Source organism: Actinoplanes sp. NPDC021490 (assembly GCF_055562135.1).
In genome coordinates this window covers 228,840-679,712 of sequence record NZ_JBVHFW010000001.1, presented here as the reverse complement: position 1 = coordinate 679,712, position 450,873 = coordinate 228,840, and the positions used below count along the sequence as shown (strand labels likewise).

Below are 450,873 nucleotides of genomic sequence, written 5' to 3'. Positions count from 1 at the left end.
GTCCGCGATCAGCGTCTTGAAGACCCGCTCGGCCCCGATCCCCAGCGCCTCGGCCACGAGAGCGCCGTAGTTCGGCGAGTCGGGCGAGACGTCGTACGGGTGCAGGGTGTGCTCGACCTTGTGGGCGGTGAGCAGCGCGGTGGCCGGGGTGCCGGCCGCGGCCTTCTTAGCCATGGCGCGCACGCTACTCCCGCTTCACGGCCGGCAGAGGAGCACGGTCGGCGCGCCGGCCACCCGGGTCAGCACCATCGAGGCCGCCTCGGGCCCGGACAGCCTGAGGTCGCGTCGCAGTTGATCCGGTTCCAGCGCCGAGCCGCGCTTGCGGATCTCCAACCGGCCCACGCCACGCTCCCGCAGCAGCGCGCGCAGCCGTTTCAGCGAGAACCCCAGCACGTCGGTGATTTCGAGCCTTCGCCCGTACGGGGTCTCGTGCGGCTCGTCGGTGTAGACGTACGCGATGTCGGGGTCGGCCAGGCGGCCGTTCACGGTCGTGGCGAACTCGGCCACCAGATGCGACCGCACCACGGCCGGGTCGGGGTCGTAGACGTACGCCCCCACGCCGCCGACCGGCGCCCTCGCCTCCCCGCTGCCGGTCAGTTCGCTTTCCCCGGGCAGCAAGCTCGCGCGGCGCGGCACCCCGGCCAGCGGACCGCACCAGAACGCGGCCTCGACCAGGTCTCCGCCGACGCTGACCCACTCCCCCTCGGCGCCCGGCGGCAGCAACGCGTGATCGATCCCGGGGGCGAGCTTGAGCACCGTACGAGGGACGCGCGTGGCCAGACCGGCGACGAAGTCCCACGGCGGCGAGTAGGAAGCGGGGTCGAACACGCGGCCCCGACCGGCCCGGCGGCGGGCCGGGTCGGCAAAGACGGCTGCGAAGTCCTCCACCCGTACGGTCGTCGCGTCCGCGCACTCCACCCGGATCCGGTCGCCCAGCCCGAGCGCCTCGACGTTGGCCGCGGCGAACCCGGCGGTGACCGGATCGGCGTCGACCGCGTACACCTCGATGCCGGCCCGGGCCGCGGCGATCGCGTCGGAACCGAGCCCGCAGCCGAGATCGGCCAGTGTCCGCACCCCGGCCGCGGCGAGCCGGGCCGCCCGCCGGTTGGCCACCACCGCCCGGGTCGCCTGCTCGAGACCGGCCCGGGTGAAGAACATCGACTCCGCGTCCGGGCCGAACTTCGAGGTCGCCCGGCGCCGCAGATCGACCTGCGTCAGCGCGGCCGCGGCCAGGGCGGGTGGCACCCCGGCCGAGCGCAGCGCCGAGGCGGCGGCGAGCGGGTCGCCGGCGGCTGTCCCACCCGCCAGGGCCAGGGCATTCACCCCTTCGGGCGTACACAATGAGGTGGTCGGGTCGGCAGTCACGCAGGCATTCTCCCCGGCACAACGCGCGTTGGCACTCTGGTTGACGGAGTGCTAGTTCCGGCCTAATCTCCGATTAGCACTCTCAACATGAGGGTGCCAGCCGCAAGCCCATCCGGGCCTGTGGCTTGGCACCAGGCGGACCGGCACCCGCGACGACGGCCCCGCCCGGTGGCATGAGGCATCAGTCCGGCCAGAATCCGGCCGGCAAACCTGTACCCAGGAGGGTATGCCCGTGACTACCGCGACCAAGGTTGCGATCAAGCCGCTCGAGGACCGCATCGTGGTCCAGGCGAACGAGGCTGAGACGACCACGGCGTCGGGCATCGTGATCCCCGACACCGCCAAGGAGAAGCCGCAGGAGGGCACCGTCCTCGCTGTGGGCCCCGGCCGGATCGACGACAAGGGCAACCGCATCCCGGTTGACGTCCAGGTCGGCGAGACGGTCCTCTACTCGAAGTACGGCGGCACCGAGGTCAAGTACGCCGGCGAGGAGTACCTGGTGCTCTCCGCCCGCGACGTCCTCGCGGTCATCGAGAAGTGACCTACTGACAGTGCTGACCGCCCTGGCTCGTTACTGACGGGCCAGGGCGTTGGTGCGTGAAGGGACCATATATGGCGAAGATTCTCAGCTTCTCTGACGACGCCCGGCACCTGCTCGAGCACGGCGTCAACTCGCTCGCCGACACGGTCAAGGTCACCCTCGGCCCGCGCGGCCGCAACGTCGTTCTGGACAAGAAGTTCGGCGCGCCCACGATCACCAACGACGGCGTCACCATCGCCAAGGAGATCGAGCTCACCGACCCGTACCAGAATCTCGGTGCGCAGCTGGTCAAGGAGGTGGCGACCAAGACCAACGACGTCGCCGGCGACGGGACCACCACCGCCACCGTGCTGGCCCAGGCGCTGGTGCGTGAGGGCCTGCGCAACGTGACCGCGGGCGCCAACCCGATCGGTCTCAAGCGCGGCATGGACCAGGCCTCCGAGGTCGTGTCCAAGGCTCTGCTGGCCAAGGCGGTCGAGGTCGCCGATCACAAGGCGATCGCGAACGTGGCCACCATCTCGGCCCAGGACGCCACGATCGGCGAGCTGATCGCCGAGGCGATGGACCGGGTCGGCCGCGACGGTGTCATCACCGTCGAGGAGGGCTCGGCCATGGCGACCGAGCTCGAGGTCACCGAGGGTCTGCAGTTCGACAAGGGCTTCATCTCGCCGAACTTCGTGACCGACGCCGAGTCGCAGGAGGCCGTCCTCGAGGACGCGCACATCCTGATCACGACCCAGAAGATCTCCAGCATCGAAGAGATGCTCCCGCTTCTGGAAAAGGTTCTGCAGTCCGGCAAGCCGCTGCTGATCATCGCGGAGGACGTCGAGGGCCAGGCCCTGTCCACGCTGGTGGTCAACGCGCTGCGCAAGACGCTGAAGGTGGCCGCCGTCAAGGCGCCCGGCTTCGGCGACCGCCGCAAGGCGATGCTGCAGGACTTGGCGATCGCCACCGGTGGCGAGCTGGTCGCCCCCGAGCTGGGCTACAAGCTCGACCAGGTCACCCTCGACATGCTGGGCACCGCCCGGCGCATCGTGGTCGACAAGGAGAACACCACGGTCGTCGACGGCGGCGGTCAGTCCTCCGAGGTCACCGACCGGGTCTCGCAGATCCGCAAGGAGATCGAGGCCTCCGACTCCGACTGGGACCGCGAGAAGCTGCAGGAGCGGCTGGCCAAGCTGTCCGGCGGCATCGCGGTGATCAAGGTCGGCGCCGCGACCGAGGTCGAGATGAAGGAGCGCAAGCACCGCATCGAGGACGCCATCGCGGCGACCAAGGCCGCGGTCGAGGAAGGCACCGTCCCCGGCGGCGGCGCTGCCCTGGCCCAGGTGGCCACGGAGCTCGACGGCGGTCTGGGCCTCACCGGTGAGGAAGCGATCGGTGTCTCCATCGTCCGCAAGGCGCTGGTGGAGCCGCTGCGCTGGATCGCGCAGAACGCCGGCCACGACGGCTACGTCGTGGTGGGCAAGGTCGCCGAGCTCGGCTGGGGCCACGGCCTCAACGCGGCCACCGACGAGTACGTCGACCTGGCCGCGGCCGGCATCATCGACCCGGTGAAGGTGACCCGCAGCGCGGTCTCCAACGCCGTCTCGATCGCCGGTCTGCTGCTGACCACGGAAAGCCTCGTGGTCGACAAGCCGGCCGAGCCGGAGCCCGCCGACGCCGGCGGCCACGGCCACAGCCACGGTGGCCACGGCCACCAGCACGGCCCCGGCTTCTGAGCCGACAGCTCATCAGAAAGGGCGCGCCCCGCAGGGGGCGCGCCCTTTCCGCATCCGGGCCCGTGCCCGGAGTCGCGCGGCGGCGGTAGAGTGCGGCCGTGGAAATCCGGGCTTCCGACAAAGATCGTGAGCGCACGGTGGCCGACCTCGAGCGGCACGCCGGCGCGGGACGCCTCACGCTGGACGAGTTCGCCGAGCGGGCCAAGCTCGCCCACGGCGCCCGCACCCTCAACGAGCTGGCCGCCGTGGTCAACGACCTGCCGGCCGACGCCCAGCCGGCCGGCGCCGCCGCCACCACGGCCGAGGAGCCGAGCCGCGACCTGCTCATCCTCTTCGCCGTGGCCGCGGCCACGCTCGTGCTGCTCGGCTTCTTCATCGCCCTGATCCGCGCCTGACCCACGCCGCCGAGCGCGGCTCAGCGGGCCGCCCTACCCGAGCGCGGCTCAGCGGGCCGCCCTACCCGAGCGCGGCTCAACGGGCCGCCCTACCCGAGCGCGGCTCAACGGGCCGCCCTACCCGAGCGCGGCTCAACGCCCGGCCGTACCGAGCCCGGCTCGGCTCAGCGCCCGGCTGTACCGAGCGCACTTGGCGTCAGCGCGACGCTGACGCCGGCTCGTTCGGGCCGGGGACGCGCTCGCCGTGCCACGAGCGCCACAACGCCGCGTACGGGCCGTTCGCCGCCACCAGCTCGTCGTGCGAGCCCAGCTCAGTGATCCGCCCGTCCTCGACGACGGCGACCCGGTCGGCGTCGTGGGCCGAGAACAACCGGTGCGCGATCGCCACGACCGTGCGCCCGTGCAGCACCGCGGCCAGCGAGCGTTCGAGATCGCGGGCCGCCCGCGGGTCGAGCAGCGAAGTCGCCTCGTCGAGCACCAGCGTGTGCGGGTCGGCCAGCACCAACCGGGCCAGGGCCAGCTGCTGCGCCTGCGCCGAGGTCAGCGGATGACCGCCCGACCCGACCACCGTCCCGAGCCCCGCCGGCAACGCCAGCGCCCACTCCAGCGCGTGCACCGCGGCCAGCGCCGACCGCACCTCGTCCTCGGCCGCACCCGGGCGCACCATCGCGATGTTGTCGCGGACCGTGCCGATGAACACGTGATGCTCCTGCGTGACCAGTGCCACCTCGCTGCGCAGCCGATGGAGCGGCAGGTCGTGCAGCGGCACCCCGCCCACGGTGATCGAACCGCCGGTCGGCTCGTGCACGCCGGCCAGCAACCGGCCCAGCGTCGACTTGCCCGCGCCGGACGGGCCGACCACGGCCAGCCGCTCGCCCGGTTCGAGAGTCAGGTCGAGGCCGTGCAGCACCTCGCGCCCGGCCACATAGGAGAACCGCAGGTCGCGGATCTCGATACGGGACCCGTCGGGCTCGCCGCCGGCGCTCACGGGGGCCTCGTCGCCCGCCGCCACGCCGAGCAGCCGGGCCAGCGAGGCCGCCCCGATCTGCACCTCGTCGAGCCAGCCGAGCAGCCGGTCGAGCGGGTCGATCAACAACTGCACATAGATCACCGCGGCCGTCAGCTGCCCGAGCGACACCGCGCCGTGCAGATAGAGCCAGCCGCCCACGAGCAGCGTGGCCACGACCGGAAGCACATAGCTCACCTCGATGACCGGGAACCACACCGTACGGAGGAAGAGGGTGTATTTCTCGGCGATCCACGACCGGTGCAGGTCGGCGTCGGAGCGATCGATCCGCTGCTGCTCGCGGCGCAGCGCGTCGACCGTGCGGGCGCCCTCGACCGTCTCGGCCAGGCCGTCGGTCACCGTGGAGTAGACCGCGTTCTGACGCAGATATCCCGCGGGGGCCCGGCGCAGATACCACCGGGTGCCGGCCACGATGATCGGAACGGCGACGAGCAGCGGCAACGCGAGCAGCGGCCCGGTCAGGACCAGAGCGCCGACCACCAGCGCCACCGTGATCAGCGCGATCATCGTCTCGGGCACCGCGAGCCGCACACACCTCGACAGCGCGTCGACGTCCCGGGTCGTACGGGTGAGAAGGTCTCCGGAGCCGGCCCGCTCCACGGTGGAGAGCGGCAGCGCGAGCACCCGCTCGACGAACTCCTCGCGGAGCCGGGCCAGCACCTGTTCGCCCAGCCGGGCCGAGGCGAAATAGGCGAACCGGACCAGGACCGCCTGCAGCACGACGAACCCGGCGATCGTCGCGGCCAGGCGGTCGACCACGCCGACGCCCTCGCCGTGCCGGATCGCCTCGACCAGGTCACCGAGCAGCCGGGGGCCGACGAGCCCGGCGACGGCGGCCAGCACATGCAGCCCGACAGTCAGGCCGAGCGCTCGCGGATAGCGTCGCAGCAGCTCACGGGCGTATCGCCGGACTTGGGCCGGGCCGGCGACCGGAAGCAGATTGCTCACGCCTCCTCCTCTCGCAGCACCGTGCGGGCGTAACGAGGCTCGTCATCGAGCAGGCCGCGGTGGGTGCCGGACGCCACGACCCGGCCCTGGTCGACGAAGATCACCCGGTCGGCGCGGTCGAGCACGAGCGGGCTGGACGTGCAGATCACCGTGGTGCGACCGGCGCGGGCGGCCACCAGACGGTCGGCGATGCGGGCCTCGGTGTGCGCGTCGACCGCGCTGGTCGGCTCGACCAGAATCAGCGTGCCGGGGTCGGCGACCAGCGCGCGCACCAGGCGCAACCGTTGCTGCTGGCCACCCGAGAAGGTGCGGCCGCGCTCGGCGACCTCGCTGTCGAGGCCGTCGGGCAGCGCCTCGACGATGTCGGTGGCGGCCGCCGTGCGCAGCGCCTCGGACAGCCCGCCGTCGCCATGAGGATCGAGGTCGGCGCGCATCGGGCCGGTGAACAGCCGGGCGTCGTTGTCGGCGACGAGGATCCGCTCGCGCACGGTGGCCAGCTCGAACGCGCCGAGCGGAACGCCGTCGATCATCGCGCCGTCGGCGTAGCGGCCGAGCCGGTCGGCGATCGCGGCGGCCTCGGCGGGCACGGTGGCGACGATCGCCGTCGCCCGCCCGGGAAGGATCTGCACGCCGGACGCCGGGTCGGTCAGCGGGCCGCGGAACCGCGCGGGCTCTACGGGGGTCGCCGGGTCGGGCAGATCGGTCCGCGAGCGCAACATCGACACCACCCGCCGGGCCGAGACGTGGCCGCGGGTCAGTTTGTCGATCGCCTCGGTGAGCTGCCGCAACGGCGTGACCAGGAAGGCCGCGTAGGCGTAGAAGGAGACCAGCTGGCCCACGGTGATCTGCCCGTCCAGCGCGAACCGGGCGCCCAGCCACGTGACCAGCACCAGGAAGACGCCCGGCAGCAGCACCTGGGCCGCCTCGAGCAGCGACTCGACCCGCGCCGTCCGCACCCCGGCCGCGCGCAGCACCTGCGACTCCTCGCGGTAGCGCTCGCCCATCACCGCCTCGCCGCCGACACCCCGCAGCACGCGCAGGCCGCCCACCAGATCGGCCGCACGCCCGGTGAGCAGGCCCTGCTGCTCGCGGGAGGCCTGCTGGCGGCGGTGCAGCGGACGGATGAGCAGCCCGACGATCGCCATCAGCAGCGGCACCCCGAGCACGACGACCAGGCCGAGCGGCACCGAAGTGGTGAGCAGGATGATCGTCACGGTGACGACGGCCAGGAGCGAGCCGGTGCCCCGGGCGGTGATGTCGATCGCCGAGCCGATCTGGCGGATGTCGGACGTGCCGATCGCGACGACCTCGCCGGTGTCGAGCCGCCGGGACAGCGCCGAGCCCAGCCGGGCGGCGTGGCGCACCGTGACCTGGACCGTCGTGAACATGCCGCCCAGGAAGTTGACGACCGCGAACCGGTGCCGGCCGACCCCGAAGGCGGCCTGGCCGATGCCGGCCGCGAGCAGCACCAGGCTCCAGGTGAGCAGGCCCCGGCGGTCGCCGTCGGTGGCCGCGTCGATCGCCTTGCCGACGATCGCGGGGACGAACGCCTGGCAGAGCATCCAGAGGACCGCGAGCGCGATCGCCGCGTACACCGATCGCCAGTATTGCCGGACCAGCCAGCGCAGATAGCGGACGGGGGAACGGTCATCGGGTGGGCCGGGGTCGGCGTCGGGGAGGTTCTTCATCGCGGATCCGACGTTACGGCCGGGGTACGACAGTTTGCGACGCGTTTTCGGGCCGCGGCGACAGCTAGCGGTCGACGGGTGTGAAGTCCCACACGTGGGCGGCCCGGGCGATCAGGTGGGGCGGCGGCGCGGGCAGAGTTTCCGGGCTGTGCCGCCACTTCGAGATGACCACGATGCGGTTGTCGGTGGACGAAAACACGTCGCTCGACATGTGCTGCGGCAACACCTCGATGTGCGGCACGGCCACATCACACACCCAGGTCAGCAGCTCGTCGAAGCCGCTGAGCGAGGCGCGTATCTCCCACATCCGCGCGATCATGCTGGCTTCCTACCCCGCCACGCTGACCGCGGTCAATGGCATCGCCGAGTCTGCAGGCAGATCGAGACGACTGGGCGCCACGCCGGCCGCGACGAGCCGCGAGCCGAGCGCCGCCACCATGGCGCCGTTGTCGGTGCACAGCGCGGGCCGGGGCACGCGCACCTCGATGCCGTGCTTGGCCGCCCGCTCGCCGGCCAGCACCCGCAGCCGCGAGTTGGCCGCCACTCCGCCGCCGATCACCAGGGTGCGGACGCCGTTCGTACGGCAGGCCTCGATCGCCTTGGCGGTGAGCACATCGCAGACAGCCTCCTGGAACGAGGCCGAGACGTCGGCGATCGGCACCGGCTCGCCGTCGCGTTCGCGGGCCTCGACCCATCGGGCCACGGCCGTCTTGAGCCCGGAGAACGAGAAGTCGAACCGGTGGGCGGCGAGATCCTTGGGCGCGGTGAGCCCGCGGGGGAACGCGATCGACGCCCGGTCGCCTTCCTGAGCCGTACGGTCGATGATCGGTCCCCCGGGGAAGCCGAGCCCCAGCAGGCGCGCCACCTTGTCGAAGGCCTCGCCGGCGGCGTCGTCGATCGTGGCGCCCAGCGGCGTGACCCCGTTGGTGAGATCGTCGACCAGCAGCAACGAGGAGTGTCCACCCGAGACGAGCATCGCGATCGCCGGTTCGGGCAGCGGTCCGTGCTCGAGGGTGTCGACGGCCACATGCGCCGCCAGGTGGTTGACGCCGTAGATCGGCTTTTCCGCGGCCAGGGCGTAACCCTTGGCCGCCGCCACGCCCACGAGCAGTGCCCCGGCCAGACCGGGTCCGCTGGTCACGGCGATCGCGTCGAGGTCGGCCAGGGTGACCCCGGCCTCGTCGAGCGCGCGCTGCATGGTCGGCACCAGCGCCTCGAGGTGGGCCCGGCTGGCCACCTCGGGCACCACCCCGCCGAACCGGGCGTGCTGGTCCACACTCGACGCCAGCGCGTCGGCCAGCAGGGTGTGGCCCCGGACGATGCCGATGCCGGTCTCGTCGCAGGAGGTCTCGATCCCGAGAACCAGGGGCTCGTCAGCCATTGCGCATCATCACCAGGGCGTCCGTGTTGCTCGGTTGGTAGTAGCCGCGACGGAGGCCGACGGGCTCGAAATCGTACGTGGCGTAGAGGCGCTGTGCGGGCTCGTTGTCGACCGCGACCTCGAGCAGGGTCTGCTTGATCTCCAGCCGGTGGGCCTCGTCGAGCAGCGCCTCGAGCAGCCGGCGCCCGGTGCCCCGCCGCTGGACCGACCGGCGTACGGCGATGTTCTGCACCCACGCCTCGTCCTGGGTGGCTGCGAGTCCGCCGTACCCGAGAACCTCGTCTTCGCCCTCGAGCGCGACGACGTAGAAGTTGCGCTGCGCCAGCTCGTTCCAGAACATCGCCGGCGTCCACTTCTCGTCGCCGAACAGGTCCGCCTCCATCGGGACCACCTCGGCGATGTGCCACCAGCGGAAACGCTCGATCCGCATCAGGTCAGCACCGGTTTGCGGCCGGCGGGCTCGACGGCGTCGGGCCGGCGCAGATAGAGCGGCGTCAGGATTTCCGATGGCGCCCCCGCGCGGATGCGCTCGGCGGCCAGGGCGACCAGGGCGGCGCCGGGCGGATAGAGCAGGTGCTCCTCGACCGGCACGGCGAAGAGGTCGCCGTACTTCAGAGCGCCCTCGCCCGCGGCCCGGTCGACCAGGCCGTCGACGCCGGGCGCGGACGCCTCGGACAGCCGGCCGGTCAGGTCGGCGCCGTCGTCGCGGGCGGTGGCCTGACCGATCAGGTTCGCCGCCTCGGCCCGGGCGAGCGCGGCCGCGACCCGGGCGGCGTCCGCGCCGACCAGCGACATGGCCGCCTCGATCGTCTCGGATTCGGCCAGGGCGGCCGCGTCAGTGGCGGCGCTGTTGCGGGCGCGGCTGCGGGCCGGGGTGCCGGCGCGGACCAGCGCCGCGGCCACATCACCCGGACGGGCGACGTCGGGACCGAGGACGCGTACGCCGTCAAGGTAGGTCGCGAAGTAGACCTCGCGCCGGCGGGCGTCGGTCGCGATCAGCACCCGGCCCGGTCCGGCCGCCCGGCCGAGGCCGTCGAGCGAGCACACCCCGTACGTCGGGATGCCGAGCGCCTGGGCCATGCTCGCCGCCGTGGCCAGCCCGACCCGCAGGCCGGTGAACGGACCGGGCCCGAGCCCGGCCACGATCGCCCCCAGGTCGCGCGGCCGCACCCCCGATTCGGCCAGCGTGGCCTCGATCGCGGGGGCCAGTTTCTCCCCGTGCGCGCGAGGGTCGACGGTGCGCCGCTCGGCCAGGCCACGAAGGCCGTCGGCGGTCACCTCGACCAGCGCGGCGGTCGAGGCGGGGGTCGCGGTGTCCAGAGCCAGTACCAGCACGTTCCCGACCCTAACCCGCGGTGCGCGGATCCCAGTTGATGACCGGGCGCCCGCCGTCGGCCAAGGCCTTGTTGGCCGCGCTGAACGGGCGGGCGCCGCGGAAGCCCTCACGGTTGAGCGGGCTCGGGTGCCCGGCCTCGAGCACGATGTGGGCCGGGTTGGTGATCAGCGCCGCCTTCTTGCGCGCGTAACCGCCCCAGAGCAGGAACACCACCCGGTCGTCGCGAGCGTTCAGCGCCCGGATCGTGGCATCGGTGAACGCCTCCCAGCCCTTGCCCCCGTGCGAGGCAGCCGCTCCCGCGCGCACCGTCAGCACCGCGTTGAGCAGGAGCACGCCCTGTTGCGCCCAGCCGGTGAGATCGCCGGCGGCGGGCGGGGCGACCCCGACGTCCTCGGCGAGCTCCTTGAACACGTTGCGCAGCGACGGCGGGATCTTCACGCCCTCCCGCACGCTGAAGCTGAGCCCGTGAGCCTGACCGGGACCGTGATAAGGATCCTGCCCCAGGATCAGCACCCGGGTCTGCTCGGGCAGGCACAGCCGGTACGCCGAGAAGAGGTCCTCGATCGGCGGATAGATCGTGTGCGCCGCGTATTCCGACGCCACGAACTCGCCCAGCGCGGCCGTGGCCTTCTCGTCGAGAAAGCCGGCGAGCTCGGCTCGCCATTCGGCCGGCAGCAACTCCGCCAGGTTCAAGATCACTCCTCGGTCTGCAGGTTCGCGATGCGTGCGGCCCAGTCTCCGCCGTGCGGGATCAGCTCGGCCACCCGGGTGTCGTCGTCCAGGCGGTCGAGCCGCACCCGCAGATATTCGTCGTTGAGCTGCTCGACCATGCCCGCGCCCCACTCCACGACGGTGACCGCGTCGTCGGCCGAGGCGTCCAGGTCGAGGTCGTCGATCTCGGCCCGCGGGTCGGGGCTGTCACCCAGCCGGTACGCGTCCGCGTGCACCAGCGAAATCCGTCCCCGGTGGACGCGGGCGATCACGAACGTCGGCGACGTGATCGCGTCGGTCACGCCGAGCCCGGCCCCGATGCCCTGCACGAGCGCCGTCTTGCCGGCGCCGAGCGGCCCGGTCAGCAGCAGCAGATCACCGGCGCGCAGGATCGACGCCAGCCGCCGCCCGAACGCACGGGTGTCCTCCACGGTGGTCAGCTTCACGAGATCTTGTCCAGGAACGGCAGCAGCGCGGCGTTGACTTCGTCGGCCTTCTCCAGCATCACGACATGTCCACTGTTATCGATCTTTACGAGCTCGGCCTCGGGCAGGTGCCGCAGGATCTCCTCGGAATGGGTCACCGGCGTCAGATAGTCCCGCGTGCCGACGATCACCAGCACGGGCGTGCCGCGCAGGGCCGACAGCGCCGGGAAACGGTTGTGCGTGTACAGCGTGCGCAGATATTTGGTCAGCGTCTCGGCCGAGGTCTTGGAGTTCATGGTCTCCACGAACGTGACCAACGACGGACTCGGCTTGGGCTCACCGAAGCCGTACCGCCGGGTGAGCAGCCAGGCCAGATCGGAGGACACCATCCGGGCCCGGTCGATCGAGGTGCCGCCCAGGTGGGCCGCCTTGCCCCAGAGCGGGAAGAACGGCGCGCTGGCCCGGGCCACCAGCGACGGAAGGCCCAGCTTGGTCTTGTCGATCAGACCGGCCGACGTGGACATCAGCACGACGCCGGTGACCCGCCGGCCGAACCACTCCGGGTACTGCTCGGCGAACGCCATGATCGTCATGCCGCCCATCGAGTGTCCGACCAGGATGATGTGGCCCTCGGGGCAGGTGCGGTCGAGCACCGCGGCCAGCGATTTGCCCAGCGCGGCGATGTCGTACTCCCCGGACTTGAGCCGGCTCGACCGGCCGTGACCGGGCTGGTCGTAGAAGACGAGACGGTGGTCGCCGCGCTCGGCGAGGGCCTTGCGCTGGAAATAGAACGTGCCCATGTCGAGCGCGAAGCCGTGCACGAAGACGATGGTGGGCCGGTCGCCCTCCACCCTCGGTTCGACGATCTCAACGTGCAGCTCGGTGCCGTCGGCCGCGGTGACGGTCATCTCGCGGTCGAAGGGCTGGTCGCCGAACGGCTCGTCCATGTGCGGGTCGCCGGGCGCGCTGATCGAGCGCCGCACCAGCACCCGCTCGACGGCGAAGGCGGTGGCCAGGCCCGCGGCCAGCACACCGACGGCCGCGCCGGCCAGACCGACCTGTTTGGCCCGCTTGCCGGCCGGGCTCACTCCGCACCTCCCTGATAGACCCGGGGCACCCGGGTGCTGCCGAACCGGGTGACGATCTCGTAGTTGATCGTGCCGGCCACCTCGGCCCAGTCGTCGGCCGTCGGCCCGCCGTCGTCGCCCGGCCCGAACAGCGTCGCCACGTCGCCCGCGACCACCGGGTCGTCGCCGACGTCGAGGACGATCTGATCCATGCAGACACGGCCGGCCACCGTACGCCGTTTGCCGCCGAGCTGGACCGGCCCCGCGTTGGACGCCGCCCGGGGCACGCCGTCCGCATAGCCCAGCGGCACCAGGGCCAGGGTGGTCTCGCGCTCGGTGAAATAGGTGTGGCCGTAGGAGACGCCCTGACCGGCCGGCACCCGCTTGGTCAGCGCGACCCGGGCCCGCGCCGTCATGGCCGGGCGCAGCCCGTACGACTCCCCCGCGACCGGCGACAGGCCATAGACCGCGATCCCCGGGCGTACGAGGTCGTAATGCGCGTCGGGCCGGGTCAGCGTGGCCGCCGAGTTCGCGATGTGCCGGTAGCGCGGGGTGATGCCGGAGCGCTCGGCGGTCGCCAGCCCCTCGGCGAAGACGGCCAGCTGGTGGTCGATGGTCTCGTGACCGGGCGCGTCCGCGGAGATGAAGTGGCTCCAGACGCCGACCACGTCGATGTCGCCGTCGGCCTGCGCCTTGGCCGCCGCCTCGAGCAGCGCCGGCCACTCGGCCGGGGTCGCGCCACCGCGGGACAGGCCGGTGTCGAGCTTGAGATGGACCCGGGCCGTGCGCTCGGCCCGCCGGACCGCCGTCACCAGCTCGCCGAGCAGCTCGAGGCTGCCCGCGCTGAGGTCGATGCCGGCTTCCACGCCCTCGTGCAGCGGCAACCCGGGCGAGTGCAGCCAGGCCAGCACGGGCACCTCGAAGCCGGCTCGGCGCAACGCCAGCCCCTCGTCGAGAGTCGCCACGCCCAGCCAGGTCGCCCCGCCGGCGAGCGCGGCCCGCGCGGAGGGCAGCATGCCGTGCCCGTAGCCGTCGCCCTTGACGACGGCCATCACCTCGGCGGTCGTCCTGGCGCGCAGCAACGCGACGTTGTCCCGGATGGCGTCCAGATCGATCCGGACCTCGGCCTGCCACATGATTCCAGCCTACTGACCGGTCAGATCACGGACGGTGTGACGCAGAGCGGAGGCTATGTCGGGCGCGGTGACCGGGCCCTCCCCGGCGGCCCGGCGACCGGCCAGCCCATGCGCGTACGCCGCCGCGGCCGCGGCCCGCTCGGCCGGCACGCCACCGGCCAGCAGCGAACCCAGCAGCCCGGCCAGCACGTCGCCGCTGCCCGCCGTGGCCAGCGCGGACGAGCCCGTCGGATTGGCCCACACCTCGCCGCCCGGGGTGGCCACGATCGTCCGGTCGCCCTTCAGCAGCACCACCGCGTTCATCCACGCGGCCAGCTTGAGCGCCGCGCCGGCCCGGTCGTGGCCGGGCGCCTCGCCGGCCAGCCGCTTGAACTCGCCGTCGTGCGGGGTGACCACCACCGGGGCGTCACGGCGCAGGTCCGTGGCGTGCTTGCCGTCGATCAGCAAGGTCAGCGCGTCGGCGTCGAGCACCACGGGCAACGCGGTGGCCAGCACGCTGCGCAGCGTCGTGCGGGCCTCGTTGCCGGTGCCCAGCCCCGAGCCGCACACCCAGGCCTGCACCCGCCCGGCGTCGGCGACCCGGGGCACGGCCACGACCGAGGGGTGCGCGCGCACGACCTCCTCATGGGCGCTGCCCGCATAGCGCACCATGCCGGTCGGGCCGGCCAGGGCGCCGCTCACGCCGAGCAGGGCGGCCCCCGGATAGGTCGCCGAGCCGGTGGCGATGCCGACCACGCCACGCGTGTATTTGTCGGAGGTGGGACCGGGATGCGGCCACCACGAGGCGACGTCCTCGGAGTCGGGCACGCAGACCGCGGGGTCGGACCGCCGCACCGGCCCGAGACCGATGTCGACCAGCTCGACCTGGCCGCAGCGCACCGCGGCCGGGCCGATCACGTGAGCGGGCTTCAGGCAGCCGAAAGTCACCGTGACGTCGGCCGTGACGGCGGCGCCGGGCACGTCACCGGTGTCGACGGCCACGCCGCTCGGCACGTCGACCGCCACCATCACGGCGCGAGCCCCGGAACGCCCGCGCAACTTGCCGGCCCGCTCGACCACCTCGGCCGCCGCCGCGCGCAGGCCGCCGCTGGCCCCGATGCCGACGATGCCGTCGAGCACCAGATCGGCCCGGTCGGGCAACTCACCGACGGTGAAGCCGCCCGCCGCGCGCAGGGCCCGCAGCCCGGCCAGGTGGACCCGCTCGGGCCGCATGAGCAGCGCGCGCACCTGGGCGCCCCGCCGGGCCAGGGTGGCGCCGGCATAGAGCGCGTCGCCCCCGTTGTCGCCGCTGCCCACCAGCAGCACCACGCGCGCGCCGTAGACGCCGCCCGCGTCCTCCAGCAGCAGCGCGCAACGCCTGGCCAGCCCGGCCGCGGCCCGCTGCATCAGCGTGCCCTCGGGCAGCGTCGCCATCAGCTTCTGCTCGGCCGCGCGCACATCCGCCACCCGCCATGCCTGCCGCATCGATCCTCCAGCCATCTCGTGTTGCCGACGGTTCTAGCGCATCGCTGCGACATTTTCTCGCCGCGCCTGCTCAAGTCTGATCAGGACCATGCCAGCTCTCCACCCACCGTTGCCCGGCGCTCCCCACCGTTGCCCGGCGCTCCCCACCGTTGCCCGGCGCTCTCCACCGTTGCCCGGCGCTCCCCCAGCTGCGCGGCGTTCCCCGCAGCTGCCCGGCGCTCCCCACCGTTGCCCGGCGCTCCCCGCAGCTGCCCGGCGTTCCCCGCAGCTGCCCGGCGCTCCCCGCAGCTGCCCGGCGCTCCCCGCAGCTGCCCGGCGCTCCCCGCAGCTGCTGCTCAGGATTCGGCGACGACCATGGCCGAGGCGATGCCGCCGTCGTGCGAGAGGGACAGATGCCACCGGTTGACCCCGCGCTCGGCCGCGACCGCGGCCACCGTGCCCGAGACGGTCAGCCAGGGGCGGCCGTCGGGATCGGCAACGATCTCGCAGTCGTGCCACAGCATGCCCGCGGGAGCGCCCAGCGCCTTGGCCACCGCCTCTTTGGCCGCGAAGCGGGCGGCCAGCGACTCGGCCGACCGCGGATTGCCGGACGCGGTCAGCCGCTCACCCTCGGTGAACAGCCGGGTCGCCATCAGCGGCGTCCGGTCGAGAGCGCGGGCGAAGCGCTCCACCAGCACAACATCGATGCCGACAGCCACGATCACGGCCCAACCCTATCGGTTGTCAGTGCTCGGCATCCGGGCCTGTGGACAACCACCGGCGTTGTCCACAGGCCGCCCCACGGCGGGTTTGCGACCCCTAAATTCGTCGCATCCGTTCGCCGCTTCCGGAGGTTGCTGATGAATCCCGATCTCGAGGTCGACACCGAGGCACTACGGCGCGCGGCCTCGGCCGTGGCCGCCACCGGCGACCGGGTGACCGACGCGGCCGCCGGTGAGCCACCACCCCCGCAGGTCCCGCGCTGGGCCACGGTCGACGCGGCCCATCTGGCCGGCGAGGCCGCCCGGCAGCAACTGACGGTGATCGGCGCCGAGATCGAGGAGACCGCCCGCCGCATCGCCTCCGCGGCGGACGACTACGAGCTGGCCGACTCCCGCGCCGCCACCCGCCTGCGGCTGACCCGATGACCACCGCCGTCCACGCTCGGCTGCGCGCCACCGACCCGGCCCGCTGGCGAGCCCTCGCCCTCTCCTGGCGCCACTGGGCCGAACGGGCCGGCCACCTGATCGCCGAGCTGGTTCCCCGCCTGGCCGCGCTGGCTTCGGCGTGGCACGGAAGCGCGGCCGCCGCGGCCGGCCGCCGCCTGGCCGAGCTGCGCCGCAGGCTGGTCCTGTTCCGCATGCGTTGCTGGCATGCCGACCAGGTGGCCAGCGAGTTCGCCGCCGCCCTGACGCGGGCGAAGGCGCTGCTGTCTCGAGCCCTCGCCGCCGGTGCAGTCGACCCAGCCGGCAGCGGACCTCCTGCCAGTACCCCCGCCCCGGGTGCCTCTTTCTCTCCTGCCGCCCACCGCACCAGGGCTGCTGTCCCTGGCGCCGGGGGCGCTGCTTCTGGCGCCGGGGGTGCTGCTTCTGGCGCCGGGGGTGCTGCTCCGGGCGCCGAGGCTGCTGTTCCGGGTGCCGGTGAGCTGGCCGCGGCGCTGGCGCTGGCGGCGCGGGCCGATGCCGAGGCCGCCGAGCGGCTGGCGGAGCTGGCGGCGGCGATCCGCGCCCCGGCTACGGCGCCCGGTCCCGACCGGCCCAGCTGCGCCACCTCGCCCGCCGATGTGCGCCGGTGGTGGGCCGGGCTCCCGGTCGAGCAGCGGAACTGGCTCCTTGCGACCGAGGCGTCTTGGCTGTCCCGGCTCGACGGGCTGCCCGCCGCCGACCGGGACGTCGCGAACCGCCTTCTGCTCGACGACCGGCGGGCCGAGATCGACCGGGCGATCGCCGGGGCCACCGGCCGGCAGCGTGACCGGCTGCGTGCCGTGCGCGACGGGCTGGCCCGGCTCGGTGACCGGCTCGCCGACGACTCCGGGCCCCGGGCCTATCTGCTGCGGCTCGACGTGGCCGGGGAGGGCCGTGCGGTGGTGGCGCTGGGCGATCCCGACCGGGCCGGCAGCGTGCTCACCCATGTGCCGGGGATGACGGCCGATCTGGCCTCGTTCGGCGGGGAGCTGGCCCGGGCCGAGCGGGTCGCCGTGCGCGCCGCCGAGGTGAACCCGGCCGCCTCGACCAGCGCGGTGCTGTGGCTCGACTACGACGCGCCCGACTTCGTCGACGAGGCCGCGACCGCCCGCCGGGCCGAGGCCGGGGCGCCCGCGCTGCGGCACTTTCAGGACGGTCTTCGAGCGGCGCACGAGGGTCCGCCGGGGCGGCAGGTGCTGCTCGGGCACAGCTACGGTTCGCTGGTTGTCGGCCGGGCGGCCGCTGCCGGGGGTCTCGATGCCGACAGCGTGGTGTTCGTGGGTTCGCCCGGCGTGGGCGTCGATTCGGCCCGCGACCTGCGGGTGCCGTCGGGCGAGGTCTGGTCGAGCACGTCACGCGGCGACGTGATCCAGTACGCAGCAGTGTCCCCGAGCAGTCTGGCGGGCGATCTTGCTCTGGCCGGCACCGTCCCCGGGATCGGCGCGCTGATCGCCTTTGGACGCCCGGAACGCGACCTGTGGTTCGGCCACAATCCGAGCGACCCGGCCTTCGGCGCCCACGTCTTCGCCAGCGCGCCGGGCGGAGGCCACGTCGGCTACTGGGAACCAGGTTCGCCCTCGCTCGAAACCCTGACCGCAATCACCCTGGGTTCGGCCCGATGAGTCCGCCTCCGAAGCCACGACACGCGCGGCGCCCACGCCAACGGCCGCCACCACGCCGACGACCGGCACGAACGGCCGCTACCGCGCGGGCGACCGGCACGATGACGATCGACGCTAACGGCCGCCACCACGGTGGCGGCCAGCACGAACGGTCGCTACCGCGCCTGCGACCGGCACGATGACGGCCAGCACGAACGGCCGCCACCACGCGGGCGGCCGGCGCGATGACGGCCGACGCTAACGGCCGCCACCGCGCTGGCGAGCAGCACGATGACGGCCGGGCGGAAAGGTGGTGCGGGGTTACTCGACGGTGACGGACTTGGCCAGGTTGCGGGGCTGGTCGACGTCGTGGCCGCGGGCGGAGGCGATCTCGCAGGCCAGCACCTGCAGGGGCACGGTGGTCATCAGGGGGGCCAGCAGCGTCGGGGTCGCGGGGACGGTGATGAGGTGGTCAGCGTAGGGGCGGACGTCCTCGTCGCCCTCCTCGGCGATCACGATGGTGCGGGCGCCGCGGGCGCGGACCTCCTGGATGTTGGAGACGACCTTGTCGCGCATGACGCCGCGGCCGGCTGGGGAGGGCACCACGCAGACGACCGGCGTGCCCTCGTCGATCAGGGCGATCGGGCCGTGCTTGAGCTCTCCGGCGGCGAAGCCCTCGGCGTGCATGTAGGCGAGCTCCTTGAGCTTGAGCGCGCCCTCCAGGGCCACCGGGTAGCCGACGTGCCGGCCGATGAACAGCACCGTGGAGGCGGTCTTGAGGTCGCGGGCGAGTTCGCGCACGTCCTCCATGCGGCCCAGCAGGGTGCGCAGGCTGTCGGGGGTCTGCTGCAGCTTCTCGACCACGGCGGCGACCTCGTCGGCGTACATGACGCCGCGGATCTGGGCCAGGTGCAGCCCGATCAGGTAGCAGGCGACCAGCTGGGTGAGGAACGCCTTGGTCGAGGCCACCGCGATCTCGGGGCCGCCGTGCGTGTAGAGCACCGCGTCGGACTCGCGCGGGATCGTCGAGCCGTTGGTGTTGCAGATCGCCAGCACCCGGGCCTTCTGCTCCTTGGCGTGACGCAGCGCCATCAGCGTGTCCATCGACTCGCCGGACTGGCTGATCGCGACCACCAGGGTGGAGCGGTCGAGGATCGGGTCGCGGTATCGGAACTCGCTGGCCAGCTCCACCTCGCACGGGATGCGGACCCAGTGCTCGATGGCGTACTTGGCGACCATGCCCGCGTGGTAGGAGGTGCCACAGGCCACGATGAAGATCTTGTCGACGTCGCGGAGGTCCTGGTCGGTCAGGCGGACCTCGTCGAGCACGATCTCGCCGCGCTCGGAGAGGCGGCCGAGCAGGGTGTCGGCGATCGCCTGGGGCTGCTCGGCGATCTCCTTGAGCATGAAGTAGTCGTGACCGCCCTTCTCGGCGGCCGAGGCGTCCCAGTTGATGTGGAACTCGTGGCCCTGCTGGACCGAGCCGTCGAAGCCGGTGATCTCGATGCCGGCCGGGGTGATCAGGACGACCTGGTCCTGGCCCAGCTCGATCGCCTCGCGGGTGTGCTCGATGAACGCGGAGACGTCGCTGGCCAGGAAGTTTTCCCCGTCGCCGCGGCCCACGACCAGCGGCGAGTTGCGGCGGGCGGCGACGACCGCGTCGGGCACCTCGACGTCGATGGCCAGCAGCGTGAACGCGCCCTCGAGGCGGCGCACAGTGCGGCGCATGCCCTCGGCGAGCAGCTGCGGACCGTCGGCCATGCCGGACTCGCGGAGCTGACGCACCTCGGCCGCCAGGAGGTGGGCGGCGCATTCGGTGTCGGTGTCGCTGGCGAACTCGACGCCGGTCGCCTCGAGCTCGGCGCGCAGGCGGGCGAAGTTCTCGATGATGCCGTTGTGGATGACCGCGACACGGCCGTCCTTCGAGACGTGCGGGTGCGCGTTGCGGTCGGTCGGACCGCCGTGCGTCGCCCACCGGGTGTGCCCGATGCCGGTCAGACCGGCGGCGATGCGCGAGTCCCCGGCCTCGGAGAGAGCCTTCTCCAGGTTGGCCAGCTTGCCGGCCTTCTTCTCGGTCAGAACAGCGCCGTTCTCCACGACGGCCACACCGGCGGAGTCGTACCCGCGGTATTCCAGCCTGCGCAGTCCGTCAAGAACGATGCTGAGCGCCGGTCGACCGCCGACGTACCCCACGATGCCACACATGGCCGAGAGCCTAGCCGACTTCCGCTCACTCGTCATGCGCAAGAAGCACCCTTTCGAGCACACGGCCTGCGCAGAACAAGCCGAACGGCCGACCGGGCCATCCCACGGCTGGCGCCGTTGGCGTACCGTCGGCTACCGCGCCACAACAGCGCGCACGCACCGGGAGAAACGTTGAGCAATCAGCCGGACAATCGGCAGCCGGACGGCACATATGAGCCGGCGCCCCAGCGGCCCGTCCCGCCGTCTTTCCAGCCCGGGTTCGCTCCCCTGCCGCAGCCGCCCAATCCGGACTACCCGCCGACGTCCGAGTTCCCGGCCACGCCGACGGAGGAGTATCGGGCCCAGTCGTACGAGCCCCCGCCCGGCTACGGCCCGCCGCAGGCCTACGAGCCCCCACCCGGGTATGGCCCGCCGCCCGGATATGGGCCGCCTCCCGGCTACGGTCAGCCCGCCTATCAGCAACCGCCGCGGCCGCCGCGCAAGAGCAAGGTCCCGATGGTCCTGCTCGTGCTGGCCATCACGCTGCTGCTCTGCGCCGGCGTCGGAACAGCGGGCGTGCTGATCGCGCGGAACGTGACCGATCGGGCCAAGGAAGCGCTGCCCGAGCTGCCCACGGCCGCCCCGCAGATCCCCGATCTGCCCACCGGGCTGCCCAGCCTGCCGGCCGGCGCGCCCGACGTGACCGGCCGCAAGATCTCGGTGACGTACGAGGTGAGCGGTGAGGGGCAGGCCTCCCAGATCCTGTACGTCGAGAAGCTGGGCGACGCGCCCAAGCGGCTGCAGAACGTGGATCTGCCGTGGAAGTTCACGACCGAGATGGAGACGCCCGCGCTCGTGTCGGTGGTCGCCATGCGGATCGGCACGACGGAGGGCACGATCAAGTGCCGGGCCCTGGTCGACGGCACGGAAGTGAAACAGCGCACGTCCAGCTCGTCGACCGTCGCCACGGCCACGTGCACGCATTTCGCCATCGAGTGACGAGTGGGGAAACCTTGACGAGCGACCCGCTGGTCGAACGGATGCGCCCGTTCGGCACCACGATCTTCACCGAGATGTCGGCCCTGGCCGTGCGCACCGGCTCGATCAACCTGGGTCAGGGCTTCCCCGACACCGACGGTCCGGCCGAGATGCTCGAGGCGGCCGCGCGGGCCCTGCGCGAGGGGGCCAACCAGTACCCGCCGCTGCCCGGCATTCCCGCCCTGCGCGCCGCCATCGCCGAGCACGAGCAACGCTTCTGGGCGCTGCCCCGCGATCCCGACACCGAGGTGGTCGTGACCGCGGGCGCGACCGAGGCCGTCGCGGCGGCGATCCTGGCGCTGTGCGAACGCGGCGACGAGGTCGTCACGTTCGAGCCCTACTACGACTCGTACGCGGCCTCGATCACGCTGGCCGGCGCCGTCCGCAGACCCGTCACCCTGCGTCCGGGCCCCGACGGGCGGTACGCGTTCGACGAGGGCGAGTTGCGGGCGGCGTTCGGGCCGCGGACCCGTCTCGTGCTGCTCAACTCGCCGCACAATCCGACCGGCAAGGTCTTCACCGGCGCCGAGCTGAGCCTGATCGCGGGTCTCTGCCAGGAGTTCGGCACGTACGCCGTGACCGACGAGGTCTACGAGCACCTGGTCTTCACCGACGCCGCCGAGCCGCACGTCCCGCTCGCGAGCCTGCCCGGCATGCACGAGCGCACGCTGCGGATCTCGTCGGCCGGCAAGACGTTCTCGTGCACGGGCTGGAAGGTCGGCTGGGCGACCGGCCCGGCCCGGCTGGTGTCGGCGCTGATGCGGGTGAAGCAGTTCCTCACCTTTGTCAACGCCGGGCCGCTGCAACCGGCCGTGGCCGTCGCGCTGGGCCTGCCCGGCTCCTACTTCACCGGTTTCCGCGACGAGCTGCAGGCCCGCCGGGACCACCTGACCGCCGGGCTGACCGAGGCCGGGTTCGCGGTGCAGCCCTCCGAGGGCACGTATTTCGTGACCGCCGACATCACCCCGCTGGGCGGGACGGACGGCATCGAGTTCTGCCGCGAGCTGCCCGAGCGCTGCGGGGTGGTGGCGGTGCCGACCCAGGTCTTCTACGACCACCGCGAGGCCGGCCGCCACCTGATCCGTTTCGCCTTCTGCAAACGCGAGTCCGTGATCGACGAGGCGGCCCAGCGTTTGTCCAAGCTGGGCCGCTGAAGGACGAAGGTCTAGGCGGCGGGAGAGGCGGAACGCACCTCGTCGGCGATTCGCTCGGCCACCGTACGGGCCTGCTCCTCGGTGGCCGCCTCGACCATCACCCGGACGAGCGGCTCGGTGCCCGACGGGCGCAGCAGCACCCGGCCGGTCTCGCCCAGCTCGTTCTCGGCCAGCGCCACGGCGGCCTGCACGGCCGGGGCCGCCGCGCCCGCGTCCCGGTCCCCGACGCGCACGTTGATCAGCACCTGGGGCAGCGGGTGCACGACGGAGGCCAGGTCGGCCAGCGACTTGCCGCTCGACGCGAGCTGGGCCATCAGGTGCAGGCCGGTCAGCACGCCGTCGCCGGTGGTCGCGAAGGCCGGCATCACGATGTGCCCGCTCTGCTCGCCACCCAGGGCCAGCCCGCCCGCGCTCAGCTCCTCGAGCACGTACCGGTCGCCGACCTTGGTCTCGAGAAGCTTGATGCCGGACTGCTTCATGGCGATCCGCAGGCCCAGGTTGCTCATCACGGTCGCGACCAGGGTGTCGTCGGTCAGCGTGCCCGCGTCGCGCATGGCCAGGGCCAGGATCGCCATGATCTGGTCGCCGTCGACGACCTCGCCCGAGGCGGTCACCGCGAGGCAGCGGTCGGCGTCGCCGTCGTGGGCCAGGCCCAGATCGGCTCCCTCGGCCAGCACGGCGTCGCGCACCTTGTCGAGGTGGGTCGAGCCGCACTCGTCGTTGATGTTCAGGCCGTCGGGGTCGGCGTGGATGGCGATGACCTCGGCGCCGGCCTCCTCGTAGGCGACCGGGGCGACCTCGCTGGCCGCGCCGTTCGCGCAGTCGACCACGACCTTGATGCCGGCGAGGCTGTGCGGGGTGGAGCCGACCAGGTGCTTCACGTAGTGCTCGGCCCCGTCGAGCAGGTCGTGCACGCGGCCGATGCCGGCGCCGGTGGGCCGGCCGACCAGCCCGTGCCCGTCCTGGACGGCCTGTTCGATCCGCTCCTCGAGCTCGTCCGGCAGCTTGGTGCCGCCGGCGGCGAAGAGCTTGATCCCGTTGTCGGGCATGGGGTTGTGCGACGCCGACAGCATCACGCCGAGGTCGGCGTTGGTCTGCCCGACCAGGAAAGCCACCGCGGGGGTGGGCAGCACGCCGACCCGCACCACGTTGGCGCCGGCGCTGGTCAGTCCGGCGACGACGGCCGCCTCGAGCATCTCGCCGCTGGCCCGCGGGTCACGTCCGACGATCGCCAGCGGCTGGTGGCTGCTGTCGCTTTCGACCAGGACGCGCGCGGCCGCGACCGCCACGCTGAGGGCCAGTTCCGGGGTGAGCAGCTCGCCGTTCGCGAGCCCCCGTACGCCGTCGGTGCCGAACAGTCGCCCCATGGCGGTTTCCTTTGCGTTGCGTCGTAACAAGGGGGGAGGGAACGCAAACGGCCGGGCGGCCCCTGGGAAACCCAGGGACACAACCCGGCCGTTGTCAGACTCGGCGCAAAATCAGCGCTTCGAGTACTGCGGAGCCTTACGGGCCTTCTTGAGACCGTACTTCTTGCTCTCCTTGACGCGGGCGTCCCGAGTGAGGAAGCCGGCCTTCTTGAGAGCGGGGCGGTCGTCGGGCTCGTTCGTGATGAGCGCCCGCGCGATGCCGAGGCGCAGCGCACCGGCCTGGCCGGTGATGCCACCGCCACGCAGGTTCGCGATCACGTCGAACTGCTCTTCCTTCTCCGCGGTGACGAGCGGCTCACGGATGAGCTGCTGGTGCACCTTGCTGGGGAAGTAGGCCTCGAGGTCGCGGCCGTTGCAGGTGATCTTGCCGGTGCCGGGGATGAGGCGCACCCGGACGATGGCCTCCTTGCGGCGGCCGACGGTCTGGATGGGACGGTCACCAGGACGCGGGGCGCGGACCGGAGCCGGCGCGGGCGTCTCGACGACGACCACGGTCTCGGTCTCGGCGGGCGTCTCGACAACGACCGTTCCGGCGGGCTCCTCGACGGTCTCGACGACCTCGGGCTCGATAACGTCGGACATGCTGCTGCCTTCTCCCGCGCTCACTGCGCGATCTGGGTGATTACGAACGGCTGGGGTTGCTGCGCCGCGTGCGGGTGCTCAGCGCCCGGGTAGACCTTCAGCTTCTTGATGATCTGCCGCGCGAGCTTGTTGTGCGGGAGCATGCCCTTGACGGCCAGCTCGATCGCCTTCTCGGGGCGCTTGCTCAGCAGCTCCTCGTAGCCGACCTGCTTGAGGCCGCCCGGGTAACCCGAGTGGCGGTAGGCGACCTTGGTCTGCCGCTTGTTGCCGGTCAGGGCGACCTTGCCGGCGTTGATGATCACCACGAAGTCGCCGGTGTCGACGTGCGGGGCGAAGGTGGGCTTGTGCTTGCCACGCAGGAGAGTCGCGGTGTGGGTGGCCAGGCGGCCCAGGACGACGTCAGAAGCGTCGATAATGTGCCACTGACGCTCGATCTCACCCGGCTTCGGGCTGTACGTACGCACAGAATTACCTTGTCTTGTCGTCGGTCTGGGGTCGCGCGCTGGTCGCGGAGAACGCGAACATCAAGCCTACCCGGAGGGGCGGGCTCGCAACTGTCGCACAACAGCAGGCAACAATACCCGCCTGCGCGGCGCGTGGTCAAAACGTGCAAGGGTCAACACGATCGGTGGCCCCGCCCAGCGCACAGACGCGACCTCCAAAAATAACCAACGGCCAGCATACTCGCACCCGTGACGCGCCCGGCAGCGGGATCCATGGTCAACAACCTCGAGGCCCGGTTCGTAGCGAAGGTCACAGCTCAATGCCTCTTAGCAGGCTCGAAACAAACGGGACGCAAGGGCGAAATTCCACGACGGCACGCTTTCCGACATGGGCAATGGTGCTGACACCTCGGGAACGCGGGCCAGGCGTGGCCCGGACGTGCGAGGAGGACGCACTATTGAGAAGCCACCGTCAGGGTTGAGGACGGACCTGACGGTGACCGCTGGACCGGCTTCCCGGTTCGGCGAGGAGGAGTCGTGGCGCGCGCCGGCCGGAGGTACGGCGGAGAACGCAGGCGTGACATGGGAGCGGGTCGACGCTGAGGACGGCGGGCTCCGAGCGTGCCCTTCGGTGGACCGGACGGCCGCGCCGCGACTTCTCGAAATACCGATATGACCGACCGCACGGGGGGAGCGCGCCGGACGGTCATCACGGCGGCCGCGCTGGCCGAGCCGGCCGCGTCGCTGTCCGGCTACACGATCGGGGTGACCGCCGACCGCCGCCGCGACGAACTGGCCACGCTGCTCGAGGGCCGCGGCGCCCGGGTGGTGCTCGCCCCCGCGCTGCGGATAGTGCCGATCGCCGACGACGCCGAGCTGCGGGCCGCGACCCGGGCCTGCCTCGACACCCCGCCCGACATCGTGCTGGTCAACACCGGCATCGGCATGCGCGGCTGGCTCGAGGCGGCCGAGGGGTGGGGATTGGCCGAGCCGCTGCGGGCCGTGCTGTCCCAGGCCTATCTGGTCGCCCGCGGCCCCAAGGCCCGCGCCGCGGTGCGTTCGGCCGGGCTGCACGACCAGTGGTCCCCCGAGGGGGAGAGCTACGACGAGGTCGTCGACCACCTGCAGTCGCGCGGGATCGCCGGTCTGACCGTCGCGATGCAGCTGCACGGCGAGAGCCAGCCCGAATACACCGACGCGCTGGAACGGGCGGGGGCCCGGGTGATCGAGGTGCCGGTGTACCGCTGGGCCGCGCCCACCGATCCGGCCCCGCTGCACCGCCTGGTCGACCTGATCACCGCGCGTCTCGTGGACGCGGTCACGTTCACCGCCGCCCCGGCCGTGCACGCCCTGCTGCGGACGGCCGGGCCGAGCGCCGACGCCGTGCTCGAGGCGCTGCGCGGCGACGTGCTGGCGGCCTGTGTGGGCCCGGTCACCGCGGCCCCGCTGCGCCGGCACAACGTGCCCGTGGTGGCGCCGAGCCGGGCCCGGCTGAGCGCCCTGGTCCGGACGATCGTCGACGAGCTGCCCAAGCGCGCCCTCTCGCTCGAGGTGGCGGGCCATTCGCTCACCCTGCGCGGACACGCGGCGATCGTCGACGGGGAGTTGCGCCCGCTGGCCCCGGCCCCGATGGCCGTGCTGCGCGCGCTGGCCGCCACACCGGGACGCGTGCTCTCCCGGGCGGCCCTGCTGCACGCCCTCCCCCGCGGCGCCGACGAACACGCCGTCGAGATGGCCGTGGCCCGCCTGCGAGCCGGCCTGAGCGCCCCCGGCGTGATCCAGACCGTGGTCAAGCGCGGCTACCGCCTGCCGGTCTGAGCGCAACCACTCACGCACGTCGCCCGGTCGGGGTGAGCGTTCTGGGCGCGCCAGCGCCCTGCTCACCCTGACCGGGCCCTCGGCGGGAGCGACGGCCTGTACCCACCACCCCGCTACGACATCCCGAAGTTGATCTTTATCGGACCGTTGCCGCGTAGCCGCCACTCTGTTCGGCCACCAACGTCGCCATCGCGTGTTCCACGACCGCCACCAGCACCTGCTTCACCGAGTCGCGGTGGCGGGCGTCACACATGACCAGCGGCACATGCGGCGGGATGGCGAGCGCCTCGCGAACCTCATCGGGCTCGTAGCGGGGCGCGCCGTCGAAGCAGTTGAGCGCCACCAGATAGGGCAGATGGCGGTTCTCGAAGTAGTCGAGCGGGGCGAACGCGTCGGCGATCCGGCGGGTGTCGACCAGCACGGCCGCGCCGACCGCGCCCCGGATGAGCTCGTCCCACATGAACCAGAATCGGGTCTGCCCCGGGGTGCCGAAAAGGTAGAGGATCAGATCGTCGGCCATCGTGATGCGGCCGAAGTCCATCGCCACCGTGGTGGTCCCCTTGCCGGGCACCTTGGACGCGTCGTCGACCCCTTGGCCGGCCGAGGTCATGACGGCCTCGGTGGTCAGCGGCTCGATCTCGGAGACCGCTCCGACCAGCGTCGTCTTGCCCACGCCGAACCCTCCGGCCACGACAATCTTGGCCGAAGTGATCTCTTTGGGTTGCGCCCCCGCCCGCTCAGAGCTTGCGAAGTCCACTCAACACCCTTTCCAGCAGGTTCATCCGCTCCGAGAACCCAGTTTTGGGAGCGGCGCTGTGCAACGAGAGCAGTCCGTCGGCCACCATGTCGGCGACCAGGACCCGCGCCACACCCAGCGGTAGCCGGGTCAGCGCCGAGAGCTCGGCCAGCGATTGCGCCTTCGCCTCGCACAGCACGGCGATGCGGTATTTGTCATGCCCGGCGAACCGGGACTCTTGCAGACCGGCCTGGCTGGCGACCAGGACCGCCTCGATCGGGATGTCCCGGCGCGGTTCGGTGCGTCCACGGGTGACCGCGTAGGGACGCACCAGGTTGCCTCTCGGATCCTGCGGCTGGCCCATCGCGCGATCACCCCCTTCCGTCGAACCGGCGACTAATGATTGACAGTTTCGCGGGGCGCGGGCGACAGCGACGCGCCGACCCGCTCGACCAGCAGGGCCATCTCGTAGCCGACCTGGCCCACGTCGCAGCTGCGCGCGGCCAGCACGGCCATCGACGACCCGTCGCTGATGGTCATGAGGAACAGGTAACCGGAATCCATCTCGATGATCGTCTGCTGGACCTCGCCCGCGTTGAACAAGCGGGACGCGCCCTCGGTCAGGCTGACCACACCGGACGTGATGGCCGCGAGCTGGTCGGCGCGGTCGGTCGGCAGGTCGCGCGACGAGGCCAGCAGCAGGCCGTCCGCGGACACCGCCACGACGTGGGCGATGCCGGCGACGCTGTTGGCGAAGTTGTTGAGCAGCCAGCCCATGTCCTGCATGGTGGGGGGCCTGGTCACGGTTGGTTCTCCTTAGCCTGGGAGGCGACGGACTCGGCAGTGCCGTCCGTCCGCCCACGTTGCACTCCCCGGTGATACGCGGAAAGGAGTCCGCGGACCTCATCGGGGCTGCGACGGTTCTGGTTGCGCGGGCCGGGCTGCACACCACCGGGCACGAGCTGGGCCTGGGGGACGCGCTTGGGGAGACCGGACCGCGTCGTGCCGGCGTCGACCGGCTCGGCCGCTGCCATCGCCTTCTGCCACCCCTCGTCGGCCGTCGTCCGCCACTTGTCCTCGGCCGCGCCGCGGGGCTTCGGAACCGAAGGTCCATTGTGCCCGTTCGACGCGGGTGACGCCGCCGGGGGCGGGGCCGCGGGCCTGGCCGCCGCGGGCGGGGCGGACGTCGGCTTGGCGGGTGCCCGCTGGGCGGACGTCGGCTTGGCGGGCGCCGGCGACGTCGGAACCGGCTTCGAGGCGCCGTTCGGCGGCGGGGCGTAACCGGCGGTCGGCATGCCCCACTCCTCCTGGCCCGCGTTCTCGTGATCGCGGAACCAGCTCTGCTGCATCTGCACGAAGATCGGCGAGTCGCTGCGTTCATCGGCCGACGGGACGACCGGCGGTGGAGGCGCCGGGGGCATCGCGGCGAGCGCGGCGCCCCACCCGGCGCCCGTGGGGGCCGGTGGTGTGGAGACGACGGGCGGTGCCGAGACGACCGGCGGGGCCGAAACCACCGGCGGGGCCGAAACCACCGGCGGGGCCGCGGCCGCGAAGCCGTTCATCGTGGGCGACGACTGCGTGGCGTCGATGGTCTTGGACACCCGGGTCGGCAGCTTGGGCCGGTTCGGCGTCGGCTGCGCCGGCGGGTCGGACGGCGGGCGCTGCGACGGGAACATCGGCAGCTGCGGGTGCGCGGCCGGCGGGGCCGGGGTGGGCTCGCGCCACGAGGGCTCGGGCTCCCGGAAGGATTCCCGCGAAGGCGACATCGAGGAGTCGTGCGAGGGCGAGATCGTCGGCAGGGTCGCGGTGGCGGCCCGGGAGGACTGCCCGTCCCAGCCACCGCCGTACGGCGCGGTGCCGAGCTCCTGCGGCCGGACCGGCGCCTCGAGGCGGCGGCTCGGCAGCACGACGATGCTGCTGGGCAGCGTGACCTGGGCGACCGTGCCGCCCTCGAGGTTGGCCCGCAGCTCGACGCGGATGCCGTACCGCGAGGCGAGCCGGCCGACCACGGCCAGACCCATCAGGCGGAACGCGGCCACGTCGACGCTCGGCGGCTCGGCCAGGCGGCGGTTGAGCTGGTCCATCTGTTCCTCGGACATGCCGAGACCGCGGTCCTCCACCTGGATCACCACGTAGTCGCGGATCCGGCGGCCGTCGGCGACCACGATCGAGGTCGGCGGCGAGAACCGGGTGGCGTTGTCGAGCAGTTCGGCGACCAGACGGACGACGTCGTTGACGGCGAGCGCGGCGATCGAGATGTCGGTGTCGACCGTGCCGAACTCGATGCGGTTGTAGAGCTCCACTTCGGACTGCGCGGCGCGGAGCGCGTCGACCAGCAGGGCGTCCTCGCGGCGCGGGGCGCTCGAGTCGGCGCCCGCGAGCACGAGCAGGTTCTCGTCGTTGCGGCGCATCCGGGTGGCCAGGTGGTCGAGCTCGAACAGCTGGGCCAGACGCTTGGGGTCCTCCTCGGTGCGCTCGATCTGGTCGAGCTCGCCGATCATCCGGTCGACCAGCGACTGACTGCGCCGGGCCAGGTTGAGGAACATCGTCGAGACGCTGGTGCGCAGGGCGGCCTGCTCGGCGGCGATGCGGACCGCCTCGCGGTGGACCACGTTGAACGCCTGGGCGACCTGGCCGACCTCGTCGCGGTTGGGCAGCTGAATCGGGTCGCGCAGCTGGCTGATGATGTCGTTGGCGCCGCCCTCGCCGAGGTTGCGGGAGTCGCGCAGCCGGGCCACGGCGTCGGGCAGGTCGCGGTTGGCCACCGCGAGGGCGCCCTCACGCAGGCGGCGCAGCGACATGTTGAGCGAGCGGGCCAGGATGACGGCCAGCGCGATCGCCACGATCAGCACGAGCACGACCAGCGCGGCCTCGATCGCGGCCTGGCGCACGACAGCGTCGCGATCGGAGGTGGCCTGGTCGACCACGTCGGACTCGAGTTCCTGCTCGGCCCACCGCATCAGGTCGACCACCGCGCCGAACGAGCGGGTGACCTCGTCGGCCACGATGACGCCGCGGTTGGCGGCCCGGCCGAGCTGCGCCGAGACGCCGTCGACCAGGTTGACCGCGTCGCCGGAGACGACGTTGTCGACCAGAGAACGCTGTGCGGGGTCGGCCACCAGGGAGAACGCGAGCAGGGCCTCCTGCTGGGCGGTCTGGGTGGCGATGAACGCGACCCGCTGCTCGGGGCTGAGGTCGCCGGTGACGACGGCGGCGTAGGAGACCGCCTCCTGCTCGGCGGTGCCGGACTTCGCGCGGGCGAACGCCGCGATCGCGCGCAGCCGGTCGGCGATGTCGCCGTCGCCCGCGACCTGGCTGACCGACTCGCCGTAGGAGACCAGGTCGGTGATCACGACGCTGTAGCGGGAGACGGCCTCGGCGACGGCGATGCCGTTGCGGTCGCCGACCGCCGTGCGGGTCGCGTCCATCGTGTTCAGGTGGTCGTCGATGCGCGCGAGGCGGTCGAGCACGGTGGGCGGCGGCGTGCCGATGTCCGCGCGGTGTGCGCGGTAGAGCTGGATCTGCGCGTCGCTGGCCCGTACGGCGGTGCGGTAGGCCTCGGTGCGAGCGTTGGTGGGCGGGTTGCCGAGATAACCGGCGGCGGCCATCCGCTCGACGTGCAGCAGCTGTGTGAGTGCGGAGACGTCGGTCTCCAGTTTGGTCAGTTCCTCGACCTGTCCGGCGTCGGAGGCGCGCTGTCCGACATCGACGAGACGGGTGGTCGCCAATGCGATGACCGCGACCAGCGGAACGACCAGAATGAGAGCCAGTTTGGCGCGGATCCGGGCGTCTCGCAGGCGGGGAAAGACACCACGGCGCGTCACCTGGGTCGAAGATCCGGTGCTCACGACTTCTCCTCCGTGGTCATCCCCGTGGCTCTTCGCCCGCAGAACCTCGCGCGGCCCGGGAATTTCATCAGAACGGACAACCCTTTGGGAAGCCAGGAAACATCCGGAAACGAACCCCGTGTCCGGGTGCAAGCATTCCCGACAGTTCTGCATTAGACAAACAATGCGCTTTGACGTGCGCGAATATATCGACCAACACATGCGGTGACCACTCAGTCACTCGAAACCCCCAAGATTCCAACCAATATGTGAGACAACCGTCTCGATCCATCGATGGCGAGCCGCTTGACCAGGGGCCTTCACGTTGGCAAGGTTTGGCGCGATCGAACGGACACATTGTCCGTGCTGGAGCGCCCGCCGACGGTTCACGATGTGCCGGCACTCCCGCCTTTCCGCCCCCATAGGAGGCACCGCAGTGCGGCTCCCCCGCATCACCGCGGCCACGGCCGTGGCATCGATGCTTCTCGCCGGCGCGGCCGGCTGCACCTCCGACGACGACGCCCCCGACGGCGCCGAAGTCGTGGTCATCGCGGCCGACCTCAACAACTCCTCGGTCGACACCGCGTACGCCCGGGCCCTGCAGTTGCGGGTCGATCAGGTCAACGCCTCGGGGCAGCTGGGCGACCGCGAACTGCGACTGGTGACCAAGGACAACCGGAACGACCCGGCGGCCTCGATGCGAAACATCACATCGTTCGCCGACGACCCCACCGTCGCCGCGGTGGTCGGCGGCTCGTGTGATCTCTGTGTGGTCCAGGCGGCCAAGACGATCAACGACAAGACGATCCCGACGATCGCGCTGTCCTCCTCGGACGAGGTCAGCTCGCCCGTCGCCGATCGGCAGTACGTCTTCAAGCTCGGCCCGAACTCGGCCGACAGCACCGCCGCGCTGGTCAACGAGCTGGTCCGGACCCGCATCCGGACGATCTCGGTGCTCTACACGAGCGACCTCTACGGCCAGGGCGCCAACACCGCGCTCAACGACGCGCTGCGCGGCCTGAACATCGCCGTGAAGTCGGCGCGCTCGGTCAAGCCGGGCGCGTCCGAGATCGCCCAGTCGGTCGGCACGCTCACCGACGCCGCCCCGCAGGCGCTGGTCGTGCTCACGCCGCCCGACCTGGCCCAGCTGGCCGCCCGGGACGCACGTAACTCCGGCTTCCGCGGCCGGATCTACTTCGACGCGGGCGCCGCCGGTGACCTGTTCATCTCCCGGGAGGCGGTCGCCGCCACGAACAACACCACGATGGTGTTCACCCAGATCCTGGCGATCGACGACGTGATCGCGACGACGCCGGCCAAGTCGTCCCGCAAGCAGTGGTTCCGCGACTACACGTCCCGGTACGGCAGCTACTCGGGCGTCGCCTCCTTCGCCGCGGACGCCGTCGATCTGATCGCCGACGCGGTGGCCCAGGTCGGCACCGACCGGCCCCGGATCCGCGAGATCATCGAGACGTCCCAGGTCGACGGCCTCTCCGGCCCGATCCGGCTCACCCCCGACAACCACTCCGGCCTGATGCCGCAGGCGCTGACCCTGCTGGTGGCCCGGAGCGGCCGGTGGCGGCTCGCGTCATGATCCAGATCAACCAGGTATCCCGGACGTTCTCCGGCCGCTCGGGCACGGTCGAGGCGCTGCGCGACGTCAGCCTGCAGGTGGCCGACGGCGAGTTCGTCGCCGTGGTGGGCCGCTCCGGCTGTGGCAAGTCGACGCTGCTGCGGCTGATCGCCGGGCTGCTCCCGCCGACCGGCGGCAGCATCGAGGTGGGCGGCGTGGCGGTGGCCAAGCCGCGCCGCGACGTGGCGATGATGTTCCAGCGCCCGGCCCTGCTGCCCTGGCGCTCGGTGCTCGACAACGTGCTGTTGCCGGTGCAGATCTTCGGCCGGCGCAAGTCGGACTACCGGGACCGGGCCCAGGAGCTGCTCGAGCTGACCGGCCTGTCCGGGTTCGAGAAGCGGCTGCCGCACGAGCTCTCCGGTGGCATGCAGCAGCGGGTGGCGCTGTGCCGGGCGCTGATCGCCAAGCCGCAGGTGATGCTGATGGACGAGCCGTTCTCGGCGCTCGACCCGCTGATCCGGGAGGAGCTGTCGGGCGAGTTGCAGCGCATCCACATGGAACAGCGGGCGACCACCGTCTTTGTCACCCATTCGATCGACGAGGCCGTCTTGCTGGCCGACCGGGTGGTCGTGCTCAGCCCGCGACCGGGCCGGGTCCGCGAGATCGTCGACGTCCGCATCCCGCGTCCGCGCACGCTCGGCCGCACGGCCCACTCGGACGAGGTGGCCCGGTGCAGCGGCCTGCTTCATGATCTTTTGATGGCTTAGCCCGTCACTCTTTGTATAAATAACTAAGCGGGATTTTAAGAATCCACTCCCGCTGTTGAGCGCGCAGGCAAGGGAACCGTAACGTGCCGGGCATGGCTTTTCGGACCTGGGTGAAGTTGGTGGGGGCCGCGTTCGGCGCCGCGGCGCTGGTCGGTGCCGGTCAGCTGGGCTTGGCCTACGGGCTGGGCATGCTCGACTTCACCCGTGTCGTCGACGCTACGGCGAGTGATCAATGGACCGCTCAGCTGGGCTGGGTGGCCTGGTTCGCGATGACCGCGGCGGCCGCCGGAGGGCTGGCCGGGCGGACCCGGCTGCCCCGGACGGCGGGAGCGGGCACGCGGATGATCGGCGCGATCGCGGCCGGTCTGGGTGCGGCGGCAATCGTGCCGCTGACCATGCAGCCCGCCCGCGGCGCCGAGGTCGCCGGGGTCAACGAGGTCTTCGTGATCGGGGCGTGTGCCGTGCTCGGCGCGGCGGCGGGCATCTTCGCCGCGTACGCCGCCCTCGGCCAGTGGGTTTCCCATTGGAGCCTGATAGTCGTGGCCGCCGCGATCTGGCTCGTCGCGCTCGCCTCGGTGGCGCCTTCGCTTCGTTCCGGTGACACCCTTCCCCCCGTACGCCTCGGCGTGCTCGACGCCAGTTTTGTGCCCGACGGCCTCGTCGAGCGGCTGGCGCTGCTCACGATGCCGGTGATCGCGCTGATCAGCGGCCTGGCGATCGGGCTCGCGGCCCGTCGCCGGAAGCTGTCCACGACGGCGATCGCCCTGGCCGGCATGTCCGGTCCGGCCCTGCTCACGGTGGCCTACCTGATCGCCGGGCCGGGCGCGAGCCGCTTCCAGGAGGTGCCCTACTACGGCGCCATGACCGCGGCCGGGGCCGGCGTCTTCGGCTCGGTGATCGCCGCGATGCTGCGGCGCGGTCCGTCCGGCGGACGTCCTGACTCCCCCGGCGACGGCGAGCCCACCCCCGACCGCCCGCCGCTGCCGCAGCGCGACGCCCAGCCCGACTCGGCGATCGCGAAGGCCGGCGGCCCGGGGCCCCTGCCCGGCACCGGCGCCGCCCAGGCCGTCACGGGGCGGGCCTCGGTCGCGGCCCGCTCCACCGTGGCCGCCCGCGCCGCGGTGGCCGCGCAGCGCCCGGAGCACGAGCTCAAGCCGTCCGACACCGGCGTGATCACGATGCCGCCGTTCGACGGCTTCACCCCGCCCTCGCAGCAGCAGCGGCCCGATCACCCGGACGGCGAGATCTCGGACTGGGTGAGCGGCCTCGGCCGCTGACCGAATCGAAAAAGGCAAGACGCGCCGCTAATTCCGTCGCCGCCGGTCGCTCATTCCAGCGAATCCGCAATTCTGAATCATTACAGATTCGCTGGAACAGCGTTTATTGGCGAACTGTCAAGAGCCGCCGGGAATGGCGGCCCGGAACCGGACCACTAGGCCATGTCGGCTTGACCGGAGCTCAGTGGCACATAGACCTTGCCGCCCGACGCCACGAACTCCGCCGATTTCTGGCCCATCCCCTGCGCCTTGAGCTCGTGACTGATCTTCATCGAGCAGAACTTGGGCCCGCACATCGAGCAGAAGTGCGCGGTCTTGGCGGCCGAGGCGGGCAACGTTTCGTCGTGGTAGGCCCGCGCGGTTTCCGGGTCCAGGGCCAGCTCGAACTGGTCCTCCCAGCGGAACTCGAATCGGGCCTTGGACAGCGCGTCGTCCCACTCCTGCGCACCCGGGTGCCCCTTGGCCAGGTCGGCCGCGTGGGCGGCGATCTTGTAGGCGATCATCCCGGCCTTCACGTCGTCCTTGCCGGGCAGTCCGAGGTGCTCCTTGGGCGTCACGTAGCAGAGCATCGCCGTGCCGAACATGCCGATCATCGCGGCGCCGATCGCGGACGTGATGTGGTCGTACGCGGGAGCGATGTCGGTCGTCAGCGGCCCGAGGGTGTAGAACGGAGCCCCGCCGCACAGCTCGACCTGCAGATCCACGTTCTCCTTGATCTTGTGCATGGGCACGTGACCCGGCCCCTCGACCATCACCTGCACGTCGTACGCCCAGGCCCGGTGGGTCAGCTCCCCCAGCGTGCGCAGCTCGGCGAACTGGGCCTCGTCGTTGGCGTCGGCGATCGATCCCGGTCGCAGCCCGTCGCCCAGCGAGAACGTGATGTCGTACCGGGCGAAGATCTCGCACATCTCGTCGAAGTGCGTGTACAGGAAGTTCTCCTGGTGGTGGGCGAGACACCAGGCGGCCATGATCGAGCCGCCGCGGGACACGATGCCGGTCACCCGCTCGGCGGCCAGCGGCACGTACGGCAGCAGCACCCCGGCGTGGATGGTCATGTAGTCGACGCCCTGCTCGGCCTGCTCCAGGATCGTGTCGCGGAACAGCTCCCAGGTCAGCTTGACCGGGTCGCCCTTGACCTTCTCGAGCGCCTGATAGATCGGCACGGTCCCGATCGGCACCGGCGAGTTCCGGATGATCGCCTCGCGGGTCTCGTGGATGCGCGGCCCGGTCGACAGATCCATCACCGTGTCGGCGCCCCACCGGGTGGCCCAGGTCAGCTTCTCGACCTCCTCGGCCACCGAGGACGTCACGGCCGACGTGCCGATGTTCGCGTTGACCTTCACCAGGAACCGCGACCCGATCACCATCGGCTCGGACTCGGGGTGGTTGCGGTTGACGGGCAGCACCGCCCGGCCCGCCGCGATCTCGGAGCGCACCAGCCCGGCCGGCACGTTCTCGCGGATCGCCACGAACTCCATCTCGGGCGTGACGATCCCGGCTCGCGCCGACGCCAGCTGGGTGCGGCCGCTGATCCACGGCGCGCGCAGCGGGGGCAGGCCGTTCTCCGGTGCGCCGCCCGGCCCGGAGGTGTCGTACAACCGTACGGGGTCGTTGCCGTCACTCAGCTCGACCGACGCGAACGGCACCCGGATGTCCGAGCGTGAGCCCTCGACGTACACCTTGCGCCTCATGTTTCCTCCCAAATAGGTACAAACCTGGCAGCGTCAGGGCGCAGTTGTCCCATGTGGAACGCCCGTCCTAAATTGCGAAGTGGTCCAGCGGCCCGGGCCCACTGCCCAGCCGCCAGTCGCGCCCACCGGCGAGCGCGGAACTCACGTATTGCTTGGCCCGGCGTACGGCGGCCGGCACCGGATCGCCGAGGGCCAGCCGCACCGCGATCGCCGACGAGAAGGTGCAGCCCGAGCCGTGGTTGTTGGCCGTCGGCACCGGCTCGCCGCGCAACGTCTCGGTGGCGCCGTCGAAGTGCAGCACGTCGATCGCCAGTTCGCTGCCGGTCACCACGACCGCCCGCGCACCCCCGGCGGCCAGCCGTTCCGCCGCGCCGGCCATCTCCGCGGCCGTCTCGACCGGACTCCCGACCAGGGCGGCGGCCTCCTGCCGGTTCGGGGTCAGCACGCACGGGTGCGCGAGCAGCGGCGCGACCGAGGCGGTCTCGGCCAGCCGGGCGCCCGAGGTGGCCACCAGCACCGGATCGACGACCAGGTGGGGCAGGCGGCCGGCGTAGGAGGCGATCAGCTCGCCCACGGCCGGGTCACCGATCATGCCGACCTTGACCGCCGCTACCGGCAGATCCGTCAGCACCGCCTCGAGCTGCGCGGCCACGATGTCGACCGGGATCGGGTGGATGGCCGTCACGCCCAGAGTGTTCTGCGCGGTGACGGCCGTGATGACCGAGGTCCCGTACGCCCCGAGCGCCGCGAACGTCTTGAGGTCGGCCTGGATGCCGGCGCCGCCGCCCGAGTCGGACCCGGCGATGGTCAGCACGACGGGCGGTGTCACGAGGACCACACCCCGGCCCGGTCCCCAGCCTGTGGATAAACCACCCCGCCCGCTTGACGGGGTGTATTTTCATTCCTCTCCCCAGGGTGGGTGGGGGCTAGGGAAGGCAGACCAGTAGCCAAGCGATCTTGGGCGACGACCGAAAAAGCGGCAGCCAACTCAGCAGCCAAGCCCCCGGGATCAGCAGCCCTCATGATCGCCCCCAGCACGGCAACCCCACGAGCCCCCGCCGCCGCACACTCCGCGGCCCGCCCAGCGCTATCAACCCCGCCGAGCGCAAGCCAAGGCACCCCACCCGAGACCCGCGCCGCACCAACCGCCCCAAGAGCCGGCCCATATCCCGGCTTCGTCCGAGTCGAATAGACCGGCGACACGGTCACATAGTCCACGTCGGACACCTTCACCCCGTCGTCATGACAGGACCGCCCGACCAACCCCACACCGGCATCCGGAAGCGGATCGGCCGCCGCCAGATGAACGGCCCCACCCCCCAGCGGATCCGGCCCGGCCACGATCAACCGCCCAGCCGGCACGACCGCACGCAGCGACTCCGCGAGCGCCATCCTCTCGGCGTACGGAAGATCTCTCTCCCGCAGAATCACCCACGCCGCGCCGCCCGCGACCGCCTCCCGCACCACCGGAACGAGCGGCCCCCGAGCGATCCGCCGGTCGGTGAGCACGACCAGCCCGCCCGGGATCACCACTGCGCGATCCCGGCATCCGAGGTGGACGCCAGCGCATGGAACCGCCGCGGAATCCGCCCGGCCGTGTAGGCGAGCCGCCCCCCGATCACCGCATGCCGCATGGCCGCCGCCATGGCCGCGGGCTCGTCGGCCCGGGTGATCGCGCTCGCGATCAGCACCGCGTCGCAGCCCAGCTCCATGGCCAGCGCCGCGTCCGAGGCCGTCCCGATGCCCGCGTCGAGCACCACCGGCACGTCGACGCTCTGCCGGATCAGCCGGATGTGGTGCGGGTTGGAGATGCCGAGACCCGACCCGATCGGCGACCCGGCCGGCATCACCGCGGCGCAGCCCACGTCGGCCAGGCGGCGGGCCAGGATCGGGTCGTCGCTGGTGTACGGCAGCACCGTGAACCCGTCGCCGACCAGCGTCTCGGCCGCCGCGAGCAGCTCGACCCCGTCGGGCAGCAGGGTCCGCTCGTCGCCGATCACCTCGAGCTTGACCAGGTCGGTCTCGAAGGCGTCCCGGGCCAGGTGGGCGGTCTTCACCGCGTCCCCGGCCGTGTAGCAACCGGCCGTGTTGGGCAGCACCCGCACCCCGAGCCGGTCGAGCATGGGCAGCAGGCCCGGCCCGGCCGCGTCGACCCGGCGCAGCGCCACGGTGACCAGGTCGGTCCCGGAGGCGACGATGGCCTCTTCCAGCGCGGCCAGGCTGTTCGCCCCGCCCGTGCCGAGGATGAGCCGTGATTCGGTGAACAGTTCCATCGTCATCCTCCCTGCGCGGCGGTCAGCACCTCGACGGAGTCGCCGTCCGCGAGCGTCGCCCGCGTCCAGGTCGACCGGGGCACCACCTCGCCGTTGACCGCGACCGCCACCCCGCGCCGGGCCTCGGTGATCGTCTCGACGAGCGCCTGCACGGTCGCGGCGTCGCTCCGCAGAGCCTTGCCGTTGACGGTGAGCAGCATCAGAACCTCCGCGGCGAGAAGTCGGCGAGCATCGGATCGGCCGGGTCGCCGAGCACCAGCCCGGCGATCAGCTCGGCGGTGACCGGGGTCAGCAGGATGCCGTTGCGGAAGTGCCCCGCGGCCACCACCACACGTTCGTCGAGCCGGCCGAGCAGCGGCGCGTTGTCCGGCGTGCCGGGCCGATGACCGGCCGTGGCCTCGGCCAGCTCGAATTCGGCCAGCCCGGGCACCAGGTCGAGGGCCGCCCGGAGCAGCTCGTGCACGCCGCCCGCGGTGATCAGCCGGTCGGTCCGCTCCTCCTGGGTCGCACCCACCACGACCTCGCCGTCAGCCCGCGGCACCAGGTAGACCTCACCGCCGTCGACCGACGCGTCCAGCACGTGCCGCAGCAGCCCTTTCTCGCCGCGCAGCCGCAGCACCTGCCCCTTGACCGGCCGGATCGGCAGCCCGGTCAGCGCCGCCGTGCCGCATCCGGCCGCCACCACGATCTGCCGGGCGTCCACGTCGGACAGTGCTTCGACCCGCTTGGGCACGATCCGCGCGCCGAGCTTTTCCCGCAGCGCGCTCACCACCTTGCGCGGGTCCACCTGGGTTTCCCGAGGGGCAAAGACCCCGGCCCGTACGCGGGGAGACAGCGCCGGTTCGAGCGAGCGCAACTCGGTGGGCCGCAGCAGGGGCAGTTGCTGACGGGTCCAGACGCGGGCCCGCCGGGCCAGATCGTCGGCCGTCATCGCCAGGCTCAGCGTGCCGGTGTCGTCATAGCCGACATCAACCCCAAGTTCCCTCGCGTACGCGGGCCACAGCTCGGCCGACCGCTCCATGAGCCCGATCAGCGCCGGGTCCTCGTGCTCGGATTCGCCGCCGGGCGCGAGCATCCCGGCCGCGACGTGCCAGGCGCCCTCGTCCCCGCCGTCCAGCACGGTCACGTCCGCGCCCCGCTGCACGAGCCGCCACGCGATGGCCAGCCCGATGATTCCGCCACCGACGACCGTGATGTCGCTCACGACAGTTCCTTCAGGAACGCCGCCGTCGCACCGGCCGGATCGGTGGCCACGGCGGAGATCGCGGCCACGCCGTAGCAGTCGAGGAGCGCCACCCGGTCGGGCGTGATGCCCGCGATCGCGATCACCGGCGTGCCCGGCACGGCATGGGCCACCGCGGCGACGCCCTCGGGGCCGATCGGATCGGGAAGGCCGGATTTGCTGCTGGTCGCGAAGGCCGGACCGACCCCGAGATAGGACGCGCCGTCGGCCACCGCGGCTCGCGCCGACGTGGGGTTGCGGCAGGTCGCGCCGAGCACAGCGGCCGGCCCGAGCACGCGGCGGGCGGCGGACACCGGCAGGTCGTCGGCGCCCACGTGCACGCCGTCGGCGCCGGCCGCGAGGGCCACCCCGATCCGGTCGTCGACCAGGCACAACGCACCGACCGGGCGGCACAGTTCGAGCGCGGCCGTGGTCAGCGCGTACGCCTCGCGGTCGTTGGTCTTGACTCTGATCTGCACGGCCACCGGACCGTGACCGAGGACGCCCCGGACCACGTCCAGCGAGTCGGTGACGATATGCAAACGCGGCAACGACAACGGTCGCTCCTCCCTGCGCCGGCATGATCCGGATCAGGTTCGACGGTCGGGGGCCGCGTCAGCCCCCCTCTCAGCCCGGTGCACCGGACTCCCGTGGGGTTGTGTTGTCTCGGACCATAACCCGCCCGCGCCGCAGTTGGCTACCGCACGTCCCAGACCGGTTCCGGCGTCTCGACGACCTCGCCGTCGCTCTGGAACAGCACGAAGCGGTCGAAGGACCGGGTGAACCAGCGGTCGTGGGTGACCGCGATCACCGTCCCCTCGAACTTGTTCAGCCCCTCCTCCAGCGCCTCGGCCGAGGCCAGGTCGAGGTTGTCGGTCGGCTCGTCGAGCAGCAGCACCGTCGCGCCCGACAGCTCCAGCAGCAGCACCAGGAACCGGGCCTGCTGACCGCCGGAGAGCGTGCCGAAACGCTGGTCGCCCTGGGCCGACAACTCGTACCGGTTGAGGGCCTTCATCGCCCCGGCCCGGTCCATTCCGGACCGATGGTCGTCGCCCCGCCAGAGGATCTCGACCAGGGTGCGTTCGAGCAGCTCGGGCCGGTCGTGGGTCTGCGAGAAATGTCCCGGGCGCACGCGCGCGCCGAGCCGGGCCACGCCGTTGTGCGACACGTGCGACAGGGGCGCGCCGTCGACCGGTTTGTTCTCGGCCTCGGGGTCGCTGCCGCCCGCCGCGAGCAGCCGCAGGAAGTGCGACTTGCCGGTGCCGTTGGCCCCCAGCACGGCGACCCGATCGCCGTACCAAATTTCCAGATCGAACGGAAATGTCAAATCTTCCATCTCGAGCTGTTCGCAGATCACCGCGCGCTTCGCCGTACGCCCGCCGCGCAGGTTCATCCGCAGCGACTGATCCTTGGGCGGCAGTGGCGGCGGGCCGGCCTCTTCGAACTTGCGCAGCCGGGTCTGTGCGGCCTGGTAGCGCGAGGCCATGCCGTCGTTGAAGGTGGCCTTCTGCTTGAGCGACAGCACCAGATCCTTGAGTTTCTGGTGCTCCTCGTCCCAGCGCCGGCGGTTCTCCTCCATCCGGTCGTGGCGGTGCACGCGCGCCTCGTGCCACGACGCGAACCCGCCCGGATGCGTCCAGGCCGAGCCGCCCTCGACGGCGACGACCCGGTCGGCCGTCTGGGCCAGCAGCTCGCGGTCGTGCGAGACATAGAGCACGGATTTCGGCGACTCGCGCAGCCTCGCCTCGAGCCAGCGTTTGCCGGGCACGTCGAGGAAGTTGTCCGGCTCGTCGAGCAGCAGCACCTCGTCGTCGCCGCGCAGCAGCAGGTCGAGCGCGAACCGCTTCTGCTGCCCGCCCGACAATGTCCGAACCGGACGGTGCCGCACCTCGTCCCACGTCTTGCCGAGGATCGCGACGGCCACGGTGTCGAAGAGCACCTCGGCGTCGTAGCCACCGGCCTCACCCCAGTGGGCCAGAGCATTCGCGTACGCCAGCTGGCTGCGCTCGGTCTCGTCGAGCCCGGCGGCCGCCTTGGCCAGGCGCTCGCCCGCCGCCCCGAGCTCGGCCTTCACCAGCGACAGGGCCAGATCCTCGAGCGTACGGTCGTCGCCGATCATGCCGATGAACTGGCGCATCACGCCGAGGCCGCCGGACCGCGCGATCGAACCCTCGGGCAGCGCGAGATCGCCCGCCACCATGCGCAGCAGCGTGGTCTTGCCCGCGCCGTTCGGCCCGACCAGCGCGACCTTGGCCCCCTCGCCGACCCGGAACGCGACGTCGGCGAAGAGCCGGCGCCCGTCGGGCAGCACATAACCGGCTCCTGCGACATCCACGTAACCCATGGCGGCAATCATCCCGGGCCGGGCCGGAATCGTCAGTCGGTTTTCCGGGTCACCCTGAGCACGCGGAAGCCCTTCTGGCTGGCCTTACGCTCCACCTCCCAGCCGTTTTCGACCAGCCAGGTGTGCAACGAGTCACCACCGAGATGCCGGTTGATCACCAGCCAGGCCGCGCCGCCGGGCGCGAGCCGCGGCAGCCAGCGTTCCATCAACGCCCGCAGCTCGCTCTTGCCGACGTGGGTGGGCGGGTTGCTCCAGATCTGGTCGAACGTCACCTCGCCGGGCACCTCGTCGGGGGCGGCCACCCGCACGCGGCCGGCCAGTTCGAGGGTCTCGGCGTTCAGCGCGGTCAGCTCGCGGGCGCGCGAGTTCACGTCGACCGCCCACACCGTCGCCCCGGGGGCCTCACTGGCCAGCACGCAGGCGATCGGCCCGTAGCCGCAGCCGAGGTCGAGGAACGTGCCGGCGACACCGGCCGTGGGGAGGTCGCCCTTGCGCAGCAGCACGGCCGTGCCGGGGTCGAGCCGGCCCGCGCTGAAGATGCCGGAGGCGACGGCCAGCCGGTAGTTCCGGCCGGCCACGCTGAACTCGATCTCGCCGCGGTGGTCGGGCGTGGCCGGTTCGGCGCTGAAGTAATGTTCGGCGCTCACCGGACCAGTTTGCCGCCGGTCAACGCGCGAGCGTGCGCCGGGGTGCCGCACATGCTGTGCGTTCATCGATCACCGTGCGCTCCTAGCCTGGTCGGCATGCGGTACGGCACCCCTTCCCGAGCGGCCCACCGCGCGACCGCCGACGGCGGCCTGGTGCTCCCGGTCCGCGGCATCGGATCGGGCGGACAACACCGGCCGCCGCCGGCGCCATCCCCGCCGCGGATCCCCGTCCAGCGCGGACGACGGCGGGCGGCGCCCACCCGGCCCACAGTCGAGCCGCAGCGCGCCGTGCAGTGGCTCACCCAGGGCCTGGCCGGGGTCATCCTGCTCGGGCTGGTCCTGATGGTCGGCTTCCTGGTGATGGCCTCCGACCGGCGTCCGGACGATCGCGGCGGCACGGTCACGCCGGCCGCGGCGCAGCCGCCGACCCTGGGCGAGGTCTTCGGCGAGCACGACGTCCTGCGACCGGCCGGCGCCACGGGGGCCTACCGGGTCGAGATGCGGCACTTCGGACGGGACTGCCTCGAGGCCACCACCGGCGAGCTGGGCGCGCTGCTCTCGGCGAACGGCTGCAGCGAGGTGGTGCGGGCCGGCCTGACTTCCCCGTACGAGGGTTATCAGGTCACCGCCGGGGTGTTCACCCTGTCCGACGCCGAGAGCGCGGCCCGGGTCAACGACCTGGTTCGCGAGCAGGTGGTGAGCGGCAACGGCGGGTTCCGGACGCTGCCCGCGTCGACCGGCGGCGACCCGGCGACGGCCTCGGTCGGCTGGCATGTCCGGGGCAACTTCCTGCTCTACTGCGTGATCACCCGGCCCGACGGGGCGCCGGTGCCCGACGACGACCCGTACGCCATGCGGATCACCGCCGAGATCGTCGACACCCAGCTCGGCGGCGCGGTTCCCGGCAGCGCGCTCTAAGCGCGGAGGCGGCGGGTGGCCTCGGCGCGGGTGGCGTACGCGTCCTCGGCCGGATAGCCGACCGCGATCAGCGTGAGCCCGTGCGCCGGGGCCACGGTGACCTCGCTGGAACGTTCCGTCCGGGTCAGCAGGGTCGACGGCCAGCCCGGGTCGCGCCGCCCGTCCCCCACCGCCAGCAGCGCCCCGACCAGGCTGCGCACCATCGACTGGCAGAACGCGTCGGCCTCCACCGTGGCCACCACGACGCCGTCCGGGTCGCGCCGCCAGTCGAACCGCGTGATGGCCCGGACCGTGGTCGCGTGCTCCTTGCGCCGGCAGTACGCCGCGTAGTCGTGCTCGCCGGTCAGCCCGGCCGCGGCCACGTTGAGCCGGTCCAGGTCGAGCGGCCGCACCCAGCCGATCGTGTCGTGGCGGCGCAGCGGCTCCGGACCCCACACCTTGTCGGCCACCCGGTATTCGTACCGCCGGAACGTGGCCGAGAACCGCGCGTCGAAGGTGGGCGGCACCCAGGTGATCGCCCGTACCCGCGCGTCCGGCGGCATCAGCGCGGCCAGCCGTCGCAGCAGCGAGACCTCGAGCTCTTCGTACACGTCCACCGGCAGGTCGATGTGGCACACCTGGCCCGAGGCGTGCACCCCCGCGTCCGTACGCCCGGCGACCGTCAGACCCAGCGCGGTGTCCACACCCGCCAGCCGTCCCAGCGCCTCGACCAGCACCCCGGCGACCGTACGGCGGCCCGGCTGCACCGCCCATCCGGAGAAGTCGGCGCCGTCGTACGAGACGTCGAGTCTCAACCGGACGGTTTCGCTCATCGCGCAGCTCCCACTACAAAAAGAAAGAACCCGGCACCCCGTACGGGGTGCCGGGCCTTCTGACGAACCTGAGAACTCAGGCCTTCTTGTCGGTGTCTTCGCCCTCGGCCTGGTCGCCGGGACCCTCGGCACCCTTGTCACCGGAAGCGTTCACCGGCGGCTCGGAGTCCTGGTCGGCGGTGGTGTCGGCCGCGGTGTCGGCAGCGGTCTCGTTCGAGGCCGGAGCCTCGTCCTCGCGAGCCAGCGCCTCGACCTTGTCCTGCTGCGCGGTGGCCTTGCGGGCCGACTTCTTGGCGGGCGCGGTGGTCGCCGCGACCTGCAGCTCCTCGACCAGCTCGATGACGGCCATGGGAGCGGCGTCACCCTTGCGCGGACCGGTCTTGGTGATCCGGGTGTAGCCACCCGGCCGGTTGCCGTAACGCGGAGCGATCTGCTCGAACAGGGCGTACACGACGTCCTTGTCCTTCACCGTGGCCAGCACCCGGCGACGGTTGTGCAGGTCGCCGCGCTTGGCCTTGGTGATGAGCTGCTCAGCCAGGGGGCGCAGCCGGCGGGCCTTGGCCTCGGTGGTCTTGATCTTCCCGTGCCGGAAAAGCTCGGTGGCCAGGTTGGCCAGGATGAGCTTCTCGTGCGCCGGGCTGCCGCCGAGGCGGGCTCCCTTGGTGGGCGTGGGCATTTCTTTAATGCTCCTTGGTAAGGCGGCCGGAAGCTCTTAGAGCTGCTCGGTCTCGCGGTAATCGTCGGTGTCGTAATCCACGTCGCCGAACGAGTCCACGACGTGCGCGGGGTCGAAGGACGGCGCGCTGTCCTTGAGGCCCAGGCCCATACCGGCGAGCTTCATCTTGACCTCGTCGATGCTCTTCTGACCGAAATTCCTTATATCCAGAAGGTCGGCCTCCGTCCGCCCGATGAGTTCACCAACGCTGTTGATGCCCTCGCGCTTGAGGCAGTTGTACGACCGGACGGTGAGGTCCAGCTCCTCGATCGGCAGCGCCAGATCGGCCGCGAGCTGCGCGTCCTGCGGCGACGGGCCGATGTCGATGCCCTCGGCGGTCTCGTCCAGCTCACGGCACAGGCCGAACAGCTCGACCAGCGTCGAGCCGGCCGAGGCCAACGCGGTGCGGGGCGAGATGGAGGCCTTCGACTCGACGTCGATGATCAGACGGTCGAAGTCGGTGCGCTGCTCGACACGGGTCGCCTCGACGCGGTAGGTCACCTTCATGACCGGCGAGTAGATCGAGTCGACCGGGATGCGGCCGATTTCGGCGCCGGCGCTCTTGTTCTGCGCCGCCGTGACGTAGCCACGGCCCCGCTCGACGGTGAGCTCCATGTCGAGCCGGCCCTTGCTGTTGAGCGTGGCCAGCTTGAGGTCGGGGTTGTGCACGGAGACACCGGCCGGGGGCTGGATGTCGCCGGCGGTGACGTCGCCGGGGCCCTGCTTGCGCAGGTACATGCTGACCGGCTCGTCGTGCTCGGAGCTGACGGTGAGCTCCTTGACGTTCATGACCAGCTCGACCACGTCCTCCTTGACACCGGGGATCGTGGTGAACTCGTGCAGGACGCCGTCGATCTTGATGCTGGTGACCGCCGCGCCGGGGATGGACGACAGCAGGGTACGCCGCAGCGAGTTGCCGAGGGTGTACCCGAAGCCCGGCTCCAGGGGCTCGATGGTGAACCGGGAGCGGGTCTCGCTGATCGACTCCTCGGAGAGGGTCGGCCGCTGGCTGATGAGCACGCGTTTCTTCTTTCTGTCAGGCCACCCACTATTTGATGGCCGTCCGGTGGTGCAGCCGGGGGCGCCAGACGGCGCCCCCGGCCAGAGCTGCTACTTGGAGTAGAGCTCGACGATCAGCTGCTCCTGGACCTGGGTGTCGATGACTGCCCGGGCCGGAAGCGTGTGAACGAGGATCTTCATCTCGCTCGGGATGGGTTCGAGCCACGCCGGCACGGGCCGCTGACCGGCCTGGGCCTGGGCGACGACGAAGGGGGTCATCTCCTTCGACTTCTCCCGCGTGGTCACGATGTCGTGCTCCTTGACGCGGTACGACGGGATGTCGACCTTGACGCCGTTGACCAGGAAGTGGCCGTGCTTGACCAGCTGCCGGGCCATGTCCCGGGACTGCGCGAGGCCGGCCCGGTAGACGACGTTGTCGAGACGCGACTCGAGGATCTGCAGCAGCACCTCACCGGTCTTGCCGGGCTTGGTGACAGCCTCCTCGTAGTAACCGCGGAACTGCTTCTCGAGCACGCCGTAGACGCGGCGGGCCTTCTGCTTCTCGCGGTGCTGGAGCAGGTACTCGGTCTCCTTGGTCCGGCCACGGCCGTGCTGGCCGGGCGGGAAGGGACGCGACTCGAACGGGCACTTCGGCCCGTCGCACTTGCTGCCCTTGAGGAACAGCTTCATCTTCTCGCGGCGGCAGCGCTTGCAGTCCGCACCTGTGTAACGAGCCATTGTCTCTTTCTCCCTTAGACCCGACGGCGCTTCGGCGGGCGGCATCCGTTGTGCGGCTGCGGCGTCACGTCACTGATCTGCCCGACCTCGAGGCCGGCGGCCTGAAGCGAGCGGATCGCGGTCTCACGGCCGGAGCCGGGACCCTTGACGAACACGTCGACCTTGCGCATGCCGTGCTCCATCGCCCGGCGAGCGGCGGCCTCGGCGGCCAGCTGCGCGGCGAACGGGGTCGACTTGCGGGAGCCCTTGAAGCCCACCTGGCCGGAGGAAGCCCAGGAGATGACCGCACCGGTCGGGTCGGTGATCGACACGATGGTGTTGTTGAAGGTGCTCTTGATGTGCGCCTGCCCGTGGGCGACGTTCTTGCGTTCCTTGCGCCGGACCTTCTTGACTGCGGCCCCTGCGCGTGCCTTCGGTGGCATAAGTCAGTGCGCTCCTATTACTTCCGACCCGGCTTCTTCTTACCAGCGACCGTGCGCTTCGGACCCTTACGCGTACGCGCGTTGGTCCGGGTGCGCTGACCCCGCACGGGCAGACCCCGGCGGTGGCGGATGCCGGCGTAGCAGCCGATCTCGACCTTGCGGCGAATGTCCGCGGCGACCTCGCGGCGAAGGTCACCTTCAACCTTGAAATTGCCCTCGATGTAGTCGCGGAGCTGAACCAGCTCCTCGTCCGTGAGGTCCTTGGCGCGCTTGTTCAAGTCGATCGCGGTGGCGGTCAGTGCCTCGACGGCACGGGTGCGACCGATCCCGTAGACATAGGTGAGCGCGATCTCCATCCGCTTGTCGCGTGGGAGATCGACGCCAACGAGTCGTGCCATAAGTGGGCGTACTCCTCAGAATCGTTCGGAGGTCTGTGCCCGCCCCACCCCGCCTGCCCGGACGGGCCCCGGCCTCCGCGCCGGGGGTCAGCCACTCACGTGACTGGGACGAGCTTGTTCAGGTGCCGGATCTGGCAGCCTTACCGGGGACTCAGCCCTGGCGCTGCTTGTGGCGCGCGTCGGTCTTGCAGATGACCATGACGCGACCGTGCCGCCGGATGACCCGGCAGTTGTTGCAGATCCGCTTGACGCTCGGCTTGACCTTCACGGTTTGCCTTAACTCTCAGTCGGACGGGAACTCGGTTCTCCCCGCACCCGCACTCACTTATAGCGGTAGACGATTCGCCCACGGGTGAGGTCGTACGGCGAGAGCTCGACGACGACTCTGTCCTCGGGAAGGATGCGGATGTAGTGCTGCCGCATCTTGCCGGAGATGTGTGCAAGGACTCTGTGACCATTGGCGAGCTCAACGCGGAACATAGCGTTCGGCAGGGGCTCGATCACGCGGCCCTCGATCTCGATGGCTCCGTCTTTCTTAGGCATGTCCTCCGCTACCTGACACTGGGGTTTGGGGCTGGCTGTGCAACGTCTTACCCGAGTACTTTGATGGACCCGGACCAGCCGCGGCTATCGCTCGCCTTCGAAGCGCTGAAGACATGCGAGAGTGGACGCTGCGCGCCAGCTAGCCAGTGTACGCGCGCAGCAACGGTGACGCCAAACCGAGGTCGCCCTGACCCGGAGTCGGGTGTGTCGCGCCATCAGAAACCGGACGAAAGTGCTTCTTTCACTGGTCCGGAAGGGGCCGGCGCGGCTTCGGCGGCAGATCTCCGCGTGAGATCGCCTCCGCGATGAACGCCTTGCGCTGTTCCTTGGTCGGCTTGGCCGGCAGCTCCCCCGCCGCGATCGCCCGCCGATAGAGCGACCTGCGCTCCTCCTTGTGCTCGCGCAGCCGGCGCCGATGGACGGCCTCCTCGACATGCCGGCGCGGTTCCCCCCGGGTCAGACCGGCCACCGTACGGAACAGCAGCACGACACCCCACGGCCCGACGACCCAGACCGGCCAGTAGTAGATCGGCTCGTTGCTCGCCAGGGCCGCGATGCCCCAGATCAGCGTGAAGAAGGCCGCCGCCTTGACCCACGGGCCCCAGACATGCCCGAGCCACTGACCGGTGGCCCTCTCGGCGAGCTTGCCGTCGACCGGCACGGGGGCGGCCGGTGGCGCGGCGGGCACCACGGGGGCGGCGTTCGGCAGGTCGGTCAGCAACCGGTCGAGATCGGCGTAGGTCTTGGCCGAATACGCGACCTGAACCCGCTCGTCGTACTCGTCGAGGTCGAGGCGGCCCTCCTCGAGCGCCAGCCTCAATTGCTCGGCGACCTTCCGGCGGTCCTCGTCAGCCGCCCGCATCTGCTCCCGGCCCATGCCCTCCATGGTGACAACCCTCATCCAGTACGGGCCGGGTCAGCGCCCGCGCCCGCCGAAACGCCCGCCGAAGAACCCCAGGACGAGCGGAATCAGCATCCAGACCGGCCACGGATAGATCCAGTGCCGCGAGGCCACCATCGTGAACAGCCAGATCAGCGTGCAGACGACCACGACACCCGCGTATCCGCCCATCCACTGCCGGTTGTCGGCCTTGGCCGCCTCGGCCCCGGCCACCGGCGCGATGCGGGGCGGGGCGGGCTGGATCTGCGAGTGCTGCACGGGCACCGTGCCGGGAAGGTCGTCGAGCAGCCCGTCGAGGTCGCCGTAGGTCTTGGCCGAGTAGGCGCGCTGCACGCGCTCGTCGTACTCGTTCAGATCGAGGCGTCCCTCGTCGAGCGCCGACTTCAGTTGTTCCGCCACCTGCTTGCGGTCACCGTCGCCGGCCCGCATGTCTTCCCGGCCCATGCGTCCCAGCATGCCCGAGAGAATCACCCGTCGGTAGTCAGGGCTGACGTGAGGTGACGAGATCGCCGAGCCGGCCCCGGCCGCCGTCCACGGCGGTGGTGACCCACACGCCGTCCTCCAGCAGGCACATGGTGTGCTCGACGTGGGCCGCGAACGACTTGTCGCGGGTCACCACGGTCCAGCCGTCGGAGAGTTCGGCCGTCCGCGGCGAGCCCAGCGTGATCATCGGCTCGATGGCCAGGCACAGGCCGGGCTCCAGGCGCGGGCCCTTGCCAGGCTTGCCGTGATTGAGCACGTGCGGGTCCTGGTGCATCTCGGTGCCGATGCCGTGCCCGCCGTAGCCGTCGACGATGCCGTAGCGGCCCGCCTTGCGGACGGTCTTCTCGACGTTGAACGAGATGTCGGTGAGCCGGCCCCGGCCGTTGGCCGCGCCGCGCGCGGCGGCCGCGATTCCGGCCCACATCGCGTCCTCGGCCACCTGGGCCATCTTGAGCAGCGCCGGGTCGGTCTCGCCGACGCCGACGGTGATCGCCGAGTCGCCGTGCCAGCCGTCGAGGATCGCGCCGCAGTCGAGCGAGATCAGGTCGCCCTCGCGCAGCACCTGATCGGCGCCGGGGATGCCGTGCACGACCTGCTCGTTGACCGAGGCGCAGATCGACGCCGGGAAGCCGTGGTAGCCCTTGAACGACGGGACCGCGCCCGCGTCGCGGATGACCTTTTCGGCGATCGCGTCGAGGTCGGCCGTCGAGACGCCGGGGGCCACCGCCTCCCGCATCGCGTCGAGCGCGGCGGCGACCACCAGGCCGGCGCCGCGCATCTTCTCGATCTGCTCGGGTGTCTTCAGCTGAATGTCCAGCTGGGGACGGCGCATCTCAGCCCCCGTACGACCGCAGGGCGTCGATGGCGCGCACCGTGACGTCCTCGACCGGTCCGGTCGCGTCGATCCCCACCAGCTTGCCCTGAGCGCCGTAGAAGTCGACCAGCGGCGCGGTCTTCTCGGCGTACTCGACCAGCCGGTTGGCGATCGTCTCGGCCTTGTCGTCGTCCCGCTGGAACAGCTCCGACCCACAGCGGTCGCAGATGTTCTCCTTGCTGGTCGGGTCGAACTCGACGTGCCAGATCTTGCCGCAGCCGCGGCAGGTCCGGCGGCCCGACAGCCGCCGGATGACCTCATCGTCGTCGACCACGAGCTCCATCACCAGATCGAGCGCGGTGCCCAGGTCGGCCAGCAGCTTGTCGAGCGCCGAGGCCTGCGGAACCGTGCGCGGGAACCCGTCGAGCAGGAAGCCGTCGCCGGCGTCCGGCTCGGCCAGCCGGTCCCGGACCATGTTGATGGTCACTTCGTCCGGAACCAGCTGCCCAGCATCCATGTACCGCTTGGCCTCGACGCCGAGCGGCGTGCCCTGCGAGACGTTCGCGCGGAAGATGTCACCGGTCGAAATCTTCGGTACGGCCAGATGGGCGGCAATGAACTCAGCCTGAGTCCCCTTGCCGGCCCCCGGAGGGCCCACCAGTACCAGCCGCACCTACATCGCCTCGCTTCGGTGAGAACGAGCTCCGCATACCGCCGGCGCAAGAGCAGCGCCGAGCTTGCCAACCACTACCGGAGGAACCCTTCGTAGTTGCGCTGCATCAGCTGGCTCTCGATCTGCTTCACCGTCTCCAGACCCACACCCACCATGATCAGCACTGCCGTACCGCCGAACGGGAAGTTCTGGTACTGCTGCTGATTCAGCCAGATGAAGAAGAAGTTCGGCAGAACCGAGATCAGACCAAGGTACAGCGCACCCGGCAGCGTGATCCGGCTGAGGATGAAGTCCAGGTAGTCGGCGGTCGGCTTACCCGGGCGGATACCCGGCACGAATCCACCGTACTTCTTCATGTTGTCCGCGACCTCGGTCGGGTTGAACGTGATCGAGACGTAGAAGTACGTGAAGAAGATGATCATCAGGAAGTAGACCCCGATGTACAGCGCACTCGTGGGGTCAGCCAGCCACTTCTGGATCCAGACCTGGTAACCCTGGAGGTTGTTCGGGTCGAAGAACTGCAGGTACAGCTGAGGCAGATACAGCAGCGACGACGCGAAGATGACCGGGACGACACCCGCCTGGTTGACCTTCAGCGGGATGTAGGTGGACGTGCCGCCGTACATCCGGCGACCGATCATGCGCTTGGCGTACTGCACCGGAATGCGTCGCTGCGCCTGCTCGATGAAGACCACCAGGCCGATGATGACCAGCACCAGCAGGATGACCAGGATGAACTTGCCGACACCGCTCGACTCCTTGATCGTCCAGCCTTCACCGGGAAGGCGGGCGGCGATCGAGGTGAAGATCAGGACGGACATGCCGTTGCCGACGCCGCGGTCGGTGATGAGCTCACCGAGCCACATCACCATGCCGGTGCCGGCGGTCATGGTCAGCACCAGGACCGAAAGCGTGAGCCAGATCGGCAGTCCCGTGTTCTCCGGGATGATCTGCAGGGTGGCGTCGTTCTGGTCGCAGGCGTTGCCGAAGAGTTGACCCGTCCGCGCCAGGGCGACGAACGCCGACGACTGGAGCACGGCAAGGCCGAGCGTGAGGTACCGGGTGTACTGCGTGATCTTTGCCTGGCCGGACTGGCCTTCCTTGCGGAGCTGTTCGAGGCGGGGAATGACCACGGTCAGCAGCTGCAAGATGATGGAGGCCGTGATGTACGGCATGATGCCCAGCGCGAACACCGACAACTGGAGCAGCGCGCCACCTGAGAACAAGTTCAGCAGGTTGAGCACGCCACCATCGGCGTTCTGTGAGTTCACGATGTCGAGGCAACGCTGGACGTTGGTGTAGGACACACCAGGGCTGGGCAAGGTGGCCCCGAGCCTGTACAGCGCAATGATAAAGATCGTGAACAGCAGTTTCTTGCGCAGGTCAGGCGTCCGGAACGCACTGGTAAAGGCGGAGAGCAACTTCTTCCTCCTGCGCGAGGTTACCGTCGAAATCGACGGGTGGGGGAAGGCATCGGTCCGGACGACCGATATCCCTAGCTGGGAACGGACTCTAACAGTCTTGTCGCAGCGCGGTGTGTCACGGTAGCCGTCACCGCGCGTAGGCATTTGCCCGACTGATGAAACGCCAGGTCAGACGCCACAAAGGGGATGCTGCCCGAGCGACGCGTTTGCGACGCCCGGGCAGACACCCCCGCACTCACAGCTCGGTGGTGGAACCACCGGCAGCAGCGATCTTCTCCTTGGCCGACTCACTGAACGCGTGCGCCTTGATCGTCAGCGACACGCCGCCCAGCTCGCCCGAACCGAGGACCTTGACCGGCTGGTTCTTACGAACCGCACCGGCCTCGAACAGCTCGTCCGGTCCGATCTCGCCGCCGTTCGGGAACAGCTCGGCGAGACGGTCCAGGTTCACGACCTGGAAGACGACCTTGTTGCGGGGCCGGTTCTTGAGGCCCTTGAGCTTCGGCAGGCGCATGTGGAGGGGCATCTGCCCACCCTCGAACGCCGCCGAGGTGTTCTTACGGGCACCGGTGCCCTTGGTGCCGCGACCGGCGGTCTTGCCCTTGGAGCCCTCACCACGACCCACACGGGTCTTGGCGGTCTTGGCTCCGGGCGCCGGGCGCAGGTGGTGGACCTTGATCGCCATTACTCGACCTCCTCAACACTCACGAGGTGGTTCACGGCGAAGATCATGCCCCGAATCTCGGGACGGTCCTCCTTGACCACCACATCGTTGATCCGCTTCAGGCCGAGCGACCGCAGGGAGTCCCGCTGGTTCTGCTTGCGGCCGATCTCGGACCGGGTCTGGGTGACCTTCAAACGGGCCATCAGCGCACCGCCGCTTCCGCACGCGCCGCCAGCATGGCCGCCGGCGCCACATCCTCGACCGGAAGGCCACGACGACTCGCGACCTGCTCCGGGGACTCGAGGCCCTTCAGAGCGGCCACCGTCGCGTGGACGATGTTGATCGGGTTCGAGGAGCCGAGGCTCTTCGACAGGATGTCGTGGATGCCCGCGCACTCCAGCACGGCGCGCACCGGGCCACCGGCGATAACACCGGTACCAGCGGACGCCGGCTTGAGGAGCACGACACCCGCGGCGGCCTCGCCGGTGATCGGGTGCGGGATCGTGGCGCCGATCCGCGGAACCTTGAAGAAGTGCTTCTTGGCCTCCTCGACGCCCTTGGCGATGGCCGCGGGCACCTCCTTGGCCTTTCCGTAGCCGATGCCGACGGTGCCGTCGCCGTCGCCCACGATCACCAGGGCGGTGAAGCTGAAGCGACGACCACCCTTGACGACCTTGGCGACACGGTTGATCGCGACGACCCGCTCGAGATGCGGGGTCTTGTCGACGGGCGCGTTGCCGCGGCCGCCCTCACGGCGGTTGTCCCGGCGGTTGCCACCCTCGGTGTTACCGCCGGACCCGCCGCCTCGGCGCTGCTGACCAGGCATAGGTCAATTCCTCCTAGAACTCGAGTCCGGCTTCGCGAGCGGCATCGGCAAGCGCGGCGATACGCCCCGCGTACTTGTTGCCACCGCGGTCGAAGACGACCTTGGACACGCCCGCGGCCTTGGCCCGCTCGGCGAGGAGCGAACCGACCTTGCCGGCCAGTGCGCTCTTGTCACCCTCGGTGCCCCGCAGGGACGTGTCGAGGGTAGAGGCCGAGGCCAGCGTGTGGCCCTTGAGGTCGTCGATGATCTGCGCGGTGATGTGCCGCGTGGACCGGGTGACGACCAGACGGGGGCGCTCGGCGGTACCGCGAAGGTTCCGACGGACCCGGAAGTGCCGACGCGCCTTTCCGACAGCCCGCTTGGCGGCGGCACCCGCGCCATTGCGACGCTTGAGCAGCGTGGCGGTCACTTCTTACCTGCCTTTCCGGCCTTACGGCGGATGACCTCGCCCTGGTACTTGACGCCCTTGCCCTTGTAGGGCTCCGGCGGGCGGATCTTCCGGATGTTGGCGGCGACCTCGCCGACGAGCTGCTTGTCGATGCCCGCGACAGTGAACTGCGTCGGGCGCTCGACCGTGAAGCTGATGCCGGTCGGCGGCACGACGTTGACCGGGTGCGAGAAGCCCAGGGCGAACTCGAGGTCCTTGCCCTTGGCCGTGACCCGGTAACCGGTGCCGTTGATCTCCAGCGTCTTCTTGTAGCCCTCGGTGACGCCGACGATCATGTTGGCGACCAGGGTACGGGAGAGGCCGTGGAGCTCCTTGGCCCTGCGCTCGTCATTGGGGCGGTTGACGTGCAGCTCGGCGCCGTCCTGCTCGACCGTGATCGGTTCGGCGACGGTGTGCGAGAGCTCGCCCTTGGGGCCCTTGACCTTGACGGTCTGGCCGGTGATGGTGACATCGACGCCGGCCGGGACCGGGATCGACTTACGTCCGATTCGCGACATGGTTTCTCAGTCTCCAGTTACCAGACGAAGGCGAGGACTTCCCCGCCAACGCTCCGCTTGCGGGCCTGCCGGTCGGTCAGCAGCCCCTGGGACGTCGAAATGATCGCGACGCCCAGGCCGCCGAGCACCCGGGGGAGCTCTTCGGACTTGGCGTAAACCCGGAGACCGGGCTTCGAGACGCGCTTGATACCGGCGAGGCTACGCTCGCGGTTCTGGCCGTACTTGAGCTCAACGACCAGACGCCGGCCGACGGCGCCTTCCTCGGGCTCCTCAGCCGTCCAGGAGGCGATGTATCCCTCAGCCTTGAGGACCTCGGCGATGTTCGCCTTGATCTTCGAGAAGGGCATGGTCACCTTGTCGTGGTACGCCTGGTTGGCGTTACGCAGACGCGTCAGCATGTCTGCGATCGGGTCCGTCATCGTCATGGGTGTTCGTCAACCTTTCTCGCCGGGGTTCCCACGGTCTGTGTCGCGGGCCTACGGCGAAGCGGTGTTGCTATCGGTTACCAGGAAGCCTTGGAAACGCCGGGCAGCTCACCACGGTGGGCCATGTCCCGCACGCAAACCCGGCACAGGCCGAACTTGCGGTAGACCGAGTGCGGGCGACCGCACTTCTGGCAGCGGGTGTAGGCACGCACGGCGAACTTCGGCTTCGCGGCCGCCTTGATGATCAGCGCCTTCTTAGCCATGCTCAGTTCTCCTTGAACGGGAAGCCCAGGAGCTTGAGCAGCGCCCGGCCCTCGTCGTCGGTCTTGGCGGTCGTGACCACCGTGATGTCCATGCCCCGCGGGCGATCGATCCGGTCCTGGTCGATCTCGTGGAACACCGACTGCTCGGTCAGACCGAACGTGTAGTTGCCGTGGCCGTCGAGCTTGCGCCCGTCGAGACCGCGGAAGTCGCGGATACGCGGCAGCGCGATCGACAGCAGCCGGTCCAGGAACTCCCACATCCGGTCGCCGCGGAGGGTGACCTTCGCGCCGATCGGCATGCCCTCACGCAGCTTGAACTGCGCGATGGACTTGGTCGCCCGCCGCACGAGCGGCTTCTGGCCGGTGATGGTGGTCAGGTCGCGCACGGCGCCGTCGATCAGCTTGGCGTCGCGGGCGGCCTCGCCCACACCCATGTTCACGACGACCTTCACGAGGCCGGGAACCTGCATGGGGTTGCCGTAGTTGTACTGCTCCTGAAGCGCGCTGAGTACGTCGCTGCGGTACTTCTGCTTCAGGCGGGGCAGCGTCTTGGTCTCGGTGGCGGCAGTCATCAGAGTTCCTTACCGGTCGTACGCGCGATACGGACCTTGTTGCCGTTCTCGTCGATCCGGTAGCCGACGCGGGTCGGCTTGCCCTGGTCGTCCACGATCTGCACATTCGAGATGTGGACCGCGGCTTCCTGGGTCACGATGCCACCGGTCTTCGAACCACGCTGGGTGGTGCGAATGCGTTCGTGCTTCTTGACGCGGTTGACGCCCTCGACAAGGACCTTGTCCTGCCTCGGGTAGGCCGCGATGACCTTGCCCTTGGCACCTTTGTCCTTGCCGGCGATGACGACGACCGTGTCGCCCTTCTTGATCTTCACGGTCAGAGCACCTCCGGCGCCAGGCTGATGATCTTCATGAACCGCTTGTCGCGCAGCTCGCGGCCGACCGGGCCGAAGATGCGAGTACCGCGGGGGTCCCCGCCGTCCTTGATGATGACGGCAGCGTTCTCGTCGAAGCGGATGTACGAGCCGTCCGGACGACGCCGTTCCTTGGCGGTGCGAACGATGACCGCCTTGACGACGTCACCCTTCTTGACACCGGCGCCCGGAATGGCGTCCTTGACCGTGGCCACGATGACGTCGCCGATGCTCGCGTAACGGCGACCGGAGCCGCCGAGCACGCGGATGCACAGGATCTCCCGGGCACCCGTGTTGTCAGCGACGCGCAGTCGCGACTCCTGCTGAATCACGTCTGTCTCCTATGTCTGCCAGTTCTCCGGTCAGTGACCGAAGCTTGGCGGAACGATGGTGGGCCGGGCCGGCCGGAGCCGGCCCAGCCGCACTCACTTGGCCTTTTCGAGGATCTCCACGACACGCCACCGCTTGGTGGCCGACAGCGGACGGGTCTCCATGAGCAGAACCCGGTCGCCGACGCCGCACGCGTTCTGCTCGTCGTGCACCTTGAGCTTGCGGGTGCGCCGCAGAACCTTGCCGTAGAGGGCGTGCTTGACACGGTCCTCGACCTCGACGACGACGGTCTTGTCCATCTTGTCGCTGACCACCAGACCCTCACGAACCTTGCGGTTCGCGCGGACCGTGGCCGTGCTCTCGTCACTCATGCTGTCACCTCATCCGGCGCAACCGAGAGCCCGAGCTCACGTTCACGCATGATCGTGTAGATCTTCGCGATGTCCTTGCGGACGACCTGCAGTCGACGATGATTGTCGAGCTGGCCGGTCGCGCCCTGCACGCGAAGGTTGAACAGCTCCGCCTTGGCCTCCCGCAGCCGCGAAACAAGCTCCTCACCGGAGAGTTCGCGCAGCTCGGCTGCCTTAACGCCCGCTGCCATCAGCTTTCACCCACTTCGCGTGTCACGATGCGGCACTTCATCGGGAGCTTGTGGATCGCGCGGCGCATCGCCTCGCGCGCAATCGTCTCGTTCGGGAACGACATCTCGAAGAGAATGCGTCCCGGCTTGACGTTCGCAACCCACCACTCGGGAGAACCCTTACCGGAACCCATGCGGGTTTCGGCCGGCTTCTTGGTCAGAGCGTTGTCGGGGAAGACCGAGATCCAGACCTTGCCGCCACGCTTGATGTGACGGGTCATCGCGATACGAGCCGACTCGATCTGCCGGTTGGTCACGTACGCGGGCTCGAGCGCCTGGATACCGAATTCGCCGAAGACGACCCGCGTGCCGCCCTTGGACGCGCCGTGGCGGTCCGGGTGGTGCGGCTTGCGGAAGCCCTTCGGAGGCTTACGCGGCATCAGCATTTGTCAGCCCTCCTGCTGCGTTTCGGCCTGCGCCGGAGCCGCGGCGACCGCGGCGTCGTTCGTGTTCTCGCCGGTCGGGGTGTCGCCACCCCGCGCCTGCGCGGCCGCACGGCCGGCCTCGGTGCCACCCGCGGTCGTGCCGGACGAACCGGAACGGCCACGGCGCGGACGCTCGGGACGGTCACCGCGGTCGCGGCGCGGGCGAGCGGGCGCCTCCTGCACGGCCTCGCGGCCGGGCACGGCGTCGCCCTTGTAGATCCAGACCTTCACGCCGATGCGGCCGAACGTCGTACGGGCCTCGAAGAAGCCGTACTCGATGTTCGCGCGCAGCGTGTGCAGCGGAACGCGACCCTCACGGTAGAACTCCGTGCGGCTCATTTCCGCGCCACCCAGGCGGCCGGAAACCTGCACCCGGATGCCCTTGCAGATCGGGTTCTTCATGGCCGACTGCATGGCCTTGCGCATCGCCCGGCGGAAGCTGACCCGGGAGGACAGCTGCTCGGCGACGCCCTGCGCCACCAGCTGAGCGTCCGACTCCGGGCTCTTCACCTCGAGGATGTTGAGCTGGACCTGCTTGCCGGTGAGCTTCTCGAGCTCGCCGCGGATCCGGTCCGCCTCGGCGCCCTTACGGCCGATGACGATGCCGGGCCGGGCGGTGTGGATGTCGACCCGGACCCGGTCACGGGTCCGCTCGATGTCCACCTTGGAGATGCCGGCACGCTCGAGGCCCTTGGACATCATGCGGCGGATCTTGACATCCTCGCCGATGTAGTCCTTGTAGAGCTTGTCGGCGAACCACCGCGACTTCCAGTCGGTGGAGATACCGAGACGGAATCCGGTGGGGTGAACTTTCTGGCCCATTACTCGGACTCCTCCGTCGTCTGGGTCTCGGCGGCCGGCGCAGCCTTCTTGGCCGGCGTCGCCTTCTTCGCCGCGGCAGCCTTCTTGGCCGGCCGGGCGACCTGGACCGCCTCGACGGCGATCGTGATGTGGCAGGTGCGCTTGCGGATCCGGTAAGCCCGGCCCTGCGCCCGCGGACGGAACCGCTTGAGCGTCGGACCCTCGTCGACGAACGCCTCGCTCACGAGGAGTGCGTCGGGGTCGAGCCGCTCGTTGTTCTCCGCGTTCGCGATCGCGCTCGCGAGCACCTTGTAGACCTGCTCGCTCGCGGCCTGCGGCGCGAACTGCAGGACGGTCAGAGCCTCCTTCGCGGGCAGACCGCGGACGAGGTTGACCACACGGCGTGCCTTGTTCGGCGAGATGCGGACGTGCTTCGCAACCGCACGACTGCCCGGAAGCGCCGGTGCGTCGTTCTTTACTGGCATCGCTGTGACCCCTTTCTTATCCGTGGACTGACTAGCGACGACGGCTCTTGCGGTCGTCCTTCTCGTGACCCTTGAACGTACGGGTCAGAGCGAACTCGCCGAGCTTGTGGCCGACCATGGCCTCGGTGATGAACACCGGGACGTGCTTGCGCCCGTCGTGCACGGCGATCGTGTGCCCGAGCATGTCGGGGATGATCGTCGAGCGCCGCGACCAGGTCTTGATGACGTTCTTCGAATTCTTCTCGTTCTGGACTTCCACCTTCTTGATCAGGTGGTCGTCGACGAACGGGCCCTTCTTCAGGCTGCGTGGCATCTTCTAACTCCCGTTACCCGCGCTTGCGGGTGGCGTAGCGGCGGCGAACGATCAGCTTGTCGCTCTCCTGGCCCTTGCGGCGGGTACGGCCCTCGGGCTTACCAGCCGGGTTGACCGGGTGGCGACCACCGGAGGTCTTACCCTCACCACCACCGTGCGGGTGGTCGATCGGGTTCATGGCGACACCGCGGACGGTCGGGCGCTTGCCCTTCCAGCGCATGCGGCCGGCCTTGCCCCAGTTGATGTTCGACTGTTCGGCATTGCCGATCTCGCCGACCGTGGCGCGGCAACGGATGTCGACCCGGCGGATCTCACCGGAGGGCATACGCAGCGTGGCGTACGCGCCCTCACGGCCGAGCAGCTGGATACCGACACCGGCCGAGCGGGCCAGCTTGGCGCCACCGCCGGGACGAAGCTCCACACCGTGGACCGTCGTACCGACCGGGATGTTGCGCAGGGGAAGGTTGTTCCCCGGCTTGATGTCCGCGCCCGGGCCGGACTCGACGCGGTCGCCCTGCTTCAGGTCCTTCGGCGCGAGGATGTAGCGCTTCTCGCCGTCGGCGTAGTGCAGCAGTGCGATGCGGGAGGTGCGGTTCGGGTCGTACTCGATGTGAGCGACCTTGGCCGGCACGCCGTCCTTGTCGACCCGCTTGAAGTCGATGAGCCGGTACTGCCGCTTGTGGCCGCCGCCCTGGTGCCGCGTGGTGATGCGGCCGTGGACGTTGCGACCACCCTTCTTGGGCAGCGGAACCAGCAGAGACTTCTCCGGCGTGGACCGGGTCAGCTCGGCGAAGTCGGCGACGCTGGAGCCGCGACGGCCCGGCGTGGTCGGCTTGTACTTACGGATAGCCATTGTTCACAAACCCCTTAGCTGACCGGGCCGCCGAAGGCCTCGATGCGGTCACCGTCAGCCAGCTTGACCATCGCGCGCTTGGTCGCCTTGCGCTGACCGAAGCCGGTGCGAGTGCGCTTGCGCTTGCCCTCGCGGTTCGCGGTGTTCACCGTCACGACGCGGACGTTGAAGATCTGCTGGATCGCGATCTTGATCTCGGTCTTGTTCGCGTCCGGGCGCACGAGGAACGTGTACCAGTTCTGGTCGAGAACGCTGTAGCTCTTCTCGGAGACGACCGGCTTGAAGATGATGTCGCGCGGGTCGGCGATGGTGCTCACTTGTTCTCCCCCTCGGCGGTCGCCCGTACGCCCAGGAACTCGTCCAGCGCGTCCTTGGTGAAGACCACCTCGTCAGCGACCAGCACGTCGTACGTGTTCAGCTGGCCGGCCTCGAGCAGGTGCACGGTCGTCTCGTTGCGCAGCGAGAGCCAGTTCAGCTCGTCGGTGCTGCTCAGCACGACCAGGACCTTGGTGGATTCGGTGGCCTTGCGCAGCGTGGCGATCGCGGCCTTGGTCGACGGCTTGTCACCGTTGACGAACGCCTCGACCACGTGCACGCGGCCGTCGCGGGCCCGGTCGGAGAGGGCGCCACGCAGGGCGGCGGCCTTCATCTTCTTGGGGGTCCGCTGGCTGTAGTCGCGCGGCACGGGACCGTGCACGACGCCACCACCGGTGAACTGAGGAGCGCGGATCGAGCCCTGACGGGCGCGACCGGTGCCCTTCTGCTTGTACGGCTTCTTGCCGCCACCGGCGACCTCACCGCGGGTCTTGGCCTTGGCCGTGCCCTGACGGGCGGCGGCCAGCTGGGCCACGACGACCTGGTGCATCAGCGGGATGTTGGCCTGGACGTCGAACACCGAGTCCGGCAGCTCGACCGAGCCGGCCTTGTTGCCCTCAATGTTGATCACGTCAACCGAGCTCACTTGGCACCGCCCTTCTTCGCTGCGGTACGGACCAGGATCAGCGAGCCCTTGGGCCCGGGCACCGCACCCTTGACGAGGATGATGTTGTTGTCGAGGTCGATCGCCTGCACGGTCAGGTTCTGCACGGTGAAGCGCTTGTTCCCCATGCGGCCCGCCATCCGCGTACCGCGGAAGACACGGCCGGGAGTCGCGCAGGCGCCGATCGAACCGGGCGAGCGGTGCTTGCGCTCGACACCGTGGCTGCTCTTCAGACCGTGGAAGCCGTGCCGCTTCATGACGCCGGCGTAGCCCTTGCCCTTGGTCTTGCCGGTGACGTCGATCGCGGTGCCGACCGGGAACGTGTCGACCGTGACCTCCTGGCCGAGCTCGTACTCGCCGGCGTCGGTCGTGCGGAGCTCGACCACGTGACGCCGCGGCGAGACACCAGCCTTGGCGAAGTGGCCGCCCTCGGGCTTGTTGACCTTCCGCGGGTCGATCGCGCCGAATGCCAGCTGGACAGCCGCGTAGCCGTCCTTCTCATTTGTGCGGACCTGGGTCACGACGCAAGGGCCGGCCTGCACCACGGTCACCGGGACGACCTTGTTGTTGTCCCAGATCTGAGTCATGCCGAGCTTGGCGCCCAGGATCCCCTTAACTTGCCTGTCCATCAGTCGCAGATCCCTACAGCTTGATCTCGATGTCGACGCCAGCCGGCAGGTCGAGGCGCATGAGCGAGTCGACCGTCTTGGGAGTCGGGTCGATGATGTCGATCAGCCGCTTGTGCGTGCGCATCTCGAAGTGCTCGCGCGAGTCCTTGTACTTGTGCGGCGAGCGGATGACGCAGAAACGGTTGATCTCCGTGGGCAGCGGCACCGGGCCAGCAACCTGCGCCCCGGTACGCGTCACCGTCTCGACGATCTTCCGAGCCGAGGAGTCGACGACCTCGTGGTCATAGGCCTTGAGCCGGATGCGGATCTTCTGTCCCGCCATGGTGGCTTCTGTTTCCTTCTCTCGATGCCGCTACGTGCGAAAGCGGTGGCTCTCGCATGCCCGCAGGACCGTTGATCCTGCGTTGTCCGACCCCCGCGGTCGGGCGTGTCGCGCTGTGCCTCAGAAAGCTGCGCACAGCAGCCATCCAGATCGCGGGGATCTTGAGGTGCCCCGGGCTTCTCACCGCCCGTCGGGTGGCTCAGAAACACACCCAGACACCCGGCGAGGGTGGCCAGCTGCACAAGGCAGCTGACCACCCCGCTCGGACGCAACCTGACTAGTATGCCGGATTGTCGCCGGCAATGCTAATCGGGGTCAGCGGCCCTTAGACGTTGATCTTCGTGACCGTTCCGGCGCCGACGGTGCGGCCACCCTCGCGGATCGCGAACTTCAGGCCCTGCTCCATGGCGATCGGCTGGATCAGCTTGACCGACATGCTGGTGGAGTCGCCCGGCATGACCATCTCGGTGCCCTCGGGCAGCGTGACGACGCCGGTGACGTCCGTGGTGCGGAAGTAGAACTGCGGGCGGTAGTTCTGGAAGAACGGGGTGTGCCGGCCGCCCTCTTCCTTTGAGAGGATGTAGACCTGGCCCTCGAACTCCGTGTGCGGAGTCGTGGTGCCCGGCTTCACGACGACCATGCCGCGCTCGACGTCCTCGCGCTTGATGCCGCGGAGCAGCAGACCGACGTTCTCACCCGCGCGGGCCTCGTCGAGCAGCTTGCGGAACATCTCGATGCCGGTGCAGACGGTCTTCGTCGACTTCTCGCGGATGCCGACGATCTCGACCTCCTCGTTCGGCTTGAGGATGCCGCGCTCGGCGCGACCCGTGACCACGGTGCCACGACCGGTGATCGTGAAGACGTCCTCGATGGGCATGAGGAACGGCTTCTCGGTCTCGCGCTCGGGCTGCGGGATCGCGGTGTCGACCGCGTTCATCAGCTCGAGGAGCTTGCCGGTCCACTCCTTGTCACCCTCGAGCGCCTTGAGGGCGGAAACCCGCACGACCGGCAGGTCGTCACCCGGGAACTCGTAGGTGCTGAGGAGCTCGCGAACCTCGAGCTCGACGAGCTCGAGGAGCTCCTCGTCGTCCACCATGTCGCTCTTGTTCAGGGCGACGACGATGTACGGAACGCCGACCTGGCGGGCCAGGAGCACGTGCTCCTTGGTCTGCGGCATCGGGCCGTCGGTCGCGGCAACCACCAGGATCGCCCCGTCCATCTGGGCGGCACCGGTGATCATGTTCTTGATGTAGTCAGCGTGGCCGGGGCAGTCCACGTGCGCGTAGTGACGCGCCGCGGTCTGGTACTCGACGTGTGCGATCGAGATCGTGATGCCGCGGGCCTTCTCCTCCGGCGCCTTGTCGATCTCGTCGAACGGGGTGTACGGGTTCAGGTCCGGGTACTCGTCGTGCAGGACCTTCGTGATGGCCGCAGTCAGCGTCGTCTTACCGTGGTCAATGTGACCAATGGTGCCGATGTTGACGTGCGGCTTAGTCCGCTCGAACTTCGCCTTCGCCACTTGTGTCCTCCTGTGGACTGTGGAATTACTTTCGCCCGGCACGCCCGATAAGGCGATGGGGACTCTGTCGACTGCTCGTGCGCGTGCGGCCCTCGACGGACCGCACGCGCCTCATCGATCAAGCGCAGGTATCAGGCACCTGTTGCCTTGGCGATGATCTCCTTCGCGACGCCCTGAGGGACCTCGGCGTAGGAGTCGAACTGCATGCTGTAGCTCGCCCGGCCGGCCGTCTTCGACCGAAGGTCGCCGACGTAGCCGAACATCTCGGAGAGAGGCACCAGCGCCTTGACGACGCGGGCGCCGGAACGCTCCTCCATCGACTGGATGATGCCACGCCGCGAGTTGATGTCGCCGATCACGTCACCCATGTTGTCCTCGGGCGTGGTGACCTCGACGGACATCATCGGCTCGAGCAGCGCGGGGTCGGCCTTGCGGGCCGCTTCCTTCATCGCCATGGAACCGGCGATCTTGAACGCCATCTCGGACGAGTCGACCTCGTGGTACTGACCGTCGACCAGCGTGAACTTCACGCCGACCAGCGGGTAGCCCGCGAGAACGCCGTACTGCAGGGAGTCCTGCGCACCCGCGTCCACCGAGGGGATGAACTCCCGGGGGATGCGGCCACCGGTCACGGCGTTGACGAACTCGTAGGTCGGGCCGTCCGCCTCGAGCGTCAGCGGCTCAAGAGTGACGACGACCTTCGCGTACTGACCGGAGCCACCGGTCTGCTTCTTGTGGACGTACGTGTACTTCTCCACCGTGCCGCGGATCGTCTCCCGGTAGGCCACCTGCGGCTTACCGATGTTCGCCTCGACATTGAACTCGCGGCGCATGCGGTCCACCAGGATGTCCAGGTGAAGCTCGCCCATGCCGGCGATGATGGTCTGCCCGGTCTCCTCGTCGTTGAAGACGCGGAAGGTCGGGTCCTCCTCGGCCAGACGCTGGATCGCGGTGCCCAGCTTCTCCTGGTCCGACTTGGTCTTGGGCTCGATGGCGACCTGGATAACCGGCTCCGGGAAGGTCATCGACTCCAGGATGACCGGGTTGGCCGGGTCGCTGAGCGTGTCACCGGTGGTGGTCTGCTTGAGACCCTGGACGGCGATGATGTCGCCGGCCTGCGCGGTGGCGCGCTCCTCACGCTTGTTCGCGTGCATCTGGTAGATCTTGCCGATCCGCTCCTTGCGGTCCTTGGTGGAGTTGACCACCTGGGAACCGGAGTCGAGCGTGCCGGAGTAGACCCGGACGTAGGTCAGCTTGCCGAGGTGCTTGTCCGTCTGAATCTTGAACGCCAGGCCGGAGAACGGCTCGGAGTTCGACGGCTTGCGCAGCATCGGGGTCTCACCGTCGGTGGCGGTGCCCTCGATGGCCGGGATGTCCAGCGGCGACGGCAGGTAGTCGATCACGGCGTCGAGCATGGGCTGAACGCCCTTGTTCTTGAACGCCGAGCCGCACAGCACCGGGTTGGCCTTGCTGGCGATCGTCGAGCGCCGGATGGCGGCCTTGATCTCGTCCCGCGAGAGCTCCTCGCCCTCGAGGTACTTCTCCATGACCGCGTCGTCGACGTCGGCCAGGGTCTCGATCAGCTTCTCGCGCCACTCGTTCGCGGAGTCGACCAGGTCGGCCGGGATCTCCTCGATCGCGTAGTCCTCGCCCATCTTGGTCTCGCCACGCCAGGTGAGGGCGCGCATCTCGACCAGGTCGACGACGCCGATGTGGTCGCCCTCGAGCCCGATCGGGATCTGCAGAACCAGCGGGGTCGCGTTCAGCCGGTCGATCATCATCTGCACGCAGCGGAAGAAGTCGGCACCGGTCCGGTCGAGCTTGTTGACGAAGCACATCCGGGGAACGTGGTACTTGTCCGCCTGGCGCCACACGTTCTCGGTCTGGGGCTCCACGCCGGCCACACCGTCGTAGACCGCCACCGCACCGTCCAGCACACGCAGCGACCGCTCCACCTCGACCGTGAAGTCGACGTGGCCGGGCGTGTCGATGATCTGGATCGTGTGGCCCTTCCACTCGCACTTGGTGGCGGCGGAAGTGATCGTGATACCGCGCTCCTGCTCCTGCTCCATCCAGTCCATGGTGGCGGCGCCATCGTGAACTTCACCGATCTTGTACGTGATACCGGTGTAGAAGAGGATTCGCTCAGTAGTCGTGGTCTTACCGGCATCGATGTGCGCCATGATGCCGATGTTGCGTACGTTGGCGAGCGCGTCTGCGGCGGCCACTTCAATCCCTACTTTTCTTCGTCGTCGTCTCGTGGAGCGGTACGACTTGCGCTGTGGCCCGGCGATTGCCGGGCCGGCAGCGGGGTCTTACCAGCGGTAGTGCGCGAAGGCCTTGTTGGACTCCGCCATCTTGTGGGTGTCCTCGCGCCGCTTGACGGCGGCACCGAGGCCATTGCTGGCGTCGAGCAGCTCGTTCTGGAGACGCTCGATCATGGTCTTCTCGCGGCGGGCCTTGGAGTACTGGACCAGCCAGCGGAGACCGAGAGTGGTCTGACGCGGGGTGCGGACCTCGACCGGAACCTGGTAGGTCGCGCCACCGACGCGGCGGCTGCGGACCTCGAGGGTCGGCTTGACGTTGTCCATGGCGCGCTTGAGCGTCACCACGGGGTCGGTGCCGCTCTTCTCGCGGCAGCCCTCGAGGGCGCCGTACACGATGCGCTCAGCGAGCTGACGCTTGCCGCCGACCAGGATCTTGTTGACCAGCTGGGTCACCAGCGGCGAGTTGTATACCGGGTCCGCGACCACTGGGTGGCGCGGAGCAGGGCCCTTGCGCGGCATGTCAGCTCTTCTCCTTCTTCGCGCCATAACGGCTGCGAGCCTGCTTGCGGTTGCGGACACCCTGGGTGTCCAGCGAACCACGGACGATCTTGTAGCGGACGCCCGGGAGGTCCTTCACACGACCGCCTCGCACGAGCACGATCGAGTGCTCCTGCAGGTTGTGACCGACACCGGGGATGTACGCCGTCACCTCGATCTGGCTGCTGAGCTTCACACGAGCGACCTTGCGCAGCGCAGAGTTCGGCTTCTTGGGGGTGGTGGTGTACACGCGCGTGCACACGCCGCGCCGCTGAGGACTACCCTTCAGCGCCGGCGTCTTGGTCTTGCTCGTCTTGGCCTGGCGGCCCTTGCGGACCAGCTGCTGGATCGTGGGCACCGGGTTTCTCCGCTCCCTTCGGCCGCTCCTAGGCGGCCGCACCGTCTTGTGTATGCCTCTGTGTGCTGGTCGATCCCCCATTCGGGAGGACTGACCGGCACCCGCGGTCGGGCGTGTCGTCCGGCTCACGGTCCCGCCGCGCGTTGGATAACGCGCACCGGGTCTTGTCTTGGTCGACACCCCGATGGGGGCATCGTCTCGGCGTAGCACCGCCAAGTCGCTTGACGCGGACTCGGGCACACGCACGAGTTGCCCGGGCAAGCCCGGGCACGAGGGGAAAGATTACCCACCCCGAGCACCCAGGTCAAAATGAGCCCAGGCACCGCGCGACGGATATCTCCGATACAAGTGTACCGGGTGCCTCACGGAAGCAACGCCGCGGTGCCGGATCCGGCCTCAGGCAGAAATCTGCAGCACCAGAGCCAACGCCAGGAACAGTAGTGCCATTCCCGCGCCGCAGGATCCGCAGACGATCCCCGACATGCCCAGCCCGGGCCCGGTGAACCGCACCTGCCCGGTGTGACCCGATCGGCGGATCTGCCGGCGGGCCACCACACCGAGCACGATCGCTCCCCCGCCGACCAGCACGCTCAGCAGACTGAAAGCGCCCGAGACGATGCCTCCCCAGCCGGCCGACGACCCGGCCACACCGAAGCACAGCACGAGCAGCGAGGCCAGGATCGACCCGATGCCGGCGATCAACGAGCCGATGGCCAGGCCCGAGGTGATCGGCTCGACCCGCAACTGGACCAGACCGAACTCGGTGCCGGGCATCGCGTCGACCCGCTCCGGGCGCCAGCGGCCCGAAGGCGGCGGAGGGGGCACCGCCGGAGGGTAGGGCACCTGCGGCGGGGGCGGGACCGTCATATCAAGAGCATGTCACTCGTACGGGGGCGGCCGCACCCCCGCCTCAGTCGGTGCCCGGTGAGAAGTCCGAACCCCCGGAACCGGCCAGGTGCAGCAGACCGGCGATCGACGCGATGACCAGCGAGGTGAGCGCGAGCACGATGCCGGCCCAGGCCAGCCGGCGACCCCGCCGGACCCAGGCCGAGCCGGTCAGATAACCCTTGGCCTCGTACGCCTGCCGGGCCGTCTGCCGGGCCAGCAGGAGCGCGATGGTGGCCGGGATCACACCACCCACGAACGCGCCGGTCAGGAATCCCACCAGGCCGAGCGCGAAGACCGCACGCGCCTTCGACGAGGGCTCCGGATCGGGATCCATCGGGTGGCGGGCCGGCACGGTCGCGGGAAGGGTCACCAGACCATCTTAGAAAGCCCGAAGGGCGGCCGCGCACTGCGCGACCGCCCCGGGGCGTTCTGACTGCCTCTAGCGGTACGACCCGAAGTCGAAGTCGTCCAGCGGCACGGCCTGCCCGCTGGCCGGCCCGAAGCCGTAGTCGGTCTCGGGGTACCCGGTCATCGAGTACACCTTGGCCTTGGCCTCCTCGGTCGGCTCGACCCGGATGTTGCGGTACTTGGAGATACCGGTACCGGCCGGGATGAGCTTACCGATGATCACGTTCTCCTTGAGGCCGACGAGCGAGTCGCTACGCGAGTTGATCGCCGCGTCGGTCAGCACCCGGGTGGTCTCCTGGAAGGAGGCCGCGGAGAGCCAGGAGTCGGTGGCCAGCGAGGCCTTGGTGATACCCATGAGCACCGGACGACCGGCGGCAGGCTCGCCACCCTCGCCCACGAGCCGGCGGTTCTCCGACTCGAACAGCGCCCGGTCGACCAGCACGCCCGGCAGGAACTCCGCCGCGCCCGAGTCGATGACCGTCACCCGCTTGAGCATCTGGCGAATGATGATCTCGATGTGCTTGTCGTGGATGAGCACACCCTGCGAGCGGTAGACCTCCTGGACCTCAGAGGTCAGGTGGACCTGGACCGCCCGCGGACCCATGATCCGCAGAAGCTCGTGCGGGTCGATGGTGCCCTCGGTCAGCTTCTCGCCGACGCCGACGTGGTCGCCGTCGTGGGCCCGGAGCTTGACACGCTTGGAGATCTTGTCGTAGACGATCTCCTCGCTGCCGTCGTCCGGCACCACGATGATCTTGCGCGAGCGCTCGCCGTCCTCGATGCGGATGCGTCCCGGGGTGTCGGCGATGGGCGCCTTGCCCTTGGGCACGCGGGCCTCGAAGATTTCCTGCACACGCGGCAGACCCTGGGTGATGTCCTCACCCGCGACACCACCGGTGTGGAAGGTACGCATCGTCAGCTGCGTGCCCGGCTCACCGATGGACTGGGCGGCGATGATGCCGACCGCCTCACCGATGTCCACGCCCTTGCCGGTCGGCAGCGAGCGGCCGTAGCAGGCCGCGCACACGCCGAGCTTCGACTCACAGGTCAGCACCGAGCGGACCCGGACGTTCTCGACACCGGCGGCGACCAGCTGGTCGACCAGGATCGAGTTGAGGTCCGCGCCGCGCGGGACGACCAGGTTGCCGTTGGCGTCCTTGATGTCGTCGGCCAGCGTACGAGCGTGCACACCGGTCTCGGCGTGCACGTGCACGACCAGGGTGCCGTCCGCCTCGCGCTCGCCCACCTGCATCGGAATCGCGCGGTCGGTGCCGCAGTCCTCCTCGCGGATGATGACGTCCTGCGAGACGTCCACCAGACGACGGGTCAGGTAACCCGAGTCGGCGGTACGCAGCGCGGTGTCGGCCAGACCCTTACGAGCACCGTGGGTGGAGATGAAGTACTCCAGCACGGTCAGACCCTCGCGGTACGACGAGGTGATCGGCCGCGGGATGATCTCACCCTTGGGGTTGGCCACCAGGCCACGGATCGCGGCGATCTGCCGGAGCTGCAGCAGGTTACCGCGGGCGCCCGAGTTGATCATGACCCAGAGCGGGTTCTCGTGCGGCAGCGAGTTCTCCATTTCCTTGGAGATCTCGTTCGTGGCCTTGGTCCAGATCTCGATGAGCTCGCCGCGACGTTCCTCGGCGGTCATGAGACCACGCTGGTACTGCTTGTCGATCCGGTCCGCCTCGACCTGGTAGCGCTGCAGGATCTCCGGCTTGCGCGGGGGCCCGATGACGTCGCCCATGCCGATCGTCACACCGGACCAGGTGGCCCAGTGGAAGCCGGCCTCCTTGAGCGCGTCCAGGGTCGCCGCGAGGCTGACCTTGGGGAAGCGCTCGGCGAGGTCGTTGACGATCGCCGACAGCTGACCCTTACGGATCTCGTAGTTCACGAAGCGGTAGCCCGGGGGCAGCGTCTCGTTGAACAGAACCCGGCCGAGAGTGGTCTCGACGAGCAGCGGCTGGTCCTCGGTCCAGTCCTCCGGCGGAGTCCACGCCGGGCCCTTGGCCCCGTTGTCGACCCCGATGACCTCACGAAGACGGATCTTGACCGTCGCCTGGAGGTGCAGCTCGCCGTTGTCGAACGCCATCCGAGCCTCGGCGTCCGAGCTGAAGACCCGGCCCTCACCCTTGGCCCCAGCGGTCTGGTGCGTCAGGTAGTAGAGGCCGATGACCATGTCCTGGGTCGGCATGGTGACCGGCTTGCCGTCGGCCGGCTTGAGGATGTTGTTCGACGAGAGCATCAGGATCCGGGCCTCGGCCTGCGCCTCGGCCGACAGCGGCACGTGCACCGCCATCTGGTCACCGTCGAAGTCGGCGTTGAACGCCGTACAGACGAGCGGGTGGATCTGGATCGCCTTGCCCTCGACCAGCTGCGGCTCGAAGGCCTGGATGCCCAGGCGGTGCAGGGTCGGCGCGCGGTTCAGCAGCACCGGGTGCTCGCTGATGACCTCTTCGAGGACGTCCCACACGACCGGCCGCTGACGCTCGACCATGCGCTTGGCCGACTTGATGTTCTGCGCGTGGTTCAGGTCGACCAGACGCTTCATCACGAACGGCTTGAACAGCTCCAGCGCCATCTGCTTGGGCAGACCGCACTGGTGCAGCTTCAGGCGCGGGCCGACGACGATGACCGAACGGCCGGAGTAGTCGACGCGCTTGCCGAGCAGGTTCTGACGGAACCGGCCCTGCTTGCCCTTGAGCATGTCGGACAGCGACTTGAGCGGGCGGTTACCCGGGCCGGTGACCGGCCGGCCGCGGCGGCCGTTGTCGAACAGCGCGTCGACGGCCTCCTGCAGCATCCGCTTCTCGTTGTTCACGATGATCTCGGGAGCGCCCAGGTCGATCAGGCGCTTCAACCGGTTGTTCCGGTTGATGACCCGGCGGTACAGGTCGTTCAGGTCGCTGGTCGCGAAGCGGCCACCGTCGAGCTGCACCATCGGGCGCAGGTCCGGCGGGATGACCGGGACGCAGTCCAGCACCATGCCGAGCGGCGAGTTCCGGGTGTTGAGGAACGCGGCGACGACCTTGAGGCGCTTCAGGGCACGGATCTTGCGCTGGCCCTTACCGGTGCGAATGATCTCGCGCAGGTTCTCGGCCTCGGCGTCCAGGTCCATGTTCTGCAGCAGCGCCTTGATCGCCTCGGCGCCCATGCCACCGGTGAAGTACTCACCGAAGCGGTCCCGCAGCTCGCGGTAGAGCAGCTCGTCGGTGACCAGCTGCTTGGAGTCCAGCTTGCGGAAGGTGTCGAGCACCTCGTCGAGCCGGTCGATCTCGCGCTGCGCCTTGTCACGGATCTGGCGCATCTCGCGCTCGCCGGCCTCCTTGACCTTGCGGCGCACGTCGGCCTTGGCTCCCTCGGCCTCGAGCTCCGAGAGGTCCTGCTCCAGCTTCGCGGCACGCTTCTCGATCTCCGAGTCGCGGCTGTTCTCGGACTGGCGCTTCTCGGCGAAGATCTCGTTCTCGATGGTGGACAGGTCGCGGTGACGCGCTTCGGCGTCCACGCTCGTGACCACGTACGAGGCGAAGTAGATGATCTTTTCGAGATCCTTGGGCGCAAGGTCGAGCAGATAGCCCAGCCGGCTCGGCACACCCTTGAAGTACCAGATGTGCGTGACCGACGCGGCCAGCTCGATGTGGCCCATGCGCTCACGGCGGACCTTGGACCGGGTCACCTCGACGCCGCAGCGCTCACAGATGATGCCCTTGAACCGGACCCGCTTGTACTTGCCGCAGTAGCACTCCCAGTCCCGCTGAGGGCCGAAGATCTTCTCGCAGAAGAGTCCGTCCTTCTCGGGCTTGAGCGTGCGGTAGTTGATCGTCTCGGGCTTCTTGACCTCGCCGTGCGACCACTGCCGGATGTCGTCAGCGGTGGCCAGGCCGATGCGCAACTCGTCGAAGAAGTTGACGTCGAGCACTTGGTCTATCCCTCGTATTTCATTGCTCGGATGGGTTCCAGGCCGGCGGTGGCGTCCTCCGGCTCAGCTGAGCCGGAGGACGCTTCCGTCAGATCTCTTCGACGCTGCTGACGCCCTCGTTCGGGCGCCGGGACAGGTCGATACCGAGTTCCTCCGCGGCCCGGAAGACCTCGTCGTCCGTCTCGCGCATCTCGAGGGCCACACCGTCGCTGGAAAGCACCTCGACGTTCAGGCACAGCGACTGCAGCTCCTTGAGGAGCACCTTGAAGGACTCGGGGATTCCCGGCTCCGGGATGTTCTCGCCCTTGACGATGGCCTCGTAGACCTTCACTCGGCCGAGGACGTCGTCGGACTTGATGGTGAGTAGTTCCTGCAGCGCGTATGCGGCGCCGTAGGCCTGCATCGCCCAGCACTCCATCTCGCCGAACCGCTGGCCACCGAACTGCGCCTTACCACCCAGCGGCTGCTGCGTGATCATCGAGTACGGGCCGGTCGACCGAGCGTGAATCTTGTCGTCGACCAGGTGGTTCAGCTTGAGGATGTAGACGTACCCGACCGAGACCGGGTCCGGCAGCGGCTCGCCGGAGCGGCCGTCGAACAGCTGCGCCTTGCCGTCACCGTTGACCAGCCGCTTTCCATCGCGGTTGACCAGCGTCGACTCGAGGAGGCCCTTGATCTCCTCCTCCTGCGCACCGTCGAAGACGGGGGTCGCGACGTTCGAGTCCTTGGGGGACTCGTGCGCCTCGATCGCGCGCAGCTGGCGCTTCCAGTCGGCGTCCTCGCCCTCGACTTCCCAGCCGGTCTTGGCGATCCACCCGAGGTGGGTCTCCAGAACCTGGCCGATGTTCATGCGCGAGGGCACACCGAGCGGGTTGAGCACGATGTCGACCGGGGTGCCGTCCTCGAGGAACGGCATGTCCTCGATCGGCAGGATCTTGGAGATGACGCCCTTGTTGCCGTGGCGGCCCGCGAGCTTGTCACCGTCCTGGATCTTGCGCTTCTGGGCCACGTACACGCGGACCAGCTCGTTCACGCCCGGGGGAAGCTCGTCGCCGTCTTCACGCGAGAACGTGCGGACGCCGATGACCGTGCCGGTCTCGCCGTGCGGCACCTTCAGCGAGGTGTCCCGGACCTCCCGGGCCTTCTCACCGAAGATCGCGCGGAGCAGCCGCTCCTCGGGGGTCAGCTCGGTCTCACCCTTGGGCGTGACCTTGCCGACCAGGATGTCGCCGGGAACGACCTCGGCGCCGATCCGGATGATGCCGCGCTCGTCCAGGTCCGCGAGCATTTCCTCGCTGACGTTGGGGATGTCGCGGGTGATCTCTTCCGGGCCGAGCTTGGTGTCCCGGGCGTCGACCTCGTGCTCCTCGATGTGGATCGAGGTGAGGACGTCCTGCTGGACGAGGCGCTGCGACAGGATGATCGCGTCCTCGTAGTTGTGACCCTCCCAGCACATGAACGCGACGAGCAGGTTGCGGCCGAGGGCCATCTCCCCCTCGTCGGTGCACGGACCGTCGGCGATGACCTGGCCGGCTTCGACCCGGTCACCCTCGAACACGACCGGCTTCTGGTTGACGCAGGAGCCGGCGTTGGAGCGGCGGAACTTGTGCAGCAGGTACGTACGGCGGTGACCGTCGTCCTGGTGAACCGTCACGTAGTCGGCGCACAGGTCCTCGACCACGCCACCGACCTCGGCGACGACCACGTCACCGGCGTCGACCGCGGCGCGGTACTCCATGCCGGTGCCGACCAGCGGCGCCTCGGCCTTGACCAGCGGCACGGCCTGACGCTGCATGTTCGCGCCCATGAGCGCGCGGTTGGCGTCGTCGTGCTCGAGGAACGGGATCATCGCGGTCGCGACCGAGGTCATCTGACGCGGCGACACGTCCATGTAGTCGACCTCGGTGCCGGGCACGTAGTCGACCTCACCGCCCTTACGGCGGACCAGGACGCGATCGTCGGCGAAGGTGCCGTCGCTCCTCAGCGTGGCGTTCGCCTGCGCCTTGATGTATCGGTCCTCTTCGTCGGCAGTGAGGTAGTGCACCTCATCGGTGACGACGCCCGCCTCGACCTTCCGGTACGGCGTCTCGATGAAGCCGAACGGGTTGACCCGGGCGAACGTGGACAGGGCGCCGATCAGGCCGATGTTCGGGCCTTCGGGCGTCTCGATCGGGCACATCCGGCCGTAGTGGGACGGGTGCACGTCGCGGACCTCGAAGCCGGCCCGCTCACGCGAGAGGCCACCGGGGCCGAGCGCGGACAGACGACGCCGGTGGGTCAGGCCCGCCAGCGGGTTCGTCTGGTCCATGAACTGCGACAGCTGCGACGTGCCGAAGAACTCCTTGATCGCCGCCACCACGGGACGGATGTTGATCAGGGTCTGCGGCGTGATCGCCTCGACGTCCTGGGTCGTCATGCGTTCGCGGACGACGCGCTCCATCCGGGACAGGCCGACACGGACCTGGTTCTGGATGAGCTCGCCGACCGTACGCAGACGGCGGTTGCCGAAGTGGTCGATGTCGTCGGGCTCGTAGCCTTCCTCACCGGCGTGCAGCCGGGCGAGGTAGTCCACGGTCTTGACGATGTCTTCCTCGGTCAACGTGCCCCGGACGATCGGGACGTCGATGTCGAGCTTCTTGTTGAACTTGTAACGGCCGACCTTGGCGACGTCGTACCTCTTCGGGTTGAAGAAGAGGTTGTCGAGCAGGGTCTGCGCGTTTTCCCGGGTCGGGGGCTCGCCAGGGCGGAGCTTGCGGTAAATGTCGAGCAGGGCCTCGTCCTGCCCGGCGATGTGGTCCTTCTCGAGGGTGGTCATGAGCAGCTCGGACCACCCGAACCGCTCGCGGATCTGGTCGGCCGACCAGCCGATCGCCTTGAGCAGGACGGTGACGGCCTGCCGGCGCTTGCGGTCGATCCGGACACCCACGGTGTCGCGCTTGTCGATGTCGAACTCCAGCCAGGCACCCCGGCTGGGGATGACCTTGACGCTGGAGAGGTCGCGGTCGGAGGTCTTGTCCGGCTCCTTGGTGAAGTACACGCCCGGCGAGCGGACGAGCTGGCTCACCACGACGCGCTCCGTGCCGTTGATGACGAACGTCCCCTTGGGGGTCATCATCGGGAAGTCACCCATGAACACGGTCTGGCTCTTGATCTCGCCAGTCGTGTTGTTGGTGAACTCCGCGGTCACGAACAGCGGCGCGCAGTAGGTCAGATCCTTCTCCTTGCACTCCTCGATCGAGGCCTTGACCTCGTCGAATCGGGGAGACGAGAAGGACAGCGACATTGTGCCGGAGAAGTCCTCAATGGGACTGATCTCTTCGAGGATCTCTGCGAGGCCCGAGTGGGCGTGCGGGTCGTCCGTCGACCGGGCCTGCCAAGCCTCGTTTCCGACCAGCCAGTCGAAGGACTCCGTCTGGAGGGCCAAGAGGTTGGGGACCTCAAGTTGCTCGGTGATCCTGCCGAAAGAGACACGGCGGGGTGCGTAAGCGCTCGACGTACGGCTGGTCTTCGCAGGGCGGGAAGCTGCCAAGATGCGTCCTTCCGAGGACCGGTGCTGCTGATGCGGCTGCAGCTGCGGTATGCAACTGTCTGCGTGCACTCCAACGAGCCCCCAGGAAGTCATCCGGATGGATGTCCCGGCAGGGCTCAAGACAGAAGGCAGCGCAAACTAGCAGTGTAGCCGCTCGGCTAACCGCTGTCCAGCCCACACCTGAGGGGGCCTGCGGAACGTGTCCCCGCGGCCTCTGACCTGCGCCTCCATGGGCCAGGGCCACAAGCGGGGCCGCTCGGAACGCGGCAACTCTCCCTCTGGTGCCTTTCCACGGGCTCCGGGGACACCGGATTACCCACGGCTCGGCTGTCGCAAGCGCGGAAACTTGCTGTCATCAGCGTGCCTGTCAGCGGACACACAGTCAAGGGCTGCAGCACGGGTCGACCCCCTGCCATCGCCCGCCCGGCGCGCTCTAGCGACCATACTCCACGGCTTGCCCGATTGAGCCCGCTTTGTGCGTCGGGACCCGGACAGCCGGCCACATGTCCCCTGACCAGGTACGACATCGGAAAGACACGAATGGCGAGGACCCCGACACGGGCCCTCGCCATTCGCAAGAGAAAGCAGTGGAGCGTTAGATCACTTGAGGGTGACCTTGGCGCCTTCGCCCTCGAGCTTGGCCTTGGCGGCCTCGGCCTTCTCCTTGTTGACACCCTCGAGGATCGCCTTGGGGGCGGACTCGACGGCGTCCTTGGCCTCCTTGAGGCCCAGGCCGGTCAGCTCACGCACGACCTTGATGACCTGGATCTTCTTGCCACCGTCGCCCTCGAGGACAACGTCGAAGGAGTCCTTCTCGGGCTCGGCCTCGGCCGGAGCCGCACCCGGGCCGGCGGCCGCGATGGCGACCGGAGCGGCCGCGGTGACCTCGAAGGTGGTCTCGAACTGCTTCACGAACTCCGACAGCTCGATCAGCGTCATTTCCTTGAACGCGTCGAGCAGCTCGTCGGTGCTGAGCTTCGCCATTATCGGCAACCCTTCCTAGTGCTTATGAAAAGTCGTGCTGGTGCGCGGTGGCTCAGGCCTCCGCGGGACCGTCCTGCTCGCGCTTCTCCTGAAGAGCGGCCGCGAGGCGCGCCACCTGCGAAAGCGGAGCCTGGAACAGGCCGGCCGCCTTGGTCAGGTTGCCCTTCATGGCGCCGGCCAGCTTGGCCAGCAGAACCTCACGCGACTCGAGGTCGGCGATCTTGTTGACGTCATCCGCCGAGATCGCCTTGCCCTCGAAGACACCGCCCTTGATGACCAGGACGGGGTTGGCCTTGGAGAAGGCCCGAAGACCCTTGGCCGCCTCGACCGGGTCGCCGCTGATGAAGGCGAGCGCGGTAGGACCGGTGAACAGCTTGTCGAGGCCCTCGATGCCCGCGTCGCTCGCAGCGCGCTTCGCCAGGGTGTTCTTCGACACCGCATACTTGGTGTCGCCGCCCAGCGAACGGCGCAGCTCGGTGAGCTGCTTGACCGTGAGACCGCGGTACTCGGTCAGCACGGTGGCCGACGAGTTACGGAAGTCGTCCGTCAGCTCCGCGACGGCACTGGCCTTGTCGGCCCGGACCGGCTTGTCCGCCATGTCCCTCCTCTCTCAGTGCTCGAACCACTGGTCGAGCTCGAAGGAGGAGCAGAATGAGAAACGCCCCGGCGCAGGGCGCACGGGGCGGAACAGTCGGTTTTCACCGGGCCTGGTCACGAACCGTTCTCCCCTGCGCGGGTCGCCCGCATCTGCGGGACCTTCGACCATGACCCGGAAAACCAGGGCCACGGCGACCAGCGGTCTGTGGGTGGAACTTCGATTGATAAGAGTACGCGACCCGGCAGCAACGGCCAAATCCAGCCCTTTCCCCGTACGCGTCGTGACCGCCCCCAACCGCAGCGGCCCCCGTCCCGGGCCCGGGCGGCCCTATCGGCCTGGGAGCGACTTCCGCCCGCAAGGCCACCGCCGGCTCATGAACGTGACCGCCGCAGATACGCGTACGCCGCGAGGGCGACAGCGCACCAAGCAGCGGCCCAGACGGTGAGCAGGGCCAGCATGGTCGCGGAGGGGCCGGTGTCGGGGGTGAGGGCCCGGGCTGTGGCCATGACAGGTGGGACGAGCCACGGGGCGAACGAGCCCTGCAGGCCGAGCACGACCACCAGGAGGGCCGCGGTGACAAGCACGGCCACGCCGTTGCGGACCCCGCGGGTGACGGCCCGGCTGGCCAGGGCGCCGACGGCCACCGCGGGCGGCACGGCCAGCAGGTGGGCCAGGACGCCGAGCAGAGAGCCGGAGAGAACGGGCTCGGTGGTGTCGATGCCGTGGAACAGCCAGGGAGCACCCATCGCGAGGACGCAGACGATCAGCGCGAGCACGGCCGCGGCCAGCAGCCCGGCCACGGCCTCGGTGCGGGCGCCCACGGCCACGCGAGCCAGGCGGCGCTGCCCGTCGGGCTCGGTGTCGAGCAGCAGCTTGGACTGCCAGGCCAGCACGGGGAAGAGCGCGGCTGCGGAATATCCGTAAGCCACCGCCGCGGGCGACGCTCCCCCGCCGTAGATGATGCCCAGCACGACCAGGACGGCGATCGCGGGCGGGAGGATGCGGCCGCCCCGGAGGAACCCTGCCAGACGCATCCGGATCAGGGGGCTCACTGTTTGCCCTCCCCGTTCCATGAGCCGGCGGCGGCGTTGCGGGCGTTCGCGGCACCCGGGTGATAGGTGCCGTCGGGCCGGGGGCCGGACACGTCGCGTACGCCTAAGACAGCGTGACCCTGAGCTCTCAGCCGGACCACCGCCTCGTCGGCCGAGGCGCGCGGCACGGAGATCTCGATGACGACCTCGTCGCGGGCAGGCGCGGGCGGTGACGGGGCCGGCTGGACGGTGGCGTCGGCGATCGACCAGTGGATCGCGCCGGGCAGATGGGCGATCTCGCCGCGGTGATCGCTGATCAGCACCATGCCGCCGGACGCGGTCACCTCGGCCACGATCTCGGGGATCAGGGTGCGGGCGACGGCGTCGAGGCCCTCCCACGGCTCGTCGAGAATCAGCAGGCCGGGCCGGGCGATCAGTGCCTGGGCCAGCCCGACCTTCTGGGCAGTGCCCTTCGACAGGTCACTCAGGCGGGTGCCGGTGTGACCGGTCAGCAGCAGACGCTCGATCCAGGCGTCGGCCTCACCGGGGTCGTGGCCGCGCAGCGAGGCCATGCGGTGCAGATAGTCGCCCGCGGTGAACGGCTGATCGGCCGGGAAGCGCTCGGGCACCCAGCCGATGACCGGCGGGCGGTCACGCACGGCGCCGCGCCCCGGGCGCAGGACACCGGCGGCGAGCTGGAGGAGCGTGGACTTGCCGGCGCCGTTGCGACCCAGCACGACGATCGTCTGGCCGGGCCGGACGTCGGCGTTGACCGCGCGGAGCGTCCAGTCGGCGCGGCGGCCGTATCGGAACCACACCCCGTCGAAACGCACGACGGAACTTTGCCACAGAAAAGCCCCCGGGGATGTCCCCCGGGGGCCGTTCCGATGACTGCTGAGACTCAGGCCTCGGCGTTGGTCAGACCCTTGACCACGTTCGGGTCGATCTGGACGCCCGGGCCCATCGTCGTGCTGACGGTGACCTTCTTGAGGTACTTGCCCTTGGCAGCGGACGGCTTGGCCCGCAGCACCTCGTCGAGCACGGCGGCGTAGTTGTCGGTCAGCTGCTCCGGCGTGAACGACGCCTTGCCGATGATCAGGTGCAGGTTCGAGTGCTTGTCCACCCGGAAGGTGATCTTGCCGCCCTTGATCTCGTTGATCGCCTTGGTCACGTCCATGGTGACCGTGCCGGTCTTCGGGTTGGGCATGAGACCACGCGGGCCGAGGATGCGGGCGATACGACCGATCTTGGCCATCTGGTCGGGGGTGGCGATCGCCGCGTCGAAGTCGAGCCAGCCACCCTGGATGCGGGCGACGAGCTCGTCCGTGCCGACCTCGTCGGCGCCGGCCGCGACGGCCTCCTCGGCCTTCGCGCCCTGGGCGAAGACGATCACGCGGGCGGTCTTGCCGGTGCCGTGGGGCAGGTTGACCGTGCCGCGGACCATCTGGTCGGCCTTACGCGGGTCGACGCCCAGACGCATCGCGACCTCGACAGTGGCGTCGAACTTGGTCGCGCTGGCCTCCTTGGCGAGCTTGATCGCCTCGGACGGGTCGTAAAGCTTGTTGACGTCGATCTGCTCGGCGCCCTTGCGGTAGCTCTTGCTGCGCTGCATGTTCACTTACTCCTGTGGTAGATGGCGGGCCCCTGTTTCCGAGGCCCTCCCACTGACTGCTGTCGTGCTGGTCAGATCTTGGCGACCTGGTTGAAGTTGAGCTCCACCGGCGTCTCGCGGCCGAAGATGGAGACCAGAACCTTCAACTTCTGCTGGTCGGCATTGATTTCGCTGATCGAGGCGGGCAGCGAGGCGAACGCGCCGTCGGTGACCGTGACCGAGTCGCCGACCTCGAAGTCGAGCACCTTGATCTCGGGCTTGGACTTCTTCTCCTCCTGCTCGACCGCCGGGGCCAGCCACTTCAGCACCTCGTCGAGCGAGAGCGGAGCGGGCCGGTCGACGCGGTCGGTCGCGCCCACGAACCCGGTCACACCGGGCGTGTTGCGGACACAGGAGTACGACTCGGGGGACAGATCCATCCGGACCAGGATGTAGCCCGGGAAGACCTTGTTGTTGACCTGGAGGCGCTTGCCGTTCTTGACCTCGACCTCTTCGCGGGTCGGGACCTCGACCTGGAAGATGAAGTCTTCCATGTCGAGGCTGGTGATGCGGGTCTCGAGGTTGGTCTTGACCTTGTTCTCGTAGCCCGCGTAGGAGTGCACGACATACCAGTCGCCGGGCGCGTAGCGCAGCTTCTGCCGCAGCTCCTGCACCGGGTCGAAGTCTTCGTCGTCCTCGGCGGCCGCCGCCGGAGCCTCCAGCGACTCGGCCTCGTCAGAAGACTCGGCCTCGTCCTGCGGCTTGACATCGTCCTGCGGCTCGACGGCCTCCTGCGGCTCAGCGGCCTCGACCGACTCGTCGTTGTCCGCCGTGGCCACCGACGACTGCTCGTCGACGGACTGCGCGGTCTCGTCGTCGTACTCAGGCACGCTCGCTCACTTCCAGCTAAATCTTCTCAAACGGCGGGGTCAGCCGCCGAACGCCCAGAGGATGGCCTTGCCCAGGCCGAGGTCCAGCAGGCCGACGATGGTGGTCATGACCGCCACGAAGGCGATCACGATCGTCGTGTAGGTCAGGAGCTCCTTGCGCGTGGGCCAGATGACCTTACGCAGCTCACTGACGACCTCACGGAAGAAACCGCCGATACGCCCGAACAAGCCGCTCCGGCGGACCTCGTTCTTCGGCTTCGCCGATCGCTCGGCGACGGCGGTGCCGCCCCGGCCTACCGGCTCGGCGTCGTCGTCGGACGTGTCCTTGTCATCCTCGACAGCGTCGTCGAACACCTCGTCGTCGGCAGGGTCGCCGGCGTCACCGGGTCGGTTCCTGTCGGCCATGGCGCCCTACTTCCGTCATCGGTGGTGGGGTCCCCTGTCAGCGCTCGTCACGGGCGCGGAGGTCGTGCGGACCGCGCACCGGGCGGGCACGTCTAGGAGGGTTGCGCAGGGGTGACAGGACTTGAACCTGCAGCCTGCGGTTTTGGAGACCGCTGCTCTGCCAATTGAGCTACACCCCTGTGCGAGGCACCTGAAAAACCCCGACCCAGGCAGGCTGGTCCGGGGGTTCATTGCCCCACGGCGCACCAGTGTACGGGTTCACACCGGGTTCGCCCAACCCGGGCTCGCCCAAACCGATACTCAGCGCTTCCGGATAGTCGCCTGAGCCAGCGAGAGCACCTTTTCGCCCTGGCAGGTGGCGGTGAGCGCCAGTTTGGTCAGTCCCTCGTCGGTGGTCTCCTTGACGGTCGCCGTGACGACCACCTCGGTGCCCTCGTCGGTGTCGGGGACCGGCACCGGGCGGGAGAACCGCACGTTGTATTCCACGACCGCGTCGGGCGCGCCGGCCCAGGCGGTGACGGCCCGGCCGACCAGCGCCATGGTCAACATGCCGTGCGCGATGACGCCGGGCAGGCCGACGCTCGTGGCGATCCGGTCGCTCCAGTGGATCGTGTTGAAGTCACCCGAGGCGCCCGCGTAGCGCACCAGGTCGGCGCGGGTGATCCGGAAGGTCTGCGGCTCCAGCGTGTCGCTCATTAGGCGCCCCTCTGCACGAGCTTGGACCAGACGGTGACCACGGGCTCGCCGGCGACCGTGCTGACCTCGGTGCGGGTGGTCAGGAAGTCGTGACCGCCGCGCGAGGTGATGTCGTCGACCGAGTTGACGCAGACCAGCTCGTCACCGGCCACGACCGGGCGCTTGTACGTGAACTTCTGGTCTCCGTGCACCACACGGCTGTAGTCGAGGCCGAGCGCGGGATCCTCGATGATCTGCCGGCTCGCCGCCATGGTGATCACGACCGGGAACGTGGGCGGGGCCACGACGTCGGCGTAACCGATGGCCCGGGCCGCCTCGGGATCGTGATATTCGGCGTCGGCCGCTCCGATCGCGCGGGCGAACTCGCGGATCTTTTCGCGACCGACCTGGTAGGGCTCGGTGGCCGGCCAGCTGCGGCCGACGAAGGACGGGTCCAGGGGCATACCCATGAACTTACTTCGGCCGAAACGACTCTGCGCCGCCCGGTCCAGGACCGAACGGCGCAGGAGTGCGAAAAAGATCAGCGGGTCTCGCGGTGCAGGGTGTGCTTGCCATCGCGCGGGCAGAACTTCTTGAGCTCGACCCGGTCGGGGTCGTTACGCCGGTTCTTCCGGGTGATGTAGTTCCGCTCCTTGCACTCCGTACAAGCCAAAGTGATCTTCGGACGGACGTCGGTCGCCTTGGCCACGACGGGTTGCCTTCCTGCTAACGGGGTTTAACGACACTCCAGATTACTCCGGAGGAGCGTCGACATGCAAAGTGGGACCCCGGGAGGGATCCCTTTGCTAAGTAGCGGTGGCCGGACTTGAACCGGCGACACAGCGATTATGAGCCGCTTGCTCTGCCATCTGAGCTACACCGCCAGAGCCAGGCTCAAGTCCAGCGCCTGAGGCGGGAACGAACCCGGTAGAGCCCCCTTACGGAATCGAACCGTAGACCTTCTCCTTACCATGGAGACGCTCTGCCGACTGAGCTAAGGGGGCTTGCGCGCGATCTCTCGCTTGGTGCGCAGGAGAAAGCTTACACGGCCCCGGGTCGGGGGTGAAATCGACTCCCCCAAACCAGTGTCGGCGCAGGTCAGATCACTGCTCGGAGCCTTCTGACCGCACCCGCGTCGGTCTCGGCCGGCTCGGTCCGGGCGTTGAACCAGGCTTCCAGACGCTCGTACGGCAACGGGCGGCTGAACAGGTAACCCTGGCCGATCTCGCAGCCCATCTCCTCCAGCAGGTCGAGGGTGAGCTCGCTCTCGACGCCCTCGGCCACGACGGTGAGGCCGAACTCACGCGCCAGGCTGATCACCGCCCGCACGATCGCGAGGTCGCCGGTGCTGGTGACCATGCCCTGCACGAAGCTGTCGTCGATCTTCACCTCGTGCACCGGCCACTGCCGCAGATAGGACAGAGAGGACGCGCCCGTGCCGAAGTCGTCGACGCTGAGCCGCACCCCGAGGTCGCGCAGGCGATAGAGGGTGGGCAGCACACGCTCGATGTCGTTGAGCATGCCCGGCTCGGAGATCTCGAAGGTGACCTGGGCCGCGGCCACGCCGTACTCCTCGAGCAGCGTGGCCACCTGGTCGGGGAACCGGGAGTCGAGCAGCGTCCGGACCGACAGGTTGACCGCGATCGAGAGCGGGGGCTTCTGGTCGGGCCAGTCGCGGCAGCGGCGCAAGCCCTCGGTGAGCACCACCTCGGTGAGGCGGGACAGCTGGCCGGTGTGCTCGGCAACGGCCACGAAGTCTTCCGGCGCGACCTCGCCCTGCGCCGGGTGCTGCCATCGGGCCAGGCACTCGACGCCGACGAGATGGCGGTCGGTCAGCGTGACCTTGGGCTGGAAGTAGACGTCGAGGGCGCCGTTGTCGAGCGCCGTACGCAGGTCGGCCGCGATGCCCAGGCGGCGGACGGCGCGGGACTCGAGCGCGGGGTGGAACAGCTGCACTCCGTACGGGAGGACCTTGGCCGCGTTGCCCGCGAGCTCGGCCCGCTGCAGCAGCATCTCGGGGTCACCGCCGTGGTCGGGATAGACCGACACGCCGACCGCGGTGTCGACGTCGAGCGTGAGCGTGCCCACCGTCATCGGGCCCCGCAGCTGCTCGCGCATGTCGGTGGCCAGCTGGACGGTGGCATCGGTGCTCTCGGCGCGCAGCGTCACCACGAACTCGTCGCCGCCGATCCGACCGACCAGGGCGCCCGGCCCGGCGATCGAACGCAGCCGACCGGCCACCTCGGCCAGCAGCTTGTCGCCGGCGGCATGGCCCATCGACTCGTTGACGTCGCGCTGACCGTCGACGTCGAAGAGCAGGACCGCGACCACCTCGTCCTCGGCGCGCACCTTGACCGACTCGGCCAGCGCGTCGGTGAGCCGCCGCCGGTTGGGAAGGGCGGTCAGCCGGTCGTGATAGGCGTCGTAGCGCAGGCGGTCGACCAGGCGCGAGTTCTCCACGGCGGCCGCGGCGTGCGCCGCGATCGTCTCGAGCACCTGGATGTCGGCGTCGCGGAACGATCGAGTGTCGCCGAGCCGGTTGACCACCTCGAGGCTGCCGATCGTGGTCTGCCCCGACCGCAGCGGGACGATCACCACGTCCTTGACCTTGGCCGAGCGCATCTGCTGCCGCAGTTCCGGGGTGCCGCCGGAGTTCGCGCTGACGGCCAGGCTGCCGCCGTCGGCGATCGCCTTCTCGCGGACGGCCGGCGGGATCGGCGAGAGGTCGAGCAGGCCCTTGTTCTCCACCCGCGCGGTGAGCAGCACCTCGGGATGCCGGTCCTGCGGGGTCAGATAGAGGGTCGCGTATTCGGCCCGCATCAGGGTCTGCACCCGGCCGAGCAGCACGTCGGGCAGCCCTGCGTCGGCGCCTGCCTCGCGGACCGCCTTGGTGAGCTCGTAGACCTCGGTGAGCGTGCGGTGCTGGCGGAAGAAGTCGGCGAACGACCGCAGCATCAGGATCAGGGCGCCGATCAGCACGACCAGCAGCACGGCCGACCAGCGGGTGGCTTCGAGCGCGACCAGGAACACCAGGCCGATCACCACGTTGACGCTCGCGATGACCAGTGGCGGACCGGCGCCGCGCAGCACGTCCTGACCGGCGCGCAGTCCCTGGACGACGCTCATCACGGCAGCTGTGCCGAGGAGGTCGGCCACCGTGACGACGGTCAGCGCGGCGGCGAGGATCAGCCACGTGGTCGGCATGCCGCCGTCGAACGCGGGCAGAGCCACCATGACCAGTGCGGCCAGCGTCATGCTGGCCGAGTTCTTGGCGACGTTGAACCACAGCTTGGTCGGCATACGCACGGACGACCGGAGAAGCTGGGTGATGAGCGTGGCGCCGGCGACGACACCGATCACCATCACCGGGGGCAGGTAATACAGCGCCAGCACGTACGGGATCTCGGCGAGCACGATGTTGTAAGTGCTGCGCCGGATGACGACATGGAAGACGCCGACGTAACAGAGGCACACTCCGGCCAGCGCGATCAGGCCGCCGAGCCACTCGGAATACCAGTCAGACTCAACCGCCCAAAGTCCGGCGAATCCGGCAATTGCCAGGACAGCCAGGGGGCCGGTGAGCAACCAGGCGTATTGCGGGGAACGCGGCCGTGAACGCGGACGCTCGGCCATTGCGCTCCTCGTCAGTCGAATGCGCCAGCGACGCTCGGCGCCGACCAGGCGGAAAGGATTAGTCCCACTCCGTGATGCCGTTGGTCGAGTAACCCGCATTCGCCGTGTAGCCAGAGTCGTGCCCTCGTGCTGCCGCGGTATCCGAGCCTCCGGCGGCGGCCGCTGACGCAGCACCGGCACCACCGAAGACGGCGACGAGCACGAAAACCAAGCCGGCAAAACGGCCCAGCTTCCTTGCGAACATGTTGACTCCTGCTGTTATTACGCGTTCCGGGTGGGGGGGGTTCCATGATGGTGCCACACGGGATGTGCGACCGGCAGTGTCCACCGGCGGGTCGAAACCGCACATTCCGAAATCCTGACCGAACGGTTGAGTGGCTACCCCCACGGTTCCACGCAGAATTGACGACTTTACGTCCGAAATATTGGGAGAAGTGAGGGCAATTCGCGTGCCGATTGGCAGGCTAACTGCCGGTCGCGGCGGGCCGGTCGGTGGCGCTGTACTGCGACCAGGAGCCGGGGTAGAGACGGCCGGGGGCGAAGCCGGCCCGCTCCAGCGCCAGCAGGTTGTGGCAGGCGGTGACACCCGACCCGCAGTACGACACCACGTCCGCGTCCTCGGTCACCCCGGCGGCGACGAAACGCTCGCGCAGAATCTCGGCCGGCCGGAAGCGGCCCCGCTCGTCCACGTTCTCGCGGCAGGGGACGTTGCGGGCGCCGGGAATGTGGCCGGCGCGGGGGTCGATCGGCTCGGTCTCGCCCCGGAAACGCTCGGCCTGGCGGGCGTCGAGCACCACGGAACCGTCCGAGATGGCGTCGGTCAGGCCGGCCAGGCGGTCGGCGGGCCACGGGCGTACGGGAAAAACCGCCCGGGGACGCCGCGGACCGTCGGTCTCACGCTCCGGCCCGTACGCGTCCAGACCGCCGTCGAGCAGGGCCGCCTCGTGCCCCAGCGCGCGCAACATCCAGACGAGCCGGGCCGCCATCACGCCGCCCGCGTCGTCGTACGCGATCACGATGTCGTCCCCGCCGATGCCCAGCGCCGACATCCGCTCGGCGAAGTGCGCGGCATCGGGCAGCGGATGGCGTCCGTCGACGGCCGTGGGCGGGGCGGCGAGATCGGTGTCCAGGTCGACGAAGACCGCGCCCGGCAGATGGCCCCGGGCGTACGCGTCGGCGCCCTTCCGGCCGTCGAGGTAGGCGCGGACGTCGGCCAGGACCACCCGGCCGGCATTTTCGCGGGCCCACTCGGGGCTGACGACCGGCTCGATCACGACGACCTCTCTCTTTATCGGTTGACCGGTCTCGCCCGGCCCCGCGGGCGGAACCGGACCAGGGCCGTGCCCGCCATGACGACCGCCAGCACGGTGATGGTGGTGGTCACGACGGAACTGTCGATGCCGGTGGCGATCACGACAAGGCCGAGGGCCGTGCCGAACAGGAAGTGATAGAAGCCGGCGTCGCGTACGGTCCGGAACGCCCGGGCGGTCGCCGCCGGCGCCCGGCCGGTCACGAGGATGACCAGGCCGAACACCGCCAGTCCGGCCCCGGCCAACCCGCCGGCCAGCATGGTCCAGCTACTGGTGTCCATGGCCCCAGTCTGCGGCCCGGGCGAGGGTCAGTCAGCGGTAATTGGTGAACTGGAGCGCGACACCGAAGTCTTCGGCCTTGAGCAGGGCGATCACGGCCTGCAGGTCGTCGCGCTTCTTGCCGGTGACCCGCAGCTGGTCGCCCTGAATCTGGGCCTGTACGCCCTTGGGGCCCTCGTCGCGGATCTTCTTGCTGATCGCCTTGGCCTTGTCGGTCTCGATGCCCTCGATGACCTTGCAGTCGATCTTGTAGGTCTTGCCGGACTGGCGGGGCTCGCCGGCCTCGAGCGCCTTGAGCGAGATGTTGCGCTTGACCAGCTTCTCCTTGAAGACGTCGAGCGCCGCGCTGGCCCGCTCCTCGGTCTCGGAGGTGATGGTGACGGCGGAGTCGCCCGACTTGGCCAGGCTGGTGCCCGTGCCCCGGAAGTCGAACCGGGTGCCGAGCTCCTTTTCCGCCTGGTGGAACGCGTTGTCCACTTCCTGCTGGTCGACCTTGCTGACGATGTCGAAGGACGGGCTGGCTGCCATGATCAGAACTCCTGCGATGCTGGCTTCGTCGATGAAGGCGGAACCCGGGAAACGGGCGCCGACATGCCGACCGTACCCGGTTGCAAAACCGCTCCGAGGTACGGCTAAGCTGTTCTCCGCTGCCACGGGCAACCGTGGTGGTGTGCCCAGGCGGGTTGCCCGAGCGGCCAATGGGAGCGGACTGTAAATCCGTCGCGAAAGCTTCGAAGGTTCGAATCCTTCACCCGCCACCAGGTGCACCACAAGGCCCTCGACTCCGGTCGAGGGCCTTTGTCGTGTCAGCCCCGGGCCAACCGGCGCTCGATCTCGTCGCGCAGGTCGGTCGGCAGGTCCTCGGCCACCAGCAGGCGCGGCAGTTCCTCCGAGCGGTTCATATAGATGTCGAAGGCCTCCGAGACGCCGATGCTCGTCGCCGGCCGGTGGACGATCTCGATCGGGTCACCCACGCGCAGCGGGCCTGGTGTGATCACCCGCAGGTAGGTGCCGGTGCGGGCCTCCTGGGCGAACCGCTTCAGCCAGTGCTTCTCGCCCATCTTGACCTGGAAAGTGGCGCACGGAATTCGCCCGAACGTGGGCTGCAGCTCGAGCACGTCGCCGATCCGCCAGACCTCGCCGATCCGGGTCTCGTTGAGGTCGAGCCCGACGGTGGTCATGTTCTCGCCGAACATGCCGGCCGGCAGCGATCGGCCCAGCGACTCCTCCCACCAGTCGTAGTCCTCGCGCGAGTACGCGTAGACGGCCTGATCGTCGCCGCCGTGGTTGCGGATGTCGCCGATCGGGTCGCCGACCACGCCGCTGTGCAGGCCGGTCGTCTTGGGGCCGGGGGCGCGCACGTCGACGGCGTGCTCGACCGGCAGCTTGTCGATGCCGGTCAGGCCGGTGTTGCGCTTGGCCGGATTGGGCCGGGCGACGCCCACGTTCACCGAAAGAACCTTGCCGTCTGTCATTTCGTGAACTCCACGATCACTCGGTCCTCGACCGGGCGGAAACCCAGCCGCTGATACAAAGCATTACTGGTCGGGTTGGCCAGGTCTGTATTGAGCACGACATCGCGGGCCCCGGATTCCAGGGCGGCCTGCGCCGCGACCACGGTCACCGCCCCGGCGTAGCCGCGCCCACGGCGTACGGGCGGCGTGTAGACGATCTGGATGCGCACCATGCCGGCCTCGGCCCGCGACGACATCGCCATCGACACCGGTTGCCCGCCGTCGTCCCAGAGGAGCACTCCCCCGTACGCCAACCGGTCGTCGATCATCGCGAGCGGATCACCCGGCCGCCGCTCGCCGATCTCGTCGTGGAACGCCAGCAGCCAGCCCTGCAGCAGCGCGCGGTCGTCCGGCCCGGCATAGCGGGCGTGACCGGGCGGCGGCTCGGGCGGGAAGATCAGCGACTCGAGCCGGTGCAGCCGGGTCCGCCGGACGACCCGGGTGCGCGCCCCGGTGCGGCCCCGCCACCCCGCGGCGAACCCGTCCACGGCGTCCGCACGCAGGTTGGCGCCGCTCAGCGGGCGGCCGCTGAGGGCCAGCACCGCGGCCGGCCCGGCTCGGGGCGGCAGCTCGCTGAACATCATCGGGTGCGGCGGCGTCTGCAGCAGCACCGCCGAGACCTGCCCGGCCGGGGTGCTCCACCAGCCCATGACCGGATCGGCCGGTCCGTACGCGTGCCGGCCGCTCCGCTGCAAGGTGCCGAGCACGCTCAGCAGAGTGGTGTGTTCGATCGGGCGGGAGCGCAGGAAGTCTCCGGCCGTGGCGGCGAAGGTCTCGACGTCGTCGGTCAGCTGCCAGCTCATAGAGCGATCATGTCGTCGCTACGCGTGAGCGCGCGACCCCGCGTCGCCTAAAGCCCCCCAAAGCCCCCGGACGCCGATACGTCCCGGATGGAGTGCTTCGAGAATGGCGAACGGCCCGGCCCGCGGGGACGCCACCCGATCCGACCCGAATCGTTCTTCTATGCGGCAACCATCTTGTGCCGCTCTGCTACCCAGAACTGCCGGGCCCTTCACGGACAGTGGCCCGGTCGGGAACGAACGGTGGAGCCCGTTCGATCCAGGTCACATTTCGACCCCAGCACGAGCCGGTTCAGGTCGACCAGCGCCCGGCTCATGAGTATCTTGTGCGGCGACCATGAATTATTCAGTCCATACCCCCATCGTCGGCCAGCGGCCGCCGTCCTCGACGGAGGACAGCCACGGTTCCGGGACTCCCCCGGCGCCCCCGCGCGCCGAAGGCCCGCACATCGGGTTCCGGCCGGACATCGAAGGCCTTCGTGCCATCGCGGTGGTTCTCGTGGTGCTCAGCCACGCGGGCATCAGCACCTTCGCCGGCGGCTATGTCGGTGTGGACGTCTTCTTCGTGATCTCCGGCTTCCTGATCACGACGCTGCTGCTCAAGGAGCTGGGCAAGACGGGCACGATCTCGCTGCCCGGTTTCTATGCCCGGCGCGCGATCCGGCTGCTGCCGGTCTCGACCGTGGTGCTGGTGGCCACCGTCGTCGCGGCCTGGCTCTGGCTGCCCGCGACCCGGTTCAAGTCGATCTCGCTCGACGCGCTGTTCAGCACGTTCTACGGGATCAACTGGCGGCTCGCGTACGAGGGGACCGACTACCTCAACGCCACCGCCGCGCCCTCGCCGCTGCAGCACCTGTGGTCGCTCGCGGTCGAGGAGCAGTTCTATCTGATCTGGCCGCTGCTGCTGCTCGCGGTGTGGGCCGGGCGCCGGGCCAACCGGCGGGCGCTGTTCGCGCTGAGCGCCCTGGTCGTCGTCTCGCTCGTGGTCAGCGTGCAGCAGACCGCCGACGCCGCTCCCTGGGCCTACTTCGGCTCGCACACCCGCGCGTGGGAGCTGGGCATCGGCGCGCTCGTCGCGGTGACGGGCGGCTTCCTCCGGCGTACGCCGAAAGCCCTGGCCGCCATCCTCACCTGGGGCGGGCTGGTGGCCGTCGTGGTCGCGGCCGTGACCTTCGACGAGTCGACCGCGTTCCCCGGTTACCTCGCCCTGCTGCCCGTTCTCGGCACCGCCGCGGTGATCGCCGGTGGGACGAGCGCCGAGGGCTGGGGCGCCGGCAAGCTGATCGGCACCGGCCCGTTCCGGTTCATCGGCAAGCTGTCGTACGGCTGGTATCTGTGGCACTGGCCGGTCCTGATGATCTGGCCCGCGGCGTTCTCGCGCGACCCCAGCATCAAGAGCAACCTGGTCTTCGCGGTGGCCGCGCTCGGCCTGGCCTGGGTGACCTACCACACAGTCGAAAACCCGGTCCGCACCCGCCCCTTCCTGCGCAGCCGCGCCCGTAACGGCCTGACGCTGGGCCTGGTCCTGTCGGTCTCGGCGGCGATCTTCGCGCTGGTCATCGGGCAGTTCACCCCGCCCCTTCCGGCCGGTCCGGCCGCCGCCGACACGCAAGCCGAGGTGGCCGCCGCGGCCGACCCGCAGGCCCGCATGACCGAGCTGATCACGAGCTCGCTCGGCGCCTCGAAGCTGCCCAAGAACCTCAATCCCAAGGTCACCGACGCGGGGGCGCAGAGCCCGCAGATCTACGACGATCAGTGCCACTTCAACTACACGCAGGTCAATCAGAACAAGGAATGTGTCTACGGCGACCCGGCCGGGGCCAAGACGATGTATCTGATCGGCGACTCGCACGCGGCGCACTGGTTCCCCGCCGTCGACGACGTCGCCAAGGCCCACGGCTGGAAGCTCGTCGCGCTGACCAAGGCGGCCTGCCAGCTGCCGCAGGTGCTGACCTTCAACTCGGCGCTCAAGCGGAACTACACCGAGTGCGTGACCTGGCGCGACCAGATCGTCCAGCGGGTCGCCGAGGCCAAGCCCGACCTGCTCGTGATGGCCTCCAACGACCTCGACAACGGCGGCATCGTCGGCCCCGACGGCCAGACCATCCAGCGCACCGGCACCCAGGACGACCCGATCTGGGTGCAGCGGTGGAAGCAGACCTGGGCCAAGTTCGACGGCATCCCCAAGGTGCTGCTGCAGGACACCCCGTGGCCCGCCGAGGACGCTCCCGAGTGCGCGGCCGAGAACGCCCGCCGTCTGGCGAAATGCGACCGGCCGGTGACCAAGGCGATCGCCGAGAAGAACCGCCGCACGCTGGTCGCCACGGCGGCCCGCACGGCCGGCATCCGCGTGATCGACCCCACACCGTGGTTCTGCAACGCGACCAAGTGCCCGATCGTGGTCGGCAACGTCCTGGTCTACAAGGACAACAGCCACATGACGCTGGCCTACGCCCACGCCATCTCACCCCTGCTCGACCGGGCGCTTTTCCCGGCGCGGTGATCAGCGCTGCTGGTGGCGGATGACCTGCACTCCCACGGTCACCGCGGCCAGCGCCGCGCCCGGGACGAGCATCCAGACCGGCCAGGGATAGACGCCCTCGCCGTCGGCGCCCAGCGCGACCAGGGCATAGACGACCAGGTTGACCACTGTCACCGACGCCCAGATCGTCCACAGCACCAGCATCGCGACCGGCAGGCGGCGGGCGGCCCGGCGCTGGGCGGCCTCGTGACGGGCTCGCATCTCGGTTGCGCTCAGGCCGGGGCGGGGCAGGTCGGTCAGGAGCATCAGCAGCTCCTGATAGGTCTTCGACGAATAGGCCAGGGCAATCCGCTCGTCGTATTCGTGGAGGGTGAGCCGGCCCTCGTCGAGCGCGGTCTTCAGCTGGTCGGCGACCTTCTGACGATCCGCGTCGGCGGCCCGCATCGTCTCGATGTCGGCCCGGACCTCTTTCGCCATCGGACGCTCCTTTACGCACCCCCGTCAGTCGGGTCAGGCTATCGGAGCGGCACGAACGACCGGCAGGGGGAAAACCATGAGATTGCGTCTCGAGAACGCCGGGCAGGCGGGCTACGACGAGGTCATCGCGCGGAACCGGGCCTCGTACGGGGAGGACGCCGCCGCCTGGCGGGACGCCCATCCCAAATCGAGCTGGAAGACCGACGAGCGGGCCGCCTTCCTCGACCGGTTGCGGGCCGCCGATGCCCGCACGCTGCTCGAGATCGGCTCGGGAACCGGCCAGGACAGCGCGTTCTTCCAGCAGGAGGGCCTGCGGGTCACGGCGGTCGACCTGTCCCCGGCCATGGTGGAGAAGACCAAGGCCAAGGGCATCGAGGCTTTCGTACGCGACGTGATGGCTCTCGGCTTCCCCGAGGGGTCGTTCGACTCGGTCTATTCGATGAACACGCTGCTCCACGTGCCCAACGCCGAACTGGACGCGGCCCTGCGGGGGATCCGGGCCGTGCTCGCCCCCGGCGGGCTCTTTTATCTGGGCGTCTTCGGCGGCGACCAGGAGGAGGGCATCGCCGGTGAGGACGAGCAGGTGCCGGCCCGGTTCTTCTCGTTCCGCTCGGACCGGCAGCTGCTCGAGTACGCCCAGCGGGTCTTCGAGGTGCTCGACTTCCACGTCTACGACGACCGGGCCGGCATCCGCTTCCAGGCCCTGACCCTGGTGAAGGCGGTCTAGCTTCCGAGCGCCTCGCGCAGTCGGTCGGTGGCCCGGCGGTCGGCCCGGGCGATCGAGCCGTGCGGGACGGCCGCCACCAGCGCGGCCACCATGAGGACGGCCGCGGCGAAAGTGAACGCCCAGCCGAGGCCGCCGGGCTGGTCGACGATCGCGCCGGCCACGGCGCCACCGGCCGCGCTGCCGGCCACCGAGACGGTGACGACCCAGGTGTACGCCTCGTTCATCATGGCGGGCGGGGCAAGACGGCCGACCAGGTTGGTCTCCACGGTCAGCGCCGGGGCGATGACCGCGCCGCCCAGCACCAGAGCCACGCCCAGCCAGAGCGGGCTCGGCATGAAGGCCAGAACCAGGAAGCTCAGCGAGACCGCGCCCAGCAGCCACGCGAACTGCCGCGGCAGCTCCATCGCGGGCCGGCGGGTGCCGAACCAGATGCCGCCGATCGCGCTGCCGACGCCCCAGATGCCGAGCAGGACGCCGCCCAGGCCGTCGCCGCCGCCGTGCTGGCTCGCGTACGCCGGGACGATCACGCCGGCCGCGCCGAACCCGATGCCGAGCGCGATCACGCACAGCAGCAGGGCCGGGAAGCCCGACACCTTCAACGGGCCCAGCCCGCGGGCCGCGTCGTCGCTCTCGGGCCGGTGGCGGCGCCGCATGACCGGCAACCGGGAGATCCAGAGGGTGCCGATCAGGGTCGCCGCGGCCGCCCCGAGCAGCGCCGTGGCCGGGCTGGTGAGCACGACGAACGCCGCGACCAGCATCGGGCCGAGGACGAAGACCAGCTCGAACAGCGAGGTCTCGGCGGCGATGGCGGCGCCGCGCAGATGGTGCTGCCCGCCACCGGGCTCGGTCATGTCGGTCCACGCCCGCCGGATGGCCGCGCTGAGCGGCGGGTAGGTGGCGCCCGCGACGGCCGCGATCACGAAGATCCAGGGCAGGACGCCGGCGCCGCCGCGGCTGGTGAGAACCAGGGCCACGAGGGCGAGCGGGTGCAGAACGGCGGTGGCGGCGAGGATCGGCGACGGGCCGATGCGGTCGGCCAGCCGGCCCGCGACCGGGCTCAGGGCCGCGCCGGCCAGCGCGTAGACGCCACCGGCCAGGCCGGCCGCGGCGTAGCTGCCGGTCGCCTGCTGGACGAGCAGCAACAGGGCCAGCGGGGTCATGCCGATCCCCAGCCGGGCCAGGATTCCTACGCTGAGCAGGACCCGCCCGCCCGGCAGATGCCAAACGCCCAGGTACTGACGCAACGCGGTCACTTCGCCGCCTCCCTCATTCGGTAACGCTTGTTACGGCACTCGGACCCTAACGCCTCGGGGGCTCGCAACACATCCGCAATACCGGGAGTGGTGTCCGGAAACACAGAAGGGCCGCCCCTAAACGGGCGGCCCTCCGGTAACCGGATCAGCGGGCGTACTGGACGGCGCCGGCCTGCTCACGCAGGCGGGCGACGCGCTCCTCCATCGGCGGGTGCGTGGAGAACAGCTTGGCCAGGCCGCCACCCTGGAACGGGTTGGCGATCATCAGGTGCGCGGCGCTGGTGAGCTGGTTGTCGGCCGGCAGCGGCATCCGCTGCGCGCCATAGTGGATCTTTTCGAGCGCGCTGGCCAGGGCCAGCGGGTCACGAGTCAGCGTGGCGCCGTCCGCGTCCGCCTGGAACTCGCGGTTGCGGCTGATCGCCAGCTGGATGACCGAGGCCGCCAGCGGGCCGAGGATCAGCATGAGCAGCAGGGCGGCCGGGTTCGGGCTGTCCTCGTCGTCCGACCCGCCGAGCGGCAGGAAGATCGCCAGCTGGGCGAACATCGTGATGATGCCGGCCAGGGCGCCGGCCACACTCGAGATCAGGATGTCGCGGTTGTAGACGTGCGACAGCTCGTGCCCGATCACCGCGCGCAGCTCACGCGGGCTGAGCGTGCGGACGATCCCCTCGGTCACGGCGACCGCGGCGTGCTGCGGATTGCGGCCGGTCGCGAACGCGTTCGGCTGCAACGTCGGCGAGACGTAGAGCCGGGGCATCGGCTGCCGCGCGGCCTGCGACAGCTCCCGCACCATCTGATGGAGCTCGGGGAACTGCGCCTCGCTGACCGGCTGCGCGCGCATCGCCCGCAGGGCCAGCTTGTCCGAGAAGAAGTAGGTGCCGGCGTTCATGGCCAGCGAGATGAGAACCGCGAAGACCAGACCGCCACTGCCGCCGAGCCAATAGCCGGCCCCGAGGATCAGGGCGGACAGCAGACCCAGCAGAGCGGCCGTCTTGAGGCCGTTGTGATGGCTGTGCAACAGGAACTCCTTCGACATGAGACCCGGTAGGGCCACGTCCCATAGAACGTCGGCGACCTGGCGTTTCATCCATCCCGAGCTGTGAGTTGGCTGAGCCGGTACGGTCTGTGTCGTGCGGATGTGGCCCCTCTACGCGGCCGGTTTCACCACGGCTTTCGGCGCTCACGCGATCGCCGCCAACCTGGGCGGAGTCACCTCGCTCCTGCTGCTCGGCGCGCTGCTCGCTCTCTACGACGGCGCCGAGGTGCTGCTCAAGCCGATCTTCGGCAGTCTCGCCGACCGGATCGGCCTGCGCCCGGTGCTGCTGGGCGGGCTGATCGCGTTCGCCGCGGCCTCGGCCGTCTATGTGGTCGCCGACAGCCCCGGCTGGCTGTGGGCCGCCCGCCTGGGCCAGGGCGCGGCCGCCTCGGCGTTCAGCCCGTCGGCGTCCGCGCTGGTGGCCCGGCTCAACCCGGCGGCCCGGCACGGGCGGGCGTTCGGCTCGTATGGCTTCTGGAAATCGATCGGCTACACGCTGGGACCGCTGCTCGGCGGCGTGCTGGTCTGGGCCGGCGGTCTATGGCTGCTGTTCCTGGTCATGACCGTGATGGGCCTCGCGGTCGCCGGGTGGGCAGCGGTGGCCGTGCCCGGCGTGCCGCCACTGCCCAAGACCCGGCAGACCGTGGCCGACCTGGCCCGGCGCATCGCCGACCCGGTGTTCCTGGGCCCGACGAGCGCCCTGGCCGCGGCGACCGCGGCCCTGTCGGTGGCCGTCGGCTTCCTGCCCGTCCTGGGCCGCGAGGCCGGGCTCGGCCCGATCGCCACCGGCGCCGCGGTCTCGGTGCTGGCTTTGTGCGCCGCGCTGGTGCAGCCGCGGACCGGGCGGGCGCTCGACCAGGGCCGCCTCACCACCCGATCCGGCCTGTTCATCGGCCTGATCCTGACCACGGCGGGTCTCGCGGCGGTCGTGCTGCCCGGCCTGACCGGCATCCTGGCTGCGGCCGTCCTGACCGGAGTGGGCACCGGCCTGATCACGCCGGTGGCCTTCGCCGCCCTGGCCGCCTCCACTCCGGAGGCCCGGCTGGGTCAGACGATGGGCACCGCCGAGCTGGGCCGCGAACTGGGTGACGCGGGCGGGCCGCTGCTGGTCGCCGGGGTCGCCTCGCTGACCACCCTGACCGCCGGGTTCGGCGTGCTGGCCCTGCTGCTGGCCGGGCGGGCCGCCCTCAGCCGGCCCGCCGGTCGACGATCCCGCAGCACGTGACCCGACCGCACTCCGGACGGCTCCCACTAGGCGCACTTCGGACGGCTCACCACAAGGCGCACTCCGGACGACTCACCACAAGCGCACCCCCGCGCAGCTCACCACAAGCACACCCCCGCGGGCTCACGACAGGGCCACACTCCAGACGGCTCACCACAAGGCGCACAACCGGCTGCTCACCACAAGGCGCACAACCGGCGGCTCACCACAAGGCGCACAACCGGCTGCTCACCACTAGGCGCACAACCGGCGGCTCACGACAGGGCCGCACTCCGGGCGGCTCAGGACAGGGCGTCGAAGAGGAGCTGCGGGGCGAAGCCCAGGGTCACGGCCACGGTGGCCGCGGTGATCAGGGCGGCCGCGATCGGCCGGGTCACCGGAAGGCGCGGGTGGGTGGCCGCCTCGAGCAGCTCGGGGTCGGCGACCGCGATGCCGACGCGGGGCGGAGCGGCATAGAGCAGGGCCGCGACCCGGATGTAGTAGGCCAGGGCGACCACGGCGTTGAGGGCCACGATCACGGCCAGCCAGGTCTGGCCGCCGTCGATCAGGGCGTCGACGATGGTGACCTTGGCGAACAGGCCGGCCAGGCCCGGGGGCAGACCGGCCAGTCCGGCCAGGGCCAGCACGAGGGCGGCGCCCAGCCAGGGGGAACGGCGGGCGGCGCCGCGGTAGGACAGGATGTCGCCGCCGTCGGCTCCGGGCGGGCGCAGCGCCACGATCACGCCGAACGCGATGAACTCGAGGACCACGAAGAACACCGCGTATGCGGCGGCGGCTCGCACCCCGTCGGCGCCCAGGGCCAGCGGGGCCAGGATGTAGCCCGCCTGGGCGATCGACGACCAGGCCAGCAGGCGGACCATGCGGGTCTGGCGCAGTGCGACCAGGTTGCCGACCGTCATCGTCAGTAGCGCGAGCAGGGCGGTCAGCGAGGCCGCGTCGAGGCGGATCACGACCGCGGCCAGGGCCAGCACGCCGCCCAGCTTGGAGGCCGTGGACAGATAGGCGGCGACCGGCAGGGGCGAACCCTCGTATGTGGAGGGCGCCCAGGCGTGCAGCGGGACGGCGGCCACCTTGAAGGCCAGGCCGATCACGAGCAGGGCCACGCCGGCGTGGGCGACCGGGGCGGTGAGGCCGGTTCCCTCGATCAGGCGGTCGAAGTGCACCGCGCCGGTGGCGGCGTAGTTGAGGGCCGCGCCGAGCAGGGCGATCGCCGTGGAGACGACGCTGATCAGGAAGAACGTGACCGACGCGGAGGCGGAGGCGGTGCTCACCCGCTCCCCCGGCACGAAGCGGCGCAGGCCGACGAGCAGGTAGAGCGGCAGGGTCAGCGTTTCCAGGCCGACGATCAGGGTGATCAGGTCGCCCGCGTAGCCGACCACGACGCCGCCGGTCATCGAGGCGGCCAGCAGGAAACAGAACTCGCCGGCCGGGGCCGTGCCGAGGCGCAGCGAGGGGATCGAGAGCGCCAGTACCCCGACGGTCAGGGCGGCGAACACGACGGCGGCGGTGGCGGCGAGCGGTCCCGGCACCCACGAGCAGGCGCCACCGGCGGGGTCGCAGAACGTGCCGGCGCGGGAACCGGTGATGATCGCGCCGGCCACGGTGGCCAGCCCGCCCAGCACCAGGGCGCCGAAGACGGCGTTCTTGCGGGCGACCAGCAGATCGGCCAGCAGCACCAGCACCGCGGTGCCGGCCGCCGCGTACAGGGGAAGCAGCGAGACGTGGTCGACGGCCTGGGCCCTCATCGGATCGCCTCCGTCAAGGCTCGCACCGGCGCGCTCGTCGCGGCCAGCACCAGAGCCGGCACGACCCCCACGGCCAGGGTCAGGACGGCCAGCGGCGACCAGGCCAGCCACTCGGCGCCGGTGATCCCCGTGGGGACGACAGCCGGGCCGGTCGGGCCGTGGGTGACCTTGCGCAGCAGGCGCAGGAAGTACGCGGCGGTGAGCGCGCCGCCGATCGCGGCCAGCACGGCCAGCGTCACCCACAGGCCGCCGCCCCGCTCGACCGCCGCCACCACGGCGAACGCCTCGCCCCAGAAACCGGCCAGCCCGGGCAGGCCGAGCGACGCGATCGCCGCGAAGCCGAGCAGGCCGGCCAGCCGGGGCGCCGACTCGCGCAGACCACCCAGCTCGGCCAGCTCGCCGGTGTGCGCCCGGTCCTTGATCGCGCCGGCCAGGAAGAACAGCAGGCCGGTGATCAGGCCGTGCGCGACGTTGCCGAGCAGCGCGGCCTGCAGCCCGGTCGCGGTCAGCGTGGCGATGCCCAGCAACACGAATCCCATGTGGCCGACGCTCGAATAGGCGATCAGGCGTTTGAGCTCGGTCTGGCGCAGGCAGATCAGCGCCCCGGCCAGCACGGCGGCGACGGCCAGGACACCGAGCACGGGCGCGGCCCACTCGGCGCCCAGCGGGGTGACGCCGACACCGATCCGGATCAGGCCGTACGTGCCCATCTTGAGCAGCACGCCGGCCAGGATCACCGAGCCGACCGTCGGGGCCTGGGTGTGCGCGTCGGGCAGCCAGGAGTGCAGCGGCCAGAGCGGCGCCTTGACCGCGAACGCGATCGCGAACAGGGCGAACGCCCCGTACTGGGTGGACCGGCTCAGACCGGCGCCCCCGGCCAGCTCGGCCAGGTCACCGGTGCCCGCGTTGACGGCCACCGTGACCACGCCCAGCAGCAGCAGGACCGAGCCGAACAGCGTGTAGAGGACGAACTTGCGGGCGGCCCGCCGCCGCTCCGGGCCGCCCCAGCCCGCGATGACCGCGTACATGGGGAGCAGGACGACCTCGAAGAACAGGAAGAACAGGATCAGGTCGAGGGCCAGGAACGTGCCGAGGATGCCGGTCTCGAGCACCAGGAGCAGGGCGACGAGGGTACGGCCGGAGCCGCCGTCGGGGACCTTGCGGACGGTGTACGCGCAGCAGAGCAGGGTGAGCAGGCCGGTCAGAGCGATCAGGGGGTAGGACACCCCGTCGACACCGAGGTGGAAGTCGAGGCGCAGGGCGGGAACCCAGGACAGGTCGATCTCGGTCCACGGGCGTACGGCCGCCGGGTTGGCCGAATAGGACGTCCCGGCGTCGTCCCGGGCGAAGGGCAGCGCGATGATCGGGAGCAGGGCGGCGGCGGCGAAGATCGTGCCGGTGACGCGGGCGGCGTGCTCCCGCGACCTCGGCATCAGCGCGAGCACCGCCGCGCCCAGGGCCGGGATCAGCAGCACAGCGATCAGAAGCGCGCTCATCCGGCCGCTCCGAACAGGACCACGGCCGCGCCCAGCAGCAGCGCGCCGGCCAGGACGGTCACGGCCGCCGCGGGCAGCGGGAGGCGATGGGCGTAGGCGAGGGCGGCGCCGACGGTCGAGGTCGTGGTGCCGGTGCCCTCGACGGCCGCGTCCACGACCTTGTCGTCGACCGTGGTCACCGCTCGAGCGAGCGCACGAACCGGGCGTACGAGGAAACGGTCTTGGATCTCGTCGAGCCGGAAACCGGAGGCCAGCAGGGGCCGCGAGCGCCCCAGGGCCGTCGCCGGATCGACGCCGGGCACCTCGCGCCAGAGCCACCAGGCGGCCGTCGCCCCGGCCGCCAGCAGGATCAGCGGCAGCACGACGGCCACGCTGAGGTGCGGGTCCTCCAGTTCGAGGGCGGTGCGGAAACCCGGCGCGTACGCGGCCAGGCCGAGCAGAGCCGACGGAACCGCCAGCAGCAGGATCGGCCAGCGCATGGCCTCGGGCGGATCGTGCGGCTCGGCCGGCTGGGTGTAGCGGGCGTCGTCGAAGCCGACCTCCCAGTCGGGGCCGTCCGGGCCGTGCGCGCGCGAGATGCCGAAGAAGGCCCGGAGCAGCAGGCGGGTGGCGTACCAGGCGGTGATGCCGACGGCGAACAGCGCGGCGATCCAGACCACCCAGCCCACCCACACCGGCGTCGCCTCCCCGCCCTCGGTGGCGTGAGCGGCCGCGGTCAGCACGTTCTCCTTCGACCAGAAACCGGCCAGCGGCGGCAGCCCGGCCAGCGCACCCAGGCCGACCACGAACGACCAGAAGGTGAGCGGCATGTGCGCGCGGAGCCCACCCATGCGGGACAGGTAGTTGGTGCCGACGGCGTGGATGACCGCGCCGGCCGCGAGGAACAGCAGGGCCTTGAACGCGGCGTGAGTGAGCAGGTGGAAGAGCGCGGCGGCGGGCGAGCCGACGGCCAGCGCGCCGGTCATGTAGCCGATCTGGCTGACCGTCGACCAGGCCAGGACCCGTTTCAGGTCGTCCTGGGCCATCGCGCTGAGCGCGCCGAGCAGGATCGTGATCGCGGCCATCACCCCGAGTACGGCCAGCGCGGCCGGGGACTGGTCGTAGAGCGGATAGAGCCGGAAGACGACGTAGACCCCGGCGGCGACCATCGTGGCCGCGTGGATCAGCGCGGAGATCGGCGTGGGGCCGGCCATCGCGTCGGGCAGCCAGGTGTGCAGCGGGAACTGGGCGCTCTTGCCGGCCACCCCGGCCAGGATGAGGATCAGCGCGGCGGTGTGCGGCGGCCCGGCCAGCACGACGGCGATCTCGCTGGTTCCCGCGTCGACGATCAGGACGGCCACGCCGAGCAGGAAGCCGACGTCGCCGACCCGGGTGACCAGGAAGGCCTTGACCGCGGCGGCCGGGGCCTCGGGGAGTCGCCGGTCGTGACCGATCAGCAGGTAGGAGCAGGCGCCCATCACCTCCCAGCCGATCAGCAGCGTGATCAGGTCGCCGCTGGTGACGACCAGGAGCATCGCGCCGGTGAACAGGCTGATCTGGGCGGCATACGGGGCGTAGCGGGGGTCGTCGTGCAGGTAGGCCACCGAATAGACCTGGACGGCCAGGGCGACGGCGCAGACGGCGAGGGCGATGTAGAGGGCGGCGTGGCCGGCGCTGATGCCCAGCGTCAGCTGGATGTCGCCGAGGCTCACCCAGTGTGTTTTCCACTCGACCGGCTTGGCCGGCTCGACGGCGAACAGGAGGACGCCCAGCGTCACGAGGAGTGAGATGGCGGCGCCGGCGATACCGAGAGTGGCCGCGGGCCGGCGGCCGTCCGCGCGATCGTCCGGGGGCAGCAGCAGACCGGCCAGACCGAGGAGCAGCGGTACGCCGGGGATCAGCGCGGCGGCGGTCACGGGGTCACCCGCTCGTGGTCGTGCTCGTGCAGCGCTACCTCGTCGAGCACCACGGCGCGGCGCAGCCGGTAGTACTGCAGCACGATGGCCAGCCCGACGCCGACCTCGGCCGCGGCCAGCACGATGACGAACAGGGCGAAGATCGCACCGGCCCGGGGTTCGGTGACGGGATAGGCCCAGGCCTCGGGCCGCACGTCGGTGAGGGCGGTCTTGATCGTGCTGTCGGCCGCCACGAGGATCAGGTTGACGGCGTTGAGCATGAGCTCGACGGCCATCAGGACGAGGATGGCGTTGCGCCGGCGCAGCACGCCATAGACCCCGAGGGCGAAGAGCAGGGCGGCGACGACGTAAGGGATGACCGCGTGCATCAGGCCCCCTCGTCGTCGGTGCGGGACGGCGGCAGCTCTCGCGGGCGGCCGGGCTCGGGCAGTTCCCTCGGACGGCTCCGCTCGGCGCTCGGCAGGGCCGGCCGGCCGCGGCTCGTCTCGGTGCTGGTGCCCTCGATGACCCGGGGGTCTTCCCCGCCGTCCGGCTCGGAGCCGGACGGCCCGCCGAGCTGGGGGCCGGACTCGCGGGCGCGGAAGACAACGTCGCGGGCTTGGTCCTTGAGGACGTCCTCGCGGGTCGGCTCGCGCGTCGCGGTGCCGCCGGCCGGCTCGCCCGCCTCGGCCGTCTGCTCGGCGGCGCGCTGGGCCCGCACCCGTGCCTGGGCGGCGGCCTGGCGGGCGGCGATCCGTTCCAGGCGAGCGGCCACCTCGGGCGACTCCCCGACCGGGTCGGGCGGGGGCAGCGCGGCCCCGGCGTTGGGGTCGGGGCGGGCGCCGATGTCGGGCCGGGACAGCACGATCGCGCCGACCAGGGCGGCCAGCAGCAGGATCGAGAGCACCTCGAAGGGCAGCACCCAGGCGCCGAAGATCTGCTCGCCGACGCGACGGCCGGTGCCGGGCGGGGGCAGCTCGAACTCGGTCCAGCGGAAGGCGTCGACCAGCAGAACCGTCAGGCCGAGCCCGACGCCGCCGCCGATCAGGGCCGCGGGAAGGGCGGGCCGGTCGAGATCCTTGGACGGGCCGATCGGCGCCCGGGTCAGCATCACGGCGAACAGCAGCAGCACCACGACCGCGCCGACGTAGACCAGGATCTGCACCCAGGCCACCAGCTCGGCCCCCAGCACCAGATAAAGCCCGGCGGTCGCCCCGAGGCTGACCACCAGATAGAAGCCCGCACGGACCAGATGCGCACTGGTGACGACCAGCGCGCCGGAGCCCACCGCGATCGCGCCCAGAGCCAGCATCAGCGCGTCGGCAACGGTCACCGCTCCCGCTCCGCTTCGTCGGACGCGGCCGGGGGCCGGCGGACGGCGGGCCGGGCCGTCTTGGCCGCGGTCGCCGCGCCCGGGCCGGCCGCCTTGCGGGCCGCGGTCGCCTCCTCCTTGGAGGGCTCGCCCAGCACGTCGTGGGCCGGGGGCGGCGGGACCGTGCGCATCCAGTCGCCCAGGCGGTTCTTGTCGTGGAGCAGGTCGAGGACGTCGGTCTCGGCGTATTCGAACTCGGGCGTCCAGTGCAGCGCGTCGAACGGGCAGACCTCGATGCAGATGCCGCAGTACATGCACAGGGAGAAGTCGATGTCGAACCGGTCGAGCTGGTTGCGCTGCCGGGACCGCGCGGCGCCGGGGACGATCACTTCTTCCTTGTGCGAGTCGATGTAGATGCACCAGTCGGGGCACTCGCGGGCGCAGAGCATGCAGACCGTGCAGTTCTCCTCGGTCAGCGCGATCACCCCACGGCTGCGCGGGGGAAGCTCGGGCTCGACATCCGGATATTGCTGGGTGGTCGACCGCTGGGTCATCGTCTTGAGCGTGACGGCGAGGCCCTGCACAAGGCCCTTTCCGGGCGTGTTCCGCTCCCCGTCGTCAGTCACAAACGCATATCCTGCCCCGTCGCCCCATTTGATGCGAGCACACCCCCATCAGATCTTCCGGTAAGTTGTTGCCGGAGTGATTGGCCAGCGCCCGGGAGGCCTCACATGACCGCTGCTGCCAGCGACATGCCACCCAAGGCCGACTGGACCTCCGATGATCTCGATCGGTTCCCTGAGGACGGCATCCGTCGCGAGATCTTCGATGGAGTTCTTCACGTGACCCCCTCACCCTCCAGCGTCCACCAGGCGCTGTCCGGCCTCCTCTTCTACGCCCTGTCCGCTTCCTGCCCGGAACATCTCTTCGTCAGCCAGGCGAACGACGTCGAGATCAGCGCCAATCGATGCTTTGTCCCCGACCTGCTGGCGGTGACGTTCGCGGCCGCGAAGACCGGAACGGGCCGATTCCACGCCAGAGACGTCGCCCTGGCGGTGGAGATCGTTTCGCCGAGCACGAAGAACATCGACCAGGTAGTGAAGCCGTCGTTCTACGCGCAGGCCGGCATCCCGTTCTACTGGCTGATCGATACCGCCGACGGCCTCACGGTGATGACCTACGCCCTGGACAGCGACCCCCAGGGCTACGAACTGACCGGCACCTTCGCCGGGGACGACACCCTCCGGGTCGATCAGCCTTGGCCGATCGAGATCGCCCTGAGTTCGATCCGCCCCCGCAACCTCTGACCGACCGGCCTCGGCCCTTGGCGTGACCACCGGGAACATCCCGGTGGCGCGCTACGGCCGTTCGTCTCCCGGTGCTCGCGGGCGGCAGCCGCCGGAGGCGGAGGGCTGTCCTGGTGCTTCCGGGGAAGCCGACGAGGCGTACGGGATGGGTGGTTTGCGATTCTTAGACGGCATAACAGTAAAAGTGATTTATATAGAAGAACATCTGTTTGCTGCCCGGGTGTCCGGTTACTACACGGCTGACCGCTTCATCCGAGCGAACGGAGAATCTTCGTATGAGCAACACCGGACGAGTGGCTTTGGCCTTCGTGGGATCGGCCGGACTCGTCGGCGCGCTGGCTGCGCCGGCCGCGGCGGCGCCGGAAGTGCTGGCCACGCCGTGTGTGCAGAAGGTGGGCGTCGTCAACAACGGCGGCTTCGTGATGAACTTCCAGCTCACCACGCGGGACGGGCAGCTGTCGGCGCCGACCGACACCTACCCGATCAACCAGTGGCGGATCGTCGACCTCGCCTCGACGCCGTTCGCCGAGGGTGTCGACGTGCGCCCGCTGGTGCACGCGACGGCCGGCAACGACGTGACCGGCAACGTGTTCGTGTCGTACTGCGCGAACGGGCAGACCGCGACCTACACGGCCAGCGGCACCACGACCAACTATTCGGTCACGCTGCTCACGTAAGCACCCGGACGGCTGCGGTCAGCACCAGCTGAGCCAGCGCCAACGGCACGAGGACCAGCCAGCAGAGCCTTTGCAGCTGGTCCTCGCGCAGCCGGGGATAGCTGACGCGCAGCCAGATGATCACGAACGAGACGGCGAACACCTTGACCAGCGTCCACAACCAGCCGAGCTGGTCGGCGAACGGGCCGTGCCAGCCACCGAGGAACAGCACGGTGGTGAGCGCGGCGATCACGACGATGCCGACGTACTCGGCCAGCAGGAAGAAGGCGAACCGCAGCCCGGTGTATTCGGTCATGTAGCCGAACACCAGCTCCGAGTCGGCGATCGGCATGTCGAACGGCGGGCGGCGGATCTCGGCCAGACCGGCGACGAAGAAGACGATCGCGGCCGGGGCCTGCCAGAGCAGCCACCACGGGCGCCACGCCTCGACGATGCCGGGCAGGCTGAGCGTGCCCGCGGCCATGGCGACGCTGGCCGCGGCGAGCACCAGCGGCAACTCGTAGCCGAGCAGCTGGGCCGCGCCGCGCAGACCGCCGAGCAGGCTGTACTTGTTGGCCGAGGCCCAGGCCGACATCAGAACGGCCAGCACGCCGACGCCGAGCACGGCCAGCACGAAGAACAGCCCCACGTCGAGCGCCTGGGCGACGAGACCGTTCGGGCCGAGCGGAATGGCCAGCAAGACCAGAAGGTATGGGAACAGGGCGACGATCGGGGCGAGCCGGAAGACCCGCCGGTCGGCCGCGCCCGGCGCCACGTCCTCCTTTTGCACGAACTTCACGCCGTCGGCGACGAGCTGCGCCCAGCCGTGGTAGGCGCCGGCGTACATCGGACCGAGGCGGCCCTGCATGTGGGCCATGACCTTGTGTTCGGCCTGCCCGACGACGAGCGGCAGCACGAGGAAGGCCGCCACGACGGCGACCACCCGGACGATGAGGTCGAGCCAGATCGGCATCAGGAGTCGTCCCGGGCCGGTCGGCGCGGCGGACGGGCCGCACGGGCGGGAGCAGGCGGCTCCTGACCGGCGCGGGGACCCCACTCGTTGGGGCCGGGAACACCGGGCGGGCGCATCGGGGCCCGTTTCGCCGTGCCCGCCTCGGATTCGCCGGGCTCCTTGGCGCCGGGCCACGCCTTGGCGACGCGGGAGGCCAGCACGAACTCCTTGCGCAGCGGGTGGCCCTCGAAGCCGGGCGGCAGCAGCAGGGGACGCAGGTCGGGATGCCGGGCGAAGGTGATGCCGAACATCTCGTACGTCTCCCGCTCGTGCCACGAGGCGCCCGGGAAGAGCTCGACGACCGACTCGATCACCGGGTTGTCGCGGGGCACGAGCGTGCGCAGCAGCAGCGCGTGGTGGCGGCGGATCGACCAGAGGTGGGCGATCACGCGGAAGCCGTCATCCAGCTCGTCGACGGCGGACAGCCAGTCGAAGTAGTCGCAGCCCAGGGCGCCGTTGTGCTTGGCCGTGCCGACGACCTCCCACCAGCGGGCGACCGGCACGTCGACGACCGCACGCTCGTGACCGGGGCCGCCGCCCGACAGGCCGGCGACGATCTCGCCCGGAGGCGCGTCCGGGGAGTCGTCCGTCAGCAGCGCGACCAGCCGCTCGCCGACCTCTTCGGGAGTCATGCGGTCATCCTATGATCCCGGCCGGCGGTCAGAGGCCGGTGAGGCGGCCGTTCCGGAAGACGTCGACGAAGTCCTGGTGGTCCTCGCGGGCCTGGTCGCCGTAGCGGTGGGCGAACTCGACCAGGTGCCGCACGAAACCGGCCTCGTCCTTGTCGACCTCGGCCACGATCGCCTCCTCGGTGGAGAAGTCGACCAGGTCGTGACTGGATTCGTCGTCGGCCACCGAGTGCATGCGGGCGACGGCCCGGCCCAGGTCGGCGATGACCCCGGCCAGCTCGTCGGGCTCGTTGACGTCGGACCAGTCGAGGTCAGCCGCGTACGGCGAGACCTCGGCGACGAGCTGACCCACGCCGTTGAGCGTCGTGTAGCCCACCCACGGGTCGGCGTGCGCCTGCAACGCGTGCTGCGACTCGGCCGTACGGTGGCCCTGGTGCTGGAAATAGGACCGGACGCGCTCGTCGTCGATCCAGCGTGCGACCGCCGGGACCTGCGCCTGCTTCATATAGATGATCACGTCGTTCTCGAGCGCCTGGGTGTGCCCCTCGAGCAGCAGGTTGTACGACGGCAGGCCGGCCGATCCGATGCCGACGCCCTTGCGCAGCTTGATGTCCTTGATGTTGCTGGCCACCGGCCGCGTCTTCGCCGGCAGCGTCGGCAGATACCGCTCGTACGCCTCGAGCACCGCGGCCCCGGTGACCTCGTCGACCTCGTAGACGCCGTCGGCCAGGGCGAACCGGCGCTCGTAGTCCTCGATCGCGGTCTGCCCGTTGAGCAGGTCGATGCGGGTGCTGAGCCGGGCCTCCTGCAGCACGCGGCGCAGCGCGCCGTCCGCGTTCTCCAGGGTGATCGAGCCGATCGCGTCGTCGCCGCCCTGCGCGATGGCCCGCAACTCGGTCAGATAGGACCGGGCGAACCCGGTCACCAGCGCGCTGATGTGATCGTCGGAGAGGGCCTTCGAGTAGCCGATCAGGGCCACGCTCGCCGCGAAGCGCTTGAGATCCCAGGAGAAGGGTCCCACGTACGCCTCGTCGAAGTCGTTGACGTTGAAGACGAGCTGGCCGGAGCCGTTCATGTAGGTGCCGAAGTTCTCGGCGTGCAGGTCGCCGTGGATCCACACGCGGCTCGTGCGGTCGTCGAGGAAGCTGTTGTCGGCGTACGAGCCGTCGGACGAGCCGGACAGGTCGGCGTAGAACAGCGAGGCGCTGCCGCGGTAGAACGCGAACGGCGACGCGGCCATCTTGCGGAACTTACGCCGGAAGGCGGCTGGATCGATGGCGATCAACTCGCCGAATTCCCTGGTCAGGACGTCGATGATGAAGTCCGCACGGTACCGATCGGTCATAGTGCGGAGACTAGTCCCCAGTTGCACCCGGGGGAGTCACCAAAGGGGCAGTCAAGGCCAGCGGATCGGGCCGGGAGACACCACCGGGGCCGGACTGCTCGGCGGCGATCTTTTCCTGCAAACGGAGAATGCCGTGCAGCAGGGCCTCGGGCCGCGGCGGGCAACCGGGAACGTAGACGTCGACCGGGATGATCTGGTCGACGCCCTTGGTCACCGAGTAGGAATCCCAGTACGGCCCTCCACAGTTCGCGCAGGAGCCGAACGAGATCACGTATTTCGGCTCGGGCATCTGGTCGTAGAGCCGCTTGATCGCGGGGGCCATCTTGTCGGTGACCGTGCCCGAGACGACCATGAGGTCGGCCTGGCGCGGGCCGTGGGCGAACGGGATGACGCCCATCCGCATGAAGTCGTGCCGGCTCATGCTGGACGCGATGAACTCGATCGCGCAGCACGCCAGCCCGAAGTTGAACACCCACAGCGAATAGCGCCGCCCCCAGTTCAGCACGAACCGGATGGGTTCCCCGAGCACTCCTGGCAGACCGGCCACGACGTCAACCTACTCCGTCTCGCGCGGCGGTCGTTGGAGCAGGCTCAGGAAGCCGGTGAGCAGCGCCTCGCGCAGGGCGGGCGGAGCGACGTCGAGCAGCGAGTTGACCGCGGCCATCCGGGTGAAGTCGCCCCCGCCCAGCCCGAGGCCCTGCGCCAGGCCGGCGATCAGTTCGGGCGTGACGATCTCGGGGGTGAGCGAGCCCGCCGCCTCGAGCAGCGCGGGCGGCAGACCGGCCGGACCCGACTCACGGGCGGCGGTCACGGCCGCGGCGAGATCGGGCCCGAAGTCGGCGGCGGTCGCGGCCACCGCGGCGGTCACGGTGAGGTGGATCGTGGCGGGCATCGCCTCGTACGACATCTGGGGCTGGGTGTGCCAGCCGCGCGCGGCGAGCTCGTCGGCCAGCACGAACAGGTCCACGTCGCCGTCCGAGGTCAGGCAGACGACGCTCGTCTCGGGCGGGGCGTAGAGGCGTACGCCGTCGGTCTGTTCCACCGCCTCGGCCAGCGTGACCACCGCATCCCGGGTGCGGGTGGCCAGCTCGAGATAGCCCGCGTCGCCGATGTGACGCAGGGTGGCCAGGGCCGCCGCGATCGGACCGCCGGAGCGGGTGGACGAGATGACCGGGTTGATCATCGTGTAGCCGGGCCAGCCGGCGTACGCGAAGTACTGCGGGAGTCGCAGCGCCTCGTCCCGGTGCAGCAGGACCGAGACACCCTTGGGCGCGTACGCGTATTTGTGCAGGTCGACCGAGATGCTGGTGACGCCCGGAACGGCGAAGTCGAACAAGGGCAGGTCGGCGCCGAGCCGGCGGAGGTAGGGCAGCACCCAGCCGCCGAAGCAGGCGTCCACATGGAACCGCACCCCCCGCCCGGCGGCGATCGCGGCCAGCTCGGGAATCGGATCGACCACACCGTGGGCGTAGGACGGCGCGGACGCGGCGACGAGCACGGTGTCGGCGGTGATCCTCGCGGCGATCGCGGCCGGGTCGGCTCGCAAGTCGGCGCCGACCGGCACGACGTCGAGGGCGACCCGCAGATAGTGCGCGGCCTTGGCGAACGCGGCATGGGCGGTGGACGGGATGACCAGGCGCGGGGTCGTCAGCTCGGGCCGGGAGTCGCGGGCGGCCTTGACCGCCAGGATCAGCGACTCGGTGCCGCCGCTGGTCACGCTGCCGACCGTGCCGTCGTCCCCGCCGAGGAGCCGGGCCGCCGCACCGACGAGGGCGTTCTCCATGGCCAGCAGCGACGGGAACGCGGTCGGGTCGAGACCGTTGACGTGCGCGGAGATCGCGTAGGCCTGGCGGGCCAGCTCGTCGAGCCCGTCGAGCGCGGGGTCGTAGACGTAGGCGAACAGCCGGCCGCCGTGCGTGGGCAGGTCGGCGGTCCGCAGCTCGCTCAGCTCGGCGAGGATCTGCTCCCCCGGGACGCCCTTCTCGGGCAGCGCCTCCAACATGCCGATCACGCTATCCCAGCCCGCGGCCGGCTCAGGCCCGGCGGATCACGTCGCGGTACGAGCGCAGCAGCACCACCGCGGCGCCGACCAGGAGGGCGGGCACGACGGTGAAGCCGAGCAGCACGCCCAGCCGGGCGGTGTCGTCCTGCCGGGCGGCCTCGCCGGTCGCCGACGACACATATCCGAAGAGCTGGAGGATCAGCGCGTAGAGGCCGGGACCCAGGGCCAGTCCGAGGGTCTCCCCCGCGGTCCACAGACCGGTGAAGACGCCGGCCTGGCGGCGGCCGGTGCGCTCGGTGTCGTAGGCGATGCAGTCCGGCAGCATCGCCAGCGCGAAGACCTGCTGCCCGGCATAGCCGACGCCGATCACCGCGACGAGCAGATAGACGGCCACCGGGGACAGCGCGGGCGCGGCCAGCAGGGCCAGGGCCCCCGCCGCGAACAGCAGCGATCCGACGGCCAGCGACGCGGGCTTGCCGAGACGACGGCCGACGCGGCTCCAGAGCGGCATGACCAGCAGGGCCGGGCCGACGAAGGCGGCGAACAGGAAGGTGGCCCCGGAGTCACGCTCGACGACGTGGTCGGCAAAATACTGCACCCCGGCGAGCATCGTGCCGATCCCGGCCGCCTGGATGATCCAGAGCAGGAGCAGGGCCCGGAACGGACCGTTGGCCAGGGCGACCCGCAATTGCGTACGCAAGTCGGGCTCGACCGCCTCGACCGAGCGGGAATCGGCGGACCGGGTTCCGAAGTAGACGCCCAAGGTGCCGACGACGATGAGCGCGCCGACGAAGAGGCCCGACCAGCGGTGCCCGGGCACGCCGCCGCCGGTCTGCTCGACGACCAGCGGGGCAAGCGCGCCGGAGATCAGGATGGCCAGGGCCAGCACGGCGACGCGCCAGGTCATCAGGCGGGTGCGCTCGCCGTAGCCGTCGGTCAGCTCGGCCGGCATCGCGACGTACGGGACCTGGAAGAACGCGTACGCGGTGGCGGCGGCGAGAAAGGTCAGGGCCACGTACGCGCCCGCGCCGGCTCCGCTGCCCACCGGCCCGGCGAAGAGCGCGGCGAACAGCACGGCCAGCAGCAGACCGGCCAGGAGCAGGAACGGCCGCCGGTCGCCGCGTCGGTCGGAGATCCGGCCGGCGATCGGGTTGACGAGGACGTCCCACGCCTTCGGCAGCAGCACGAGAAGGCCCGCGACACCGGCCGCCACACCTAACGAATCGGTCAGATAGGGCAGCAGGAGCAATCCCGGCACGGTTCCGAAGGCGCCCGTGACCAGCGAACCCAGTGAATATCCGGCCAAAACACGACGTGGCAGGGCGGCCGCCGGCCGTACTTCGGGAGTGGGACCAGCGGGCGTCATGAACGCGGATGGTAACCACGATCATGTGATCCCGCCTACGCTTCGCCAGATGAAAAAGGTTGCGGCGGGGGTCGCCGCCAGTCACCCGGCCACGGCCGGAGCCGGGCTGCGGATCCTGCGGGACGGCGGAACGGCGGCCGACGCCGCGGTCGCGGCGGTGCTGGCCTGCTGTGCGGCCGAGACGATCTATACCGGGATGGGCGGCGGCGGCTTCGCCACCTACTTCGACGCGAGCAGCGGCGAGGTCACCTGCCTCGACTTCTTCGTCGCGGTTCCGGGCACTGACGGTGACCGTGAGCCGGGCCCGATGGTCGCGGTCGACGTGTTCTTCGGCGGCATGCCGCAGGTCTACTCGATCGGCGGCGCGAGCGTCGCGGTCCCCGGCGTGCCGGCCGGCTGCGGCGAGGTGCACCGGCGCTGGGGACGGCTGCCGTGGGCCGAGGTCGTCGCGCCGGCGGCCGCGCTGGCGGCCGACGGCGTCCCGGTTCCGGCCGCGCACGCGCAGACGCTGGACTCGTGCGCTCCCGCGCTGGCCTGGGGCGAGGGCGCGGCGGTCTACACCCCGAACGGCCGGCAACTGCAGGGCGGCGACCTGCTGTTCCACGATGGACTCGGCACCGCGATGGCGAGGCTGGCCGAGGCCGGGCCGGAGATCTTCTACACCGGCGACTACGCGGAAGTCATGGTCGACGCGGTGCGCGCGGCCGGCGGCTGTCTCGGCCCGCGCGACCTGGCCGACTACCGGGTGCTCGAGACGCCGGTCGACCACGCGACGCTGGCCGGCCACCGGGTGCTGGCCCGCCACGACATGAACCGCACCGTCGACACGATCGCCGGGCTGCCGGCCGACCTGTCCCGCCCGGGCCGGGCCGTCAGCGTGGCCGCCGCCCTACGCGACCAGGGCCGGCAGAAGATCGGCGACACCACGAACGTCTCGGTCGTCGACGCCGACGGCAACGCCTGCGTGATCACGACAACGCTGGGGCTCGGCGCCGGGGTCTGGCTGCCCGGCCTCGGGATCAACCTGAACTCCATGCTGGGCGAGGGCGAACTGGTCACCGACGACATGGTGCCGGGCAAGCGAATGTCGTCGAACATGTGCCCGCTGGTGGTGATCGACCCGGACGGCGACCTGGCGGTGGCGGCCGGGTCGGCGGGCGCGAGCCGCATCCGTACGGCCCTGGTCGACACCCTGCTCGGGACGCTGGTCGACGGTTTGACCATGGCGGAGGCGATCGCGCGGCCGCGCTTCCACGTCGTCGACGACACCGTCCACGTCGAGCCGGGCTATCCACGCGACGAGCTGAGCGCGCTGGTCGCGGCCGGCTGGCAGGTCAAGCAGTGGCCCGCCCTCAACCACTACTTCGGCGGGGTGACCGCGGTCGGCCAGGCCGGCGCCGCCGGCGACCCCCGCCGCGCCGGCGTCGGGCTGTCGCTGTGAATCGCCTGACGCCCTGTGGATAACCCGCTCTTCCGGCTTGACAGGGAGTAGGTTCTGCCCCATTTCCCTGGGCGGGCGGGGGAGGCGGCGGCTGCTCCTGACAACGATCATTTTCGGTGGCGCGGCGGTCATTTGGGGCGGGCCTTTCATGCGGCAGCGGGCCGGCGGCCACGTCCTGCGAGCGGGCGGTCACATGCGGCGGGCGGCGATGGCCTCGGCGTCGGCGGCGGTTTCGCGGATGCCGACCTCGATCGGGGTGGGCTGCAGGCCGAAGGTGCGCTCGGTCAGTGAGCTGTCCAGGTGGAACGGCCGGTAGAACTGATAGTCCATCTCGGCCATCTCGCGGGCCATCGGCACGAACAGCCCGGCCGCGCGCATCGTGATTCGCGGCATCTTGTGCATCTTGAGGTGCGGCCGGCCGACCAGGTCGCAGTAGCGGTCGGCCAGCTCGCGGATCGAGATGGCCGGGACGGTCGGGGCGTGCCAGGCCTTGCCCCAGGCCCGCTCGTCGCGGGCGAGCGTGACCATCGTGCTCGCCATGTCACCCGTATAGGTGAAGCTGTGCGGCAGGTCGGGGCTGCCCGGCATCCAGGCCGCGCGGCCGGAGTTCAGGGCGGGCAGGATGCTGTACGAGAAGAGGCCGATGGCGCCGGTGCCGATGTAGTCGGAGCCGCGCACCTCGACCGTGCGGACGCCGCTGGCCAGCGCGTCCCGCCACATTTTGATCCGCACCTTGCCCTTGCGGCCGACGGCGGCCAGCGGGCTGTTCTCGGTCATGTGCCCGCCGGGCTGCGGCCCGTAGACGTACAGGTTTCCGGTGATCACGTAGACCGCGCCGGCCGCCTTGGCCGCGGCGATCATCGCGTCGTTCATCGGGAACCAGAGCTTCTCCCACTCGGTGTACTTGGGGTTCGCGCAGTTGTAGAGCGTCTCGGCGCCCTGGGTGAGCTCGGTCAGCCGGCGGGTGTCGGAGGCGTCCGCGGCCACCAGCTCGATCGACGGGTGCGAGGGGCCGCCGCCGCTACGGGTGATCATGCGGACCCGGTCGCCGCGCTCGGCGTGCAGGCGGGCGATGGAGGAACCGACCGGGCCGGAACCGACGATGACGTGAAGCGACATTGCTGTTCTCCTTTGCGAGCAGTGCTCTCCGTTGAGAACAACGATTCCACGGCTTGACACAGAAAGCAAGAGCAGTGCTCTCGTTATGGCACACTGGTCGCATGAGCGCCTCAGGAGTACGCGCCCGGGTGCGGGCCGAGATGACCGAAGAGATCAAGACCGTGGCTCGCCGGCATCTCGCGACCGACGGGGCGAACCTGTCGTTGCGCGCGGTCGCCCGGGACCTGGGGATGGCCTCGTCGGCGGTCTACCGGTACTTCGCGAGCCGCGACGAGCTGCTGACCGCGCTGATCATCGACGCGTACAACTCGGTGGGCGACAAGGCCGAGCAGGCGGCCGCGGACCAGGCCGATGAGCTCGCGGCGTTTCTGGCGATGGCCCACGCCGTACGGGAATGGGCCCTGAACGACCCGCACCAGTGGGCGCTGATCTATGGCAGCCCGGTACCCGGATATCAGGCGCCGCAGGACACGATCGGCCCCGCCACCAGGGTCATCCTGCTGATCGCGCGCCTGGTCGAGAGCGCCTACCGGAACGGCCGGATCGCCGGGCGGCCGCCGATCACCGGCCGGTACGCCGAGGAACTGGCCGTGGTCGCCGAGCACTACACCGAGGGCGCGCCACCCCGGCTGGTCGCGGCGGCGATGTCGGCCTTCCTCCACCTCAGCGGAGCGATCAGCGGCGAGCTGTTCGGGCAGCTCGCCAAGTCGGTCGACGAGGATCGGCGGGGCTTCTTCGAGTTTCAGATGCGCGGGGCGGCCTACCTGATGGGGCTCAGCGACGAGCTCTGAGCACGTGCCCACCAGCCGTGCCGGGCGGGACGTCGGTCCGGCCGAAGAACCGGGACGCCAGCTCGGACGGTCCGAGGTCCTCGATCTCGCCGAAGCCGGACGAGCCGAGCAGCGACGCCACCTCGGGCGGCTCGAAATACGTCAGCCAGGGTTCACCCAGACGAGCGACCCGCGCGGCCCGGGCCTCGAGCCAGGCGCGCCGTTCCTCCGGCATCCCCCCGGGCGGCTGGGCGTAGTCGAAGACGACCTCGTTCCCCTCGCGCGCGGCCACCACGGCCAGCGTCGCGTCGAACCCCTCGCGGGTCAGATAGGGCACCACGCCCAGCCAGAGGAAGAACGCCGGCCCCTCCAGCACGAGCCGGTCGGCCAGGGACTCCTTCTCGAAGTCGACACCCAGATAGGTCAGCGACGGCGGCACCGGGATGCCGGTTTCGGCCAGCCGCGCCCGCTTCCAGGCCTGGGTGTCGGGGTGGTCGACCTCGGTCACGCGCAGGCCGGGGTGGGGGTTGCGGTAGGCGAACGTGTCCAGGCCGGCCCCGAGCACAACCATTTCCCGTACGCCCCTGGCGACCGCGGCCGACAAGGCGTCCTCGGCGAAGCGGGTGCGGGCGGCGATGAACAGGCGCATGCCCCGGCGCGGCGCGTCGGCCGCCAGTTCCCGCTCGTCGACGCCCAGGATGCGTACGGCCAACGGGTCTTCGAAGATGTTGCCGTCGTCGACGATCTGGTGCACCGCGCGATAACGGGCCGCGCTCATCGCCGTGCGGCTGGGCTGTCCGGCCTCCATCAGGGCTGCCATCCCGCTCGGGCCATGTCCACTCGTTCACCCTTCAGAGGTACGCCCTCGGACAGGAGCCGCTGGCGGGCCTCCTGCTCGTGACCGGGCGGCATGCGGCCCGCGCTGGTGACGACGCGGTGCCACGGGACGCCGCCGCCGTGCCGGGCCATGATCGTGCCGACCTGCCGGGCCGAGTTGCGTCCCGACACGTCGGCCAGGGCGTCGGCGACCGCGCCGTACGACATCACGCGGCCCTCGGGGATGCGCTCCACGAGGGAAAGCACCTCTTCGACGTACTCCTGCGGTGTCACTCGGGCCACGATATGGGATCTCGGCCCGGTTCTGTCGGCCCGCCCGAGCACAATTGGCCGGTGCGTGAACTGGTAACCGGAGCGCGGCGGATCGTGGTCAAGGTGGGTTCGTCCTCGCTGACCACGGCAGCCGGCGGGATCGACGACCAGCGCGTCGACGTGTTGGTCGACGTGCTCGGCGGGCTGGCCGCGGGCGGACGTGAGGTGGTGCTCGTCTCGAGCGGCGCCATTGCCGCGGGCCTGTCCCCCCTCAACCTGCCGCGCCGGCCGCGCGACCTGGCGACCCAGCAGGCGGCCGCCTCGGTCGGGCAGGGGCTGCTGATCGGGCGGTACGCGGCGGGCTTCGCGCGGCACGGCCTGCAGGTGGGCCAGGTGCTGCTGACCGCCGACGACGTGACCCGCCGTGCGCACTATCGCAACGCGTACCGCACGCTGCGCAAACTGCTCGACCTGGGCGCCCTGCCGATCGTGAACGAGAACGACACGGTGGCCACCGACGAGATCCGCTTCGGCGACAACGACCGGCTCGCCGCCCTGGTGGCCGCCCTGGTCGACGCCGACCTGCTCGTCCTTCTCTCCGACGTGGACGCCCTCTACACGGGCAGCCCTTCGGACCCTTCGTCACGCCGGATCGCGTACGTGGGAAACGATTCTGATCTGGAAGGCATCAACATCGCGACGCCGAGCCGGTCCAAGGTCGGCACCGGCGGCATGGTGACCAAGGTCGAGGCGGCGCGCATCGCCACCGGCTTCGGCATCCCGGTCGTGCTCACCGCCGCTCCCCTGGCCGGCGCGGTGCTGGCCGGCGACGAGGTGGGCACGCTGTTCCGCCCGGCCGACAGCCGTCCGGCCGCGCGCCTGTTCTGGCTCGCCCACGCCACCTCCCCGCGCGGACGCCTTCATCTCGACCCGGGCGCGGTCGCGGCGGTGGTGGCTCGGCGCAAGTCGCTGCTGCCCGCCGGCATCACCGCGGTCGACGGCTCGTTCGCCGCCGGTGACCCGGTCGATCTGGTCGACGCCGGTTCGGGCGCGCCGGTCGCCCGCGGCCTGGTCAATTACGATGCGATCGAGCTGCCCGCCCTGCTCGGACGCACCACCGGTGAACTGGCCGCCGCGCTGGGGCCGGGATACGAACGGGAGGTCGTGCATCGCGACGACCTCGTCCTCCTATGAAGGAATTCGCCATGACGACCGTCCTGCAGCAGGCCGCCGACGCCCGGGTGGCCGCCATCGACCTGGCCGCGGCCACCCGCACCGAGAAGGATCGCGCCCTCCTGCTGATGGCCGACCGCCTGATCGAGCGCTCGTCCGACATCGTGGCGGCCAACGAGGTCGACGTGACCAACGCGCGCTCGGGCGGGCTGTCCGAGGCCATGATCGACCGGCTCACGCTCACCCCGGCCCGGGTCGAGGCGATGGCCGAGGGGCTGCGCGAGCTGGCGGCGCTGCCCGATCCGGTGGGTGACGTGGTGCGCGGCTCGACGCTGGCCAACGGGCTCGAGCTGCGGCAGGTGCGGGTGCCGTTCGGCGTGGTCGGCATCATCTACGAGGGCCGGCCCAACGTGACGGCCGACGCGGCGGGCATCTGCCTCAAGTCAGGCAACGCGGCGCTGCTGCGCGGCTCGGGCTCGGCCTTCAGCTCGAACGCGGCGATCGTGTCGGTGCTGCGCAAGGCGGTGGCCGACAGCGGCCTGCCCGCCGACACGATCCAGCTGCTCGACGCGACCACGCGCGACTCGGTCAAGGAACTGATGCGGGCTCGTGGCCTGGTCGACGTGCTGATCCCGCGGGGTGGCGCTTCCCTCATCCGTACGGTGGTGGAGGAATCGACCGTGCCGGTGATCGAGACCGGGGTCGGGAACTGTCACGTCTATGTGGACGAGAACGCCGACCTCGAGAAGGCGCTGGCCGTGACGGTCAACTCGAAGACGCAGCGCCTGTCCACCTGCAACACCGCCGAGTCGCTGCTGGTGCACGCGGCGATCGCCGACCGGTTCCTGCCGCTGGTGCTGCCCGAGCTGTTCGACAAGGGGGTCACCGTGCACGGCGATCCGCAGGTGGTGGCGTACGACCCGGCGGTCGTGCCGGCCACCGAGGAGGACTGGGGCACCGAATACCTGTCGGCCGACCTGTCGGTGGCGATCGTCGACTCGCTGGACGACGCGCTCGACCACATCCGCCGCTACGGCACCGGGCACACCGAGGCCATCGTGAGCGAGTCGGTGACGGCGACGCGGCGGTTCACGGCGCGCGTCGACGCGGCCGCGGTCATGGTCAACGCGTCGACCCGGTTCACCGACGGCGGCGAGTTCGGGTTCGGCGCCGAGATCGGCATCAGCACCCAGAAGCTGCACGCCCGCGGGCCGATGGGCCTGCCCGAGCTGACCTCGACAAAGTACGTCGTCACGGGCAACGGCCACATTCGACAGTGAGCCGGTCAGGACTCCGCGGGTGACGGCGCCGGAGTCGCCTCGGCCGTAATCTCCAGACTCGGCTTCGGCGACTCCGACGGCGTCGTTTCCGGCACCGGCACCACAGACTTCGTGGCGGCCGGTTCCGGTGCCGGCGTCTTCGCAGGCCCGGCGGACGGTGCCGGGCTCACGGTCGGCGCCGGCTCGCTCGGCGTGGTCGGCGCCGGCGTGGTCGATGTCGGTGCGGGCTTGCTTGGCGTCGGCTCAGTCGATGTCGGCGCGCTGGGCGTCGGCCCGGTCGGCGGCACGGGCACGGGAGCCGACAGTGCCGGGGCCGGCGGCTTCGGGGCGACCTTGCCGATCTTCACTGGCGCGGCGACACCCGCGGCGGAGCGCCAGTCGGCACCGACGAGGGCCACGACCCCGTACGTCCAAGTGCCGTCGGGCACGCTCCCCTCGGTGCACTGCGTCCCGGTCACCACGCCCGCGCAGCCACGCTCAGCCGGCACGGTCTTCCCGGTCGCCTGGTCGGTGCGCGTGACGCGATAGCCGCGGACGGCCGGACCGGTGTAAGCCGGCCAGTCCACCTGCACCGAAGCGCCGGCCGCCCGAACCTCCGGGGCCCGCATGGGCGGCAGCACCATGGCCGTGGCCGAGGAGTCCGCCCTGGTAACGGACGCGTCCCAGGCGGCCGAGGCGGCCACCGGCTGGGCCAGGGCGCCCGCGATCAGGCCCGCGCTCGTCAGGACGTAAGCGCCGCGCGTCAGTCTCATGAACTCTCCAGCAGCGGGTCATCGAGCGGGAAGAAAGAACCGGCGGCGGGACGAGGGGGACGCCCCGCCGCCGGCTCGGATCAGCTGGCGTTGCTGGCGCCGGTGACCTTGACCGGGAGGCTGATGGTCGCGCCCTGGCAGCCGTCCTCGGAGTTGTTGATCATGCGGACCGCGTCCTTGAGGGTGAAGGTCCTGGCCTCCTTGGCGCCCAGGTCCAGCTTCAGGTCCTTGAGAAGGCCGTTCGTGCCGACCGGGCCGCCGCTGAAGTCGCCGAAGTAGACGCCGGTGTTGTTGCAGGTGCCCTTGCCGCCGGTGCCCTTGGCGCCATCGGTCGGGTTCCACTTGATCGTGGTGACCCGGACCGGGTACTTGTTCGGGTTCTCGATCTTGATGAAGGCGTCGCCGGTCGCGCCCGGGTAGAGCGTGGCGCTGGTGGTGGCCTCGCTGATCACGAGCTCCTTGGCCGTCTCGGCCTGCGCGTAGGCGTTGCCTTCGCCGTTGGCCAGCCACGACGCCCAGGCGGCGCTCGCGGCGCCGGTCACGGCCAGGGTGGTCAGGATGACAGCGGCGCGCTTGGTGGACTTTCGCATGCTCGACGTTCCTCCGAAGTAGAAAATCTTCGTAGGCGCCGGTTTCGCCACTGACTCCCCGCCGGACTGTGGCGACCAGACTTCATCGCCCAGCGGATCCTCGTCTCGCCTGGCCCCCGTCGGGCCTGAGGAGAACTGTGCCTCATCGGGGAGCCGTCGCTCAACGACCTATGTGACAGAGCGTGACGTCGACCGGGTAGCCGAACGGTAGCCATTCGGACTTTTACGGGTGCAAGTCGGTTGCAGGCGTTGACTCTCAGCGACAGGCGCGCAGGACGGTCAGCGTGGTGTTCACGTCGAAATTCGGACCCTCGGCGCTGTCCCACCCGCCGTCGGTGCGTTGCGTCTCGCCGAGCCGCTTGCGGGCGTTCTGCAACAGCCAGTCGTCGCCGAGGTTGACCCGGCGCAGGGCCGCGGCCATCGAGGCGATGTCGGCCGGTTCCATGTCGGCCAGCCGGTCGCCCAGCACGAGCTGCACGCGGGCCGACTCGTAGAAGAACTGCTGGCCGTAGAGCAGACCGGCGGCGTGCCAGCCGGTGGCGAGAAAGGACGGCCACGTGCCGTCGGGGTGGAGCCGGCCCACCACCCACTGAGCGGCCGCGCCGAGCGTGTGGGCGTAGCGGGCCGGAACGTCGAAGTGGGGGTGCGCCTCGTATTCGGCGAGGGTCATCCAGAAGCCCGCGACGGCCGTCAGATAGAGCGTGGCCTCGGGATCGCCCGGCATCGCCCAGGCCGGGGCCTCGGCGGCCAGCGCCTCGGATTCCTGCCACGTGCCGTCGCGACGCTGCACGCTGGCCAGCCAGGCCAGGGCCCGGTCGACCGGCTCGCCGTGCAGGCCGCCGAGGTCGTCGAGCTCGTTGAGGCGGAAGCAGGTGGCGTCGATCGAGTCGAACGCGGCGTCGGCGGTGGCCGGCCAGCCACCGGCCTCGGACTGCCCGGCGGTGATGCGCCCGATGACGAGCGGATCAGGCGGTTGACCGGTGCGCAGATATGACAGGCGCGCTCGTTCCACGGGGTCGCCGTGAGCGACGACGTAACCGATTGCGGCGTCGATATCTACCACATCGGTGACGGTACAGCGCGTTGCGGGAAAGCGCTGCGCCCTGGTCCGCTTCTGTCACGCTGGGAAGCCACACTGTGACTTCCCAGCGTGAGACAGATCAGTACGACGGCTGCGAAGGGTCAACGGTGTTGACCCAGGAGACGATGCCGCCCTGGACGTGCACGGCGTCCTTGAAGCCGGCCGCCTTGAGGGCCGCCAGCGCCTCGGCCGAACGCACACCCGACTTGCAGTGCAGCACGATCTGCCTGTCCTGCGGGAAGCGCGACAGCGCCTCGCCGGAGAGGATCTCGCCCTTGGGGATCAGGGTCGCGCCTGGGATCCGGTTGATCTCCCACTCGGCCGGCTCGCGGACGTCGACCAGGAACAGGTCCTTGCCCGAGTCCTGCCAGTCCTTGAGCTCGCGGGCCGTGATGGTGGCGTTGAGAGTCGCCTCCTCGGCCTCGGCCGAGACCGCGCCGCAGAAGTCCTCGTAGTCCTCGAGCAGGTCGGTGACGGTCGGGTTGTCCCCGCAGAGCGCGCAGTTCGGGTCCTTCCGGACCTTGATCTTGCGGTACTCCATCTCGAGGGCGTCGTAGACCATCAGCCGGCCCACCAGCGGCTCACCGATGCCGGTCAGCAGCTTGATCGCCTCGTTGACCTGGATCGAGCCGATCGACGCGCAGAGCACGCCCAGGACGCCGCCCTCGGCGCAGCTCGGCACCATGCCGGGCGGCGGGGGCTCCGGGTAGAGGCAGCGGTAGCAGGGACCGTGCTCCTCCCAGAAGACGGAGGCCTGGCCGTCGAAGCGATAGATCGAACCCCAGACGTACGGCTTGCCGAGCAGCACGGCGGCGTCGTTGACCATGTAACGCGTCGCGAAGTTGTCGGTGCCGTCGACGATCAGGTCGTACTGGCTGAAGAGCTCTTTGACGTTGTCGCGGTCGAGCGCCGTGTTGTGGATGACCACGTTGACCAGCGGGTTGACCTCGCGGATGCTCGCCGCGGCCGACTCGGCCTTGGGCCGGCCGATGTCGGAGACGCCGTGGATGATCTGGCGCTGGAGGTTGGACTCGTCGACCGTGTCGAAGTCGACGATGCCGAGCGTGCCCACACCGGCGGCGGCGAGATAGAGCAGCGCCGGCGAACCGAGGCCGCCCGCGCCGACGACCAGGACCTTCGAGTTCTTCAGCCGCTTCTGGCCGTCCATCCCGACATCCGGGATGATCAGGTGCCGAGAATAACGGCGGATCTCATCGACGGTCAGCTCTGCGGCCGGCTCGACGAGCGGGGGCAGTGCCACGTTAACTCCCCGGGTTGACGGTAAGGATCGGTCACCATTGTCACTCGCGACCGCGCGGAACGGCCATGACGTTGGACACCGGCCCGACATGCGGGACATGGGAATTTTCCAGGTTGTTCACAGACGAGGGCCGCTGAACATCTTCCCATTCAGACGAGGCCATGCGTACGCCTTGCAGCCGCGCATCGTCAGGGTCTGCTGCACCATGACCGGCGCCGGACCACCCGCCCGCGGACAGTTCTCGTGCCGGTGTCCCAGCTCGTGGCCGACCTCGTGGTTGATCACGTACTGCCGATAGGTGCTCAGCGCCACCTTGGCGTTCACGAACGGGGTGGCCGAGCGCCGCCACCGGTCCAGGTTGATGATCGCTTTCCCGGTGGTGCGGCACGACGTGTACGGGCGTCCGCCGACTCGGATGTTCGTCCCGCCCCGCAGGCACATCTTCCCGGCCGTCTCCCGCGTGGCCAGATAGACGGTGAAGTCGGCCGGATCCGAGCCGCTCACCAGTTGCAGGCGCACCTGGCCGCCGCCGGTCCAGCTGCGCGGATCCCCGAGAGTGTCGGCGACCTGCGTGGCAAAATCCTCGGGGTTCTCGTTGCTGCCCTTCTCGACGGCCACGCGGAAGCGCCGCAACTCGCCCTTGCGGCCGAAGACCGGGCCGCGCGAGGTGGCGTACGAGAACTGGCCGGAACCGCGAGTGGGCACCGCGCCCGGCAATTGCAGCGTGCTCGCCACCGGCCGGGCCTTCTCGGGAGTCTTCGACGGGGTCGGCGTCGGCGTGCTCTGCGCAACCGGGGCCGGGGCGGTGCTCGACGACGCCGGCGACGGCACGACCGGCAGCGCCGCGGCGTTGCTCTGCTCGATGCGCCGGCCCACCGCGAAGCCCCCCGCGATCAGGACGATCAGCGCGAACGAGGCGAGCCACCACTGCCGCCACCGGTCCCGACCGGCCGGCGGCCGGGTTGCGGGCGGCGCCGTGACTTCGTCGATCATCGCCCGTCAGCGTCGCATACCCCGGGGAAGGCTGTCTGCCCCAATGGATCTTGTGAGATCTGGGTCCTAACCAGCTACCGGCGAGTGGATGTCGTCCAGCATTCCCACCACCGCGCGGGCGACCAGGCGCGGCACTTCCATCTGGGCGACATGGCCGACGCCGGGCAGCATCAGCAGGCGCGAGTCGGGGATCGTGCGGGCCACCACGGCCGGCACCCGGGCATCGACCAGCTTGTCGTTGAGGCCGCCGATGACCAGCGTCGGCGCCTGCACCCGCGCGGCCAGCCGCCACTGCGAGTTCTCCCCCGGCAGATACGCCCGCAGGAAGCTCGACGCCAGACCGCGCAGGGTGCCCAGGTACGCCTTCGGGTAGTGCTCGACCGTGTAGCGCAGCCGGATCTCCTCCATCGCCTCCGCGCGGCGCTGCGGGGTGACCTTGCGGGTGTCGCCGAAGCACGCCGCGAGCACCTGCTCGGCCATCTCCTCGGCGGTCAGGCGGGCGAACGCCCAGCCGAGCACCCGATCGGCGTACGGCAACGCCAGCAGAGGCAAGGCCCGGGCCTGAGCCGTACGCCGGACGTCGAGGAACGGCATCGCCGGCGAGATCAACGTCAGCGTGCGTACGAGGTCGGGCCGCAGGGCGGCGGCGCGCACGGCGATCGAGCCGCCGAGCGAATTGCCGACCAGGTGCACCGGCCCGCGGCCGTCGTGCTCGAGATAGCCGATCAGCGTGGACGCGAAGGCCGGGATCGAATAGCGCGGGCTGGGATCGCTGTAGCCGAAGCCGGGCAGGTCGACCGCCTGCGCGTCGAACCGGTCGGCGAGCAGTCCCGCGACGTCCGTGAAGTTCTGCGAGGACCCGCCGAGCCCGTGCACGTAGACGGCCGGTTCGGCGTCCGGCCGCGTCCCCGGGGTGTCGCGGACGTGCAGCATCGCCCCACCGATGGTGACCCGTCGCGCGGGCCAGGGTGCTGGTGCTTCGCCCTCCGGCAGCAGCGCGCTGTCGGGGGCCAGGATGGCGCCTTTCATCGGGTCAAGAGTGCCTCGAGCCGGCGGTTCACCGCAGCCAGAGTGGCGCGCACCATCGCGTGCCGATCGTCACTCGTCACCACGGCCGAGCCGGCCAGCTGCTCGACCCAGCCGCCGCACGAGAGCAGCAGCACGACGACCGCGACCTGGGACGCTCCGAACGGGACGGCGGCGGCGTGCTCGACGAAGCAGCGGGCCGGGCCGTCCGGGTGGTCGGAATGCGACAGCAACTCGTCGACCGCGCCGGCCGTGGCCATCGCGCACAGCCGCAGCAGATATCCGTCGACGGCAGGACCGCTGGCCGTCCCGGACGCCGTACGGCCGCCGACGGCCAGCCTGACCTCCACCGTAGCGTCCGCGCCGAACGTGTTGACGTGCACGTTCTCGATGACCACCCGCGGGCCGGGGTGCTCGTTGGGATAGAGCGGGCGGGGCGGTCCGCAGTCGACACCGGTCGGCACGACCTCGGCCGACTCCTCGACCTCGGGCGTCAGCCGGGCCGCGGCGGCGTGCCGGTCGCGGGCCTCGCGCTCGCGGGCCTCCCTTGTTTCGCTCTCCCTCGCGCGCTCGCGCTCCCGGGTCTCGCGCTCCCGGTCGTTACGCTCCCGGGCCTCATGCTCCCGGGCCTCATGCTCACGGGCCTCGCGCTCGCGGGTCTCACGCTCCCGGGTCTCACGCTCTTCGGTTTCCCGCTCCTGCGTCTCACGCTCACGAGCCACACGCTCACGAGCCACACGCTCACGAGCCACACGCTCACGAGCCACACGCTCGCGGGCCTCACGCTCCCGGGTCTCACGCTCCCGGGTCTCACGCTCCCGGGTCTCGCGCTCCAGGTCGGGGGCGATGCTGTCGGCCAGCGGTGTGGACGAGAGCGGCGCCATCGCGGGTGGGGCCGAAATCTGCTCGGCCTGGCGCGCCCGTGGCATCAGCGCCGACGGCGACACCGGGGCCGCGGCGGCCGGCGACTCGGCGGCCGGCGGGGTCTCGCCCGGCATGGCCGCGTCCAGGCCCATGCGGTCCTGCAGCAGGCGGGCCACCTGGCGGCTCACCTCGGCCGGGTCGGCGCCCTCGGCGAGGTCGAGCCGCAAGCTGTGGGCGCCGGTCGGGGTCGAGCGCAACGAGGCGTCCCGCACCCCGTCGACCTCGCGTACGGCGCCCAGGATCGCCTGCACGTCGAAGCCCTCCTGGCGTTCCTGCGCGGGCAACACGTCACCGCGTCTCAGATGGGTGGCGATCCGGGCGAGGGCGGGTGTCTCGGCGGTGGCTTCCACGAGAGGCGGCTCCGGTACGCCCTTGGGCACGTCGGGTTGCGCGGGAACGCGCTGCGGCAGGCCCCGCTCCTCGGCGGGATCGAGGCGCGCCGTGGTCTCGCCGAACCCCGAATACGTCGTCTCGGGCTGCTCGAACGGCTTCGGGACCTCGTACGGCTTGGGCGGCTCGTAAGGGGTCGGCGGCGGCTCGTACGAGAGGCGGCGGGGAAAGCTCGACGGGTCGTACGCCGGGCGGACGGGACCCGGCTCGTCGGAGGCCACCCGGGGCACGCCCTGGACGGGGGTGCCGCCGCTGAGCGCGTGCCGGGGGTCGGTGGTGCTGTGCTCGGCCGTGCCCCAATCGGCGCGCCGGCCACCGCCGGGCGTGGACGGGCGCACCAGCGGGACCGCGGCGCGCTGCTGCACGATCGGCGGCGGGGGCGGCTGTTCGTCCAGGTCACCCTCGTACGGGTAGGGCGGCGCGCTGTTCGGCGTGGGCACCTCATAGGAGCGCAACGGCGCGGGACGGCCCGGGTTCAGGCCCCCGCTGCCCAGGCCGGGCTCGCGGGTCTCGCCCGGGCCCATGCCGGGGCGGCGCTCGGGCGGCCGGCCGCTCGTGCCGAGGCCCGGCTCACGGATCTCGCCCACGCCCATGCCGGGGCGACGCTCGGCCGGTCGGCCGCTCGTGCCCAGACCGGGCTCACGACGTTCACCGGCGCCCGTGCCGAGGCCGGGCTCGCGACGTTCACCCGAGCCCAGAATGCCACCCGTGCCCAGGCCGGGCTCGCGGCGCTCACCCGGGCCGGGGCCGGACTCGCGGCGATCACCGGTTCCCAGGCCCGGCTCGCGCAGCCCCGACTCGCGTGGGGTCGGCTCGCGCGGGGTCGGCTGGGCGGGCGAGGTGGGTGCGGCCTGCGGGCGGGGCAGATCTTGGCGGGGCAGATCGGAGCGGGGCAGATCGGAGCGGGGCTGTTCCCGGGCCGGGTTGAGCGGGCTCAGCAGCTCGGAGAAGCGGGACCTGTCCCAGCGCGAGCCGGCCGAGGACTCCCCGGACAGAGGAATTTCGCCATCCGGCTTCGCGTCGACAAAACCCGGTGGGGCCGGCGCGGGAACACTCGACGAGGGCTGAACCGAGACGGGAACCGCCGATGACGGAAATGCCGGATTGCGCGGAAACGAACGCGTCTCCGCGCCCGAACGCCGCCAGGACGGCACGTCATTATCGGTCTCGGCACCCGTCCCCTGATAGGACCAGGGGCTGTCGGCCGTCGCCCAGCCATTCATCCGGGCACGCTCGCGCGCATCGCCACCGTCGCCGCCGTCTGCGGCTTCAGTGTCGCCGGAATGCCCTGATTCATCCACCGCGTGCTCCTTGCTCGCCCCCGCTGAGGCTACCGTGTGCTTGCAGTGGCGATAAGTTGCAGCGTCGCGACAATTGCTCAAGGAAGCAACACGCGCCGATACGGGCAATCCGCGCCGGCAAACGGGGTACCGACCCCCTGGAGGTACGAGACACATGACCGCTGCGTCCGGCGGAGCTCAGACGGCCCGTCCCACCCGTCTGCCTCGCTCTGCGCGCCGCAAGCAGCTGCTGGCCGCGGCCCAGCAGGTCTTTGTCGCCCACGGCTACCACGCCGCGGCGATGGACGACATCGCCGAACGCGCCGGGGTCTCCAAGCCCGTGCTCTACCAGCACTTCCCGGGCAAGCTGGAGCTCTATCTGGCGCTGCTGGACACGCACTGCGACGCGATAATCGCCAAGGTTCGAGACGCCATGCTCGCCACCAGCGACAACAAGGAGCGGGTCAAGGGCGCCGTACGGGCGTACTTCGACTTCATGGATCACGAGAGCGAAGCCTTCCGCCTCGTCTTCGAGAGCGATCTGCGCAACGACCCGCAGGTGCGCCAGCGCGTCGAGCGGGTCGAGCAGGGCTGCATCGCCGCCGTGACCGACACCATCATTTCGGACACGAACCTGAGCTCGGACGCGGCCCAGCTGCTCGCGTCGGGCCTCGTGGGGGCGGCCGGGCAGTCCGCGCAGTATTGGCTGGCCAACGGACGGCGTACGCCTAAAGCTGAAGCGGAAGCCCTCGTAGCTGCACTTATCTGGCGCGGGATCGCCAGCTTCCCGCTCCAGGGCGGCGCATCCGGCGGAACACCGGCCGAAATCGGATAACCTTTTCGACGGTAAGAGCCACGAAAAGGGAGGGCCCCGTGGAGGTCAAGATCGGCGTGCAGCACACGCCGCGTGAGCTGGTGCTCGAGAGCGCGCAGTCCCCGGCGGAGGTTGAGCAGGCCGTGGCCGAGGCGATGGCCAAGGACAGCGTGCTGTCGCTCACGGATGAGAAGGGCCGCAAGGTGATCATCCCGATCGCCAAGGTGGCGTACGTGGAGATCGCCGAGTCGAACGCTCGTCCGTTCGGCTTCACGGTGCGCTGAAAATAGTTCCCCATACGCCGAGGGCGCCCCCTGCAACGGGGGTGCCCTCGGCGTGCTTTGGGCTCCGAAGTCCGCTCTGAGGTGCACGATCGTCCGGTCGGGTAGAGTAGAAGTGTTGCCGTCGACGTCGATCTTCACCGATCGCCGCGGTGACCTGCGCGTGCGGCCCGTTGTGCTTGGGACAACCCAGCCAGCGTGTGGCCCGCGCCCTATCCACACCGCGCCCCAAGACACTCCACGGGCGCACCACGAGAGGCACCCGTAAAACTTCATGACCGACATCGAAAACAACACCGAACCCGCTTTGGTCCCTGTCACCAGCCGCGCGCCCGTCCGTCCGGACAGCCCCACCTTTGCCGAGCTGGGTATCCGCGCCGAGACCGTCGAGGCGCTGGCCAAGGCCGGCATCGACCGCGCCTTCGCCATCCAGGAATACGCGCTGCCGATCGCCCTGCGCGGCACCGACCTGATCGGTCAGGCGCCCACGGGCACCGGCAAGACCCTGGGCTTCGGCCTGCCCATCCTGGAGCGCCTCACCGCGCCGAGCGAAGGCGCCGACGGACGCCCCCAGGCGCTCATCGTCGTACCCACCCGTGAGCTCGGCCTGCAGGTCGCCCGCGACCTGGCCGCCGCGGGCAGCACCCGGGGCGTCCGCGTGCTGCCGATCTACGGCGGCGTGGCGTACGAGCCGCAGGTCGATGCCCTCAAGAAGGGTGTCGAGATCCTCGTCGGCACCCCCGGCCGCCTGCTCGACCTGGCCAAGCAGAAGCAGCTCAAGCTCGACTCGGTCCAGGCGCTGGTGCTCGACGAGGCCGACCGGATGCTCGACCTGGGCTTCCTCGACGACGTCGAGAAGATCCTGGCCATGCTCCCCGAGAAGCGGCAGACCATGCTGTTCTCGGCGACCATGCCCGACCCGATCGTCGCGCTGTCCCGCCGCTTCCTGCGGCACCCGGTGACGATCCACGCCGGCCACACCGCCGACAGCGGCCCGTCGCCGCTGACCAAGCAGGTCGTCTATCGCACGCACCCGCTCAACAAGGTCGAGATGGTGGCGCGGATCCTGCAGGCCCGCGGCCGCAGCCTCACGATGATCTTCACGCGCACCAAGCGGGCCGCCGACCGGCTGGCCGAAGACCTCGACTTCCGCGGCTTCGCGGTGGCCGCGGTGCACGGCGACCTCAACCAGGGCGCCCGTGAGCGGGCGCTCCGCGCGTTCCGCAGCGGCAAGATCGACGTGCTGGTGGCCACCGACGTGGCGGCCCGCGGCCTCGACGTCTCGGGTGTCACCCACGTGATCAACTTCGACTGTCCCGAAGACCCCGAGACCTACACGCACCGCATCGGCCGCACCGGCCGGGCGGGCGCGACCGGCGTCGCGGTGACCTTCGTCGACTGGGAGGACATGCCGCGCTGGGTCCTCATCGACAAGTCGATGGGCCTGAGCATGCCGCAGCCCCCGGAGACGTACCACACGAGCCCGGCGCTCTACAGCGACCTGGACATCCCCACCGACGTGTCGGGCACGCTGCCGACCGCCGACCGCAGCCGGGCCGGGTTGTCGGCCGAGATCGAGGAAGACCTGGGTGGCGGCCGTCGTCGCCGCGAGCCGAGCGGCCCGCGCGGACGCGGCGGACGGTCACGTAGCGGCCCCGAGTCTCCTGCCCCCGCGTCCGAGGGCGGCGACACCGACCGTCCCAAGCGGCAGCGTCGCCGGCGGCGGGTCGACTCCGACGCACCGTCCGAGGTGACCTCGGCCGACTCGCCGATCGAGGACGCTCCGGCCGTTTCGGGTGAGGACCGCCCCGCCCGTACGCGGACACGTCGTCGCGCGGCCACGCCGGTGTTCTCGGACGGCGAAGTTGAGGCCGACGCCTCGGCTGTCGACGTCTCGGTGGACATCTCCGTGAACACGTCCGCCGACGCTTCTGACGCTTCTGACGCTTCCGACGTCTCCGACGCTTCCGACGCTTCCGACGAGGACGCTGAGGACGCTGAGGACGGCACCGACCGTCCGCGCCGCCGTCGCCGTCGCGGGGGCCGGGGAAGCCGCGGATCCGGTTCGGCCGCTTCGGCCTCCGAGGACGCCGCGCCGGCCGAGATGAGCGGCGGGTCCGAGGCCGGGGTCGGCACCACGGCCTGACCCTCGTACGCGGAAAGCCCCTTGGTCCTCATCACGGGCCGAGGGGCTTTTGCGTGGTCAGTGGCGGGGCTCGACCCCGAGAGCGGCGCAGGCGACGCGATACATCCGGACAGTCTCGGCCCGCACCTGGCGGCGTTCGGTGAGCCGCTCGGAGAACGGAACCCGGACGGGCACCTCGATCTCGTCGACCACCGCCTTGAACTCCATCGCGTCGGCGTCCAGACCGGACATGCGCGCGGCCGTCGCCGTCGGCATGCCGCCGAGCGCGCGCACGATCAGCACGTTGTCGTCGGCGTGGTCGTCGTTCATGTGCCGGGCGATCTGATCGATTACCTCGGGCGGAAACGGATCGGTCATCGTGCCTCCTGTCGGCCCCAGCGGCTCTGGAGTTCGCCCAGCATGGCGATGTTGAGCCGGTATGCCTCGGTCACCTCGGCGATGAACTCGTCCTGCTCGGCCGGCGACCAGGGCACCGTGTCGAGCAGTCCGCGGTAGTGGGTCTTGAAGGCCATCGGGTCGACGCCGTTGAAGATGAAGAAGCGATGCCCCTCGGCGCCGGGCAGCCCGTACGACTGGGCGATCGCCGGACCCAGATATTGCCCGCCGGAAAGATCGCCGATGTAGCGCGTGTACTGGTGGGCGACGAAGCCGGTGGCCGCGAGGTGGGCCACATCACGCAGGCGCGTGCAGTACACGGTGGTGGCGGGCAGCGCGAACAGGTGGTCGGCCCAGCGCGGCCCGTACAGGAAGCGCAGGTCGGACTCGATCGACGGCAGCCGGCGCAGCTCGGGAAAGAGGAACGTGCCGACCACCGGGTCGTCGGCCATCGTGGTGGCGGCCGACTCGAGCGCCTCGTAGACGAACCAGTGCTGCGCGGTCAGGTCGGCGTAGGCCTCCCAGGGCAGCCGGCCGGCCGCGAGCGCGTCGAGGAAGCCGCTGCGCTGGGCCTCGTCGTGGTCGCCGAACGTGTTGCGGCGCACACGAACGGAGAGCCGGTCGGCTCCCGGCAAATCGGCCATCAACGACATCGGCAAGGCACCTCGCTTCCCGGCCCATCAGCCTATCTATAGATCCACCAGCCGCCGACGGCGGTCCTCACGCCTCGTGTGGGCCGGGATCTTACGCGGCGATCGTTACCTCGGGACGCGCGGCAGAATAGAGGCATGCCACAACCGCTCGATACCGCATTGGCCGAAGTCCGGGAACTACTGCTGGGCCCCGGATTGACCCGTGCCGTGGCGGCGGGGCGCCGTCGCGGATTCACTCCATCGGTGACCAGGGCCGAGGTGCGACCGGTGACACTCAAGGGTGGCCCGCGACTGCAGATCGTGACCGACGACGGTTCCCGCCCCTTCACCCGCAACGTCGCTCCGGGCCCTGAGGCGTCGGCCGTGGTCGACGAGCTGCTGGCCGTCCCGTTCGGCAACTGGCACGTGGAGACCACGGCCGTAACGCTGCAACTGCGAGTAACCAAAAAGGGTGACGCCCAGGTCCATCGCGCCCCGGCTCCTTCCGGGCCGGCGCTCTCCCCGTCCTCACCTTCGCCGTCCGTTGCCGCCTCCCCTACGCCGGGGGCCTCCTCCGCCGCCTCGACCTCCTCCACCGCGACCTCCTCCACCGCGGCCTCTCCCGCCGCGGCCTCTCCCGCCGCGGCGCCCGCCCTCTTCCAAGATCATGATCGGCCGAAGCAGTGGCTGCTCGATCCGGGCGATCCGCTGTTCCATGTGATCGGTGGGAATGCGGCCAAGCGGCGGCAGATCGACGCGTTCCTGCGGGCGCTCGCCGCCACGCTGCCCAAGTCGCTGCCGTCGTCGCTGCGGGTGGTCGATCTGGGCTGCGGAAACGCGTACCTGACGTTCGCCGCCTACCGCTACCTGGCCGAGCGGGTCGACTCGGTGCGGGTCGTCGGGGTCGATGTCCGGGAGGACCAGCGCGTACGCAACACGGCCGTTGCCGCCTCGCTGGGCTGCGCCGAGGAGGTGACGTTCGTCGCCGGCACGATCGAGGACGCGCAACTGCCGTTCGAGCCCGACCTGGTGCTCGCGCTGCACGCCTGCGACACCGCCACCGACCAGGCCCTGGCCCGTGCCGTGGACTGGAAGGCCCAGTGGGTGCTGGCCGCGCCCTGCTGTCATCACGACATCGCCGCCCAGCTCAAGGGCCATCCCGCCCCGGCACCGTTCGGCGAGCTGACCCGCCACGCGATCATGCGGGAGCGTTTCGCCGACGTCCTCACCGACTCGCTACGGGCCGCACTGCTGCGCCTGAACGGCTACAAGACCGAGGTCGTCGAGTTCATCGACTCGGCCCACACCCCGCGCAACCTGCTGTTGCGAGCCCGCCGCACCGCCGCTCCGCCCACCGAGGCGCAGCGAGCGGAGTACGAGGCCCTCACCTCCGAGTGGGGCGTGACCCCGGCCCTGGAAAAGATGCTTGCCTGACGCCCTTCAACGCCGGCCTCTTATTCGATCTTGGAGGTCCAGGCCGCGGTGTGCACCTGGCCGTCCACCTGGAAGTCGAAGAACATGCGGTAAGTGCCGGGGCTGGGGGCGGTCACCCAGAACTTGACCTTGCCGTCGACCAGGGTCGCCTCCGGGTGGACGTGCACGTAGGCCAGGTCGCCCTCGCGCATCACGACCAGGTGGCCGAACGCGCCCAGATACGGATCCAGCTTCGCGGTCCTGCCGTCGGCGCCGGTCACGGTCATCAGGAGCGGCTGGGTGGCCTGCGTGTTGGGCGTTCCCTCGTACGACACCGTGAACGTGTCCGGCTTGTCGGTCCGCCCCGGCTCGGGCAGCGCCCGCGGCGCATAGTCGCCGGCCACGGTCAGGTCGCCGCCCAAGGTGGTGGCGACCTGCTGGCCGCCGACGATCGCGGTGAAGTCGGCGATCATGCGGTAGATCCCCGGCTCGGCCAAGGTCAGGTCGATGCCCCAGGTGCCGTCCGCGGCCATCTCCGGATGCAGATGCTGGAACCCGGTCAGGTCCCGCCGCACAACGATCAGGTGCAGCGGTTTGTCGTGCACGATCGCGTACGTCGTCACGGGCGCCCCGCCCGCCCCGGCCACCCGGAAGGCAAGCCGCTGCTTCTTGCCGGCCGCGAAGCTCGTCGCCTCGGGCACCAGCGTCAACCCGCCCGAGCTCAGCGAAAGCCCGCCCACGGCCGCGCCCATCGGCATCGCCGTCCCGGGCTGGCTGGCCGTACCGCTGGAGTCGTGCGTATGCGGCTGGCTCTCGTCCATCGTCATGCCCGGCGTCGCGGTCTGGCTCGTCATCCCCGCCATCCCGGCCGGGGGCGGCGCCGAGGCCGAGGCCGTCGAGTTGTTCAGACGCCCCAGTCCGTAGCCCGCGAACAGCACAACAACGAGCACCGCCCCGAAAGCCGCCAACCGGAACCCGGCCCGATCCCCCACCGGCGTCTCCCCGACCGGCTCGCCCCCGGACGGTGCGCCTGGCTCGACCAGCGGCTCCCCGGCGTCCGGCGTGGCCCGCTCGACCGGGGGCTCACCGGCGGCTGGCGTCGCCCGCTCGGCCGACGGCTTCGCGGCAGCCGGCGTGCCCGGATCGGCGGCCCGGTCGCGGATTGGGTCGTCAGGCATTCGCGAGCTCGTAGCCGGCCTCGTCCACCGCGGCCCGCACGGCCTCGTCCTCGAGCGGCGCCTCGCTGGTCACGATGACCGCGCCCGAGGCGAGGTCGACCTGCACAGCGTCCACTCCCGGAAGAGCGGACAGTTCCCCGGTCACCGCTTGCACGCAGTGCCCACAGGTCATGCCGGTCACGGTGTAGGTGCTGGTCACAGCCATGGCAGAAAGCCTTTCAGGACGGATCTCGCGCTGACGGAACGCAGACTCCTCAGGAGCGGACGAGCCTGGCGATCGCATCGGACGCCTCTTTGACCTTGGCGCTCGGGTCCCCGGCACGGGCCGCGTCCACGACGCAGTGAGCCAGGTGATCCTCGAGCAGCCCGACCGCCACGGCTTGCAGGGCGCTCTTGGCCGCCGAGATCTGGGTCAGAACATCGATGCAGTACGTGTCCTCGTCGACCATCCGCTGGAGCCCGCGGATCTGCCCCTCGATGCGCCTGAGGCGCCCGAGCAGTGCCGCCTTGTCCCCGGAGTAGCCATGCGGACCATGCTGCGGCGTCGACTCATCGGACATGACGCCAGCATACCCCCTCCCCGTATCCAATCCCGCACGACCCCGGCCGGACCGGAGACCGCCTCACCACCGCCCGGCCGCTCATCCCGCGACCGCGAGCGCCAGCGGCAGCACTCCTCCGGCACCGGCGCGGCGCAGGGCCCGACCGGCGAGCGTCATCGTCCAGCCCGAGTCGACCAGGTCGTCGACGAGCAGCACCGGCCCGGACAGGCCGGGCAACTCGGCGGCCACCTCGGCCGGAACCGTGAACGCGTCGTGCAACGCCCGGACCCGCTGGGCACTGTTGCCCCGCCCTTCGGCCTCCGCGCCCGGGGTGACCTCGACCGTTCCCAGCAACGGCAACCGCCCGATCTTCGCGATGTGCTCAGCCAGCGTGCTGGTCAGCGTGGGACGACGACTCGACGCGACCCCGACCACCGCGGCCGGCCGCAGAGCCCACGCGCCGTCGCCGTGCGCCCAGTCCTTGAGGACCTCGACCACCGCGCCCGCGAGATCGTCGGGGATGGGCGCATCGGGCGACTCGGGTGCCACCAGCCCGCGCAGCCGATGACCCCAGCCCAGGTCGGACAGCCGGCCGACGGCGCGACCGGGCTCGATCTGCTCGCCCACACCGATCTTGCCCTTGAGCGAGACGCCCACAGCAGCCAGGCCGGTCGGCCACATCTTCTTGGGGGCGATCACGACGCCCGGGTGGCCCAGGAACGCGTCCGCCGCGGCGACCGAGGCGGCCGACACCTCGGCGTCGAACAGGGGGCCGGCGCAGTTGTCGCATCGCCCGCACGGCGTGGCCTCGGGGTCGTCCAGGCAGCGGCGGAGGTACTCCATGCGGCAGTCGCCCGTGGAGGCGTACTCGATCATGGTCTTCTGCTCGGCGGCCCGAGCCTCGGCGACGCGGCGCAGCCGAGCGCTGTCGTAGGTCCACGGCTCCCCGGTGACGAACCATCCGCCACGCTCCCGGCGGACCGCACCGTCCACGTCGAGCACCTTGAGCATCATCTCGAGGCGGTTGCGGCGCAGGTCGACGAGCGGCTCGAGCGCCTGGGTCGAGGTCGGCCGATCGGTCCGGAGGTTCGCCAGCACGGACCGCACCTGCTCCTCCGGCGGGAAGGCCAGCGACGCGAAGTATCGCCAGATCGCCGCGTCCTCCTTGCCGGGCAGCAGCACGACCTCGGCATGTTCCACGGCTCGGCCCGCCCGGCCGACCTGCTGGTAATACGCGATCGGGGACGGCGGGGCGCCCAGGTGCACGACGAACCCGAGGTCGGGTTTGTCGAAGCCCATGCCGAGCGCGGAGGTGGCGACCAAGGCCTTGATCTTGTTGTCCAGCAGATCCTGCTCGGCCGCACGGCGCTCGGAGTCTTCGACCTGTCCCGTGTACGACGCCACGGCGAACCCGCGCGAGCGCAGGAAGTCGGCCGTCTCGGTGGCCCCGGCGACGGTCAGCGTGTAGACGATGCCGGAGCCCGGCAGCCGGTCGAGGTGGTCGGCCAGCCAGGCCAGCCGGTGCGCCGGGTTGGGCAGGTCGAGCACGGCCAGGCGCAGCGAGTCACGGTCGAGCGGGCCGCGCAGGACCAGCGCGTCACCCAGCTGGTCGGCCACGTCGGCGGTCACCCGGGCGTTGGCCGTCGCGGTGGTGGCGAGCACCGGCGTACGGCTGGGAAGGCCGGCCAGGAACGTGCGGAGCCGGCGATAGTCGGGCCGGAAGTCGTGGCCCCAGTCGGAGACACAGTGCGCCTCGTCGACCACGAGCAGGCCGGTCTCGGAGGCCAGGCCGGGGAGCACGTTGTCGCGGAAGTCGGGGTTGTTGAGCCGCTCGGGACTGATCAGCAGCACGTCGACCTCGCCGGCGCGGATCTCCTCCTCGATCTCGGACCACTCGTCGAGGTTGGCCGAATTGATCGTGCGAGCCCGGATGCCGGCGCGGGCGGCCGCATCGACCTGGTTGCGCATGAGGGCCAGCAACGGCGAGACGATGACCGTCGGACCGGTGGCCCTGGCCCCGCCCGCCTCCTGTCCGGCCTGTCGCAGCAGGGCGGTCGCCACGAAATAGACGGCGGACTTGCCCCACCCGGTACGTTGCACGCACAGCACCCGCCTGCGGTCGACGGTGAGCGCCTCGATCGCCCGCCACTGATCCTCGCGGAGCACCGCGTGATCACCGGCGAGCCGGCGCAGCACCGCCTCGGCCCGCTCGCGCACGGCGGCACGGTCGGCTGCGGCGGCTGGCTCGGCTGGGGTGGCTGTCGCTCGGGTCTCGGTCACCCGGCATGTCTATCAGCCCGGTCCGACAGAACCCCCAGTTATCCACAGGCGCCTTCGTTATCCACAGGCAGCGAAGAAAGTTGCGCGGCGCCGGGCCGGGCCGGTTCAGAATCTGCTCGCCCCGCACCTCCGAGCAAGGAGCGAGCCGTGACCCCTCAGCCGAGTTCGTCCAGGTCAGCACGTCAGGCCACCACGGGCAAGGGCCCCTCGCTGGGCCGCCGACGCCGGGCCCGGGCGCTAATACAGTCCGGCGCGGAACTCTTCGACAACATGGGCAATCCCCTGCCGCTGTGGCCGACCGGGCCACGCGCCCGACCGGCCGTCCCGGCGCGCCGCCTCCGTCTCGTCGAACAGGACAGCGGCGGCTCGGCTGACGAGCGTGAGGGTGCTGCCGACGAGCGCGGTGGCTCCGCGCCACGGCATGGCTTCGAACCGGATGCTCCTTCGCCGACGCCCGGCGCGGTGGGGCGCCTGGCCCTGCGGCGCATCCGGAGCAGCCGAGACGGCGGTCGCAAACATTCAGGCGACGAACATGACGCGGCCGGCAAACGCGTCGACCGTCCTCCTCGGCGCGCCGGTCCAAGCCCCCTCGGCGCGCGCGGCCCGATCAACGAGCCCAAGCAGATCGACAGGCTCAAGGCCAAACGCCCACTCGGCGTGGGCCCTCTTGACTGGGTCACCCCCATTGGCCGGCTCGGCCCATTGGGCGCGCTCGGATCGGTCGGCCGGCTCGGACCGATCGGCAAGGACGGGCCGAAGGATCCACTCGGGCCAGTGAAACCGCTCGACCCAGTCGGCAGGCAGCGACCGTCGGGCGTGCTCGGAGCGGCACGTCCGTCCGGACCGATTGGCGCGACCGGCGTCGTTGGCGGGCGTGGGCGGATCGGCGGATCAGGGCCGGTCGGTGAGCTCGGGCCTGCCGGTTGGCTTCAGCCGGTCGGTGAGCTCGGGCCTGTCGGTTGGCTTCAGCCGGTCGGTGGCCCGGGAGTGGTTGGCGAGCCCTGGCGCGTCGAGGCGCTGAGCAGGGTGGATACCTGGAAGATCCTTGACAACTTTTCTTGTCGGTGCCAGTCTCGGATCATGTCGAAGTCGATTGCCGAGAAGCTGCTGATCAAGCCGAATTCCACGGTCTGGCTGTCGGATCCCGCCCATGTGGCACTTCTGACGCCGATGCCGGACGGGGTTCGGGAGGTCGACATGCTGGCCACGGCGAGCACGGCGGTGCTCTTCGTCGAGGACGCTGCCGGCGCCCGCGAGAAGCTGGCCGAGCACCGAGCCGACCTGGACAAGCCCGGGGTGTTCTGGGTGGCCTATCCCAAGGGCAACAAGGCCGACATCAACCGGGACTCGCTGTGGCCGATCGTCGCCGACTTCGACATGCGCCCGTGCGGGCAGGTCGCGATCGACGATCGCTGGTCGGGCCTGCGCTTCCGGCCCAACCGTGAGGGCGAGGGGCGCTTCACCGGCGGCCCGAAGTAGGGCCCCTGGCGTCAGCGGCCCAGCACTGAGCCGCCGTTGACGTTGACGATCTGGCCGGTTACGTAGCGGCCGCCGGGACCGGCCAGCCAGCGGACGGCCTCGGCGATGTCGTCCGGCACGCCGGGGCGCTTGAGCAGGGTCGCGTCGACCCGGCTCTGGTGGCCCTCGGGGGTCATCCGGCCGGCGAAGAACTCGCTGTCGGTGACGTAGCCGGGGGCGATGACGTTGGCGGTGATGCCTTCCTGGCCCAGCTCTTTGGCCAAGTCGAGCACGTAGCCGTGCAGGGCGGCCTTGGCGGCGGAGTAGGGACCGCCGCCACCGCGCTGGGCGGCGATCGAGCTGGTCAGGATGATCCGGCCGCCGGGGCGGCGCAGGCCGGGCAGGAGGGCGGTGGTCAAGAGCACGGCGGTGAGGACGTTCGAGTCGAAGTTGGCTCGCCACTGGGCCGCCACGTCGTCGAGAGTGGAGCGGTCACCGGGCACGTAAGCGCCGGCGTTGTTGACCAGGACGTCGACGGGGCGGCCGGCGACGGCGGCGACCACCGCGGCGACCTGGGCGGGGTCGGAGACGTCGGCGGTCACCGCGGACGCCTGCGGGCCGATCCAGGCGACGGCCTCCTTCAGCACCTCGGGGCGGCGGCCGACGATGATCACGTCGTAGCCCTCGCCGGCGAGCATTCCTGCCGTCGAGCGGCCGATACCTGTACCGCCACCGCTGACCACCGCAAGCCTCGACATGCCCCCAACCCTATCGACGTGCGCGCCGCTCCACCGGCGCACCAATGGAGCAGGCGGGACAGCGAGGCCGGGCGGGATCGCCACGACACGCGGAAGGCAGCGAGGCACTACGCGGTCTACCACGGCGCCCGGGAGCGCCGGCCGGCTGCCGGCACTCCCGGGCGGGCCCGTCAGGGGGTGGGTGTGGGATCCGGCTGGGGGCGGAGCGAGGCGGAACGGAGAGGGCGCCAGGCTGCGGCGGCCACCAGGGTCATGGCCAGGGCTGCCGCCCAATAGGTAACTACCAGGCCGAAGGCGGTAGCTATCAGGCCGCCCAGCAGGGAACCGAGGGCGGCGCCGCCCAGGTCCAGGAAGGAGTAGACGCTGGTTACGCGGCCGAACATGGGTGTGGGGACGTCGCGCTGGCGGAGGGTGGTTACGACTACGCCCCAGACTGTGGTGTGGACGCCGAAGATGACGATCATTGTGGCGGCGGTGAAGGGGTTGCGGGTCAGGGCCAGGGTGGTGTGCAGGGCTATTTCGGTCAGCAGGCCCAGCCTGAGCAGCGAGGATGCGTTGAAGCGGCGGATCAGGGTGGGGGCGGCCAGCGTCCCTAGGAAGCCGCCGGCCGCGAACGACACGAGCAGGGTTCCGTACCCGACCTCGGTGAGGCCCAGGCGCTGCTCGGCGTAGAGGACGAAGACCGCGAAGGCGGCGCAGAAGGCGATGTTGCCGACCGCCATCGTGAACGCCAGGGTGCGGAGCAAGCGGTGGCGCATCAGCCATCGCACGCCTTCGGCGATCTCCGCGCGCAGGCGGGGACGGTCCGCGGCCGCTGGCGGGGCGCCGGCGGGCGGGGCGTCGGCGGGCGGGGGCGAAGTGGGTGAGACGGCTCGGATCGTGGCTATGAGGGACGCCGAGATGGCGAACGTCACGGCGTTGACGGCGAACGGCACCGCGGCGGCCACGAGGAACAACCAACCGCCCAACGGCTTCGCCGCGAACTGGTTGAGGACGTTGAAGTTGGCGTACATGAGGGAATTGGCTTGTGGTCGTCGCGACGGGGGCACGATCGCCGGGATGAAGGCGGCCGCGGCGGTGTCGGCCAAGGTTTCGCCGGTGCCGAGCACGAAGAAGACGGCCAGGATCAGGGGGACCGTGGCGACGTCGGCGGCGACCGCGAAGGCCAGCACGGCGAGGGACGTGGCGCGCACCACGTTGACCGCGACGACCAGGCGGCGACGGTCCAGGCGGTCGGCCCACGCGCCGCTGATCAGGGCGAACAGCAACCAGGGCAGTTGCTGGGCGAAGACGGCGGCGGCCACCGCGGCCGGGTTCGACGTGATCGCGGCGACCAGCAGGGGGCCGGCCACCATGGTGATGCCGTCGCCCAGGTTGGTGGCGGCGGAAGCGGTCCAGAGTTTCCAGAAGTCCGCACCCATGGGTGCGGCGAAAAGGGCACGCAAAAGGAGCTCCTCAAGCGAAGGGAACGGTCGGCGACCGCCCCGAGGCGAGGAGTGACGTGCGAGAGAGAGCCCTAGCGGGCGGTGGCACGTCCTCGCGTCGAGGCGAAGACCATCACCGAGGTGCGTTGCATGCGAACCCTCCGTCCGGAAAGGGCAGAAAAATAGGACAGGGAACACGGACAACCTAGCGGCAATACCGTCATCTGGGCACGAGCGTCGCGGGTTTCCCCGGACGGCTCCGGGCGGCCCGTCCCTCGGGTCACAATCGGCACATGGGGCGGTCGGAGCGAAAAGGGCAGATCGGATCGCTCCGTATCGGGCGGTATCGGCTTGTCGAGAAGCTGGGCACCGGCGGCATGTCCGAGGTGTGGCGCGGCTACGACGAGACCCTGGGCCGCCCGGTCGCCGTCAAGGTGCTCTCGCCACGCCTCGCCGGCGATCAGATGTTCCGCGACCGCATGCGGCAGGAGGCGCTGGCCGCCGCCCGTCTCGCCCACCCGCACATCACCGGGATCTTCGACTTCGGCGAGTCACCCCTCGACGAGTTGCTGACCCTCCCGTACGTGGTGATGGAGCTGAACGACGGCGAATCGGTGGCGAGCCGGATCACGCGTCGGGGCCCGCTGCCCTGGCGGGAGGCCGTGACCGTGGTCGTCGAGGTGGCGTCCGCGCTGGCCACGGCCCATGCGCGGGGCGTCGTGCACCGCGATGTCACGCCGGCCAACGTGATGCTGACCGGCGCCGGCGCCAAGGTCGTCGACTTCGGCATCTCGGCGATCGTCGGCCAGCGCGACGCCGCCCCGGACGGCAGCCTGCTCGGCACCCCGGCCTATCTCGCGCCGGAGCGGCTCGGCGGGGCGCAGGTTTCCGCGACGGCCGACGTCTACGCGCTCGGCCTGCTGCTCTACCGCTCCCTCTGCGGCCGCCTCCCCTGGCCGGCCGAGACCACGTCCGAGGCGCTCCGCGCTCACCTGTACGCCGACCCGGAGCCGTTGCCCTCGATCGCGGCCATGCCGGCGACCGTGGCCGACCTGTGCCTGCGCTGCCTGACCAAGGATCCGGCCGACCGTCCCACGGCGGCCGAGGTGGCCCGCGAGCTGGCCGTCGTCGTCGGCGTGCAGCCGATCATCCCGCCGGTCGTCGAGCGGGCGGCCGACGCGCCGGAGCCGATCCGCGGGGCCGCCTACCCGCCGGCGGTCGTTCCGCGGCGCCGCGCCGGGCTGGGCCGGGTGCTGCTGGCCTACCTCGGCCTGCCGGGCGGCGCGCCGGGGCCGCGGCCGGCCGCCCGGGAGCTGCGATTGCGGGCCGGGCTGAGGATCGGGGCGGCGTTGCGGCTCGGCGGGGTGCGCCCGCTCGGCGGGGGCCTGTTCGCGGCCGGCCGGACGAACGCCGGCGGAGTGATCGGTAAAGCGCACGGCCGGATGAACGCCGGCGGACCGGTCAGCAAAGCGCACGGCCGAATGAACGCCGGTGAAACGCGCAAGCGGCATCGGGTGCAGACGGCGCTGGTCACGCTGGCCGTGGCCGCGACGGCCGGGGTCGGGTGGGCGGCGGCCCAGGAGACGCCGGACGTGCAGGAGGCGCAGGCGGCCGGGTCCGGGGTGGTGGCAGCCGGGCCGGACGACGACGGCCGGTGCTCGGTGCGCTATCAGCTGCGGCGCGATTCGGGGCGCGACTACGAGGCCCAGTTGACCGTGTCCACGACGCAGGAGCTGGCGCAGAGCTCGTGGCGGGTGCAGTTCCTCTATCCGGGCAGTCAGCAACTCACCGGCTCGTCCAAAGCGGTCACGCAGAAGGGTCGCAAGGTGACCGCGAAGGGTCACGGCAAGCTGAAGTCGTTCACCTTGCGTGGCGAGTACCGCGACTACAACCCGCTGCCGCTGGCGTTTGCCGTCGACGGCGTCAAGTGCCGCGCCGAGGTGCTCGCCAACACGCCGGTGAGCCGTCACGAACGTTCGCGCGACAACCACAGTCGCCCGCCGCAGCAGACCGGCACGGCCGGCATCAGTGAACCGGGGAGCCGCTATCCGGCCAGGAGCTGGTCGACCGGGGCGTAGTCGTCGGTCAGCACCCGGGCGTTGTCGACGAAGTCATCCAGGGCCGGCCCGGTCAGCAGCACCGCGGGATCCTTCACCGCGGCCACCCGCTCGGCCACCTCCTCCGACGGCAGCGGAGCGGCCGAGGCCATGATGACGAAGTTGGCCCCCACCTCACCGTCCAGCGCCTGCCGGCTGCTGATCACGGCGACGTGCGGGAACGCCGCCGCCACCGTGGCCAGCTCGGCCCGGATGAACCGGTCGGGCGGATAGTCGATGACGTTCTGCACGTAGATGCCGCCGGGCCGCAGCACCCGGGCGATCTCCTGCGCCATCTCGCGGGTGGCCAGGTGCCACGGCACGGTCAGGTGGCCGAAGGCGTCGCCGATCACGAAGTCGTACGACGCGGACGGCTGGTCGGCCACCCCGACGCGCGCGTCCCCGACCCGTACGCGAAGGTCGGTTCCGGTCTCGAGGCCCAGTTTCTCGCGGTCGAGGTCGACCAGGCCGCCGTCGAGTTCGATCACCAGCTGGTCGCTGCCCGGCCGGGTGTCGCGCACGTAGTCGGGCATCGTGAAGCCACCCCCGCCGAGGTGCAGCACATCCACCGGCCCGGCCGGCAGCACGTCGGTCACCGCCCCGATCCACTGGATGTAGGCGAACTCGAGGTGGCGCGGGTTGTCCAGGTCGACGTACGAGTGCCGGGCCGAGTTGAGGATCAGCTCGCGACCGCCGGGCTCGGCCGGGTCGGTCTGCACCCGGGCACAGTGGTAGGCCGTCTCGACGTCGCACGGGTTCGGCGATGCCACCCCCAGCCCGGCGCCGACCAGACCGACCGACACCAGCACCGCCCGGGTGCGGGGTTTGCCGGGCATCGGCGCCCCGCCGCGTCCGCGCAGCCACCAGGCCAGCCCGCCGCCGGCCAGGGCGAGCAGCACCGCCAGCGAGATGATGATCCAGCTCGACGGCACCGCCGCCACGAAGATGAACCCGGTGGCCAGGGTGGCCGTGATCGCCCCCAGGGTGCCCATGCTGGACAGCCGCCCGACCACCGAACCCGTCCGGTTGAGATCGCTGAGCTGCAGCTTGACCACCAGCGGGGTGACCGCCGAGAGGATGAACGCGGGCAGGAAGACAGCCAGTGCGGCGAGCAGCAGCACGGCCGGCGCGGCCCCGCCCCGCAGGATCTCGCCGCCGAAGCGGACCAGGGGCAGGGTGACCGCCGTGAAGACGGCTCCGAGCAGCAGCGCCGGCACGAGCAGCGAGCGCGGGTCGTACCGGTCGGCGAGCCGCCCGCCCAGCCACGTCCCGTACGCGATGGCCGCCAGCGCGATGCCGATGACCGAGCTGCTCACCTGCAGGGTGACGCCGACATAGGGTCCGACGAGCCGCAACGCGACGATCTCGAGGACCAGGACCGCCCCGCTCGTGCCGAAGACCAGGGCGGTGGCGAGACCGGACGGAAGCGCACGCGGCGGGGTTTCCATCCGCCGGATGCTATCCGCCGTTACCTGCGAAGAACCTGACCGCCACTACAGCATCGAGACGTGGACATGGTTGGTGTGTTCCGCCGACGCCCCGCCGCTGCCGCTGTAGCTGCGCCAGCCGTCACCGGGCAACCAGATCTGACGGAACCAGATCACATACATCACACCGAGCCGGTCCGCGTTCTTCACGAAGTACGCGGCGAGCCGATCCCCGTACGCCCGGTCGTCGCCGGTCGCGGGCGAAGTCTTGTAGGTCGTCCGGTTCGACGACATGTCACAGGCCCGGCCCTTGGGATGCTCGCCGGAGTTCCGCTGGCTCCAGCACACCGTGTAGCGCGTGAAGCCGTCCGATTTCGCCTGCTGGTAGGCGTTCAGCGTGCGCGGCGTGAGGCAGCCCGAGCTGGTCGGGTCCTTGATCGTGCACCGCTCGTCGGGCCACGAGCCGTCGGAGTTGCGCGGCGCCGGCTTGGCCAGCGGCGAGTTGACCGACACGAAGCCGCCCGCGACCTGGCCACCGCCCACACTGGCCAGTGCGGCCGCAGCCTCGTTCTTCTTCTTGGTCAGCGCCGCGACCTGCTTGGTCTGCTCGCCGACCTCCTTGTCGATCGCCGCCTTGGCCGCCTTGGCCCGATCGAGCGCGCTGCGATACTGCACCAGGATCTGACCGTCGAGCTGGGCCATCATGTCGAGCTGCTGGATGCGCTGAAGGAAGTTGTCGGGCGAGCTCGAGTCGAGCAGCATCGACGCCGTGTTGGGCCGGCCGAGCCGGTACGACCGGCTGGCGATCTGGTTGACCTGGGACTCCATGGCCTTGGCGCCGGCCTGCGCCTGCTTGACCGTGTTCTGCAGCTGCACGGCCCGCTTCTTCGACGCTTTCAGCTTCTGGATCGCGACCGCCTGACCCTTGGCCGCGGACTCGAGCGCGCTGCGCAGCGTCTTGTCGTCACCCTCGTCCGGATCGGCATATGCCACCCCCGACGTAGCCGTCAGCAGAAGCGCGCAGGCCGCCACGAGCAGCACGAGCACACCACTGAGCCGGCGCTGGAAAACCGCCGCCACGGATACCTCCCCATCGTCAGCGCGGGCAGACTCTACCGTGATACGCAGGGGAGCGGCAGATCGATCAACTGGCCGAGTAACCACCGTCGACGAACAGTGTCTGGCCGGTCACGGCGACGGCGGCATCGCCGGCCAGAAAGACCGCACAAGCCCCGAAATCATCCGGTACGCCGTTTCTGCGGATCATGGCACGGGCCGCGTGTTTGGCGGCGATCGCCGGGTCCGCGAAGATCGGCTCGGTCAGCGGTGTGTGCACCACTCCGGGGGCGATCGCGTTGCAGCACACGCCCCGCGCCGACCAGGCCTCGGCCTGCGACCGGGTCAGCCCGACCAGGCCCGCCTTCGATGCGCCGTAGGCCCCGCTGTTCCCGTACGCGCGGAAGGCCTGTTGCGACGCCACGTTGATGATCCGGCCCCAGCCGCGTTCGGCCATCCGCGGCCCGAAGGCCTGGCCGAGCAGGAACGGGGCGGTGAGGTTGGCGGCCAGGGTGACGTCCCAGTCGTCCTCGGTGAGATCGTCGAGCGGCGGACGACGATTGACCGCGGCCGAGTTGACGAGAACGTCCGGAGCCCCGTACGAGCGAAGGGTCTGCTCGATGAGGACGGCGACGGCCCGGCGCTCGGCGAGATCGGCCTGGATCGCGTGTCCTTCGGCGCCGAAACCGCGCAGCTCGTCGACGACCTCGGCCATCGGCTCGGGCCGGCGGGCCACCAGCAGCACCCGCGCACCGGCCCGGCCCAGTGCGACCGCCATCGCGCGCCCGATGCCCGAGCTGCCGCCCGTCACCATCGCGGTGCGACCGGCCAGACCGAAAATGCTTTCCAGGTACGCCGACACGCTCTACAGCACCGAGGTGTCGGGGAAGAGCGTGTCGCGGACCGTACGCCACATGTCGTCGTTCGCGGCGACCAGCAGACCGCGCTCGCTGTCGGTCGGGCGGTAGGGCTCGCCATCGAGGTGCAACGCCGTGCCACCCGCCTCGCGAATGATCAGCGAACCGGGCACGTGGTCCCAGGGCAGGATCCGCCAGAACAGCGCGAACTGCTGCTCGTCGATCGCCACCGCCGGGTATTCGTAGCCGGCGCAGTGATGACCCTTGGTCACCTCACCGAACGACGAAGTGTGCGACGCGGCCACCTTTCGCAGGTGTTCGGGCAGGTAGTGGGTGGCCACGACGCCCCGCAACGCGCCCGCGCCGGGATTGTCGGTGCGGGTCTTCACCCGTACGCCGTCGCGGTAGGCCCCCGAGCCCGCCTCGGCGATCGTCATGTGGTCACCGACCACGTCGAGGATCCACGATGCGGCCGGCTCGCCGTCGCGCAGCAGGGCCACCATCACCGCGAACGGGGTCTTGCCGGCGGCGAAGTTGTTGGTGCCGTCGACCGGGTCGACGATCCACACCGCGCCGGAGTCACCGACCCGCTCGAGCACGCGCGGATCGGCGGCCACCGCTTCCTCGCCGACCACGGTCGAGCCGGGCAGCAGCGCGGTCAGGCCGCGGGTCAGCGCCTGCTCGGATTCCTTGTCGGCAATGGTGACCAGGTCACCGGGCGCCTTCTGGTCGACCTCGTCGGTCGACAGGTGACGGAAACGCGGCAACACGATGGTCGCCGCGACCTCCCGGATGAGCTCGCCGACCTGATCAAGCACGCGGCGGCAACTTCACGACGCTGACGAAGAACTCGTCGATCTGCCGGATGACCGTGATGAACCGTTCGAAGTCGACCGGCTTGGTCACGTACGCGTTGGCGTGCAGCTGGTAGCTGCGCAGGATGTCCTCGTCGGCGGCCGAGGTGGTGAGCACGACGACCGGGATGCGACCCAGATCGTCGTCCTTCTTGATCTCTTCCAGCACCTCGCGGCCGTCCCGCTTGGGCAGGTTGAGATCGAGCAGGATCAGGTCGGGGCGGACGGCGTCCGCGTATCGGCCCTCGCGCCGCAGGTAGGACAACGCCTCGGCCCCGTCGGAGACGACGTTGAGCCGGTTGCGGACCTTGTGCTCCTCGAACGCCTCCTGGGTCATCAGCACGTCGCCCGGATCGTCCTCGACCAGCAGCACCTCGATCGGGGTGCCGTCGGCCCGTATCGCAGCCGTCATGCCGTGACCTCTTTCCTTGTCTCCTGCGCCGGCGCCGCGGGCTCCTCGTCGTCGGAGAGGCCCGGCAGCACCGGAAGGGTGAACCAGATCGATGTGCCTTCCTCGACGTCGAGGTCCAGCCAGATCCGTCCGCCATGATATTCGACGATCTTCTTGACGATCGCCAATCCGATACCGGTGCCCTCGTACGCGTCCCGGGCGTGCAGCCGCTGGAAGATGACGAACACCTTGTCGGCGAACTCAGCCTCGATGCCGATGCCGTTGTCCCGTACGTTGATCCGCCACTCGTCGGCCTCGCGCTCGGCGCTGACCCGGATCACCGGCGGCACGTCGGGCCGGCGGAACTTCAGCGAGTTGCCGATCAGGTTGACGAACAGGGTCGTGAGCAGCGGCTCCTCGCCCTCGACGGTCGGCAGGCCGGACCACGTGATCTCGGCGTCCTCGCCCGCCCGCACCTCGAGCTGCGACTTGACCTCGGTCAGCACGCGGTCGAGCGGCACTTCGGTGAACCCGGCCGTGAGCCGCCCGATCCGGGAGAACGCGAGCAGGTCGTTGATCAGGCGCTGCATCCGCTGGGCGCCGTCGACCGCGAAGGCGATGTACTGATCGGCGCGCTCGTCGAGCTGACCGGAGTAGCGGCGCTGGAGTAACTGGCAGAAGCTGGCCACCTTGCGCAGCGGCTCCTGCAGGTCGTGCGAGGCGACGTAGGCGAACTGCTCGAGGTCGCGGTTGGACCGGGTCAACTCCTCGGCCTGCACCTTGAGCTGGTCGTTGACCCACTCGATCTGGCTGCGGGCCTCGCGCACCTCGGCCAGCTCGGCCGAGATCTTGCGCCGCATGCCGTCGACGTCGTCGGCCAGACTGGCCAGCTCGGGCGATCCGGTGCTGCTGATGTGCCGGTCGTAGTCGCCGTCGGCCACCTCGCGCACCTGCTCGGCCAGCTCGGTCACCGGGCGACTGACCATCCGGTCGAGCAGCAGGAGCAGCGCCGACCCGGCCAGGATGATGATCGCGGCGGCGGCGATCTGGATGGCCACCATGGTGCGGCTGCTGGCCTTGGCCGAGTCGGCCGACCGGGTGCGCAGCACCTGGATGTCGTCCTGCATGGTCGCGATGGCGCCGCGCAGTGCGTCGAACCGGGCCGTCGAGGTGCCCTTGAGGCGGTCCTGACCGGCCTGGGTGCCGTCGGCGCGGATCAGCGCGATCACCGGCTCGGCCACCTCGCGGTGCCATTCGGCGGCTCGCTGCTCGACGAGCTGCAGCGCCTCGCGGATCTGGGTGTCCTCGGGGTTGAGCAGGTCGTCGATCCGGGCGATCAGTCGCTGCTCGTCGGCGAGGCCCTGCGCGTACGGCCGGAGGTTGTCCTCGTTGCCGGTGATCGCGAAGCCCCGGATGCCGGTCTCCTGATCGACGTACGCCGTGTTGAGCGTCTCGCCCGCGGCCCGCATCGGGCTGGCCCGGTTGAGCACGTCGTCGAGCTGGCGGTTGTTCTGCGCGGCCGTGATCGCGGCGAACACGCCGAGCGCGCTGAGCAGCACCCCGACCGTGATGCAGAGCGCGACGATGCGCCGCCGCAGGGTCCAGGTGCTCAGGTCGAACGGGTTCATCGGCCGCTCCCCCGCGAGATCAGCAGCATCGCGACGTCGTCGGCCAGCGGGCCACCGTTGGCGTGCTCGGCCCGGCCGACCAGCCAGGCCGGCAGCGCGGGCAGCGGCACCGTGCGGGCGGCCGGCTCGTCGAGCAGGTCGCAGAGGCCGGACACGTCGAGCCGTTCGTTACCCACGCCGGTGTGGCCCTCGATCAGGCCGTCGGTGTACATCAGCAAGGACCAGTCATCTCCGAAGAACTCCACCTCGGTGGCGGGAGTGGGCCGCGGGCTGACCCCGAGCACGATCCCTCTGCGTGCCTCGACCGGGCCGGCCCGGTCGCCGCTGAGCAGCACCGGGGGCGGGTGGCCGGCCAGCCGTACGACGGCCTTGTTGACGTCGAGGTCGAGCGTCACCGCGGCCACGGTCGCGAAGACCTCGCGGGCGCGGCGCTCGCTCATCAGCACCTGTTCGAGCGAGGGCAGGATCTGCTCGTCGGGCACGCCGGCCAGCACCAGCGCGCGCCAGGCGACCCGGAGCTCGACGCCGAGCGCCGCCTCGTCGACGCCGTGTCCGCAGACGTCACCGACGATGACCTGCAGTTTGTTGCTTCCCACCTGGACGACGTCGAAGAAGTCGCCGCCGAGCAGGCCCATCGCGCGGCCCGAGCGATAGAACGTGTGCACCGCCACCTGCTCGGTGGACATGAGCGGCTGGGGCAGCAGACCGCGTTCGAGGCGGGCCGATTCGGCCTGGCGCAGCTCGATCTCGCGGAGCCGCTGGGCGTTCTCGTCGGCCCGCTTGCGCTCGACGGCGTAGCGCAACGCCCGGGTCAGCAGGACGCCGTCGACCTGCCCCTTGACCAGATAGTCCTGGGCGCCCTCGGCCACCGCGGCCACGCCCAGGTGCTCGTCCGAGCGGCCGGTCAGCACGCAGACCGCGGCGCTGCCCGCCACCGCGAGCAACTTGCGCAGCCCGTCGATGCCCTCGGCGTCGGGCAGGCCGAGGTCGAGCAGCACACAGTGAATGCCGTTGAGCAGGCCGCGGGCCTCGCGCAGGCTGGTCGCAACCTGCAGGTCGAAGGGCGCCTCGGCCTCGTGCAGCAGCTCGCGGACGAGGAAGGCGTCGCCCTCGTCGTCCTCGACCAGCAGGACGTGCAGGCGTTCCTGATAGGCCGGGGTGCCGGGGTGGGCCCGGGGCGCGACCGAGCGCTCAGTCATGCCGACCCCTCACCTTGTCCGCCCACCCGCTTGTGCCCGCTGATGGTGTACCACTCGGCGCGGGCGCACAACACTCTCACGTAGCCTCCTCGGCGGCCACGCGACGGGCGTGCTGCGCGATGACCTCTCCGAGGATGCCGTGCAGCCGTCCGCACTCACGGCAGTGCAGATTCTCGTCGAGGTGACGTCCGCCGCACTCCACGCAAGTGCCCCGGTCTTCCGGGTCGCGATAGGCCGCGAGCGCCTTGCACATGGCCCGGATCACATGGTCGCTGACCGGGAAGACGCCCTCGCCCATGGCCGTGCGCACCCCCACCATCGCGACCGGCCCGGCCTCGGGCTGGGGGTCGTAGGGCGCGACGGCGTCGATGAAGGCGGCCACCACGGCGGCGGGGTCGAACGGCGTGCTCACCCCGACAACGCTAGGCCACGCCCTAAACGATCTTCCGGCTACCCGGCGTCGTACCCAACCGCTTAGATACACCCATGCGTGCTCCCGCCCTCGCCGACCCGGCGCACCGCGCCCTGGCTGCCGTCGTCGCCGTCGTCGTGCTGGCGCTGGCCGGGGCGGCCGGTCTGGCCGCGGTGCGGCCGCCCGAATCGCGTCCCGCCTCGGCGCCCGCCACGCAGTTCAGCGCCGAGCGCGCTCTCCAGCAGGTCGAGGCGATCGCCGGGCGGCCTCATCCGGTCGGCAGCGCCGCCAACGACGAGGTCCGTGAGCATCTGCTGACCACGCTGCGCGGGATGGGCCTGACCCCCGAGGTGCAGGACACGGTGTCGGTCGAGGGGGCCGGGCTGTCGGCCAGTGAGGGCGGGGCCGGGCTGGCCCGCGTACGAAATGTGATCGCGCGGATCCCCGGCACCGGCTCGACCGGCCGTGTCCTCGTCGTCGCCCACTACGACTCGGCGCAGGTCGCGCCGGGTGGCAACGACGACGCGGCGGGCACCTCCACGATTCTCGAGACGGCCCGGGCCCTGCTCGCCTCGCCCCGGCTCCGCAACGACGTGGTGCTCGTGCTGACCGACGGCGAGGAGGCCTGCCTCTGCGGCGCCAAGGCCTTCGTCGATCAGCACCCGCTGGCCCGCGACGGCGGCGTCGTGATCAACATCGAGGCCCGCGGCAGCAGCGGCCCGGCCATCATGTTCGAGACCTCGGCCGGCAACGGCGGGCTGGTCGAGGCCTATGCGCACGCCTCCAAGCCGGTGGGCACGTCGTTCGCCGTCGAGATCTATCGCCTGCTCCCCAACGACACCGACTTCACCCCGTTCCGCGAGGCGGGCTTCGCGGGCATGAACGCGGCCTACATCGACGGCGCGGCGCTCTATCACGCGCCGACCGACGTGCCCGCCGCGGTGAATCGGGCCAGCCTGCAGCACCACGGCGACAACACGCTGGCCGTGGTGCGCGAGCTCGGCGATCGTGACCTGGCGTCGCTGAAACGCACGGACGGCGCGGACGCCACCTACTTCCCCGTCCCCGGGCTGCTCGTCCGCTATCCCGGCTCGCTGGTCTGGCCGATCGCGATTCTGGCCCTGGTCGCGGTGACCGCGCTGGCCTGGCTGGCCCGCCGGCGGAGGCTGATCACCGGGCGGCGCGTCCTGATCGCCGGCGCGCTGACGCTGGTGCCGATCGTGCTCGCTCTCATGCTGGCCCAGGCGCTCTGGTTCGTATTGACCAAGATCCGGCCCGAGTACGCCGGAATGCCCATCGACCCGTACCGCCCGGGGCTCTATCGGCTGGCCGTGATCCTGCTGGCCACGGCCGTGGTCCTCGCCTGGTTCGCGCTGCTGCGCCGCCGGCTGGGCCCGGCCGCCCTGGCCATCGCCGGTCTGGGCTGGCTCGCCGTGCTCGGGCTGGCGCAGGCCGCGTCCATGCCCGGCGGCTCCTACCTGGCCGCCCTGCCCGCCCTGGCCGGCGCGCTGACCGGCCTGGTCGCGGTGGCCACCCGCGGCTGGTGGCCGGTGATCGCGGTGACGCTGGGAGGCGCGGTGTCCACGCTCATCCTGCTGCCCACGGTGATTCTGCTGTTCCCGGCCCTGGGCCTGGGCCTGGACGCGGCCGGGGCGTTCCTCACCGTCCTGCTCGGCCTGGCCCTGCTGCCGGTGATCGACCTGATCCACCCGACGGCCGGTGGTCAGCGCGGGCTCGAGGCGCTGCGCGGCCGCCGGCTGGGCGCGCTGCCCACGCTCGCCGCTGCCGTGGCCGCGCTGGTCTGCACGGTCGCCGGGCTGGCGGTCGACCGGTTCGACGCCGAGCGACCGGCCCTGACCCAGCTCATGTACGCGCTGGACGCCGACGACAACACCGCCCGCTGGATCAGCGACGAATCGACCGTCCAGCAGTGGACCAGCCAGTTCGTGAAGGGCGAGCCGCGCCGCGTCGACGACACGATGCCCTCGTTCGGCCCGCACCAGGTGCGCACCGGCGAGGCGCCGGCGGCCGATCTGCCCGCGCCGCAACTGACCGTGGAGGCGGACACGCGTACGGGCGAAACCCGCACCCTCCGGCTCCGGCTGAAACCGCAGCGTCAGGTCCGCCTGGTCACCCTGCACGTGGCGGCCGGGACGCGGGTCGAATCGGCGACCGTGGGCGGGCGGCCGATGCCCGTGCAGGCCCCCACCGAGGGCGTGTGGGGCTGGGGTTTCGTCTTCCACGCCCCGCCCGCCGACGGCGTCGGCATCACGCTGACCGTGCGCGGTGCCGGTCCGGCCGAGTTCCGGGCGATGGACGGCAGCGACGGGCTGAGCGAGCTGCCCGGCTTCAAGCCCCGCCCGGCCGGTGTCGGCATCGTCGGCTCCCACACGAGCGAGCTGCTCGCGGTGGCCAAGACGTACACGTTCTGAGCGCGAGCGGCTCTAACGGCCGCGGCCGCGGCGGCCGGTCGACTCGTTGTGACGGAAGTGCACGAAGAGGCGGCCCCAGTTGTCGCCGTCCTTCTCGACCCGGTGATAGAGCTGCTTGATCTCTTTCTGGTCGAGGAAGCGCAGCACCTTCTTCTTCAGCGCGCCGCTGCCCTTGCCCGGGATGATCTCGACGGTGCTGGCCTTCTTCTGCACCGCCTCGTCGATGATCCCGCGCAACGCCCGGTCGATCTCCTGACCCCGGTTGAAGATGTCGTGCAGGTCGAGCTTGAGTTTCACTTAAGAGTCCTCTGCTTTGCCGAGCCACTGCTCGACCCGGTGCACTGCGTCCTCGTAATCGGAATGCTGCTTCATCGCCGCGGCCAGCCGCAGGTGGGGCAGCGCCTCACGAAAACGGCCGCCCCGCTCCAGGGTGCGGCCGAGCACGTGGTGCGCGTAATGATCCGACGGATCGTGCTCGATCAGCCTGCGCAGCTGCTCCTCGGCCCCGTTGAGCTGGGCCGAATTGAAATAGGCCCGGGCCAGCAGCTGGCGGACGGCCGCGTTGCCCGGCTCGGCCTCGACTATCGGCTCGAGCAGCTTGGCCGCCCCGAGCGGGTCGCCGGACTCGAAGAAGAAGGTGGCCCTGCGGTATTCCTCGAGAAGATCCACCAACAGCTCCTCACGTTCGCGCCCAACCCAACTTAACGCTGGCACAACGACGCGCCAACGGCGAGTCCGATCACCCAAGCTTCCCGACAAAACGCTCCAAAGGCCACCCGGTCGTCAGACAATGCCTGCGTGGGGGACTTTCCGAGCCATCTCGTGACCGCACCGGCCCGTCCTCGATTCGGGCGGTTCAGGGCGACCGCGATCGGCGTGTTCGTGCTCGGCCTGTGCGCGCTGCTCGCGGGCGGCGCGGCGGCGCCGGCGCTGAATTCGCCCGCGTTCCTGATCGCGGGAATGAACGAGATCCCGTCGCCGCCGCAGGGCACCTCGTGGGCGCCCGCGCCGCGCGAGGCCGGTGGCCTGCGGATGATCGCCAGCTCCGACGGGCAGGACTTCGAGCTGCACACGGCCGGGGGCGACCGGACCTTCCTGCCCGGCGTCGACCTCGGCGACACCACGCCCGGCCACCTGCCCGGCGAGGGCGCGATCTCGGCCGCGCAGTACCGGGCCTGGTTCGCGGCGATGAGCTATCTGGGCCTGCGCGTGGTGCGGATCTACTCGATCCACCCGCCGGCGTTCTACGACCAGCTGGCCGCCTGGAACGAGGCGAACCCGGACCGCCCGCTGTATTTCGTGCAGGGCGTCGCGCTGCCCGACCAGACGTACGTGGCCAAGGGCAACCTCTTCGACAAGCGGGTGACCACCGCGTTCCGCCAGGAGCTGCGGGCGGCCGCCCAGGTGGTGACCGGCGACTATCGCCGCACCACGGTGCCCGGTCGGGCTGGCGGCACGTGGACCACCGACGTCTCGCCGTGGCTGGCCGGCTGGATCGTCGGCGACGAGATCGACCCGGCGGCCGCCGCGGCCTCGGACAAGCGCAACGCCGACGTGCCGCGGTTCGCGGGCAAGTACTTCCGGAACACGCCCAAGTCGACGCCGACCGAGCGCTGGCTGGCCGCCCGCATGAACGACCTGGCCGGGTTCGTCGCCGGGCACGGGGTCAGCCAGCCGATCGCGTTCGTGAACTGGCCCACCACCGATCCGCTGCGCCACCCCGAGGAACCGCTCGAGCAGGAGGACCTGATCGGGATCGACGCCAACCACGTGCTGCCCACGGCGGACTGGCCGGCCGGGACGTTCGCGAGCTACCACGCGTACCCGTTCTATCCGGACTTTCTGCGGCACGAGCCCGACCTGATCAACTACGAGTACGGCGGGGTCCGCGACCCGTACGCGGGATACCTGGCCGACCTGCGCCGGCACCACCCCACGATGCCCACGCTGATCACCGAGTTCGGCGTGCCGTCGTCGATCGGCTCGGCCCACAACGCCCCCCTGGGCCGCACCCAGGGCAACCACAGCGAGCAGGACGCGATGCGGATCAACGCCGAGCTGATGCGGATGATCCACGATCAGGGCCTGGGGGCTGGCTTCGTCTTCAGCTGGGCCGACGAGTGGTGGCGCTACACCTGGAACACGGCCGGAGCGCAGGACCCGCGGCGCCGCCAGCTGTGGCACGACCCGATGACCAACGAGCAGGGCTTCGGCGTGCTCGCGATGGACGCGGACGGGGCGCCGGACGCCGCGGAGCAGCACCTGCTGGACACCGACGGCTGGCCGGCGCGGACGGTCGACGCGCGGGTGGACGAGGCGTACCTGACCCTGCAAGTCGAGCTGGCCGAGTCGGCGCCGGGCACGATGATGGTGGGCTTCGACGTGCTGCCCGGTGTGACCGGCGCGCCGATGCCGGGCAGCGCCGACCGCCGGCCCGACGCTGTCTTCGCGCTCAACCTGGTCGGGCACAGCGGGCAGGCGTACGTCCGGAATCAGATCGACCCGATGAAGCTGGACTTCTCGGTGCCGGCCGCCGAGCGGGGCCCGGCCCCGGAGGGCTGGAAGCCCTTCGAGCTGGTCGTGAACCGCGCGGTGACCGTGCCCCGGCTGGGTGCCAAGCTGCCGGTCGAGTTGCAGAACGCCGGGCAGCTGCGGCACGGCACCTGGGAGCCGGACGACGAACGTGCGGACAGCCGGGCGCTCTGGCATCTCGACGACAACGACCTGACCGTACGGGTGCCGTGGTCGATGCTGGGCTTCGCCGACCCGTCCGCCCATCGGGTGGCCGTGCCCCGGAACGGGAAGCTGACCACCCAGGTCAGCCCCGGGGTGACGGTGTCGCTGATCGCCTCGGGCACCGATCAGGCGGTCGGCCAGGTCAGGTGGTCCGACTGGACGCGGCCCTACTACTCCGAGCGAATCAAGCAGGGAGCCGCGGAGCTGCGGGACGCCGCGCTGGCCACCACCTCCGGCTGACCGCTTCGCTCACGCGCCTCACAGGTGGTACACAGGAAGCCGAAAGCAAGCGCATAGCCTGGCCCGTGACAGTTAGGGCATGACGATGGCGAACGCAGACTCCAGCACCGACCTTCGCCGGCCCGACGGGGGTCCGGTCCGGGTTCTCGTGGTCGACGACGAGCCGACGCTGGCCGAGCTCCTCTCGATGGCGCTGCGTTACGAAGGCTGGGACGTCAAGAGCGCGGGCGACGGGCAGACCGCCGTGCGCACCGCCCGCGAGTTCCGTCCCGACGCCGTCGTCCTCGACATGATGCTTCCCGACATCGACGGGCTCGAGGTGCTGCGCCGGCTGCGCGGCGAGACGCCCGAGGTGCCGGTGCTGTTCCTCACGGCCAAGGACTCCGTGGAGGACCGGATCACCGGCCTGACCGCGGGCGGCGACGACTACGTCACCAAGCCGTTCAGCCTGGAGGAGGTCGTGGCCCGGCTGCGCGGCCTCATGCGCCGGATGGGTCACGCCCCCATGCGCACCGACTCGCAGCTGATCGTCGGCGACCTCACGCTCGACGAGGACAGCCATGAGGTGCGCCGGGGCGGCGACCTGGTCACGCTGACCGCCACCGAGTTCGAGCTGCTGCGCTATCTCATGCGCAACCCGCGCCGGGTGCTCAGCAAGAGCCAGATCCTCGACCGGGTGTGGAACTACGACTTCGGCGGGCAGGCCAACGTCGTCGAGCTCTACATCTCGTACCTGCGTAAGAAGATCGACGCCGGTCGCGCACCGATGATCCACACGATGCGCGGAGCGGGTTATGTCCTCAAGCCAGCGGACTGAGACGGCCTCGACCCGCCCGTCGCGCTGGCGCAGCCCCGCGGGCTGGCCGCTGCGCACGCGGATCGTGGCCATCATCATGGTGCTGCTCACGGTTCTGGGCCTGGCGGTCGGCGGCACCGCGTTCTTCTTCCTCCGCAACACGCTCTACACCCAGGTCGACGCCAAGCTCGACACGGCCGGCCGGCCCGGCCCCGGCGGCGGCAAGTTCCAGTTCCCGTTCGACGACACCCACCCCTTCCGCGGCGCCGAGCCCGGGTCGATCACCATCACCTACACCGGCGTGAGCGACATCGAGGGCGGCCTGGTCGAGGCGTTCACCAACACCGAGGGCTTCCCCGACACGCGGTACAAGACGCTCAGCGATGTCGCCAACGCCGAACTGCTGGCCGTGCCGGTCGACGGCGAGAAGTCGACGGTCAGCCTCGACGGCTACGGGTCGTACCGGGTGGTCTCGGAGACGACGAACGAGGGCACGATCCGGGTCACCGCCATCTCGCTCAAGAACACGAACTTCACGCTGCTGCGGGTCGCCCTGGTCACCGGGGGCGCGGTGCTGATCGCCCTGGGCATCGCCGGGTGGGCCGGCGCCCTGATCGTGCGCCGCACCCTGGCCCCGCTCGACCGGGTCGCGGCCACCGCCACCAACGTCTCCGAGCTGCGGCTCGACCGTGGTGAGGTGCGGCTGGCCCAGCGCGTGCCCGAACGCGACACCGACCCCCGCACCGAAGTCGGGCAGGTCGGGGCCGCGCTCAACCAGATGCTCGACCACGTCGGCAACGCGCTCGAGGCGCGGCACGCCAGCGAGATGCAGGTACGCCAGTTCGTCGCCGACGCCAGCCACGAGCTGCGTACGCCGCTGGCCGCCATCCGCGGATACGCCGAGCTCAGCCGGCGCAGCCGTGCCCCGGTCCCCGGCGAGATCGCGCACGTGCTCAACCGCGTCGAGTCCGAGGCCAAGCGCATGACCGGCCTGGTCGAGGATCTGCTGCTCCTGGCCCGCCTCGACTCCGGCCGGCCGCTCGCCCACGACCCGGTCGACCTGACCATGCTCGTCGTCGACACGGTCAGCGACGCGCACGCCGCCGGGCCCGGCCACCTCTGGCAGCTCGACCTGCCCGAAGAGCCGGTCACCGTGATCGGCGACGGCGGCCGGTTGCACCAGGTGCTGGCCAACCTGCTGGCCAACGCGCGGACGCACACGCCCGAGGGCACGACCGTGACCGTCACGGTCACCTCGACGCCCAGCTCGGCCGTGCTGCACGTCAGCGACAACGGCCCGGGCATCCCCCGCGAGCTGCAGCCGCACATCTTCGAGCGGTTCGCCCGCGGCGACAGTTCACGCTCGCGCGCGGCCGGCAGCACCGGTCTCGGCCTGTCGATCGTGCACGCCGTCGTGCAGTCGCACCGCGGCCACGTCTCGGTCGACAGCCAACCCCGCCGTACGGTCTTCACGGTCGAACTGCCGCTGGGCCGTCCCGCGGTCCCCGCCGTCCCATCAGCTGAGCAGTTCGCTCAGATCGCTCCCCCGTCGAATTGAGGCGCTATGCTTTCCGACGTGTCTCGTTGGTATTGGTTTATGGAGCCGGCTCCCGCCGGTGCCTCAGCCATGACCATGATCTGAGACACCACGCCAGAGCCGGCCCGGGCAGCGACACGATGTCGCTGCCTTTTTGTTTGCCGGCTCTCAGGGTGGGGGTCGGCGCAGAAGTGGAGACCACCGTGACTGCCCCCGAGGTTCAGCGCGTTCGTGACCAGCGCATCGAGGCCGTCGTCCCGCTGATGAGCCCCGCGCTGCTGCACCACGAGCTGCCGCTGACGAGCGACTTGCACGACACCGTGCTGGAGGGCCGCCGCCAGGTCGAGGACGTGCTGAACGGCCGAGATCCGCGGCTGCTCGTCGTCGTCGGCCCATGTTCCGTGCACGACCCCGTCGCCGCCGGCGAATACGCCTCGCTGCTGGCCGGGGCCGCGGACCGTTTCTCGGACGACCTGCTGGTCGTCATGCGGGTGTACTTCGAGAAGCCGCGCTCGACCGTCGGCTGGAAGGGTCTGATCAACGACCCGGCGCTGGACGGCACCGGCGACGTCGGCACCGGCCTGCGAATCGCCCGGCGGCTGCTGCTCGAGATCGTCGGCAAGGGCCTGCCGACCGCCGTCGAGTTCCTCGACCCGATCACCCCGCAGTACATCGCCGACACCGTGAGCTGGGGCGCCATCGGAGCCCGTACGGTGGAATCGCAGGTGCACCGGCAGCTCTCGTCGGGCCTGTCGATGCCGATCGGCATGAAGAACCGCCCCGACGGCAGCATCTCCACCGCCATCGACGCGATCCACGCCGCCGCCGTGCCGCACGTCTTCCCCGGCATCGACTACTCCGGCACCCCGGCGATCCTGCACACCACCGGCAACCCGGACACCCACCTGGTGCTGCGCGGCGGCGGAGGCAAGCCCAACTACAGCGCCGAAGACGTCAACGCGGCGCTCGCCCTGCTGCGCAAGGACGGCCTGGCCGAGCGACTGGTGATCGACTGCTCGCACGGCAACAGCGGCAAGGACCACCTGCGCCAGCCCATCGTGGCCGAGGACGTGGCCGGCCAGATGGAGGCCGGGCAGCGTGGCATCAGCGGCGTCATGCTCGAGAGCTTCCTCGTGCCCGGCCGCCAGGAACTGGGTGGCTCGCTGGTCTACGGCCAGTCGGTGACCGACGCCTGCATGGGCTGGGACCCGACCGTCGGGGTGCTCGAGCGCCTCGCCGTGGCGTCGGCCAAGCGGCGCACAACTCACAGCTAGGGCACAGGGTCGGCATAACGGCGGGACAGGGCGGACGCCGAATCTGGTCGAGGTAAAAGTCCGCTTTTCTGTGGAGAGCCTCGATGACCACGACGTTGCCCGTCCCGCCGCCGGTCGCGCCGGATCTGCCTCCGGCGCCCGCCAGCACCCGTTCCGACAACCCGGTCTGGGTGCGGCCCGCCCTGGTGGCGCTGCTGCTGGCCACCGGCGTGCTCTACATCTGGGGGCTCAGCAAGAACGGCTGGGCCAACGCGTTCTACTCGGCCGCCGTGCAGGCCGGCTCGGAAAGCTGGAAGGCGTTCTTCTTCGGCTCCTCCGACGCGGCCAACTCGATCACGGTCGACAAGACACCGGCCGCGCTGTGGGCGATGGCGCTCTCGGCTCGGATCTTCGGCGTCAACTTGTGGAGCATCCTGGTGCCGCAGGCGCTCATGGGTGTCGCGAGCGTCGGTCTGCTGTTCGCCACGGTGCGCCGCTGGTACGGCCCGGTCGCGGGCCTGATCGCGGGCGCGGTGCTGGCCCTCACCCCGATCGCGGTGCTGATGTTCCGCTTCAACAACCCGGACGCGCTGCTCGTGCTGCTCATGGTGGCCGGGGCCTATGCCACCGTACGGGCCGTGGAGAACGGCTCCACGAAGTGGATCGTGCTGGCCGGGGTCTTCGTCGGGTTCGGCTTCCTGGCCAAGATGCTGCAGGCGCTGCTCGTCGTGCCCGCGTTTGCGCTGGCCTACCTGTTCGCCGGCCCGCCCAAGCTCGGCAAGCGGATCGGCCAGCTGCTGCTCTCGGGTCTGGCCCTGATCGTGTCGGCCGGCTGGTACATCGCGATCGTCGAGCTGGTGCCCGCGTCGATGCGGCCCTACATCGGCGGTTCGCAGAACAACAGCATCCTCGAGCTCACCCTCGGCTACAACGGCCTGGGGCGGCTCAACGGCGACGAGACCGGCAGCGTCGGCGGCGGAGGCGGTGGCTTCGGCGGCGCGGGCGGGGGCATGTGGGGGTCGACCGGACTGACCCGCATGTTCGACAGCGGCCAGGGCGGCCAGATCTCGTGGTTGCTGCCGGCCGCCCTGATCGTGCTGGTGGCCGGGTTGGTCATCACGGCTCGGCGGGCGCGCACCGACCGCGAGCGGGCCGGGCTGATCCTGTGGGGCGGCTGGCTGCTGATCACCGGGCTGGTCTTCAGCTTCATGCAGGGAATCTTCCACGCGTACTACACAGTGGCGCTGGCGCCCGCGGTCGGCGCGGTGGTCGGCATGGGTGCGGTGCTGCTCTGGCGCCGGCGGCGCAACGTGGTGGCGGCCGTGACATTGGCGGCGACCGTGGCCGTCAGCGCCTGGTGGGCCTATCACCTGCTGGGCCGTAGCGCGGACTTCCTGCCCTGGCTGCGGTGGGTCGTGCTGATCGGCGGACTGGTAGGGGCGGTGGCGCTGCTGGGCACGCTCCGGTTGCCGGCCCGGGTGGCCGCGCTGGCGGCGGGGGTTTCGCTGGTCGCTGTGCTGGCGGGGCCGGCCGCGTACGCGGTGCAGACCGCATCCGAGGGGCACAGCGGGTCGATTCCGTCAGCCGGTCCCGAGACTTCCGGTGGCTTCGGTGGCGGGCCGGGGCGGGGCGGTTTCCGAGGTGGGCGCGGCAACGGCGGCGGCTTCCCCGGCGGCGGTCAGGGCGGCTTCCCCGGCGGCGGCTTGCCGGGAGGCGGCTTCCCCGGCGGCGGCGTCCCGGGTGGCGCCGGCCAGAACGGCAATGCTCAGGGCGGCAACTCGCCGGGTGGCAACGGCGGCGGCGGAATGCGGGGCGGCATGGGTGGTCTGCTCGACGCCGCAACGGTCAGCGACGAGATGAAGGCGCTGCTCGAGGCGAACGCCGACCAGTACACCTGGGTGGCGGCCGCGGTCGGATCGCAGAACGCGTCGGGCTACCAGCTGGCGACCGGCGACCCGGTCATGGCGGTCGGCGGCTTCAACGGCAGCGACCCGTCGCCCACGCTGGCCCAGTTCCAGCAGTACGTGGCCGCGGGCCGGATCCACTACTTCATCGGGGGCGGCGGCTCCGGCGGGCGCGGCTCGAGCGGCAGCAGCGCCGGCTCGGAGATCGCGACCTGGGTGTCGGAGAACTTCACGGCCCAGACCGTCGGCACCACCACGGTCTACGACCTGACCCAGGCGTCGTCCGGCACCACGGCGTGACTGGTCACATTAAAAGAACGGCCGGTTTCCCCGTACGGGAACCGGCCGTTCTTCGGTGTTTTCGCACCTCACAGCCGTGGCACAGGAGCGCCACAAATCGCCCTCAGCCGACGCGATCATCGTGGTCGCATGAGCCTCTTGACGCAGCCCTCGCCGGGCTCGGCCGCGACCCGTCTGGACGCCCCGGTGCTCGACGTGGTCGTGCCCGTCTACAACGAGGAGATCGACCTCGAGCCGTGCGTCCGGCGGCTGCACGGATACCTGGCGGCCTGTTTCCCGTACCGCTACCGCATCACGATCGCCGACAACGCGAGCACCGACTCGACGGCGTCCGTGGCCGATCGACTGGCCGCCGAACTGGCCGAGGTCGAGGGGGTGCACCTGCCCGAGAAGGGCCGCGGGCGCGCGCTGAAATACGTGTGGACCCACTCCGACGCGGCCGTGCTGGCGTACATGGACGTGGACCTGTCGACCGACCTCGGTGGACTGTTTCCCCTGGTCGCGCCGCTGATCAGCGGTCACTCCGACCTGGCGATCGGCTCGCGGCTGGCCCGCGGTTCCCGAGTGGTGCGCGGGGCGAAGCGGGAGTTCATCTCGCGCAGCTACAACCTCCTCCTGCGGGGCGCCCTGGCCGCCCGTTTCTCCGACGCACAGTGCGGCTTCAAGGCGATCCGCTCCGAGGTGGCGATGCGGCTGCTGCCGATGGTCGAGGACACGGGCTGGTTCTTCGACACCGAGATGCTGGTGCTGGCCGAGCGGGCCGGCCTGCGCATCCACGAGGTGCCGGTCGACTGGGTCGACGACCCCGACAGCCGCGTCGACATCGTCTCGACGGCTTTGGCCGACCTGCGCGGCATCGTGCGTCTGTTGCGAGCCTTCGGCTCGGGCCGCCTGCCCCTGGCCACGTTGCGCGAACAGCTGGGCCGCAACCCGCTCCCGGTCGACGGCGTGCCCACCGGACTGACCGGCCAGCTCATCCGTTTCGCCGCCGTGGGGGCGGCCAGCACCCTAGCCTACCTGGCGCTCTATGCCCTGCTGCGGCTCGGCCTGGGCCCACAGTGGGCGAACTTCCTCGCCCTGCTGGCTACGGCGATCGCCAACACGGCCGCCAACCGCCGGCTGACCTTCAACGTACGAGGCACCACCGGCGCGTGGCGTCACCAGGCCCAGGGCCTGATCGTCTTCGCCGTGGGCCTCGGGCTGACCAGCGGTTCCCTGGCCGTGCTGAACGCCATGCACTCGGCCCCGGCCAAGCCGGTCGAACTCGCCGTCCTGATCCTGGCCAACCTGCTGGCCACCGCGGTCCGTTTCCTCCTGCTACGAATCTGGGTCTTCCGCCCCCGGCGGGCCACCCCCGAGCCGTCTTCAAGCGGGGCCTGAGCGGCGCCCGCCGGCCATCCGCACTCAGCGCCGCCGCCGGCCATCCGCACTCAGCGCCGCTCGCAGCTCGCGTCTGACGCGGTGGCCGCATGCTGAAGTGGAGTCAGTACTCCGGCGGGAGCTGGTCGGGGGTGATGCGGCGCGGGCGTCCCGGTGGGCGGCGGAGCAGAGCCACGGCGATCACCAGGGTGGCGAAGAACGCGGCGGCCGCGGCGGCGACCCACCAGCCGAGCACGCCGAGGATGACGGCGGCGGTCCAGATGACCACGGCGGTGAGGATCAGCGACAAGGACGGGCGTTTGGGGCGGGGCGGTTCTAGCCGCCCGCTGGTCATGCGGGCGCAGAACTCGGGGTCGTCACGCCTCAGCTGACGCTCCAACTGCGCCAGCCGCCGGCTGTCTTCCCTGCTCAACATGTCGCCACCTCCGTCGGGCCGCGGCCACACTCGATCGAACGGCACGCACTCCGATCAATGCCATTGTTACCTACGCGTTGCCTTTCGGATACCTCCAGAATTCGGCTGGGTTCACCGATCGGGATCCGGGGCGCTGGCGCAGCCCGCGAACGCCCCACCAATCTCAAGAAGTGGACCGGCGACCGGGCCGGCGGTCATTCGAACGTGACCCTGGCCTCGGGCACTTCGCGAGCCCGCGCCACCTCGGCCGATTCCTCTTCGATCTGCTTGCGACGGGTGGCCGGCAGAGAGTCGAACGACATCACCGTCAGGTCGACCCGCTTCTTGCCGGACATCTTGGCCCGCCAGACCCCCGCCACCTCGCCATCGACGAGCAGCGCTCCCGGATTGCCCAGAGTGCGCCAAACTTCCTTTTGCCTGTCGCGGTCGGACACGAGCACGTCGCGATCGCGGGCCTGCAGAAGCGGGTCCATCGGCGGGACGAACCGGACACCGGACGGGTGGGACGCGGACTTCAGGGCGTCGACGGCGTCGGTGGGCAGCCATGCCTTGCGGCCCTCCACGGTCACCGGGGTCAGCCGCTCCTCGGGCCAGACGGATTTCATCTCGGCGGTCGAGCTGCCCAGATATTTCCCCACCTCGACCGGACCGGCCGGACCCAGAAAGCGCAGATAGGTCAGGATCAGTTCGTCGATTCCGGCGTTTCCGGTCGGCAGCGGCGGCGCCTCGGGCAGCGGCCCGAGCATCGCGTCGCGGCCGCGGGACTGGATCTCGATGCCGCCGGCCAGGCCCGAATGCTGCCAGACGTTGCCGGCGATGTGCCGCGCCCGGCAACTGCGGCACTCGTAAGTCAGGGCCTCGGGCACCCGCCTGCTCACCTCGGTGCTCACCTCGCCACGTGGCATCGGCTCGTGCACCACCTCGCGAAATGCCTCGGCCGTGACCCGGAAGGCCTCGATCCCGAGTTTCATGCCGTCGGGGATCTGGCCGCTCTTGATGCGCGCGGACGCGTCGGCGTCGCTGATCGGCCACAGCTGTTGGACAAGCGCGGCCAGATCGGCGCGTCGATGCAGGTGCGGCGCCCCGCGCGTGGCCCAGACGGTGATCAGCCGCTGGTCGGCCGGGTCGGCGCTGGTGCGGGCGGCCAGCGCGACCTGGGCCGAGCCGGGCGTGTATTCCTGCACGCCGAGATCGAGGACGGGCAGGTCGGCCGGCCGGGCGGAACTACGCTCGGCCAGGCCCGACGCGGCGACCCGGTAGGCCATTGCTTGTGCACGATCGACGCTGACCACGGCACCCCCTGAAGAGCTTAGGTGCGACGACCGTACCGCCGGGCTGCGACATTTTTCAGGCGGTCACGACGGGTGTCGGTCTGCCGCTCGACCAGCTCCCACGTCTCCAGGCGGCTCGAGCCGTGCGGCCCTTCCTGGAGGATCGGCGATTCGCCGGTGAGCCGATAACCGCAGCGCCGGGCCACGGCCGTGCTGCCGACGTTGCCCGGATCGATACGCAGCAGGAGGCGGCTCAGGTGAAGGCTGCTCTGCGCGTACGCCGAAAGTAGTGACAATGCGCCCGACGCCAGCCCGCGCCGTCGCTCGCGCACGTCGACCAGATATCCCAGTTCGGCCTCCTTGAGACCGAGGTCGACCCCGAACAGCGTGACCTCGCCGAGCGGCCGCGAGCCGTCGGCCGTGATCGCGAGCTGTATGCGCCGGCCGGTGACGCGATTCTGATAACAGCGTTTCAGGTACGCGATGCCGGCCTCGACGTCGAACGGCGACGGCATGGGCGACCAGCGGGCGATCTCGGGTTCGTCGAACATGCTGACCAGGTCATCCAGGTCTTCGGACCGCCATTCGCGCAGGATGATGCCGTCCCCCTTGAGTGTGAGCGGGTAGGGCAGACGGCTGGCGGCCATGATTGAATCCTGCCCGTAAGGACCGGTTGCGGCCAGTAGCGCAGCATATGAAGCCCATGAGTGATTGGTCATGCCGCGAACGTCGGATAGCCGCTATTGTTCCCGGCCCGTTCGCGAGATGATGCACGGATCTTGCAACTTCCACCTGTGCCCAATGTGGAGGGTTAACGAGTGGGCTGATCGGCGGAGCCGTAACGTTAACCCTGTGGAGGACCGAACCACGACGACCCGGCGCGGCGAAACTTACGCCGGCAGATCTCGCGAGCAGCGGGCCAATGAACGCCGCGCCCGGATCATGGCGTCGGCGGTGCACCTGTTCGGCACGCGCGACTACGACGACGTGACCGTCGCCGAGATCTGCACCGGCGCGAAGGTGTCCAAACGGTACTTTTACGAACACTTCGAGGATCGCGCCGACCTGCTGCTCAAGGTGAATCGCGAAGAGAACGAGTGGCTGCTGCGCGGTGTGGCGGCGGCCGTGCCCCCGCGACCGGCAACGTTGGCGGAGCTGTTCCGCCCGGCTCTGCACACGCTCATCGACATGCTGAAGTCCCACCCCGAGAGCGCTCGCGTCATCTACGTGAACGCCCCGCGGATGGAGACGCGCCGACGTGGGGTCCTGCGGGAGGACGCCCAGTTCGTCGCGGCCATGGTGAGGCGGACGGTGGGCGACCCCGAGGACCAGACCGGCTTCGACCGTACGCTGCTCGCCCTGGTGTCGGGCCTCAGCGAGGTGATCATCGACTGGATCTCCCACGACATGAACGGCGACCCTGACCAGCTGGCCGAACACCTCACCGGCATCGCCCTCGCCCTGGCCACAACCGCCACCGGACGGGTCACGTAAGGCCCGTTGCGGAGTTCACCCAGCGCACGCACTCAGTGAACTCCGGAACAGGAGCTAGAGCCGCCGGGCGCTGATCTCCACACCGGCCGCCCGCAGCCGGTTGACCAGGGCATCGCCCAGACCGGTGGCCGGGGTCAGCACGCCACCCGCCGAGGCCGGGAGCGCATCGCGGTCGTGGACCAGGGCCAGCGCCGACTCGGCCAGCATCACGGACGTCGCCGCGTATCCGGGGTCGCCCTTGGCGCGGAAACGAGCCGTGTAGCGGGCGCCGGTTGTCGTGGTGGTGAAGAAGTCCATGGTGAAGTGGCCGTCCTTCTGGGCGCGCTCGCTCGGGCCGCTGCCGGGCTTGGGAAGCACGCGGTCGAGGACGAACCGGGTCGGCGGCAGCATCATGCCCGCGACCAGGGCGCCGAAGCCGAACTTGACCCCGTTGGCCACGAGCGGGGACAGCGGGGACGCGCCGACGCTCATCAGCTCGCGATAGCGGAACCCACGGCCGTACCGCCAGTTGTGCAGAGCGTTGCTGCGGCGGACGACACGGGTGTTGTAGGACGCCATGAAGAACGGCGCGAGGGTGCCCCGCAGTTTCGGGTGCACGTCGGCACCGCGGACGGTGGTGACGTCACCCTGGCGGCCCAGGTCCGGTTCGGCGGCGCGGTCGGGACTCAGCGAATAGGGGCTGGCCGCCAGCCGGCGCAACTGGCGATCGTTCTTGACCGCGTCGAGTTGCTGGCGCATCGAGTCGATCGTGCCGCCGCTGACGCCGCCACGCATGCTGGTCACGACCATCGTGGTGTCGGTGAGTTCCCCGGCGTCGTCGGCCGCGACCTGCTGCGCGAGGACGTACACCCCGAGGTCGCTCGGAATCGAGTCGAAGCCGCACGAGTGCACGATCCGGGCGCCGGTCCGCGCGGCCACTTCGTGGTTCGCGTCGATGCTGGCGCGGGCGAAGACGACTTCGCCGGTCAGGTCGACATAGTCGGTGCCGGCCTCGGCGCACGCCTGGGCCAGCGCCTTGCCGTATTTCAGGTAAGGCCCCACGGTCGTCAGCACGACCCGGGTCGAGGCCGCCAACCGTGTCAGGGCCTCGGTGTCATCGGCATCGGCCACCAGGATCGGCCAGTCGACGCCGAGCTTGTCGCGGACGGCGGCGACGCGAGACTCGGACCGGCCGGCCAGGGCGAGGCGTGTGCCCGCAGGCGCGTGTTCGGCGAGGTAGCGAGCGGTTACCGCGCCGACGAATCCGGAGGCGCCGTAGACGACAATATCGTGATCTCTGGCTTGGTCGGTCATGGTTCAGGATTCTGCATCAGCGCCCCGGAATCTGCTTGGGCGGTTTAGTCTCAAGCCGCTTGTTCCTATACCGAATCGGCTGGTTACGGGCTCATTGCGACGCCCGAACCGGCCCTGTCCGCGGATTGCGGACCCCGCGGGCGGAACGCCGAGTCCTGCCGCCGCCCGACGGGACAGACACTCATGGCATGGAGCGGGGGACCCAAGTTCCTCGGCGCGTCCGCGCGCCTCGGGGTGAAGCCGCCACACTCACGCGGCCGGGCACCTCAGCCCGAACCCGACAGCTGACCTCGCAGGCGTGGAGGGTCCACTGTCATGGCACGAGTCTGCAAACCTGCCCGTACCGCGCTTGTTCTCGCCGCGGCCGGCATCACCAGCATCACCTCCCTGATCGGGCCGCTCGCCGAGGCGCCGGCCAACGCCGCTCCCTCATCCACGACCGACGTCAACTGGGACGCCATCGCCGAGTGCGAGTCGGGCGGCAACTGGAGCATCAACACAGGCAACGGCTATTACGGAGGTCTGCAGTTCAGCCGCCGCACCTGGCGCGCCTACGGCGGGTCACGCTTCGCCGGCACCGCCGACCAGGCCAGCCGGACCGAACAGATCGCGATCGCCGAACGCGTGCGTGACGGCCAGGGCCTGGGCGCCTGGCCCACCTGCGGCCGCCGGGCCTCATCGACCAAGCAATATCGAGCCGAGCAGTTGGCCGTCGCGCGGGCCGAACAACTCGCAACCGCCCGAGCCCAGCAGCTCGCCACCGCCCGAGCCCAGCAGCTCGCCACCGCCCGGGCCAGGCAGTTGACCGCTGTCCGGGCGACTGCCCGGGCCACCGCGACCCAGGCCGCCGCCCGGGCGGCAACGGCAGCGCCGACGGCCGCAGCCGCGAGCCCGACGCCGGCACCCTCGGCAAAGCGCACCTACATCGTGCGTGCCGGCGACACCCTCGTCGTGATAGCAAAGCGGACCAATTACCCCGGGGGCTGGCGCGCGCTGCACCGTCTCAACCGTGCCTCGCTCAGCAGCCCGCACCGGATCTATCCCGGTCAGCCGCTCGCCCTCTGACCGCCGGCCGGCGGCCGGCGAAATTACGTCGACCCACTCGGGCTGACGAACTCGGGCTGGTCGAGAACCCGCAACCACGTGCCGTCGGGCTGGCGGCGCACCACCTGAGCCCGGGCGCCGGCGCCGTCACTCGGCGGCGTCGACGTCAGGGCCAGGTCACCGCTGGTCAGCGTGGGCAGCGGTTCCTCGGGCGTGAAAGTGGGCATGTGCGGCAGGGCCTCCGCCCAGAGCCGCCGGATCGCATCCCGCCCGACGGTCTGCCGCCCCGGCGGATAGGCCATCACGGCGTCTTCCTCATAGAGAAGCGCCAGGCCTTCGGCGTCTTTGGCATTCGCCCGCTCAACGAAGAGGCGGGTCAGGTCTTCGGGACGGTGGGCCTTCTCGCGTTCGGTCATGGCACCACCTTGCTCCGGGCGGATCCACAAGTCCAACGCATAGTTCTTATAGCTACTAGAATTCACAGTTATGGAACTTCGTCAGCTCGAGTACTTCGTGACCGTCGCCGAGGAGGCCAACTTCACCCGCGCCGCCGAGCGCGTCCGTATCAGCCAGTCGGGCGTGAGTTCGCAGGTCAAGGCGCTGGAGAGCGAGATCGGGGCGCCGCTTTTCGACCGCTCCGCACGGACGGCACGCCTTACCGAGGCGGGCACCGCGGCTCTCCCGTACGCGAAAGCCGCTCTGGAGGCCGCCGCGGGCTTGCGACTGGCGGTGGACGAGGTGCGCGGGCTGGTGCGGGGGCAGCTCACGGTCGGGATGGTGACGGGTTGCGAGGTGAAGCCCCTCTTCGCCGCGCTGGCGGCCTTTCATGACGCGCATCCGGCGATCGAGCTCGACCTGATCGAGGACAACTCCGACCGTCTCGTCGCCGGCGTGCGAGTGAGCACTGTGGACATCGCCCTGGTCGGAGTCGCCGGCGCCCCTCCAGAACATCTGGAGTCGCAGGTCATCGTCCGCGAAGGGCTGGCCGCGCTGGTCCCCTGGGATTCCGAGCCGGCCCGGCTCGACCGCATCACGCTGAGCGACCTCACCACACATCCCCTGGTCACCCTGCCCGAGGGCACCGGCATCCGCACCGTACTGAGTGAGTCGTGCCTGGCCGCCGGCCTGTTTCCCGACGTGGTGCTGGTCGCTTCGGCACCGGGCGCGGTGGCCGAGCTCGCGTCCCGGGGTCTCGGCGTGGGCGTGCTGAGCGAGTCCATGGCCACCGCTTTTCCGCAGCTCAAGGCCATTCCCATTGATCCCGTACGGATCCCCGCGCTGCTCGCCCTCGTCTGGCGACCACGGGTCAGCCCCGCGCTGGCCGCCGCGCTCCCCCATCTGCGCGAGGCGTTCGGGGTCGTCCCGCCGGATTCCTCAAACACGGCAGCCGCCGCGGTAAGCGGATCCGGCGGCTCGAAGCGTCTTTAGAAGTGAAGGCGGAACTTGAAGCGATGAATAGAGCAAGCAGCGGACGGGGCCTCAGGCGCGCGGATCGATGTGGATCTTCGGTGCCGATCCGCTGCGTCGCCCGGCGAGCACGTCGGCCGCCTCGTCGAGTCCGACCGTCTCGGCGACCAGCGGCCGGGGATCAACGGCTCCCGAGGCGTACGTTTCGATGGTCTCACCGAGTCCGCCGGAGGCGCTCAGAATGCCGACGACGGTGAGGTCCTTGAGCACGGCCTGGCGGGTGTCCACGAGGGACGGCTCGCCGGCCAGGCCGATGCAGACGACCCGGCCGCCGGGCTCGACGCGGTCGACGGCGAAGGCCGGCAGATCACGCGCGTTGGTCGCGTCGATGATCGAGTCGAACGGCACGGACGGCAGTTCGGCGCGGGTCCACGCGTCGGCGAAGCCGAGATCGCGGGCGAAGGCGAGCGACTCGGAGGTGGCGCCGAGCAGGTGAACGTCGGCGCCGCCGGCCCGGGCGAACATGGCGGCGAGCAGGCCGATCGTGCCCGGCCCCATGACCAGCACGGTCTTGCCCGGCGCGGGGTCGGCGGCCCGCACCGCACGCAGGGCGTTGCCGCCCGGCTCGACCAGGGCGCCGAGGGTCGGGTCGACGGAATCGGGGAGCTCGAAGAGGGCCTTGGCCGGGACGGGCAGGCTTTCGGCCAGCGCACCCGGCCACCCGTGCCGGATGCCGATCTCGTAGCGGTCGGCGCACAGGTGCTGACGGCCGTTGAGGCAGCGGGCGCAGTGGCCGCACCCGAGCATGGTGTCGCCCGTGACCCGTTTGCCCAGCCATGACGGGTCGACGCCGCCGCCGACGGCCGACACGACACCGCTCCATTCGTGGCCGATGCGCACCGGGTAGGTGGCGTCGCCGCTGGCCAGATAGGCCATGTCGCCGGTGAGGAACTCCATGTCGGTGCCGCACACACCGGCCCGCTCGACATCGACGACGACCTCACCGGGCCCGGCGACGGGCGGGTCGACCTCGACGACCTCGGAGCGTCCCGGCCCGGTGATCACGAATGCGCGCATCCCGACAGTCTGCCGCCTCCCGCGATGACGTAACCGTGATGCCGCCGACAGTAAGCCCGGGGAGGAAGCGTGCCCGTCATGCCGCCCCACGGTGCTCTCGCTGGCCGCCCGGCTGTACTGCCACTGGCGTTGCTCGCGCGGGTCACCCGGTTGTGGATGCCGCCGCCGGTGCAGGCGCGGGGTCACCCGCTGTGGATGCCGCCGGTGGTGAGCTCGCGAATCATCTGGGCCATCTCGGCCGGGCTGTGCGGGAAGCCGGCGCGGACCCACCAGCCGAGGGTTCCGACGAGGGCGCTCGCGTGATACTCGGCGGCCACGTCGACCGGCAGCCGCAGGTTGTCGTGGGTGCAGAGATGGTCTCGCATGACCTCGAAGATCATCTGGTGCAGGTGGGCGGTGCCGACCGCGCGGTAGATCTGCGGGTGCCGGTGGGCGTGCTCGAAGATCACGGTGATCGGCTTGACCGGGTCGGCCGGGCTGCCGGCCCGGCGACCGCCGGCGAGCAGGCCCATCTCGCGTTCCAGGTCGTTGCGGAGGTCCTCGAAGCAGGACGCGAAGAGGGCGTCCTTGTCCCGATAGTGCGCATAGAACGTCGACCGGCCGATGTCGGCGCGGTCGAGCACGTCCCGCACGGTGACACGGTCGTAGCCACGTTCGACCACCAGCTCGACCAGGGCTTCGCGAAGAGCGGTCCGCGTACGCCGGACCCGCCTGTCCTCCACCGTCGCCATCTCGCCCTCCGGGCCACTTTCCCGAATCTGTTCGGTTCCGGACGGACGCGGTGTTCCGCCCGTTGACCCCTCTCACCGTAACCGAACACGATGTTCGGAAGCGAACACGATGTTCAGGAGTCGATCATGCAGATGTTCACGCATGCGGAGCAGTACGACCGTCACGCCCAGCACGTCGGCCGCAAGCTGTACGACCGTGTGGTGGCGGACGCACATGCCATGGGTCTGCCGGACGGCACGAGAGTTCTCGATGTGGGCACCGGCCCGGGTCGCATTCCCCGGGCGCTGGCCGCGATGGAGCCCACCTGGGTCCTCGACGGCATCGACCTTTCACCCCAGATGATCGAGTACGCCCGCCAGCAGGGCCCGGCAGCCGACCGAGTGACCTTCACGGTCGGCGATGTGGCCGCGCTCCCCTACCCCGACGAGACCTTCGACCTGATCGTCTCGTCGATGAGCCAGCACCACTGGTCGGACGTGGACGGCGGAATCCGGGACCTGCGCCGGGTGCTGCGTCCCGGCGGGCGCCTCTGGATCTACGACGTCCGCTGGAGCCTGAGCCGCGCCCGCCGAGCCGCGGACAGAGAGTTCGCCGAGGTGCGCCGGGAGCCCGTTCGCCTGACGCGGTGGCCGGTTCCGTTGATCGCACGGCTGAGCGCTCGGGCCCGTTGAGCCGGTCGCGCAGCGGGCACGTCGGTGCCGCCGGCTTCAAGATGCGCGACTCGCCCCGACCGTGAAGCGGCGCGACCGGCCGCCGTGGTCAGCGGGATGGCTCGGGGACGGGCCGGGCGCGGCGGGAAGTGGCCAGGCGGGGCTCGGACAGGACCACCAAGACGGCGACTGTGGTCAGTACGGCGCCGGCCAGGACGGGGAAGCGGGGGCCTGAGCCGGTCAGGAGGGCGCTTCCCAGCAGGGCGCCTCCGGTGATGCCTACGTTGAAGGCCGTGGAGGTGCCCGCGGCGGCCATGTCTGTGCTGCCGGGGGCCACCTCGAGGACCCGGGTGCCCAGGATCGAACTCATGCCGGAGAGGGCGAAACCGGCCACGGCGACGGTGACGACCGCGGTCAGCTGGTCTGTGCCGAAAGCGAACTGGGCGCCCAGGGCCAGGGCCTGGACGACCGTGGCGACCAGCAGGCTCGCCCAGCCCCAGCGACCGACGACCAGACCGGCCACGAACACGCCGATCAGGCCGGCGACGCCGCGCAGGAGGAGGATCGGCCCCAGGGCGCCGGGGTCGAAGCCGCTCACTCGGGTCAGGAACGGGTCGACGTAGGTGAAGGCGGCGAACGCCCCGGCCAAGGTGACGGCGCTGGCCACGACGAGCGTGCGGTAACGGCCGGCGTCGGGGGCCGTGCCCCGGTCGGCGTCGCTCTCGCCCCGCGCGGTCTCGGGCAGCAGCACCAGCACGACCACCAGGACGAAGACGCCCAGCAGGCTCAGGGCCAGGAACGGTGCCCGCCAGCTGACTTGTTGACCCAGCCAGGTGCCCAGCGGGACGCCGACCAGCGGTGCGGTGGAGCTGCCGGCGAACACCATGGACAGCGCGCGGCCGCGCAGATGTTGCGGGAACAAGCCGGCCGCGGCCGGGGTGACCACGGCCCAGAAGACGGACTGGCTCAGGGCGATCACGACCCGGGCCGCCAGCAGGGACGGATAGTTCATGGCCAGGGCAGACAGGGCCGCCGACACGGCGAAGACGGCCAGAAGCAGAACGAGCAGGCGGCGGCGCGGCCACTTAGCGGTCAGCCTGGTCAGCGGCACCGTGGCCACCACGACGACGAACCCGTACGCCGTGACCAGCAGGCCGATCGCGGACTCGCTGACGCCGAGGTCGCCGGCCATGGCCGCGAGCAAGCCGATCGGCAGCGTCTCGACCGTGACGTACAGGAAAGCCCCGAGCGACAGCGCCACCAGGGCGACCCATGCACGCGTACGGCTCGATTGCATGTGATCAACGCTATCGACCGGGTCCGACAGAAATCCGGTGGCCGGGAGAGTCCGTTCGGATGATCAGCTCGTATGGTCAGCGCCCTTACGATGCCCGTCGTGTCGAATCGGATCGTTCGCGCAGCGCTGTCGTCCGCCCTCGTCGCGGGATCGACCGCGTTCGCCCTGAGCGTGTCCGGGCCGGCCCACGCCGCCGATCTGGCGGTCTCCCTGCCGATCAGCTCGTTCGGCGACATCGTGGTCAACCCCAAGAGCCAACGGATCTTCATTACCGACCCGGCCGGCGGCAAGCTGATCGTCACCGACTACGCCGGTGTGGTGCAGAAGACGACCGACAAGCTGCCGAGCATCGCCGGTCTCGCGCTCGACGCCGAGGAGGGCGATGTCTACGCCGCCGTCCCCGACGAGAAGGCGATCATCGCCTTCAAGGACAACGGAACGCGCCTCCAGACCTTCCCGGCGTCCGGTAACACGAAGCCGGTCACGCTGGCCGCGGCCGGCGGCCACGTCTGGTTCGGCGAGGCGGACGGCGGAATCGGCCGCCTCGATCGGAGCGGCGAGGAACCCGACCTGGTCCCCGACGTCGTCACCACCGGATTCACCTCGACCCCGGTGCTGATCGGAGCGGGCAACCTGATCGCCGCCGCCGATCCGTCGGCCGTCCCGGGTGTCGTCGCCGTCGCGAATGTGGCAACCGCGACGCCGGTCGTCGTCACCGCGCAGGCGGGCACCGGCCAGGCGAAGGCCCTCGCGTTCAGCGCGGACGGCAGCCGTCTGCTGGCGGCCGGAGGTCAGGGCCTGGCTCGCGCCCTGAAGCCGGCCGACCTGAGCACGCTGCAGAACTACACCGCGGCCGCCGACAACAACGCGGTCGCCGTGGGGTCGACCGGAAGCGTGGCGGTCGGCACGAACAAGACCGTGTCCGTGTTCGCGTCCGGGTCGGCGACCTCGAACAAGCAGTTCACGATCAAGACCGCGGGCGCTCTGCAGGCGGGTGGTCTGGCCTGGGAGCCCGCCGGTCCGCGCCTGTTCGGCGTGTCCGGCCAGGCGGGCCAGTTCGACCTGCAGATCTTCGGCGATCCGGCCGTGCTGGCCACCAAGGTCGAGCTCACCGTGCCCACCAAGATCGAGCTGGGCCGGACGGCCACGATCACGGGAGCCTTCGCGGCGCCGATTCCGGCCGGCCTGCCCGTGGTGATCACCCGCAAGGACGCGGCCGGGAGCCGACAGGTCTCGCCGACGACCGTCCCGGCGGACGGCAAGTTCACGATCTCCGACAAGCCCACCCGCACCGGCACGGTGACGTACACGGTTGCGTTCGCGGCCAACGGCAGCCATTCGTCGGCGACCGTCACCAAGTCATTCGGCGTGGGCACGACCAAGGCCACGACGCTCGCGCTGGCCCGCAGCGGCAGCGGTGTTCTCGCGTACGGGGGCACTGTGACTTTGACTGCCAAGCTCGGCGCCACCCACTCGAGCCGCGCCGTCGAGATCTGGGCCGACCCGTTCGGCGCCGACCAGACGGACCGGCTGGTGAAAAAGGCCACCGCGAACAGCCAGGGCGTCGTCACGGCAACCTTCAAGGTCACCCGCAACACGACGTTCTCGGCGATCTTCCGGGGTGACCTTTTCACCGCCGCGCGCACGGTCAAGACGACCGTTTCGGCCAAGACGAGCGTGACCACCTCGGTCGCCCGGGCCTACAAGGTCGCCCCGATCGGCGGAGTGTCCTACCACCACCTGCGCACGACGGTGAATCCCTACATCACCACGAAGAGCCCCGCGGTTTCCGGGCGCAGCGTCTATCTGCAACTCGAATACTTCAACGGCCAGCAGTGGAAGGTCTGGCAGGCCGGGTATTTCCAGCTCAACCAGTACGGCAATCTCTACAACGAGCTGACCGGCACGCACACCGCCGGCGTGAAATACCGGCTCCGGGCGATTTACCTGTACGCCAAGTCGGGCGACACGCTGAACGCCACGACCTACGGCAATTACCAGTACTTCACCTTTACGAACTAGCCGCCGACCGGGCCCGGGCCATCGACTCGACGCCCGCCATCAGGAGCTCGATCCCGAACGCGTAATAGGTTTCCGGATCGGGCTCCTCGGCATATGTGGCGCCGAGCCGCACCATCATCGGGAATTGGTCGATCGGCAGGCATTCGAGCTCGATCCGGCGACGGCGGCGCCACTCGTTGACCTCCCAGCCGCCGCCGACCGGGGGCGTCTCGAACTGGCCGTGCACCAGACCGATTACGCCGTGCAGCAGATAGCTGCCGACCCAGTAGCCCTCGCGGGGAGTGAAGCCGGCCTGGGTGAGCAGGACGAGCGCGTCCTCCGTGGCGCGGCTGAAGCTGGTCGCCCGGGCCTTGTCGGACTGGTGCAGCAGGTCGGGCAGGATCGGATGCCGACGCATGGCGCCGACGAGTGACTCGATCATGGCGCGCAGCTGGACCGGCCACGGGTCGGACGCGCTGCGATCGGCGCGGACCTCGGCCAGCGCGTGGTCGACCACGCCCAGGAACAGCTCGTCCTTGTTCTTGAAATGCCAGTAGAGCGCCATCGGGGTGACGCCGAGCTCCTGCGCGAGCCGGCGGATGGTCACCGCTTCCAGGCCCTGCTCGTCACCGAGGCGCAGGGCCGTCTCGGCGACGGTCGCCTTGCTGAGTCGTTCGGCTGCCACTTGACAACCATACAACGTACAGGTCTCATATACGCGGTACATGTACGCCGTACAAGGACGCTGTACAGGAGGCCCGAGTGGCGACAACAACGGAGACAAACCGCAGGTGGTGGGCGCTCGTGGCGGTGGCGCTGGGCACCTTCATGACCTACCTCGACAACAACGTGGTCAACGTGGCGCTGCCGTCGATCCAGCGCGACCTGCAGCTGAGCATCGAGGGCCTCGAGTGGATCGCCAGCTCGTACATCCTGGTCTTCGCGGGCCTGCTGCTGGCCGGTGGCCGCATCGCCGACGTGCTCGGCATGCGCGGGGTGTTCTTCGGCGGCCTCGCCGTCTTCACGGTGGCCTCGGTGGTCGCCGGTCTGGCGCAGAATCCGGAGATGCTGATCGGCGCCCGGGCCGTTCAGGGCGTGGGCGCGGCCCTGCTCACCCCGGCCTCGCTGGCACTGCTGACGCAGTTGTTCCCCGATGCGCGCGAACGGGCCACGGCGGTCGGCATCTGGGGCGGTGTCGGCGCGCTGGCGCTGGCCTTCGGTCCGTTGACCGGCGGGTGGCTCAGCGAGCACGCGTCCTGGGGCTGGATCTTCCTGATCAACGCGCCGATCGGCGTGGCGACCGTGATCGTCGGTGCCCTGAGCATCCCGGCGAGCCGGCGGGGCACGAGCCGCGGCCTCGATCTGCCCGGCCTGGTCGCCTCGTCGCTGGCCCTGTTCGCCCTCACCTTCGCGCTGATCGAGGGCGAGTCGCGCGGCTGGACCAGCGGCAGCATCCTGGCCGGTTTCGCCGTCGCCGCGGCCGGCGCGATCGCCTTCGTGGTCATCGAGTCCCGCTCGGCCAACCCGATGATGGACCTCAGCTTCTTCCGTCTGCGGGTCTTCACCGGCGGGCTGCTCGCGATGGGCCTGTGGGCCTTCGGCGTCTTCGGCATCTACTTCTACACGGCGATCTACATGCAGAACGTGCTTGGCTTCTCGCCCACCGAGGCGGGGGCCGCGTTCGTTCCGATGGCGCTGGTCATGGCCGTGATGGCCACGGTCGCGCCACGGCTCGAGGCTCGTTTCGGCGCGGGGCGCACAGTGGCGACGGCGCTCGCTCTCATGGCCCTCTCGGTCGTGGGCATCTCCTCGTTCGGGGAGGGCACGACCTATCTCGACCTGCTGCCCTGGTTCCTGGTCTACGGCGTGGGCGGCGGCATGCTCGTCCCGCTCAACAATGTGGTTCTCGGTGCGTTGCCGGCCAACCGGGCCGGGATCGCGTCGGGCATGCTCAACGTCTCGCGCGAGGTCTTCGGCCTGCTCGGCATCACGATCCTGGGCGCGATCCTGACCAACCGCTCGAACGCGGCGTCCGGCTCCGAGCTGCACCGATACCTCGAGGGCTACCAGGTCTCGCTGGTGGTGGCCGCGGCCCTGGTCGCGGTGGGCGTCCCGATCGCGCTGTGGGCGCTTCGCTCGGTCAAGCCGGCCGAGCCCACGATCAAGGACGAGGAGCCGGTGCTGGAACCGGCCTGAGTTCTGCCCCGCTGATCATGCGAGCGAGGTGTATCCGCGGCACACGACGGACCCGGCGTGGCACCGGGACGGAACACAACCGGCGGGGGCGGATACTGATCAGTTGTGAGGACGCCTCGGTTGGAGATCGAATACTGCACTCAGTGCCGGTGGTTGCTGCGGGCCGGTTGGACGGCGCAGGAACTGCTCACCACGTTCCAGAAGGAGCTCGGTGAGGTGGCGCTCGTGCCGGGCACCGGGGGTGTGTTCGAGATCCGGCTCGACGACGAGTTGTTGTGGTCCCGCAAGCAGCAGGGCGGGTTCCCGGAACTGCCCGAGTTGAAGCGACTGGTGCGCGACCGTATCGCGCCCGGACGCTCGCTCGGCCACACCGACCGAGCCGCCCAGAACGCGGACGAGAGCCCGGCCGGCGCAACAGTGAACCCGGCCTGACGCTGAGAGACGACCGGGCGCGCAAAGGGTGACTACGCTGGGCGCTTTTCGAGGGCGTCCAGGTCGCGCTCGGCGTAGAGGCGGTGGTGCCATTCCTCGTTCAGGACCGTCAACAGGCATTTGCGTACGGGATAGGCCCTCGGCAACGGCCAGCCCGGGCCCTCGACCGGCACGGTGTCGGCGGCCAGCGACTCGGCGGTCAGCCCGTTGATGACACGGCGCACTGTCGTCATGCGGTCGAGTCGCAGGGCGAGCGCCTCGTCGAGGGACGGCCGGGTCTCTCGGTCGCGCGGCACACCGGGCGTGTCGGGCATGCCGTCCCACGGCAGGCTCAGCCGGTGCCACGGGGACGGGTCGCCGAGGATGGCCCGGGACACCCACGACTCGGTGGCGAAGGCGAGATGCCGCAGCGTCTCGATGAACGACCACTCGCCGTCCACGGATTCGTGCAGCAGCGCGGGCGGCAGCTTGCGGGCCCGCTCGACGGTGCCGGCCCAGAGCCGCTCGACGATGTCCCACGCCTCGCAGAAGCCTTCCGGGCCGGTCGGGCGCATCTTCGGCCGGTCCGGGTCGCGCCGGTCGAGTTCGGCCTCGATCAGCGGCACCACGTCGACGCCGTTGATCACCAGGTTGTGGAGGTCGCCGTCGATAGTGACGTCCCACATGTCGACGCCGCGCATCGTCGACTTGGAGAAGTTGACGTCGCGGAACACCGAACCGGTCAGATCGTCGCCGTGGAACTCAGCCATACGGGCACGCTAGACCCTGATCCGGACGGAACGCTTCCGGAAGCGAAACGGGCAGCTCAGCCGACTCGGTGCCGGCCGATCGGGACGATCATCGGGGTGTTCGAGATCGGGTCGTTGACGAGCCGGCACCGCATGCCGAAGACGTCGCCGATGATCTCCTCGGTGAGCACCTCGTTCGGGTCCCCCGCCGTCACTACCGCGCCGTCCTTCATCACGACCAGGTGATCGGCGTAGCGGAAGGCCAGGTTGAGCTCGTGCAGGACGATCACGACGGTCGTGCCCTCGGCCTCGTTGAGGTCGGTCAGCAGGTCCAGCACCTCGACCTGGTGGCTGATGTCTAGATAGGTGGTCGGCTCGTCGAGCAGCAGGATCCCCGTGCGCTGGGCCAGCGCCATCGCGATCCACACGCGCTGCCGCTGCCCACCGGAGAGCTCGTCGACCGGCCGCGCCGCCAGCCCAAGCGTGCCGGTCGCGGTCAGGGCCGCGGTCACGGCGTCATCGTCGTCGCCGCTCCACCGCCGGAACCAGCCCTGGTGCACGTGCCGGCCCCGGCTGACCAGGTCGGTGACCGTGATGCCGTCCGGCGCGATCGGCCCCTGCGGCAGGATGCCGAGCTGCAGCGCGACCTCGCGGCTGGGTGTCGAGTGGATCGACTTGCCGTCCAGCAGCACCTGCCCGGACGAGGCCGGCAGCAGGCGGGCCAGCCCCCGCAGGAACGTCGACTTCCCGCAGGCGTTGGGTCCGACGATGATGGTGACCTTGCCGGTGGGCAGGTGCATGTCCAGGTCGCGGACGACGGTCCGCTCGCCGTATCCCAGCGACAGCCGGTCGGCCTTCAGGTCCAGGGGCACGGTCATCCTCCTCGGCCGGAGCGGTTGGCCGTGGCGAGCAGCCACAGCAGGTAGGGGGCGCCGATGACGCCGGTGACGACGCCGACCGGGAACTGGCGGGCGCCGAGCAGGTGTGAGCCGATGAAGTCGGAGACCAGCACCAAAAGAGCGCCGACGAGGGCGGCCTGGAGCAGGACGGGTCGTCCGCCGCCGACCATGCGGGCGGCGATCGGCCCGGACATGAAGGCCACGAACGCGATCGGGCCGGCCGCCGAGGTCGCCATGCCGGCCAGGCACACGGCGACGATCAGCAGGGCGAAGCGGCTCGACTGGACGCGTACGCCGAAGGCTTTGGCCAGGTCGTCGCCGAGCTGCATGCCGGTGAGCACCCGGCCCAGGATCAGGGCGGCCGGCACCAGGATCAGCATCGAGACGGCGAGCGGGACGATCTGAGCCCAGGTGCGGCCGTTGACGCTGCCGGTCAGCCAGATCATCGCCTCGGCCGCGACCTTCACGTCCGAGCGGGTCAGGATGTACGAGGTGATGCTGGTCAGCACCGTGCCGATGCCGATGCCGACCAGGATGAAGCGGTAGCCGCCGACGCCCTTGCGCCACGAGAGGGCATAGATGGTCAGGGCCGTGACCACCGCACCGGCCAGACCGGCCGCGGCGACGAGGCCGCCGTCGATGCCCAGCACGAGCACGGTCACCACCGCGGCGGTGGTCGCGCCCTGGCTCACGCCGATCACGTCGGGGCTGGCCAGCGGGTTGCGCAGCAACTGTTGGAAGATCGCGCCGGCCAGCCCGAAGGCGAACCCGGCCAGCGTGGCGACCGAGGCCCGGGGGAGCCGCAGCTCGCGCATGATGTAGTCGACCCCGGCGGGGGTGGGCCGGCCGAGCAGCGAGCGCACCACGTCGGGCAGGGAGATCTGGAAGTCGCCGTAGGACAGTGAGAGCGCGAACATGGCGACCACCGCGGCGAACAGCACGACGGCGACCCGGCGGGCCCGGGCCGTCTCGCGTCGGCGGGTCGTCCGGACCACCCCGGCGCTCACAGCTCGGCCAGCCTTTCGCGACGGGCCAGGGCCACGAAGATGGGCGCGCCGATGATCGCGGTCACGATGCCGACCTGCACCTCGCCCGGGCGGGCCACGACCCGGCCGATCACGTCGGCGATCAGCAGCAGCAGCGGGGCCAGCAGCATCGAGTAGGGCATCAGCCAGCGGTGGTCGGGGCCGGTGACGGCCCGGGCGATGTGCGGGATGACCAGGCCGATGAAAACCAGCGGGCCGGCCATCGAGGTGGCTGTGCCGCAGAGCAGCACCACGGCGCCGGCCGCGATAAGCCGGGCCACGATGACGTTCTGGCCGAACGAGGTGGCCACGTCGTCGCCGAGAGCGAGGGCGTTGAGGGCACGCGCCGAGTAGAGGGCGAGCAGCATCCCGGCGATCAGGAACGGCAGGCTCTGCACGGCGATGTCGGTGCCCCGGTTGGCCAGCGAGCCGACCTGCCAGAAACGGAACTGGTCGTACGCGTCCACGTCGGTGATGAGCACGGCCGTGGTGAACGAGATCAGCGCGGCCGTGACCGCGGCGCCGGCCAGGGCCAGCTTGACCGGGGTCGCGCCGCCCCGGCCGATGGACCCGATCGTGTAGACGAGGATCGAGGTGATCGCCGCGCCGAGGAAGCCGAACCAGACGTACCCGGTCAGGTCGGTGACGCCGAAGAAGCTGATCGCGATGACGATGAACAGGCCCGCGCCCGCGTTGACGCCGAGGATCCCCGGGTCGGCCAGCGGGTTGCGGGTGACGCCCTGGATCACCGCGCCGGCCAGGCCGAACGCGGCCCCGGCGAGCAGGCCGACGATCGTACGGGGAACGCGGCTCTGGGTGATGATGAGGTCTTCGGTGGAGTTCGGGTCGGGGTTCACGAGCGCGTGAAGGACCGTCGCGAAGGGTACGTCGCGGGCGCCGACGGCCAGGCTGAGCAGCACGGCTCCGGCGAGGGCCGCCGCGATCACCACCAGCCCGGTGGTGAGCACGACGGCCCTGCGGTGACGGGGGTCCGGCACCGGACGTCAGCCGGCGGCGGTGGCCAGCAGCGGGGTGACCTTGTCCACGGCGAAGGACAGGCCGGCGACGGACGAGCTCGAGAACGCGTTCGAGATGTCCTTGTCGTCCATGTAGGCGACGTGACCGGCCTTGACCGACGGCACGGCCTGGAACAGCTTGTCGCCCTTGACCTGGTCGAGCGTGGCCTGGATGAGGAACACGACGGTGACGTCGGCGTCGGCCAGGTCGAGCTGCTCGTTGGAGAGCGTGATGTAGAAGGAGTCCTTCTTGAGGGCCTCGATCGCCGGCGCGTTCTTGAAGCCGAGCTTGGTGAGGAAGTCGACCCGGCCGTCACCGGTGACGTAGGCGCCCCAGCCGTCGCCGGTGCGGGCGATCGCGGCGACGGTCTTGTCCTTGAAGCCCGGGTTGGCCGCGGCGGCCGCGGTGAACTTGGCGTCCAGGTCGGTCTTGAGCTTGGCCGCCTCGGTCTGCTTGCCGAGCGCCTTGCCGATCATGTCGAGCTGCTGCTCCCAGGTGGTCAGATACATCTCGCCGCCCTTGGGGACGTCGACCACGGGGACGCCGAGCTTAGCCAGCGAATCGTGCCGGGCCTTGTCGCCGCTCGAGCGGGTGTCGAGGATCAGGTCGGGCTTGAGGGCCGCCACCTTCTCCATGTCGAGCTCGAGGGTGCCGAGGATCTCGGGCGGGGTCGTGTATTTGCCGGCGTTCCACGGGCCCTGGCCGTCGCCGCCGAAGGCCAGCCAGTCGGCCGCGCCCACGGGCTGCACGCCGAGCGACAGCGCGACGTCGGCGTCGCTCCAACCCAGAGCGACGACGCGCTCGGGCTGCTTACTGACCGTGACGTCGCCGAAGGCGGTGGTGATCGTGACCGGGAAGGCCGCGGCGGCCGACGTGCCCGCATCGGGTGCGGCGTCGTCCTCCGTGCCGGTCGTCGAGCAGCCGGAAAGGGCCACCACGGCGCTCAGAATGGCGACCGGGACAAGCCGGCCGGCCCGGGAAAACGGAAGTCGCATCAAGGCTCCATAAGTCTTCAAAGGTGAGCCTAACCTAACGGCCAGAACCATATCCGCAAGTGAGAGCCATGAAGGTCACAATTGCAAACGTCCCGCTAATTGAGCCGCGGCGGCGATGGTGGCCGCGTACTGCACGCCGACGAGACGCCGGATCTCGATCGGCTCCAACTCGGCCACCCGGGCGTCCTCGTCCAGCCATTCGGCGTAGCGCTGTTCCACCTCGGCCAGTGCGGAGCGGACGGCCGCGCGCACATTGCCCACCGCGGCCTCGCCCCGCAGGGCCCGGAGCAGGATTCCGCCGTAGCGCAGCCGCCACTCGTGCACGTTCAGCTCGAGCGAGTTGGCTTCGGCCACAGTGGCCGGACGCTGCGACACCGGGTCCTTGCTGCGCGCGAGCCGCTCTTGCGCGGCGCCCTCCACGACCGTGGCGTAGAAGCGGGCCGCCCGCCAGTACGGCGAGGTGGGCGCGATCAGGAAAAGCTCGACCGCGGCCAGCGTACGGGTGAGGAGCTCGCCCAGATCGGCCAGCGCGACGGCGTTGCCGGCCAGAGCCTCCGCGTACGCCACCCCGGCCGGTGCGGTGTCTCCCGCGCGCGGGTCCAGCCAGTACGGCAGCTCGCTGACCAGCACCAGCGCGCCCCACCGCTCGGCGTACCAGGTGGTGCTGCCGCCCTCGAAGATCCACGGCTGGCGGCGGGCCATCGTGCGCTCGTAGACCGTCGCCAGCGGCGTGGCCTCGTAGATCGCGTCGTCGAGCATCTCGAGGTCGGGCGCCTCGGGTTCGCCGCGATCGAGCGGGATGCCCAGATGCTCGGGGATCCGCTGCAGGACCGGGTGCAGGGCCGGCTCGGAGCGGCTCAGCCAGTAGTAGGCGCCGCCCAGCTCGCTGTTGTGCAGCGACGCGACCAGGGCCGGCCGATGCGCGTCGATCAGCCGCATCAGCGCCTGCGTCTCCGGGATCGGCTCGTCGAAGTAGGCGTCCCCGTGGTTGATCGGGAACGTCCACTCGACCTGGTCGCGGCCGGCCGGCCGATAGAAATGCCGGGCGTAGTGGCTGCGGGTGAACGGGCCGCGCAGCCAGCCCTCGTTGAGCCGCAGCCCGTCCGGGTCGACGCAGTCCACCACGCGCCACCGGTGACCGAGGCGTTCGCGCAGCTCACGGTCGGCGCAGAGGCGTTCCGCCAGGTGCAGGGCGGTGAGACCGCCGATCGGCTCGTTGGGGTGCGGCAGGCCGAAGGCGAGGGCTTCGGGAAGGTCGGCGCCGTCGTCGGAGATCGTCAGGGACCAGAGGGGATTGCCCTGCCGGGAACTGCCGCACCGGCGCAACGAGGCGACGCCGGGGTGACGTTCCGCGACCCGCCGCAGTCCGGCGTGCAGTTCGTCGACCCCGGCGAAGGCCTCGTACGCCGGCACGGTCTCGATCTCGGCGAGGAGCCAGGCGGGGAGCGCGGCAGGAAGGGTGTCCATCCCGCCATCCTCCCCGCTATTCCTTGGTGCCCGCTGCTTCCACGGGCGGAACCCGCAGCAGCCGGCTCACCGGCAGGATCGTCGTGACCAGGGCCAGCACGGTCGCGCCGCCCAGCACGATCGCCCAGCCCATCGGCGGCACGTAGGGCACCAGCGAGCCGGTCAGCGCCCGCACCACGGCCACCAGCGTCATCCCGGCGATCACCACGCCCACCGTGAGCGCCGCCCCGAGCAGCCCCACCTGCTCGGCGTTGACCATGCGCCGCACCTGACGCCGGGTCACGCCGGCCAGCCGCAGCACCGCCAGCTCGCGGCCGCGGGCCAGGGCCGCCATCACCATCGTGTTGCCGGACGCGAGCGCCGCGTACGCCACCATCACGGTGATCAGCAGCTTGTTGAGCCAGGCGCTGACGGCCAGGTCACGGCTCAGCTGCCCGGTCAGTTCGGCGGACGTCCGCACCTGCCCGAACGATGCCAGCTGCTGGTCGGCGCGGCCGTCGGTGCGCACCAGGATCTCGTCGTACGGCCCCGACCGGTACGGCAGCACCACGTCGCCGAAGCCCATCCCGCGGTCGTAGACGGCGATCACCTCGCGCTTGACCGGGGTGCCGTCGGCCAGCCACATCTCGGCCTGGTCGCCGACCTTCCAGCCCGAGGACGACGCCTGCAGGGCCGAGACCGCGATCGTGTCGCCGGTGAGCCGGTCGAGGCTGCCCTCGCGCACCTTCAGGTCCATGGTGGACGCGAGCTGGGCCGGTTCGACCGCCCGGGCCACCACCGGCTCGGCGCCGTCGAAGACGCGGACCACCACCGAGGTGTGCTGCACCCCGGTCGCCGCCTGGACGCCCGCGGTGCGGCGCACGCGGTCGGCCGTCGACGCGGGCAGGCCCTCCGGCGTGACCAGGGCCCGGTCGGCCAGCATGCCGTCGCGGCTCTGGGTGACCGTCTGGCGTTCCAGGTTGTCCTGCAGGAACCACACCGAGCCGCCGAAGCCGACCGACAGCACGAGCGCGCTCAGCACGGCGGCCATGCCCCGCGCGTTGGCCCGCAGGTTGGCCACGGCCAGGTCGCCCGAGACCCCCCACACCGTACGCAGGACCGGCGCGAGCAGCCGGGCGGCGTACTCGTTGATCCAGGGCGCGAGCAGCGCGACCGCCATCACGAACAGGTAGAGCATGCCGACCGCGGCGGCCATCGCGGCCGTGCCCGAGGTTCCGGCGGCGAAGAACGTCGACGCCACCGCGGCGGCCAGCGTGAACAGGCCGGAGGCGAGCCGGATGCGGCCGCCGCGAGGGGGCTCGACGGCGATCTCGCCCAGCGCCTCGGCCGGGCGGATGCGGGCCACCCGGCGGGCCGCGATCCGGGCCGCGCCCAGGGCGATCAGCAAGGTGGTGAGGGTGGCGAAGGCAGCGGCGATCGCGGGGTTGACGATCGGGAAGCTGTCCGGAAGGAAGCCGCGGGCGACCAGTTCGTCGTGGACCCAGGCGGTCGACCAGAGCCCGGCCGGGATGCCGATCGCGGCCGAGGCCAGGCCGACCACGGCCGCCTCGGCGACGACCAGGGTGCGTACCTGCCGCGGGGTGGCGGCGACGGCGCGGAGCAGGGCCAGGTCGCGGCGGCGGTGCCGGACGGACAGGCCGACGGTGCCGGCCACGACGAAGACGATCAGCAGCACCACGTACCCGCCGAACGCGCTGCCCGCCTCGAGCAGCAGGGAGCGGGCCTCGATTGAGGTGGACGACTCGGCCCAGCCGCGGTCCTTCCCGGCGTACGCCTCGACTCCGGCCTCCTTGGCCAGGCCATCGATCTGCCGGATGGCGTCCGGGGAGGCGACCTTGACCGCGATGGCCTGCGGGTCGGCCTGGACGTCGGTCACCCCCGGGACGGCCCGGATCCGGTCGGCGAGCTCGGGCGGCACCTTGCCCTCGGGCAGCGGCACCTTCGAGGTGGTGACCTCGCCGTCGAACTCCTTGGTCGTGACCTCGATGTGGCGGTGCGCGACCACGACGTCGGCCGCCGCGTACCGCTGGGGTTCGGGCTGATAACGCAGACCCGACTCGATGAACACGGACAGGGTCATCAGGATCATCACGCCGCCGGCCAGGGCGAACAGGGTGGCGATGGACGTGCCGGGGCGCTGCCGGAGCAGGCGCATGGCCAGGTTGAACATGGGATTCGCTCCTCTCACCGGGTCGCGAGCAGTTCGGCGATCTTTTCGGCGCCCAGCTGCGGCAGGTCACGGACGATCCGGCCGTCGGCCAGCACGAGCACGCGGTCGGCGTACGACGCGGCCACCGGGTCGTGCGTCACCATCACCACGGTCTGGCCGAACTCGTCGACCATCGAGCGCATCAGGGTCAGCACCTCGGCCGCGGTCCCGGTGTCGAGCGCGCCGGTCGGCTCGTCGGCGAAGACCACGTCGGGGCGTACGGCGAGGGCGCGGGCGATGGCGACGCGCTGCTGCTGACCGCCGGAGAGCTGGGCCGGGCGGTGCGACAGCCGCTGGGTCAGGCCGACCCGCTCGACCACGCTCGCCACCCACTGCCGGTCCGGCTTCTCACCGGCCAGCTTGGCGGGCAGCAGGATGTTCTCCTCGACGGTGAGCGCGCCGATCAGGTTGAACGCCTGGAAGACGAAGCCGATGCGGTCCCGCCGCAGCTCGGTCAGCTTGGTCTCGGACAGCTTCGACAGCTCGGTGCCGCCGACCCAGACCTGGCCCGAGGAGGGGCGGTCGAGACCGGCGGCGGTCTGCAGCAGCGTGCTCTTGCCCGAGCCGGACGGGCCCATGACGGCGGTGAACGTGCCGCGGGCGAACGCCGCGTCCACCCCGGCCAGGGCCACGACCTGTTGCCCGTCGGTGGCGTACGTGCGGGTGAGTCCTTCGACCCGGACCGCGACCATGTCGTCCATCACTGCGCCTCTCGGTGTGCGTTTCGCTGACACCAAGAACGCTATTTATCGCAGTGGTCAAGATCGATGAAGACAGCTGGCCTCTTCGCGGTACAGCAGGCTATACCTCCAGGTAACGCAGCACGGCGGTCACGCGCCGGTCGGCGCGATCGCTCGGCGCGAGGTCGAGCTTGGCGAAGATGCTGCGGATGTGCTTGTGCACGGCGCCCTCGGTGACCACCAGCCGCTCGGCGATCGCCACGTTGCCCAGGCCCTCGGCCATCAGCGCGAGCACGTCGCGCTCGCGGGGGCTCAGCCGTTCCAGGCCGTTGTCCGAGCGGTTGCGCGAGAGCAGCAGCCCGACCACCTCGGGGTCGACGGCCGTGCCGCCCTCGGCCACCCGGTGCAGCGCCTCCAGGAACTCCTCGACCCGGCCCACCCGCTCCTTGAGCAGATAGCCGAGCCCCGCCGCGCCACCGGCCAGCAGATCAGTGGCAAAAGCCTGTTCCACGTACGCCGAGAGCACGAGCACGGCCAGCCCGGGCAACCGCCGGCGCGCCTCGACGGCGGCGACGATGCCCTCGTCCGTGTGCGTGGGCGGCATCCGCACGTCGACGATGGCCACGTCCGGTTTGTGGGCCTCGACCGCGGCCAGGAAAGGGGCCGGGCCGTCGGCCGTGGCGACCACGTCGATCCCCTCCGCCCGCAGCAGGAGCGCCAGGCCCTCGCGCAGCAGCGCATCGTCCTCGGCGATCACGATCCGCACGGCAGCTCCACTCGCATCGTCGTCGGCCCACCGGCCGGGCTGGTCAGGGTGAGGCTTCCGTCGTACGCCTCGACGCGGCGCCGGATCCCGGTGATCCCGGACCCGCCGTGCTCGTCGGCGCCACCGCTGCCGTTGTCCTCGATCGTCACTTCGAGCCGTTCGCCGTGCAGGCGGGCCGTGACCGAGGCGGCGGTCGCCCCGCTGTGCTTGTTGATGTTCGTGAGCGCCTCGGCCACCACGAAATAGGCCGTCGCCTCGACCGACGCCGCGCACCGGCGGGGCAGCCGGACGTCGAGGCGGCACGGCACGCCCGAGTCACCGGCCAGACCGGCCAGCGCGCCGTCGAGCCCCCGGCCGTCGAGCACCGGCGGGAGGATGCCACGCACGACCGTACGCAGCTCGGCCAGGGCCTGTTCGGCCGCGTCCTGGGCCCGGTCGAGCATCTGGCCGGCCGACGCCGGGTCGCGCGCCACCGCCCGGCGGGCCGCGCCGAGCAGCATGCTGACCGCGACCAGGCGGTTCTGCGCGCCGTCGTGCAGCGAGCGTTCGATGCGGCGCAGCTCGGCCGCGTGCGCGTCGAGGGCCGCGGCCCGGGTGGCGGTCAGCTCGGCCACCCGCAACGACAGGTCGGTGCCGGGCGGCGGGGCCAGCAGGCGGCGTCCTGGCCAGGCCTGCGCCCGGGCCAGCAGAGGCGCCGTGGCCAGGCCGAACACGACCCAGCCGAGGCCGTACAGACCCACCAGGAGCGCCCCGAGCTGGTCGTGGACCCGCCAGAAGACCAGGCCGGGCGCCGACTCGGGCGAGGCCAGCGACCACCACAGCGGATAGGTGACGGTCTGCACCGACGAGACCGGGACGATCAGGCCGAACGCGCTGAGAAAGAACCCGGCTGTGGCGTGCTCGACGAGCCAGATCAGTTCCCGCCGGCTGAACTTCTCGGACACCGGGCCCAGGATCTCGGGACCCCAGCGCGACAGCCGGGATCGTTCACGGTCGGCGACCGAGCGGACGGCCCGGCGGGCGTACGGGATCAGCAGCAGACCGAGGCCGACCGGGCACAACAGGGCCACGATGACCAGCCAGAAGACCGTGCCCAGGGCGAGGGCCGCCGTGCCGAAGCCGCCGAGCAGCCGCTGGAGGCCGTCGACGGTGACATGCGCCCGGCGGCGCAGACCATCGACGCTCATAGCCCGTCACACTAGGACATCGGCGGGCCGGGAGGTCCGGGACGCCCAGATCGCCCCGTTGAGCACCGCCCAGGCGGCTCCCAGCAGCACCGCGGCGATCGTCTCGCTGAGGCTGCTCCAGCCCAGATAGACCCACGAGCCGGCGCAGAGCACCAGGGCCGCGGCGGCCAGGGTGCCCACCGTGACCCGCCGCGGCCAGGTCAGGCGTCTCGACAACAGCCAGGCCACCAGTCCGACGACCGCGGCCAGCTGCGCGGTCTGACCCGCCGCGAGGGCCGCCAAGGACGGGCCGGCGTCGCTCACGGCCTCGCCCGCACCCGACAGGACCAGCGGCATGGGCCCGCCGTATTCGGCGGCGGACGGGAACAACACCTCGGGCGGACCCTGCCAGGACGGCGGGTCGATGATGGCCAGGACCAGCGTCAGAACGACCAGGGGCAGCAGCGGGGCCAGGCCGTCGAGCAGTCCCGAGCGCCGCCACCAGGCCCGGGCCAGCACGACCACGGCGGCCACCCCGAGCAGCATCTCGGGGCTGACCGAGCCGGCCAGCTCGAGCGCGAACCGGTAGCCGTCGGACGTCCACTGGCTGCGCGCCCACTCCGTGACCGCGTCGTCGGCCGCGGACAGACCGCTCAGCTTGACGATCAGCGGCATGACGAACACCAGCAGCAGGGCGAACAGCACCAGCGCGGTCAGGCTGGTCAGCACCCGGGCGGCACGGCTGTCGGCCAGAACAGGCACCTCCGGCACCCGCATCGGGTGGCCGCCCAACCAGCGGCCGGCCAGCACGAGCACCACGAGCAGGGCAGTCAGGACGGCCAGGGCGCCACCGGCCCGGCCCGCGCGGGCGGCCAGCACGTCGTAGGAGGCGCCGGCCAGGTAGCTGCCGAGCACCAGCCACAGGGACCAGCCGACCGCGGCCGGGCTGTGAAAGGCGGCGAACCTCCGGTACGGCACCCCGTTCATCCCGGCCAGCCGGGGCACGAGCGTACGGGCCCCGGCCACCCACTGTCCGAAGAAGACGGACCGCCCGCCGTAGCGCTCGAAGATCCGCTCGGCCCGCCGCCAGTGCCGCTCCTTGACCCACCTCGACCGCGGCCCGCGGCGCCGCCCGGCGAAATATCCCCCCGTGCCGCCGAGCAGCGCCGCCCCCACCGCGACCAGCGCGGCCGGGACGATGCCCACCACCCCCTCGTTGGCGAGCAAGCCCAGCGCGACCAGGGCGGTGGCCGACGGCAGCACCAGACCGGCGAGCACGGCCCCCTCGGTCGCCACGAGCACAGCCACTACAGCCAGGGCCAGGCCGGCCGGGAGGTCGTCGAGGAAGGGCACGCACGCAGACTATGGACGCGCACACCCCAGGCGAATCGGTGAGATTCCCCTAAGCTCGGCCGGGAACTTTTCTGCTCCGGGGAGCGACCAACCACTCCCCTGTCCCGGACCTAAGGACCTGTGACCCATGACCAAGCCCGTGACCCGCCTGCTCGTCGCCCTGGCCGCGATGCTGGCGGTGCTGCTGCCCGGCGCGCCGGCGCTCGCCCACAACGCGCTGGCCGAGGCCACCCCGGCCAAGGGGTCCACGGTCAAGAAGGCCCCGACGAGCGTCAAGCTCAAGTTCCTGCAGAAGCTCAACGCCGAATACACCACGGTCACGCTGAGCAGCGCCGCCAAGATCGAAATCTCGCAGCCCAAGGTCGACGGGGCCACCGCCACGATCAACTTCGACCCGCTGACCAACGGCGCCTACACAGTGGCGTACCGGGTGGTCTCGCTGGACGGCCACACGGTCCAGGGTTCCTACAAGTTCACCGTCGCCGACCCCACCGCCACGGCCGCGCCGACCACCGAGCCCACCCCCGCCGCCGACGAGTCCCTGGTCGCCGTGGCCCCGCCGGCCAGCAGCGCCCCGGCGCCGGCCCCCACCACCGACCTGGCCGCCGGCAAGTCGGACGACAGCAACACGGGAACCTTCGTCATTCTCGGCGTCATCGTCCTGGCCCTGCTGGCCTTCGGCGGCTTCCTCTTCGCCCGCCACCGGAGGGCTTAAGGGCGGCTCGCTGTTGGCGCTTCGTGCATCTTTGGCGCTTTTAAGGCAGCTATGATGCTCGCTTGAACCTCAAGGAATGGGCGGCGTCGACCGGCGTCGCGTACATCACCGCTCGGCGGCAGTACGCGGCCGGGACGCTGCCTGTTCCCACCTACCGGATCGGCCGCCTCATCATGGTCGGCGAGCCGGTTACCGGAACGTCGGCCGTAGCCCGGCAGACCGTGGTGTATGCCCGGTGTCGTCGGCCGATCAGAAGCCGGATCTGCAACGGCAGGTCGCCCGGGTGACCGTGTGGGCCACCAGTCAGAAGCTCGGCGTTGACCGGGTGGTCACCGAAGTCGGTTCCGCGTTGAGCGGGCACCGGAAGAAGTTCCTCGCCCTGCTGCGTGACCCGGCCGTGTCGACGATCGTGGTCGAGCACCGGGACCGGTTCGCCCGCTTCGGCGCCGAGTACGTCGAAGCGGTGCTGACCGCGCAGGGCCGCCGCCTGCTGGTGGTCGACCCGGCCGCGGTCGATGACGACCTGGTCCGCGACGTGACCGAGATCCTCACCAGTCTGTGTGCCCGGCTGTACGGCCGTCGCGCTGCCGCGGACCGTGCCCGCCGCGCGGTCGAAGCCGCCATCGAGGATCCGGCGTGAAGACGATCCAGGCGTACCGGTTCGCCCTCGACCTCAGTGCCGGCCAGGAACGCGACGTGCTCGCGCACGCGGGGGCGGCCCGGGTCGCGCACAACTGGGCACTCGCGAAGGTCAAGGCATTGATGGACCAGCGGGCGGCCGAGCGTTCCTACGGTGTGCCGGACGAACAGTTGACGCCGTCGCTGTCCTGGTCGCTGGCCGGGCTGCGTAAGGCATGGAACGCCGCGAAGCCCGAGGTGGCGCCGTGGTGGCCGGAGGTTTCCAAGGAGGCGTTCAACACCGGCCTCGATGCGCTCGCCCGCGGGCTGAAGAACTGGACCGAATCCCGTGCCGGAAAACGCGCGGGCAGGCCGGTCGGCTTCCCGCGGTTCAAGTCCCGCCGCCGCACCACACCGTCGGTGCGGTTCACGACCGGCGCTGTCCGGGTCGAGCCCGACCGGATGCACGTCGTGCTTCCCCGGCTGGGCCGGTTGAAGCTGCACGAGTCGGCCCGCAAGCTGGCCCGCCGCCTGGACAACGGTACGGCCCGGATCATGTCCGCGATGGTGCGGCGTGACGGCGGACGCTGGCATGTGTCGTTCACCGTCGAAATCGAACGCGCCGAACGCGTCTGGGCCCGGCCTGGCAGCACGGTGGGTGTCGACGTCGGGATCAAGCACCTCGCGGTGCTGTCCACCGGCGAGCTGATCGACAACCCGCGTCACCTGGTGACCGCGCAGCAGCGGATGCGCTCGCTTGGCCGGGCGCTGTCACGTAAGACCAGCCCAGATCGGCGTACCGGCCGACGCGCCTCGAAGCGCTGGGAGCGCGCCACAGCCCGGCTCAGCCGCGCGCACGCCCGAGTGGCGAACCTGCGCCGCGACGGTCTGCACAAGCTCACCACCCGGCTCGAGGCCACGCACGGCACGGTCGTGATCGAAGACCTCAACGTCACCGGCATGCTCGCCAACCGGAAACTGGCCCGGCACATCGCCGACGCCGGGTTCGCGGAGATCCGCCGGCAACTGGCCTACAAGACTGCTTGGAACGGTGGCCGGCTGCTCGTTGCCGACCGCTGGTATCCGTCCTCGAAAACTTGCTCGGGCTGCGGCACGGTGAAAACCAAGCTGTCCCTGTCCGAACGCACCTACACCTGTCAGGCGTGTGGCCTGGTCATCGACCGCGACCACAACGCCTCACTCAACCTGGCTGCCCTCGCGGCTCAGTTCGACACCGCCGGGAGTGGCCCGGTGGCAGCACGTGGAGCCGACCAGAAGACCCGCGTCCGCGGGCAGGTGGCCGTGAAGCGTGAACCCGGCACCGCATCAACGGGTCAGACCGGGACCGTCCCACCGCAAGGCAGGACTATCGACCATGTGCTTACTAAAACGCACTGAAAGATAACGGTTAGGCTCCGTCGATGGACGTCGGCGTCGCGGTTGTCGGGTTCGGCTGGATGGGACGGGTGCACGCGCAGGCCTATGCGCGCGTTCCGCACCACTTTCCGGCGATCGGTCCGGTCCGGCTCGTGGCGGTGGCCGATGAGGTGCCGGGGCGGGCCGAGCAGGCCGCCCGGCAGTTCGGGTTCGCGGAGCCGGCCCTGGACTGGCGGGCGCTCGTCGGGGATTCGCGGGTGCAGGCCGTCAGCATCACCGCCCCCAACTTTCTGCACCGCGAGATGGGCAGCGCGTTCGCGGCGGCCGGGCAGCACATCTGGATCGAGAAGCCGGTCGGGCTGAGCGCCGGCGATGCCCGCGCCATCGTCGGGGACGTGCAGGTCACCGTGGGGTTCAACTATCGGAACGCGCCGGCCGTCGAGAAGGCCCGGGAGTTGATCGCGGGCGGGGAGATCGGGACGGTCACGCATGCCCGGTTCCGGTTCCTCAGCGACTACGCGGCCCACCCGGACGGCGCGTTGAGCTGGCGGTTTGAGCGGGCGCGGGGCGGCAACGGGGTGCTCGGCGACCTCGGGGCGCACGGCGTCGACCTGGTGCGCTACCTGCTCGGCGAGATCGGTTCGCTGGTCGCCGACACCGCGGTCTTCATTCCTTCCAGGCCGCGTCCGACCGCCGCCACGGCCGGGCACGAACGGGGCAGCGGCGAGCCGGGGCCGGTCGAGAACGACGACTATTTCGGCAGCCTGCTGCGGATGACCTCCGGCGCGCGGGTGATGCTCGATTGCAGCCGCGTCGCCGTGGGCGAACAGAACAGCTACGGCTTCGAGATTCACGGCACCCGGGGCGCGCTCTTCTGGGACTTCCGCCGGATGGGCGAGCTGGGGGTCGCCGCGGGTTCGTCGTATCAGGACGAACCGGTGCAGACTGTCTTCGCCGGTCCTCTCGACGCGGACTTCGGGGCATTCCAGCCGGGGGCCGGCATTCCGATGGGCTACGACGACCTCAAGGTGATCGAGGCGGCGCGGTTCCTGCGTTCGGTGGCCGACGGGAAGCCGTACGGGGCAACGCTGGTCGACGCGATCCGGGCGGCCGAGGCGCTGGACGCCATGGAGCAATCCGCCGCCTCGGGGTCCTGGATCACGTTGAATCCGTAGCATGGCGGACATTCTCATGACCGGCGCCTCGGGGCGGATCGGGCACATGTTGCGGGAGCGGCTCGACCTTGCCTGGCGGCTCACTCCGGTCGACGTCACCGATGCGACCGCGGTCGTGGAGGCCTCGCGGGGCGTGGAGGCGATCGTGCACCTGGGGGCGATCGCCGGTGGCGGGACGTTCGACGAGGTGCTGTCGGTCAACGTACGCGGCACCGAAAACGTGCTCCGGGCGGCGGTCACGAACGGCGTGCCGCGGGTGGTGCTGGCGTCGAGCAACCACGCGGCGGGTTACTGGTCGCGCGAGGAGGCCGGGCCGGACGGGCTGCCCGACGACGTCACGCCGCGGCCGGACTCGTACTACGGCTGGAGCAAGGCCGCCACGGAGTCGCTCGCGCGGATGTACCACGACCATCACGGGCTGCACGTCGTCTGCCTGCGGATCGGGGCGTGCTTCCCCGAGCCGCGCGAGCCCCGGGACCGGGCGTTGTGGCTGTCCCCCGACGACGCGGCCCGCCTGGTCAAGGCGTCGCTGCGGGCGGACGGATGGCACGTCGTGTGGGGCATTTCGGCCAACGCGGACCGCTGGTTCTCCGGCGCCGGCGCGCAAGCGATCGGCTACGAGCCGCGGGACGACGCGGCCGACTGGCCGATCGACGCGCCCGACTGGTCATGGCCGGAGCATCGCCTGGTCGGCGGGCCGGCGATCGGCCGGCCGCTCACGGGGTGAAGCGACGGGCCAGCTCGGCCAGCCGCACCTTCTGCACGGAAGTGGCCTGTTTGACGACGAAGCCGCGCAGCAGCGACGGGGAGCTGACCTCGACCGATTCGGTGAGGGCGGTGCCGTCGGCCGTGGCGGCGAGGTCGACGGTGGCCCGCAGGCGTACGGCGCCGGGGCTGACCACGTCGCTGACCAGGCGCACGTCGGGGATCTCGCCGGTCAGGGTGACGCGAATGTGGTTGTCCCGGTGGAGCGGGCCGATCCGGAAACGCTCGACGGCCACATAGGTGGTGGCGGCCGGGGTGTGGCGGATGTCGCGGACGGCCACGATCAGCGGGGAGAGCCCGAGGTAGTTGTGCGGGTCGAGCAGGTGGGCGTAGACGGTCGCGGGCGCGGCGGCGAGGTGGACGGTCTCGCTGAACCGGTCGGTCGGCATAGCCCGGATCGTAGGGGGTGGCCGAGGTTGGCAAGCGCTTTCCATTGACAGACGATCGATAGACTTCTTTACTGTTAACCACCTTGCCAATCCCCCAAGAGGCAAAGAGGTATCCCCCATGAAGAAGCGCACCCTGCTCGCCGCCGCGCTGTCCACAGTGGTGGTCGGCGGACTCGGCCTCCTCGGCGTGACCAACGCCAATGCGGCCGCCCTCAACCCCGCCGTCGCCCCCGGCGGCAACTTCAACCTCTCGGTCTGGTCGCTGCAACTGCCCATCGGCTCCCCCGGCAGCCCCGACACCATCTCACCGGCCCAGCTCAAGGGGGCCAACGGGTACACCAACCCGGCCTACTTCTGGACCGACAAGAACGACGGCTCGATGACCTTCTTCGCGCCGGAGAAGGGCGTGACCACCCCCAACTCCAAGTACGCGCGTTCGGAGCTACGCGAGATGAACTCCAACGGCTCGGCCGCCAACTGGTCGCTGGCCGGCAACCACACGCTCAGCGCCGACCTGCGGATCGTGTCGGTCACCAAGAACGTCGCGGTCGGCCAGGTCAAGCTGGGCACCGGCGGCACGTCGACCAAGCCGCTGCTCGAGCTCTACTACCGCGCCAACGGCGACATCTATCTCGGCCAGCAGCGCAGCCCGACCGACGGCCAGACGCTGCACAAGCTGGGCAACGTGCCGATCGGCCAGCGGTGGACCTACGTGATCAACGTGTCCGGCAACAAGGCCAGTCTGACCATCAACGGGAACCGGACCAACTACACGATCCCGTCGTCGTTCAACCCGTACAAGCAGTACTTCAAGGCCGGCTCGTACAATCAGTCGTCCTCCGAGAGCACCTCCAACGGGGCCAAGGTGAAGTTCTACGCCCTGACCGTTCAGCACAACTGAACCTGACAGCTTCCTCACTTCCGGCCGGAAGGCTGGCCGTTCGCCACGGAGCGACACAGCGACGGGCGTACGGGCAAGGAGGTTGTCTCATGCGGAGAAGTCATGCGCTGGTGGTCGCGGCGATCGCGCTGACTGCGGTGTCGGCGTGCGGGTCCAAGGAGGCCGGCGACGACGACGGCGGCGGCGGCACCGGGAAGGTCGCCACGCTGACGAGCACGGCGCCGCAGGCCAAAGCGTCGGACAAGGCGGCGCAGCGTCCGCGGGAACGGCTCGACACCACCCCGGAAGAGTTCGAGGCGATGCTCGGGCCGTACAACAAATGCCTCAAGCAGAAGGGCTTCGCCCCCGACGAACTCAAGCGGAAAGCGGCCGAGGACGCCGGGTTCACCGCGCAACCGGCCGGCAAGGCGATGGACGAGGCGTACCGGGTCTGCGAGGCGCAGTTCTATCCGCTGCCCCCGTGGGAAAAGGACCCGGCCAACCCGGAGGCCCGCGATTTCGCCGTCGCGGTGGTGAAGTGCCTGAAGGCCAAGGGCGTCAAGCTCGTCGAGGTGGCCGACGACGGCCTCAGTTACGCGTTCGGCGGCGAACAGAACGACTCCCGTTCGATCCGGATGGGTTTGGACCTCGCGCCCGACTGCGAGCGCGAGGTCGCCGCAAAAAACTAGATCGAGGCCAGCGCCTGGGTCGGGGTGAGCCGGGCGGCGCGCACGCTGGGATACAACCCGGCGAGCACGCCGATCACGACGGCTCCCCCGGCCCCGGTCAGGGCGGCCTCAACCGGCACGACCAAGGGCCACTGCTGCCACCAGGCGTAGCCGACGGTGGCGGCCAGACCCAGCCCCGCGCCGGCCAGGCCGCCGATGGTGGCCAGCACCACCGACTCGGTCAGGAACTGCAGACGGATCTGGCCGCGGGTGGCGCCCAGCGCCCGGCGCAGACCGATCTCGGAGCGGCGCTCCAGCACGGCCACGACCATCGTGTTGGCCACCCCGATGCCGCCGACGACCAGGGCGACCGCGGCCAGCGCCAGGAACAGCACCGAAAAGCTGCTCTCGGTGGCCCGCTTGGCCGCCAGCGCGTCGGACGGGCGGGTCACGCTCACCCGGCCCGGCCGCTCGGGATAGATCGTCTCGGCCAGCACGCTGCGCACCTGCTCGATCTCGGGCTCCTCGGACCGCACGTACAGGACGGTCGGATGCCCGTCGAAACCCAGCGAACCGCGCGCCGCCTCCCAGCCGACCAGGACCGCGCGGTCGATGTCGGGCGAGAGCGGCGTGGTGGCCAGGATCCCGACCACGGTGAACCGGAGGTCGGCGATCACGACCTGCGGTCCGGGACCTGTGATGCCGAGCCGGGCCGCCGCGATCGAGCCGAGCACCACGGCCGGGAAACGGGCGGTGGCCCCGTTGAGCCACGAACCCGACTGCACCCGCGCGTTGATCGTGCGTGGCAGGTCGAGCCGGCTCGCCAGCACGGTCAGCCCCGAGCCGTTGCCGTCCGAGATCCGGTCGTTGCGGCGTACGAGGGCATGGGTGTTGGCCACCGCGCTGACCTCGGTGACCGGACCGATCCGGCGCACCATCTCGACCGCCGACTCCGGGATGCGCGTGGGCGGCTCCTGATCCGGCACGGCCGTCACCTGCAACGTGTTCGTGCCGAGCGCGGTCAGCTCGTCGAGCAGCGCGGCCTGGCTGGACGCCGGGATGCCGGTGACCACGATCATCGTGGCGATGCCGATCGCGATGCCCAGCGCGGACAGCGCCGCCCGGGCGGGCCGGGTCCGCAACCCCAGAAAGCCCAGGTCGAGCACGTCGATCGGGCTCATGAGCGCACCACCCGCCCGTCGCGGATCTCGATCTGCCGGGGCATCGACGCCGCGATGTCCCGGTCGTGGGTGATCACGATGATCGTGGTCCCCTCGTCGTTGAGCCGGCGCAGCAGCTGCAGCACGGCGTGCCCGTTCGCGCTGTCCAGGGCGCCGGTCGGCTCGTCGGCGAGCACCAGCGACGGCTCGTTGACCAGCGCCCGCGCGATCGCGACGCGCTGCCGTTCACCGCCCGACAGCTGCTGCGGGCGGTGACCCGCGCGATGCCCGAGACCGACCCTGGTCAGCGCCTGCAGGGCCAGCTCGCGGCGGTGGCGGCGCGGCGTCCCGGCGTACAGGAGCCCGGTTGTCACGTTGTCGACGGCGCTCAGCCCGTCGGTCAGATGGAACTGCTGAAAGACGAAGCCGATCTCACGGGCCCGCAGGCGCGACAGTTGCCGATCGCGGAGCCGGGCCACGTCCTGACCGGCGATGGCCACGGTGCCCGAGGTCGGGCGGTCGAGCGTGCCGATGATGTTGAGCAGCGTCGACTTGCCCGAACCGGACGGCCCGACCACCGCCACCAGCTCACCGGCCTCGATGTCGAGGGTGACGCCGGCCAGCGCGGTCACGCCGCCCGGATAGACCATGCTCGCGTCGCGGACCGACAGAACGCTCACGACGCGACCACCACGTCCGTGCCCTCGTCGAGGCCGTCGCCGATGATCTCGACCCAGCCGTCGGCGAACATGCCGGTGCGCACGGCGATCAGTCCGTTCGGTCCCTGCACGGCATAGCCGCCCTCGCTCAGGGCCACGAGCGCCTCGATCGGCGCGGCCAGAACCCCTTTGCGCGTACGCCCGGGGAAGTTGACCTGCACCTCGGCGGTGTCGAGCCGGGCCACGCTCGCGGGCTCGTCCACGGTCACCGTGACGGCAAGCTTCGGCGGACCGCCGCTCCCGCCGTCCTCGCTCGACGTGACGTTCCGGCCGACCGAGAGGACACGAGCCTTCGCCGTACGGTCGTCGGGCAGGTCAACGGTGATGCGGGCGCCCGGCCGGATGGCCGCGGCATCGGCCGGCTCGGCAGCCACGGTGATCACCTTGCGGGTCGACGTCACGGTCATGAGCGGCACGTTGGCCGGCGAGCCGGGCTGCACGGCGATCGACTCCACCCGTACGGCTCCGGACTGCACCTCGACGTCGCCGACCGCGATCGTCCCGGTGACCGGCACCTTCAGGTCCCGCTGCCAGCGTTTGATCGCTCCGATCAGCCCGGGAGTGAGCTCGCCTTCCTCGCGGCTGCGCTGCGAGCCGGTGCGATAGCCGAGCGCGCGCAGGTTGTCGACGACGAGGCGCACATCCCGGCCCTTCATCGCGGGCGTCGCGATCGGCCGGAACAACGGCAGCCCGCCGTAGAAGAGCGTCACCGGCTTGTCGTCCGCGCGGAACAGCTGGTGGCCGCGCCGGATCGTCGTGCCCAGGGCCGGCAACCAGGTCACGGTCGCCTCGGTGTGCCCGGCGAGCGGCCGGCCCGCGCCGAACCCGAGGGACCCCGGCAGCGACGTGACCGTGGACAGGGTCCGCCGCTCGAGCCGGGCCGTCGTGACCGCCACCGTCTCGCGGGCCACCGGCTCCCGGCCGGCCTGATGCCGGGTCGCCACGAACGTCGCGCCGGCCGCCACACCGGCCAGCACGAGGCAGGTGATCAGCCATCGTTTCCACATGGCGACCGAGCGTGGCCGGAGTTCGTCAGGAAATCGTCAGGTATTGCGAGAAGCCGGATCACGCGTGCGGAACGGACCTATCATCGCCGCCATGTGTGCTCAGGTGCTGGTGGCGGAGGACGACCCCCGTCAGGCCGAGGTGGTCCGCCGCTACCTGACCGCGGAAGGTCACGAGGCCGTGGTGGTGCACGACGGGCATGCGGCCCTGGACAGCGCCCGCCGCCTGCGCCCCGACCTGCTGGTGCTCGACGTGATGATGCCCGGGCTGGACGGGCTGCAGGTCTGCCGGACCCTGCGGCAGGAATCGGAGGTTCTGGTGCTGATGCTGACGGCGCGGACAACCGAGGAGGATCTGCTGCTCGGACTCGAGCTCGGGGCCGACGACTACCTGACCAAGCCGTACAGCCCGCGCGAGTTGATGGCCCGGGTGCGGACGTTGCTGCGCCGGGCCCCCCGGGTTCTGGCCGCGGGATCCCGGTTGCGGCAGATCGGCCGGATAGCCGTGGACGGCGAACGGCATCAGGTCACGGTCGACGGCGCGCCGATCGAATGCACGCGCGGCGAGTTCGCGATCCTGTCGGCCATGGCGGAACAGCCCGACCGGGTCTTCACCCGCGCCCAGCTGCTGCACCACACGCGCGGCATCGATCGCAGCTCCACCGAACGCACGATCGACGTGCACGTGATGAACCTGCGCCGCAAGATCGAGATCGATCCGCGCCGGCCCGTACACCTGCTGACCGTCCACGGCGTCGGCTACAAACTGGCCGCGGGCACGCCGTGAGCCGCGGCCGGGTCGCGCTGCGGCACAGCCTGGTCACGCGGCTGCTGGTCACGTCGGTGCTGATCGCCGTGGCCGGGATCGCCTCGACCGCGTGGCTCGCCGTCCGCACGGCCACCCGGGCGATCAGCCAGGAGCAGGGTCGCGCGCTCGCCGACGACAAGGGCGTGTACGACATGCTCGTCACGTACGCGGCCACGCACGCCGACTGGACGGGCGCGCCGGCCCTGATCCAGCAGCGTGCGCAGAAGCTGGGCCGCCGGATCACCCTGATGACCGAGGACCGGGCGGTGATCGTCGACTCCGGGGTGGGTCCCTCGTTGCGGACGGCCCGCCCGTCGGCCGTGGTCGACCCGCTCCACCTGGACCTGAGCCTGACCGGCGGCAGCAACCGCATCGACCGGCGCGTCGTCGGGCCGTTCCGGGTGCCGCCGGCCGAACAGGAATTGCTGCGCCGGGTGGCCGCCGACGAGCTGAACTGCCTGCGCAAATCCGGCGGGGAGGGGACCGTGGGCCAGACCCCGAGCGGGCGGCTGGTGATCACGCAGCGGTCGCCGGGCGTCTTCGACACCGGGTGCGCGCAACTGGAAGCAATCGTCACCAAGAGCGAAAGCCGGGCCCTGCGGTCGCTGGCCCGGTCTGTCGCCCGCTGCCTCAGACTGGACGAACGCCTCTACGAACTGCGTATCAGACCAGATTTCTCGACCTACTTCGCGAAGGCCGGGGATCGGGGGCCGACCGAACGTCCCGTGGCCGGCGTGACCGCGGCGCCCGAGGGTGTGCTCCCGGCCAAGGACGCCTCGCGCCTCGGCGGATGCGTCGAGAAGTCACGGCGAGCAGTTCTTCAGCCGTACGTGGCCCCGCCCGCCCTGCTTTTCGTCACCGACCCCCGATCCGACCCCGACCCGTTCACGCTCTCGACCGAGAACACCGTACGGATCCTGGCCGTGACCGGCGCCGTCCTGCTGGCCACGATCGTCGTCACCGTGCTCGTCGGCCGCCGCCTGGTCCGGCCGTTGCGCGCGCTGACCGACTCGGCCGACCGGCACGTGCCCGCCGCGGTGTCCACAAAAGACGAGATCGGCCGCCTGGCCCGCGCGCTCAACGACTCCACCGAACGACGCGACCGCGCCGAGGCCCAGCGCCGCGCGATGGTGAGCGACGTCGCGCACGAGTTGCGCACCCCGCTCACCAACATCCGCAGCTGGCTCGAGGCCGCGCAGGACGACCTGGCCCCCACCGACGCGCAGTTGCTCACGTTGCTGCACGAAGAAGCGGTGCTGCTGCAGCACATCATCGACGACCTGAGCGACCTGTCCGCCGCCGACGCGGGCACGCTGCGCATCCACCCCGAGCCGATCTATCTGCGCGACGTCCTGACCCAGGTGGTCGACAGCCACCGCGGCGCGGCCAACGGCGTCCACCTGACCATCGACGTCGACGGCGATCCGGTCGTCACGGCCGACCCCGTACGCCTGCGCCAGCTCGTCGGAAACCTGGTCTCCAACGCGATCCGCCACACCCCCGCGGGCGGCACGGTCACGGTCAGCGGCGGCGCGGCCGCCATCACCGTACGGGACACCGGCGTCGGAATCGCCCCCGAAAACCTGCCCCGCATCTTCGACCGCTTCTGGCGCGCCGACGAATCCCGGAGCCGAGCCACCGGCGGCCGTGGCCTGGGCCTGGCCATCGCCCGCAAACTGGCCGAAGCCCACAACTTCACCATCACCGTCGAAAGCACCCTCGGCCAGGGCACCGTCTTCACAGTCAGGCTGGTTGAGTGATCTAGCCACCTCAGGGAACAGCTCCGTCATGGAAATCGTCGAGACGAAGATCCAGACGGCGTACGGGGATTTCCGCATCCTCTGCTACGACGAGGGCCGCCCCCGCGAACCCGACTTCGCGCTGGTGCGGGGCGAAGTGGCCGGGAAACGAGCCGTGCCGGTCCGCATCCAGTCGGAGTGCATCACGGGCCTGCTCCTCCACTCCCTCACATGCGACTGTTACGAGCAGTTCCACGATTCACTGGCCACCATCGCCGGCGCCGGCGGCGTCCTGATATATCTGCGCCAGGAGGGCCGGGCAATCGGCCTGGCCGACAAGCTGCGCGCCTACGTCCTGCAGAAGGCGGGCGCCGACACGATCGAGGCCAACGAGCAGCTGGGCCACGCCGCCGACGAACGCACCTACGACACCGCCGCCCGCATGCTCCGCGACCTGAACATCGCGTCGGTGGCCCTGATGACCAACAACCCGGCCAAGGCGGCCGCGCTGATGAGCCGAGGCGTTGACATCGAGACCACCGTGGTCGTGCCGCCTACGGTCAGGCCCGAGAACCGTCGCTACCTGCAAACCAAGGTCGACCGTTTTGGCCACACCTTTCCCCTCTAGCCGGGCCTTACAGACGGCGTCCTCTCATGCGGCGTTCCCCTCAGCGCGGCGTCCCGTCAGCACGGCGTCCCGTCAGCACGGCGTTCCCGTCAGCACGGCGTTCCCCTCAGCACGGCGTTCCCCTCAGCACGGCGTTCCCCTCAGCACGGCGTTCCCCTCAGCACGGCGTTCCCCTCAGCACGGCGTTCCCTCAGCACGGCGTTCCCCTCAGCACGACGTGCCTCTAGCGGCGGCCGACGAGGAAATACGCCGCCGGGATGACGCCGGCGGAGTTGACCAGCGTGGAGGCGGCCCACACCCATCGCGGGCCCCGGATTTCGGCTGGACCCCGCCGTTTGAGGTCGATCAGCATCGCCGCTTTGAGGCCCGCCTCAACAACGGCAGCACCGATGATCAGCCGCCGCTGCCCCGCACTGCGATCGTTCCAAGTCCTCGCCATGCCCCGACCCTAGCGGCGTCCCAGCGCCCGTCCGAAGTTATCCACAATCGCGAGTTATCCACAGCGGCCCATTCCAAGATCGGCCCTTTGCGCCACAATTGGCCGTGGCCGGTGGCCCCCTGGGAGGGCGGGTAATGCAGTGGGGCCAGTAACGCAATGGGCCAGTAACGCAATGGGCGAGCAACGCGGCGAGCTGTCCCAGTGGGCCGGCAACGCGACGAGCCGATAACGCGACAAGCCGGCCTACTTGACGCGGCCGCCCTCACCCCGTACGGGCTCCGCCAAGCTCGTCACTCCCGGGCGCAGGGCGTTGGTCAGCGTCCGCGTGAGCAGATCGAGCACATAGTGGCGTGACGACCCGGGCCGCTCCCCCAGATAAGACCAGGCCGCATAAAGCTGAGACCACAACAGACTGAGCACCCAGTCAGCAGGCAGGGCCGGGTCGATCGAGCCGTCCCCCCGCCCGCGCTCGATCACCGTGTTGAGGGACGTCTCGTCCTGGGCCTCCCAGCATTCGCCGCCCTGTTCGCTGAAGACCAGGGAGAGCAGCGGGCCGAGGTCGAAATACTCCCGGCAGAGCCGCAGCAACGCCTCGCCGCCGGTGCCGCGTTCGAGTTCGGCCAGGCGCGCCGCCCGTACGAGACGCTCTCCGCCCTCGACGGCGACCGCGGAGAGGAGGTCGGCGCGTTCGGGGAAATACCGGTGCAGCGTTGTGCGCCCGACCTGCGCCGCGGCCGCGATGTCGCCCAGTGAGCAGCTCGGGTTGTCGGCCAGCAGGTCGATCGCGGCATCGATGATCGCCTGCCGCGTGCGGTTCTTCATGCCGGAGGTCACGGCCACACTGTACGGGAATTGGCATTGCCCGCCATGGAACACCTATGTTCCACTACGAATCATGCAGATTCTGCTGCGCCTCCTCCGCCCGCACCTCCCCGTTCTGGTCCTCGGACTGCTTCTGGGCCTGATCTCCAACGCCGCCAACCTCGCCGCCCCGCTGGCCACCAAGCGGATCATTGACACGCTCGGCACCGGCGACGCGCTGGCCGGCCCGATCACGCTGCTGCTCGTGCTCGTCGTGATCGGCGCCGTGATCGGGCTCTGGCAGTGGATCCTGATGGGCACGCTGGCCGAGCAGGTCGTCCTCGACGCGCGACTCTCGGTGATCCAGCGCTATTTCCGGGCGCGGCTGGCCGAGCTGACCGGCCGCCCGACCGGCGAGTTGGTCACCCGGGTGACGGCCGACCCGGGTCTGCTGCACCAGGCGTCGTCGAGCATCGTCGGCCTGATCAACGCGTCGCTGGCCTTCCTCGCGACCCTGGTGCTGATGGGCACGCTCGACGTCGTGCTGCTGCTGTGCACGCTGGCCGCGGTGGTGATCGTGGGCGCGGTCATGGCCGTGCTGCTGCCGACGATCAGCAAGTCGCAGAAGGCGGCGCAGGACGCGGTGGGCGACCTCGGCGGCGAGCTCGAGGGAACGCTCCGGGCCATGCGTACGGTGAAGGCCAGCCGGGCCGAGGAACGCCAGGGTGACCGCATCGAGTCGGACGCGCGGCGGGCCGCCGGCTTCAACATCCGCGCGGCGCGGCGGGCGGCCTGGGTGTGGACGGTCTCGTGGAGCGGAGTCTCGCTGGCCATCATCGCGGTGCTCGGCGTGGGCGCGTGGCGGGCCGACGCCGGCCTGCTCGAGGTCAGCAGCCTGATCGCCTTTCTGCTGTACGCGTTTCAGCTGATGGGCCCGATCGGCGAGCTGACCCAGAACGTGACGGCCCTGCAGTCCGGCATCGCCGCGGCCCGCCGGATCAGCGAGGTGTACGCGATGTCGTCGGAGACGTCCACCCCGACGCCGGGCACGCGGGTCGCCGACGCGCCGGTTTTGTCCGTACGGGAGGTGACTCTGCGCTACGCCGACGGTGGTCCGCCCGCCCTCGACGACGTCACCCTGTCGATCCCGGCGCACGGCCACACGGCGATCGTCGGACCGTCCGGAGCCGGTAAGACGTCGCTGTTCTCGTTGTTGCTGCGCTTCCTCGACCCCGACGCGGGGGAGATCTATCTGCACGGCCGGCCCTACCGGTCGCTCACGCACAGCGAGATCCGCGGCGAGCTGGCGTACGTGGAACAGGAGGCCCCGGTCGTGCCGGGCACCATCCGCGAGAACATCCTGTTCAGCCACCCCGAGGCGTCGGACGAGGAGCTGGAGTCGGTGCTGGCCCGCGTCCACCTGGCCGACAAGGTCGCGTCGCTGCCCCTGGGCGCCGACACCCCGATCTCCGGCGCCGAGCTGTCGGGCGGTGAACGTCAGCGGATCGCCCTGGCCCGCGCCCTGATCCGCACCCCGGCGATCCTGCTGCTCGACGAGGCCACGGCCCAGATGGACGCCTTGACCGAGGCCGCGGTCCAGAGTTCCGTACGGGACCGGGCCGCCACCGGCGCCGTCGTGACCATCGCCCACCGCCTGTCCACAGTGATCGACGCCGACCGCATCATCGTCCTCGACCGCGGCCGGGTCCGGGCCGTCGGCACCCACGATTCGCTCATGGCTTCCGACGACCTGTACCGCGGCCTGGTCGAGGCCTTGCGTATTGCCGTTCCGTCGGCGGCCGGCTCGGTCAGCTGAAGTCGGGAATGGGACCTCGCGAAACATCGGCGCGGCCCTTCGGCTCTTCCCATTCCTCCTGACGGCCGAGGGCGGTCATATCGAGGATCCCGTACGCCCCTCCGGTCTGCTCGGTCCCCCGCGCGTACGTCGAATAGGTGTGGAAAACCTCGTCGCCGCCCTTGACGAAACAGCTCATGCCCGGCTGCTCCATCGGCTGATCGTCGGGGTTGAGCATCCAGTCGAACCCCGCCGCGCGAAGCTCGTCCGCCTCCCGATAGTTGAACCGCACCGGCGCCACCGAGGCATCGATCGTCACGTTGTAGTCGTAGTTGAAATCCGACCCGTACGACGAATACAGCGGAAGACCCCAACCGCGTTTTTCCCCGTACGCCAGGAGCTTGCTCAAAGGCGCCCGGGCGACAACGGCGTAGGTGGTGCTGCGGGCCTTCAAGTGACGAAGAAGCCCCTCGGACAGCTCGTCCACCGCGGCCGTGCAGCTGCCACACCCGTCATCCCAGTCCGGGTGAAACATGAAGTGCTGCACCACGAGTTGCCGCTCCCCGAGAAACAGGTCGGCGAGGGTCACTTCTCCGTCGGCCCCCTCGAACCGATATTCCTTCTCCACCCGGACCATGGGCAGCATCCGCCGGGCGGCATTCAGCCGATCCTTGGCCCGCAGCGCTTCCTTTTCCCTTGTCAGGAGTTCTTTGCGAGCCACCAGCCACTCGTCACGCGACACCACCGCAGGCAGTGAGTTCGTCTCGTCCATACCCCTGAGTCGAAGCCGGCTCGACGATTTTGCCGCGCCGCCGCCCCTCCGGCCGAAGAATTCGATTGCACCCCGGTCGGCCGCCCCACCTAATTGCTCCATGATCGCCGCAGACGTCACCAGAGCCGCCGCTCTCGCCCGCGAAACCCTCGCAGCGGCCACCGAGCTCGACTGGGAACAGCCGGCGGGCAAGTTGGAGTGGAGCTGCTGGGAGACCGTCGAGCACATGATCGACGACCTTTTCGCGTACGCCGCTCAGCTCGCGCCGGTGCACCCGTCGACCACCACGCACGTGCCGTTCGGCTGGCAGCAATTCCGCGAGGGCGGCCCCGAGCTGACCGTTTTCGTCGACCGCAAGGAGGGCCCGGCCGGGCTGCTGCAGGTCTTCGAGGCGAGCGCGGCCATGCTCGCGGCCCTGGTCGCCACGGTTCCGTCGGACCGGGTGTCGTTCCACTGGTACGGGCCGTCCGACGCGTCCGGCTTCGCCGCGATGGGGGTCATCGAGGTCCTCGTCCACACTTACGACGTGGCCGCCGGCCTGGGCCTCGACTGGTCGCCCCCGACCTACCTGTGCACGGGGGCGCTGCGCCGCCTGTTTCCGGACGCACCCGCCGGCCATGAGCCGTGGCCGGCCCTGCTGTGGTGCACCGGCCGGACGGAGCTGCCCGGCCACCCCCGGCGGACGTCGTGGACATGGGACGGCACCCCGACCTCGTAAGGGCCGAGCCTCGGCATCTTCCGTTGCGGGGTCGTGGGAGCGCACCCAGTGCGATAACTTCATCGGCAGTCGCCCCCGCAGGTTGACGGACTGAGGAGGCCCATGGCGCTCGGTGATCGGCTTGCCGTTGCGGCGCTGGTGGGTGGGCTGCGGCAGCGTGCCTGGACGGTGCTCACGCTGTGCGCGTTCGTGGTTCTGGCGGCGGCCGCGGCCGCCGGGCCGATGTTCGCCGAGGCTTCCGGCAACGCGGCCTTTCAGGCGCGGCGCGACCAGATTCCGGCGACCGCGCGGCAGAACGACGCGGCGGTGGTGCGGCTGTCGGCCAACGTCGGGCCCAGCAGCCTCGACCAGCAGAAGGTCATCGCCGATCTGCGCGAGGTCGACGGGCTGACCGAGCCCGACCTCACCGGCGGCTCGATCGGGGCCGAGCTGGCCAAGCCCAAGTTCTGGGGTTCCACCGTCAGCACGCGCGGCCGGACCGAGCGCGGCCGGCTGTTCGCCGTGGGTAAGCCGGCCGAGGAACTCATCGCGGTGGGTGACCCGACCGGCGGTGACGGATTGTGGCTGCCCGAGCCGGTGGCCGACGAGCTCGGCGCGAAGCCCGGCGACGAGGTCGTCCTGGCCGTCGTCACCGGCAGCCAGGGCACACCGAAGCGGGCGACCGCGAAGGTCAGCGGCGTCTACGCCGTCGACCCCGGCGGACGGCTTCCGAGGGACGTCAAGGGCAGCACGAAGTGGGCGCTCCGGAACGGCGATACGCCCGGCGACACCGAATACCGCACCCTGCCGGCGTACCTGCTGATCGGTGATGTGGCGACGGTCGAGCGCCTGGCCACGGCCGTGGAAGATCAGATCTTGTGGGCGGTCGAGGCCGAGCTCGAGCGGGGCGTCACCCTGAACGAGGCGGAGCGCACCGCGGCCGGCGTCGATCTCAAACGGCGGTACTACGCGACCGTACGACCGGTCGACGACGGCGAAGATCCGCTGGCGCTGAATTTCGCGAGCGGCATCGGCCGGATCGTCGCGACGGCGCAGGCCACGACCGAGACGGTACGCCAGCGAACCCGGCCGGTGGAGTGGGCGGCGATCGGCGTCGGGCTCGCCTCCGTGCTGGCCGTGGCGCTCCTGTCGGCCCGCCGCCGCGAGAGGGAACTGCGGCACACCGCGGCCGTCGGCATGTCACCGATCACCGTGGGTGGCCTGTGGATAGTGGAAAACGCGCTGCTGGCGGTGTTCGGCACCGCCCTCGGGTGGCTTGTCGCCTGGCAGCTCGTCGAGCGTTTCGGCCCGCCCGGCGCGATCGAGGAGTCGCTGCGACCGGCCGCGCTGACCGCGGCCGGCGCGACCGGCGCCGGCCTGGTGATGGTCGCGGTGGTCGGTGCGGTGGCGGCGGCCCGGCGCGTACGCCCGGCGCCTCCGGCCACGGCGAAGCGCTCGATCCCGTGGGGTCCGGTTCTGATCATCATGGCCCTGGTCGCCGCGGCGGGTCTGTCGCAGGCCGACGGCGTACGGGGTGTCGATCTGCTCGTGCCGTTGCTGGTGCTCGTCGCGGCCGGGGTGCTGGCCGGCTGGTTGCCCGCCCTGCTGAGCGGCGGCGGCAAGATCCCGTCGTCCTCGTCGCGCGCGGTCGTGTGGCTGGCCCGCCGGCGGCTCGGCTCGGGTGGCACCGAACGCCGGCTCACCGTACTGGTCGTGACGGCCGGGCTCGGCATGTTGCTGTTCGCTCTCTCGGCCGTTCACTCCACGGAGTCGTCGGCCGACGATCGGATCGCGGTGGCGGCCGGCGCCGAGGCGGTCGCGAAGCTGAACGGTTCGTGGGAGCTGGACAAGCAGGCGCCGTCGCAACCACCCGAGATTCCGAACCAGCGCGCTCCCGAGGGGCTGGTTCACGGCGTACGGGTGCCGCCTCTGCCCCCGGACAGCACGGCCGTGTGGCATGTGGACGTCACGACGCCGCTCGACGACGGCCAGCGGGATCTGCTGGTGATCGATCCCGAGCGGTTCGGCGACGTCGCGTTGTGGGGCACCGGTCCCGACTTGGCGGCCGCCCGTGCCGCCGTGTCCGCGCTGGCCGCCCGTCCCGCGGAGCCCGACGGCATGCCGCGCGCGATCGTGGTCGCCGATCCCTCGACCGCGGATGTCGACCTCGTACGGGTAACTATCGGTTACGACGCCCACAACCTCTCGATTGCCCACCGTGTCAACGCGTTCCCCGGCATGCGCGGCCGTCCCATGTACGTCGTCGTCGCCGACCCGATGTTCGCGCTGCTCGGCGTCAACGATCCCCGGCTGGTGCCGCGCACCGAGCTGGGCACCGGCCTGTTCGTCATCCAGACGTTCCTGTGGAGCTCACGCGGCGAACCCGGCATCCTGGCGGTCACCGAGCCCAAGGATGTGCAGCCGGAGCGGATCAGCACCGCCGAGGCCTTACGGCAGGAGGGCGCCTACGTCGCCACCAGCCGGGCCCGCGGCTATCAGCTGGCCATCGCCGGTTACTTGGCGTTGCTGGCCATCCTGACGCTCTGCATCTATGCCCAGCGCACCGCCGTGCTGCGCCGCCCGTCCGACCTCATGCTGGCCCGCATCGGCCTGGGCCGCGCCCGGATCACCCGCGCCCGTTCTCTGGAATTCGTACTTCTGGCCGCGCTCTCTTTCGCTTTCGCGGTAGCCGGCGTGGCCGTTTTCCTGCCGCTGGGCGGCCGATTGCTGGACGATCAGCCCGGTTTGTTACCGGCTTTCTCGTTCCAGTTCTCCCCGTCCGGCATAGCCATTACCGCCGGGGCCGCGGCCGCGGCCACCGTGCTGGCAGTCTTGGTGACCGCGGCGCGTTCGCCCGGTCTCGAGGAGGAGGCCTACCGTGACAACTGACCTGCTTGTGGGCCGCGAACTTCTCCAGCTGTACGCCGCCCGCACCGGTCCCACCCAGGCTCTGCGCGGCGTCGATGTCTCCGTCGTCGCCGGTCGGGTCAGCGCCATTACCGGCCCGTCCGGCAGCGGCAAATCCACCCTGCTGGCCGTGCTGGCCCTGCGGGAACGCCCCGCCGGCGGCGAACTACGCCATCGCGGCCGGCTGGTCTCTTCCCTGTCCCGGCGGGAACTGCAAAAACTGCGCCGCCGCGAAATAGGCTGGGTGGCCCAGCGCCCCACCCACAGCCTGTTTCCCCAATTGGACGCCCGAGGCCAGATCTCCCAGATAGCCCAGCTGCGCCGCGTCCGCGTCGACGTCGACGCCGCCCTGGCCGAGGTCTCTCTTTCGTCCCGCGCCACCGCCCACCCCGGCATCATGTCCGGCGGCGAACAACAACGCCTGGCCGTAGCCGCCGCCAGCGTAGGCCCACCCGCCCTCCTCATAGCCGACGAGCCCACAGCCGAACTCGACGACGAGTCAGCCGCCCTGGTCCTACGTCTCCTCCGCTCCCGGGCCGCCGAGGGCAGTGCGGTAGTAATAGCCACCCACGACGCCCGAGCAATAGCCGCCGCCGACACGGTCCTGCGCCTGCGCCACGGCGTCCTCTCCGGCGAACACGAATCAGGCCAGGACAGAACGGTAAGCATCGACGGCCTGGGCCGCCTCCAACTCCCCGAGGAAGCCTTGCCGCTTTTCCCCGAGGGCCGGGCAGTGGTCACGGTCGTCGACGACCATGTCGAGTTGCGACGTCCGAACGCGAGGTGAACGGATCCGTCAGCCGGCGGCGGAAGCCTGGGTACGGCTCTGGCGATATTCGAGCGCCTCGGGCAGTTCCTCGTACTGGAGAAGGTTGCCGGTCAATTCCATGAGGTGCTGCTTGGCCTCGGCCGGGGTCGCGTAGAAGAACTCGCGGCGCTGGTTGACGAGGTTGACGCGGCGGTCGGCCAGCCGTCCGTGCATCTGGGATTCGATGCCGACGGCATCGTCGGCGAAGAACAGGGCATGCACGTCGAAGGTGAACGGCACCGAGGCGTCGCCGAGTTCGCGTACGCGATCCATCGGCTCCAGGCGGCGGGTCATCCCCACCTTGATCATGTTTTCGCCGAAGGCACCGATGTTCGAGATGACATAGACGTAGCCGGCGCGGACGTTCGCGGCACGATAATCGACGTCCTGGATTGCCGTGTCGATTTGTTCGAGCCTCAGCTGGAGCTGCGCCATTCCTTCGGCGTCCCCGTTGGCGGCCAGCGCGGCCATGGCGTTGGCGTAGTGCTGCCGCTCCTTCTCGAGCCGAGCCCGTTCCCTCTCGATCTCCTGCTGGAGTCGGCGTTCCTCGCGGAGCCGGGCCTTCTCCTCGCGCTCCCGTTCCTTCTCCTCCGCCAGTTTCTCCTGATAGTCGGCGGTAAGACCCAATTCCCGTACGCGAAGCCGGTGGTATTCCTCGGAAACGCGGATGTCCATCGTCTTGCCGAGCCTCGCGATGGTGGCGGCGACCTTGCCGAGCCGTTCGACGGCGGCCTGCAGTTTGTACGGCTTGAGCGTACGGACCAGATTGTCGGCTTCGGCGTTGTAGGCGCGCAGCATCAGCTTGGAGTAATCACGCAGCATCGTGCGGCCGCGCGCCTCCGAACCGTTGACCTCCCAGCCGACGGCAACGTGCACCGCACCACCGTCCGGCCGGGCCATGACCTTGATCTGCTCCTGAAGACCGGCCAGAGCTTCCTGGTACGCGACGGCGTCGCTGAGCGGGTGCTGGTATTCGTAGATCCCGGCTTCTTGCAGCAGTGCCTTCTCCTCGGTGATCACGACCTGCTGCCGTAGCTCGTCGAGACGGTAGCGAAGCTGGGCCTGCTCGGTCCTGGCCCGGGCGGACTGGTCAGCGATCTCGTTGCGAAGGCGGAGGCGATAGTCCTCCAGCTCTTTGATCTCGAACACGCCGAGCCGGTTCATCTCGGCGCGGAGACCGTCCAGCTCGGCCCGGAGCGAGGTCACCTCGGCCGCCAGTTCGCGCGCTCGTCCGCGGGCGCCGAACAACGGAATCTCGCCGCTGTCGGGCGCGGCCGTTCGCTGAGCAGGCACAGACGCCGACGGCTGGTGAACGGACGGGGGCGGCTGCTGAGCGGGCGCGTGGTGAACCGGCTCCTGCGGCTGCTGAACGGGCGCTGCGACCGGGACGTGCTGCGCCGGGATCACGGGCGTCGCTGCGGCAGGCGCGTCCTCGACCCACAACTGCCATCCTGCTGGAAGCGGGCCCCAGGCCGGATCCGGCGTCCACCCGGCCGGAGGCGTCCAATTCGGAGGTGGCGGCGGCCAGTTCGGCGGCGGATTGAACCGGTAGCCGCCGATATTCGGAGACACCGGCGCGGGTGCCTCATGTTCCTGCTCCCTGCTCGGTGCGATCACGGGAGGGGCCGGAACGGCAACCACGGGAGCTACCGGAACGCTGGCTACGGGCGCGGCGGGAACGCCGGCCGGGGCCACCGCGGCCGGCGGGCGCGTCACGTCGGCAGGCGCCATGAGCCAGCTGTCCGGAAGGTCGTGGGCGCGGGCCGCGTACAGCACCACCTCGGTCTTGATCCGGTTGCCCTTCACAATCGCCCGGGCGACGGTCGTCTGCTCCTGCCGGGCGAGGTGCCGGAGGGCGGGCAGCAACTCACCGCTCATCCGCGGAGTCAGCTGGCCGATCCGCTGACCGTCGATGCGGACCTCTACGACGGTGCGTGAGCTTCGAGCCAGCTGCTCGGTCGTCTCGTGCAGAGTGGCATGAACCCAGCACTCTCCCTCGGGCCGCAGCCACCGGGCCAGCGACTCCAGGTGGTTCTCCTCGCCCGTGACCTGAATGGCGGCGCCGGCCGGGAGCATCGCATGGACCTCCCCCGGCTCCCGGTTCGCGGGCACGAGCATGTGCGGCTCGGCCAGCTCGAGACGAACCGATGCGCTCGGGCTGTGGCCCGACGGCCATGGCGCTGCCCACACCCGGGCCGACACCTGGGGCGTCCACCCCCGGGCCACCAACTCCATGAGCACCGGTGCGTAACGCTTGGCCTCGTCCCGGGGCAGATAGCCCACCTGTCCCGTGCCGGCCCAGACCGCCACCGCGTTCCGGTCGTGTTTGTTCAACGGCTCGGGGAGCAGCTGCACGGTGGTGGTCATCTCGCCCGCGTCCGTTTTGAGCCCGGCGCCGAACAGGGCTTTGATCGCGTTCGCGTAGTGCGATTCGCCGACGATATCCATCGAGGCCCAGCCCCGCTGGCCCCAGAGATCAAACGGTACGGACATGAATGCACCGTAGGGCGATTCGCGGGCCGCCCTCTCCCTCACCGTTCCGCCGAACCGTCAGCAACGACTATCCGGAAGGCAGGAAGCCGGCGACGGGCGTACCGAAAAGGGCTAGTTGGTTTTGGGCTCGCCCGGGATGTTGAAGAGCGGCTTCCAAGGATCGTCCGCGTCGATGGGGAACTCGGTCGACGGGGACTCGTCCTTTGTTGTCCACTTTGCCTCGTACGGCAAGCCGGTGAACAGCACGCGGTTACCTCGGCGATAGATGGTTCCGGGGGTCCAGACCTCGGATACCCCGGTTACCACCGGAATGGGCCGCGGCGCCTTTTCGACCGGGCTGACCGGGCCGATCACCGACCACGCGCTCTGGGTTCCGGCGGGTGGGGCGACGGCCGGGTCCTGGCCCGAGTTGGCCCACTTGGCCTCGTAGACGACGCCCTTCCAGACGACCTTGTAGCCGCCCGCGTACATGGCCGTCATCCGCCAGATCGGGTACGGGCTGGTCTTGGGGTCGTCGACCGTGGTGGCCTGGTTGGGGATCTCCACCGAGTCGTAGTTGTCGCTGCCCGCGGCCTTGCCGGGGAGGCCCGCGAAGACCTTGGAGAAGGCGAGCGCGTCCTGGTCGACGCCGCTGCAAGTGTTGGAGTGGACGACGACGTTGGCGAACGTGCCTCGGCAGGGGGCGTCACGGTTCAGGGACCACATGGACACCCGGCCCAGGCCGTTGTCGACGGCGAACGTGGCCAGGCCTTCGGCGTCGGCGAGGGTGAAGCGCTCGGCGTCGATGTCGTTCTGGCCGATCATCGGGGTGGCGCCGATCCGCGACCAGACCTGCGGCGACGTGAGCTTGCGGCCCAGGCGCAGGTAGAGGTCGGAGAGCTGCTTGTGCGTGCCGTTGAGCGCGCTGATGCTCAGGGCCAGCATGTTCGGGCGGGCCTCGCCGTTGTTGTAGTCCATCGTCATCACGTTGACGCCGCGCAGGTCGACGTCGCCCTCGAGCATGCCCCGGACCACCCCGACGCCGTCGTCGGTGAGGCCGCTCGGGCTGACCGGCAGCGTGAGCCACACCGTGAGCGGCTTGCCGGCGGCTTTCCGCTCTTTCTGCACGGCCGCGACCGCGTTGACCCGTCGTTGCCGGGACGCCTGGTCGGCCGTCGCCGTGCCCTCGATGTCCAGGTCGAGAGTCTTCACGTCGTACCTTTCAACCAGTTCCCGGTACGCCGCGGTCAGCCGCTGCTCGTCGGAGCACGCGACGGCCAGCTCGGAGTTGTTGAGCCCGCCCAGGCTGAGCGTGATGTCGCCGCCGGCCTGGCGGAGCTGCGCGATCCGGCGGTCGAGTTCGAGCAGATTGGCCGCCCCGTCCAGCGTGTACGCGCCACCCCAGCTCGGGCTGCAGGCGTTCTTGGGGTCGGCCACGACGAAGCCCAGCGCGACGTCGTTGGCCGGGTTCGCGGTGGGGTCCTGGAACTGGAACGTCGGGGTCAGCGTGACGTCCACGTACGGCACCGCCCACGACTTCGCGGTCGGGCCCGCGGTGTTGCGCAGGTGCACCACGCCGAGCGTGCCGCCCGCACCGGCCAGGCCGAGGACGAGCAGCAGGAGGATCAGCCGCGACCACGACAGCCTGTGCCGCGGTTGCTCCGGTTCCTGCCAGTTCGGGTCGGCCAGGGGGTCCCTGAGCGGGTCGTACTCGGGCCGCACGGCTACGTGTGTGGCGCGGTCCGTCATGAAAGCCCTTTCGATTTTCCGGGTCGCCACACGCTGGCCTACCGGAGCGGCTTTCGCGATCGGGTGAAAGGACGAGACCGGTGGGGCGCGTGGGGTCTTTCTTCGAACCGGAATCCGGAGCTGCAAATCCTGACCATGGGCCGACAATTCCGCGGACATCGCCGCGCGGTGTCGCCGCAAATCGCACCGAAAGGCCCAGACACGCATGCCACGCACACCGGCGGACCAGCGAAAACGGGACGCCCAGCGCCAATGGGGGGCCGACCGGCGGACGGACCCTCACCCGATCGTTCCGCCGCCGATCTCCGAAGGCCGGATCACTCGCGGCCGGCTCGCGATCGTGGTGACTATCACGGTCTGGGCGTGCTACGTCACATACACGATCATTCAGCAGTTCATTGCCGGCCACGCCTATTCGGTGCGGCTGACGATCGAGGCGATCGTGTATATGTTGGTCGTCACCGGACTGGCCGCGTCGGCGACCGCATATCTCATTACGCGGATCGGCTACTTCTATCGGGCGCGCGGCCATCAGCGGGCGCCGCGAATCATGCTCGACGAGTTCATCGGCGGGAAGATGCCGTCGGTGACGGTGCTCGTGCCGTCGTATCAGGAGGACGAGCGGACCAACCGCACGACACTGCTGTCCGCGGCGCTGCAGGAGTATCCCGGTCTGCGGGTGACGCTGCTGATCGACGACCCGCGGCAGCCGAAGACGCGCGTGGCGCGGGACATGCTGCTGGCCGCCCGTGCTCTGCCCGGTCAGATCGAGGCCGAGCTCAACGTCCCGTTCTATCGCGTCTCCAATGCGTTCGCGCACTTCGATGAGCAGGTGCGCATCCGCGGCGGCTATCTGGTCGTGATCGAGGACATGCGCCGGCTGGCCGACGAATACCGGTACGCCTCCGATTGGCTGTACGACCTGGGCGCCCGTCAGCAGATCGTCGACCACACCGACACGTTCTTCGTCGAGCACATCGTCAACCCGCTCGCGGCCGAACTCGGTCAGATCGCGGGTGCGCTCAACAAGGGCGCCGACGAGCAGGTCGCGCTGCCGATCGCGCGGATGAACCAGTTCTACAAGCGGCTGCTGGCCATCTTCGACGTGCAGGTGAGCAGCTTCGAGCGCAAGAAGTACGTGTCGCTGTCGCACGAGCCGAACAAGGCGATGAACCTGAACAGCTACATCGGGCTCATGGGCGGCGCGTATCAGGAGGTCAGCACGCCGCTGGGCACCGCGCTGGTGACGGCCGGGCCGAACCGCGCCGACCTGGTCGTGCCCAACCCGGACTACGTGCTCACGCTCGACGCGGACAGTGTCCTTCTGCCGGAATACGCCCTGCGTCTGGTTCATCTGCTCGAGCAGGGCGCGTTCGCGCATCACGCGGTCGCGCAGACGCCGTATTCGGCCTATCCCGGTTCGGCCACCCGGGTCGAGCGGATTTCCGGCGCCACGACCGACATCCAGTACATCGTGCACCAGGGCATGACGCATTACGGCGCCACGTTCTGGGTGGGCGCGAACGCGGTGCTGCGCAAGAATGCCCTGGACGAGATCTGCGAAGTCTCGTACGAGGGCGATTGGGAAATCAAACGGTACATCCAGGACCGTACGGTCATCGAGGACACCGAATCGACGATCGACCTCGGCGTACGGGGATGGCTGCTGCACAACTATCCGGAGCGGCTGGCCTACAGCGCCACACCGCCGGATTTCGGGTCGCTCTGCATTCAGCGTCAGCGCTGGGCCAACGGCGGCCTGCTCATCCTGTCGCGGTTGAAGGACCAGTTCCGGGCGAAGTCGAAGCGCGAGGACAAGAACCGCTTCGGCGAGTACTTCCTGCGTGTCAACTACATGGCCTCCATCTTCTGGAGTTCCGTGTGCCTGATCGTCATGCTGGCCTACCCGTTCAACAACGAGCTGCTCAACCCGATCCTGTTGCTCATTTCGGTGCCGTACTTCTTCATGATGTCGGCCGACCTGAAGCAGCTGGGCTACAAGCGGTCGGACATGTTGCGCATCTACGGCTTCAACCTGATTCTGCTGCCGGTCAACCTCTCGGGCAGCGTCGCCTCGCTACTTCAGTTGCTCACCGGCGAGAAGAGCGCCTTCAAACGTACGCCGAAGGTCCGCAATCGCACGACGGCGGCAAGCAGCTTCCTGATTCTGCCGCTCGCCCTGATCGCACTCTGCGTCTACACCATCTGGGTCGACATCGAGCACGAGCTCTGGAACAACATGGTGTTCGCCGTCCTCAACCTGACCCTTTCCCTGTACGCGATGGTGGCGTTCGTCGGTCTGGGCAACACGGTGGTCGACCTGCTCACGCACCTGCGCAATTGGCTGGTCCGCCCGGTCGCCCCGAAGCGGAGTCGAAAGCGCCGCACCAGCAAGAAAAGGGCGGCCATCGCACCCGCCACTCCGACCGCCGGCGTCGGCGACTGGGCGCAGGTGCTGCACTACCGCCACGAGACCGGAACCACCGCGGGCCAGACCACCGTACGGCTGCAGCGCAGTCAGACCGGTGACTGGAAAGCGTCGTCCTCGTCGTCCTCGCAGGCTCACGCGTTCGAGGAGTACAGCTTCTTCACCGTGTTCCAGCCGGTCTACAACATGATCAACGGCCATGTCGTCGGCTACGAGGCGCTCACCCGTTTCGCCGACGGCAGCAACCCGCGCGAGGCCCTCTCGTCGGCGGCCGCCCGCGGCGTGCACATCGCGCTCGACGCCGCCCTGATCCAGGCCGCGATCGCCTCGTCGAAGTCGCTGCCCAACGGCACCTGGCTGTCGGTCAACGCCACCGCCGACCTGCTGCGCCACCCACACGAACTGGCCCAGCTGCTGGCCGAGTCCCGGCGCCCCCTGGTGCTCGAGACCGGCGACGCCGAGGCGGCCGAGGTGGCCCGGCTCGGCGGCGGCGTACGGGTGGCCGTCGACGATCTGGGCGCCGGCTACGAAACCTTGTCCCTGGTCGAACACGTGCGCCCGGCGTTCCTCAAGCTGGGCGTGAACTCGATCGCCGGCATCGAGTCGTCGGGCGCCCGCCAGGCCTCGATCCGGGCCCTGGTCCAGTTCGCCGACCAGCACGGCTGCACGGTGATCGCCGAGGGCATCGAATCGGCGGCCCAGCGGGACGCCCTGGTGGCCTGCGGCGTGCCGTTCGGCCAGGGCTTCTATCTGGGCAAGCCGGTCCCGGTCGAGCGAGTGCTGGCCGGCGTCGGCGGCTGGTGATCCGTTCGCGTCGCCTCAGGTGATCAGGGGCGACAGGAGGGTCGCGACGAGAGTCATGCAGGCCACAACCGTCCCGCCGGCGCCGAGCGCGATCACCGACGGACGGCTGTGCTCGGCCCAGAGCAGGAAGCCCACGAACCCTCCGGCGATCAACGCGACGGCGAACGCCACCGCGTAGACGAGGGTCGTGAGCAGCACGTTTCTGTCCATTGTCTAGCCTTCCGGAGGTCGGGTCTGCTGTCGTCCTCGTTGTCAGCGGAACGAGCCTGAGCCCACGTCCTCGGGAAAGTCTTCGAGGCGGTGACGTTCGCGTGGGTTCGGGCGATCGGCGGCACAGAGAAGGCACGACATCAGTGCGCCCCGAAAGACGGTGATGGCAAATGGCCGGTCCCCCGGACGCCGGCGACGAGGAGGACGGCCGCGCGGGCAACCGCGCGGCCGATCCTCTGCGGCTGGCGTGGGACATCAAGGCCTGGGAGGCGGTCACCGGCGACCAGTTCTCCGGGCCTCGCTACGACCGGCTGGTCGACCAGCTGATCCGATATGCGCTGCCGAGAATGCAGAGCGCGATCGGCTCGGGACGCATCTTCACCCTCTGCCATGAACGGAACTCGCAGATCCGGCTCTGGTCCCCGGCGAGCTGGACCGCCCAGGACCACGAGGAACTGGCGTCCAGCCTGGTGGTCAGGGCCCTCGAGCGCTTCCACCGGTCAGCCCGGGAAGGCCGCGGCTGGTCACCGACCGGCGGGGCGACTCTCGCGACCTACTTCATGGGTCAATGCATCGACGAGTTCCCCAACCAGTTCCGCGCCTGGCTGACGGCGAACCGGAAACGGGCGCTCGACGATCTGGTGCCGGAGTCGCTGCCCTCGGTCCGGCCCGCGCTCGACGGTGCGGGAGAGGCCGCACGGGACGAGTTGCGGGAACGACTCGGACGGCTCCGGCCACCCCAGCGAACCGCGATCTATCTGCAGGCACAGGGTTACGACCAGAAGGAGATCGCGGAATGGATGGGCCGGTCGGTGCGTGCGGTTGAGGGGCTGATCCGACGAGGTCGACAGCAGCTCGATCAGCAGGAGGCCCGAACATGAGCAACAACCCGACGAGCGCAACCGCAGCCGCGGCGGCCTTCGCCGCAACGACCCAGGCGGTCGCGCGCTCCTTGACGAGCGCCCGTTCGATGCCGGCCACCGACCTCACCGAGTTCGAGGACTGGCTGCGTCACGGATCGCTGGCCGGAGCCGGAACCGTGGATCAGGCCGGCATCGATCGGGTTCGCACCCGGGCCGGTGTGCCCCGTACGCCGACCCCGGACAGCCTCGACGCGACGTTCCGGGACTTCGCCCACGAGAGCATTCCCCTGGTCACACGGTTTCTGGCGCGGATCTGCCCGGACAGCGCCATGGTCGAGGAAGCGGTCCAGGAGGCGTTCCTCGTCGCCCTGTCCAAGTGGGCGGATGTCTCCCGGACCGATCGGACGCTGGCCTGGGTCCGCAAGGCCGCGATCATGAAACTCCAGAAGCTGATGCGGGATCGCCCCGATCCCGATCCCGAAGCCGGCGAGGCTGGTCCTTTGCTGCTGCGGTTGATGCAGCACCTCCCGATGCGGGAACGCGCGGTGTTCGCCATGATGATGGACGACTGCTCGGACGAAGAGATCGCCTGGGAACTGGACCTGGCCACCACCACGGTCCGGGCCGTCCGGGCCGACGCTCAGCGGCGGATGACGCAGCTCGCCAAGCAGGCGGCACCACCGGACGGGAGGCCGTCATGAAGCTCGACGATCTCGTGGCCCTGGCCCGCCGGGACGAGCCGAGTCCCATCGAGCTCGCCCGCGCTCGGCGCACCACCTCCCGCATCGAGTCCGAGTACCGCCGGTTACGGGCCGAGGGGGCCGATGTCACGTCCGACAGTGAGTCGTACCCGCCGCTCACGGCCGACGCCGACGAGCTCACCCGGATAGCCCGCGCGGCGCAGCTGATGCAGCTCGGCGCGGTCGTGTGGGACAAGCGGCGAAGGGTGCTCTCCTGGTCGGACGAAGTCTCGATGATCACCGGGTATCCGCCCGGCGCCGTACGTCCTTCCAGGCGGCAGCTGCTCGCCCTGGTCCATCCGGACGACCGGCGGGCAGTCTGCCGCGTGGTCCGGCGGGCATGGCGTGAGCAGACCCCAGCCGAGGTGACCTGCCGCGTGGTCTGCGCCGACAGCGGCATCCGCTACGTCCGCGGCTTCGTCGAGGTCGTCGCCGGCGAGGACGGCCCGCACGGCATGATCATCACGTGCCGTGACGTGAGCGGCGTGGAGTCGGCCCGGCGGGAACACACGCGGCTGGCCCGGCGCCGCGATCGGCCGCTCGCCGACGTGCCGGCCGTGCGGCACCGGGAACGTCCGGCCGAGGATCAGCGGAAGCTCCAGGCGGCACGCGTACGCGCCGCCGTGGCGAACAGCCGGTTCGTGCTCTACGCCCAGCCCCAGCTGGACCTGGAGGTCAACCGGATCAGCCGGCATCAGGTTCTCCTCCGTGTGCTCGACCGCACCGGGCGGGCCCTCCCACCGCTCTCCTTGCTGGAGACGGCCGCCTGGATCGGCGAGATCCCGCCGGTCGACCGCTGGGTGATCGACTCCGCGCTGAAGCTGATCGGCCAGAGCTCGCAGACCTCGCACTACCAGCTCAGCGTGTCCGGCGACTCCCTGACCGCCGTACCCGACCTGATTCGTCATGTCGAGCAGGTCCTGGGGCACCACGGGGTCGCCCCGGAGTGCATGACCTTCGCGATCACCGGATCGGCTCTGGCCGGCAATCCCGGCGAAGCCCGGCGGCTCGCCCGGGAACTGCGGAATTGGGGCTGCCTGTTCGCGATCGACGACTTCCGACCGGATGAAACCGCTGAGGACTACCTCCGCTCGGTGCCGATCGACCTCGTGACCGTTCGCTACCCGGACAGCATCGCCCTGCAGCCCCTCCTACCGATGTGCCGTGACCTCGGCGTCCGTACCGCGGCGCACGATGTTCCGGATCACGCCGCCATCGAGCGGCTACGCCACCACGGCGTCGACTTCGCCCGGGGCGGCCCGGTTGGTGCGCCCGAGCCACTGATCGCCACCGCTCGGACTTCCGCCTTCGTGGAGCTGGAGCTCCGCCGGCCGGTCGAGCGGGCCGCCGTCATCTAGGAGCTGTCGACAGGGGTTGATGGCAGTACGTGTTCCCCGCGAGGATTCGTGTGCGTCACTCTCGTGTCCGTTAGAACCGACGCGCCGGGTCCGGATGCTGCGGTCGCGGACGGCGGAATGCCGTTAGAACAGCACCGGCCGGGCCCGGCCGATCGTCATGGAGTTCGTGGTGACCGGCGACCTGGGGTCATAGTGAGGGCGGCCGGGTGAAGCCGCCGAATTCGCGGTCGAGCAGTTCGGCGAAGCGGATCGGGGTGTGGTCCTCGAGGAGCGGGCCGATCAGCTGGACGCCGATGGGCAGCCCTCGCGCCGAGCGGGTGACCGGCACGGCGGTCGACGGAAGGCCAGGCGCCGTCGCCATGCCGGCCCACGCCAGCTGATCGAAGTAGTCGTGTTGCTCGCCGTCGATCGGGATCGTGCGCGTCCACATCGGCTCGCTGTGGTCGTGCGGGAAGGCCGGGGTCGAGAACACCGGCGCGACCACGATGTCGACGTCGGTGAACAGCTCGGCCCACTGGGCCCGCTGGTCGGCACGGACGGAGTCGGCCGCGACCCAGTCGCGGTGGGACAGGACCATACCCCGAAACCGCTCGGCGGACAGCGAGGTATCGGACTCGTCGAGGGCGTCCGCGGCCGCGAGAACGGCCGCGTAGACCTCGGGCGGGAAACCGGCCGCGATGCTCGACTGCAGCAGGCGCATGTAGCAGCGGGCGCCCTCGGCCAGATCGGGCAGCAGCGGGCTGTGCCGCCGGACCGTCACCCCGGCCGCCTCCAGCCGCGCGGCCAGGTCATCGATCGCGGCGCTCACCTCGGACGAGACCGGGACGAGCGGGTGCGCCGGAAGGACCAGGACCCGGTACGCACCCAGGTCGTCGTGCCGGGCCGGGCGCAACGCGGTCCGGTAGGCGAGGCCCGGGCCGGCCTCGTCGGGATCGCAGAGCAGGCGGACCATCATCGCGAGGTCGGCCGCGCTGCGCGCCATCGGCCCGATAACACCCAGGTCGCCGCCGAACTCGGGAAGCGGCCGGGTGCCCGGGAAGGTGTGCCCCCGCAACGGAAGCAGCCCAACCGAGGGCTTGTGCGCGTACACCCCGGAGAAATGCGCCGGCACACGCAGCGAGCCGCCGATGTCCGACCCCATCGACACCGCGCCGAACCCGGCCGCGAGGGCCGCGGCCGACCCACCGGACGAGCCACCCGGCGTACGCCCAAGGTCCCAAGGATTGTTCGTGGAGCCGTAGATCGCGTTGTAGGACTGGAAATCGCCCAGCGCGACCGGCACATTCGCCTTGCCGAGGATCACCGCCCCAGCCGCCTTGAGCCGGGCCACCGCGACCGCATCGGCGTTTGCCACGTGATCCTTGAACTGCCGAAATCCCCAGGTCGTGGGCAGCCCGGCAACGTCGATCGAGTCCTTGATGGTCATCGGGACGCCGTGCAAGGGCCCGACCTCGCCCTTGGCCCGCGCCGCATCGGCGTCACGCGCCGCCGCCAGGGCTCGCTCGAAGTCGCGCACGCAGATCGCGTTGATGTCGCCATCAAGCCGTTCGATCCGGGCGATCGCGGCCGCGGTCAATTCGACCGCCGACACCTCGCCGCGGCCCATCGCCGCCGCCAGTTCAGCCGCGGTCGAGTACGCGTAGTCGGCCATGCCCTACACCTTGCCCCACCGAGTCGAAACCCAGAACTCAATTCCGGTCACCCAGGCGCGGCCGAAGATCGTGGACCTCGGGTGGGACGCCCGAGTGGTCTCCTCGATCAGGCGCCCGGTGAAACGACAGCCCACAAACCCGTAGCACCCGATGCCACGCTGGGTGCGGGCAGTTCGCGGCCGGGAAGTACGCTCTCCCCAGCCGCGAACGGGAGGAGCCCGTAGCCGTGCCTCGCTATCCCTGGCACGAACTACCGTCCGCCGTCAGAGCAGAGGTCGTCAACCGCACAGGGCCGATAGCCCAGGTGACACCGGTCGAGGCCGGGGTGCTCTCCGACGTCGCGGTCATTCTGGGAACCCGTACGGGCCGCGTCTTCTGCAAAGGCGTCGCCGCCGACAATCCCCTGGGCTGGATGCAGGTCGGCATCCTGATCTGGCCCCAGGCTCGCCTGATCTGCCCGCAGTGGCGGCTGCTTTGAGCGTGACGGCAACCAAGCTCACGCCGTGCCCCGCAGCCCAAGTGCAGTCGGCCACCGCCCGATGGGCCGACCACATTCCAGCCGAGATGGTCGACGGCAACACACTGATCCACACGGACGTCACCCCGTACAACTTCCTTCTCCATGACGGCGGCGTAACCCTCGTGGGCTGGTCGATGCCATGCCGCGGAGCCGCGTGGATCGACACCGCTCTCATGGTCATTCGGCCGGTTCGCGCCGGTCACAGCCCGGAGCAAGCAGAAGCTTGGGCCGGCGGGATCCCCGTGTGGTCAGCCGTTCGCCGGGAGGCCGTCGATGCTTTCGCCGCCGGGATTGCCGCCTTGAGCCGCGAACGCGAACAGCAACGACCGTCCGCCAGTCACCTCGGCCCACTCGCTGACGCCGCGGCCCGTTGGAGCAGTCACCGGTCGAAACCACGCGCCGAGGCACCTCGTGCGTGACGCACCCAGTGACGCTGCCGCAGGAATCGCACCCCGCGGTACCGAGGCGAAGGTCTAGTCGACGTGCTCCCACCAGGGGCGGACACGGAGCGTCGTTCAGGACCGGCTCCAGGCGCCGGCGGCATCACCACTGGCAGGACGGTAGACCACGGTGAGTAAGTGCCAGTACTACTCCTCCCACGCCCGTCCAAGGAGGCCGAAGGTCGCTGGCTCCATGCGCCGGTTGTCAGGGTTTGAGCAAGCAGAGCGGGATCACCGCGATTCCGTCCGCGCGGCGGTACGCCTCAGACCCGGTGGTGATGACCGCCGCATCGAGTAGGTCGTCGCCGAGTTGCCCGCGCAGCCAGGTGAGGTGACGGACATCGTCATCGCTCACCGACGGAGACAGCTTGACCTCGAGCGCCACGATTCGTTGATCGGCGCGCTGGATGATGAGATCCACCTCGTGCCGACTGTCCCAGGTGCGCAGGTGATGAACCGTGGCTTCAGCTGCCTGCGCGTAGACCCGCGCGCTGAGCGTCACCAGCGACTCGAACAAGGCGCCCAGCAGGGGACCGGGCCGGCGTACGGCCGTGGCCGGTGCTGAATCGTCGAGCAGAGCGGGTACGTCTACACCGAGGAGCCGGGCGGCGAGTGCCGGATCGGCCAGGTGGTGTTTCGGTGCGGCGCCGAGTCTGCTGAACGCGCTGCGGCTGGGCAGCCAGCCGGGCACGGGATCGAGCAGCCACAGTTGCGACAGCACGTCGCGGTAAACAGTCGTTGTCGTCTTGGCCGGCTTGTTGGTCTCGCCGGGTGTCGCCGCGTCGAGGATGGCGTTGTAGGAACTGGTGGTTGCCGTCGCGGCGGCGTACGCGGCCAGCCACCCGCGCAGGGTGTCGGGGCGGCGTACCAGGTGGCCTTGCTCGGGGAAGTCTCGTTCGACGATACGGTTCAGGTAGCCGTCGAGCTGTGCCCGGCGAGCGCGCGGCGGCAGTTGACGGATGGCGGGGAATCCGGAGCGCACGATCTCCTCGGCGTAATCGACCAGGCTCAACGCAGTGCCTCCGCCCACGGCCGGCCGCCGTCCGGTAAGCAACTCCCCAAGACTGACCGTTGGCTCCCCCAAGGCCCGCTCGGCAAGGCTCATCGGTCGCATCCGAAGCTGGACGATTCGCCCGGCTCCGGAATGTGTCGGCGCGGACGTAGGGGTGGCGCTGCCGGTCAACAGGAACCGGGCCGGTGCGGGATTACGGTCGACGCTGCGCCGCACAAAGTCCCAGACTGCCGGTTCGCGCTGCCACTCGTCGATGAGAACCGGTGTCGATGCGCGGTCGAGGCGCTGCGGGTCGGCGGTAAGCAGTTCCCGCTGTGTCGCGTCGTCCATGGCGAAGACGGTGGCGGCGCGCCGCTGGGCCGTCGCAGTCTTCCCGACGCCCTTCGGCCCCTCGAGACTGATGGCAGGCAAGCCGCCGAGAAGCTCATCCAGCTCTTGATCGACGGCCCGTAACTGATATGGCAACACATTGCAACGCTACCGTAGACGCGTCTCAAAGGCTACCGTTCACACATCAGTTAGGCTGCCATTGGCACGGATCCAAGACTCCCACCGGTCCAGTGACCGACATCCCGGTCTTGCTGAAGTCAACATGTCGTGGCGGCGGAAAGCCACGCGCCGCCGCAGAAGGCGCACCCCACGGTGCCGGTGCACGAACATCGCCTGACCCTCGCGAACATCAAGTCGTGCCGAAAATGTTCCTCGAGCTCAGAGGTCGCCGCGAGTGCTACGAAGGTGCTCGGCGATTGAATGGCACCCGCGGTCACCGCCGGGCACGCCGGGCCGCGTGTGCGCGGAAATTGCTCCCACCAGCAACGGAATTGCCCACCGGTCGACCAGATGGCACCCGTTGGGGCCGCGACGGGACGCCCGGGCACTCGTGGGTATCCCCAGGTCGGTACGATATGGGCCGTAGGCCCTCGTAGCTCAGGGGATAGAGCATCGGTTTCCTAATGCCGACAGATGTCGGGCCTTCGCGCGCACTACCTGCAAGAATGCCACTCGAGGGCGCCGCATTTGTAGAGCCATTGCTCAATGCATGCTCCGCGGGTCGAGCGATCGACGTCCTGGTCAGCGGCAAAACTGCTGGGCCAGTAGGAGCAGCAGTAGCGCAGGCACACCTACGCGGTCAGTGCGGGGAACACCACCACCGAGCCGTCCTCGTTGCGGGCAATCTCAACAGCCACGTCCGTGGCGCGGCTGTTGACGACGACCCCGTCGCTCAGCTTGTGAATCCGGTTCGCCGCGCGCATCAGACGATCTACTTCACCGGTCGTGAAGACAGGCAGCAGACCGTGCGGACGTGCCAGATCTAGCGCCGACAGCTGTGTCAGGACACCGGCTATATCCGACTCCAGTTTGTCGAGGCGCTGCTGATCGGCCCTGAGTGCCCGGGTGAAATTCTCGAACAAGTTGCCCGGATCGCTCTGCGCGTGGTCCACGGCCTGCAGGATGATGACACGCCTCTTCAACGCTATGGCCAAGGCGGCGAGTTCGAGGTGAGTGCGGAAGATGCCGCCGTGCACGTCGACGCCGGGAAACGATTTGGTCAGCGTGTCGATCTCGACAGCCTTGCCGTCGGGCAGCTTGTCGAGTGCTTTCTGCCAACGGGCGAGGCGGCGGTCGGTCGCGGCCAATGCCTTGCCGATGGCATGCACTGCCGAGTCAAGTCCGAGCGAGACACCAAGTTTGCCCTGGTCGAGGAGGATGGCGGTGGCTTTGTCGATGGCGTCGCGGCACCCGTCGAGTTCGCTGCGCTCGTCACCGAGCTTCTCGTCGTGCAGTTGCTCCAGCAGTTCTGTGATCCGTTCGACCGCCTGCTGGCGCCTGTAGTCGGCGTGCGCGCTTACCCCGACCGCTACAGCCATGAGCACGAGCGGCGCGGCTACGGTGAGCGCCGCGCTGCCAGCGACCGCTGCACCCGCCGTTGCACCAGCTCCACCGACCGCGCCGGCTGCTGCCGCCTTACCGACTGGCACGAACGTCGCGTTCGCTGCGATACCTGTCGAGTTCACGAGTGTGCCGTAGATGCCACCGGCCGCCGCCTTCGACGCCATCGGGCGGACGATGCCCTGACCCAGTTGAGCGGCAACCTTTGCCGGAACCACCATGCGATACAGGCCTTCGCCGGCAGCAGCCGTCCCCGAGGAACTTCGCGCTGTTTGAGTGATGAGCTGCGACAGGTGCTGCGCCAACGGACTCGCGGCATCGAGCGGGATACCGCGGCTGCGATCGATATTGCCGGGTAGCGGATGTACCTCAAGTGTGGCAATAGGTTCGGTGGCCAGCGCGGCCAACGCACCGCGCAGCTCCGACAAGCGCTCAGCCGTCATCGGCTCGTCTCCGGTCAGCGCCGGCACCCGGCCGTGTCCGGTCCCCAGCGTCCACACCGGCACGATTGCCTTGTCGTCGTCAGTCATCGTCTCCCCTTGGTCCCGGCAAGAGCTTAGGGGTCACGCCCGACGAAATCGGCGGGATACGCCTGGACATGTGCCTCCTGACGTCGAGTGAACAGTGACTATTGCCGCTGGACCACGACGAGTTCATCTCGGGCACGGGTGGCGGCCACGTATACCAATGACCGGGCCCGCAGTTCGGCGTCCTGTCGTTCGACGTCGTCCAGGCCGTCGAGCCGGGCCTTCTCCGCCGTCGACTGGAAGCCGACGTCGGAGAGCACGACCTTGGCGAACTCCATGCCTTTGGCCCGGTGCATAGTCATCACGAGCACCCGGCCTTCCGCCGGCCGTTCACGGTCGACTGCTCGCGCCTGCACGCCGCGCTCGTTGAGCGCGTTGACCACTCGTTCCCGCTGGAACTTGTCGTGCACGAGGACGGCGATCGTCTCGGGTGCCGCTCCGCTGTCGAGCCAGGAACGGATACGGGACGCGATCGTGTCGAGTTCGGCGACAAGCGACTCCACGGCCTCGACCGCCGGTGTCGGCCCCGATCGAGCCGAGCGGTAGCCGGTGGCTTCCGCCTGCTCTTCGAGGTCGACGTAGTCGCCGCCGTCGAGCACCGCCATCGCGTAGCGCAGGTTCTGCGCGGTGGTGCGGTAGTTGAGGGTGAGCCGCTGCGAGCGGCCGACGATCTTGATGCCGTAGCGGCCCAGGACTGTCCGGTTGCCGTAGATGCGCTGGTGGGAGTCCTCGGCTATGAACAGGTCGTCCTCGCCCTCGGCGACCAGGGCGCGCAGCATCTGCCAGTGCGTCGGCGACAGGTCCTGACCTTCGTCGACGAGCACGTGGTCGGCTTGGCCGCCGGTGGTGACGAGGTGGGCGGCGGCGACAGCGGCGGCCTCGGCGAAGTCGAGAGTGCCGTCGATGCGGCACTGGGCCCGGTACGCCGCGATCAGCGCCCACACGCCGTCGCGCTTGGCACGGTCCAGGGCGACACCGCGGCTGGGCCGCCGGATGCGGCGGTATTCGTTCTCGTTCTTTACCCGGTTGGGTAGGACAACGAGAGCGTACTCGGCGCTCAGGAAGGTCTCGTTGGCAATCTCCGAGGGCAACTTCGACGATGACGCCTCGATGACCTCGCGCCACCGACCGTTCGGGGTGCGCCCGGTGGGGGTGGACCGGACATCACCCAGCACGGTCTGGACGGCATCGGCGATGCCGGTTCCAGCGGCACGGATGACGGCTGCGGCCAGGGCGTCGACGCCGGTCACGTAGACGCCGGGGTGGTTGAGGGCGCTCGCCTGCGGAACCGTCGGATCGAGTTGGGCAAGGCCGTCGCGAAGTGCGTCTGCCAAGTTCGTGGTGAACGTCGTCAGGACGATCCGGGCGTCTTGCTGCTCGCGGGCCAGCACCCGGGCCCGGTGGATGAGCACGACGGTCTTGCCGGTGCCGGCACCTCCGGAGAGCCGGAACGGGCCCTTGTACCGGCGCACGGCGTAGCGGCGCTGCTCAGGGTGCAGGAACACCCGCCATGAACCGAAGTCGCCCTTTTCGATGACCCGGCGAAGTTCCTCCTGGCCGTCGATGAACGCGAACTGCGCCTGGGCGGCGGGCTGCTTGAGCGAGCGCAACAGGTCGGCGTCTTCGTCGCCGGTCTGTTCTGGCGCAGCGATTTGCAGCCGCTCGGCGATGGTGTCGATCGAGTCCGGGGTGGCCAGGTCGACCAGGATCATTCCCAGCCAGCCGTCGTGTTGTTGGGCGAGGTCGAGGATGGCGTCCTCGTCCGGCGCGGCCAGTGCCAGATCAGCGACGTCGGCGGGAACGCCGAGCCGGTCGATGAGGTCGCCGCGGGTGCGCCCGAGCCGACCCAGCAGAGGCTTGGCGCGCGACATCGGCGGGACCGCGGGATGAGCGGCGGGTTCCGCCTGCTCGATCTGGGGCAGCCCGTTGATCGGGTTGACCTTGAGACGCACCCGGGTGGCGACGACGATGGCGTCGTCGTGGGGCCAGACGCCGTGGATGACGTAATGGCTCTCCTCGGCGCCGTCGAGCCGGAACATCACGGCGCGCCAGAACTGGTCGACGCGGCCGGTGCGCACCCGCGAGTCGGCCGCACCGGCGATCGGTTCGACGTGCAGGCCGGGGGTGGTGTCGTCGGCGGAAAGTTTCTGCAGGAAGGTCATCGCCTTGGCCTTGACCGAGCCGTCGATCTTGACAGGCCACTTGGTCATGATGATCGTCGGCATCAGCTCTCCCCGCGGTCGGTGGTGCCGGTCAGTGCCGCGACGATGGCGTTCGGTTCCGGCTGCACCACGTGCCAGCCGGCGGAGCTGAGGTCCGCTCGGTCCTCGTCGGGCATGTCGTACAGGTCGACCGCTATGTGTACGCGCGGCCAGCAGATGTCCATCGGGATGCCCTGCGGGCCTTCCGCGCCGATCTGCGGCGCTTCGATGCCGCCGTGGACGGCGAGCAGGCGGATCAGGTCGCGTTCGACGCCGGACGCGGCCGACTCGTACGCGGATGCCCAGCTCTCGTCCACCCCGTCGGGGAGACCGTCGGAAGTGGCCGGTTCCGGTGCGGCCGCAGCCGTGACCAGGCTCTCCACTCGGCTGGAGGTCGTGATGGTGGTGGGCCAGTCGCGCAGGGACATGGCGTTGGACAGTTGCAGCCATAACCGCCAGGCGTCGGTGTGTGCGGCGTCGAGGGCCTGTTCCCGGTCGTCGAGCACGAGTGCGGCGTGCACTGCCGACTTGGTCGGTTCGACGACGACGGCGAGGGCACCGAACTGCCGTACCAGGACGGTCCGGTCGCCGGGCGGCAGTTCCTCGGCGAGCAGCGTGGCCCGGCCGACCGCGGCGAGGCTGATCCCGTCGGCGCAGGTGCGGCGGGACTGGCCGTCGACCAGGAACATCGGCACGGCTCGCGCGACGATCCCGAGGGCCGCGGGTTTGGGTGCGGACACCCAGGCGAGCAGCCAGGAGATCGGGTCGGCCCGCAGGCCCTCGTACGCGCTGGGCGCGGCCTGGAACGGGGCCTGCTTGATCAGCCTGGCGACGGTGGCCTCGGAGAACCAGGCCGGGGCGGCCGAATGTTGCTGCTCGGCCGCGGCGATGTCGGCTGCGGTCACCGCCAGGACGATACGGCCGGTGTCGCGCAGGATCTGTCGTTTCTCGGCGTCGTCGGCGAGCCGGTTGCGGGACGCGACGGCGTGGAAGGCGTGCCCGTCGGTGAAGACGGCGACGGCCGGCACGGAGGTGTCGTTGGATTCCAGCAGGAAGTCGGGGCGGGAGTTCTCGACGTTGACCTGCGGGGTGAGGGTCCATTGGCGGTGGTCGCCGGGCAGGGTGAAGCGCAGGGCGTTGCCCCACGGTTTCGGCACCTCGGTGGTGGCTGCCCCGATCGCGGTGAGCCGCTGCGAGATCAGCTTGCGGAAGCGTTGTTCCAGGTGCGATTCGGGGCTGTCCTGCGGTGGGGTGGTGACCAGCGTCCACGGCGAGCCGTCGGCGGTATCGGCGTCCTCGTCCAGGCCGAGCAGGTGAGCGAGGTGCCGTTCGGCTGAGGCGCGCGACGTGCGGCGCAGCAGGGTGGGCGGGGTGAACGGCAGCAGGCAGCGGTGGCAGGCGAGGCGTTCCTCGTGCCGGCATTCACAGTCGTGCACCCGCTGCCAGGCGAGCTCGAGCAGGTCGCGAAGGCGATCCGGGGTGGCCAGGTCGGCCAGGTAGCCGGTGCCGCCGGGCACCACGTCGTGCAGCAGCAGGGCGTCGTGATTGTCGGTGCCGTCGCTGAGGGTGGGGTCGACGACGTGCTCGACCCGCAGGTGGTCGGGGTGTCCGCCGATCTGTTCGCGCAGCCCGAGCAGGACGGCGGCGGCCAGGCTCGGCACGGCGAAGTCGTCGCCGAGGGTGACCGCGTACGGCAGGCGCAGCAACAGACCCTGGGTGCGCAGGGTGCGCGAGAGGGCGACGGCGACGGTGTTCTCCACGGCCGACTTGCGGTACGGGCACCAGGCCCGGTGCTCGTGCGGGCGGTTCCGGCCGGAGTCGGTGTCGAGCTTGCCGCATCCGCTGCACACCCGGAACAGCGCGCCGGTGCGTTCGTCGGCCGAAATGATCCGCGACGTGCCGTGACCGGGGACGCCGACGTTCAGCCAGCGCAGGTCCATGCTGCGCAGGTACGTGCAGCCCAGCCCGGTATTCTCGGCGAACCACTTCGCTGCGATGCCGGCCGGGTCGATGTCGGCCGCCGAGATGAGCTGGAACGGGATGTGGTCGCGCTGGTCACGCCGGTCGGAGATCTTCACCTCGTCGCGGCGCACCTCGGCCGAGACGTGCGAGAGTTCGACGACATCGAGGCGCTGACCGGTGTCGGCGATGCCGATGCTGCCGCACCGCGGGCACCTGGCGATCTGCTGTTCCTGGCCGGTGGCGGCGACGTCGGCGGCGTATCCGCAGGCGGGGCAGAACACCCACGGGCGAATGGATTCGCCGTCGATGCCGAGGTCGATCGCGTCGACGGCGATCTCCCACCCCCGGGCGTAGAAGGTGGCGCCGGGCGCGAACTCCCGGATGGCCTGCGCCGAGCCGCGCTGGAACTGGGCGCTGTCGCTCTCGAACTCGCCGGAGTCAGGGTTGGTCCAGCTGATCCCGACGGCGAGGGTGACGGTGTCGTCGAGGAGCGTATAGTTGGGCAGCAGCCCGTACTCCTCCAGCACGCTGATCCAGTATTCGCCGCGCAGGTGCCCGAGTTGCCCACCGATCAGCTTGCGGGTGGTCTTGGCTGACCGCAGGGCCCGCTCGTCGTCGTCGGTGGCGGCCGGCGACACGGCCTGGGCCTCGAGTTCGGGCAACACCTTGTTGATCTCGGTCTGCCGTCGTTTGAGCGTCTCGACGGTCTGCTGCCAGCGGCGGCTGGCCGCGTGCACGTGCCCGGCGAACAGGCTGGTGCCGGCTCCGGCACCCGGGTTGACCCAGTCGGTGAGCGCGGCGACGGTGGCCTCGGGCAGTGCCCCGAAGGTATCGGTGAACCGGCGCACCGCGGCGGCACCACCCGCTTCGGCGGCGGCGATGAGTTCGCCGAGGAACGAGTCCGGTTCGCTGGCTCCGATGGCCTTGCTCGCGCTGTTCGGGTGGGTGTGCCGCTCGTCGCGGGCCATCCCGTCGACGAGGCCGGCGGTGAACTGCCGGCGCAGGATCTCCTCGGCGCTCAGGTAGGTCGCCGGTGGGCGGACCTCACCGTTGATGACCGACAACGGGTCGCCGAGCTTGGGCAGTTGGTCGCCGCGCCCGGTGAGGTAGGCCAGGTTGAGGGCGTTGCCGGTGAGCCGCCCGGCCCGCCCGACCCGTTGCAGGTAGGACGCGACGGTGCGGGGCAGCGACGAGAGCAGCACGGTGGACAGGTCGCCGATGTCGATACCCATTTCCAGGGTGGGAGTGGCGACCAGCACGTTGGGCGCCTGCGGCTCGGTCGAGGACTTCTTGAAGCCGTCCTCGTAGCTCAGCCGGGTGGCGTCGTCGAGCAGGCTGGTGTGCTCACGCGCGACGATCCGGCGCATGTCCGTGGAGGCGTAGAGTCGGCGGTAGAAGTTGTCGGCCAGCGCCTCCCGGGTCAGCCATCCGTGGCAGCGCACCAGCATGCACGGTGCGCCGTCGAGCTGGTCGACGGTGGTGCGGCTGCCCGGTACCAGCGCCCGGCAGGTGTCGCAGGCCAGCAGGTGCCGTTTGGCGGTGAGGTCGTCGAGCCCGGCCGGGGCGACGACGACACCGGACGGCGGGATCGCGTAGATGGTGGCGCCGCTCTGGCTGGTGACGGTGGTGAGGACACCGTCGCGGGCGAGCCGGTCCAGCAGGAGCCGGGTGAGCCGACCGCCGTCAGCGGGGCTGACCGACAGCGCCCGCGAGGTCCAGCGCGCATACCAGGACTGCGCCGAGGTGACCGCGTCCAGGTCGCTGTCGCGGACCGGGTTGGCCGAGCCGCCGACGCGCGGATAGCTGGGTGCCGGCCGGGTGTTGGGGAATGCGGGCATGCCCTCTCCCCTCGGCCGCCCACCCCAGATGGACCAGCGGTTACCGTCCTCCTGCCGGAAGGTGGTGAACCAGGGATGGTCGATCGCACCCTGCGCCCGCATCCGGTCCAGCACACCGCGCACCCACCGCACGAGCGTCTCGTCGGCCGGTTCGGCGTTGTCCGGCCCGAGCGGGTTCTGCACGGCGAACCCGGTCAGCACGGTGCGGGCCGCGGCGGCCATCCGGGCCGGCTGGCCGGCCTCCACCTCGACGGTCGCGGCCCCGGTCAGTTCGAGCGTCCGGCCGGTGCGCGAGTTCATCCCGAACTCCAGAGCCACATCGAGGGCGAGCCGTTTCCGGACCCGGGACATCACCCGGGCAGGCACCCCCCGCAGGGTCTTCGACTTCCAGAACGGGGTGAACGACTCCCGGTCGACGCAGTCCGGGCCGAGGAGCCGGTACCGCTGGAAATCATCCTCACCGGTGCGCCGGATCGCATCCTCGACCAGCGCGTCCAAGGTGAGGCTGCCGGGAGCGATCGCGGCGTTGAGTGCCGCGCGCAAGGTCAGCGTATGCGAGCGGGCTTCCACGAAACCGGCCCGGTGCGCGGCGTCCTGCACCGAGTCGGTGAAAACCAGGGCCTTCTTCTCCCGTACGTTCAAGGCCGCCGAGCCGAACAACGTGGACAGTGACACCGACAGCAGGGTGGCGATGGCGCTGCCGAGGAAGCGGATGCCGTCCGGCTGGGCGCAGGACGGGCAGGTGTCATGCCGCGCGTCCTCGTCGGCGTCCCGTCCGGCGGTGGTGAGCACCGGCAGGATCCACCCGTCGCGCAGGTCGGGGTCGTCGTCGCCCGGTGCGGCGGTGAGCAGTTCCCGGCCGCGTACCGAGAACCAGGCCAGCCCGTCGGGGTGTCCGGCCCCGTCGTAGGCGGCGTTGGCTTCGGCCGGCGCGTAGAGCAGAGCCCGGAAACGGCCCTCGCGGGTGGCGTGGTTACGCCGGATGGTCTCGTCGTCGACGGCGAGTCCGGTGCCGACCGGCGCGAGCGCGACACCCCAGCCGGACCGGCCGCAGAACCGGCAGTAGACGGCCGGGAACGACGGCCGGATGTCCTCGGTGTCGCCACCGGCCACCGGCGGGCCGTCGTCGCCCCAGCGGAACCGGGCGGTGGTGTCGGCGGCCCGGTCGATGCGAGTGAGTTCACGCACCCACAGGTGCACGTCGACGGCGAGCGCGTCACGGCCGGCAACCGCCCGGATGTGCCCGAGGGCCGCCACCACCGCGGTGATCGCCCGCGACCAGTCGGTGTCGAAACCACCCGCCGCGAGACTGGAGGTGCGCCGGTCTGCCTGGCTGGCGATCCGCCGGACCAGGTCGTCCACGCTCACCGCGTCGGCGGTCTCGTAGGCCAGCTCCTGCACCAACGGGTGCGCCTTCGCCAAGGCGAGCAGCAAATCCGGCGCGGCCGCGGCGAGCCGGTCCCGGTCACCGGCCCAGAGCAAACCGAGGACGGTACGCGCCAGAACCGCGCCGTCCGGGTCAGCGCCGAGCGCGTCGACGGCCGCCCGTACCTCCTCGGCCCGGAACTCGTCCGCAACGGCGAACCCTGCCTCGGCCACGACAATCTCCGCGTCGCCGACCCACTCGGCGAGGTCCTGCCGGGACTCGGTCACCACCGCGTCGGCGAGAAACGCCTCACCGAAAACGGTCTCGGCAAAACCCAGCATGGCGCCCGGGTCGCCCTTGTCCCCGAGGGTCGCCGACGTAGCCACCGGCGTGATCAACCCGAGCGGCCGGGACCGGGCCTCATCGGTGACGGCCGGGTCGCCGTCGCGCCAATGGCTCTTCAGGGCCAGGCCGAGACGCCGCAGCAGCATCGCCACGTCAGTGCCCTGCGCGCCGTCGTAGGTGTGGAACTCGTCGAGCACCAGGTAGCGCAGGCTGGTCGCGGACTGCCGCCACAGGTTCTGGTCCTCGTGGCGCAACAGCAACTGGTCGAGCATCTTGTAGTTGGTCAGCAGGATGTCGGGGGCAGTGTCGCGGATGATCCCGCGGTCGGTGATCAACCCGTCCGCGGTGACCATGGTCCGCGGCTTGTCCTTCTGCCCGGTGTAGAGCGCCGCCGTGATCGAGGCCAGCTCAGGGTGGCCGGTGAGTAGCCCGGTGAGGCGGGCGGCCTGGTCGTTGGCGAGCGCGTTCATCGGGTACAGGATCAGCGCCTTGGTCCCGGGGACACCCTCCAGCCGGGCCCGGCGCACATGGTCCAGGATCGGGTGCAGGAACGCCTCGGTCTTACCCGAGCCGGTACCGGTGGTGACCAGCGTCGGCTGCGGGCGACGCCCACCCAGCGAGGTCAGCCGGGCGAACGCGGCGGCCTGATGACCGTACGGGGCCGGGCCGGCATACCAGTCGAGGTGCTGCCGCCAGCCCGACTCGGCCGGACGAAACGGCAACCGCAGGCGTACGTACGGGCCCTTGAACATGCCACTGACCGGGTCGGACAGGAACGTGTCGAGGCCATCGCGGGCATCCGCCTCGGTCAGCGCGAACGTCGTCGTCAGGTAGTCGACCAGGCTGTGCCGGACATTGGCGGCCTGGACGGTGGGCAGCAGCTCGGTCACTGACGCTCCCGCAGGCGCTGCTCGAAGACCGCGTACGCCTCCCGCATGTCCGCCTCCCGATCCAGGGTGACGAACGGCAGCTCATACGTGTACGTGTTGCCGGCCTGGTTGGTGGCGGTGCGCTCCTCGGTAGTTATCCGGTCGCCCTTCTTCCGCCAGACAGCAAGCACCGAGTTTGGTACGAGGCGACCGTTCATGTCAAAGGTGTACTCGTTTTGGTCGTAGCCATATAAAACAGGAAATTGCGTACGATACATAGTGCACAGCTCATCCACGGTTACGCCGAGTAGTAGCGCGACAAGGGCGTCTACCTCTAGCAGAGCTTGGCGGCGATCGGCGGCGACTCGGAGCGGCGTACAATCCGTCCATTCGGAAGCAACCGCACCAAGGCGCCGACGTTTTGCATGGGCGAATCCACTAGCCCACTCGTCTGAGGAGAAATCGACAGAGTAGGATGAACTCCACAAGTCGGAGTATGCATCGGTTATGCAATTCAGTCGAAGGACCCGAAGTGTGAGCGCGCTGGAAAGTGCTCTCGACGGTAATGCCCACGGAATGCGCATTACGGCATTTGCGCTGATTGCACTTTTAGGGACGCATCTAACGATGAAATCAGCTATAAGTGAGCCCATAATTCCCTGGACTGCCACAATCGTGCGCGTTTCTCCGCTTACACTTCCAAGCGCCTGAATTGCGTGTACATGGGCAGCACCAGGTGGGATTACGGCTGGCATAAGAGTCCGCTCACCTGTGTTGGCAGCCATTGTTCGCCAGGCCACTCGGTAAAAGCATCGAGCCGAGATCCGATTATTGATATCGCCCCAATGATGATAGTCGCGGTCATATCTTTGACGCTCGCCCAAAGGTTTGTAGATGGTCGCTGGGACTGCGTAAGAATCAACTCCTTCCAGGTCGGAGGCGGACCAGTCATCTTTGTTTTTCATCGATGCATTCGGCACCTTGTAGATGGGGGTAGCGACGAAAATATGCGAACCCTGAAGTATGGCGTCGCGCCACGACGACGGCGCTCCCCAATCTACCTTGAAGTATCCCTTCTTGCGATGCGTGTTTTCCCGCCATCCGTCCGAATAACTGAACTCCAGCTCTCCTATTCGACGCAACGTCGATAGCTTCTCGAGGACCATCGCTGATGCTGTATTAACTGTGTATGCCATGCGAGTGTTAAGTACGGGACTACTGGAGCTTTCTGCGATTGCGTGCCACGTACGAAGTGTCTCGAAGGTCGCCTCTGCAATCCGACTGCGGTGTGGGCGAAGATCCCAGTTGCCGTCAGGATCCTTCAACCCCGGCTCCGGCCCGGAACCATCATGCGTCAATGACCGCAGCACCGTGTCGGGATGGTAGAGCGAAACTGCATGCGCGAACCGTGGTTCAACCAGAGGGGCACCGTATACATTCACGCTGAAATGCTTTTGGTGCTGAATCTCGAAGAGCTTCAGCTCGTTGATAAATTCCCAATGTCTCCGAAGTCTTAAGTATGTCGCAGCGCGGAATAGGCCGGCACCGTCATCAGTAAAATGACTGTCGAGGTGTATCAGGCCGGCAGTTCCGCGCAAACTAGCCGATCGCCAAGCATGCACTATAAAGCAGCGGTAGAGGTCCGCCTGTAGACCATCAAGTTCAGGGTAACGAACGGCTGCGCCAACGAATTCGGCAGTCGCCTTGACGTCAGCCACGCCGTCGATAACGAGATTTTTGATTCCTTTTATTCCTAACGTCGAGGCGCGGCGCGACTCTCGCTGCTCTTCAGACGGCTTAACTGCTAGCTGCCACCACGGATCGCCCTCAGCCATCAATGCATCGACGTTTATGATTGGGCGGACCCAGGGCGGATTACCGACCTGGAGGTCGAAGCCGCCGCGAGCGAACACGGCGAACTCCAGTTGCCAGTGGAAGAAGCCTTGCCGCTGGGCGATGCGCTCGCACACCACCAGCCACGGGTGCTCGCGCAGCACTGTCTCAATCGGCTTGGCTCCGGCGAAGCCGATCTCCACCCGTTCGGCCTCGTTGAGTTCGTCCCAGCTCATCCCTGTGCTCAGGATCGTCCCAGCGGCTTTGCGTTTGCGCAGTTCTGGGTTGCGGCCCAGCAGGGCCTGCAGCCCGGCGATCCACTGCGCGACGGTCGGCGGCGCGACCACAGCGCCGTCGACGGTGGCGGACTCATCGGTGAGCGGCCAGAACCACAGCGCCGTCCATGCGTCCATCGCCCGGCGCAGCCGCCGGTAGGCGCCCTCGTCGTCGGCGAGGGCCGCCTCGATCTCCTCGCGTTGCACTGCCCCGCCGACAGGCAGCTCGCCCGCCTCCCATACCGGGATGCGCCGACGGACTTGCTTTTCGGCGATGTCCAGGCGGCGGTAGGCGATCTGCCACAACGATTCCACGCGGTGCGCCAGTTCGGCGTACGCGTCGACGATTTGCTTAGTGGGTTTGGTTTTGGTGCTGCCCCGCCAGGTCTTGAGTTTCTTCGCCGCGTCGGGCGCGAGTGCCGCGGCCTCCTTGGCGTCGGCGGCTGAACCCCAGCCGTTGGCGGGCAGCAGGAAGTGATGGATGCCGTCGGTGGCGACTCGCTCGGCGTCAATGTCGTCGACCAGAGAGGTCAGCGGCACCTCGTCCGGCACGGCGCCCAACCATGATTTGTCGGTGACCTGGCTGCGACGGTAGACGGCCCGACGGGCACCGATCAGCGAATTGCCGCGCCGCAAGTGCAGACCGAACCACGGCGCCGACAGGCCCTGGACCATCGTGTCGAGCCACAGGGTGATCTCGGCGAGTTCGACGGCGGTGCCGTTGAGGTCGACGCCGTACACGTTGTGCAGCGCGAGGTAGGCCTTCACCTCTTGCAGGCGCTTGGGGTAGTCGTCCGGGTCGATACGCTTGCCCTCGGCGGCCAGCTCCTCCTGGCGGCGCTTCAGATATTGCTCGGCGAGCTGCCGGACCGCCTCGATGGCGAACGCACCCGATCCGAGTGCGGGTTCGCAGATCGTCATGCCGAGGATGTCGGCGGCCGGTGTGCGTTCGCCGTTCTGGTCGAGCAGTTCCTCCAGGGCCTGCCCGACGGTGAATTTCGTCAGCACCTCGGGGGTGTAGTAGGACGCAGACTGCTGGCGTTCGCGGCCGGCCAGCCGGAACACGAACGAGCCCTGCGGGTGCAGCACCGGCCGCAGCTCACCGGTCACCTTGTCAGCCAGCTTCACGAAGTCGGCGGCGTCGATGCCGTCCGCCCGATCCACCGGCACCACCCAGGAGCCCTTACTGCCGTCACCGCCCTTGGCCACCTCGTACAGGTCGGTGTCGGCGAAGAAGCCGGTGTACGACATCAGCCCCTCGTAGACCGCGCCGAGCTGGTTGATGCCCAGTTCCGCGTACGAGATGAAGCCTCGGTCTTTGCCCCGCCGCTCCTTGCTCAGCAGCAGGTGGGTGAGAATCTCCTGCAGGGTGGCGTTGCCGAGGCCGACGGCGTCGATGTGCGCGGTGGCGCTGGGCCGGAACAGGTCGGCGCGCAGCGGGTTGAAGGTAAGCCCCGGCGCGGACAGCGACTCCTCGTCGTCCGGTTCGGCGCTCTGGTGGCCTTTGTCGACCAGCCGGAACAGCACGCCCAGCGATTCGTAGAGGTGCGTTCCGGTCCGGGCTCGCGGGGTGGCCAGCTCGACCTGGACGAGTTCGCGCAGTCGGTCCAGGCTGTAGCCGCGGTCGTACTCGGGCGCGCCGACCGGCAGCACGCCCAGCTCGGGTGACGCTTCGGCGTACAGCAGGAAGAGAATGCGGTAAAGGAAGCGCAGCGCCTGCTTGGCCAGCGGCTGAGCCTCGGTTGCGGGCAACGGTTCGAGGCCGCGGGCGCGGCGGCGGGCGACGACATCATTCGCGATGATCTCGATCGAGAGGCGTACGCCCTCGCGGAGGTCCTTGGAGACGCCGACGGTGTGTTTGATTGAGTCTTCGAGGACGCTGTTCCACCACAGGTTGCCGTCGGCGTCTGGGGCGATCGACGCGGCGGACAGGCAGGTGAGGGCGCGGTCGATCTCGCCGCCGCGCCTGGTGTCGTTGCGTTCGCAGATCAGTTGCAGGTCGATGGCGAGGTAACGGCCCTCGGCCCAGCGTTCCCGTTCGGCCAGCACCGCCCACCGGCCGGCCAGGATGAGGGCCAGGTCGGGGGCGTCGTCCTCGACGAACAGGGCGGAGGTCAGACGCGCGGCGGAGGTCAGTTCGTCGCCGTCGTCGTCCAGGCGCATCGGAGCGGCCAGCGTCGGGCCGTCCTTGGCGAGGATGTCCTCGACCGTGGCAACCGGCTGGGCGAGCACTACAACCAGCGGCGCCCGGTCGGTGATGCCGGGTGCTGACACTCGCAGGATCGGGCCCTGCTCCCGGGCGACGAGACCGTGGTCGCGCAACTCCAGAATGTCGACGATGCGCTGGTAGATCGAGGTGACCGCGGCGGCGGTGGTCTGCGGGTCGGTCGCGCCGAGATCGGTCTCCACGTCGGTCAGCTCGCTGAGCTTGGCGAGGTCGGCTTCCAGCTCCTGCCGGGCCTCGGTGAACCGGCTGCGTGGGCTGGGCCGGCGCTCGTCGGCCTCCGCGTCCCAGGTCTTGCGGCGTTCCAGCACTCGGGCGCGGAACGACTCCTTCGTCGCGTCGGTGGTGAAGTAGTGCTCGGAGATCCAGCCCTCACCGACCAGGATCGCGTCGGACACGCTCATTGGTGCACCTCCGTGGTTGGTACAGCCACCAGCAGCGGGCGCACCAGTTGCCGGTCCGGGTTCATGTCGGCGACCAGCTTCTGCTCCTGTCCGATGCTGACCCGGCGTTGCTTGAGGTCACGGCGCTGGATGAGCGCGTCGGCGTCGTGCTGCCATTGGGCGAGCCGGTGTGACCACTGTTCGACCCGGTGTGCGACGTCCTTCTCGGCCGCGGCGAACAGTTCACGCATCTGCGCGCGGGCGTGGTGCACGGCCGGGGCGATGAACCGGCTCAGCGCGTCCGCGTCGGGCACCGGGCCGGGGTTGGCTCGCGCAGTGTCGAAGCCCAGCGCGGCCAGCGCCGCGGCGGCCGACGGGTGTGGCGTCACCGGTGCGAACGACGAATCGTCGGGCATCGGGAACTCGACGGTCAGCCACGCCGCCGAGACGACCTGTCCGCGCCGGTTGGTGAGCGTGCCCAGTAGCAGCACGGTCAGGTTGTCGACGTCGCCGCGAACCGCGAACACCTGGTTACGGCCCAGCCCGGCCAGGGCCCGGTCCGAGGCCCAGTCCAGCACCGGGTGCAGCGGGCTCAGGTAGTGCGCGTCCGGCCAACTGGACCCGGTGTCGTCGCGCAGCGCCTGCTCCAGCCGGTCCTTGCCGCGCGCCAGGGTGGTAGCAAGGACGAGCTTGTCGGTGACCCGGCGGTCGGCGAGATAGCTCTGCGGCAGCACGTCGAGGCGTTGCACCAGGTCGGGCGGCGGGGTCAGTTCGGCGGTGCCGAAGGCCGGATCACGGCGCCAGGCGACGCCGTTGTTGCTCAACGGCTTCGTCGGATCGACGAAAGCCGCGTGCAACGCCTCGTCGAGGTAGGCGACCTCGTCTGGGTAGAGCCCGGACCCGGCGGTCACGGTCGTCTCAGGCAGCGGCTCCTCGTCGGTGTCGTCGGCGTCGACGATGCCGAAGAACATCGCCGACAGGTCGTCGCCGGCCAGCACCGCTTCCGGCGTCCGCACCACCTCGTCGAGGTCCCGCTGCCCGGCCAGGACGGCGCGGATGGCGTCCTCCTCGCCCTTCACGTCGTACTGGCCCATCAGGGAGGCCACGTCGCCGAGCGCGCGGTGCGCCTCGTTCTCCTTGTCGACCAGCTTCGCCAGGATGCGGATGTCGCCAGCGAACCGGTCGCCATCCGGCTCCAGCAGCAGGGCAGTGATCCGGGGCGGGTGCTGCTGGCCGTACCGATCGATACGGCCGTTGCGCTGCTCGATGCGGATCAGGCTCCACGGGATGTCGTAGTGGATCAGCTCGTGGCACTGGGCGTGCAGGTTGACCCCTTCGGAAGCGACATCGCCGGTGACCAGGACACGGACCGGGGCGTGTTCCTGCTTGAACGCGTCGACGATGCGCTGCTGCTCGTCGTCGGGCAGGCCACCGTGCATGATCGCAACGGCCTCGGCGGGCACTCCGAGGTCGGCCGGCAGGTGTTTGTGCAGCCAGGTGAGGGTGGCGACGCGTTCGGCGAACACCACCGCCCGCATCGGCGAGCCGGAGGCGACGCCAATCTCCCGGAGCCGCTGGACCAGCCGGGTGTACTTGGCCGAGCCTGCTGCCAGCGCTGCCGCGTTGAGGTCGGACAGCCGTTCCAGTGCCGCTCGTTCGATGTCCGCTGCGGCGTCGTGCGCGAGACGGCCCAGACGCTGCCGGATGGTCTCGGCCAGCGCGGCCGGTGATGACAGGAATGCCTTGGCCAGCGTCCACGGGAACAGCGACGCGTTCTGCCCGGAGTAGGGGGTGCGCTTGTCCGGCGGCCACAGCCACACGTCCTGGAGTTCGCGGGCGACCGCGTTCTCCGCCGGGCTCGCGGGCACCAGCAGGTTCTCCGGATTGCGCCGTTCCGCCCAGTCGGCGCCGACGACGCCGGCCACCTCGTCGCTGTGCCGGTGGCGGCGGATCACCAACCGGTCAATCTCGGCAGCCACCAGGTCGCCGCCGGGCGGGATCGCAGACGGGTCGAGCAGCCGGACGAGTTCGGCGAAGGACTCCTTGCGGCCGTTGTGCGGGGTCGCCGACGCCAAGATCAGCGTTTCGGCATTTCGCGACAATGTGCGGGCCAACTTGTTGTTCTGCGTGGACGCGTTGGCCAGATTGTGCGATTCGTCGATCACGACCGCGTCCCAGCGCTGCTTTTTCAGGCCGGCTGCGTACCGCTCCGATTTCAGCGTGTCGATCGAGATGATCGCCCGCCGGAAATATGTGAACGGGTTGCGGTTAGCCGGGAGCTTCTGCCGGACTCGTTGGATGCCGGCGGAGTCGAGACGGACGAACGGCAAAGCGAATCGCGACCACAATTCCTGCTGCATCTGTTCGAGCACGTGGCGGGGCGTCACGATGAGGATCCGCTCACCTCGGCCCCGGCGAACCAACTCCGACAGGATCATGCCGATTTCCAAGGTCTTGCCGAGCCCGACCGCGTCGGCCAGCAGGATCCGGGGACGCAGGTTGTCCGGGTCGAGCGCCTTGCGCACGGCGGTCTGCTGGTAGCTCAAGGGTGTCGCCAGGGCCTGCGTCGCGACCGTGAGCGAGCGGTCGGCGAGCGGAACGGCGGTCTTGCGGTAGGTAGACTCCAGCCAGAGGCGAGCCTTGCGGTAGTGGGGACTGTCATCGGCCACCACGCTCGCGGCTGCCGGGTCGAGGGGTTCGATGCGGTCGAGGGAGGCGTAGAAACTGGCCGTGGTGTCGCGGACCAATTCGCCCAAGCCGCGAACGTGTACGAGAAGCCCGTCCGCGGTTTCCTCCGCGGTCTGCACCAGCCATTCCTCATCCCGGACGACCACCACCGAGCCCGGCGCCAATTCAAGCGGCGCCTCGGAACGGACATTATTCACAGTCGTCCCACTCTCCCCATCGCGCCCATCGGTGCAGTCGATCGTATCCAGATCAACCGAGACGGATGAAACCGCACATACGGTTCGCCCACGTCAATCATCAGTCGCGGCGATCCCCCAAATGGTGGAATCGCCGCAGGCAAAGCGGTCAGATTTCGGTGGCGCCGTCCAGGACCTCCACTCGGGAAACGCGCTCGATACGCCCGCGCACGGCCGTCCCGGTGACCCGTACGTGCTGCCGCCGCCCGTGCGCATCGACGAGCCGTTGATAGAGGGCGTCCGGCAGCATGACCCGAACGGACCGTTCCGAGGAGCCGTACACGGTGCGGATCGGACCCCGCACGGTTGCCTGGCCACCCTCGCCTATATCCCGCCGGAGCTTGCTGACCTGCCCCTCAACGGTTACTTCCCCGTCCGGAACTGCCACCTTGAGCTGCTCCGCCGCCGTGTGCAGAACCTCGATCCGCCGCGTGCTGAAACGGAACGACCGAGCCGGCACGGATGACGGCAGCTCACGCGCCCAGTTGAACCGTACGTCGTATGGCACACCATCACGGCCGAGTTTGGCCAACGCGTCACAGACATTCGCCGACACGCCCTCACCGGTGCGGCGCAGAAACAATTCGAGATCGAACTCGCGTAGCGCCTCGCCCGAGGCAGCGAAACACGCCCGAACGGCTCGATGCATCTGCAGCGATACTTGACGGGCGAATGGCGGGGCAGCTTCCGCGTCCACGCGCTGCACGGCGAGTTGCGCTGCGATCGCCCAGCTTCCGGCCCGTGGGGTGCCCAGTCGCACGGTGCGGGCGAAGTCGAGCGCGCTCTCCGGCCGACGTCCTTGCACCAGCATCGGCTGGTCGCTCGTCAGCGCATATGCGGACGACACGACCAGCTCTCGCACGCCCGCCAGCGCGTCCACCGCATTGAACAGCGGAATCGTGCCGGAGGGACCGCTCGGGAGCAGCCGGAAGGAAAGGGTGTCCGCTCCACCGTTTTCAAGGTCGTCGAGGAGCAGCCGGATCGGACGCTCCTCGACGGCCGCCACGGTGGTGAGGAAGTCGGACACGCGACTCGCGTAATCACGCAACGCGCGATCCCCGGGGACCAGCACCTGAAAATCGCCGTCGTCCTCGCGGCGCGTCCACAAGGTCGCACGCTCGAGACGCTGCTCCGGTGACCAACCGGTGGAAGACAGGTATTGGCTCAATGTCTCGGGCGTCAGGGCCGTGGCGGCACGCAGCTCGTCATCACCTACCAGAACACGCGGCATCATGAGGCGGGTGCCCGTTGCGCTGGGACGACGCCGAGAAGCGACCGCAGGCCGTTGATGGTTAGCAGGTTGCGCTTGGGAACGTGAACCGTGATGTGGCGCCGTGCACCCTGGTCGATAACCGGTGCATCGCGCAACGACGCCCAGTACCCACAGTGGCTGAGCCGCATAGATGTCTCGTCCACGTGTGCGTAGTGATCGGTATCCGACGGAACGATGATCAGAAAGAGGTAACGCGACACCGCGAACCCCTCACCGGCGAGGTTGTTGTAGTGGTCCACGTTCATGGGGTAGTGCCAGTGCAGGTCGGTCCCTTTGGGACTGGACCACGACTTGACCTGCGCCTCGATTTTCGGGAAGCGGACCGTGCCACGCACTCCAGGAAAGTCGATGGAGAAGTCCACGCCCGTATGGTCGATGTCCTGCTGACCGGCGATCAGGCCGGCGGCGCTGGCCAGGACACGCACGAAGCTCTCGCCGAAATATCCTTGATGGTTGTACTTGCCGTAACTCATCCACCTTGCCCCAGGACCCCACTCGACGCGCTCCGTGGGCGTAAACATACTTCTTGTCACCGTCGCGGAGAACCCTCGTGCTCGCCGTGATTCCACCTATCGGAGGGCTGGGCTAACGGAAGCCGTCGGCGTCGGATGCGCCGGTCGTCAAGCCGACACCATCGACGTCTGGTGTTCCCTCAGCGGAACGAGGATTATCGCCGCGTGCATGCGCAGATCGCGGTCGGTGACAACGAGACGCAAGAGCTGACATCGCTCTACTCCTGGCTTCAAGACGACGACGAGTTCCGCGGCCGGGTCAAGACCGTGACGGCCGACCTGAAACCCGGTGACATGGGCGGCGTCACGGAGACCCTGACCGTGGCACTCAGCAGCGGCGGTGCGGTGGCCGCGCTGGGCGGCACGCTGAACGCCTGGATCTCTGCGCGACGCACCAAGGTCAGCGTCGAAGTCACGAACGGCGACCGGACCTGCCGCGTCGAGATCGACGCCGCCAACGCCGCCTCCGCTACCGAACTGCTGCAAGAGGCGCTCGCATCCACCGGCGGACCGTGATGGCCACGCGACTACCGAACCCCCACAGCTCCAATGCGCTGATCATCGGAGCGGCTCACTTCGCCAGCGACGCGATCACCGACCTGCCGTCCGTGGCCAACAACATCTCCGCCCTGGCCGAGGCACTCACCGATCCCGCGACAGGCGTGGTTGATCCCGCCCGCTGCCGCCAGCTCATCAACCCACGCGCCCAGGACGAGGTCGGTGCCGCGCTCGACGAGACCGTCAACGCGGCCGGCGACACCGCGATCGTCTACTACGCCGGGCACGGCCTGCTTACCCCGCGTGGAGCACTGCATCTCGCAGTCGCCAACACCGACCCGAACCGCGTCGCCTACACCGCCGTGCCGATCGAATGGCTACGCATGGCCCTGGCCGAAAGCCCGGCGAAGAATCGGATCCTGATACTCGACTGCTGCTTCTCGGGCCGCGCGGCAACCGCGATGACCTCGGTCTCCTCGGCATTGACCGCAGCCATCGACATCAGCGGCACCTACACCGTCACCTCCGCGCCGGCCAACTCGACCTCGATCGCCACACCCGGCGACCGGTACACGGCATTCACCGGCGAACTGCTCCGGGTACTCCGCGACGGCATCCCCGGTGCCGGAGATCTGCTCTCGATGCGCGACATCTACACCGCGCTCGTCCGTGGCCTGCACGCCCGCAGCATGCCCCGTCCGCAACACCTCGGCACTGGCCTCGCCGACCACATCTCGCTCGGCCCCAACCCAGCCGACCGCCCACGGCAACCGGCCGCACGGCCCACAGCGACGCCGCCGGAACAGGCCGCCGCCCGAACGCAGGAACGAAGCACCACGCCTCCGGCCGACACCGCCGCACTCGAGAAACAATTCCACCAGGCGCTCGTCGACGGCTATCGCGCCATGAAGCGCGAGATCAACTACAACGCCACCATCTACATCCGAATGATCTCCACCTCCGGCGGCCTTGGCGCGGCCCGCCAGCTCCTGAACGCCTCGTCGGTCTCCAGCGGATTCACCACCCTCTGGGAGAAGAAACGGCTCGACCTCACCGTCGAGGCGTTTGTCCTGCAGGAGCCCTGGTCGGCGCTGTTCACCGACGAAGAACTCCAGATCGCCCGTGACCGCCTTGCCGAATACGGCTATCACCCAAACGCACGACCAAGCGGCTGAGACGGCGAGTTCGCTGCTCCGTCCCCCTACCCAATGAGGAGCACCATAAGCGGCAATTACGGCGTAGCTGTTACTACTCAGCGTCGGACCCGGATCTCCAAAGCACCTGAACACGGGATCGACCGGATCGGCAACGCCGCTGCTTAACCTTCTGATCGGTGGTGGTTGCGGGTCTCGCTGCAGCCTCGGGATCGAGGTGCTCGACCCCAGATCGGCACCCCACCACTGCCAACCCTCCGGAGCCGGCTCCCAACTTGGCTCCAGTCGCCATCCGGCAGGTGGCGTCCTGCGGGCCGGCAGGGCCGACCAAGTCGGCGGCACTACGAAACGGATACCGGTCGGCAGCAGCGGAATGGGCGCATGATCTCGCCGCCCACCGGAAACGACGGGGTACTGCCGGTTCGGCCGCCGGCATGACAGCTACCGGTGGCGGGCTCGAAGGCCGGGCTGACGGAGCGCCGAGCCAGCTCTCCGGGATTCGTGTGCCTTGGCGGCATACAACACCACCTCGGCCGAACTTGTCGCCGGCAAGGCGGGCCGCGGAAGCACGAGGTGGCACACATGCTGGCGGGTCTCCTACGGCCGAACGAGTTCCCTCCCTGGCTGGTCGCATCCGCCCTCGACGTCCTGGTCAGGGACGCTTCGGCGAGCCTCGCCGAATTGTCCGGCGGCCAATTCGACCTCACCCACGAGGACGGCGACCTCGCCTCAAGCCGGTAGCGGTCGTCCGAACGGCCGCCACGAATACCTGTTTCGCCGGACGGCTTCCTGTACCGGATGCCACTACTTTGAGTACTCCAACGTACGTAAGTCGAACGTGAGGCGGTGTCCCCGGACGTGGTCGCGGCAGCAGAGACCAGCTTGCAGGGCTTACTTGAAGGTGCCAAGCAATATCAGGTTCCGCTCTACCAGCGCACGTATTCGTGGAGCAAGCCGCAGCTCTCCCGGCTTTGGGATGACATCCTCGCGCTCGCCGAAGACCGCGCCGATCACCCGAACGCGACCCACTTCATCGGGTCGCTCGTGCTGGCGCAGAGTCCGAGCAACGGGCCGTCCGGCGTGTCGCAGTTCCTGGTCGTCGACGGTCAGCAGCGGCTAACCACAGTGTCCATTCTGCTCTGCGCCATCCGCGATCATCGCGCGCAGCAGGAGTCGGCGGAGCACCGGGAACGGCTCAATCAGCAGTACTTGATCAATCCATACCGGCCGGAGCAGCAGCGGTTGAAGCTGGTGCCCACCCAAGCCGACCGCGGCGCCTACCAGGCGTGCCTGGATGCCACACCGCAAGCCGGCGGCGCGGATCCCGTCGGTACCGCGTATCGGTTCTTCGCAGCCCAGCTCGTCGCCGCGGATGACCCGGACGATCCGCTGGACATCCAGCGCATCGAGGACGCGGTGATCTCGGGCCTGGCACTGGTGTCGGTCACCGCGCAGCAAGGCGACAATGTCCACCGCATCTTCGAGTCATTGAACAACACCGGCCTGAAGCTCACCCAGGCCGACTTGCTGCGCAATTACCTGTTCATGCGACTGCCGACCCGGGCGGAGGCGGTCTATCAGTCGCTGTGGCTCGCACTTCAACAGACACTCTCCCCGGCCGAGCTGGAGTTGCTCTTCTGGCTGGACCTCGTGCGCCTCGATCCGCGCGCCAAGCAATCTGACATCTACGCGGGTCAGCAGGCCCGTCTAGACCGACTGCACACCGAGGAAGAGATCGAAGCTGAGGTTCGCCGATTCGGACGACTCGGCGCGCTGCTGCACGTCATCCTGCACCCTGAGCAGGAGACGAACCCGGGCGTACGGCGTCGTTTGGAACGCTCGAACGCCTGGCAGACGACGACGGTGTACTCACTGCTCCTGCATCTGCTGGACCGCCGCGACGAGGGCACCGCGACGTCCGAGCAGATCGCGCAGGCGATGCTGTACGTGGAGAGCTTCCTGGTGCGGCGGTTGGTGATCGGCCGGGCGACCGCCAACATCAACCGGATCCTGCTGTCGATCGTCACCGAGATGGACGAGAAGCTCGCCGTGGACGAGGCGGTCCGGCAATTCCTGTCGGCAGGCCGCAAGTACTACGCCGCCGACGAGGCGGTTCGCGACGCGGTCAGGTCGATCCCGTATTACCTCAACGGACGCCCGCACCAACGCAACCTGGTGCTGCGCTGGTTGGAGGAGTCCTACGGCAGCAAGGAGCCGGTCGCCGCGGACACACTGACGATCGAGCACCTGCTACCGCAGAGTCCGACCGCGGAGTGGCGACAGACGCTGGCTGTCGACCTCGGCCCTGACGAGAACGTCGACGAGGCTCACGAAGCGCTCGTGCACACGCTGGGAAACCTCACCTTGACCGGCTACAACTCGGAACTGAGCAACAGCCCGTTCGCCGTCAAGCGCGCAAGCCTCGCCCGCAGCGGAATCCGCCTCAACCAGGAAATCGCCGTTCAGGAACGCTGGGGACGCCCGCAGATCCAGGCCCGATCTCAAACACTCGCCGAACGCATCATCAGCATCTGGCCCGGACCCACCAGCCAACCGGGTACGCGGTCCGAGGTGTCGTGGGACGTCATGGCCAAGGCACTCGCCGAGCTTCCGGCCGGCTCGTGGACAACCTACGGTGACCTCGCGGCACTGATCGGCACGGCGCCGCAGCCCCTCGGCGTCCGCCTAGCCACCTACCCCGTCCCCAACGCCCACCGCGTCCTTCAGGTCGAAGGCACCATCGCGCCCGGGTTCCGCTGGCTCGAACCCGGCCGGACCGACGACCCTGCCGCGATCCTGCGGGCCGAAGGAGTGGAGTTCGACGATCGCGGCCGCGCAAGCCAAGCCCAGCGCATTGGGGTCGAAGAGCTTGCCCAGCTCGCCGGGCTGGCCCCCGATGAGCTACCGAAACGGCTTCCTCGCCCCCGCCCGGGACACGGCGTACCGCCGGCCGAACGGTTCGCAGAACAGCTCGCTGCCCTGCAAGGACCAGCGGTCGCCGAGGCGACACTGGCCGCGATCGACGGCTGGACAGAGCTGGGTGGCTCCCTGCTCTACGGCGCCGCCGGTGAGACCTCCTGCTTCTTGATGGCGCGAGACCGCCAACATGAGTCCGGCGACATCTGGCCCGCGACCATCTACCCGAGCGGGAAGTTCGAGGTGGTGTTCCAATACCTGAGCACCCGCCCACCATTCGACGACATCGCGCTGCGGGAGGAACTCCGGCTGCGGCTCAACAAGATGCCTGGAGTGAACATCCCGGCCGCCAAGATCGCCCTTCGGCCGGGTTTCCCGCTGACCGTTCTCGCCGACCCGCATGCGCGGGCCACCCTGCTGGATCATCTTCGATGGTTCCTCACGGAGGTTCAGCCGGAGGTCGGCCGGTCACTCAACATCGACTGAGCAGCACGACATTCGCGGCTGTGATCCAGGTGCAGGACCGATGATCATGTCCGCCCGCATTCAATTTGCGGGCACTCTTGGTTTCGGTATGCGGAGCCTTGGCGTTCGAGCTGCGGCGAAGCACCCGGGAGTCAGCGGCCCCGGCAGCGCCCTGGTCGATTGGAAGGCGCGCTCCCGGCGATTTGAGCTGTCACGTCGGTAAGCAAGGAATGGCTGAGGCCCGCCGTCGGGGGATGACCCTGCTGCTGACTAGCTCGAGGCCGGTGGGCTCTCCGAAAGCTCGACCCTGCTCAGGCGGCGTTTCGCCGTTTGGCTTTGATGCGATCGGCGACGGCTCCGGCGGCCTCGTGGTGCAGCTCCTTGGAGACGCTCTGGTAGGTGTCGCGGGTCAGAGTGGTGGTGGAGTGGCCGAGTTGTTCGGAGACGACTTTGATGTCGATGCCGGCTTCGAGGGCGATGGTGGCGGCGCAGTGGCGTAGGTCATGGAGGCGGATGGGTGGGAAGCCGCCGCGTTGGGTGAGTCGGCGGAAGCGCTGGGATACCGAGGCGGGGTGCCAGGCTCTGCCGTCGGGTCGGACGAAGAACAGGCCAGTGTCGGGCCAAGCGGGGCCGGCGGCCAGCTGCCACTTCGCGCGCTGGACTTTGTAGCTGGTGAACAAAGCGACGGTGTCGGGGTCGAGGATGACGTCGCGGTTGCCGGCTTCGCTCTTGGGTTTCTTGTGGCGAATGCTTCCGCCGCCGTAGGTGGTGATCTGGTTGATGATGCCTATTTCGGCTTTGCGGAGGCGGACTTCGGCGTCGAGGAGGCCGCAGGTTTCGCCGCGGCGGGTGCCGCGGTAGGCCATGAGGTGCAGCATCGGGTGGATGTCGGGTGCGTGGGCGGCGGCGTAGTCGAGGAAGTCGGCGAGCAGTTCGTCGGTCCAGACCATGACGGGGCTGGGGACTTCGCCGGTGGCTCGCCAGCGTTCGACGCGTTCGGGTTCCCAGACGATCGGCCGGGATCGTTTGTTGCGAGTCTTCACCAGGGCGGCGGGGTTGGCTACGCCGGCGATGATGCCTTCCCGGAGAGCATCGTTGAACGCCTTGCGCAAGGTGGCGCGGATACGGGAGCGGGTCGCCTCCCCGGTGGGCCGTTTCCCGGCGACGCTCTTGCGTACGGCGGGGTCGGGGTCGTTTCGTCTGGCGAGGATGTCCTCGTTTCGTTCTTTGATTTTGCGGATGAGGGTGTGGATGTGGTGGGGGCGGAGTTGGTCGAGGGCGACGTCGCCGAGGTGCGGGATCAGGTGGGTGGTGATGTGGTTGGCGTAGCTGCGGCGGGTGTTCTCGTCGATCTCGATGTTGTTGACCCAGCCGGTCAGGTATTGGGCGAGGGTGGGGATGCCGCCGAGGGCGGTGTCGGTCTTCAGGCGGAACCGGACGGTGTCGAGGTCGGGCAGGTCGCCGGTGGCGCGGCGGGAGGCCTGGATGAGGTCGGCGACTTCGGTCAGCCGTTTCGGGTCTTTGCCGGCAAGGTCGAGCAGTCGGCGGACCTGGTCGATTTCGTCCTGGGCGGCGTCGCGGTTCTCGAAGCCGGTGCTGGGCCTCAGTTGGCGTCGTTTCCCGTCGGCGGTCGGCGGGATTTCGAGCTGGTATGCCCATTGGCCGTGGGTGAGGCTCCAGGATCGGTTGGCGCGGCGCAGTTTCGGGCATTTGTTGCGCAGTGGTCGGTCGGTGTCAGGGTCCTTGCAACGGCAGACTTTGAACGGGGTATCGGTGGCCACGAGGTGGACGCTCCCAGCGTATGAGGGTTGGTGTGCAACGGTTTTTCGGTGTTCGCTCGTCATTCACGCTCTGCTCCTAACATTGATCAAGTCGTCTTGGTGCGGTGGCTACGGCGCTTCGCCGCTGACAGTGCGTGGCTCTCCTGGTTGCGAGTGAAGAGCGGCGATCAGGGCAGCCGTCGGAACGCGGTACTGAGCGCCGACGCGTATGAGCGGCAGCGGGAACGCTCCGCGGTGGGCCAGCCGGTAGGCGGTGTTGCGGGAGATGCCGAGGAACTGTCCGGCGGTGACCACGTCGGTGGTGGCGCCGAGTGCCTTCAGGTCCTCGATGGTCGGCGGCGAATCGGTGGGCGGTTCAGGGCCGGCAGGTGTGCGGGTGCGGCGACGATCGGTCAAGGTGTCTCCCAGTCAGGATGGCGGGTTGGCACGTACATATTGACGTCCATGCTTTGGCGGTTGATGCGTTACCGTCCTGCTCATGCATGATCGGGCCGGCGGTCGCGATGCTGGTGACGTGGATTCCTGGCCGGACGCCCGTACCCTCCCGGCGCTTGGCCGTCCGGAGCGGCTGCCCAATGGAACCGACGCCCGTGGTGGTTCTCGTGCGGTTATCAGGGTGCGGGTGCTCGGGAAGCCGGAAATTCTGGATGTTCCCGCGGATGTGCATGTCCGGAAGCGTTCCCTGGAGTTCTTGACGTACCTGATCGCGTGCGGCGGCAGCGTGCATCAGGACCTCATCCTCGAGAACCTGCTGCCTGAGCCGTCCCGGAGTAAGGCCGTGGAGCGGATGCACACCTACACGTACAACCTGCGGCAAGTCTTCGCCCGGCTCGGCGGTGACGGCAGCTACCTGAAGGTGCGGCAGCATCAGTACGTGTTGGACCGGGCCGGGTTCGACGTCGACTTGTGGACGATGCTCGACGCTGTCGCGGACGCCGCGGCCGCACCCGACCCTCAGTCGCGGGTCGCGGCGTTGCGCCGAGCGGTGGACGCCTATGCGGGGCCGTTTGCCGACGGCGCCGGGTACTTGTGGCTGGCCGGCTATCGGTACCTCATACGCCAGGAGTACGTCGACGCGGTGGTCGCTCTCGCCGACAACCTTGCCGGCCCGGCACGGGCGGTGCTGGAAGAGGGCCGGCGGCACCATCCGCACGACGAGCGGCTCACCGCCGTACTGAAGGGTTTCACGGCGACATAGTGAGTGGCTGTTTGTCCGCGGCCGGGACGGGGCCGTCCTGCCTGTGGCGGCGGGACAGCCCCGTTCGGCGGTTGAGGTATGGATGGGTTACTCGGCGGTGGAATCCACCGTCCCGGCGATGCCGGCGGTGGTGTCGTCCTCGCGGGCGAAGACGTTGAGCACCTGAACAGCCTGCTGCAGGCAGTCTTAGGCGACGACCGGCATCTGCACGATCAGGATGTCGAGCAGCTGCTCGACGAGGGCGATCACCGGTTCGGTACGGATGGCCTCGGCGGGGCTGGCGAGCAGCCACGCCTTGGCGAACCGCGTCGATTCCCCCGGCCGCGAGATCGCCTCGCGACCGAGGAACCGGTTCCTTTCGACTTTGTCCTCGAATTCGGAACCGCCGTAATTGACCACCTGCTGGTTGACGTGGTCCACGTCGGCGAGCACGGTGAGCAGACTGACCGCGCGCCGCAGGGCAAGAAGAGCCTGCGGTGGCGGGATCTGATCGTCGCGCAGCGTCGCCGCCAGTTCGCGGACCACCGCGATCACCGGCACGGTGCGTGCGATGCGGCGGCGGGACTCGTGCAGCCATATCCGGGCGAACTGTTCGGCGTCGTGGTCCACGACCGGACGTTCCGGCGGGAAGATCTCCGGGATGCGTTCTGAAAGCCTGTCATGATGTATCACCTCCCTCCTGTCGGGGATTCACGTCAGCGCCGTGATCAAGCCGCTGACGTGGGCTTTCGGGCTGCCCGTCCGGACCGGAGCCGCGGTACTGGCGGGTCGGTGGCGGCTTCCGCTCGGACCTGAGCGTCTTGAGCAGCGCGGAGGCTTTGGAGTTGGAGACGCTGGTGCCACCGGCTCGCAGTTGGCGAGCGAGCGCGCCACGGGTCAGGGGTTCGCCGCTGACGGCCAGGCGGTCTCTGATCGCCCGGGCGGCGTGCAGCACGGTCCGCAGGTCTTCCACCTCGGCGGACGGTCCGCGGGACCGGCGCCGGTCCGGTGTGGACCGCTGATCCGGGTTTGCTGCGCTGCGGACCGCGGGTGCGTCGGCGGGCTCTGCGCGGACCGGGGAATCGTCGAGTTTCGAGGCGGACGGTCCACCGGTGTGGCTGAGCGCGACCTTGACCATGACCAGGAACCCAGTGCTGGGATGGCGGCGGCCGTCCAGCCGATCGGCGACGGTTCGGCTTCGACGACCTGTGCCGCCAGTGAGAGCACGACCGCGCAGCCCAGCACCACGGCGGGGAACCGGGGTGAGGTGTGTTCGCGTCGCCGGCGGCGTAGTTCCAGGCCGGAGGCGATAGACATCAACTCGAGGACGATGGCGTCGGCCCAGGCGAGCCAGCCCGGTTGGCCGTGGCTCGCGGCGACGTTGTGGACGTGGGTGAAGCTCGCGGCTCCGGCGGCTGTGCCGATCGCGAGCATGATCAGGATCTGGGCCAGTCCCTCGGCGCGGTTGGCGCGGACGGTCCGGTCCGGCGAACGACGCGCTGCTACGGGACCACCTCCCGCGGACCGGTCCGTGCCGTACGCGCCGGAGGGCGTTCACGACGATGGTTCTCGTCGGGGACGTGGCGGGACGCGAAGGCGGGAGTGTGCAAGTGCTGGCGGGACTTCATGGTGTGGATCCTCCGGTCGATATGGATGAAAGCGGGCCCAGCCCTCAGGCGTGCCGGCGACGATGCGACGGGGGCCGAGACGATAGCGTCCGCGTCTGTCACCACCGCGGCCGTACGCGCGGTGACAGAAAGCGCCGTCTGTCACCCGGCACGGGAAGGTCTCGGCGGTGGCTGTCACTACGGGAAAGCCGGTCAGGCGTTTACCGCGCCACGGCTATCAGGTTGTGGCCGTCCAGCTCGGCCAGGTGCAGGCGCCGCCCCGATCGGCGGTGCAGCCACCACACCGCATCGGCGGGGTCGCCCACGCCGTGGACCGCGGTAACCACGGGATAGCGCACACCGGCATCGGTCAGTTCCTCGTGGAGGCGGCGCTCCCGGACCTGGCCGGGCAGCCAGAACAGCACCGGCCACACCCGCCCAGTGACACGGGCGAACTCCTCGTATCCGTCGATCTTGTCGACCAGGCGGGAGAGCGGCCGTTCGGTGCCGGTGTCGTACTCCAGCAGGAACGGAATCTCCGAGCCGCCCTCGGTCCAGATTCCGTGTCCGTCGGGCCGCGAACTGGGGATGTAGGTACGTTCGGTGACGTCGGCGCCCTCGCCGGCGAAGGCGCCCATCTGCTGGCACTGCCGGGCCGACCACCACCGCGCCAGTTCACAGCCGGGCCGGGTGCGGGCGTGGCCAGCCAGGGCGGTGAAGAAGCCGTTGACCCCGACCAGGTGCGCCAGGTTCGCGCGGTTGGTCAACTGCCAGCGTCGCCGCCGGGCCCGGTCGCGGTAGCCGCGCTCAAGGCGCTCGCCGCGTTGCGCCGCGATGACCTCCAAACCCAACTGGGCGAGGACATAGTGGTACGGGAACGAGCCGCCGCCGGCCCGGTTCGGCCGGAACCGTTCCAGCACCCGAAGGCCGACCAGGGTGCGCAGCCGTTCCTGCGCGTAGTCCAGCGACGGGAACAACGCCTGCGCGATCTGGACCGAGGTCAGCACACCGTGCTCGGCGAGCCAGTCGAGCAGGACGCAATCCCGGTCGGTGATCTGGGACTGCACGCGCAGGACGGGATCGACGTACCGCAGCGACCTAACCATGGCGTCGTCCCCCGGGGAGAGACCCAGACTGGAGGGTCTGTCGCAGGACGACCGCGGTAGAGGAAAGGCGCGTTGTGCTGCGCTGTGATGCCGATTCAGGGGTCCGTTTCCCAACGGAGGTCAACAGGGAGGACAAGTGACGGATCCGAGCGGACGGCAAGCCGGGATGGCAGTTGAGGAGTGAACGGGGCGAAATGCCCGATGTGGATGGATGTGTAGACACGAAGGCTCCAGAGTGTTGTTCGATGGGGTGTCGTGAGGGCTGGTCGATGCATCGCGCACCTCCTCGGGCACTGCCCGAGTGGAACGACGTCGGGTTGCGCTCGCGAGCGGCGTGAGCGCGGATAGGTCGCGGAAATGGCGAGCGCCGTGATCATCGACGGCGTGGGGCCGCTTGCGGGAGGCAGCCTCCGACGCCGCCGCCCACTTCCCTCACACCCTCAAACCGACCTTTGTCAGCTCTCGCGAACACCCCGATTTGAGAATCGGCCGAACGGCGGATACCAAAAGTTATCTAGTACGCATTTCGGTCGGCGTGCCTTGAGCAATCACAACGCGACTGTCAGATTTCACGGACCGTCGGACTCGGCGATGCCGCGAAAGGAGGCCCGTCGTCGGCCGAGACACGCACAGCGCCCCACTGGTCCTTCGATCTCGAGGAACGTGGACAGCCGACCAGATGTCCGGATCAGGCCGAGGCGGGAACCTGCCACAGGGCGCTGACCGGCACGGCGCGGAGCTTGCCTCCGAACGGCAGGGTGGAGGTGCCGGTGTAGAGGACGACGCCGGCGATGAAGTCGTCGCCGAGGCGGTCGGCCAGCCGGCGTAGCCCGCGAAAGTCGTCGAGACCGACGGAGGTGGCGGCTTTGACTTCGATGCCGACGACGTGGCCGGATCTGTTCTCGAGTACGGCGTCGACCTCGTACCTGCTCTGGTCGCGGTAGTGGGAAAGGTCGGCTTGCTGCTCGGACCACGTGAGCTGGCGGGAGAGCTCGGACAGGACGAACGATTCGAGCAGCGGGCCGAACGGCGCCCCCGGCCTGAGCAGAGCGCGGGCATCAGTGGCGAGTTCGTTGGCGGCGATGCCCGAGTCGACGAAGATCAATTTTGCGGCTGCGGTCGCTCGGGTCCCGAGATTGCGGGACCAGCCCGGGATTCGCTTGACCAGGAAGATCTCCTCCAGCGCCTGGAGGTAACGCGCCACCGTCGGCCGGCTCAGTCCGAGCGTGGACTCCAAGGAGTTGGCGGCGATGATGGTCGCGGATCTGGCGGCGAGCAGGCGTACCAGCTTGCGTAACTCGCCTTTGTGCTGGATGTCGGACAGCTGCCGGACGTCGCGGTCGATGAGCGCTTGAACGTACGCGTCGAGAAACCGCTGACGGCGGCGCGGGTCGTCGCGGGTCGTCGCTTCGGGCAGGCCGCCGCGCACGATTCTGGCCGCGTAGTCGGCCCGGGTCACCGTCGATTCGTGCCGCAGGTCGGGACCGAGCGCGAAGATGGCATCGATGAACCCGTCCGGCTCGGTGTCGATCTCGCCCTGGGAGAACGGCCAGAGTTCGACGGTTTCCATCCGGCCGGGCAAAGCGTCGGGGGCGGCGACCATCCCGAACAGCCGCGACGAGCCGGTGAGCAGGTAACGGCCGGGACGGGGGTCCTCATCCACGGCAGCCTTGATCGCCAGCAGCAGCTCCGGAACGCGCTGGATCTCGTCGATGACCAGCAGCTCCTCGGAGTCGACGAACCCGACCGGGTCGGCGGTCGCGGCGGCTCGGTCCTGAGCACGGTCGAGGTCGCGGCGCTCGGCAAGCCGATCGCCAGCGACAATGCGGACCAGCGTGCTCTTACCGGCCTGGCGAGCCCCGCTGATCAGTACGACACGGGTGTCAGCCAGGGCGGCGTTCACCTGCACGGCGACGCGGCGTGGGACCAGGTGCGGTGTGGGCACCACCTCATGATAGCTGCACGGTTTCGATCTGCGGGGCCACCCACTTTCGATATGCGGCGCCTTGATGTTCGATATGCGGGTGCCTCAGCGTTCGGTTTGCGGGAGATCGTACGCGATCAGCACAGCACCGATCTGACTCTCCGGAAGGTGTTCACCGCAGTGTTCCGGACACACGGTGGAAGCGATGAAGGCCGGCGCCACCGGATCGATCCCGCTGATGTCGTGCTCGCGGCAGACGATCCGCCGCAGATAGTCCTGTTCGACCAGGGCACATCCCCGCCCGTACCGGCGCCGCACCTCCCGCGCCACCGAACTCTTCCCGCTGCCTGAGCTCCCTCGAATGATGGCCAGCCGGCTCGTGCCGGAAGCGGTAGAGAATACGTTCATCGCTATTCCCAGTCGTCGCCGATCAATCCGGTCGGCTCCCCTCGAGCCTATTCTCGATCGAGGCGGTCGCGGATCGGTGCCGCAATTGAGGCGGCCAAACCTTGACGTCAGGAGTTTTGCCCCTCGTCCGTCGCCGAGGCCGCCTGGGTCAGAAGAGTCTTCCCCGGTACGGGTGGGTGCGGCCCCACTTCTCCTCCCACCGCAGCAGGTCGGCCTGCCATCTAGGGAGGTCGGGGCGATACTCCCGGACGGCTGGTCGTTCCGGCTGAGCGACCAGGAAACGCCAGTAATCCTCGATCGCCACCCGAGCGACCTCGGCCGGGAACTCCCCCTCGGCACCGGGCACCCACAAGTTGGTGATCAGCAGTGCCGACGGTGTGAATGACACGGCGTAGTTCTCGCTGCTCCATTCCTCGAACGGCGGCTCGCCGCGAGCCACGTCATCGGCCATCGCCAGCGCGTCCAGGGTGACCAGGAAGAACGTACCGAGTTCGGTGGTCAGCCACTCGCCCAGAAGGTCGTATCGCTGGTCCTCGACCTGATAGACCGGGCGGCGGAACGTGGGATCGATCCGCAAGCTGACAACACTCAACGAGAGCCCTCCGGTGCGCTAGGGAACGGGCCAGCCGTGCGTGAAGCCGCCGGACTGGTTGTAGAAACCTTCGATCGTGACGCCATTGTAGGTACCCATCCACTTATTGCCGGACACCCGCGTCGAGTCCTTGAAAGCGCCGGACACCGCGTTGTCCACCTGTGCCGGCGTCCAATCGTCGGGGAAGAACGTGCTGAAGCCGCCGTTGCCGGCCTTCGGCTTCCAGGCGCCAGCCGGCGGGTTCAGGGTCGCGTCGAAGAACTCGGGCTCCGCCTCGTACACGCCGTTCGGGTAGGTAGTCTTCGAGCCGGGCACGAGCCGGCGGTCGGGGAAGTCCTCGCCGCCGGGTCGGTAGTGGTAACCGGTGCCCTTGGGCTTGCCCGGCTTCACGTGACCGCCGCCGATGGTGTGGGCGGTGAAATGGGGATTCATGCGATCCGGGCGGGCCCGCTTGCGCGTCTTGCGGAGGAACCGCAATGCGGCCCGCATGAGCTTGCCGGAGCCTCTGGCCATCCCCGGTCACCCGTCCAGAAGCTGGAAAACGGCCTTCTCCACGAGGTTGCCGACAATCGTCCGGGTCAGCTGCTGGAAGATCGGGATCTCGAGCAGGCTGGCGCCGAACGTCGGCACCGCCGTTGCCACCGCCTGAGCGATCTGCACCGCCAGGATGGCGAGCTGGGCGATGACCGCTACCTTGAGGGCGAGCACGATCCCGCCGCAGATCATCAGTCCGGTGCCGGTCAGCGTGGCCGCGTTCGCGCCGTCCAGGAGCGTTTTGGCCGGGCTGTCCTCTCTGGCCCACCAGGCCTGGAACGCGGCGACGGCCTCGCCCTCGTGCTCGGTCCACACCTCGGCTCGTCCTGGTCGCCGGAGGGCGTCTGGGCCCGGCCAAGCGCGGCCACCACGTCGGCCAGCGTGCCGCCCAGGCCGGACGGGTGGATCGGGCCGGTCATCCCCCAACCTCCTCGCGCGGGCAGTCTTGCCCGAACCGCGACAATATCGAAGCCTGTCCACTAAAGGACGGGCCAGGTTACGGCCGGGGTGTGCGGGAAGGCCCAGTACGTTGGACCCTATGAGCGAGTTCTCCGACGGCGTAGGAACCCGGCGGCACGAGCCGTCATCCGGGCCGCCGGTGGGCTACCTTCCGTACGGCGAACGGAAGCCGTACGTCGTGGCCGACGCTCTCACCGCCTTGGGCGGGCCGACCCGTGGCGTGGTCACGTTGCCGCATCACCTCGACTGGTCCGGTCACGCCGAGTACGACCTGAGTCGCCCCGAGAGCATGGCCAGCATGTACAAGGTGGTGCTCATCGAGGCCGGCACCGTCGAAGACTTGCGCACCTGGCTTTCAGGTGAGTTGCTCCTGCGGCTCTGGCCCAGTCTCTGGCTGCCACCGAAGCTCCGGCGACGCTGGGAAGAACGCTTCCCGGAACTCACCGCCACCCGCACGAGCGCCGCGTAACCTTCCACGAACGGCTCGCCCGTATCGGGCTTGCGAGCAGCATTCCGCCCTTGAGGACGAACCGGTCCGCGTACCCGCTGACCTCGAGGCGGGCGAGGCCCCGGTCGAGAACGTAGATGACCATCAGCGTCTGGGGCTGGCGGCCCCGACGGCGGGCCAGATTCTGCAGGCCCAGATAGGCGCGGCCACCTGCGTCGGCGCGGGTGGGTCGGGTCACGACATCCCCGTCATGAGGCAGTCAGGACGTCGACCGCCGCCCGGACCGGTCCGAGCACGTCCAGTGCCTTTGCGTACGTCATGAGGTCGGCGACTCGGGCGTCACGTCGGGCCAGGTAACGGCGCAGGGAGACGTGCGCGACTGATTCTCCGAGCTTGTGCCGCATGCGCATCAGGTCGATGGCTGTCCGGGCTGGCGAGTAGATCCTCGCCCTCTCTCCCGGTGCGACCTCGACGGAGCCCAACCCCAGCTCGAAGGTCGCCGGGTCCCAGACGAACACCTCGACCTGCGGGTGGTCGAGCTTCGGCGGCCACGTCCGGCGCGGTACGGCGATCTGTACCGCTATCGGAATCTCGTCGGTCAGGTCGTGCACCACCGCCGCCGATAGCAGGCACACCACCGCCCGCGGAGCCCTCAGCGAGACTGCCAGTAGATCCGGGTACGCCGCCGCCGGCGCATCCGAGCGACGAAACACCCCCCGCGACAACTCGACGAGCTCGCCACCGTCTCGAGCCGCGTACAGATCGCGCGGATGCACACCCGCGGCCCGCGCCTGCCCAGTCGTGAAGGTCGACGGGAGCCCTGACAGCTCTCCCATGGATAGAATCCATGACTTGTCATTATTGGATGACAAGCTATCTATCCAGGGGGCTGTTCCGCTCGACCGTGAGCGTCCTGCCTTGTGGGGTGCAAGCGCTGGTTGTCTCAACGTTCGGGTTAGTGGCCAATTCCGCTCGTCAGGAATCAGTTCACGTGTACAGCCGGCCAAGGTCGATGAGTTGGATGCCGGGATCGGCGGCAGCCATCGCGAGAAGGTCGTCGGTGAAGCCTCCGCCGCTGAACAGCAGCAGCCGGCACCGGTCCGCGCGGATGTCGTTCCGGCCGTTGAGCAGGGTGCGGATGTGGGCCAGCCGCTGCAGGTGGCCTGTTCCGACGGTCTCGTTCCACTTGGCCTCGCCGATCGCGAGAAGGTCCTCGCGGTCCTGGTCGTCGCGGCCGAAGACGGCCACGTCCACTTCGTGCTGGGTACGGGCGGCGGGGTCGTTGACGATGCCGGCCGCGACCCTGGTCGGATAGCCGCCGAGCAGGTCCGGGTCGGCTTCCCATCGGGCCCAGTTCCGGCAGATCGTCTCGAAATGCGGGCCGACGACCTTGCTCAGGAAGGTGCGCTGCAGGCGGGGCCAGACCTGCCGGGCGCGACCGGATCGTTCGAGGTCACCCCACGCCGGGCGCATAACGGCGTGGTAGAAGGTCAGGAGCGGCTCAGCAGTCCGGTAGACGCCCCGGTTGCTCTTGAAGGCGTCCTCCTCGCGCACGACCAGTCCGGCATCCTCCAGCACCCCCAACGCATGGGCCAGGTCGGACGGTTGCCGGCCCAGGAAGCTGGCGATCTCGCCGCGGCGGGTACGGCCGTCGGCGATCGCGGCCAGGACCGAGTGGTACAGGGCGGGATCGCGGATGTCGGGTTCCTCCGCGAGCAGGTAGCGGGCCTCTCGGAACAACGGGCGCGCCGGGTTCAGCACGGCACGAACGACCCAGTCGTCGAAGTCGTCGGGCCCGGCCGGAGAATCGTCCTGAGTGAATTCGTGCCGATAGGCAGGCGTGCCGCCGACGATCGCGTTGACGAGCAGGGCGGTGCGTGGGTCGTCGATGTCCCAGAACCGGGCGGCTGCCCGGTAGTCCAGCGTCCGAACCACCAATTCCAGACCGGCTCGTCCCCGCAGCGGCGCGGTCCCGGACAACAACCCGCCCATGAACGACCGCGCCGAACCACACAACAGCAGCCGTACCTGCGTGTTCGAGCGCTGTCCGGCCGGATCGAGCGCACGCTGAATGATCGAGGGCAGTGCTGGGCTGGCGCGGGCCAGGAACGGAAACTCATCGATCACCACCAGCATCGGTCCGCGCCGGGCCATCGACATCGTCCTCATGATCGCTTCGTCCCAGTTGACGAACCGCAGCGGTGTCGCCTCACCGAGGTGGTCGCCGAGCGCCTGCCCATACTGCCGCAGCGCATCGGCCTCGGACGACTCGGTGGCGGTGAACATGAACCCGCCACCCGCCTGGACCAATGCGTCGAGCAGGAACGTCTTGCCCTGACGCCGACGACCGGAAACGACACCCAGGGTCGCCCCGCCCTGCGGCAGGCCAGCGAAGCGGACCAGCTCGTTCCACTCGTCGTCCCGGTCGAAGATCTCGCTCGGCTTCTCCACGACCCTCCCCATGTAAGCGTAGTTACTATAACTATACTTACATGGGCTTCATGCGGCAGGATCGGGCCACTTGTCCGGGCCGGGGCAGTGCAATGGTCACGGTTCAAAATCAGCTCGAACCCGGCCTCGGCGGTCACGCAGATAGGTCTCCAGAACGGCGGTCGCTGCGGCGTTCTCCGGGGGCCACCGCAGCGAGCACCACCCGCTGGCGTTCGTCGATAGCGTTGGTTCGCTGGCCTATCCTTCGGCGCTCGCTGCTACCTGGTCCTGCCGTGGAGGGCGAGGTCGTCGACGCTGAGTGGCGGGTGAGCCGAGGTGAGATTCGGGTATTGCGGCAGAATGGCGCGATGAGTTCTGGAAGCCGACGCGCTGCCAAGCGGAGGACCGGCCGGTCTCCCCGACGCCCTGACCTAACTGTCGTCTCCGGTCTGGATCAGGCTTGCGACTGTCCTAACTGCGGTGCGGGTGCGGCTGATCCCGAGCAGATGTTGACCGATCTGGTCGACGATGCCGCCGCCCTGGCCGAGGTCAAGGACCCCCTCGAAGCCGAGTTGGCGGGCGCGCTGTTCGTGGCGATGGCGAGATCCGGCGGTGACGACGCCATGGCCGCTTTCGCCGGTGGAGTGATCCCGGCGATTGAGGCGCGCGGCACCCGCGCTGCTCTGACCCTGCTCACCGCGATCGGCGCGGCGGCCGGCGGGGTGGCGGATCCGGTCGCCGAGGCGGCCCGGGCAGCTGCCGTCCGGCTGACCGGCGGCGGTGTCGCCGTGCCGTCCTGGGCGGATGATCTGACGCAGCCACTGACCGCCGGGCCGTTCACCCGCCTGTACGACGTCGAGGACACCATGTCGGTGCTGATCGGTGTGTTCCAGCGGGCAGATCGTGACCACGCGCTCATGATCGTGGTCGATCACGAGCACTGTGGTGCTGCGGAGGAGATCTACCTGCTCGGCGGGGAAGAACTGCCGACGGCCGTGGCCGCGGTTCATCAGGGCGCCCGGCAGGACGGGGTGAGCATCAAGACCAAGAAACTTGGCGCGGCTGAGTTCCATTGGCATGTCGAGCAGGCCCTGGACGCGCGTGCCGTCCACGACGAGGACGACGAACCCGACGACGTCCCGGCCGCGTTCGACCTGACCGACAGTGAGGACGGGCCGGGATACGCCCCGCTCGCTGTGCTGACCCGCAACCGGCTGGCCGGCCTGCCGCCCGCTCGCCGGCCGCGCGGGGCAGCCGCGTCCGGCCACGCCGCTGACCGGACAGCACTGGACGTGTTGCAACAGTTCGCCGCCGTGCTCGGCCGGTCCGGCGGGCCCGCCGCGTTCGGCCTGGACCTACCGGCCGCGCGTCGGCCGCAGCCGGCGAAGCTGCCGGCGAAACGGAAGAAGTCGAACGGCCCGGCGCCGGTGTATCAGATCAAGGTCAGCCTGCGGGGCGCGAAACCGCCGATCTGGCGCCGGCTGCTGGTGCCCGGCGACATCACCCTGAACCGGCTCCACCTCGCGTTCCTCGCGGCATTCGGCTGGCACGGCGGCCACCTGCACGTCTTCGACACGGCGTACGGCCAATTCGGTCAGGCCGACCGGGAGCTGGGGCATCGCTCGGACAGCCCAGTAACCCTGGAACAGGTCGCACCCGCGCTGAAAGACAAAATCCGGTACACCTACGACTTCGGCGACGACTGGGAACACGAGATCTTGGTCGAGAAGATGACGGCCGCGGACCCCACCGTCGAGTACCCGCGGTGCACCGGCGGCCGGCGCGCGGCCCCGCCCGACGACTGCGGCGGCGTCTGGGGATACCAGGAGCTGATCGAGGTGCTAGCCGATCCCAGCCACCCAGAACATGAGGAACGGCTGGAGTGGCTGGGACTGACCGACGCGACCCAGTTCACGCCCGACACCTTCAACCTCGACCAGGTGAACCAGCGACTACGAGACCACTGACGAACGGGCCACGTCGTGAGTACGTCGGCACCGTGGCCGAACTGCCATCGGCGTCGTGCTCGCATAGGTGTCATGGCTCGCCGGGGACCGCTTGGAAGCGTTCATCGGCGTCCAGCGGATCGCCGAGGAAATCGTCGCGGAGATGTTGGCGTCGGGCGAAGTGCCACCTGTCGCCATCGCGGGACAGGCACTCCTCCCGGCCCACGTCGGCCTGGACCGTCGTGTCTTTGCCGGCCTGTGGAAGAGCATTAGACTAGATGTCACTAGCCAAGCCACCACTGGGCGTGGTGGCACTGCTGGCGCGTTTTGATTGTTGCTTGGGTCGGTGACTTGGGCGAGTTGGCGGAAGACCTTGCTGGGGAGTTGACAGCTAGTCGGTACCGTCGTCAAGGCCCGGACCGGGCGACGGCTGCCACTCACGGTCCAGCGTTGAGACCCGGCAGCGCCCGCAATCGTCCAACTTCTGTAGTATCACCGGCGATACTACGCGCGGTATCATCGGTGGTGTGACCGACAAGCTGGCGAAGATCTTGGCGGAGATGCGCCGGCACCCCAACAATGTCCGGTTCGCCGACCTCCTATTCGTGTGCCGGCACTTCTTCGGCGAACCACGGTCACAAGGCACGTCCCACTATGTCTTCAAGATGCCGTGGCCCGGCGACCCACGGGTCAACATCCAGGACAAGGGCGGCAAGGCGAAGCCGTACCAGGTCAAGCAGGTTCTGACCGCGATCAGGAAGTTGGAGGAGCGCTCGTGAGCGTGGCGGATCACTACACCTATCGAGTGCACTGGTCGGCAGAAGACGAGGAGTACGTCGGCACCGTGGCCGAACTGCCATCGGTATCGTGGCTCGCCGAGGACCGTATGGAAGCATTCGTCGGCGTTCAACGGATCGTCGAGGAGATCGTCGCGGAGATGCTGGCGTCAGGCGAAGAGCCGCCCGTCGCCATCGCGGACAAGCACTACTCCGGCAAGTTCCAGGTCCGCGTACCCGAGGAAGTGCATCGCCGCCTCGCCATCCGCGCCGCAGAGCAGGGCGTGTCCCTGAACGCACTGGCGGCCTCACGGCTCGCCAGCGCCTGACGGCACTTGCAGCCGCGTGCAGGGCGAACAGCAGGACTGCGCGCGGTTCGCGGACTGGCGCGGCCCTTCGCCGCCAGCGTCGAGGCTGACGCAGTGCGTCTCGACGAGGGCGTCGGTACCAATAACGCCTGAAGCTTCGGAACGTCCTAGCCGGCCAAGCGTTCAAGGCGGCCGGTTACTACATCGACCCCGAGTTCTGGGACGGCGAGGGGAAGTCTTGCTACCCGCCGAACCCGGGGACCTGACAGGTCCCCGATGGACAGAACCTCGACTTGCCAATATTGAATGACAAGCTATCTATCCAGGATCAGTTGCCCTCACGCTGTTCCTCTGCAGCCAGCGGCCCAGTGAATCTGGACAGGGAGCATTCGTACCAGTAGTGCGACGAACGCTCCAGACTTCGCTGAGGTCCGTGCGCCGTAGTAGCGGGAAGCCACGCGCCGGGCACCTCGTGCGCGTGGTGCCCGGCGACGCTGCCGCAGGAGGCGCACCCTGCAGTACCGGTGCACGAACAGTTGCGCTACCTCGCACCAAGGTCAAGTCAACCTCTGAAAGGCGTTTTTCCTGTTCAGGCCGTCGGTAGTGTCCAGCGGATCGTTCACCGCGACGTCGCTCCCGACAGCTGCTGATTGATCAAAGCGAGGTCGAACGGTGTGGCGTTTCTGCCGCAGCCAGGAAACCAGTCTTCCTCGGGTGCGTCGCCCTGGCCGCCGACGCAGACCGCCGAGGTCTCCGGCTCACCAGGTTCGATGATCCGTTCGACCACGATGCGGTGCTCCCACTGATCGCCGAGGTCGTAGACGTACATCAGCACAGCTCCGACATTCGGCGCCACCTTTCCCAACCTGGCCCGGAACTCGTCCGCAGTCTCCTCCAGGCCGAAGAACGGATCGGCATAGCGACGCCCGTCCGCCGTGAACACGTGCAGATGATCGTCGTCCCAGTCGAAGACGACCTGAATCACCCGATGCAAATCGTCCAACGTCGTGGCGGCCGGCACCCGAACGCGCCGCCAGACCGGTGGCCGTACCCGGGTAAGGGCGATCTTCAATTGGTACGTCGGGATCGGCGGCCCACCCGCCGCGACCAGTTCGGCCAAGCCCTCTCGCAAGGCCGCCTGGTCAGGGTGTCCACTGGCACCCAGCGCGCTCGCGAAGGACCAGGAACGCCTCGTGCGGACCGTCGACAGCAAGCGCCGCCGCCGCGTACTCCACAGCAAGCCACCGCAGGTCGGCCGCGTCGGGCTCCGGCGACTCATCGTCGTCGCCATCATCCTGGAAGTCGGCGAGAACAAGCCGCGCGTGGGGAGCCAGTGCCGGTACCTCGGTGGCTCGCTGCCACGCGGGCAGCGCAGGCTCGCCCAGGCCGGCCACGACTTCGACGGCGGCGACCCGCTGTGCCGGCGAAGCCGTGGCCGCCGCGTCGAGCAACTCGGTTGCCGCCTTGCCCGTTCCGCGCTCGGCCAGCCATGGGCCGGCGTGCTGCCACACCTCGTCTCCGGGCAGCGAGGCCAGCCGTTCGAGCAGCGCCGCGGCAGGCGCATCGGGAGACAACGGCGGCGGCCACTCCTCGACCAAGCGCTGCCACATCCACCGACCCAATACGGTCACACGCCCGTCGGCGTCCACTGCGCCGACCTCGGCGAGAAACTCAAGTCCGGCATCCACCGGCATGACACCCCGCCGGAACGCCGAGTAAACCGCGCCGGCATCCCCGACATCGGAGCAATGGAGCAGCTCGTGAACAGCCTCAGCAGTGTCCGCCAACTCAGGCGGCGGCTGAGCGGTCATCACCGTCAGCAGCGTCCGCAGCAACACCGGCGCGCCCCGGCCACGGTCATCGTGCGACTCGGCTCGAAGCACCGCCCGGACCGCCGTCCACCAAAGGTGCACGGGATCGTCATCCGCGGTGGCTTCAGCAACCGCACGACCCGCCGACACCCGCAGCCAGCCGATCGCCTCGGCCGCTACCCAGGGCCAGTGAACGGCCTCGACATCCGCAGCTGTACGAACCCGGGCCGGAACCGTCACACCCAAAGCGTTCCCCGCAGCCGGGACGTCGACCGGGCGCAATACGCCCTTCGCCGTCACCGGCATTCCCTCACCGACCCAGGCCACCAGGCGCTGGGCGCGAACGATGAGAAGACAGCCACCAGCCAAACGGCACAGCTCGGACGCCACGCCCAGAGCATACGGAAACGCCGATCGGCGTCTGGCGGACGGCTACGCGCCCGGCACCTCGGTCTGGGTTTCCTTCTCGATGGACTCGAAGATGTCCGCATCGACCTCTTGCTGCCAGGCCGGCAGCTCCTCCCACGGCGCCACGTACGACGGCTTGGGGTTCTCAATCCGCAGGAAGATCTGGGCGGCCCATCCGGCCGCCACGAATTGACTCTTCTGAGCGCGGGTAAGGCGACCAGCAGCGCCCTCACTGATTCGAAGCAGTTCGGCGACGAGCTGGTAAACCGCGGCCGCGCCCTGTAGCTCGCAACCGGGGGTTTCATGCCATGGTGTGACGTAACCTGGCTTCGGCTCACCTGGATAGTGCTTGTGGACTCCGGCGATCCACGCCTCGCGGAAGATCTTGCCGGCTTCTGTCGTCACAACGGAGCCTTCCCATTGAGTTGCTGGTCAATGTGATGAAAAGCTAGGTGAGCGATCTCGGTGTCCAGGTTTTGCGTACGTAGAGATCTTCTTGAATCGGGCCAAATCGGGTCGCAGGTTTCGCAGCTTACGAGGCACGACTCCGGAACCGGCTTGCCAGGTATGCCCGAGGGCCGCTGCCTCGTAGGTGACCAGCCGCAGTGTGCCAAAGTTCAGCCGACGGTTCCTACGGGCGGCGGTATGGCCTCGCAAGTCTCGAACTTCTCGCAGACAATCCGCCGCGGATCATCGTGCTCGAAGACCCGCACGTAGCAGACGACCCGGAAACGGCGTCCCTGCTCGTCTGTCCAATCGCCGTTCGGAACCCATGTCCACCACAGGTTGCCGACGGGGTCCCTATCCGGGCTGACCCGGTCAGCGCGTGGGCGATCCGGGGAAAACTCAAGGCCACGCCACCAGATGTCGACGCGCTTCACCACGTCGGCGGGAGGTCTTGGCTCGCTGAGGTCGCGCCAGCGAGGAAACAGCACTTTGAACTCTTTTAACTCCCAGTGACTGCTCACGGGTCCGCCTCCGCGTCGATCGAGGTCGGGAGGACCGCGAACAGCTCGCACACGATCCGATGCTCGGCCTCGATGATGCGGTAGGCGCACACCACCCGCTGCAGACCGCTGTCCAGATCGGGCAGGTAGGCCACCGGGGCCTGCCATACGTTTTCCTCACCGTCGATCAAGACGGCGCCGCCTCGCGGGCGGTCAGCGCGGGTGGTGATCCACCTTTTGATGTCGGCGTAAACCTCGCCGGGGAGCGGAACGGTCGGACCCCACTCGTGGAGCTTTGATTCGAAGTCGTCGAGCCGCCACGGGCCATATGGTTCGGCCATACCGCTCCTTGCAGGTCAGGAGGCTTGCTGTGCCTTGTGGGTTTTCCAGAGCTCATCCGCCTGGGCGCGTTCGGCCCGGTTGGGCCGTTCGTCGTCAGGGTCGTTGGTTTCGTCGTCGCGGCGGAACCAGTCACGCAGGATGTCGGGGTCGATGCGCCCGCCGCCTCCCGGCTTGGTTGCGGCCTGCCACGGCTGCGATGACTGGATGAGGGTGCGAAGGTCGGCCGGCGATAGGGCGCCGTAGCGCTCGATGACGTAGCCGATGGTATTGAGCGGACCCTCGCTCTTCGGCTGTTCTGCTGGGCTGCCGTCGGCGTCAGGAATCGAGACACCGCGGTCGGTGGCGGTGATGGGTTCGTCGAACAGTGGGCTGCCGAAGTGGGCGATGTGGTGGCCCTGGATGAAGAACAGCAGCGAGTATTTCTTGGCGAGTTTCAGGCCCGGTCGGCGCGCATCGATGGCGGCGATGACGGAGTTGGCGCTCGTAGTCATCGGCGCACCGTATTTCGCGCTTTCCTTGATCGCATTCCGTTGGACGGACGGAACCTGGAGACTCGCCGTGATTGGCATGCCGCCCCCTCTCGCTCCGTCGATGTGATGCGCACTCAAAGTAATAGTGTCGTCCGTCCGGCTCTGTCCTCGATCCGACTAGCCGTTGATATTCATCGATTCAATCTGACCACCTCCGGGTTTACTTCGATGTACGGCACCCCCAGTTGATGCCACGTTTTAGGTGACCTACAGCTGGCGTAGTGGAGCTGTGGCCCGTTTCGTTCGGCGAGCACTGCGATGGGGACATCCTCGTAGTCGGCCCAGAGGTGCGGCGAGCAGGAGTGCGGAGCGGCGGAGGCGGCGGCTCGTTTAGGTCGTGTTCGCTGCCGGCATACTCAGGCGGCCTGAGCGGAAGTTTCGCACCACTGGTCGATCTACCGGACGGAATGTTCGGTGTTCGGTATTGACCGAACGCCGGACGTCTGCAAGGCTTACCTGCGTGGAGACCGAGGCGCTGATAGTTGACGCCTTCGCTCAGCTGGGGATCGACGTGCAAAGTTCCCCACGCGCATCCGACACCGGTGCGGACCTGATACTGAGCGATAACGGTTTGCGTTTAGCGCTCGAGGTAAAGCGACGGGCTCTGGTGACTGACTCCGTCGCGGAGCAGGCACTGCGTACACACGCGCCGTCGTCCGCGACGTTGCTGATCGTCGCGGACCGGGTGACTGAAACTGCCCGCAAACTCCTGACTACGCATCAGGCTGGCTACTACGACCTGCGTGGCCGGCTGGCGCTACGGGCCGAGGGTGTCGTGATCGATGCCGAGGTTGCGCCGCTCGGAGAGCGATCCCGGCGAACGAGTGCTTTGAGTGGCAAGGTCGGGCTGGAAGTCGCTGCCAGTCTCTTGATGCAACCTCGGAGTGGAGCCTCGGTGCGCGAGCTGGCGCGTCAGCTCAACCGCTCAGCTAGTACGGTCTCAGAGATCCTGGCGGAGCTTCGCCGTGAGGGGCTGTTAGACGGCAAGAACGCTGTTACGGATTCACGCTTGTTCTGGCTGGTCGCCGAGCGCTGGACAACCCCGCGCACGTATCTCACTCAGTTGCCGCCACCCGGTGATGCGGTCCTGACGCAAGCGTTGCGCCTCGGTTTGGCTGATGTTGATCGTGAAACCGGTTGGGCGTTGACAGACTCGGCCGCAGCCGCTGCATACGGTGCGCCGGTGGCCTTCCGATCTGGGCAGGTACTGGACTTCTTCGTGCCCGACCAGGCGGTTCAGCGTCGCGCCCTGACTTTGCTCGGCTCCGCGGGCACACCATCGCAAGCTCGAGCGGCCGTCAGGATCGCCCCGGTGCCGGCGGTTGTAGAGCACCGGTTCGACCCTGACACGAACCCGATGGAGTGGCCACTGGCACACCCGCTGTTTGTCGCGCTCGACCTCGCCCAAGACACCGGCCGTGGTCGGGAGATCCTCGACGAATGGACACCAAGCGAAGGGTGGAGCCGTGTCTGGTAGCCGCGTCACGTTCATCGGCGACTCAATGGCCACCGTCGTGCAAGGAGTGATCGAGGTCCGGACACTCATCGGCCAAGCACCGGTGGTGGTCGGAGGCGTAGCCGTCCTGTCCCGGCTGTCAAATCCCTATCGCGCCACAGTTGACCTCGACGTGGTCGATCGGCTCCTCGGTGAGACACCCCACCTGGAAGTGCTGCGCGCCGCCGACGGCGCCGAACCGGTCCAGCCCGCAGCCGTCATGCTGTCAACGCCGTACGGCAAAGTGAAAGTCGACGTCCTCGAGGTACGTCAAGCCGAGCTCGACACACCTAGCAACGACCCCGGCGATCGCCTGCACGCATCAGCGCACGCATGGGCCAACGACACCGCCACCGACGTCACGCTTGAGGTTGTCCGGGCCAACGGCGAGCGCATCGAAGTGACCACGCCAGTCGCTGAGCCCGGGCCGTTGGTCGCGATGAAACTTCAGGCAGTCATGAACCGTTCGGTCGGCAAGCAGGGAACCGACTTGCTCGACATCATCAGACTCATCCTCGACCCAGCTACCCGACCCGCTGCACTCGACCAGATCGGCCATGTCGCTCCGGCAATCGCCGCCGACATCGCGATTCACGTAGATCTCTGGTTCGTCCGCCGTCACGAGCAGGCGCTCCGCTGGATCAGTGCCGCCGGTGGCGGCGATGTCACCCCAGACGATGTCGAACTGGTCTCCGAACTCCTTCTGGCGTCCGCACGGCGCTGAGGCGCTGGCCCCGCCGCCGTTCGACGGCAGACCGCGTCAGCCCACCGAAAGCCACGCGCCGGGCACCTCGTGCGCGAGGTGCCCAGCGACGCTGCCGCAGGAGGCGCACCCCGCGGTACCGGCGGCACGAACCATCGCGTGACCCCGCGCGAACATCAAGTCGTCCGCCGAAGACCTTTCCCAGCTCAGAGGTCGCCAAGAGTGCTCCGGACGTGCTCGGGGAGCAAATAGCACCCGACGTCAGCGCTGGGCACTCATGGTCACCGCCGGGCACGGCAGCTGGCGTGTGCGCGAGATTTGCTCCGGACGCGCTCCGACCAGCGACGGGACCCCACCGACCGACCAGATGGCCCCGCTGGGCATCAGACGGGAAGCCCGGGCACTCCTGGGAACGCCCTGGTAGGTACGATATGGGCCGTAGGCCCTCGTAGCTCAGGGGATAGAGCATCGGTTTCCTAAACCGTGTGTCGTAGGTTCGATTCCTACCGGGGGCACCAATGTGATGTCTCAGGACATCGGAATAGCCCGAACCTACGTGTCGTAGGTTCGGGTTTTTTGTTTGGTGGGTGCTGGTCCGGGTGGTCGGCCGGTGGGCTGGTAGTCGCGTCGTGGGTCGATGGTGAGTTCGCGGAGGGGTTCGCCGGTGGCGGCGTTGATGACGCGGACGTGCAGGTCTTGGACGAGGAGCAGGACGTAGGTTCCGGCGTAGGTCTTGCCGAGGCCGATGTGGCGGAGCCGGCCCTGGACGCGCAGGGTGACGGTGCCGGCCGTGGACGCGCAGAGTGACGGTGCCAGCTTTGCTGATTTTGTCCTGGCGGACCCGGTCGTGGGTGTCGCGGGTGCGGTCGGTGCTGGGCGTGGCTTTGGGCCGGTTCTGGTAGGCGGTGGCCGGGGTGCTGCGGCGGGGCAGGGATCGGTGCGGGCGGCGGTGGTTGTACTCGTCGGTGAACGTGTTGATCAGGGCTTGCAGCTGCGTGATCGTGTGCGGCTAATGGGTTGGGCGCGGAGACATTTTTTCAGCGTCTGTTGGAAGCGTTCGACTTTGCCGCAGGTGGTGGGGTGGTTCGGTCGTGAGTTCTTCTGCACGATGCCCTGTCGGCGGAGTTCGGCCTCGAGTTTGGTGCGGCCGCCGCGGCCGCCGGCGAAGCGGGCGGTGTAGACCAGGCCGTTGTCGGTGAGCGTGGAGGCGGGATATCCGTGCTGGTCGGCGGTGTGCTGGAAGGTGGCGTGGACGATGGCCGCGGTGATCCGGGGATGCGCTGAGATGTGCAGGGCGTAGCGGGAATGGTCGTCGAGCCAGGTGATGATCTCGGTGTCCGGGCCGGGGCGGCCGTCAGCTCGGGTGAGCCGGTGGTGGGTGAAGTCGGATTGCCAGGTTTCGTTGGGCTGCTCGGCTTGGAACCGGATGTAGGAGTTCTTCGGCCGTTTCGAGGGTTCGGGGATGACCTGTCCGGCGCGGGTCAGGATCCGGTTGATGGTGGCCCGCGACAGCACGGTGTCGTGGTGGTGCTGCAGGTGCCAGCCGATGGTGTCCGCGCCGGCGTCCAGGCCTGCCTCGGCGAGCTGTTTGCGCAGCACGAGGACCCGTTCGACCGTGACGGCCGCAGTGGCGCCGGGCCGGGTGTTCGGGGCGCGGGAGCGGGCCTCGAACGCGGCTTCGCCCTCAGCGGCGTAGCGGGCCATGAGTCGGCTGATCCAGCCTTGGGAGACGCCGTAGGTGCGGGCGGTCTCGGCCTGTGACGCGCCGGCCAGGACGGCGGTGATGACGAGTCGACGTGTGGACACGCCGCACCCTGCAACCAGCCGGGAAGCGGGCTACGACGCCATGCCGATGTCGCGAGACATACCTATTCCGATGACGCGAGACACCCTATTCCGATGTGCTGAGCCAGGACACTACCGGGGGCACCAAAACGTCCGGGTTGCTCGGCCAACCCATCATGGGTCGATGCAACCTGAGCGCAACGCTGATCGTCATTGGGGTGTGAGACGAGACAGCGGCTCGGGCGGGACCGAGCGAGACGAGCAGTTCCACGAGTTTGTGGTCGACCGGCGGCCTCGCCTGCTGTACACGGCGACCCTGCTGACGGCGGGTGACACGCACCTGGCCGAGGATCTCGTTCAGGCGGCGCTCACCAAACTCTATGTCGCCTGGCCGGCGTTCAAGCGGGCGGACAACCCGGACGGGTATGCGCGTCGCGTGCTGGTCAACGCGTTGATCGACGAGAAGCGGCGGAGCTGGCGGCGCCGGGAGCAGACCATGGCTGTGCTCCCCGACGTCGCCGGTAGTTCGCCTTCCGGCGCTGGCCCCGCCGGTGAGGCCGTGAAGCAGGCGCTTCGCGAGCTGCCGCCCAAGATGCGGGCGGCGGTTGTCTTCCGTTACTTCTACGACCTTGATGTGGCAGCCACAGCGGACGCGCTGAGCTGCTCGGAGGGCAACGTCAAGAGTCAGACCGCCCGGGGTCTGGATCGTCTCCGTGCCGCGCTGCACCAGGCGCAACCCCACTTTCTCAGCCAGGGAGCCACCCCATGAACGACCTTCGTGACCACTTCGAGGAGATCGCCGGGCCGATGCACGCCGTTGACAGCAAGCAGGTCGAGGCCGACCTGACCCGCGGCCGCCGGGCGCTGCGCCGCCGCCGCACCGTGCAGACGATCGCCGGTTCGGCGTTCGGTGTTGCCGCGCTGGCCGCCGCGATCGCGGTCGCCACCAGCACCGGGGCCCCCACCGCCCCGAGCGACCGGACCACCGCCGGCGCCGTGAGCGTGCAGCTCGTCGCGTACAAGGGTGAGCAGCCCAAGGGCTTCACCGTCGACAAGGTGCCGGACGGCTGGTTCGTCCAGGCCAGCGAGCAGGGTTACCTGACGGTCGCCCCGGCCAAGGCCAAGAACCCCGGACCGGACGTCAACCCGTCGACCGACCCGGTCTACAACAAGGACTCATTCGAAGACAAGATCGCCATCATGCTCGAGTCGAAGGACCAGAGCGGCCCCGGCCGTACGGGAAAGAAGGTCCAGGTCGGCGACAAGGAGGGAATCCTCCTCGAAGGCATGGAGCAGCCGGACGCGTCCGGTGACCGCGGTTCGACGCTCTGGATCAAGCAGCCGTCCGGCGTCTACCTGCTCGTGCAGGTCTGGCAGGGCCTCGGCCTCACGGAGTCCCAGATCGTCGAGCTGGGCGCCGGCATCCACGTGCACAAGGACGCCGTCCAGGGCGTCGGCTGACCTTCCCGCAGAGCGGGCCCGCGATCACCCCGGGTCGCGGGCCCGTTTGCCGTGCCAAGCAGAAGTCGCGGCCCGAAGGGCGGCCACCCGCTCGCGTTCGGCCCGGTCCCGCCATTCGGTGACGTCCTTGAGGAGGGCGTCGAGCTGCCGTTGCAGACCGGCCAGCCCGTGCGGCTGCCTCAGCTGGCTGGTGTCCAGTTCCACCCGTACGGCTCCAGCCCGCTCGACCAGCCGGCGCACCCTCGGCTCGTCCTCCCGCAGCGCGGCAATCAGTTCCCCGGAGCGCTGCCGCGCGAATTCGGCCTCGTGCCAGCTCTGCTTCGAGTCCGGTTTCTCCAGCGCCGACGCGACCCGGAACCGCATGTCCCGACCGGCTTTGAGCGCCTTGTCCCAGCGTCGGACGGCGTCCACCTTGGCCCGGTATCCGGCGTCGTCCCGCAGCAGCATCGGTTCAACAAGCGAATCGACCCGCTCGGCAAACTTCTCGTATCGCGCCCGGGCTTCGGCAAGCGTCCGGTCCGCATTCTTCTTCGATTTCCGGGACCGCCGATATTGCCGAGCCCGTCCTTCGTCGACGCTCAACACACCACCGAACAACCGGTCCCGCCAGTCCGTACGCGTCGAGGTTTCGGCCCGATCCCGCTCGGCCTCGGCAAACTCCCGCTCGGCCGCGTCCAGCTCCACCTTGGCCGTGCGAAGCAAAGCAAGGTGAGGAGCCAGAAGAGTGCGATCCCGATCGCTCAGCACTCCCCCAACATAATCCCGCGTCAGCAGGCGATCCCGGTGCGGCCCTTCTGCTGGGTCCACGTGCACGTGTCGACCGTACGGCCGGCGGCGTCGAGCAGCCGGGCTGTGTCGCCGGTGTTGTTCCAGATGTAGTTGCCGCTGTTCCAGAAGACGTCGGTCGCCGTTGGGCGTCCCTTGCCGGTGTGCAGGAACACGCGAGCGCCGCCCGCCGGCAACGTGAAGTGGCCGAACGTGAAGGACCGGTGGGCGTCGCGCACGGTCCAGTGCAAGAGGTTCACCGGTTTCGGGCCGGTGTTGACGACCGCGATCCACTCCTGGTTGAGGCTCTCGGTGCTGCGGTTGTCGATACCGGGCGAGTCGTACTGGACGCTGTGGAATCTGACCACCGGGACAGCCTCGGCGGAAGCACCGCCGGGCGCCACCATGACTGCCATGGCCATGGCCATTGCTCCCAGCACGACGACTACTTTGCGCATGCGACTCCCCGCTCGATCCGATTTGCGCCGATTATTACCGCAACGGCGTCGACCGGATCAGCAAACCGGCAGGCACTCACCGGCAGGGGGCTGAGACCAGCAGGGCTAGGAGCTCTGGACGACCCGGAAGGTTTTCAGGTCGGGGTCGGAGGCGTCGGGAATTGTCATGCCTGCTGCCTTACCCGCGCGCAAGTAGTCGACGACTGCCTGGTTGAAGCGTTCGCCCGGCAGGATGGCGGGCACGCCCGGCGGGTAGGGGCTGATCATTTCGGCCGAGATGCAGCCGACGGGGTCGCTGACCTGTTCGGTGCGGGCGAAGTAGGCCTCGCGCGGGTTCATCGCCTGGTCGAGGTCGAGTTCGTGCAGCGACGGCACGGCGGGGGCGGGGCGGTCGGGCTTGGGCGGGGAGGCGGCGAGGCGTTCGAAGGCGTCGGCGAGGCGGTCCAGCGCGACGTCGGTGTCGGAGTACGTGAGCGAGCAGATCACCCGGCGGGCGTCGCCCAGCTGGACGGTCAGCCGGGCCTGCTCCTGCATCCATTCCTTGGCCTGGTAGCCGCTGATGCCCAGGCCCGAGACGTCGACCGAGAGCTTGAGCGGATCCCACTCGGCGACGCTGTCGTGGCCGATGATCGACTCGTCCATCACGCCGAGCGCCGGAATCTTGCTGAGGCGGGTGCGCAGGTGGTTGGCCTGGCTCAGCGCCGTGTCGAGCTGCTGGCGGCCCTCCGAGACCATCCGGCGCCGGAAGCCGTCGATCGAGCCGTAGAGCAGCGCGGACGGGCTCGTCGTGGTGATCAGGTCGAGGCGCAGCCGCAGGTCGACGGGGTTGATCCGGTCGCTGCCGAGCAGGATCATCGACGCCTGGCACAGCCCGCCGTCGGCCTTGTGCAGGCTCTGGATGGCCAGGTCGGCGCCGGCGTGGATGGCCGCGGTGGGCAGGTCGGGATGGAACGGGAAATGCGCGCCCCACGCCTCGTCCACCAGCAAAGGGATGCCGTGCCGATGACAGAGACGGGCGATTCCCCGTACGTCGGCCCCGGTCCCGTATTCGGTCGGCGTGATCATCAGGACGGCGCCGATGTCCGGTTCGCGGCGCAGCGCCTCCTCGACGTCGGCCGCGCTCGCCGGGTGGGCGATCTCGTTCTCGTGGTCCCAGCGCGGGCGCAGCCAGACCGGGTCGGCGCCGGACAGGATGAGCGACGCCACCACGGACTTGTGCACGTTGCGGTCGATCAGCACCCGCGTGCCCGGCCCGGTGACGGTCAGCATCGCCGTGTGCATGGAGATGCTGGAGCCGCAGGTCGTGAACACGGCTTGCCGGGCGCCGGACGCGTCGGCCATCAGTTCCTCGGCCTCGGACACCGCCGACTTCGCCATGATCACATCAGCTTCGAAGGCGCTGCGGGACAACACCGCGGCCGTACGGTCGTCGAGGCCTTGCCCGAACCGGTGGCCCGGCAGCGCGAACGTGTATTCGTCGTGGTCGCGGAACTGTTCGATCGCGTCCAGCACGGGGGTTCGCCGATGATCCATCGCGCGCGAATCCCCCGGTGGCGGGCGGTTAAACGTCAGCGGGGGTGGGCCGCCACGAAAGAGCCAACGTATTCGTCGAGGCGGCGTTCCGGGGCCCAGCCCAGCTCGGCCGCCTTGGTGATGTCGGCCTGGCCGCGGGTGCGTTCGCCGCGCAGGACGGGGATCAGCTCGTACGGCACGCCGAACATCTTGGCGACCTCGAGGATGGGCCACTCGTGGCCGGCGCCGAGCAGGTAGCCGTCGCCGTGGCCCTTCTGCGCCACCAGCACGATGCCGCGCACGATGTCGTCGATGTGCGTGAAGTCGCGAGTCTGGGTGCCCGGGGAGACGACCGGCAGCGGCTCGCCCTTGAGGTACTTGTCCTCGAAGATGCCGATCACCGTCGCGTACTTGCCGCTGGTGATCTGGCCGGGGCCGTAGACGTTGTAGAAGTACGTGATCGCGTAGTCCAGGCCGTACCAGTTCGAGTAGTTCTTGATGTACTCGATGTTCTTGGCCTTGGTCCACGCGTACGGGTTCAGATTTTCGTCCTGGCCGTCGTTGCCGAACTTCGAGCTCGAGCCCGCGTAGATCAGCTTGGAGCCGTTGGCCGACGCGAACTTGACCACCTCTTTGGTGCCGAGGAGGTTGAAGTCCCAGGTCAGGTCGTGGTCGTCGAACGAGGTGACGATCCGCGAGTATTCGCCCAGGTGGAAGACGATCTCGGGGCTGGGCAGCCCGCGGCCGGCCCAGATCTTGGCCAGGTCGGCGGTCGAGCCGTCGAGGTAGGTGACCCGGGGGTCGTTGACGTGGTTTTCTCCGACGCCGGTGAAGTAGTTGTCGAGCGACACGATCGCGGCCGCCGGGTAGTCCGTGAGCAGCGTCTTGATCAGGGCGGAGCCGACGAATCCGGCGCCCCCGGTGACCAGCAGTGTTTGACTCAACGCACTTCCTTACGACCGACGACTCTGCGCGGCCAGGCTACCAAGAGCGGGCCGTCCCGCCCGAATCGTGCGAGCGGGACGGCCGTAGCCGGGACTACCAGGGAGAGGGTGCGGGCGGGGCGACGACCGGCGGCCGGTCGTTACAGGTGATCGTGTTGGGGAGCATCCACGGGGCGAGCCAGCCGCCGCCGTTGCCGCCACGGTCGGTGACGGTGAACTCGGATCCGGCCGGGGTGAAGCCGAAGCTGCCGCAGTTGTTGACGCCGACCGCACCCACGTTGCGGGCGTCGACGTTCTCGAACGACGCGCCGCCGGCGACCCGGGCGCTGAGCACACTCGTACCGGCGCCGTCGATTCTGATGTCCTTGAAGTGGACGTCGGTGATCGAGTAGAGGTCCTTCACCGCCCAGTCGGAGACCAGCATGATCGCGTTGTACGTGCTGTCGAGGTAGTGGTCGCCGGTGACCTCGACGGTGGCGCCGATGCTCTTGTCGAGCGCGTAGAACCAGATCGCGCCCAGGCCGATGTTCCAGTTCAGTTCGAGCGTGCCCGCCCGTACGGTGGTGTTGTTCGTGATCTTCAAGGTGCCCGCGAACGACTCGGCGCCGAAGCGGGACCCGGCATGGATGGCGCTGCCCTCGCGGATCGGGTCGGCGATCAGGTTGTTCGAGACCGTGATGTCCTTGCCGCCGTAGATCGCGATGCCGTTGGCCAGCACTGGCGTCTGCACGGTGTTGCGGTCGAACGTGTTGCCGTCGTTCGTGGTCTTCTCGGCCCACATGGCCAGCGCGTCATCGCCGCTGTTGCGGATGAAGTTGTTGCGGGCGACCGACTTCGTGACGCCGGTGTGGAAGTTGAGGCCGTCGGCGATCTGGTCGACGATGATGTTGTTCTCGACCCGGGTGTTGCTCATCGGGCCGTCGAACCACAGCCCCACCTTGGTGTGCTGCAGATACAGGCCCTTGACGGTCGAGTCGCTCATCGCTCCGCCGACCGCGTTGACCTGATCCGTGTCGATTCTTTCCCGTACGTCACCCTGGATCGCGAATCCGGACAGGTGCACGTTGCGGCTGCCGCCGTCCTTGGCGTCCTTGCCGTAGAAGCCGACGCCGGTGTGGACCGAGCCGTCGGGCGCCGGGGTGCCCAGCGCGACCTCGCGGCCCTTGATGATCGTGTACCAGTTGCCGGCGCCCTCGATCGTCACGTCGTCGACCACGATGTGCCGGTTGACCTGGAAGACGCCCGGGGGCACGTACACCTTGAGCTTGGTCTTGCGGGCGAACGCGACAGCCTTGTCGAAGGCCGGGGCGGAGTCGCGCTTGCCGGTCGGGTCGGCGCCGAACGCGAGCACGTTGGCCGCGACCACATTGACGTACGGGAGTCCGACCAGTTCGGAGTCGAGCAGGTCGATGACCGTCCACGGCACGGCCGCCGACGCGGTCAGGCGCACCTTCTGCCCGGCCGCGAACGTGCGGCCCAGCAGCAGGCGCTGTTCGTCGTAGAAGTGGGCCGGCCGGAACGGCTTGCTGATCTCCGGCGCGGGCGTGGTCGCGGCCGGAACACAGGCGCACTCGGTGATCCACCAGTCCGGGTGCAGCAGACCGGCATTGGGGTCGTTGCTGAACGGGTACTGGTTGTAGAGCCACGAGTACTGCGAGGTCAGCGTCATCGCGCGGGACGTGTTGCCGGCCTTGACGGCGAGCGGCGCGGTCAGGCCGCCGCCGTTCGGGGCGTCCGGGATGCTGTAGCGCACGGTGATCGCGTTGGCCGCCTTGGGCAGCGTGAACTCGACGTACTGGCCCGGGGTGAGGCGTACGGCGGAGCGCCCGGAGGCCTCGGCGGGCAGCGTGTAGGCCGTGCGGTCGGGGCCGATCACCGCGCCGTCGGTGCGGGCGCGCTCGGCCTCCTGCTCGAGGAAAGACACGGAGGCGCCGCGGTCGGCCACCAGGGACGGGTCGAGCCCGGCCCGGGTGACCGTGGACGGGGTGGCGGCCTGGGCGGCGACGGCGGGGAGGAACGCGAGGGCGCTCAGGGCGGCGACGGCCACGGCGGCCGGCCGTCTCAGCTTTATCTGCATCGACGAGACTCTTTCTCGAGGGGAGCTTGCCCCGGCGGCGGGACGGGCGCCGGGCCGGGGGTGGAGTGACCATAAGATTGCTGTGACGTAGTCCACAAGGCTCGGTCCGAAGTTTTCGTTAGATTGCTCGGTGCTTACGTGCGACGCTCGTTTTCTTTCATCGCGGTCGTGCTGTTGCTCGCCGCTTGCAGCAAACCGGAGCAAGAGCCGGCCTGGTCCCGGATCGACCTGCCCGCCGACGGGCCGGTCGTGCTGAGCGACCTCGCCGACTGCGGCGGCCGGTGGTGGGTCGTGGGCGGGGTGCGGGCCACGGACGGCACGACCCGCCCGGCCGCCTGGACCGGCACCCCCTGGACCCCGGTCGTCTTCGCCCCGCTGGCGACTAGCTACTACGGGCCGCGTCAGCTGATCCGCAGCGTGGCCTGCGTGGACGGCCGGGTGGCGATGGTCGGGGCCACACCGGGCGGCGCCCACGGCAATCCCCGGGTCAGCACCTGGCGGCTGCGGGCGGACGGGCGGATGGCCGAGAACGCGGCGCCCTTCGAGACGTACGGGGGTGACGAGGCCATTGACGTGGGACCGATCGCCGCCGGGCCGGACGGGTTCGCGATCGCGGGCACCCGGACCACCGGGGCGGCGGCCTGGTTCTCCCCGGACGGCGCCACTTTCACGCTGAGCGAGTCGAACCAGGCCGGAACGTTCGCGACCGCTGTCACCGCCCGGCCCGGCGGAGGCTGGCTCCTCACCGGGACAGCGGCCGACCAGCAGCCCGCCGCGTGGACCGTCGCCCGGGGCCGCTGGACGGCCGGCGCGCCACCGGAAGCCTTCAGCAGCACTGAGCCGACCGCCACCCGCGGCACGACGGTGCTCAAGGTCGCGGACGGCAGCCTGTGGCAGACCACCGTTCCCGGCTGACCAACTGATCGGGCGACCTCATATGGGCAATACTGCGGCGGCGGTTGCGCGATTCGCCTGATCGCCGCCGGAGGCCTTGACATGCTCCTCGGGTGACCTCAGGCGACCACCATTCTCATGACCACGTCTCGCGGCGGTCCCTGCTGGCCGGCGCCGGCGGTCTGCTCATGCTGGCCGCCGCGCCGGGAACCGCGCGGGCGTCCGCCGCCCGGGGCGCCTCGCGCGTGTCCCGGATCAGCCGCGGCACCACGCTCGTGCACGCCGACCTGCACAATCACACCCTGCTGTCGGACGGGATGGGGGAACCCGAGCTGGCCTACGCGTCGATGCGGGCGGCCGGGCTGGACGTCGCCGCGCTCACCGACCACGCCACCGACTCGGGTTTCACCGGGATCACCACGGCCAAGTGGAAGCAGATCGGCGAGCTCACCGACCTGGCCCACCGGACCGGCGTCTACACGTCCCTGCGCGGGTTCGAGTGGTCGCACAACCACCTCGGCCACGTCAACGTGTGGGGCACCGACACCTTCCTCGGTGCGGGCGGCGTCGAGGACATGACGACCGTGTACGACTGGCTGATCGGCACCGAGGGCATCGCCAGTTTCAACCATCCGGGGCGTCAGCGGGAACGGTTCGACGAGTTCGCGTACGACGCCCGGGCCGCCCGGCAGATGGTCGCGCTCGAGATGTTCAACAACGAGGACGACTACCTCTTCGAGGGCTGGCCGATCTTCAGCTCACCGCTGGTGGCCTGCCTCAACGCGGGGTGGCGTACGGGCCTGACCGGGGTGGCCGACGAGCACGGGTTCGACTGGGGGCACGACGAGGGCAAGGGGCGTACGGGCCTCTGGGTCACCGAGAACTCGCGGGCCGGGGTGCTGGCCGCGATGCGGGCACGCCGGTTCTTTGCGAGCCGGGTGAGCGGCCTGCGCCTGGACGCCACGGCCGACCGCGTACGGATGGGGGGCCGCCTGCCGATCGCCCAGGGGGAGGTGACCTTCCGCGTCGATCTCGACGGCGGCCCCGAGTTCGCCGGCCGGCCGCTTTGTCTACAGGTGCTGCGGCCCGGCCGGGATGCCCCCGAGGCCGTCGAGGTGCGGCACCTGGAGGCGGGCAACGTTCTCAAGTTCACCGTGCCGCTGGACGTGCGGGACGGCGACTGGGTCGTCCTGCGGGTCTCGGACCCGACGCGCGACAACCCGTCGCCCGGCCCGGTGGGGCACGCGTGCAACGACTTCGGCCTGGCCTATTCCAGCCCGTGGTGGCTCACCGGCGGATCAACCCCGGGCAAAGCATCAACTCGCCACCGGTCCGGCCGATAGGCAGCCCGTGAGATCATCGGAGTCCGCGGACGGCACCAAGCTGGTGCATGTGGGTCGTCAGCCCATCTTCGATGTGCACGGTGAGGTCGTCGCCTACGAACTGCTCTTCCGGGGCAGCATGGAGGCGGTCGCGGCGGGACGTCAGGACACGTACGCCACCAGCACCGTCATGATCAACGCCTTCACCGAGTTCGGCATCCACGAGGTGGCCGGCGACCGGCTCTGCTTCATCAACCTGACCCGCGAATTCCTCTCGGGCGAGCTGGCGCTGCCGTTCGCGCCGACGCAGGTGGTGCTGGAGGTGCTGGAGACGGTCGAGATGGACGACGAGGTGGTCGCCGGGATCACCCGTCTCGCCGAGGCCGGCTACCGGATCGCCCTCGACGACTTCGTCTGGGGCGCCGGGCACGAGCAGCTGTTCGGCCTGGCCTCGTACGTGAAACTCGATCTTCTCGACGGCGACCTGAGCCACCTGGACGAGGTGGTCGCGGCCGTGCGGCAGTTCCCCAACATCCAGCTCGTGGCCGAACGGCTGGAAACCGCGGAACAGGTCGCGATAGCCGACCGCTACGGCATGGAACTGCGTCAGGGGTACGCCCTGAGCCGCCCCCAGGTGCTGACCGTGGCCAGCCTCTCCCCCTCGCGTCTGCGCCGCCTCGAACTGGTCACCGCGCTCAGCGCCCCGGAGACCGACATGCCGCGCATCGTCTCGATCATCGCGAGCGATCCGGCCCTGTCGCTGCGGGTGCTGCGGGCGAGCAACTCGGTCGCCGCCGGGCACGCCAACCGCGTTTCGTCCGTACGCCAGGCCGTGGTGATGGTCGGCCTCAAGCACATCCGGCAGTGGGCGATGCTGATGGTGCTGGACGACGTCGGCGGGGCCACCGAGGAACACATGATCGGCGTGCTCACCCGGGCCCGGCTCTGCGAGAACGTGGCGCAGTGGTTCGGGGCCGCCCCCGACGCGGCGTTCATGGCCGGCGTGATCACGGGGGTGGCGACCGTGCTGGGCATTCCGCCGGCCTCCATGACCGAGCAGTTCCCGCTGGCCCCGGCCGTGGCGGGCGCGCTCACCAACGGCAGCGGGCGGCTCGGGCAGGTGCTGCGGGCGGTCGACTCGTACGAGCGGGGCGAGCTGGGCACCTTCGACCTGGCGCCGCAATACATGGACGCCGTCCGGTGGTCGACACGGGCCCTCGACGCCTCCAACCGGCTGGCGGCAGCGTAGGTTCTGCCCGATGCATATTGCTGTGGTGACCGGCGCCGGCTCCGGGCTCGGCCGTTTCCTCGCGACCGGTCTCGCCGAGGACGGCGCTCACGTGATAGCCGCCGACCTGAATCTGGCGGCGGCCGAGGAGACCGCCCGGCTCTGCGGCGGCACGGCCGTACGCTGCGACGTCACCTCACCCGCGGACGCCGAGAACCTGATCGCCTGCGCGGTGGCGGCCGGTGGCCCGCACGTGCTGATCAACAACGCCGGCGGCTGGACCCCCGGCGCCCAGTTCCCCGAGGCCGAACCCGAAGCGTGGGGCCGCACGCTCGACCTCAACCTGCGCGCCCCCATGCACCTGACCCAGCTGGCCCTGGCCCCGATGGCCGGGCTGGGCGGTGGCGCGATCATCAACATCGCATCGTCGGCCGGGTCGGAGGAGGCCCCGTACGGCTCCCCCGAGTACGGCGCCGCGAAGGCCGGCCTGATCCGCTTCACCACCGCGATGGGCGACCCGGCCCGGATCGGCGGCACCCGCGTGACCTGCCTGGTGCCGAACTGGATCGGGCTCGACCGCGCGCACGCCGAACTGGCCGCCATGTCACCCGAGCAGCGGGCCCGGGCGGCGCCCCTCATTCCGCCCTCCAAGGTTGTCGCCGCGGCTCTGGGGCTGCTGCGGGCCGGGGCGGGCGGGACGGTCCTGGAGCTCGTCGGCGCGTGACAGCAGGGCGCGGCGTTCCGGTCCCTCCGGCGTGTTGCGGGCCGCCTCCCGGAACAGCGCCTCCGCGTTCTGCCGGTCGCCGGCCCGCGCCGTCAGGTCGGCCTCGACGGCGATCGCCATCGGATAGTTGCCCAGCTCGTCCCGGATCTCGGCGGTCAAGGTCAACCCCGCTTCCGGCCCGTACGCGTACCCGTGCGCCACAGCCCGGTTCAGTTTGACCACCGCGGTCGGCTGCACCCGGGCCAGCTCGTCGTACCAGAGCGCGATCGACCGCCAGTCCGTGTCGTCGGCCGCGTGACAGGCGGCGATCCGCGCCTGCAGGGCGTACGGGCCTTCGATGGGTGTCCGCAGCAGAATCTCGAGGGCCTCGGCGATGGCGGCGCGGTCCCACTTCGTGCGGTCCTGGCGGTCGAGCGTGACCAGCTCACCCTGCGCGTCTCGCCGGGCGTCCCGCCGCGAGTGCTGCAGCAGGAAGAGCGCCAGCAGCGAGGACACCTCCGATTCGGCCGGCATCAGCCGCACCAGCAGCCGGGCCAGCCGGATCGCCTCGTCCGCGATCAGCGGCTCGCCGTCGTACCCCCGGTTGAACAGCAGATAGAGCACCGCCAGCACGCCCGGCAGCCGCTCACCCAGAGCGTCACCCTCCGGCACCCGGTACGGGATTCGGGCCTGCGCGATCTTGGACTTGGCCCGGGTGAGGCGCCTGGTCATCGTGCCCTCGGAGACCAGAAAGGCCCGCGCGATGTCGGCCGTCGGCACCCCCGCCACCGTACGCAGGGTGAGCGCCACCCGGGCCTCCAGCGCGAGCGCCGGATGACAGCACGTGAAGATCAGCCGCAGGAGATCGTCCTTCGGCGCCGGCTCGTCCACTGGCATCTCCCGCAGTTTGCGCTGCTCGACGGCGGCGCGCCTCTGGTGGTCGAAGGCCCGGTTCCGGGCGACCGTCATCAGCCAGCCGCCCGGATTCTCCGGAACCCCGTCGCGCGGCCACCTTTCCAGCGCCGCGGCCAGCGCGTCCTGCGCGCAGTCCTCGGCCAGCGTCCAGTTCCCCGTCACCCCGATCAGGGTGGCGACGATCCGCCCCCAGTTCTCCTGGTGGGCCCGCACGACGGCGTCCATCTCAGAGTTCCGCGTACGGCCGCAGCTCGATCCGCCCGCCGTGAGCCATCGGATGCGCGGCCGCGACGGCGATGGCCTCGTCGAGGTCGGCACACTCGAGAATGTCGAAACCGACGATGACTTCCTTGGTCTCGGTGAACGGCCCATCGGTCAGCATCGTCTGACCACCCCGCACCCGTACGGTGGTGGCCGCGCTCGGCGGAGCCAGCACGCTCCCGGAAACCCGCCGTCCCGCGGCGTCGTTCTCAGCCACCCAGACTTCGATGTCCGGCACCTTGGTCTCGTCGGTCTCGGGCTCGGTGTCGGTGCAGACGAACATCATGTACTTCATCGCGGTCTCCTTCATCGACCAGATCAGCCTGTCACCTGCATGACGAACGGCCGTCCCCCGATCCGGACAGCCCACCGAATCTTTCCCGGACTTTTTTGGGCGCCCCCGCCCGGCGCTCTCGCTCACCGGCCGGCCTCTTTACTCACAGGTGCTCAGGCCGCCGGGATGTTCAACGGCGTAACCACCTGCACGCCGGCCGTGGAGGAACGCGCCGTTCCCGGCAGCGCTCCCCGGGCCTGCAGGATCGCCAGGCAGGCCAGCCTCAGATCAGCCCGCAGGTCGTGATGCAACACGGCGGAAAGCCGCCCGGACCGCAGAAGCTCCGCGTTGCCGCCGTCAAGTTCGTGAGCGACAAGAACGTCATAGTTCCGCCGTACGGCCGCAAACGCCGCGACCACATCCGCCGCGTCCCCGCCGCCCGGGCAGTAGACCGCGCGCACCGAAGGATTGGCCACAAGCACCCGCCGAACCGTTGCTGCTCCAGTCACCAGCAGCCGCCGGTTGGGCGCGCGCAACCGCAATTCAGCCCGAAAGCCCGCCACCCGCTCCCCCACCGCAGCCGCCGCCGGCCCATCCATGGCCGAACTGCCCCGCTGGGCCGGAATGCCTCCACCGCGGGCTTCAGCGTTGCTTCCCACACCCGCGGCCTCCCTGCCGCCCGCGAAGCGCCCGCCGGTCACGTCACTGCCGACCGTTGTTTCGTCGGCTACGACCAGTACGACGCCGGCGCGATCGGCCAGCCATTGCTCGACCAGGTAGGCCGCGGTCGCCCCGGCCTCGCGCTCATCGAGACCGACGTGCGCGACCCGCTTGCTGCCAGGCAGGTCAGAGCCCAGAGTCACAACGGGGATCTCTAGCCGTCCGACCGCTTCGACCAGTTCGGGTGTCTCGGCCGCCTGAAGAACCACTCCCTGCGACCGCGACCGAGCGACTTTGGCCAGCGCCGCAAGGGGTTCGGCCGCGGAGTGGAAACGGGGCCGGATCACCGCCGGACGCAACCCACCCAACTCGGCCCGAAGCGCAACCTCCACCCGCCCGCGGTCGTGCACCACCAGATCGACCGCAAACACCCGGCCCGGCAGCACACTCCCCGACTGCTGCCGGTCGAGCGCCGCGATGGCCTGATGCACCTCACGAACCGTGCTCTCCCGAACCCCGCCCCGCCCGTGCAGCACCCGGTCGACGGTGGCTTGGCTGAGCCCGGCCTGGGCGGCGATCTCGCGGATCCGATACGGATGCTTCACGCCCGCCAGCTCCTCACATCGAACCTCAAGCCCAACTACGCCGATTCATGCCTTTTCTCCCCTGTAAACCCACCACCACCCCCAGCCACCCAGGGCAGGACGGGGCGAACCTACGCCGGCGGGCAAGTTTCAGGGCGCGGTTATCCACAGGCTCGGCTAGTTATCCACAGGCACGGAGAACGCCTTGTTCGGGCGGTAGCGTCCTCGCATACGTCGGGATTCGGCCCCCTCGCTCGTACAGGATGAGGGGTTTCTGAGGTCTTATGGAAGGACTTTGATGTTTGGTCAGCCCATTGCGCGACTGGTCACGCGTCACCGTCGAGCAGGGCGGTCATGCGGCGGTGGTCGTCCGCCATGACGGCCAGGATGAGATGGCGCTGGGTGGCCGGCATCTCGGGGTTGTCCATCAGTTGATCGAGTTGGGCGCCCAGCTCCATGAGGCTTGGGCGCAGCTCGGCCACGGCCGGGGAGATGGCGACGGGGGCCGGAACGCCGTTGGGGGCGGCCGGAACGCCGTTCGGCACGCCGGGGACCCCGGTCGGGGCTGGGGCCTCGATGGCGGGCGTGCCGGCCGACTGACCGGGGATCCCGCCGAACTCGGAAGACGGGACGGCCTCCCGAGCTCCGGCCAGGAACTCCGACTGGTCGGAAACTCCAGCCTGGTACCCGGACGCGTCGGCACCGTCCGCCGGCGACCCGGACGGCTCAGAAGCGCCAGCCTGAGACGCGGACGGGCCAGAAGCGTCAGTCTGGGATCCGGACGGGCCAGAAGCATCAGCCTGGGACTCGGACGGGCCAGAAGCGCCAGTCTGGGACCCGGACGGGCCGGAAGCGCCAGCCCGAGATCCGGACGCGCCAGCGCCGCCAGCCGGAGACCCGGACGCCTCAGCAACGCCAGCCGGCGACCCGGCAGGGCCAGAAGCGCCGGCCTGGGACTCGGACACGCCATTCGACGAGTCGGAAGTGCCGGGCGACGACGTGGACGCGGTCGAAGGGTCGGAAGCGCTGAGTGACTCGGGTTCGGTGGTCGACGGCGAGGTGGACGAGTCGGGCTTCCGGGCGTGCTTGGGGCCGACAGCGCGCATCTCCACGGTGGGGGCGGCCACCGCCGACTGCTCTGTCTGCGCGCGCTCGGAACGAACGGAGGAGGTGGCGGGGGAGGCGGGAGATTGGGAACGCGCCCTGTCCAGGAGGTCGTTCAAGGTGTTGGTCAGCTCGGCGACTTCGCGCGGGCTCTTCACCTCGGGCAGCTGCTGGGCCGGGTCGGCCGGGTCGAGGTCTCGCGCGGCGGCCAGCAACCTCTGGAAGGGGCGCAGGACGAGTCCGGTCGCGAACCAGACTCCGGCCGCGCTCAAGACGGCGGCGAGCAGCACCAGCAGATCCACGACCAGCACGTTATCGGTGTGCTGCTCGGAAAGGTCGTCCAGGCTCACCAGAATTTGCAGTTGAGCGCCGGTCGGCAGGGTTTCGGCGAGGGAACGCCACTCGTCGTCGCCCGAGCTGACTGTGGAGTAGCCCTCTTTGGCGGGCAGCGGGAAGCCGGCCGAGGAGCCGACCTGTTTGAGCATCTCGCCGCCCTGGATGAGGCGGATCGCGTACGTGCCGTCGGTGGGCAGGGTGCCGTTTTTCTGCGCGGCGGCGCTCACCTGCTGGGCGCGGGCGGCGAGGACGCGGTCGAGGTCGGCGCGGTCGCGGTGGTCGATGCGCACGACTATGAGCAGCCCGGCGAGCGCGACCACGAGCGCGACGAGGGCGGTGACGGTCAGCGTCAGCTGGGTGCGAAGCCTCATGGCCGGGACGGGTTCCTCGAGACGTGCAGCGGGGCAGGGAGACGGCAAGACGTGCAGCGGGGCAGGGCGGCAGACAAGCAGCGTGGAGGCGAAAGCGACCAGGGGCGGTAAGGCGAAACGTGAAACAGGGGCGGAAGGCGAGGCTAGTGGAGCGAAGGGCGGCCGGGAAGAGACGGCGGGAGAAGCGGACCGAAGAGGCAGAAACAAAACGAGCGTGAACGGTGGGACGGAACGGGGCCGAAGAGTGGGATGGGTCCGCGCCTCCCGGTCGTACCGGTCCCGGTCTCGGGCTAAACTGGTACCTGCCCGCGTCGAGAGGCGCTGCGACGGAACCGGCTTCGGCTGGTCTCCGCCACGCTCGGTCCGGGTTTTGACCTCAAGGGCGCCTCCTGAGAGGGAGGAGACCCTCGAATGAGCACCGATCTTGCCAAAAGCCGCCTGACCTCTGTCAACGGGGTCGAGTTTGCGATCGCCGACATCTCGCTGGCCGAAGCGGGCCGGCACCAGCTGCGGCTCGCCGAGCATGAGATGCCGGGCCTGATGTCGCTGCGTTCGGAGTTCGGCGACAGCAAGCCGCTTGCGGGCGCCCGGATCGCCGGTTCGCTGCACATGACCGTGCAGACCGCCGTGCTGATCGAGACCCTGATCGCGCTGGGCGCGCAGGTTCGCTGGGTGTCCTGCAACATCTTCTCGACCCAGGACGAGGCGGCCGCCGCGGTCGTCGTCGGCCCCAACGGCTCGGTCGACCAGCCCGCCGGTGTCCCAGTGTTCGCCTGGAAGGGCGAGTCGCTGGAGGAGTACTGGTGGGCCACCATGCGGCTGTTCGACTTCGGTGACGGCGCCGGCCCGAACATGATTCTCGATGACGGCGGCGACGCGACCCTGCTCGTGCACAAGGGTGTCGAGTTCGAGGGGGCCGGCGCGGTTCCGCAGGCCACCGAGGACGACAACCACGAGTACCGGATCATCCTCGAGACGCTGCGCGCGAGCCTGGCCGAGGACCCGCAGCGGTTCACCCGCATCGCGGCGGAGATCCGGGGTGTGACCGAGGAGACGACCACCGGTGTGGCCCGGCTCTACAAGCTGGCCAAGGAGGGCACGCTCCTCTTCCCGGCGATCAACGTCAACGACGCGGTCACCAAGAGCAAGTTCGACAACAAGTACGGCATCCGGCACTCGCTGGTCGACGGTCTCAACCGGGCCACCGACGTGATGCTGGGCGGCAAGCTGGCCGTGGTCTGCGGCTACGGCGACGTCGGCAAGGGCGCGGCCGAGACGCTGCGCGGCCAGGGCGCCCGCGTGGTCGTCACCGAGATCGACCCGATCTGCGCGCTGCAGGCGGCGATGGACGGCATGCAGGTCGCGACGCTCGAGGATGTGATCGCGACCGGTGACATCTTCATCACCACGACCGGTGGCACCGACATCATCACCGCCGAGCACCTCGCGGCGATGAAGCACAACGCGATCGTCGGCAACGTCGGCCACTTCGACGACGAGATCGACATGGCCGGTCTGGCCAAGGTGCCGGGCATCGAGAAGGTCGAGATCAAGCCGCAGGTGCACGAGTGGCGCTTCCCGGACGGTCACTCCGTGATCGTGCTTTCCGAGGGCCGTCTGATGAACCTGGGCAACGCGACCGGTCACCCCAGCTTCGTGATGTCGAACTCGTTCACCAACCAGGTGATGGCGCAGATCGAGCTGTGGACCAAGCCGGGCGAGTACGAGAAGCAGGTGTTCGTTCTTCCGAAACATCTGGATGAGAAGGTGGCACGGCTGCACCTCGACGCTCTGGGTGTCCGCCTGACCACGCTCACCAAGAAGCAGGCGGAATACTTGGGGGTCGACATCGAGGGGCCCTACAAGCCCGAGCACTACCGCTACTGACAACTGCTTTCCCCGCCCGGCCCCATCGGTGGGGCGGGCGGGGAAAGATATTAAACGTGCACGTCGAAGAGTCCCTGTTCTTCATCCTGGCCGCCGTCGGCGTGATCGTGGCGCTCAGGGTGATCTCCGAGAAGACGGGGCTGCCGGCCGCCGCGCTGCTCACGATCGCGGGCATCACGTACGCGGTGCTGCCGGGGCCCAACGTCGAACTCGAACCCGAGCTGATCATGACGTACGTGATCCCGCCGTTGCTCTACAGCGCGGCGCTGGACGCGTCATTGCTCGACATCCGCCGTCACATGCGGACCGTGGTCAGTCTGTCGGTGCTGCTGGTGCTGGCGACCGCGCTACTCATCGGCGTCGGGATGAACCTGTGGGTGACCGGGGCGACGCTCGCGGCCGGTGTCGCGCTCGGCGCCGCCGTGGCCCCGCCCGACCCGGTCGCGGCGCTGGCGGTGGGCCGGCGCGCCGGGCTGCCACCCAAGCTGATCACCTTGATTCAGGGTGAGGGCCTGCTCAACGACGCGACCGCGCTGACCATCCTGACCGTGGCCATCGCGTCCACCGAGGGTGGCGGGTTCTCGTTCCCGGCCGCGACGCTCGAGTTCTTCGTGATGGCGGCGGGCGGTGTCGTCGCCGGTGTCGTGGTCGCGTACATCGTGCGTTTTCTGCGTCACCTGCGGCAGGACCCGCTGACCGCGAACGCGATCTCGCTGGCCACTCCGCTCGCGGCGTACGTGCTGGCCGAGTCGGTGCACGTCTCGGGCGTGCTCGCCGTCGTCATCGCCGGCCTGATCATCGGGCACGACTCGTCGCGGCACAGCGTGGCGGCCAGCCGGTTGCAGACCACCGCGGTCTGGCGGTTGGTCGACTTCCTGCTCGAGGGTCTGGTCTTCCTGCTGATCGGTCAGCAGTTGCCGACTGTGGTCGACGGGTTGAGCGAGTACAAGACCTCGACCGTCGTCATCGCCGTGGCGGTGACGGTGGGCGTGACCCTGCTTCTGCGCCCGCTGTGGCTGATCCTCACCCAGCTGCTGCCCCGGTCGCTGCACATGCGCCTCGGCGGCGACTCCGACCCGGTGGTCGACGACGAGGGCACGGGCGATCCGACCCGCGCCGAGCGGGCCCGCGAGAAGGCGCTCACCGGCAAGGAGGTGACCGCGCTGAGCTGGGCCGGCACCCGCGGTGTGATCAGCCTGGCCGCCATCTTCACGCTGCCGGCCACGGTTCCGCAGCGCGATCTGCTGCACTTCTGCGCGTTCGTGGTCGTGCTGGTGACGCTGCTCGGTCAGGGCCTGACGTTCGCGCCGCTGGTGCAGTGGCTGGGTCTGCGGGCCAACAAGACCGACGAGGCCCGCGAGCGCAACGAGGCCCGTTCGGCGTCGGTGCAGGCGGCGCTGGATCGGCTGGACGCGATTCAGGAGGAGAAGCACGACCACGTCGAAGACGTCGCCATCGAGCACATGCGTAAGCAGCTGGAGGTGCGGCTCGAGCGTTACCGCCGGCGCCTCGACATGCTCGAGAAGGCCGAGTCGGACGAGGTGCCGGTGTCGCCGCAGTACGAGGCGGCGCTGATGGTGCGACGCAAGGTGATCGAGGCGCAGCGCGAGGAGCTGCTGCGCTGGCGGGACGCCGGCAATCTCAACGACGAGGGCCTGCGGATCCTCGAGCGCGAGCTGGATCACGAGGAGAGGCTGCTTCCCGACCGGGGGCGGGCCTGACACAACTCTTACAAAGGGTTCGCACTGCCCTGACCGGCGGCCGGGATGCTCGGCGGCATGAGACGATTCCTCGCTCCTCTGCTGCTTTCCGGGGTTCTGCTGGCCGGCGGGGCGTGCGCCGCCCGGCCCGCGACGGCCGACACTCTGCTGGTCGCGGCCGACCAGCAGATGGGTGCCCTCGACGAGCCCGCCGACCTGGCCGATGACGCGCGCGTGGCCGGTTCGAAGCGGTCCGTCGCCGAACGCGTCGACCGCCGGCTGGCGGCCCTCAAACGTTTCGACGCGACGATCGAGAAGTCGAAGCACCTTCAGCCGGCGCACAAGGACGCGCTGGCCAAGCTGATCGACGACCAGATTCGCGGGCTGACCGCGCTGCGCGACAAGACGGGCCGGGACGCCGCCCGCAGCGTCGTGGCCGACTATCGCGTCTTCGTGCTGACCGGCCCCAAGGTGCGCCTGGCCGTGGCCATCGACGCCGAACTGGCGGTGGCCGGGAAGCGGGGTGCGGACGACGTCGCCAAGTCGCTGAACGGGCAGGTCGACGCGCTGCTGGCGATCAAGCCAGGCCCCGACGCGGCCGTGATCAAGAAGGAGCTGGAGCCGATCCGGGAGGCCGCCCGGAAGGCGCGAGCGGACCTGAAGACCAAGTAGCGCGGCGGGAAAGATGGCACATCCGCTATACGCGTGTGCAGTAGCTTACACATGTGAGTAGCGACCTGACCGCGCGTGCCCGCATCCGTGACGCGGCCATCGAGCTGTTCGCGGAGCGTGGCACCGAGGGCGCGACCATTCGTGAGATCGCGCAGCGGGCCGATGTCTCTTCCGGCCTGCTGCGCCACCATTTCGGCTCCAAGGAGGGCCTGCGCGACGCCTGCGACGAGTGGGCGCTCCACGAGCTGACCAAGCTCAGCGGCCGATTCACCGAGTTCTCCACGCTCGACGGGCTGACTCCGCAGGTGCGGCTTCTGCAGCGCTATCTGATCGGTTCCATTCTGGACGGCTCGCCCGCCGGCACCGCGCTGTTCGACCGCATGCTGGAGTACGGCGAGCAGTGGCTGGCCGACTCCGATCTCAAGGTGGAGGACCCGCGCGCCTTCATCGCCACGATCTCGGTGATGAAGATGTCCCTGTTCACCATGGGCGACCTGATGTCGCGGGCGCTCGGCGACGACGTCACCCAGCCCAAGGCGTGGGCCCGCATGCTCCGGGCCTCGCTCGATCTCTTCTCTCAGCCCCTCATCACCGAGGAGCAGGCCCTGCAGGCCCGGGCCGCCATCGACCGGCTCACCGCCGGAGAGGAAGCGTCATGACCGAGGCCATCGAAGCGACGGGGCTTGTCAAACGGTTCGGGCAGGTGACCGCCCTCGACGGGCTCGACCTGCACGTCCGTACGGGCGAGGTGCACGGTTTCCTCGGTCCCAACGGGGCCGGCAAGACCACCACGATCCGCATCCTGCTCGGGCTGATGCGGCACAACGGCGGGGAGGTCCGCCTGCTCGGCGGCAACCCGTGGTCCGAGGCGACCGCTCTGCACAAGCGCCTGGCCTATGTGCCGGGCGATGTCACGCTGTGGCCCTCGCTGACCGGCGGCGAGGTGATCGACCTGCTGGGCCGGCTGCGCGGCGGGCTCGACCCGGCCCGCCGGTCGGAGCTTCTCGAGCGTTTCCAGCTCGACCCGCGCAAGAAGGGCCGCACCTATTCCAAGGGCAACCGGCAGAAGGTCGCGCTGATCGCGGCGCTGGCGTCCGATGTGGAGCTGCTGATCCTGGACGAGCCCACCTCCGGCCTCGACCCGCTGATGGAGGAGGAGTTCCGCGAGGTCATCCTCGAGGAGAAGAGGCGCGGCGACCGTACTGTCCTGCTGTCCAGCCACATCCTGGCCGAGGTCGAGGTGCTCTGCGACCGGCTGACGATCATCCGCGACGGCCGTACGGTCGAGACCGGCACGCTGACCGACATGCGGCACCTGACCCGCACGACGATCCAGGCCGAGCTGGCCGGGCCGCCGGACGGGCTGGCCACCCTGGCCGGGGTGCACGACTTCCAGCTCGACCACGACCGGGTGCGGTTCGACGTCGACACCGACGCCCTCGAACCGGCGCTGCAGAAGCTCGTCCAGGTCGGCGTGCGGAGCCTGGTCAGCCAGCCGCCCTCGCTCGAGGAGCTGTTCCTGCGGCAATACGAGAAGGATGACCGGCGCCGCTAGCTCACCGTCAGTTTGAGGGCCGCGGTGAAGCCGTACGCGTTGGTGCCGCCGCCGCTGGCCACCACGCGCAGATTCCACGTGCCGCGGGCGAAGGCCCGGCCGATCGAATAGCTGCCGGCCGCCGTGATCGGGGCGCTCTGAATGGTCACCCACTCGTCGTCGGTGTAGCGCTGCAGGCTGGCCTGCACCCCGGACGTGGCCGGGCGGACCGTGCCGGTGAAGGTGACCGTCTTGTTGGCCGTCGTGGAGGTGGCGCTGGGGGTGACCGTGACGGCGTAGCGGACGGTGATCGTCGAAGTGGCCGAAGTCGCGGGCCACAAGCCGACCGTCGCGGGCGGATACGACACCCGGTAGGCCGTCGTCACGGTCGGGTTCACGGTGTGGCTCCACGCTCCCGTGGCATCCGCCGTGACCGTGGTGACGCGCGTCCAGGTGGTCGCCCCGGCCGGCTTCTGCTCGAGGTCGGCCGTGGCCCCCGCGACCGGTCCGGTGCCCGGGCGGGTGATCGTGCCGGTCAGCGTGACCGGGTTGGCGTAGCCGGCGATCAACGACAGCGGCGCCAGCGACAGCTCGGTCGGCGCCAGCGTCAGCGTCTTCTCGGGGCTGTCGGACCGGGGGCCCCGGGCGCGGATGCCGATCTCGTACGCCTTGGTCATGTCGAGACCGGTCAGGGTGACCGAGCGGGCCGTCGGGGGCAGCACCCGCTCCGAGCCGGGCGTGACCCGCACGACGTAGCCGGTGACCGCCGGGCTGCCGGCGACCGGGTCACCCCAGGTGACGTCCGCGGCGCCGTCGACGTCACCCGCGATGACGGCGGCCAGGCGCGGCATGGCCGGTGTCAGCGACGACGCGACGGTGAACGGCAGGTCGGCGGTCATCGTTTCGCCGTCGGGGTCGGTGGCGGTGTACCGGATCGTCCCGGCGCCCTCGGTGGTCGGCGTGCCCTTCACGGTCACGGCGACCATTCCGGGCAGGGGGTTGGCGGTCGTGGCGGTCAGGCCGGCGGGCAGCCCGGTGGTCTCGACGGTCGTTTCCTTCTCGCCGTCCACCCAGTAGTCCGCGCCGTCACTGAAGTTCACTTTGAACGAGACCTCGGCGCCGATGGTGAACGTCTGCGTGCCGGCCGGCAGCGAGATCACGGTCGGCGGGCCCTTGACGTACCAGGTCACCTGCTGGGCGGCGCTGTTGCCGTCCGGGTCGGTGGCATAGATCATGGTCAGCCAGCTGTTCTTGGTTCTCGGCGCGCCACCGATCACGCCCGCCCGGGTGAGCGTCACACCGGCCGGCAGGTTCGAGGCCGTCCAGGTGATCGTCTGTTCCTGCGGGTCCCGGCCGGTGAGCTGGTATTGCACCGGCGTGCCGATCCGGACGGGCGCGAACTGGATCGGGTCGATCACCGGGGCGGTCGACGACGGCGGCACGGTGCCCGAGCCGTCCACCCCCGCCGCGAGCCATGCCGCCTGCACCGCGGACCGCTCGGCGCTGTCCGCGCCGTACAGGTCACCCGCCGCCTGCAGCGTGGCCTGACGCGCACCGGCGAAATCGGTGCTGGACACCATGTACGTGGTCAGCGCGCGATACCAGATCGCCCCGGCCGCGTCGTTGCCGATCCCGGTCACCGGGGCTGCACCGCCGCACGGGGTGCTGCTGCCCCACCGGCTCGTGCCGCTGCCCACGGCCAGGCTGTAGAAGAACTTGTTGGCCACCCCGGACGAGTAGTGCACGTCCAGGTCCTTGACCGACGGGTTCCAGCACGAGACCGCCCGCGAGTTACGGCTCGGCTGGTCCATCCAGCGCAGCGGCTCGGGGCCGGTCATCTCGCCGATCAGGTAGTCGGGCTCGTCGGCCGGGTTGTTCGCGGCGAACTCGGCCAGCGTGCCGAAGATGTCGCTGGTGGCCTCGTTGAGCGCGCCCGACTCGCCGTCATAGACCAGGTCGGCGGTGCGGAAGGTGATCCCGTGCGTCATCTCGTGCGCGACGATGTCGAGCGACGTGAACGGCTTGCTGCTCCCGTCACCGTCGCCGAACATGACGCACGAGCAGAGGTCGCTCCAGGACGCGTTGGCCCGGTTGACGTCCTGGTGGGCGTACGCGGTGATGCCCTTGCCGTCGCCACCGATTCCCGCCCGGCCGAACGCATCCTCGAAGTAGTCCCAGGCCCGGGCCATGCCGTAGTGCACGTCGGCGCCCGCCGTCGCCCGGTCCGCCATGGTGCCGTCGCCCCACACGTCGTCGGCGTCGGTGAACGCCTTGGAGCCGGCCACCGTGGGGATTCCGATGCTGTTCAGCGCGTCCCGGGTCGTGCCGCCGCCCCGGTCCGGGTCGGTCAAGTCGAAAGAGCCTTCCCCCGTACGCGTGGTGGAAAGCTTGACGTCACCGTTGTGCAGCCCGTGGCCGGTCGCGTTGTCGGCCGTGTGCACCAGCTCGAACGTGCGCCGCACCCGGCCCGTGGCCGCGTCGACGACCACGACGAGCTGGTTGGCGACGGTCACCTCCCAGGCCAGCGCCGGCTCGCCCGCGTGGGCGTCGACGACCAGCCGCGCGGTGGCCGTCCCGTCGAGCCGCTTCTTGGCCGTGGCGATCGCGGCCCGCTGGGAGATCGCGGGGGTGCGGCTGACGTCGACGGCGGCGTCCTGAGCCACGGTGGCCCCGGTGAATCTGCCCGCGCCGGTGGTGTGCACGACGAAGTCCCCGCCCAGCACGTCCAAGCCGTTCCAGGTGCGGTCGAAACGCACATGCCGGGCACCGCTCTTGTCGACCACCACATCGCGGGCCTGATACTTCTCCCCCGCCGCGGCCCGCACGACCTTCTTGTTGCCCTGAACGGTTCGGCGCGCGGACTCGACGAGGGCGGGTTTGGCGGCCGGCGGGGTGGACCGGCCGGCCTCGACCGGCTTGCGCGACGGCTCGGACGTGGCCGCGAGCGCCTCAGGTGCCGACGGTTTCGACGGTGCGGACACCGCGGCATAGGTGCCCGCGCCGATCAGCGCCGCCGCGGCCACCGTCGCGACAATCCCCCGAGCGTGGCTGCGCCTGACCGTCATGTATCAGTTCCCCCGTCGATATTGATGACCGCGAAACAATAGACGATCAGGCCGGACCGCGGGTGCCTAGCTGACCGTCAGCCTGAGGGCCGGGGTGAAGCCGTACGCGTTGGTGCCGCCGCCGCTGGCCACCACCCGCAGGTTCCACGTGCCGCGAGCGAAGGCCCGGCTGATCGAATAGCTGCCGGCCGCCGTGATCGGCGCACTCTGGATGGTCACCCACTCACCGCTGTCGGTGTAACGCTGCAGGCTGGCCTGCACTCCCGACGTGGCCGGACGGACCGTGCCGGTGAAGGTGACCGTCTTGTTGACCGTCGTCGAAGTGGTGCTGGGCGTGACCGTGACGGCGTAGCGCACCGTGATCGTCGACGTGGCCGAGATCGCGGGCCACCGGCCGAGACGGGAAGGCAAGTAGCGCACCCGGTACGCCGTCGTCACGGTCGGGTTCACCGTGTGGCTCCACGCCCCCGCCGCATTGGCCGTGACCGCTGTGACCCGTGTCCAGGTGGTCGCCCCGGCCGCCTTCTGCTCCAGATAGGAGCCGCCGTTCACATCCGGGCCGGTGATCGTGCCGGTCAGTGCGACGGGGTTGGCGTAACCGGCGATCAGCGACAGCGGCGCCAGGGTGAGCTGGGTGGGATCCGGCTCCAGTTTCAGCGTCTTCTCGGGGCTGTCGGCCCCGTTGCCGCGGGCCCGGACACCGATCTCGTACGTCTTGGTCATGTCCAGACCGGTCAGGCTGAGCAGACGAGCGGTGGCCGGCAGCACCTGCTCCGAGCCGGGCGTGACCCGCACGACGTAGCCGGTGACCGGCGCGCTGCCGGTGACCGGGTCGGCCCAGGTGACAATCGCGTTGCCGTCGGTCCCGCTGGGGGTCACATAGATGACGGGCGCCGCGGGAGGCAGCGGCGCTTCGACGGTGTACGGCAGGTTGACGGTCGTCGTCTCGCCCTCGGGGTCGGTCGCGGTGAACCGGATGGTCCCGCTGCCCACCGTGGTCGGCGTGCCCTTGACGGTCACGGTGGTCAGCGTGTCGGCGGGGTCGTTGCTGATCGCGGCGGTCAGGCCGGCGGGCAGTCCGGCGGTCTCCACGGTCACCCACCGGCGCTGGTCCAGGAAGAAGTCGGGGTAGTCCTCGAAGTTGGCCTTGAACGAGACCTCCGTGCCGATGTTGAAGGTCTTCGAGGCGGGCAGCGGCAGCGCCAGTTCCGGCGGCCCCTTGATGTACCAGAGCGGCGCCGTCCGGCTGGTCTGGTTACCGTCCGGGTCGGTTGCCTTGACCTGGACCGACAACCGGACCTTCTTCGTCGGCACGCCGCTGATCAGGCCGGCCGGGGTGATGGTCAGGCCCTCCGGCAGGTCCGTCGCCGTCCACAGGATGGTCTGTCCCTGCGGGTCGCGGCCGGTCAGCTGGTGCTGCACCGGTGTGCCGATGTGTCCCGTCGCGAACTGGATCGGGTCGATCTCGGGTGCGGTGGACGACGGCGGCACGGTGCCCGAGCCGTCGACTCCGACGGCCAGCCACGCGGCCTGCACCGCGGACCGCTCGGCGCTGTCCGCGCCGTACAGATCGCCGGCCGCCTGCAGCGTGGCCTGACGGGCACCGGCGAAATCGGTGCTGGAGACCATGTACGTGGTCAGCGCGCGATACCAGATCGCCGCGGCCGCCTCGTTGCCGATTCCGGTCACCGGAGCCGCACCGCCACACGGGGTGCTGCTGCCCCACCGCGTCGTGCCGCTGCCCACGGCCAGGTTGTAGAAGAACTTGTTGGCGATGCCGGACGATCGGTGAACGTCCAGGTCCTTGATCGACGGACTCCAGCACGACACCGACGTCCCGTTCCGGGTGGGCTCGTCCATCCGGCGCAGAGATTCCGGGCCGGTCATCTCGCCGACCAGATAGTCGGGCTCGTCGGCCGGGTTGTTCGCGGCGAATTCGACCAGCGTGCCGAAGATGTCACTGGTGGCCTCGTTGAGCCCGCCCGACTCGCCCTCGTAGACCAGGTCGGCGGTCCGGAAGGTGACCCCGTGCGCCATCTCGTGCCCGACGACGTCGAGCGACGTGAACGGCTTGCGGCTGCCGTCACCGTCGCCGAACACCATGCACGAGCAGTAGTCGCTCCAACCCGCGTTGGCCTTGTTGACGTCATGGTGGGCGTACGCGACGACGCCCTTGCCGTCGCCGTTGACCCCGGCCCGGCCGAACGTGCTCTTGAAGTAGTCCCACGCCTCGGCCATGCCGTAGTGCACGTCGGCGCCCGCGGTGGCCCGGTCGGCCATGGTGCCGTCGCCCCACACGTCGTCGGCGTCCACGAACGCCTTCGAGCTGGCCGCCGTGGGAATCTCCGCGTCGTTCAGCGCGTCCCGGGTCGTGCCGCCGCCCCGGTCCGGGTCGATCAGTTCAAAGGAGCCTTCCCCCGTACGCGTGGTGGAGAGCTTGACGTCACCGTTGTGCAGCCCGTGCCCGGTCGCGGTGTCGGCCGCCTTGACCAGGTCGTACGTGCGCCGCACGCGGCCCGTGGTGGCGTCCACGACCACGAGGAGGTGCCGAGCGACCGTCACCTCCCAGGCCAGCGCCGGCTCGCCCGCGTGGGCGTCGACGACCAGCCGCGCGGTGGCCGGGCCGCTGAGCCGCTTCTTGGCCGTGGCGATCGCGCCGCGCTTCGGCACCTCAGGCGTACGGGAGACCTTGACCGCGGCGTCCTGGGCCACGGTGGCTCCGGCGAACTTGCCCGCGCCGGTGGTGTGCACGACGAAGTCACCGCCGAGCACGTCGAGGCCGTTCCAGGTGCGGTCGAAACGCACGTGCCGGGCGCCGCTCTTGTCGACCACGACATCGCGGGCCTGATATTTCTCTCCCGCGGCGGCGTGCACGACCTTCTTGTTGCCTTGGGCGGTTCGAAGCGCGGCCTCGACGAGGGCGGGCTTGGCGGCCGGCGGCGTGGATCGGCCGGCCTCGACCGGCTTACGCGACGGCGGCTCGGTGGCGGCCGCCGAGGGCGCCGGACCGGCCGCGACCGTTTCGGAACCGGAGGGGCCGGACGGCGAGGACACCGCCGCATAGGTTCCCGCGCCGATCAGGGCGACCGCGGCCACTGTCGCGATGATTCCCCGGGCATGGCTGCGCCTGACCGTCATTAATTTGTCCCCCGTCAATATTGATGACGGCGAAACGATAGACGATCCGGCCGATTCCCGCGTACCGGGTCAGACGACGCCGGTGGCGATGGCGCCGTCGGCGATGCCCCAGCGCTGCAGGAGCTCGGTGTAGACGCCGGTGCGGACCAGCTCGTCGAAGGCGGCCTGGACGGCGTCGCGCAGGGCCGGATCGCCCTTGGCGAAGGCCATCCCGAACGTGCCCGGCTCGTACTGGATGTTGGAGGCCAGCTGATAGAAGGCCTTGGTCCGGGCGTCGGAGGCCAGGTAGGCGGCGGGCGGGAAGTCGTTGAGCACGGCGCCCGCGCGGCCGGTGCGCAGCTCGACCAGGGCGTCGGCGTTCGTCTTGTAGAGCTTGATCGTCATCGGGTTGGCGCCGCAGGCCCGCTGGGACCGCTCGAGCAGGCCGGCCTGCACGGTGCCGCGCTCCGTCGACACGACCAGGCCGCACAGCGACCGGAAACCGGTGACCCCCTTGGGGTTGCCGCGCTGCACGATGATCGCCGTGCCGGTCGCGAAGTAGTCGACGAAGTCGGCCTTCTTGCGCCGCTCGGCGGTGTTGTTCATCGAGGACAGCACGCCGTCGTACTGGCCGGCCGCCATGTCGTCGAGCGCGGTGTGGAAATCGCCCTGCACCATCTCGGTCTCGATGCCCAGCACCGAGCCGAGCGCGCTGGCCAGGTCGGGTGAGAAGCCGATGATCGTCCGGCCGTCGGCCGCGAACTGCTCCATCGGCGCGTAGCTGGCGTCGGTCATGAACCGGATCGTCCCGCGGGCCCGGATGCCCTCCGGCAGGCTCTCGTGCAGCGCCTGGTTGACCCGGATACCCCCGTCGGCCGGCGGCGAGGCGGCGGTGCCGTCCGGCGCGGCGCATCCGGTCACGGCGGCCAGCAGGACGGCGGCGAACAGGGCACGCTTCACGAGGCGGCTCCGGTGATCTCGTATGTTCCAATCTCGGCCCAGGGAACCGGGCGCGAGTACAGATAGCCCTGGGCCTCGTCGCAGCCGGCCCGGCGCAGCCAGTCGGCCACCTCGGCCGTCTCGATGCCCTCGGCGGTGACGCGGCTGCCGAGGCCGTGGGCCAGGGCGATGACGGCGCGGACGATGGCCTGGCTCGCCGGGGCGTCGAGAACGTCACGGACGAACGTACGGTCGATCTTGACCTCGGCGATGGGCAGGCCGCGCAGCTGCGACAGGCTGGTGTAACCGGTGCCGAAGTCGTCGACCGAGATGCCGATCCCGCGGGCGGTCAGGTCGACCACGGCCTGCCCGGTGCATCGGGTGTCGGCGGCCAGCGCGGTCTCGGTGACCTCGAGCAGCAGCCGGCCGGGGGCCGTGCCGTGCGCGGCGAGCAGGCCGGTGACGAAGTCGGCGAAGCCGGGCTTCTCGAGGTTGCGGGCCGAGACGTTCACCGACACCGCCCACGCGCGGCCGGTGGCCGTCCAGACGGCCTGGTCGGCCAGCGCCCGGGTCAGCACCCACGCGGTCAGCGGCTCGATCAGCCCGGACTGCTCGGCCGCGGGCAGGAACTCCGACGGCGGCAGCAGGCCGCGCTGCGGGTGCTGCCAGCGCACCAGCGCCTCGACCGCGACGATCTCGCCCGAACGCAGGTCGATCTTGGGCTGGTAGTGCAGCACCAGCTCGTCGCGGGCCAGCGCGTGCCGCAGCTCGGCCTGCACCACCAGCCACTGGGTCGGGTGCGCCATGTCCTCACCGGCGTAGACCACGATGTCGGCCGAGCCGCGCTTGCCGTGATACATCGCGGCGTCGGCCCGGCGCAGCAGTTCCTCGGTCTCGTGGCCGTGCTCGGGATAGAGGGCGACGCCGAAGCTGGCCTCGATGCTCAGCGGCACGCCGTCGAGGACGACCTCGGTGGCGAGCGCGGCGCTCAGCTCGCCGAGCAGCCGGCGGACCGTGGCCGCGTCGCTGCGCGGCAGGATCAGCGCGAACTCGTCGCCGCCGAGCCGGGCCAGGGTGTCGGCCGGCCGCAGCCCGGCCCGCAGCCGGTCGGCCACGACCGCGAGCAGCTCGTCGCCGGCGTGGTGGCCGAGGGTGTCGTTGACCTCCTTGAACCGGTCGAGGTCGACGAGCACGATCGCGCCCGGCTCGCCGTCCTGGGCGACGGCCTCGCGCGCCCGCTCGTGGAACGCGGCCCGGTTCGGCAGCCCGGTCAGGGCGTCGTGCAGCGCCTCGTGCGCCTGCTGCTGTGCGTAACGGCGCAGCGAGCGGGTGGTCGACCAGGAGATCAGGCCGAGCACCAGATAGAGCAGTCCCAGGCCGGCGCCCAGGCGCCAGTAGGTGACGGTGGTCTGTTCGTGCAGGCGGGCGGCGATCTGCTGGTACGGCAGATACAGCTCGAGCACGCCGACGGACTGGCCCGAGGCGCTGGCCACGATCGGCTGCAGCACCCGGATGACCTGGCCGCCGGGCGCCCCGGGCTCGGTCAGCGCGGTGACCTCGGTGTGCCCGTCGGCGGCCGAGCGGAACGCGGGGTCGTGGATCGAGACGCCACCGGCGGTCCGGCCGTCGTCCGAGAAGACCACCTGACCGTTGAAGCCGCGGACCCGCAGGCGCAGCACGGAGTCGTTGTAGATGGCCAGGTCGGTGGCGCGCTGCAGCCGGTCCCGCTGCTCGGCGGTCAGGCCCTCGCTCAGGACGGCCTCGTCCAGCGCGGGCGCGACGGCCATCTCGGCGATCACGGCGGCCTGGGCGCGGCCCTGGTCCTGCCCCCAGCGGACGGCGTCCTCGGCGGTGCCGTGCAGCATCACCGCACCGAGCGCCCCGATCGGGACGAGACTGGCCACCGCGTACGCCGCGAACAGGCGCGCGCTCGTCCGCACACCCGTCCTGGTCCTCGCACGTCGCCACACGGCGAGTTAATCGACGGCGCCCCGGGTGTCTTGAGACTTCCGTGACGCCTCGCGTCGCCTTTCGCCGCGTGGCGCGTTGACACGGCGTGCGTATCTCCCGACATGTGCGCCGCGCCGCTCTGATCGGCGCCGCGGTCCTCGCGATGGCCGCCACCGCCCAGCCCGCTCACGCTGTGGTCGGTGCGAGCGTGGCCCCGGCGGCGCCCTCGTTCAACGGTTCGGTCTATGCGATCGCGTACCGCGGCGACACGGTCTACGTCGGCGGCGCCTTCACCCGCATGACGATCCAGGGCCGTACGGTGACCCGCAATCGCCTGGCCGCCTTCTCGGGCCGCACCGGCGAGCTGCTCGACTGGGCGCCCTCGGCCGACGGCACCGTACGGGCCCTGGCCCTCGTGCCCGGTCAGGTCTACGCCGGTGGCGACTTCAACGAGATCAACGGTGAGGAGCGCGACTCGATCGCCCGGATCGACGCGGGCACCGGCGAGCCGGGCTCGTTCGGCCACCGCATCGACGGCGCGGTGCACGCGCTCGCCGCCGGGCACGGCCACCTGTACGCCGCCGGGACGATCAGCGGCGTGGACGGCGACGACCGGGGCCACGCCGCCGCGTTCTCACTGGCCACCGGCCGGGTCGACGACGACTGGACCCCGCGGGCCGACGGGATGGTCAACGCCCTCGCCGTACGGGGGGACCGGGTCTATCTGGGCGGAAGCTTCCACCGGATCAACGGCGTGGCCACGGCCCGGCGGCTGGCCGCGGTGCGCGCCGGCAGCGGCGAGGTCGACCGGGGCTTCCGCGCGTCGGCGCCCGCGCTCGTGCACGCGCTGGCCGTCGACGACTCCGGGGTCTACGCCGCGATGGGCGGCGCGGGTGGTCGCGCGGCGGCCTACTCGACGGGCGGGCAGAACCGGTGGACGCGGGTCTTCGACGGCGACGCGCAGGCGATCGCGGTGCTCGGCGGGGTCGCCTACGTCGGCGGCCACTTCGACCGGGCCTGCGCGAACGGCGACGACGCGGACAACGGCGAATGCGACGCGGGCTCGGTGTCACGGGTCAAGCTGGCCGCGGTCGAGCGGGACGGCTCGCTCAGCCGCTGGGCGCCGCAGGCCAACGGGGTGGTCGGCGTACGCGCGCTCGCGGTGGACCCGAACCGGGGCACGGTGGCCGCGGGCGGGGACTTCACCACGATCGGCGGGCAGGCCCAGAGGCGCTACGCGTCGTTCGGGTGATCCGGTGTTCCGACGCACTGTCCTCTGTGTCCTGACGCTGCTCGCCGCGGGCACGGCCGGCTCGGCCGCGGCCGCTTCCCCGGCGGCCGGCCGCACCACGGTCCGCTACACCTTCGACGGGTCGTCGCCGCTGGCCGACGTCAGCGGCAACGGTCACGACCTGAGCCCGGTGAGCCGGCACGGCGGCGCCTTCGGCACGGTCGCGCACAACGGCGGCAAGGCGCTGGTGTTCCCGCCGCCCTGTCATGACGAGCCGTGCCCGCGGATCGCCCTGCGCGCGCCCACCACCTCGGATCTGAACCCGGGGAAGCGGCCGATCCGTTACGGCGCGTCGGTGCGGCTGGCCGCGGACCAGACGACCAAGGGCGAGAACGTCATGCAGAAGGGCTATTCCGTACGGGGAAGTCAGTACAAGCTGCAGATTGACGGGCTGGCCGGCCGGCCGAGCTGTGTGCTGGTCGACGACCGCCGTCCGGACATCCACGCCGCGATCAGCAGCGTGGGCGTCGCCGACGACCGGTGGCACAAGCTGGAGTGCCGGCGCACCGGCCGGCGGCTGACGATCCTGGTCGACGACGCGCCGCGCGGCCGGGCCACGCTGCCCGCCGGCCTGTCGGTCAGCAACCGGATCCCGTTCAGCCTCGGCGGCAAGGGCTCGTTCGCCGACAACGACCAGTTCCAGGGGATGCTGGACGAGGTCTGGGTCGAGATCGGCTGAGCCCGGGGCTCAGGCCGGGGGCAGCGTGTAGGGCCGGGAGACGATCTCGACGTTGCTGAACCAGCTCGTCAGGTGGATGCGGATCTCGGGGGTGCCGGCCAGGCGCGGCACGGCGGCCAGGTGCATGTTGCGGTTGGAGAAGACGACCGTGCCGCTCACGTCGACCTCGACACCCTCGGGGACGATCACCTTGAACTCGCCGAACGTGCTGGTGCCGACGATCTCGATGACGTCCTCGCCGGTGAGCACCTCGCGCAGGTCGAGCACGGTCGAGCCGAACATCGTGAACACCTTGAGCCGGGGCGTGCGCAGCCGCCAGCGGCCCCGGCGCTTGTTCTCGCTGAAGACGGTGACGACCTTGTCGACCGTGCTGGCCGAGCCGACGATCGGCTTGTGGTCGAGGCCGTCGGTGGCCTTGGCCAGCTCGTCGGCGCTCTCGGCGGCCCAGACCGCGCCGACCCGCACAGTGAACTGCTCGAGCGTCAGCCGGCCGTCGCCGCACGCCTTCTGCAGCAGCTCGGCGGCGTGCTCACGCTCGGGCTCGGACGGCGGCACCCGCATCGGTGTGGTCACCCGGGTGATCCTAGGGCGTACGCGCACGATCCTGGCCGCCCGGCAAAGTCACACCTGCCGGAAATCGATGCCCAGCAGCGAGGCCGCCGCCTTGTAGTCGGCCGCGCGATGCCCGAGCGAGAGCGACCAGTGGTGGCCGACCCCCGACGCGCTCCAGTCGTCGACCCACTCGCCCGGGTCGCGGCCGAAGTCGACCCGGCTCGTGGTGTTGCCGATCGCCAGCAGCGGGCCGTCGACCACGGTGCCCTCGCCGGCGATGAACGACAGCGAGCCGTCGCGGTCCTGGCCCAGACCGAGCAGGGTGACCGGCCCGGGGCGCACGTCGAACTCGACCGAGACGCCCCAGCCGCGCTTGCCGTGATAGACGCCGAGGCCGCGCAGCAGCGGCTGCCGCGAGCTGACCGCGAGGTGGGCCGGGCCGTCGTGACCCATCTCGACCACGTTGTCCTCGAAGTTCAGCGCCTGGATCTCGCAGAACGAGCCGCCCGCCCCGGCCACCTGGGTGGCCAGCTGGGCCACGGTCGTCCGCAGCTCGTATTCGCCGGTGGCCGGGATGCCCCGGGCGGTCAGCAGCGAGGCGCCCAGGATCATGCCCGCGCCCAGCCGCTCGTGCTGCTCGCCGGCCAGCCCGCGGTGGTAGTAGGCCAGGCTGTCCAGGTCGAAGTCGTCGGCCAGCCGGTCGAGGCCGACCGAGACGCGGGCGCCCCAGGCGAAGTCGTCCTCGTTGACCGAGTCGTCCAGCACGAAGATCTTGCGGGCCAGCTCCATCCGCTCGGCAACCTCGTCGTCGGTGACGGCGAGGGTGCGTTCCCGCAGGTCGTCGAACTCGAGGACCTCGACGTGCGAGCCGAACGTGGTGGGCAGCAGGGTGAGATCGGTCGACACGTCGAGCATGCCGGGATAGAGGTGGCCCATCAGGCCGTGCCGGGCCTCGCGCAGCGCCGCCCGCACCCGGGCCGCGGTGATCCACTGCGAGATGCGGGCCCACGCCGACTCCTGCCGCAGCCAGCCGGTGACCGACCGGAACGGGATGCCCGCGCGGCGGAACAGGTTGCCCACCTCGGGCACCGGGCACTGCCCGCAGTAGGCCAGCCACGAGCCGGTGTCGAACGAGGCGTGGTCCATCTTTTCGGTCGGCTGCAGGTCGATGACCAGCACGGGGCTGTTGGCCCGCTGGGCGATCGGCAGCACCATCGACGAGGTCAGGTAGGTCGTCAGGAACAGCACGATCAGGTCGCAGTCGGCCCGGCGCAGCTTCTCGGCGGCGGCCGTGCCCTCCTGCGCGTCCGAGACGAACCCGGCGTCGGTGACCTCGGCGTCCATCTCGTGGAACCGTTCGGCGACGTACCGGGCGGATTCCTGGAGCTGGGGCAGCAGATGGGGGAACTGGGGCCAGTAGGTGCCGAGCCCGCCGGCCACCAGCCCGATGCGGATCTTCCGGCGTGGTTTCGGGGTCAGGATCATGCTGCCTCCTCGATGAGGACGATGTGGAGATTGCGGGGGCCGTGCACCCCCTCGACCCGATTGAGCTCGATGTCGCTGGTCGCCGACGGGCCGCTGATCCAGGTCAGCGGGCGGCCGGGGGTCAGCCGGGCCACGGCCTCGGGCACCGAGGCCACCACTTGGTCCGGGCGCAGCACGCAGATGTGCAGGTCGGGCAGGAGCGAGAGGATGCGCCGGCCCTGGTCCGGCGAGGCGTCGAGCACGATCGTGCCGGTCTCGACGACGGCGACCGCGGCCGCCGTGACCACGCCGTCGGCGGCAGCTATCTGATCTTGAGAAAGCCCGTCGTCCCGGGCCACCGGAACCCCCGGCGGCAGCCAGGAATCGGGCAGCTCGGGCGGCACAACCAGCCTGCCGTTCCCGATGATCTGCTTCACCGTGCCCGCAACATCCGACACGCGATGCACGACGGCCTTGTAGTCGACCAAACGCTCCACCAGCAGGTCGAGGTCGACGGGGGCCGTCCCGCGCCGATAGTCCCGGGGCACCTCGGGCTCGGCCGGATCGGCGCCGAGCGCCTCACGGATCCGGGCCAGGATCAGGTTCTTGCTGCTCATCGCCCTCGCCACCAATCCCGGAACGACTCCGGCGGCGGCGACGGCAGGTCGCGGCTCGCGGCCCACCCGTTCAGCGGCGGGGGCAGCCCCCGCCCGCGCTTGCCGAGCAGCTTCGACAGCTTGGCCGCCCGTTGCGCCCGCTCGTAGAGCCGGGGCCGGTCCATCGTGTACGCCGCCGCGGCCATCGCCGCCTTCTCCGACCGCGGATGCGGGGCCTGATTACGCAGGTGCACGAGGATCGACGGGATGTCGATCTTCACCGGGCACGCGTCGAAGCAAGCGCCGCACAGCGACGACGCGTACGGCAGCGAAGCGTTGTCCTCGACCCCGGTGAGCTGCGGCGAGAGCACCGCGCCGATCGGGCCGGGATAGACCGAGCCGTACGCGTGCCCGCCCGTCCGCTCGTAGACCGGGCACACGTTGAGGCAGGCCGAGCAGCGGATGCAGTGCAGCGCCGAGCGGCCCACCTCGTCGGCCAGCACCGCCGTACGCCCGTTGTCGAGCAGCACGAGGTGGAAGTTCTGCGGCCCGTCGCCCGGCGTCACCCCGGTCCACATCGACGTGTACGGGTTCATCCGCTCGCCGGTCGACGCACGCGGCAGCAACTGGAGGAACACCTCGAGGTCCTGCCACGCGGGGATGACCTTCTCGATGCCCATCACGGTGATCAGCGTGTCCGGCAGGGTCAGGCACATCCGGCCGTTGCCCTCGGACTCGACGACCGCGAGCGTGCCGGTCTCGGCGATCCCGAAGTTGGCCCCCGAGACGGCCACCTTGGTGGACAGGAACGTCTCGCGCAGATAGCGCCGCGCCGCCCCGGCCAGCTCGGGCGGGTCGTCGGTCAGCGCCGGGTCGACCCCGGGCATCTCGCGCAGGAAGATCTCGCGGATCTCGGAGCGGTTGCGGTGGATGGCCGGCACCAGGATGTGCGAGGGCTTGTCGTGGCCGAGCTGCACGATGAGCTCGGCCAGATCGGTCTCGACCGGGGCGATGCCCGCGTCCTCCAGGGCCTCGTTGAGCCCGATCTCCTGCGTGGCCATCGACTTGACCTTGATGACGCGCCGCTCGCCGGTGCGCCGGACCAGGTCGGTGACGATCCGGTTGGCCTCGTTGGCGTCGGCCGCCCAGTGCACCACCCCACCGGCGGCGGTGACGTTCTGCTCCAGTTGCTCGAGCAGCCGGGGCAGATTCGCCATCGTGTACGTCTTGAGGGCCGACCCGGCCGAGCGCAGCTCCTGCCAGTCCGGCAGCTCGGCGATCACCCGGCCCGACTTGCCGCGGATCGTGGTGGTGGCGTGCTGCAGATTGCGGCGCAGCTGCGGGTTCCCCAGCGCCACGCGGGCGGCCGCCGGGAACGGCTCGTCGCCGCGCAGATGCCCGACCCCCTTGGGTGCGTGCGTGCTCATGTCGTCGCCTCCGTAGCCGCCAGGATCTCCGCCAGGTGGACCGTCCGCACGCCCGTACGCAGCCGGGACAGTCCGCCGCCGATGTGCATGAGACAGGACGCGTCGCCCGCCGTGCAGACGTCGGCGCCGGTGTCGAGCACGTGGCGCATCTTGTCGGCGAGCATGGCCGTCGAGGTGTCCGCGTTCTTGACCGCGAACGTGCCGCCGAACCCGCAGCACTGCTCGGCCTGCGGCAGTTCGACCAGGTCGAGGCCGCGCACCCGGCGCAGCAGCCGCAGCGGCCGGTCGCCGACCCGCAGCACGCGCAGCGAGTGGCAGGTCGGGTGATAGGTGACCCGGTGCGGGTAGTACGCGCCCACATCCTCGGTCTTCAGGACGTCGATGAGCAGCTCGGACAGCTCGTACGTGCGGCTCGCGACCGCCTCGGCCCGCGCGGCCAGCCCCTCCTGCCCGGCCTGCCGCGCGACCATCGCGTGCTGGTGGCGGATCGAGCCCACGCAACTGCCCGAGGGGGCCACCACCACGTCACACGACTCGAAGGTGCGCACGTACCGGCGTACGAGGGGAAGGGCTTCGTTCTGATAGCCCGTGTTGACGTGCATCTGGCCGCAGCAGGTCTGCTCGAGCGGGAAGACCACCTCGTGGCCGAGCCGTTCGAGCAGCTGGACGGTCGCCTTGGCCGCCGCCGGGAACATCGTGTCGGCCAGGCAGGTGGCGAACAACGCTATGCGCATGAGCTACCTCCGTACGGGGTCGTAGCGCACCACACGCTGAGTCTCGCGCAGAACCGAGCGGAGCGCCGCGAGGTCGCCCCCGATCACCCCGGCCGCGCGGGCCTGGATCAGCAGGTTGCCGAGCGCGGTGGCCTCGACCGGACCGGCCAGCACGGGCAGCCCGCACGCGTCCGCGGTCAGCTGGCAGAGCAAGTCGTTGCGGGCGCCGCCGCCGACGATGTGCACCGCGTCGACGTGCCGGCCGGACAGCTCCTGGGCCTGCTCGACGGCCTTTTTGTGAGCCACCGCCAGACTGTCCACGATGCACCGGGTCAGCCGGGCCGGGCTCGCGTCCGACGGCAGACCGGCCGCCTTGGCCACCCGCTCGGCCATGTTGCCGGGCGGCAGGAAGACCGGGTCGTCGATGTCGACCACGACCGGTTTCTCCCGGGCCGCCTGCCGCAGCAACTCGCCGATGTCGGGCGAGCCCCATTCCCGCATGCATTCCTGCAGCGGCCAGAGACCCATCACGTTGCGCAGATAGCGGATCGTGCCGTCGACGCCGCCCTCGTTGGTGAAGTTGGCTTTCCGCGATTCCGGGCTGAGCACGGGCCCGTTCAATTCGAGACCGACCAGGGACCAGGTGCCGCACGAGATGTACGCGAAATGCCCGCCCTCGGCCGGAACGCCGACCACGGCCGACGCGGTGTCATGCGAGCCGACCGCCACGACCCGGGCGCCTTGGTGCTCGCCGATCGTTTCCCCGGGCTGCCGGATCGGCGGCAGCGTCAATGTCAACCCCGCGGTCAACGACGGAGACCATTCCCGCGTACGCACGTCGAGCAGGCCGGTCGTCGACGCGTTGGTGTATTCGGCGCCGATCTCGCCGGTCAGCCAGTAGGCCAGCAGATCAGGGATGAGCAGCATCTGCCGGGCGATCCCGAATTGCGGCGATCCGTTGGCCGCGGCCAGCTGATAGATGGTGTTGAACGGCAGTTTCTGCAGGCCGTTGATCTCGTAGAGCTGCTCGTCGGAAAGGTCGAGCCGCACATTGTCGGTGCGGCCGTCGCGATAGTGCACCGGGTTGCCGAGCAGCGCGCCGGTCGCGTCGAGCAGGCCGTAATCGACGGCCCACGAGTCGATGCCGATGCTGTCGACCGGGCCGGCCTTGTCCAGTCCCTCCAGCACACCGCGATAGAGGCTGAGGATGTCCCAGTGCAGGGTTCCGTTGATCCGCACCGGCTCGTTCGCGAACCTGTTCGTCTCGCGCATCTCGATCGCGCCGTCTTCGATGCGGCCGGCGATGACGCGTCCGCTGGACGCGCCGAGGTCGACCGCGGCGAAGGAGGTCATCTCAGGAACGCCGCGGCCACGCCGGCGTCCACCGGAATGTGCAGGCCCGTCGTGTGGGTGAGCTCGCCACCGGTCAGCGCGAACACCGCGTTGGCCACGTGCTCGGGCAGCACCTCGCGCTTGAGCAGGGTGCGCTGCGCGTAGTACTCGCCCAGCTTCTCCTCGGGCACGCCGTAGACCGCGGCCCGCTTGGCGCCCCAGCCGCCCGCGAAGATGCCGGAGCCGCGCACCACGCCGTCGGGGTTGATGCCGTTGACGCGTACGCCGTGGGCTCCCATCTCGGCGGCCAGAAGGCGTACCTGATGGGCCTGGTCGGCCTTGGTGGCGCCGTAGGCGACGTTGTTGGGCCCGGCGAAGATCGAGTTCTTGCTGGAAATGTAGATGATGTCGCCGCCCAGACCCTGCGCGATCATGATGCGGGCGGTCTCGCGGGACACCAGGAACGAGCCCTTGGCCATCACGTCGTGCTGCAGATCCCAGTCCTGCTCGGTCGTCTCGAGCAGCGGCTTCGAGATCGACAGGCCGGCGTTGTTGACGACCAGGTCGACACCGCCGAAGGCCAGGACCGCGGTGTTCAGCGAGGCGATGATCGCGTCGGCGCTGGTCACGTCGGCCGCTACCGCGATGGCCGCGTCGGTGCCGCCGATCTCGCCGGCGACCTTGCGGGCCGCCTCCTCGTCGCGATCGGCGACGATCACACACGCGCCCTCGGCCGCCAGTCGCAGGGCGATCGCGCGGCCGATGCCCGAGCCGCCGCCGGTCACGTACGCGATCCGGGTGGCCAGGGCCTTGGGCTTCGGCATCCGCTGGAGCTTGGCCTCCTCGAGCGCCCAGTACTCGATGCGGAACTTCTCGGCCTCGTCGATCGGCGCGTACGCCGACACCGACTCGGCGCCGCGCATCACGTTTATCGCGTTGACGTAGAACTCGCCGGCCACGCGGGCGGTCTGCTTGTTGGCGCCGAACGAGAACATGCCCACGCCGGGCACCAGCACGATGGCCGGGTCGGCGCCGCGGATGGCCGGGCTGTCCGCGGTGGCGTGCCGCTCGTAGTAGCCGCGGTAGTCCGCGCGGTAGGCCTCGTGCAGCTCCCGGGCCCGGGCCACGACCTCGTCGAGCGTGGCGTCGGGCGCGGTGTCGAGCACCATCGGCTTGACCTTGGTGCGCAGGAAGTGGTCGGGGCAGGAGGTGCCCTTCGCGGCCAGTTCCTGGACCCGCTCGCTGTTCACGAAGTCGAGGACGACCTCGCTGTCGGTGTAGTGCCCGACCTGGCTGCGATCCGTCGAGGCGAGACCACGCAGGACCGGGAAGAGGGCGGCGGCCCGGCTCTTTCGCTGATCCGCGGGCAGCGCCTGATGGACCTGGGCGCCGAACGGATCCTTGCGGCCGTGCTCGCTCAGGTAGTTCGCGGCCTTCTCGATGATCTCCAGAGAGTTGCGCTCGCACTCCTCGCTGGTCGCTCCCCACGCCGTGATCCCGTGCCCGCCCAGAATCACGCCGATGGCCTGCGGATTGGCCTTCTGCACGGCGGCGATGTCGAGGCCCAGCTGGAAGCCGGGACGCCGCCACGGCACCCACAGCACCCGGTCGCCGAAGATCTCCTTGGTCAGCGCCGGCCCGTCGGCCGCGGTGGCGATCGCGATGCCGGAGTCGGGGTGCAGGTGGTCGACGTGCGCGACGTCGACGAGCCCGTGCATCGCGGTGTCGATCGACGGCGCCGCGCCGCCCCGCCCGTGCAGGCAGTAGTCGAACGCGGCGACCATCTCGTCCTCGCGCTCGACGCCCGGATAGGTGCGGGTGAGCGCCCGCAGCCGGTCGAGGCGGAGCACGGCGAGACCCTTCTCGGTGAGCGTGCCGAGGTCGCCACCGGAGCCCTTGACCCACACCAGGCCGGCCGGCTCGCCGGTGACCGGGTCGGTCTCGGTTCCCTTGGCCGAGGTGTTGCCGCCCGCGTAGTTGGTGTTGCGCGGGTCGGCGCCCAGCCGGTTGCTGCGTTCCAGGAGGTCACGGACTGCGGGGTTCGTCATGGTGTCCTTCGCGGTCTGAAACGTTTCATAGATTGCCGACAGATTACGGGGCCGTGGCGGGCCCGGTCAAGACATCGACGCCTTCTCCAGCACGCTCAGCGCATTGAATGAAACGTTCCGGTGCGTCGATTCCGCCCAGCCGGATGCATCGTGTCCATCCGACGAAACGGCCACTTCCGTGTCGTTCGGCCGACCCCCGAAGGGGTCATCCGATCATGGGACTCGCGATCTTCGGTCTGACCTGGGCCAATTGGTCCTTCATCACTGCTGGACCCCCATATGACGTGCCACTGTTGGCCCGACAACCCGCACGGGTCCGAGCTCGTGACCGACAGTGACGGCGCGAGGAGGAGGAGCAAGTGGCGAACATCGAGACTTCCCTGAAGGAAGCCATGACGATCGAGGGCGCGATCGGCGTTGCGCTCGTCGACTACACCAGCGGTCTCACGCTGGGCGTCATGGGCGGCGGCCTCAACATGGACATGAACATCGCCGCCGCCGGCAACACCGACGTGATCCGGGCCAAGGTCCGCACGCTCGAGATGCTGGGCCTGGCCGACACGATCGAGGACATCCTGATCACCCTCGACACCCAGTACCACCTGATCCGTCTGCTCCAGGGCCGCGGCAACGAGGCGTTCTTCCTCTACCTGGCGCTGAACAAGAACCGCGCCAACCTGGGCCTGGCCCGGCACCAGCTGCGCAAGATCGAATCGGAGCTCGACGTATGACGGCCGTCGACGAGACCGGCCTCGGCATCCGCAGCACGACCCAGCTGATCGGCGACGCCGTCAAGCAGTTCCGCGCCCAGGTTCCCGAGTGCATCGGCGCCGGCCTGGTCGACATGTCCACCGGCATGCTGCTCGCCGCGGACACCCTCGACGAGCACCCGGGCGAGGTGCTCGACCTGCTCGCCGCGGCCACGTTCGACCTGTTCCAGGGGCGCAACGTCGTCATGATCGAGGACATCTTCAAGGCCCGCTACGGCGTGCTCGACGACCGCCACTACTTCCAGGAATTCATGGCGCAGAGCGAGTCGCACGTGCACGTGTTCCTGCGCAGCACCAACCAGGAACTCGCCGCGGTCGTGGTCTGCCGCAAGACCGCCAACACCGGCATGGTGCTGACGCAGTCCCGCCTCGTCATGAAGCAGCTGGACGCCGGCCTCCACTGATGATCGTGCCGCCGCTGACGGAGGCGCTGGGCATCCCCGGCGCCCACGCGGTGTCTCTGCTGGACCCCGAGGGTCCCAGGGTGCTGTGGTGGGCGGGTGAGACAGCGCCGACCGAGCAGGAATCCGCCGCCGCCGTCACGCTCGCCGCGGCGGCGGCCGGTCTTGTGCTGCTCGACGGAAACGGCGGCGACGAGCTCAGCGACATCCTGCTCACCAGCGTCGACGCGTTCCACGTCGTACGAGTGGTGGGCACGCAGGCGCCGCTCGTCGCCCACCTGGCCCTGCGCCGGACCGAGGCCAACCTGGCCATGGCCCGGCGCGAGTTCGGTTCGATGCTGTCGGCGTACGCGCGGGAACTCGGCCCGGTGGCCGTCTCCCCGCCGGCGCTCGCTCCCGCCTCCGCGTACGGCACCTCTGTCGACCTGGAACTCCCACGAGACCTCGGCGGCGGCACAGTCGACCTTCGCGACACTGCCGAGGGACTGCTCCCCCGGCGGCACCGTCTCGACCCGCCCGAGACCGACACTTCCGACCTGCTCAGCCTGCTGGGCCGCCCCTACGTCACGGACGACGAGGTTCTCGACCGTGTCCTGGTCGCGCTCCGCGCCCTGTAGCACTCTTCACCCCTCCCGCAGGCCCCCCACCCCCCTGGAGAAAGACGTGCAACCCTCCGACCCGTTCCAGGCAGTCCGTGCCGAGCTCGCCGCCCTGCGGCACCAGGTCACCGGGGTGCGCGGCTGCGTCATCGCCGGCGTCGACGGCCTGCTGATCCTGCACGACACCGTCAGCGGCCCCGAACCCCACGACATCGCCGCCCTGGCCGCGGGCGCACACGGCATCAGCCGCACCTGCGGGGCCGCCCTCAGCCAGGGCACGTTCCAGGAGGTGACGATCCGCAACCAGGGGGGCTATCTCGCTGTTTACGCCGTGGGGGAACTCGCCCTGCTGGCCGTGATCGGCGACAGCGGCCTGAACATCGCCCGGCTGCACCTGGAGGCCCGCCCGGTCACCGCCCGACTGGCCGGCCTGCTGCGCATCCAGACGGTCGAGTCCTCCGGGTACTTCGGCTGAAAGCGTGCGGGGACGGCTCACCATCTGAGGCACGGCTTCAGAGAGTTCGGCCCCGGCTCACCGTCGAAGCGCGGGCGACCAGCTCCGGCGTGAACTGCAGTTGCTGGTGGCGATGGTCCGGGTCGGTCGCTTCTTCGAGCACCAAATGGGCCGCCGCACGGCCGAGTTCCTGACGGGGTTGCCGTACGGAGGTCAGCGGCACCGCGGCCGCCGCGGCGAACTCGATGTCGTCGAAACCGACGATGGCCAGGTCTTCGGGCACGCGCAGGCCGGCGCCGATGCTCTGTTGGAGCAGGCCCAGCGCCAGCAGGTCGTTGGCGCAGAAGGCGGCCGTCGGGCGGCGCCGGACGGGCAGACCGGCCAGCCGCTCCCCCGCCGATCGGCCCTCGGCCACGGTGAGCGCCTCGGTCGGCAGGTAAATCAGGTCGTCGGGGTCGTGACCGAGCGACTCCCAGATCTCGCGCGCGCCCTGCAATCGCTCGCGAACCTGGCCCAGCGACTCGGGCCCGCCGACGAAGGCGACGCGGGTGTGGCCCTGCTCGGCCAGATGCTCGACCGCGATGCGACCGCCCAGCACGTCGTCGACCGAGACCGAGCAGCAGCTGTCGGCGTTGCGAACCCGGTCGACGATCACGAGCGGGACCCCGCGCCGGGAGAGCTCGTCGAGATGCGGCGCGGCCGGGTCGACCGGCGTGATCAGGATGCCCTGCACCCGCTGCTGGAGCAGCCGGTCGAGGTGCACCTCCTCGCGCGCCGAGCGGCTGTTGCTGTTGCAGATGAACAGCGACAGGTCGGCGTCCTCGGCGGCGTTCTCGATGCCTTGGGCCACGTCGTGGAAGAACGGGTTGGTGCCGTCGAGCATCACGTACGCCAGGGTGCGGCTCGTGCCGGCGCGCAGCTGGCGGGCCGACTCGTTGCGCACGAAACCCAGCTCGGCCATGGCCCGCTCGACCCGTTCGCGGGTGCGCGCGCTCACCACCTCGGGCCGGTTCATCACGTTGGAGACGGTGCCCAGCGAGACGCCGGCGGCCGCGGCCACATCCTTGACGGACGGCGTCCTGCCGTTCAGCACCACGACCTCCTGAACAGGCGATACGGACGGCGCCCGCTGTCATTGAAACGTTGAAGGCGCATCTTACGGCAATCGACGTCAGCGCGACGGCCGTGTTTCCGCAACGTTTCTTTCCAGCGCTTGACAGGTGTGATTGGCGACACCTACGTTCGTCTTCAGCACCGCTGAAACATTTCAACCGTGATTGAAACATTTCAAAGTACGTTCCCACAAGCGACGTGGAGGTGGACCGTGGCGGAGGCAAACGCCCGGCCCGAAGACCGTCCCGCGCGGAAGGACCCTGCCCCGCGAAACGACCGCCCGGCGCAGGACGACCAGCGCGCGCAAGAGGAACCATCCGCGCAGCAGAACCCGGCCGCGCAAGGGAAACCACCCGCGCAGCAGAACCCGGCCGCGCAAGGGGAACCATCCGCGCAGCAGAACCCGGCCGCGGAACAGGAACGATCCGCGCAGCAGATCCAGGCCGCGGAAGAGGATCAGCCCGGACACAGGCCATCCGCGCAACTGGACCAACGCGAACCGCAGAACCCACCCCCACCGAACGACCAGCGCGGGCGGCAAGACCACCGCGCACAGCAGGACCAGCGCGGAGAACAAGACCAACACTCAGAGCAAGACCAGAGTGCGCAGCAGAGCTTGCCCGGGCAACAGGACCCACCAGCGCAGCAAAGGCTGCCCGGACAAGAAGGCCAGCCTGGACAACAAAACCAGGCCGAGCAACAAAGTCGGGCCACGCGGCAGGACCAGCCCGAGCAGGAGAATCAGGGCGCGCAGCAAGAGGACCCCGGACAACACCCGCGCGGGAAACAGGATCCGCCGGCTCCGGCGCAACCGGACGGTGGTCAGCAGGACCAGCGTGAGCGGCAGGACCCGCCCCCGCCGCCGGACCGTGGCACTCCGGGAGATCGGCCCCCGCGGCTCGCGGTTTGGCAGGTTTCGAAGTCGTTCGGGGCCGTCGCCGCCGTGCAGGAGGTCAGCTTCCCGCTCTACCCCGGTGAGGCGCACGCGCTGGTCGGCGAGAACGGGGCCGGTAAGTCGACCATCGTGAAGATGCTGGCCGGGGTCCACCGCCCGGACACCGGCACGCTGCGGGTCGACGGGGTCGATGTGGACTTCGGCGGACCAGCCGACGCCAAGGCGGCCGGCATCGCCGTCATCTATCAGGAGCCGACGCTCTTTCCCGACCTGTCGGTGGCCGAGAACATCGCGATGGGCAACCAGCCGCTGACCAGGCTGCGGCAGATCGACCGCCGGGAGATGCACGTCAACGCCGAGCGGCTGTTCCGCCGGCTGGGTGTGCCGCTCGACCCGACCCGGCCGGCCCGCGGCCTGTCGATCGCCGATCAGCAGCTGGTCGAGATCGCCAAGGCGCTGTCGGCCGAGGCGCGGGTTCTGATCATGGATGAGCCGACCGCGGCGCTGTCCGCCGTCGAGGTGGAGCGGCTGTTCGCGGTCGTGCGGTCGCTGCGTGACGAGGGCGCGGCGATCATGTTCATCTCGCACCGGTTCGAAGAGATCACCGCGCTGTGCCAGCGGGTCACGATCATGCGGGACGGCAAGCACGTCGCCACCGAGATGGTGGCCGACCTCAGCGTCGACGACATGATCCGGCGCATGGTGGGGCGGGACCTGAGCGCGCTCTTTCCCAAGCAGGACGTCGAGCCGGGCGAGGTCGTGCTCGAGGTCGAGGGCCTGTCCCGCGAGGGCCTTTTCAAAGACATTTCCTTCTCCGTACGGGCCGGAGAGATCGTTGCTCTGGCCGGGCTGGTCGGCGCGGGCCGCTCCGAGGTCATGCAGGCCGTGTTCGGTGTCGACCCGTACGACAGCGGGGTCGTCAAAATGCACGGCCGGCGCCTGAAGAAGAACGATCCGCGCGCTGCGATGGCGGCCGGCATGGCGCTCGTGCCCGAGGACCGTCGCCAGCAGGGCCTGGTCATGGAGCTGTCGATCGAGCGCAACGTGACCCTGCCGCGGGCCCGCAAGCTGGCCCGGCTGGGTCTGCTGTTCGGCGGCAGCGAACGCGCGGCGGCCGAGACGTGGACAGGCAAGCTGCAGACCAAGCTCGGCCGGCTCTCCGACGCGGTGGGCACGCTCTCGGGCGGCAACCAGCAGAAGGTCGTGCTGGCCAAGTGGCTGGCCACCGCGCCCAAGCTGCTGATCGTCGACGAGCCGACCCGGGGCATCGACGTCGGCACCAAGGCCGAGGTGCACCGGCTGATGTCGTCGCTGGCGGCCGACGGTCTCGCGGTTGTCATGGTCTCGTCGGAGCTGCCCGAGGTGCTGGGCATGGCCGACCGGATCGTGGTGCTGCGCGAGGGCCGGGTCGCCGCGTCGCTGTCCCGGGCCGAGGCCACCGAGGAGTCCGTCATGTATGCGGCCATGGGACAGGAGGTCGCGGCGTGACCGCCGTTCCCGCTGCCCTCGGCAGCCCCGCCAAGAATCTGTTCAAGACCCGTGAGCTGGGCATCGTGCTCGCCCTGGCGCTGCTGGTGGCGTACACGGCGATCGAAAACCCCCGGTTCCTGTCCGGTCAGAGCATCCGCGACAACCTGCTCAACACGGCGATCCTCGCGGTCATGGCCACCGGCCAGGCCATCGTGGTGATCACCCGGAACATCGACCTCAGCGTCGGCTCGGTGCTCGGGATCAGCGCGTTCACCGTGGCCACGATGATGAGCGACAACCCGGGCCTGCCGATGATCGTCGCGATCCTGGCCGGTCTGGCCGTGGGCGCGGTGGCCGGCCTGGTCAACGGCGTGCTGGTCCGCTATGGCAAGGTGCCCGCGCTCGTGGTCACCCTGGGCACGCTCTACATCTATCGCGGCATCACGTACTCGTGGGCCGGCGGCTCGCAGGTCAACGCAGACGAGCTGCCCCGCCACTTCCTGACGTTCGCCAACGACAACCTGCTGGGCATCCCCTGGCTGGTACTGATCGCGCTGATCGTGGTGGGCGCCGGCTCGCTGATGATGCGCAACTACCGGGTCGGCCGGGAGCTGTACGCGATGGGGTCGAGCCCCGCCGCGGCCGAGCTGGCCGGCATCAAGGTCGCCCGCAACCTGCTCGGCGCGTTCGTGCTCAGCGGCGCGCTGGCCGGCCTGGCCGGGGTGCTGTACGCGGCCCGGTTCGGCACGGTCGACGCCGCAGCGGGCAACGGCATGGAGCTCAACGTCGTGGCCGCGGTCGTGGTCGGCGGCGTGGCCGTGTTCGGCGGCAGCGGCTCGGTGTGGGGCGCGGCCCTCGGCGCCCTGCTGCTCACCGTGATCGGCAGCGCCCTGGCGGTGCTCGACATCAACCAGTTCTGGCAGCAGGCCATCGTCGGCGCGCTGATCATCCTGGCCATCTGCGCCGACCGCCTGGTCGCGGTCCGGATCGCCCGCTCGCTGCGCAGGAGGGACGCGCATGTCTGACAGCCGGTCCGCCCTCCGCAGCAGATTCACGAGCTGGGACAGCATCATCCTGGTGCTCACCGTGCTCGTGCTGATCATCGCGTCGTTCACTGTGGACAACTTCGGCACCAGCCGGAACTTCACGTTCATGGTGCTCGACCTGCTGCCGATCATCCTGATCGCGCTGCCCATGACGATGATCATCGTGACCGGCGAGATCGACCTGTCGGTGGCCAGCACGCTCGGCCTGACCAGCTCGATGATGGGCTGGCTGTGGAACCAGGGCCTCTCGATCGAGACGATCATCCCACTGTGCGTGGTCATCGGCGCGATCTGCGGCGTGCTCAACGGCTTCCTGATCACCGGCCTGGGCCTGCCCTCGCTGGCGGTGACGATCGGCACGCTGGCCCTCTACCGCGGTCTCGCGTTCGTCGTCCTCGGCGACGGCGCGGTGGCCGACTTCCCCTGGAACTACACGGGCTGGGTCACTGGAACCCTGGGCGGCGGGGCCGTACCGAACGTCCTGATCCTGATCGTGGTCCTCGCTCTGATCTTCGGAGTCGTCCAGCACGCCACCCCGTTCGGCCGCTCGCTCTACGCCATCGGCGCCAACGCGCAGGCCGCCCATTTCTCCGGCATCCGCGTGGCCCGTACGAAATTCTGGCTCTATGTCGTGAGCGGAGCGGTCGCCGGCCTGGTCGGCGTGCTGTGGACCTTGCGCTACTCCAGCGCCCGGGCCGACAACGGCTCGGGTCTCGAACTCGCCGTGGTCGCGGCCGTCCTGCTGGGCGGTGTCTCGATCTTCGGCGGCAAGGGCAGCCTGCCGGGCGTTCTCGCCGGTGTCGTGCTGCTGACCGCGCTGCAGAACGCGCTGCGCCTGGAGGACGTCTCCGGGCAGGCGCTCAACATCGTCACGGGCTCGCTGCTCGTGCTCTCCGTCCTGCTTCCCAACGTCACCACCGCCGTACGCGGTAACTGGCATCGCCGCAGGCTGCGGCAAGCCGCCTCCCGATAGCCCTGAAGAGTGAATGGAGTACACAGTGCTTCGCTCCCCCCGGACACTACTGTCCGTTACTTCCGCCGCACTGCTTGTCGCTGGACTCACCGCCTGCGGCGGCACCACCAAAGACGACAACACCAACAGCGGTTCCGGTACGCAGGCCAGCGCGGCCGCCGATCCGAACGCGGCGACCAAGGAGGGCCTGAAGATCGCCTTCCTGCCGAAGCAGCTGAACAACCCGTACTCGGACGTCGAGACCGGCGGCGGCAAGGTGGCCGTGGGCGAGCTCAAGGGCGAGTACAAGCTGGTCGGCCCGAACGACGCGTCGGCCTCGTCGCAGGTGTCGTACATCAACACGCTGATCCAGCAGCAGCAGGACGTCATCGTGGTGGCGGCCAACGACCCGAACGCGGTCTGCCCGTCGCTCAACCAGGCCCGCGCCGCCAAGATCAAGGTCATCACGTTCGACTCGGACGCCTCCAAGGACTGCCGCGACGCGTTCATCAACCAGGCCACCACCCAGGGCATCGGCGAGTCCCTGGCCAAGATGGCGCTGGAGCAGGCCGGCAGCAACGGCGGTGAGATCGCCGTTCTCTCCGCCACCCCGAACGCCACGAACCAGAACTCGTGGATCGAGGTCATGAAGAAGGAACTGGAGAAGCCCGACTACGCCAAGCTGAAGCTGGTCAAGGTCGCGTACGGCAACGACGACGACCAGAAGAGCTTCCAGGAGGCTCAGGGCCTGCTGCAGTCGTACCCGAACCTGAAGGTCATCGTGGCCCCGACCACGGTCGGCATCGCGGCGGCGGCGCGCTACATCTCCTCGTCGAGCTACAAGGGCAAGGTCGCGGTGACCGGGCTGGGCCTGCCCAACCAGATGCGCGAGTACGTCAAGGACGGCACCGTCGCCAAGTTCGCGCTCTGGAACCCGGCCGACATCGGCTACCTGGCCGCGTTCGCCGGGGCGGCCATGGCCTCCGGCCAGATCACCGGGGCCGAGGGCGAGAAGTTCAAGGCGGGCAAGCTCGGCGAATACACGATCGGCGCGGACGGCGAGATCGTGCTCGGCCCGCCGACCGAATTCACCAAGGGAAACATCGACCAGTTCAACTTCTAGAAGGTCGTACGAGAAAATGCGCTATTGCTTCTCCCTTCAGGTCCGCCCCGAGCGGATGGCGGAGTACGTGGAGCGGCACCAGGCCGTGTGGCCCGAGATGCAGGACGCACTCCGGGCCACCGGCTGGCGCAACTACTCCCTTTTTCTCCGCACCGACGGCCTGCTGATCGGCTACGTCGAGGCGGACGATCTCGAGGCGTCCCAGGCGGCAATGGCGGCGCTGGACGTCAACACCAGGTGGCAGTCGGAAATGGCGGAATTCTTCGCCGGTGGCGGGCCCAACGACAAGAGGTTCCCGTTGCTCACCGAGGTGTTCCACCTTTCCGAGGATTCTTTGGAGACCCCATGACCGACCTCGCCGCCGTCAAGCGCGCCCTGACGGCACAGCGCATCGAGACCCCGTCGTGGGCCTACGCCAACTCGGGAACCCGCTTCAAGGTCTTCACCCAGCCGGGGGTGCCGCGCAACCCCGAGGAGAAGATCGCCGACGCGGCCACGGTGCACCGGTTCACCGGCGTCGCCCCCGTGGTGGCGCTGCACATCCCGTGGGACAAGGTGGACGACTATGCGGCCCTGACCGCGTACGCCCGGGACCTGGGTGTGGAAATCGGCGCGATCAACACGAATGTCTTCCAGGACGACGACTACAAGCTGGGCTCGGTCACCAACCCCGACGCCCGCATCCGGCGCAAGGCCACCGATCACCTGCTCGAGGCGATCGACATCATGGGCCAGACCGGTTCGCGGGACCTCAAGCTGTGGTTCTCCGACGGCATCAATTACCCCGGCCAGGACGACCTGCGCGACCGCCAGGACAGGCTGGCCGCGGCGCTGCGGGAGGCGTACGACCGGCTGACCGGCGACCAGCGCATGCTGCTCGAATACAAGCTGTTCGAGCCGGCCTTCTACGCCACCGACGTGCCCGACTGGGGAACGTCGTACGCGCACTGCCTGGAACTGGGCGAACGGGCCACGGTCTGCATCGACACCGGCCACCATGCCCCCAGCACGAACATCGAGTTCATCGTCGCGTTCCTGCTCCGCCAGAAGAAGCTGGGCGCCTTCGACTTCAACAGCCGCTTCTACGCCGACGACGACCTGATGGTCGGCGCCGCCGACCCGTTCCAGCTGTTCCGCATCATGTACGAGATCGTCCGCGGCGGCGCCCTGGATCCGGCTTACGGGATCGCTTTCATGCTCGACCAGTGCCACAACATCGAGCGCAAAATTCCGGCCATCATCCGCTCGGTCATGAACGTCCAGGAGGCCACCGCGAAGGCCTTGCTGGTCGACCGCGAGGCCCTGAAGAAGGCCCAGCTCGAGGGCGACGTCCTGGAGGCGAACGCGGTCTTCATGGACGCCTACAACACCGACGTACGCCCCTTGCTGGCCGAGGTCCGAGCCGACGCGGGCCTCGACCCGAACCCGATCGCGGCCTACCGCGCCAGCGGCTACGACGAGAAAATCATCGCCGAACGGGTAGGCGGAACCCAGGCCGGCTGGGGCGCCTGACCCCCAACCGAGCAGCGCGACCTTCCGGCCCCGTCGGCCCAGCCAGACCGACGGGGCCGCGCCTGTCTTCACGCTTTGGCGGTACGTCACCTCGCGTACGTGGAAGGCCGCCGGGGACGGATGGAAGGCGGGCCGCCTTGCTGATGCCGGTGGCACCGAGATGGTTGGGCAGGCGGTCCAGTTGCTCGGTGTCGTCGGCGCGCCGGTCTTCGGCGTGCTCGCTGCTCGAGCCGCGTATGCCGGAGCCCGACAGCGAGCGTGAGACGGCCTATGGCAGCAGGGCCAGCTTGCCGACCGTTCTGCGGGCTTCCAGGTCGGTCAGGGCCTGCGAGCCGTCGGCGAGCGGATAGGTAGTAGGGCGGCCCGGGCGGAGCACTCCGGCCGCCAGCAGGCCGAACATTTCCTGCATGACGCCGCCGAACAAGTGCGGCGCGGAACGGGCCAGGATGCCGATGTTGAGGCCGATGAGGTGGACCTGGTGTTTGTAGACCAGGTCCCAGTTGGTGGCCGCGGCTTTCCCGCCCGCCAGGCCGTAGACGACGACCCGGCCGGTGACTCGCCGGGTCGCGGCCAGGCTGGCTTCGAGGGTGGGGCCGCCGACCGACTCCAGCACCAGATCGGCGCCCACGCCTGCGGTCAAACGCAGGACCTCGCGGGCGATGTCGCCGGCGCGGGAGTCGATGACGTGGTCGGCGCCGAGGGCCCGCACCAGCTCGTGTTTGGCCGGTGCGGCGGCCGCGATCACGGTCGCGCCGTAGTGCTTGGCCATGGTGACCGCGGCCTGCCCGGTGGCGCCGGCCGCCGCGTGGATGAGCACGGTCTGACCCGCGACCAGGTTGCCCAGCGGCTTCAGCGCGGCCAGGGCGGTCGGCCAGCTCACGACCAGGCCCAGCGCCTGCTGGTCGGTCCAGCCCGCGGGCACCCGTACGGCCGTGGCCGCGGGCAGCACCATGTGTTCGGCGAAGGCGCCGCCGCCGATGCCGGCTCCGATGACGTGGGTTCCGGGCTCGAGTCCGGTCACGCCCTCGCCGACGGCGGTGATCTCACCGGCGGCTTCGATGCCGGCCAGGTACGGCGGCTGCGGGCCTCCGGCGAAGGTGCCGCGGGCTTGGGAGATGTCGACGAAGTTGACCCCGGCCGCGGTCACCCGCAACTGAACCTCGCCCGGGCCGGGGTCCGGCACGGGTGCGTCGGTGATCAGGCGTAGATCCTGCGGGCCGTTCCAAGACGTCTGCTCCAGAGCGCGCATGGTGAGTTCCTCGGGTCGACGTTGGTGGGCTGCCTGCCCCTCAACCAGGAAGACCCGGCGCTCCGGGAAAAGGAATCGATCAGGCGTACGCGGAGATCAGGGCCGGGTCGCCGAAGGAGGAGATCCGGCGGATGCCTGCGTCGGTGACCGTGAGGACGCAGATGCCGTACGGCCGATGGAGGCCCTGCGGGTCACGGAGGTGGACCAGGGCGGCCGGCTGCCCGTTGGCGCGCGTGGCCGACATGCGCCAGTCCCCGGGTGAACCCAGGAGGTGGTCGCGCAGGAAGGGCAGGCAGACGGAGCGGCCGGCGAACCAGGTGCGCAGCGGCGTCGCCTCCAGGACGGCGTCCTGCACCAGGAGCTGCTCCAAGGCGGCGGCGTCGGCGTTCTGGAACGCCTCGATGTATTGGTCGAGCAGTTCGCGGGCCCGCGGCGAGGTCGGCTCGAGGATCTGCGTGTCGGCCAGGGCCAGTTCCTCGAGCCGCGCCCGGGCCCGCTGCAGCGCGCTCTTGACCGAGGCGGTCGTGGTGCCGAGAAGGCCGGCGACCTCGGCGGCGCGGAAGGCCAGCACATCGCGCAGGATCAGCACCGCACGCTGCCGGGGCGGCAGGAACTGCAGGCTGGCCACGAAGGCCAGGCGCACCCCGGCCCGCGCCGCCACCACGGCCGCGGGATCGGCCGAGTCGCCTAGGACCAGCGCGTCCGGCACGGGTTCCAGCCAGGTGACGTCACGGCCGGCCTCTTCCAGCTCGGCGTCCGGGTCCTGCTGCGGGCCGGAGAGACCGGACGGCAGCACTCGCCGCCTCTGTCCGGCCAGCTCGGTCAGGCATCTGTTCGTCGCTATCTGATAGAGCCACGTCCGTACGGAGGAACGCCCTTGAAATCCGTCGTAGGAGCGCCAGGCCCGCAGGTAGGTCTCCTGGACCATGTCTTCGGCGTCCTGGACCGAGCCCAGCATGCGGTAGCAGTGGGCGAACAGCTCGCGCCGGAAGGGCTCGGCGGCTTCGACGAAGTCCACGACGTCAAGGGCGCGGCGGGAGGTTGTGCAGGGTTACGCCGGTCAGGTGGCCGTCGTGGATTTCGGCTGTCTGGTAGGTGCAGAACGGCTGGCGTCGGCGGTCGGTGGGTGAGCCGGGGTTGAGCAGGCGCAGACCCGAGGCCGCGGTCGTGTCCCAGGGGATGTGGGAGTGGCCGAAGACGAGCAGGTCGACGTCGGGAAAGCGGGTCGCGCATCGCTCGGTGCGGCCGGTGGACTGGCCCGTCTCGTGGATCACCGCCAGCCGCAGGCCGTCCAGGTCGGCGTACGCGATCTCGGGCAGGCGGGACCGCACGGCCGGACCGTCGTTGTTGCCGTAGCAGGCGATCAGGCGGGACGCGCGCGCCTCCAGCCGGTCGAGCGTGGCCTCGTCGACCCAGTCACCGGCGTGGATCACCACGTCGGCCGCGTCGATCGCCGCCCACAGCGGGGCCGGCAGGTCGCGTGCCCGCTTGGGCAGGTGGGTGTCGCTCGTGAGTACCAGTCGCACCCGTACAGCCTAGGAAACAAATTCCGGGGAAGCGCTTTCCGGCCCGTACGGGAGCAAGATCGTCCGAATTGGTGGGTCTGCGAGTTTTACCGGGTCGCGCCGGAACCGGTTCCGAGCTCTCGGTTATTGGACCCCCGGGCGGACGAAAGGGCAATCGGCGTACGGGGTTGACCTGGATCTTTGCCCGAAAGCGCAGAGGAGCTTGGCGGATCTTCATGTCGGGCACAAGTCCGCCCAGGTTCCGGAACCGTGTTCATCTATGGACAGCCGATGAACGCGTCCTTAGCGTCGGTTCCGGGGGAGCGCTCTCCAATCACCCCGAGGAGAGTCCGGTCTTCCCTAGGGCGCAAGAGTCCCCCTTGCGCATCCCCGCCCAAGGAGAAGCAATGACCATCCCCGTCTCCTCCGCACCCGAGCGGAGACGCTCCCCCTGGCGATTGGCCGCGGTAAGCGGCCTGATCGCCACCGTCGTCGCGGGTTACGCCGCGGCCACCGCAGGCGGCGCGAGTGCCGCGGAAACCCTGCTCTCGCAGGGCAAACCGGCCACCGCGTCCTCGACCGAGGCGGCCGGCGCCTACGCCGCGTCCGAGGCCGTCGACGGCAATACCGGCACCCGCTGGGCGTCGGCGTTCAGCGACCCGCAGTGGCTGCAGGTCGATCTGGGCAGCTCGCAGCAGATCACCCGCGTCGAGCTGAACTGGGAGACGGCCGCGGCCAAGGCCTTCCAGATCCAGGTCTCGGACAACGCGAGCTCGTGGACCAACGTCTACTCGACCACGACGGCGACCGGCGGCAACCAGAACCTGACGGTCAACGGCACCGGCCGGTACGTGCGGATGTACGGCACCCAGCGCACCACCGGCTACGGCTACTCGCTGTGGGAGTTCAAGGTCTTCGGCGGCACCACGACCACACCCCCGACCACGCCGCCGCCGACCACCCCACCGCCGACCGGAGACCCGATCCCGGGTGGCGGCAGCCTCGGCACGAACGTGGTCGTTTTCGACCCGTCGATGTCGAGCGCCAGCATCCAGGCGCGGGCCGACCAGATCTTCGCGCAGCAGGAGACCGCGCAGTTCGGCACCGGGCGTTACGTGCTGGCGTTCCGGCCGGGCACCTACAACAACCTGAACATCCAGGTCGGCTTCTACACCTCGATCGTCGGCCTCGGGCAGAACCCGCAGGACGTGCGGATCAACGGTGACATCACGGTCGACGCCGGCTGGTTCCAGGGCAACGCGACCCAGAACTTCTGGCGCAGCACCGAGAACGTGTCGGTCTACCCGGTGAACGGCACCAACCGCTGGGCCGTCTCGCAGGCCGCCCCGTTCCGCCGCATGGACATCCACGGCAACCTCAACCTCGCCCCCAACGGGTACGGGTGGGCGTCCGGCGGTTACATCTCGGACTCCCGGATCAGCGGCAGCGAGGGTCAGTACTCGCAGCAGCAGTGGTTCACCCGCGACAGCCAGATCGGCTCGAACACCAACGCGGTGTGGAACCAGACCTTCGTCGGCGTGCAGGGCGCTCCCGCGGCCAGCTACCCGAACCCGCCGTACACGGTCATCGGGCAGACCCCGGTGATCCGCGAGAAGCCGTACCTCTACCAGAGCGGCAGCGACTACGCGGTCTTCGTGCCGAACCTGCGCACCAACACCTCCGGCGCGACCTGGGTCAACGGCAACACCCCGGGCTCGTCGATTCCGCTCAGCCAGTTCTACGTGGCCAAGCCGGGTGACACCGCCGCGCGGATCAACCAGGCGCTCGCGCAGGGCCTGAACCTGATCTTCCAGCCCGGCATCTACCACATCAACCAGACGATCAACGTGAACCGGGCGAACACCGTGGTGCTCGGCCTCGGCTACGCGACGATCATCCCGGACAACGGCGTCACCGCGATGCAGGTGGCCGATGTGGACGGCGTCAAGGTGGCCGGCCTGCTCTTCGACGCGGGCACCACCAACTCGCCCAACCTGCTGGTCATGGGTCAGTCCGGTTCCTCGGCCAACCACGCCGCCAACCCGAGCACCGTCCAGGACGTGTTCTTCCGGATCGGTGGCTACATCGCCGGCAAGGCCACCAACAGCCTGCTGGTCAACAGCAACAACGTCATCATCGACCACATCTGGGCATGGCGGGCCGACCATGGCAACGCCGGCACCTACGGCTGGACGATCAACACGGCCGACAGCGGCCTGATCGTCAACGGCAACAACGTGACGGCGTACGGGCTGTTCGTCGAGCACTACCAGAAGACCGAGGTGCTCTGGAACGGCAACGGCGGCCGCACCTACTTCCTGCAGAACGAGCAGCCGTACGATCCGCCGTCCAACGCCGCGTGGCGCAGCGACGGGGTGCTCGGCTACCCGGCGTACAAGGTGGCGGACAGCGTTCAGACCCACGAGGCGTGGGCGATGGGCAGCTACGCCTTCTTCCAGAACAACCCGGCCGTGCACTCGGCCAACGGTTTCCAGGCTCCGACCCACGGCGGCGTGAAGTTCCACAACATCTTCACGATCTCCCTGGCCAGCGGCACGATCGACCACGTCGTCAACAACATCGGCGCCCCGGCTCAGGCCAGCAACGTGGTGCCGTCCACGGTCACCAACTTCCCGTAACCGTCCACACTGAACGCAGCGGCGCCGCGGGCTCGTCCCGCGGCGCCGTCTTTCTGTTCTCAGCAGTCCACGGGCGTCGCCCAGCCGGCCAGAATCCGCGGTTCGCGCCGGTAGACTTCATGATCGAAGGCGCCCGGGACGCGTACGGGCTCCCGGCCGATCTGCTTGGCCAGGCGCTCGGCGATCTCCAGGTGCAGCGGGTCGGGCGCCTCGCTCACGGCGATCGTCACCAGGTCGGCCGGCAGGTCGCCGGGCTCGAACGCGCGCCGGGTGAGCAGCCGGGCGTCGTCCCGGATCGCCGCCTCGGCGTTGACGAGGGAGGCTTGGACCTCCGGCGAGGCGAGATCGGCGTGGCCCTCCGACAGCACGGTCAGCGCCACCCGCCAGGCGGCGGCCCAGTCGTCCGGGTGCTCGACCAGGTAGGCCTCGATGGGTTCCATGATCGCGGCGTGCATCTGGTCGGCGCCGGGCAGCATGCCGAGCGCGGCCGGCTCCCAGGCGATCGCCTCGCGCAGCAGTCCGGGATGCCGGGCCGCCAGCGCGAGCGCCACCACCCCGCCCGAACTGAAGCCCAGCACGGTGACCGGGGCCAGACGCAGATGCCGGATCAGGTCGGCGGCGTCGTCGGCGTGCTGGTCGCCACGGTCGCTCGCCCAGCCCGCGTCGCGGTTGCGCCCGGTGCCCCGGCGGTCGTACGAGATGACCCGGAAACCCCGCTCAGCCAGCGCACTCGCCTGCGGCCCGAGCATGCCCGCGTCCTCGGCGCCGCCATGTATCAGCAGCATGGCGGGGCCGGTGCCGATGTCGTGATACTGCAACACCATCACTGATCTCCTTTTCGCTTGACTCTCTCTATATTGAATATCGGGTACGGTAAGTCAATGTCTCGCGAGCGTCGGCCATACGACTCGTCCGGCCGGCAGGCCCAGGCCGAGCTCCTGCGGGCCCGCGTGCTCGAGGTCGCCCGCCGGCTCTTCGTCGAGCAGGGTTTCGCCCGTACGTCCGTCGCGCAGATCGCCCGCGAGGCCGGGGTCTCGGCTCCGACCGTCTTCGCCGGCTTCCGGTCGAAGGTCAACCTGCTCAAGCTCGCGGTCGACTCGGCGATCGTCGGCGACGAAGAGCCGGTGCCGCTGGCCGCCCGTCCCGTGATGGGTCGCGTGCGCGAGGCGGCGACCTTCGCCGAGTTCGCCGACCGGCTGGCCGACGCGTTCGCCGAGGTGGCGGCGCGGGCGGCGCCGATCGCCCTGGTCGCCTACGCGGCCGCCGACGCCGACGCCGAGATCGCCCGGCTGGCCGCCACGCTCGACGAGCAGCGCCTGACCGGCGCGGAGCGGCTCGCCTCGCTCGCGGCCGACCGGCTGGGAGTCAGCGATCCCGCCGAGATCCGCCGCATGCGCGACACGATCTGGACGCTCAACTCCGTCCACCAGTGGGACCTGCTGGTACGCCGGCTCGGCAACCAGCCCGACGTCTATCGCGCGTGGATGGCCGCCGCCCTCCGGGCGCTGCTCCCTCCCGCCGCGCCCTGATCCCCGGCTCCGGCGCGGGTCACAGCTCGCCTGAGCCGCGCACGATCAGCGTCGTGGGGATGCGGATCTCGCGCGGCGGGCCGGCGTAGCCGTCGATGCGTTCGAAGAGGGCCAGCGCCGCCGTTTCGCCCATCCGGGACGGGTCCTGGGCGACCACGGTGACCGGCGGGTCGAGCAGGTCGGCCAGGGGGAAGTCGTCAAAGCCGACCAGGGCCACCTCATGCTGCCGGCCGAGACGCCGCAAGGCCCGTACGGCTCCGATCGTCACCGCGCTCTGCGAGGTGAACAGGGCCGTCGGCGGATGGGGGCCGCGCAGCATCGCTACGGCGGCGGCGCACGCGGCGGTCGGATCGTGCAGATCGTGCACCGCGGGGCCGGCGAGAGCGCCCAGCGCCCGCTGGTAGCCGGTGTGCCGGTCGCGTGCGGTGGACAACCGCCGGCTGCCGCCGAGGAAGCCGATCCGGCGGTGGCCGCGGGCGATCAGATGGCGTACGGCCCCGGCCGCTCCTGAGACGTTGGTCGAGACCACCAGGTCACCGGCGGCGCCCGTGGGAGCGCGATCGACGAAGACGACCGGCATGCCCGGGAGGTCGAGCTCGGCTCCGCTCGGGGCCAGGATCAGCCCGTCGGTCTGGCGCTCGGCAAAGGCCGCGGCCAGCTCCTTCTCCCGTACGGGATCCCGGTCGAGGCTGCCGGTGAGCACGTGGATGCCGCGGGCGCGGGCCTGGTCCTCGACGGCCCGGTGCAGCGCGGCCGAGAACGGGTGCGAGACGTCGTCGAGCAGCACACCGATCGTCCGGGTGCGCCGGTCGTTGCGACGCAGCATGCTCGCGCCGAGGTGCGGGCGGTAGTCGAGCGATTCGACCGCCGCGCGCACCCGGGCGGCCAGGTCGGGAGCGACCGTGGTTTCGCCGTTGACCACCCGGGACACCGTTTTGAGGCTCACCCCGGCGGTGCGCGCCACGTCGTTCATGGTCGGCCGATGGTCCGCCATAAATACACCTCCGTCGATGTTGATCACTGTCCGCAACATCTTGGAAACTCATTGTTGACACGGGGTCAGGCCGGGCGTCTACTGCGAGACAACGTTGTCTTGAATATCGACAGTCTTTAGCCGACCCGGGTGGCGGTGGGGGCGGTCGGATGGGCGGCAGAAGAAGCTAAATCGGTTTGGAGGAGACATGCGCGATCCCACCATGTCCCGAGCAGGAAGGCTGCTGGCGACCGGCTGCGTGGTGACCCTCGTGCTCGGCACGGCCGCCGCCTGCAACCGGGGCAACGGCGAGGACGTGGTCGGTCTGATCACCAAGACCGACACCAACCCGTTCTTCGTCCAGATGAGAAAGGGCGCCCAGGGCGCGGCCCAGCAACAGGGCGTCGAACTGCAGAGCTTCGCCGGCAAACAGGACGGCGACAACGAGGCCCAGGTCCAGGCGATCGAGAACCTGATGTCGTTCGGCGCCAAAGGCTTCCTGATCACCCCGAACGACTCGAAGGCGATCGTCCCCTCCATCGACAAGGCGCACGAGCTCGACATGCTCGTCATCGCGCTGGACACGCCCGTCGACCCGCCCAACGCGGCCGACGCCACCTTCGCCACCGACAACTACCAGGCCGGCAAGCTGATCGGGCAGTGGGCCAAGGCGAAGTTCGAGAAGGACGGCAAGGACGCGAAGATCGCGATGCTCGACCTCAACGCCAACCAGGTCTCGGTCGACGTCAAACGTGATCAGGGCTTCCTCGACGGCTTCGGCATCGACGTGGGCGACCCCGACCGGATCGGCGACGAGAACGACCCGCGCATCGCCGGCCACGACGTCACCGACGGCGCCGAGGACGGCGGGCGTACGGCGATGGAGAACCTGCTGCAGAAGGACTCGTCGATCAACCTGGTCTACACGATCAACGAGCCCGCGGCGGCCGGCGCCTACCTGGCACTGCAGGCGGCCGGCAAGGAGAAGGACACCGTCATCGTCTCGATCGACGGCGGCTGCCCGGGGGTCGACAACGTGTCCAAGGGGATCATCGGGGCCACCTCGATGCAGTTCCCGCTCAAGATGGCGCAGCTGGGCGTCGACGCCATCGCGGCGTACGCCAAGGACGGCACCCGGCCCGAGACGACGCCGGGCAAGGACTTCTACGACACCGGAACCCAACTGATCACCGACGACCCGCAGGCCGGCGTGGAGGCCAAGGACTCCACGTGGGGCAAGCAGAACTGCTGGGGTTGACATGGCCACCGACACGACCGCTCCCGCCGACTTCGACGTGCGCAAGGACGACTCGCTCGGCCTGCGCATCCAGCACCTGTTGCACTCCAACCCCGTACTGGGGCCGCTGGCCGTGCTCATCGTGGCGATCATCGCGTTCTCGATCGTCAACGGCCGCTTCCTGACCGCGACCAACCTCTCACTCGTCCTTCAGCAGGTCACGGTCATCGCCGTGCTCGCCCTCGGGCAGACGCTGATCATCCTGACCGCGGGCATCGACCTGTCCGCGGGCGCGATCGCGGTGTTCTCGTCGATTCTGATGGCCGAGTTCTGCACCAAGGTCGGCATGCCCGGCGTCATCGCGCTGCTGGTCGGGTTCGCCTGCGGCACGGCGATGGGCGCGATCAACGGCTTCCTGGTGACGCGGATAAAACTGCCACCCTTCATCGTCACGCTGGGCACGCTGACCATCTTCTTCTCGCTCAATTCGGTGGTGAGCAACAGCGAGACCGTACGGGGAACCGACATGCCCGGCCTGATGACATGGACCGGGGACTCCATCCCGATCGGCAACTTCCGTCTCACGTACGGGTCGATCATCATGCTGTTGCTCTTCGCGTTCTTCTTCTACGCGCTCGGCAATACCGCGTGGGGCAAACATGTCTACGCCACCGGTGACGACAGCGAGGCCGCACGGCTGGCCGGCATCCAGACCAACCGGGTGCTGTTCTCGGTCTACACCGTGGCCGGCCTGCTCTACGCGGTCGGCGGCTGGATCCTCATCGGCCGGCTCGCCTCGGCCAGCCCCAACGTGGGTGTCGAATACAACCTCGACTCGATCACCGCGGTCGTGCTCGGCGGCACCAGCCTCTTCGGCGGCCGGGGCAGCGTCATCGGCACCCTGATCGGCGCGCTCATCGTCGGCGTGTTCCGCAACGGCCTGCAGCTGGGCGGCGTGGAAGTGGTCTGGCAGGGCTTCGCCATCGGCCTGCTGGTGCTGATCGCGGTCTCCCTCGACCAGTGGATCAGGAAGGTGAAGGCATGACCTCCGAGGGCCGGCACGCAGTTCCCCAGGCCACGCCCGAGTCTCCGCCGACCACCGACCGCACCCCGGTGCTGCAGGCGAAAGGCCTGACCAAGCGGTACGGGCGGGTCGTCGCGATCAACGGCAGCGATCTCGAGCTGTACCCCGGCGAGATCCTCGCGGTCATCGGCGACAACGGCGCCGGCAAGTCCAGTCTGATCAAGGCCCTGTCCGGCGCGCTCGTCCCCGACGAGGGCGAGATCTTCCTCGACGGGCGGCCGGTCCGATTCCGTACGCCCATGGACGCGCGCTCGGCCGGCATCGAAACCGTGTATCAGACCCTCGCGGTCGCGCCCGGCCTGGACATCGCCGACAACCTGTTCCTGGGCCGGGAGCAACGCAAACCCGGCCCGCTCGGTTCGGTGTTCCGGATGCTCGACCGCGGGCACATGCGCTCGGAGGCCAAGCGGCACATGAGCGAGCTGGGCGTGGCCACGCTGCAGAACATCGGCCAGGCCGTCGAGTCGCTCTCCGGCGGTCAGCGGCAGGCCGTGGCGGTGGCCCGGTCGGCCGCGTTCGGCAGCAAGGTGGTGATCCTCGACGAGCCGACCGCGGCGCTCGGCGTCAAGGAGGGCAACCGGGTGCTCCAGCTGATCCGCGACGTACGCGACCGCGGTCTGCCTGTCATCCTGATCAGCCACAACATGCCGCACGTGTTCGAGGTTGCCGACCGCATCCACATCCAGCGGCTGGGCCGCCGGGCCACGGTCATCAGCCCGAAGTCCCATTCGATGAGCGAGGCGGTGGCCATCATGACCGGCGCCGCCGAGCCCCCACCGCACACGGCCTGACCTCTGCACGGCCGGCGCCCGTTCCGCGGGCGCCGGCTACTTCTTCTTCTTGCCCTTCTTGTCGTCACCGAACATCGCGCCGAGCATGGCGCTGTCGCGCTCGTTGGCGCTCTTCGGCTCCCGGACGGCAACCTTCCAGAAGACCGCCACGATCACGACCATCCAGGCCCACCAGGGAATCCCCGATTCCGGCCCGAAAAGTGCGCTCGTCACGGTCGACGCGGTGTCGAGGTACTGATCCATCCGTGGCTCCTCGTTCGCTTCGCTTGGCTTCGTCAAAAGGTCGGCCCCTTGAATCGGCCACCGGGCGCGCCGGCTTAGCACTTCGTAGAGTCAGTTCATGCGCGTGACAACATGGAACGTGTGGTGGCGCTTCGGCGGAGCCTGGCGCGAACGCGAACCGGCCATCGCCGCCGTGCTGCGAGACCTGCAACCGGACGTCGTCGGGCTCGTCGAGACCTGGCCCGGTCAGCCCCGCCTGCTCGCCGACCACCTGGGCGGCTTCGCCTCGGCCTGGGCGCCGACCTCGCTGCCGCCCGCCCCCGACCCGCCCGAGGAGCCCTCACAGGCCGGCATCGAGGTCGGCCTCGGCCTGATCAGCCGCTGGCCGTTGCTGGCGACCGAGATCCACGACCTTCCCCATCCCGTACGCCCGGGGCCGCCACCCACGGCCCTGCTGGCCACCCTCGACCACCCCCGCGGGCCGCTGCACGTGATCGTCACGTGCCTCGAGTGGGAGCCGGAATACGCGCGCGACCAGCTGGCCCAGAGCACGGCGGTGGCCGCACTGGCCACCGACCCCCGCCTCGACGGCGACCTGCCCGTCCTGGTGATCGGCGACCTGAACGCCGACGTCACCCAGCCCGGCCTGACACCGTTGCTCACCGCCCTGACCGACGTGTGGCCGCTGGCCGGCGGCGACCCGGATGCGGTGACCCTCAGCTCGGCCGTCCCCGAAGCCCCGCTCGAGGTCACCCACCTGATCGACCGCCGGATCGACCACATCTTGGCCCGCCCGGGCCGCCCGGGCGGGTCACTGAGCGCCCGGCGGGCCTTCGTCGCCGGAGACCACCCGGTCGACGGTCGCTATCCGTCCGACCACTTCGCGGTCGTGGCCGACCTCGTGGAGGGCGTCGAACCGTAAGCCGTCAGAGGATGTTCGCCAGTTCGAGGGCGGCCCGGCGGGGGTCGCCGTTCCAGCGGCTCGCGAAGGCGTCCTGCAGGCGCCAGCCCGCCTGGGTCAGGGCCCGGCGGCGGGCGAGATGGGCCTCCGGACCGTCGGGGTGGGGCGCGCAGAAGACGCCGATCGGGTTCTCGGGCGGGCCCGCGCAGAGGTCGATCGTCCAGCGGCCGACGGCGTACGCGGGCCGGGTCCTCACGTCCAGGCGGTTCAGCTCGGTGGCCAGCTCGGCCGCCCAGCCCTCTGGAAGGTCCGAAGCGGTGGCGGCGGGCCGGGCGGGCACTTCGGCGTACGCGAAGAACTCGCCGAGGAGGCCGTCCGGCTTGTCCAAGGCGGTCACCAGCACGAGCTTGCGCCGCGCCCTGGTGATCATCACGTTGAACAGGTTGGGGTCGGCCACGAAACGGCGCCTCGCGGGCGGATCGTCCGGGGCCAGGCCCAGCGAGACGATCACCACCGCGGCCTCGCTGCCCTGGAAGGCGTGCACCGTCCCCACCCGCAGGCCCAGCTCCTCGATCCGCTCGACCGGATAGGCCTCGACCAGTGCCGCCTCCAGGGCGTCGGCCTGCGGGCGGAACGGCGAGATCACCCCGATGCCCCGCGTGCCCGCCGCGGCCTCTTTCTCGACCATGGCCAGCACGGCCGCGACCTCGTCCGACGCGTGAACCACGTCGATCGCGTCGGCGTGCTCGGTCGACGGCGTACGGGTCAGGATGTCGAGCCGGTCGTTGTAGAAGCGCCGGGCCGGGAACCCGATCAGGTGCGGCACGCTGCGGTGATGCTCGGCCAGCCAGGTCGCCGGGGCCGCGCCCGCCGCCAGGTCGTAGGCGCTGACCCGGCGTACGTCCAGACGCTCGTCGGCCTGGTGCTTCGCGAGCACGGCGGCCACGTCGACGTCGCTCACGAACGAGACGAACCGCAGCTGGCGCGGGTCGCCCACCACCAGGGCACGCCGGGCCCGGGCCAGCACCGGCGCCGCGCGCACCTGGTCCACATGGGACGCCTCGTCCAGCACCACCAGGTCGAACAGCCCGGGCGACGCGGGCAGCAGATCCTCGACGTCGGCGACCGTGCCGATCCAGAGCGGGAGAGCGCGTACCAACGGCCCGGCCTCGAGATTGGCCAGCAGCTCACGACGGCGGTTGCGGCCCGCCCGCAGCGCCGCGGCCAGTTCGGCGGCGCCCCGGCGGGCGGCCCGGTCCCAGCGGCGCGCGCTGCGGGCACCCCGGCGCATCGCCTCGCCGGCCGCGCGGGCCAGCACGTTCTCGGCCTCGTGCAGGGCGGCCCACCGCGCCTCCAGGTCGGTGCCGCCGGTCGCGGCGAGGTGGGCGGCGGCACGCTGGGCGGCCGCCGCGGCCAGGGCATCCCGTACGCGGGACGGCTCACCCATCCGGCGCAGCGTCCACCACCGGGCGAGGCCACCGCGGTCGAGCCGGGCGGCGACGCGTTCGAGGTCGACGCCGTCCCGGAAGGCGCCGGGCACGTCGGCGGTCAGCCCCGCAAGCAGCGGCTGCCACTCCGGCAGCTCGGCCGCCTTCACCTCGATTCCGAGCGCGGCCCTCAGTTCGGACCGCATTCGCCGTACGCCGTCGAGCGCGCGCCGGACCGCCTCGGCGTCGGACCGCAGCTCCCCATCGGTCGCGCCGTCACCGAGGCCGGCGGTGAGCTCGGCGGCCAGGCTCTCCCGGCGGGCCGCGTCGCCGAAGAGCACCGGAACCGGCCCCGGATACCGTTCCAGCAGGTTGGCCAGCACCTCGGCCGCGTGCGGCGACTGGGTGGCCACCAGCACCGACCCGCCACGCTGCACGACCTCGAGCGCGGCCGCGACCACGGTGTGGCTCTTGCCGTTGCCCGGCGCCCCCGAGACGACGGTGATCGGGGCCGTGCGCGCCCGGCGCACCACTTCGGCCTGCGCCTCGCTCAACGGCAAGGGCGAGACCACGTCCGTACGGTCCTCGGCGGGCTCTTCGCACGTGTCGTAAAGCGAGGCCAGCGCCGTGCCCGTGAGGTCGCGGCCGGCCCAGCTGCGCAGGCTGTCGGCCATCCCGGCCCCGAAGACGTCGCGCACCACGAACAGCGCGGGCTCCGGCACCAGCACGATCCGGTCGTTGGGGGCCTGGCGCCCGGTAGCCAGCGCGTCCACCGGCAGCCCGGTCGCCTCGGCCGCCGACCACAGCCACGCCTTGCTGCCGGTCGCCTCCAGCCAGCCCGGCCCGGCCAGCCCCGGCGCCGCCTCCAGCGCGGCCGCGAGCGTGCGATCCTCGATCAGCGACGTGATCTCGATGTCGCCGGCCGGGACGATCCGATAGCCGAGCAGGCCGCGTTCGAGCTGGACCGCCTGGCTGAGCAGCGGCACCCGGATCTTCCGCGGCTTGCCCTCGATCTCGGTGCGCCCGACCAGGAAACCCCACCCGCGTCGCAGCGGCCGTTCCTCCCGGTGCAGCGCCCCGATCGCGGCCAGCCGGTTGGCCTGTTTGGTGCGGCCCACCCGTTCCGCGTCGTCCAGCCAGACCAGCGGCCCGCCCCGGCTGACGTCCAGCTCGCGGTCGTTCCCGGCCGGAGCCAGGTCGGCCAGCACTTCGAGCACACGGGACGCCAACATCGACCCGAGGCTACCGTGACCTGGTGGAAGGCCCCCGCCCGCGTTTGACCGACGCCCCTGAGCCTGTACGGGAAATGGTGGAAAGCCTGCTCGGGGCGCCGATTGTGGCCGAACACCCCGCCGCGGCCGGCTTCACCCCGTCGATCGCCTCGGTAGTCGTCGGCGCCCGCGGCCGGCGGCTGTTCGTCAAGGTGACGCCCGACGACGCCGGCTTCATCCTGGCCGACGTCACCGGCGATCTCGCTCCCCCACTGGTCGGGCAGGGCGTGGTCGGCGATCAGCGCGTCGCCGCGTACGAGGTGGTCGACGGTGAGCCGGTGACACGCTGGCAGAAGGAAGACCTGCCGGGGCTGGTCGCCGTCCAACGGCGCATGCGGGAACTCCTCGAGCCGTGCGCGATCGGCGGCACCACGCCGTACGGGGAAAGCTTCGCCTCCAAGCTCGGCACCTGGCGGGCGTTGAACGGTGATCCCCGACCGCGGCAGGGCGTCGACCACGTGCGCGGGCTGCCGCTTCCGGTCGACATCCCGATCGCGAAGCTGGCCGAACTCGAAAGCCGATGGGCGGGCGCCCTCGCCGGCGGTGACGCGCTGCACCACGGCGACCTGCGCCGCGACAACTTCCTCCGGCGGCGCGACGGACGGCTCGTGGTGGTGGACTGGACGCATCTGTGGACCGCGCCCGGCTGGATGGACGTCGTGCGGCTGGCCCCGGACGTGGCCGCGTGCGGTCACGACCCGGAGCGGCTGCTTCGATCGTGCCGGCCGGACGCCCCGGACGACGCGGTGAACGTCGCCCTGGCCGGGCTGGCCGGACGGGCCTGGCGCGAGTGGCACCTGCCCGGCCCGGCGAAGCTGCGCCGCATGCAGCGCGAACAGGGCCTGCACACGCTGCGCTGGCTGGCCGCGCGACTGGCTACCGCAAATTGACCGGGCCGGCGTCGATCGGGATGCGGAACAGGGCGTACGGGTATTCGCGGCGGTCGTCCTCGTACTGGTACTTGGCCTGGCGGTGCAACTGGTTGGCGGTCACGTAGAGATAGCCGTCGGCCACCGCCATCGTGTCGGGCCACAGCAGCCGCGGATCGTGGGCCAGGGTTTCGAACGTGCCGTCGGGCCGGCGGCGCAGCACCGCCTCATGCTCCCAGTCGGTGAGGTAGAACCGGCCCTGGTCGTCGGTCTCCAGCCCGTCCGAGCCGCCGCCCTTGTCACCCTCGTCGACGACCGTGGCCGACACGTCGGCGTCGCTCAGGCCGCGGTCGAACAGGGCGTCGGCGGAAACGCTGTACCAGCGCCGGGAAATCAGCGGGCAGTAGAAGATGCGCGAGCCGTCGGCGGCGATGGCGATGCCGTCGGAACCCATCTTGACCGGGCTGGGCGGGCCGTCCTTCGGGCGTTCCATGAACGGTTTGCCCTCGACGATGGGCAGCATGTCGGCCGGAGGCAGCGCCTTGGTCGAAGGGTGGTCGTGCAGCCGCCGCCAGGCCTCGCCGGTGTGCAGGTCGACGACGATCAGGCCGTTCGGTCCCTGATCGGACGAGTCGGTGATGAAAGCGGCGTTGCGGCGCAGGTCGAAGCGCACGTCGTTGAGATAGGTGGTCGGCAGCGCGACGTCGGAGTCGAAGACGATGGTGCGGACGACCTGGTCGGTGCTCAGGTCGACGCAGACCAGCTTGGGGCCGCCGTGCTCGGTCGGCTGGAACAGCGGGCTGCCGGTGTCGAGGATCCAGAGGCGGTCGGCCGGGTCGACCACGATGCTCTGCACCGAGACGAGCGCTTCCGGGTCGGCGTCGCCGTTCGGGGTGTTCCAATCGAGGTCGGGATAGGGCACCGCCTCGCCGTCGCGGATCTCGGCGACCGTGTAGCGGACGTCGTCGCCCCACTTGGGGAAGTTGACGAAGATGCGGCCGCTCCGCGAGACGGCGACGCCGGTGGGCATCGGCCCGGACTCGAAGAGGTGGACAGTTTCGAGGGTGCCTGCAGGTTGATCGGTCACGACCGCCGCATACCCGCGAAAAGCGCCGGTATACGACTCCTACCCCCAACCCGCCCCACCAGGGGGACCACCACCCTAGTACCACAACCAAGCGGGCGGCCCAGCTTATCCACAGGCTCCGGCGTACACCCGGAGCCTGTGGATAACGGTCAGCCCAGGTCGACGCCGGGGTAGAGCGGGAAGCCGGCCAGCAGCTCGTGGGCCTGCTTGTGGACGCGGTCGGCCACGGCCGGGTCCAGGTGGAACTTGGCCTTCGAGCCCTCGGCCGGGGTGGTGCCGGTCAGGACGGTGTGGATCAGTTCGGCAATCTGGTCCATCTCGGCCACGCCCAGGCCGCGGGAGGTCAGGGCGGGGGTGCCGATGCGGATGCCGGAGGTGTACCAGGCGCCGTTCGGGTCCTGCGGGATGGCGTTGCGGTTGGTGACCACGCCGCTGTCCAGCAGGGCCTGCTCGGCCTGGCGGCCGGTGAGGCCGAACGGGTGCACGTCGATCAGCACCAGGTGGTTGTCGGTGCCGCCGCTGACCAGCTCGACGCCGCGCCGGCTCAGGCCCTCGGCCAGCGCCTGGCTGTTGGTGACGATCTGCTGGGCGTAGGTCGCGAAGGACGGCTGCCGGGCCTCGGCGAAGGCGATCGCCTTGGCCGCCATCACGTGGGCGAGCGGGCCGCCGAGCACCATCGGGCAGCCGCGGTCGACCTGGTCGGCCAGCTCGGGCTGGGAGAACACGGCGCCACCGCGCGGGCCGCGCAGCGACTTGTGGGTCGTGGTGGTGACGATGTGCGCGTGCGGGAAGGGGCTGTAGTCGCCGGTGAAGACCTTGCCCGCGACCAGACCGGCGAAGTGCGCCATGTCGACCATGAACGTCGCGCCCACCTCGTCGGCGATCTCGCGCAGCGTCGCAAAGTTCACCTTGCGGGGGTACGCCGAGTAGCCGCCGACGATGACCAGCGGCTTGAACTCGCGGGCCGTCTCGCGCAGCGCCGCGTAGTCGATCTGACCGGTGGACCGGTCGACGCCGTAGCTGCGCTGGTCGAACATCTTGCCCGAGATGTTGGGCCGGAAGCCGTGCGTGAGGTGGCCGCCCGCGTCGAGCGACATGCCCAGCATGCGCTGGTTGCCGAAGGCCTGCCGCAGCTCGGCCCATTCGGCGTCGGTGAGGTCGTTGACCTGGCGCTTCTCGAACTTTCGCAGAGCCGGCGCCTCGACCCGGTCGGCCAGGATCGCCCAGTACGCGACCAGGTTGGCGTCGATGCCGGAGTGCGGCTGCACGTACGCGTAGGGCGCGTCGAACAAGGCCTTGGCGTGCTCGACGGCGACCGACTCGACGGTGTCCACGTTCTGGCAGCCGGCGTAGAAGCGGCGCCCGATCGTGCCCTCGGCGTACTTGTCGGAAAGCCAGTTGCCCATGGCCAGCAGCACGGCCGGAGAGGCGTAGTTTTCGCTGGCGATCAGCTTGAGCGACTCACGCTGGTCGGTCAGCTCTTTGGCGATGGCGTCGGCAATGCGCGGCTCGACGGACCGGACCACCTCGAGGGCGGAACGGAAGGCGGTCGATTCGGCGTTCAGCTCACTCATGGGACCTCTCTATCACTGTGCAGAGGCCCAGGCGCACGGCAGGTCGCCGCCGATTCGCTCGACGGCGGAGCCGCTCCCCGGTGGTTGACCACCTTGACGCGCCAGTTACGGCCCGCCGAGAGCATACCCGGCGGCTTGGGCCGGAGCACTAGCCTGATCAACGTGAACGGCGTACAGATCCTGCTCATCATCGGCCTGGGCATCTTCGTGTCCTCCATGGCGAAGCGCCGTGGCGTCGAGCCGGGCATGATCATCGTGGTGCTGGCGGCGGCCGCGTCGTTCATTCCGGGGGTTCCCCGCCTTGAGCTGGAGAGCGAGGTCATCCTCGCGATCGTCATCCCGCCGCTGCTCTATTCGGCCACCCGCGGCGCCTCGTTCGCCAACTTCGGGGCCAACATCAGGGCGATCTGGGCGCTCGGCGTTCTGCTGGTCGCGGTCACCTGCGGCGCGCTCGGGCTGCTCTCGTCGTGGCTGCTGCCCACGCTCGGCCTCTCGGTCGCGTTCGTGCTGGGCGCGGTGCTGGCCCCGCCCGACACGATCACGACGGTCTCGCACGGCGACCAGATCGGGCTGCCCAAACGGGTGACCACGATCCTCACCGGCGAGAGCCTGGTCAACGACGCCACCGCGCTGACCCTGTTCAGCATCGCCGTGGCCGCCGTCAACGGGGAGCACACCAGCTGGTCCGGCGGCCTCCTCGAGTTTTTGCGTACGGCGTCGATCGGGCTCGGCATCGGCGCCCTGTTCGCGTTCATCGCGTTGCGGATCCGTAAGCAGCTCGGCAACCCGACGCTCGAGACCTCCCTGGTGCTGCTGGTGCCGTTCACCGCCTTCCTGGCCGCCGAAGAGGTGCACGCGTCCGGCATCCTGGCCGTGGTCATGGCCGCCTTTTCGATCAGCGTGAACCTGACGCTCGACCCGAAACACCAGTACCCGGGCGCCTATCAGACCCGGCTGCAGGAGGAACAGGTCTGGCGGGTGCTCGACTTCCTGCTCGAGACGTTCGTGTTCGCGTACATCGGCCTGCAGTTGAAGTTCGTTCTGGAAGAGCTGGCCGGCTCGGAGGATCCGGGGCTGGTCCGCACGCTGGTGGCGGCGGCCGTCCTGCTGGTCGCGGCGATCGTGCTGCGGCTGGCCGGGGTGTTCGTCATCTTCGGGCGCTGGCGGCTCAAGGAGATCGGGACGCAACGCCGGATCGACAAGGACGTCCGCTTCCGGGAGCGGTACGAGACCTGGCGGAAGCGCCACGAGCGCCACGGCGGGGTGCCCCTGCCCGCCCCCACGACCAAGGAGATCGTGCTGGTCGGCTGGACCGGCATGCGCGGAATCCTCACGCTGGCCGCGGCGGCCTCGATCCCCGAGCACACCGCGTCGGGCGAGGAGTTCCCCGGCCGCGACGCTATCCAGGCCATCGCCCTGATCGTCACCCTCGGCACCCTGCTCCTGCAGGGCACGACCATCGGCCGGCTGGCCCGCCTTCTCAAGTTCGACCTGGCCGCCGAGCGCGCCGAAACCGAGGAGCTGCGCGACCGCGGCAGGCAGCTGGCCGCCGAGGCCGCGGCCCAACCGGACACCGACCCGGACGCGTCGTTCGAGGCCCAGCGTCTCGCGCTGGGCAAGGCGGTGTACGACCGGGTCCTGCCGGAGGAGATCGCCCGCGAACTCATCGAGGACGTCGACCTGCGCCAGGCCGCCCGCCACACCGGCTCCTAGACGGCAGACGCGTGCCGGACGAATCGCGCGACCTCGGGGGAACGCTCGTCGTCGCGCCAGGCCAGGCGCAGCTCGGCCGGTGACAGACCGGTGACCGGCACGGCAACGACGCCGGGCTGGGTCGCGACGGGCAGGGCGCTCGACACGAAGGCCACCGCGTGGCCGAGCCGGACCAGAGCCAGCAACTGCAGCATGTCGTTGACCTCGGGCCCGGCGGTCGCACCCGGGAAGCCGAGCCAGAATTCGCGCTCGACCGGCTGATCGGTTGCCCAGACCGCGACCGGAAGGCCGTCGAGCTCGTCCCGCTCGATCACCTCACGTCCGGCGAGCGCGTGCCCCTCGGGCAGCAGCGCCACGCGTGGATCCACGGCGAGCAGGTCACTGTCGAGGCCCTCGGCGTCGAACGCGCCCCGAATCAATGCCAGGTCGGCCTCCCCCGTACGCAAGCCCTCGGTCTGGGTGCGCCATTCGGCGACCACCGCCCACGCGCCGGGAAAATCCTTGGTCAGCCGGTCGACCACGGCGACGTCACAGCCTCGGGCGCTGACCCGCAGCCGGTCGTCGCCGGCCGCCGCCCGCCGCGCCCGGCCGACCGCACGCAGGACCCGCCGGTCGATCTCCCGGGCCTCGTCGATCAGCACCCGGCCGGCCTCGGTCGGCTCGACCCCGCGATGCCCGCGCACAAGCAGCGGCACGCCGACATCGGACTCGAGGGCACGAATGGCTCTCGACAGCGCCGGCTGCGTCATCTTCAGCCGCTCCGCCGCCGCGGTGATCGCGCCCTCCTCGGCGACCGCCACCAGATAGCGCAGACGGCGAAGATCCATGACGTCTCCCCTGGTCGGCGGTCATGCCCGCCCAGCATGGCAGACATGCTTTCCGCTCCCTACCCGGCCAGTTCACCGCGCCACAGAATCAAGCATGCCCGGCCGGCACATCACCATCAAAGGGAGAAATCACATGAGCAAGAGCGCGGTGGTCACCGCCGGAACGGCCGGACTGGGCTTCGAGATCGCCCGCGGCCTGATCGGCGCCGGATACGAGGTCACGCTGGTGGCCCGGAACCGGGACCGAGGCCAGGAAGCCGTCCGCACCCTCGGAGCACGGGCAAGGTTCGCGGCGGCCGACATGTCGTCGCCGGCCGAGGTTCGGCGGCTGGCCGAGACGATCACGGGCCCGCTCGACGTGCTGGTCAACAACGCGGGCGGCATGTGGGCCGACCGCTGGGAGAACGCCGACGGCATCGAGGGGAGCTTCGCCATCAACCACCTTTCCCCGTACGTCCTGACGACCGCACTCGCCGGCAAGATGGCCGACCCGAGCCGGATCGTGCAGGTCACGTCGTCGGCGATGATGGCCGCGGTGCCCGACTTCGCGGAGATCGACCTGCCCGGCGAGTACTACGGACTGGCCGTCACCGGCCGGGCCAAGCTGGCCCAGCTCGCCTGGTCGCTCGACGTGGCCACGGAGCTGCACGAGCGGGGAATCACGCTGGTGCTCGCCGATCCCGGTCCGGCCGCCACCCCGAACGCCGCCGTGATGAAGGAGCGCATGCTCCCGCCGCCGATTCGTCCGATGTGGAGCGCCGTCCAGGAGGGCGTCAAGCGGCCGGTCACCGAGGCGGCCCAATCGGTCATCCGGGCCGCCACCGACCCGGCCCTGCATAACCACCCCGGCACGATCCTGGGCCCCGACGGCGAACCCGACGACAGCCTGCGGGCGCATGTGACGCCGGAAGTCACCGCCGCGGTCCGCAAACTGACGGAGGCAGCGCTCTGACGGGCGGGGGCCAGTGGGAGATCAACCGGGTGGGTCGAGGGCTACGGTGCGGAAGCCGGTGTTGCCGGTGGAGGAGTCGGGGGTGTTGGAGGAGCGGGCGGCGTTGCGGTAGCGGTTGCAGTACGAGTCGTGGCACAAGTAGGAACCGCCGCGAATCACGCGGGTGGCGCCCAGCGTGGGGCCCTGCGGGTCGTCCGCGGGGGACGTCGAGTAGTACGTGGGTGAGAACCAGTCCGCGCACCACTCCCACACGTTGCCGATCGGCTGGTAGAGGCCGTAGTCGTTGGGTGCGTACGAGCGGGCGGGCGCGGTGGTCACCCAGCCGTCGTCGACCGTGTTGACGGCCGGAAAGGTGCCCTGCCAGATGTTGCAGGGCCAATCCGGCGGCAGGTCGTCGCCCCAGGGGTAGCGGAGGGACGGCCGGCCGCCTCGAGCGGCGCATTCCCATTCGGCCTCGGTGGGCAGGCGGCGGCCGGCCCACGCGCAGTAGGCCCGGGCGTCGTTCCAGCTGACGTGGACCACCGGGTGGTCGTCGGCGGCGGTCGTGGACGGTCCGCCGGGGTGGGCCCAGTCGGCTCCCGAGACGCCCAGCCACCACGGCGTTCCGGCCATGCTGCCGACGACCTTGTCCGCATCGTCGGAGGCGACCGCCGAGTGGAACACCGCCGACCAGCCGAACGCCTCGGCTTCGGTGCGGTAGCCGGTGCCGGCGACGAAGGCCCGGAAGTCGGCCACCGTCACCGTGGTCGCGTCGATCGAGAACGCCGGCACGCGTACGGGATGCACCGGCTGTTCGCCGTCGGGGCGCGCACCGTCGCCGGACGCGTCGCCCATCGCGAACGTCTGACCGGGTACGGAGGCCTGCGGGACGCGATGGACACCGGCGTGGGCCGGGACGACGACCGCGGCGGTGTGGGGCGGATGCGAACCGGACGGGCTGCAGCAATGGCTCACGGCGTCACCGGCCCGGACGCGCGCCTCATAACACACCTGACCAGCGCATGTACGCCTCCGGACCCGAACATGGGGCCACCGTAGGCGGGCCCAATTCTTCCGTCAAATGAACGAGCGCGTCACGCAGGGACGACGGACAGCCAGCTCATAGGAGATGCACAAAAACCGGACCTACGGTGAGTTCCAGGCGTGCGGCAACACGATGAGGAGCGAACCGATGGCACAGGACCCCAGACCGGTTTACCAGGGACGACAGCTTCCCCGGCCCGACGAGGAGGTCGTCGATCAGGGCCTCGGGTTCGACCTGGGCACCCTCGCCGGCCGTCGGCACGTGCTGCGCGGGTTCGGTCTCGGCGCCGCGGTGCTCGGGCTGGCCGCGTGCGGCAGCAACTCGTCGCCGGAAGGCACGACGACGACCACCTCGGCGGCCGCCACCGGGGAGATCCCCGGCGAGACGGCCGGGCCCTACCCCGGCGACGGGTCGAACGGGCCCGACGTGCTCGAGCAGAGCGGCGTGGTCCGCAGCGACATCCGGTCGAGCTTCGGCACGGCCAGTGGGACCGCTCAGGGCGTGCCGATGACCCTGGAACTGACGATCCTCGACATGGCGAACAACGACGCGCCGTTCAAGGACGTGGCCGTCTATGTGTGGCACTGCGACCGCGAGGGCCGCTATTCGCTCTACTCCGACGGCGTCACCGACCAGAACTACCTGCGCGGCGTCCAGATCGCCGACGACTCGGGCAAGGTGAAGTTCACGAGCATCTTCCCCGCCTGCTACACCGGCCGGTGGCCGCACATCCACTTCGAGGTCTACCCGGGGCAGGCCGACATCACCGACTCGACCAAAACGATCGCCACCTCGCAGGTCGCGCTGCCCAAGGACGTCTGCGACAAGGCGTACGCCACCACCGGCTACTCGTCCTCGGTGAGCAACCTGAGCCAGATCACCCTCGCGTCCGACAACGTCTTCGGCGACGACTCGGCCGCCCTGCAGATGGGCGCGGTCTCGGGCGACGCGGCCAAGGGATTCGCGGTGACGCTGACCGTCAAGGTGGACACGACGACCACCCCGAGCGGCGGTGGCGCACCGGGCGGCGGCGGCCCCGGGCCGGGCGGCACTCCCCCCAGCGGCGGGCCGCCGGCGAACTAGTTCCGTAACCAGTTTTACTTGCCTGTAACACATGCATCGACAAGACTGACTACGTCGGACGCACCCCGTCGCCGAATCCCCCACCGGATCACCTCGGCCGTTCCCCGGACCGATACCGGCGCGGCGGCGAGGGTGCGCTCCTGCTTCGTCAGCCACCCACCTGGAGGCTGAGCCAGAGCGCCAGCACGCCGGCGACCAGCGCGGGCGGCACGGTCAGCAGGCCGAGCCGGAGGAAGTCCCGGGCATCCGGAGCCGCGTAGTGGGTGTGCAGGATCTGCCGCCAGAGCAGGGTCGCCAGCGAGCCGACGTAGGTCAGATTCGGACCCACGTTCACTCCGATCAGCATGGCCAGCAGCAGCCCCGGCCTCGTCTCGACCACCGGCAGCAGCGCCAGCGTGGCCGGCAGGTTGTTGAGCAGGTTGGCCAGCGCGGCGGCCAGGAACGCGACGGCGAGCAGGCCGAGCAGCCCGGCCCGCTCGGGAACGAGCGCGTCGAGCAGTCTCTCGAGACCGTGCTGTTGTACCGCCAGCACCACCACGCCCAGCGCGAGCACGAACGCGCAGAACGGCAGGTTGGCCTCGCGCAGCAGGGTGCGGGGCGGCACCCGGTGCGGCACGGCGAGCAGGATCGCGCCGGCCAGGGCGACCCAGGCCGGGTGGACGCCGAGCGGGTGCACGACGGCGAACCCGACCAGCGTGACGGCCAGCACCACCAACGCGTACTTCGGGGCCGGGCCGTTTCCGCGGTCCGGCTCGGGTCGCTCGCGCGCTCGCAGGTCGTCGCGGAAGTAGAGGCGGAACACCAGGTATTCGACGACGATCACGGCCAGCCAGGGCAGCGTCATCAGCGCGGTGAAGCCGAGGAAGGTCAGACCACTGGCCGCGAACGCGAGCAGGTTGGTCAGGTTCGACACGGGCAGCAGCAGCGACGCCGAGTTGGCCAGGTGGGCCGAGGCGAACGCGGACGGGCGCGAACGGGCCCCGACGCGCGCCGCCGTGGCCAGCACCACCGGGGTCAGCAGCACGACGGTCGCGTCCAGGCTGAGGAACGCGGTGGTGAGGGCGGCCGCGACGAAGACCGCCAGCAGCAGCCGCGGCGGGTGGCCCCGGCTGATCCGGGCCGCGACCCGTCCGGCGTACCGGAAGACGCCGTGCTCGTCGGCGAGATGAGCGAGGACCAGCACGGCGGCGAGGAAACCCACGGTCGGCCCGAGCTCGCGGAACTCGGCCAGGGCGTCGTCCCACGACACCAGGCCGACGGCGATGGCGAGGCCGGCCGCGGGCACGGCGGCGACCGCCTCCGGCAGGCCGCGCGGGCGCACGACGGCGAAGACCAGCACGGCGGCCAGCAGCACCGCCGCGATCAAGAGCACCGCCGAAGACTACGAGTCGGGAGTGTCCAGCACACCGTCGAAGAGGGCCTGCGAGCCTGAGACAGTGAGCACACGGGCCACCGCGCCCGTGGCGCCGATCACCCGGAAGGTCGCATTCAGGGCGACAGCCCCGTTGTATCCGTCGATCAGCGCGCCGAGCGCCTCGGAGTCGATGAACGACACGTCGGTCAGGTCGACGGTCACGCTTTCGTTCTCGGCGAGCGCATCGGTGATCGTCGCGCGCAGCTCGTCGCGCGCGTTGATGTCCAGCTCGCCGCTGGGGCGCAGGGTCGTCGCGGTCCGGTCGGCCGCTCGCTCCTGGCCGATCTGGTAGGAGTCCGCCACGGCCGCATTTCTATCAGGCGCGCGGGGATTCAGCTCGGGAAGCTCGCCCAGACATGCTTGGTGAGATCGGTTCGATACCAACCGACGTCGATCGCAAAACTCTTCGTGAGCTGCAGTCCCAGCCCGCCGGCGCCGAGCGGACGGTCCGAATCCACCTCTGGGAGCGTGCCCAGATCGTGATCAGCCACATCGAGGATCAGATGGTCGTCCTCGCGCAGCAACCGCACCTCGGTCGGCGGGAGGCCGTGCCGCAGGGCGTTGGTGGCCAGCTCAGTGGCGACCACGGCCATCCGGTCGAACAGGTCGTCGACCTCGGCCGTGTGGTTCTCGATGACCTCACGGAGTGCGGCCCGGAGCGTACGGAGCCCGCCGTAGCTGTCGAGGCGCCAACTGTGCAGCTCGACGGCCGCGGGATGAGGAGCCGAGGAGCGCAGCCTGGTCATGACGTTCATCCTTTCCCGCCGACGGGATGTTTGACACTGGCCCGGACAGGCGACTAGGAGAGCTGGAAGGCCTAATCCCTCCCGGGCACTGCTGGGCACATCGAGAGCCGTCATCGCCTCGCGAAGATCCTCTCCGTATATTTGCTATCACGCAAAGTAGCTCATACTTTCGGCTAGTCTTTCTTGGCCCTGTCGGCTAGGTTGGTCTTAACCGAACGGCCCAGTGTGCGCAGATGGCGGTGATCACATCGATCACCTTCAGCTTGCAGATAGGGACACCCGACCGACCGGGTCCAGCAACATCGGACCGGGCTCTCCGGACAGGTGCCAGGGAGGACCACAAACATGACCGTCACCGAGACCACCAGCACTACGCAGGCAGAGACGCTTCCGGCCGCTGCGAGCGCGCCCGTGGACAGCGCCGCCGAGCTGCTGAACGCGATGGCCGCGATGCCGGCCGGGCACCCGTCACGCGCCTCGCTGCGTGACCGGGCGATCGAGGCCTGGCTGCCGCTCGCCCGCCACCTCGCCCACCGCTACTCCGGCCGCGGCGAGCCCACCGACGACCTCGTCCAGACCGCCACCGTGGGTCTGATCAAGGCAGTCGACAAGTTCGACCCCGAGCGCGGCGTCGACTTCGCCGGCTACGCCATCCCCACCATCATCGGTGAGATCAAGCGCCACTTCCGCGACCGCACCTGGTCGGTCCGCGTGCCGCGCCGCCTGCAGGAACTGCGCCTGGCCATCACCGAGGCCAACGCCACGCTGACCCACTCGCTGGGCCGCTCGCCGACAGTCGCCGACGTCGCCGTCCACCTCGGTGTCACCGAGGAAGACGTGCTGGAAGGCCTCGAGGGCGCCCGCGCCTACAACGCGACCTCGCTGTCCACCCCGATCAGCGCCGACGGCAACACCGAGCTCGGCGACACCCTCGGCGGCGAGGACTACGAGTACGAGCTGGCCGAGACCCGCGTGGCCCTGGGCCCGGCGCTGGCCACGCTCGACGAGCGCGAGCAGAAGATCCTGACGCTGCGCTTCTACGGCAACCTGACCCAGTCGCAGATCGCCGACCAGATCGGCATCTCGCAGATGCACGTGTCGCGCCTGCTCACCAAGGCCCTGACCAAGCTGCGCGGCCAGCTGGACGGCGACAGCCTGTAAGGACGCACCACCCAAGCTTCGTGGCCGGCCCGGTTCGGGCCGGCCACGAGTGTTTTCGGCCAGGGGGTCGGGCCGCCTGTTTTCGGGCCAGGGGGTCGGGCCGCCTGTTTTCAGGCCAGGGGTCGGGCCGCCTGTTTTCAGGCCAGGGGGGTCAGGCCGCCGAAGCCGGTGGCCAGGCGGAACGGGGCCCGGGCGGCCGTGCCGGCCCCGCCCAGCAGGACCAGGGTGCCGGTCGACTTCTGGACGGCGGCCAGGTCGGGATAGCCGTCGCGGTCGAAGTCGCCCACGCCGACGAGGTCGCGCAGGTTGATGCCGGAGACGCCGAGCGACAGCCGCTTGCCGGTGAAGCCGCCCTTGCGGCCGGTCCACAGATAGAGGTTGCCGTCGGAGGACAGGCGGGCGGCCAGGTCGGGGACGCCGTCGCGGTTGAAATCGCCCGCCCCGGCCAGTTCGGTCTTGTCGGACCAGCCGCCACCGACCAGGCGAGCGCCGCTCAGCTTGGCGCCGGGCTGCCCGGCGTACAGGTAAAGCTTGTTGCCCTTGGAGACGGCCAGCAGATCGGGGTAACCGTCGCCGGTGAGGTCGCCGATCGCGGTGATCTCGCGAAGCGCCTGCCAGCCGGAGCCGACCTTCTTGCGCGGTCCCGAACCGGTGGCCGTGCCGGGATGGAACCACAGGTCGCCGTTGGTCTGACGGGAGATCAGATCCTCGCGGCCGTCCCGGTCGAGGCCGCCGAGGCGCACGATCGCGTTGGCCGAGCCGAACCCCCCGCCCAGCGTGCGCCGCTGGTTGGTGTCGACCAGCGAGCCGTTGCCGGGGAACGCCGACAGGTAGCCGGTCGTGGACCGGCCCAGCACGTCGGGCCAGCCGTTCCCGGTGACGTCGGCCGACTTCGTCCGGGGCAGCGGCGCGAAGTCGACGTAGTTGCTGTCGATGTTGATCGTGACGCCGCCGTACGTCTCCTTGTGGCCCCCGCGGTACTGCTTCATGCGCCGCTTGCCCGGCCAGGCCGTCGCCGGGATGAGCTGGTCGGACAGCGTGACCTTCTGGTCCCAACGGGCGAAGTCCACATAGTCGGGCCGGGTGTATCCGGGTTTGGCATAGTTGACGACCTGGTCGGCGACCCCGGACGCGACGCTGGAGTAGAAGCCCGAGAAGTACCCGTTGTCGTGCAGCCGCGCCGTCCAGCCGTTCATGAACGCGAGCACGCCCTGGCGGCAGGCGGCGTCGTCCGTCCGGTACGACTCCATGTCATAGATGATCACGCTGTCGCGGGCCAGACCGAGCGCCTGGGCCTGCGCGACCGCGTCCGAGGCGGCGGTGCGGCCCTGGGTGCCGGCGGTCGCGTTGTCGATCAGTTTGCGTCCGCCACCGATCGTCGTGCAGGTGGCCTGCGGTCCGACATAGAGCGGCAGCAACTTCCAGCCCGCCTGCACCTGCTCCTTGACCCACGCGCTGGTGAGCCGGGGCTGGGCGCAGCCACGGTTGACGCCGCCGATGTAGATGCCGATCGCCCGGTACGGCGACGCGGCCCGCCACGCCTTCATCGAGGCGCTCGCCGGGGCGGTGCAGGCGTCGAACGCCTCGCCGGTGAAGCTGCCGGGCTGGACGGTCGAGAACGCCGCGGCGTCGGCTCGGGTCAGCGCGAACGACGACATGCCGGCCACCACGGCGGCGACGAGGGCGCTGATCGCGATCTTGCGGGGCGAAAGGCGCAGGCGCGCGGGCAGTCGAGACATGACGGCCCAGCAAAGCAATCCGGTTCCTAGGTCACCTCCACCGAACGGACCGTCTGCCGTGCCCGGCCGGTCAGCAGGAGGGCCGCCGCGAGCCCCAGCGCGCCGAGCTCCATCGCCGCGCCGACCAGGGGCGTCGAGTCGTAGCCCCAGCCCGCGGCGATCGCGCGGCCGCCCAGGTAGGCGCCGGCCGCGTTGCCGAGATTGAAGGCCGAGACCGCCGCCGACGACACGATCAGGTTCTGCCCGTCGTCGTCGGCCGCGGTGATCACGCGGGTGGTGAGGCCGGGGACGGTGGCGTACGCGACCACGCCCAGCGCGAACAGCGTGACCGCCGCCGGCAGCCGGGAATGCGACGTCCAGGCGAACAGGACCAGCACGATCAGCATGGCGGCCGACGCCCCGACGACCGTCCCCATCAGACGGCGGTCGGCCGCCCGGGCCCCGATCACGTTGCCCAGCACCAGGCCGAGGCCGAAGAGCACGAGCAGCCAGGGCAGCGCGCCCGAGCCGAACCCGGCCACCGACGTCATCAGCGGGGCCACGTACGTGAAAGGCGCGTAGACGGCCCCGAAGGCCAGCGCGGTCATGCCCAGCGCGAGCCACACCGACACGTTGCGGAAGGCGCCCCACTGCGCGCGGGCCCCCAGCGAGCCGCCCCCGGTGGACACGAACGCGGCCGTGGACAGCGCCGCGACCAGCCCGAGCAGGGCCATCGCCCAGAACGTGGCCCGCCACCCGAACTGCTGCCCGAGCAGCGTCCCCAGCGGCACCCCGGCCACGCTGGCCAGCGTGATGCCGCTGAGCATGGCGGCGATGGCGCTGCTGCGGCGCTCGGGCCGCACCAGATCACCGGCGACGATCGTGGCGATGCCGATGAACGAGCCGTGGCAGAGCGCCGCCACGATCCGGCCGGTCATCATCACCCCGTACGTGGGGGCGACGGCCGAGATCAGATTGCCGGCGACGAAGAAGCCGAGCAGGGCGATCAGCACCGGCTTGCGCGACCGCCGGGCGACCAGGGCGGTGAGCAGCGGGCCGCCGATCACGACGCTGAGGGCGTACGCGGAGATCAGCAGGCCCGCGGCCGGGATGGAGACGGTGAACTCGGCGGCGATCTCGGGCAGCAGGCCGGTGATGACGAATTCGGTCATGCCCAGGGCGAACGTGCCGACCGCCAGGGCGCCGAGCGCGAGGGCTGATCGGGAAGCCATTCGGACACTGTCACAGTCGGCGGGACGTTTTTCAACACCCTGAACAAAGTGCCCGGGCCTACAGTTCGAGGGTGCGACCCTCGTTCGTCCTGCATGACCACCGCAAGCCGCGGCCCCATTTCGACCTGCGGCTCGAGGAGGACGGCGTGCTGCGCTCCTGGGCCGTGCCGCGCGGCCTGCCCACCGACCCGGCCCGCAACCGGCTCGCGGTGGCGGTGCCCGACCATGCCCTCGACCATCTCACCTACACCGATTCGGACAAGTCGATAGCGGACATCGGCTGGTGGGAGCAAGAGGATCGCAACGACAAGCGGTTCGTCTTCACCCTGCACGGCCGGGACGGGTCGCACCGGTACGCGCTGATTCACACCGACGGGGTCAATTGGCTCTTGCACCGTACAAAGGACCAGCCGCAGTAGGGACTCCACAGGTTCGGCCCGGCCGGTCCCGGCTACGGTTGAGCCGATGCCACCTCAAGCCGATCTGCCCGGGTTCCTGCACGGAGTCGCCCCGATCCTCGACCGGTGGGGCTATCTGGCCATTGCCGGGGTCATCGGGGTCGAGAGCTTCGGCGTGCCCGCACCGGGTCAGACGATCATGGTGGCGGCGGCCATCTACGCGGGCGCCGGCCGGATGAACATCTTCGCCGTCGCGGCCATCTCGTTCGTCGCGGCCGTGCTCGGCGACAACATCGGTTACTGGATCGGGGTGCGCGGCGGCCGCAAGGTCGCGCTGCGCTGGGGCCGATACGTGTTCCTGACCCCGGAAAGGCTGACCCGCGCCGAGAACTTCTTCGCCCGCCGCGGCGGCCGGGTGGTCATGGTGGCCCGCTTCATCGACGGGCTGCGCCAGCTCAACGGCGTGATCGCCGGCATCACGGCGATGCCCTGGCGCACCTTCCTGCTCTACAACGCCATCGGCGCCGCTCTGTGGGTGGGCGTCTGGACCACGATCGCGTACCTGTTCGGCACTCACCTGGTCGAGATCATCGAGCATGCCCACCGTTACCAGTGGCAGGCGATCACGGTGGTCGTTCTCGCGGTGGCCACCTACGTCATCCTGCACGTGCGGCACGTCCGCCGCCGGCGCGCCAAGAAAGAACCGGTGGAGGACACCGCCTGAAGGTTGCCCGGGCCGAGTCCGGGTAGGGCAAAGGTGAGACGGAAGGAGCCACACCGTGAGCACCAAGCAGCTCGAACGCAGAAGGGACCAGTCCGCGGCGGCCAACGAGAACGCCGCCCGGACCAAGACGACCGTCACCGAGCTGGAGAACCGGCTGCGGACCAACGCCGACCTCACCCGGCAGCAGACGCAGGCGCTACGGAACGCCGAAGCCGAGGCCCGGCGGCTCAAGCGCTCGCTCAAGACCCACGCTCGTGACCGGGACCGTCTCGAGAAGGCGCACAAGAAGGCCGTCGCCCGGGCCGAGAAGGCGCAGAGCAAGGCGGCCGCGCTCGAGGACAAGTACGGCAAGAGCCTGCTGGACGACCTGATCCGGCGCGAGAAGGAGAAGGACCGCGCCGCCGCGGTGGCCCCGCCCGCACCCGAGGAGCCGGCCGAGCCCGAGCCCGAGTCCGAGCCTGAGCCCGCCGCGTACGAGGCCGAGCCGAACGACGTGGAGACTCCGCTCGAACCACAGACGGCACGGGACACCGCGGCCCGAGCGACCGCGCGGAAGGCTGCCGCCACGACCCCGCGCGCACGGACTCCGCGCAAGACCGCCGAGACGCCGTCGCCTGCCACTGCGGCCCGGCGACGCGCCCCCAGCAAGCGCGCTTCCTGATGCCCGAGACCAACGACGACGTCCCCTTCGACATGCGGAGCGTCCGAGCGATCCTGTTCGACATGGACGGCACGCTCGTCGACTCCGACGGCGCTGTCCTGCGGTCGTGGCAGTCGTGGGCGGCCGAGTACGGGGTCGACGGCCAGGAGGCGTACGAGATGGCGCACGGCAGTCCGAGCGCCACGACCGTACGCAAGCTTCTGCCGCATCTCGACGAGGCCGCGCTCGTGCTCGCGTCGGCCCGGCAGCTCGAGCTGCAATACGACGACCTCTCCGACGTGCAGCCGACGCCCGGCGCCCACGAACTGCTGGTGAAGCTCACCCTCACGGGCCTGCCGTGGGCCGTGGTCACCAGCGCCGACACCCGGCTGGCCAAGGCCCGTCTGACCGCGGCCGGCATCGTCGCGCCGGTGCTGGTGACGACCGACGACATCGCGGCCGGCAAGCCCGACCCGGAGGGCTACCGCCGGGCCGCCGAACTGCTCGGGGTCGACCCGGCCGACTGCCTGGTGGTCGAGGACGCCGACGTCGGACTGCAGGCGGGCCGGGCCGCGGGCGCACACACCGCGGCGCTGCGCGGGCTCGACGGCGACCTGCGGCTCAACACGCTGGCCGACCTGGCCGCCCTGATAAAAGACTAGGGCGCGTCGGGCAGGTCTTCGAGGAAGTCGGCCGTCGGGACGTAGAACAGCGAACCGGTCAGGGCGGTCGAGAAGTCAAGGATCCGGTCGTACGTCCCGTACGGCTCGCCCAGGAACATCCGGCGCAGCATCAGCTCGGGGACGTCCGGCGTGGCGGCATAGGCGATGTAGTAGGTGCCGAACTCGCCGTCCTTGACCGAGCCGAACGGCATGTTGTCGCGCAGGATCTTGAGCTCGTTGCCGTCCGCGTCCTCCACGACGTTGAGGGCCAGGTGCGAGTTGGGCGCCTTGGCGTCGTCCGGGATCTCGACGTTGTCGAGCTTGGTGCGCCCGATCGCCGCCTCCTGCTCCTCGACCGTGAGCGCGTTCCACGCCTCGAGGTCGTGCACGTACTTCTGGACCATCACGTAGGTGCCGCCGGCGAACGCCTCGTCCTCGTCGCCGATCACGACCGCGTGGTGGGCCTTGGCGCCGGTCGGGTTCTCGGTGCCGTCGACGAAGCCGAGCAGGTCGCGCTCGTCGAAGTATTTGAAGCCGTGCGTCTCGTCGACGATGTCGCCGGCCCCGCGCAGCCGATCGGCGATCTTGGCGGCCAGCTCGAAGCAGACGTCCATCTGCCCGGCGCGGATGTGGAACAGCAGGTCGCCAGGGGTCGAGGGCGCGCTGTGCCGGGGACCCTTCCAGGCCCGGAAGCGGTGCAGCTCGGCCGGGCGGGGACCGGCGAAGAGGCGGTCCCACAGATCCGAGCCGATGCCGGTGACGCACGAGAGCTGCGCCGCGGGCAACCGGAAGCCGACCGTACGCTGCAGCCCGCCCAGATCCTCCAGCAGATCGCGGACGGTCTGCTCGCCGTCCGGGCGGACGGTCGCCACCAGGAAGATCGCGGCGTCGGTGAGCGGGGCCAGCACGGCCTGCGACTCGACGGTCGGGGCGACGGAACGGGGCGCGGTCATGGGCGGCAGTTTAGGGTCCGCGACCCGATAATGGACCGATGAGTGATCGGGGTGACGCCGGCCGTCCGTTCGCCTTCGCCGGCCGGACGTGCCTGATCACCGGCGCGGCCGGCGGCATCGGGGCGGCGCTGGCCCATGAGCTGGCCCGGCGGCGGGCGGTGCTGGTGCTCGTCGACCGCGACGCGGACGGGCTGGCCGAGGTGGCCCGCGTCGCGCGGGAGCTCGGCGCGCCGGACGTGTCGACGCACGAAATCGATCTGAGCGACGGCGGCGACCGGCTCGACCTGGCGGCCCAGGTCGCGTCCCGGCACGGCGGCGTCGACCTGCTCGTCAACAACGCGGGCGTCACGCTGATGGGCACCTTCGAGGAGAACGCTCTGGCCGACTTCGAGTGGCTGCTCGAGATCAACCTGCTGGCCGTGATCCGGCTGACCAAGGCGTTCCTGCCGCAACTGCTGGCCCGCCCCGGCTCGCACGTGGTGAACGTGTCGAGCCTGTTCGGCCTGATCGCGCCGGCCGGGCAGGTGGCCTACGTGACCAGCAAGTTCGCCGTACGCGGGTTCACCGACTCGCTGCGCAACGAGCTCGAGCCGCGCGGCGTCGGCGTGACCGTGGTGCATCCCGGCGGCATCCGCACCAACATCGCGGTGAACGCGCGGCTCAGCGGCGGCGATCCGGGCGGCGCCCAGGCGGAGCAGGCCCGGCTGTTCTCGGAGCGAGCGCTGACCATGCCGGCCGAACAGGCGGCCCGGCAGATCGTGGCCGCCGTGCACAACCGCAAGCCGCGCCTGGTGATCGGTGGGGTGGCCCGCGGCGCCGACCTGCTGGCCCGCCTCACTCCGACGCGTTACTGGCGGATCAGCCAGCGACTGGGAGCGGTCAGAAAGCTGCAAACCGGCGACGATCCCGCCCGTCGATCACCGTGAAGTCACCGCCGGCCTCGATCGTGCCGGCCACGTGGTTGACGCTCAGCACCCGGACGCCGATCACCCCGTTGGCCTTCGGCCCCCACGAGGTGAGCTGACCCTTCGACGTCACCGCGGCCAGCTTGAGCCGCGGCCGGGAGCCGTCCACACAGCCACCACGCACGCCGTTGCGCTCGGTCAGGCAGGCGTTGTCGAAGTGCCCGCCGACATAGGTGATGCCGCCCGCGGTGGCGATCGACGCCGCGTCCCCGTCGAACACCCGCTGCCAGCGCAGGACCCCGGTGTAGCTGTACGCGATGGCCCGGCCGCCGACCCCGGCCGTGGCGACGTGCACCCCGGTCGGGTCGAGCGCGATCGCCCGGACCTCGGCTGGCACCCGTGGCCGGAACACCGGGTCGACCGTCCCGCTCACGCCGTTGACCGAGGCCAGCCGGAGCGTGCCCTTGACCGTGCCGACGACGTGGAACCCGCCGCCCAGATAGACCCGCGGGCCGGTGACCGCGAGCGCGTGCACGGTGTCGTCGGCCGCGGGCCGCCAGACCGGGTCGAGCTTGCCGGTGGTCAGCGAGAAGGCGGCCAGGTTGGCGCGTCTCTCGCCGGTGACCTCGGTGAAGCTGCCGCCCAGGTAGAGCCGGCCGTTGCCGGTGGCCAGCGCGTACGGCGTACCGGAAAGGTTGTGGCGGAAGGAACGCACGCCGCCGTTAGTGGGATGGAGCCGGGCCAGCGAATCGCGGGGCTCGCCGCTCACGGCGTGGAAATCGCCCGCCGCGTAGACGCTGTCCGGGGTGGCGGCCAGGGCCCGCACGACGCCGTCGGCGCTGGGCGACCAGTCGAGCAGCTTGCCCGTACGCGAGTCGAACGCGGCCAGCCGCTCGCGCGGATAGGTGCGCCCGCCCGCCGTCGCGGTGGTGAAGGTGCCCCCCACGTAGGTCGTCGCGCCGCGGTGCGCGATCGCGTAGACGCTTCCGTTGAAGGTGGGAACGGACGAGCGTGCCGTAGGGCTCGCTGCGGGGGCGGCGGCCGCCGGCAGGAGCACGGCGGCCAGGGCTAGGACGATGAGCGGGAATCGCGGCACAAAGTGCTTAACCGTCGTGCGTCCGGGAAAGTCTCGGTGAATCCGGCTGCTCGAAGATCTCTTCCGAGACGTGATGTTCCAGCGCCAGGGCCTCGTCGGCGGCCGGGGCGCGGGTGCGCAGCCCCAGCATGGCCAGCCACTCGATCAGCTGGTGGTGCACGGCGTCGGGTCCGTCGAGGTCGACCTCGGTCACCGGCCAGCGGGCCGGGTGCACCAGCACCGCCTCGGTCTGCCAGCCACCGAGACCGCCGTGCGAGCCGACCAGCTCCTCGAACGCCGCGACCTCCTCGGTCACCGGGTCGACGCAGCTGATCAGCACCAGGTCGCCCATGTGCTCGGCCCGCTGGTGACGCAGCAGGTCGTGGCGGGCGCGCGGCCCGTACGGGATCAGCGGGTCGATGCCCTGCACCACGCCGTCGCGCAGACGGTGGCTGCCGGAGGTGCCCAGCGCGACCGGACCGTCCTCGCCCCGCACGAGCACCAGACCGATGCCCGGGTGCGCGACCAGGCCGTGGATGAGCCGCGGATACTCCCGATCGATGGCGGCCCGGTCGAGCCGCTGCTCGAACTTCGTCAGATAGACCAGGGCCAGGTTGCCCGACGAGACGACCAGCAGCGGAGCGACCGGCGGCTCGGGGAACTCGGGCTCCCGCGTCGCCTCGACCTCGGCCGGGAACTCGGGCGCCACCGCCTCGTCGCCCGCCGAGAACCGCTCGACCACCTCGTCGAGGCTTTCGCCGTAGCGCTGGCGGAACGTCGCCCCCTGGCTCTGCCCGTGGTCGGAGAGAACGACCAGGTGATAGCGCCGGGCCGCCTCGGGGGCCAGCCGCTCGAGCACGCCGAGCATCCGGTCGAGGCTTTCGAGCTGGCGCATCGACTCGGGGCGGGCCGGACCGGCGTGATGCGCGACCTCGTCGTAGTCGACCAGGTCGCAGTAGATGGCTGGGGCGCCGCGGGCCATCTGCTCGGCGATCAGCGACACGTTGACGTCGCGCAGCAGCATCGACGCGGGACGCAGGGCCAGGAAGGCGCCCGACCGGCTCACCCGGGGCTGGACGTTGCGGCGGCGCTGCAGGCGGGCCTGGTGCAGCTCGGTGAAAACCTCACCCACGCCGAGCACCAGGGCGCGCGTGAAACCGTACGGGGAAGCCATGAACGCGGCCCACCCGCGCGCGGACCGGCCCGGCAGAGCCGCGTGGCTGACCGTGAGCAGGCTGACCGCCGCGTCGCCGCTGAACGCGTTGCCGATGCTCACGCCGCCGTCGCGCAGCAGGCCCCGGCCGTCGCTGAGCCGCGGTTCGAGCACCGCCGCGTCGCGCGGACGGTTGGTCACCATGAGCTTGCCGGTGTCCTTCTCGAACCACCGGAACGCCGGGATCTGCCGGGTCGCGCCGTGCAGGATGCCGGCCTGCGAGGCGGGCGTGGTCGACGGCAGACCGGTGTGCCAGCCGCGCATCGTGTGGCTGCCCGAGCGCAGCCAGTGGCCCAGCGTGGGCAGGTTGCCGGCCCGCACGGCCCAGCGCAGCACCGGCTCGGACAGACCGTCGAACTGCACCATCAGCAGCCCCGGCTCGGAACCCTGGCGGGGACGGCGGAACGTGAGAACGGGACCACCGGCGAGCCGGGACTGCCGGCGGCGGACGCCGCGCATGAGCCGCCGGGCCTCGCGCACGAACGTGTCGTCGGAGCCGCTGTCGGCCATCCAGTCGAGGATCGCGGCGAACACCACGGCCAGGATCGCGGTCAGCACCAGCGAAGGCAGGCCGCTGATCCGGTCGGCCGGGTCGATCTCGAGGGCGATCACGATGACCACGACCTGCGCGATCACACCGAGCAGCATCGCGCCCCAGCCGCCCAGCGCGGTGACGCCGGCCAGCAGCAGCGGCCGCAGCACGGCGCCGACCCCGGCGACGATCGCGACCAGGCCCAGGGTGTCGACGATGTCGTTGCTCTCGACGCCCGGCATCAGCCACAGGGTGAGGGTGAGGACGACGAAGGTGACCAGGGCGCTGCGCAGCACCGCACGAAGCCGGTTGAGGATCCGGCGCCAGCTCAGCAGCGCGCGCAACTCGGCCCGCCAGCTGCGGCGAACTGGCGCGTCGGAGGGCTCGTGCGGGCTGATGGCCACCGGGAAACGATGACACAACCGCGGTGGTGGGTGGACGACGGTGCCGCGAATCACCCCGTCCCGGAGGTACACCCGGACGAGTGATCACTTGTGGCCCGCTTGTCCGGTCCGGATAGCTTCGGAGCGGTGCGCGCCCGATTCGTCTTGATCATCCTTATCCTGCTGGGAATCGCCGGTTGCGGCGCCTCCGAGGACGACGACAGCCCACCGCCCGCGCCCGCCGCCCCCAAGGTGGTCGGATACTTCACCGGCTGGGGTGTCTACGCCCGCGACTTCCAGGTGAAGGATCTGGACACGAGCGGGGCGGCCGGACGGCTGACCCACCTCCTGTACGCCTTCGGCAAGGTCACCGGGGGCAAGTGCGTCGCCGGGGACCGCTGGGCCGACTACGAGAAGCCGATCAAGGCTGGGCAGAGCGTGGACGGTGTCGCCGACGATCCGGCCGCCCCGGCCCGCGGCAACATCGGGCAGCTGCGCCGGCTCAAGGCCAAGCACCCGGAGCTCAAGGTGCTGTGGTCGTTCGGCGGCTGGACCGGGTCGGGCGGCTTCACCCAGGCCGCCCGCGACCCCGGCGCCTTCGCGCAGTCGTGCCACGACCTGCTCGACGACCCGCGCTGGACGGGCGTCTTCGACGGCATCGACGTCGACTGGGAGTACCCCAACGCGTGCGGGGTGACGTGCGACAAGAGCGGACCGGACGCGCTGGGCCGGGTGCTGGGCTCGCTGCGTACGACGTTCGGGCCGGACTCGGTGATCACGGCGGCGGTGCCCGGCGACTTGGCGAAGCTCGACGCCTCCGACTACCGGACGGCGGCCGAGCAGGCGAACTGGCTGAGCGCGATGACGTACGACTACTTCGGCGCGGGCGGCACGGCGGCGAAGGTGCAGAAGACCGCCCCGCACTCACCGCTGGTGGCGTATCCCGGCATTCCGCGCGAGACGGCGGTCGCGTCGGCCACCGTGGACAAGCTCCTCGAGCTCGGCGTCCCCTCGTCGAAGATCCTGCTCGGCATCGGCTTCTACGGGCGCGGCTGGACCGGCGTGACCAGCGCCGAGCCCGGCGGGAACGCGACCGGACCGGCCGGCGGGCGCTACGAGAAAGGGCTGGAGGACTACGACGTGCTGGTCAAACGGTGCCCGCCGACCGGAACCATCGCCGACACCGCGTACGCGTTCTGCGGCAACCAGTGGTGGTCCTACGACACACCGCAGACGATCAAGAGCAAGATGACGTACGCCCGGGGCAAGGCGCTCGGCGGCGCGTTCGCCTGGGAGCTGGCCGGCGACACCCCCTCGGCCGACCTGCTCACGGCAGTGTCCGAGGGCCTGACCCGGGTTTCCTAGCCGACCTGCACCCAGACGTTGTCGAGGGCGCCGTTGAACTGGTCGTTGTCGACGTAGGCGCCCTTGCCGCCGATGCTCATCGGGCGGTTGTTGGTCACCGAGAGCTTCGCCGGCACGGCGATGCGGCCGCGCAGCACGTTGTCGACCCAGACCGACAGCGTGGCGCCGATCCGTGCGCAGCGAATCCGGTGCCAGCGGTTGTCGGCCACGCTCACACTGCTGGTGGCCATCCGGATCCGCGTCGAGCGGTCCCCCACCAGCACACAGCTGGGCCGCCCGGCCGTGCCGTCGATCTGCAACTTCCACTGGCTGCCCCGGGTCGAATAGCCCTTCTGCATCACGTTCTGGCCCTTGCTGGTCTGCGTCGGGCTCAGATAGACGTCGGCGCCGTACGAGATGTCGCGCGGTCCCGGGTTGAGGTCAGCGGTGGACGGGGTCTGCAGGGCGACGTGCGGGCAGACCTGCTGTGCGCACCGCGAGGGGAACAGAAGGGCCGTCCCCTGACCGTGCACCACCTTGCGGACGGTTCCGCCGTGCCCGGAGATGACGCGCAGGGTGTGGCCGCGGCCGGACTCGTCGACGATCGAGGTGGAGGGCCCGTTGAAGGCGTAGCGCGCCATCAGGACGGGCGTTCCACTGGCCTTCTCGACAGAGACGGCGGCCGCGGGAGCCGCGCCACCGGCGACGACTACCGCCGAGGCGGCGAGCACCAACGCGCCGAGCCAACAAGATCCCATGCCCGAATTATGGCTTGTGGAAAGTTTGTCGGCGTCGCCAAATCCCCGTCCGACCGGGCGAGCCTTCGGCCTGAACGCACTAATCCCCCATACAGGTAGCAACGCCGCGCCGCCTGTGGACAACCCGGCACCCGCCGCTTGACACCCGCTACGGTCATGCCCCATATCCCCCGGGTGGGTGGGGGCTAGGGATGGCCGTACCAGACAAGATCTTTTTTCGGGGGCGGGGCAGGGAAAGATCGCGCCCGGGCTCCCGGATCCGGCGCGCTAGGACTTGGGTGAGGCGCTGTCGAGAGGCACCGAGCGGCCCGGCACCAGTCCGAGTTGGACACCCTGGCGGGGCAGCGCCGCGTCGAGCAGCCAGTCCGCCGCCACCCGCACGCGGTTGCCCGGCATCGACAGCAGGTGATAGCCGCGGGTCACCACCTTGGCCGGGAACCCCTTGATCGGCACGCCGAGCGGGTTCGCGGCCGAGTCGAGCCCGCCCAGGTCGACGACGAAACCGAGGTCGTAGTGCCGGTACGGCTTGCGGCGGCCCTGCCCGTACGAGGCCGCGATGTTCTTCGCCGCGGCCACACCCTGACGGACGGCGTGCTGCGCGGTCATGCCCGTGACCTCGCCCGGACGGGTCAGGTCGGGCACCGCGGCCGCGTCGCCGATCGCGTACACGTCGGGATAGCCGGGCACGGTGAGGAACTCGTCGACCACGAGCCGCCCGTGGTTGAGCGGCAGATTCAGACCCTCGACCACGGGATCGGGACGCACGCCGACGCACCAGATCAGGGACCGGGTCGGCACGAAGTCACCGGTCGACAGGTGGACGCCGTCCTCTGTGGCTTCCTTCACACTCGTACGGAGAAGCAGCTCGACCCCGCGCCGGCGCAGCACCTCGTCGGAGGCAGAACTCAGGCGCTCGTCGAGCGAGGGCAGCAGCCGGTCCGCCGTGTCGAGCAGCAGCCAGCGCACCTTTCCGTGCAGCTCGGGACGCTCGGCGGTGAGCTCGTCGGTGAACAGGACACCCTGCGCGGCCACTTCGGTGCCGGTGTAGCCCGCGCCGACCACGACGAACGTGCATCGGGCGAGCCGTTCCTCCTCGGTCGGGGCGTTGACCGCGAGCTCGATCTGGCGGGTGATGTGATCGCGCAGGTACAGCGCCTCGGGGATGCCGCGGAAGCCGTGCGCGTACTCGGTCACGCCGGGCACGGGGAGCAGCTTGTTGACGCTGCCGGCCGCGATGACCAGCCGGTGGTAGCCGATCGAGCCGGCCCGGCCCTCGGGATCGCGATAGGTGATCGTGCGGTTGTCCAGGTCGAAGCCGTCGGCCTGGCCCAGAACCGTCCGCACGCCGGGCAGCGTGGCCTGCAGCGACACCGTGACTCGTCGCGGCTCGAGGATCCCGGCCGCGACCTCGGGCAGCAGCGGCAGATAGAGGAAGTAGTCGGTGGGGTTGACGACGACGATCTCGGCGCCGCCGCGGGCGAGCTGTGAGAGTTTGCGCGCGGCCGTGAAACCGGCGAACCCGGCTCCGACGATGACGATGCGTGGGCGTGCCATGCGGGTCCTCCGTTCCGGGCGCTCGCGACGCCCACCGTGCAGACCGATGCCCACCGACGCTACCGAAAACGCCTCGCCCCTGGTGTGAGCGTGGCGACAGTGTCCGGTTGACCGTTCGTACGATCCGCAAATTCGGCCGAACGGTTGTCGTCCGGCAACCGACGTTTCGGCGTCTTGATAGGCGCCGGACGGTGCCCGCACGGGGCGGCATCGCACGGTGAAGTTGCTGGTCGGTGCCCACACGGGGTGGCATCGCCCGGCCCGCGTGGGTGGAGAGGGGTCGACGTGGCCGGCAGAGCGGTTCTTGAGCCGCCTGGGTACGCTCACGTCTCCCTCGACACCTCGAACGGACACCTTCGAATGGACGCCCGTGAGGCTGACTATGCGCATTTCGTCCGTACGCGGACGCACGCATTGTTGCGCTCGGCGTACCTGTTGACCGGCGATCAGCATCTCGCCGAGGATCTCGTGCAGGAGGCGCTCGCCCGCACCCACCGCTCGTGGCAGCGCCTCGAACGGACGGAGAACGCGGAGGCCTACGCCCGCAAGGTCATGTATCACGCTCAGGTGTCGTTCTGGCGCCGTCCCAAGGTGGCCGAGGTGCTGCCGCCCGATTTCGAGCCCGACACCGAGCCGGGGGCCGACGACCACGCCGACGCCGCGGTCGAGCGGCTCGTGCTGCGGCGCGCCCTGCTGACGCTCAGCGCCCGGCAGCGTGCCGTGATCGTGCTGCGCTTCTTCGAGGATCACACCGAGGCCGAGGCGGCCCAGCTGATGGGTGTCTCGGTCAGCACGGTGAAGACGCAGACCGCCCGCGCGCTCGATCGGCTGCGCGCCCTGCTGCCCGACATGACCGTGCTCACCGAGGTGCCGGAGGCGGGACGATGACCGCCGAGCACGAGCGGCTCCGCGCCTCCCTGCACGATCTGGCCGAAGTGGCCGAGCCCGCCGACATGTACGACCGGGCGATCAACCGGTCCCGCCGGATCGGCCGCCGTGAGGCCGCGGTCGGCACCGGCGCCGCCATGGCCGTGCTTGTGGTGCTGGCCAGCGGGCTGTGGCAGATGCCGGGCAGCAAGCAGCAGAACATCCCGGTCGCCGTGGGCTCGCCGTCGGCCGGGTCGATCGCGCCGTCCCGGTCGTCGACGACGGCCACCTCGGACGCCTCCCCCACCGGGTCGTCCGGCGCGCCGGCCAACGCTCAGGTGCGGCCGCCGAAGCGCGACGGCAAGGCCGCCAAGCCGCCCAAGCCGGCCAAACCGAAGTCGCGCACGCTGTCCGACCTGTCGGGGCACGTCTTCTACCGCGAGCGCGACAGCGATCCCGACGTCGTGCGCATGTCCCCGGGCGAGGGCACGAGCGAGGTGGTGCTGGCCAACGCGCCGTCGTCGGTCGGCATCTCGCCCGACGGCTACCGGATCGCGTACGTGTCGGACGGCAAGCTGATGGTCAACGAGTCCGGCGGCGAGTCGAAGCAGGTGGCCACCGACGTGGTCGCGGCCGATCAGGCGCCGGTGTGGTCGCCCGAGGGCAGCCGGCTGCTGGTCGCGTCGGGCACGTCGACGACCGCGCCGGGGGTACTCGACCTGGAGTCCGGCGCGATCACCCCGCTTCCCGGCGGTCTCGCCTCGGGCCAGCATTTCCGCTGGTCGGGCGACGGCAGCACGCTGGTTTTCGCGACGTCGTACTGCGGGCTCAAGGTGGCCGACGGTGACGCCGGCACGAGCACGAGCGTGCCGGTGCTGGGAGACAAGCAGCCGCAGGACAATCCGGACGGCCTGGCCGCGTGCAAGCCGACCAGCGTCGACGTCACCGGGCGCCGGGTGACCGTGCCGCTGCAGACGACCGGCGAGAGCACGACGGGCACGGACACGGCCGACGCGGTGGTCGACACGGCCACCGGCGACCTGGCGGTGCTGCCGGTGGCGGGCACGGTGGTCGGCGCGGTCTTCGATCCGGAAGGCAACCTGCTGGTGCGCACCGAGAACGACGGCAAGCGGCTGCTCTCGCTGTTCGATTCGAACAACACCCTGCGGGTGCAGGCCAAGGAGCCGGCTTCCGTACGGGATCTGGATCTGCTCGCGTACACCCGCTGATCTCCGGCGCCGCGCCGCGGGAGGTGCGAGCATGAAACCGATGGCCGTGCATCAGCAGACCGCCCGGCCCACGACCGGAGTGCCGCCGTGGTGGCGGCGCGGACCGACCGTGGCCGTCGTCGTCGTGGTCGTACTGGGTGTGGAGCTGGCCGTGGGCTGGTCGGCGCTGGCCGGGGCGATCCATCAGCTGCGCGCGCCGCATTGGAACTGGGTGGCCGCCGCGCTCGCCGCCGAGCTGGCGTCGATGGGCACGTACGCCCGCATGCAGCGCGCCCTGCTGCGTGGCGCCGGCACCAAGGTCAGCATGAAACGGCACGTCGCGACCGCGTACGCGGCCCATTCGCTGAGCGCCACGCTGCCCGGCGGCCCGGTCTTCTCGACGACGTTCAACTTCCAGCAGCTGCGCCGGTTCGGGGCGTCCCCGGCGGTGGCGTCGTGGTGCATCGCGCTCAGCGGGGTGCTGTCGGCCGGCGCCCTGGTGGTCATCGGCGCGGCCGGGGGTCTGCTGGCCCGCAACACCGGCAGCTGGCACTCGCTGGTGGGTTATGCCGTGGGCGCCGTGGTGGTCGCTTTCGGCGTACGCCAGCTCGCCGAGCACCCGCACCTGCTGGACCGCCCGGTGCGGGCCGTGCTGGGCGGGGTCAACCGGGTGCGCCGCCGACCGCCCGGGCACGGTCACGACCGGTTGCTCGGTTTCGTCGACCAGCTGCGCGAGGTGCGAGTGCGCCCGGCCAGCTTCGCCCTCGCCGTGGTGCTGGCCCTGCTCAACTGGCTGTTCGACGCGCTCTGCCTGTGGTTGTGCTGTGTCGCCGTGGGCGCGGGTGGGATCAACCCGGTGAGCCTGGTCATCGCGTACTGCGCCGGGATGGCCGCGGCCAGCGTGCCGATCGTGCCCGGCGGGCTCGGCGTGGTCGACGGCGCGCTGGTGCTGGGCCTGGTCGCGGGCGGCCTGACCAGCTCGCTGGCAGTGGCCGCGGTGGTGCTCTACCGCCTGATCAGCTTCGGGTTCATCATCGGCCTGGGCTGGTTGGTCTGGCTGGTCATCCGGCACCGGCACCGCGCCACCGCTCAGGGCCTGTCCTAACCCTTGCGGCCGAACAGGCGCCAGCCACGCTTCCTGCTCTCGGACGGACGCGCGGCCTCGCCGTTGAGCACGGCCAGACGGTGCTGGGCGACCGGGTTCTCCGGCTCCATGCGCAGCGAGGTCAGCAGCGCCTGGCGGGCCTGGTCGGTGTGGCCGAGGGCGTCCAGCGTCACGCCGTGGGTGTAGTAGTAGTGCGCCTCGGTCGGGTCGAAGCCGATCGCCGTACGGGCGGCCTGCTCGGCGTCGGCGATCTGCCGGTCGGCCGAGAGCAGCGCCCAGGCCACCCGGTCGTGCCAGAGCGCGTTGCGGGGCTCGGCGATGACCGCGCGGTAGGCCAGGGTGACCGCCTCCTCGTGCCGTCCGAGGACGGTGAGCGCGCGGCTCGACAGGGCAAGCGGGCGCGGGTCGTTGGCGTTGATCCGGACAGCGTGGCCGGCCGCCTCGAGCGCGCCCTCGGCCCGATCCAGCGCGAGCCGGAGGCGGGCGAGCAGGATCCAGCCCTCGGCCGCGCCCGGGTCGGCCTGGAGCGCGGGTTCGAGCGTGGCCACGGCGCGTTCGAGTTCGAGCTGCTCGAAGAGCGTGGCCGCCTGGGCGATGGCGACCTCGGTGGGGTTGCCGAAGGCACGCGGACCGGCGGAGGGCGGCCGGTCGGCGGCCGGCAGCTGGTCGGGGTCGGCCGGACTGGTGACGGGCCGCTCCGTCATCGGCGGCCCCCGGTCCGCAGGGGGTTGGCGGTCACAACAGAATGATCGGCTCGTTCCGGCGCCGAATGAGGGCTTTCGGCCAGATCAGCGCGCGGGCATCCAGCCGGCCGACCGGGTGTGGTCGTGCGGCTCGAAATACGGCACCTGGGCGTACGCCCGCACGGGGAAGGTGCCGAAGGCGATGATCCGGGGCGGCGCGGCGGTGAAGCGGGCGCCGTGCGGTGGCAGATTTTCCAGGCCGGTGAGGTGTTCGACGATCGGGATGCCCGCCGCGAGCAGCACGGTGTGTGCCGGACGCTCGCCTCCGCTCGCCTCCGTGTTGTCGTCGAGGTTGATCGAGTCGATCCCGACCAGGGCCGCGCCCCGCTCGGCCAGCAGCGCGGCCCCGTCCCCGGTCAGATAGGGGGCGTCGGTGCCGTAACCGGGTGTTCCCCAGCCCCGGTCGCCGCCGGTGTGCAGCAGCACGGCGTGCCCGGCCACCGCGTACGGCTCCAGGTCCTCCCCGGTGACCGCCCGGCGCCCGCGGCCGGCCGTGCGCACGACGACCGCGGGCAGGTCGGCCAGCCGTTCCAGCGGCATCCCGGCCAGGTCGGTGCCGCCTTCGTAGCGGTGCCGGGGTGTGTCCAGGTAGGTGCCGGTCTGCCCGACCATCTCGATCCGGTCGAGGCTGAACTCGGTGCCCTCGGCGTACCGGGGGCGGGATTCGGCCCAGGTCAGATGGGCCGAGATGACCGGCGCGGGCATGCCCGGGTAGGTGGTCAGGCCGTCCGAGATCACGTGGCTGAGCTCGACGAACCGCAGTCGCGGCGGAGTGGGCGGGCCGGCCGGGGTCTGCTCGGCGAACGTCCGGATCCCGTCGAGTTCGACCCGCTCGACGTCGCGGAGCCCGAGCGAGCCGACCAGGATCGTGGCCAGGTCGGCCTCGGTGACGTCCAGATGCGGGACGTCGACGCGCAGCCCTTGCGCCCGCAGGCGGCCCCCGGTTGTGAAGGTGATGTCGGCGCTCAACTCGGCCCGGTACTGGTGCACGGCAGATCCCCTATCGCAGCTCGATGATCGCTTCCACGAGCAACCAGATGCCGAAGATAACGAAGAGCGCGGCCGCGCCGTACTTGATGGCCTTCTCGGGCAGGTGCTTGCCGAGCAGCCGACCGACCAGGATGGCCAGCGCGTCGGCCGCGACCATGCCGATCGTCGAGCCCAGCCAGGTGCCGAACCAGCCGTACTGGGTGGCCAGCGTGATCGTGGCCAGCATGGTCTTGTCACCCAGCTCGGCCAGGAAGAACGCGCCACCGACGGCCAGGATGGCCGAACCGGTGCTGCGCTCGGCCTTGGACTTCTCGTCGTCGGTGAGTTTGTCGCCGCGCAACGTCCAGGCGCCGAAGGCGAGGAAGGCGATCGCGGCGATCAGCGAGATCCAGCCGGTCGGCAGTGTGGCGCCGAGGCCGTAACCGATGCCGACAGAGACCAGGTGCACGACCGCGGTGGCCACGGTGATGCCGATCAGCACAGGGAGGGTTTTGAAGCGGGTCGCGAATGTCAGCGCCATGAGCTGGGACTTGTCGCCCAGCTCGGCCACGAAGATGACGGCGAAACTGACCGCCGTCGCGACGAGGAAGCCTTCCACAGAAATGTTCTCCCGGAATCCAGCGGACCGGGTGGAAGCGGCTCAGGGCGACCTCGACCCGGCCACGTTTCAGTAGCCATGGTCGAAGGTCTCGCTCGCCTCGGTTGCAAGGCCGCACGGCCGGACCCCGGTGACGAACCCGGGATCAGTATGTCGACCGCGACATTGGGAACTACTCCCCTTCGCGGGATGAAGCATAGCCAACGGTCCCCGCCCGCGGGCGGGGACCGTGAGCGTGATCACCGTCCGGTGATGAGCCGCTGCATTTCGAGGCGCTCGGCCGGCACCGGTGTCCGCTTGGCCTTGGTGTCGGCCGTGGCCGCGGCCACCGGCTCGGGCGGCGCGATCGGCGAGCAGCGCTTGTCCGAGCGCTCGCCGGACCGCCGCGCGGGCAGCTTGCCGGTGGCCAGATAGCCGGCAATCGTGTCGTCCACGCACCGGTTGCCGTAGAGCGAGCCCGAGTGGGTGGTGCCGCCGACGCCCTCGACCAGCACCGACCGCGGGAACCGCTTGCGCGCCTCGAGGGCGCCGCTGAACGGGGTCGCCGCGTCGAGCGTCTCGCTGACCATCAGGATCGGCGGGACGGTCTCGCCCGAGACGGTCACCGGGATGCCGCTGGGCGCCGGCCAGGTGCGGCAGGGCGCGTTGTACCAGGCGTTGGCCCAGGTCTCGAAGGGCGCCTTGCGGTGCACCTCCCAGTTGTCCGACGTCCACTCGGTCCAGCTCTTGGGCCAGGGCGCGTCGGTGCACTGGGTGCCGAGGTAGACCGCGTAGTTGTTGTCCGCGTCCGGGCTTTGCGGGTTGTTGGCGTCGTACAGCCGCTTGAGGCCGCTCGGGTCGCCCTCGCGCACCCAGCCGCTGAAGGCGCGGGCGATGTCGGCCCAGCCGAACGTGTAGTACCCGGCCTGCAGGAAGATGTCGGTGAGCTCGGACGGGCCGATCACCCCACCGGCCGGCTTGCGGGTCAGGGCCTTCTGCTCGGCGTAGAAGCGCTGCCGCACCTCGCGGGTGGTCTTGCCGACGCGGTACACCCGGTGGTGCTTGGCCAGCCAGCCGAAGTAGACCTGCATGTTGCGGTCGAAGGCCACGTCCTGGTCGAGGTTCGAGTCGTACCAGACCCGCGCGGGGTTGACCACGCCGTCGAGCACCATGCGGCGCACGCGCTCGGGGTACCGGGTCGCGTAGACCTGGCCCAGGTAGGTCCCGTACGAGAAGCCGTAGAAGTTGATCTGACGGGCGCCCAGCTCGTACCGGATCAGATCCATGTCCCGTACGGTGTCGAGGGTCTTGAGGTGGCCGAGCAGGTCGCCGCCGGCCTTCTCGCACGCCTGGGCGTACCCCTCGGCCCGCTTGAGCCACTTCTGCTCGATCTTCGAGGTGGTCGGCACGTACGGCGGCCGGTTGTACCCCGTGTAGTCGTTGTCGCAGCTCAGCGACGGCTTGCTGGCTCCCACCCCGCGCGGGTCGAAACCGACCCAGTCGTACGCCGCCCCGGCCTGCTTCGGCACGAGCGAGCCCAGCACCGACAGGCCGCGGCCCTTGGCGCCCGGACCGCCCGGGTTGACCAGCATGACGCCCTGGAACTTGGCGTCCGGGACGGTGTGCTTGATCCGCGACACGGCGATCTGGATCTTCTTGCCGTTCGGGGCGGAGTGGTCCAGGGGCACGCTGACGAAGCCGCATTCGGCCCGGTGCGTACGCAGGGTGAGCTCGGTGCACGAGCTCCACTTGATGGTCCGGGCCGCTCGCGCGTACCCGTCCGCCTCCACGCCTCGCTCGTTGGCGGTTCGTGCGCCCGCCTCCGCGCCTCGATCGCTTGCGGCCCGCGCATCATTCGCCGGGACCCCGATCACCGCCAAGGTGATCGTCGTGGCCGCCGCCAGAAGTCGTCTCATGCCAGCCTCTCGTGTCCGATTCGCCCCATTATGGCGGTGGCGGACGGCGGCATGAGGGACCACCCACGCCGAGACAAGCCGTTTTTTAGCTATTTGTACGGATTCTCTGGGCGGTTAGGGCCACCGCACCGAGGGCAGCCACCACCAAGCCGTAGACCAGAGCCGTGTCGTGCAACCCGGCCGAGGTGGCCGCGAAACCGGCGATCACGGCCGGGACGCTGAAGGCCACGTACGCGATGACGAGCGCGACGGCGAACAGCTCCCCGCGCTCGTGCGGGGCGGCCAGCACGGCCAACGTGCCGAACGAGGCCAGGGCCGAGGCGCCGAATCCGACCCCGGAGATCACGGTGCCGGCCGCGGCGAGGACGGCGCTGCTCAGCTCCAGGCCGGTCACGCTGATCACGGCGCCGACGGTCAGCAGGCTCCCGGCGATGGTGAGCACCCTCCTCGTGGCGACATTCCGGAGCGCGTACGAGGTGAGAGCGCCCGTGCCGCACAGCAGCGTGACCACCAGACCGCCGATGAGGTGGCTGCTCAGATCGAAGACCCCGGCCGCCACGGACGGGCCGAGCGAGAGGTAGAGCCCGCCGATCGCCCAGCTGGCCACGATGATCGGCACCAGCGCGAACACGTCGGCGCGCAGCCGGGCCGGGACGCCGAGCCGGGGAGCGAGCGAGGCGGCCGCGCCGGGACGACGGGCCGAGGTCTCGGGGATGCGGGCCACCACGATCGCGGCCAGGACCATGCCCGCCAGCAGCAGCGCCCAGACGAAGTGGGTGGGCGAGGGACCGTACTGGACCAGGGCCCCGCAGCCCAGCGCGCCGATGGCCAGACCGGCGACCGGGGCGATGCCGTTGATCAGGCCGGCCCGGCCCGGGGCGTGCGGCGGGTTGAGGTCGACCAGGGCCGCACCCAGCGTCGTCATGGCCGCCCCGGTCGCGATGCCCTGCAGCAGACGCGCGGTGAGCAGGATCCCGACGTCGCCGGCGGTCAGGAACAGGATCAGCGAGATCGCCTCGAGCCCGATCGCGGCGGCCAGCACCGGGCGGCGGCCGATGTGGTCGGAGAGCGCGCCGAGCATGACCAGCGAGCCGATCAGGCCGACCACGTACACGGCGAAGATCACCGTGAGGGTGGTCGCGGAGAAGCCCCAGAGGTGCTGGTAGACGACGTAGAGCGGGGACGGGGCGGCGGACGCGGCGGCGAACGTCACGAAGATCGCGGCGATCGCGGCGAAGGCCACCGGGCGGGACAGCCTGCGGCTGCGCAGGGCCGGCGGAGCGTCGGCGACGGAGGTCATGGATGCTCCCCTTGATCGATCCAGCCAGACAGGTCTGTCTACTGGCGTGTCTCAGCGACACTAGACAGGTCTGTCTGGTACCGTCAACCGCATGTCCGCTGCGTCACCCTCCGCCCCCGCTCCGGCCGCCCGTAAGGCGTCGGCGCGCGACCGCCTGCTGACCGCGGCCGACGAGCTCTTCTACGCCGAGGGCGTGCACACCGTCGGCATCGACCGCATCATCGAGCGGGCCGGCGTGGCCAAGGCCTCGCTCTACAGCACCTTCGGCAGCAAGGACGAGCTGGTCCGGGCCTACTTGGAGGGCCGGCACACGCTGCGCCGCACCCGCTTGCTGGCCGGCCTCGAGCGCTACGACGACCCGCGCGACCGCCTGCTCGGCGTGTTCGAGGTGATGGCCGAGCTGGCCGGCACGCCCGGCTTCCGGGGCTGCCCGTTCTACAACGCCAGCGCCGAATCCCCCGCCGGCGGCCCGGTCGAGGAGGTCTCGAACGCCAACCGCGCCTGGACCAAGGGCCTGTTCTTCGAACTGGCCCGCGACGCCGGCGCCCGCGACCCGGCCACCTTGGCCGACCAGCTGGTGGTCCTCTACGACGGCGCCTCGGTCGGTGGCCGCATGGACAAAACCGCCGACGCCGCCCGCACCGCCCGCACCATCGCCGCCGCCCTGCTCGCCGCGGCGACGCTCTGATCAGCTGCTGCGTTCGGCGGCCAGGTCGCTGAGCTTTTCCAGGGCGGGGAGCGCGGCCACCACGGCCTCGCGTTCCTCCGGGGTCAGGCCCTGCAGCAGCTCGGCGAGGGCGGCCGCGCGGACGGCGCGGCGGTGGGCCACGGCGGCCCGGCCGGCGTCGGTGATGCTGACGACCACGGCTCGGCCGTCGGTGGGGTCGTCGGTGCGTTCGGCCAGGCCCTCCTTTTCGAGGCGGGTCACCAGCTGCGTCATCGCGGGCTGGCTGATGCCCTCGGGGGCGTACAGCTCGCTGAGGCGATGCGGGCCGGACCGTTCGAGCCGGCGCAGGGTCGAGGCCGCGGTCAGGCTGAGCGGCCCGCGCGGCGTGAGGCGGCGGAGCGTCTCGTAGAAGCGCTCGAAACCGGCGGCGACGGCCGCGTCGGCGTCCGAGATGGCGGGGGCAGGCTGCACACTTATTTTTATCACCGGCTTATGAATGGCGTTTCCCCCGTACGCGCCGGGCCGTCTGGCAGACGCAGACCGGACGAAATGTCACTATGCAGTCATGGACGAGCAAACCCTCGGGGCGTTGGTCGACCACGGCCCGGAGGAGGAGCACTGCTCCTGGCTGCGCCCGCACCTCGGCACCACCACCGGCGGCGGCCGGGCCCCGCGCGAACATGTCGTCGCGCTGCGCCACGTCGCCCGCACCCTGGACGCCGATCCACGCTGGCGTTCCTGGTGGCAGCAGACCGGCCTGTCCGCCTGCGAGCTGGGCATCGTCGCCGAGGGACGGCTCGACCACTTGCGGCCCAGCGCCGACATCCGCCGGCTCGACGACTGCCTGTGGGCCAACTTCACCTGCGCGCTGCCGGACGGCATTCCGACCTCGGCCGCCACCCACGCCGCGACCCGCGAGGTGCGGGCGATGTTCGAGGTGATCCGCCAGGCCCTCGTGCTCTCCGCGCTGCCGCCCACCCCGCCGGTGCCGAGCCTGCCCAACGATGTGCCGGATGTGCCGGTCACGGCGAAGCGGCTGCCCGAGGTGCCGCACGAGCCCGAGCAGCAGGGCTACCTGACGCTCACCCAGATCCAGGAGTTCTTCGCCTGACCCCCTGAGCCTCACGACCAGGTCAGCGCGACGAGTTCGCGTAGCTGGTCGAGGGCGTCGCCCTTGTCCGGGCCGTCCGGGAGCTCGTCGCGGGCCGCCGCGACCAGGCCCGAGCGCAGCAGGGCGTAGATCTCCTCCTGGCCGGCGTCCGGCAGGTCGGGGATCCAGAGACTGCCGAGGTTCTCCGCGACGACCATGCGGAGCCAGTCGGCCGTCTTGGAGTCGTCGAGCCGCGGGATGAGGTATTCCAGCGTCCACTCGAAGAGACCACCGGTCGACTGCCAGTCCCTGCCCGGCCGGACCATGATGAGAGCCGCCATTGTCGTCGCCTCCCCAGGATAAAGACACGCGGTGCCAAGCCTCGCTCGGCCACGAACCTTTCCACCCTTGCCACCTGGTCCGCGGTGAACTGCGAAACGTCCACCGGAACCAGGTCCGCCTTCTTGAGATGCAGCACGATCTGCTGCGAGAAGCGCGCCCACTGCTGCTCGAAGCGGTGCGCCGCGAACGGGCCCACCGCGTCGTACGACAGGCCGCCCTGGTCGATCCAGTCGGCCCGGCACCCGGGTGCGGCCCGGGTCAGACGTACGCCCAACTCCACCTCGATTCGTACGGCCGTCTCGGACTCGTTGGGCCGGAAGCGGCCGGTCGCGGGATCCATGCCCAGCGCACGGATCCGTGCCCTCTCGGGTCGCGGATCCGGCGCGCGCATCAGCGCTTCACACGCTCGGGCCGGTGCGCGCCCGGCTCCCGGGGTTCCTCCGGGTCTCGCGGCCGCGGCACTTTCGGCGTGATCACCACCGGGGCGCCGCCCTGACCGATGCCCGCATAGATCACCGGCCGGGCTCCGCGCAGCACCAGCGCGTGAGCCATCCCCAGCAGAGCGACGGCGGCCAGGGCGACAGGCACGATCCACAGGCTTTCCCGTACGCCGAACAGCGCGCCCAGATCACGGAAGGCCAGATAGCCGACCGAGCCGAGGCCCACTGTGGACAGCACCGGCGCGACGAACCTGGTCCACGCGCCCTCCCTGTCCGGCACCCGGTTGAGGTGCAGCAGCGCGGCCACGGACGTGGCGATCAGCAGCACCAGGAGGCCGAGGCCGCCCGCGATCACGAGACGGCGGCCGGTCAGCGGCGGATCGGACACCCCGGCCACGGCGGCGCCCGCAATCAGGAGCGCGGCCACGGCCGACTGGGTCAGAGAGGCCGGGCGAGGAGCCAGCGTACGGGCGGAGGTGCGGCCGAGGGCGGCCGGAAGAACCCGCTCGCGGCCCAGCGCGAACAGGTAGCGCGCCATCGCGTGGTGCAGCGCCAGGGCGGCCGCGAACAGGCCGGTGAGCAACATCAGGCGGCCCAGTGTGAGGGCCCACGGCGCGAGGCGTTCGGCGGCCAGGTCGAATAGCAGCTCGGAGCCGCGGGCGCGGGCCAGGTCGGCGATCCGGGTGGCGCCGGCGGCCGCGCTCAGCGACCAGGAGGCGGCGGCCAGCAGGACGGCGAAGACGGCCACGACGGCGTACGTGGCCCGGCCGGGGTCCCGTCTCGGGCGAATCGACTCCTCGGCGTACGTGCCGGTGGTCTCGAAACCGGCGAAGGCGAGCATGCCCACGGCGATCAGCAGCCCGAGCGTCGTCATGTCGAGGGAGCCGGGGCCGGCCGGGACGATGGTGGCACGGGTGAGCTCGCCGCCGGCCGGGTCGAGGACGTTGGCCGCGGCGAACCCGATCGCCACCGCCACCTCGGCCAGCACGAGCAGGGCGATCAGGCCACTGCCCACTTCGGACCGGATCGTGCCGCACAGCGCCACCAGCAACCAGCAGCCGGCGGCGACCGTCCACCATGGTGCGCTCACGTCGAACCAGCTGCTCAGCAGGGGCGCGGCGGCCACTCCGACCATGCCGTAGAGGCCCAGCTGGATGGTCTGGTAGCAGGCGAAAGCGAGCCAGGCGGCGCCGGTTCCGGCGGGCCGGCCCAGGCCGCGGGTGACGTAGGTGTACATCGCGCCGGCGAAGGGGGCACGGTTGGCCATGGCGGAATAGCCGGCCGAGAACAGGGCGAGAACGATGCCGAGGGCCACGAAGCTCAGGGGGACCAACGGCCCGCCGCCGGTGGCGTAGGCGGCGGGCACGACGTTGATCAGCACCGCGATCGGCGCGGTGGCGGCGAGCGCGAAGAACGTCACCGCGGACGCGCCGAGCCGGCCCGGAGCGAGGGTCGTACCCACGCCCTCTATTTGATCTGAAGAGTGACTACCTGACAACTGGCCGTAAGGGTTCACTCACGGTTCGATGAGGATCTTCCGTCCGACACCGGCCCGGAACTGGTCGAGCGCCTCGGCGTAGCCGGCCAGCGGGAACCGGTGGCTGACGAAGATGGACGGATCGAGCACGCCGGCCGCGAGCATCTGCCCGGCCCGGTCGAAGCTGTGCAGCACCGCCATCGAACCGGTGATGGTGATTTCGCGCCGGTAGATCTCGTACGGCTCGATCGCCACCCGGGCGTCGTAGTTGGCCACGCCGAACTGCAGAAAGGTGCCGCCCCGGCCGACCCGGCCCAGCCCGTCGCGGATCGCCGCCTCGGCGCCCGTGCAGTCGATGACCACGTCCCAGCCGCGCGGGGCGTCCAGCTCGTCGGCCGAGGTGGTGGCCGCGGTGCAGCCCAGCCGCCGGGCCGTCTCGAGCCGGGCCGGGTTGAGGTCCACCACCGATACCGATTCGGCGCCGGCCCGCTTGGCCAGCTCGAGCATCATCAGGCCCATCGTGCCCGAGCCGTAGATCAGGTACGAGGTGGCCATGGCCCGGGGCAGCACGTCGAACCCCCGTACGGCGCAGGAAAGCGGCTCGATGAGCGCCGCGTCCTTGGCCGCGAGGTGGCTCGGCAGCTTGAACAGGTTGGCCATCGGCGCCGTCACGAATTCGGCCGCGCCACCGCTGGCCGTCACCCCGATCGCGGCCCAGTTCTCGCACTGGTTGCCCCGCGCCCGTTTGCAGTAATAGCAGTAGCCGCAGTACAGCGACGGGTCGACCGCGACCTGGTTGCCGACCGCGTAGCCGGACACCGCCGAGCCGACCGCGACGATCTCGCCGGCGAACTCGTGCCCGGGCACGATCGGGAACGACGGGGCGAACTCGCCGTCCATGATGTGCAGGTCGGTGCCGCAGATGCCGACGGCGGCCGGCTTGACCACCACGTCGGTGGGGCCGGGGGTCGGGTCCGGCACCTCCTCGATGGCGATCGTGCCGGGGGTGACGACGACTGCTGCTTTCACTTGACGGCTCCCATCGAGAGACCTCGGACCAGCTTGTTCTGGGCGACCCAGCCGGCGATGAGCACCGGCAGCGAGACGATCGTGGCGGCGGCGCAGAGCCGGGCCAGGAACGCGCCCTCGGACGAGATGAACCCGACCAGGAAGATCGGCGAGGTGCCGGAGGCCGTGGCGGTCAGATTCACCGCGAGGAAGAACTCGTTCCAGGCGAAGATGAAACAGATCAGCGCGGTCGCGGCCAGACCGGGGCTGACGATCGGCAGGATGATCTTGCGGATCGACGTGAGCAGGCCGGCCCCGTCGACCTCGCCCGCCTCCAGCACCTCACGCGGCACCTCGAGCAGGAACGACCGCATCATCCAGACCGCGAGCGGCAGGTTCATGCTCGTGTAGAGGATGACCATGGTCCAGATGTTGTCGAGCATGCCGAGGTGCTTGACCAGCAGATAGACGGGCAGGAAGGCGGCCACGGCCGGCATCATCTTGGTGCTGATGAAGAAGAACAGCGAGTCGGACCACTTGGCCACCGGACGCAACGACAACGCGTACGCGGCCGGGGTGGCCAGCAGGACGACCAGGATCGTCGAGAAAATGCTGGCCATCAGCGAGTTGAGCAGGAACGGCGTGATGTTGCGGTCGAAGACCTGGGCGTACTGGGCCAGGGTGGGCGCGAAGAACCAGGACGGCGGGTTGGTCGCGGCCACGTTCTCCTGTTTGAAGCTGGTGAGCACCATCCAGATGACCGGGAAGACGAACACGATCCCGGCGATCCAGGCGACCACTCCCCAGACGGAGTTCTGAAGCCGGGCCCTCATCGGTTCTCCTCCATCTTGAAGAGGCTCGAGATGACCCGCAGCGCGAAGGTGGCGACGATGATCGTCAGGATCACCACGATGACACCGGCCGCGGAGGCCTCGCCGTACTCGAACTTGCGGAACATCGTCAGGTAAATCTCGTACGGCAGATTGGTCGTGGCCGTTCCGGGACCGCCCTGCGTGATCGTGAAGATCGCATCGAACGTGTTGACCAGGTAGATCGAGCCGAGCAGCGCACCCAGCTCCAGGTACTGCCGCAGGTGCGGGATCGTCATGCGGCGGAAGATCTGCCACGCGTTCGCGCCGTCGACCCGGGCCGCCTCGAGCACGTCGTTCGACTGCGACTGCAGGCCGGCCAGCAGGATCAGCATCATGAACGGCGTCCACTGCCACACGAGCGTGGCGATGACGGCCGCCTTCGGATACGAGGACACCCAGTCGGTCGAGCCGCCGAAAAGACCGTTGATGAGCCCGTACGTCGGGTTGAAGATCGCGTGTTTCCAGAGGAGCGCGGCGGCGATCGGCATCACCAGGAACGGCGTGATGAGCAGGGTCCGGACGACGCCCCGGCCGAAGAACTTGCGGTCCAGCAGGATCGCGAAGACCAGGCCCAGGATCAGCGAGCAGAGCACCGCGCCGGCCGTCAGGAGCACCGTGTTGAACAGCGCCGACCGCAGGCGTGAATCGGACAGCACGGTGACGTAGTTGTCGAACCCGACGAACGGCTTGTCACCGGGCCGGAGCGCGTTCCAGCTCGTGGTCGACAGATAGATCGTGTAGAGGAACGGCACCTGCGTGATGACGATGGCGAAGATCAGCGCGGGCAGCAGGGGCGCCCGGCGTATCCAGCGGTCCTTGGCTCCGCCCTTGGTGGGCCGGACGGGCGGCTGAGTCCGCTCGTCCGGCCGGGCAACCATGGTTGTCACTTGTACTTCTTCGCCACATCGTCGGCCTGCTTCTGACCGTCGGCGAGCGCCTTGTCGACCGTGGTGCTGCCGGCGATGGCCGCGCTCACCTCCTGCGACACCTTGGTGCCGAGGTCGGCGAACTCGGGGATGCCGACGAACTGCACACCGAGCGCCGGCCGCGGCTGCACGCCGGGGTTGGTCGGGTCGGCGTGCTCGATCGAGCCGAGCGTGACGTCGGCGAACGCCTTGGCCGACTCCTTGTACTCCGGGATCGAGTAGGTCGAGGTGCGCTTGCCGGACGGAACGCGCGACCAGCCGAGCTTCTCGCCGACCAGCTTCTCGTAGTCCTTGCTCGTCGCCCAGGACATGAACTTCCAGGCGGCGTCGGCCTTCTTGGTGGTCTTGGGCATGGCCCACGCCCACGTCCACAGCCAGCCGGAGTACTCGGTCTTGTTCACCGGGGCGTACGCGTAACCGACCTTGCCGGCCACCTTGCTGGCGTTCGGGTCCTCGAGCGTGCCCGCGGCGGACGTGGCGTCGTACCACATGGCCGCCTTGCCCTGGCCGAACGTGTTGAGGCACTCGGTGAAGCCGGACTGCGGGGCGCCGGGCTGCCCGTGCTGCTTGAGCAGGTTGACGTAGAAGTTCGTCGCCTCCTTGAACTCGGGCGAGTCGACCTTCGCGGTCCAGTCCTTCTCGAACCAGGTGCCCCCGTACGTGTTGACGACGGTGGTCAGCGGCGCGAACAGCTCGCCCCAGCCGGGCAGGCCGCGCAGGCAGATGCCCGAGACGCCCTTGCCCTTGTCGTCGAGCTTGGCCGCGAACTCGGCGACCTGGGCCCACGTCGGCTTCTCGGGCATCTTGAGACCCTTGGCCTCGAAGAGTTCCTTGTTGTACATGAGGAACGACGACTCACCGTAGAACGGGGCGGCGTACATCTTGCCGTCCTCCCCGCTCAGCGACGACACCATCGGCTTGATCAGGTCGTTCACGTCGTACGAGGAGTCGGCCTGGGCCTGCGTCGAGACCTCGTGCAGCCAGCCGTTCTTGGCCCAGATCGGCACCTCGTACGCGCCGACCGTGGCCACGTCGTACTGTCCGCCCTGGTTGGCGACGTCCTGGGTGACTTTGTCGCGAAGCTCGTTCTCCGGGAGGATCGTGAACTTCACGGTGATCCCGGTCTGTTTGGTGAAGTTCTCGGCGGTCAGCTTCTGGATGTCCTCCATCTGCGGGTTGCCGACCATCAGCGCCGTGATGGTGTTGTCGGCCGAGTCGCCGCCGCCGCTGGTGGTCGAGCCGGCCCCCGAACAGCCGGTCGTGACCATCAGCAGGCCGGCCGCCGTTGCGGCCGCCGCCTTTGCGAATCTGGGCATGGTGGAACCTCCGTTTTATTCGAAAACGGCGAGTGGGGTTTGGTGAATCAGACCCGGATGACCTGAGGTCCCAGCCGGGAATAGCGGTTCGCCTCGGAAACCGGCAATGCGGTGTCCGTGACCAGTGACTCGAAATCAGATATCTCGGCGAATCGACAGAATGTGCGTACGCCGAATTTCGTGTGTATGCCGACGAAGACCCGGCGGCGGGCGGCCGCCACCGCACGCGCCTTCACGTCGGCCACGGCCGGGTCCGGCGTGGTCAGCCCGACCTCCCGGGAGATGCCGTTGGCTCCGATGAAGGCCAGGTCGATCACGAAACCGGAGAGCATGTTGCCCGCCCAGTGGTCGACCGTGGCCTGCGTGCGGCCCCGCACCCGGCCACCGAGCAGCAGCACCGTGGCCGGCGTGGACGAGGCCATCCAGGCCGCGGTGTTGAGCGACGCGGTCACGATCGTCAGCGGCCGGTCGGTCGGCAGCGCCTCGGCGATCAGCTGAGGCGTGAAACCCTCGTCGATGAAGATCGTCTCGGCGTCCCCGATCAGGCCGGCCGCGGCGGCCGCGATCCGGCGCTTCTCGGGAACCCCGCGGATGGTCCGCATCGCCAGGTCGGTCTCGAATTTCGCGGTCTCCACCGGGTACGCCCCGCCATGCGTACGCCGAATAAGACCGTGCTTTTCCAGCAGACGCAGGTCGCGGCGAATTGTTTCGGCCGAGACGTCGAGTTCCGCCGAGAGCTTTCCGACCTCGACCTCTCCGTGCCGGCGGGCCAGCGCGACGATCTGATGCTGCCGCTCATCCGCATTCAATTGCCGCCACCTCCGCCCTCGTTGACCGACCTATTTGTAACACCGGAGAAACCTGTGGCCTCCATCACAAGCCCCGCTGATTCGTTGTTTACTTGCCCGTTTGCCCGGGCGTGAAGACCGAGCAAGATCACCTCAAGTTATGATCAAACACCCATATCGTTTGACCGTTTACGCGGAAACCATGACCACATCGTGACCGGTCGTGTGAGCTCGGGCGCGACCGCCTATCCGCATCCGCCCACCCCCGGTTTCCTCAGGTGGGCCTCCGCGGGGCCGATTTTCAACCCGTGCATGCGACGGATCAACTGACAGAGTTCCTGTCCGCGGTGGCCGAACGGCCCGCTGGACCGGCCGCGCATCACGCCGCCGTGGAGTGCGCCGCCCGCGCCCTCGACGCGGACGTCGCGGTACTGATGATCGACGGCGGCGTGGTGGCCGCCATCGGGCTCCCCGCCCAGGAGGTGCCGGCGTACACGCTCGCCGAGATCGCCGTCGGCCGCCGCACCACCCTCGAGTTCGGCGACGGCCGGTACGCGGTCACGTTCGCCACCATCGGCGGCGACAGCCCCGGCGTCCTGGTCCTGGGCCGGCTCAGCGGCTCGTTCACCGCCGAAGAGGTCTGCCTGCTCCGCGGCATGGCCCGGGTCCTCGAGCTCAGCCTCCAGTCGCTCCAGGTGATCGAGTCGGAGCGCCGCTACGCCGAGGAGAACGGCCGGCTGCTCGGCTACCTCGACCACGGCCGCCGGGTCTTCGAGGAGCTGGGCACCGTCCAGCGGGCGATCGGCCGCCGGGCCCCCGTAACCCAGGTCTTCGACATGGTCGTCACGGCCGTACGCGATCTGCTCGGCGTGGACCTGGTCACCATCAGCATGGTCGACCGGGACGACTCGTCGCGGATGAGCGTCGTGGCGTCGACCGGCATCCCCGCCGACGCGGTAGCCCACCTCCAGCGCCTCCCGCTGCCCAGCGGCGGCGTCTCCGGCCTGACCATCCTCGGCGACGAACTGCTCGCGGTCGAGGACTACGCCACCTCGCCGATCGCCCTCTCCCCGATGGCCGCGGCCGAACTCCGCTCGGTCATGGCCGCCCCCATCCACGAGACCGGCCAGGCCGCGGGCAGCATCGCCGTCGGCACGCTGGGCGCCCGGCGCGACTGGGACAAGCCGGCCCGCGAGATCCTGCAGGCCTTCGCCGAACACCTCAGCCTCGCGCTGACCGACGCGCGCACCCAGGAGGCCATGAGCCAGGCCTTCCTCGACACGCTCACCGGCCTGGCCACCCGCGCGCTGTTCCAGACCCGCATGGAGGAAGCGCTCAGCCCGTCCGGCCCCGGCGGCGCCGTGCTCTTCGTCGACCTCGACCGTTTCAAGGTCGTCAACGACTCGCTCGGGCACGCGGCCGGCGACGCGCTGCTCACCGGTGTGGCGTCCCGCATCCAGGACTGCCTGCGCGAGGGCGACACGGCCGCGCGGCTGGGCGGCGACGAGTTCGCCGTACTGCTGCCCGGTCTGCACAGCGCCGACGAGGCCATTCCCGTCGCCGAGCGCATCCTGGCCGCGCTGCGCGAGCCGTTCGACCTGCTCGGCGCCGAAACCTTCATCAGCTCCAGCATCGGCGTCGCGTTCAGCGGCCCCGGCGAACACGCGAGCTCGGTGCTCATGGTCCACGCCGACCTCGCGATGTATCAGGCGAAAAAGCTGGGCAAAGACCGGTACGAGGTGTTCGAGCCGAACATGCAGGAGGCGTTCCAGGCCAACATCGCCCTGGAAGCCGACCTGCGCCGCGCGGTCGTGCGTCACGAGTTCGAGCTGCGCTACCAGCCCATCGTGAACCTGCAGACCAACGAGATCAGCGGCGTCGAGGCGCTGATCCGCTGGATGCACCCCGAACGCGGCATCGTGCCACCGATGGACTTCATCCCCCTCGCCGAGGAAACCGGCATGATCGTGCCAATCGGCGAATGGGTCCTGCGCGAGGCCACCGCCCGCGTCGCCGAGTGGAACTCCCGCCGCGAGGGCCCACCCCTGAGCGTGAGCGTCAACGTCTCCGCGGTGCAGCTCGAACAGGCGTCCCTGACCCAGATCGTCGAGTCGGCCCTGTCCGACGCCAACCTGGCACCCCACCAGCTCGTACTCGAACTGACCGAGTCACTGCTGGTCGACCACCGACCGGCCACCCTGACCCGGCTCGAAGAGCTCAAGGCCCTGGGCGTACGCCTGGCCATCGACGACTTCGGCACCGGCTACTCTTCCCTGGCCTACCTGCGGCGCTTCCCCGTAGACATCATCAAAATCGACAAGTCCTTCGTGGACGACGTGGTCGACGAGCCCACCGCGGCCGCCCTGACCCACGGCATCATCCAGCTGGGCCGCGCCCTGCAACTCTCGACGGTCGCCGAGGGCATCGAACACGCGGGGCAGCTGTCGTCGCTGGCCGGCGGGAACTGCGAGATGGGGCAGGGGTATTACTTCGCGGAGCCTTTGACGGGGGCCGCGCTCAACGAGCTGCTCTTTCCGTAGCGCCCGCTTCCCCTCTGTCGCCGACGTACCGGTTGGGACTGAATCATGCCCCCGGCCGATCAACTCATCGGCCGGTCACATCGCGGGCCCAGGACGGACTCGGCCTGGGTTTTACGCTGCGCTCGCTCCCGCATCGACGAGAACGGCACACAGCCGATCAGCACTCTCGTTCGTCAGGTCATCCCATACCGGTCGTGAGGGATCATCAACCCGCTGGGAAGCCTCACCGAAATCCAGGCCACCGTGCTCCCTCAGAGACGCAACCACCCGATAGCGATCGCGCCCGGGGTCGGTGACGAACAATGCGGTGGCGCCCCCGTGTTCCACCCGCCACGGCGCCGGGTTGCCTTGCCTCACATATCGCCACCACTCCCTCGATCCGAGGGCAGCGAAGATCAGAACGAAACTTAACGACTGGAACGCTGAAGCCACCAAATCGGGCACCACGGCTGACGAGAGAGCGGTCACGGCGCTCAGCAGCACCACGACGATGACGCGCGGTGCAGCACGGCGAAGCATCCCGCCGATCGAACGGTCCCGACGGCCCAACGGCGCGTGCACCCGTCCATCAGCCACAGATTCGCGCCCTTCTGAAGCACCGTCGCGCGAAATATCGTACGAGAGAAACGGCTCGCGTAGTCAGCTGATAAGCCGAGCATCATCAGCCGAGAGCGCCGATCTGGCCGCCGCCCTGGGCTGTCTGGCGAGCAATTTACGAGAGTGACCACCGGATCGAGGCCGCAGCGGGCGCTACGGCCGTTCGGCGCAGTGAGGTCGCCGTGTCGGGCCGAGAACAGGACAGGACTCGTACGTCTAAAGGAGCGTGACAATCTCCCCCAGCTCGGGCGGCTCCAGGCGGCCGGGAAGCGAAGCGAAGTCGGCCGGTGTGACCCAGGCGTGGCTGATCAGTTCGGTGGCCTCGTACGGCTGCAGGCCGTCGCGCGACAGCGGTGGGCCGGCGGTGTCGTAGCGGGCGGCGAAGAACTGTTCCGTGCCGGTGTAGAGGCGGCCCTTCCACTGGGAGTGGCGCATGACGTCGATGAAGTGGTCGCCGACTCGGGACGGGTCGAGACCGGTTTCCTCGGCGAGTTCGCGCCGGGCGGCCTGCAGCGGGGTCTCACCCTCGTCGATTCCGCCGCCGGGTGGCTCCCAGATCACGGCGCCGTTCACGGGGTCGCGCCATTGCATGAGGAGCACCCGGCCGTCGGCGTCGAAGCAGATCACTCGGGCGGCAGGCCGGTGGGTGCTCTTCATGACCTCGACCCTAAGCGTCCGCGGCACGCTCAAGAGCGGGAGACAGCAGGGCCTCGAAGTCGGGGGCGGGCATCGGGCGGGCGAACAGGTAGCCCTGGGCGGCCCGGTAGCCGAGGGCGCGCAAGCGGGCGGCCTGTTCCTCGGTCTCGACGCCCTCGGCCACGGCGCGCAGGCTCAGCGCCTGGGCCAGGTGCACGACGCCGGCGGCCACGGTGATCCGGTCGTCGGGGGCGGCCTGGGTGAACGAGCGGTCGAGCTTGACCTCGTCCACGGGCACGTCGTGCAGCAGGCTCAGCGTCGAGCTGCCGGTGCCGAAGTCGTCGAGCGCGAACTTCACCCCGAGCGCCCGCAGGTCGTGCAGGGCGGCGTGGGATTCGCCCGGCTCGACCGGCATCGACTCGGTGACCTCGAGGGTGACCCGGGCGGGGGCGACGCCGTGCTTCTGCAGCAGGCCGGCCACGTACGGGGCGAAGTCGGGCTCACGCAGGTCGCGGGCCGAGATGTTGATGTTGAGGGCGGTGCCGGCGGGCCACTCGGCCATCCGGCGCAGGGCGGCGCTCAGCACCCAGCGGCCCAGCGGGACGATCAGGCCGGTGCGTTCGGCGACCGGGATGAACGCGTCCGGGGCGAGCGTGCCGTGCACCGGGTGGGCCCAGCGCACCAGCGCCTCGGCGCCCAGCACCCGGCGGTCCTCGCCGAGGGCGACGATCGGCTGGAAGAGCAGGAACAGCTGGTCGTCGCGGATGGCCCGGGGCAGCTCGGCGCCCAGGTCGGCGTGGCCCGCGGAGGTGGCGCCCATCTCGGGCTCGTAGTGCAGCGACGCGGTGCCGGGGATGGCCTTGGCCGCGTACATGGCGATGTCGGCCTGACGCAGCAGCACGCTCGGGTCGTCGCCGGCGCGGCCGTCGGCGATGCCGATGCTGGCCCGGATCGGCAGCTCGTGACCGTCGGCCAGGACCGGCGCCTTCAGGGCTTCGATCATGCGCCGGGCGGCGAGGTCGGCCGCTTCCGGGTCGGCCCCGTCGAGCACCACGACGAACTCGTCGCCGCCGAGCCGGGCCACCGTGTCCTCGGCGCGCACGCAGCCGTTCAGCCGCTGGGCCACGGCGATCAGCAACTGGTCGCCGACCTCGTGACCGAGCGTGTCGTTGACTTCCTTGAAGTCGTCGAGGTCGATCAGCGCGACGGCGACCGGCCGGCGGTCGGGCGCCTCCACGGCCCGGCGCAGCCGCTCGTGGAAGAGCACACGGTTGGGCAGCTGGGTGAGCGCGTCGTGGGTGGCGCCGTGGTCCAGGCGGTGCAGCAGGCGGCCGTTGTCCTGCAGCGCCGTGATCTGGCGGATCACGACGACCGCGGTCAGCAGCACGGCCGCGATCACCACGATCCGGCGGTCACTGCTGTCGTTGTGCCAGGTCACCGCGAGCAGCAGCCCGTCGACGGCGGCCACGGCGACATAGGGCAGCAGGCTGAACGGGCGGCGGCGGACCGGTTTGGCGCCGCGGTGCGGGCCGGTCGGGGCGTTGCGCTGGCGGTGGGTGGCCAGCACGGCGCAGAGGAACAGCGCCGGCAGGTCGACCATGTCGGGGAACAGGTTGGGGTCGAGCGGGGCGAACAGCGGTCGCAGGACCGGCCCGACCGCGCCGACGGCCACCGCGACCCCGATCATGCGGAGCGCCCCGGCGTCCATCTGGTTCTGGCTGGTCAGCAGGAATTTCGCGACGGCGAAGACGGCGAGCAGGGCGAGCAGGGTCAGCGCCAGCGACGGGATCAGCACCCTGGGGTCCCCGTCCTCGAGCGCATAGCGGCCCGAGAAGTGCCACATGAAGACGGCGCAGGCCAGCATCACCGTGCCGGCGTCGAGCACCACCCGGAACAGGTCGCCGCGGGTCTGCTGGCCGAACGGCAGGCGCAGGAGCGCGTACATGACGAGCAGGACGGCGATGCCCTGGAAGGCGATCTGTCCGGCGCCGACACCCGCGCGGGCCGGGTCCGCCGCGGTGAGCACGTGGTAGGCCTGGGCCGCGTTGCCCAGCCCGACCGGGACGCAGACCACCGCGATCCGGTTCCAGAACTGGCGGACCGGTGGCGCCAGGTGCTCGGCGCGGGCGGTCCGGTGGCTTTCGAGCCCGAGGACCGCCGCGCCGAGGATTCCGGGCAGCCACAGGAACACCCAGGGGATCACTGGCGAGATCGCGTTGATCGTCACTGCGATCACCGTGAACGCCAGCAAAGCCCCGGACGCGAGGAGTGGTCGGCCGGGCCGACCCCAGAGCACGTCCATGCGGTCCGCCTCTCGAGAGAAAAGAGCTTCCCGTTTGATCGGCTGAGGCGGGGCGAGGGTGAGGAATCGGGCTGTGACCTAGGTCCCCGGCGGAACGGCTCGCGGGGCGGCCATACTTTGTCACTGTGCTGCGACCTGCGACCTACGCCGAACGGGACATGATCCTGCCCTGGCGAAACCACGAGTCGGTGCGTGCCGTGAGCCTGACCACGCACGAGATCAAGCCCGAGGAGCACGCGAAGTGGTGGGAAAAGCGCTGGCGTGATGTGCTGATCTACGAAGACGATCGGGGCACGCCCGCCGGCGTCGTGATCTTCGACGAGAACACGTGGTCCTTCTACCTGGACGTCGCCGGTCTGGGCGACAGGCTGCTCGCGGCGTGGATGCGGCTGGAGAAGGAAGCCGTGGAATACGCGTTCGGCACACTTGGTCTGGAGACCCTGGGCGGGGAAACGCTCGCCGACAACAAGCAGGTGCTCGCGCTCCACCGCCGGTTCGGTTTCAAGGAGACGCGGCGCTACGAACGACTCGTCGACGGCGAGATGAAAACCGTCGTCTGGACGGAGAGAGGGAAGTAATGACTAAGTTCGGGCCCGACAAGCGGCCGTACATCGTCGCGGAGATGTCCGGGAACCACAACGGCTCCCTCGACCGGGCGCTCGCGCTGGTCGACGCGGCGGCCGACAACGGCGCGGACGCCATCAAGATCCAGACCTACACGGCCGACACCATGACCGTGGACGTCAAGCACCCGCGCTTCCAGATCTCCAAGGGCCACGAGCTGTGGTCCGAGGCTTATCTGTACGACCTGTACGAGCGCGCCCACACGCCGTGGGACTGGCACCAGCCGATCTTCGACCGGGCTCGCGAGCGGGGCATCACGCCGTTCTCCAGCCCCTTCGACCGTACGGCGGTCGAGCTGCTCGAGAAGCTCGACGCCCCGATGTACAAGATCGCGTCCTCGGAGATCACCGACCTGCCGCTGATCCGCCTGGCCGCGAGCACCGGCAAGCCGATCATCATCTCGACCGGCATGGCCTCGGTGAAGGAGATCGCGGCCGCGGTCGAGGCCGCCCAGGGTGTCGGCGCCACCGACATCACGGTGCTGAGCTGCACCGCGTCCTACCCGGCGCCGCCGGAGTTCACCAACCTGCGCCGCATCCCGGTGCTGGCCCAGATGCTCGAGCTGCCGATCGGCCTCAGCGACCACACGCACGGCATCGGCGTGCCGATCGCGTCGGTCGCGTTCGGCGCCTGCCTGATCGAGAAGCACGTCACGCTGGACCGTGCCGACGGCGGCGTCGACTCGGCCTTCTCGCTGGAGCCGGCCGAGCTCAAGGCACTGCGCATCGAGTCCGAGCGGGCCTGGCAGGCGCTGGGCACCACGCACATCGGCCCGACCGAGGCCGAGAAGGAGGGCCTGCGGTTCCGCCGGTCGCTCTACGTGGTGGCCGACGTCAAGGCGGGCGACAAGGTGACCCCGGAGAACGTCCGGTCGATCCGCCCGACCGGTGGGCTCGAGCCCGACTCGATCGGGCTGGTCATGGGCCGCACCTTCACGGCCGACGCGGCCAAGGGCACGCCGCTGAGCTGGGAACTGGTCTAGGGCATGAAGAAGGGGGCCGCTCAGCGGCCCCCTTCTTGGAAGATCAGCGTACGGCGTTCGACTGCGCCTCGGCCGCCTTGCGGGCTCGCCGTCCGCGCAAGAATTTCCGGCCGTCGCGCATGATCACCCGGTAGGCGCTGCGCGAGATCCAGAGGAACCGGCCGGCCCAGGTCTTCTTGTAGAACTGAACCTCCCAGTCCATCTTGCTGACCTGCAGGTCACGCGACTTGATGATCTGCTCGGTCCAGTCCATCATCGCCAGCAGGTGGCTCGCCTGGTATCGCTGACGCCAGAGCGCCTCGGTGAGCTCGCGATAGCCGGCCACGTCGACCGCGGCCGAGCCCGGCGAGACGGCCAGCAGCTGGAGCCGCCGGTCGTGCTGGTCGGGCAGGCTGAGACCGAATTCCGCGGTCTCGAGCCGCACCTGCAGGTCGACCGCCTCGCGTACGCGGTCGGCGCCGATGCCCAGATTGACCATGCCGAGCATGGTCGCGGTCAGGTCGACCGCGTTCGAGGCGATCGACCACGGGTGCGGCTGACCCGAGGTGATCAGCTGGACGGCGAACTGCCAGACCGCGCGGACCTCGGCGGTCTCCAGCGGCACCGGCTCGACCGGCTCCCAGCGCGTGGGCAGCAGCGACGGGCCGTCCTCGGTGACGAAGACGTCGGCCAGGCCGGCCAGGGCGACCGGGCCGGTGAGCAGGCCGTCCTGGGCCTGCGAGCGCACCCAGGCGTCGAACTGGGCCAGCTCGACCCGCATCCGGCGCAGGTCGTTGGTCGACGCGAGGTGCAGCAGGCGCTCCTCGAGCACATAGCCGACGTCGGCCCCGGGAGCCTGGGGATCGCTGACGCGGCGCAGGCCCTCCCGCTCGATCGGGCCCTCGAGCGGTTCGAGCACCGTGGTGTGCACCTCGCCGCCGGCGGAGGTGACCTCGTAGGCGAAGCTGCCGCGGGCGTCGCCGATCAGCAGCTCGTGCCGCGCGATGGCCGGGGCCTCGCCCGGGCCTCGGGCGATGACCAGCCAGGCCGGGGCGACGGTGCCCTCGGCGCCGGCCCGCAGCGCGCGGTTGACCAGGTGGCGCGGGTCGCTGAGCACCGGCCGGCCACGGAACGCGGCGCCGATCGCCTGGGACAGCGCCGTGCCGAGGCGGGGACGCAACGGCGAGGAGACCTCGCCCAGCAGGCCCTCGCCGATCAGCACGGTGGGGGTGGCCGGCTCGGGGAACGCCGCGTAGGACGCGGCGACCGTCAGACCGGACTGGGCGAGCCGGGCCGCCAGCTGCTCCGGCGAGGCCGGGCGCTGGGTGTCGTTCTCGTCGTCGGTGTTGTACCAGTCCGAGTCGAGACGCTCACGGGCGCCGGGCTCGAGGCGGACGGTGTGGTGCACGCCGAGACGGTTGTCGTGCATCAGCAGCAGCACGCCGTCGGGCTGCACGGCCTCGGCCAGCCGGTCGATCAGCTGACCGGCCGACATCTGCTCGCCCTCGGCCGAGTTGAGCCGGTCGACGCCGTCGGCCGCGACCACGAGGTCGAACTTCTCGGCGGCGTCGAGCTTGACCGCGGCGCCGGCCAGGACGGTGACCCGCGAGTGGTTGCGGGCCGCGTCCTCGGCGTCGATCAGCGAGCGGAGCAGCCAGGACACGGAGGCGCCGGTGTCGGCCAGCGCGACCACGACCTCCTCGGCGTGCGGGCCGGCGACCAGGACGGTGCGGCCCGGGCCGGCGTACTGGCTCAGCAAGTGGCGAAGGACGGCGCCGCGCGGCAGCGCCTGACTGCGCTGCGGGTCGCGGTCGCTCCAGGCGAACATCTCGCCGCCGACGCGCCGCAGGTTGTTGACCGGCGGGGCGGAAAGGGCGGCTGCGAAGTCCGTACCCTGGTTCGGAAGCAGGGCAGCGGAGCGCTCCGACATCACTTCACCCTCTCTTTGGAAGCGGGCCAGCCCAGAATGGCGCGCAGTTCGTCGGGATGGGCCAACTCGTCGGCGCCCAGCTGCTGGCGGGCCAGCGCGTGGGTCACGGCTTTGTCGGTCTGGTACCCATAAAGCTCAGGCCACTGCCGGCGCAGACGGGGCTCGCCGCCGAACGTGGGGTCAGCGTTGTCGAGGACCATCGGGTCGCCGTAGACGGCGGCCTCCCGGCCGGCCAGCGCGCCGTACCAGACGGCGCTGCACAGCCGGTTCGACACTACTCGCCGGTGGCGTCGCAGCTCCTTGAGCTGGCCCACCAGGAACTCGCGGTTGTGATCGCGCCACCAGAAACCGCGGTAACCGTGACAGATCACCCGGAAACCGGCGTTCTCGTAGATCTTGCGCACGCTCTTCATCCTGTACTCGTTCCAGTACAGGCAAGCCGTGACCGGGCCGGATTCGGCCGAACGGACCTCGTCGATCAGCTTCTGGTGGTCGCCGCTGATCTGCTGGCCCTCCCACCCGTGGAACGGGTAGAAGATGGTGCCCTCGGGCTCGGGCGCGTCGGCCGGCTCGGGCTCCATCTCCAGCAGGTACGCGAAGGGGGCGCCGACCACGATGACGTCGCGGCGGCCCTGCGACCAGGAACGACGACGGGTCTCCTCGGACCAGACGAAGATCTTGCTGCCGTCTACGAACGGGGTGCCCGGAGCGAGGCCGTCACCCATGTTCCAGCCGTGCTGGAGATACCCCTGCAGGCGGGGCGGGTGCAGCGGATCGGGCAGATCGCAGTAGCGGGCCAACAGGTGGGCGTGACCGTAGTGATAGTTGGCGTGATGCATTCCCTCGTCCATCGCCGGCTGCTGGTGGCGCCATCTCGGTTCGCTCGGGGCGCGCGATTTCGCCGGGCCTGGCCCTGCCACGGCCCGTCAATTCGATGCCGAAAGGTACCACTCAAGGTTAAGTTCCGCGCGGGCCGTTAGGGAATCGTTCCCCGGTCGCCACGGCGAGCCGTAGCCCCGAAATGTCCGCAGGTGACCAGCAAACAGCCCTCGGACGGGTGATCCTGATGAGCCGCTGTGTGTCGGATATCACCTGATCACCCCATAACTTCCTGGTCGGGCGACGCCCATCAAGATCGTCACCTACAGTGGACACTCATGGGCCGGCCGGGGCCGGGCGCCGCCACGTCCGCCCCGGCCTCCCGGCTGCTGGTCCCCCGATAGGAGGATCGTGGCATGGAGTTGGCCAAGATTTTGGCAGCGGCGGCGGCCGGAGACTTTCCCGAGCCCGATGGCGGCACCACGATCGTGCCGCAGCCCAGCCCCCGTGATGCCGGGGTGCTGGCCCTCACCGCCCACACGGTGATCTTTCTCGACGACGACCCGGAGTGGCTCCGAGCGACGATCGCCGCTACCCGCAGTGATCCGCTCGCCGCCACGATGAACCCGGTCTTCCTGGCCGCGCTGCTCGCCCGCACCGGCCGCACGACCGACACGATCGACCTGCTGACCGTGGCCGGCGCCCTCCCCGGCCCGGCCCAGCTCCCCCTGACCGATCAACAGCAGGACCATCCCCGCGTACGCCGGGCGCTGAGTCACCGCGACGACGTGCGCACCTGGTCGGTGCCCGGCGGCCTCCTGACGATCGGGCGCGGGGTGGCCGGCCGCTGGGAGGTCTCGGTCGAGGTCGACGAGCAGGTCCGCGACCGTGGCCTGGGCCGGGCGCTGGCCCTGGCCGCCCGCCACCTGATCCCGGACGGCGACGTGATCTGGTCGCAGCAGGCCACCGGCAACGCACGCAGCATCCGCGCCTTCCAGTCGGCTGGTTACCGACCGGTCGGCGCGGAGCTCCTTCTGCATCCGGCGAGCGCCTAGACCGGAGCCAGCTCGCGCTCCTGGGAATCGGCGGCAGGCTCGATCGGCGGCGGCTCGTGGGCGATCTGCGGCAGCCAGCCCAGCCACCGCGGCAGCCACCAGTTCTTCTCGCCCAGCATCGCCATCACGGCCGGCAGCAGAACGGCCCGGATGATCGTCGCGTCGAGCAGCACCGCCGCGGCCAGTCCGATGCCGAGCTGCTTGGTCGAGGCCAGGGGCAGCGTCGCGAACAGCGCGAACACCGCCACCATGACGACCGCGGCGCTGGTGATGACGCCGGCCGTGCGGCCGATGCCCTCGCGCACCGCCTCCCGGGTCGACAGGCCCCGGTCGTGCCCCTCACGGATCCGGCTGAGCACGAACACGTGGTAGTCCATCGAGAGTCCGAACAGGATGATGAACAGGAACAGCGGCATCCAGTTGATGATCCCGCCCGAGGCCTGGAAGTCGAGCAGGCTCTCGAAGTGGCCGTACTGGAAGACGAAGACCAGCATCCCGTACGCGGCGGCGACCGAGAGCAGGTTGAGGACGACCCCGGTGAAGGCCACCACGACCGACCGGAACGAGACGAGCAGCAGCAGGAAGGCCAGTCCGAGCACGAAGCCGAACACCCAGGGCCGGCTCGCGTCGAGGCGGGCGTTGAAGTCGGCCTCGCCCGCCGCCTCACCGGTGACCAGCGCCGGGAAGGATCCGAAGGCGGCCGGTACGACCGTCTCGCGCAGCTGCTTCAGGTCGGACTCGTGGGCCATGCCCAGCGAGACGATCGCGACCGTGCCGGCCGGGTTGATCCGCGCCTCGACGGGCCCGGCGAACCGGCCGTCGCTCGCCTCCACCTCCGTACGGAGGCGTGCGACCGCGGCCTTGAACTCGGGCGTACGCACCGAGGACGCCTGGACCACGACCTCGACCGGCGACGTCTCGCTGGGGAAGGCCTCGTCGATCGCCTGGTACGCCTGCACGATCGGCGCGGTGGCCGGCAGGTCCTCGATGCCCTCGCCCTTGGTCCGCAGGTCGAGCATCGGTGCGGCGATGACGGCCAGCACGCCCACGGCCAGCACGGCCGAGATCAGCGGCTTGGCCAGCACCAGGCGCAGGAAGCCGTTCCAGACCCGGCCGTCGCTGCGGCGCCGGTACAGGCCCGGGATCTTGATCGCGTCGACCTTGTCGCCCAGCGCCGAGAGCAGAGCTGGGAGAACGGTCAGCGAGCCCAGCACGGCGGTCGCGACGACCAGGATGGTGCCGATGCCGAAGCTGACGAACGTGGTGTCGAAGGTGAGGAACATGCCGGCCATGGCGACGATGACGGTCAGGCCGGAGATCCAGATCGAGCGGCCCGAGGTCTGCGCGGCGATGACCAGGGCGCGGTGCGGGTCGGCGCCGTTGCGGCGTTCGTCCCGTTCCCGGCGGATGTAGAAGAGGCAGTAGTCGACGCCGACCGCCAGCCCGACCAGCAGCATGACGTGCGCGGTGGTGTCGACGGTGGGCGCCAGGTGGCTCGCGAAGGCCAGGAGGCCCATCGCCGCGACCACCGCCATGATCGCCAGCAGGACCGGCAGCAGGGCCGCGACCACCGCGCCGAAGGCGACCAGCAGAATGCCCAGGGTCACCGGGATCGACAGCATGCCGAGGGTGTTGAGCCCCTTGTCGAGCTTGTCGCCGATCAGCTTGTCGCCGCTGGCGTCGCCGCCCTGGGCGATGTAGAGATCGGGGTGGGCCGCCTGCACCCGGGCGACCGTGTCGAGCGACGGCTGCACCCGGTCGGAGGCGTCCTCCGCGTTGCCGGCGATGGCGAACGGGACGAGCGAGGAGCGTCCGTCCGGCGACTCGATCGGCTTCTGGACGTCGACGACGTCCGCGGTCTTCTTGAGGGCCGCGGTCACCTCCGCAACGGCCGCGGCCCGGTTGTCGCCGCTCCGGTTCTGCACGATGACCATCTCGCCGGCCGGCTGCTCCGGGAAGCCCGCCGCGTCGACGATCTGGTCGGCTTTCCTGGTGTCTCCGTGACCCTGGTCGGCGCTGGTGGCCTCGACCGTTCCGACCTGTCCGCTGAGGACGGTGACACCGATGACGAAGGCGATCCATCCGAGGATCGCGAGCGTCCGATGGCGGGCGCTCCACAACGCGGCACGGGCCGCGATTCCCTTGACTTTCTCCGGGCTTTCCATGGCAATGACGCTATGGAGAGCGCGACCGCCGATCGATACCGCTGACCCGCGTATCGGTGGTGGTGTTAGCACTACCCCTGCAGGTAGGCCAGCACTGCCATGACCCGGCGGTGCTGTTCCTCGTCCTGGTGCAGGCTCAGCTTGGTGAAGATGTTGCGCACGTGCTTTTCGACCGCGCCGTCGGTGACCACCATCTTGCGCGCGATCGCGGCGTTCGACATGCCCTCGGCCATCAGCTCGAGCACCTCGCGCTCGCGCGGTGTGAGCGCCCGCAGCGGGTCGTCGCGACGACGGCGTACGAGCAGCTGGCTGACCACCTCGGGGTCGAGCACCGTGCCTCCGCCGGCCACGCGGCGCAGCCCGTCGAGGAACTCGGCGACCCGGGACACCCGGTCCTTCAACAGATAACCGACCGCACCCATGCGGTCGGCCAGCAAGTCGTCGGCGTACGAGACCTCGACGTATTGGGAAAGCACCAGGATCGGGGTGCCAGGCACCAGGCCGCGCGCCTCCACCGCGGCCCGGAGCCCCTCGTCGGTGTGCGAGGGCGGCATCCGGACGTCCACGATGGACACGTCCGGCTTGTGCTCGGCGATCGCGGAAACGAGGGAAGGCCCGTCGCCGACGGCCGCCACCACGGTGTGGCCGTTCTCCTCGACGAGCCTGACGAGTCCCTCACGCAACAGCACCGCGTCGTCCGCAATCACCACCCGCATGGGGTCATGCTGTCAGATCCCGGCGTCCCACACGGGTAGGGCCGCCGTGAGCCTTGTCCCTCCACCGGCCGGGCTGTCGACGTCGAGCACCCCGCCGGCCGCCCGCACCCGGTCGTCCAGCCCGGCCAGACCGTGACCCTTGGCCAGGCTGGCGCCGCCCACGCCGTCGTCGGCCACCGAGACCAGCAGGCCGCTGACGTTGCGGCGCACGCTGACCTGAACCTCGTTGGCGTAGCTGTGCTTGGCCACGTTGGTGAGCGCCTCGGCCACCACGAAGTACGCCGTCGACTCCAGCGAAGGCTCGAGCCGCTCGGTGACCGGGGCGTCGAGGTCGACCGGGATCGTCGAGCGGCCGGCCAGCGCGGTCAGGGCGGCCTGCAGGCCGCGGTCGACCAGGATCGGCGGGGCGATGCCGCGGGACAGCGCGCGCAGCTCGTCGAGGGTCTCGCGGGTCTGGGTCAGTGCCTCGGCCACGGTGGCCCGGGCGGCCTCGGGGTCGGTGGCGAACTGCTGCTCGGCCCGGCCCAGGTCCATGGCCAGGCGCACCAGGCGCTGCTGGGGGCCGTCGTGGATGTCGCGCTCGAGCCGGCGCAGGGCGTTGGCCTCGGCCGAGACGGCGGCGGCCTTCTGCTGCTGGGCGACCTCGCGGGCGGCGTTCGCCTCGGCGACCTGTTCGCGCAGGTCGTTGACGCCGTTGAGCAGGCCGCGGGCGAAGAACGCCTCGAGCAGCGCGGCCCCGCGGACCACCGGGTAGAGCGTGCCGGCGAAGAAGACGCCGCAGGCGAAGTAGAAGACCAGCCGGGTGGCCGTGCCGTCGCCCATGCCGAGCAGCTCGGGCAGGTCGGTGTTGTCCTCGGGGTGCGGGATCGACCAGTCCCAGAGCAGGACGGTGAGGCCGCCGATCGCCCCGGACCACCAGGTGACGACGAGGCTGAACGAGATCGTGCTGGGGATGAACCGGAACATCCCGTGCAGCATGTCGAGCCAGGCCTGGCCGTCGCTCAGCGGCACCAGCGTCTTGCGCAGGACGCTCGCGTCGGCCGGGGCCTTCTTGTAATAGGGGTGCGGCATCTTCTGGCCGAACACCGGGCCGGTGCGGGCCCGCTCCAGCGTCGCGAAGCCACGGGCGGTCATCAGCGTGGCCAGCAGGATGGGCAGGCCGACCCAGATGATCAGGGTGCCGACGCCGGTGAAGAACAGGGTCATGAACAGCGAGACGGTGAGGATGCCGAGCGGGAAGCCGATCAGCACGTATTGGGTGTCGATGCCGACCTGGCGGGCCAGGCGGGCCAGGGGGGAGCGCGTGAGCGGGGAGGCGTACGTCGTCATGGCATTGACGCTAGGCACCGGCGCTCTCCGTTCCGATCCTGCTCGCCGCCGGATCGACGGTAGGGTTAACCCCACCGTAGAGGTCAGGGCAACTCATAAATGGTCACCGGGCCCGAGGTGAACCGGACCTTCGCGATCTGCGCGAGGTTGGGCGAGACGACACCGGCCACGCGGTCGTCGGCGAAGAGCCACTTGACGTTGTAGAGCCGCTTGAGCTCGGCCAGATCCGCTTCCTGGCCGTTCGCGAAGACCTTCTCGTTGAGCACGTACCGCTCGTAGTCGGGCGCCGGCTGACGCATGTAGCGCTCGCCGTTCACGCCGTCCTCGGCGACCGCCTCGTCGGTGTAACCCCAGCTTTCGAGGACCATGCGGCGCCCGCCCAGCCCGGCCACCCAGAACGCCCGGGAGTCGCAGCCCGAGGTCCAGTCGATCGGCGTGCAGTGCACGTTGGTGGCGACGACGTCGTCGCGCCCGGTGTTGTCGGCGAGCCACTGCGCGGCCAGCATCTCCTCGGGTTCGAGGATCTTGCCGGGATCTTCCTCGACCGCGGTGGGTACCGAGGAGAGCGCGGCGTCCACTTCCTGGATCTGGCGCTGGGCCCCGCCGATCAGCCCGGCGCCGAGCACCGCGGCCAGGATTCCGGCCGGCACCGCCTGCCACGGGGTGCGGCCGGTGAAGACCTTCCGCAGGATCAGCGCGATCGCGGCCACGCCGGTCGCCACGATGGCCGTGCGGACCACCGGTTCGGCCAGGATCAAGGCCCACCGGACCACTCGATCGACCCGCGGCGGATACATCTGCGGGGCGATCAGCGCCCAGAGGCCGCCGGCCAGCACCCCGGCCAGCACCGGCCGCCAGCTCCGCGACACCTCGGCCATGATCCAGGCGACCGCGACCGTGCCGAACGGCGCCGCGCCCATGTAGAAGTAGATCTGGCTGGCCGACGGGTGCCACAGCAGGAACGTCGCCCCGGCCCCGGCCGCGGTCATCCCGGCCAGCAGCCACATCGCCGGTTCGCTGCGGGTGCGGCGGGTCAGGATGCCGGCCAGGGCCAGCATGCGCGGCGATTGCATGAGCAGCCACCAGAGCAGAAGGCCGGCGATGAAGGCGCGGCCCGCGGTGCCGGTGTGCTCCACCCCGTACGGGATGAAGACGTTCTTGTCGATGACGTCCTGGTAACCGATGGTCTGGCGATACGGCACCACCCAGAACAGGATGGCCAGCGGCTGGAAGCCCAGGGTGCCGGCCCCGCCGCCCGCGAAGAGCCGGAAGCCGACCACCACGGCCGCGATCGTGAGGCCGAACAGCGCGGCGGTGGACAGAAGCCGCCGGCGGTGCCGGAAGGCCATCACGACGGCCGCGGCGAGCAGGCCGGCCAGGAAGGGCGGCAGCGCGCTCGACTTGGCGCCGGCACAGGCCAGGGCGAGCGGGAAGATCATCAGCCAGGCCCAGCGCAGGCCGCGGCCCCGCAGCACGTCGACGGCGAGCATGACGAGCAGGCCGAGCAGGGGGACCGCGTACGTCTGGGAGGGGCTGTACGGGCTCACCGGGTTGACGCCGAGGGCGGTGGTGGCCGCACCCAGCAGCAGCGGCAGCCCGAGGATCGCGGTCGTCCCGCCGAGCGCCCCGGCCCACCACTTGCCGCTGAGCGTGCGGGTCAGCGCGGCCATGATCAGGATTGCCGTCGCGGCCACCGGCACGATCCACAGGCGCAACATCACGACGGCGGGGTCGATCTTGGTGATCATGCTGCCGGTGGCGATGTCGGCGTCCGACAGGTAGTGGTAGGTCAGCGACTCGCCGGCCACCTGCGGCACCTGGAACGGCATCGCGCGCATCATCTCGTGCACGAGGGCCAGGTGGTAATAGAGGTCCTGGTAGAGCGTTCCCCCGGCGGGCGGCAGCGGCGTGGTGGTCCAGCCGGGATATTCCGAGGCGACCAGCAGCACCATGCCCGCGGCGACGATCCACGACCAGCGCAGCGGCAGCGGCCGCGGGTCAGTCACCCGCCAGTGTCTGTGCAGCCTGGGCACGGCCAGGAAGGGCACGACGATCAGCGCCGGCCACCACGGCAGCAGCACCTGGGTGTCGAGCAGCGCGCACAGGGCCCAGCCGCCCAGCATGATGAGCATGCCGGTGGCGGCGCCCAGGCCGAGATCTTCGGGCACGTTGCCCCGGCTGCCGCGCAGCGCCCGATGCACCAGCGTGCCGGGCAGCACGATGTCGACGGCGAAATACAGTGAGTAGAGCGCGATGTCGCGGCCCGAGACACCGGTGTTGAGCAGTGCCACGACGACCGCGACGGCCGGGAAGATCCAGGGCAGGACGGCGAGCGGCCACCGCAGGCGGCGGTGAACCCGGGTGGGAGGTCGTCGGGGTTCCGCCGAGGGCGGCGCGGCTACGGGCGGCGCCTCGGCGGAATCGAGCACGGCGGTCACTCTACGAGGGTCGTCAACCGGGTGAATTCGCGCGGCAGGTCGTAGCCGTCCCAGATGGATCCGAAGGTGAGCGCCTGACCGAACGGGACGATCCGGTCGACTCCACGCCCGCCCAGCGCCAGGGCGAACTCCCGCAGCTGCTCGCTGGTGAACCCGAAGTGGCTGAACGTCTGGTCCTGCCGGTTCATCGCCGGCACCAGCTCGAGCAGCGACCCGACCTCGGCGAACGGGAAGGCCCCGGCGCCGATCCAGCGGCGCGGCGCGTCGGGCACGGTGATCAGCGACATCGCGGTGACCGAGTTGGCCGGGAACTCCATCGCCGAGATCGCGCCGGTCGCGGCCATCCCGTACGCGTTGACCCGCTTCTCGACGGCCATCGCGGCGTCGATCTCCCACCCGCGCTCGCCGACCATGCCGAGGAGCAGGTCGATGAACTCGGCCCGGACGTCGCCGGTGTTCTCGCCGACCAGGAAGACCGTGCGCGGCGAGGAGCAGGCGGCCTGGTCGAACCAGTACGAGTCGTTGGTGAACCCGAGCACGGCGGCGCGCCGCCGGGCCGGGTCGGCCGCACGCCAGCCGTCGGCCGACAGCGCCGCCCACGACGTGCGGTCGGGGAAGGTCAGATCGCGGGCGGACGGGCGCAGCGGGTGCTTGCGGATCGCCTCGACGGCCGAGTCGCCGCCCCAGATGACCCGCAGGTCGGCCCACTGGCTGAGCGCCGCGGTGACCTTGTCGTCCCGGCCGTACGTGATCATGCGCTGGGTGCGGGCGATCACCGGGTCGGCGTCGGCCAGCACCTCGTTGAGCGCGGTCAGGATGGTGTCGGCCGCGGTGGCCGAGCGCTCCGAGATCCGTACGACGTTGTGGTTGCCGGCCAGGGCGGACAGCGCCCACGAGTAGACGAAGATGGTGTCGACGTTGGCCGGCGGGATGTGGAAGACGTTGCCGCGCGGGAACACCAGCGCGTCGCGTGCCCGCATGTGCTCGACCGTGCGGTGCAGCTCGGCCGGGCGCAGGAAGAAGCCGAGCGAGCCCAGCTCGGGGTGCCGCCGGGCCACGGCCGGGGCCAGCAGCTTGCGGGCCAGCTTGCCGAGGAAATCGATGACCCGGGGGTCGCCGACGGTGAGCCGGTCGTCGGAGGGCGCGGTCAGGTCACCCTCGACGCCGAAGCGGTACTGGATCACGCTGCCTCCCGGTACGTGTCGGAGCAGCCGCGCGCCTCGGCCCGCGGAAGCCGGCCGAGCACCGAGAACCGCTTGCCGGGCCAGTCGCCGTCGTCGACGCCGTGCACCACCCCGAGGTCTTCGGTGAGCAGCACGTGGCCGGGATAGGACGTCGGAAGCGTGCTGATGACCTCGATCAGGCCGGGCTGGCCGACCGGCTGCTCGGCCCAGGTCTCGGGGTCGCGGATCACCACGTCGGCGAAGTCGGGGCAGTAGAGCGAGCCACCGGCCGGCCCCTCGAGGAAGATCGTGCCGATCTGCTCGATCATGCCGTAGTAGTTGTGCACCCTGGTCAGCCCGACCTCGGACAAGCGCCGGCGGAACTCCTCGGGCGAGACGGCCTGGTCGACCAGCTTCTTCCAGCCGCCCGAGTGGATCAGGATGCCGTTGCTGAGGTCGAGCCCGTTGTCCTTGGCGACCTCGTAGAGGTGCAGCCAGACCAGGTAGGTGAAGCCGAAGATGAGGAACGGCTCGTCGCCGTACTCCTCGAGGAAGCCCTTGAGCGCCTCGACGTCGACGTGGCCCTCGTTGTCGAGCGCCCACACGTGGTTGCGCCCGAAGTTGGACATGCCGAGCACGCCGGCGCCGCGGGCGCTGAACGACTTGCGGTCCTTGAGCATGGCCTTGGTGTCGACCAGGATCATCGGCAGCCGCTTGGGGCCGAGCACGCTCTGCACGGTGGCGCCCAGCTTGCGGGTCTGCTCGGCCGCCGCCGCCTTGTCGAGGTAGATCTTGCTGACCTCGGCCCCGGTGGTGCCGCTGGACGTGAGGACCTTGTACACCTCGTCGTCCGGGATGCTCTTGAGCTCGAGGTTCTTGAAGAGGCGCACCGGCAGCCAGGGCAGCCCGGCAACGGAGGTCGCCGGCTGGTAACCGGAGGCGGCGAGAATCCGCGCGTACGGCTCGCAGTTCTCCCGGTGATGCTCGGTCAGCGTGGAGAGCTCCTTGAGCAGGACCTCTTCCTTCGCTGCCTGAGACAGGGTGAAGACACTCACAACGAAGACTCCAGCGCCCGGTAGTCGATCTTGCCGTTGGGCAGCAGCGGCAGGGCCTCAACACTACGCACTACGACGCCGGAGAAATGTGTCCCGAGCCACTCGGAGATCTTGGTGCGGAGCCCGCGGGCCTCGTCGTCCGAAATGCCCTCGGCGAACACGTGCAGCTTGTCGTCGCCGGCCACGGCGGCCACCGGGAAGTTCTTCTCCACGTCGTCCAGGTTGATCCGGACGCCGAAGACCTTGCCCATCCTTTTGGTGCGGCCGGTGATGAACAGGAAGCCCTCGTCGTCGAGGCGACCGAGATCACCGGTGTGCAGTACGCCACCCTGCACGTCGCCGAGCGCGAGATCGGCCGCGGTCTCGGCGTATCCCATCATCACGTTCGGGCCGCGGTAGACGACCTCGTCGTCCTCGATCGTGAAGGCGCCGCCGGGCAGGGCCAGGCCGACCGAGCCCGCCTTCTCCTCCATGCGGGCCGGGGGCAGGGTCGCCATCCGCGGCGCCGCCTCGGTCTGGCCGTACATCACGTAGAGCCGGCCGCCGACGGTCGCCATCCGCTGCGCGAAGTCGGTCACCAGGTCGGCCCGCAGCCGTCCGCCGGCCTGGGTCAGGGTGTGCAGGGCCGGATACTTGGCCGGGTCGAAGCGCAGCCGGCGCAGCATCTCGTACTGATAAGGGACGAACGCCATCGAGGTGATGCCCTGGTCGGCGGTCGCGGTCCAGAATTCGCGCTGCATGATCCCGGTGCGCTCGAGCACCACCGTCGCACCCTTGAGCAGGTGCGAGTTCAAGACCGACATCCCGTACGAATAGAACAGCGGGAGCGTCGTGATGGCGACCGCGTCCGGGGTGATGTCGAGGACCTCGGCGATCTGCTCGGCGTTCGTCCGCACGGCGTCGGCCGAGAGCCGCACCAGCTTCGGGTTGCCGGTCGAGCCGCTGGTGGTCAGCAGCAGGGCCAGGTCGGGGTGCACCTCGGTGGTGGTGAACCGCTCGATCAGGCCGGCGTGGTCGCCGTCGGGGTCGAGCAGCACGATCGGGCGGCCCAGCCGGAACGCCGCGAGGTAGCGGGCGATCGACAGCAGGGTCGTCTCGAACGGATGGAAGACCACCCCGCCCGGCTCGCGGGCCAGCGCGGCGGCCGCCGCCTCGATCATGTCCTCGGTCAGCGTCTCGCCGGTGGCCGCGTCGATCACACGGGCACCGGGGTGGAGCAGGTTCACAGCGTCAGTCCTCCGTCGACCCCGAGCACCTGGCCGGTCACGAACCGGGCCTGCTCGGAGAGGAGGAACGCGATCACGTCGGCGACCTCGTCGGCCTCGCCCAGCCGGCCCAGCGCCGTGTCGGCGATGCGCTCCTCGCGGCCTTTTTCGTCGAGAGTGTCGAGCATGTCGGTGGCGATGAAGCCGGGCTCGACGGCGTTGACCCGGATGCCCTGCCGGCCGAGCTCCTTGGCGGCCGACCTGGCCAGGGCGGCCACGGCCGCCTTGGAGGCCGAATAGACGGCCTGACCGGCGATGCCGCGTGAGGCGGTGATCGACGAGACGAGGACGACGGCCGGGTTCTTGCCCCGGGCCAGCAGGCGGGTGGCGCCGCGCAGCGTGTAGACCGCGCCCGCCGAGTTGACCGCGAACAGGCGCTGGATGGTCGCGTCGTCGGTCATGCCGAGCATGCCCGCCGCGTGCGTGCCGGCGTTGACGACCAGCGCGTCCAGGCGCTTGAAGGTGCCGAAGGCGAGCTGCACGAGCGCCTTGCTGGTCGCGGGGTCAGCGACATCACCATGGCCGCTGAGCACGGTTACGCCATACTTGGCGGCGAGCTCCTCGGCGACGGCCGCGATCGCATCGGCGCGATGGCCGTGCAGCACGAGGTCGTGCCCCTGCTCCGCGAGACGCGTAGCGGTGGCACGACCGATACCGCGGGAGGCGCCTGTCACCAGGGCCACCCGATCACTCATTGAAGTTCACTCCGTACTTACCCAGGATGCGGGTCGCCTCGGCGAAGCTCGACATGTTGATGACGTCGTCTGTGTCAATCATCACGGAGAACTCGTCCTCGATGGCCGCGACCAGAGACATGTGAGCGAGGGAATCCCACTTCTCGTTGTCCTGGTATTGCAGGTCGTCCACGGGCGCGTCCGCCGGAAGGTCCAGTGCGGTGCGGAACGCCTCGCGCAGTCTCTGCAGGTCACTCACAGGGGTTCTCCAAAGGGGCTGGGTGAACAGAGGATTCTTAACCTCGTCGCACCAGGTGTACTGACGGCCAATGCTAGCTGAACACCAGGTGAACTACGGTTTGCGTTTAGTGTCGATCCGCAAATCGGCTGGTGGGCTGGTTATGCTTCCGGCTCGTACTGCGTCCTGTCCCACCCCCCGGGAGAAAATCAAAGTGTCTGTACTCAGCGGATCATCGATCCTGGTCACCGGTGCTACCGGGTCGTTCGGCAAGGCGTTTCTCAACTACGCCCTGACCCACCTCGACCCGCAGCGCATCGTCGTGTTCTCCCGGGACGAGCTGAAGCAGTACGAGGTCCGGCAGATGTTCGGCGACGACCCCCGGCTGCGCTTCTTCCTCGGTGACATCCGGGACAAGGCGCGCCTGGAGCGGGCCATGCACAACATCGACTACGTGGTGCACGCGGCCGCTCTCAAGCAGGTCGACACCGCGGAGTACAACCCGTCGGAGTTCGTCGAGACGAACATCAACGGTTCACAGAACGTGATCGACGCCGCGATCGACAAGGGCGTCAAGAAGGTCGTCGCGCTCTCCACCGACAAGGCGTCGAGCCCGATCAACCTGTACGGCGCGACCAAGCTCGTTGCCGACAAGCTCTTCATCGCCGGCAACCACTACGCGGCCACCCACCCGACCCGCCTCGCCGTGGTCCGTTACGGAAACGTTATGGGCAGCCGCGGCTCGGTCGTCCCGCTGTTCCGCAAGCTCGCCGCCGAGGGCAAGAGCCTGCCGATCACCGACAAGCGGATGACCCGCTTCTGGATCACGCTCCCCCAGGCCGTGAAGTTCGTCGTCGACTCGTTCGACACCATGCAGGGTGGCGAGCTGTTCGTGCCGCGCATCCCCAGCATGCGCATCCTCGACCTGGTCGAGGCCGTCGCTCCGAACTCGGCCACCCACGAGATGGGCGTCCGGCCGGGCGAGAAGCTCCACGAAGAGATGATCGCCTCCGACGACAGCCGTCGCACGCTGCGCTTCCCCGACCGCTACGTGGTGCAGCCGGTCGTGGCCAGCTGGGGCTACGAGACCCCCGCGGGCGGCGAAGAGGTTCCGGACGGCTTCAACTACCGCTCCGACAACAACGACCTCTGGCTCTCCGTCGAGGACATGCGCAAGCTGCTCGAGGAGAACTGATGCTGCCGTACGGGCGGCAGTCGATCGACCAGTCCGACGTGGAGGCGGTCGTCTCCGCCCTGGGCAGCGACTGGCTGACCACCGGCCCCCGGGTCGCGCAGTTCGAGGCCGACATCGAGGCGGTCGCCGGCGCTCCGGCGGTCACCGTCACCAACGGCACGACCGCGCTCCACACCGCGTACGCGGCGGCCGGTGTGACCCACGGCGACGAGGTCGTCACGACGCCGATGACGTTCGTGGCCACCGCGTCCACGGCGGCCATGCTCGGCGCCAAGATCGTCTTTGCCGACGTCGAGGACGAGACGGCCAACATCGACCCGGCCGCGGTCGAGGCCGCGGTCACGTCGCGCACCAAGGCGATCGCCGCGGTCGACTACGCGGGCCACCCGGCCGACTACGACGCGCTCCGCAAGATCTCCGAGGGCGTCGGCGCCGTGCTGATCGGCGACGCCGCCCACTCGATCGGCACGACCTATCACGGCCGTCCGGTCGGCTCGCTTGCCGACGTGACGACGTTCTCGTTCTTCCCGACCAAAAACCTCACCACGGCCGAGGGCGGCGCCGTGACGTCGCTGCGGCCCGAGCTGCTGCAGCGGGCCCGCGAGTTCCGCATGATCGGCCTGGTTCGCGACCGGGGCCGCATGCGTTACCCCGACGAGGGCCCGTGGCACCAGGAGGTTCACGAGTTCGGGCTGAACTACCGGCTGCCCGACGTGCTCTGCGCCCTGGGCAGCTCGCAGCTCAAGCGGCTGGCCGCCTTCAAGGCCCGTCGTCAGCAGCTCACCGCGCGCTACGACGAGTTGCTGGCCGGCGTGCCCGGGCTGCGGCTGCCGATTCAGCGTGAGGGCGTCGACCCGCTGCGTCACCTTTATCCCGTACGGGTGTTGGACGGTCGTCGGCGTGAGGTCTTCGAACGCATGCGCGAGGCCGGGATCGGTGTGCAGGTCAACTACATCCCGGTGTACTGGCACCCGGTGTTCGAGGATCTGGGCTACAAGCGGGGCATGTGCCCCGTGGCCGAAGCCTTCTACGCTGAAGAGCTATCGTTGCCGCTCTTCGTCGATCTCTCCGACTCCGATCAGGACCGCGTCGTGGAGACGTTGCGCAACATCCTCGGGAGCTAGCGGGTGCACCACGCCAACCACTTCTACGGCCACGCTCACATCCTGGCCGAGTACTGCGGGTTAGATCCGGAGCATCCGCCCCGGATCAACGGCTACCTGCAGCACGGGTGGAACGTGGTCGACGGGCTCGGCGCCGGCACGCCTTACGTGCCGGGCCGGCCCATCTTCGTCTTCTCCGAGCAGACCCGGCGCCGAGCCTGGTCGATGGGGCGCAGGCAGGCCACGGTCGTCGGCGCTCCGTTCCTCTATCTGCTGACCATGCGGCCCGAGCCGACCCCGGAAGAGGACGCGGCCCGCGAGGGCACGATCTGGTATCCCTTCCACGGGTGGGAGGGCCAGCACATCGCGGGCGACCATCAGCGCCAGGTCGAAGAGATCATGGAGACCGAGGGCGGCGGCCCGGTCACCTTCTGTCTCTACTGGCACGAATTCCGCAACGACGCCGTACGCGCCTCCTACGAGCAGTACGGCCGGGTCATCTGCCACGGCTACCGCGGATACCAGTGGCGTGACACCGACATCGACTTCCTCGACAACCAGCTCGCCGAGCTGCGCAAGCACAAGCGCGTGGCATCCAACCGGCTGAGCAGCGCGATCTTCCACGGCGTCGCGGCCGGATGCGAGCCCGCCGTCTACGGCGACCCGATGCACCTCGACAAGGAGCATCGCCCGACCGCCGACCGCATCCGGCGCAGCTGGCCCGAGTTGCACGGCAAGCATCTCGATCTGGCGGCCGCCCGCGCCTCGGCCATGAGTGAGTTGGGCGACGGTTACCTGGCGTCACCGGCGGAGCTGCGCGCGATGCTCGGTTGGACGGGGTACTACACTGCCCAATCCGCCCAGACGGAGGCCGTGCCCGCATGATGGACATGATCGGGGGTGAGATGCCCTCATTCACCGAGGACCGCCCGCGCGCCGGGGGCGCCCTCTTCGACTACCTCGCCGAGCAGCTGCCGGCCGGGGCCGAGGTGCTGGTCGCCGGCCCCCACACCGACGAGCTGATCGACGCGCTCGCCACCAGGTCGAACGTGACGTGCCTGGTGCGCTCCGAGCCCGAGGCGATCGCGCTCGACGCCCGCGGCCTCACCGTGCTCTGCGGCACGCTGGCCAAGCTGCCCGCCGGCGAGAAGTACGACGTGGTCGTCGCCCTCGACGGGCTCGACCGGCTCTGCTCGGTCGAGGACGCGCAGCTCGACTGGGAGTCGAGCTTGCAGGCCCTCAAGCGTGTCCTCCGCCCCGGCGGCACCCTGCTGCTCGCCGTCGAGAACGAGCTGGGCGTGCACCGGCTCGTCGACCCCACCACCGCCACCTCGGCCCAGACCGACAGCGCGTGGCGGCCGCTCGGCGAGTTCGACACCAAGCCCGGCAACCCGACCCGGCTGGCGGGCAAGCTCGCGGCCGAGGGCCTGGCGATCGACTGGCTGGGCGCGGCCTGGCCGGTTCCCGAGGCGCCCTCCCTGATCGCCACGCCCAACGCGCTGCAGGACGGGCCGGCCGGCGTGCTGTCCGCCGTGGCCGCGGGGGCGGTCGGCCGGGCGTACGCGGAAAGGGCTGTTCTCAGCGACCCCCGCCGGCTCGCCCAGGCCGCCGTGCGAGGCGGACTGGGCCCCGAGTTCGCCGCCTCCTGGCTGGTCGTCGCCCACCGCGCGCCCCGGCCCTCGGCCGTGCTTCACCTGCCGCCCGTGCTCACCGGCGACGGCCCGGTGGTCGAGATCGCGCCCGGCCCCGACGGCGCCTGGGTGCGCCGCGTGCTGCGCGAGGCCCCCGGCCACGACCTGACCGGGCTGGACGGCCCGCTGCCGACCGGCCGCCTGCTCGAGGAGCTGCTGCTCGGCGCGGCCCTCCGCCACGATCTGCCCGTCCTGCGGCGCCTGCTCACCGGCTGGGCCGCCGCGCTGCCCGAGACGACCGCCGACAACGTCGTGGTCCACCACGACGCCTTCGCAGTGCTCGACCCGAGCATTCCCCCGCAGACCGACGTGATCCGCCGGTTCGCACAGACGCTTCTCGGTGGGGGCTATGCCCACCCTTGGCCCGCTGCCACCGATCTGCCGACCCTCACGTCCGTCCTCCACGGCGCCGCCGGCCTGCCCGACGACGTCCCGCCCATTCCGGCGGAGGACGAGATTCCGTTGCCCGACTCCCGCCGCGAGCACGAGGAGCAGCTGCGCGCGCTGCGCCGGCAGATCGCCGACGCCACCTCGCGCGCCCAGTGGTACGAACGCGAGCTCGACAAGCGGGACCGGGAACTTAACAAACTTCGCAAGCAAGTCGCCCTCTTCAGTGGCACGGTGAGTTTCCGCGTTGCAAAGATCGGCTTCGGGGTAGCCCGCAAGGCACGGAATCGCCTTCGAAAAGGACTTAAATGACAACCCTCGGCATCATCCAGGCCCGGATGGGCTCTTCGCGCCTTCCCGGCAAGGTGCTGCGCAAGCTCGGGGGCCGCAGCGTCCTCGAGCGTGTTGTCCGGGCCGCTCAGCAGAGCGGCGTCCTGGACACTCTGGTCGTCGCGACCACGATCGAGCCGGCCGACGACGCCGTCGTGGCCGAGTGCGCCGAGATCGGCATCCCGTGCATCCGGGGCCCGGTCGACGACGTGCTGACCCGCTTCCTGGGCGTGCTCGACCGGCACGAGAGCGACGTCGTCATGCGGTTCACGGCGGACTGCCCGCTGCTCGACCCGCACCTGGTCGCGCTGGCCCACCGCGTGTTCACCGCGTCCGGCGTCGATTACATGACCACTTCCATCACCCGTACGCTGCCGCGCGGGCTCGACGTCGAAGTGGTGCGCACACCCGTGCTGCGCGCGGTGGACGCGCTCGCCACCGATCACCACCGCACGCACGTGACGTCGTACATCTACACGCACGCCGACGACTTCGACGTGATCGGGCTGACCATGCAGCCCGACCTGTCGCACCTGCGGCTCACGCTCGACACCGAGGACGACTGGAAGCTCATCGAGGCGATCGTCGGGCACTTCGGCGACGAGCCGATCTCGGTGCGCGAGCTGGCCAACTGGCTGGCCGGCCGGCCCGACCTGATCGAACTCAACGCGCACGTCCTCCAGAAGGCCCTGGTGCAGGCGTAACCGTGACGATCGTCGGCATCCGCTGCGACGCCGGTGCGCGCACCGGCGTCGGGCATCTCGTCCGGTGCGTCGCGCTGGCCGAGGAGCTGGTCTCCCGCGGCGCCGGCGTGCGTTTCCTGAGCGACCTAGGCGGCGTGGAGTGGGCCGAGTCCCAGCTCACTCAGCGCGGCCTGCCCTGGCATCCGCCGCCGTCCGACCCGGCCGGGCTGGTCGCGGCGGCCGACGAGCTCGAACTCGACGCGCTGGTCATCGACTCGTACACGCTCCCGCCGGAGCACTCGGTGGCGGTCCGCGCGACCGGCCGCCCGGTGCTGGCAATCGTGGACGGCGACTTCCGCGGTCAGACGGCCGACATCTACGTCGACCAGAACCTCGACTCGGTCGTCGAGGTTGAGGGCGCGCTCGGACTGGCCGGTCTCGACTACGCGCTGCTGCGCAGCTCGGTGCGGTCGCTGCGTCCCGCGGCCCCGCCGGTGCACACCAACGCGCGTACACCCAAGGTTGTGGCCTTCTTCGGCGGGACCGACGCCTATCGCGCCGCGCCCGAGATCGCCGTGTTGCTGGCCCAGACCGGGGCGCCGTTCGAAGCCACGATCATCGGCGCCAACCAGAGCCTGCGCGACGAGCTGCACGCCGTCGTGCCCGGCGAGGGGCAGCGCTTCGACATCATCGCGCCCACCGACGACCTGCCCAAGCTGCTGGCTGAGGCCGACCTCGCGGTCAGCGCGAGCGGCACGTCGACGTGGGAGCTGCTCTGCCTGGGCCTGCCCGCGGCGCTGGTCTGGGTGGTCGACAACCAGATCCTCGGATACGACCGGACCATCGCCCGCGGCTTTGGTGCGGGCCTGGGCCGGCTGGGTCACCTGGGCGTGGACGCCGTCGACACGCTGGAACGGCTGCTGACCGACGCGGCCGCCCGCACCGAGCTGGCCCGGCGGGCCTGGTCGGCGGTGGACGGCCGCGGTGTCGAGCGGGTGGCCGACGCGCTGCTTCTCAGGGCTCGGTCACCTCGATGACGACCTTGCCCACGGCGTTGTTCTCGACGGCCCCGTGGGCGTCGGCGATCCGCTCGAACGGGTAGCGCAGGATCGGAAGCCCGGCGTCCTCGCCGACCCGGAAGGCGCCGGCGTTGACGGCCTCGGCCACAGCGGCGACCGCGTTGTCCTTCTCCTCGGCCGAGGTCGTGTAGGTCAGCACGAAGTCGAGGCTGACGTTCTTGAGCATCGCCTTGAAGCTGGGGATCGTCACCTCACCGGCCACGTAGATCGCGATGTTGCCGTTGGGCGCGATCACGTTGAGGTCGAGGCGCAGGTTCTCGGTGTTGACCTCGACCACGATGTGCGGACCGGTCGGGCTGAGCTCGCGCACCCGGGCGGCCACGTCCTCCTCGCGATAGTTGATCACCGAGTCGGCGCCCGCGGCCGCGGCCAGGTCGGCCTTCTCCTTCGACGAGACGGTGGTCAGCACGGTCGCGCCGGCCCACTTGGCCAGCTGGATCGCGGCGTTGCCGACCGCCCCCGCACCCCCGGCCACCAGCACCGTACGGCCCTCGAGCGCCCCCGGCGCCAGCCGCGCCGGGCCGTCGCTGGCCAGCGTGAGGCAGCGGTGCGCGGTGAGGGCCGGGATGCCCAGGGCGGCCCCGGCCTCGAACGGCACGTCGTCGTTCATCCGAACCACCTGGCGGCGGGGCAGAACCACGTATTCCTGAGCGGTGCCGTTCTCGCGGCCGTAGCTCGCGTCCCACACCCAGACGTGGTCGCCCGGCTCGAGCCCGGTCACGCCGTCACCCACCGCGTCCACGACGCCGGCGCCGTCCTGGTTCGGCACGCGCGGCGGCGACACCCCGTCGGGCACCCCGCGGCCGGCCCGGGTGCCGGTGTCGGTCGGGTTGACCGCGGACAGAACGATCCGCACCCGGACCTCGTCAGGACCGGCGGGAGGAAGATCCCGTTCGGTGATCCGAAGAACGGACGCGGGACCTGGCTCGGTGAACACGGCTGCACGCATCATGCATCCCACCCTAGTTTCACGTTCGCCCCAGCGCGCCCACAGAGCGTCCCGCATGCTCGGTGATCCGCGCGACGAGCCGCCCCGGCAGTTCCGAACCCAGCGCGACGACCGCCTCCGCCCTGGCCGCCTCGCGGAACGCGTCCGGAAGCCGTCCGGCCAGCTCAGCGATCCTCGCCCGGACCCGCTCGGGATCGAGCCGATTGAGCTCGGCGAAGGCCGTCCAGTGGCGGCCGGTGATCGCCTCGACCCGATACTCCGAGCCGATCCTCATGGCGAGACGCAGCCGGGGCAGGTACATGTCGTCGTACGGAAGGCTGCTGGCCACGTCGTAGAGCGGCGCGAGACGCACCTGGCCGGGCCTCAGCATGACGGAGTAGTTCTTGGCATGCGCGTCGGTGCCCGCAATCAGCCAGTTCAGCGCGAGCGCGTCCACGAACCGGCCGACCTCCTGCTCGGCCACCGTCGCCGGGGTCACCACCCGTCGGAGCAGCTCGATGATCTGCTCGGGCGCCGGGCCGCCCTCGTTCTGGTACTTCGCGGTCGGTGGCAGGCCGAGCGCCTGGCACATGTCTTCCTGGTGGACCCGGACGATCCGCCCACCACCCGCCGGGAACCGGTCGTAACGGTCCACCACGACTGCGCGTTCCTCGCCGAAAGAAAGCACCCGCGACCCGGCAGCGCGCAAACCCAGAATCTGGGCCGCCCGCAGGCACAGGTGCTCGTTGAGGTCGTGGTCGTCGAATCCGGTAATGGCAGGCTTGAGGATGTGCGTGGTCGGAATCGCGCCGGACGGGTCTCCCCACCGGCCGCTCATAATGTCGAGATGCAACGCAGTCTTGGCCTGTGCCCCGGCCAGGCTGAACTGACCCGTACCGGCCAGATGCCACGCCGATGGATCACGCCGCAGGATTCGCAGGCGCTCGGCGACCTGCCCCTCGGTCAGCGGAACGACCTTGCCATCGTGCGCAAGCAGCGCCTCGGCCCGCTCGCCGGTGACGAACTGGGCCGCGCCTGCACAGTCCTCCCCGACATGTCGGAGCAGGGCGAACGGATTGCCGGCGGATACCTGGAACTCGCGGCCCCAGCGCTCCAGCACGTTCTCGTTGTCGGGCAGCAAACCCTGGCAGTAGGCCCGCACGACTGCGCCGGTGTGATCCGCTCGGGTCAGCGGAAGCGACAGTGACAAGGGGAGAGCCGTCTCGGAGTTCCGGTAGTCGGCGTCGTAGCCGAGGGCGAGGACACCACCGGCGCCCTGCACGAGGTTGCCTGCTCGGCGACCGTTCAGCAAGACGACCAGCTCGCGGCTCACCTCGGGCCTCCGCCGAGGGAATCGAGATAGGCATCGAGGTCGAAGTCGGCCTCCGGCTCGGGACGCGCGTCGAGGAACAGACCGAGGGCGGCGACGACCCGGAACACCAGCCCGACCTCGGCCGTGGGTTTGCCGGACTCGAGATCCGAGAGCCATCGTCGGCTGACTCCGGCACGTGCGGCCAACTGGACCTGCGTCATCGAGGCGGCCCGGCGCCTCTCTCGCAGATAGAGACCCAGGTCTTTGGTGTCGCTGAGGCGCATGGCTTCCCCCTATGCACGTACGTGCACATCGTACCGCGCGTGCACGTACGTGCACATCGCTTCGAATGTGCACGAGCGTGCACATCTCCAGCGGAAACGGGAGGACGCGCAGCTCGGCCGGCCGTCATGCGGGTTGCGGTGTGACCAGTCACGTGACGGATCCCCCGGAGCGCCGTACGGGGCTAGGGTCGCCGCATGGCTCTCACCACCGGGGCACCGGTCCGTTACAGCACGCCCGCGGGCCGGTGGGTGCTGCTCGCGACGGTGCTCGGCTCCAGTCTTGCCTTCATCGACTCGACGGTGGTCAACATCGCGCTGCCTGCGATCGGCCGTGATCTCGGCTCGGACGCGGCCGGCCTGCAGTGGACCGTCAACGGTTACGCGCTGAGCCTGGCCTCGCTGATCCTGCTCGGCGGCTCGCTCGGGGACCGCTACGGCCGCAAGCGCATCTTCGTGCTCGGCGTCTCCTGGTTCGCGGTCGCCTCGCTGCTGTGCGGCCTCGCGCCGAACGTCGAGACGCTGATCGCCGCGCGCGTACTCCAGGGCATCGGCGGCGCCCTGCTCACCCCGGGCGCCCTGGCCATCCTCGAGGCCTCGTTCGCCGCCGAGGACCGGTCGAAGGCGATCGGCGCGTGGTCGGGGCTCGGCGGCATCGGCGGCGCGCTCGGGCCGTTCCTCGGCGGCTGGCTGGTCGAGATCGGCGACTGGCGCTACATCTTCCTGATCAACGTGCCGATCGCCGCGATCGTGCTGCTGGTGGCGGCCAAGCACGTCCCCGAGTCGCGCAATCCGCAGGCGGCCCGCCGGATCGACTACGCCGGCGTGCTCACCGGCGCGGCCGGTCTGGCCGGTCTGACGTACGGCTTCACGGCGTGGCCGGCGAACGGTCCCGGCGACCCGGTCGTGCTGATCTCGCTGACCGTCGGGGTCACCGCCATGGTCGCGTTCGTGCTGGTCGAGCAGCGGTCGCCGCACCCGATGCTGCCCATGCGGATCTTCCGGAACCGGGCGTTCAGCGGGGCCAACCTGGTCACGTTCGTGGTCTACGCGGCCAACGGCGGGGTGTTCTTCCTGTTCGTGGTCAATCTGCAGGTGGTGTCCGGGTTCACGCCGCTGGCCAGCGGGATCGCGCTGCTTCCGACGACCGCGCTGATGCTGGTGCTCTCGGCCCGCGCGGGCGCCCTCTCGCAGCGCACCGGGCCACGGATCCTGATGACCGTGGGCCCGTTGATCTGCGCCGTCGCCATGGTGCTCATGTCGCGGATCGGCGCCGGCGCCAACTACTGGACCGACGTGCTGCCCGCAGTGCTGATCTTCGGGCTCGGCCTGTCGACGCTCGTGGCCCCGCTGACCGCCACCGCTCTGGGGGCGCTCGAGGACTCGTACGCGGGAATCGCCTCTGGGGTCAACAACGCCGTGGCCCGGGCGGCCGGTCTGCTGTCGGTGGCGGTGCTGCCCCTGGTGGCCGGGCTGGGCGGCGGAAACCTGACCGATGCGGCCACCCTGCAGCCGGTGTACCGCCACACGATGATGATCTGCGCCGGCCTGATGGTGGCCGGCGCCGTGCTGGCCTATCTGCTGGTGCCGGCCCGCCTGACCGCCCACGCCCCGGCCCGCTCGTTCTGCGACCCGTGCGCCCCGCCCGTGCAACCCCGGGAGCCCGTCAGTAGTGCGCCGTGATCGTCCGGTTCGGGCCGTCGACCGTCATGCGGCCCCCGTACGGGAGGATCCACTGCGGCGACGTATGTCCGAAATCGATCCCGAAGACGATCATCGCCTCCGGGTTGTAGGCGGCCATCGCCTCGAGCACGGCCTCGCGCTGGTCGTCGCGGTATTTCGTACGCGCCTCGGGCTCCGGCGGCTGACCGAAGAGGGCCGCTTTGGCCTTGGCCAACAGCACCACCGGGAACTGCTGCAGCAGGCCCCGCTCACCGGCGTTGCGCATCATCCGGAACACCTCCTCGGCCGGCGGCATCTCCTCGGACGTCTCGAGCAACAGGATCGAGCCGGCGTAGCGGTCGACGGGGAGGATCCATCGGGAGACGGCCAGGTTCCAGTGCAGTATTTCGAGGTTGCCGCCCCACGTCGGCCCGGTCACGACCGTCTCGGGCCGGTGCCAGACCCAGCCGGGATCGGGCACGGTCCGCCTCGGGGCCTCGAGCGACGCCGGATCATCCCAGTCGGCCTCCTCCTCGCTGAACTCCGCCACCGCGACGATCGGCAGATCCACGGTCTCGAAGAGCGCGGCCCGCAGCGACGCGAGGTGCTGGGGGTCGACGGGACCCGGCAGGTGCACCATCGTCGAACCGCCGTGATACCCGGCCACGCCGTGCATCCACAGCCAGTTGAGCAGGTTGGTGTTGTCGGAGTAGCCGAAGTACGGCTTGGGGTCGGCCCGGAACGGCGCGGGGTCGAGATGCGGCAGCACGGTGATCTGGTCGTCGCCGCCGATCGACGCGAAGACGGCCCGGATGGTGGGATCGGCGTAGGCGGCCATCAGATCGGCGGCCCGGTCGGCGGCCGGCGCGCCGGGCGTACGGGTGGTGGGGAACTCGACCGGCTCGAGGCCGAACTCGTCGCGTATGCGTCGCCGGGCCAGCTCGTGCACCTCGGGATAGACCCCGGGCCCGGCCCACGAGGGCGAGACGATCGCGACCCGGTCACCGGGCTTCACTTTCACAGGGGCGTCCATGCCCCCGATCCAAGCGTCAGATCATGCCGGCACGAAGCGCATATGCCACAGCGTGGGACCGGTTGCGCAGCTTGAGCCGGTGCGTCACGCCGTAGATCACGTTCTTCACGGTGCGCTCCGAGTAGCAGAGCTTGCCCGCGATCTCGTTGGTGTCGAAGCCGTCGGCCATCAGCCGCAGCACGTCGATCTCGCGCGGGGTCAGGCCGGAGGCGTTCAGCCCGTTCGGGGTGAGCACGTCGCGCTGCATCCGCTCGACGTGCTTGAGCAGCTCGCCGACCAGGTTGGGCGGCAGCACCCCGCCTCCGCAGGCCGCGGCCTTCACGCTGTGGGCCAGCCGGTCGGCCGAGACCGCTCCGCGCGGCAGGATCGCGACCACGCGGCACTCGACCGCGGTCAGCAGCTCCCCCTCGTCGATCTCGGAGACCACCAGCACGACCGGCGCGGTGGTCTCGGCGTTGGCCCGGCGCAGGGTGGCCACCACCTCGGTGCTCAACCGCTCGGCCGCGACCACCAGCACGTCGGCCTCGGCCCGCTGGGCATTGCGCAACACCGTCAGGTCACCACGGAACTGGAGCAACGCGGCGAGGCCGGCGTGGCTGAGCGGGTCCGTCGCCTGTACAGCGATCCGGGTCTGTTCCATGGCTGCCTCCCCACAACGTCAGGGAAGTCAGTGTCGGAAACGAGCCTTCAGGGAACCTTCACGGATTCTTCATCGCACACCTGCGGCCGGTGAACCAGTTCAGCAGAGGCCGGCGGCCGTGCGGAAGAACGACGGCTCATGAGTGCCCGTCCGTGCGGTTTGTGTTATCCATTGACACCCGGCCCGTCTCCCTCAATGTTGACAGCAACCGACCCGGGAGGACACGTGGCGAACGTACGCGTCTGCGTGCTCGGGCCGGTCCGTGCCTGGCTCTCCGAGCGTGAGCTCGAGCTCGGCCCCGCGCGCCAGCGGGCGGTCTTCGCGGTGCTCGCGGCGCACGCCGGCCGGGTGGTGGGCCGCGACGAGCTGATCACCGCAATCTGGGGCGATTCGCCGCCGGCCACCGCCGTGGGCAGTGTCTACACGTACGTCTCGGGGCTGCGCCGCGTGCTCGGGGCGGAAAACCTCAGCACCGGCTCGGGCGGTTACCGGCTGCTGGTCGACGAGGACGCGCTCGACTCGGCCCGGTTCCACCGGCTGCGGACCGCCGCGGCCGAGCTGCTCGCCGGCGGGGACGCGACCGGCGCCGTCGCCCGGCTCGACGAGGCGCTGGCGCTGTGGCGCGGCGACGCGTACGCGACCCTGGCCGGCCCGTTCCTCGAGCTCGACCGTCAGCGGCTGGCCGAGCTGCGGCTGGCCGCGGCCGAACAGCGCGCCCGGCTGCGGCTCGAGGCCGGCGGCGACGACGACCTGGTCGCCGAGCTCACGGCGCTGGTCCGCGACCACCCGCTGCACGAACCGCTCCACGAGCTGCTGATGCGCGCGCTGCACCGGGCGGGCCGGCACGGCGAGGCGCTCGAGGCGTTCCGGACGGCCCGCCGCACGCTCGTCGCCGAGCTGGGCATCGAGCCGGGCCCGGCGCTGCGCTCGCTGCAGCGGCAGTTGCTGGCCGGGGCGGGCGATCGCCATCCCGCCCGCCGCTCCGGCCCGGAGCATCGCACGGTGGTGCCCACGCCGATCGCCAAGGCCCTGCGCGACGGGCTGGGCGGCCGCTCGTGGGTGGGCCGGGTGGCCGAGATCGATCATCTCCGGGGCCTGGTGCGCGCGGTCGCGGCCGGGTCCGGGAACGCGGTGTGGATCTCCGGCGAGCCCGGCATCGGCAAGACCGAGCTGCTCACGCACGCGTTCGCCGACGCCGCCCGCTTCGGCTGCCGGGTCGCCTGGGGCGCGGCCGACCAGCTGGGTTCGCGCGTACCGCTGCAGGTGCTGTCGCGGGCCCTCGGGCTGGGCACCGGGGCCGAGCCGGTCGACGACCAGATCGTCGCGGCCGTGCGGTCGGCCTGCGCCACTTCGCCGCTGGTGCTGGTCGTCGACGACATGCAGTGGGCGGACAGCGCCACCGTACGGGTGTGGGAACGTCTGCTGGCCCTGGTGCCCAAGCTTCCGCTGCTGCTGGTCGCCTCGGCTCGCCCCGACGCGCACCAGGCCGACCTGCGCCGCAAGGTCCTCGCGCGGCAGCGGCTGCCGCTCGACCTGGGTCCGCTCGCCCCGACCGACCTCGACCGCATGGTGACCGCCCTGGTCGGGGCCCCGCCCGGCGACAACCTGCGTGCGCTGGCCGCCCGCTCGGGTGGTAATCCGCTCTTCGCGCGCGAACTGGTCGAGGCGCTGCGCCAGCGGGACGCGGTCGAGATCAGCGGCGGCCGCGCCGACATCGGCCCCGAGGTGACGGTCGACCCGCCGCAGACCCTGCTCGACGCGGTGCACGCCGCGCTCGACGTGCTGTCCCCCGAGACCCGCGAGGTGCTGCGGCTGGCGGCCCTGCTCGGTTCGGAGTTCTCGGTCAGCGAGGTCGTGGCCGTGACCGGGCGTTCGGCGCTCGACCTCGTCGGGGCGCTGGAGGAGGCGCTGACCGCGGCGGTGCTCGTCGACAGCGGCACCGACCTGGCCTTCCGGCACCCGTTCCTGCGGCAGGCGCTGGTCGCGAGCGTCCCGCCGGCCCTGCGCGCGGGCCTGCACCGGCACGCGGCCGAGGTGCTGGCGGCCGGGGGCAGCCCGCTGACCCGGGTCGCCGAGCAGCTCAGCGCGTCCGCCCCGGTGGTCGACTCGTGGGTGCTGAACTGGCTGGTCACCCATCATGCGGCGGTGGTGCGCCGGGCGCCGCAGATCGCCGGCGATCTGATCCGCCGCACGCTCGCCACCGAGCTGCCGTCGGCCGAGGAGCGGGGCGTGCTGCTGGTCGCCCTGGTGCGGCTGGAGTTCCGGCAGGGCCGCACACCGATGAACCAGGCCGAGGAGGCGATGAGCCTGGCCGCCGATCCGGCCGACCGCGCCGAGATGCGGCAGCTGCTGGCCACGATGCGCCACCGGCGCGGCGAGACGGCCGAGGCCGAGGCGATGCTGCGCGACGCGGTCGACGACCAGCGGGTGCCGGCCCTCTGGCGGTCGCGGCACCGGGTGCTGCTGGCCAACTTCCGGCGCGGCGACCTCGACGATCTCGACGCGGCGGAGCGGCGGGCCCGGGCGGTGCACGACGAGGCGGTCGCGGCCGGCCAGCCCTACGAGACCGCGTTCGCGCTGCAGACGATCTGGCTGACCAGCTCGATACGGCGCGACCACGAGCGCGCGCTGGAGCATGTGGACCGGGCGCTCGAGGTGGTGCGCGGCCGCCCGGAGCTGACCGGCACCTATGTCGACCTGCTCGACAACCGGCTGTTCTCGCTGCAAAATCTCGACCGGCTCGACGAGGCTCAGGAGACGCTGCGCACCGCGCCGGCCGGTCTTCAGGTGGCCGCCGCGGTGCAGGACTACTGGCTGGGCCGCTGGGACGAGGCGCTGGCCGAGGTCGGTGCGGTCACCGAGGACGGTCCGGGCATCAGCTTCAACGGCCAGCGTGAGCCGGGGGCGGTGACCATGCTGCTGCACGGGGTGGCCGCGCTGATCGCGCTGCACCGTGACGCCCCCGACCTGGCCGCGGCGCACCTGGGGGCGGCCGACGCCGTTCCGGCCAGCGAGGCCGAGCGCGAGAACTGCGACTTTCTGCTGGTCGCGCGGGCCCTGGCGGCCGAGCAGCAGGACCGGCCGGCCGAGGCGCTCGATCTGCTGGGCCCGTTGCTGCAACCGGCGTACGCGCCGATGATGCTGCGCCACCAGTGGCTGCCCGACGTGCTGCGGCTGGCCCAGCGGCAGCACCGGCCCGACGTCGCCGAGCGGGCCGCCGCGATCTGTGCCGCCGAGGCCGCCCGCGAGGTCCGACCGGCCCGGGCGTACGCGGCCAACCTGCGCTGTCAGGCGCTGCTGCTCGGCGATCCGGCCCTGGCCCTGACCGCGGCCGCGCACTACCGCAAGGTGGGCCGGGTGCTCGAACTGGCGTCGGCGCTCGAGGACGCCGCGGTGCTCAGCGGGGATCACCCCGACGAGGCGCGGCGCCTGTTCGCCTCGATGTCGGCGCGGTGGGACGTCGCGCGCACATCAACATCCGTGGTTTGATCCTGTTCGGAGTGGTCGTTCCGCGCCCTCACGATTTTGATACACGTTCGTTATTGCGCGGGTCTGCGCTCATCTCTTGACAGAAAAAGTTCGATAGTGCGTGAATGTGTTTCTAGGTGGTTACTCCCCGGTTTCACATCCACCACTAAGGAGCTCGTCATGAGCGTTTCTCCCGGCCGCTGGCGGCCGGCGGCCGCGATCTTCGGTGCGGCCCTTCTCTTCCTCAGCGCCTGCGCCAAGTCCGAGGACAGCGGCACCCCGTCCAGCGGCGCCGCCCCCTCGGCCGGCGCCCAGGTCGTGCAGTCCGCCGGCGCCGACGCCGCGACCTGCACTCTGGAGCAGTACGGCGGCACCAAGATCGACCTGAAGACGGCCAAGGTCGGCTTCTCCCAGTCGGAGAAGGAGGCGAACCCGTTCCGCATCGCCGAGACCCAGTCCATCCGGGACGAGGCGGCGAAGCTGGGGATCACCAACCTCACCGCGACGAACGCGAACTCGCAGTTCAACAAGCAGATCAGTGACGTCGAGCAGATGATCGACTCGGGTGTGCAGCTGCTGGTCATCGCGCCGCTCAACTCGGACGGCTGGGACTCCGTCTTCGCCAAGGCGTCGGCCAAGAAGGTTCCGATCATCACGATCGACCGCAAGATCAACGCCACTCCCTGCAAGGACTACCTGACCTTCATCGGGTCGGATTTCGCCGAGCAGGGCAAGCGCGCGGCCGACGAGATGGCCAAGGCGATGGGCAACAAGGGCAAGGTCGCCATCCTGCTGGGCTCGCCCGGCAACAACGTGACCACGCTGCGGACGAGCGGTTTCAAGGACCAGATCGCCAAGATTGCGCCGGATATCCAGGTTGTCTTCGAACAGACGGGCAACTTCTCGCGCGAGGAAGGGCAGAAGGTCAGCGAGCAGCTTCTGCAGTCCAACCCGGACATCAACGGCATCTACGGGGAGAACGACGAGATGGCCCTCGGCGCCATCACCGCTCTCAAGAGCGCGGGCAAGAAGGCCGGTGACGTCAAGGTCGTGTCGATCGACGGCACCAAGGGCGCTGTGCAGGCCATTGTGGATGGCTGGGCCTCCGCGGTGATCGAGTCGAACCCGCGTTTCGGCCCGCTCGCGTTCGAGACCGCGACCAAGTTCTTCGGTGGTGAGCCGGTCGGCCAGGACATCATCATCCAGGACCGGCAATACGGCGCAGACACCGCCAAGACGGACATCGGCTCCGCCTACTGAGCCAACGACGGCGGCGCCCCGGGCGATCCTCGTGGCGCCGCCGTCGTTTCCGCACGGTTAAGAAACATTGATGTCTGTCTATTGCTGCCCCGTGTGCGATCACGTCAGTATGTGTGCGTCCTCGCACGGCACACTCTTTCGAAGGAGAGAGAACGTGACTGCACATCCCCGGAGGCTTCTCGCCCTCGCCGTCGCGGCCCTCACCGCAAGCGCGGGCGCGGTCGTGGCATTCGCCTCACCGGCAGCAGCGTTCGTCCCGAAGACACCCCCGCTGACCACCCCCTGGACCGGCCAGGTCAGCACGACCAACCCGCTTCCCGAATATCCCCGCCCCCAGCTGACGCGAACCGACTGGCAGAGCCTCAACGGCATCTGGCAGTTCGCCGGAGCGTCGAACATCAACACCCCGCCAACCGGACAGACCCTCGGCGAGGAGATCCTCGTGCCCTACCCGATCGAGAGCGCGCTCTCCGGGATCATGCGGCGCCAGGACTACTCGTACTACCGCCGCAGCTTCACCGTGCCGGCCGGCTGGTCGGGCCGGAACGTGCAGCTCAACTTCGGCGCCGTCGACTGGCAGTCGAAAGTGTGGGTCAACGGCACGCTGCTCGGCACCCACGAGGGCGGCTACGACAAGTTCTCGTACGACGTCACGAGCGCTCTGCGCAGCGGCAGCAACGAGATCATCGTCGGCGTCTGGGACCCCACCAACTCCCAGGACATCCCGGTCGGCAAGCAGCGCCTGAGCCGCGGCGGCATCTGGTACACGCCGTACTCGGGCATCTGGCAGACCGTGTGGCTGGAGCCGACCAACCCGGCCCGCATCACCCGGCTCGACACCACCCCGAACGTGCCGGCCGGCGGCCTCGACCTGGTCGTGCAGGCCGCCAACGCGGGTGGCCAGCAGGTCACGGCCCAGGTGCTCTCGGGCGGCACGGTCGTCGGCTCGGCCACCGGCACGGTCGGCTCGTCGTTCCGCATCCCGGTGCCCAACGCGCACCTCTGGACCCCCGACGATCCCTTCCTGTACGACCTGCGGGTCACGCTGGCGAGCGGTGACGCGGTCGGCGGCTACTTCGGCATGCGCTCGCTCGGCAAGGCGATGCTCGGCGGAGTGCTGCGCCCGACCCTGAACGGCAAGTTCGTCTTCCAGCTGGGCACCCTCGACCAGGGTTACTGGCCGGACGGCATCTCGACCGCGCCCACCGACACCGCCCTGCGCTTCGACCTGGAGCAGCAGAAGGCCCTCGGCTTCAACATGGTGCGCAAGCACATCAAGGTCGAGAACGACCGCTGGTTCTACTGGGCCGACCGGCTCGGCCTGATGGTCTGGCAGGACATGCCCGCGCTGGCCAGCGGCCGGGAACCGTCGGCGGCAGGCCGCACGCGCTTCGAGAAGGAGCTGCGCGAGATGGTCGATGAGCACAAGGGCATCACGTCGATCGTGCAGTGGGTGCCGTTCAACGAGGGCTGGGGCGAATACGACGCCGGCCGGATCGCCGATCTGGTCAAGAGCTGGGACGCGACCCGGATGGTCAACCACAACTCCGGCTCCAACTGCTGCGACTCCGACCCCGACCCGGGCAACGGCGACGTCATCGACGACCACATGTATGTCGGCCCGGGCATCACGCGGCCGCCGACAGCGACCCGGTTCGCGGTCAACGGCGAGTACGGCGGCCTGGGTCTGCGCACCCCCGGGCACGAGTGGCCGACCACGGGCAAGTTCGCGTACGAGTGGCTGCCCGACTCGAACGCGCTGACCAGCCGGTACGTGCAGATCACGAGCCGGATGGTCGACCTGATCAACGGCAACGGGCTGTCCGGCTCCGTCTACACCGAACCGACCGACGTCGAGGAGGAGCTCAACGGCTTCTTCACGTACGACCGGCAGATCCGCAAGATGGATTTCGCCCGGGTTCGCGAGGTCAACACCCGGGTCCTGGGCGCGGCCAACGGCACGACGCTCTCGCTCAACCGGCCGGCGTCGCTGCGGGTCACCACGCCCGGTTACACCAACCGTTACCTGCGGCACGCGGACGGCGCGGCGCGCACCGACGTGATCTCGACGTCGAGCTCGGCGACCGACCGGCAGGACGCCACCTATTACGTACGTCCGGGCCTGTCCAACGCGTCCTGCTACTCCTTCGAGTCGCGCAACTTCCCCGGCCAGTACCTGCGGCACCGTGACTCCCGGGTCTACCGCGAGGCCAACAACGGCGGGTCCTTCACCGGCGACGCGACCTTCTGCGCCCGCCCCGGCCTCTCCGGCGGCGGCACGTCGCTCGAGTCGGCCAACTTCCCCGGCCGATACCTGCGCCACCGCGCCGAGCAGGTGTGGGTCGAGGCGGGCACCGGCGGCTCGTTCAACGACGACGCGACCTGGGCCGTCGGCACCCCGCTGTGGCGCAGCGGCGCCGACCTGGCCGTCGGGCAGAGCCGGTCGTTCCGGGTCACCACCGCCGGCTACGACAACCGCTACCTGCGGCACCGTGACAACCTGGCGCGCACCGACGTGATTTCGGCGTCGAGCGCTCAGGCCGACCGGCAGGACGCGACCTTCGTCGTCCGCACCGGTCTGGCCGACAACAGCTGCTACACGTTCGAGTCGGCCAACTATCCCGGCCAGTTCCTCCGGCACGCCAACTACCGGCTGCAGAAGGCGGCCAACGACGGGAGCGCGACGTTCCAGCAGGACGCCACGTTCTGTGCCCAGCCCGGCCTCAACGGCGGGACGGGCAACGTCTCGCTCGAATCGCTCAACTATCCCGGCTACTACTGGCGCCACTACGGCGAAGCGGTTTACATCGCCACCAACGGCGGTGGCAACACATGGGACGGTGCCGGCAGCTACAACGCCGACGTCACCTGGAACAACGCGGCCCCACTGGGGTAGCTACGACCGCCGGGCCGGGTGGTGCCCTGACCATCCGGCCCGGCACCGATTTAGGAGCCACTGCATGGCGTTGCTGGAAGTCGTCGACGTCTCCAAGATATTTCCGGGCGTACGCGCCCTCGACTCGGTCTCCTTCACGTTGCAACCGGGCGAGGTGCACGCGCTCGTCGGCGAGAACGGCGCCGGCAAGTCCACTTTGATCAAGGTGCTCACCGGCGTCTACCAACCGGACGGCGGCGAGCTGCGCTATCAGGATCAGCCGGCGCAGTTCGGCAGCCCGATGGACGCCCAGCGTGCCGGCATCTCGACCATCTATCAGGAGGTCAACCTCGTCCCGCTGATGAGCGTGGCGCAGAACCTCTTCCTCGGCCGCGAACCGCGCAACGCGTTCGGCCTGATCGACCGGGGCCGGATGGACCGCGAGGCCCGCGAGGTGCTGGCCGGCTACGGCGTCACCACCGACGTGCGCCGCCAGCTGGGCACACTCGCGCTCGGCGCGCAACAGATGGTCGCCCTGGCCCGCGCCGTCATGATCGACGCCAAGGTCGTCATCATGGACGAGCCCACCTCGTCGCTCGAGCCGCGCGAGGTGCAGACCCTCTTCGGCGTCATCCGGGAACTGCACGCCAAGGGCATCGGCATCATCTACGTCAGCCACCGGCTCGACGAGCTCTACGAGATCTGCGACGCGGTCACCATCCTGCGCGACGGCAAACTGGTGCACACCGGCAGACTGGCCGACCTCGAACGCATCCGGCTGGTCTCGCTCATGCTCGGGCGTGACATGGCCGAGGTACGCCGGGAGGGCGCGACCGCGTTCTCCGGGGCGGCCACCGGCGACGAGGAAGCCGCGCCGGTGCTGCGGGTGCGCGGGCTGAACAGCCGCCACAAGCTGCACGACGTGAGCTTCGACGTGCGTCCCGGCGAGGTGGTCGGGCTGGGCGGGCTGCTCGGTGCCGGCCGCAGCGAGACGGTCAAGGCCATCGGCGGCGCGTACCACCTGGACAGCGGTCAGATCGAGGTCGACGGGAAAGAGCTGAAGAAGCCCACTCCCGTACGGGCGGTGAACGCCGGCGTCGCGGTGCAGCCCGAGGATCGCAAGGCCGAGGGCATCGTGCCCGGCCTCTCCGTACGGGAGAACATCGCCCTGGCCGTGCTCCCACGCATGTCCCGGATGGGTCTGGTCTCCGACGCCAAGATCGACGCGGTCGTCGACAAATACATGAAGCGCCTGCAGATCAAGGCGTCCAGCCCCGACCAGGCCGTGGGCGACCTCTCCGGCGGCAACCAGCAGAAAGTGCTGCTGGCCCGGCTGCTCGCCACCGACCCCAAGGTGCTGCTGCTCGACGAGCCGACCCGCGGCATCGACGTCGGCGCCAAGGCCGAGGTGCAGTCGCTGATCGACGAACTGGCCGCCGAGGGTCTCGGCGTCGTGCTGGTCTCGTCGGACGCCGAGGAGCTGGTCGAGGGCTCGGACCGGGTGGTGGTGCTGCGCGACGGTGTCGTGGTCGGCACCCTGACCGGCGCCGAGGTCACCGCCGAGGATCTGATGTCGACCATCGCAACGGAGGTCCCCCGTGAGCACTGAAACGGTGGCCGCCCGGCCCATCGTCGACCCGGCCCGGCTGCGCGCCTGGCTGCCCAAGTACGGCGTCTACGCCGCGATCCTGCTGCTCGTCGTCTACAACGTCTTCTTCACCCCGTACTTCGCGACCTGGAGCAACCTGCGCATCCAGCTGATCCAGGTGGCGCCGATCGTGATCGTGGCGCTCGGCATGGCCCTGGTGATCGGCACCGAGGGCATCGACCTCTCGGTCGGCTCGGTCATGGCTCTCGCCGCCGCCTTCATCCCCCTCTATCTCGGGTACGGGGTGGTGGCCGCGATCCTGGTCGCCCTGCTGGCCGGGGTCGCCGTCGGGTTCATCAACGGCGTGCTGGTGGCCAAGGTGGGTCTGCAGCCGATCGTCGCGACGCTGGCCCTGTTCGTGGGTGGGCGCGGTCTCGCCGTCGTGATCAGCGAGGGCAAGCTGGTCGACATCCGCAACGCCGACTTCCTCTATCTGGGCTCGGGCGACCTGCTCGGCATCCCGGTGCTGGTCTGGATCGCGGCGCTGATGGTGCTGATCGTCGGGTTCGTGGTGCGCCGCACGGTCTTCGGCCGGCGGCTGCTGGCCATCGGCGGCAACCGGCCCGCCGCCGAGCTCGCCGGCCTGCCGGTCAAGCGGGTGCTGATCACGGTCTACGTGGTGTGCGCGGTGCTCGCCTCGATCGCCGGCCTGCTCTCGGTGGCCCGCATCCAGTCCAGCGACGCGTCCTCGGTGGGCCTGCTCATCGAGCTGTCCGCGATCACCGCCGTGGTGGTCGGCGGCACCCCGCTGACCGGCGGCAAGGTGCGCGTCCTGGGCACCGTGGCCGGCGCCCTGCTCATGCAGCTCGTGATCGCCACGATGATCAAGCACAACCTGCAGCCCTCCACCACCGAGATGGTGCAGGCCGTGATCATCCTGATCGCGGTCTATGCGGCCCGAGAGAGGAAGAGCCGGTGACCATGGGACTCGCGTCGGAACCCTCCGCCATCGTGGTCGAGGACGTCCGCAAGGCGGAGCGCACCGACCGCATCGTCGGCACGATCCAGCGTCAGGGCGCGCTCGCGGTCCTCATCGTGGTGGTGCTGATCGCGCTGGCAACCTTCCCCAACTTCCGCAGCTTCGACAACGCGGCCACGATCCTGGTCGCGGCCGCGCCCCCGATGCTGATCGCGCTCGGCATGACCTTCGTGATCATCACGGGCGGCATCGATCTGTCGGTCGGGTCGCTCTACGTGCTCGGCGGCGTGCTGGCCGCCTGGGCCTCGCAGTACGGCATCCTCGCCGCGTTCCTGCTGCCGCTGGGCGTGTGCGGGGCCATCGGCCTGGCCAACGGGCTGCTCATCGCCTATACCCGGATGGCGCCGTTCATCGTGACGCTGGCCGCGCTGCTCGGCGCGCGCGGCCTGATGCGGGCGATCAGCTCCGAGGGCTCGAACACCTATCTGGTCGAGAGCGACGCCCTCCGCAAGCTCGGCACCGGCTCGTTCCTCGACATCGGCTACCAGGTGTGGCTGGTCGCGGCGCTGGTCGTGATCGGCATCGTGGTGCTGGCTCGCAGCCGCTTCGGCTCCTCGGTCTACGCCGTCGGCGGCAGCGAGGACGCGGCCAGCCTGATGGGTGTGCCGGTCCGCCGTACGAAGGTGTGGGTCTACGTGCTGTCGGGTCTGCTCGCCGGTCTGGCCGGAGCGATCAACGCGGCCAAGCTGGGCTCCGGCGTAACGGTGCTGGGCACCGGCATGGAGCTGGACGCAATCGCCGCCGTGGTGATCGGCGGGACGCTTCTCACCGGTGGCGCGGGCACGATCGCCGGCACCATCGCGGGTGTGCTGCTGCTCGGCGTCATCCAGAACCTGATCAACCAGGTCGGCAACCTCAACAGCAACTGGCAGCAGGTGATCAGCGGTACGTTCCTGGCCCTGGTCGTGGTGGCCCAGACCTACCTCGTACGCCTTCGGAGGGTGACTTAGCTATTCCAGTTCGGCCGTGCCCAGCACGTGCCCGTCGTGGTCCTGAACCTCGATCCGGCTGACGTTGCGCAGCTGGATCGAGCTGGCCCCGATGACCTTGGCGTTGCCGCTCGGCGTGGGCCCCCACACCATGGCCTGCTCGGTCTGACCGGCCGCGCCCCGCACCTGGCAGTGGAACGGGCCCGAGCCGCGCAGCTTGCTCACGTCGAGCGCCACCGAGACACCCCACGTCTTGGGGGTGAGCACCGCCTGCCCCGACATGCCGCTGCCCTGGGCCGGCTGGAACTGGGCGGTCACCAGCTGCGGGCTGGGCAGCACCTGGGGCGGCCGGTCCTCCCGGTTGCCCCGGATGACCCCGAAGCCGATCGCCGCCGCGACCAGCACCACGGCCGCGGCGGCCAGCCAGCGGACCCCGGCCACGCGGCTCTGCCGGGACCGCTCGGCCCGCATGCGGCGCAGCAGGTCGTCGATGTTGGCCTGGCTCGGGCGAGCCGACATGCTGACCGGCGCCGCGCCGGCCGACGGCTCCTCGCGGTGCGCGTCGGGCAGGCGGCGCAGCAGCTCGGGCACGGCGGCCAGGCGGTCGAGCTCGTCGCGGCAGCGGTCGCAGTCGTGCAGGTGGGCGTCGAGCCGCTCGGTGTCCGCCTCGTCGAGACCGCCGAGCAGATAGCCACCGAGCAGCCGGTGCAGCTCGTCGTGGTCGGTGCTCACCGCAGCACCCCCATCTCCTCGAAGACTGTGCGCAGCGCCCGCACCGCGTAATAGGCCCGGGACTTGACCGTGCCCTCGGGAACCGAGAGTTTGCGGGCCGCGTCGGCCACACTCTTGCCCTCGTAGTACATGGCCTTGACCACCGCCTGATGGTCGGCCGACAACCGTTCCAGCGCCTCGGCCACCAGCCAGCCCTCGACCAGCTCGTCGACGTTGTCGGCCGACGGCATCGCGTTGACCGCGGCCTCGTCGGCCACCAGATGCGGGCGTCGCTGCTCGGCCCGCCAGGCGTTGGTGACCACGTTGCGGGCGATGGTCAGCAGGTAGGACCGGATGCGGCCAGGGTCGGTGTCTAGGTGGTCGATGTGCTTCCAGGCCCGGAGCAGCGTCTCCTGCACGAGATCTTCGGCGCGATGCCGGTCGTGCACATAGCGCATCACGAAGCTGAGCAGGACCGCGTAGTGCTCGGTGTAGAGCGCGGTCATCAGCTCCTCGTCGGGGTTCACCCGTCGCCTCATGCGCGCCCGCCTTCTCGAACTTCGGTTCGCCACCAGGTTGTACACCTCGGCGGTGAACTCGGTTCGAACCGGCACGCCGGGCGTTCGTCTCGCCCCCGGAATTCTGGCGTGCCCCGGGCACAATAAAGGACGATGCCCGGTCCCCCTCGCCGGGACCGGGCATCGCGTCATGTGCCGCCTCGCGGTCAGCAGTCCCCCGGACCCCCGTACCGGAAGGAGCGTGCTGAGACCGGCGCGATCGGATAGGTCTTCTCGGCCGTGCTGCGGATGTACATGTCGACGCTCGGGCCATCGATGAACGAGACGCTCGAGACGCGGGCCGCGTTGTCCTTGGCCGACAGCGTGCCGTTGCCCATGTCGGTGCAGTTCTCGTTCTTGCCGGCGGAAGCGGCGACCTCACCGAAGACCTGAACGAGGCCGGAGCGGTTGAACTTGATGCCCTTGTCGTTCCAGATCTTCTCGGGGAAGTACCCGATCCACTGGGTGTCGTAGGCGATCCACCAGCCGTCTTCGTAATACTGGATGCCGAACTTCTTGGTGACGCCGTACGTCAGCGTCGCGCCCGGCTTGATCTCGCCGTCGGCCTGCACCCACCCGCACGCGTTGTAGCAGCGGGCCTCGCCGTTGATCCAGTGGAAGACGAACAGGTGTGGGTCGTCGTCGCCGTTGACCAGGCGGTCGACCGTCCAGCCGACCTCGACGATCTGCTTGCTGTCGGCCGACTGCAGCGCCAGCTCGGCCAGCGTGTGATAGTCGTCCCGGTCCAGCTCGGGCTTGCCGATCGTGATGTTGGCGTAGACGCCCGAGGTGTCGGCGCTCTGCGTGCCGACGTTGTACATGTAGTTGACCTTGTTGTTCTCCGCCTTGAGGCCCATCGGCTTCGGCGGGACGGCGTCGGTCATTTCCGAGCGCAGGACGCCGTTCTTGCTGCTGCGCCCCTTGGGGCCGTATTCCGGCTCGGGGATCAACGAATCGTTCGCCTCGGCCGGCGCGGCCGACAGGCCCTGGGCGCGCAGCGTCTTGCTGGTGACGCCGCCGTTTCCGTACCTGAGCTTCTTGGGTCGCTCTCCCCACGGCAGCAGGGGCGGCGGGGTCTTGCCCGGGGGGATAGCGGTCGCGTTGGCAGCGTCAGCGCCGGCCGGATCGGAAGCGTCAGCCGGGGCAGCACTGGCCTCCGGCGCGCTCTCGATCTGGTCAGCACCCGCGTTGACCGTGGAGACGACGCCGATGGCGCCGACCACGGCGATCGCAAGGCCGGCGGCCAGGAGACCGCGGCGTGACTTCAACACTTGTCCGTCCTCGTTGATCGGGGGTTCGGAGGGAGCGGGCGAGGTGGCCTCCGGCACCGGTTCTCGGCGGCGACGCCACCATATAGCTTTCTCGATTCCGGATCGCCTGCTCAGCGCGATTTCCGCCTTAACGGCTGAGGCGCTGAGCCGATCCGGTGACCCATCCCGTAATTTCGTTGACGGAGAGTATCGACACGACTCCGTACGGCGTAATTCGCTTGCTGTAAGGAAAGAGGCTAAACAGGTTGAGCCTCTTTCGGGTCCAGCGTGGAGACCCCCCGTGATCATGGCGTACCCGTCCCGGCGGCTCTCGGCCCCCCGATCGGCGGAGGCCTCTCGCGACGCCCTGCACTAAGTGGACATTCCGGATGCCAACGACGAGGCCGTGCCAATACTGACGGGCATGTTAGATTCCTCGCCACGATGATCATTGATGCGTCCCCGGCCCACGTGTCCGGAAATATCCGTACGAAGATATTCTGATCTTGTACAGTTCGGAGCACGGTCCTGTGAGGCCTGTCCGCTATCTCGAATTGATCATTTGATCGCTTATGAATACGTCGCTCCGGCACCCGCTCCGATGAATCGGAATATCGCACGCTTATGTTCCGCGGGGCGGGCGGACTACGGCACGCGGACACAATCGGCGGCGACCGCAACACACCTACCCGGAGCCGGCGCAGGGGCCAACAAACGCGGTCGGCGGCCGACGCGACAGTCTTGAGCCCCCAGCAGACCCAGCAGGCGGCATCGTCAAGCCCGCACCGAGCCGGGGTGGCGGTGGGTACAGGAAGATGCTCTCAAATGATGGAAGACGTTTGACGATCACGGCCGCAACCCGCCACCATGTTGGCCATGCAGCGGATGGGTATTCCTCTCATCGCCGACCTGGCGATTGATCTGGCGCGCTGCGCCAGCGCCTGCTGTCCCAGCTGACCTGCGTTTCCTCGCAAGATGCGCCCCGTCGCGGCGCGCGCGAAACCTGATCGGCTGACTTCCCGCCACTGACATGCGATGCCCGCTATCCTGGACGGCATTGTGGCGGTAAACCTATAGGACTGATAGGCAATGTATGCAAACGGAGGAGCTCCCGTGACCGCCGTCGACATCCGACTCGACCATCTCGCCATCGCCAACCGCTTTGCCGCCGCGCCCGACGAGTGGCCGGTCGCGCCGCGTTACAACCCGGTGGACCGCTGGTATCACCGCCTGCACGTGGCCGACGACCACGAGGTCTGGCTGCTGACCTGGCTGCCGGGGCAGGGCACCGAGTGGCACGACCACGGCGGCTCGGCCGGCGCGTTCCACGTGTTCGGCGGCACGCTCACCGAGGAGACGGTCGCGGTCGCCGACGGCCGTGCACCCCGCGTCACGTCGCGTGAGCTGGGCGAGGGCGCCGGACGCCGGTTCGGCTCGCACCACGTGCACCGGATGACCAACCGGTCGCCGCAACCCGCGATCAGCGTGCACGTGTACGGCCCGGCCCTGACGACCATGACCAAGTACCGCATCGGCGCCGCGAGCCTCGAGGTGCTCGCGGTGGAACGGGCCGGCGCGCAATGGTGACCGCGGCCCCGCCCGGATCGCTGGGCATCAACGAGATCCTGGCCCAGGCCCGCACCCGGCTGACCCGGGTCGGTCCGTTCGAGACGGCGGCCGCGATGGCCCGTGGCGCGGTCCTGGTCGACATCCGCCCGGCCGCTCAGCGGGCCGAGTTCGGCGAGATCCCGGGCGCCGTGATCATCGAGCGCAACGTGCTGGAGTGGCGGCTCGATCCGCGCAGCGACGCCCGGCTGTCCTTTGCCGACAGTTACGCGCTCGAGGTGATCGTCACCTGCCAGGAGGGATACACGAGCAGCCTGGCCGCCGCCGCCCTGCAGGACCTGGGTCTGTTCCGCGCGACCGACCTCGACGGCGGCTTCGCCGCGTGGCGGGACGCCGGCCTGCCGACAATTCCGGGTTCGTCCTAGAGGAAGCTGCTCGGACTCTCTAGATTCCGACCCATGTGGCGCATCCTTCTGTTCGTCGTCGGGCTGTACTTCGTCGTCCGGGCGGTCGCCGAGCCGTTCGTGATCGACTTCGGCGACCCCGGGACGTATCGGAACGACTGGGGTGGCCCGCACCTGGCCGGCGTGCTCGCCGTGCACATGGGCCCGGGCCTGGTGGCGGCGGCGCTGATGATCTGGTGGTTCCTGCGCCGCCGCACCAAGCCCCGCACCGGACGCGGGAGCGGGGCGCCGAAGGCCTAGGCCCACGGCGGAAATGGGAGCGGACCGAAGGCCTAGGCCCCCGCCGGAAACGGGAACGGGGGCCGAAGCCCTAGTCCCGCGCCCGCGCCGGAAGCAGGAACGAGAGCCCGAAAGCCAGCGCCAGCAGCAGAAACGACACCCCCGTAGTCAGCACCGCCGCGTCCTGGAAACCGGCGCGCACCTGCTCCCGGGCGTACGCCTGCACCTGGGGTTGCACGGCCGACGTCTGGCAGCTCGCCGGTGTCACGTCGGGGTCCTCCTCGGCCACCCGGTCCCGCAGGCATTCGCGCAGGCCCAGCCCGACCGCGTGGTGGGTGTCGGCCGGAACCCCGGCTGTGGTGAGCACCGTGCGCAGCTCGGCCTGTGTGTTGTCGACGTGCGAGCCGACCTGGCCGGGCAGCAGCGCGAAGAACACCGTGCCGAGCACCGCGATGCCGAACGCGCCGCCGAGCTGCTGCACCGAGGTGAGCGCACCGGAGGCCGAGCCGGTCTCTTCGTCGTCCACTCCGGCCAGCACGATGTTGAAGAACGGCGCCATCGCGAGGCCCATGCCCGCGCCGATCAGCACCAGGGCGGGGATCATCCGCCACGGGGTGATCGCCGAGCCGGCCAGCCACACCGTGAGCATGACGCCCGCCGTGCCCACCATCATGATGGCCGTGCCCACGAGCAGCAGCCTGCGGCCGTACCGCTCGCTGAGCCCGGAACCGGCCGCCACGAAGCCGGCGACCGTGCCGAGCGCCTGCGGCAGGGTGGTCAGGCCGGCCTTGAGGGGTGAATAGCCCAGCCCGATCTGCAGATAGAACGTGAAGACCAGGCCGGTGCCGATGAGCGCGGCGAAGAACACCAGGCCGACCGCCAGCCCGCCGCTGAAGGCCCGCTTGCGGAACAGGCTCGGGGTGACCAGCGGGTCGAGCCCGCGGCGCTCCCGGCGGCCCTCGTAGATCGCGAACAGCCCGAAGACGATCAGGCCGGCGGCGAGCAGGACGAAGCACCAGATCGGCCAGTCCAGTTCGCGGCCCTGCACGAGCGGGAAGAGCAGCAGGAACGCGCCGACCGCGGCCAGGGCGACACCCAGCCAGTCGAGGCGCGGCGCCCGCTCGCTGCGGAACTCGGGCAGGAACTTGACCGCGCCGATCACGGCGAAGAGGCCGAGCGGCAGGTTGATGAAGAAGATCATCCGCCAGCCGGAGCCGAAGAAGTCGGCGTCGACCAGCCAGCCGGCCAGGATCGGGCCGCCGACCGACGACAGGCCCATCACCGGGCCGAACGCGCCGAACGCCTTGGCCTGCTCGGACGGCGTGAACATCTGCTTGATCATGCCGAGGCCCTGCGGGAGCATCACCGCGCCGAACAGGCCCTGGACGGCCCGGGCGGCGATGAGCTGGCCCGGCGACTGGGCCAGGCCGCAGGCGAGCGAGGCGAGGGTGAAGCCGGACGCGCCGATCAGGAATAGCCGTCGCCGGCCGAAGATGTCGCCCAGGCGGCCGCCGGTGAGCAGACCGATCGCCATGGCCAGCGTGTACGCCGCGCCGAGCCACTGGATGAGGCTGTAGGACCCGCCGAGCTCGGACCGGATGGCCGGCCCGGCGATGTTGGTGACGAGCGCGTCGAGGAGGTCCATGACCTCGACGGCGAGGATCACGAAGAGCGCGACCCAGCGCCAGCGGTACGGCGTCCGTTCCGCTGATCGCTCGAGTACGGCATCCATTTTCGAAGTCCCTCTGGTCGCGGACGAACGGTGTTCGTCGGGTACGAACACCGTTCTACTGGCGAACACCGTTCGCGTCAAAGTAAATTCGGCGGCGATGACTGAGCTGAACTGGCCGCCCGGCCGCCGAGGCCGCGCCCGCCCCGCGAAGACCCCGCTCACCCGGTCCGAGATCGTGCGTACGGCGCTCCGGATCGTGCAGGCCGAGGGAATCGACGCGGTGAGCATGCGGCGGCTCGCGGCCGAGTTCGACACCGGCCCGGCCAGCTTCTACGCCCACGTCACGAACAAGGACGAGCTGCTGCAGCTGATGTTCGACGAGATGTGCGGCCAGGTCGGCATCCCCGTGCTCGATCCGCCGCGGTGGAAGGAGCAGATCAAGGAGCTGGCCCGCGCCGGGCACGCGGCCATGGTCGCGCACAACGACCTGGCCCGGGCCGCGCTGGCGACGATCCCGAGCGGCCCCAACGCGCTGCACATCTCGGAGGCGATGCTGGGCATGATGCTGGCCGGGGGCATCCCGCCGCGGATCGCGTCGTGGGCGATGGACCGGATCTTCCTTTACATCACGGCCGACGCGTACGAGTACTCGATCTGGCGCCGGCAGGCGACGGGCTCCGATAAGCAGACGTTCATCGACACGGTCAGCGGCGCGTACCGGGACTATTTGCTCGAGATACCGGCCGACGTCTATCCGAACCTCACCAAGCATGCGGATTCCCTGGTCGGAGGCGGTCCGGAGGCACGTTTCGAGCTCGGCCTGGAACTGCTCGTGGACGGCTTGGACAAGTACGCGACACCGCCGTCCTGAGATCTGTCGATATCCCCTGTAGGTGATCGACCGTCCGATGTTGATACTGGGACCATGGACGGCGAGATCGCGACAGGTGCGCGGCTGCCGGTGCCGGTGACCGTGTTCGGGCCGCTGCATCTGCTGGCGCGCCGAGTGCATCGTCTGGCCAACACCGGCCACGGTCACGAGGCGCTGAAGGCCGCCGACGCCTATCTGGCCATCGCGTACGCCGTGGGCGACGACCGTTCCGTGTTGTTCCTGGTCCAGGGGCAGATGTACGCCAATCTCTACATGGGACGACTGGCCGAGGCGATCGAGCTGGGCGAGCGGCTGCTCCGGCTGCATCGGGCGGCCGGTTCCGTGCTCGGCGAGGCCAAGACGCTCTGCGACCTGGCCCAGATCGACGTCCTGCGCGGACGATATTTCCTCGGCATGGGCCACCTGGCCCGCGCGGCCGTGCTGCTCGACCGGCCGTACACCGACGGCGAGCGGCGGATCTCGGCGCTGTGTTCGTTCGCCGAGGCGGCGACGGCGGCCGAGATGTACGAGATCGCCGCGGCCACGTACGACCGGCTGGTCGTCACCCACTCCAACTTCGGCCTGGTGCACGCGGCCACCCTGCTGCACTGGGGTCTGCGGCTCGATCACGTGGGCCGGCACGACGAGGCCGCGGCCCGGCTGCGGCGCAGCGCCGAGATCACCCGGCGGCAGGTCGAGCAGCGCGCCGACGACGTGGTCGCCGTGGCCATGCTGGCCCTGGCGCTGGCCAAGCTGGGCGACGTGATCCCGGCCGAGAAGCTGGCCCGCGAGGCCGTGATGCCGTTGCGTCAGGCCGAAAACCACCGATATGCACGGATGGCCCATCTCGCCCTCGGAATCAGCCTCCGCACGCAGGGCGCGCCGGCCGAGGCGCGTATGGAATTCGTGGCCGCCCGCGAGTTGTGCGGGTTCGGCGCCGGCCCCGACGAAAAGACGATCATCCGGTTCGAGCTGGCCCTGACCGCGCTGGCCACCGACGACGGTCAGGCCGCGCGCGACATCTTCGAGACGGTCGAGGGCCAGACCCGCGAGCTGTGGCGGCTGCGCGAGCAGCGGCTGGCGATGCTGCGCCAGGCCCGTCAGCGCGAGGAGTCGGAGGCGGCCCGGGCGCGGGCCGAGCGCGAGGTGCTGCGCGATCCGCTCACCGGCCTCGACAACCGGCGCCGGTTCGACCTGATGATGCAGCGCATCGACCAGGGCCGGACCACCACCCCGCTGGTGCTGCTGCTCGTCGACGTCGACCATTTCAAAGCGATAAACGACGCGTATTCGCACGCCACCGGCGACCGGGCGCTGTGCGAGGTGGCCCTGGTCCTGCGCGCGCACTGCCGTCCGGACGACATTCCGGTCCGGTACGCCGGCGACGAGTTCACCGTGTTCCTGCAGGGCGATCTGGCCGTGGGCCGCGAGGTGGCCGAACGGATCCGCGCCGCCGTGGCCCGCACCGACATCCTTCCCGGCGTGCGCCTGACCGTCAGCATCGGCGTGGCCGTGCTGGGCGAGGGCATGTCCGGCGAGACGCTGTTCCGCGAGGCCGACGATCGCCTGTACGCCGCCAAGTGGAGCGGCCGCAACACGATCTCTAGTTAGGGATGACCACCTGGGAGCGGCCGCTGTAGAGGGCACGCGACCCGTCGAGTCCGCGCGGCGTGTCCGGGGCATCGAGCCACACGACGTACGCGGCTCCGGACTTGAGCCCGCCGATCGTCGCGCCGGCCGTGCACTCGGCACCGGTGCTGATCGTCTGCCACTGCGGTTCGGGCTGGGCGCCGCTGACGAGTTCCTGCGGCACCGCGGCGACCCGATAGCGGTTGCCGTAGCGGTTCGGCCACTGCACCGACAGCGAACCCTTCCCCACCGTCACGATCATCGGGATGAAGACCTTGCCGACGTCCTCGTTCCAGGCGACCGCGCAGGCCGAGCTGGTGGGCATGAACGACACGGGTGGCAGGCCGGGGCGCGGCGATCCGGTGTTTTTCTTCACGGCGCTGGGCGTGGCCTTACCCGGCGCGACGGTCACCCACGCCGGACCCCCCTCGGCGATGCTCGCGCCCGGCGCCGGGTCCGTGTCGCCACCACAGGCGCTCAGCAGGAACGGCAGCACCACGAGGGCCGATCCCCGCAACCGCATCTTTCCCCCGAACTGAGTCCTTTCCCCTCCGTTCGGCGCAAACAGCCGGGGGCTTAGTCCCGTGGCGGTCCGGTGGTTCCCCGTACGACCAGGCGCGGTGGGATGACCACCTCGCGATGGGCGATCCGCGCGCCGTCGATGCGCTCCACCGCGCGGGCCACGGCCAGGGTCGCCATCGTCTCGATGTCCTGGGCGACGGTGGTGAGGTCGATGTGCGCGAGCCGGCTGAAACTGCTGTCGTCGTACCCCACGACGCTGATGTCGCCGGGCACGGCCAGCCCGTGGCGGCGCAGCACGTCGAGCAGCCCGGTCGCGCCCAGGTCGTTGAAGGCGGCCACCGCGGTCGGCGGGTCGTCCAGCAGTTCCCGGGCCGCCCGAGCCCCGTCCTCCTCACCGAAACCCCCGGCCACGACCTTCTCGTACGCCTGAAGCCCGTGCCGCCGCATGGCCTCGCGATAGCCCTGCCGCCGTTCGGCCGAGGACACCCAGCGACCCCCGTCGACGTGCACGATGTTCCGGTGCCCCAGCGCGACCAGATGATCCACCGCGAGGTGCAGCCCGCGGGCGTCGTCGGTGCGCACCACGTCGACCTGCCGCTGCCGCACGGAGCGCATCATGGCCACCACCGGCAACCGGCCGGCCAGCGTGGCCAGTTCGGCCGCCGGAATCTGCGGCCCGAGCAGCACCAGCGCGGCGCATCGGTCCTGGAGAAGACCCGCGATGGCCGTACGCTCGTCGCGCCTGGGGGTGACCGCGCTCAACGTCAGCTCGTACCCGATCCGCTCGGCCGCGTCGTAGAGCCCGGTGAGCAGGTCGTTGTGGAACGCGTGCTGCACGCCGAAGACCACCCCGAGCAGCCGGCTCTGACCGCTGCGCAGCAGACGGGCCCGGCTGTCGGGCTGATAGTCGAGCCGGCGAGCCACCTCGAGCACCCGCGCGCGGGTCGCCGCGCTCGCCCCCGGCGCCTCGCGCATCACGATCGAGACCAGCGCCACCGAGACGCCGGCCTGGGCCGCGACGTCGGCCAGCGTCGTCCGCCGCTCCCCTGCCGTCATGACCGGACAATTTACCTGTGATCACTAGAACGTTCTATGACCGCCGCGACTAGAACGTTCTAGAGTCGGATGGGTGGACAACCTCACCGCCGGTCGCCGCTGGGCGGCCCTGCTCGCTCTGGCCCTCGGCGGCTTCGGTCTCGGTCTCACCGAGTTCGTCGCCATGGGCCTGCTGCCCGACCTCGCCCGCGACCTGCTGCCGGCGGCGTACGCCCGCTCCGCCCCCGACGCCGTGGCCACGGCCGGCTGGATGATCACGATCTACGCCCTGGGCGTGGTGGTCGGCGCCCCCACGATCGCGGCCCTGACCGCGCGCATGCCCCGGCGCCGTCTCGTGCTCGGCCTGCTGGCGCTGTTCGTCGTCGGCACGGTCGCCTCCGCCCTGGCCCCCACGTTCGGCCTGGTGCTGACCGGCCGTTTCGTCGCCGCACTGGCCCACGGCGCGTATTTCGGGGCCGCCGGCCTGCTCGCCGCCTCGATGCTCGGCCCCGGCAGCCAGGCCCGCGGCTTCGCGATCGTGCTGAGCGGCCTGACCGCGGCCAACGTCTTCGGCGTCCCGCTGATCACCAGCCTGGGACAGGCGGCGGGCTGGCGGATCGCCTACCTGGCGGTGGCCGGGGTCTTCGCCCTCACCCTGCTCTTCGTGCTGTTCACGGTGCCCGAGGTGGCGCCGGCCGCGGGCGGCTCACCCCGGGCCGAGCTGGGCGCGTTCCGCTCCCCGCAGGTGTGGCTGGCGGCGGCCGTGGCCGCGATCGGGTTCGGCGGCTTCTTCGCCGTGAACAGCTACATCGCCCCGGTCACCACGCACGTGACCGGCTTGTCCGAGTCGTACGTGCCCTGGGTCCTGGCCGTGATGGGCATCGGCATGACGGTCGGCAACGCCGTGGGCGGCATCGCGGCCGACCGCAACCTGCGCGGCAGCATCCTGCTCGGGTTCGTCGCCATGATCGCCACCATCGCGCTGTTCGGCGTCGTCGCCCGCCACCCGGTCGGCTTGTTCGCGGCCGCCTTCCTGGTCGGCGCGGCGGCCCTCTTCATCGGCCCCGCCCTGCAGGCCCGCCTGATCGCCGTCGCGCCCGGGGCCCAGCTGATGGGCGCCGCCGTCAACCAGTCCGCCTCCAACGTCGCCAACAGCGCCGGAGCGGCCCTGGGCGGCGTCGCGATCGCGGCCGGCTGGGGTTACCTGTCCGCGGCCTGGATCGGCGTCCTGCTCGCCGTCACGGGCCTCCTCCTGGCCGTCCTGAGCTTCCGCCTGGACCGCCGCCACACCCCCACCGACGACCCAGCCCACTTGGAGCCGGCCCGCGCCTGAACCCCGCCGGCCCTCACGTGCCAGCCCTTCAGAGCGGTGCTAACCCTTCGGAGCCGCGCCAGCCCTCTAGAGCCGCGCCAGCCCTTCAGAACCGCGCCAGCCCTACAAGCCCCGTGCCAGCCCTACAAGCCCGTGCCAGCCCTTCAGAACCGCGCCAGCCGTACAGAGCCGTTCCGCGCCAGCCGTGCAGAGCCGTTCCGCGCCAGCCGAGCAGAGCCGTTCCGGACTCGTTCGGCCGGAGCCGGCCCGAGCTTGGGCCTTTCCAGCCACACCTCACATCCAGACCCGCTCCGCCCCGCCTCCTTCGACCCGCCGAACACCAATGCAGGGCCACCTGCGCCTTCAGCCCGCCGCACACCCGAGCCGAAGCCACACCGCCCGGTCGCCGACGATTCTGCCCGTCCCGCACCGCCGCCGCTCGGGCCCTGTGGATAACCCCGGCCTGTGGATAACTTCGCGATCTCCCAGCCCCGCCGAGTAAGGTCTGGGCCCGCCCCCGGTTGGGTGGGGTGGGCTGGTGAGAGAGCTGCTACACGGCCCGTCCGAGGCGGTGGCCGGCCATCTCCAGCACGCCGTGGCCGACCCGCACGGGCGTGTGCAGGCCGCAGTCGTCGCTGAGGGTCAGCGTGCCGCCGTCGAGGCGATAGGTGCCGCGCGCCGGGCGCTTGCGACCGAGCACCTTTCCCGCGTACGTTCCGTCGGTCTTGATTTCCAGGCGAACCGCGCCATCCGCGCTCGACCAGGCGCCGACGGGCGCCTGCACCGCTCGCACGGCGGGTTCCTGCCCCGGCGGCGGCGTGGGGGCCTGTCCGCCCAGGGCGAGCGCGAGGAGCGCACCGGCGTCCAGAACGGTGGTGTCGACGTGCTCGTAGCGCATGGTTGCTCCGGAGGTGGGGGGCTGAGAGCCCCTACCTTCGGCAGGCGCGCCGCCGTCCCGATGACACCTTCCGGTGCGGCCGGGTTGCTTTCAGCTGTTGCGCAGCGCGGCCGTGACCGCGGCCATCAGCTTCTCGAGGTATTCCGGGTCGGGCTTGGAGCGCGAGACCGCCAGCCGCCAGTACAGCGGGCCCAGGATCAGATCGACCGCCACGTCCGGATCGGTGGTTTCGGGCAGTTCGCCGCGGGCCACGGCCTGGCCGACCAGTTTTTCGCCGACCGCCTGCTGATGGGTACGCAGGGCCTTCTGGAGCGTCTCGGCGATCTGCGGGTTGCGGGCGGCCTCGGCCATCAGGTCGGGAATGATCTGGGACGCGATCCGGTGTTGCAGGGCGCGGCTCACGATCATCATGATCAACTGGAGGTCGCCGGCGAAGCTGCCGGTGTCGGGCAGCGGCACGCTGCGACCGGCGACGTCGGACACGATCTCGAGCACCATCTCGAGTTTGTTGCTCCAACGGCGGTAGATTGCGGTCTTACCGACGCCGGCACGGCGCGCCACGGCCTCGATGGAGAGCCGGCCGTAGCCGACTTCGGCCAGCTCGTGCATCACCGCGTCACGGATCGCCACGGTGATGTCGGTTCGAAGCACTGCCGCTCCGGCGGGTGCGCGCTTTGCTGTCGCCACGCGGTCACTATACGCCAGGACGTTACGGTTGCGTTCCGCCCTTTGGTCGGATAACCTTCCCGGCACGTCGATACGAGGCCGTTCCGTCGGCTGAGGCTTGACATGCTGATGGAGTGTTCTCGCCTAAAGAACCAGGGCCCGGTTCCCCTCACGGGCCGACGAGATCGGAGCACCACCCCATGGCTCAGACGGCGGTTGCCGAGTCCGACACCGGGCCATCGCTCAAGGAGCTGGCCCGCCGGCACGGCCTGACCAAGGCGGGACGCCTGCCCAGCCTGCCCGAATACACCAGGCACCTCTGGACGTACCGGCATTTCATAGCGGCCTTCGCCAATGCCAAGGTGAGCGCGTCGCTGGGCAGCACGAAGCTCGGCGTGGTCTGGCAGCTCCTCACCCCGCTGATCAACGCGGGCGTCTACTACCTGATCTTCGGCGTTCTGATCAACACCAAGCAGGGCGTCGACAACTTCATCGCGTACCTCTGCGCCGGTGTTTTCATCTTCGGATTCACCCAGACGGTGGTTCAGGCGGGCTCGCAGTCGATCACAGCCAACATGGCGCTGATCCGGGCGCTGCACTTCCCCCGGGCGAGCCTGCCGATCGCGGTCACCCTGGTCGAGGTGCGCAACATGATCGCCTCGATCGTCGTGCTCGTCGCGATCGTGCTGTTCACCGGCGAGCCGATCACCGTGCAGTGGCTGCTGCTGATCCCGGCGCTGGTGCTCCAGTCGCTGTTCAACGCCGGGCTGGCCCTGTTCGTCTCCCGCCTGATCTCCAAGGTCACCGACATCCGGCAGCTCATCCCCTATCTGCTGCGGATCTGGATGTACGGCTCGGCGGTGCTCTACCCGGTGACGTTCTTCGCCGAGCGGCTGCACGGCTGGCAGCTCACGCTGATCGAGGCCAACCCGATGCTGATCTTCATCGAGCTGGTCCGGCACGCGCTGATGGAGAACGTCGAGCTGGCCCAGCCCGCGCCCATCCTGTGGCTCCAGGCCGTGATCTGGACGGCGCTCGTGAGCTTCGGCGGTTATGTCTACTTCTGGCGCGGAGAGAAGGGCTACGGCCGTGGCTGACATCGAGCGGGAACCGACCGTCATCGCGGACAACGCGCACATCGTCTACCGCATCTACGGGTCGGTGGCGCCGGGCGCGAACACGCCGCTGGCCAGCTTCAAGCGGCTCATCACGGGCAAGAAGAGCGCTGCCGTACGCGAGGTGCACGCGGTCCAGGGCGTCAGCTTCGTCGCCTACAAGGGCGAGGCGATCGGCCTGATCGGCACCAACGGGTCGGGCAAGTCGACGCTGCTGCGGGCGATCGCCGGGCTGTTGCCGGTCGAGCGGGGCGGCGGCATCTACGCGGCCGGCCAGCCGTCGCTGCTGGGCGTGAACGCGGCCCTCATGAACGAGCTCTCCGGCGAGCGCAACGTCGAGCTCGGCTGCCTGGCCATGGGCATGTCCCCGGCCCAGGTCAAGGAGCAGGCGGCCGACATCATCGAGTTCTCCGGCATCAACGACCGGGGCGACTTCAGCTCGCTGCCGATGAAGACCTACTCGTCGGGCATGTCGGCCCGGCTGCGCTTCTCGATCGCCGCGGCCAAGAAGCACGACGTGCTGCTGATCGACGAGGCGCTGGCCACCGGTGACGCCAAGTTCCGCAAGCGCAGCGAGCAGCGGGTGCGTGACCTGCGCAAGGAGGCCGGCACGGTCTTCCTCGTCAGCCACAGCGAGCAGTCGATCCGCGACACCTGCGAGCGCAGCATCTGGCTGGAGTCCGGCGTGATCCGGGCCGACGGCCCGACCGAGGACGTGCTGAAGGAGTACGAGACCTACGTCAACAAGTAGGTCCCGTACCCCTTCGCGGGCTCAGCGCACCGAGAGGTGCACGTGGTTCGTGTGGTCGCTCGAGGGGTCGCCGTTACCCCTCGAGTACGCCTTCCAGCCGCTCGAAGGCAGCCAGATGCGCTTGAACCAGATGACGTAGAGCACGCCCAGCCGGTCCGAGTTGTTGATGAAGTAGTTGGCCAGCCGGGTGCCGTACGCCTTGTCACCACCCGACGCGACGCCGCCGAACCCCTTCTTCTCGGCCGCGAAGTCACAGGCCTGCCCCTTGGGATGCTCACCGCTGTTCTGCTCGCGGAAGCACGCCACATAGCGGGTGAAGCCGTCGGCCTTCGCCTGCTTGAGCGCGTGCAGGGTCCGCGGGGTGAGGCAGCCGCTGGTGGTGGGGTCCTTCTCGGTGCAGCCCTCGTCGGACAGGGAGCCGTCCTTGTTGCGCGGCGCCGGGCTGGCCTTGCTGCTGGATCCGCCGTCGGACGGCTCGTCGGCGTCCTCGCCTGTCCGGTCCGATCCGCCGGTGTTGGCGGCCTTGAGCGCGGTCTCGGCCTGCACCTTGCGCTTGGCCATCGTGTTGACGTGTTTCTGCTGGTTGCGCACCTCGGTGTCGATGGCCACCTTGGCGCGCTGCTGGGCGTCCCGGGTCGCCTTGAGGTCGGCGACGACCTGGTTCTCGCGCACCGCGACGGTCTCGAGCGTCTCGGCGCGGTCGAGGAAGCCGCCGGCCGAGCTCGCCGTGAGCAGCGCCGTCATCGGACCCATCCGGCCGGTCCGGTACGACTTCTGAATGATCTCGTCGATGGCGGCCTGCCGGGGCGCCAGGTCGGCGTCGAGCTCCTTGAGCTTCGCGGCCAGCTGGGCCTGCCGGGTCTTGGACCGGGCCAGGGCCTCCTTGGCTTCCACGAAGCCCTTGGAGGCGACCTCGAGTTGCTGGATCAGGGTCTTGGGGGCGCCCTCGCCGTCGTCGCCGGTGTCACCCGGCGCCGCAGCGGCCGGACCGGCCACCGCCAGGGTCAGCCCGGAAAGCGCGACGAGCAGGGCCAGAAGGGCCGCCGTTCGTCGCCGGACAGTCTTGTGCCGCACATCTGTTCCTTCCGTCGGCCGCCGACCGAGTTAGCTGACGGGTTCGGGACGGAAGTGATCCCTACCGCTTGCGCGGATGCACCCCACGAGATTGGTTCCCCGGTTCATCCGAAGACGATTAGGCGGCGGTCTCCAGGGGGGCGGAGACCGGTCCCGACCATACCGACTTCATCACGAGATCGACAGTTATCGCACGCGATGCAATTCATCGACGACGCGCTGTCACCGCAATAACAGAATGTGTTCGAGTGACTACGAAATTGCCCATTCTCTGGTCCTGAAGCAACGCGAACTCTCGGGTAAACTGGCCGCCGGTTCTGCCGCCGTGGCGCCGCCCCCGAGGCGCCGGCAGACCACCGCCCAATCGCCGCGAGGCGAGCCGGGGAACCAGGTCAGTGGGGTGCATCCGCGCAAGCGGTAGGGATCGCTTCCGTCCCGAACCCGTCAGCTAACCCGGTCGGCGGTTTACCGGAAGGAACTGCATTGACCGTACGACCCCGCCGGTGGCTGATGCTTGCCCTGGCGCCGATCGTGGCCCTCTCCTTTCTCGCCGTGCCCGCCTCCCCGGCGAGCGCCGAGCCGGGTGATGGCACCTCGGCTCCCAACGAGGGCGGTTCGAGCGACACAGTCGGCAAGAACGCCACTCTGGACGATGTGATCGAGTCCTCCAACCGGCGTTACGTCGCGGCCAAGGCCGCGGTAACGAAGTCCACCTCCGCTCAGAAGAAGCTGGCCGCGGAGATCAAGCTGGCCGAGGGCAAGCGCCTCTCCCTTCTTCCCGAGGTCAACGCGATCGCCGGGCAGCAGTACCGCACCGGCCACCTCGGGGCGGCCGGCTTCCTGCTCGGCAGCCAGAACTCGGACGACTTCCTGGCCAAGGCGGTCTCCCTCGAAGAGATCAACGCCATGCAGGACCGCAAGCTGTTCGAGCTCAACAAGGCCATCGCGGACGTCAACAGCAAGAAGGCCGCGCTCGACGCCGAGGTCAAGAAGCAGCAGACCAACCTCGTGGCGATGTCGAAGCAGAAGGACGCGGCCGACAAGGCGCTCGCTCTGGTCGGCGGCGACAGCCTGACGCACGGCCTGGTGCTCGCGAAGTCACCGGCCGCCGCGCCCGCGCCGCGCAATTCCGACGGCGGTTTCTCGCCCGAGAGCTGCAACGTCCAGGATGAGACCACCAGCGGCTGCGTCACCGCCCGTACGATGCACATGTACAAAGAGGTGAAGAAGGCCGGCTTCAACCGATTCGTGGGCTGCCATCGCAACGGTGGGCCGTTCGAGCACCCGAAGGGCCGAGCCTGCGACTGGTCGTTGCAGAAGCGCGGTTTCGCGCCCGCTCACAATGCCGATACCCGCACGTACGGCAACAACCTGATGGCGTTCCTGGTGCGTAATGCCGACAAACTCGGCATCTATTACGTCATCTGGTACAAGCAGATCTGGTTCCCGGCCAGCGGCTGGAAGTCGTACAGCGGGCCGAGCGACCACACCGACCACGTGCACGTGTCGATGCTCTGACCGGCCGACGAGAAAGGGCCCCGGGTGCGAACCCGGGGCCCTTTTCCGTGTCGTGGATCAGCTGGTCATGCGCCGCACCGGGGCGCGGCCGAGCGGCTGGCTCGGCGCCGGGCCGACCGGGTGGGCCGGCGGAATCGGCACGACCACCGGCTTGACCTGGGTAACCTCGACGTCCTTGCCGTGGTGCTGGAGCACCAGGCGGGCCGAGCCGCCGCCGTTGCGCAGCGAGTAGGTGACCTCGTCGGCGGTCACGTTGACGCGCAGCCGCAGACCCCGCCAGAGCAGCGAGAACTCCAGGCTGTTGATACGGCTGGGCAGGCGGGGCGAGAACGACAGCTGGCCGTTGAAGTCGCGCATGCCGCCCAGGCCGGCCACCAGCGACATCCAGGTGCCGGCCAGCGAGGCGATGTGCAGGCCGTCCCGCGAGTTCTGGTGCAGGTCGTGCAGGTCCATCAGGGCGGCCTCGCCCAGATAGTCGTGCGCCAGCTCCAGGTGCCCGGTCTCGGCCGCCATCACCGCCTGGACGCAGGCCGACAGCGACGAGTCGCGTACGGTCCGGGCGTCGTAGTAGGCGAAGTTGCGGGCCTTCTCCTCCGGGGTGAACGCGTCACCGCGGATGTACATCGCCATGACCAGGTCGGCCTGCTTGACCACCTGCTTGCGGTACAGGTCGAAATACGGGTAGTTGAGCAGCAGCGGATAAGCCTCGGGCGGAGTGTTCTCGAAGTCCCACTCCTGCAGCCGGGTGAAGCCCTCGGACTGCTGGTGAACACCCAGTTCGCGGTCGTACGGGATGTGCACCGAGGCCGCCGCGTCGCGCCAGCTCGCCGTCTCCTCGTCGTCCACGCCCAGCTTGCGGGCCAGGTCGGGGTGACGCTTGGCCGCGTCGGCCGCCGTCATCAGGTTCTGCTGAGCCAGCAGGTTGGTGTAGATGTTGTCGTCGACCACGGCCGTGTACTCGTCCGGGCCGGTGACGCCGTCGATGTGGAAGCGCCCGTGCCGGTCGTGGTGACCCAGCGAGCGCCACAGCCGCGCGGTCTCGACCAGCAGCTCGAGGCCCACCTCGCGCTCGAAGTCGTAGTCGCCGGTGGCCTGCACGTAGCGGCGGACGGCGTCGGCGATGTCGGCCCCGATGTGGAAGCCCGCGGTGCCGGCCGGCCAGTACGCCGAGCATTCCTGCCCGCGGATCGTGCGCCATGGGAAGGCCGCGCCCTGCAGACCGAGCGTCTGAGCGCGCTCCCGCGCCAGATCCAGCGTCGAGTGGCGCCAGCGCAGCACGTCGGCGGCCGCGGAGGGCTGCGTGTACGTCAGCGCGGGCAGCACGAAGGTCTCGGAGTCCCAGAACGTGTGGCCGTCGTAGCCGGGGCCGCTGAGGCCCTTGGAGCCGATCGGGCGCTGCTCGGCCCGGGCGCCCGCCTGGAGCGTGTGGAAGAGGCCGAAACGGACCGCCTGCTGCACCTCGGGGTCACCGTCGACGCGCACGTCGGAGTGGTCCCAGAAAGCGTCCAGATATTCGCGCTGAGCCTCGACCAGGCCCTCCCAGCCGTCGAGCCGGGCACTGGCCAGCGCGGCGCCGACCTGGTCACGCACGGCGGGCAGGGAGCGGTGGCTGGACCACCCGTACGCGGCCAGCTTGACCACGCGCAGCTTCTGGCCGGGCTCGAGCTTGCCGGCCACGGTCGTCCGCAGCCAGTCGGGGTGACCCTCGGTGGTCACGGCGTGCTTGCCGGGCGCCTCGACCAGGTGCTCCATGGCCGCGGCCATGCGCAGGTCGCTGGCCTTGGTGCGGTGCACCAGCAGGCCGCCGGTGCGCTGCTCGAGCACCTCCTCGGACTGCAGCGGGTGATCGAGCACGGCGGCGACCCGCGGGTCCTTGCTCATCGGCGGGAGCTGCTCGTTGGCGACCAGCTCGGACTGCAGGATCAGGCGGGCGGAGTTGTCGAGCGGCTCGACCTCGTAGAGGAAGGCGACGACGGAGCGCTGGGTGAACGACACCATCCGCACGGTGCGCACGCGGATGGCCTGCCCGGACGGCGACACCCATTCGACGGTGCGCTCGAGCGTGCCGGCCCGCAGGTCGAGCACCCGCTCGTGGGACCGCAGCTCGCCGTAGCGCACGTCGAACGGCTCGTCGTCGACCAGCAGCCGCATGAGCTTGGCATTGGTCACGTTGACCATCGTCTGACCGGACTCGGGGAAGCCGTAGCCGGCCTCCGCGTACGGCAGCGGGCGGAGCTCGTAGAACGAGTTCAGATAAGTGCCCGGCAGGCCGTGCGGCTCGCCCTCGTCCAGGTTTCCGCGTATCCCGATGTGTCCGTTGGCCAACGCGAAGACCGACTCGGACTGGGCCAGCAGGTCCAGGTCGAGCCGGGTCTCCCGGATGTGCCAAGGGTCGACGGGATAGGCCCGTTCACGGATCACGGTGGTGCCTCTCGAAAATGAGCAAGAAGGAAGTCTTGAAGATATAAACGCTGATACGTGCTCAGCGCGTCAGGAG

Annotated in this window: 415 protein-coding genes, 6 tRNA genes, 4 pseudogenes and 5 riboswitches (2 of these 430 running past the window's edge); of the genes and pseudogenes, 144 read left to right on the top strand and 281 right to left on the bottom strand. The window is 70.0% G+C overall.

The genetic code is table 11. The annotated features are described in order from the left end of the window. A protein-coding gene (gene ybaK, locus ACZ3I4_RS03195) for a Cys-tRNA(Pro) deacylase (protein ID WP_465380173.1) crosses the window boundary here: on the bottom strand, nucleotides 1-174 show its beginning. Its footprint begins 312 nt before the window's first position; the window shows 174 of its 486 coding nt (coding positions 1-174); its start codon is at nucleotides 172-174; its stop codon lies beyond the left edge, outside the window. A gap of 21 nt (nucleotides 175-195) precedes the next feature. Beyond that, complete coding sequence (locus ACZ3I4_RS03190; RefSeq protein WP_465380172.1) at nucleotides 196-1,365, bottom strand: class I SAM-dependent methyltransferase; 1,170 nt, start codon at nucleotides 1,363-1,365, stop codon at nucleotides 196-198. Nucleotides 1,366-1,591: 226 nt separating this feature from the next. Between ACZ3I4_RS03190 and groES the strand changes: the two genes are divergently transcribed. From groES to ACZ3I4_RS03175, 3 genes are all read left to right on the top strand, one after another. Beyond that, the gene (gene groES / locus ACZ3I4_RS03185) at nucleotides 1,592-1,906 is read left to right on the top strand and encodes a co-chaperone GroES (RefSeq protein WP_106131245.1); all 315 of its coding nucleotides are present in this window, start codon (nucleotides 1,592-1,594) and stop codon (nucleotides 1,904-1,906) included. A gap of 71 nt (nucleotides 1,907-1,977) precedes the next feature. Further along, nucleotides 1,978-3,627, top strand: coding sequence for a chaperonin GroEL (gene groL, locus ACZ3I4_RS03180; RefSeq protein ID WP_465380171.1), 1,650 nt, complete (start codon nucleotides 1,978-1,980; stop codon nucleotides 3,625-3,627). Nucleotides 3,628-3,725: 98 nt separating this feature from the next. After that, the gene (locus ACZ3I4_RS03175; RefSeq protein ID WP_465380170.1) at nucleotides 3,726-4,022 is read left to right on the top strand and encodes a DUF1707 SHOCT-like domain-containing protein; all 297 of its coding nucleotides are present in this window, start codon (nucleotides 3,726-3,728) and stop codon (nucleotides 4,020-4,022) included. 196 nt (nucleotides 4,023-4,218) lie between these two features. Here the strand turns inward: ACZ3I4_RS03175 and ACZ3I4_RS03170 are convergent, their stop codons facing one another. The 12 genes from ACZ3I4_RS03170 to ACZ3I4_RS03115 form a co-directional block, all read right to left on the bottom strand. Next, entirely contained in the window at nucleotides 4,219-5,997 is a 1,779-nt protein-coding gene (locus ACZ3I4_RS03170; RefSeq protein ID WP_465380169.1) for an ABC transporter ATP-binding protein, read from the bottom strand. Beyond that, on the bottom strand, nucleotides 5,994-7,685 hold the full coding sequence (locus ACZ3I4_RS03165) for an ABC transporter ATP-binding protein (RefSeq protein ID WP_465380168.1): 1,692 nt from the start codon (nucleotides 7,683-7,685) through the stop codon (nucleotides 5,994-5,996). Before ACZ3I4_RS03165 ends, ACZ3I4_RS03170 begins: the two co-directional genes overlap by 4 nt. A 64-nt stretch (nucleotides 7,686-7,749) precedes the next feature. Continuing rightward, nucleotides 7,750-8,004 carry a hypothetical protein gene (locus ACZ3I4_RS03160; protein WP_465380167.1) on the bottom strand — a complete coding sequence of 85 codons (255 nt, stop codon included), beginning with the start codon at nucleotides 8,002-8,004 and terminating at the stop codon, nucleotides 7,750-7,752. A 9-nt stretch (nucleotides 8,005-8,013) separates the two neighbouring features. Continuing rightward, nucleotides 8,014-9,066 (bottom strand): tRNA (adenosine(37)-N6)-threonylcarbamoyltransferase complex transferase subunit TsaD, encoded by a 1,053-nt coding sequence (gene tsaD / locus ACZ3I4_RS03155; RefSeq protein WP_465380166.1) that lies wholly within the window; start codon nucleotides 9,064-9,066, stop codon nucleotides 8,014-8,016. Then, on the bottom strand, nucleotides 9,059-9,496 hold the full coding sequence (rimI, locus tag ACZ3I4_RS03150) for a ribosomal protein S18-alanine N-acetyltransferase (protein ID WP_465380165.1): 438 nt from the start codon (nucleotides 9,494-9,496) through the stop codon (nucleotides 9,059-9,061). Before rimI ends, tsaD begins: the two co-directional genes overlap by 8 nt. Beyond that, nucleotides 9,496-10,401: a tRNA (adenosine(37)-N6)-threonylcarbamoyltransferase complex dimerization subunit type 1 TsaB gene (gene tsaB / locus ACZ3I4_RS03145; protein ID WP_465380164.1), complete on the bottom strand. Its 906-nt coding sequence runs from the start codon at nucleotides 10,399-10,401 to the stop codon at nucleotides 9,496-9,498. Before tsaB ends, rimI begins: the two co-directional genes overlap by 1 nt. A 10-nt stretch (nucleotides 10,402-10,411) precedes the next feature. Further along, nucleotides 10,412-11,095 carry a uracil-DNA glycosylase gene (gene ung, locus ACZ3I4_RS03140; protein WP_465380163.1) on the bottom strand — a complete coding sequence of 228 codons (684 nt, stop codon included), beginning with the start codon at nucleotides 11,093-11,095 and terminating at the stop codon, nucleotides 10,412-10,414. 2 nt (nucleotides 11,096-11,097) lie between these two features. Then, nucleotides 11,098-11,559: a tRNA (adenosine(37)-N6)-threonylcarbamoyltransferase complex ATPase subunit type 1 TsaE gene (tsaE, locus tag ACZ3I4_RS03135; protein WP_465380162.1), complete on the bottom strand. Its 462-nt coding sequence runs from the start codon at nucleotides 11,557-11,559 to the stop codon at nucleotides 11,098-11,100. Continuing rightward, a complete protein-coding gene (locus ACZ3I4_RS03130; RefSeq protein WP_465380161.1) occupies nucleotides 11,556-12,626 on the bottom strand; it encodes an alpha/beta fold hydrolase in 1,071 nt (356 codons plus the stop codon). The genes tsaE and ACZ3I4_RS03130 overlap by 4 nt, the downstream gene beginning before the upstream one ends. Then, nucleotides 12,623-13,741 carry an alanine racemase gene (gene alr / locus ACZ3I4_RS03125; protein WP_465380160.1) on the bottom strand — a complete coding sequence of 373 codons (1,119 nt, stop codon included), beginning with the start codon at nucleotides 13,739-13,741 and terminating at the stop codon, nucleotides 12,623-12,625. The genes ACZ3I4_RS03130 and alr overlap by 4 nt, the downstream gene beginning before the upstream one ends. A gap of 9 nt (nucleotides 13,742-13,750) precedes the next feature. Next, a complete protein-coding gene (locus ACZ3I4_RS03120) occupies nucleotides 13,751-15,205 on the bottom strand; it encodes an NAD(P)H-hydrate dehydratase (protein WP_465380159.1) in 1,455 nt (484 codons plus the stop codon). Nucleotides 15,206-15,540: 335 nt separating this feature from the next. Then, nucleotides 15,541-15,909 (bottom strand): holo-ACP synthase, encoded by a 369-nt coding sequence (locus tag ACZ3I4_RS03115; protein WP_465380158.1) that lies wholly within the window; start codon nucleotides 15,907-15,909, stop codon nucleotides 15,541-15,543. Nucleotides 15,910-16,044: 135 nt separating this feature from the next. Here ACZ3I4_RS03115 and ACZ3I4_RS03110 point away from each other — a divergent pair, with 135 nt between their 5' ends. Continuing rightward, nucleotides 16,045-16,332, top strand: a complete 288-nt coding sequence (locus ACZ3I4_RS03110; protein WP_465380157.1) for a hypothetical protein — start codon at nucleotides 16,045-16,047, stop codon at nucleotides 16,330-16,332. Continuing rightward, complete coding sequence (locus ACZ3I4_RS03105; protein WP_465380156.1) at nucleotides 16,329-17,990, top strand: alpha/beta hydrolase; 1,662 nt, start codon at nucleotides 16,329-16,331, stop codon at nucleotides 17,988-17,990. Before ACZ3I4_RS03110 ends, ACZ3I4_RS03105 begins: the two co-directional genes overlap by 4 nt. A 300-nt stretch (nucleotides 17,991-18,290) precedes the next feature. Here ACZ3I4_RS03105 and glmS read toward each other — a convergent pair whose 3' ends face one another. Then, nucleotides 18,291-20,174 carry a glutamine--fructose-6-phosphate transaminase (isomerizing) gene (gene glmS, locus ACZ3I4_RS03100; protein WP_465380155.1) on the bottom strand — a complete coding sequence of 628 codons (1,884 nt, stop codon included), beginning with the start codon at nucleotides 20,172-20,174 and terminating at the stop codon, nucleotides 18,291-18,293. 171 nt (nucleotides 20,175-20,345) lie between these two features. Here glmS and ACZ3I4_RS03095 point away from each other — a divergent pair, with 171 nt between their 5' ends. Beyond that, nucleotides 20,346-21,152, top strand: a complete 807-nt coding sequence (locus ACZ3I4_RS03095) for an MmpS family transport accessory protein (RefSeq protein WP_465380154.1) — start codon at nucleotides 20,346-20,348, stop codon at nucleotides 21,150-21,152. A gap of 14 nt (nucleotides 21,153-21,166) precedes the next feature. Then, nucleotides 21,167-22,345, top strand: a complete 1,179-nt coding sequence (locus tag ACZ3I4_RS03090; RefSeq protein ID WP_465380153.1) for a pyridoxal phosphate-dependent aminotransferase — start codon at nucleotides 21,167-21,169, stop codon at nucleotides 22,343-22,345. Between the two features lie 11 nt (nucleotides 22,346-22,356). Here the strand turns inward: ACZ3I4_RS03090 and glmM are convergent, their stop codons facing one another. The 3 genes from glmM to rplM form a co-directional block, all read right to left on the bottom strand. Further along, entirely contained in the window at nucleotides 22,357-23,712 is a 1,356-nt protein-coding gene (gene glmM / locus ACZ3I4_RS03085) for a phosphoglucosamine mutase (RefSeq protein WP_465380152.1), read from the bottom strand. Between the two features lie 111 nt (nucleotides 23,713-23,823). Next, complete coding sequence (gene rpsI / locus ACZ3I4_RS03080) at nucleotides 23,824-24,354, bottom strand: 30S ribosomal protein S9 (protein ID WP_465380151.1); 531 nt, start codon at nucleotides 24,352-24,354, stop codon at nucleotides 23,824-23,826. Nucleotides 24,355-24,374: 20 nt separating this feature from the next. Continuing rightward, nucleotides 24,375-24,818: a 50S ribosomal protein L13 gene (gene rplM / locus ACZ3I4_RS03075; protein ID WP_250001294.1), complete on the bottom strand. Its 444-nt coding sequence runs from the start codon at nucleotides 24,816-24,818 to the stop codon at nucleotides 24,375-24,377. A 651-nt stretch (nucleotides 24,819-25,469) separates the two neighbouring features. Here rplM and ACZ3I4_RS03070 point away from each other — a divergent pair. Continuing rightward, nucleotides 25,470-26,615, top strand: a complete 1,146-nt coding sequence (locus ACZ3I4_RS03070; protein WP_465380150.1) for a uroporphyrinogen-III synthase — start codon at nucleotides 25,470-25,472, stop codon at nucleotides 26,613-26,615. Between the two features lie 136 nt (nucleotides 26,616-26,751). On the opposite strand, the gene ACZ3I4_RS03065 is transcribed toward ACZ3I4_RS03070, so the two are convergent. The 4 genes from ACZ3I4_RS03065 to ACZ3I4_RS03050 are packed head-to-tail and all read right to left on the bottom strand — an operon-like array spanning nucleotide 26,752 to nucleotide 31,199. Next, a complete protein-coding gene (locus tag ACZ3I4_RS03065; protein WP_465380149.1) occupies nucleotides 26,752-27,372 on the bottom strand; it encodes a GTP-binding protein in 621 nt (206 codons plus the stop codon). After that, nucleotides 27,353-27,715 carry a DUF742 domain-containing protein gene (locus ACZ3I4_RS03060; RefSeq protein WP_465380148.1) on the bottom strand — a complete coding sequence of 121 codons (363 nt, stop codon included), beginning with the start codon at nucleotides 27,713-27,715 and terminating at the stop codon, nucleotides 27,353-27,355. Before ACZ3I4_RS03060 ends, ACZ3I4_RS03065 begins: the two co-directional genes overlap by 20 nt. Nucleotides 27,716-27,747: 32 nt before the next feature. After that, nucleotides 27,748-28,155, bottom strand: a complete 408-nt coding sequence (locus ACZ3I4_RS03055) for a roadblock/LC7 domain-containing protein (protein WP_465380147.1) — start codon at nucleotides 28,153-28,155, stop codon at nucleotides 27,748-27,750. Then, nucleotides 28,152-31,199: a sensor histidine kinase gene (locus ACZ3I4_RS03050; protein WP_465380146.1), complete on the bottom strand. Its 3,048-nt coding sequence runs from the start codon at nucleotides 31,197-31,199 to the stop codon at nucleotides 28,152-28,154. Before ACZ3I4_RS03050 ends, ACZ3I4_RS03055 begins: the two co-directional genes overlap by 4 nt. Nucleotides 31,200-31,656: 457 nt before the next feature. Between ACZ3I4_RS03050 and ACZ3I4_RS03045 the strand changes: the two genes are divergently transcribed. The 3 genes from ACZ3I4_RS03045 (at nucleotide 31,657) to ACZ3I4_RS03035 (ending at nucleotide 34,795) form a co-directional block, all read left to right on the top strand. Beyond that, nucleotides 31,657-32,772 carry an ABC transporter substrate-binding protein gene (locus ACZ3I4_RS03045; protein WP_465380451.1) on the top strand — a complete coding sequence of 372 codons (1,116 nt, stop codon included), beginning with the start codon at nucleotides 31,657-31,659 and terminating at the stop codon, nucleotides 32,770-32,772. Next, nucleotides 32,769-33,518: an ABC transporter ATP-binding protein gene (locus ACZ3I4_RS03040; RefSeq protein ID WP_465380450.1), complete on the top strand. Its 750-nt coding sequence runs from the start codon at nucleotides 32,769-32,771 to the stop codon at nucleotides 33,516-33,518. Before ACZ3I4_RS03045 ends, ACZ3I4_RS03040 begins: the two co-directional genes overlap by 4 nt. Nucleotides 33,519-33,610: 92 nt before the next feature. Continuing rightward, nucleotides 33,611-34,795 carry a hypothetical protein gene (locus tag ACZ3I4_RS03035; RefSeq protein WP_465380145.1) on the top strand — a complete coding sequence of 395 codons (1,185 nt, stop codon included), beginning with the start codon at nucleotides 33,611-33,613 and terminating at the stop codon, nucleotides 34,793-34,795. 155 nt (nucleotides 34,796-34,950) lie between these two features. Here the strand turns inward: ACZ3I4_RS03035 and thiC are convergent, their stop codons facing one another. The 9 genes from thiC to ACZ3I4_RS02990 form a co-directional block, all read right to left on the bottom strand. After that, nucleotides 34,951-36,486 (bottom strand): phosphomethylpyrimidine synthase ThiC, encoded by a 1,536-nt coding sequence (gene thiC / locus ACZ3I4_RS03030; protein ID WP_465380144.1) that lies wholly within the window; start codon nucleotides 36,484-36,486, stop codon nucleotides 34,951-34,953. Between the two features lie 67 nt (nucleotides 36,487-36,553). Then, nucleotides 36,554-37,315, bottom strand: coding sequence for a bifunctional hydroxymethylpyrimidine kinase/phosphomethylpyrimidine kinase (gene thiD, locus ACZ3I4_RS03025; protein WP_465380143.1), 762 nt, complete (start codon nucleotides 37,313-37,315; stop codon nucleotides 36,554-36,556). Continuing rightward, nucleotides 37,312-38,019, bottom strand: a complete 708-nt coding sequence (locus tag ACZ3I4_RS03020; protein WP_465380142.1) for a thiamine phosphate synthase — start codon at nucleotides 38,017-38,019, stop codon at nucleotides 37,312-37,314. Before ACZ3I4_RS03020 ends, thiD begins: the two co-directional genes overlap by 4 nt. After that, complete coding sequence (locus ACZ3I4_RS03015) at nucleotides 38,013-38,765, bottom strand: thiazole synthase (protein ID WP_465380141.1); 753 nt, start codon at nucleotides 38,763-38,765, stop codon at nucleotides 38,013-38,015. Before ACZ3I4_RS03015 ends, ACZ3I4_RS03020 begins: the two co-directional genes overlap by 7 nt. Then, on the bottom strand, nucleotides 38,762-38,959 hold the full coding sequence (gene thiS / locus ACZ3I4_RS03010; RefSeq protein ID WP_465380140.1) for a sulfur carrier protein ThiS: 198 nt from the start codon (nucleotides 38,957-38,959) through the stop codon (nucleotides 38,762-38,764). The genes ACZ3I4_RS03015 and thiS overlap by 4 nt, the downstream gene beginning before the upstream one ends. Further along, a complete protein-coding gene (gene thiO, locus ACZ3I4_RS03005) occupies nucleotides 38,959-39,963 on the bottom strand; it encodes a glycine oxidase ThiO (protein ID WP_465380139.1) in 1,005 nt (334 codons plus the stop codon). The genes thiS and thiO overlap by 1 nt, the downstream gene beginning before the upstream one ends. Continuing rightward, nucleotides 39,960-40,538 carry a thiamine phosphate synthase gene (locus ACZ3I4_RS03000; protein ID WP_465380138.1) on the bottom strand — a complete coding sequence of 193 codons (579 nt, stop codon included), beginning with the start codon at nucleotides 40,536-40,538 and terminating at the stop codon, nucleotides 39,960-39,962. The genes thiO and ACZ3I4_RS03000 overlap by 4 nt, the downstream gene beginning before the upstream one ends. After that, a riboswitch (TPP riboswitch) is annotated at nucleotides 40,532-40,643 on the bottom strand. It overlaps the preceding gene by 7 nt. Before the next feature lie 35 nt (nucleotides 40,644-40,678). Continuing rightward, nucleotides 40,679-42,325, bottom strand: a complete 1,647-nt coding sequence (locus ACZ3I4_RS02995; protein ID WP_465380137.1) for an ABC-F family ATP-binding cassette domain-containing protein — start codon at nucleotides 42,323-42,325, stop codon at nucleotides 40,679-40,681. Nucleotides 42,326-42,357: 32 nt separating this feature from the next. Continuing rightward, nucleotides 42,358-42,972 (bottom strand): class I SAM-dependent methyltransferase, encoded by a 615-nt coding sequence (locus tag ACZ3I4_RS02990; RefSeq protein WP_465380136.1) that lies wholly within the window; start codon nucleotides 42,970-42,972, stop codon nucleotides 42,358-42,360. A 96-nt stretch (nucleotides 42,973-43,068) separates the two neighbouring features. Here ACZ3I4_RS02990 and ACZ3I4_RS02985 point away from each other — a divergent pair, with 96 nt between their 5' ends. Beyond that, nucleotides 43,069-43,890, top strand: a complete 822-nt coding sequence (locus ACZ3I4_RS02985) for a hypothetical protein (RefSeq protein WP_465380135.1) — start codon at nucleotides 43,069-43,071, stop codon at nucleotides 43,888-43,890. On the opposite strand, the gene truA is transcribed toward ACZ3I4_RS02985, so the two are convergent. From truA to ACZ3I4_RS02690, 59 genes are all read right to left on the bottom strand, one after another. Then, on the bottom strand, nucleotides 43,887-44,702 hold the full coding sequence (gene truA / locus ACZ3I4_RS02980) for a tRNA pseudouridine(38-40) synthase TruA (RefSeq protein WP_465380134.1): 816 nt from the start codon (nucleotides 44,700-44,702) through the stop codon (nucleotides 43,887-43,889). The genes ACZ3I4_RS02985 and truA overlap by 4 nt on opposite strands. 76 nt (nucleotides 44,703-44,778) lie before the next feature. Then, nucleotides 44,779-45,378 (bottom strand): 50S ribosomal protein L17, encoded by a 600-nt coding sequence (gene rplQ, locus ACZ3I4_RS02975; protein WP_465380133.1) that lies wholly within the window; start codon nucleotides 45,376-45,378, stop codon nucleotides 44,779-44,781. 36 nt (nucleotides 45,379-45,414) lie between these two features. Then, nucleotides 45,415-46,437, bottom strand: a complete 1,023-nt coding sequence (locus ACZ3I4_RS02970) for a DNA-directed RNA polymerase subunit alpha (protein ID WP_097322755.1) — start codon at nucleotides 46,435-46,437, stop codon at nucleotides 45,415-45,417. 90 nt (nucleotides 46,438-46,527) lie between these two features. Then, nucleotides 46,528-47,154, bottom strand: coding sequence for a 30S ribosomal protein S4 (gene rpsD / locus ACZ3I4_RS02965; RefSeq protein WP_465380132.1), 627 nt, complete (start codon nucleotides 47,152-47,154; stop codon nucleotides 46,528-46,530). Between the two features lie 14 nt (nucleotides 47,155-47,168). Further along, nucleotides 47,169-47,576: a 30S ribosomal protein S11 gene (rpsK, locus tag ACZ3I4_RS02960; RefSeq protein ID WP_014440747.1), complete on the bottom strand. Its 408-nt coding sequence runs from the start codon at nucleotides 47,574-47,576 to the stop codon at nucleotides 47,169-47,171. A gap of 17 nt (nucleotides 47,577-47,593) precedes the next feature. Beyond that, nucleotides 47,594-47,974 (bottom strand): 30S ribosomal protein S13, encoded by a 381-nt coding sequence (gene rpsM, locus ACZ3I4_RS02955; protein ID WP_465380131.1) that lies wholly within the window; start codon nucleotides 47,972-47,974, stop codon nucleotides 47,594-47,596. A gap of 151 nt (nucleotides 47,975-48,125) precedes the next feature. Continuing rightward, nucleotides 48,126-48,242, bottom strand: coding sequence for a 50S ribosomal protein L36 (gene rpmJ, locus ACZ3I4_RS02950; RefSeq protein WP_015619018.1), 117 nt, complete (start codon nucleotides 48,240-48,242; stop codon nucleotides 48,126-48,128). 53 nt (nucleotides 48,243-48,295) lie between these two features. Further along, nucleotides 48,296-48,517: a translation initiation factor IF-1 gene (gene infA / locus ACZ3I4_RS02945; protein WP_018347787.1), complete on the bottom strand. Its 222-nt coding sequence runs from the start codon at nucleotides 48,515-48,517 to the stop codon at nucleotides 48,296-48,298. Between the two features lie 241 nt (nucleotides 48,518-48,758). Further along, a complete protein-coding gene (locus ACZ3I4_RS02940; RefSeq protein WP_465380449.1) occupies nucleotides 48,759-49,379 on the bottom strand; it encodes a DUF1707 SHOCT-like domain-containing protein in 621 nt (206 codons plus the stop codon). 54 nt (nucleotides 49,380-49,433) lie between these two features. After that, complete coding sequence (locus tag ACZ3I4_RS02935) at nucleotides 49,434-49,874, bottom strand: DUF1707 SHOCT-like domain-containing protein (RefSeq protein ID WP_465380130.1); 441 nt, start codon at nucleotides 49,872-49,874, stop codon at nucleotides 49,434-49,436. Between the two features lie 25 nt (nucleotides 49,875-49,899). Continuing rightward, nucleotides 49,900-50,733 carry a type I methionyl aminopeptidase gene (gene map, locus ACZ3I4_RS02930; RefSeq protein ID WP_465380129.1) on the bottom strand — a complete coding sequence of 278 codons (834 nt, stop codon included), beginning with the start codon at nucleotides 50,731-50,733 and terminating at the stop codon, nucleotides 49,900-49,902. Between the two features lies 1 nt (nucleotide 50,734). Next, nucleotides 50,735-51,388 (bottom strand): adenylate kinase, encoded by a 654-nt coding sequence (locus tag ACZ3I4_RS02925; protein ID WP_030436520.1) that lies wholly within the window; start codon nucleotides 51,386-51,388, stop codon nucleotides 50,735-50,737. Between the two features lie 74 nt (nucleotides 51,389-51,462). After that, complete coding sequence (gene secY, locus ACZ3I4_RS02920; RefSeq protein WP_465380128.1) at nucleotides 51,463-52,809, bottom strand: preprotein translocase subunit SecY; 1,347 nt, start codon at nucleotides 52,807-52,809, stop codon at nucleotides 51,463-51,465. Nucleotides 52,810-53,047: 238 nt separating this feature from the next. Continuing rightward, entirely contained in the window at nucleotides 53,048-53,497 is a 450-nt protein-coding gene (gene rplO / locus ACZ3I4_RS02915) for a 50S ribosomal protein L15 (protein ID WP_465380127.1), read from the bottom strand. Further along, nucleotides 53,497-53,679 (bottom strand): 50S ribosomal protein L30, encoded by a 183-nt coding sequence (gene rpmD / locus ACZ3I4_RS02910; RefSeq protein ID WP_465380126.1) that lies wholly within the window; start codon nucleotides 53,677-53,679, stop codon nucleotides 53,497-53,499. The genes rplO and rpmD overlap by 1 nt, the downstream gene beginning before the upstream one ends. After that, nucleotides 53,679-54,302, bottom strand: coding sequence for a 30S ribosomal protein S5 (rpsE, locus tag ACZ3I4_RS02905; protein ID WP_465380125.1), 624 nt, complete (start codon nucleotides 54,300-54,302; stop codon nucleotides 53,679-53,681). The genes rpmD and rpsE overlap by 1 nt, the downstream gene beginning before the upstream one ends. A 13-nt stretch (nucleotides 54,303-54,315) precedes the next feature. After that, nucleotides 54,316-54,711, bottom strand: a complete 396-nt coding sequence (gene rplR, locus ACZ3I4_RS02900; protein WP_465380124.1) for a 50S ribosomal protein L18 — start codon at nucleotides 54,709-54,711, stop codon at nucleotides 54,316-54,318. Next, a complete protein-coding gene (rplF, locus tag ACZ3I4_RS02895) occupies nucleotides 54,708-55,247 on the bottom strand; it encodes a 50S ribosomal protein L6 (protein WP_465380123.1) in 540 nt (179 codons plus the stop codon). Before rplF ends, rplR begins: the two co-directional genes overlap by 4 nt. Nucleotides 55,248-55,264: 17 nt before the next feature. Then, nucleotides 55,265-55,672, bottom strand: a complete 408-nt coding sequence (gene rpsH, locus ACZ3I4_RS02890; RefSeq protein WP_253241748.1) for a 30S ribosomal protein S8 — start codon at nucleotides 55,670-55,672, stop codon at nucleotides 55,265-55,267. A 77-nt stretch (nucleotides 55,673-55,749) separates the two neighbouring features. Beyond that, nucleotides 55,750-55,935 carry a type Z 30S ribosomal protein S14 gene (locus tag ACZ3I4_RS02885; RefSeq protein WP_014440734.1) on the bottom strand — a complete coding sequence of 62 codons (186 nt, stop codon included), beginning with the start codon at nucleotides 55,933-55,935 and terminating at the stop codon, nucleotides 55,750-55,752. A 2-nt stretch (nucleotides 55,936-55,937) separates the two neighbouring features. Next, on the bottom strand, nucleotides 55,938-56,507 hold the full coding sequence (gene rplE, locus ACZ3I4_RS02880; RefSeq protein WP_465380122.1) for a 50S ribosomal protein L5: 570 nt from the start codon (nucleotides 56,505-56,507) through the stop codon (nucleotides 55,938-55,940). Continuing rightward, a complete protein-coding gene (gene rplX / locus ACZ3I4_RS02875) occupies nucleotides 56,507-56,827 on the bottom strand; it encodes a 50S ribosomal protein L24 (protein WP_465380448.1) in 321 nt (106 codons plus the stop codon). Before rplX ends, rplE begins: the two co-directional genes overlap by 1 nt. Beyond that, the gene (rplN, locus tag ACZ3I4_RS02870; protein WP_023358185.1) at nucleotides 56,824-57,192 is read right to left on the bottom strand and encodes a 50S ribosomal protein L14; all 369 of its coding nucleotides are present in this window, start codon (nucleotides 57,190-57,192) and stop codon (nucleotides 56,824-56,826) included. Before rplN ends, rplX begins: the two co-directional genes overlap by 4 nt. A gap of 93 nt (nucleotides 57,193-57,285) precedes the next feature. Then, entirely contained in the window at nucleotides 57,286-57,561 is a 276-nt protein-coding gene (gene rpsQ / locus ACZ3I4_RS02865; RefSeq protein ID WP_133873220.1) for a 30S ribosomal protein S17, read from the bottom strand. Then, nucleotides 57,558-57,791, bottom strand: a complete 234-nt coding sequence (rpmC, locus tag ACZ3I4_RS02860) for a 50S ribosomal protein L29 (RefSeq protein WP_127499785.1) — start codon at nucleotides 57,789-57,791, stop codon at nucleotides 57,558-57,560. The genes rpsQ and rpmC overlap by 4 nt, the downstream gene beginning before the upstream one ends. Then, nucleotides 57,791-58,216, bottom strand: a complete 426-nt coding sequence (gene rplP, locus ACZ3I4_RS02855; RefSeq protein ID WP_203379161.1) for a 50S ribosomal protein L16 — start codon at nucleotides 58,214-58,216, stop codon at nucleotides 57,791-57,793. Before rplP ends, rpmC begins: the two co-directional genes overlap by 1 nt. Nucleotides 58,217-58,219: 3 nt before the next feature. Further along, nucleotides 58,220-59,077 (bottom strand): 30S ribosomal protein S3, encoded by an 858-nt coding sequence (gene rpsC / locus ACZ3I4_RS02850; RefSeq protein ID WP_465380121.1) that lies wholly within the window; start codon nucleotides 59,075-59,077, stop codon nucleotides 58,220-58,222. Then, complete coding sequence (gene rplV, locus ACZ3I4_RS02845) at nucleotides 59,077-59,541, bottom strand: 50S ribosomal protein L22 (RefSeq protein ID WP_465380120.1); 465 nt, start codon at nucleotides 59,539-59,541, stop codon at nucleotides 59,077-59,079. Before rplV ends, rpsC begins: the two co-directional genes overlap by 1 nt. Nucleotides 59,542-59,572: 31 nt before the next feature. Then, nucleotides 59,573-59,854, bottom strand: a complete 282-nt coding sequence (rpsS, locus tag ACZ3I4_RS02840) for a 30S ribosomal protein S19 (protein ID WP_014440726.1) — start codon at nucleotides 59,852-59,854, stop codon at nucleotides 59,573-59,575. A gap of 13 nt (nucleotides 59,855-59,867) precedes the next feature. Continuing rightward, nucleotides 59,868-60,707 carry a 50S ribosomal protein L2 gene (gene rplB, locus ACZ3I4_RS02835; protein WP_097322774.1) on the bottom strand — a complete coding sequence of 280 codons (840 nt, stop codon included), beginning with the start codon at nucleotides 60,705-60,707 and terminating at the stop codon, nucleotides 59,868-59,870. 14 nt (nucleotides 60,708-60,721) lie between these two features. Continuing rightward, nucleotides 60,722-61,024 carry a 50S ribosomal protein L23 gene (rplW, locus tag ACZ3I4_RS02830; RefSeq protein ID WP_465380119.1) on the bottom strand — a complete coding sequence of 101 codons (303 nt, stop codon included), beginning with the start codon at nucleotides 61,022-61,024 and terminating at the stop codon, nucleotides 60,722-60,724. Beyond that, nucleotides 61,021-61,668 carry a 50S ribosomal protein L4 gene (gene rplD, locus ACZ3I4_RS02825; protein WP_465380118.1) on the bottom strand — a complete coding sequence of 216 codons (648 nt, stop codon included), beginning with the start codon at nucleotides 61,666-61,668 and terminating at the stop codon, nucleotides 61,021-61,023. The genes rplW and rplD overlap by 4 nt, the downstream gene beginning before the upstream one ends. Beyond that, nucleotides 61,665-62,315: a 50S ribosomal protein L3 gene (gene rplC, locus ACZ3I4_RS02820; RefSeq protein WP_465380117.1), complete on the bottom strand. Its 651-nt coding sequence runs from the start codon at nucleotides 62,313-62,315 to the stop codon at nucleotides 61,665-61,667. Before rplC ends, rplD begins: the two co-directional genes overlap by 4 nt. Nucleotides 62,316-62,328: 13 nt before the next feature. Then, nucleotides 62,329-62,637: a 30S ribosomal protein S10 gene (gene rpsJ, locus ACZ3I4_RS02815; protein ID WP_007073037.1), complete on the bottom strand. Its 309-nt coding sequence runs from the start codon at nucleotides 62,635-62,637 to the stop codon at nucleotides 62,329-62,331. 325 nt (nucleotides 62,638-62,962) lie between these two features. Beyond that, a complete protein-coding gene (gene tuf, locus ACZ3I4_RS02810) occupies nucleotides 62,963-64,156 on the bottom strand; it encodes an elongation factor Tu (RefSeq protein ID WP_184953723.1) in 1,194 nt (397 codons plus the stop codon). A gap of 131 nt (nucleotides 64,157-64,287) precedes the next feature. Beyond that, on the bottom strand, nucleotides 64,288-66,384 hold the full coding sequence (fusA, locus tag ACZ3I4_RS02805) for an elongation factor G (RefSeq protein WP_465380116.1): 2,097 nt from the start codon (nucleotides 66,382-66,384) through the stop codon (nucleotides 64,288-64,290). Between the two features lie 87 nt (nucleotides 66,385-66,471). After that, nucleotides 66,472-66,942: a 30S ribosomal protein S7 gene (gene rpsG, locus ACZ3I4_RS02800; protein ID WP_041831882.1), complete on the bottom strand. Its 471-nt coding sequence runs from the start codon at nucleotides 66,940-66,942 to the stop codon at nucleotides 66,472-66,474. A 1-nt stretch (nucleotide 66,943) separates the two neighbouring features. Then, nucleotides 66,944-67,318, bottom strand: coding sequence for a 30S ribosomal protein S12 (gene rpsL, locus ACZ3I4_RS02795; RefSeq protein ID WP_014440718.1), 375 nt, complete (start codon nucleotides 67,316-67,318; stop codon nucleotides 66,944-66,946). A gap of 396 nt (nucleotides 67,319-67,714) precedes the next feature. After that, nucleotides 67,715-68,143, bottom strand: coding sequence for a hypothetical protein (locus ACZ3I4_RS02790; protein ID WP_465380115.1), 429 nt, complete (start codon nucleotides 68,141-68,143; stop codon nucleotides 67,715-67,717). A gap of 85 nt (nucleotides 68,144-68,228) precedes the next feature. Continuing rightward, a complete protein-coding gene (locus tag ACZ3I4_RS02785) occupies nucleotides 68,229-68,540 on the bottom strand; it encodes a hypothetical protein (protein WP_465380447.1) in 312 nt (103 codons plus the stop codon). 105 nt (nucleotides 68,541-68,645) lie between these two features. Continuing rightward, on the bottom strand, nucleotides 68,646-72,536 hold the full coding sequence (locus ACZ3I4_RS02780; RefSeq protein WP_465380114.1) for a DNA-directed RNA polymerase subunit beta': 3,891 nt from the start codon (nucleotides 72,534-72,536) through the stop codon (nucleotides 68,646-68,648). 88 nt (nucleotides 72,537-72,624) lie between these two features. Further along, complete coding sequence (gene rpoB / locus ACZ3I4_RS02775; RefSeq protein WP_465380113.1) at nucleotides 72,625-76,065, bottom strand: DNA-directed RNA polymerase subunit beta; 3,441 nt, start codon at nucleotides 76,063-76,065, stop codon at nucleotides 72,625-72,627. Between the two features lie 600 nt (nucleotides 76,066-76,665). Continuing rightward, nucleotides 76,666-77,049 carry a 50S ribosomal protein L7/L12 gene (gene rplL / locus ACZ3I4_RS02770; protein WP_465380112.1) on the bottom strand — a complete coding sequence of 128 codons (384 nt, stop codon included), beginning with the start codon at nucleotides 77,047-77,049 and terminating at the stop codon, nucleotides 76,666-76,668. Between the two features lie 52 nt (nucleotides 77,050-77,101). After that, nucleotides 77,102-77,647, bottom strand: coding sequence for a 50S ribosomal protein L10 (gene rplJ / locus ACZ3I4_RS02765; protein ID WP_465380111.1), 546 nt, complete (start codon nucleotides 77,645-77,647; stop codon nucleotides 77,102-77,104). A gap of 371 nt (nucleotides 77,648-78,018) precedes the next feature. Further along, nucleotides 78,019-78,699, bottom strand: coding sequence for a hypothetical protein (locus tag ACZ3I4_RS02760; RefSeq protein ID WP_465380110.1), 681 nt, complete (start codon nucleotides 78,697-78,699; stop codon nucleotides 78,019-78,021). Then, the gene (locus ACZ3I4_RS02755) at nucleotides 78,696-79,511 is read right to left on the bottom strand and encodes an ATP-binding cassette domain-containing protein (RefSeq protein ID WP_465380109.1); all 816 of its coding nucleotides are present in this window, start codon (nucleotides 79,509-79,511) and stop codon (nucleotides 78,696-78,698) included. Before ACZ3I4_RS02755 ends, ACZ3I4_RS02760 begins: the two co-directional genes overlap by 4 nt. 68 nt (nucleotides 79,512-79,579) lie before the next feature. After that, complete coding sequence (gene rplA, locus ACZ3I4_RS02750; RefSeq protein ID WP_465380108.1) at nucleotides 79,580-80,290, bottom strand: 50S ribosomal protein L1; 711 nt, start codon at nucleotides 80,288-80,290, stop codon at nucleotides 79,580-79,582. 71 nt (nucleotides 80,291-80,361) lie between these two features. Continuing rightward, a complete protein-coding gene (nusG, locus tag ACZ3I4_RS02745) occupies nucleotides 80,362-81,159 on the bottom strand; it encodes a transcription termination/antitermination protein NusG (protein ID WP_465380107.1) in 798 nt (265 codons plus the stop codon). 39 nt (nucleotides 81,160-81,198) lie between these two features. Next, nucleotides 81,199-81,564, bottom strand: coding sequence for a preprotein translocase subunit SecE (gene secE / locus ACZ3I4_RS02740; RefSeq protein ID WP_465380106.1), 366 nt, complete (start codon nucleotides 81,562-81,564; stop codon nucleotides 81,199-81,201). A 106-nt stretch (nucleotides 81,565-81,670) separates the two neighbouring features. Beyond that, nucleotides 81,671-81,743: transfer RNA gene (locus ACZ3I4_RS02735), tRNA-Trp, on the bottom strand. Nucleotides 81,744-81,864: 121 nt separating this feature from the next. Further along, the gene (locus ACZ3I4_RS02730; RefSeq protein ID WP_465380105.1) at nucleotides 81,865-82,260 is read right to left on the bottom strand and encodes a MaoC family dehydratase; all 396 of its coding nucleotides are present in this window, start codon (nucleotides 82,258-82,260) and stop codon (nucleotides 81,865-81,867) included. Further along, nucleotides 82,260-82,703, bottom strand: a complete 444-nt coding sequence (locus ACZ3I4_RS02725; RefSeq protein WP_465380446.1) for an FAS1-like dehydratase domain-containing protein — start codon at nucleotides 82,701-82,703, stop codon at nucleotides 82,260-82,262. Before ACZ3I4_RS02725 ends, ACZ3I4_RS02730 begins: the two co-directional genes overlap by 1 nt. A gap of 77 nt (nucleotides 82,704-82,780) precedes the next feature. Continuing rightward, nucleotides 82,781-82,948: a 50S ribosomal protein L33 gene (gene rpmG / locus ACZ3I4_RS02720; protein ID WP_184953737.1), complete on the bottom strand. Its 168-nt coding sequence runs from the start codon at nucleotides 82,946-82,948 to the stop codon at nucleotides 82,781-82,783. Nucleotides 82,949-83,050: 102 nt separating this feature from the next. Beyond that, nucleotides 83,051-83,123, bottom strand: a tRNA-Met gene (locus tag ACZ3I4_RS02715). A 47-nt stretch (nucleotides 83,124-83,170) separates the two neighbouring features. After that, nucleotides 83,171-83,243: transfer RNA gene (locus ACZ3I4_RS02710), tRNA-Thr, on the bottom strand. Nucleotides 83,244-83,337: 94 nt separating this feature from the next. Further along, nucleotides 83,338-85,872: a putative bifunctional diguanylate cyclase/phosphodiesterase gene (locus ACZ3I4_RS02705; protein ID WP_465380104.1), complete on the bottom strand. Its 2,535-nt coding sequence runs from the start codon at nucleotides 85,870-85,872 to the stop codon at nucleotides 83,338-83,340. 464 nt (nucleotides 85,873-86,336) lie between these two features. Then, the gene (locus ACZ3I4_RS02700) at nucleotides 86,337-87,146 is read right to left on the bottom strand and encodes a sulfurtransferase (protein WP_465380103.1); all 810 of its coding nucleotides are present in this window, start codon (nucleotides 87,144-87,146) and stop codon (nucleotides 86,337-86,339) included. Nucleotides 87,147-87,160: 14 nt separating this feature from the next. Beyond that, nucleotides 87,161-87,463: a hypothetical protein gene (locus ACZ3I4_RS02695; protein ID WP_465380102.1), complete on the bottom strand. Its 303-nt coding sequence runs from the start codon at nucleotides 87,461-87,463 to the stop codon at nucleotides 87,161-87,163. A gap of 31 nt (nucleotides 87,464-87,494) precedes the next feature. Beyond that, nucleotides 87,495-87,989 carry a YajQ family cyclic di-GMP-binding protein gene (locus ACZ3I4_RS02690; RefSeq protein ID WP_465380101.1) on the bottom strand — a complete coding sequence of 165 codons (495 nt, stop codon included), beginning with the start codon at nucleotides 87,987-87,989 and terminating at the stop codon, nucleotides 87,495-87,497. Between the two features lie 149 nt (nucleotides 87,990-88,138). On the opposite strand from ACZ3I4_RS02690, the gene ACZ3I4_RS02685 reads away from it, so the two are divergent. Next, nucleotides 88,139-88,222 (top strand) — tRNA-Tyr (locus ACZ3I4_RS02685). Nucleotides 88,223-88,267: 45 nt separating this feature from the next. On the opposite strand, the gene ACZ3I4_RS02680 is transcribed toward ACZ3I4_RS02685, so the two are convergent. Continuing rightward, the gene (locus tag ACZ3I4_RS02680; RefSeq protein ID WP_465380100.1) at nucleotides 88,268-88,936 is read right to left on the bottom strand and encodes an MOSC domain-containing protein; all 669 of its coding nucleotides are present in this window, start codon (nucleotides 88,934-88,936) and stop codon (nucleotides 88,268-88,270) included. After that, the gene (locus ACZ3I4_RS02675) at nucleotides 88,933-89,778 is read right to left on the bottom strand and encodes a GNAT family N-acetyltransferase (RefSeq protein ID WP_465380099.1); all 846 of its coding nucleotides are present in this window, start codon (nucleotides 89,776-89,778) and stop codon (nucleotides 88,933-88,935) included. Before ACZ3I4_RS02675 ends, ACZ3I4_RS02680 begins: the two co-directional genes overlap by 4 nt. Before the next feature lie 334 nt (nucleotides 89,779-90,112). Between ACZ3I4_RS02675 and ACZ3I4_RS02670 the strand changes: the two genes are divergently transcribed. Beyond that, nucleotides 90,113-92,278 (top strand): acyltransferase family protein, encoded by a 2,166-nt coding sequence (locus tag ACZ3I4_RS02670; protein ID WP_465380098.1) that lies wholly within the window; start codon nucleotides 90,113-90,115, stop codon nucleotides 92,276-92,278. Here the strand turns inward: ACZ3I4_RS02670 and ACZ3I4_RS02665 are convergent, their stop codons facing one another. Continuing rightward, nucleotides 92,279-92,734 (bottom strand): DUF1707 SHOCT-like domain-containing protein, encoded by a 456-nt coding sequence (locus tag ACZ3I4_RS02665; protein ID WP_465380097.1) that lies wholly within the window; start codon nucleotides 92,732-92,734, stop codon nucleotides 92,279-92,281. It lies immediately after the preceding gene. Nucleotides 92,735-92,810: 76 nt separating this feature from the next. On the opposite strand from ACZ3I4_RS02665, the gene ACZ3I4_RS02660 reads away from it, so the two are divergent. Then, on the top strand, nucleotides 92,811-93,461 hold the full coding sequence (locus ACZ3I4_RS02660; protein ID WP_465380096.1) for a class I SAM-dependent methyltransferase: 651 nt from the start codon (nucleotides 92,811-92,813) through the stop codon (nucleotides 93,459-93,461). On the opposite strand, the gene ACZ3I4_RS02655 is transcribed toward ACZ3I4_RS02660, so the two are convergent. Then, on the bottom strand, nucleotides 93,458-94,714 hold the full coding sequence (locus tag ACZ3I4_RS02655; RefSeq protein ID WP_465380095.1) for an MFS transporter: 1,257 nt from the start codon (nucleotides 94,712-94,714) through the stop codon (nucleotides 93,458-93,460). The genes ACZ3I4_RS02660 and ACZ3I4_RS02655 overlap by 4 nt on opposite strands. 145 nt (nucleotides 94,715-94,859) lie before the next feature. Continuing rightward, nucleotides 94,860-95,750: a zinc metalloprotease HtpX gene (gene htpX / locus ACZ3I4_RS02650; protein ID WP_465380445.1), complete on the bottom strand. Its 891-nt coding sequence runs from the start codon at nucleotides 95,748-95,750 to the stop codon at nucleotides 94,860-94,862. A 100-nt stretch (nucleotides 95,751-95,850) separates the two neighbouring features. Between htpX and ACZ3I4_RS02645 the strand changes: the two genes are divergently transcribed. Continuing rightward, the gene (locus tag ACZ3I4_RS02645; RefSeq protein ID WP_465380444.1) at nucleotides 95,851-96,975 is read left to right on the top strand and encodes an MFS transporter; all 1,125 of its coding nucleotides are present in this window, start codon (nucleotides 95,851-95,853) and stop codon (nucleotides 96,973-96,975) included. Between the two features lie 281 nt (nucleotides 96,976-97,256). On the opposite strand, the gene ACZ3I4_RS02640 is transcribed toward ACZ3I4_RS02645, so the two are convergent. From ACZ3I4_RS02640 to ACZ3I4_RS02615, 6 genes and pseudogenes are all read right to left on the bottom strand, one after another. Next, nucleotides 97,257-98,720: an NADH-quinone oxidoreductase subunit N gene (locus ACZ3I4_RS02640; protein ID WP_465380094.1), complete on the bottom strand. Its 1,464-nt coding sequence runs from the start codon at nucleotides 98,718-98,720 to the stop codon at nucleotides 97,257-97,259. Continuing rightward, the gene (locus tag ACZ3I4_RS02635; protein ID WP_465380093.1) at nucleotides 98,717-100,216 is read right to left on the bottom strand and encodes a complex I subunit 4 family protein; all 1,500 of its coding nucleotides are present in this window, start codon (nucleotides 100,214-100,216) and stop codon (nucleotides 98,717-98,719) included. The genes ACZ3I4_RS02640 and ACZ3I4_RS02635 overlap by 4 nt, the downstream gene beginning before the upstream one ends. Then, a complete protein-coding gene (locus tag ACZ3I4_RS02630; protein ID WP_465380092.1) occupies nucleotides 100,213-102,111 on the bottom strand; it encodes an NADH-quinone oxidoreductase subunit 5 family protein in 1,899 nt (632 codons plus the stop codon). Before ACZ3I4_RS02630 ends, ACZ3I4_RS02635 begins: the two co-directional genes overlap by 4 nt. Continuing rightward, entirely contained in the window at nucleotides 102,108-102,479 is a 372-nt protein-coding gene (nuoK, locus tag ACZ3I4_RS02625; RefSeq protein ID WP_465380091.1) for an NADH-quinone oxidoreductase subunit NuoK, read from the bottom strand. Before nuoK ends, ACZ3I4_RS02630 begins: the two co-directional genes overlap by 4 nt. 386 nt (nucleotides 102,480-102,865) lie before the next feature. After that, nucleotides 102,866-103,423, bottom strand: a pseudogene (locus tag ACZ3I4_RS02620) (NADH-quinone oxidoreductase subunit J family protein); the annotation flags it as partial. Continuing rightward, nucleotides 103,420-104,028 (bottom strand): NuoI/complex I 23 kDa subunit family protein, encoded by a 609-nt coding sequence (locus tag ACZ3I4_RS02615; RefSeq protein ID WP_465380090.1) that lies wholly within the window; start codon nucleotides 104,026-104,028, stop codon nucleotides 103,420-103,422. The gene ACZ3I4_RS02615 and the pseudogene ACZ3I4_RS02620, both read right to left, overlap by 4 nt. 105 nt (nucleotides 104,029-104,133) lie before the next feature. Here ACZ3I4_RS02615 and ACZ3I4_RS02610 point away from each other — a divergent pair, with 105 nt between their 5' ends. Both ACZ3I4_RS02610 and ACZ3I4_RS02605 read left to right on the top strand, forming a co-directional pair. Then, on the top strand, nucleotides 104,134-104,709 hold the full coding sequence (locus tag ACZ3I4_RS02610; RefSeq protein ID WP_465380089.1) for a Uma2 family endonuclease: 576 nt from the start codon (nucleotides 104,134-104,136) through the stop codon (nucleotides 104,707-104,709). Nucleotides 104,710-104,984: 275 nt separating this feature from the next. Then, on the top strand, nucleotides 104,985-105,386 hold the full coding sequence (locus ACZ3I4_RS02605) for a hypothetical protein (RefSeq protein ID WP_465380088.1): 402 nt from the start codon (nucleotides 104,985-104,987) through the stop codon (nucleotides 105,384-105,386). Here ACZ3I4_RS02605 and ACZ3I4_RS02600 read toward each other — a convergent pair. Genes ACZ3I4_RS02600 through ACZ3I4_RS02575 form a run of 6 tightly spaced genes read right to left on the bottom strand, consistent with a single transcriptional unit; the run spans nucleotide 105,379 to nucleotide 111,719 of the window. Continuing rightward, entirely contained in the window at nucleotides 105,379-106,338 is a 960-nt protein-coding gene (locus ACZ3I4_RS02600) for a complex I subunit 1/NuoH family protein (RefSeq protein ID WP_465380087.1), read from the bottom strand. The genes ACZ3I4_RS02605 and ACZ3I4_RS02600 overlap by 8 nt on opposite strands. Further along, complete coding sequence (locus tag ACZ3I4_RS02595) at nucleotides 106,338-107,009, bottom strand: NADH-quinone oxidoreductase subunit C (protein ID WP_465380086.1); 672 nt, start codon at nucleotides 107,007-107,009, stop codon at nucleotides 106,338-106,340. The genes ACZ3I4_RS02600 and ACZ3I4_RS02595 overlap by 1 nt, the downstream gene beginning before the upstream one ends. Before the next feature lie 28 nt (nucleotides 107,010-107,037). Next, complete coding sequence (locus ACZ3I4_RS02590) at nucleotides 107,038-108,351, bottom strand: DUF2252 domain-containing protein (RefSeq protein ID WP_465380085.1); 1,314 nt, start codon at nucleotides 108,349-108,351, stop codon at nucleotides 107,038-107,040. Nucleotides 108,352-108,361: 10 nt separating this feature from the next. Further along, on the bottom strand, nucleotides 108,362-108,898 hold the full coding sequence (locus ACZ3I4_RS02585; protein ID WP_465380084.1) for an NADH-quinone oxidoreductase subunit B: 537 nt from the start codon (nucleotides 108,896-108,898) through the stop codon (nucleotides 108,362-108,364). 9 nt (nucleotides 108,899-108,907) lie between these two features. Then, nucleotides 108,908-110,353, bottom strand: coding sequence for a pyridoxal phosphate-dependent decarboxylase family protein (locus tag ACZ3I4_RS02580; protein WP_465380083.1), 1,446 nt, complete (start codon nucleotides 110,351-110,353; stop codon nucleotides 108,908-108,910). 31 nt (nucleotides 110,354-110,384) lie between these two features. Beyond that, the gene (locus ACZ3I4_RS02575) at nucleotides 110,385-111,719 is read right to left on the bottom strand and encodes an MFS transporter (protein ID WP_465380082.1); all 1,335 of its coding nucleotides are present in this window, start codon (nucleotides 111,717-111,719) and stop codon (nucleotides 110,385-110,387) included. A gap of 49 nt (nucleotides 111,720-111,768) precedes the next feature. Here ACZ3I4_RS02575 and ACZ3I4_RS02570 point away from each other — a divergent pair, with 49 nt between their 5' ends. Then, complete coding sequence (locus ACZ3I4_RS02570; protein ID WP_465380081.1) at nucleotides 111,769-113,160, top strand: gamma-glutamyltransferase; 1,392 nt, start codon at nucleotides 111,769-111,771, stop codon at nucleotides 113,158-113,160. A gap of 189 nt (nucleotides 113,161-113,349) precedes the next feature. Here the strand turns inward: ACZ3I4_RS02570 and ACZ3I4_RS02565 are convergent, their stop codons facing one another. Next, nucleotides 113,350-114,279, bottom strand: a complete 930-nt coding sequence (locus ACZ3I4_RS02565) for a Rossmann-fold NAD(P)-binding domain-containing protein (protein WP_465380080.1) — start codon at nucleotides 114,277-114,279, stop codon at nucleotides 113,350-113,352. A gap of 101 nt (nucleotides 114,280-114,380) precedes the next feature. Between ACZ3I4_RS02565 and ACZ3I4_RS02560 the strand changes: the two genes are divergently transcribed. Next, the gene (locus tag ACZ3I4_RS02560; RefSeq protein ID WP_465380079.1) at nucleotides 114,381-115,070 is read left to right on the top strand and encodes a TetR/AcrR family transcriptional regulator; all 690 of its coding nucleotides are present in this window, start codon (nucleotides 114,381-114,383) and stop codon (nucleotides 115,068-115,070) included. Here the strand turns inward: ACZ3I4_RS02560 and ACZ3I4_RS02555 are convergent. Next, nucleotides 115,054-115,857: a class I SAM-dependent methyltransferase gene (locus ACZ3I4_RS02555; RefSeq protein ID WP_465380078.1), complete on the bottom strand. Its 804-nt coding sequence runs from the start codon at nucleotides 115,855-115,857 to the stop codon at nucleotides 115,054-115,056. The two genes, ACZ3I4_RS02560 and ACZ3I4_RS02555, sit on opposite strands and share 17 nt — an antisense overlap. Further along, a complete protein-coding gene (locus tag ACZ3I4_RS02550; RefSeq protein WP_465380077.1) occupies nucleotides 115,857-116,159 on the bottom strand; it encodes an MGMT family protein in 303 nt (100 codons plus the stop codon). The genes ACZ3I4_RS02555 and ACZ3I4_RS02550 overlap by 1 nt, the downstream gene beginning before the upstream one ends. A 12-nt stretch (nucleotides 116,160-116,171) precedes the next feature. On the opposite strand from ACZ3I4_RS02550, the gene proB reads away from it, so the two are divergent. Together proB and ACZ3I4_RS02540 are read left to right on the top strand one after the other, a co-directional pair. After that, nucleotides 116,172-117,332 (top strand): glutamate 5-kinase, encoded by a 1,161-nt coding sequence (proB, locus tag ACZ3I4_RS02545; RefSeq protein WP_465380076.1) that lies wholly within the window; start codon nucleotides 116,172-116,174, stop codon nucleotides 117,330-117,332. Between the two features lie 11 nt (nucleotides 117,333-117,343). Next, complete coding sequence (locus ACZ3I4_RS02540; protein WP_465380075.1) at nucleotides 117,344-118,591, top strand: glutamate-5-semialdehyde dehydrogenase; 1,248 nt, start codon at nucleotides 117,344-117,346, stop codon at nucleotides 118,589-118,591. A 5-nt stretch (nucleotides 118,592-118,596) separates the two neighbouring features. Here ACZ3I4_RS02540 and ACZ3I4_RS02535 read toward each other — a convergent pair whose 3' ends face one another. From ACZ3I4_RS02535 to ACZ3I4_RS02505, 7 genes are all read right to left on the bottom strand, one after another. After that, complete coding sequence (locus tag ACZ3I4_RS02535; RefSeq protein ID WP_465380074.1) at nucleotides 118,597-119,343, bottom strand: hypothetical protein; 747 nt, start codon at nucleotides 119,341-119,343, stop codon at nucleotides 118,597-118,599. Nucleotides 119,344-119,423: 80 nt separating this feature from the next. Next, a complete protein-coding gene (locus tag ACZ3I4_RS02530) occupies nucleotides 119,424-119,933 on the bottom strand; it encodes a hypothetical protein (RefSeq protein WP_465380073.1) in 510 nt (169 codons plus the stop codon). Between the two features lie 256 nt (nucleotides 119,934-120,189). Beyond that, nucleotides 120,190-120,996, bottom strand: a complete 807-nt coding sequence (locus tag ACZ3I4_RS02525; RefSeq protein ID WP_465380072.1) for a prenyltransferase/squalene oxidase repeat-containing protein — start codon at nucleotides 120,994-120,996, stop codon at nucleotides 120,190-120,192. Between the two features lie 97 nt (nucleotides 120,997-121,093). Beyond that, complete coding sequence (moeZ, locus tag ACZ3I4_RS02520) at nucleotides 121,094-122,275, bottom strand: adenylyltransferase/sulfurtransferase MoeZ (protein WP_465380071.1); 1,182 nt, start codon at nucleotides 122,273-122,275, stop codon at nucleotides 121,094-121,096. A 117-nt stretch (nucleotides 122,276-122,392) separates the two neighbouring features. Continuing rightward, the gene (locus ACZ3I4_RS02515) at nucleotides 122,393-123,268 is read right to left on the bottom strand and encodes a DUF3152 domain-containing protein (protein ID WP_465380070.1); all 876 of its coding nucleotides are present in this window, start codon (nucleotides 123,266-123,268) and stop codon (nucleotides 122,393-122,395) included. A gap of 66 nt (nucleotides 123,269-123,334) precedes the next feature. After that, entirely contained in the window at nucleotides 123,335-124,297 is a 963-nt protein-coding gene (locus tag ACZ3I4_RS02510; RefSeq protein WP_465380069.1) for an alpha/beta fold hydrolase, read from the bottom strand. Then, on the bottom strand, nucleotides 124,294-126,831 hold the full coding sequence (locus tag ACZ3I4_RS02505) for a hypothetical protein (protein WP_465380068.1): 2,538 nt from the start codon (nucleotides 126,829-126,831) through the stop codon (nucleotides 124,294-124,296). Before ACZ3I4_RS02505 ends, ACZ3I4_RS02510 begins: the two co-directional genes overlap by 4 nt. A gap of 232 nt (nucleotides 126,832-127,063) precedes the next feature. On the opposite strand from ACZ3I4_RS02505, the gene ACZ3I4_RS02500 reads away from it, so the two are divergent. The 3 genes from ACZ3I4_RS02500 (at nucleotide 127,064) to ACZ3I4_RS02490 (ending at nucleotide 130,129) form a co-directional block, all read left to right on the top strand. Next, nucleotides 127,064-127,723 carry a TetR/AcrR family transcriptional regulator gene (locus ACZ3I4_RS02500; protein ID WP_184953793.1) on the top strand — a complete coding sequence of 220 codons (660 nt, stop codon included), beginning with the start codon at nucleotides 127,064-127,066 and terminating at the stop codon, nucleotides 127,721-127,723. A 38-nt stretch (nucleotides 127,724-127,761) separates the two neighbouring features. Beyond that, nucleotides 127,762-127,986 (top strand): DUF3107 domain-containing protein, encoded by a 225-nt coding sequence (locus ACZ3I4_RS02495; RefSeq protein WP_465380067.1) that lies wholly within the window; start codon nucleotides 127,762-127,764, stop codon nucleotides 127,984-127,986. A 271-nt stretch (nucleotides 127,987-128,257) separates the two neighbouring features. After that, nucleotides 128,258-130,129 carry a DEAD/DEAH box helicase gene (locus ACZ3I4_RS02490; protein ID WP_465380066.1) on the top strand — a complete coding sequence of 624 codons (1,872 nt, stop codon included), beginning with the start codon at nucleotides 128,258-128,260 and terminating at the stop codon, nucleotides 130,127-130,129. Between the two features lie 57 nt (nucleotides 130,130-130,186). Here ACZ3I4_RS02490 and ACZ3I4_RS02485 read toward each other — a convergent pair whose 3' ends face one another. Both ACZ3I4_RS02485 and ACZ3I4_RS02480 read right to left on the bottom strand, forming a co-directional pair. Beyond that, the gene (locus ACZ3I4_RS02485; protein ID WP_465380065.1) at nucleotides 130,187-130,486 is read right to left on the bottom strand and encodes a DUF2470 domain-containing protein; all 300 of its coding nucleotides are present in this window, start codon (nucleotides 130,484-130,486) and stop codon (nucleotides 130,187-130,189) included. Next, nucleotides 130,483-131,157 carry a biliverdin-producing heme oxygenase gene (locus ACZ3I4_RS02480; RefSeq protein ID WP_465380064.1) on the bottom strand — a complete coding sequence of 225 codons (675 nt, stop codon included), beginning with the start codon at nucleotides 131,155-131,157 and terminating at the stop codon, nucleotides 130,483-130,485. Before ACZ3I4_RS02480 ends, ACZ3I4_RS02485 begins: the two co-directional genes overlap by 4 nt. 135 nt (nucleotides 131,158-131,292) lie before the next feature. Between ACZ3I4_RS02480 and ACZ3I4_RS02475 the strand changes: the two genes are divergently transcribed. Next, nucleotides 131,293-132,570, top strand: coding sequence for a class I SAM-dependent methyltransferase (locus ACZ3I4_RS02475; RefSeq protein ID WP_465380063.1), 1,278 nt, complete (start codon nucleotides 131,293-131,295; stop codon nucleotides 132,568-132,570). 20 nt (nucleotides 132,571-132,590) lie between these two features. On the opposite strand, the gene ACZ3I4_RS02470 is transcribed toward ACZ3I4_RS02475, so the two are convergent. The 4 genes from ACZ3I4_RS02470 to ACZ3I4_RS02455 all read right to left on the bottom strand — a co-directional run bounded on the left by ACZ3I4_RS02470 (nucleotide 132,591) and on the right by ACZ3I4_RS02455 (nucleotide 136,549). Then, a complete protein-coding gene (locus ACZ3I4_RS02470; RefSeq protein ID WP_465380062.1) occupies nucleotides 132,591-133,727 on the bottom strand; it encodes a hypothetical protein in 1,137 nt (378 codons plus the stop codon). Then, on the bottom strand, nucleotides 133,720-133,932 hold the full coding sequence (locus tag ACZ3I4_RS02465) for a heavy-metal-associated domain-containing protein (RefSeq protein ID WP_465380061.1): 213 nt from the start codon (nucleotides 133,930-133,932) through the stop codon (nucleotides 133,720-133,722). Before ACZ3I4_RS02465 ends, ACZ3I4_RS02470 begins: the two co-directional genes overlap by 8 nt. A 49-nt stretch (nucleotides 133,933-133,981) precedes the next feature. Continuing rightward, entirely contained in the window at nucleotides 133,982-134,287 is a 306-nt protein-coding gene (locus ACZ3I4_RS02460) for a metal-sensitive transcriptional regulator (protein ID WP_127499846.1), read from the bottom strand. 81 nt (nucleotides 134,288-134,368) lie between these two features. After that, nucleotides 134,369-136,549: a DEAD/DEAH box helicase gene (locus ACZ3I4_RS02455; RefSeq protein WP_465380060.1), complete on the bottom strand. Its 2,181-nt coding sequence runs from the start codon at nucleotides 136,547-136,549 to the stop codon at nucleotides 134,369-134,371. A gap of 147 nt (nucleotides 136,550-136,696) precedes the next feature. On the opposite strand from ACZ3I4_RS02455, the gene ACZ3I4_RS02450 reads away from it, so the two are divergent. Then, the gene (locus ACZ3I4_RS02450; protein ID WP_465380059.1) at nucleotides 136,697-138,028 is read left to right on the top strand and encodes a hypothetical protein; all 1,332 of its coding nucleotides are present in this window, start codon (nucleotides 136,697-136,699) and stop codon (nucleotides 138,026-138,028) included. Between the two features lie 11 nt (nucleotides 138,029-138,039). Here the strand turns inward: ACZ3I4_RS02450 and ACZ3I4_RS02445 are convergent, their stop codons facing one another. Both ACZ3I4_RS02445 and ACZ3I4_RS02440 read right to left on the bottom strand, forming a co-directional pair. Continuing rightward, nucleotides 138,040-138,765, bottom strand: a complete 726-nt coding sequence (locus tag ACZ3I4_RS02445; RefSeq protein WP_465380058.1) for an SDR family NAD(P)-dependent oxidoreductase — start codon at nucleotides 138,763-138,765, stop codon at nucleotides 138,040-138,042. A gap of 170 nt (nucleotides 138,766-138,935) precedes the next feature. Beyond that, nucleotides 138,936-140,210, bottom strand: a complete 1,275-nt coding sequence (locus tag ACZ3I4_RS02440; protein WP_465380057.1) for an MFS transporter — start codon at nucleotides 140,208-140,210, stop codon at nucleotides 138,936-138,938. Between the two features lie 272 nt (nucleotides 140,211-140,482). Here ACZ3I4_RS02440 and ACZ3I4_RS02435 point away from each other — a divergent pair, with 272 nt between their 5' ends. Beyond that, nucleotides 140,483-142,267, top strand: a complete 1,785-nt coding sequence (locus tag ACZ3I4_RS02435; protein WP_465380056.1) for a protein kinase domain-containing protein — start codon at nucleotides 140,483-140,485, stop codon at nucleotides 142,265-142,267. Here the strand turns inward: ACZ3I4_RS02435 and ACZ3I4_RS02430 are convergent. The 8 genes from ACZ3I4_RS02430 to ACZ3I4_RS02395 all read right to left on the bottom strand — a co-directional run bounded on the left by ACZ3I4_RS02430 (nucleotide 142,234) and on the right by ACZ3I4_RS02395 (nucleotide 150,109). Next, nucleotides 142,234-143,733, bottom strand: coding sequence for a fused MFS/spermidine synthase (locus ACZ3I4_RS02430; RefSeq protein WP_465380055.1), 1,500 nt, complete (start codon nucleotides 143,731-143,733; stop codon nucleotides 142,234-142,236). The two genes, ACZ3I4_RS02435 and ACZ3I4_RS02430, sit on opposite strands and share 34 nt — an antisense overlap. A 45-nt stretch (nucleotides 143,734-143,778) precedes the next feature. Further along, the gene (locus tag ACZ3I4_RS02425; RefSeq protein WP_465380054.1) at nucleotides 143,779-144,792 is read right to left on the bottom strand and encodes a coiled-coil domain-containing protein; all 1,014 of its coding nucleotides are present in this window, start codon (nucleotides 144,790-144,792) and stop codon (nucleotides 143,779-143,781) included. A 64-nt stretch (nucleotides 144,793-144,856) separates the two neighbouring features. Beyond that, on the bottom strand, nucleotides 144,857-145,630 hold the full coding sequence (locus ACZ3I4_RS02420; RefSeq protein WP_465380053.1) for an SDR family NAD(P)-dependent oxidoreductase: 774 nt from the start codon (nucleotides 145,628-145,630) through the stop codon (nucleotides 144,857-144,859). 3 nt (nucleotides 145,631-145,633) lie between these two features. Next, entirely contained in the window at nucleotides 145,634-146,443 is an 810-nt protein-coding gene (locus tag ACZ3I4_RS02415; RefSeq protein ID WP_465380052.1) for an inositol monophosphatase family protein, read from the bottom strand. Further along, on the bottom strand, nucleotides 146,436-146,891 hold the full coding sequence (locus ACZ3I4_RS02410; protein ID WP_465380051.1) for a response regulator: 456 nt from the start codon (nucleotides 146,889-146,891) through the stop codon (nucleotides 146,436-146,438). The genes ACZ3I4_RS02415 and ACZ3I4_RS02410 overlap by 8 nt, the downstream gene beginning before the upstream one ends. Next, nucleotides 146,888-148,498 carry a sensor histidine kinase gene (locus tag ACZ3I4_RS02405; protein WP_465380050.1) on the bottom strand — a complete coding sequence of 537 codons (1,611 nt, stop codon included), beginning with the start codon at nucleotides 148,496-148,498 and terminating at the stop codon, nucleotides 146,888-146,890. The genes ACZ3I4_RS02410 and ACZ3I4_RS02405 overlap by 4 nt, the downstream gene beginning before the upstream one ends. After that, on the bottom strand, nucleotides 148,495-149,697 hold the full coding sequence (locus tag ACZ3I4_RS02400) for a PP2C family protein-serine/threonine phosphatase (protein WP_465380049.1): 1,203 nt from the start codon (nucleotides 149,695-149,697) through the stop codon (nucleotides 148,495-148,497). Before ACZ3I4_RS02400 ends, ACZ3I4_RS02405 begins: the two co-directional genes overlap by 4 nt. A 76-nt stretch (nucleotides 149,698-149,773) precedes the next feature. Next, on the bottom strand, nucleotides 149,774-150,109 hold the full coding sequence (locus tag ACZ3I4_RS02395) for a hypothetical protein (protein WP_465380048.1): 336 nt from the start codon (nucleotides 150,107-150,109) through the stop codon (nucleotides 149,774-149,776). 74 nt (nucleotides 150,110-150,183) lie between these two features. On the opposite strand from ACZ3I4_RS02395, the gene ACZ3I4_RS02390 reads away from it, so the two are divergent. Beyond that, nucleotides 150,184-152,541, top strand: coding sequence for a M28 family peptidase (locus tag ACZ3I4_RS02390; protein WP_465380047.1), 2,358 nt, complete (start codon nucleotides 150,184-150,186; stop codon nucleotides 152,539-152,541). A gap of 12 nt (nucleotides 152,542-152,553) precedes the next feature. On the opposite strand, the gene ACZ3I4_RS02385 is transcribed toward ACZ3I4_RS02390, so the two are convergent. Further along, complete coding sequence (locus tag ACZ3I4_RS02385) at nucleotides 152,554-152,838, bottom strand: Smr/MutS family protein (RefSeq protein ID WP_202993745.1); 285 nt, start codon at nucleotides 152,836-152,838, stop codon at nucleotides 152,554-152,556. Further along, nucleotides 152,839-153,210: a tetratricopeptide repeat protein gene (locus ACZ3I4_RS02380; RefSeq protein WP_465380046.1), complete on the bottom strand. Its 372-nt coding sequence runs from the start codon at nucleotides 153,208-153,210 to the stop codon at nucleotides 152,839-152,841. A gap of 129 nt (nucleotides 153,211-153,339) precedes the next feature. Between ACZ3I4_RS02380 and ACZ3I4_RS02375 the strand changes: the two genes are divergently transcribed. From ACZ3I4_RS02375 to ACZ3I4_RS02350, 6 genes are all read left to right on the top strand, one after another. Further along, on the top strand, nucleotides 153,340-155,517 hold the full coding sequence (locus tag ACZ3I4_RS02375) for a hypothetical protein (RefSeq protein WP_465380045.1): 2,178 nt from the start codon (nucleotides 153,340-153,342) through the stop codon (nucleotides 155,515-155,517). Between the two features lie 79 nt (nucleotides 155,518-155,596). Beyond that, nucleotides 155,597-156,334 (top strand): response regulator transcription factor, encoded by a 738-nt coding sequence (locus ACZ3I4_RS02370; RefSeq protein ID WP_465380044.1) that lies wholly within the window; start codon nucleotides 155,597-155,599, stop codon nucleotides 156,332-156,334. Further along, on the top strand, nucleotides 156,312-157,871 hold the full coding sequence (locus ACZ3I4_RS02365; RefSeq protein ID WP_465380043.1) for a sensor histidine kinase: 1,560 nt from the start codon (nucleotides 156,312-156,314) through the stop codon (nucleotides 157,869-157,871). The genes ACZ3I4_RS02370 and ACZ3I4_RS02365 overlap by 23 nt, the downstream gene beginning before the upstream one ends. A gap of 119 nt (nucleotides 157,872-157,990) precedes the next feature. After that, nucleotides 157,991-159,124, top strand: a complete 1,134-nt coding sequence (locus tag ACZ3I4_RS02360; protein ID WP_465380042.1) for a 3-deoxy-7-phosphoheptulonate synthase — start codon at nucleotides 157,991-157,993, stop codon at nucleotides 159,122-159,124. Nucleotides 159,125-159,207: 83 nt separating this feature from the next. Continuing rightward, the gene (locus ACZ3I4_RS02355; protein WP_465380041.1) at nucleotides 159,208-161,307 is read left to right on the top strand and encodes an ArnT family glycosyltransferase; all 2,100 of its coding nucleotides are present in this window, start codon (nucleotides 159,208-159,210) and stop codon (nucleotides 161,305-161,307) included. 129 nt (nucleotides 161,308-161,436) lie between these two features. Continuing rightward, nucleotides 161,437-162,687 (top strand): bifunctional glycosyltransferase family 2/GtrA family protein, encoded by a 1,251-nt coding sequence (locus ACZ3I4_RS02350; RefSeq protein WP_465380040.1) that lies wholly within the window; start codon nucleotides 161,437-161,439, stop codon nucleotides 162,685-162,687. A 103-nt stretch (nucleotides 162,688-162,790) separates the two neighbouring features. Here the strand turns inward: ACZ3I4_RS02350 and ACZ3I4_RS02345 are convergent, their stop codons facing one another. The 3 genes from ACZ3I4_RS02345 to ACZ3I4_RS02335 form a co-directional block, all read right to left on the bottom strand. Further along, a complete protein-coding gene (locus ACZ3I4_RS02345) occupies nucleotides 162,791-163,102 on the bottom strand; it encodes a DUF3040 domain-containing protein (protein WP_465380039.1) in 312 nt (103 codons plus the stop codon). A 194-nt stretch (nucleotides 163,103-163,296) separates the two neighbouring features. Further along, nucleotides 163,297-164,367, bottom strand: coding sequence for a DNA glycosylase AlkZ-like family protein (locus ACZ3I4_RS02340; protein WP_465380038.1), 1,071 nt, complete (start codon nucleotides 164,365-164,367; stop codon nucleotides 163,297-163,299). 44 nt (nucleotides 164,368-164,411) lie between these two features. Then, nucleotides 164,412-165,020: a GNAT family N-acetyltransferase gene (locus ACZ3I4_RS02335; protein ID WP_465380037.1), complete on the bottom strand. Its 609-nt coding sequence runs from the start codon at nucleotides 165,018-165,020 to the stop codon at nucleotides 164,412-164,414. A gap of 205 nt (nucleotides 165,021-165,225) precedes the next feature. Here ACZ3I4_RS02335 and ACZ3I4_RS02330 point away from each other — a divergent pair, with 205 nt between their 5' ends. Next, on the top strand, nucleotides 165,226-165,867 hold the full coding sequence (locus tag ACZ3I4_RS02330; protein WP_465380036.1) for a TetR/AcrR family transcriptional regulator: 642 nt from the start codon (nucleotides 165,226-165,228) through the stop codon (nucleotides 165,865-165,867). A gap of 54 nt (nucleotides 165,868-165,921) precedes the next feature. Here ACZ3I4_RS02330 and ACZ3I4_RS02325 read toward each other — a convergent pair whose 3' ends face one another. Beyond that, nucleotides 165,922-167,160, bottom strand: a complete 1,239-nt coding sequence (locus ACZ3I4_RS02325; RefSeq protein WP_465380035.1) for a saccharopine dehydrogenase family protein — start codon at nucleotides 167,158-167,160, stop codon at nucleotides 165,922-165,924. 168 nt (nucleotides 167,161-167,328) lie between these two features. After that, nucleotides 167,329-167,474, top strand: a riboswitch (cyclic di-AMP (ydaO/yuaA leader). Between the two features lies 1 nt (nucleotide 167,475). Between ACZ3I4_RS02325 and ACZ3I4_RS02320 the strand changes: the two genes are divergently transcribed. Further along, the gene (locus ACZ3I4_RS02320; RefSeq protein ID WP_465380034.1) at nucleotides 167,476-168,225 is read left to right on the top strand and encodes a transglycosylase family protein; all 750 of its coding nucleotides are present in this window, start codon (nucleotides 167,476-167,478) and stop codon (nucleotides 168,223-168,225) included. A 23-nt stretch (nucleotides 168,226-168,248) separates the two neighbouring features. On the opposite strand, the gene ACZ3I4_RS02315 is transcribed toward ACZ3I4_RS02320, so the two are convergent. Then, nucleotides 168,249-168,620, bottom strand: coding sequence for a YybH family protein (locus ACZ3I4_RS02315; RefSeq protein ID WP_465380033.1), 372 nt, complete (start codon nucleotides 168,618-168,620; stop codon nucleotides 168,249-168,251). A 70-nt stretch (nucleotides 168,621-168,690) separates the two neighbouring features. Here ACZ3I4_RS02315 and ACZ3I4_RS02310 point away from each other — a divergent pair, with 70 nt between their 5' ends. After that, on the top strand, nucleotides 168,691-169,632 hold the full coding sequence (locus tag ACZ3I4_RS02310; protein WP_465380032.1) for a LysR family transcriptional regulator: 942 nt from the start codon (nucleotides 168,691-168,693) through the stop codon (nucleotides 169,630-169,632). A gap of 51 nt (nucleotides 169,633-169,683) precedes the next feature. On the opposite strand, the gene ACZ3I4_RS02305 is transcribed toward ACZ3I4_RS02310, so the two are convergent. Next, nucleotides 169,684-170,688, bottom strand: a complete 1,005-nt coding sequence (locus tag ACZ3I4_RS02305) for a zinc-dependent alcohol dehydrogenase (RefSeq protein ID WP_465380031.1) — start codon at nucleotides 170,686-170,688, stop codon at nucleotides 169,684-169,686. A gap of 182 nt (nucleotides 170,689-170,870) precedes the next feature. After that, nucleotides 170,871-171,419, bottom strand: coding sequence for a TetR/AcrR family transcriptional regulator (locus ACZ3I4_RS02300; RefSeq protein WP_465380030.1), 549 nt, complete (start codon nucleotides 171,417-171,419; stop codon nucleotides 170,871-170,873). A 126-nt stretch (nucleotides 171,420-171,545) separates the two neighbouring features. Here ACZ3I4_RS02300 and ACZ3I4_RS02295 point away from each other — a divergent pair, with 126 nt between their 5' ends. Next, entirely contained in the window at nucleotides 171,546-172,091 is a 546-nt protein-coding gene (locus ACZ3I4_RS02295; protein ID WP_465380029.1) for a class I SAM-dependent methyltransferase, read from the top strand. Between the two features lie 88 nt (nucleotides 172,092-172,179). Here the strand turns inward: ACZ3I4_RS02295 and ACZ3I4_RS02290 are convergent, their stop codons facing one another. Then, entirely contained in the window at nucleotides 172,180-173,367 is a 1,188-nt protein-coding gene (locus tag ACZ3I4_RS02290; RefSeq protein ID WP_465380028.1) for an MFS transporter, read from the bottom strand. 99 nt (nucleotides 173,368-173,466) lie between these two features. Here ACZ3I4_RS02290 and ACZ3I4_RS02285 point away from each other — a divergent pair, with 99 nt between their 5' ends. Beyond that, the gene (locus tag ACZ3I4_RS02285) at nucleotides 173,467-175,389 is read left to right on the top strand and encodes a hypothetical protein (RefSeq protein ID WP_465380027.1); all 1,923 of its coding nucleotides are present in this window, start codon (nucleotides 173,467-173,469) and stop codon (nucleotides 175,387-175,389) included. Here the strand turns inward: ACZ3I4_RS02285 and ACZ3I4_RS02280 are convergent. Beyond that, on the bottom strand, nucleotides 175,379-176,053 hold the full coding sequence (locus tag ACZ3I4_RS02280; RefSeq protein ID WP_465380026.1) for a TetR family transcriptional regulator: 675 nt from the start codon (nucleotides 176,051-176,053) through the stop codon (nucleotides 175,379-175,381). The two genes, ACZ3I4_RS02285 and ACZ3I4_RS02280, sit on opposite strands and share 11 nt — an antisense overlap. Nucleotides 176,054-176,130: 77 nt before the next feature. Between ACZ3I4_RS02280 and ACZ3I4_RS02275 the strand changes: the two genes are divergently transcribed. Both ACZ3I4_RS02275 and ACZ3I4_RS02270 read left to right on the top strand, forming a co-directional pair. Beyond that, entirely contained in the window at nucleotides 176,131-177,564 is a 1,434-nt protein-coding gene (locus ACZ3I4_RS02275) for an MFS transporter (protein ID WP_465380025.1), read from the top strand. 120 nt (nucleotides 177,565-177,684) lie between these two features. Next, nucleotides 177,685-177,996 carry an Rdx family protein gene (locus ACZ3I4_RS02270; protein WP_465380024.1) on the top strand — a complete coding sequence of 104 codons (312 nt, stop codon included), beginning with the start codon at nucleotides 177,685-177,687 and terminating at the stop codon, nucleotides 177,994-177,996. Between the two features lie 32 nt (nucleotides 177,997-178,028). Here ACZ3I4_RS02270 and ACZ3I4_RS02265 read toward each other — a convergent pair whose 3' ends face one another. From ACZ3I4_RS02265 to ACZ3I4_RS02215, 11 genes are all read right to left on the bottom strand, one after another. Next, entirely contained in the window at nucleotides 178,029-178,745 is a 717-nt protein-coding gene (locus tag ACZ3I4_RS02265) for a DinB family protein (RefSeq protein ID WP_465380023.1), read from the bottom strand. A 56-nt stretch (nucleotides 178,746-178,801) separates the two neighbouring features. Continuing rightward, nucleotides 178,802-179,602 carry an ABC transporter ATP-binding protein gene (locus tag ACZ3I4_RS02260; protein ID WP_465380022.1) on the bottom strand — a complete coding sequence of 267 codons (801 nt, stop codon included), beginning with the start codon at nucleotides 179,600-179,602 and terminating at the stop codon, nucleotides 178,802-178,804. Next, nucleotides 179,599-180,630 carry a FecCD family ABC transporter permease gene (locus tag ACZ3I4_RS02255; RefSeq protein WP_465380021.1) on the bottom strand — a complete coding sequence of 344 codons (1,032 nt, stop codon included), beginning with the start codon at nucleotides 180,628-180,630 and terminating at the stop codon, nucleotides 179,599-179,601. Before ACZ3I4_RS02255 ends, ACZ3I4_RS02260 begins: the two co-directional genes overlap by 4 nt. After that, complete coding sequence (locus tag ACZ3I4_RS02250; protein WP_465380020.1) at nucleotides 180,627-181,646, bottom strand: FecCD family ABC transporter permease; 1,020 nt, start codon at nucleotides 181,644-181,646, stop codon at nucleotides 180,627-180,629. The genes ACZ3I4_RS02255 and ACZ3I4_RS02250 overlap by 4 nt, the downstream gene beginning before the upstream one ends. A 6-nt stretch (nucleotides 181,647-181,652) precedes the next feature. Further along, the gene (locus ACZ3I4_RS02245) at nucleotides 181,653-182,660 is read right to left on the bottom strand and encodes an iron-siderophore ABC transporter substrate-binding protein (protein WP_465380019.1); all 1,008 of its coding nucleotides are present in this window, start codon (nucleotides 182,658-182,660) and stop codon (nucleotides 181,653-181,655) included. A 75-nt stretch (nucleotides 182,661-182,735) separates the two neighbouring features. Then, on the bottom strand, nucleotides 182,736-184,127 hold the full coding sequence (locus tag ACZ3I4_RS02240) for a M14 family zinc carboxypeptidase (protein WP_465380018.1): 1,392 nt from the start codon (nucleotides 184,125-184,127) through the stop codon (nucleotides 182,736-182,738). Nucleotides 184,128-184,143: 16 nt separating this feature from the next. Further along, a complete protein-coding gene (locus tag ACZ3I4_RS02235) occupies nucleotides 184,144-186,297 on the bottom strand; it encodes an FtsX-like permease family protein (RefSeq protein WP_465380017.1) in 2,154 nt (717 codons plus the stop codon). Nucleotides 186,298-186,311: 14 nt separating this feature from the next. Beyond that, a complete protein-coding gene (locus tag ACZ3I4_RS02230) occupies nucleotides 186,312-187,028 on the bottom strand; it encodes an ABC transporter ATP-binding protein (protein WP_465380443.1) in 717 nt (238 codons plus the stop codon). A 109-nt stretch (nucleotides 187,029-187,137) separates the two neighbouring features. Beyond that, nucleotides 187,138-187,782 carry a response regulator transcription factor gene (locus ACZ3I4_RS02225; protein ID WP_465380016.1) on the bottom strand — a complete coding sequence of 215 codons (645 nt, stop codon included), beginning with the start codon at nucleotides 187,780-187,782 and terminating at the stop codon, nucleotides 187,138-187,140. Continuing rightward, the gene (locus ACZ3I4_RS02220) at nucleotides 187,770-188,969 is read right to left on the bottom strand and encodes a sensor histidine kinase (protein WP_465380015.1); all 1,200 of its coding nucleotides are present in this window, start codon (nucleotides 188,967-188,969) and stop codon (nucleotides 187,770-187,772) included. The genes ACZ3I4_RS02225 and ACZ3I4_RS02220 overlap by 13 nt, the downstream gene beginning before the upstream one ends. 6 nt (nucleotides 188,970-188,975) lie before the next feature. Beyond that, complete coding sequence (locus tag ACZ3I4_RS02215) at nucleotides 188,976-190,301, bottom strand: DedA family protein (protein WP_465380014.1); 1,326 nt, start codon at nucleotides 190,299-190,301, stop codon at nucleotides 188,976-188,978. A 127-nt stretch (nucleotides 190,302-190,428) separates the two neighbouring features. Between ACZ3I4_RS02215 and ACZ3I4_RS02210 the strand changes: the two genes are divergently transcribed. The 5 genes and pseudogenes from ACZ3I4_RS02210 to ACZ3I4_RS02190 all read left to right on the top strand — a co-directional run bounded on the left by ACZ3I4_RS02210 (nucleotide 190,429) and on the right by ACZ3I4_RS02190 (nucleotide 194,913). Beyond that, a complete protein-coding gene (locus ACZ3I4_RS02210; RefSeq protein ID WP_465380013.1) occupies nucleotides 190,429-191,016 on the top strand; it encodes a copper resistance CopC family protein in 588 nt (195 codons plus the stop codon). Nucleotides 191,017-191,078: 62 nt separating this feature from the next. Next, nucleotides 191,079-191,656, top strand: a pseudogene (locus tag ACZ3I4_RS02205) (IS607 family transposase). Beyond that, entirely contained in the window at nucleotides 191,653-193,032 is a 1,380-nt protein-coding gene (gene tnpB / locus ACZ3I4_RS02200; RefSeq protein WP_465380012.1) for an IS607 family element RNA-guided endonuclease TnpB, read from the top strand. The pseudogene ACZ3I4_RS02205 and the gene tnpB overlap by 4 nt, the downstream one beginning before the upstream one ends. 23 nt (nucleotides 193,033-193,055) lie before the next feature. Next, complete coding sequence (locus ACZ3I4_RS02195) at nucleotides 193,056-194,186, top strand: Gfo/Idh/MocA family protein (protein WP_465380011.1); 1,131 nt, start codon at nucleotides 193,056-193,058, stop codon at nucleotides 194,184-194,186. Between the two features lies 1 nt (nucleotide 194,187). Beyond that, nucleotides 194,188-194,913: an NAD-dependent epimerase/dehydratase family protein gene (locus ACZ3I4_RS02190; protein WP_465380010.1), complete on the top strand. Its 726-nt coding sequence runs from the start codon at nucleotides 194,188-194,190 to the stop codon at nucleotides 194,911-194,913. On the opposite strand, the gene ACZ3I4_RS02185 is transcribed toward ACZ3I4_RS02190, so the two are convergent. Continuing rightward, nucleotides 194,903-195,340, bottom strand: a complete 438-nt coding sequence (locus tag ACZ3I4_RS02185; RefSeq protein WP_465380009.1) for an SRPBCC family protein — start codon at nucleotides 195,338-195,340, stop codon at nucleotides 194,903-194,905. The two genes, ACZ3I4_RS02190 and ACZ3I4_RS02185, sit on opposite strands and share 11 nt — an antisense overlap. A gap of 118 nt (nucleotides 195,341-195,458) precedes the next feature. On the opposite strand from ACZ3I4_RS02185, the gene ACZ3I4_RS02180 reads away from it, so the two are divergent. Both ACZ3I4_RS02180 and ACZ3I4_RS02175 read left to right on the top strand, forming a co-directional pair. Continuing rightward, nucleotides 195,459-196,241: a polysaccharide lyase family 7 protein gene (locus ACZ3I4_RS02180; RefSeq protein ID WP_465380008.1), complete on the top strand. Its 783-nt coding sequence runs from the start codon at nucleotides 195,459-195,461 to the stop codon at nucleotides 196,239-196,241. 89 nt (nucleotides 196,242-196,330) lie between these two features. Beyond that, nucleotides 196,331-196,909, top strand: a complete 579-nt coding sequence (locus ACZ3I4_RS02175; protein WP_465380007.1) for a hypothetical protein — start codon at nucleotides 196,331-196,333, stop codon at nucleotides 196,907-196,909. Here the strand turns inward: ACZ3I4_RS02175 and ACZ3I4_RS02170 are convergent. Genes ACZ3I4_RS02170 through ACZ3I4_RS02160 form a run of 3 tightly spaced genes read right to left on the bottom strand, consistent with a single transcriptional unit; the run spans nucleotide 196,906 to nucleotide 199,774 of the window. Further along, nucleotides 196,906-198,069, bottom strand: coding sequence for an ABC transporter permease (locus ACZ3I4_RS02170; RefSeq protein ID WP_465380006.1), 1,164 nt, complete (start codon nucleotides 198,067-198,069; stop codon nucleotides 196,906-196,908). The genes ACZ3I4_RS02175 and ACZ3I4_RS02170 overlap by 4 nt on opposite strands. Continuing rightward, nucleotides 198,066-198,698, bottom strand: coding sequence for an ABC transporter ATP-binding protein (locus tag ACZ3I4_RS02165; protein WP_465380442.1), 633 nt, complete (start codon nucleotides 198,696-198,698; stop codon nucleotides 198,066-198,068). The genes ACZ3I4_RS02170 and ACZ3I4_RS02165 overlap by 4 nt, the downstream gene beginning before the upstream one ends. Before the next feature lie 26 nt (nucleotides 198,699-198,724). After that, nucleotides 198,725-199,774: a hypothetical protein gene (locus ACZ3I4_RS02160; protein ID WP_465380005.1), complete on the bottom strand. Its 1,050-nt coding sequence runs from the start codon at nucleotides 199,772-199,774 to the stop codon at nucleotides 198,725-198,727. Nucleotides 199,775-199,865: 91 nt separating this feature from the next. Here ACZ3I4_RS02160 and ACZ3I4_RS02155 point away from each other — a divergent pair, with 91 nt between their 5' ends. Genes ACZ3I4_RS02155 through ACZ3I4_RS02145 form a run of 3 tightly spaced genes read left to right on the top strand, consistent with a single transcriptional unit; the run spans nucleotide 199,866 to nucleotide 202,946 of the window. After that, nucleotides 199,866-200,558: a response regulator gene (locus tag ACZ3I4_RS02155; RefSeq protein WP_465380004.1), complete on the top strand. Its 693-nt coding sequence runs from the start codon at nucleotides 199,866-199,868 to the stop codon at nucleotides 200,556-200,558. Beyond that, complete coding sequence (locus tag ACZ3I4_RS02150; protein WP_465380003.1) at nucleotides 200,555-202,339, top strand: sensor histidine kinase; 1,785 nt, start codon at nucleotides 200,555-200,557, stop codon at nucleotides 202,337-202,339. The genes ACZ3I4_RS02155 and ACZ3I4_RS02150 overlap by 4 nt, the downstream gene beginning before the upstream one ends. 28 nt (nucleotides 202,340-202,367) lie before the next feature. Continuing rightward, nucleotides 202,368-202,946 carry a GTP cyclohydrolase II gene (locus tag ACZ3I4_RS02145; RefSeq protein WP_465380002.1) on the top strand — a complete coding sequence of 193 codons (579 nt, stop codon included), beginning with the start codon at nucleotides 202,368-202,370 and terminating at the stop codon, nucleotides 202,944-202,946. A gap of 223 nt (nucleotides 202,947-203,169) precedes the next feature. Here the strand turns inward: ACZ3I4_RS02145 and ACZ3I4_RS02140 are convergent, their stop codons facing one another. Next, the gene (locus tag ACZ3I4_RS02140) at nucleotides 203,170-203,385 is read right to left on the bottom strand and encodes a hypothetical protein (RefSeq protein WP_465380001.1); all 216 of its coding nucleotides are present in this window, start codon (nucleotides 203,383-203,385) and stop codon (nucleotides 203,170-203,172) included. 243 nt (nucleotides 203,386-203,628) lie between these two features. Further along, a complete protein-coding gene (locus ACZ3I4_RS02135; RefSeq protein WP_465380000.1) occupies nucleotides 203,629-204,219 on the bottom strand; it encodes a TetR/AcrR family transcriptional regulator in 591 nt (196 codons plus the stop codon). 61 nt (nucleotides 204,220-204,280) lie between these two features. Here ACZ3I4_RS02135 and ACZ3I4_RS02130 point away from each other — a divergent pair, with 61 nt between their 5' ends. Next, nucleotides 204,281-206,002 carry an ABC transporter ATP-binding protein gene (locus ACZ3I4_RS02130; RefSeq protein ID WP_465379999.1) on the top strand — a complete coding sequence of 574 codons (1,722 nt, stop codon included), beginning with the start codon at nucleotides 204,281-204,283 and terminating at the stop codon, nucleotides 206,000-206,002. On the opposite strand, the gene ACZ3I4_RS02125 is transcribed toward ACZ3I4_RS02130, so the two are convergent. Continuing rightward, entirely contained in the window at nucleotides 205,995-206,753 is a 759-nt protein-coding gene (locus ACZ3I4_RS02125; RefSeq protein WP_465379998.1) for a DUF899 domain-containing protein, read from the bottom strand. The two genes, ACZ3I4_RS02130 and ACZ3I4_RS02125, sit on opposite strands and share 8 nt — an antisense overlap. 100 nt (nucleotides 206,754-206,853) lie before the next feature. Here ACZ3I4_RS02125 and ACZ3I4_RS02120 point away from each other — a divergent pair, with 100 nt between their 5' ends. The 3 genes from ACZ3I4_RS02120 (at nucleotide 206,854) to ACZ3I4_RS02110 (ending at nucleotide 211,144) form a co-directional block, all read left to right on the top strand. Further along, nucleotides 206,854-207,471 carry a maleylpyruvate isomerase N-terminal domain-containing protein gene (locus ACZ3I4_RS02120; RefSeq protein WP_465379997.1) on the top strand — a complete coding sequence of 206 codons (618 nt, stop codon included), beginning with the start codon at nucleotides 206,854-206,856 and terminating at the stop codon, nucleotides 207,469-207,471. Nucleotides 207,472-207,573: 102 nt separating this feature from the next. Continuing rightward, nucleotides 207,574-210,339, top strand: coding sequence for an FtsX-like permease family protein (locus ACZ3I4_RS02115; RefSeq protein WP_465379996.1), 2,766 nt, complete (start codon nucleotides 207,574-207,576; stop codon nucleotides 210,337-210,339). Then, nucleotides 210,329-211,144 carry an ABC transporter ATP-binding protein gene (locus ACZ3I4_RS02110; RefSeq protein ID WP_465379995.1) on the top strand — a complete coding sequence of 272 codons (816 nt, stop codon included), beginning with the start codon at nucleotides 210,329-210,331 and terminating at the stop codon, nucleotides 211,142-211,144. Before ACZ3I4_RS02115 ends, ACZ3I4_RS02110 begins: the two co-directional genes overlap by 11 nt. A 9-nt stretch (nucleotides 211,145-211,153) precedes the next feature. Here the strand turns inward: ACZ3I4_RS02110 and ACZ3I4_RS02105 are convergent, their stop codons facing one another. Then, the gene (locus tag ACZ3I4_RS02105; RefSeq protein WP_465379994.1) at nucleotides 211,154-213,658 is read right to left on the bottom strand and encodes an SNIPE associated domain-containing protein; all 2,505 of its coding nucleotides are present in this window, start codon (nucleotides 213,656-213,658) and stop codon (nucleotides 211,154-211,156) included. A 111-nt stretch (nucleotides 213,659-213,769) separates the two neighbouring features. Then, nucleotides 213,770-215,386, bottom strand: a complete 1,617-nt coding sequence (locus ACZ3I4_RS02100; RefSeq protein ID WP_465379993.1) for a chitinase — start codon at nucleotides 215,384-215,386, stop codon at nucleotides 213,770-213,772. A 340-nt stretch (nucleotides 215,387-215,726) separates the two neighbouring features. Here ACZ3I4_RS02100 and ACZ3I4_RS02095 point away from each other — a divergent pair, with 340 nt between their 5' ends. Next, the gene (locus tag ACZ3I4_RS02095; protein WP_465379992.1) at nucleotides 215,727-218,618 is read left to right on the top strand and encodes an EAL domain-containing protein; all 2,892 of its coding nucleotides are present in this window, start codon (nucleotides 215,727-215,729) and stop codon (nucleotides 218,616-218,618) included. Between the two features lie 15 nt (nucleotides 218,619-218,633). Here ACZ3I4_RS02095 and ACZ3I4_RS02090 read toward each other — a convergent pair whose 3' ends face one another. After that, nucleotides 218,634-218,828 (bottom strand): hypothetical protein, encoded by a 195-nt coding sequence (locus tag ACZ3I4_RS02090; protein WP_465379991.1) that lies wholly within the window; start codon nucleotides 218,826-218,828, stop codon nucleotides 218,634-218,636. 170 nt (nucleotides 218,829-218,998) lie between these two features. On the opposite strand from ACZ3I4_RS02090, the gene ACZ3I4_RS02085 reads away from it, so the two are divergent. From ACZ3I4_RS02085 to ACZ3I4_RS02075, 3 genes are read left to right on the top strand one after another with little or no spacing between them, the layout of a single operon-like run. Next, complete coding sequence (locus ACZ3I4_RS02085) at nucleotides 218,999-219,709, top strand: RNA polymerase sigma factor (protein ID WP_465379990.1); 711 nt, start codon at nucleotides 218,999-219,001, stop codon at nucleotides 219,707-219,709. Next, on the top strand, nucleotides 219,706-220,392 hold the full coding sequence (locus ACZ3I4_RS02080) for an RNA polymerase sigma factor (RefSeq protein ID WP_465379989.1): 687 nt from the start codon (nucleotides 219,706-219,708) through the stop codon (nucleotides 220,390-220,392). The genes ACZ3I4_RS02085 and ACZ3I4_RS02080 overlap by 4 nt, the downstream gene beginning before the upstream one ends. Beyond that, nucleotides 220,389-221,789, top strand: a complete 1,401-nt coding sequence (locus tag ACZ3I4_RS02075) for a sensor domain-containing phosphodiesterase (protein WP_465379988.1) — start codon at nucleotides 220,389-220,391, stop codon at nucleotides 221,787-221,789. The genes ACZ3I4_RS02080 and ACZ3I4_RS02075 overlap by 4 nt, the downstream gene beginning before the upstream one ends. 187 nt (nucleotides 221,790-221,976) lie before the next feature. Here the strand turns inward: ACZ3I4_RS02075 and ACZ3I4_RS02070 are convergent, their stop codons facing one another. Then, entirely contained in the window at nucleotides 221,977-223,440 is a 1,464-nt protein-coding gene (locus ACZ3I4_RS02070) for an amidase (protein WP_465379987.1), read from the bottom strand. 151 nt (nucleotides 223,441-223,591) lie between these two features. Between ACZ3I4_RS02070 and ACZ3I4_RS02065 the strand changes: the two are divergent. Then, a pseudogene (locus ACZ3I4_RS02065) lies at nucleotides 223,592-224,149 on the top strand (hypothetical protein); the annotation flags it as partial. 60 nt (nucleotides 224,150-224,209) lie between these two features. On the opposite strand, the gene ACZ3I4_RS02060 reads toward ACZ3I4_RS02065, so the two are convergent. Both ACZ3I4_RS02060 and ACZ3I4_RS02055 read right to left on the bottom strand, forming a co-directional pair. Continuing rightward, nucleotides 224,210-224,344: a hypothetical protein gene (locus ACZ3I4_RS02060; protein WP_465380464.1), complete on the bottom strand. Its 135-nt coding sequence runs from the start codon at nucleotides 224,342-224,344 to the stop codon at nucleotides 224,210-224,212. A 262-nt stretch (nucleotides 224,345-224,606) separates the two neighbouring features. Then, nucleotides 224,607-225,881, bottom strand: a complete 1,275-nt coding sequence (locus tag ACZ3I4_RS02055; RefSeq protein ID WP_465379986.1) for an ATP-binding protein — start codon at nucleotides 225,879-225,881, stop codon at nucleotides 224,607-224,609. 448 nt (nucleotides 225,882-226,329) lie between these two features. Here ACZ3I4_RS02055 and ACZ3I4_RS02050 point away from each other — a divergent pair. Continuing rightward, a tRNA-OTHER gene (locus ACZ3I4_RS02050) sits at nucleotides 226,330-226,424 on the top strand. A gap of 110 nt (nucleotides 226,425-226,534) precedes the next feature. On the opposite strand, the gene ACZ3I4_RS02045 is transcribed toward ACZ3I4_RS02050, so the two are convergent. From ACZ3I4_RS02045 to ACZ3I4_RS02015, 7 genes are all read right to left on the bottom strand, one after another. Beyond that, on the bottom strand, nucleotides 226,535-227,833 hold the full coding sequence (locus tag ACZ3I4_RS02045; RefSeq protein WP_465379985.1) for a hypothetical protein: 1,299 nt from the start codon (nucleotides 227,831-227,833) through the stop codon (nucleotides 226,535-226,537). A 98-nt stretch (nucleotides 227,834-227,931) separates the two neighbouring features. Continuing rightward, complete coding sequence (locus ACZ3I4_RS02040; RefSeq protein WP_465379984.1) at nucleotides 227,932-230,055, bottom strand: UvrD-helicase domain-containing protein; 2,124 nt, start codon at nucleotides 230,053-230,055, stop codon at nucleotides 227,932-227,934. Continuing rightward, complete coding sequence (locus ACZ3I4_RS02035) at nucleotides 230,055-236,432, bottom strand: DEAD/DEAH box helicase (protein WP_465379983.1); 6,378 nt, start codon at nucleotides 236,430-236,432, stop codon at nucleotides 230,055-230,057. The genes ACZ3I4_RS02040 and ACZ3I4_RS02035 overlap by 1 nt, the downstream gene beginning before the upstream one ends. Then, nucleotides 236,429-241,147 (bottom strand): class I SAM-dependent DNA methyltransferase, encoded by a 4,719-nt coding sequence (locus ACZ3I4_RS02030; RefSeq protein WP_465379982.1) that lies wholly within the window; start codon nucleotides 241,145-241,147, stop codon nucleotides 236,429-236,431. The genes ACZ3I4_RS02035 and ACZ3I4_RS02030 overlap by 4 nt, the downstream gene beginning before the upstream one ends. Further along, the gene (locus ACZ3I4_RS02025; protein ID WP_465379981.1) at nucleotides 241,144-244,011 is read right to left on the bottom strand and encodes a helicase-related protein; all 2,868 of its coding nucleotides are present in this window, start codon (nucleotides 244,009-244,011) and stop codon (nucleotides 241,144-241,146) included. Before ACZ3I4_RS02025 ends, ACZ3I4_RS02030 begins: the two co-directional genes overlap by 4 nt. 148 nt (nucleotides 244,012-244,159) lie before the next feature. After that, a complete protein-coding gene (locus tag ACZ3I4_RS02020; protein WP_465379980.1) occupies nucleotides 244,160-245,284 on the bottom strand; it encodes a hypothetical protein in 1,125 nt (374 codons plus the stop codon). Further along, entirely contained in the window at nucleotides 245,281-245,796 is a 516-nt protein-coding gene (locus tag ACZ3I4_RS02015; RefSeq protein ID WP_465379979.1) for a DUF4365 domain-containing protein, read from the bottom strand. The genes ACZ3I4_RS02020 and ACZ3I4_RS02015 overlap by 4 nt, the downstream gene beginning before the upstream one ends. Before the next feature lie 204 nt (nucleotides 245,797-246,000). Between ACZ3I4_RS02015 and ACZ3I4_RS02010 the strand changes: the two genes are divergently transcribed. From ACZ3I4_RS02010 to ACZ3I4_RS02000, 3 genes are all read left to right on the top strand, one after another. Beyond that, nucleotides 246,001-246,351, top strand: coding sequence for an effector-associated constant component EACC1 (locus ACZ3I4_RS02010; RefSeq protein ID WP_465379978.1), 351 nt, complete (start codon nucleotides 246,001-246,003; stop codon nucleotides 246,349-246,351). Then, nucleotides 246,351-247,508 (top strand): caspase family protein, encoded by a 1,158-nt coding sequence (locus ACZ3I4_RS02005; protein WP_465379977.1) that lies wholly within the window; start codon nucleotides 246,351-246,353, stop codon nucleotides 247,506-247,508. The genes ACZ3I4_RS02010 and ACZ3I4_RS02005 overlap by 1 nt, the downstream gene beginning before the upstream one ends. A gap of 825 nt (nucleotides 247,509-248,333) precedes the next feature. Continuing rightward, the gene (locus ACZ3I4_RS02000; RefSeq protein WP_465379976.1) at nucleotides 248,334-250,889 is read left to right on the top strand and encodes a GmrSD restriction endonuclease domain-containing protein; all 2,556 of its coding nucleotides are present in this window, start codon (nucleotides 248,334-248,336) and stop codon (nucleotides 250,887-250,889) included. A 290-nt stretch (nucleotides 250,890-251,179) separates the two neighbouring features. Here the strand turns inward: ACZ3I4_RS02000 and ACZ3I4_RS01995 are convergent, their stop codons facing one another. Further along, on the bottom strand, nucleotides 251,180-252,649 hold the full coding sequence (locus ACZ3I4_RS01995; RefSeq protein WP_465379975.1) for a tyrosine-type recombinase/integrase: 1,470 nt from the start codon (nucleotides 252,647-252,649) through the stop codon (nucleotides 251,180-251,182). A gap of 108 nt (nucleotides 252,650-252,757) precedes the next feature. Further along, nucleotides 252,758-253,045 (bottom strand): helix-turn-helix domain-containing protein, encoded by a 288-nt coding sequence (locus tag ACZ3I4_RS01990; protein WP_465379974.1) that lies wholly within the window; start codon nucleotides 253,043-253,045, stop codon nucleotides 252,758-252,760. Nucleotides 253,046-253,127: 82 nt separating this feature from the next. On the opposite strand from ACZ3I4_RS01990, the gene ACZ3I4_RS01985 reads away from it, so the two are divergent. Next, complete coding sequence (locus ACZ3I4_RS01985; protein ID WP_465379973.1) at nucleotides 253,128-253,847, top strand: AfsR/SARP family transcriptional regulator; 720 nt, start codon at nucleotides 253,128-253,130, stop codon at nucleotides 253,845-253,847. Between the two features lie 186 nt (nucleotides 253,848-254,033). Here ACZ3I4_RS01985 and ACZ3I4_RS01980 read toward each other — a convergent pair whose 3' ends face one another. The 8 genes and pseudogenes from ACZ3I4_RS01980 to ACZ3I4_RS01945 all read right to left on the bottom strand — a co-directional run bounded on the left by ACZ3I4_RS01980 (nucleotide 254,034) and on the right by ACZ3I4_RS01945 (nucleotide 260,312). Beyond that, entirely contained in the window at nucleotides 254,034-254,456 is a 423-nt protein-coding gene (locus tag ACZ3I4_RS01980) for a hypothetical protein (protein ID WP_465379972.1), read from the bottom strand. 267 nt (nucleotides 254,457-254,723) lie between these two features. Further along, complete coding sequence (locus ACZ3I4_RS01975) at nucleotides 254,724-255,260, bottom strand: DUF2637 domain-containing protein (RefSeq protein ID WP_465379971.1); 537 nt, start codon at nucleotides 255,258-255,260, stop codon at nucleotides 254,724-254,726. 394 nt (nucleotides 255,261-255,654) lie between these two features. Then, nucleotides 255,655-256,539 carry a replication-relaxation family protein gene (locus ACZ3I4_RS01970; RefSeq protein ID WP_465379970.1) on the bottom strand — a complete coding sequence of 295 codons (885 nt, stop codon included), beginning with the start codon at nucleotides 256,537-256,539 and terminating at the stop codon, nucleotides 255,655-255,657. Nucleotides 256,540-257,227: 688 nt separating this feature from the next. Further along, entirely contained in the window at nucleotides 257,228-258,484 is a 1,257-nt protein-coding gene (locus ACZ3I4_RS01965; RefSeq protein ID WP_465379969.1) for an ATP-binding protein, read from the bottom strand. Nucleotides 258,485-258,655: 171 nt separating this feature from the next. Then, nucleotides 258,656-258,871 (bottom strand): annotated as a pseudogene (locus tag ACZ3I4_RS01960) (P-loop NTPase family protein); the annotation flags it as partial. Between the two features lie 148 nt (nucleotides 258,872-259,019). Continuing rightward, nucleotides 259,020-259,448, bottom strand: a complete 429-nt coding sequence (locus ACZ3I4_RS01955; RefSeq protein WP_465379968.1) for a hypothetical protein — start codon at nucleotides 259,446-259,448, stop codon at nucleotides 259,020-259,022. 33 nt (nucleotides 259,449-259,481) lie between these two features. Continuing rightward, on the bottom strand, nucleotides 259,482-259,976 hold the full coding sequence (locus ACZ3I4_RS01950; protein ID WP_465379967.1) for an EndoU domain-containing protein: 495 nt from the start codon (nucleotides 259,974-259,976) through the stop codon (nucleotides 259,482-259,484). Between the two features lie 6 nt (nucleotides 259,977-259,982). Next, a complete protein-coding gene (locus ACZ3I4_RS01945) occupies nucleotides 259,983-260,312 on the bottom strand; it encodes a hypothetical protein (protein WP_465379966.1) in 330 nt (109 codons plus the stop codon). A 223-nt stretch (nucleotides 260,313-260,535) separates the two neighbouring features. Here ACZ3I4_RS01945 and ACZ3I4_RS01940 point away from each other — a divergent pair, with 223 nt between their 5' ends. After that, entirely contained in the window at nucleotides 260,536-260,925 is a 390-nt protein-coding gene (locus ACZ3I4_RS01940; RefSeq protein ID WP_465379965.1) for a hypothetical protein, read from the top strand. On the opposite strand, the gene ACZ3I4_RS01935 is transcribed toward ACZ3I4_RS01940, so the two are convergent. From ACZ3I4_RS01935 to ACZ3I4_RS01925, 3 genes are all read right to left on the bottom strand, one after another. After that, nucleotides 260,897-261,142 carry a hypothetical protein gene (locus ACZ3I4_RS01935; RefSeq protein WP_465379964.1) on the bottom strand — a complete coding sequence of 82 codons (246 nt, stop codon included), beginning with the start codon at nucleotides 261,140-261,142 and terminating at the stop codon, nucleotides 260,897-260,899. The two genes, ACZ3I4_RS01940 and ACZ3I4_RS01935, sit on opposite strands and share 29 nt — an antisense overlap. Nucleotides 261,143-261,152: 10 nt before the next feature. Continuing rightward, nucleotides 261,153-261,740 carry a type IV toxin-antitoxin system AbiEi family antitoxin domain-containing protein gene (locus ACZ3I4_RS01930; RefSeq protein WP_465379963.1) on the bottom strand — a complete coding sequence of 196 codons (588 nt, stop codon included), beginning with the start codon at nucleotides 261,738-261,740 and terminating at the stop codon, nucleotides 261,153-261,155. Between the two features lie 151 nt (nucleotides 261,741-261,891). After that, nucleotides 261,892-263,367, bottom strand: coding sequence for an AAA family ATPase (locus ACZ3I4_RS01925; protein ID WP_465379962.1), 1,476 nt, complete (start codon nucleotides 263,365-263,367; stop codon nucleotides 261,892-261,894). A gap of 29 nt (nucleotides 263,368-263,396) precedes the next feature. Here ACZ3I4_RS01925 and ACZ3I4_RS01920 point away from each other — a divergent pair, with 29 nt between their 5' ends. The 3 genes from ACZ3I4_RS01920 to ACZ3I4_RS01910 all read left to right on the top strand — a co-directional run bounded on the left by ACZ3I4_RS01920 (nucleotide 263,397) and on the right by ACZ3I4_RS01910 (nucleotide 266,385). Further along, nucleotides 263,397-265,301 (top strand): plasmid pRiA4b ORF-3 family protein, encoded by a 1,905-nt coding sequence (locus ACZ3I4_RS01920; protein WP_465379961.1) that lies wholly within the window; start codon nucleotides 263,397-263,399, stop codon nucleotides 265,299-265,301. A 506-nt stretch (nucleotides 265,302-265,807) separates the two neighbouring features. Next, nucleotides 265,808-266,059: a toxin HicA gene (locus tag ACZ3I4_RS01915; protein ID WP_465379960.1), complete on the top strand. Its 252-nt coding sequence runs from the start codon at nucleotides 265,808-265,810 to the stop codon at nucleotides 266,057-266,059. Further along, on the top strand, nucleotides 266,056-266,385 hold the full coding sequence (locus ACZ3I4_RS01910; RefSeq protein WP_465379959.1) for a type II toxin-antitoxin system HicB family antitoxin: 330 nt from the start codon (nucleotides 266,056-266,058) through the stop codon (nucleotides 266,383-266,385). The genes ACZ3I4_RS01915 and ACZ3I4_RS01910 overlap by 4 nt, the downstream gene beginning before the upstream one ends. 598 nt (nucleotides 266,386-266,983) lie before the next feature. Here ACZ3I4_RS01910 and ACZ3I4_RS01905 read toward each other — a convergent pair. From ACZ3I4_RS01905 to ACZ3I4_RS01880, 6 genes are all read right to left on the bottom strand, one after another. Then, nucleotides 266,984-267,484 carry a plasmid pRiA4b ORF-3 family protein gene (locus ACZ3I4_RS01905; protein WP_465379958.1) on the bottom strand — a complete coding sequence of 167 codons (501 nt, stop codon included), beginning with the start codon at nucleotides 267,482-267,484 and terminating at the stop codon, nucleotides 266,984-266,986. A 22-nt stretch (nucleotides 267,485-267,506) separates the two neighbouring features. Then, nucleotides 267,507-268,565 carry a hypothetical protein gene (locus ACZ3I4_RS01900; protein WP_465379957.1) on the bottom strand — a complete coding sequence of 353 codons (1,059 nt, stop codon included), beginning with the start codon at nucleotides 268,563-268,565 and terminating at the stop codon, nucleotides 267,507-267,509. A 42-nt stretch (nucleotides 268,566-268,607) separates the two neighbouring features. Further along, nucleotides 268,608-268,988, bottom strand: coding sequence for a hypothetical protein (locus ACZ3I4_RS01895; RefSeq protein WP_465379956.1), 381 nt, complete (start codon nucleotides 268,986-268,988; stop codon nucleotides 268,608-268,610). A gap of 212 nt (nucleotides 268,989-269,200) precedes the next feature. Continuing rightward, complete coding sequence (locus ACZ3I4_RS01890) at nucleotides 269,201-269,551, bottom strand: hypothetical protein (RefSeq protein WP_465379955.1); 351 nt, start codon at nucleotides 269,549-269,551, stop codon at nucleotides 269,201-269,203. Next, entirely contained in the window at nucleotides 269,548-269,871 is a 324-nt protein-coding gene (locus ACZ3I4_RS01885) for a hypothetical protein (protein WP_465379954.1), read from the bottom strand. Before ACZ3I4_RS01885 ends, ACZ3I4_RS01890 begins: the two co-directional genes overlap by 4 nt. Nucleotides 269,872-269,886: 15 nt before the next feature. Next, nucleotides 269,887-270,363, bottom strand: a complete 477-nt coding sequence (locus tag ACZ3I4_RS01880) for a Panacea domain-containing protein (RefSeq protein ID WP_465379953.1) — start codon at nucleotides 270,361-270,363, stop codon at nucleotides 269,887-269,889. A 499-nt stretch (nucleotides 270,364-270,862) separates the two neighbouring features. Between ACZ3I4_RS01880 and ACZ3I4_RS01875 the strand changes: the two genes are divergently transcribed. The 3 genes from ACZ3I4_RS01875 to ACZ3I4_RS01865 all read left to right on the top strand — a co-directional run bounded on the left by ACZ3I4_RS01875 (nucleotide 270,863) and on the right by ACZ3I4_RS01865 (nucleotide 273,118). Next, a complete protein-coding gene (locus ACZ3I4_RS01875; RefSeq protein ID WP_465379952.1) occupies nucleotides 270,863-271,879 on the top strand; it encodes a winged helix-turn-helix transcriptional regulator in 1,017 nt (338 codons plus the stop codon). Next, a complete protein-coding gene (locus tag ACZ3I4_RS01870) occupies nucleotides 271,869-272,621 on the top strand; it encodes a hypothetical protein (RefSeq protein ID WP_465379951.1) in 753 nt (250 codons plus the stop codon). Before ACZ3I4_RS01875 ends, ACZ3I4_RS01870 begins: the two co-directional genes overlap by 11 nt. Before the next feature lie 421 nt (nucleotides 272,622-273,042). Then, a tRNA-Arg gene (locus ACZ3I4_RS01865) sits at nucleotides 273,043-273,118 on the top strand. Between the two features lie 460 nt (nucleotides 273,119-273,578). Here the strand turns inward: ACZ3I4_RS01865 and ACZ3I4_RS01860 are convergent. Beyond that, nucleotides 273,579-274,406, bottom strand: a complete 828-nt coding sequence (locus tag ACZ3I4_RS01860) for a DDE-type integrase/transposase/recombinase (protein ID WP_465379950.1) — start codon at nucleotides 274,404-274,406, stop codon at nucleotides 273,579-273,581. A 163-nt stretch (nucleotides 274,407-274,569) separates the two neighbouring features. Between ACZ3I4_RS01860 and ACZ3I4_RS01855 the strand changes: the two genes are divergently transcribed. Together ACZ3I4_RS01855 and ACZ3I4_RS01850 are read left to right on the top strand one after the other, a co-directional pair. Next, nucleotides 274,570-275,154: a SigE family RNA polymerase sigma factor gene (locus ACZ3I4_RS01855; RefSeq protein ID WP_465379949.1), complete on the top strand. Its 585-nt coding sequence runs from the start codon at nucleotides 274,570-274,572 to the stop codon at nucleotides 275,152-275,154. Further along, nucleotides 275,151-275,846 (top strand): hypothetical protein, encoded by a 696-nt coding sequence (locus tag ACZ3I4_RS01850; protein ID WP_465379948.1) that lies wholly within the window; start codon nucleotides 275,151-275,153, stop codon nucleotides 275,844-275,846. Before ACZ3I4_RS01855 ends, ACZ3I4_RS01850 begins: the two co-directional genes overlap by 4 nt. A 24-nt stretch (nucleotides 275,847-275,870) precedes the next feature. Here ACZ3I4_RS01850 and ACZ3I4_RS01845 read toward each other — a convergent pair whose 3' ends face one another. The 5 genes from ACZ3I4_RS01845 to ACZ3I4_RS01825 all read right to left on the bottom strand — a co-directional run bounded on the left by ACZ3I4_RS01845 (nucleotide 275,871) and on the right by ACZ3I4_RS01825 (nucleotide 281,602). After that, entirely contained in the window at nucleotides 275,871-276,593 is a 723-nt protein-coding gene (locus ACZ3I4_RS01845) for a hypothetical protein (RefSeq protein WP_465379947.1), read from the bottom strand. A gap of 20 nt (nucleotides 276,594-276,613) precedes the next feature. Continuing rightward, nucleotides 276,614-277,069 (bottom strand): lamin tail domain-containing protein, encoded by a 456-nt coding sequence (locus ACZ3I4_RS01840; protein WP_465379946.1) that lies wholly within the window; start codon nucleotides 277,067-277,069, stop codon nucleotides 276,614-276,616. 105 nt (nucleotides 277,070-277,174) lie between these two features. Continuing rightward, nucleotides 277,175-278,602: an aminotransferase class I/II-fold pyridoxal phosphate-dependent enzyme gene (locus tag ACZ3I4_RS01835; RefSeq protein WP_465379945.1), complete on the bottom strand. Its 1,428-nt coding sequence runs from the start codon at nucleotides 278,600-278,602 to the stop codon at nucleotides 277,175-277,177. Between the two features lie 35 nt (nucleotides 278,603-278,637). Next, nucleotides 278,638-279,525 carry an NAD-dependent epimerase/dehydratase family protein gene (locus ACZ3I4_RS01830; RefSeq protein ID WP_465379944.1) on the bottom strand — a complete coding sequence of 296 codons (888 nt, stop codon included), beginning with the start codon at nucleotides 279,523-279,525 and terminating at the stop codon, nucleotides 278,638-278,640. A gap of 94 nt (nucleotides 279,526-279,619) precedes the next feature. Further along, nucleotides 279,620-281,602, bottom strand: a complete 1,983-nt coding sequence (locus ACZ3I4_RS01825; RefSeq protein WP_465379943.1) for a glycosyl hydrolase family 28-related protein — start codon at nucleotides 281,600-281,602, stop codon at nucleotides 279,620-279,622. 138 nt (nucleotides 281,603-281,740) lie between these two features. Between ACZ3I4_RS01825 and ACZ3I4_RS01820 the strand changes: the two genes are divergently transcribed. The 4 genes from ACZ3I4_RS01820 (at nucleotide 281,741) to ACZ3I4_RS01805 (ending at nucleotide 285,770) form a co-directional block, all read left to right on the top strand. Then, complete coding sequence (locus ACZ3I4_RS01820; RefSeq protein ID WP_465379942.1) at nucleotides 281,741-282,517, top strand: hypothetical protein; 777 nt, start codon at nucleotides 281,741-281,743, stop codon at nucleotides 282,515-282,517. Nucleotides 282,518-282,609: 92 nt separating this feature from the next. Further along, on the top strand, nucleotides 282,610-283,839 hold the full coding sequence (locus tag ACZ3I4_RS01815; protein WP_465379941.1) for a CehA/McbA family metallohydrolase: 1,230 nt from the start codon (nucleotides 282,610-282,612) through the stop codon (nucleotides 283,837-283,839). Nucleotides 283,840-283,846: 7 nt separating this feature from the next. Then, on the top strand, nucleotides 283,847-285,067 hold the full coding sequence (locus ACZ3I4_RS01810; RefSeq protein WP_465379940.1) for an EAL and HDOD domain-containing protein: 1,221 nt from the start codon (nucleotides 283,847-283,849) through the stop codon (nucleotides 285,065-285,067). Between the two features lie 10 nt (nucleotides 285,068-285,077). After that, on the top strand, nucleotides 285,078-285,770 hold the full coding sequence (locus tag ACZ3I4_RS01805; protein ID WP_465379939.1) for an SDR family NAD(P)-dependent oxidoreductase: 693 nt from the start codon (nucleotides 285,078-285,080) through the stop codon (nucleotides 285,768-285,770). On the opposite strand, the gene ACZ3I4_RS01800 is transcribed toward ACZ3I4_RS01805, so the two are convergent. The 4 genes from ACZ3I4_RS01800 to ACZ3I4_RS01785 form a co-directional block, all read right to left on the bottom strand. After that, nucleotides 285,651-286,889, bottom strand: coding sequence for an RNA polymerase sigma factor (locus ACZ3I4_RS01800; protein WP_465379938.1), 1,239 nt, complete (start codon nucleotides 286,887-286,889; stop codon nucleotides 285,651-285,653). The genes ACZ3I4_RS01805 and ACZ3I4_RS01800 overlap by 120 nt on opposite strands. Nucleotide 286,890: 1 nt before the next feature. After that, nucleotides 286,891-287,220: a YciI family protein gene (locus tag ACZ3I4_RS01795; RefSeq protein WP_465379937.1), complete on the bottom strand. Its 330-nt coding sequence runs from the start codon at nucleotides 287,218-287,220 to the stop codon at nucleotides 286,891-286,893. Nucleotides 287,221-287,372: 152 nt separating this feature from the next. After that, nucleotides 287,373-288,464: a LacI family DNA-binding transcriptional regulator gene (locus ACZ3I4_RS01790; protein ID WP_465379936.1), complete on the bottom strand. Its 1,092-nt coding sequence runs from the start codon at nucleotides 288,462-288,464 to the stop codon at nucleotides 287,373-287,375. Nucleotides 288,465-288,769: 305 nt separating this feature from the next. After that, nucleotides 288,770-290,254, bottom strand: coding sequence for a hypothetical protein (locus tag ACZ3I4_RS01785; protein ID WP_465379935.1), 1,485 nt, complete (start codon nucleotides 290,252-290,254; stop codon nucleotides 288,770-288,772). A 411-nt stretch (nucleotides 290,255-290,665) separates the two neighbouring features. Between ACZ3I4_RS01785 and ahcY the strand changes: the two genes are divergently transcribed. The 5 genes from ahcY to ACZ3I4_RS01760 are packed head-to-tail and all read left to right on the top strand — an operon-like array spanning nucleotide 290,666 to nucleotide 296,068. Then, nucleotides 290,666-292,141 (top strand): adenosylhomocysteinase, encoded by a 1,476-nt coding sequence (ahcY, locus tag ACZ3I4_RS01780; protein WP_465379934.1) that lies wholly within the window; start codon nucleotides 290,666-290,668, stop codon nucleotides 292,139-292,141. Between the two features lie 56 nt (nucleotides 292,142-292,197). Next, nucleotides 292,198-293,862, top strand: coding sequence for a Na+/H+ antiporter (locus ACZ3I4_RS01775; RefSeq protein ID WP_465379933.1), 1,665 nt, complete (start codon nucleotides 292,198-292,200; stop codon nucleotides 293,860-293,862). Between the two features lie 57 nt (nucleotides 293,863-293,919). Then, nucleotides 293,920-294,513 (top strand): hypothetical protein, encoded by a 594-nt coding sequence (locus tag ACZ3I4_RS01770; RefSeq protein WP_465379932.1) that lies wholly within the window; start codon nucleotides 293,920-293,922, stop codon nucleotides 294,511-294,513. A 53-nt stretch (nucleotides 294,514-294,566) separates the two neighbouring features. After that, nucleotides 294,567-295,172, top strand: coding sequence for a TetR/AcrR family transcriptional regulator (locus tag ACZ3I4_RS01765; RefSeq protein WP_465379931.1), 606 nt, complete (start codon nucleotides 294,567-294,569; stop codon nucleotides 295,170-295,172). After that, nucleotides 295,169-296,068, top strand: coding sequence for an ABC transporter ATP-binding protein (locus ACZ3I4_RS01760; protein WP_465379930.1), 900 nt, complete (start codon nucleotides 295,169-295,171; stop codon nucleotides 296,066-296,068). The genes ACZ3I4_RS01765 and ACZ3I4_RS01760 overlap by 4 nt, the downstream gene beginning before the upstream one ends. Here ACZ3I4_RS01760 and ACZ3I4_RS01755 read toward each other — a convergent pair. From ACZ3I4_RS01755 to ACZ3I4_RS01740, 4 genes are all read right to left on the bottom strand, one after another. After that, the gene (locus ACZ3I4_RS01755) at nucleotides 296,065-299,112 is read right to left on the bottom strand and encodes a M4 family metallopeptidase (RefSeq protein ID WP_465379929.1); all 3,048 of its coding nucleotides are present in this window, start codon (nucleotides 299,110-299,112) and stop codon (nucleotides 296,065-296,067) included. The genes ACZ3I4_RS01760 and ACZ3I4_RS01755 overlap by 4 nt on opposite strands. Nucleotides 299,113-299,178: 66 nt before the next feature. Continuing rightward, nucleotides 299,179-302,250: a M4 family metallopeptidase gene (locus tag ACZ3I4_RS01750; protein WP_465379928.1), complete on the bottom strand. Its 3,072-nt coding sequence runs from the start codon at nucleotides 302,248-302,250 to the stop codon at nucleotides 299,179-299,181. Nucleotides 302,251-302,319: 69 nt separating this feature from the next. After that, nucleotides 302,320-303,189: an ABC transporter substrate-binding protein gene (locus ACZ3I4_RS01745; RefSeq protein ID WP_465379927.1), complete on the bottom strand. Its 870-nt coding sequence runs from the start codon at nucleotides 303,187-303,189 to the stop codon at nucleotides 302,320-302,322. Continuing rightward, nucleotides 303,186-305,108, bottom strand: coding sequence for a putative bifunctional diguanylate cyclase/phosphodiesterase (locus tag ACZ3I4_RS01740; protein WP_465379926.1), 1,923 nt, complete (start codon nucleotides 305,106-305,108; stop codon nucleotides 303,186-303,188). Before ACZ3I4_RS01740 ends, ACZ3I4_RS01745 begins: the two co-directional genes overlap by 4 nt. 116 nt (nucleotides 305,109-305,224) lie before the next feature. Between ACZ3I4_RS01740 and ACZ3I4_RS01735 the strand changes: the two genes are divergently transcribed. Next, a complete protein-coding gene (locus tag ACZ3I4_RS01735) occupies nucleotides 305,225-306,370 on the top strand; it encodes a hypothetical protein (RefSeq protein WP_465379925.1) in 1,146 nt (381 codons plus the stop codon). A gap of 4 nt (nucleotides 306,371-306,374) precedes the next feature. Next, complete coding sequence (locus ACZ3I4_RS01730) at nucleotides 306,375-307,088, top strand: LamG domain-containing protein (protein WP_465379924.1); 714 nt, start codon at nucleotides 306,375-306,377, stop codon at nucleotides 307,086-307,088. 9 nt (nucleotides 307,089-307,097) lie between these two features. On the opposite strand, the gene ACZ3I4_RS01725 is transcribed toward ACZ3I4_RS01730, so the two are convergent. Genes ACZ3I4_RS01725 through ACZ3I4_RS01695 form a run of 7 tightly spaced genes read right to left on the bottom strand, consistent with a single transcriptional unit; the run spans nucleotide 307,098 to nucleotide 315,220 of the window. Next, the gene (locus tag ACZ3I4_RS01725; RefSeq protein ID WP_465379923.1) at nucleotides 307,098-307,661 is read right to left on the bottom strand and encodes a DUF1707 SHOCT-like domain-containing protein; all 564 of its coding nucleotides are present in this window, start codon (nucleotides 307,659-307,661) and stop codon (nucleotides 307,098-307,100) included. 48 nt (nucleotides 307,662-307,709) lie between these two features. Continuing rightward, nucleotides 307,710-309,125 carry an arabinose isomerase gene (locus tag ACZ3I4_RS01720; RefSeq protein ID WP_465379922.1) on the bottom strand — a complete coding sequence of 472 codons (1,416 nt, stop codon included), beginning with the start codon at nucleotides 309,123-309,125 and terminating at the stop codon, nucleotides 307,710-307,712. Further along, nucleotides 309,122-309,721 (bottom strand): LutC/YkgG family protein, encoded by a 600-nt coding sequence (locus tag ACZ3I4_RS01715; protein WP_465379921.1) that lies wholly within the window; start codon nucleotides 309,719-309,721, stop codon nucleotides 309,122-309,124. Before ACZ3I4_RS01715 ends, ACZ3I4_RS01720 begins: the two co-directional genes overlap by 4 nt. Continuing rightward, nucleotides 309,718-311,127, bottom strand: coding sequence for a LutB/LldF family L-lactate oxidation iron-sulfur protein (locus tag ACZ3I4_RS01710; RefSeq protein WP_465379920.1), 1,410 nt, complete (start codon nucleotides 311,125-311,127; stop codon nucleotides 309,718-309,720). The genes ACZ3I4_RS01715 and ACZ3I4_RS01710 overlap by 4 nt, the downstream gene beginning before the upstream one ends. Beyond that, nucleotides 311,124-311,861 carry a (Fe-S)-binding protein gene (locus ACZ3I4_RS01705; protein WP_465379919.1) on the bottom strand — a complete coding sequence of 246 codons (738 nt, stop codon included), beginning with the start codon at nucleotides 311,859-311,861 and terminating at the stop codon, nucleotides 311,124-311,126. The genes ACZ3I4_RS01710 and ACZ3I4_RS01705 overlap by 4 nt, the downstream gene beginning before the upstream one ends. 3 nt (nucleotides 311,862-311,864) lie before the next feature. Next, the gene (locus ACZ3I4_RS01700; RefSeq protein WP_465379918.1) at nucleotides 311,865-313,193 is read right to left on the bottom strand and encodes a rhamnulokinase; all 1,329 of its coding nucleotides are present in this window, start codon (nucleotides 313,191-313,193) and stop codon (nucleotides 311,865-311,867) included. Next, nucleotides 313,190-315,220, bottom strand: a complete 2,031-nt coding sequence (locus tag ACZ3I4_RS01695; protein WP_465379917.1) for a bifunctional aldolase/short-chain dehydrogenase — start codon at nucleotides 315,218-315,220, stop codon at nucleotides 313,190-313,192. Before ACZ3I4_RS01695 ends, ACZ3I4_RS01700 begins: the two co-directional genes overlap by 4 nt. 359 nt (nucleotides 315,221-315,579) lie before the next feature. On the opposite strand from ACZ3I4_RS01695, the gene ACZ3I4_RS01690 reads away from it, so the two are divergent. Genes ACZ3I4_RS01690 through ACZ3I4_RS01675 form a run of 4 tightly spaced genes read left to right on the top strand, consistent with a single transcriptional unit; the run spans nucleotide 315,580 to nucleotide 317,465 of the window. Continuing rightward, complete coding sequence (locus tag ACZ3I4_RS01690) at nucleotides 315,580-315,951, top strand: hypothetical protein (RefSeq protein ID WP_465379916.1); 372 nt, start codon at nucleotides 315,580-315,582, stop codon at nucleotides 315,949-315,951. Beyond that, the gene (locus ACZ3I4_RS01685) at nucleotides 315,948-316,394 is read left to right on the top strand and encodes a hypothetical protein (RefSeq protein WP_465379915.1); all 447 of its coding nucleotides are present in this window, start codon (nucleotides 315,948-315,950) and stop codon (nucleotides 316,392-316,394) included. Before ACZ3I4_RS01690 ends, ACZ3I4_RS01685 begins: the two co-directional genes overlap by 4 nt. A gap of 5 nt (nucleotides 316,395-316,399) precedes the next feature. After that, nucleotides 316,400-317,008 (top strand): hypothetical protein, encoded by a 609-nt coding sequence (locus tag ACZ3I4_RS01680; RefSeq protein WP_465379914.1) that lies wholly within the window; start codon nucleotides 316,400-316,402, stop codon nucleotides 317,006-317,008. A 46-nt stretch (nucleotides 317,009-317,054) separates the two neighbouring features. Further along, nucleotides 317,055-317,465, top strand: coding sequence for a roadblock/LC7 domain-containing protein (locus ACZ3I4_RS01675; protein ID WP_465379913.1), 411 nt, complete (start codon nucleotides 317,055-317,057; stop codon nucleotides 317,463-317,465). A gap of 37 nt (nucleotides 317,466-317,502) precedes the next feature. Here ACZ3I4_RS01675 and ACZ3I4_RS01670 read toward each other — a convergent pair whose 3' ends face one another. Beyond that, complete coding sequence (locus tag ACZ3I4_RS01670) at nucleotides 317,503-318,537, bottom strand: LacI family DNA-binding transcriptional regulator (protein WP_465379912.1); 1,035 nt, start codon at nucleotides 318,535-318,537, stop codon at nucleotides 317,503-317,505. 606 nt (nucleotides 318,538-319,143) lie between these two features. After that, nucleotides 319,144-319,542 carry a hypothetical protein gene (locus tag ACZ3I4_RS01665; protein WP_465379911.1) on the bottom strand — a complete coding sequence of 133 codons (399 nt, stop codon included), beginning with the start codon at nucleotides 319,540-319,542 and terminating at the stop codon, nucleotides 319,144-319,146. Here ACZ3I4_RS01665 and ACZ3I4_RS01660 point away from each other — a divergent pair. From ACZ3I4_RS01660 to rhaI, 6 genes are read left to right on the top strand one after another with little or no spacing between them, the layout of a single operon-like run. After that, nucleotides 319,501-320,940: a sugar ABC transporter ATP-binding protein gene (locus tag ACZ3I4_RS01660; RefSeq protein WP_465379910.1), complete on the top strand. Its 1,440-nt coding sequence runs from the start codon at nucleotides 319,501-319,503 to the stop codon at nucleotides 320,938-320,940. The two genes, ACZ3I4_RS01665 and ACZ3I4_RS01660, sit on opposite strands and share 42 nt — an antisense overlap. After that, complete coding sequence (locus ACZ3I4_RS01655) at nucleotides 320,937-321,947, top strand: ABC transporter permease (protein WP_465379909.1); 1,011 nt, start codon at nucleotides 320,937-320,939, stop codon at nucleotides 321,945-321,947. Before ACZ3I4_RS01660 ends, ACZ3I4_RS01655 begins: the two co-directional genes overlap by 4 nt. Continuing rightward, nucleotides 321,940-322,941 carry an ABC transporter permease gene (locus ACZ3I4_RS01650; protein WP_465379908.1) on the top strand — a complete coding sequence of 334 codons (1,002 nt, stop codon included), beginning with the start codon at nucleotides 321,940-321,942 and terminating at the stop codon, nucleotides 322,939-322,941. Before ACZ3I4_RS01655 ends, ACZ3I4_RS01650 begins: the two co-directional genes overlap by 8 nt. A gap of 25 nt (nucleotides 322,942-322,966) precedes the next feature. Then, nucleotides 322,967-324,043 (top strand): rhamnose ABC transporter substrate-binding protein, encoded by a 1,077-nt coding sequence (rhaS, locus tag ACZ3I4_RS01645; RefSeq protein ID WP_465379907.1) that lies wholly within the window; start codon nucleotides 322,967-322,969, stop codon nucleotides 324,041-324,043. A 16-nt stretch (nucleotides 324,044-324,059) separates the two neighbouring features. Beyond that, nucleotides 324,060-324,392 carry an L-rhamnose mutarotase gene (locus tag ACZ3I4_RS01640; RefSeq protein ID WP_465379906.1) on the top strand — a complete coding sequence of 111 codons (333 nt, stop codon included), beginning with the start codon at nucleotides 324,060-324,062 and terminating at the stop codon, nucleotides 324,390-324,392. Next, nucleotides 324,389-325,555 (top strand): L-rhamnose isomerase, encoded by a 1,167-nt coding sequence (gene rhaI, locus ACZ3I4_RS01635; RefSeq protein WP_465379905.1) that lies wholly within the window; start codon nucleotides 324,389-324,391, stop codon nucleotides 325,553-325,555. The genes ACZ3I4_RS01640 and rhaI overlap by 4 nt, the downstream gene beginning before the upstream one ends. A gap of 268 nt (nucleotides 325,556-325,823) precedes the next feature. Here the strand turns inward: rhaI and ACZ3I4_RS01630 are convergent, their stop codons facing one another. From ACZ3I4_RS01630 to ACZ3I4_RS01620, 3 genes are all read right to left on the bottom strand, one after another. Next, the gene (locus tag ACZ3I4_RS01630) at nucleotides 325,824-326,804 is read right to left on the bottom strand and encodes a zinc-binding dehydrogenase (protein WP_465379904.1); all 981 of its coding nucleotides are present in this window, start codon (nucleotides 326,802-326,804) and stop codon (nucleotides 325,824-325,826) included. A 79-nt stretch (nucleotides 326,805-326,883) separates the two neighbouring features. Continuing rightward, complete coding sequence (locus ACZ3I4_RS01625) at nucleotides 326,884-327,822, bottom strand: RNA polymerase subunit sigma-70 (RefSeq protein WP_465379903.1); 939 nt, start codon at nucleotides 327,820-327,822, stop codon at nucleotides 326,884-326,886. A 4-nt stretch (nucleotides 327,823-327,826) separates the two neighbouring features. Next, entirely contained in the window at nucleotides 327,827-328,330 is a 504-nt protein-coding gene (locus ACZ3I4_RS01620; RefSeq protein WP_465379902.1) for a metallophosphoesterase family protein, read from the bottom strand. Nucleotides 328,331-328,716: 386 nt separating this feature from the next. Between ACZ3I4_RS01620 and ACZ3I4_RS01615 the strand changes: the two genes are divergently transcribed. Next, nucleotides 328,717-330,948, top strand: coding sequence for a galactose-binding domain-containing protein (locus ACZ3I4_RS01615; protein WP_465379901.1), 2,232 nt, complete (start codon nucleotides 328,717-328,719; stop codon nucleotides 330,946-330,948). Between the two features lie 59 nt (nucleotides 330,949-331,007). Here the strand turns inward: ACZ3I4_RS01615 and ACZ3I4_RS01610 are convergent, their stop codons facing one another. After that, entirely contained in the window at nucleotides 331,008-331,772 is a 765-nt protein-coding gene (locus tag ACZ3I4_RS01610) for an alpha/beta fold hydrolase (protein ID WP_465379900.1), read from the bottom strand. Between the two features lie 57 nt (nucleotides 331,773-331,829). Here ACZ3I4_RS01610 and ACZ3I4_RS01605 point away from each other — a divergent pair, with 57 nt between their 5' ends. After that, entirely contained in the window at nucleotides 331,830-332,477 is a 648-nt protein-coding gene (locus ACZ3I4_RS01605; protein WP_465379899.1) for a TetR/AcrR family transcriptional regulator, read from the top strand. A 19-nt stretch (nucleotides 332,478-332,496) separates the two neighbouring features. Here ACZ3I4_RS01605 and ACZ3I4_RS01600 read toward each other — a convergent pair whose 3' ends face one another. Further along, nucleotides 332,497-333,471 (bottom strand): LacI family DNA-binding transcriptional regulator, encoded by a 975-nt coding sequence (locus tag ACZ3I4_RS01600; protein WP_465379898.1) that lies wholly within the window; start codon nucleotides 333,469-333,471, stop codon nucleotides 332,497-332,499. Nucleotides 333,472-333,658: 187 nt separating this feature from the next. Between ACZ3I4_RS01600 and ACZ3I4_RS01595 the strand changes: the two genes are divergently transcribed. Genes ACZ3I4_RS01595 through ACZ3I4_RS01585 form a run of 3 tightly spaced genes read left to right on the top strand, consistent with a single transcriptional unit; the run spans nucleotide 333,659 to nucleotide 336,562 of the window. Beyond that, nucleotides 333,659-334,708 carry a substrate-binding domain-containing protein gene (locus ACZ3I4_RS01595; RefSeq protein ID WP_465379897.1) on the top strand — a complete coding sequence of 350 codons (1,050 nt, stop codon included), beginning with the start codon at nucleotides 333,659-333,661 and terminating at the stop codon, nucleotides 334,706-334,708. 1 nt (nucleotide 334,709) lies between these two features. Next, nucleotides 334,710-335,732, top strand: a complete 1,023-nt coding sequence (locus tag ACZ3I4_RS01590) for an ABC transporter permease (RefSeq protein WP_465379896.1) — start codon at nucleotides 334,710-334,712, stop codon at nucleotides 335,730-335,732. After that, complete coding sequence (locus ACZ3I4_RS01585; protein ID WP_465379895.1) at nucleotides 335,729-336,562, top strand: ATP-binding cassette domain-containing protein; 834 nt, start codon at nucleotides 335,729-335,731, stop codon at nucleotides 336,560-336,562. Before ACZ3I4_RS01590 ends, ACZ3I4_RS01585 begins: the two co-directional genes overlap by 4 nt. 36 nt (nucleotides 336,563-336,598) lie before the next feature. Here ACZ3I4_RS01585 and ACZ3I4_RS01580 read toward each other — a convergent pair whose 3' ends face one another. Then, a complete protein-coding gene (locus tag ACZ3I4_RS01580; protein WP_465379894.1) occupies nucleotides 336,599-336,805 on the bottom strand; it encodes a hypothetical protein in 207 nt (68 codons plus the stop codon). A gap of 97 nt (nucleotides 336,806-336,902) precedes the next feature. Between ACZ3I4_RS01580 and ACZ3I4_RS01575 the strand changes: the two genes are divergently transcribed. Continuing rightward, a complete protein-coding gene (locus ACZ3I4_RS01575) occupies nucleotides 336,903-337,706 on the top strand; it encodes an endonuclease/exonuclease/phosphatase family protein (protein ID WP_465379893.1) in 804 nt (267 codons plus the stop codon). A gap of 4 nt (nucleotides 337,707-337,710) precedes the next feature. Here the strand turns inward: ACZ3I4_RS01575 and ACZ3I4_RS01570 are convergent, their stop codons facing one another. After that, the gene (locus ACZ3I4_RS01570) at nucleotides 337,711-340,344 is read right to left on the bottom strand and encodes a DEAD/DEAH box helicase (protein WP_465379892.1); all 2,634 of its coding nucleotides are present in this window, start codon (nucleotides 340,342-340,344) and stop codon (nucleotides 337,711-337,713) included. Nucleotides 340,345-340,367: 23 nt separating this feature from the next. Between ACZ3I4_RS01570 and ACZ3I4_RS01565 the strand changes: the two genes are divergently transcribed. Beyond that, nucleotides 340,368-341,273 carry an aminoglycoside phosphotransferase gene (locus ACZ3I4_RS01565; RefSeq protein ID WP_465379891.1) on the top strand — a complete coding sequence of 302 codons (906 nt, stop codon included), beginning with the start codon at nucleotides 340,368-340,370 and terminating at the stop codon, nucleotides 341,271-341,273. Here the strand turns inward: ACZ3I4_RS01565 and ACZ3I4_RS01560 are convergent. Beyond that, nucleotides 341,260-342,339 (bottom strand): L-dopachrome tautomerase-related protein, encoded by a 1,080-nt coding sequence (locus tag ACZ3I4_RS01560; RefSeq protein WP_465379890.1) that lies wholly within the window; start codon nucleotides 342,337-342,339, stop codon nucleotides 341,260-341,262. The genes ACZ3I4_RS01565 and ACZ3I4_RS01560 overlap by 14 nt on opposite strands. 149 nt (nucleotides 342,340-342,488) lie before the next feature. Beyond that, entirely contained in the window at nucleotides 342,489-343,913 is a 1,425-nt protein-coding gene (locus tag ACZ3I4_RS01555; protein WP_465379889.1) for a glycine hydroxymethyltransferase, read from the bottom strand. Between the two features lie 18 nt (nucleotides 343,914-343,931). Then, a riboswitch (ZMP/ZTP riboswitch) is annotated at nucleotides 343,932-344,032 on the bottom strand. A 43-nt stretch (nucleotides 344,033-344,075) separates the two neighbouring features. On the opposite strand from ACZ3I4_RS01555, the gene ACZ3I4_RS01550 reads away from it, so the two are divergent. Next, nucleotides 344,076-345,626: a cation:proton antiporter gene (locus ACZ3I4_RS01550; RefSeq protein ID WP_465379888.1), complete on the top strand. Its 1,551-nt coding sequence runs from the start codon at nucleotides 344,076-344,078 to the stop codon at nucleotides 345,624-345,626. On the opposite strand, the gene ACZ3I4_RS01545 is transcribed toward ACZ3I4_RS01550, so the two are convergent. After that, entirely contained in the window at nucleotides 345,623-346,453 is an 831-nt protein-coding gene (locus tag ACZ3I4_RS01545; protein ID WP_465379887.1) for a LysR family transcriptional regulator, read from the bottom strand. The genes ACZ3I4_RS01550 and ACZ3I4_RS01545 overlap by 4 nt on opposite strands. A 133-nt stretch (nucleotides 346,454-346,586) precedes the next feature. On the opposite strand from ACZ3I4_RS01545, the gene ACZ3I4_RS01540 reads away from it, so the two are divergent. Further along, complete coding sequence (locus ACZ3I4_RS01540) at nucleotides 346,587-347,405, top strand: SDR family NAD(P)-dependent oxidoreductase (RefSeq protein WP_465379886.1); 819 nt, start codon at nucleotides 346,587-346,589, stop codon at nucleotides 347,403-347,405. A gap of 21 nt (nucleotides 347,406-347,426) precedes the next feature. On the opposite strand, the gene ACZ3I4_RS01535 is transcribed toward ACZ3I4_RS01540, so the two are convergent. Continuing rightward, entirely contained in the window at nucleotides 347,427-348,395 is a 969-nt protein-coding gene (locus ACZ3I4_RS01535; RefSeq protein ID WP_465379885.1) for a formylglycine-generating enzyme family protein, read from the bottom strand. Nucleotides 348,396-348,576: 181 nt separating this feature from the next. Between ACZ3I4_RS01535 and ACZ3I4_RS01530 the strand changes: the two genes are divergently transcribed. Then, on the top strand, nucleotides 348,577-349,512 hold the full coding sequence (locus ACZ3I4_RS01530) for an intradiol ring-cleavage dioxygenase (protein ID WP_465379884.1): 936 nt from the start codon (nucleotides 348,577-348,579) through the stop codon (nucleotides 349,510-349,512). Nucleotides 349,513-349,660: 148 nt separating this feature from the next. Here the strand turns inward: ACZ3I4_RS01530 and ACZ3I4_RS01525 are convergent, their stop codons facing one another. Genes ACZ3I4_RS01525 through ACZ3I4_RS01515 form a run of 3 tightly spaced genes read right to left on the bottom strand, consistent with a single transcriptional unit; the run spans nucleotide 349,661 to nucleotide 351,672 of the window. After that, complete coding sequence (locus ACZ3I4_RS01525; RefSeq protein WP_465379883.1) at nucleotides 349,661-350,884, bottom strand: SLC13 family permease; 1,224 nt, start codon at nucleotides 350,882-350,884, stop codon at nucleotides 349,661-349,663. 9 nt (nucleotides 350,885-350,893) lie between these two features. Then, the gene (locus ACZ3I4_RS01520) at nucleotides 350,894-351,229 is read right to left on the bottom strand and encodes an STAS domain-containing protein (protein ID WP_465379882.1); all 336 of its coding nucleotides are present in this window, start codon (nucleotides 351,227-351,229) and stop codon (nucleotides 350,894-350,896) included. A gap of 29 nt (nucleotides 351,230-351,258) precedes the next feature. Then, nucleotides 351,259-351,672, bottom strand: a complete 414-nt coding sequence (locus tag ACZ3I4_RS01515) for an ATP-binding protein (protein ID WP_465379881.1) — start codon at nucleotides 351,670-351,672, stop codon at nucleotides 351,259-351,261. A gap of 345 nt (nucleotides 351,673-352,017) precedes the next feature. Here ACZ3I4_RS01515 and ACZ3I4_RS01510 point away from each other — a divergent pair, with 345 nt between their 5' ends. Then, a complete protein-coding gene (locus tag ACZ3I4_RS01510; protein WP_465379880.1) occupies nucleotides 352,018-352,833 on the top strand; it encodes an RNA polymerase sigma factor SigF in 816 nt (271 codons plus the stop codon). 137 nt (nucleotides 352,834-352,970) lie between these two features. On the opposite strand, the gene ACZ3I4_RS01505 is transcribed toward ACZ3I4_RS01510, so the two are convergent. Then, nucleotides 352,971-354,572 (bottom strand): glycoside hydrolase domain-containing protein, encoded by a 1,602-nt coding sequence (locus tag ACZ3I4_RS01505; RefSeq protein ID WP_465379879.1) that lies wholly within the window; start codon nucleotides 354,570-354,572, stop codon nucleotides 352,971-352,973. Nucleotides 354,573-354,598: 26 nt separating this feature from the next. Next, nucleotides 354,599-355,783 (bottom strand): MFS transporter, encoded by a 1,185-nt coding sequence (locus ACZ3I4_RS01500; protein WP_465379878.1) that lies wholly within the window; start codon nucleotides 355,781-355,783, stop codon nucleotides 354,599-354,601. Nucleotides 355,784-355,854: 71 nt separating this feature from the next. On the opposite strand from ACZ3I4_RS01500, the gene ACZ3I4_RS01495 reads away from it, so the two are divergent. The 4 genes from ACZ3I4_RS01495 to ACZ3I4_RS01480 are packed head-to-tail and all read left to right on the top strand — an operon-like array spanning nucleotide 355,855 to nucleotide 358,207. Continuing rightward, nucleotides 355,855-356,202, top strand: a complete 348-nt coding sequence (locus ACZ3I4_RS01495; protein ID WP_465379877.1) for a DNA polymerase ligase N-terminal domain-containing protein — start codon at nucleotides 355,855-355,857, stop codon at nucleotides 356,200-356,202. A 46-nt stretch (nucleotides 356,203-356,248) separates the two neighbouring features. Next, nucleotides 356,249-356,905 (top strand): DedA family protein, encoded by a 657-nt coding sequence (locus ACZ3I4_RS01490; protein WP_465379876.1) that lies wholly within the window; start codon nucleotides 356,249-356,251, stop codon nucleotides 356,903-356,905. 55 nt (nucleotides 356,906-356,960) lie between these two features. Continuing rightward, complete coding sequence (locus ACZ3I4_RS01485) at nucleotides 356,961-357,566, top strand: hypothetical protein (RefSeq protein ID WP_465379875.1); 606 nt, start codon at nucleotides 356,961-356,963, stop codon at nucleotides 357,564-357,566. Continuing rightward, nucleotides 357,566-358,207, top strand: a complete 642-nt coding sequence (locus tag ACZ3I4_RS01480) for an HAD-IA family hydrolase (RefSeq protein WP_465379874.1) — start codon at nucleotides 357,566-357,568, stop codon at nucleotides 358,205-358,207. The genes ACZ3I4_RS01485 and ACZ3I4_RS01480 overlap by 1 nt, the downstream gene beginning before the upstream one ends. Here ACZ3I4_RS01480 and ACZ3I4_RS01475 read toward each other — a convergent pair. Continuing rightward, nucleotides 358,204-359,160 carry a Dyp-type peroxidase gene (locus tag ACZ3I4_RS01475; protein ID WP_465379873.1) on the bottom strand — a complete coding sequence of 319 codons (957 nt, stop codon included), beginning with the start codon at nucleotides 359,158-359,160 and terminating at the stop codon, nucleotides 358,204-358,206. The genes ACZ3I4_RS01480 and ACZ3I4_RS01475 overlap by 4 nt on opposite strands. A gap of 38 nt (nucleotides 359,161-359,198) precedes the next feature. On the opposite strand from ACZ3I4_RS01475, the gene ACZ3I4_RS01470 reads away from it, so the two are divergent. Beyond that, complete coding sequence (locus tag ACZ3I4_RS01470) at nucleotides 359,199-360,086, top strand: SDR family NAD(P)-dependent oxidoreductase (RefSeq protein WP_465379872.1); 888 nt, start codon at nucleotides 359,199-359,201, stop codon at nucleotides 360,084-360,086. Here ACZ3I4_RS01470 and ACZ3I4_RS01465 read toward each other — a convergent pair. Together ACZ3I4_RS01465 and ACZ3I4_RS01460 are read right to left on the bottom strand one after the other, a co-directional pair. Beyond that, entirely contained in the window at nucleotides 360,040-361,161 is a 1,122-nt protein-coding gene (locus ACZ3I4_RS01465) for an NHL repeat-containing protein (protein ID WP_465379871.1), read from the bottom strand. The genes ACZ3I4_RS01470 and ACZ3I4_RS01465 overlap by 47 nt on opposite strands. A gap of 7 nt (nucleotides 361,162-361,168) precedes the next feature. Further along, on the bottom strand, nucleotides 361,169-363,289 hold the full coding sequence (locus tag ACZ3I4_RS01460; RefSeq protein WP_465379870.1) for an alkaline phosphatase family protein: 2,121 nt from the start codon (nucleotides 363,287-363,289) through the stop codon (nucleotides 361,169-361,171). 126 nt (nucleotides 363,290-363,415) lie between these two features. On the opposite strand from ACZ3I4_RS01460, the gene ACZ3I4_RS01455 reads away from it, so the two are divergent. Beyond that, nucleotides 363,416-364,633 (top strand): glycoside hydrolase family 18 protein, encoded by a 1,218-nt coding sequence (locus tag ACZ3I4_RS01455; RefSeq protein WP_465379869.1) that lies wholly within the window; start codon nucleotides 363,416-363,418, stop codon nucleotides 364,631-364,633. On the opposite strand, the gene ACZ3I4_RS01450 is transcribed toward ACZ3I4_RS01455, so the two are convergent. Together ACZ3I4_RS01450 and ACZ3I4_RS01445 are read right to left on the bottom strand one after the other, a co-directional pair. Next, nucleotides 364,630-365,370 (bottom strand): LamG-like jellyroll fold domain-containing protein, encoded by a 741-nt coding sequence (locus ACZ3I4_RS01450; RefSeq protein WP_465379868.1) that lies wholly within the window; start codon nucleotides 365,368-365,370, stop codon nucleotides 364,630-364,632. The genes ACZ3I4_RS01455 and ACZ3I4_RS01450 overlap by 4 nt on opposite strands. A 267-nt stretch (nucleotides 365,371-365,637) precedes the next feature. Then, a complete protein-coding gene (locus tag ACZ3I4_RS01445) occupies nucleotides 365,638-366,924 on the bottom strand; it encodes an NAD(P)/FAD-dependent oxidoreductase (protein WP_465379867.1) in 1,287 nt (428 codons plus the stop codon). A gap of 360 nt (nucleotides 366,925-367,284) precedes the next feature. Here ACZ3I4_RS01445 and ACZ3I4_RS01440 point away from each other — a divergent pair, with 360 nt between their 5' ends. Genes ACZ3I4_RS01440 through ACZ3I4_RS01430 form a run of 3 tightly spaced genes read left to right on the top strand, consistent with a single transcriptional unit; the run spans nucleotide 367,285 to nucleotide 370,104 of the window. After that, nucleotides 367,285-367,812 (top strand): SigE family RNA polymerase sigma factor, encoded by a 528-nt coding sequence (locus ACZ3I4_RS01440; protein WP_465379866.1) that lies wholly within the window; start codon nucleotides 367,285-367,287, stop codon nucleotides 367,810-367,812. Next, nucleotides 367,809-369,020: a TolB family protein gene (locus ACZ3I4_RS01435; protein WP_465379865.1), complete on the top strand. Its 1,212-nt coding sequence runs from the start codon at nucleotides 367,809-367,811 to the stop codon at nucleotides 369,018-369,020. Before ACZ3I4_RS01440 ends, ACZ3I4_RS01435 begins: the two co-directional genes overlap by 4 nt. A 31-nt stretch (nucleotides 369,021-369,051) precedes the next feature. Next, entirely contained in the window at nucleotides 369,052-370,104 is a 1,053-nt protein-coding gene (locus ACZ3I4_RS01430; RefSeq protein ID WP_465379864.1) for a lysylphosphatidylglycerol synthase transmembrane domain-containing protein, read from the top strand. On the opposite strand, the gene ACZ3I4_RS01425 is transcribed toward ACZ3I4_RS01430, so the two are convergent. From ACZ3I4_RS01425 to ACZ3I4_RS01405, 5 genes are all read right to left on the bottom strand, one after another. Continuing rightward, the gene (locus ACZ3I4_RS01425) at nucleotides 370,101-370,808 is read right to left on the bottom strand and encodes a tetratricopeptide repeat protein (protein ID WP_465379863.1); all 708 of its coding nucleotides are present in this window, start codon (nucleotides 370,806-370,808) and stop codon (nucleotides 370,101-370,103) included. The genes ACZ3I4_RS01430 and ACZ3I4_RS01425 overlap by 4 nt on opposite strands. A gap of 84 nt (nucleotides 370,809-370,892) precedes the next feature. Beyond that, entirely contained in the window at nucleotides 370,893-371,837 is a 945-nt protein-coding gene (locus ACZ3I4_RS01420) for a cyclase family protein (protein WP_465379862.1), read from the bottom strand. Nucleotides 371,838-371,847: 10 nt separating this feature from the next. Beyond that, nucleotides 371,848-372,435: a TMEM165/GDT1 family protein gene (locus ACZ3I4_RS01415; protein WP_465379861.1), complete on the bottom strand. Its 588-nt coding sequence runs from the start codon at nucleotides 372,433-372,435 to the stop codon at nucleotides 371,848-371,850. 239 nt (nucleotides 372,436-372,674) lie between these two features. Continuing rightward, complete coding sequence (locus ACZ3I4_RS01410; RefSeq protein WP_465379860.1) at nucleotides 372,675-374,330, bottom strand: alpha/beta hydrolase; 1,656 nt, start codon at nucleotides 374,328-374,330, stop codon at nucleotides 372,675-372,677. An 85-nt stretch (nucleotides 374,331-374,415) separates the two neighbouring features. After that, entirely contained in the window at nucleotides 374,416-375,630 is a 1,215-nt protein-coding gene (locus ACZ3I4_RS01405; RefSeq protein WP_465379859.1) for an MFS transporter, read from the bottom strand. Nucleotides 375,631-375,721: 91 nt separating this feature from the next. Between ACZ3I4_RS01405 and ACZ3I4_RS01400 the strand changes: the two genes are divergently transcribed. Beyond that, nucleotides 375,722-376,318, top strand: a complete 597-nt coding sequence (locus ACZ3I4_RS01400; RefSeq protein WP_465379858.1) for a TetR/AcrR family transcriptional regulator — start codon at nucleotides 375,722-375,724, stop codon at nucleotides 376,316-376,318. Here ACZ3I4_RS01400 and ACZ3I4_RS01395 read toward each other — a convergent pair whose 3' ends face one another. Continuing rightward, a complete protein-coding gene (locus ACZ3I4_RS01395) occupies nucleotides 376,319-376,768 on the bottom strand; it encodes a MarR family winged helix-turn-helix transcriptional regulator (RefSeq protein WP_465379857.1) in 450 nt (149 codons plus the stop codon). A 94-nt stretch (nucleotides 376,769-376,862) separates the two neighbouring features. Here ACZ3I4_RS01395 and ACZ3I4_RS01390 point away from each other — a divergent pair, with 94 nt between their 5' ends. Continuing rightward, a complete protein-coding gene (locus tag ACZ3I4_RS01390; protein WP_465379856.1) occupies nucleotides 376,863-377,408 on the top strand; it encodes a hypothetical protein in 546 nt (181 codons plus the stop codon). 11 nt (nucleotides 377,409-377,419) lie between these two features. Here the strand turns inward: ACZ3I4_RS01390 and ACZ3I4_RS01385 are convergent, their stop codons facing one another. The 7 genes from ACZ3I4_RS01385 to ACZ3I4_RS01355 form a co-directional block, all read right to left on the bottom strand. Next, the gene (locus ACZ3I4_RS01385) at nucleotides 377,420-377,728 is read right to left on the bottom strand and encodes a hypothetical protein (protein WP_465379855.1); all 309 of its coding nucleotides are present in this window, start codon (nucleotides 377,726-377,728) and stop codon (nucleotides 377,420-377,422) included. A 391-nt stretch (nucleotides 377,729-378,119) separates the two neighbouring features. Next, nucleotides 378,120-379,631 carry an APC family permease gene (locus tag ACZ3I4_RS01380; RefSeq protein ID WP_465379854.1) on the bottom strand — a complete coding sequence of 504 codons (1,512 nt, stop codon included), beginning with the start codon at nucleotides 379,629-379,631 and terminating at the stop codon, nucleotides 378,120-378,122. Between the two features lie 54 nt (nucleotides 379,632-379,685). After that, the gene (locus ACZ3I4_RS01375) at nucleotides 379,686-380,675 is read right to left on the bottom strand and encodes a zinc-dependent alcohol dehydrogenase family protein (RefSeq protein ID WP_465379853.1); all 990 of its coding nucleotides are present in this window, start codon (nucleotides 380,673-380,675) and stop codon (nucleotides 379,686-379,688) included. Beyond that, nucleotides 380,672-381,487: a carbohydrate ABC transporter permease gene (locus ACZ3I4_RS01370; protein ID WP_465379852.1), complete on the bottom strand. Its 816-nt coding sequence runs from the start codon at nucleotides 381,485-381,487 to the stop codon at nucleotides 380,672-380,674. The genes ACZ3I4_RS01375 and ACZ3I4_RS01370 overlap by 4 nt, the downstream gene beginning before the upstream one ends. Then, a complete protein-coding gene (locus tag ACZ3I4_RS01365; protein ID WP_465380441.1) occupies nucleotides 381,484-382,404 on the bottom strand; it encodes a carbohydrate ABC transporter permease in 921 nt (306 codons plus the stop codon). The genes ACZ3I4_RS01370 and ACZ3I4_RS01365 overlap by 4 nt, the downstream gene beginning before the upstream one ends. 5 nt (nucleotides 382,405-382,409) lie before the next feature. Further along, nucleotides 382,410-383,768 carry an ABC transporter substrate-binding protein gene (locus tag ACZ3I4_RS01360; RefSeq protein ID WP_465379851.1) on the bottom strand — a complete coding sequence of 453 codons (1,359 nt, stop codon included), beginning with the start codon at nucleotides 383,766-383,768 and terminating at the stop codon, nucleotides 382,410-382,412. A gap of 47 nt (nucleotides 383,769-383,815) precedes the next feature. Next, nucleotides 383,816-384,577 (bottom strand): DeoR/GlpR family DNA-binding transcription regulator, encoded by a 762-nt coding sequence (locus tag ACZ3I4_RS01355; RefSeq protein ID WP_465379850.1) that lies wholly within the window; start codon nucleotides 384,575-384,577, stop codon nucleotides 383,816-383,818. 287 nt (nucleotides 384,578-384,864) lie between these two features. Here ACZ3I4_RS01355 and ACZ3I4_RS01350 point away from each other — a divergent pair, with 287 nt between their 5' ends. Beyond that, nucleotides 384,865-387,096: a putative bifunctional diguanylate cyclase/phosphodiesterase gene (locus ACZ3I4_RS01350; protein WP_465379849.1), complete on the top strand. Its 2,232-nt coding sequence runs from the start codon at nucleotides 384,865-384,867 to the stop codon at nucleotides 387,094-387,096. Nucleotides 387,097-387,207: 111 nt separating this feature from the next. Here ACZ3I4_RS01350 and ACZ3I4_RS01345 read toward each other — a convergent pair whose 3' ends face one another. The 3 genes from ACZ3I4_RS01345 to ACZ3I4_RS01335 all read right to left on the bottom strand — a co-directional run bounded on the left by ACZ3I4_RS01345 (nucleotide 387,208) and on the right by ACZ3I4_RS01335 (nucleotide 390,556). Then, the gene (locus tag ACZ3I4_RS01345; protein WP_465379848.1) at nucleotides 387,208-387,615 is read right to left on the bottom strand and encodes a hypothetical protein; all 408 of its coding nucleotides are present in this window, start codon (nucleotides 387,613-387,615) and stop codon (nucleotides 387,208-387,210) included. Between the two features lie 294 nt (nucleotides 387,616-387,909). Beyond that, on the bottom strand, nucleotides 387,910-388,350 hold the full coding sequence (locus ACZ3I4_RS01340; protein WP_465379847.1) for an NUDIX hydrolase: 441 nt from the start codon (nucleotides 388,348-388,350) through the stop codon (nucleotides 387,910-387,912). A gap of 10 nt (nucleotides 388,351-388,360) precedes the next feature. After that, nucleotides 388,361-390,556 (bottom strand): putative bifunctional diguanylate cyclase/phosphodiesterase, encoded by a 2,196-nt coding sequence (locus ACZ3I4_RS01335; protein ID WP_465379846.1) that lies wholly within the window; start codon nucleotides 390,554-390,556, stop codon nucleotides 388,361-388,363. 200 nt (nucleotides 390,557-390,756) lie between these two features. Here ACZ3I4_RS01335 and ACZ3I4_RS01330 point away from each other — a divergent pair, with 200 nt between their 5' ends. Both ACZ3I4_RS01330 and pseI read left to right on the top strand, forming a co-directional pair. Then, nucleotides 390,757-391,209, top strand: a complete 453-nt coding sequence (locus ACZ3I4_RS01330) for a GNAT family N-acetyltransferase (RefSeq protein ID WP_465379845.1) — start codon at nucleotides 390,757-390,759, stop codon at nucleotides 391,207-391,209. After that, nucleotides 391,209-392,237, top strand: a complete 1,029-nt coding sequence (gene pseI, locus ACZ3I4_RS01325) for a pseudaminic acid synthase (protein ID WP_465379844.1) — start codon at nucleotides 391,209-391,211, stop codon at nucleotides 392,235-392,237. Before ACZ3I4_RS01330 ends, pseI begins: the two co-directional genes overlap by 1 nt. A 43-nt stretch (nucleotides 392,238-392,280) precedes the next feature. Here pseI and ACZ3I4_RS01320 read toward each other — a convergent pair whose 3' ends face one another. Both ACZ3I4_RS01320 and ACZ3I4_RS01315 read right to left on the bottom strand, forming a co-directional pair. Further along, entirely contained in the window at nucleotides 392,281-394,146 is a 1,866-nt protein-coding gene (locus ACZ3I4_RS01320; protein WP_465379843.1) for a methyltransferase domain-containing protein, read from the bottom strand. Then, nucleotides 394,146-394,985: a hypothetical protein gene (locus ACZ3I4_RS01315; protein WP_465380440.1), complete on the bottom strand. Its 840-nt coding sequence runs from the start codon at nucleotides 394,983-394,985 to the stop codon at nucleotides 394,146-394,148. Before ACZ3I4_RS01315 ends, ACZ3I4_RS01320 begins: the two co-directional genes overlap by 1 nt. Before the next feature lie 396 nt (nucleotides 394,986-395,381). On the opposite strand from ACZ3I4_RS01315, the gene ACZ3I4_RS01310 reads away from it, so the two are divergent. Then, nucleotides 395,382-396,020, top strand: a complete 639-nt coding sequence (locus ACZ3I4_RS01310; RefSeq protein WP_465379842.1) for a GNAT family protein — start codon at nucleotides 395,382-395,384, stop codon at nucleotides 396,018-396,020. On the opposite strand, the gene ACZ3I4_RS01305 is transcribed toward ACZ3I4_RS01310, so the two are convergent. The 9 genes from ACZ3I4_RS01305 to ACZ3I4_RS01265 form a co-directional block, all read right to left on the bottom strand. Then, nucleotides 396,017-398,185, bottom strand: a complete 2,169-nt coding sequence (locus tag ACZ3I4_RS01305) for an MMPL family transporter (protein WP_465379841.1) — start codon at nucleotides 398,183-398,185, stop codon at nucleotides 396,017-396,019. The genes ACZ3I4_RS01310 and ACZ3I4_RS01305 overlap by 4 nt on opposite strands. Before the next feature lie 71 nt (nucleotides 398,186-398,256). After that, nucleotides 398,257-398,901, bottom strand: coding sequence for a response regulator (locus tag ACZ3I4_RS01300; RefSeq protein WP_465379840.1), 645 nt, complete (start codon nucleotides 398,899-398,901; stop codon nucleotides 398,257-398,259). Nucleotides 398,902-398,913: 12 nt separating this feature from the next. After that, nucleotides 398,914-400,230, bottom strand: a complete 1,317-nt coding sequence (locus tag ACZ3I4_RS01295; RefSeq protein WP_465379839.1) for a sensor histidine kinase — start codon at nucleotides 400,228-400,230, stop codon at nucleotides 398,914-398,916. A gap of 83 nt (nucleotides 400,231-400,313) precedes the next feature. After that, nucleotides 400,314-402,659 (bottom strand): hypothetical protein, encoded by a 2,346-nt coding sequence (locus ACZ3I4_RS01290; protein ID WP_465379838.1) that lies wholly within the window; start codon nucleotides 402,657-402,659, stop codon nucleotides 400,314-400,316. Between the two features lie 5 nt (nucleotides 402,660-402,664). Further along, nucleotides 402,665-403,852 carry an acyl-CoA reductase gene (locus tag ACZ3I4_RS01285; protein WP_465379837.1) on the bottom strand — a complete coding sequence of 396 codons (1,188 nt, stop codon included), beginning with the start codon at nucleotides 403,850-403,852 and terminating at the stop codon, nucleotides 402,665-402,667. Continuing rightward, complete coding sequence (locus ACZ3I4_RS01280; RefSeq protein ID WP_465379836.1) at nucleotides 403,849-404,886, bottom strand: LuxE/PaaK family acyltransferase; 1,038 nt, start codon at nucleotides 404,884-404,886, stop codon at nucleotides 403,849-403,851. The genes ACZ3I4_RS01285 and ACZ3I4_RS01280 overlap by 4 nt, the downstream gene beginning before the upstream one ends. After that, nucleotides 404,883-406,112, bottom strand: a complete 1,230-nt coding sequence (locus tag ACZ3I4_RS01275) for an AMP-binding protein (RefSeq protein WP_465379835.1) — start codon at nucleotides 406,110-406,112, stop codon at nucleotides 404,883-404,885. Before ACZ3I4_RS01275 ends, ACZ3I4_RS01280 begins: the two co-directional genes overlap by 4 nt. Continuing rightward, nucleotides 406,109-406,846, bottom strand: coding sequence for an SDR family NAD(P)-dependent oxidoreductase (locus tag ACZ3I4_RS01270; protein WP_465379834.1), 738 nt, complete (start codon nucleotides 406,844-406,846; stop codon nucleotides 406,109-406,111). The genes ACZ3I4_RS01275 and ACZ3I4_RS01270 overlap by 4 nt, the downstream gene beginning before the upstream one ends. Further along, entirely contained in the window at nucleotides 406,839-407,084 is a 246-nt protein-coding gene (locus ACZ3I4_RS01265; RefSeq protein WP_465379833.1) for an acyl carrier protein, read from the bottom strand. The genes ACZ3I4_RS01270 and ACZ3I4_RS01265 overlap by 8 nt, the downstream gene beginning before the upstream one ends. A 193-nt stretch (nucleotides 407,085-407,277) precedes the next feature. Here ACZ3I4_RS01265 and pseB point away from each other — a divergent pair, with 193 nt between their 5' ends. The 6 genes from pseB to ACZ3I4_RS01235 are packed head-to-tail and all read left to right on the top strand — an operon-like array spanning nucleotide 407,278 to nucleotide 413,489. Next, nucleotides 407,278-408,258: a UDP-N-acetylglucosamine 4,6-dehydratase (inverting) gene (gene pseB, locus ACZ3I4_RS01260; RefSeq protein ID WP_465379832.1), complete on the top strand. Its 981-nt coding sequence runs from the start codon at nucleotides 407,278-407,280 to the stop codon at nucleotides 408,256-408,258. Further along, the gene (locus tag ACZ3I4_RS01255) at nucleotides 408,258-409,382 is read left to right on the top strand and encodes a DegT/DnrJ/EryC1/StrS family aminotransferase (RefSeq protein WP_465379831.1); all 1,125 of its coding nucleotides are present in this window, start codon (nucleotides 408,258-408,260) and stop codon (nucleotides 409,380-409,382) included. Before pseB ends, ACZ3I4_RS01255 begins: the two co-directional genes overlap by 1 nt. Before the next feature lie 3 nt (nucleotides 409,383-409,385). Next, on the top strand, nucleotides 409,386-410,246 hold the full coding sequence (locus ACZ3I4_RS01250; protein WP_465379830.1) for a hypothetical protein: 861 nt from the start codon (nucleotides 409,386-409,388) through the stop codon (nucleotides 410,244-410,246). Then, nucleotides 410,243-411,751: a class I SAM-dependent methyltransferase gene (locus tag ACZ3I4_RS01245; RefSeq protein ID WP_465379829.1), complete on the top strand. Its 1,509-nt coding sequence runs from the start codon at nucleotides 410,243-410,245 to the stop codon at nucleotides 411,749-411,751. Before ACZ3I4_RS01250 ends, ACZ3I4_RS01245 begins: the two co-directional genes overlap by 4 nt. Further along, the gene (locus ACZ3I4_RS01240; RefSeq protein ID WP_465379828.1) at nucleotides 411,748-412,473 is read left to right on the top strand and encodes a cytidylyltransferase domain-containing protein; all 726 of its coding nucleotides are present in this window, start codon (nucleotides 411,748-411,750) and stop codon (nucleotides 412,471-412,473) included. Before ACZ3I4_RS01245 ends, ACZ3I4_RS01240 begins: the two co-directional genes overlap by 4 nt. A 2-nt stretch (nucleotides 412,474-412,475) precedes the next feature. Continuing rightward, nucleotides 412,476-413,489, top strand: coding sequence for a PseG/SpsG family protein (locus ACZ3I4_RS01235; RefSeq protein WP_465379827.1), 1,014 nt, complete (start codon nucleotides 412,476-412,478; stop codon nucleotides 413,487-413,489). On the opposite strand, the gene ACZ3I4_RS01230 is transcribed toward ACZ3I4_RS01235, so the two are convergent. The 3 genes from ACZ3I4_RS01230 to ACZ3I4_RS01220 are packed head-to-tail and all read right to left on the bottom strand — an operon-like array spanning nucleotide 413,467 to nucleotide 416,055. Further along, nucleotides 413,467-414,480 carry an NADPH:quinone reductase gene (locus ACZ3I4_RS01230; RefSeq protein ID WP_465380439.1) on the bottom strand — a complete coding sequence of 338 codons (1,014 nt, stop codon included), beginning with the start codon at nucleotides 414,478-414,480 and terminating at the stop codon, nucleotides 413,467-413,469. The two genes, ACZ3I4_RS01235 and ACZ3I4_RS01230, sit on opposite strands and share 23 nt — an antisense overlap. 19 nt (nucleotides 414,481-414,499) lie before the next feature. Continuing rightward, nucleotides 414,500-415,792 carry a type II toxin-antitoxin system HipA family toxin gene (locus ACZ3I4_RS01225; RefSeq protein ID WP_465379826.1) on the bottom strand — a complete coding sequence of 431 codons (1,293 nt, stop codon included), beginning with the start codon at nucleotides 415,790-415,792 and terminating at the stop codon, nucleotides 414,500-414,502. Beyond that, nucleotides 415,789-416,055 carry a helix-turn-helix domain-containing protein gene (locus ACZ3I4_RS01220; RefSeq protein WP_465379825.1) on the bottom strand — a complete coding sequence of 89 codons (267 nt, stop codon included), beginning with the start codon at nucleotides 416,053-416,055 and terminating at the stop codon, nucleotides 415,789-415,791. Before ACZ3I4_RS01220 ends, ACZ3I4_RS01225 begins: the two co-directional genes overlap by 4 nt. A 195-nt stretch (nucleotides 416,056-416,250) precedes the next feature. Here ACZ3I4_RS01220 and ACZ3I4_RS01215 point away from each other — a divergent pair, with 195 nt between their 5' ends. After that, the gene (locus ACZ3I4_RS01215) at nucleotides 416,251-417,735 is read left to right on the top strand and encodes a DHA2 family efflux MFS transporter permease subunit (RefSeq protein WP_465379824.1); all 1,485 of its coding nucleotides are present in this window, start codon (nucleotides 416,251-416,253) and stop codon (nucleotides 417,733-417,735) included. Here the strand turns inward: ACZ3I4_RS01215 and ACZ3I4_RS01210 are convergent. Together ACZ3I4_RS01210 and ACZ3I4_RS01205 are read right to left on the bottom strand one after the other, a co-directional pair. Next, complete coding sequence (locus tag ACZ3I4_RS01210; RefSeq protein ID WP_465379823.1) at nucleotides 417,719-418,747, bottom strand: S66 peptidase family protein; 1,029 nt, start codon at nucleotides 418,745-418,747, stop codon at nucleotides 417,719-417,721. The two genes, ACZ3I4_RS01215 and ACZ3I4_RS01210, sit on opposite strands and share 17 nt — an antisense overlap. 16 nt (nucleotides 418,748-418,763) lie before the next feature. After that, nucleotides 418,764-419,387 carry a helix-turn-helix transcriptional regulator gene (locus ACZ3I4_RS01205; protein WP_465379822.1) on the bottom strand — a complete coding sequence of 208 codons (624 nt, stop codon included), beginning with the start codon at nucleotides 419,385-419,387 and terminating at the stop codon, nucleotides 418,764-418,766. 225 nt (nucleotides 419,388-419,612) lie between these two features. On the opposite strand from ACZ3I4_RS01205, the gene ACZ3I4_RS01200 reads away from it, so the two are divergent. From ACZ3I4_RS01200 to ACZ3I4_RS01175, 6 genes are all read left to right on the top strand, one after another. Beyond that, nucleotides 419,613-422,876, top strand: coding sequence for a BTAD domain-containing putative transcriptional regulator (locus ACZ3I4_RS01200; protein ID WP_465379821.1), 3,264 nt, complete (start codon nucleotides 419,613-419,615; stop codon nucleotides 422,874-422,876). 159 nt (nucleotides 422,877-423,035) lie between these two features. Next, nucleotides 423,036-424,115, top strand: a complete 1,080-nt coding sequence (locus ACZ3I4_RS01195) for an ABC transporter substrate-binding protein (RefSeq protein ID WP_465379820.1) — start codon at nucleotides 423,036-423,038, stop codon at nucleotides 424,113-424,115. 154 nt (nucleotides 424,116-424,269) lie between these two features. Then, nucleotides 424,270-427,011, top strand: a complete 2,742-nt coding sequence (locus ACZ3I4_RS01190; RefSeq protein ID WP_465379819.1) for an AbfB domain-containing protein — start codon at nucleotides 424,270-424,272, stop codon at nucleotides 427,009-427,011. Between the two features lie 64 nt (nucleotides 427,012-427,075). Next, complete coding sequence (locus tag ACZ3I4_RS01185) at nucleotides 427,076-428,599, top strand: sugar ABC transporter ATP-binding protein (RefSeq protein ID WP_465379818.1); 1,524 nt, start codon at nucleotides 427,076-427,078, stop codon at nucleotides 428,597-428,599. After that, nucleotides 428,589-429,557, top strand: a complete 969-nt coding sequence (locus tag ACZ3I4_RS01180; RefSeq protein WP_465379817.1) for an ABC transporter permease — start codon at nucleotides 428,589-428,591, stop codon at nucleotides 429,555-429,557. The genes ACZ3I4_RS01185 and ACZ3I4_RS01180 overlap by 11 nt, the downstream gene beginning before the upstream one ends. A 2-nt stretch (nucleotides 429,558-429,559) precedes the next feature. Continuing rightward, entirely contained in the window at nucleotides 429,560-430,567 is a 1,008-nt protein-coding gene (locus ACZ3I4_RS01175) for an ABC transporter permease (protein ID WP_465380438.1), read from the top strand. Here the strand turns inward: ACZ3I4_RS01175 and ACZ3I4_RS01170 are convergent, their stop codons facing one another. The 3 genes from ACZ3I4_RS01170 to ACZ3I4_RS01160 all read right to left on the bottom strand — a co-directional run bounded on the left by ACZ3I4_RS01170 (nucleotide 430,568) and on the right by ACZ3I4_RS01160 (nucleotide 433,085). Beyond that, nucleotides 430,568-431,278 carry an anti-sigma factor family protein gene (locus ACZ3I4_RS01170; protein ID WP_465379816.1) on the bottom strand — a complete coding sequence of 237 codons (711 nt, stop codon included), beginning with the start codon at nucleotides 431,276-431,278 and terminating at the stop codon, nucleotides 430,568-430,570. It abuts the gene before it with no gap. Continuing rightward, on the bottom strand, nucleotides 431,275-431,796 hold the full coding sequence (locus ACZ3I4_RS01165) for a sigma-70 family RNA polymerase sigma factor (RefSeq protein WP_465379815.1): 522 nt from the start codon (nucleotides 431,794-431,796) through the stop codon (nucleotides 431,275-431,277). Before ACZ3I4_RS01165 ends, ACZ3I4_RS01170 begins: the two co-directional genes overlap by 4 nt. Nucleotides 431,797-431,981: 185 nt before the next feature. Next, the gene (locus ACZ3I4_RS01160) at nucleotides 431,982-433,085 is read right to left on the bottom strand and encodes a neprosin family prolyl endopeptidase (protein ID WP_465379814.1); all 1,104 of its coding nucleotides are present in this window, start codon (nucleotides 433,083-433,085) and stop codon (nucleotides 431,982-431,984) included. A 1,092-nt stretch (nucleotides 433,086-434,177) separates the two neighbouring features. Between ACZ3I4_RS01160 and ACZ3I4_RS01155 the strand changes: the two genes are divergently transcribed. Genes ACZ3I4_RS01155 through ACZ3I4_RS01145 form a run of 3 tightly spaced genes read left to right on the top strand, consistent with a single transcriptional unit; the run spans nucleotide 434,178 to nucleotide 435,334 of the window. Further along, entirely contained in the window at nucleotides 434,178-434,651 is a 474-nt protein-coding gene (locus ACZ3I4_RS01155) for a cysteine dioxygenase (protein ID WP_465379813.1), read from the top strand. Beyond that, a complete protein-coding gene (locus ACZ3I4_RS01150) occupies nucleotides 434,645-435,055 on the top strand; it encodes a rhodanese-like domain-containing protein (RefSeq protein WP_465379812.1) in 411 nt (136 codons plus the stop codon). The genes ACZ3I4_RS01155 and ACZ3I4_RS01150 overlap by 7 nt, the downstream gene beginning before the upstream one ends. A gap of 33 nt (nucleotides 435,056-435,088) precedes the next feature. Then, on the top strand, nucleotides 435,089-435,334 hold the full coding sequence (locus ACZ3I4_RS01145) for a hypothetical protein (RefSeq protein WP_465379811.1): 246 nt from the start codon (nucleotides 435,089-435,091) through the stop codon (nucleotides 435,332-435,334). A gap of 70 nt (nucleotides 435,335-435,404) precedes the next feature. On the opposite strand, the gene ACZ3I4_RS01140 is transcribed toward ACZ3I4_RS01145, so the two are convergent. Beyond that, the gene (locus tag ACZ3I4_RS01140) at nucleotides 435,405-437,045 is read right to left on the bottom strand and encodes an MFS transporter (protein ID WP_465379810.1); all 1,641 of its coding nucleotides are present in this window, start codon (nucleotides 437,043-437,045) and stop codon (nucleotides 435,405-435,407) included. A gap of 97 nt (nucleotides 437,046-437,142) precedes the next feature. Here ACZ3I4_RS01140 and ACZ3I4_RS01135 point away from each other — a divergent pair, with 97 nt between their 5' ends. Both ACZ3I4_RS01135 and ACZ3I4_RS01130 read left to right on the top strand, forming a co-directional pair. Beyond that, entirely contained in the window at nucleotides 437,143-437,856 is a 714-nt protein-coding gene (locus tag ACZ3I4_RS01135) for a TetR/AcrR family transcriptional regulator (RefSeq protein WP_465379809.1), read from the top strand. A 54-nt stretch (nucleotides 437,857-437,910) separates the two neighbouring features. After that, nucleotides 437,911-439,467 (top strand): GGDEF domain-containing protein, encoded by a 1,557-nt coding sequence (locus tag ACZ3I4_RS01130; RefSeq protein ID WP_465379808.1) that lies wholly within the window; start codon nucleotides 437,911-437,913, stop codon nucleotides 439,465-439,467. Here ACZ3I4_RS01130 and ACZ3I4_RS01125 read toward each other — a convergent pair. Both ACZ3I4_RS01125 and ACZ3I4_RS01120 read right to left on the bottom strand, forming a co-directional pair. Then, nucleotides 439,460-440,008, bottom strand: coding sequence for a hypothetical protein (locus ACZ3I4_RS01125; RefSeq protein WP_465379807.1), 549 nt, complete (start codon nucleotides 440,006-440,008; stop codon nucleotides 439,460-439,462). The two genes, ACZ3I4_RS01130 and ACZ3I4_RS01125, sit on opposite strands and share 8 nt — an antisense overlap. A 53-nt stretch (nucleotides 440,009-440,061) precedes the next feature. Beyond that, nucleotides 440,062-441,063 (bottom strand): LacI family DNA-binding transcriptional regulator, encoded by a 1,002-nt coding sequence (locus ACZ3I4_RS01120; RefSeq protein ID WP_465379806.1) that lies wholly within the window; start codon nucleotides 441,061-441,063, stop codon nucleotides 440,062-440,064. 73 nt (nucleotides 441,064-441,136) lie between these two features. Here ACZ3I4_RS01120 and ACZ3I4_RS01115 point away from each other — a divergent pair, with 73 nt between their 5' ends. Beyond that, nucleotides 441,137-442,375: an MFS transporter gene (locus ACZ3I4_RS01115; RefSeq protein WP_465379805.1), complete on the top strand. Its 1,239-nt coding sequence runs from the start codon at nucleotides 441,137-441,139 to the stop codon at nucleotides 442,373-442,375. Between the two features lie 529 nt (nucleotides 442,376-442,904). On the opposite strand, the gene ACZ3I4_RS01110 is transcribed toward ACZ3I4_RS01115, so the two are convergent. Together ACZ3I4_RS01110 and ACZ3I4_RS01105 are read right to left on the bottom strand one after the other, a co-directional pair. Continuing rightward, entirely contained in the window at nucleotides 442,905-443,252 is a 348-nt protein-coding gene (locus ACZ3I4_RS01110; RefSeq protein WP_465379804.1) for an Atu4866 domain-containing protein, read from the bottom strand. A gap of 90 nt (nucleotides 443,253-443,342) precedes the next feature. Continuing rightward, on the bottom strand, nucleotides 443,343-443,903 hold the full coding sequence (locus ACZ3I4_RS01105; RefSeq protein ID WP_465379803.1) for a TetR/AcrR family transcriptional regulator: 561 nt from the start codon (nucleotides 443,901-443,903) through the stop codon (nucleotides 443,343-443,345). Between the two features lie 215 nt (nucleotides 443,904-444,118). Here ACZ3I4_RS01105 and ACZ3I4_RS01100 point away from each other — a divergent pair, with 215 nt between their 5' ends. Further along, a complete protein-coding gene (locus ACZ3I4_RS01100) occupies nucleotides 444,119-445,015 on the top strand; it encodes an ABC transporter permease (protein WP_465379802.1) in 897 nt (298 codons plus the stop codon). Further along, nucleotides 444,972-445,784, top strand: coding sequence for an ABC transporter ATP-binding protein (locus ACZ3I4_RS01095; protein ID WP_465379801.1), 813 nt, complete (start codon nucleotides 444,972-444,974; stop codon nucleotides 445,782-445,784). Before ACZ3I4_RS01100 ends, ACZ3I4_RS01095 begins: the two co-directional genes overlap by 44 nt. Nucleotides 445,785-445,805: 21 nt before the next feature. Here the strand turns inward: ACZ3I4_RS01095 and ACZ3I4_RS01090 are convergent, their stop codons facing one another. After that, entirely contained in the window at nucleotides 445,806-446,858 is a 1,053-nt protein-coding gene (locus ACZ3I4_RS01090) for a coiled-coil domain-containing protein (RefSeq protein WP_465379800.1), read from the bottom strand. A gap of 3 nt (nucleotides 446,859-446,861) precedes the next feature. Further along, nucleotides 446,862-446,993: riboswitch (cyclic di-AMP (ydaO/yuaA leader) on the bottom strand. A gap of 212 nt (nucleotides 446,994-447,205) precedes the next feature. Beyond that, nucleotides 447,206-447,338, top strand: a riboswitch (cyclic di-AMP (ydaO/yuaA leader). 3 nt (nucleotides 447,339-447,341) lie between these two features. Here ACZ3I4_RS01090 and ACZ3I4_RS01085 point away from each other — a divergent pair. Continuing rightward, complete coding sequence (locus ACZ3I4_RS01085; RefSeq protein WP_465379799.1) at nucleotides 447,342-448,376, top strand: coiled-coil domain-containing protein; 1,035 nt, start codon at nucleotides 447,342-447,344, stop codon at nucleotides 448,374-448,376. A 57-nt stretch (nucleotides 448,377-448,433) separates the two neighbouring features. Here ACZ3I4_RS01085 and ACZ3I4_RS01080 read toward each other — a convergent pair whose 3' ends face one another. Both ACZ3I4_RS01080 and ACZ3I4_RS01075 read right to left on the bottom strand, forming a co-directional pair. Then, complete coding sequence (locus tag ACZ3I4_RS01080) at nucleotides 448,434-450,797, bottom strand: glycoside hydrolase family 65 protein (RefSeq protein WP_465379798.1); 2,364 nt, start codon at nucleotides 450,795-450,797, stop codon at nucleotides 448,434-448,436. Between the two features lie 61 nt (nucleotides 450,798-450,858). Beyond that, a protein-coding gene (locus ACZ3I4_RS01075; RefSeq protein ID WP_465380437.1) for an HAD family hydrolase crosses the window boundary here: on the bottom strand, nucleotides 450,859-450,873 show its end. The gene runs 726 nt beyond the window's last position; 15 of the gene's 741 nt are visible here — the last part of the coding sequence; its start codon lies beyond the right edge, outside the window — the gene reads right to left on this strand; its stop codon occupies nucleotides 450,859-450,861.

Excerpts from the sequence above, each read along its gene's own strand:
- ACZ3I4_RS01145 (WP_465379811.1), top strand. The coding sequence starts at position 435,089 with ATGTGGCGCATCCTTCTGTTCGTCGTCGGGCTGTACTTCGTCGTCCGG.
- ACZ3I4_RS02565 (WP_465380080.1), bottom strand. The coding sequence starts at position 114,279 with ATGTCGCTTCACGTCATCGTCGGTTCCGGCCCGGTCGGTTCCTCCATC.
- thiC (WP_465380144.1), bottom strand. The coding sequence starts at position 36,486 with ATGAGGCGCAAGGTGTACGTCGAGGGCTCACGCTCGGACATCCGGGTG.
- ACZ3I4_RS01165 (WP_465379815.1), bottom strand. The coding sequence starts at position 431,796 with ATGAGGCGACGGGTGAACCCCGACGAGGAGCTGATGACCGCGCTCTAC.
- rpsK (WP_014440747.1), bottom strand. The coding sequence starts at position 47,576 with ATGCCACCGAAGGCACGCGCAGGGGCCGCAGTCAAGAAGGTCCGGCGC.
- ACZ3I4_RS01795 (WP_465379937.1), bottom strand. The coding sequence starts at position 287,220 with ATGAAGTACATGATGTTCGTCTGCACCGACACCGAGCCCGAGACCGAC.
- ACZ3I4_RS02045 (WP_465379985.1), bottom strand. The coding sequence starts at position 227,833 with ATGACTGACGACGACAAGGCAATCGTGCCGGTGTGGACGCTGGGGACC.
- ACZ3I4_RS03070 (WP_465380150.1), top strand. The coding sequence starts at position 25,470 with ATGACCGACCGCACGGGGGGAGCGCGCCGGACGGTCATCACGGCGGCC.
- proB (WP_465380076.1), top strand. The coding sequence starts at position 116,172 with ATGGGATCTCGGCCCGGTTCTGTCGGCCCGCCCGAGCACAATTGGCCG.
- ACZ3I4_RS01805 (WP_465379939.1), top strand. The coding sequence starts at position 285,078 with ATGCATATTGCTGTGGTGACCGGCGCCGGCTCCGGGCTCGGCCGTTTC.
- map (WP_465380129.1), bottom strand. The coding sequence starts at position 50,733 with ATGCGCCGTCCCCAGCTGGACATTCAGCTGAAGACACCCGAGCAGATC.
- ACZ3I4_RS02245 (WP_465380019.1), bottom strand. The coding sequence starts at position 182,660 with ATGCGACTTCCGTTTTCCCGGGCCGGCCGGCTTGTCCCGGTCGCCATT.
- ACZ3I4_RS01760 (WP_465379930.1), top strand. The coding sequence starts at position 295,169 with ATGACCGAGGCCATCGAAGCGACGGGGCTTGTCAAACGGTTCGGGCAG.
- ACZ3I4_RS01555 (WP_465379889.1), bottom strand. The coding sequence starts at position 343,913 with ATGAGTGAGCTGAACGCCGAATCGACCGCCTTCCGTTCCGCCCTCGAG.
- ACZ3I4_RS01595 (WP_465379897.1), top strand. The coding sequence starts at position 333,659 with ATGCGCGATCCCACCATGTCCCGAGCAGGAAGGCTGCTGGCGACCGGC.
- ACZ3I4_RS02015 (WP_465379979.1), bottom strand. The coding sequence starts at position 245,796 with ATGAGTTACGGCAAGTACAACCATCAAGGATATTTCGGCGAGAGCTTC.
- ACZ3I4_RS01390 (WP_465379856.1), top strand. The coding sequence starts at position 376,863 with ATGGACGAGCAAACCCTCGGGGCGTTGGTCGACCACGGCCCGGAGGAG.
- ACZ3I4_RS02730 (WP_465380105.1), bottom strand. The coding sequence starts at position 82,260 with ATGAGCGACACGCTGGAGCCGCAGACCTTCCGGATCACCCGCGCCGAC.
- ACZ3I4_RS01615 (WP_465379901.1), top strand. The coding sequence starts at position 328,717 with ATGACCATCCCCGTCTCCTCCGCACCCGAGCGGAGACGCTCCCCCTGG.
- ACZ3I4_RS01715 (WP_465379921.1), bottom strand. The coding sequence starts at position 309,721 with ATGAGCAGCAAGAACCTGATCCTGGCCCGGATCCGTGAGGCGCTCGGC.
- ACZ3I4_RS01095 (WP_465379801.1), top strand. The coding sequence starts at position 444,972 with ATGTCTACTTCTGGCGCGGAGAGAAGGGCTACGGCCGTGGCTGACATC.
- ACZ3I4_RS01240 (WP_465379828.1), top strand. The coding sequence starts at position 411,748 with ATGACAACCCTCGGCATCATCCAGGCCCGGATGGGCTCTTCGCGCCTT.
- ACZ3I4_RS02665 (WP_465380097.1), bottom strand. The coding sequence starts at position 92,734 with ATGGCGAAAGAGGTCCGGGCCGACATCGAGACGATGCGGGCCGCCGAC.
- ACZ3I4_RS01920 (WP_465379961.1), top strand. The coding sequence starts at position 263,397 with ATGGGCTTCATGCGGCAGGATCGGGCCACTTGTCCGGGCCGGGGCAGT.
- ACZ3I4_RS01685 (WP_465379915.1), top strand. The coding sequence starts at position 315,948 with ATGACGGCCGTCGACGAGACCGGCCTCGGCATCCGCAGCACGACCCAG.
- rplV (WP_465380120.1), bottom strand. The coding sequence starts at position 59,541 with ATGCCAGTAAAGAACGACGCACCGGCGCTTCCGGGCAGTCGTGCGGTT.
- ACZ3I4_RS02680 (WP_465380100.1), bottom strand. The coding sequence starts at position 88,936 with ATGACAGACGGCAAGGTTCTTTCGGTGAACGTGGGCGTCGCCCGGCCC.
- rpmD (WP_465380126.1), bottom strand. The coding sequence starts at position 53,679 with ATGGCCCGTTTGAAGGTCACCCAGACCCGGTCCGAGATCGGCCGCAAG.
- ACZ3I4_RS01110 (WP_465379804.1), bottom strand. The coding sequence starts at position 443,252 with ATGCGCTACGAGCACGTCGACACCACCGTTCTGGACGCCGGTGCGCTC.
- ACZ3I4_RS02115 (WP_465379996.1), top strand. The coding sequence starts at position 207,574 with ATGGCGCTCGGTGATCGGCTTGCCGTTGCGGCGCTGGTGGGTGGGCTG.
- ACZ3I4_RS02590 (WP_465380085.1), bottom strand. The coding sequence starts at position 108,351 with ATGACCGATCGGTACCGTGCGGACTTCATCATCGACGTCCTGACCAGG.
- ACZ3I4_RS01425 (WP_465379863.1), bottom strand. The coding sequence starts at position 370,808 with ATGACGGAGCGGCCCGTCACCAGTCCGGCCGACCCCGACCAGCTGCCG.
- ACZ3I4_RS02240 (WP_465380018.1), bottom strand. The coding sequence starts at position 184,127 with ATGGACACCCTTCCTGCCGCGCTCCCCGCCTGGCTCCTCGCCGAGATC.
- ACZ3I4_RS02725 (WP_465380446.1), bottom strand. The coding sequence starts at position 82,703 with ATGCCCCTGGACCCGTCCTTCGTCGGCCGCAGCTGGCCGGCCACCGAG.
- ACZ3I4_RS02435 (WP_465380056.1), top strand. The coding sequence starts at position 140,483 with ATGGGGCGGTCGGAGCGAAAAGGGCAGATCGGATCGCTCCGTATCGGG.
- ACZ3I4_RS02635 (WP_465380093.1), bottom strand. The coding sequence starts at position 100,216 with ATGAGCGCGCTTCTGATCGCTGTGCTGCTGATCCCGGCCCTGGGCGCG.
- ACZ3I4_RS02480 (WP_465380064.1), bottom strand. The coding sequence starts at position 131,157 with ATGTCGTTGATGGCCGATTTGCCGGGAGCCGACCGGCTCTCCGTTCGT.
- ACZ3I4_RS02530 (WP_465380073.1), bottom strand. The coding sequence starts at position 119,933 with ATGCGAAAGTCCACCAAGCGCGCCGCTGTCATCCTGACCACCCTGGCC.
- ACZ3I4_RS02145 (WP_465380002.1), top strand. The coding sequence starts at position 202,368 with ATGGAAATCGTCGAGACGAAGATCCAGACGGCGTACGGGGATTTCCGC.
- ACZ3I4_RS02595 (WP_465380086.1), bottom strand. The coding sequence starts at position 107,009 with ATGACTCCCGAAGAGGTCGGCGAGCGGCTGGTCGCGCTGCTGACGGAC.
- ACZ3I4_RS02195 (WP_465380011.1), top strand. The coding sequence starts at position 193,056 with ATGGACGTCGGCGTCGCGGTTGTCGGGTTCGGCTGGATGGGACGGGTG.
- rplP (WP_203379161.1), bottom strand. The coding sequence starts at position 58,216 with ATGCTGATGCCGCGTAAGCCTCCGAAGGGCTTCCGCAAGCCGCACCAC.
- ACZ3I4_RS01580 (WP_465379894.1), bottom strand. The coding sequence starts at position 336,805 with ATGGATCAGTACCTCGACACCGCGTCGACCGTGACGAGCGCACTTTTC.
- ACZ3I4_RS01370 (WP_465379852.1), bottom strand. The coding sequence starts at position 381,487 with ATGAGGGCCCGGCTTCAGAACTCCGTCTGGGGAGTGGTCGCCTGGATC.
- ACZ3I4_RS02600 (WP_465380087.1), bottom strand. The coding sequence starts at position 106,338 with ATGCCGATCTGGCTCGACCTCATCGTCCGGGTGGTCGCCGTCGTGGCG.
- ACZ3I4_RS03015 (WP_465380141.1), bottom strand. The coding sequence starts at position 38,765 with ATGACGATGGAACTGTTCACCGAATCACGGCTCATCCTCGGCACGGGC.
- ACZ3I4_RS01505 (WP_465379879.1), bottom strand. The coding sequence starts at position 354,572 with ATGTCTCGACTGCCCGCGCGCCTGCGCCTTTCGCCCCGCAAGATCGCG.
- rplF (WP_465380123.1), bottom strand. The coding sequence starts at position 55,247 with ATGTCGCGAATCGGACGTAAGTCGATCCCGGTCCCGGCCGGCGTCGAT.
- ACZ3I4_RS01480 (WP_465379874.1), top strand. The coding sequence starts at position 357,566 with ATGCCCGAGACCAACGACGACGTCCCCTTCGACATGCGGAGCGTCCGA.
- ACZ3I4_RS02570 (WP_465380081.1), top strand. The coding sequence starts at position 111,769 with ATGAAAAAGGTTGCGGCGGGGGTCGCCGCCAGTCACCCGGCCACGGCC.
- ACZ3I4_RS01270 (WP_465379834.1), bottom strand. The coding sequence starts at position 406,846 with ATGAGTGATCGGGTGGCCCTGGTGACAGGCGCCTCCCGCGGTATCGGT.
- ACZ3I4_RS02040 (WP_465379984.1), bottom strand. The coding sequence starts at position 230,055 with ATGCCGACGATCATCATGACCAAGTGGCCTGTCAAGATCGACGGCTCG.
- rpsD (WP_465380132.1), bottom strand. The coding sequence starts at position 47,154 with ATGGCTCGTTACACAGGTGCGGACTGCAAGCGCTGCCGCCGCGAGAAG.
- ACZ3I4_RS01710 (WP_465379920.1), bottom strand. The coding sequence starts at position 311,127 with ATGAGCACGCACGCACCCAAGGGGGTCGGGCATCTGCGCGGCGACGAG.
- ACZ3I4_RS01310 (WP_465379842.1), top strand. The coding sequence starts at position 395,382 with ATGGAGTTGGCCAAGATTTTGGCAGCGGCGGCGGCCGGAGACTTTCCC.
- ACZ3I4_RS02510 (WP_465380069.1), bottom strand. The coding sequence starts at position 124,297 with ATGAAAGGCGCCATCCTGGCCCCCGACAGCGCGCTGCTGCCGGAGGGC.
- ACZ3I4_RS01385 (WP_465379855.1), bottom strand. The coding sequence starts at position 377,728 with ATGGCGGCTCTCATCATGGTCCGGCCGGGCAGGGACTGGCAGTCGACC.
- ACZ3I4_RS02505 (WP_465380068.1), bottom strand. The coding sequence starts at position 126,831 with ATGAATGGCTGGGCGACGGCCGACAGCCCCTGGTCCTATCAGGGGACG.
- ACZ3I4_RS01785 (WP_465379935.1), bottom strand. The coding sequence starts at position 290,254 with ATGAGGCTTCGCACCCAGCTGACGCTGACCGTCACCGCCCTCGTCGCG.
- ACZ3I4_RS01340 (WP_465379847.1), bottom strand. The coding sequence starts at position 388,350 with ATGAAGAGCACCCACCGGCCTGCCGCCCGAGTGATCTGCTTCGACGCC.
- ACZ3I4_RS01175 (WP_465380438.1), top strand. The coding sequence starts at position 429,560 with ATGGGACTCGCGTCGGAACCCTCCGCCATCGTGGTCGAGGACGTCCGC.
- ACZ3I4_RS03160 (WP_465380167.1), bottom strand. The coding sequence starts at position 8,004 with ATGATCGCGCGGATGTGGGAGATACGCGCCTCGCTCAGCGGCTTCGAC.
- rpmC (WP_127499785.1), bottom strand. The coding sequence starts at position 57,791 with ATGGCAGCGGGCGTTAAGGCAGCCGAGCTGCGCGAACTCTCCGGTGAG.
- ACZ3I4_RS01100 (WP_465379802.1), top strand. The coding sequence starts at position 444,119 with ATGGCTCAGACGGCGGTTGCCGAGTCCGACACCGGGCCATCGCTCAAG.
- rplQ (WP_465380133.1), bottom strand. The coding sequence starts at position 45,378 with ATGCCCACGCCCACCAAGGGAGCCCGCCTCGGCGGCAGCCCGGCGCAC.
- ACZ3I4_RS01230 (WP_465380439.1), bottom strand. The coding sequence starts at position 414,480 with ATGCGTGCAGCCGTGTTCACCGAGCCAGGTCCCGCGTCCGTTCTTCGG.
- ACZ3I4_RS02335 (WP_465380037.1), bottom strand. The coding sequence starts at position 165,020 with ATGGCCGCCAGCCGTCTGCCCTACCCGCTCACACTCAAGGGGGACGGC.
- ACZ3I4_RS01255 (WP_465379831.1), top strand. The coding sequence starts at position 408,258 with ATGCTGCCGTACGGGCGGCAGTCGATCGACCAGTCCGACGTGGAGGCG.
- ACZ3I4_RS03035 (WP_465380145.1), top strand. The coding sequence starts at position 33,611 with ATGGCTTTTCGGACCTGGGTGAAGTTGGTGGGGGCCGCGTTCGGCGCC.
- ACZ3I4_RS02165 (WP_465380442.1), bottom strand. The coding sequence starts at position 198,698 with ATGGTCTATCCGGGCGGCGTGACCGCGCTGGCCGGCGTCACCCTCGAC.
- ACZ3I4_RS02360 (WP_465380042.1), top strand. The coding sequence starts at position 157,991 with ATGTCGCTGCCTTTTTGTTTGCCGGCTCTCAGGGTGGGGGTCGGCGCA.
- ACZ3I4_RS01930 (WP_465379963.1), bottom strand. The coding sequence starts at position 261,740 with ATGGGAGAGCTGTCAGGGCTCCCGTCGACCTTCACGACTGGGCAGGCG.
- ACZ3I4_RS02670 (WP_465380098.1), top strand. The coding sequence starts at position 90,113 with ATGAATTATTCAGTCCATACCCCCATCGTCGGCCAGCGGCCGCCGTCC.
- ACZ3I4_RS02210 (WP_465380013.1), top strand. The coding sequence starts at position 190,429 with ATGACCAAGCCCGTGACCCGCCTGCTCGTCGCCCTGGCCGCGATGCTG.
- ahcY (WP_465379934.1), top strand. The coding sequence starts at position 290,666 with ATGAGCACCGATCTTGCCAAAAGCCGCCTGACCTCTGTCAACGGGGTC.
- ACZ3I4_RS02030 (WP_465379982.1), bottom strand. The coding sequence starts at position 241,147 with ATGAGCGTGTCCGACGCGATCCTGGTCGGTGAGGGCTGGATCTCCGAG.
- ACZ3I4_RS01600 (WP_465379898.1), bottom strand. The coding sequence starts at position 333,471 with ATGGCGGACCATCGGCCGACCATGAACGACGTGGCGCGCACCGCCGGG.
- ACZ3I4_RS01315 (WP_465380440.1), bottom strand. The coding sequence starts at position 394,985 with ATGCATCACGCCAACTATCACTACGGTCACGCCCACCTGTTGGCCCGC.
- ACZ3I4_RS01770 (WP_465379932.1), top strand. The coding sequence starts at position 293,920 with ATGAGACGATTCCTCGCTCCTCTGCTGCTTTCCGGGGTTCTGCTGGCC.
- ACZ3I4_RS02640 (WP_465380094.1), bottom strand. The coding sequence starts at position 98,720 with ATGAGGGCCCAGGCCGTCGACCACGTCTCGCTGCTTCCCCTGTACGCG.
- ACZ3I4_RS01540 (WP_465379886.1), top strand. The coding sequence starts at position 346,587 with ATGAGCAAGAGCGCGGTGGTCACCGCCGGAACGGCCGGACTGGGCTTC.
- rplA (WP_465380108.1), bottom strand. The coding sequence starts at position 80,290 with ATGCAGCGCAGCAAGAGCTACCGCAAGGGCGCCGAGCAGATCGACGTC.
- rplB (WP_097322774.1), bottom strand. The coding sequence starts at position 60,707 with ATGGCTATCCGTAAGTACAAGCCGACCACGCCGGGCCGTCGCGGCTCC.
- rimI (WP_465380165.1), bottom strand. The coding sequence starts at position 9,496 with ATGCGGATCGAGCGTTTCCGCTGGTGGCACATCGCCGAGGTGGTCCCG.
- ACZ3I4_RS02345 (WP_465380039.1), bottom strand. The coding sequence starts at position 163,102 with ATGTTGAGCAGGGAAGACAGCCGGCGGCTGGCGCAGTTGGAGCGTCAG.
- ACZ3I4_RS01150 (WP_465379812.1), top strand. The coding sequence starts at position 434,645 with ATGGTGACCGCGGCCCCGCCCGGATCGCTGGGCATCAACGAGATCCTG.
- ACZ3I4_RS02105 (WP_465379994.1), bottom strand. The coding sequence starts at position 213,658 with ATGTCCGTACCGTTTGATCTCTGGGGCCAGCGGGGCTGGGCCTCGATG.
- rpsE (WP_465380125.1), bottom strand. The coding sequence starts at position 54,302 with ATGCCTGGTCAGCAGCGCCGAGGCGGCGGGTCCGGCGGTAACACCGAG.
- ACZ3I4_RS01835 (WP_465379945.1), bottom strand. The coding sequence starts at position 278,602 with ATGGATCATCGGCGAACCCCCGTGCTGGACGCGATCGAACAGTTCCGC.
- ACZ3I4_RS01575 (WP_465379893.1), top strand. The coding sequence starts at position 336,903 with ATGCGCGTGACAACATGGAACGTGTGGTGGCGCTTCGGCGGAGCCTGG.
- rplC (WP_465380117.1), bottom strand. The coding sequence starts at position 62,315 with ATGGACAGGCAAGTTAAGGGGATCCTGGGCGCCAAGCTCGGCATGACT.
- rpsG (WP_041831882.1), bottom strand. The coding sequence starts at position 66,942 with ATGCCGCGCAAGGGCCCTGCTCCGCGCCACCCAGTGGTCGCGGACCCG.
- ACZ3I4_RS02005 (WP_465379977.1), top strand. The coding sequence starts at position 246,351 with ATGGCCACGCGACTACCGAACCCCCACAGCTCCAATGCGCTGATCATC.
- ACZ3I4_RS02475 (WP_465380063.1), top strand. The coding sequence starts at position 131,293 with ATGCCACAACCGCTCGATACCGCATTGGCCGAAGTCCGGGAACTACTG.
- ACZ3I4_RS03165 (WP_465380168.1), bottom strand. The coding sequence starts at position 7,685 with ATGAAGAACCTCCCCGACGCCGACCCCGGCCCACCCGATGACCGTTCC.
- ACZ3I4_RS02370 (WP_465380044.1), top strand. The coding sequence starts at position 155,597 with ATGACGATGGCGAACGCAGACTCCAGCACCGACCTTCGCCGGCCCGAC.
- ACZ3I4_RS01405 (WP_465379859.1), bottom strand. The coding sequence starts at position 375,630 with ATGACCTCCGTCGCCGACGCTCCGCCGGCCCTGCGCAGCCGCAGGCTG.
- ACZ3I4_RS03040 (WP_465380450.1), top strand. The coding sequence starts at position 32,769 with ATGATCCAGATCAACCAGGTATCCCGGACGTTCTCCGGCCGCTCGGGC.
- ACZ3I4_RS01695 (WP_465379917.1), bottom strand. The coding sequence starts at position 315,220 with ATGACGAACCCCGCAGTCCGTGACCTCCTGGAACGCAGCAACCGGCTG.
- ACZ3I4_RS02140 (WP_465380001.1), bottom strand. The coding sequence starts at position 203,385 with ATGGCGAGGACTTGGAACGATCGCAGTGCGGGGCAGCGGCGGCTGATC.
- ACZ3I4_RS02935 (WP_465380130.1), bottom strand. The coding sequence starts at position 49,874 with ATGCTGGGACGCATGGGCCGGGAAGACATGCGGGCCGGCGACGGTGAC.
- ACZ3I4_RS02985 (WP_465380135.1), top strand. The coding sequence starts at position 43,069 with ATGCGGTACGGCACCCCTTCCCGAGCGGCCCACCGCGCGACCGCCGAC.
- alr (WP_465380160.1), bottom strand. The coding sequence starts at position 13,741 with ATGTGGCAGGCCGAGGTCCGGATCGATCTGGACGCCATCCGGGACAAC.
- ACZ3I4_RS01215 (WP_465379824.1), top strand. The coding sequence starts at position 416,251 with ATGGCTCTCACCACCGGGGCACCGGTCCGTTACAGCACGCCCGCGGGC.
- ACZ3I4_RS01205 (WP_465379822.1), bottom strand. The coding sequence starts at position 419,387 with ATGGAACAGACCCGGATCGCTGTACAGGCGACGGACCCGCTCAGCCAC.
- ACZ3I4_RS02490 (WP_465380066.1), top strand. The coding sequence starts at position 128,258 with ATGACCGACATCGAAAACAACACCGAACCCGCTTTGGTCCCTGTCACC.
- ACZ3I4_RS01885 (WP_465379954.1), bottom strand. The coding sequence starts at position 269,871 with ATGGCCGAACCATATGGCCCGTGGCGGCTCGACGACTTCGAATCAAAG.
- ACZ3I4_RS02265 (WP_465380023.1), bottom strand. The coding sequence starts at position 178,745 with ATGGCTGAGTTCCACGGCGACGATCTGACCGGTTCGGTGTTCCGCGAC.
- ACZ3I4_RS02995 (WP_465380137.1), bottom strand. The coding sequence starts at position 42,325 with ATGGGTTACGTGGATGTCGCAGGAGCCGGTTATGTGCTGCCCGACGGG.
- ACZ3I4_RS01220 (WP_465379825.1), bottom strand. The coding sequence starts at position 416,055 with ATGCGCCTCAGCGACACCAAAGACCTGGGTCTCTATCTGCGAGAGAGG.
- ACZ3I4_RS01545 (WP_465379887.1), bottom strand. The coding sequence starts at position 346,453 with ATGGATCTTCGCCGTCTGCGCTATCTGGTGGCGGTCGCCGAGGAGGGC.
- ACZ3I4_RS01300 (WP_465379840.1), bottom strand. The coding sequence starts at position 398,901 with ATGCGGGTGGTGATTGCGGACGACGCGGTGCTGTTGCGTGAGGGACTC.
- ACZ3I4_RS02155 (WP_465380004.1), top strand. The coding sequence starts at position 199,866 with ATGTGTGCTCAGGTGCTGGTGGCGGAGGACGACCCCCGTCAGGCCGAG.
- ACZ3I4_RS02695 (WP_465380102.1), bottom strand. The coding sequence starts at position 87,463 with ATGGACACCAGTAGCTGGACCATGCTGGCCGGCGGGTTGGCCGGGGCC.
- ACZ3I4_RS01470 (WP_465379872.1), top strand. The coding sequence starts at position 359,199 with ATGAGTGATCGGGGTGACGCCGGCCGTCCGTTCGCCTTCGCCGGCCGG.
- ACZ3I4_RS02515 (WP_465380070.1), bottom strand. The coding sequence starts at position 123,268 with ATGATCGACGAAGTCACGGCGCCGCCCGCAACCCGGCCGCCGGCCGGT.
- ACZ3I4_RS02605 (WP_465380088.1), top strand. The coding sequence starts at position 104,985 with ATGAGCAACACCGGACGAGTGGCTTTGGCCTTCGTGGGATCGGCCGGA.
- rplO (WP_465380127.1), bottom strand. The coding sequence starts at position 53,497 with ATGGCGATCAAGGTCCACCACCTGCGCCCGGCGCCCGGAGCCAAGACC.
- ACZ3I4_RS02220 (WP_465380015.1), bottom strand. The coding sequence starts at position 188,969 with ATGAGCGTCGATGGTCTGCGCCGCCGGGCGCATGTCACCGTCGACGGC.
- ACZ3I4_RS02645 (WP_465380444.1), top strand. The coding sequence starts at position 95,851 with ATGTGGCCCCTCTACGCGGCCGGTTTCACCACGGCTTTCGGCGCTCAC.
- ACZ3I4_RS01135 (WP_465379809.1), top strand. The coding sequence starts at position 437,143 with ATGACTGAGCTGAACTGGCCGCCCGGCCGCCGAGGCCGCGCCCGCCCC.
- ACZ3I4_RS01490 (WP_465379876.1), top strand. The coding sequence starts at position 356,249 with ATGCCACCTCAAGCCGATCTGCCCGGGTTCCTGCACGGAGTCGCCCCG.
- ACZ3I4_RS02540 (WP_465380075.1), top strand. The coding sequence starts at position 117,344 with ATGACGACCGTCCTGCAGCAGGCCGCCGACGCCCGGGTGGCCGCCATC.
- ACZ3I4_RS02075 (WP_465379988.1), top strand. The coding sequence starts at position 220,389 with ATGAAGCTCGACGATCTCGTGGCCCTGGCCCGCCGGGACGAGCCGAGT.
- ACZ3I4_RS01120 (WP_465379806.1), bottom strand. The coding sequence starts at position 441,063 with ATGACGGCAGGGGAGCGGCGGACGACGCTGGCCGACGTCGCGGCCCAG.
- ACZ3I4_RS02305 (WP_465380031.1), bottom strand. The coding sequence starts at position 170,688 with ATGCGCGCATTCGTGATCACCGGGCCGGGACGCTCCGAGGTCGTCGAG.
- ACZ3I4_RS02350 (WP_465380040.1), top strand. The coding sequence starts at position 161,437 with ATGAGCCTCTTGACGCAGCCCTCGCCGGGCTCGGCCGCGACCCGTCTG.
- ACZ3I4_RS01185 (WP_465379818.1), top strand. The coding sequence starts at position 427,076 with ATGGCGTTGCTGGAAGTCGTCGACGTCTCCAAGATATTTCCGGGCGTA.
- ACZ3I4_RS02020 (WP_465379980.1), bottom strand. The coding sequence starts at position 245,284 with ATGATGCCGCGTGTTCTGGTAGGTGATGACGAGCTGCGTGCCGCCACG.
- ACZ3I4_RS01950 (WP_465379967.1), bottom strand. The coding sequence starts at position 259,976 with ATGGCCAGAGGCTCCGGCAAGCTCATGCGGGCCGCATTGCGGTTCCTC.
- ACZ3I4_RS01430 (WP_465379864.1), top strand. The coding sequence starts at position 369,052 with ATGAAACCGATGGCCGTGCATCAGCAGACCGCCCGGCCCACGACCGGA.
- ACZ3I4_RS01610 (WP_465379900.1), bottom strand. The coding sequence starts at position 331,772 with ATGGTGTTGCAGTATCACGACATCGGCACCGGCCCCGCCATGCTGCTG.
- rpsM (WP_465380131.1), bottom strand. The coding sequence starts at position 47,974 with ATGGCACGACTCGTTGGCGTCGATCTCCCACGCGACAAGCGGATGGAG.
- ACZ3I4_RS03060 (WP_465380148.1), bottom strand. The coding sequence starts at position 27,715 with ATGGGCCAGCCGCAGGATCCGAGAGGCAACCTGGTGCGTCCCTACGCG.
- ACZ3I4_RS01825 (WP_465379943.1), bottom strand. The coding sequence starts at position 281,602 with ATGCAGATAAAGCTGAGACGGCCGGCCGCCGTGGCCGTCGCCGCCCTG.
- ACZ3I4_RS02610 (WP_465380089.1), top strand. The coding sequence starts at position 104,134 with ATGACCGCTGCTGCCAGCGACATGCCACCCAAGGCCGACTGGACCTCC.
- ACZ3I4_RS02885 (WP_014440734.1), bottom strand. The coding sequence starts at position 55,935 with ATGGCTAAGAAGGCGCTGATCATCAAGGCGGCCGCGAAGCCGAAGTTC.
- htpX (WP_465380445.1), bottom strand. The coding sequence starts at position 95,750 with ATGTCGAAGGAGTTCCTGTTGCACAGCCATCACAACGGCCTCAAGACG.
- ACZ3I4_RS02460 (WP_127499846.1), bottom strand. The coding sequence starts at position 134,287 with ATGTCCGATGAGTCGACGCCGCAGCATGGTCCGCATGGCTACTCCGGG.
- ACZ3I4_RS01345 (WP_465379848.1), bottom strand. The coding sequence starts at position 387,615 with ATGCTTCGCCGTGCTGCACCGCGCGTCATCGTCGTGGTGCTGCTGAGC.
- ACZ3I4_RS01400 (WP_465379858.1), top strand. The coding sequence starts at position 375,722 with ATGTCCGCTGCGTCACCCTCCGCCCCCGCTCCGGCCGCCCGTAAGGCG.
- tsaD (WP_465380166.1), bottom strand. The coding sequence starts at position 9,066 with ATGGCTGACGAGCCCCTGGTTCTCGGGATCGAGACCTCCTGCGACGAG.
- ACZ3I4_RS02575 (WP_465380082.1), bottom strand. The coding sequence starts at position 111,719 with ATGACGCCCGCTGGTCCCACTCCCGAAGTACGGCCGGCGGCCGCCCTG.
- ACZ3I4_RS02675 (WP_465380099.1), bottom strand. The coding sequence starts at position 89,778 with ATGAGCTGGCAGCTGACCGACGACGTCGAGACCTTCGCCGCCACGGCC.
- ACZ3I4_RS02365 (WP_465380043.1), top strand. The coding sequence starts at position 156,312 with ATGTCCTCAAGCCAGCGGACTGAGACGGCCTCGACCCGCCCGTCGCGC.
- ACZ3I4_RS02355 (WP_465380041.1), top strand. The coding sequence starts at position 159,208 with ATGACCACGACGTTGCCCGTCCCGCCGCCGGTCGCGCCGGATCTGCCT.
- ACZ3I4_RS02120 (WP_465379997.1), top strand. The coding sequence starts at position 206,854 with ATGATCGCCGCAGACGTCACCAGAGCCGCCGCTCTCGCCCGCGAAACC.
- ACZ3I4_RS02315 (WP_465380033.1), bottom strand. The coding sequence starts at position 168,620 with ATGACCGAACGCGAGAAGGCCCACCGTCCCGAAGACCTGACCCGCCTC.
- ACZ3I4_RS02535 (WP_465380074.1), bottom strand. The coding sequence starts at position 119,343 with ATGAGACTGACGCGCGGCGCTTACGTCCTGACGAGCGCGGGCCTGATC.
- ACZ3I4_RS01800 (WP_465379938.1), bottom strand. The coding sequence starts at position 286,889 with ATGGACGCCGTCGTGCGGGCCCACCAGGAGAACTGGGGGCGGATCGTC.
- ACZ3I4_RS01450 (WP_465379868.1), bottom strand. The coding sequence starts at position 365,370 with ATGGGATCTTGTTGGCTCGGCGCGTTGGTGCTCGCCGCCTCGGCGGTA.
- glmS (WP_465380155.1), bottom strand. The coding sequence starts at position 20,174 with ATGTGTGGCATCGTGGGGTACGTCGGCGGTCGACCGGCGCTCAGCATC.
- ACZ3I4_RS01605 (WP_465379899.1), top strand. The coding sequence starts at position 331,830 with ATGTCTCGCGAGCGTCGGCCATACGACTCGTCCGGCCGGCAGGCCCAG.
- rpsC (WP_465380121.1), bottom strand. The coding sequence starts at position 59,077 with ATGGGCCAGAAAGTTCACCCCACCGGATTCCGTCTCGGTATCTCCACC.
- ACZ3I4_RS02230 (WP_465380443.1), bottom strand. The coding sequence starts at position 187,028 with ATGGTCGCGGTCCGGGTCGAAGGACTCACCCGCACGTACGCCACCGAC.
- rpsJ (WP_007073037.1), bottom strand. The coding sequence starts at position 62,637 with ATGGCGGGACAGAAGATCCGCATCCGGCTCAAGGCCTATGACCACGAG.
- ACZ3I4_RS02470 (WP_465380062.1), bottom strand. The coding sequence starts at position 133,727 with ATGCCTGACGACCCAATCCGCGACCGGGCCGCCGATCCGGGCACGCCG.
- ACZ3I4_RS01880 (WP_465379953.1), bottom strand. The coding sequence starts at position 270,363 with ATGACTACGAGCGCCAACTCCGTCATCGCCGCCATCGATGCGCGCCGA.
- ACZ3I4_RS01445 (WP_465379867.1), bottom strand. The coding sequence starts at position 366,924 with ATGGCACGCCCACGCATCGTCATCGTCGGAGCCGGGTTCGCCGGTTTC.
- ACZ3I4_RS02235 (WP_465380017.1), bottom strand. The coding sequence starts at position 186,297 with ATGTTCAACCTGGCCATGCGCCTGCTCCGGCAGCGCCCCGGCACGTCC.
- pseI (WP_465379844.1), top strand. The coding sequence starts at position 391,209 with ATGACTAAGTTCGGGCCCGACAAGCGGCCGTACATCGTCGCGGAGATG.
- ACZ3I4_RS02500 (WP_184953793.1), top strand. The coding sequence starts at position 127,064 with ATGACCGCTGCGTCCGGCGGAGCTCAGACGGCCCGTCCCACCCGTCTG.
- ACZ3I4_RS01130 (WP_465379808.1), top strand. The coding sequence starts at position 437,911 with ATGGACGGCGAGATCGCGACAGGTGCGCGGCTGCCGGTGCCGGTGACC.
- ACZ3I4_RS02180 (WP_465380008.1), top strand. The coding sequence starts at position 195,459 with ATGAAGAAGCGCACCCTGCTCGCCGCCGCGCTGTCCACAGTGGTGGTC.
- ACZ3I4_RS01585 (WP_465379895.1), top strand. The coding sequence starts at position 335,729 with ATGACCTCCGAGGGCCGGCACGCAGTTCCCCAGGCCACGCCCGAGTCT.
- ACZ3I4_RS01440 (WP_465379866.1), top strand. The coding sequence starts at position 367,285 with ATGGACGCCCGTGAGGCTGACTATGCGCATTTCGTCCGTACGCGGACG.
- ACZ3I4_RS01435 (WP_465379865.1), top strand. The coding sequence starts at position 367,809 with ATGACCGCCGAGCACGAGCGGCTCCGCGCCTCCCTGCACGATCTGGCC.
- ACZ3I4_RS02290 (WP_465380028.1), bottom strand. The coding sequence starts at position 173,367 with ATGCAATCGAGCCGTACGCGTGCATGGGTCGCCCTGGTGGCGCTGTCG.
- ACZ3I4_RS02390 (WP_465380047.1), top strand. The coding sequence starts at position 150,184 with ATGCGTGCTCCCGCCCTCGCCGACCCGGCGCACCGCGCCCTGGCTGCC.
- thiS (WP_465380140.1), bottom strand. The coding sequence starts at position 38,959 with ATGCTGCTCACCGTCAACGGCAAGGCTCTGCGGAGCGACGCCGCGACC.
- ACZ3I4_RS02125 (WP_465379998.1), bottom strand. The coding sequence starts at position 206,753 with ATGGACGAGACGAACTCACTGCCTGCGGTGGTGTCGCGTGACGAGTGG.
- ACZ3I4_RS01475 (WP_465379873.1), bottom strand. The coding sequence starts at position 359,160 with ATGACCGCGCCCCGTTCCGTCGCCCCGACCGTCGAGTCGCAGGCCGTG.
- ACZ3I4_RS01850 (WP_465379948.1), top strand. The coding sequence starts at position 275,151 with ATGAACGACCTTCGTGACCACTTCGAGGAGATCGCCGGGCCGATGCAC.
- ACZ3I4_RS01720 (WP_465379922.1), bottom strand. The coding sequence starts at position 309,125 with ATGATCCTGACCCCGAAACCACGCCGGAAGATCCGCATCGGGCTGGTG.
- ACZ3I4_RS02070 (WP_465379987.1), bottom strand. The coding sequence starts at position 223,440 with ATGGCCGACTACGCGTACTCGACCGCGGCTGAACTGGCGGCGGCGATG.
- secE (WP_465380106.1), bottom strand. The coding sequence starts at position 81,564 with ATGGCCGACAGGAACCGACCCGGTGACGCCGGCGACCCTGCCGACGAC.
- ACZ3I4_RS02175 (WP_465380007.1), top strand. The coding sequence starts at position 196,331 with ATGCGGAGAAGTCATGCGCTGGTGGTCGCGGCGATCGCGCTGACTGCG.
- ACZ3I4_RS01840 (WP_465379946.1), bottom strand. The coding sequence starts at position 277,069 with ATGCGCAAAGTAGTCGTCGTGCTGGGAGCAATGGCCATGGCCATGGCA.
- ACZ3I4_RS02400 (WP_465380049.1), bottom strand. The coding sequence starts at position 149,697 with ATGACTGAGCGCTCGGTCGCGCCCCGGGCCCACCCCGGCACCCCGGCC.
- ACZ3I4_RS01855 (WP_465379949.1), top strand. The coding sequence starts at position 274,570 with ATGCAACCTGAGCGCAACGCTGATCGTCATTGGGGTGTGAGACGAGAC.
- ACZ3I4_RS02430 (WP_465380055.1), bottom strand. The coding sequence starts at position 143,733 with ATGGAAACCCCGCCGCGTGCGCTTCCGTCCGGTCTCGCCACCGCCCTG.
- rpsI (WP_465380151.1), bottom strand. The coding sequence starts at position 24,354 with ATGTCCGACGTTATCGAGCCCGAGGTCGTCGAGACCGTCGAGGAGCCC.
- ACZ3I4_RS02555 (WP_465380078.1), bottom strand. The coding sequence starts at position 115,857 with ATGGAGGCCGGACAGCCCAGCCGCACGGCGATGAGCGCGGCCCGTTAT.
- ACZ3I4_RS02785 (WP_465380447.1), bottom strand. The coding sequence starts at position 68,540 with ATGGATCCCGATCCGGAGCCCTCGTCGAAGGCGCGTGCGGTCTTCGCG.
- ACZ3I4_RS03105 (WP_465380156.1), top strand. The coding sequence starts at position 16,329 with ATGACCACCGCCGTCCACGCTCGGCTGCGCGCCACCGACCCGGCCCGC.
- rpsS (WP_014440726.1), bottom strand. The coding sequence starts at position 59,854 with ATGCCACGCAGCCTGAAGAAGGGCCCGTTCGTCGACGACCACCTGATC.
- ACZ3I4_RS02295 (WP_465380029.1), top strand. The coding sequence starts at position 171,546 with ATGCAGATGTTCACGCATGCGGAGCAGTACGACCGTCACGCCCAGCAC.
- ACZ3I4_RS01125 (WP_465379807.1), bottom strand. The coding sequence starts at position 440,008 with ATGCGGTTGCGGGGATCGGCCCTCGTGGTGCTGCCGTTCCTGCTGAGC.
- ACZ3I4_RS02160 (WP_465380005.1), bottom strand. The coding sequence starts at position 199,774 with ATGTGGAAACGATGGCTGATCACCTGCCTCGTGCTGGCCGGTGTGGCG.
- ACZ3I4_RS02580 (WP_465380083.1), bottom strand. The coding sequence starts at position 110,353 with ATGTTGGAGGCGCTGCCCGAGAAGGGCGTCCCGGGGGAGCAGATCCTC.
- ACZ3I4_RS01210 (WP_465379823.1), bottom strand. The coding sequence starts at position 418,747 with ATGGACGCCCCTGTGAAAGTGAAGCCCGGTGACCGGGTCGCGATCGTC.
- ACZ3I4_RS01590 (WP_465379896.1), top strand. The coding sequence starts at position 334,710 with ATGGCCACCGACACGACCGCTCCCGCCGACTTCGACGTGCGCAAGGAC.
- ACZ3I4_RS01640 (WP_465379906.1), top strand. The coding sequence starts at position 324,060 with ATGCGCTATTGCTTCTCCCTTCAGGTCCGCCCCGAGCGGATGGCGGAG.
- ACZ3I4_RS01970 (WP_465379970.1), bottom strand. The coding sequence starts at position 256,539 with ATGGTTAGGTCGCTGCGGTACGTCGATCCCGTCCTGCGCGTGCAGTCC.
- truA (WP_465380134.1), bottom strand. The coding sequence starts at position 44,702 with ATGAGCGAAACCGTCCGGTTGAGACTCGACGTCTCGTACGACGGCGCC.
- ACZ3I4_RS02090 (WP_465379991.1), bottom strand. The coding sequence starts at position 218,828 with ATGGACAGAAACGTGCTGCTCACGACCCTCGTCTACGCGGTGGCGTTC.
- ACZ3I4_RS01295 (WP_465379839.1), bottom strand. The coding sequence starts at position 400,230 with ATGACGACGTACGCCTCCCCGCTCACGCGCTCCCCCCTGGCCCGCCTG.
- ACZ3I4_RS01570 (WP_465379892.1), bottom strand. The coding sequence starts at position 340,344 with ATGTTGGCGTCCCGTGTGCTCGAAGTGCTGGCCGACCTGGCTCCGGCC.
- ACZ3I4_RS01925 (WP_465379962.1), bottom strand. The coding sequence starts at position 263,367 with ATGGGGAGGGTCGTGGAGAAGCCGAGCGAGATCTTCGACCGGGACGAC.
- ACZ3I4_RS01530 (WP_465379884.1), top strand. The coding sequence starts at position 348,577 with ATGGCACAGGACCCCAGACCGGTTTACCAGGGACGACAGCTTCCCCGG.
- ACZ3I4_RS01410 (WP_465379860.1), bottom strand. The coding sequence starts at position 374,330 with ATGAGACGACTTCTGGCGGCGGCCACGACGATCACCTTGGCGGTGATC.
- ACZ3I4_RS02405 (WP_465380050.1), bottom strand. The coding sequence starts at position 148,498 with ATGAACCCGTTCGACCTGAGCACCTGGACCCTGCGGCGGCGCATCGTC.
- ACZ3I4_RS02465 (WP_465380061.1), bottom strand. The coding sequence starts at position 133,932 with ATGGCTGTGACCAGCACCTACACCGTGACCGGCATGACCTGTGGGCAC.
- ACZ3I4_RS02690 (WP_465380101.1), bottom strand. The coding sequence starts at position 87,989 with ATGGCAGCCAGCCCGTCCTTCGACATCGTCAGCAAGGTCGACCAGCAG.
- ACZ3I4_RS02260 (WP_465380022.1), bottom strand. The coding sequence starts at position 179,602 with ATGACCGTGCCCCTGGACCTGAAGGCCGACCGGCTGTCGCTGGGATAC.
- groL (WP_465380171.1), top strand. The coding sequence starts at position 1,978 with ATGGCGAAGATTCTCAGCTTCTCTGACGACGCCCGGCACCTGCTCGAG.
- ACZ3I4_RS02130 (WP_465379999.1), top strand. The coding sequence starts at position 204,281 with ATGCAGATTCTGCTGCGCCTCCTCCGCCCGCACCTCCCCGTTCTGGTC.
- ACZ3I4_RS02100 (WP_465379993.1), bottom strand. The coding sequence starts at position 215,386 with ATGACGGACCGCGCCACACACGTAGCCGTGCGGCCCGAGTACGACCCG.
- ACZ3I4_RS02185 (WP_465380009.1), bottom strand. The coding sequence starts at position 195,340 with ATGCCGACCGACCGGTTCAGCGAGACCGTCCACCTCGCCGCCGCGCCC.
- ACZ3I4_RS02080 (WP_465379989.1), top strand. The coding sequence starts at position 219,706 with ATGAGCAACAACCCGACGAGCGCAACCGCAGCCGCGGCGGCCTTCGCC.
- rplJ (WP_465380111.1), bottom strand. The coding sequence starts at position 77,647 with ATGGCGGACAAGCCGGTCCGGGCCGACAAGGCCAGTGCCGTCGCGGAG.
- ACZ3I4_RS03045 (WP_465380451.1), top strand. The coding sequence starts at position 31,657 with ATGCTTCTCGCCGGCGCGGCCGGCTGCACCTCCGACGACGACGCCCCC.
- ACZ3I4_RS01940 (WP_465379965.1), top strand. The coding sequence starts at position 260,536 with ATGAGCGAGTTCTCCGACGGCGTAGGAACCCGGCGGCACGAGCCGTCA.
- ACZ3I4_RS02340 (WP_465380038.1), bottom strand. The coding sequence starts at position 164,367 with ATGGCCTACCGGGTCGCCGCGTCGGGCCTGGCCGAGCGTAGTTCCGCC.
- ACZ3I4_RS01305 (WP_465379841.1), bottom strand. The coding sequence starts at position 398,185 with ATGGAAAGCCCGGAGAAAGTCAAGGGAATCGCGGCCCGTGCCGCGTTG.
- ACZ3I4_RS01705 (WP_465379919.1), bottom strand. The coding sequence starts at position 311,861 with ATGCGCATAGCGTTGTTCGCCACCTGCCTGGCCGACACGATGTTCCCG.
- ACZ3I4_RS01360 (WP_465379851.1), bottom strand. The coding sequence starts at position 383,768 with ATGCCCAGATTCGCAAAGGCGGCGGCCGCAACGGCGGCCGGCCTGCTG.
- rhaI (WP_465379905.1), top strand. The coding sequence starts at position 324,389 with ATGACCGACCTCGCCGCCGTCAAGCGCGCCCTGACGGCACAGCGCATC.
- ACZ3I4_RS01975 (WP_465379971.1), bottom strand. The coding sequence starts at position 255,260 with ATGCTCGCGATCGGCACAGCCGCCGGAGCCGCGAGCTTCACCCACGTC.
- ACZ3I4_RS02325 (WP_465380035.1), bottom strand. The coding sequence starts at position 167,160 with ATGACCGACCAAGCCAGAGATCACGATATTGTCGTCTACGGCGCCTCC.
- ACZ3I4_RS01515 (WP_465379881.1), bottom strand. The coding sequence starts at position 351,672 with ATGACCAGGCTGCGCTCCTCGGCTCCTCATCCCGCGGCCGTCGAGCTG.
- ACZ3I4_RS01750 (WP_465379928.1), bottom strand. The coding sequence starts at position 302,250 with ATGACGGTCAGGCGCAGCCATGCCCGGGGAATCATCGCGACAGTGGCC.
- ACZ3I4_RS01700 (WP_465379918.1), bottom strand. The coding sequence starts at position 313,193 with ATGACCTCCTTCGCCGCGGTCGACCTCGGCGCGTCCAGCGGACGCGTC.
- ACZ3I4_RS02310 (WP_465380032.1), top strand. The coding sequence starts at position 168,691 with ATGGAACTTCGTCAGCTCGAGTACTTCGTGACCGTCGCCGAGGAGGCC.
- ACZ3I4_RS01500 (WP_465379878.1), bottom strand. The coding sequence starts at position 355,783 with ATGGCTTCCCGATCAGCCCTCGCGCTCGGCGCCCTGGCGGTCGGCACG.
- ACZ3I4_RS02445 (WP_465380058.1), bottom strand. The coding sequence starts at position 138,765 with ATGTCGAGGCTTGCGGTGGTCAGCGGTGGCGGTACAGGTATCGGCCGC.
- ACZ3I4_RS02410 (WP_465380051.1), bottom strand. The coding sequence starts at position 146,891 with ATGACGGCTGCGATACGGGCCGACGGCACCCCGATCGAGGTGCTGCTG.
- infA (WP_018347787.1), bottom strand. The coding sequence starts at position 48,517 with ATGCCTAAGAAAGACGGAGCCATCGAGATCGAGGGCCGCGTGATCGAG.
- ACZ3I4_RS01985 (WP_465379973.1), top strand. The coding sequence starts at position 253,128 with ATGCATGATCGGGCCGGCGGTCGCGATGCTGGTGACGTGGATTCCTGG.
- ACZ3I4_RS02705 (WP_465380104.1), bottom strand. The coding sequence starts at position 85,872 with ATGGCCGAGCGTCCGCGTTCACGGCCGCGTTCCCCGCAATACGCCTGG.
- ACZ3I4_RS01365 (WP_465380441.1), bottom strand. The coding sequence starts at position 382,404 with ATGGTTGCCCGGCCGGACGAGCGGACTCAGCCGCCCGTCCGGCCCACC.
- ACZ3I4_RS02300 (WP_465380030.1), bottom strand. The coding sequence starts at position 171,419 with ATGGCGACGGTGGAGGACAGGCGGGTCCGGCGTACGCGGACCGCTCTT.
- rplE (WP_465380122.1), bottom strand. The coding sequence starts at position 56,507 with ATGACTGCCGCCACCGAGACCAAGACGCTGCCCCGCCTGAAGCAGAAG.
- ACZ3I4_RS02485 (WP_465380065.1), bottom strand. The coding sequence starts at position 130,486 with ATGACCGATCCGTTTCCGCCCGAGGTAATCGATCAGATCGCCCGGCAC.
- rpsQ (WP_133873220.1), bottom strand. The coding sequence starts at position 57,561 with ATGAGTGACGAGAGCACGGCCACGGTCCGCGCGAACCGCAAGGTTCGT.
- ACZ3I4_RS02190 (WP_465380010.1), top strand. The coding sequence starts at position 194,188 with ATGGCGGACATTCTCATGACCGGCGCCTCGGGGCGGATCGGGCACATG.
- ACZ3I4_RS03120 (WP_465380159.1), bottom strand. The coding sequence starts at position 15,205 with ATGCGGCAGGCATGGCGGGTGGCGGATGTGCGCGCGGCCGAGCAGAAG.
- glmM (WP_465380152.1), bottom strand. The coding sequence starts at position 23,712 with ATGGGGCGACTGTTCGGCACCGACGGCGTACGGGGGCTCGCGAACGGC.
- ACZ3I4_RS01755 (WP_465379929.1), bottom strand. The coding sequence starts at position 299,112 with ATGACGGTCAGGCGCAGCCACGCTCGGGGGATTGTCGCGACGGTGGCC.
- ACZ3I4_RS02085 (WP_465379990.1), top strand. The coding sequence starts at position 218,999 with ATGGCCGGTCCCCCGGACGCCGGCGACGAGGAGGACGGCCGCGCGGGC.
- ACZ3I4_RS01650 (WP_465379908.1), top strand. The coding sequence starts at position 321,940 with ATGTCTGACAGCCGGTCCGCCCTCCGCAGCAGATTCACGAGCTGGGAC.
- rpsH (WP_253241748.1), bottom strand. The coding sequence starts at position 55,672 with ATGACGATGACGGACCCGATCGCAGACATGCTGACGCGTCTGCGTAAC.
- ACZ3I4_RS01195 (WP_465379820.1), top strand. The coding sequence starts at position 423,036 with ATGAGCGTTTCTCCCGGCCGCTGGCGGCCGGCGGCCGCGATCTTCGGT.
- ACZ3I4_RS01630 (WP_465379904.1), bottom strand. The coding sequence starts at position 326,804 with ATGCGCGCTCTGGAGCAGACGTCTTGGAACGGCCCGCAGGATCTACGC.
- ACZ3I4_RS02660 (WP_465380096.1), top strand. The coding sequence starts at position 92,811 with ATGAGATTGCGTCTCGAGAACGCCGGGCAGGCGGGCTACGACGAGGTC.
- ACZ3I4_RS01140 (WP_465379810.1), bottom strand. The coding sequence starts at position 437,045 with ATGGATGCCGTACTCGAGCGATCAGCGGAACGGACGCCGTACCGCTGG.
- groES (WP_106131245.1), top strand. The coding sequence starts at position 1,592 with ATGCCCGTGACTACCGCGACCAAGGTTGCGATCAAGCCGCTCGAGGAC.
- ACZ3I4_RS03110 (WP_465380157.1), top strand. The coding sequence starts at position 16,045 with ATGAATCCCGATCTCGAGGTCGACACCGAGGCACTACGGCGCGCGGCC.
- nuoK (WP_465380091.1), bottom strand. The coding sequence starts at position 102,479 with ATGCACGCGGTCATCCCTTACGTCGTCGCCGCCCTGCTCTTCGCCCTC.
- ACZ3I4_RS01510 (WP_465379880.1), top strand. The coding sequence starts at position 352,018 with ATGACCGTCACCGAGACCACCAGCACTACGCAGGCAGAGACGCTTCCG.
- ACZ3I4_RS02320 (WP_465380034.1), top strand. The coding sequence starts at position 167,476 with ATGGCACGAGTCTGCAAACCTGCCCGTACCGCGCTTGTTCTCGCCGCG.
- ACZ3I4_RS01320 (WP_465379843.1), bottom strand. The coding sequence starts at position 394,146 with ATGTCGGAGCGCTCCGCTGCCCTGCTTCCGAACCAGGGTACGGACTTC.
- rplL (WP_465380112.1), bottom strand. The coding sequence starts at position 77,049 with ATGGCGAAGCTCAGCACCGACGAGCTGCTCGACGCGTTCAAGGAAATG.
- ACZ3I4_RS01245 (WP_465379829.1), top strand. The coding sequence starts at position 410,243 with ATGATGGACATGATCGGGGGTGAGATGCCCTCATTCACCGAGGACCGC.
- ACZ3I4_RS02560 (WP_465380079.1), top strand. The coding sequence starts at position 114,381 with ATGAGCGCCTCAGGAGTACGCGCCCGGGTGCGGGCCGAGATGACCGAA.
- ACZ3I4_RS02940 (WP_465380449.1), bottom strand. The coding sequence starts at position 49,379 with ATGCGGGCGGCTGACGAGGACCGCCGGAAGGTCGCCGAGCAATTGAGG.
- ACZ3I4_RS02170 (WP_465380006.1), bottom strand. The coding sequence starts at position 198,069 with ATGAGCCCGATCGACGTGCTCGACCTGGGCTTTCTGGGGTTGCGGACC.